We start from the raw sequence: 404,204 nt of genomic DNA on the forward strand, positions 1-404,204 counted from the left end.
TCGGACTAAGTATCTGTTGTAAAGAACATATAGTAGTAACAGATCCCAACTGTAAAGACTTTTTAGGACAAGACATAGATAAATAAACAGATATCCCTATAAGTGGATATGTTTATTTTTGTATATATAGATAACTTAACTGGAAATCGTCAGCGTTTCCTTCCCGTACTATAACCTGCGGTTTCGACTGGAGTACTTTCAACTAAGCGTTTAGAACTATTGAGATCGTCTTTTAACTTTTCATTATAATCCTTATAGCCTGCATACTCATATGAACAGTCAACCGCATGGGGTATTTCTTTCTTTAGTAATTGGGCGCAATTTCGGCCAGGATCATCGTTATCAAAATACACATCTACAGTATGGAAATTCTTAATTCGACCAATGGCATAACCTAGCATAGTAATCGCGTTAAGTACAATAATTGTGGGTTTTAAATTCGGGTGCAGTAACTGCCAACTTAAATAGTCCATATACCCTTCGAAAACTGCAACATGATCTGGATTGCCTTGGATTACTGAGATACCTTTTTGACCTATGGTACTTTTAAAGCCCTTTGCATTGCCAAACTCCCAGGCACCATGTTCGTTCTGCCAACCTACAGCATAGTAAGGAGAGGTATTTTCGGTATTATTTATACGATTGTAATAAACTTCTTTCACCTGTTGACTTTTAGCTATTTCAAACAGCCCCCTGGAATGAAGATATTGGGTAAGAACGTAATTGCTACCCAACTCCCGGACGTTGGTCAAACCCCATTCGTAAGTTCCTTTTTCTGGGTCTTTTGGATAAATTTTGGGAGGAACATATTCAGGAATTAAAGCAGTATCCATGTCGCAAACTTGCTGTATCTTGTTCAATACTTCAACAAAGGACAGATCTGGCCAATATGCCGTACCCAGCTGTACAATGCCACCCTTAAAAATACCAGTTGCATTTGCACCACCCCAGTCTTTCCAGCAGTTTCCTGCATCCCATACCGTAAATGATGGTGTGTCCTTTTTGGTTTCTCTCAGCATACTATGATAAAAGTGTTCTTTCCCTGTCTTTCTGACTGGATGGTGACCCAAGCGAGCCAAAAAATCCACAATAGAAATATCTTTCAATGTGGCAACATCGATATAATTTGGCATGACAATACAAATTGGTTAGGGATTGTTTGCTTTAAAATTTTCGTTCATAATAAGAACTACATTCTCGAATTTTTCAGCCCGTTTTTTTGCAGCAATTGAAAACTCTGGAGAGTTCAAAATCAATATGCTGGGACCAGGTAACTTGTTTTTATATTTCCAGCTGAGATAATTAAGATAATCATCAAACAGTGCCAGACTGTTTTCTTTGCCTGGTATAAAGGTCATGCCTTTACGACCGAGGCTGCCGGAGAAATTCTTGCTAATCACTTCCCATCCTCCATTTTCATTTTGCCAGCCAGCGGCGAAAAAATCCTTACGTCGGTGTTTTTCATCCACGACATAATAATAAACTTCTTTAAGATGGCCGATGGCCATCTCCCATAAACCTTCTGATTTCAAATAGTCTGTTATTTCAGTATTGCAACCTACTGGTCTTGTTTCCTGAATATGATAAAACGGGATTTTTATCGCTCGTCTTTTTCTACCAACGGGCTGTAAGTTTGTTGAAGCAGACAGTTGCGGATAAGTTGTGAATAGCTGGCTAATCTTCTCTGATATCTGGTCCGAATTAAGTTCTGGCCAATAGGCCAAACCAAAGTCAATAATGTTACCGCTTTTCTTTGTTGAGCGGTCGTACCAAACATCCAATTGGGTGTTTACAAGAAATGTAGGTTTAGCTTCGTCAGTTCTTAAAACATTAAGATACAACTGCTCGTCGCCATTGCTTTTGGTCGGTTTGTAGCCGAGGCAAGCTATAAGCCTGCTTAGTGTGACCTGTTCCTTAATGGAACCCGCACTTAAGAATGAAGTTTTCATAGTTTATTGATTGGAATGGTTTCAGATATAGAGTAGAGCGTCAAGCGATTTTCGGATTGTTTCGGCTTCGATACGGTCAATACGCCAAGCTGCCGAATAATTGCCGTCCTTTCTGCGGGTAAGTAGTCCCTGATCAATCCAATGTTCGATATTTGCCCTTCCATAAATCCGGTATGCCTCAGACTTATTCATGTACTGCTTAATTTTTCCGGTCCTAGCAAGGGCGAGCTTGGCGCCCATTTCCGCGGCATCACGTAACAGAATGCTGAGCTGGTGATCAGTTAATAGAATATTCATAAATAGAAAGTTTTATGAGCGATAGAAAAGGGCATAAAATATCCCTAAGAGAACCGGCAACGGGGAACGAACCCGTTGTAATTCGCTTTGCCGATTTGAAAAATCGGGACTACTAGCGTCGTGTCCTACGACACGGGCCACTTGGGAATTATGCACGATAATTCCCTCGGCCTGCCAATGCGCTTTCAGATTGGTGCTTGATCCGCCATTTTTCTCCGGTCATGTTTGCCAGAAAAAAACAACGAATACCTAACCTCACTTTCGCAAAATTTCCCGGCTCTTAGGCGGGTTAATGCTTCATCCCTGTACGTCAAAGACCTTTCGGAAATGAGGAAGTTTACCGCTCTGCCACAGGCAGGTAGGTGATCCGGTTGCTGGATGCAGCTATTGCTTCCAGTTTTTTTCGGTCCAAGTATTTTCGGGAAGATCTTTCTGAATGGATTGGGCCGATCAGTTTTTCGCTGATCCAACGATCCACATTGCCGCGGCCAAAAAGACGGTAGGCTTCGGCCTTGCTGAGCTGGTCCTGTAAATGTCCACTCTGCAAAAGGGCTTTTGAAGCGCCTTGCTCGGTAGCATTTTTTAACAGGTTAACCAGATCTTTCAGCTTCATAAGAGTTCCTTTAATGTTGGTTTAACTATCATTTCCGAGACAAAGCAAGAATTTAGAGGGGGGCTAAAACAGGGACAGGGGGTGACTGAAAAACGGTCACCCCCTGTCTGGGAATTGTTATGATTTAATTATAAAATGCCTTTTAGGACCCTTTAAAATTAGAAAGGTTATAATTTTCGTTTAACCAATTGAGCATCCCGATCAGATGCGCTTTTAGTTTTTGTGCAGTCGCAAACTCTACATCAGTAGATTTTTTTCTAAGACTTTCCGCCGATATAAACGGTGCTTGCGGTGTAGAAAAATGGGAAGCAAAAAAAGTAAATTGGTCTCCAATATTCTCTTTAGCCAAAAGTCCCTTCTCAACGAACAACCGGATAAATAGTCCAAGTTGAGCCACAGACAAAAATATTTTTAAGCGGTGGGTCGATTTAGAAAACTGCTCATCTTGGCTAACAACTCTACGTAAGTTTATTAGTTGTTTAAGATGTCGTTCTTTATTAACAAGGAAAGCTTTAAAATGATCATAAGTTGAGACTTGACAAGGATACATTTTTATTGTACTTCCAGCCAATCCACTAAACCTATCCTGTTCTGCAATAATAGTTAACAGTTGATCGTGTAGATTTGGGATATCTTTGAGCTTAGAATTTAGCTCGTTGCTGTAGAAATCAAAAAAAATCCTAGAGTTAAATTCATTTATAAATAATATATCGATCAGGTCTGAAGTATCTGCTAGTTCAAGATTAGCAATTTGTCTACTTAGGTTCCAGGTATAGTCTATCTCATATTGATTGATTTCTTTTTTGTTTATAAATAGAAAAAATTCCCTCTCAATCAGATCATACAATTTTTTTTCTGTGGGAGACCGTTTTAAGATGTTTAAACAATTTTTGATAATTGTCTTCATTTCCATTTTCAAACCTGAAAAATGATAACGCGTAAGGGGCATTTTTGATCCTACTTTTGGTTCGTATTGTGCTACTGTTCCAATTGTTTTCTCTAAAGCATTAAGTATATTCAAATAAAATAACCTTAACTCCGATGATGTTTTCTTATGTTTACTTGCTGATGTTAAACAGAAAAGGTACCCGTAAATAGTATTGCTTAGGTTAACCAATAACCTAAGGTGTACAGCAGTATGCCTTCGTGATAACACTGTTCCGCTAAAAGCCAATTCTGCGTAATTTTTCAGCTGATTTAAAAAACCATTTTCTAATTTTACAAGGTCTTCTTTGTTGATTTCATTGTTAATTAATGCTTTGGGATGTAAGACTTCATCCACCCATTGAAAGATTTTAAATTTCAAATTCATAATACAGGGTTTTAGATGTTAATTTCTCACAAGTTGAAAAGCTCAACTATATAAAAAAAGTGTATTAGGTGACATGCGAAAAGTGTCATATTTACCCAAAAACCATGTTATTGGTCATTTTAAACCAGTATTTACCTGACACTATTTATTGTTTTTTTTCTGAAACAGTATACTTACATTAGCATTATGATGTAAAAGAAATTACAAACGAAAATATATTAGCGACAGCTATTTAACCTTGGTACAAGAAACCGACTAAACTTCAAAAAGACACAAGGGAGATGAATGGACTGATCAATCACATCATCGCGTGGCGGTTAGCTCTTCCTGTGTATGGTTCTTAGTCGGGCCTCTTGTACGGATACGTCTAATTGCACACGCTTTTTTTAATTATGTACGACGATATAAATTTAATATACCTTCCAATAAGTGGACTTGAAGTAAGTGAGTACTTCAAGGAAAAATCCAAGCAAATGGGTTTTTATACAATTAAAGAAATAACTGATTTGGGATGGGGAAAAGTTCTGAAGATGGAGAACTTTTGTTATGACTGGTTCAATGAGTTAGTTAGGCTACTAAAGAGCAAAGGTTTATTAGATCTTCTTGAAACAAAATAGCTATAAATCCTAATGTCCATACCTTAAGTTGATCCTTGAAGTTTGAATCAATAAAATTAATAAGAAGAACTAGCGAAAACCGTATCCTTTTTACGATCCTTGCAGGAACATCATTTTTAGGCCCAAATATATTTCTCATGTATTGAGGAGATGGTTTTTTTGTACGCGCAGTTCTAATGTGCCTTTCTGTAAAGGTGTAGAGGTTAGATTTAAACTTGGTTTTTATTACATGCGATTCAAGCATAATCCTAATCAGAAAGAAAAGTTCCTCCAGTGTTGCATTGATCTCAAAATAAAAGTTAGGAATTACACCATTCTTTGTGTTTTGGTAATTGGGAAAATGAACAGCTCTCATACGTTCAATAGTTTCCAATTCTCTCCTAATAGAGCCACTTATTGATTCGCCAATTGGCATTACATCTTTATTATAACCATGTTTACATTCAGGCCGAATATTCTCAATTGTTTTCAGTAAGGCAAGAAGTTCTAACTCCTGATCTTCATAAGGCATATTTTGAGACGCAACCTTTGCTGAATATTCTAGCATGAACTCATAAAAAGAAAGCGGGTTGAAATCATATCCTATAAGCAACTTTATGATTTTTAAAGTATTATCTCCTTCCTTTGGCAAACTGATAATTGAACTCAGTTCGTTCGCAAGGTTGACTATATAATTAAATTGATGCCAATCTTTTATTTTAGGGTTACTGGTGTCATAAAGTATGCCCAGGTGATCTGTAATAATTTCAATAAGGTTATAATCAACATTGTTTTGCTGTAAATTCCAAATGATCAAATTACTTTGGTTTCGTGATGCTTCATTAGTATATATTTTCCAAAGTGAAATATCAGCAGTCAGGTCAAAGTATTCTGAATGAATATTTTGTATGTAATCTAAAATTTCGATTGTTTCTGGTCCAATTTCCCTGAACAGTTTTATATTTTCCAGCAAAGAAGCACAATCTGTCGTTTCATTTTTTTTGAATAAAGCAAAAATATCATTGGAAAATGTAGTCAAATTCTTTTGCAGGCCCTTTATGAAGATAGAGAGCTTATCGGATGTATCTTGTTCTTCTATTTGCTCTTCAAGGCTTTCTCGAAAAATGCTCCAATTCGTTCTGAATATTGTTGCGTGGTTTTCATCAATGCCTTTTGCAAAATTGAGGTTTTTAAGTTCACCTAAAATTTCGGTAAAACTTTTTAGTTGTGAGATTAATTTTTGCAAAACAGTTTCCTTTCACAGTGTTTTCTTAAGCGTTAGACATCTGTACCAAACCACACAATGTAGACCAGCCTTAAATATTTGGTATGACATTGTTATTGTTCTAGTAAATATCACAAAAATGTGGAAAAATTGAAAATTTATTTTTGTCAGGTAAAATCAGTCTCTAATTACCCATAAAGGCATATATTACTACAATATGACACTTTTTCAAAAAGATTCTGTCAGGTATTTTTTCAATTAAATGTTTGTTAATTGCCAAATAATTAACGATCATTTAACATGGATGCTCTAATAACGAAACTAGAATCGCTTAATTCAGCCACAAAAAGAACTGTAGATCTGCTAAAGACACTCTTCATTAAAACAGAGTTTAAAAAGGGATGGATGTTTGGAAACGGCACCTGGCAATCTGTGCCAATGCTATATTATATTTCAAGTGGGCTGGTTAGAGGATCAGTTGAATTTAAAGAGGACAGTTATACACTTTGGATGCTTGAAAACGGTTTTTTAATCCCAAGCAATGGCTTCCTTTCGCAAAAAGGCACATCCGAAACTATCGAGTTTTTGAAACCTACACAAGCTTACATATTAAATCTTATGAGGGCAGAAAAGCTGGCTAAGGAAGATCTAAATCTCTATAAGATGCTTTTAGAAATTTATGAAGGAAATCTTTTAGATGGCCGTAAAAGAGAATTAATGTTACGCATTCCCAATGCGAAGAACCGGTTAGAATATTTTAAAATGAATAACCCTGAATTGGAAAAGGTAATGACTGATGAACACTTAGCACAAATGCTCAGGATTGATAAAAAATATTACTATAGCGTTAAAAAAGCGCGCTAAAAAGATTTCAGATTTTCTTTTCTTTTTTTTCGCCAGGGTTCCCTTAATACTATTGAATACCCACTTTTGTTTCTTTTCACACTAAATCGAGGTTAGATTTCATACCTTAAAAACGTTAGAAATAATCCATAAGTTTTCTTTTTTGCCTATAGTTTTACGGTCAATAGCCTTCTAATTTTACATATCAACTAATCAAATATGAAAAAGGAAGATGTAATAAAAGTCGTTGCCATTATCATTTCCTGTCTATTCGTATATGCAGGATTGAGCAAATTGGCAGATTACGAAAAATCGAGTTTGGAAATGGTTAACCAGGTATTCCCAAATTGGATAGCGTCCATTCTTATCTGGTTGATACCAGCAATTGAGTTGACATTAGCTGCTCTGCTAGTTATCCAGGTTACACGTAAAAAAGCCTTATGGGCATCTTTAATTCTGTTGTCCCTATTTTCAGTTTACATCGCAGTGGTAATGACAGGTATTTTTGGCAAGGTTCCATGTAGCTGCGGTGGAATTTTGAAAAACATGAGCTACGGGACACATCTAATTTTCAACCTCTTCTTTGTATTACTCATCTCATTGGGTCTTGCATTTGACAATGGTTGGACAGCATATAACAGATTGTTAAACCTAAAAAAAAGAAAGGGTTCCATACAAAGCAGTGTTTAGGTCATACGGCAGAACCAGGGTTTTATCTGCAAAATGAAAACTTATTAAATCATCCCGAAGACCTGAAACCCTAGCGGTCCGAAAGAAAAAACCTGTCGCACTAAAAAAAATGTGCAACAACAAAAATTACAATTATGGAAAAATTTAAAAATGCGCTTAAAAGCGTGAATATCTTCGGATTATCTGCAATTTTACTTGTATCGGTCTTAACATTTGGCTTTAAAGCAGATAGTAAAACAAACAACAGTAAAGCAACCAGATATTGGTATTATAATAGTACAAGTAATGATCCTGCACAATTTAAAGTTGCAACTAATTACGCAACCAGTAATAACTCTGAAGCATGTGTAGTAAATGCAGAACGTCCGTGCAAAATTTTTGTTAATGCAGACAATGCAACTCAATTACAAAGTATTTTGACACCGTTGACCCCAGATGACATATCTGATATGTCAGAAGGCCACAAACAATAGGAATATCAAGTAACAACATAGTCGGAAATATTCTTCCGACTATGTTATGATTAGACTTTTATTTTCATCTTGGATTCTGCTGCATACCAGATAAAGTAATGACATCTTCAGGTAGTGGCAAGGCAAAACGAATGCTATTCGGAATTAGTGTATAATCCTGCCCATTAATTTGCCTACTCAATTTGATATTTGCACCATCCTTGTTTAACCGACGGATATCAAACCACCTCAATCCGCGCATCAGCAATTCTTTTCTTCTTTCTGTTAATATTAGTTGCAAGGCATATTGTTTGTCCGTTGTTTTAAAAGGCACAAAAGTTCCTGTTTTCCATCTTTTTGATAATAACAAATTTAAATCATTTATCGCTTCAGAAATATTACCGGATCTTGCAAAACATTCTGACCGATTTAAAAGCATTTCATCACTAGTTATTCCCGTAAAACGTCCTGAGCTACCCGTATAATTACCCTTAAAAGTAAAGCTACCATCTGAGTTGGCCTTAAAAAATATTTTATTTCTAAGATCATTCGAATCGTAAGATTGTACAAGAGTTAGACTAATTTTAGCCCTACTGGCATTTAATACATCGGGAGTTGACATTGCTTGGTAAAATATGACTTCAATGTTTCCATCTTTAATAGGAAATGAAGCCGAAGCATTCAGAATATTATAGTCAAGTAAAGCATTGTGTAGTTGTAAACAAGAATCCGCGTAAAGACCTGCATTTGCATATTGGCCCATTGCCAAAAATGTCCTTGAAAGAAGTCCATATGCGGCTGCTTTAGATGGCCTAGTTTGACTGAGAGGTTTTATAGGAAGTAGTGAAATTGACGATTGCAAATCAGTTATTATCTGGTTATAGGTTTGTTCTACGCTTACACGTTCTGATTTACCATTAAAGTCTGGGTCTAAACGTAGTGGAAGTCCCAAGTCTTTACTTCTTGTTTGTTCATCGTATGGTACAGACCAAGTCTGAACTGCATCGAGATAACGTGAAGCCCTAAAAACAAGAGCCTGACCTTTTAAATTATTCCACTCGTTTGATCTTTCAATTTTCTGTAAGTTATCGAGAACTGAAGTTGCTATATAAATAGCTTTATAACAAGAACTCCAATCGTTGCCGTTGTAACCAATATCAAATAAATTATCCTTTTCCCAGGTATACATTCTTTTATTAAATATGCTAGGAAGTGCTGTGTAATCAGCGCCTGTTAAGTAATAATCATCAGCGCTGGTTTCCCCTGCGGCTGAAAACTTAGTATTCATAAAATTATAATTGTCTAGTAGGGCTTGAAGTGCATTCATTGTTGAGGGAACTACCAACTTTTTATCTGATTTCTCTTCTAAAAACTTTTTGCATCCAGTACAACAAGAGACTGTTATAAACATCAATATGATTGTTTTAAAGTGTGTGTTTTTCATAATATTTTAAATTAAAAGCTACCTTTTATTCCAACAGAATATGTCCTTGGATTAACAATAGGATACAATCCATAGTTAAAATCTGGATCGATACCTAATTTATTTGCACGCCACAAAATGCCTACATTACTAATGCTTCCGTACACCTGAAGGCTTTTGAAAGGAATATGGCGCCATTGCTTTTTATCAATTTCATAATTAATAGTTATATATTGTAAGCGAATATGATCAGCTTTTTCAACGAGTACTTCTGAGCCACTGTAAAAATTATCTCTAGCATTATCATTTGGATAGATTAATGAGGGTACATCAGTTAGGTTTTCATCGCCCTTCTTTTGCCAACGGTTGGCGTAATCACTATGACCTTGCCAGTCATTAAATAATGATGTATAATTAATAGAATTACGTCTGAAATAATAACCCAGTTTATAAACTAAACTAAAATTTAAAGAAACATTCTGGTACCTTATGGTGTTGACAAATGATCCGAATTTAGTTGGCAATGCTGACCCAAAATACCTAAGGTCAGAAACCTTAGTACCACTGCTGGTAATTGCAGTATAATCTTTGCTTATCTGTCCACTTAAATAACCGCGTGGATCTCCTGTTTGAGGATCAAGCCCCGACCATCTATAAGCAAAAATAGAGTACACAGGATAGCCCTTTAGTCCTGATATAGGAAACACGGAGGTGTTGGTAATAAAGTTGCTTCCTTGTAACGAACTTAAATAATAATCGGTGATTTCATCCTTGTAAAAACTAAAGTTCAATAAAGACGACCATTTGATCATTCCTGTCGTATTTATCGTTCGCAATTCAAGGTCAATACCATGACCATTCATACTCGCAACATTTTTTACAATTTGAGTACCGACTCCGGCTGTATAATCAATTAATGCGGTACCAAAAAGGTTTAAGCCGCGTTTCTTAAAGTATTCAAGACTTCCAGTAACTCTGTCATGATTTGATTTAAAATCCAGGGCGATATTGAACATTTTTGAGGTTTCCCATTTCAGTTCTGGATTATAGTAATTTCTAAAACTAGCAAATGGTGTATTGGTATACAATGAATTGCTACCACCATAAGCTATGGTACTTACTGCTACCATTGACGGATCAATATTCCCACTAAAACCATAGGTTGCCCTCAATTTCAAGTACGGAAGTATTTTTGACAGATAGAACTTTTCCTCAGAAAGATTCCAGCTTACTCCCGCTGACCAAAATGGGTTCCATTGATCATTAGTTTTTAACCCAAATAAATTAGAGGCGTCTCGTCGACCACTAAGTGATAGACTATATCTCGATTTATATGTATATGCAACGTTCGAAAAATAGGATATGTAACGTGTGGTTCTATCACTTATATCTGTATTTGCAGGTATAGTAGCTGTTCCTCCACTCACGAAATCAGGAAATTGAGTCATATAATCGACGTTTCCATATGTAAGTAAATCGTTGTCGTACCCATAAAAGCGATTAAGATAACCGGAGTTATGTGCAGACCGCATTTCCCATCCTCCAATTGCTGATAAATTATGTAAATCCCAAGTTTGATCAATGTTAAGCTGCCCCCTTAAACTTTGTGACTGAAGAAGTTGGTTGTTCACATCAAGGATACCCCCAATAGGAATCGGAAAGATAACATTGCCAGAAGACACCTCCTGGGCATACCTGTTTACCAAATTACGGGCAGAATAGCTATTGGGGGCAGATAAGTTTCTGACAGTGTTTTCCTGTCGTTCGTATTGATATTTGATGTCAGCACTGAAACCTGGAATAATTTGGTAATTTAATCCTGTATTGATCAAAACATCTGTAATGTTTGTTTTTTCAGTATTAAACTTGTAATCTTCCAATGGATAATACTGCCAATTCAAAAGCTTCCCATTGCCTGCCGAAAATTTATAATCTTGATTGTAATCTTTGATTACTGGCAAAGCAATTCCGTTATCGTCAGCGATCTTTGTATATGGAAGAAACGATATTCCATTTGAGGTAATATTGCCATATCCAGTTTTTCCGCTTGATATAGAGCTTTGTGTATATTGTATTGCTGATAATAATTGAAGGTTTTTAACAGGTTTATATGTATTTTGGAATCTAAGATTTAATCGATCAATTGTTATACTTAGGTTGTTTAGATCTTTGTCATAGCCAGCAAATGTAGACCATGCTAGTTTTTCTGTACCGCCTTTAAGGTTTAATGCATATTGTTGGGAAAGGGAGTGGCGATACATATATTTATTAAGATCATTACGAATGTCATTTTCGCGAAGCACATTTATTTGTTTATTGGCTTCATCACCAGAAATGCTTCCACTTAATTGTTTTAAAAGTATCTCAACTACTGGGGACAAAACTCGCTTATTGGGGTCATTGATCCAGTTATCGTAATAATTATTTTTAAATAAAAGTTGTTCAACATCAATAAAATTAGGTGAAGAAATCTGTCTTATGTAAGAAAGATCCGGTTTCGTACCAATGGTAATGTTAGCATTAAAATCAATTGATAAGGGATGATTATATCTACCCTTTTTTGTAGTGATAACGATGACACCATTTCCTGCTCTTGCGCCCCAAATAGAAGCAGCGGCTGCGTCTTTCAGTATACTAATATTTTCTACTTGGTTTGGATTGATATTATTGATATCGCCATCGTAAGGGAAGTTATCTACTATAATTAATGCGCTTTTTGGGCCATTGATCGTGCTTAAGCCCCGTATCAATATGTTCCCTGTACCATTTGTTCCTTTGTCAACTGTTATCCCACTAGCTACTGCCGATAACCTGCTCATGATATCTGGGCTTATTTGTTGGTTGAATAAATTATTATCCACAGAAGTAAACGACCCTGTTGAACGCTCTTTTGGGATTGTTTGGTAACCTGTAGATACTTCGACTTCTTTAAGGTCTACTGTTAATGGATACAATTTGAGTTTTAATAAATGTGTGATTGGTAACCTTAATTGCATTTCAAGTTTTTTGAATCCGATGGATGATACAATTATGGTAACAGTATCTTTCAAGTTATCGAAGAAAAATATGCCATTTCGATCAGAACTAACTGTCAGCAAGGTGCCCTTTAATTGAATAGTTATACCATGTAAGGGTTTTTCATCCTCAGCCGATATTACTTGCCCACTAAATTTATACTGTGCAAACAAGCTAGTAACACTAAACATCATGATAATGGTAAATAGTTTCGTTTTCATGTTAAATATTTTGTTGGATTAAAGTGGTTTTGGAATAGAGATGATATTTGAAGGTTGATTTGGCTTCTCAGATAGAATTAACATCGGAATTACTCTGAAATTTTCTTTTAATTGTAAATCATATTTATCCAAATCAGTATTTAGTTCAGTAAGATCGCGACCACCCGAAAGTTCTATATCGATATTCCATTGATAGTTTGTTTCATCGACAACAGGAAGTGTGATTTCCTTTAAGGAATTTAGCTCGTTGACCAGATACGAAATCGGACAATTTTGAAGTTTTGCTGGTTTGTTATAGAATAAAGTATTTACAATAGCTCCGCCAGCCGTTTTTAGTTGGTTATTTTGTTTTGTTTTCAACAAAGTATAGCAACGTACCAGACGATTTTCAATTTTCCCGACATAACCACTATACCTATTCAGATCTTGCAACATGTAGCTGTAAAGAGAATCGGCTTCTATAATAGGGACAATAAAATCGTAACTATATTGATTTTCTAAATCGTACTTTCCATCTTTAAAGCGTCCAGTTATGAGCGTAGTGTCGGCAACATTTAGTATCAGATGCTTTTTACTATAATGACCACCAGCTTTCCTAAAAATCTGTCGAGCTACTGCTTCATATATTTGCATTAAAGATGAGTTGGTTAAAACTCTACCATAAACGATGTCGTCTTTTGTTCTTAGACGACTACCATTTGGTAATCCTGGATTTGCTGACTTAGTAAAAATTGAATAATGAAGCAAATTATTATATGATAGATAGTTTTCAGAAAGAAATAAGGGTTGTTGTATATTAATTGATAATTTCTCCTTGAAGTGATTACCTTTTCCACTTAATATTTGTGTAATATTTTGTTCTGTAAACTCTTCAACTCCAGTGATCGCGGCAACCTTGCCTTCTTGATCAATCCAGACAATATGTGGGATTCCATTATGAGGAAATAATTCCCTCAGTATTTTATCATCTACAGCTGTAGTGATATTAACGGTTCTTCCTCTAGTGGTTGAATGTGATATAAGAAATTTCTTGACAGTTTCTTCATCCTGCGAAGTCGATGCTAAAATTTGAATTTTTCCTGCGAATTTTTTTTGAAAATCTTCCATTTTAGGGAAGTTTTTTATACAGGAGCTGCACCAGGTTGCCCAAAAATCGATTATTAAAAGCTTGCCTTTAAAGTCCGAAATCTTTGCAGATTTTGTTTTGTAATTATGGATATTAGTAATAGTAATATCTGGAACTTGTTGACCAATCTGTATACCTTTAGTAGTAACATCAACAGATTTATTGTCTTGTGCTTTAACACTATAACACCCTGAAATAAGGGTAAAGAGATAGATAAAAATATATGTGTGTTTGTTGGGGAAAGGCAATACCAATCCCATACGATCTATATCGTTCATTTTTTTTGATTAATTTTAGGATTTAATACTAGGTAGGTTTGATTAAAAAGATAAAGCAAGGTGACGGCGATCCCCCCCTGGTTAAGGATACCGCCACCCGCTATTATTAACTACCTAGTCAGGTGCTTTGATTATAAGCTTATAGCGGTTTTTATTTGAGCAACATTGCTCAATTAAAACCGTTGGATATAAAGAAACCCATATCGGCGCAGGTCTCTTTTGCTCATTTCTGAGTTCTGAAAAACCGACTCTTAGGTACAAAAGAGTACCTGCGCCCAAAAAGGGTGTTAGTTGAATTTTATTTAACATATCTCAAATTTCTAGTGTTTTTCAGAACCTTGAAACGAGAATATGTTCATTAACATGATGTTACAACACGAATATAATGAATATTACGCAATACTCAAAACTTTCTCTAAAATAACCTTTAATGCGTTTTAAATATTCCATTATTTGTTGACGATGCATAAAAGAGGTATAATACAAAAGGTAGGGGATAATTTATTTTACTTAAAAAAGTCTGCTAACGTATCTTTTGAAAAAATTGCATTAGCCACTGATATATCACTTTCACATGTTAGAAATGCTTGTAGTGGGGAGGCCAACATAACAATCGCCTATTTAGAAAAATTTGCAGCCTTTTTTGGGGTGGCGGAAGCTGATCTTGTCTCTGAAACCAAAAATTTTCCTAGTAAAGAAAGCTTACAAAAGAATATTCAAAAGTATTTACTAGACAAAGGATTCTCAACAACTTTTAATTTTAAAGAGTTAGGTCCAACCATATTGGTGGAAAATTACCTCCTAAATTCGTCAGCAAAACAACCAGTTTATGCATTTCAGATTAAAGAAGCTATAAATATCCAACATCAAACAAAATACAAAACAAATGATATTTCAAGAGTTCTAAATAATCTATCAGAACAAGGGATGCTTACTAAAACAGATACAGGTAATCCGAAAAAACCAAAATACCATTTAAATTAGGCAATAGACTCTGAGCGATAGTTTTCAATGCGCTCCAGACACATTTTTCTTGTAATTTCTATCATTTTGCCAATACGGAGATTTAACTCTTGAACATCATGAAGTGAAATCTCATATTCTTTTTTATACTTACCACCAATGTAAGCACGATTTAATAGATCAAATAAATTTCGTTCATAACTATCACGGTATTTGGTCGGAAAGATTTGGTCAAGTTCTTCAGAATAACCTTTTACTGACCTTCTATATTTCAATAGGTTATGTAACTTTGGCTTATTCCCAGTAAACACCAACAAAATTGTACTGTACAAAGACTCAATTGTGTTAAACAAATTCCAGGCTGTTAAACTCTGTCGAGTATTCCTTTCCATGTTTCTCTGTAATGAGTTCTGAGCGCTTGCATAATGTTCTTCTGCATTGAAAAGCCAATAGTCATAATACTCAACTGAATTTTGTAACATTTGAGCCATCGAAATCGGCTTTGGTTCTCTTAAAGTTGTTTTCCCTAGATCGTATAATAAAATCCCCTCATTATAAACAGGAACCATAAAATAATCGCCCTTTTCTAACAGTTGATTGATATGGTCTATGTCATACATGAAAAAATTAATATCTGGTCTAACCTTTAACCTCTTTTCCAGCTCATTTTCCAGTTCAAACTCTTTGATGTTTGTTTTATTAGTGATTATGATTAAATCATAATCACTAATATAGTAGTACTTAATCCCGCCTTTTATGTAAACGTCTTCGACGTATGCATTTTTCACATAGCTTCCATAAAGAATAATCTTATCTGGATTGACAAATTCCTTAATAACTTCTACAATGCTATTTATCTCATTTATCTTAGCTTCTGGCAAATCCGGGAGAGTTATTTTCATACCATAAAGATACTGAATTGGTCACAGAAAATAAAGGAGACCCATTTTTGGAATAAATGCAGATAGACTGAAAGTTAATCAGCATATTTTTTCTCCTTCATTTCCTTGATTTTTGTTCTGGCAGCTTCATCGGCTTTTTCCAAAAACAAGTTACACCGTTTTAGTATTATACCTAATTCATTAGATGAAGCATCGATGTTTCCTTTATAACGTACTTTACTGAAGCTATCCGTAAGTGTCGTGAAAAGTTCTAAGTCTTCAATATTTGTTCTTGGAAATATTTCCTCTGGAAAACTTAAGAAGCTACAACAAAGATCCATTAAATGACCAAGACTATTTCTATTTGGTTTATAATCAATAAAAACTTGTAGTAGGCCAAGACATAGCTGTTCTAACCCTTGATTGAACATGGACAATTGAGCTGGTAGAGATTCACCATTAGACAGGTCATTTGCAGATTCAATAAAGCTTTCGGCATTGTTGTATCTGTTGTACCAATCCACCAAAAAACAGTCGAGTTCGTTTTGGGAATATTCCTCAATGTATTGTATTTCTCCAAGGAGCTCGGTAAGATCATCACCATTGGAGAAAAGAAGTAATCCATTTTTTAAAGCGCCAAGAAGAAAACGCTGATGCATTTCCAATCCTTTTTGGACTTGTTTTTTTGTAAGGACAACAAAGGAAAACTTGTCAGTGTTGCGTTCGGAGTTATTCATTCCCTGGAGATTGTATAACTCTTGTTGTAAATCATTTTCTGTAATAATCAACAAGTCATATCTTTTTCTTATTCTGCATGTTTGCTCTGCAACTATGAGAAGCTCATTCCTATCGATAGTGCATATCTTTTCTCCAAAACAAATAATGAATTGCACACCAGGAATGTTTTTGATTTTGTCAATGATAGATTCATCATTTAATTCAGTTGCATCTATTTCAGGGGGTAAACCTTCGGATTCGGTTGTTTGTCGTATTTCTAAAATGGGGATTTGACCAGAAAGGATAATTTCCTTTTCTACAGATAACAGTGTACGCTCAAAGATTTGCAATGTTGCTTCAGTAATTAAGTCTGCTTTGTGCTTAATTTTCATTAACTTTTCTTTATTAATGGCAAACCCAGGTTCGTATCTGACCTCTAAATAGGCCGAGTCCAACTGATCTAGTAAACGGCTTTCTGTTTCATTATTAACATCGAAGACATTTGATAATTCCTGGTGAAATATTGAAACATATTTTTGATGTAATCGTATAGAGTGGGTGACCTTATCTTTTCCCATAGTGGCAATTTCAATGGCCCTATAGGACAATTCTATTTGCTGATGCAGCATAAAAGCGGCCAACGCAGTATATCCATTTTCTATACAAGCTGCGGCGGTTTCTTTAAATTCGTTTACTTTTTTGATTTCGTGCTTAAATGATTTTTTGGCATCCATTATCATCTTTTCTACGTCTAAGTCATCGTAAAACAATATGTTATTGCAAGCTGGTCGGTTATAAAATTGACGTTTTGGACCACAAGCATCGTAAAAGAATAAATTTCCTCTCTTGATGGCTTCCTTTACATGTAGTAGATGATTAACCAGATAATTGTATTCAGGGTAATCCAGCATTATTGCATCTACCAAGGGCATTATTTCGCTAATATGCTTGGTATACATATTAGAGACAACCACAGTAATTAAATTTCGGTCACCTGCTATTGTATCATTGATCTTTACGTAAATCTGCTCAATCATTGCAATATTGATCAACTTGCTGGTAATGGCAATTAAATCGCCATTTTCTTTTATGGTTTTATAGTTTTCATCCATAACTTAAATGATAGCTTAGGTGTTATTTTGAATTTATTCTGAGTTTTGTTTTTCTGGCCTTAACATCGATAATGGCATCTTTTTCGCTCATTTCAGTTATAATTTTCTTGCGCCAATCATCATAATGAAATACTAAAAATTGGTATCTTTTTTCACGGCTCGGTTCTCCTTTTAACTGTTCTATTAGTTCTTTTAGCTTCTTTATGTACTCTTTATGCACATTTTGAGCCGGTAAAAGTCTTTTATTAAAAAGATGATTATGTGCAACCGCAAACTCAGTCGCCATCATCTTAGTATCTTTGGAGGTACTATTATTTTCTGGATTGCCTTCGAGATTAAATCCTGCAAAAAACAATGAACTATTGAAATAAGGGAGGGAAACGCTATCGATGAATGCTTGAAGAAGTTCCTCAGGTTTCAAATACAATATATCACAGGCAATTTCGAACTCGGAGTCGATGTATATATTAATGTTCATATTCTACAATTGTGTAATTTGGTTCATTTCCTTTTAAATCTTTTCTTATGGACAAACACTTATCTCTCCATTTACTAATTTCCTGTCTTAATAGTTGCTCGCATTCTGGCTGTTCTATTTCCATTTGAGCAATTAAGCATAGCCTTTCATGGAAATTTTCATCATTGATTGCGTCAATTAGATCTTGTGTTTCCTCTGTATCACAGGTTCCAGTATTTTTAAGAAAGAAACCTGTGCGCATTCCCTCGGGGTCCTCAGGATGTACACTCATTTGCCAGGGCAAGGAAATACCATTTAAATAATATTGTATAACTCCTGCTGGTTCGCAGCTCATCAGCATGCACATAAGTTGAAAATCTTTAGGAAGCCGAATTTTTATAGTTGTTTTCATTTTTCTCCCTTTGGATATATACTGGCATGCCAGTCTAAGATTATCTTTTTATAAGAGTTTGAATTTGCACCAATACCATTAGCGATTAATTTCACGACTTTCTTCACTGGCTCAACATGCAATTTAGCTTTATCAGCTACCCGCATACCGTCAGTATTTAAAATGGTATTATGGTATTTTTTAAAGATTTGGGTAGCCTGAGAGTTGGGAGACTCATTATGACTAGTAATAAAGTTATAGAGGGTGACATGCTTTATAAAAGCATCTATTGTATGCGCTAACTCAATGTTGAATAGTTCGCTGACCGTTCGAAAATCTTCCGGCAGATTGAGTTCTATGGTAGTTTTCATAGAGTAAAATTTTAGTTTTTTTGATAATGGTTAGTTACCACCAAAATTCAGTAGCTATTTGTGAATTATAAAATCTTTAGGTAACTAAAGAAATCCAAGAAAATATATGTCTATGATGTTGTAAATCACATATTCTACCATCATTCGGATGAAAAAATCAGATGATACATAAAACATTCTCTTTACATGCATTTTTTATACAGGAATATTCTGCCGATTTTGTATTTAAATTGAAGATTTAAACCCTAAATTTGTTTTATGCCCACGATAAAAAAGGAAATTAAAGTACATCATGGACGCAACATCAAGCGTTTCAGAGACATATTAGATATTAAGCAGGAAACAATTGCTCATGAGCTTGGTGACAACTGGAACCAGGGTATGGTGTCCAGATTGGAAAAAAAGGAGACAATTGATAGACCAACAATTGAAAGAATAGCAGCTATTATGAAAATAGAGCCTGATGCAATCGAACGATTCACTGAGGATAATGTCATTCACAACATCAATTCTTTTTATGACAACAGTACTTTTAATTTTCAATGCACCTTTAATCCGGTTGATAAGTTTTTAATTGCATTGGAAGATAATAAGTCACTTTATGAGCGACTTGTGTCAAGTGAACAGGAAAAAGTGAAGATTATGGAAAAATCAAACATTATGATTCAGGAGCTTATTAAAAACTTAAGTAAATAATCCCCCCCCAAAAAAAATAGGGAAATATAACCTTCAGTAAAATTTACCACGTATAAAATCGTGGTTTAGATATTATATCTCTATGTTTGTTAAGAGAGCGTTAATTTGACGGGGGATTGTATTTTTATATGACCTCCGTCTATTTCCATACTTTTATAGTTAGTAAATTTTTGCCAAACAAAAATATCACAGAGCACTTATTTGTGTTTGCTTTTTTTGGCTTGCTCAAACGCTTCATCGATCATCTGGGCAATAGAGGCTTTAATACGCTCCATACCTTCATTTGAATTAAGATCAATTTCGCAAAACTGTTCTTGTTTGCTTTTTCTATATAGCATAAGTAAGTATATTCCTGCTACAAGTAAAGCCGTTCTGGCACGAATGTCAATATCTGTGTTTTGAAAATCGCTGTCTGTTAATTTAAGAAAAATACTGCCGATCCTCTCTCTTTTTGCATTTATATCTGAGAGCAATGGATTATCCTCACTGAGATGCCACATTAAAATATTTTGCTGCTCTTTATTTATTGAAAAATTCTCTAATTGACCCAACAATAACGTTTTCATAAGTTCATTCGCATCACCGTTGGTATATTGTTTAACCAATTTTTCTGCTTGATCTTCATAAGCCAGGTAATAATCTTTTCCCTTAATGTAGGTTTCGATAAGTTTATCCACTGTTCCAAAACAATCGTATAGTGTCTTCCTATCGACATTGGCTTTTTCAACAATTTTAGCGATCCTAAGTCCTGTATAACCCTTTTCCTTAATAATTTCGCCTACAGCGGTTAATAATTTGAGTTTTGTACGTTCTTTGTCCCTAATTGGTCCTGCATATTTCCTACTTGGTTTGTCCATTTTTCGACTAATTCCCCTATTAAATTTGCGAATTTTACATGAAATATCCAATTGAATTAATGCAGTTTAAAAAAGAACAGGGAAGTTGATGCTGAACTACTTCTGTTTAAACACGTGAGTAGGTATTAAATTACTCAGTAAATGTGGTATAGCCCGTGTTTTGTATCTTTACTTGATATAAAGTATATTTGATTAATAAGTTGTTTCACTGGCAATTAATTAACGTTTTATTATTTATGAAGATATCTCAATCTATGGGTAGGTTAATTGACAGGTGGCCCAATAAAATCTCTGGTCTCACATTGCTATGTATGTTTTTCATTAGTAATGTACAAGCACAACTTCCAATAAAGATAGTTGATGGAAAGTTAATTAGGGATGATGGAACTTTTGGAAAATTCCAAACCCAAAAGTATACACCTTTGGTCGACAGTTTAAATAAAAGCTTAAAGTTAAATCCAAAAGACACTACAAGTCTTTTTATACGTTCAACCCTTTACTTGTTTTCCAATGATGTGCAGTCAAAACCGAATCAGCGTGAAAAAGGTACTTTGGAAAATCTTATTCTAGCAAAGGACATGGTTGAAAATGCCGTTTCCTATGGTATGCAGGATATTCGTTTAAAAATTTTGCGAGCTCAGATCTACAGAGAGCTGGTATATAGGTTTACTGGTGACGAATCCTGGATGTTTGACAGTAAACAAACCGCAGTTCGCAGAAAGCAATTTAATAGGTATAAGGAGTTAGTAAATAAATACTATCAAGAGCTGGCTCTTTCTGATTCTAGTCGCGCTTACGATTATAATAAGTTGAAAGTAACATACGTATATCCTTTGTAGATTAGGTTTTTTAAATAAGAAGCCCCAATCTATTTATAAATAAATTAGGGCTTTCAAAATTAAATTGATTTATAGGTATTTGTAAAACTGGGTATGAAAGGCAACAATTAAGCCTATAATAGCCAATATTTACGGCTATTTTTTTTCAATTCGATAAAGGAATAGCATCCAAACACCGAACGCAACCAAGAACGCTGGTAAGGGGTTTTCCATGGTTGTACCAGCCAAAAAAGCTCCGGTTCCAATTATGCAGGTCAGGAAGAACAAAATTAGGTTTTTCATGATGTTCAAATTTAAGATGTTAAATTAATTAAATGCCCGTGCATGGTTTATCAAAAAACCACACAGATGTTTTGTTATGCCGCTTCTTTTATTAATCTTTCTTTCTTCTTTTTCGCGGCTTTCTTCATATCCAACCGCCTTAATAAGGTTACTACCTTAATTTGTACATCGTCTACGATATTCCAATCTTTTTCGATATAGATATCGGTTGTACTATGCTCGCTGTCTACATGGTTTAATGCCTGAGCTACATCGTCTCTGCTCATCCTACAGGAATTACGGGCTATAGTAGCAAAACTATGTCTTGCCCAATAGAGCGTAAGTTTTTCTATTTCCGTTATCTTTCTTAGCTGTTTCATTCCCATTCCCAGTGCTTTATTGAGGCCATTAGAGTCCACATATCGGGTAGAAAGCTTTTCTATATATTTTTCCAACAATGGTCTGGCTTCATCAATAATTTTGATACTGATAAAGGCATCATCCTTTCTCTGATCCTCGGTTTTTGATCGGTTATAATCTATTCTTCCGTTTCTAATATTTCTTTTTGTTATATGATAAAAATCTACTGCATTCATCCCGCATAGATAAAACGAAAGCATGTAGAGTTCCTTTGCCATTTCTGCCCGGCTTCCTGGCTTTGTTTCACAATCACGGATAGTTCTTATTTGATCCAAAGTATTGTTTCTCTTTTTTGTTAGGGGAGTAGAACCAATTTTATACTTTTTAAAGGGATAATGCTTTATACGATAGATACCGAGGTCTTCATTATTGTACATATTACGAGCAGCATTAAAAAGTGTTCGCAAATCACGCATGTGGTTAAAGAGGCCACTATCTGACAAACCTTTACTTGTAGTTTCTTTGGTGATATTTTTCTGCCCACTTTGACGAATCATTGTTCGTTCACTTCTCAAATAACGCTCATAGGAAACAAGCATATTTGAATTGATTTCCGTTATTGAAACAGCTTCTCTTTTAAAATAGTCAATTAAGCTGTTACGTATTACGCGATGATTATGAGCAGTACCCTTTTTTCCATCTTTGTCGCTTTGGGCAATATGTTCCGAACAAAATTTGATAAAATCTACATCAGCATCTTTTTCTCGCAAATATTCGCTTAAGGATTCTACATTGAAGTAGTTTAGCTTTTCACCAAGTTCACTAATAATTCTTCGATAGCCTTTGAGTTGTTCATCGACTAGATCATTTACAAAACTGTCCTTGATTTTAAGTTTTGCAGTTAACTGTTTCTTGACTACATAGTGAACAGTATCGAAATACTTTCTTTGGCTTTTGTGATGGACGCAGATTTTCACATTGTAGGTTCCATCTGTTTTTTTGTGGTGTTCAAACACCTTGGCGCTAACGGTTGCCATAATTCTTTTAGGTTAGCACGTAAACCGTAACTATTTCGTAACGTTTTTACGTGGAGTTAAACAAAAAATTATGTAAAACCTGCTTTCAGGGGGATTCCTGAAGGCATAGTTGCTGGCAGTAACCAGCACTAGAAAAAATAAAAAAACCGTCCTCAAATTTCTTTGTAGAACGGTTTTATAGTGGGCCCAGCTGGGCTCGAACCAGCGACCAAGAGATTATGAGTCTCCTACTCTAACCAACTGAGCTATAGGCCCGTACGCATTTTTTAGCTACCTGCGTGAGGCAAATCTAAACAAAATTTTTAAGACCTTAACATCTTTTTTTCCCTCAGAAAATTTTCGAAAATTTTCTGAACTTTTTTCAAAACGTCATGCTTAAAAAGCTCATTTTCAATTCATTAGCCCGTAGATTATGAGTCTTCTACTCTAACCAGCTGAGCTAATGGCCCTGAAAAATCATATTGATTTTGCGAATGCAATGTTACATATTTGAATCGAATTTTGGAAACACTTTACATGAAAAAAATAAAAAATATCATCTTCGATTATGGCAACGTGATCTTTGAAATAGACTTTAAACGGGCTCAAGAAGCTCTTATCCAACTCGGTATCGAGAATATTGAAGACTTTTTTGCGCACAAGAGTCACCACAATATTTTTAATGATTTGGAGACCGCAGCAATTAGTCCAGCTGAATTTAGGGACGGAATTAGGGAAGCATCATCAATAAAAGACATCACAGATGAACAAATTGATGCTGCCTGGAACAGTTTATTGATTGGAGTTCCTGAAAATGTGCATGAAGTATTGTTAAAAGTGAAGGACAAATACCGCACATTTCTACTGAGCAACAACAATGAAATCCATTACAACTGGATCGTGGATTACCTGAAAAGAGAATTCGATATGCCAGACAACAGCGGACTATTTGAAAAAGCTTATTATTCTCAGCAAATGTTCTTAAGAAAGCCCCATGTAGAAATATTTGAAAAGGTTTTAAAAGAGAATAACCTAGACCCGGAAGAGACTTTGTTTATTGACGACAGCCCGCAGCACCTGGTAGGCGCAAAAGCCGCAGGTATGCAGACCTTATTGATGACAAAACACCCTAAATACCTCGAGGATGTATTAATAGAGCACCAGATCTTATAATGGCTCCCAAAAAAACTGTAAATTGCGGGTCTAAATAAAAATCATACACAATGACTGAGCAAAAATTTAAAACTCTGAAAGAATTCTATCCATACTATTTGACAGAGCATACAAATTTGACCAGTCGTGTATTACATTTTATAGGAACAGGCCTCGTTATCCTTTCTGTATTTACAGGAATCCTGTTTCATGAATGGCGTTTCATTTTAGCGACGCCATTCCTGGGATATGGTTTTGCCTGGATCGGTCATTTCTTTTTTGAGAAGAACAAACCCTCCACCTTCAAATATCCGATGTATAGTCTGGCCAGCGACTTCCTTTTGTTCTGGGATTTACTGACCGGGCATCAGGACTTCAAAGTAAAGTAGTTTCCAGATTATCAGCATAGAAAAACTCTATATCAGTATAGATATTTGCAGTTTGATGTCGAAAATTATTATCCATAGGTTTACAAAAAATCAATAAATCAATGTTTATGGAAAATAACAACACGAACAATCGTAAACTCACTACTGCATCTGGCAGACCTTATGCTGAACATGAGAATACACAATCTGTAGGAAGCCGTGGTCCATTACTTCTTCAAGACTTTATTCTCCATGAAAAGATGGCCCACTTTAATAGGGAAAGGATTCCTGAACGCGTAGTTCATGCAAAAGGTACCGGTGCTTACGGAACATTTAAAGTAACACACGACATCACCCAATATACAAAAGCCAAAATCTTCGGAGCTATTGGCAATGAATGCAAAGTATTTCTAAGATTCTCTACCGTTGGCGGAGAAAAAGGCAGTGCCGATTCTGAAAGAGATCCACGTGGCTTTGCCATTAAATTCTATACCGAAGACGGGAACTGGGATCTTGTTGGAAACAACACACCGGTATTCTTCGTCAAAGACCCTAAGAAATTCAGTGATTTCATTCATACCCAAAAGAGAGATCCAAGAACAAATTTGAAAAGCCCTACTATGATGTGGGATTTCTGGTCGCTAAATCCAGAAAGCTTACACCAGGTACTGATTTTAATGTCTGATCGCGGTACGCCCTATTCGCTCCGTAATATGGACGGATTTGGAAGTCACACTTACTCCTTCATCAATAAAGATAATGAGCGTGTATGGGTAAAATTCCATTTTAAAACACAACAGGGCATTAAAAATTTTACCGGCCCAGAAGCTGATGCAATGCGTACACAAGACATGGATCATTCTCAACGCGATTTAGTAGAGGCTATTGACCGCGGAGATTTTCCTAAATGGAGCTTAAAAATCCAGATCATGACCGAAGCGGAAGCAAAAACTTTTAGATGGAATCCATTTGACCTGACTAAAGTATGGCCACATGGCGAATTCCCACTGATAGATGTAGGTGTACTTGAATTGAATCAAATCCCTAGAAATTATTTCGCTCATGTAGAGCAAGCGGCTTTTGCACCTTCTAATACCATAGACGGCATTGGTTATTCGCCGGATAGAATGCTTCAGGGTCGTATATTGTCTTATGCTGATGCACATCGCTATCGCTTAGGCGTAAATTACGAGCAAATTCCTGTAAATGCTTGTCCGTTTATGGTGAACAATTACCATCGCGATGGACAAATGCGCATTGACGACAATGGAAATGACGATCCAAATTACTACCCGAATAGTTTTGGGGATGTCATTCCTGATCAAAGCTATAAAGAGCCGGCATGGGAATTAGATTCTAACGTGGCCGATTGGTACGATAGAAATGCTGGTCCTGGTGATAACGACCATTATACTCAGCCAGGTGACCTTTATCGCAAAGCAATGAGCCCGGAAGACCGTATAAATCTGGTGAACAACATTGTGGGTGCGATGAGTGGTATCACTGGTCCTAAAAAAGCCCAAATTATCAATTTACAATTGTGCCATTTCTTTAGAGCGGATATTCAATTGGGAATGGCAGTGGCCAAAGGATTAGGTGTAGATGTGGATCAGGCGATGGCAAGTAAACACTAATCGAAACTTATAAAGGCTATAAATGAAAAGTCCCCGCCTGAACATCAGACGGGGACTTTTCATTTCATCGAATTATAATCTTCTGCGTTGTTTCTCTTTCATGATCAAACCAAGTTCTCTACTCGTTTGTCCGGCAATGGAAGTATTTTCCTGTGCTCTTCTGAAAAGATACGGCATAACTGCTTTAATTGGCCCGTAAGGAACATATTTAGCGACATTATAACCAGCATCAGAAAGGTTAAAGCTTAAATTATCACTCATTCCTAATAACTGTGCGAAATACACATGAGGATGGTTATGGTCTATTTTATGTTTATCTAACAGCTCCGCAAGCACTCTACAGCTGTCTTCATTATGCGTACCACAAACAATAGCAATCTCCTCAATATGAGCCATGCAATAGTTTAATGATTCATCATAATCTCTATCTGAAGCTGCTTTGTTAGGTTGAATTGGAGATAAATAGCCCATTTCTTCCGCTCTTTTTCTTTCTTTCTCCATATAAGCACCTCTTACCATTTTCACACCCAGAATATAACCTGCTGCTTTAGCGATCAAATGATCTGCTTTCATATCAGCTAGTTTATCATGGCGGTACATTTGATAAGTATTGTAAACAATGATACGCTCTTTGTTGAATAAACGCATCATATCTATAGCTAGCTCATCAATCGTATCTTGAATCCAGGTTTCTTCTGCATCCACCATAATTGGTACGTTTTTATCATAAGCCACTCTGCAAATCTTCTCACATCTGGCTTTCACTTTAGCAAACTCTGCTTCTTCTGCTGCTGTTAATGGTTGTTTTGCATCTAGTTTTTCTAACAATCCAAAACGGCCAATCCCCGTCACTTTAAATACAGAAATCGGAAGACGTGGATCTCCTGCCGCTCTATTTATTGTTCTGATGATCTCTTCACAGGTAAAATCAAATACTGATTCTTCCTCTTCTCCCTCTACAGAATAATCCAGAATGGTACCTACATTTCCGGCAGCCAATTGCTCAATCGTGTGTTCACACTCCGCAATTGTTTCTCCACCACAAAAATGTTTAAAAATTGTAGCCTTGATGATTGATTTAATAGGCAAGCCTATGTTTAGGAAAAAATTAGTGATTGGAGGGCCAACTTTTGTTAAGAAATTACTGCTGATTACCTTGAAAAGCCAATATCCAGCGTTTAGTTCTGAATTAGATTGGTTACGAAAAGCAACCTCAGTGTTGTCAAAGTTTAGTGTTTTTTTGGGGAAAATTTCCATTTAATTCGTATGGTTAGTCATATTGCATGCAAAAGTATAAATTCCAAGGCTATCCATGGTACAACACTTTATAAATAATTGTAAATTTGCAGGTATAATGATAGAATTCAAATTAGAAGGTGAGTTTATTCCACTCATTCAGTTGCTAAAAGCAACTTCACTAGTACAAAGTGGTGGCGAAGCACAAACTGTTGTAGAAGACGGTTTGGTAAGATATAATGGCAAAGTAGACTTCCGTAAGAGGTTGAAAGTACGCGTAGGCGATGTAATTAGCTTTATGGGTCAACAAATAACAGTAATTTAATGAACGTTATAGAAAGCTCAGGCCATCACATCCACTTTGAATCGGAACTTGCGCCATTAGCACAAATCATAGAGGAAGGTAACTACAGTAAGGTTTTTATCTTCGTAGACAGGAATACATCAGAATTTTGTTTGCCATTGCTTCAGGGAATGCTAGACGATTATACAAATTTTGATCTGATTGAAACTGACCCTGGAGAAGAGAATAAAAACATCGATTTTTGTATAGGTATCTGGAAGACCTTATTAGATTTTGAAGCAGATCGCAAATGTTTGATGATTAACCTCGGTGGAGGTGTGATTACAGATATGGGTGGTTTCATTGCTTCAACTTATAAAAGAGGCATTGATTTCATCAACATCCCTACTACCTTATTGGCACAAGTAGACGCTTCTGTAGGTGGAAAAACTGGTATCGACATTGATAATGTAAAGAATATGGTAGGTACATTTGCCCTTCCACAAGCCGTATTTATCGAAACATCCTTCTTGAAAACCTTGCCGGAAAGAGAATTACTATCTGGATTTGCAGAAATGATCAAGCATGGTTTGATTGTAGATGCCGCTTATTACGAGCGCTTAAAGGTTGCCGACTATAAAAACATTGCTCCTATTGAAGTTCACCGTTCTGTAGAAATCAAGAATGAGGTGGTGACTGAGGATCCTCAGGAAAAAGGCCGCCGTAAAATCTTAAACTTTGGTCATACGATCGGTCATGCTGTAGAAAGTTATGCGCTGATCAACGATAAATCACCGCTTACCCATGGGGAAGCCATCGCCATAGGAATGGTTGCAGAAGCTTATTTATCCAGCACAAATAACACGCTGACTCCTGAAGAACTGGAAGACATTACCAAATATATTCTCAGCATTTATCCTGCATATCACATCAAAAAGGAAAGCTTTACTGACCTTTTAGGCTTTATGCAGAGCGACAAAAAGAACGAACACGGACAAATTATGTTTTCTTTACTCAGCAAAATTGGTACTTGCGACTACAATTGCATCGTTACAGAAAAGGATATTTTAGATGCCCTGGCTTACTATAACAATCAGGCTAAATAATGCTCTAAATAGATTTTTACAGCATTTTTTATAAAATAATTGCCGGCCTATTTTTCACAAAAACACCTAATGTTTTGTGATACAACGAATAACAACCGACACACCATAAATAATTTTTTTTAAGAAAGTATTGACAAATTAAATTTTGTTAGTACATTTGGAAAAACGAAAACGAAAAAACAATCGAGATGAAAAATGTTACTACATATTGGTTTGGTTACTTTTACTACTTTAGTAAGAGCCGGGACTGATATGCAACATAAATCATAAGATAAGAGTGTATATAAAAAGTCCCGGCCTAAAGCCGGGACTTTTTTTTTAAAGAAAAAATTTGGACCCCGCAGAAGAAGAACACCATCCTTCCGCAAGCCATAAGAACCACAGAAAATTCAATTAGGCAAAATGAAACAGAAAAAAACAAGAGTAGCAATTCAAGGTATTAAAGCGTCATTTCATGAAGAAGCCGCTTTCAAGTTCTTCGGAAAAGACATTGAAACCATAGAATGTAATTCTTTTAAGCAGACTTGCGAAAGCCTGGAAAACAAGCAGTCTGACTTTGTAATCATGGCTATTGAGAACTCTATTGCGGGGAGCCTTTTACCAAACTATACGCTGATCCGTGAGTACAATTTCGCCATCGTTGGTGAAGTTTACCTGCCGATTCAGTTGCACCTGATGGCTTTGCCAGGGGTTAAATTTGAAGACATTAAATTTGCGACCTCCCACCCTATTGCAATTCGTCAATGTGTAGATTTCTTCGACGACTTCCCACATATCCAGGTGATTGAAAGCAACGATACTGCAGCTTGTGCAAAACGCATTAAAGAAGAGCAATTAACTGATACCGTAGCTATCGCAAATACTTTAGCTGCAGAATTATACGGACTAAACATCATTGAAAGAAGAATTGAGTCCAACAAAAAGAATTACACCCGTTTCCTAGTGTTAAAAAAAGACAAAACAGACGATCTGCCGGAAATCAACAAAGCATCCATCTGCTTCCAGGTGGGCAACCATGTTGGAGCTTTATCTAAAGTGCTCAACATCTTTGCGGAGCAGGAAGTGAACTTGACAAAAATCCAAAGCATGCCGGTTCTCGGAAAAAGAAACGAATACTACTTCTACGTAGATATGGAATGGAACAGCAATGAACAATATGACAAAGCCATTCGCCAAACTTTAAAATACACGGTAAACTTCAACATCATGGGAGAATACCTAAGAAACGATAAAGTATAAAACAAGATAACCCAGATACAAATAGAAAACCCTTCATAAAACATACAATAAAAACCCCAAAAAAATGAAATTACAATTGAACATCCAGCCAATCAGTACTTGGTTGAACACCAACAACGAACCACTAATCATTTCAGGACCATGCAGTGCAGAAACTGAAGAACAATTGTTAACTACCGCACATTTACTAGCTGCAACAGGTAAAGTATCTGTACTTAGAGCTGGTATCTGGAAGCCTCGTACCCGTCCAGGAGAATTCGAAGGTATCGGAAGCATTGGATTAGAGTGGTTGAAAAGAGCAAAAGCAGAAACAGGCCTACCTACTGCTGTAGAAGTTGCCAACGCAAAACATGTGGAAGAAGCTTTAGCAGCTGGTGTAGACATCCTTTGGATTGGTGCACGTTCAACTGTAAATCCATTCTGTGTACAGGAAATTGCTGACGCTTTAAGAGGTGTTGACGTTCCAGTATTGGTTAAAAACCCAGTTAATCCTGATCTTCAATTGTGGATTGGTGCATTAGAGCGTATCAACGGTGCTGGTATCACAAAATTAGGTGCGATTCACCGTGGTTTCTCTTCATTCGAGAAAAGCTCATTCCGTAACGAGCCAATGTGGGAACTTGCGATTCAATTGAAAACTTTATGTCCTGATCTTCCGATCATCAACGACCCAAGTCATATCTGCGGTAACCGCGAATTAATTCCTTACATCTCACAAAAAGCACTTGATTTAGACATGCAAGGTTTGATGATTGAGTCACATGTTGACCCTTCAGTAGCTTGGACAGATGCTAAACAACAAGTAACTCCTGCAGCTTTAAGCGAGCTTGTAGAGCGTTTAACTGTTCGTGAACCAGAATCTCAAAACGAAGCATTTGTAGATCAATTGGCTGATTTACGTAAGCAAATCGATAAAATTGACGACCAATTGTTACAGAAACTAGGTGAGCGTATGGCCATCGTAGGTAAAATTGGTGAGTTCAAACGTGATAACCAGGTAACTATTTTACAAGTTAACCGTTGGGATGCGATCATGAACAAAGGTAAAGCATTTGCTAAAGCATTAAAATTAGACCTGAGCTTTACTGAGAAATTCTTAGAATTGGTTCACGGCGAGTCGATCCGTAAGCAAACAGAAATTATGAATGCTGGCAAAGCAGAAAAAGGTCTTGCAGCAGAAACACATACAGAAGTTAAATCTTAAGAATGAGTAAGCATGCACTTGTTTCTTTTACCGGAAACACAGAAATCCATACAGAGATCACCCTTACGGGTTCAAAAAGCGAGTGCAACAGGGCATTAATCATTAGTGCTTCAAGTAAAGGAGCGGTAAAAGTAGAAAATATGTCTATCGCTGCCGATTCCGTTACACTTGAACGCATCTTAAATCAGATTTCAACCGCATCTCCACATCAACAAACTGTTGATGTGGGACCAGCGGGTACTGCCATGCGCTTTTTAACGGCTTACCTCCCTACTCTTCCAGGTCAATTTTTACTGACTGGTACTGAAAGAATGAAACAACGTCCAATCGGTATTTTGGCAGAAGCATTAAAAGCAGTAGGCGCGGATATCAGCTATGCTGAACAAGAAGGCTTCCCACCATTGAACATCCAGGGTCCATTAAAACAAACTCAGGCAACTGTGAAAATTAAGGGGGACATCAGCAGTCAGTATATTTCTGCTTTGTTAATGATTGCCCCGACTTTGGAACAGGGGCTTACTTTACAGATTGAAGGCGAATTAACCTCCCTTCCTTATGTAAACATGACGCTGAATATGCTGGAAGAAGCTGGTATCAGTCATTCCTGGGATGGTCAAAACATCAGCATCAAACCACAACCTTTTAAAGCGGCAACGCTAGTAGTAGAACCAGATTGGAGTGCTGCTTCGTACTGGTACAGCATTGCTTGTCTGGCTGCTAAAGCAGAAATTACCCTACCTTATTTAAAGGAAAAAAGCTTGCAAGGCGATAGCCGAATCCGATCTATCATGACTGCCTTTGGTGTCAAAACAGCAACAACAGCTGAAGGAATCATACTGAGCTCTACTGAAAAAAACTTCGGTGAAGAAGTTTTAGACCTTAAAGATTGTCCGGATTTAGCACAAACCATTATCGTATGTGCGGCTGCTTTGAAGCAGAACCTTGCTTTCACCGGACTGGAGACCTTAAAAATTAAGGAAACCGACCGTGTTAAAGCGTTACAAAATGAACTTGCAAAAATTGGTGTAACTTTAAATGAAGACAACCTGGTGTATACTTTAAACTGCGAAAATCTTCATTTCCCTGAGCGTGTTACTTTCAGCACTTATGAAGATCACCGCATGGCGATGGCTTTTGCCCCGCTTAGTTTGCTGATCAAAGAAGTGGTATTAGAAGAAATGGATGTGGTAGAGAAATCATACCCAGACTTTTGGAAAGACCTGGAAAAAGCAGGTTTTACAGTTACAGTGATTTAAATTAACCTATAAACTAACGAAAAATGGCAGGTAATACATTCGGACAATTATTTCGCATCAGCACTTTTGGCGAATCACATGGTGCAGCTATTGGTGTTATTTTAGATGGCTGTCCGGCACAATTGCCCATAGATCTGGATTTTATTCAGTCGGAACTGGATAAACGCAGACCCGGACAATCGAAAATTACCACACAAAGGAAAGAAAGCGATACTGTTCAGATTCTTTCTGGCGTATTTGAAGGTAAGAGTACTGGTACTCCTATTGCGATGCTGATTCCGAATGAAGATCAGCGCAGTAAAGACTACAGTCACAATACCGACGTTTACCGACCTTCTCATGCGGATTACACTTATGATGCAAAATATGGTATCCGCGATCACCGTGGTGGTGGCCGTTCCTCTGCAAGAGAAACTGCTGCACGCGTTGCTGCTGGTGCGATTGCCAAGTTGCTATTAAAGCACTATGGCATTGAAATCTTTGCTCACGTTTCTGCAGTTGGCAAAATTAATGCTCCAAATCTGGAAGCTTCTTTAACTGTAGATCAGCTATTGGAGATCAGAGAAGAAAACATTGTCCGTTGTGCTGATCCAGCTACGGCAAAGGAAATGATCGAATGTATTGATGGCATTAGAAAAGATGGCGATACCATTGGTGGAAAAGTAAGCTGTATCATCAGAAACTGTCCGGTTGGCTTAGGCGAGCCTGTTTTTGATAAATTACATGCAGAGCTTGGAAAAGCAATGTTGAGCATCAATGCGGTACATGGCTTTGAATATGGTTCAGGATTCAGCGGAAGCGAAATGAGAGGATCAGAACACAATGATATCTTCCTTGTTGGAAAAGATCAGCCTAAAACACTAACCAACTTCTCTGGAGGAATTCAGGGCGGCATTGCTAACGGCATGGAAATCGACTTTACAGTTGCCTTTAAGCCTGTAGCAACAATTATGCACAACCAACAAACCATTAATGCAGCGGGTGAAGCCGCAGAAATTAAAGGAAAAGGTCGTCATGATCCATGTGTGGTACCTCGTGCGGTCGTGATTGTAGAAGCAATGGCAGCCTTGGTATTAGCAGATCAGTTACTTAGAAACAAGAGCAGCAAATTGGATTAATCCAATCGCAGCATAATGGTCAGAAATCTGGCTCATAAAAAAAGGTGTTCCTCATTGAGAAACACCTTTTTTTTATAAGTCAGAATTTATTAGAATATAGCGGGAAATTTAACCGCATTGTGTTCATGCATCATTTGATAAACAGTTTCTACGATATCATCTACAGATGGTTTAGTGAAATAATCACCATCAGAACCATAAGGAGGACGATGTGCTTTTGCACTGATCGTTTTTGGCTGTGCATCCAGGCTATAATAACCTTTTTGCTCCTCCAAAATCTGCTGTAAGATAAAAGCAGAGCCACCACCTGGCACATCTTCATCTACCACCAATAATTTATTGGTTTTCGTTAAAGACTGGGCGCAAAGTTTGTCTATATCAAAAGGAAGTAAAGTCTGAGGATCAATGATCTCGACAGAAATACCAAACTGAGCCAGTTCTTCTGCGGCTTCTTCTGCCACTCTAAGTGTTGATCCGTAAGAAACGAGCGTTAAATCTGTTCCTTCTTTTACCACTTCGGCTTTACCTAATGGAACGGTATACTCACCTACATTTTCAGGAAGCTTTTCTTTTAATCTATATCCGTTCAGACATTCAATGACTAAAGCAGGTTCGTCAGATCTGAACAAAGTATTGTACATACCGGCAGCTTGAGTCATATTACGAGGTACACAGATGTGTAATCCGCGCAATGAACCAAGGATCATTCCCATAGGAGATCCGGAATGCCAAACACCTTCTAATCTGTGTCCGCGGGTTCTGATGATAACTGGTGCTTTTTGTCCGGCTTTAGTACGGTAAGATAAACTGGCCAAATCATCACTCAATACATTCAGTGCGAACAACAGGTAATCCAGGTATTGAATTTCAGCGATTGGCTTTAAACCCCTCAATGCCAATCCTATTCCCTGACCAACGATTGTCATTTCTCTGATTCCTGTATCGGTAATTCTAAGGTCTCCATATTTAGCTTGTAACCCGGCAAACCCCTGGTTTACATCACCAATTGCACCTAAATCTTCTCCAAAAGCAACTAATCTTGGGTCACGCCCAAAGTTTGCATCGAAACAAGCATTTAGCAATTCGCGTCCATCCACCATTTTGCTGGAATCATTGTATGCCGCAGGAAGTTCTTCTACTAAGAATGGGCTTTCCTTTCCATCGGTAAATAGTTTCGAATTGTATCTTTCGGTGTTCAGTTGAATTTGCTCATTATACCATTGCAGCAGTGCTGTTCTCTCGCTAGAAAGATGCTGAACTGTTAAGCGCAGGGCTTTTCTGGCAGAAGAAATAACTTCTTTACGCATGGCATCAGGTGTGCTGGCCAATTGAGCAGTAATTCTTGTAATTGCAGGATTCCCATTTGCTACGTTATTGATCAGCTCAATCACCTGATCTTTTTCAGATTTAATAGAGGCAAGGAATTCGTTCCAGGCTTCTTTTTGGGTATCACGAACCATTTTCTTGGCCGTATTTTCCAGTTCCACCAATTCCTCGTCAGAGATAATAGCTGATTCAATCATCCATTTACGCATCTGAACGATACAATCATGTTCTTTTTCCCAATCTAGACGCGCTGTATCTTTATAGCGTTCATGAGAACCAGAAGTAGAATGTCCTTGTGGCTGTGTCACCTCAGTTACATGGATCATTACCGGAACATGTTCTGTACGGCATACATCGATTGCTTTCTGATAGGTTTCACATAAAGCCGGGTAATCCCAACCTCTTACCTTAAAGATCTCATATCCATCGGCATTTTCATCTCTTTGAAAACCTTTGAGAATCTCAGAAATATCTTCTTTAGTCGTTTGATACTTTGCAGGAACAGAGATCCCATATCCATCATCCCAAATAGAGATGGCCATAGGAATCTGTAATACTCCGGCTGCGTTAACAGCTTCGAAAAAGATACCTTCAGAAGTTGAGGCATTGCCAATCGTCCCGAAAGCCACCTCATTACCTTGCACAGAAAAGTTTTTCAGGTATTCCAATTCTGGATTCTGTCTGAACAACTTTGACGCATAAGCCAGTCCTACTAATCTCGCCATTTGTGCACCTGTAGGGGCGATGTCAGAAGAAGAGTTTTTCATGGCTGTCTGGTCTTTCCAGTTACCGTCTTCATCGATAGAGCGGCTTGCAAAGTGACAGTTCATTTGTCTGCCTGCGGATGCAGGTTCAGCATCAACACTAGGGTTGGCATATAATTGGGCAAAAAATTCTTTGATGGTGCAGATGCCTGTTGCAAATGCAAAAGTCTGATCTCTGTAATATCCAGAGCGCCAATCTCCATTCTTAAAGGCCTTGGCCATGGCAATCTGAGGAATTTCCTTTCCATCACCAAAAATACCAAACTTAGCCTTGCCCGTTAATACCTCCTTACGACCTAATAAACTGGCTTGTCTACTTTCGAAAGCTATTTTATAATCGTTTACCACAATAGTCTTAAAGTCCTCAAAACTTAACTCTGAAGCATCAATAGGATTGGTAGTAGGTGTAATATCCGGCATCATAAGCAATATTAGTTAGGGCACAAAGATACATAAAATCTAAAGTATGACTTATGGCTGTTCTGTAATTTATATATTGGAATACTTTTTGTTTTATGAATCAAAAGTTTAAATTTGCTTTAAATCACCATAATCATGAAAAAGTTATTACTATTATTTACATTAATTTTAGGAGTAAGTATTGCTACTAATGCTCAAACTAAACCGGCTGAGTTCAAATTTGATAAGGAGCTGAACGATTTTGGTAAAATCCCTGTAAACAAAGCTGCAACTGTTGAATTTAAGTTTGTAAACGTTGGCGATCAACCATTGATCATTTCAAAAGTTGAAACGACTTGTGGTTGTACTGTTCCTGAATACACTCAAGTTCCTGTGAAAAAAGGAGAAGCTGGTATTATCAAAGTTACTTATAACCCAACCGGTGCTGCAATGCCATTTAGCAAAGCGATTACAATCACTTCAAATGCTAAAACCACTACCAAAGTTTTATACATTAAAGGTGAAACTGTAGCGGCTCCTACTAAGTAAATTTATAAACGATATTTTATTAAGACCTCGTTATACAACGAGGTCTTTTATTTTTGCGATATGCCTAACATTTCAGAAAAAGGGTTCCAAATGCCCGCATCACCAATCAGAAAGCTAACTCCATTTGCTGATCAAGCAAAAAAAGATGGCAAGAAAGTATTTCATTTGAACATTGGCCAGCCAGATATAGCTACACCAGAAGGCATGTTAAATGCCATCAAAAATATAGATTTTGATGTATGGGCTTATACCCCATCAGAAGGCACGCTATCTTACAGGACCAAATTAGCGGAATACTATAATAAATTAGGTTATAACATTACTCCAGCAGATATTTTAGTGACTGTAGGTGGATCTGAAGCCATCACTATTGCTATGCAAACCTGCGTAAATGAGGGTGATGAAATCATTATTCCTGAGCCTTTCTACGCGAATTATAATGGATTTGCCTGTATGAGCAATGTAGTGGTAAAACCGATCTTATCTCATATTGAGAATGGCTTCGCCCTTCCTCCTATCGCTGAGTTTGAGAAATTAATCACGCCACGCACCAAAGCGATCATCATCTGTAACCCGAATAATCCTACTGGTTATTTATATTCTAGAGAAGAATTAGAAGCGCTAAAAGAGCTTTGCTTGAAATATGACTTATTCTTGTTCTCTGATGAGGCTTACCGCGAATTCTGCTATGATGGAAAAGAGTTTATTTCTCCAATGCATTTAGATGGATTAGAGGAGAATGTGGTGATCATGGATACCGTATCTAAAAGATACAGTGCTTGTGGCGCAAGGTTAGGCTGTTTGATTACTAAAAACAAGGCAGTGATCCAATCTGGGTTAAAATTTGCTCAGGCAAGATTAAGTCCGGGGATGGTAGAACAGATTGCCGGCACCGCCGCAGTAGACACTCCAGATAGTTATTTTGAAGCTGTCAACAAAGAATATACACTTCGCCGAGATACAATTGTAAAAAGATTGAACGCAATTGAAGGTGTTTTTTGTCCGAATCCAGGTGGTGCATTTTACGTGGTAGCTAAGTTTCCAATTGATGATGCTGATGCATTTTGTCAGTGGATGTTAGAAAGCTTTGAACATAACAATCAAACAGTTATGATGGCTCCTGCTACTGGTTTCTACTCTACTCCTGGTTCTGGAAAAAACGAAGTAAGAATGGCTTATGTCTTAAATACTGATGATATTAACCAAGCTATGGATTGTCTGGAAATTGCATTAAAACAATATCCTGGTAGAACTATGGCATAAATTTCGTAGATTTGTGTTTCTAACACATGGGGCCGTTTTGGATTTGACAGGGTGGCGCTACGTATGTTAGCATGCAGTGCGTTGTACGGCGAGCACTTAAAAGAGAACGTTCACACTATAATTGGCGAAAATAACTACGCCTTAGCTGCCTAATTTAGAATTACGCTAGCTTTTGTCCCTCTGACTGCTGCATTGTTAGGTTAGAATATGGGGCATCGAAATAACAATGCTGGCTGCTAATAGGTACGGATTAGCGGCGAGATAAAGTACCTAAGGAAAAAGACAAGGTAGGTTTCCGGCCCGTCTGCTCCCGACAATAAATTGGAAAACAAGCATGTAGAAGGCATAACTTATCACACAACTGGACAAGGGTTCGAACCCCTTCGGCTCCACAAAGGCCTCTGAGATCTTTCAGAGGCCTTTTTTATTGCTTTACTTTCTTCTTCATCAAACAAGCGTTTTTCTCAAGGGGCTGCAAATGATTAAACTTTTCTTTTGTATTAAATATATTTTAATACCTTTGTTTCAATTCCTGATTTGTACCATTTTAAATCTCTAGGAATCATGACAGAATACACCTACATATCGCCCCTTTCGCTCATTGCCTAATTAGGCAGGCAAACCCTCTGTTTCATTCCTAATTAAACGGTTGTTTTTGGCAGCCTGGGTATTATTTTGCCTGTCCCAAATTTCATTGGATTTTTCTGAGCATTCTAAAAAAGGGTATATCCTTACTAAGGAAGAATTGAGATCAAAAATCAAGTTCAAAAAAAACTAAATGATTGTGATGAATTCACATGAATGGTTGTGCCATATTAAATCGGCACGACGAAAAAGGCGTCTTCTAAAAACTGATCGTGATAAACAACTGATACAACTTGACAAACGGCATTCAAAGCTTTTGGAACAAAAAAAGCTTTTACCGTTAGTGCTGCTGGAACATCCTTATCAACGTGGCTGGAAAAGGTTTTTTGTTCTTCGAGATGATTTAAAACATGGACCAAAAGCTGCGTTCCATGAAGCATTGTTGAAGAAGATAAATACAATTGAATACCATCAAGATGAATCTTTCAAACGGAAAAAACGACGTAAAGAACGATATAAGTATCAACTGAATCAGCAATTGCTGCGTGAGTTTTCCACTTATAGCTGGTACGCCAACAAAGTAGATTTAACCGACGAAGAAAAGGCTTGTTTCTCCTGTGTTGAGACTATTGATATTAGAAGCAGGCAAGTAAATGTAAAATATGTATTTATTGAGTCCTGGCGATATGTATTAAAAGTTACTCCCCACATAATTACACACACCAGATTGATGGATGCGGATATTGAAAGGGAGCTATCATATATAGAAGATCATATAAATAATCACTACCTCTGGCCACGTATCAACTTGCTCACCAGAGGCAAAAGTTACGGTTGGACTGACTTGTTTAATGAGCGCCCCAAATACATTAACAAAATTAAAAATATCCCCAGGTATAGCCCAATAGAGGCTTACCTGGAATTAGAAATATAACCCACATGGGCAATTTAAGAACAAAAGATTTAAGTAAAATAGGTTATCATAATGATCAGCTGCGAAGCCTGGTCATTACTATAGCCTCCAAAAATTTCAAACACCACAGCAAACAACAATTACTTGATTTGCTGGTAAATATTAAGAATGATCCAGAAGCATTTTTGGATAATGAACTGACAAGGAAAATAGCCGAGAAGGTCATCGGTAAAGTAGAAGGACAAACGTTTAAAGCATTTGAATTACAGTCCGAGCCTGTGTATTGCAAAACTTATGGCGGCAAGGGTATTGAGTCATCAGCAAAAAAACAAATGGAGCTGGCTAGCCTGTTGCCTATAAGTGTGCAAGCTGCACTAATGCCAGATGCGCATATGGGCTTTGGCTTGCCTATTGGTGGCGTGTTGGCTACAGATAATGCAATAATTCCTTATGCGGTAGGCATGGATATCGGCTGCCGGATGGCAATATCAATTATTGATGAGAGCGAAACTTTCCTGAAACGGTTTGAATATCAGATCAAGCAAGCCTTAAAAAACCATACGCATTTTGGCATGGAAGGTGGTTTAGATATCAGGCAGGAACATGAGGTATTAAATAGCCACTTGTTTAATGAGATTTCATTTTTGAAACCCCTGCGCAGTAAAGCAGTAAAGCAATTAGGCACCTCAGGAAGTGGCAATCACTTTGTGGAATTTGGTGAGATAGCGCTTTCCGAAAATAACACCTTAGGATTACCAGCTAAGAAATATACCGCATTATTAACCCACTCCGGCAGCCGCGGGCTAGGTTCGGCCATAGCAAGGCACTATACGCAGATCGCGATGAATACTTGCAAGCTGCCAAGGCAGGCTCAACAACTGGCTTGGTTAGATATGAACAGTGAAACCGGTCAGGAATACTGGCTAACCATGAATTTAGCAGGCGACTATGCCCAGGCTTGTCATGAACGTATTCACGCCAACCTGTTAAATGCACTGGGATTAAAGGCTTTACTTGTAGTAGAAAACCATCACAACTTTGCATGGGAAGAGCAGCTGGCTGACGGTAAAAAAGTAATCATCCATCGTAAAGGTGCAACACCAGCGCATGAAGGCGAGTTGGGTATCATTCCGGGCAGTATGACCACTCCAGCTTATCTTGTATCAGGCAAAGGTGTAAGTAATGCTTTATACTCCGCATCGCACGGTGCCGGTCGCGCAATGAGCAGACAAAAGGCTAAGGATAATATGACTGTTTCATCGATGAAGAAAATGCTGACTAATGCAGGTGTTACTTTAATTGGTGGAACAGTTGAAGAAAACCCTTTAGCTTATAAAGATATCGAAAGCGTAATTGCTGCTCAAAAGGAGTTAGTTGATATCCAAGGCAAGTTTTTTCCGCGTATTGTTAGAATGAATAAGGAGTAGCGATGAAAAAGATGATGATACAAATCTCCTCAGGCAAAGGCCCGGCAGAATGCTGCCGGGTTGTTGCTTGTGTACAGAGCCTGATGATGAAACATTAAATGGAACATTGTTATCTGCTATGATGGGCTACAGGTTATGATGTGGAATCGTTTGTAAAGGATTGGAATGGGTGTAGTTGCCTTTGATGTAAAAGAACCCGTTCAATGGACCCCAAAAGGTTTTACACTGGGAAAGGAAATAGAAAACATACCCCAGAGAAAGCCAGTCTGATCAAAGACATCAAAACACTGGAAACCAATCAACAAATACTCAGCCAGCAAGTAGAGGCGCTAAAAGCAGAGTTATTAAAGCTTCACCGTGATTTTCATGCTTTTAAAGCGAACATGAAATAGTAATTAGACTGTGACTATGAAACAAAAAAAACAGAAAAAACCATTAAACAATCACCTCATCAGAGTCCACATCTATCTCTACCAGTTTCATTTTACATTTCGGACAGGAACCTGGTAGATCACTCTGGATTTCCGGGTGCATTGGACAGGTATAAATTGGTTCTTTTGACATGATATTTATATTTAAGAATTCATAATTATTTAATTGCTTCACCGTAATATCTCCTGAAATTTCATCCAGTCTTTTCCATTTTCCAACTCAAAATGCTGATGCATATACGCTGCATAATAGAATAACCACCTGAGTTAGCAATTAGTTTTTTTTAAAAAATATGAAGTGATATAAATTGTCCACCTGCTCTGGTTTTAAAGTAAATTAGCGGAATTTCAATAATTACAAATAGATATGAATGTAAACGAACTAAGAATTGGTAATTATGTATTCCCAAATGATGAAATCCTAAATGGGCTTGCTAATCCTTGCGAAGTACTTGGCATCCTGCCTCATCAAAAGATAGCTTACCAGGGAAACAGCAAAGATCCAGTCCAATTGATGGAATGCAGCCATGATCAAGTAAATCCTATTCTTATCAATGCGGATTGGCTAGTAAACCGGTTAGGATTTAAAGATAATGGTGGCGGATATTATCAGCATGAAGATTTCAACTTCTTCCTATTTCATGTAGAAGAAGATGAATATTATGATTGCTATAAGCAGGTTCCGGCAAATGACGATACCGGGGATTTTAAAACACTGCAGCATGTCCATAAATTACAGAATCTATTTTTTGAATTATTCGATGAGGAATTAATCAATAATAATTAGTCAGCAAATGTTCTTTTCCAGCATTCCAATAGTTTAATCTGTTGACAGTAGATAATCCCCACTAAAAATAAGGGATTATCTATCATAGCTATTTTAGAAATTCTATCATCAGACTGGCCGTTCCTTAGGTTTCTCCTCCAGCATAAAATGTTCGATTTCTTCCATTTTAACCCCGTTCAAATCGCTAATATGAGCATCATTTTATCAAATGCCCAACAGGTCTACGGCAAGCATGGGATTAAGATTAAGGGTTCTCCCTATCCACCTTCAACTCAATATCATTGTCCTTTAATGCCTGATTATATCCTATAGAAAACTTAATATGTCCCCAGGCAGTCAGCATTAAGATCAAATCTTCTTCTTTTAATGCTCCAGTTACTTGAGCGCTGCAATAATCTAAGTATTCTTTTTCCGTCATCTGATGTTGCTTTTTAACAGTAGTTTCTTCGTAATAAATCAATTAAACAGCAGCAAAACGTAGTTTATGAGCCATTGATTTTCCAAAGATCGGAATATATATCAGGATAAGTAAAACCCAGGATCACATTCTGAACAGAAAAAGCTATATTAATATTAATTTCAGTATTCAGTACCATTTACAGATGATAAAATTACACGCCATACTCCTGCTTCTTTTTTGCAGCCTTTTTTCACAGGCTCAAAAAAAAGTACAGCAGTACAAAGCTTATTTTGCAACTGGCAGTTACCAAGGAAAAAACATATTGGTTTTACGGCAATTTAAACAAGCCGAACAGCAGTCGTATCTGATCCTAAACCCACAGACACTGGAAACACAGATCATCAACAGCAAGCAAGTTTCAGTCAAACCGATTACCTTTCAGAAATTTGGAACATCCCTAAAAAATACCCCTTATTACAAAGCATTGCAAACTGCGCAGCAGCAATCACTGAATCTTCAGGATGCAGGAATCACCCATGGCTTTCCCAGAGAAAAAGGGATTACACTAACCATAGACCTATGTCCTTCTCATAAACCATTAGACAAAAACATATTTACCGCATTGATTGCGGCCTTTCAAAAAGAAGAGCGGCCAGTTCCTGTAGCTTTATCAATTACGGGAAAATTTATGCTCAGCCATGCCGATGATATCCGCTGGTTACAGGAACTGCAAAAATCCGGAGACCTGGACATTACCTGGACCAATCATACCTACAACCATCATTACAATCCTAAAGCCCCTTTAAATATCAACTTCCTGATGGAACCAGGAACAGACCTTAATTTTGAAATATTAGGTTTGGAACAAGCCATGATTGAACGGGGATTACTACCTTCGGTTTTTTTCAGATTTCCAGGATTGGTATCTGATCAAAAGTTAGTGGATCAGGTGACAAGTTATGGCCTTATCCCCATTGGAAGTGATGCCTGGCTGGCAAAGGGACAACCGAGTCATGCCGGAAGCCTCGTGCTGATTCATGGAAACGGTAATGAGCCTATTGGAGTTAAAGATTTCATTAAGTTATTGGCTACCGAGAAATCAACCATCAATCAGCAGCAATGGTTGCTTTACGACTTGAGATCTAGCGTTGAAAATGAGTTCAACTGAGAAAATCCAAGTTTAAATTAAAAACAAATAATTGCTTAAGGCTATTCTCCTAATATAAATCACAAAGGAGTAGGCCTTAATCATACCACAACAGAAAGTATAAAAATCATAAAAGCAAAGCATATAAAATTTATATAATGGAAATTGGGATCAGTACATTTGGAGAACTACAACCAGACGGTGTAGCAGGAAAAGCTGTTAACGCGCATAAAAGGGTTCAGGAATTATTAGAAGAAGTAAAACTTGCGGATGAAGTAGGTCTTGATGTTTACGCATTCGGAGAGCACCACCGCTCCGATTTCGTCATCTCCTCCCCTGAAATTATGATGGCAGCTGCAGCGGCCATTACTAAAAACATTAAACTCTCCAGTTCTGTGACCGTATTGAGCTCAGCAGATCCGGTACGGACTTTCCAAAACTTCGCTACCGTAGACCTCATCTCTAACGGAAGAGCAGAAATCATTGCAGGAAGAGGCTCATTTACTGAATCCTTTCCTTTATTTGGGTACAATCTGAACGACTATGATGATCTTTTCACAGAAAAACTAGGTTTATTGCTGCAGCTCAATGAAGAAGAAATCATCACCTGGCAAGGAAAACATAGGAAATCAATAGTGAAAAGAGGAGTATATCCACGTCCGATACAACCTTCCATCCCAATATGGATTGGCGTAGGCGGTACTCCTGCCTCTGCACAGCGCGCAGGAAGAATGAACCTTCCCATGGCAGTAGCAATCTTAGGCAGTCCACCAGAACAATTCGTACCCTTTATCAATCTCTATCGTAAATCTGCTGCAGAAGCCGGTCATGATCCCGCTAAACTTCAGCTGGCCATCAGTTCACAGTTTTATGTCGCAGAAAATGCGCAGCAGGCAGCCGACGAATTCTACCCTTCTTATGAGCAACTGATGAACCGGGTAGGAAAAGACAGAGGCTGGTCGCCGATGAGCAGACAACAATTTGATTATTTACGCCATGATGGACCATTAGTGGTCGGAAGTCCGCAGCAAGCGATTGATAAAATCATGCATCAGTATGAACTTTTCCAGAATACCAGGTTCCTTGCACAACTGGTGACCGGATCTATTTCGCATAAACAGGTCTTGAAAACCATAGAATTACTAGGTACAGAGATTGCACCAGTCATTAGAAAAGAAACTAAAAAATAAATATTAGATCTTTAAAAAACCAACAGCAATTATGGTCTTCCCAACAAAGTAAACCATAATTGCTGTTATTGAAATCTTGCTGATCAAATCGCAATCAACTTTAGGCCTTCCTCAGGTGCCAGGCTTTTGGTTTCACAAAAGCCCTAAATCCCTGGTGGGAAAGCGTAGCGCCAAAGCCGGAATGCTTCCTACCGCTCCAAGGTAAACCTGCGCTTACCCGGTCGCAGCAATTCCAGTATCCAGAACCAACATTTATATCAGAAAGAATCCGCTGTGCCCGATCCATATCCTGAGAATATACCGCAGCTGTTAAGCCATAAGACGTATCTTTCATAAAGATTAAAGCTTCCTCATCATCTTTAACTTTCATAATACCGATAATAGGACCAAAACTTTCCTCGCGCATCACCTTCATATCATTGGTTACATTGATCAATACTGTGGGCTCAAAATAATAACCTTTACCCGCGCTTCTTTTTCCTCCATACAGCAATGTTGCACCTTTTGACAAGGCATCCTGCACCTGATCTTCCAATACATTCAATTGTTCTTTTCTGGTTAAGGCCCCTATATAAACGCCTTCTTCTGTAGGCAAACCTGTTTTCCAGGATTGTACTTCTTTCAAAAATGCGGCTTCATATGCCTCATAAACATGCTCATGCACATAAATCCGCTCTACTGCGCAGCAGCTTTGTCCGTTATTATAAAAAGCACCATCGGCAGTTCCTGCAGCCACCGCAGCCACATCTATTACATCATCTGCAACATAAAGCGGATCTTTTCCTCCTAATTCCAGCTGACAAGGCACCATTTTATGCGCCACCTTTTCATAAATATGTTTTCCGGTACGGTAAGAACCGGTAAAAAAGTAACCGTCAAAATCCAGTTCCAGCAAAGCTTCTCCTGTTTCTTTAGCACCAATAGCGACTTCAAAAACACCGGAAGGCAATCCAGCTTTTTTCCATAATTGCGCAATTTTAAAACCTGTCAAAGTAGCATATTCAGAAGGCTTATACATCACCGCATTTCCTGCAATTAGTGCCGGCACAAATACATTTACTCCCACCAGATAAGGGTAATTCCAGGCCGAAATATTGCAAATTACACCCAGGGGTTCATAAGAAATCTTTTCCTGCATGGCCTCCGTATCGGTGACCAATTCCTCAGATAAATAACGCGCCGCATTGTCCAGCATCCAAAGTATCCTTGCTCTGGCCCCATTAATTTCATTGCGGGCTTGCGCCAAAGGCTTACCAACCTCAGCTGTTAAAACTGCAGCCAAATCTTCGGTTTCCTCAGCCAGTAAATGATTAAATCGCTGTATCACTGCTAACCTTTCCGACAAGCTTTTCAAGCCCCAGGCTTTCTGAGCCTGACGCAATACCGTATATTTTTCATGTAAGGCAGCAGCACTGTCTTCCTGAACCGTCTTTATAATTTCTTCTGTAGCGGGATTGATGATATTCATTTCTGATGATTTCTAAATCCTAAATAAAATGATTTCTTACTTCTTCAATAAATTGTTCTTTGATCTTTTGAGAGAAAGGATCACTTCCTTTCTCCTTCATCCTTTCTGGATGCCATTGCACAGCGATCATAAAACCGCTGTTCGTTTTATCCTTATACTCCAAACCTTCCACTATTCCATTTCCTGAAACCGCATACGCATTGATCATTAAATTCTGCCCCAGCCGATCCGGATTCACTGCCTGGTGGTGTGCACTGTTCACAAAACCCTGATCTTGCCCTATAACCGACTCCAGCAAAGAACCTGTGACCACTTTTATTTCATGCACTTTATCCAGTTCTCCTTTTTTATGAAGCTCATTTTCTGACGGCCCGATATCGTCAAATACCGCTCCTCCCTCCAAAATATTGATGTATTGCATTCCTCTGCAAACCCCGAGTATCGGCAATCGCTTTGTTTTCGCAAATTCATAAATCTGTCTTTCAAATTCATCTCTTTCCGGCGAGAATACCGCAGGGCGATGAGGATAATCTTCCGCTCCACCAGAAATTGAAGGCGTCACATCAATCCCTCCCGTCAGCACAAAACCATCGCATCGCTCAATATCTTTCGTATTCCCCTTTTCAAAAGAGAGTTCCAGCAATTCCAGGTCTTCTGCCAGTTCTGCAGCGGTAAACCAATTCCAATAATTTTGAAATCCTGCTTCTGTGAAGCTAATTCCTATCTTTTTCCGCATGGATTAAATACATTAACAATGATCAAATATTTTCTAAAGCGCTTCTAAATACAAAACTTTAAAATCTTCCCTGCTCACAGGCTTAGGATTATTCGGATGTGCAAAATCTGCAAAAGCGAGATCCGCCAAGGTTTCTATGTGTTCCATCCCAACGCCAATATCGCTCAAATGATGTGGAATCCCCAAACTAGAATTGAGCTCAAAAAGGTAATTTACTACCGCAGCACCGTTTTCTTCTTTCAGCTCCAGTACCTTCGCGATGCGCTTGAATTTATCCTCAAAACCCGCAATATTAAAAGCCATGCCATAAGGGATATTCACCGCATTGGCCAGGCCATGATGCGTGTCCAATAAGGAAGAAAGTGGATGTGCCAGAGAATGAACCACTCCTAAACCTTTCTGAAAAGCAATTGCCCCCATCATAGAAGCCATCAACATCTTACTGCGGCTTTCTACATCTGGCCGGTGAGTAGCCGTTTCCAGGGCACCTTTAATCAAATGAATCCCTTCTAAGGCAATTCCATCACACATCGGATGGTAATTCTTAGCTAAAAAAGCTTCCATATTATGGGTTAAGGCATCCATTCCGGTGGCAGCTGTAATGTGCGGCGGCAAGTCCATCGTCAAAAGCGGATCTGCAAACACGATTTTAGCCATCAGTTTGGGAGAAAACAAGATTTTCTTTTGATGCGTTTCATCATCAGAAATGATTGCACTTCTGCCCACTTCACTTCCTGTACCAGAAGTAGTAGGAACCGTAATAAAATACGGCACTTCATTGGTCACATACACATCTCCACCGATCAAATCATCATATTTGAACAGATCTTCCCGGTGGTTCACCCTTAAAACTATAGCTCTAGCTACATCTAAGGCAGCCCCACCACCAATTCCGATCACCACATCCCTACCCTCTTCATCCCATACTTCCGTTCCTTTATACACATCACTTTTCACCGGATTTTTATGAATGTCACTAAAAACCACAACCGAAAAACCCTGTGCTTTCAGATCAGCCACAATACCGCTAAAGAAGGGCAGCGTAGCCACTGTAGGATCTGTGACCAGCAAAGGACGGCTCAAGCCATTGGCTTTTAAATAGGCCGATAATTCTTTGATGACACCTGCACCAAAACGAATCGTAGTCGGAAAATTAAATTGATGTATTTTATCAAATATCATGGTTCAGCGAATTTAAATAATTTCAAAATATCTTTTCATCTCCCAGTCGGTCACAGCTTTAGCATACTGCTTGCATTCCCATTCCCTGGTCAGCGTAAAATGTTCTACAAAATCGGCACCGAATAAAGTGGCAGCCAAAGGCGATGCTTTCATTTTTCTGGTAGCCTCCTGCAAGCTCCCTGGAAGGATGCCATTGGAAACATCCAGATAGCCGTTTCCAGCGGTTGCCGCTATATCCAATACCAGGTTATTTTTAATCCCATACAGTCCGGCAGCCAGGCAGGCCGACAAAGCCAGGTATGGGTTCGTATCTGAGCCCACCACCCTGGTTTCCAACCTTGTGGTTTTAGAATGACCAGGCAATGCGCGTAAAGCCACCGTCCTATTGTCGATTCCCCAGGTTAAAGTAGTAGGTGCCCAGGCACCCTCCACCAATCTTTTATAACTATTGATCGTCGGTGCAATCATGGGTAAAATATAGGGTAAACAATGGAGCTGTCCGGCAATATAAGACTTCATCAGCGCTGACATTTTTGAAGGATCCTTCTCCTCATAAAACAGGTTTTGTTTACTATCCAGATCCCATAAGCTTTGGTGCACATGGCCACTGCAGCCAGGAAGATTTTCATTGATTTTAGCCATAAAAGTGGCCATAATACCATGCTGATAGGCAATCTCTTTTACTGCTGTTTTAAATAAAATCGCCTGATCTGCGGACTCCAGCACCCCCGCGTACTTAATAGCGGCTTCATATACGCCAGGCCCTGTTTCCGTATGCAATCCTTCAATAGGAATTCCGAATTTGCAGAGGAGCTCAAACAGGTCGGACATATAACTATTTTTCAAACTGCCTCGCAGGATCGAATAGCCGAACATCCCGGGTGTTAAAGGCTGGAGCTGCTGAAAATTTTTCTGATGGGCGGATTCTGGCGTTTCAGCGAAATTAAACCACTCAAATTCCTGGGAAAAATAAGGCGTAAAACCTAGGGATTCTGCCTCCGCGCGTATTTTAAGGAGCAATTGCCGCGGACAAGCATACAAGGCTTCACCTTGCTCATCCACAAAATCACCAAGAAAAAAAGGAAGGTCATTTTCCCAGGGAATCTTACGGAAGGTCTGCAGGTCTAATTTCACCTGAGCATCAGGATAACCGGTATGCCAGCCTGTAAAACGAACATTATCGTAGGCTACATCACCCATATCCCAGCCAAAGGTGACGTCACAAAAGCCTAACCTCCCTTCCAGAATAGAGAAAAATTTCTCTGTTGCAATATATTTACCCCTCAGCACTCCATCAATATCCGCAACAGCCACTTTTACTTTACCTGAGGGATGTTGTTTTACATAAGCTAAAATTTCTTCTGTTGTCATTGATCTGCAGATTTAAAAGTCCGGTATAATAAAAAGGTAACCGCTAAAATGGAGAAGTAGATCAGTCCAAGTTTAGGATTAAAAATAAACATCGCGATGATGGATATACTGGCGATGATTAATGCAATGATGGGGAATAAAGGATAGAAACGCAGTCGGAATGGACGTGGCAAATCCGGTTCTCTATTCCTTAAAATCATGATGGAGATCATCGAAATGATATAAAGTGTGAGTGCTCCAAAGACGGAAACGATAATAATTTCCGAAGTTTTTCCCGAAAGCAGCGCTAGAATACCGATCAGCATATTCCCGATCAGCGCATTTGCTGGTGTATGAAATCGCGGGGAGATTTTTCCTAAAAATGAAGGAATATGCTGCACACGTCCCATCTCATAAGTGGAGCGTCCTGCGGCCAGAATCAGTCCATGAAAAGAGGCAATCAGTCCAAACAAACCAACTGTAATCAATAAATGGTACATCAAATGGTTATTTCCGGTGATTTTCGCCAAGGCCAGTGGAAGGGGCGAGTCGGAAGTTTCACCGCTCAGTCCGTTTTTATAAACGATGGCTTCCCAACCAGCAATCCCTGTTGCCGTCACAAAAACCAGGACACACAAAATGGCCAGTGTAAAAATCGCCCAGCCAAATCCTCTGCTGATGTCCCTTTGTGGATTCTTTGTTTCTTCAGCCACATTCGCAATTCCTTCAATCCCAAGAAAGAACCAGATGGCAAAAGGAAGGGCAGCAAATACCCCGCTCCAACCATTAGGCAGGGCATTGTGTGTGAGGTTTTGCATTTCAAACTTCGGCATGGCAATTCCAGAAAACAGCAGCAATTCGCCAACGGCAAAAACCGTGATGATTACCTCGAATGAAGCCGCTGCTTTTACGCCATACACGTTCAGTGCAGTAAAGATAAAATAGATGGAAATGGCACTAGTGAGAATAGGTACCTGGGGATAGAAAGCATTAAAATAGGCACCGATCGCAAAAGCGATTGCGGGCGGTGCCAGTATAAATTCAACAATTTGGGCAATACCGGCTATAAAGCCGATATTTTCCCCCATTGCTCTTTTTGCATAATCGAATACGCCTCCTGCTTTGGGAATTGCGCAAGCTAATTCTGCATAACTAAATGTAAAAGTAACGTACATCAGCATGATGGCGAGTGTGGCGATGGCCATCCCTCCTGTCCCTCCTTTTTCAAGGCCGAGATTCCAGCCGAAATACATTCCTGAGATGACATATCCAACGCCAAGTCCCCATAACATAAAAGGAGTCAGTGTTTTTTTTAAACCCTTGCTTTGTGTCATTGGCCGTTCTGGTTTAGGTATTTACATAGAATTTACCGTATTATAAATATAACATAAAATCTTACTTTAAGATCCACATCGTCTGATTAACATCATCACTACCACCGTATTGACTCTGGATGGCTGCCGAAACATTGGCTGCATTATAATCGAGTTCATTGGCAGGATAAAGCCAGCGCAATGGGAAATTAGTAGTAGGTGTATTTAAGTTGGTACCACTGTTTAAAGTAAAGACCGGATAGCCAGTTCTTCGGTTCTCCATCCAGGCGCTATACTTGCCTCCATGTAAGAAATTGGCCAGGTATTTTTGGGTGATAATTTGTTCCAGCTGCTGTGCATTAGTTCCTGATAGTGCTACACCTGCAGTATTTGGAAAGGCTGAAATATAGGCCGCATCCATTTTCATATTGTGGTTATAATCGGCCATATCCGGCGTACTGGCGGCTACAAAAGTCATCGAGCTGCTGATTCCAGAAGCGTAATAAGATTGTGCGGTAGCAGTACTGATCCATCCTCTTAAACTAGCTTCCGCCAGGATAAATTGCTGGTCCCAAAAACTGAATAAGCTCACTGCTTCTGCATTCACCAATTGTACATAACGGTTATTCAAATCTGCATAATCCTTTCCTACCCTTCGGGTTTGCAGACTAGAAAAAGCATCAGAAGGTTCTACACCAGGGTAAGCATTGTAATCTGAGGCCAATAGTCCGGCGGTAATTTTGATGGGTGATGGCTTCGCATAATAGAATAAACGCTGATCCTTCAGGGCCTTCATAGGTGCTAACAACGTATTGGAAAGCATCGTATAATTTGATTTTACAAATGAATTTCCTGAACCTGCCGGCACATCCGACCAAGGATAGTTTTGTCCGGCAACATTGTTATAAGCCAAAGCAAAATTGTCCTTATAATCCCGCATTAGTGGACGATTGGCAACAATATCTTTAAAGCGATCAATTACTTTTAAGTCTGCATCACCCGTTTTTTTATACAAATTCATCAAGACATGAAGTTCGAAGCTATTCGTCAGCCTTCTCCAGTTGTCTTTGTTGCCGCCATAAATCGGATCGCCCTCAAAATTAGTTCCTTCGGAAAATAATTGATTGGCCTGATCCAGCTCATTTAAGATCCCTATAAATACTGTTTTTTGAGTATCATATTTTGGCTGCAGCACCTTTTCACTTTCTCCTTTAATCGCATCCGTATAAGGCACATCTCCCACCTGCATACTGGCATTAAAAAACTGCCAGGCACGAATAAAATGCCCTAATGCCTGATAAGATTTCCTCAGTCCTTCATTTGTTGCATATTTTTCCATCGGCGGAATGTTACGCAGCACCGTGAGGCGAGTAAAATCTGCTCTCCCCAGCTTATTGTATTGCAAGTTTTCCTGACCTTCTCCCCAGGTGATATATTTAGCTAATAAAAAGGGCTGTATGAAACCCTTGGTATTAGCGATTTCAGATCTGGTGATGTTTAGAATCATTCCTGTAGCCAGGATAGAAGAGCTGACCTCTGTAGTTTTATCCGGGTTCGAATTGATATCTTCAAACTTCTGGCATCCAGCGCTCAAAAGCAATAATACCGGAAAAATTGATATATATTTTAAAACGTTAGTTTTCATAAGAATTTATTTAATGATTAGAAGCCTATTTTAAAATTGAAACCCAGCATACGCTGCGATGGTGAATTCAGGTTCTCGGTATCCACATCCGGATCGGAATATTTAAAGTTAGTCCACATCCATAAGTTCTGTCCTGTAACCGAGAAGGAAGCTCTTTTTACCCCTAGTTTGCTAAGGAATTTCTGGTTGAAACTATAGCCTAGCGACAACTCGCGAAGTTTCACAAATGACTCATTTTGAATTCCCATATCACCACCTCTAAAGTTCTGCGCATAATCCTGATAACCTACTTCTACATCATTGGGTGCATATTGACGGGTATCGCTTGTAATCTGGCCATACTTATCATAAGTGACATTTCCGGAGATCACTTTAACCCCTTTACCTACAAAATTATTCTTGCCATTAACTACCTGATCATAGCGATATTGATTATCAGAATCAGGATTTGTACCCGTATCCCACATCTTATCGTACATATAATTGTACATCAGGCCACCAATACGGCCATCAATATTTACATTCAGGTTCCAGTTTTTATACCTGAAACTATTGATAAAGCCGAAACTGAAATCAGGCTCTCCATAACCATATTTTTTGTTGTAATCACTTTCCACTGGGGAACCATTATTGAAAATGATATTGCCTTGCGGATCTCTCAACCAATAACTGGCTTTATAAGTATCCAGTCTCTCTCCTTTTTTAGTCCATAAATCATCCGGAGAATATAAAGGATCGATATCTACATAATAACGGTGCTGTTGCGCCCAGTTCATGGTGGCATACCATTCGAAATCTCTTCCTTTGATCACCGAACCATCTACAGTAATCTCAATACCACGGCGTTCATAAGTTTCCTTAGTATTGACGATTGCCATGCTAAAACCGCTTGAATTAGGTAAATAAGCAGTATTTCCTTGTCCTTTTAAGTCCGTTTGTCTGTTATAGTAGTATTTATTAAAATAAGCCACATCGAAATGCAGGCGTTTTTTAAAGAGGTAACCTACTGCACCGATTTCCCAGGTACGCTGTGAACTTGGCAACAGCTCTTCACCCAATAAATAACTAGGATAGCTAGCGGAATTTAGTGTATTCCAAGCCGCAGTATTAGTTGTATACACACTATTAATAGCGTAAGGATCGAAGGCTTTTTTAAAGATCGTCAATGACCCGCGCAGCTTAAACAGATCCACTACTTCCGGGAATTTCAGCAGTTCAGAGATCACCACACTGGAACCTATAGAAGGATAAAAATAGTCTCTTGACGATTTCGGCTGTGCCGAATTCCAGTCATTTCTACCGGTTACATCCAAGAAAACCGCATCACTCCAGCCAATAGAGGCTCTGCCATACAAACTATTGATTTGTCGGGAGTTATGAAAAGGCTCCACAGTTGGCGCCTCAATAGAACCTGCCAAGGAGAAGAAGGTTGGAGAAATCAGCCCATTTCTAGTCGTCGATTTCAACCCTTGATCCGCGAAGTAGTAAATCGTTCCCCCTACCAGACCATCAAATGACCATTTGTTGAGTTTCTTTTTATAGGTTAAAATCAAGTCATCATTGGTGCTATATCCTGTGGTATTGTTGATACTATACATCCCTCTTGCATTCCAGCCTCCTCTGGTCGAGAAGATATTTGCTGTCGGATTCCGCTTCGTTTCTGAGTTGTTGTAATTGTCGTAACCCAAACGCAGCATCAGGTTAAACTCCTCATTAAACTTATAATTTGCGGTTACGTTTGCGTTGACGGTATTTTCCGTTTTTCCATTTAACTTCTCATGTGCAATCAGATAAGGATTGTCATACCAGTTGGTATACATCCAATTCTGCGTTTTATTTGGCACTATCCAATAATCTTTATAATCACGAATGTCGTACTCGGTACCAGTCCACATGACCAATTGATACAGGTAGCCCTGGTTGTCATAACCGCCGCCCCAAATTTGAGGTGCAGCACGTCTGCTCAGACCAAAATGACTTTCTATTTTAAATTTATCATTGATTCTAATCTCTCCACCTGAGGTTAAGTTCATCATGCTCAGCTTCTGATTAGGAAACTGTCCTTTATTATAAACGTGGTTTAAGCCAATTCTAAAGCTGCCATTTTCCCCGGTCTGGGCAATGGAAATGTTATTATTGGTTACGATACCGGTATTCATAAAGTTCTTCAGGTTGTCTTTGCCGACAGATACCAGCGGGCGATTCTCTTCGAACTGTTTCGTAACCGGATTCCAATCCCTGGCAGTATTTCCTGCGTCCAGTTTAGGGCCCCAAACGTAATCATTGTCGATCACCCCATTTTGCCCACGGCCATAAGAACTCTGCACTTCAGGAACGGCCAGATAGCCCAGTTGAAACATGGTATTGCTATTGATATCAACGGCAAAACCTTTACCGGCAGCCCCTTTTTTAGTCGTAATCAACAATACCCCGCCATCTGCACGTGAACCGTATAAAGCAGAAGCGGTAGATCCTTTTAACAGGTCCATGCTCTCAATATCATCAGCAGGAACATCGCGAAGCGTCATATTCCCATAGGGTACTCCATCGATGACCAATAACACGCCTTCTCCACGAAGTTCCAGTTTTGGCTTTTCATTAAATTCCGTAGAATTCTTAACCACCAATCCTGCGACCTGTCCTGTTAAGGAAGTTCCTAGATCCACACCTTTTACGGTCTGCACTTTATCACCTCCAATCTTTTGGACGGCATATCCCAGAGATTTTTCCGAGCGCTTCACTCCTAAAGCGGTAACGACTACTTCGGATAAGTCTTGTTTTTGCGCCTCCAGTATGATGTTTAGCACACCAGTGCTTGATGCCACTGTAATTTCTCTAGTGGCATAGCCGAGGTACCTGACTACCAGTACATCTCCCGCTTTTGCATTGATCACAAAATCACCGGAGGTACTGCTTGAAGCACCTTCTTTTGTGCCTTTTACAATAATTGAAGCACCAGGCAGGGGATTTCCTTCTGTATCTACCACTTTTCCTTTAATCGGCAAAAGCACAACAACTTCCCCCTTTGGAATTGCCTCTTTTTCAATTATTTTCTTTTTAATCACCACTGTTTTATTGAGGATCATATAAGAATAAGGTCGGTTTTTAAAAATCTGATTTAAGGCATCTTCCAGGCTAACTTCTTCCATTTCAATACTGATCCGGCCTTCCTGCTTGATCAATTTATTATTGTAGAAAAAAGTATAACCACTTTGCTTTTTAATGTTTTCAAAAAGCGCGTTGAAAGTGGTGTTTTTTTCTGAAAGTGTAATTTTCTGGGAGAACCCATCTGCGGACACCTGGAGGCAGCCAAAGAAAATTAAAATTACGGTGAGTTTCATGGCCAATATGGTCTGGGTTGAGCATAACCACCTCATAAAAGGGGTTTTACTACATGAGTTTAATTTCATATTTTTGAATGTTTTGGTTTATTCATTAATTATCCAATAAGTTTTTTTTGAGGTCAACCGGAACATTGTTCCATTCTGATAAGATCGGATTGGGCAGACAGGGCCTTGTTGCGAGCAGGGTCCTGTTTTTTCCTTCCTAACAGCGTTGTTTTGCAGGCATTATCTTTCCATAAGCGTTTGTGGTGGTTTTAGTTCGTTAGAATTTGTTCCTTTGGTTAGGGATTTATGAGCTTGTTTATAGGTTAATTGCGTTTTTATAGGTTAATTATTTGGTTAAGGTTTAAGTTTGGTTAAGGTTTAAGTAGATTTTACTTTTTAACGATCAGCTTACGTCCTTCAATCCTAAATTGAGTTCCTTCAAAAGACAATATTTTGAGTGCTTCGCTGAGCTTAATTCCTCTGGGAATATCTCCCATAAATTCGTCATCATGACGGTCTACTTCATATATAACTTCTATATCGTACCAGCGTGAAAGCTGTCTCATGACCTCATGAAGGTTCTCTTTTTCAAAATGGAAGAACCCATTTTTCCAAGCCATGACCTGTGCTATATTTGCCGTACTGACTTTTAGATCTCCTGATCCATTTCTTTTCAGATTGGACTGCTGCCCCGGTTTAAGCACAATGGTATTTGCGGCCATCACCTTCACACTTCCTTCAAGAAGCGTAGTTTTCAATTCTCCCTCATCACTATAAGAACTGATGTTAAAATGGGTACCTAATACCTGTACCTGCTGACCACCTGTAGAGACTACAAAAGGAACTTTCTTATTTTTTGCTACTTCAAAATAGGCTTCTCCTTCGAGTTCAACTTTCCGCTGGCTCAGCTGCGCAAATGTGGTAGGGAATTTTATTGAGGATGCGGCATTGAGCCATACTTTTGTGCCATCCGGAAGATTGACCTGATAGATGCCGCCTTTGGGGGTACTGATGGTATTAAAAGCCAATGAACTGGCATCAGATGCGATCACTGAATACACCAGTTCTCCATTTTTACTTTTCGAAATCTTTACACCACTTTGCTTGGCGAGCTCTCCGTTATTGGCATCGGTTAACGAAATTGTTGAGCCATCGGCGAGTGTTAAAGTCGCCTTGTTTCCACCAGGATCTACATCATGAGTGTTTACTGCCAGCCGATTTTCAGTTTCTACAGACTTGTTTTGAAAATAAAAGTATCCGCCAACAGACAGCACCATTAAAACAACGGCAGCCGCGGCAGCAATAGCTTTTGGCCATAGGAACCTACGCTGCTGACTACGGTTAAAATCCAATTCATCTGCTTCAGTGATCTCTGCATCCGCATTCCATGCCCTAAGCAATTGATTGTCCAGTTTACCTGTACTCAGCAATCCGGCAAAAAGCTCCAGCTCCTGATCCGTCAACTGTTTCTTCAGATAACGTTCAACAAGTAGTTCATAAAATCTATTCTCTTCCATAGGATGTCCGTTCAAATATTAAGACAATATTCAAGGGGGCGTAGGGTAGCTGAAAATTATTTATTTTGTAATTATTTTAAGAAGACGGTCAAAAGTATCCCTAAAGATATTCCAAGGTCTTTTTTCACGGAAGCGCTCAATACTTTCATGGAACCTACCATATGATTTTTGACTGCATTTCTGGAAATCCCCAAAGCCAGTGCCACCTCCTCATAACTTTTCCCTTCCTGTCTGCAAAGTTTAAAAATTTCCCTTGTCCTCAATGGCAAAGCTGCAAGCGCTTTCTCCAGGTATTCCAGGTATTCTTTTGCCAACAATTCCTCTTCGGTATTGTTCCTTTGTTCGACAAAATTATTGATCACCTCGCCCATGGCTACATCAGACCTCATTGCCTTTTTAAGGCTATTTAGTGTATGGTTTCTTGCCATAATAAACAAGTAAGCCTTTATCGATCTGACCTCTTCCAGCTTAGATCTGTGCTGCCACATTTTAATAAAAACCTCTTGAGTCAGGTCCTCAGATAAATCTGAAGAATTTACAAATCTTTTGATGTAAAGGGAAATAGAAGGGCTATATCGATCGTAGAGCTCAGAAAAAGCAGACTCCTCCCCTGCCATTATTTTGGCCTGCAGCTCCTGATCAGAAATGGTATGTTTTATTGACATTTAGAAATCCCGAAACTAAATTATCGAAATTAAGTCAATGTTACCCTAATGTTTTCGAATTAACCAATTCCTTAATATAAGTGCTAAAATTTTGCTTCATCCGGTTGGTTTCAAAATATTTCAAAGCTACTGTAGCGATTAGCAGATCAATCTCGTTTATTTAAATGCACGCTAGATTATGTTACCGGAGGGAGACCCATATCTTTCTCCGGTTTCTTTTCAACAGGAAACCAATATTCGATTCCGCTTTCTCCGACACCATACAATTCCCTATATTTACCAAAAAACCTTTATATATGTTAGCTCATCACGTTTTATTCTGGCTAAAAGCCGACACTACAGAAGATCAAAAAGCCGCTTTCAGAATCGGTCTGGAAGGATTAGAAGCCATAGAGACGGTAGAAGCTTTCCACATCGGAACTCCTGCGCCAATTGACCGCGCAGTAGTGGACACTACTTATTCTTTCTCCTTAATTTTATTTTTCTCAGACCTGGAAGGACATGATGTATACCAGATTCACCATTTACACAAAGCATTTCTGGATGAATTCCGTGGTCTTTTTGAGAAAGTAATCATTTACGACGCTCATTAATCTTTTAATGATGTCCGTTTTATTTTAATTAAAATTGCCGCATCCATATAATAAACCAGAGAAAAACAATAGGCTAAGCAATTTGTTTTTCTCTGGAATACATTACCTCACCTTATTAGGATTTTAAAATAAACAGCTATGAGTGCATTTCAAGAATTGATCCAGTCAGGCACACCAGTACTCGTTGATTTCTACGCAGATTGGTGTGGGCCATGCAAAACCATGAACCCTATCGTGAAGGAAGTGGCCAGAATTACAGATGGCACTGCCCGTGTGATCAAAATCAATATTGATAAAAACCAGGCCGCTGCACAAAAATATAATGTACGGTCTGTACCGACCTTTATGGTTTTTAAAAATGGAGAAATTGTATGGAGACATTCTGGTACTATCGACCAGATGAGCTTGTTAAAACAATTGTCTATTTAACAGTTACAGAAATCATATCGCTATTCCTGGCTCCTGAAAAAGGAGCTGTTCTTAAAGAAAAGATCAGTTTATACTTACCGCCTGCTTCAGGACTTTCGATTTCTGCATCAATCGTTACCGATTGTTTTGCAGGAATCCTTAGCTTTTCCAAATCAGCCTTCACGAGTTTAAATTCCCCGAAATCTTCCCCATTTTTGTAACCATACTCCAGTACACAAGCCCATTTTTGCCCGGCATTTCCTAAATATATTTCCTGATCATAAGGATTTTCAATCTTCAGTTTTAACTCCAATGGCTTGCCTTTTTCAAGTATAGCAGGAATTTCCAGCGGGTGAACAGCTACTTTCTGGTACATCCTTACCGAATCAACCCAGTTGCCATAAAGCAGCCCCTTTGCCGTATTCAGTGTATCCTGACCAGGTAAACCTTTACTATCTTCAACTACCCAATACACCCGTTTATTTCTTAAACTATCTTCCAATGGCCAGATGTCATATTGATTTTTGCGATAATCACGTGAATCATAACCAAAACCTTTGGTGGTTTTGTTGTAATAATTGTATTTCGAAGGCTCCTGAAAAGCATTCATAAAGATCACCGGAGCATCTCCTGCCTTTTCATGAATCTGTTTTGCCCAGCTTTCATTACCAAAATAATAAGCAACACTCCTATTTTTCATTAAGAAAGGAATGGGAATCAACAGCACCATTCTTACCAAGAAAATCAGGACAATGTTCACGATAGCCAACCTTTCAAACCATTTAGGAACCGTTCTTTTAGATAAATAAAGATAAGCCAGGATAAACAAACAAATCATTCCTGGTAAAGTCCAGTGTGCCTCTACCCGGCCTTTAAAAGTGCTGAACAGGAAGAAAATGAATACCCCGTAAAAGTTGACTTTAAGCGCCCTCACAAAAACATCAGGAGTTTTCAGCAAAGTTGCTGAACGGTATAGGAACCAACCCACTAATGGACCTGCCAATGCCAATTGAGCCAGCAGGTATTCTGTGGTAAACTTTGATTTATAGAAAGCTGCAGAGCGATCAATTACATGGTAATAAAATGAAGGATAATTGTTTTCCACCTGCCACCAGATGTGTGGGAGAAAAGCGAGAATAGCCAGCCCAACAATCAACCAGAAAGAAGGGCGTTTCAGCAGTTTCAGATTAGAAAGAATGGTGAAGCCCAATACCAAAATCCCATGGTACTTACTGTACAGCAAGCAAGCAATAACTATGGCCAGCAATAAGGCCCATTTCAACTCATCTGATGCTACATATCTTTGATAGATATAGAAAAATAAGATCGTAAAAAAGAACAAAGGTGCATCTGGTGTGGTGATGAAACCATAGACATGAAAGAGTACGATCGAGCTGAACAATAGGATAAAGAGCTTGATATTCTCCCCATAAGGCTTTACGATCTTCCAGAGCAGCAGCACCGATAAGGAGCTTGTGATCACCGTAAAAAAGCGCATCCCCAGCGTAGAGGGCAATAAAAGATCGCCGATTTTGATAAACAGTGCCACCATAGGAGGATGGTCAAAATACCCCCAGTCTAAAAATTTAGCGTACATCCAGTAGTAAGCCTCATCCGAGTGAACCTCCACAAAGCTAGCTTGTATGATGTTCAGCAACGTCCATACCCCTAAGAAAATAAATAATATTTGCTCAGTACTCTTTTTTGTTTGTAGCATTTACAGGTTGATTTTAACTGGAGAAAGTATATAGGTAATTGGCAAAGAAGTTCCATAAGGAGATGACCACTATGGCGCAGCCTTTGGCCACATAAAAGTTCCATTTCAATTTATCATGAAGCAGATAAATCAGGAGGTTGCTGAGGAATAGGCCCACCAGGGCGATCATAAAAAACTTACCGAATTGCGTGAAGCTGGCTCCGGCATGGTCTTCAAAAGTCCAGTTGCGGTTGAGGGTGTAATTGGAAGCCGTAGCCACCATAAAGCCCAATGAACTGGACACGTATTTATGGATCTTAAGTTTTTCCTTGCAGAGGTAGGTAATGCCAAAATCTATGGCCAAACCAGAAAACCCCACCACACCGAATCTGATAAACTTATACAGTAAAATAGGACTAAATTCAATTACGGCAAGCTTGATCATAGAAATAGAAATCGGTACGTTTCGCAAAAGTACATATTAATTTCATTTTCGGAGGATTTCACACCCCTTAAAGCTTCCGGGATTCTTAGGGAAGAGACCTGAGTTCATATAGGGTCTGGATGGGGTTGCCGTAGGGTTGGGGTAGTAAACACTATGGCAACCCTACGGCAACCCTATCCGACCCCCTTCCGGACCCTATACCAAGGCCCTTCTCTACCCGACCAATACCCGAACATTACCAGTAAACAAATCCCATTTTTCAACGTTATCATATCCTGAAATTATTTATCTACATGGGTAATTTTCGGCTATAACCAATGGTTTATTCTTTAACCCTGATTCCTTCCTAAAATCTTTTCATTTTGAAAAACAAGGCGCTGAGCTCAAGATATTTTATTTTGATCCGGCTGCTCGTTTTCTTTATTTTGATCAATTAAATGATGAATGCGCTGCACAGTTGCTGCTGATCTCCAACCATCTGCTGGTGTATGCAGCACATAATCCAGTAGCTGATCGATGGTACTTGTGGCTACATGAATTCTGGAATCTGAAGCAGCGTAATAAATAAACACCTTACCGTCTTCATCTGCAATCCAGCCGTTGCTGAACACCACATTAGACACATCGCCGATGCGCTCTGTTCCTTCTGGTGCAATAAAATATCCAGCAGGTTTATGTGTCACCAGACTCAGGTCATTCAGGTCTGTCATGAACATATAAAGTACATACCTCAATCCCGCAGCGGTATTTCTAACACCATGAGCCAGGTGCAGCCAGCCGTATTTTGTTTTTATTGGTGCTGGTCCTTGTCCGTTTTTAGCTTCATAAACGGTATGATATTCCTTTCTGTCGATCACCAGTTCTTCCGGAATCTCTGCATTTTCTATAGATTCAGAAAGGCCAAAAGCAATTCCTCCGCCATTACCTGCTTCAATAAATGAATCCTGCGGACGGGTATAAAAAGCATATTTTCCATCAACAAACTCAGGATGCAGCACTACATTTCGCTGCTGCTGGGAGCTTGTTTTCAGATCCGCCAGGCGTTCCCAGCTCAGTAAATCTTTAGAACGGATAATTCCACATTGTGCCAATGCTGCCGACTGGTCTCCTATCGATGCGGAAGGATCTCTCCTTTCCGTACAAAATAATCCATACACCCAACCGTCTTCATGCGCAGTTAGCCGTACATCATACACATTGGTATCCGGCAAATCTGTTTCGGGAATCACCACCGGGTATTCCCAGAATTTAAACTGGTCAATCCCATTGTCGCTTTCCGCAATGGCGAAGAAAGATTTCCTGTCGCTGGCCTCTACTCTGGCCATCAACAGGTACTTATTGTTCCACTTAATCGCACCGGCATTGAAAACGGAGTTGATACCAATCCGTTCCATCAGATAAGGGTTATTTTCTTTGCTCAAATTATAACGCCAGTAAAGGGGCGTATGTGCAGCAGTTAATACTGGATTTTCATAACGGTTGAAAATACCATTTCCTAAGTTTTCAGATTTGTTTTTGCGCGTAATTAAAGACTGATGGGCGCGGCTGAGCTCCTCCAGTCTTTTGTCGTAATCCATCATATAATTCTATTAATCTTCGAGTTTATTCCACCAGGTTCTTTTCAGGATGAACACAATCACAGCCAATATGGCAATGGTGATCATCAATGGCATCTTCATCATTAAAATCAGGTACATTGGTAACAGGGTTAAGCAAAGCTGTGCGATAATGCCCAGCAGCACATTGAACATATCCCTGCCAAAATTCTTGTTCGCCTCAAAGGAAGGGTCATCTTTTAAGACCATTTCATGAACGGGCTTCCAGAATCCCCATGGCCTTACGGTCTTATAAAAACTTTTTAAAGTATTTTCATCTGTAGGCGGTGCCATATAGGTCCCGATCACAGATCCAACTAAGGAAAGCAGGAACAGCAATGGGAAATAGTATAGAAATTCTACACCAGAGAAGAACCTGGTAAATACCAGGGCAGCGACAATACCGGTAAACATGCCCCAGAAAAATCCGTTGGAATTGAACCTCCACCAATGCCATTTTAACACGTTTGCAGCGATATAGCCACCGTATAGAGCGGATACGATCCATTGCAGCACACTATTTACATCTCTGGCAAAAAAGCCCAGGGTGATTCCTACAATAACCACTAATACCCCGGATAGGTAATTCATCGAAATGACCTTTTTATTGGAGGCCTCCGGATTGATATATTTGAGGTATACATCATTTACAATATAGGCTTGTGCGGCATTTAATGTTCCGGAGAAAGTGCCCATAAAAGCGCCTAACAACCCTGTTAGCACTAATCCGAACAAGCCAACCGGCACAAAACTGTTGATACTTGCCGGCAAAATCCTTTCGTAATCTATCGCGCCATCCAGCCCTTTTAAGTTCATTTGATCGTAGTAAAGAATACCCAAAACAGTGAGTCCTACAATCAGGGAATACCTGATGGGCAGCAATACAATAGAGACAAAACCACTCATTTTACTCGCTTCTTTTGGCGATTTAGTAGATAAAATCTTTTGCATATCGTAATTCGGCGGTGGGCCAGCCAGTGAAGCGAACACGCCTTTGAAAAGCATCATCATAAAGAAAATACTAAATAAGGAATAACCGTCGCTTTCAATTTTTTTATTGACATCGTCGATGATGCCTGTCCAGTTGAGCTCCAAATGTGTTCCGAAGAAAGGGCTATCCCAGCCTTTTGGCACATTTAAATGCTGTCCATGCAGGTTAATCATGGCGATCACGGCTATAGAAATACAAACTACCGTCATGATGGCGTACTTGATCATGTCGCCAAACACGATCCCATGCATTCCTCCAAGAATGGAATAAAACATCGCAAAAAGTGTAAATATGATGCCGTAGAAATGAGGTACATAATGTGGGGATACTTCAAAAGGCACATATCCTTTCACAAACTCCCAGGGAATAAAGATTTCAACAAACTTACCAAGTCCTATAAAACCATAAGCTAGGAAGCCCAGACAGCTCAATAGAGCAAAGGCCACCACAACCTTATGTGAAGCACCAACCCCTCTTCCTTTCAATCCGAACCTGGTGGACAACCATTCGGCGCCGGTAGTCGCATTGGAACGTCTCAGCCATTTGGACAAATACATCATCAGAAAGACCTGATTAAATACTGGCCATAACCATGGAATCCAAATACTTTTCATGCCGTAAACAAAGCAAAGGCTCACCATCCACATCGTACCGCTGATATCGAACATATCAGAGGCATCGCTTAAGCCCAGTTTATACCAGGGCAAAGATTTACCTCCCATGATATAACTCTGGTTATTTTCTTTGGCCTTTTTGCGGTACCAAAAACCAATAATGATGGTGCTGATCAGATAAGTGATGATAATGAGAACATCAATGAGTTGAAACTTCATAAAATCAAAACTATACTATTTTCGCATACAGCTTCAATACTATTTTAACAATTAATTGTATTCACAAAACAAAAAGACTTATTACTATAGTATTAGTGCTAATTTAGACTAGTACTATTTTAACATAAAGCTAATTCATTACGACTCAATTATTATATTTATATGATGGCCAATAATATAGTCAGGGAAATTACCCCTTTAACACAAAGTGATTGCTTCACGATCTTTTCCAGGACTAAAAAGGAGTTCGATTTCCCCTTACACTACCATGAGGAGTACGAATTGAACCTGATCCTTCATGCTAAAGGTGCAAAAAGAATCGTAGGAGATCATATTGAGGTGATCGAAGCTGCAGAACTGGTCTTTATTGGCCCCAATCTATACCATGCCTGGTTTACCCATCAATGTAAAAGTGAGGAGATCCTGGAAATCACCATTCAGTTTCACAAAGACCTGTTTGATGATCGCTTACTCAAAAGAAATCAATTGAGTTTCATTTCGAACATGTTTGAACGCTCACAAAAGGGGATATTATTTGCTGCGGATACGATTGAACGATTGATTCCACGAATTCTTTCTTTAAATCAGAAAAAAGGTTTTGACTCGGTATTGGAGCTTTTTTCTATTCTTCACGACTTGTCAATTTCCAGAAATATGCGCAGCTTATCAAATTCCAGTTTCAACAATGAGCAGTTCAATTACAACAGCAGAAGGATAGAAAAAGCGTTTGATTATATGAACATGAATTACAATCGTGGGGTTTCACTGGAAGAAGTGGCGAAGGCGGCAAGTATGCCGGAAGTATCTTTCAGCCGGTTCATCAAGAAAAGAACGGGCAGCACCTTTATCGACAGCTTAAATGAAATCCGTCTGGGTCATGCCACAAAAATGCTGATTTCGAGTACGCAGACGATTTCTGAAATCGCTTATAAATGTGGCTTCAATAACATTTCCAACTTCAACCGGATTTTCAAAAAGAAGAAAAACTGTACGCCAAAAGAGTTTAGAGACAGTTTTTCGGGTACACGTTCCTTTATTTAATAAAGCTCATCTAATTGAGGTTGAACTTGTCACTTTTTACTTGTACCACGTTAGAGGCAGAGATAATCCCGACTACCAAAATTCCGATCAATATGGCCAATGCGATTTGGAGCGTGGAGTAGAGCTTGCTTCTGGACACCATAGATGCTGAACTTTGAATCAGCTCTTGCCCTACCTGCGTTTGGATGGTCATCAGCTCTGTTAACTGCTGCAAAGTTCTTCTGGAAGTTGCTCTTCCTACCGTCTCATAAAGTTTTCTTCCATCCTCAATACTATGGCTGTCACTTAAAGCAATCACGTGCTGTTCTGCCGCAATAGAACCAATTAACCTGATTTTCAACTCTTTCAGCTGTTCCTTTTCCTGTTTCACCAGAAAAGTCTTTTCATATTTTTTCATCAGAGAATCGATCGTCGCATTGAACTTTCCAAATTGCGTTTTCAACAAGCTGACATCCTTTTTATCCGGATTTCCAGAATACAGAAAACTATCGAGGGTAAATTTTTTCGCAAAGATGTTTTCTGAGATGTAGAAAAGATCAGTTGCAGGAACCAGACGGTCGTTATACATGGAAACGAAAGATTCATTCATACTTTTCACACTCTTATCCTCCAGGATTCTGATGAGAATCATACAGGCCATAATCGCAAAAAGGAACGTAGCGATTTTCATTTTCTGTTTTAAAGAATAAGCAATTTTCATAGCATACAGTTTTTATAAGCTTTAGATTTAGTCTTCCAAAGGGGTAATGAAAAGGTTAGGTGCAAAATTTACTAAAAATAATTCTCTTTTTGCCCTGGTGACCCCAGTATATAACCATCGCAGAAAATCCAGGTCGATCATTTCTTCTGTTAAATAGCCTTGATCTACGAAAACAGCTTCCCATTGGCCACCCTGTGCTTTGTGACACGTAACCGCATAAGCGAATTTAATTTGCAGTGCATTGTAGTAAGGATCTTCCTTAATCGCTGCGAAACGTGCTTTTTTATTGGTCAGGTGTTCATATTCAACATTTAGTGCTTCAAACAGTTTATTTCCCAGTTCATAAGAAAGGTTTGGTGTTTCGGCGGTTAACGTATCTAGCATCACTTTGCAGGAAATTTGTCCGGCATCCGGGAAATCGAGGAATTCCAGGGCTACTTCGGCAAAACGGAAGCCGAAACGTTCTTCTGTACCCCTCACACGTACGATCTTAGCCATATCGCCATTGGCAATAAAAGCAGCAGATTCATTATCCGGGAGCCAGTAATAATTGTTCTTCACCACCATGATCTGGTCGCCGCCGGTCAGTTCTTCTTCCCGGTATAGTATCCGCGCGCGGATTTGCTGGTTGTATACATTGGCTGATTTATTAGACCGGCACACCACCAGTGTATTTTCCATACCAAATTTACTGTAAGCATATTCCAGCCCTTCGACTAGCTTAAGGCCGGTCATCCTAAAAATGTCTTTATATCCAGTGGTGATAAATTTAGGCAGTTCAATCTCATCAGCTTCCTCGGATGACCCTTCATTGATCAGTTTCCGCAGCATGGTGGCGTTGGCAAGAATACCGGATTCCTTTTCTTGTCGCACGACCTCCTGAAGTTCTACCGCCCGCACTGACATCCCAAAATTGGCCGCTATATAATCTTTGTTTAATGCCGGACTGTCGATACTGCCAACCGGTGGCAACTGTGCCGTATCCCCAACAAAAATTGCTGCACAGTTTTTCTGATTGTATACATATTGCATCAGGTCCTTCAAAAATGAAGAACTGGTTTGTGTATTCCATTCATCGGCAATCATGGAGGCCTCATCGATAATAAATACCGTATGTTCTGATATATTTGGTGTAATCTGAAAAGACATATCCGTAGACACCGCAGATTTTTTCCTGTAAATTCTCTTATGAATAGTGAGTGCTTTACGCCCGGTATAGTTGCTCATCACCTTTGCTGCACGTCCTGTAGGCGCCATCAGTACCGCTTTGAAGCCAAATTTCGGTAAAGCTTTAACCAGTGCCCCAACAGAAGTGGTCTTTCCCGTACCCGCATATCCCCTCAATATAAAACACTGATCGTCTAAGTCTTGGCTTAAAAAAGCAGCCATTTCCTGGCAAAAAACCAGCTGTTCGGCAGTCGGTGTAAAGGCGTAAGACTGGGCTATAATTGATGCTTTATCCATTTAACAAAGATGCAATGGTGATGTTATAGAAAAAAGGATTAATTTTGATCTTAAATAATTAGATACAGATGAGCCATAAAAACAGCATTTTATTAGTTGATCCGGAATTTGATCCTAGTACTGCGCCAAACTGCAATTTACTGTTAAAAATTACCGCAGATAGCTTCTCTTACGCCATTATTGACAAAAACAGCAACCAGTTAAAAGCGGTTTATGATCAGCAGGAATCCAAAAACATCCCCCATGATCTTGCTGTAAAATTAAAAACCGACAGTTACTTGAATTTGGCTTTTAAAGACATCAAAGTAGCGGTATACAGTGAAAACTCAATTTCCATCCCAACCGAGTTATTTGATGACAAAAACTTGGACCAGTATGCAAAGTTCTTTACAGACGAACAATCGGATAATCTTTATGTGAGGCCATTTGCTAATTATGGATTCACTTCTATTTTTACGCTGCAGCGTTTCATGGATGAGACTTTAGCGGATGCATTGCTGAGCTGCAAGTTATTCGACCAGGTAGCGCCAATGCTGGCTATGGTTCCAAATAAAACCAGCAGTACTTTGGTTCTTGATTTTACCGCAGCATCTTTTACGGCGGTGCTGACGGAAGGAAAAAAGCTAATTTTTCGCAATTCCTATGAGATAGAGAATTCGGAAGAGTTTAACTATTACCTGTTATTGCTGATCAACCAGGTTCACATCGATACCAAAGAGACTGAGGTATTATTGAGTGGCATTGTTCACGAAGATGATGCTTACCATCAATGTCTGGAGAAATACTTCCAGAAGATAAAATTTAACACACCCTTAAGTGATCAGGTAGATCACAAAATTTTAGAAGACATGCCTGCTCATTATTACAGCAGCTTGCTAGCACTGGATATATGCGAATAATTGGCGGTACATTAAAAGGCATTCGTTTCAATGCCCCGGAAAGCTTACCGGTAAGGCCCACTACAGATATGGCCAAAGAAGCTCTTTTTAACATTCTTTACAATACTTACGATTTTGACAGCTGCGATGTGCTGGACCTTTTCTGTGGTACAGGAAATATCAGCTTTGAATTTGCTTCCAGAGGAGCAAAAAGCGTGACCGCGGTGGATAAACATTCTGGATGCATCTTTTGGGTACAGTCGGTGATTGCCAAACATAAGCTAGACGTGATTGAGGTGCAGAAGGCCGACGTTTTCAAGTTTTTAGATACCCATAAAAAATCTTATCAGATCATTTTTGCCGATCCTCCTTATGATCTGCCTACGATTCCAAAGATTCCTGAATTGGTGATCAAAAATGATTTGCTGACTGATAATGGTTTATTGATCGTGGAGCACCCTTCTTTGTTAAAAATGAACAATCAACCCGGCTTTAAAGAGACCAGAAGATATGGGAATTCGTCCTTTAGCTTCTTTGAAAAAGTAAAATAATCACTTCGCCACCTTTTTAAGGGTGGCGATTTTATAACTTATATATACTGATGAAAATCGCCCTGTTCCCAGGATCATTTGATCCGATTACTATCGCCCATGTGGACATCCTGAAACGTGCTTTGCCGCTATTTGATAAAGTGGTAGTGGGTATCGGATTGAACAGCTCTAAACAGAGTTATCTATCTGCGGAAAAACGCGAAGAAATTGTAAAAACAGTGTTTGAATCGGAAGCCAAAGTGGAGGTCCAACTTTATGAAGGACTGACTGTCGACTTTTGCAGGAAGATAAATGCACAATACATGGTTCGGGGAATCCGTTCAGTGGGTGATTTTGAATATGAGCGTGCCATTGCACAGATCAACCAGACGATGATGCCGGAAATGGAAACGATCTTTATCTTGAGTAAGCCGGAATATTCGGCAATCAGCTCCACCATCGTCCGTGATATCCTAAGAAATCACGGAGATGTGAGTCAGTTTTTACCTCAGGATGCTATCCCGTTCCTCTAATAGGGAACCTACTTCCAGCACCTGGATGATAGATGGGTAAGTATTTACGAGCACAGGAGCCAGATCAGCTTTATTTAACCATTTGGCTTTCGTAATGCCTTCTTCTTTTTGGGGAATCAATTTTGGTTCTCCTTTAACGGTCATGCTGTACCATTTGGTTTTCTTTAATACCAATTTGTTACCCATCGGATAAACATGGTAGGTTTTGCAAAGCTTCTCATCGTTGGTGTAAATCGTTACGCCGCATTCCTCTTCCACTTCTCTCAATCCGGCTTCTCTCATCTTCTCGCCTTTCTCTACTTTCCCTTTTGGCAGATCCCACTTTTTATTCCTGTAGATAAACAGGTAATTGCCTTTTGCACTTTTAACGAGTCCGCCGGCAGCTCTAATCAAAATAAGGTTGTTTTTAATTTGCTTAAAAACCGCTTTAGGGTCAGCTACCAAAAGTAGATAATCTGCAGCAGCATTTACAGGCAGGTTTTTGTAGAACAATCTGAAATCAAAACCTTCGAGCTCCAATTGCTGAATTTCTTTTTCCTGGGTAGGCTTCGAATCTGCAATAAACAAGGTATTGTCGTTGATATAAATGCTGTATTTTTTCATGCTTAACGCTTAAAATGCTTTTTATGACGGGCTGTAAAATTTCCTTAGAAAAAACAGACCCCTTTGAATTGCATTCTAAAGGGGGTTTCAATCAAATTTCTTACAAAATCGCCTGGATGTTTGAGTTTTTAAAATTATAAATATTTATCCAATAATCCCCATCAAAAGAATGGAGGATGACTAAAAAAATAGAATCAACAAGAGGCGCCCTCTTATTTTAACAAGGAAAATTCATGCCTTTCCTTGTTTCCCAACAAATTCCTATTTATTTCCCTGATGTTCAACGACTCAGAAAAAACTACTTTTCTTGCTAACAATAATTACCGACCTTTATGGGACACAAATAATTAATTAAACCAGGATTTATTTATTTTGCTCCTCACATTAGCAATTAGTGCTAGGACAAACGTATGAAAATCTGTAATTTTGTAGTATGTATAATAAAAGTGATATTGAATTAAAGGTAGCTGAATTTTTATTACAAATAAAAGCAATAAAGTTACAACCGAATAACCCGTTTACATGGGCATCAGGCTGGAAATCTCCAATTTATTGCGATAATAGAGTTACACTTTCCCATCCCTCAGTAAGAACATACATCAGACAAAAACTGACGCAATTGATCCAGGAAGAATTCGGTTCTGTGGACATCATTGCGGGAGTAGCAACGGCTGGTATCCCTCAAGGCGTACTTGTTGCACAAGAATTGGGATTACCTTTTGCTTATGTGAGAGCGAAAGCAAAAGAACATGGCACAGGAAGTCTGATTGAAGGAGAAATCGTAGAAGGTCAGCGTGTAGTTGTGGTAGAAGATTTAATTTCTACTGGCAAAAGCAGCTTACAGGCAGTGGAAGCATTGAGAAATGCGGGACTATCAGTAGCAGGTTTGGTTTCTATTTTCACCTATGGTTTTGACCAGGCTGAAGAAAACTTTAAAGCGGCAAAATGTCGTTTCGCCACCCTATCAAATTACAATACATTAATTGAATATGCTGCTGAGCATAGCTTCATCGCTCAAAATGATGTAGATCTATTGACTAAATGGCGCAGAAACCCTTCAGAGTGGGGAAAAGAATTAGAACAACTAACCTAAAATCATAATGACAGTTATTGAGAGTACTACTGACATCAACCAACCTGTAGCAAAAGTCTATACATTTTTAGCTGATATGAACAATCATCAGCAATTGATGCCGGAAAACATCTACAACTGGTCGTCCACTAATGATGAAGCTAGCTTTACCATCCAAAACATGGCTAAATTAGCGATCAAGATTTCTAATCGTGTAGAAAACCAGGAATTAACTGCTATCCCAACAGAGAAACCTCCGTTTGATTTAGAGTTAAAATGGACAGTTGCAGACAATGGGAATGGTGGAACTACCGCAACATTGATCATTTCTGCAGACTTGAACATGATGATGAAAATGCTTGCTGCTGGCCCATTAAAGAAATTGGCTGACCATCAGACTCAAAAACTAGCAGAAATATTGAATTAGATTCAACACCTATAAAAAAAATAGCCGATCCCTCAAAGACCGGCTATTTTTTTATATTCAATTTTCAGCGCTGCCTCGTTTAATCAGCGCTCCCTCCTTTAATTTAAAGAGAATTCCAGGTAAACAGGCACATGATCGGAAATTCTCCGTGCTTCTTTTAAGTCCTCAAATTGGGTGTAAAAAGGAACAATTCCGGTGCTGATCACCTTTAGCTTGTCTCCATGATAAAAGAAATTGTCATATTCTGAAGCCAGAGATTCCCCTTTGACCACCTTTTGCTTCAAAGAGGTTTTCTGATTTGCCATTGCCGATACATAACCCATGTTCCTTAGTGGATTAAACACAGAATGAGATTGCGGCAGGTTGAAGTCTCCACAAAAGATCAGCGTCTCTTTTGGATGCAGATCCGGCAGGAATTTCAGGTATTTGATTTCTGTTTCCGGCTGTTTCGCCTTTGGCTTTGCATGAAAAGAAACCAGCGTAAATGTTTTCTTTCCGAGCTGAAACCTCCCGAAATAAGGCTCTCGCTCTACTTCCAGCTGGTACTTTTTCTCCAGCCATGGCTCCCCTATTTTTTTTAGCTTTTTGCTCTTCCACATAAAAGCATAACGTTCTTTACTGTATCTATCGCTGGAAGTACCATGGCTAAAAACATACTCCCATTGCTCTCCGCTCTTATTTAAGGCCTCCGCTAGCCTGATGACCGCTTTTGGCCCACCATAACCAGCTACTACTTCCTGAATGGCAATGACATCAAAACGCTTGACCACATTGGCAATAAAAAGGATATTTTCATCTGTTTTGGACTGGCCAAAATCTTTAAGGTTCCAGGAACCTACACGAACACTTTGCCCGGAGGCACTAAAAAAACAAACCGCAAACAGCAACAGGAGCGTATTCCTACGCAGCCACAAAAGGGAATTTCTCAAAAGATATTTATTTAATGGTATTTAATTTCATTCTCTTCATCACGAAAAAGAAGCCGATGGCGGTAAATAATAACACGGCAGCTGTTCCCCACCACAAGGTATTGAAACCATAAATTGCCGCAATACGGGTTCCCAGAAAAGGGGAAAACACATGTGCGGCAGAAGTACAAAGTGCATTTACGCCCATATAAGCGCCTCGGGTTTGAAGAGTAGAGCGCTGCAAAGTGACGGTTGCCATAAAAGGCATGGCCAGAATTTCCGCCAGGCAAAGCACGAACATCGCCATATAGAGTACCCATATTCCATGGGCAAGGTTTAAGATCAGGAAAGAAAAACCGCAAAGTAGCGTCCCCATCACCATGATGTCTCTTGGCGTAAAGCGCTTCTCAGCAATATGTACCAGCAGCATTTCCAAAAGAAAAACAACAATCCCACTAAAGGCCAGGATGATTCCAATATTTCCTTCCGTCATCTGATACACTTCTCTGTAATATAAAGGCAGTGTGCTCAGCAATTGAAGGAAGCAGATCGTGAAGATACTGCAAAGCAGGCTGAACAGCATAAATAACAAGTCTTTATAAGGAGATTTCGCCGGGACTGTAGATACTGGATCTTCATGTACTGCTGCTTTCTCTTGTTCAGCTTTCTCATTTCCTTTTCTATTTCTAAAATAGATGAAAAACAAGATGGCAGAGCAAAAAGCAGCTATGGCATTGCCATAAAACAAAAAGGTATAGGAAATCGCCGCCAGGAAACCACCGAGTGCTGGGCCTATAGAAAAACCGAGGTTCATCGCCATGCGGTTTAAAGAAAAAGAACGGATGATGTTATCAGGTTTTGAATAGTAGGCAATAGATACAGAGTTTGCGGGTCTGAAAGTCTCGGAAATTACACTCAATATAAATACCCCTACCGCTAATTTCAGGACTGTATTCAACTCAGGAAGGAGAAAAAACATAGGCACTGTAAAAATTAAACTAAACAGCTGCACTTTAAAGTGTCCCACCTTATCTGTTAGCCAGCCGCCGGCAAAAGAACCCGCTACTGCTCCAACCCCAAAACAGCTCAATACTGTTCCGGTATCCTCCAAAGAGAAACTCAAATGATTGATCATGTATATCCCCAGAAAAGGGATCACCATGGCACCACTTCTATTGATCAGCATCACCAGTGCCAGCATCCAGGCCGGTGTGGATAGCCCACGATACGCATCTAAATATAACCGTAAAAACTCCTTCATCTCTCTCCTTATTATAAAATTCATCAATATGCCAGGCTTGCGAATTTAAGAAGAATATTGCCTTTAAGACCAATATTTGGGCATTCTATTTCTAAAATGATGTTGCCGTTGCTAATTATTTATTAGCGCCTTCGATAGATGATTTCAGGATTGCCCGACATAAATTCAGTCGGCCAACACCAGACCGGTCATTGTGTCATACTAATCTCATGAAATCAGACAATTTTTCATGAATTTCTTCTAAGAACAATATGGCATTTACTTTGTTTAACAGATGATATGAACTTCAATAATTTCACTATAAAAGCACAGGAAGCGATTCAACAGGCTTCTGAAATAGCTCAAGGCAACCAGCAACAAGCTATTGAGACAGCGCATATACTTAAAGGCCTGCTCACTGTTGATGAAAATGTGGTTTCTTATATTTTAAAGAAATTAAATGTAAATCTAAATGTGGTAAATCAACATTTGGATAGCCAGATTGCAAAGTTCCCTAAAGTGAGCGGAAGTAGTCCGTATTTAACTTCAGGCAGTAACTCCGCAATTCAAAAGGCGCAATCTTATTTGAAAGAGTTCAAAGATGAATTCGTTTCAGTAGAGCACCTTTTACTGGGTTTGCTGTCTGTAAACGACAACACTTCTAAGGTATTAAAGGATCAAGGGGTGACTGAGAAAGACCTTAAAAAAGCCATTGTGGCTTTGAGAGGAGACAACCATGTCACTGATCAAAATGCTGAAGCAACATTTAATGCTTTAAATAAATATGCAAGAAACCTGAATGAATATGCAGAATCAGGAAAGCTTGACCCTGTAATTGGTCGTGATGAAGAGATCCGGAGAGTGATCCAGATTCTTTCCAGACGTACCAAGAACAATCCGATCCTGATCGGTGAGCCTGGTGTTGGTAAAACTGCCATCGCCGAGGGTATTGCCCACAGGATCATTCAAGGAGATGTTCCTACGAATCTAAAGACAAAAACAGTATTCTCTTTAGATATGGGGGCACTGATTGCAGGTGCCAAGTACAAAGGAGAGTTTGAGGAACGGCTAAAAGCAGTGGTTAAGGAGGTGACTCAAAGCGATGGAGACATCATCCTTTTCATTGATGAGATCCATACTTTGGTGGGTGCCGGCGGTGGAGAAGGCGCAATGGATGCGGCTAATATCCTAAAACCTGCATTGGCCAGAGGTGAACTTCGCGCAATCGGAGCCACTACCCTTGATGAGTATCAAAAATATCTTGAAAAAGATAAGGCCCTGGAACGCCGTTTCCAAAAGGTAATGGTGAATGAGCCGGATACTCAGGATGCGATTTCTATTCTGCGTGGACTGAAAGAAAAATATGAAACCCACCACAAGGTGAGGATAATGGACGAGGCGATTATTGCCGCGGTAGAGATGTCGCAGCGCTATATTGCCGACCGTTTCTTGCCGGATAAAGCCATCGACTTAATGGACGAGGCCGCTTCTAAACTACGTTTGGAAATGGACAGTGTTCCGGAAGAAGTAGATGAACTGAACCGCAAGATCATGCAGTTGGAAATTGAACGTGAGGCGATCAAAAGGGAGAATGACGACAAGAAAGTGAAGTCTCTCGGCGAGGAAATTGCCAATCTATCTGCGGAACGTGATCAGCTGAAAGCCAAATGGCAAGGTGAAAAAGACCTTGTAGATGCGATTAACGCAGAAAGTGAACAAATAGAGCATTATAAACTGGAAGCAGACCAGGCGGAACGTGCCGGAGATTACGGTAAAGTAGCGGAAATCCGTTATGGAAAAATTAAAGAATCTCAGGACAAAGTTGAGCAACTGAAAGCGAAGCTGGAAGGTCAGCAATCCGAAAGCAGAATGCTGAAAGAAGAAGTGACCGCTGATGATATCGCTGGAGTTGTAGGCAGATGGACCGGTATTCCGGTGACAAAACTGATCTCCAGTGAAAGGGAGAAATTGCTGCACCTGGAAGATGAGCTGCACAAGCGTGTGGCCGGACAGGATGAAGCAATCGAAGCCATTTCTGATGCGATTCGCAGGTCAAGAGCTGGATTACAGGACAAACGCAAGCCAATTGGCTCATTCATCTTCCTGGGTACTACCGGTGTGGGTAAAACCGAGCTGGCCAAAGCATTGGCAGAGTTCTTATTTAACGATGAGAATGCCATGACCAGGATTGACATGAGTGAGTATCAGGAGCGTCATGCGGTATCCAGACTGATCGGAGCGCCTCCAGGATATGTGGGTTACGATGAAGGCGGACAATTAACGGAAGCCGTTCGTAGGAAACCTTATTCGGTAGTACTGCTGGATGAGATTGAAAAAGCGCATCCGGATGTGTTCAACATCTTGTTGCAGGTATTGGATGATGGCCGTCTAACAGACAATAAAGGCCGCATGGTGAACTTTAAAAACACCATCATTATCATGACCTCCAACATTGGAGCACACATGATTCAGGATAATTTCAAAAACCTGAACGAAGGAAACCGTGAAGAGGTAATTGCCAAGACGAAGAACGAACTGTTCGAAATCTTGAAACAAACCATCAGACCGGAGTTCTTAAACAGGATTGATGAACTGATCATGTTTACCCCGTTGAACCGCAGCGAAATCAGAAACATTGTGAACTTACAGTTCAACCATGTGAAAGAGACGCTTGCTGAGATGGGCATCCAGATCGAAGCGACTACAGAAGCTTTAGACTGGTTAGCAGAATTAGGTTATGATCCTCAATTTGGAGCGAGACCGTTAAAACGTGTCATCCAAAAGAGAATTTTAAATGAATTGTCTAAAGAGATTCTTGCTGGAAAAATAGACAAAGACAGTAAGATTAAATTAGATATGTTCGACAATAAATTCGTGTTTTTAAACAACAACTAAGCGTCTTCGCTTATTTAATTGCAACCATTGTTAAATAAAAAGCCTTCAGATTATCTCTGAAGGCTTTTTTTATGTTTAGTAAATTATATTTAATCGGGATTTTTTTGAGTAATATAAATTTTAGGCCTTCTTTTTACTGCCTTCAATATTTGGCAGGAAACCCGTCAATAAACCGATTAACGGCAAGAAAGAACAGATGTGGAACACATAAGCAATACTGGTACTATCGGCCAGATTACCTAACAATGCAGATCCTATCCCTCCCATTCCGAAGGCGAAACCGAAGAATAATCCGGATACCAGTCCTACTTTACCAGGAATCAATTCCTGTGCATACACAAGAATTGCAGAGAAAGCAGAAGCCAGAATCACACCGATCGGCACAATCAATACTCCCGTCCAAAATAAGTTGGCATAAGGCAGCATCAAAGCAAATGGTGCGGTACCCAGGATTGAAAACCAGATCACGTATTTACGGCCGAAACGATCGCCAATAGGCCCACCGATCAATGTTCCTGCCGCTACAGAGAATAAGAACACAAAGAGGTATAACTGGGAAGTCTGCACAGAAACATGGAACTTTTCAATCACATAAAACGTGAAATAACTCGTCAGACTGGCCATGTAAAAATATTTAGAGAAAATAAGGATCAATAAAATAGAGACTGCAAAAATCACTTTCTTTTTAGAAAATTGACTGGCAACGGTTACTACAGCAGCCCCCTGCTTTGCTTTCTTGATCACGTGTCCTTTATACCACTTACCTACCCTGCTTAAAATCAGGATCGCCAGTAATGCAATCAAAGAAAACCAGATGACACTAAACTGTCCTTGCGGCACGATAATCCAGGCGGCCAATAGTGGCCCCAAAGAACTGCCTGCATTTCCACCCAATTGGAAAATAGATTGCGCCAATCCTCTTCTGCCTCCAGAGGCAGCGTGTGCCATCCTGGATGCTTCCGGATGAAAAATAGAAGACCCTGTACCAATTAAGGCTACAGACAATAACATCATATAAAAACCATTAGAAAGGGATAATGTGACCAAACCTATCAAAGTAAAGCCCATTCCTATCGCTAAAGAATAAGGCTGCGGCTTTTTATCAGTATACATTCCTACAAATGGCTGAAATATAGAGGCCGACATTTGAAACATCAGGGTAATCAGACCAATCTGTGAAAAACTCAGCTTATAACTCTCTTTAATTACCGGATAAATGGCAGGAATTAAAGATTGGATCGTGTCATTTAGCAAATGCGAAAAACTGATGGCAAAAAGGATAGGAAATACGGTGTTTTCTACCATTTTTCCCGTAGAAGGAACAGAATTCATAATAAAACTATAATTAAGCCCAAAGGTATAAAAAACAATCCCCTTTCATATATGTTGTTAGCAATGAGATCTCCGCATCTGCAAGAACCCCTATTATTGAAGCTTAAAAACCCATATTATTATGAAAATCGCTTATATTTCTTCTTATCCACCACGAGAATGTGGCATCGCTACGTTTAACCATAATCTACTTCGGGCAATTGGATCTGATAAGGTTGCCGTATCCGACGACAGTTTCGTAGTGGCCATGAATGATTCAGAGCATTTGGGTGAATATGAATACCCTAAAGAAGTGAAATACGTTATCCGCCAGGAAAATCAAAAAGATTATATCCGCGCGGCAGATTATATCAATACCAGTCTGGCTGATGCCTGTATTCTGGAGCATGAGTTTGGAATTTATGGCGGTGAAAACGGGATCTATATCCTTCCTTTAATTGCAAGGTTGCAAAAACCGCTGATCACTATTTTCCATACTATTTTAAAGGATCCAAATTATTTGCAGCTCACCATCATTAGAGAAATTGCAAAACACTCTTCCAGAGTGGTCGTGATGAGCCATCGTGCAGTAGGCTTCCTGACTGGAATTTACGGCATTCCTTTTTCAAAAATACAGCTCATTGAGCACGGTGTTCCGGATCTGGAAGCAAAAGTTGAAAACCCGGTGAAACAATCACTGGCTTTTAAAAATAAGAAAGTACTGTTTACCTTCGGACTAATCAGTAGAAATAAGGGATTGGAAACTGTGATTGAGGCTCTACCTAAAATTGTAGCGCAAAATCCGGATGTCATGTATGTGATCCTCGGTACTACCCACCCAGGAGTGATTAAGAACTCCGGAGAAGAATATCGCGATAGCTTAAAAAAGCTGGCAAAAAAACTGAATGTATCCGACAACCTGACTTTCATCAACAAATTTGTCTCAGAGGAGGAATTGTTTGATTACCTGACTGCCGCAGACATGTACATTACGCCTTATTTAAACGAGGCACAAATTACCAGTGGCACTTTATCATATGCAGTAGGCTCAGGTGCAGCGGTGATTTCTACCCCCTACTGGCATGCACAAGAATTACTTGCCGACAATAGAGGTCGATTATTCGACTTCAGGGATAGCGATGGATTGGCTAACATTGTAAATGAACTGTTCAACGAGAAAGACAAACTAGCACAATTACGCTCCAATGCCTATGAATATGGCTTGCATTTACGCTGGCCAAGTACCGGACAGGTATTCATTGATGTATTAGATGAGGCCGTTTCTAAATATCTTTCCGAAATAGAAAAAGGTGGCAAGCAGATTATAGATCCAGATATGATGCCTGCATTTAGTCTGGCACATGTACAGCGATTAACCGATGACACCGGGATTGTGCAGCATGCAAAATATGGTATTCCAAATCTTAAAGAAGGCTATTGCTTAGACGACAATTCCAGGGCATTAATTCTGGCCATCCTGGCGTATCAGCAAAATAAAAGTAAAGCTGCATTGGAATTGCTGCCCATCTATCTGAGTTTCATTCAATACATGCAATGCGACGATGGAAATTTCAGAAACTTCCTCAGCTTTAAACGCGAATACCTGGATGAAGTAGGTTCTGAAGATTCTTTCGGACGTACAGTATGGGCATTAGGCTACCTGATCAGTAATGCACCTAACAATTCATACCGGGAATTTGGTAAAGATTTATTTTTAAAATCTGCCCCTCATTTCAGCAAACTGACTCATTTGAGGGGAATCGCCAATACAGTGATTGGCTTAGAAAAATATCTGGAAGCACACCCTTATGACGGCCATATCAAAGAGCAGATGAACATGCTTATTGTACCCTTAAAAGCTGCTTATCAAACCCATCGCAATGAAACATGGCACTGGTTTGAAGAAAAAATGACGTACGACAATGGCATTCTTCCCCTCGCTTTACTTTGCCATTATCAGGTGACCAAAGATGAAGAGTCTTTAAGCATAGCATTGGAAAGCATGGCGTTCTTATCTAAGCACACCATTTCTGATGGCTATTTAAATCCGGTAGGAAATGATGGTTGGTTATTTAAAGATGGCGGCCAAATGGCACTTTATGATCAGCAGGCCATTGAAACCATGGCGATGGTACTGATGTATTTCAAAGCTTATGAGATCACCTTAGATCTGGGGTATATCACGCAAATGTATCTGTGTTACCAATGGTTTTTAGGCGAAAACAGCTTGAAACTTCCATTATACGACCATGAGACTAAAGGCTGCGGTGATGGTTTACAGCCACATGGTGTCAATAGAAATCAAGGTGCAGAAAGCACATTGGCTTATTGGATTTCACACTTAATTGTACTTCAGGCATTAGAATCTGAGTATGAATACATTCAGAGTGGCGAATTATTTAGTGTTCAAAAAGAGGAAAACAAGCGTTTAATATAAGTATGAAAATCGCAGTATTAGCGCCCGTAGCCTGGAGAACTCCTCCAAGGCACTACGGGCCCTGGGAGCAAATGGCTTCAAATTTAACAGAAGGACTGGTTAGAGCTGGTCTGGAAGTCACCTTGTTTGCAACTGGCGATTCGCTGACTTCAGGAAAACTGGATGCGGTGATTGGAGCAGGATATGAAGAAAACAGAGATCAGGATGCGAAAGTGGTAGAATGTCTGCACATCAGCAACCTGATGGAAAAAGCGGGATCATTTGATTTGATCCACAATCACTATGACTTTCTGCCATTAACGTATACTGGTTTGATAGACACGCCAATGATGACTACCATCCATGGTTTTTCCTCAGAAAAGATCATTCCCGTGTATCAAAAATACAATTCAAGGGGGCATTATGTGTCGATTAGTAATGCAGACCGGCATCCTGCCCTTCAATACCTTAAAACAGTTTATAATGGCATAGACCCCACAGGTTTTGAGTTTAATGCAGTTCCTGAAGATTATCTTTTATTTTTTGGGAGGATTCACCCGGATAAAGGAACTGCTGAAGCGATACAGATTGCCATTCAGAGCAATAAAAAGCTAATTATTGCAGGCATTGTACAGGATCAGGGTTATTTCAATTCACATGTTGCTCCCTTTCTAAACGGAGATATTGAATTTGTAGGCGCTGCTGGTCCGGAACAAAGAAATCAGTTGTTAAAACAGGCTTCGGCCTTATTACACCCAATAAATTTTGAAGAACCTTTTGGTTTGAGTGTTGCGGAAGCAATGATTTGCGGAACGCCAGTGATCGCTTTTAACAGAGGATCTATGTCTGAGCTCATCAAAGACCAGGAAACCGGATTTTTAGTAGCTGATGTGGAAGGAGCCGTAGGTGCAGTACATCAGTTGGATAGTATCCATAGGGAAACCTGCAGGGATTGGGCATTGAGCCAGTTTTCGCAAGAAAAAATGGTAAAGGACTATATCAGCCTTTACCATCATATTTTAGCTACTTAGTTTTTTTTTGAATTTCCTTGCCTTGTTCTATAGCAGATGGTGCGGCTGTGAGTAATTCAGCCTCATTTTTCTCCTCTAACAGGTCAGTTTCCTCTTCATCGCTTTTTCCTCCAGCTTTAATCAGGCAGTCAGAACTTTTCAAACGTGCTAAAACTAAGTCTATTTTAACAGAAGCGAATGAAGAACAATAATCGGACAAGCCATAAGGAATGATCAATTCACCATTGTGGATGATTGATCCGCAAGAATAAAGCACATTAGGCACATAACCCTCCCGCTCATCTGTATTTGGAATAACAAGGGGTTCGTTTAGTCGGCCGATCTCTATTGATGGGTCTTCCAGATTAAACAAACTCGCACCTAAGCAATATCTGCGCATCGGCCCTACACCATGGGTGATCACCAGCCAGCCATCTTCGGTCTCAATAGGGGAACCGCAATTTCCAATCTGTATGAATTCCCAAGGGAACTTTGGCGACTGCAGTTTCACTGGATTGTCCCAAACTGTTAGTTTATCGGAATACATCAGATAATTGTTCCAGCCATCGATTCTGGACATCATCACATATTTCCCATTGATCTTTCTTGGAAACAATGCCAGATTTTTGTTCTGAGCTCCAATACCATGTAATGGACTCACTTTAAAATCGTAAAAATCCGTAGTTTGAAGTAGCTTAGGCATGATCATCGCACCATCAAAAGCAGTATAAGTGGCATAGAAGATAACGGATCCATCAGCTTTCACAAAGCGTACAAATCTTGCGTCTTCAATTCCTTTCCTTTCAAATTCGGAGATTGGGAAGATCACACGGTCTGAAATATCGGTATCCCTGGAGAAACTGATTTCATGATAGGTATCAGAAAGCCATAGAATCTTATCATATTCCAATTTCTTCAATTCATCTTCCTGAAGACTCTTAGTGTCCAGTATGATTCTCCTTAAGGTCGCATAATCGAATTTATCTTCTAGTTTATGGCCCAGCTCGTCCAGGATCTCGATATCGATCTTCGAATCCGCAGCTTTCTTAAGGAATAGTTTTTTGTTATAAACGGCATTTTTAATGACCTCTGCTTCGTCGATATAGTTTCCAGCAGGGATAACAGTAATGTTATTGTCTTTATCGATCAGGGCTCTTCTAAATACGACTGAGGAAATGTGTCCCTCTCCCACTGCTCTAAAACTGATGATGACTCTTTTTTCGCCTTCTACTAATTCCGATTGATCCGGATCTTCTACAATAGAAGGGTTGAAGAAGGCTGCAGATTCTATAGAATATTCATGTGTAAAATAAGAACCGATCAATAAACGTTGGTATTTATCCAGTGATTCAGGATCATGTCCTGCTTCCTTGATGGCATTCCCCACTTTTTTACAATGCCTGGTCAGGATCTTTGTAATGTTCCTGTGTCTTTTAGAATATTCCTGGAGCAATGGGGAGATGATCCCAAATACTTCCTGATCAGAAAGCGCCAATACATGTTTGATGACTTCTATTGCCCGCTCTTCGCCATTAAAGAAAAAACGTGCAATCACACGTTTTGGATCGGGATATACTTTAACCGGTTTTCGTTCTACAGATAATCTCATGTGGTATTAACGTTTTATAGGGGTAAAAAGGTTTATGAAATTATACATTTTTTAAAATAAATACTGCGGTGTGCAGAATTATTGTTGCGTTGTTGCTGGAATAGCGATTAGGGAAGTCTGACTTGAACAGGCTTTTTGTCAGACTTTGTACAAAAAGGCACACAAATAAACCTGACAATCCTACAAAAATAGTCAGGATGAATAACCTATTTTCAGACCCTAAAATGACAATACCCAAGGCTTTGTCACCGGAAAATAATAATGAATTATTCCAATAAAACATATTTGATTATCAATTAAGCACTTACAAAAAACACAGCTTTCTGGCACTGCAGAAAAGATATGCTTTGGCATAAGTGTTGACTATAGAACGTAAATGGTCAGAAATAAAGGCCAGGTTAATCATTAAAAAACAAGAAAATGAAAAAATTAGTATTATCATTAGTTGCAGTTTCTGCATTTGCTTTCAGCACTCAAGCACAAACTGAAAAAGGAAAAATTATTGTAGGTGGTAATGTTGCATTTGATACTCAAAAAAGTGATGCTGCTGGTGCAAAATCAAACAGCAATTTTCAAATCGTGCCAAGTGTAGGTTACTTTGTTTCTGACAACATCGCAATCGGTACTGGTATCGGATATGGTTATAGCAAAACAAATGGCGTAGCAGGTGCTGACAACACTACAGCACAATTTGGTAATAAAAACACTTCATTTGTCGTAAATCCTTTTGGACGTTACTATGCGAACTTATCTGAGTCTTTTAAATTCTTCGGACAATTATCAGTTCCAATGGCATTCGGTAAAGACAAAGCAGTAGATGCAGCAGGTAACACAGGTGCAAAAACAGGTACTACTACTGAAATCGGTGTAGCTTTATCTCCAGGTTTTGCTTTCTACCCTACTAAGAAAATCGGTATTGAATTCGCATTAAACGGATTAAACTACAACACATTACGTAAAGAAGGCGTGAATGACGAAAAATTAAAAGGTCAAGGTTATGATGAGTTTAGCTTCGGTGCGAACTTCTTCTCTCCAAAAATCGGTGTTCAGTTCCATTTCTAAGCACGCTACTTAATTTAGTTTTTTTTAAAGGCCTGGGGAAATTCTCCGGGCCTTTCTGCTTTGCAAAGTTTAACAATTTTCAATGGCTTCTATTTTACGCACATTTGTTTTATTGATTTTCGTTAATTTAGCTCTTGATTTAGCGCCTAACTAACCTAACTTATTATACATGAAAAAAATATTTCTAATTGCCTGCGGTATCGGCTTCGGCTTTTCTCTGTATGCGCAGGAAATCCCTTTAAAAAAGATTAAAGACAATGCGGCAACGTCCGTAAAAAACCAAGGTCAGTCTGGCACTTGCTGGAACTACTCTACCACATCGCTGATAGAATCTGAAGAAATGCGCAAGGGAATGGGCGAGTTTAACCTTTCAGAGATGTTTCCCGCTAGAAATATCTATATCGAGAAAGCAAAAAATTATGTACTTCGTCAGGGGAAAGCGCAATTTGGAGAAGGTGGCCTAGGTCATGACCTGATCCGGGCAATTGCCCTGTACGGCGCTATGCCACAAGAAGCTTTTCAAGGAGTTAGTGGAGAAATCCCAGACCATACCGGCCTGGAACAAGCGCTAAAAAGCTACCTGGATACGGTATTGACAAAACGTCCGATTGCAGACAACTGGTTAGCTGGTTACGAGGCAATTTTAGATCAGAAATTAGGTACTCCCCCTGCAAATTTCGATTATAAAGGGAAAAATTATACGCCAAAAACCTTTGCTAAAGAGGTATTAAAATTTGATGCCAACGACTATGTAAACATCTCTTCTTTTACACACCATCCGTATTATTCTACTTTCGTACTGGAAGCTCCGGATAATTTTGCCAATGGTTCTTTTTATAACTTACCGCTGGAGGAGATGGTAAACCTGACAAAAACTGCCGTTAAAAATGGGTACACCGTGATGTGGGATGCCGATGTGAGCAGCAAAAATTTTCAGCAGAAAAAAGGTTATGCGATGCTGTTTGCTGATGATGCAGATGTGAAAGCGGAAAAGTTAAATCCTAACGCGAAAGAAAAAGCATATTCCCCAGAATTGCGTCAGAAATTGTATGAGGATTTGACTACACAGGACGACCATTTGATGCATTTGATTGGTCTGGATCAGTCTAGTGATGGCAAGTACTTTTTTAAAGTAAAAAACTCCTGGGGTGATGTAGGCCCGTTCAAAGGATATATTGAAGTATCGGAACCTTACTTTGCGATTAATACCGTGAGTTTAGTGGTACCAAAAGCAGCGCTTTCTTCGGAATTGAAAAAGAAACTAGGAATTTAATCTAGAAAATCTTAAAGGCCTGTGTGCTTTAACCGCAGTAAATCTTAAATGATAAGATTCAGATGGTTAAAGTGCGCAGGCTTTTTTATGATGTCTTTAAGGTGCAGGATTAATGTTATAGTAACCCTGCCTGTTTATTGATATCAGTACCCATAAACATCAAGGTTATTGGCATCAACATACATTTACATCAATATATCTTAACATCTATATATCAAAACATCTCATTCTAACTTATAAATTCATTTTCATAAACAGGGTTTTACACACAACGCCATACACACTCAAACAATTATAAACCAATGGTTTAAATTGATTTTTTTTGAGACATTTGACCCTAAAAAATATTAGAATTGTTCTCTATATTAATCATGAAATAAGATATAATATGAAAGTGAAAAAAAACTACCCTTTAATTTCTTGTATATGTATTAGCCAGAACCGACCCCAGCAATTACTTCGGGCAATCGTAAATTTTGAACAGCAAAGCTATCCTAATAAAGAACTGGTGGTCTCCTATCCTAGCCATGATCTCGACACCAAAAAACTAATGGATAGGATATTGAAAATTTCTCATTTGAAAATCGTCATTCTCTGCAGGGAAAATCATGGATCACTGGGTAGGATCAGGAATCAGGCCGTTGCTGCAGCACATGGAAGTTATATATGTACTTGGGACGATGACGATTGGTATCATCCTGAAAGGCTAAAACACCAAATGGCCCTCCTTCAAAACTCAAAACTCATCTATCAGGCTTGTGTATTACGAGAAATTATCTTGTACGACCGCAATCATAAAACCGCCTTCCTTTCGGCAGCTTACAATTGGAGTGGCACGCTTTTATGCAAGAAAGATGTAGTGATCCAATATCCTTATCAGGACACCAATAGACTAGAAGATAGCCCATTAATTGAGCATTTAGAAACTCAAAAACTGCTCTTGCCCATCAAAGGATCTTACTACTTATATGTATATATCTATCATGGCAGCAATGTAATTGATGATATTCATTTCAAATATTTCACTAGAAATGGACCTCAATTAGATCTCAAAACCACGCAGAATATCATTCAGAATGTAGAAGCATCTTATGAAATAAACTGACCATTTTAGTTGATTTATCATGATAGCCTGGTTAAAACTATTAGCTCTCTTCTCTGATTAGAATCTCTAACCTCTCATTTGGCAGCACATCACCTCCCCCCTAATAGACCATCCTTTAATTTTAGTAGTACCAGTTTTTGCGCATAAAAAAGCCCGAAAGCTTTGAATACCTGCAAATCTTTCATTCAAAGATTTGAGTACAAAAAGAATCCGGGCTTTTAAAAATTAAAACTACTTTTTTGGTTCCAGCTCCATTCCAGTCACATCAACCTCTCCTGTTTGCGAAAAATCCCCAATCAGGTATTTATTGAAATGATCTGCTAGCTTCCAGAACGTATATTCAGTGAGGTCGCCAAAACCATGACGCTGACCAGGAACGATTACAAACTCGAATCTTTTCCCAGCTCTCATCAATGCATTTGCGACTCTAATTGTATTTGCGGGGTGAACATTGTTGTCAATATCACCTGTCATCAACATCAAATGACCTTTCAGGTTTTTAGCCAGATCAGGATTTTTATCAATGCTATATTTGAAAGTCGTATCGCCTTTGGCAGAAATCACTTCCTTTACACCATGGTGTTTCTCACTCCACCAACGGTTATAAATGCTGTTATCATGGTTACCCGCATTAGATACCGCAGCCTTAAAGAAATCAGGATAAACCAACATCGCCGCTGTAGACATAAATCCACCACCAGAGTGACCGGTGATTCCTACTTTAGTGGCATCGATAAACTTATTTTTATCTGCCAATTGCTCCACTGCAGCTTTTTTATCAGCCAAGCCATAATCACGCAGGTTGCCATAACCGAAAGTATGGTACCATTTAGAACGGGCAGGGTTTCCACCTCTGTTACCAACAGTAATCACGATATAACCAAATTGTGCCAATCGCTCTGTCCTATCCATGCTTTTGCTGAAAGCTTTGTTTACAGCTTCTGTCTGAGGACCTGGATACACATACTCGATGATTGGATACTTTTTATTTGGATCGAAATCAAAGGGCTTGTACATCACACCATAAATATCGGTAATCCCATCATCTGCTTTCACTTTAAAAGGCTCAGGGAATTTGTATCCCGTAGCCATTAGCAATGATAAATCTGTGGTTTCAAGATTCATAACAACCCTTCCATTGTTGTCCATCACTACTGCTTTGGGTGCTGTGTTTACTCTGGAGAAATTGTCTACAAAAAACTTCGCTTCGTCATTCATACTGATGGCATGGTCAAAATCACCTTGATTTAACAGTTTCATACCTGAGCCATCGAAATTAATGCGGTACAAGTGCAGGTAATAAGGATCTTCTTTACTTTCTTTACCGTTGGCAGTAAAATAAAGCACCCTATTTTTCTGGTCTATATTTACGATCTCCTCGCAATGGAAAGCGCCTTTAGTAATTTGATTTTTTAATTTTCCTGCGGCATCGAACAGGTAAAAATGTCCCCATCCATCGCGCTCTGACCAATGAATCATTTCTTTACCATCATTCACTAATCCTGGACGGTTTAGCTCTACGTAAGTATTGAAACGTTCCTCAATTAATGGCGTAACTGTACCCGTTTGAATGTCTACCGCGCACACATCTACACGTTTCAAATCTCTGCTGGTACGTCCAAAATAAATCTTGTTATTGGTACCCAACCAGATTGAAGGTCTGAACTCATTATCCCTGTCCTTATTCAGACTTGGCGCTGGCCATACTGATAAATTCTGATCTTTAAAGGCGGCTGTATTCAGCTTTTTATAGGTTTTGGCTGCGAAATTAAACAACAGCATCTCATCAATAGGTGCTTCAGCTTCACCAGGCATCTGGTATTTATAGGTTTCTAAAGTTGGTCTTCCTGGAGCAACATTATTGATCACCCAAAGGTCTTTAACTTTACGGCTATCGGATCTGTTCAACACAAAATGTTTCGCATCCGGCGACCACAATACAAAGGCTCTTCTTCTCTTTTTATTGTTCTTTTCATTCTCTTCATTGTTCTCTCCGTCACCATTGCTGCCGTAAGAATAGAACTTCTGACCGTCTTTTGTTAGCTGATTTTCTACAATTGTACTGTCTTCCTCATTCTTAACCGCCTTTTTATAGTTTTCTTTATCCATCCAGTACAAGTTGTAATTTCTGGTAAAGATGATGGCAGAAGAATCCGGAGCTACAGCACCCCAGGTTGGTTTCGCCTTCGGTTTCGTATAATTAGGCACTTCTGTCAACTTTGCTGTGGACATTACATAGTTGAAAAAGAAAATCTTTTTCTGCAGAGAATCCGCTGCTTTTTTATCTTTTCTATCTTTCTTTAGCTCATCAATCGTGCTTTTCACTTCAAAAGTAATCGCCTTCTCATCAGCGGAGAACTTCAAATTCTCTAATGGCAGGTGCTGTGCATCAAAAGGATCGCGCATGATTGTGGTGATTTCTGCAGCCAGTTTAGCATTATCAAAAATCTTCTTTTTTGTTTTCGCTGATGGATCAACCAGGTACCATTCTTTGCCTGCTGGTGTTTCATATTCATACCAGAATCTGTTGCTCAGCTTTAGCCAATGTGGATCTACAGCCGTAGAATAGACTAGCTTTTTAAGCTTAGCCGGTGAAAATCTCGCTGCCAACTGGTAATTGGCTTTCGGAGCTGGCGTAGTAGACTCTGTAATGGTAAAAGTTTTGGTTTGCGCCATCGCAGCATAACTCATAACAAACGAGAGTAAAAGAGGAGTATAAAGTTTCTTCATTCGTGGGTTTAAATAAACCGCCTAAATTATTGAATAAAGATGGTAAGAATGAGCGCTGCTATGTAATAAAAGCGATAGTTTTGAAGATAGACTACCTCTATCTTCAACGTCCAGCATATTGGACGAGCTTTAGACATTCAGGCATTGCAAATATTATGAGTAAATCAGGATTGATTTTTTAGTTTTGTATGAAATACTTATTTATGAAACATACCTTCCTACCTATTCTAGCAGCAGCAGTCTTGTTTACGGCTGCATGCCAGTCGAAATCACAGACCAATGGTGCTGGCGACAACAAAAAAGACTCTTTAACTACGACAACTGCTGAAGGTGCCGTGGCAGCGGATCAAAGTCCGACGTCAACCACAGACATCTCCAAAATCAAGGTTGCAGATGCTAAAACCATTCTTGCACGCAAACAAGTCCCTATTTTATGTTACCATCAAGTGCGCGACTGGAGAGAAAAAGACTCGAAAGCAGCCAAAGATTATATCATTCCTATTGCAACTTTCAAAGACCATATGAAAATGCTGGCAGATAGTGGTTACCATACCATTCTTCCTGATCAGCTGTATGACTACTTAAATAACGGCACAGCATTGCCAAGTAAGCCAATCATGCTGACTTTTGATGATACCGACCTGGATCAGTTTACCATTGCAGCACCAGAAATGAAAAAATATGGTTTCAAAGGCGTGTTTTTCGTGATGACAGTTTCCCTTGGAAGACCAAACTATATGAGCAGAGATCAGGTGAAACAACTTTCCGATATGGGCCATGTGATTGGTTCTCATACCTGGGATCACCACAATGTGAAAAAATATCAAGGCCAGGATTGGGTAACACAAATTGAAAAACCTACCAAAACTTTGGAAGAAATCACAGGAAAAAAGATTCAACATTTCGCTTATCCGTTTGGATTGTGGAACCCAGAGGCAATTCCAGAGCTTAAGAAAAGAGGGATGAAATCTGCCTATATTTTAGCGACTAAACGTGACGAGAATGATCCTTTGTATACGATCAGAAGAATTATTGCCAGCGGTTATTGGTCTTCAAAAACATTAAGCAATAGCATCAAAAACAGCTTCTAAGGATAAACATGAGAAATATATTGTTCACACTGACCGGAGTTTCGGTCTTATTTTTTTCTTCTTGTGTGGAGAATACTAAAGCTGAAATAGAGCGCGCTATTGAAGCTGAAAACGGATCTTCTGCTATTGGGACTTCTTCATCTTCTACGGATACTGCTGGTGTTGGCACTGCTAAAAAATCGACCGCAGCAGAAGTATTGGCAAAAAAAGAAGTGCCCGTGCTTTGTTACCATCAGATCAGGGACTGGAAAGCGACTGATTCAAAGCGTGCGCATGATGATATTATTCCACCAGCAAGTTTTAGTCAGCATATAAAGATGCTGGCTGATAGTGGCTACCATACCATTTTGCCGGATGAGTTGTATGATTACCTGAATTATGGAAAAAAGCTTCCTGAAAAGCCGATTATGATCACTTTTGATGATACCGATCTTGATCAATATACGGTAGGTGCTAAAGAGCTGAAGAAATATGGCTTTAAAGGTGTTTTCTTTATCATGACGGTATCCATCGGCAGACCAAGATATATGAGCAAAGCGCAGATTAAGGAACTTTCCGATGATGGCCATGTGATTGCCAGTCATACCTGGAACCATAAAAATTTCGCAGAGTTTACAGATGAAGATTGGGAAATTCAAATCGATAAGCCAACTAAAACTTTGGAAACGATCACCGGAAAAAAGGTGGAGTATTTCGCCTACCCTTACGGGGTTTCTAAAGCAGCAAACTTACATAAGTTACAAGAACATGGTTTTAAAGCAGCCTTTATCTTATCGACAAAGAGAGATGCTGAGTATCCCTTGTTTACGATACGCAGGATTATTGATCCGGGAACGTATACTGCTAAAAACCTGTACAACAGCATTAATAAAAGTTTTAAATAATAGCTATTGTCGAAATTAAATTGGCATTGCTTGCTTTTATCGGTAAGCAATGCCGCTTTTTGTTAATGAACACTTTTCATATTACTCTTTTATCTTCCCGTTCAATCAGTGTCTAATACGGGCAGCCCAAAGCGGGAAAGGAGCTCCATCTTTTTCAAAATCTTCATAATAAGTTTCATCGGGAATGATTTCTGCGCCATGAGTCTTGAGCAACACACTCCATATACTTTGGTCATGACGATGTGCGACAAATTCAGGATGTTGAATGTCATTATTCATATTATCAGTAAACAAATCCGGATTTTTTTCAACCGTATCATACCAAAGGTCAACCATTTTTATGGAATGATCACATTTTTTAAGTAAAACCACAGTCGCCACCAGCTGGCCAGAATTAATTACATCAAGAGAGGTATCAAAATAATCAAACACCTCCCTTTTAGTATATTTATACTCTTTATGTATCATCTGAAAAACGAGGATCCCTGTTTCTGATTGGGTCAATAATTGCAAGTATTCATCAAATCTTTCTTTGCCTAATTTATTGATGTGACAACCTGCATCACAGTAAAATAAAACATCACCATGATTCATTTGCTGCAGCTCTTTTTTTATGAAATAAGGCTTCCAAATAAAACCTCCACCTCTTGTAAATTGGAGAACCTTATAGAACTGATTTACAAATTGTAAATCAAGATCATTGTATCTAAATAAAGTGATCTTATCGAAAAAAGAAGAAGCTACTGCGACTGCTTTAAAGTCTTCAAGTCTCTTGTCGTACTTCTGATCTCCGAAACTGATGAGGTGTATTTTCATAGGTAAAAGATTATTTAATCATCTAAAGTATAGCTTTCTAGAAATCAATAATAATCCGCTAACATTTTGGGTCATATGTCCCCATTTGCTCATTCCAAATCCTATAAATTCGTATTCAACAAATACTTAGCGCATGAATCACATCCACGACACCATCGATTTTAAAGACTTTGACATCTCTGTTGTCATGTCATTTTACAAAAAAATGAAAGACTTTAGAAGGGTATTACCCGTAAACGCACCTTACTTCCAAAGAAACGGCATAGAAGTCATCATCGCATTAGATGAACCTACAGAATGCGAAGAATTACTTGAATTTATAAAGAAATATCCAGGGATAAATTGGAGGGTCATTGTAAATCGAGATGATCATGATTGGCGCAACCCTTGCAAAGCCTGGAATGTAGGAATCAGGCATGCTACGAAAAAATACATTTTAGTCGTTGACCCAGAATGTGAATTTTTGACTGATGTTATTTATCACTTAAAATACGCTGCGGAAACTTATGACAATTACTTTTATGTTGGTCAGGTTGCCTTTGTTGATTACAACTATACACCTACTACAGAGGCACTTGAAACCACAAATTTCTCAACTTATGGAAGTTTTTTAGCAAAAAAAGAGCATATTGAACAAGTAGATGGTTATACTGAAGCTTTCAGTATTTGGGGGGGCGAAGATGATAACCTACGTGCAAAACTAGAGATGAAGGGAATCAAAAAAGCGAGAGTAGCCTCAGCCCTTATCCTACATCGTGAAGATGAACCTAATGGAGAAGCATTAAGAGCGGATAAATCTTTAGCCCTCCCCCTTGAATTAAATCACAAAGCATTTATACCCGATGAGCAGGACTTTATTAATCCAAATTGGGGAAGAGATTTTTCAGAAGTTTGTTACGATTATCTAAATAAAAATCAGAACGGCTAAATAATTTCTTTAATAAGATAATTCTTACCATTAAAATCAAAGGAAGTGCCTTTTTCTTTTCCAATCAATAAGTTACCAATTGGAGAAACCGCAGAAATAGCATACACATTCTCGTTATCTAATTTCAACTGTCCGGCACTGATGCTGATGTAAAAGATTCCCTCAGAAGTATAGACTAAATTTCCATTTCTTACTTTGTCTTTTAAGGGCATGTCTTTGATGGAATTTAGTAAAACCAGATTTTGCTGCGCATCCATCAACAGTCTTTTGTTCCTGCTGATGTCTTGCTGCATCATTTCTCGTGTAGTTTCAAATTTATCTCCAGCACTGCTCTTCGTATCATCGTTACTCGCTTCACGTGCCTGCTCCAATGCTGTCTCAGCAGTATGTATCCTTTGCTCTATAAAGTTTAAACAGAGACTATATAGCTTTTCTTTAATATCTTCCATAATTACGATTCTACCCATTTCACTTTATCTTCTATCGGACTTCTCTTCGCTGCTCTCGGTGCTTCATTATGGTAGCCCATATAAAAAAGACCAAAACATTTTTCATTCTTTTCCAGGTTTAAAAAGTCACCCAGCGCATCAATCATACCAGGAGAGCTCCAATAAGCCCCAATATTTAATGCCTCTGCAGTCAATGCCATATTCTGCACCGCACATGCCAATGCGGCCAATTCTTCCCATTCAGGAATTTTATCAGAATGTAAAGCCGCATTTAAGGTGATAATGCAATTTGCCTGTGCTGCTTTTTCCAGGATACTGTCGTATTTCTTTTGAAGGAATTGATGGTCAGGAATCGTTTCTTTGTATAATCTGGCCAACTCCTCACCCAGTTTCATTTTACCTTCGTTTCTGAAGACAATGAAACGCCACGGCTCCGTCAGTTTATGAGTAGGTGCATAATTTGCACTTTCCAACACCTGTTTTATCAATGCTACTGGTATCTCTTGTGCGGTGTAACTTATTGGGAAAATACTTCGACGACGCTGAATAATATTGGTTAATATATCTATTTCTTTTTCCATGAATCTTTGATGTGATATAACTATTGGCAAAAATAACAATATCAGCTCCCCTTTTGTTAGCTAGATCATATTGTTTTCAGGCTTAATCTTTTTAAGCTGCTTTTTCACCTGTTTGGCCCTTCCAAAAAAGGCTATACTTTCCAAATCTTCTAAATGGGCAATGGTTTCTAACAATTCATCTTTTATCCATGGATACCTCGGTGCAAGATTGGCTAAGGCCTGCATGGCATGAACTTTTGTAGCCACCAGTACCTTTTCATTAATCAGCCAATCGAACATTAAACCGATGAGTGGTTCAAAATCAATCTTTTCCAGTTGTCCTGGCTGCAAACCTCTTGCCTGTTTCCCGGTAAGAAAAGCGAGGATTTTCCCGTAGTGCCGCATTGGTCCGGGATGCATTTGCTGTGAAAAACGACTTAAAAAATCTTCCAGATGATCTCCCAAACAATAATACTTAAAAAAGATATGCTCCAGGAGCCATGCCGCCCTGAAAGCCAGGTCTTTCCGGGCGTGAAAGGTCAAATCAATCACATCTTTAACCGTAAAATCATTTTTAGCACCATGGTACAAATTCCGGTTATCGGCAATTTCCGAGATTACCTTTACCATTTTAGCCTCCATAGCAGCACCTAACCGGGTTGTTAATTCCTCCTTCGTCACGTTATTGAAATTTAATTACTCAAAACTAATCAATCCCTATTCAAATCATTTTATAAATTATGACTACCTTTGCGGCTTATTTTTCAGCAATATGATTTCAGTTTCTAACTTATCCCTCCGTTACGGGAAACGTACCTTATTTGAAGATGTGAACCTAAAATTCACACATGGCAATTGCTATGGTGTAATTGGGGCAAACGGCGCAGGTAAATCTACCTTCCTTAAAATTCTTTCAGGAGAAGTAAACCAAACTTCAGGTAGTGTGGCTTTTACTCCAGGCGAGCGCATGGCAGTTTTAAAGCAAAATCACTATGAGTTTGATGAATTCCCGGTGATTGAAACGGTGATGATGGGTCACAAGGAATTGTACGACATCATGAAGGAAAAGGACGCCATTTATATGAAGGAAGATTTTACCGATAAAGACGGTGAACGTGCTGGTGAATTGGAAAATAGGTTTGCAGAAATGGATGGCTGGAACATGGAAAGCAATGCTGCGACCATGTTGAGCAACTTAGGAATTAAAGAAGAACATCACTATAAACTACTAAAAGAACTGGATGGTACTCAAAAAGTACGTGTATTATTGGCACAGGCTTTATTTGGCAATCCAGATGTTTTACTATTAGATGAGCCTACCAACGATTTGGACATTGAAACCATCGCCTGGTTAGAGAACTTCCTTGCTGATTATCAAACTATCGTATTGGTGGTATCCCACGATAGACACTTTTTAGATGCGGTATGTACGCATATTGTTGATATTGATTTCAGCAAAATGAGCATTTACTCTGGTAACTATACTTTCTGGTATGAGTCTAGCCAACTTGCTTTGAAACAACGCGGTGATCAAAATAAGAAACTGGAAGAAAAAGTTAAAGAGCTTCAGGAATTTATTCAGCGCTTTAGTGCGAATGCTTCGAAATCGAAACAAGCGACTTCCCGTAAGAAAGCTTTAGATAAAATTGATATCTCAGAAATTAAGGCTTCTAGTAGAAAATATCCTGCAATTTTATTCAATAATTTGGGTAGAGAAGCTGGTGATCAGATTCTGCAGGTTGAAAATCTTTCTTGCACTTTAAATGGAGATGTGATGTTTAAAAACATCAGCTTCATGGTGAATAAAGGGGATAAAGTAGCTATTCTTTCTCAAAATAGTTTAGCAACCACTGCATTTTACAATGTGCTCACTGGTCGTGAGCAAAACTATACCGGTGAGTTTAAGTTTGGTATTACCATCAGTATGGCAGACATCCCTAACGACAACACGCCTTACTTCGAAGGTAAAGATGAAAACCTGGTAGACTGGTTACGTGAGTACTCAGGTACAGAAATGGATGAGCAATTTGTAAGAAGTTTCTTAGGTAGAATGCTGTTCTCTGGTGAAGAGGTATTGAAAAACGTAAAAGTGTTATCAGGTGGTGAGAAAATGCGTTGTATGTTCTCTCAAATGATGTTAAAACATGCAAACTTGTTGTTATTGGATGAGCCTACGAATCACTTGGATTTAGAGTCGATTACGGCATTAAACAACGGATTAAAGGATTTCAGAGGTACTGCTTTGTTTACTTCACGAGATCATGCTTTAACTGAGTCGGTAGCTACGAGAATCATAGAATTGACGCCTAAAGGCACAATTGATAAGATGATGACTTACGACGATTATATTACAAGCGAAGAAGTTGCTCAACTAAGAGCAGAAATGTATAAATAATTCGAAAGGGGGCCTTACAGCCCCCTTTTTCATGGACGTCTGATTAAACATCGGTGTTGATGAGCTCTTTGAGTAAGCGATACAGATTTCGCTGCTGAAAGTATCTATCCTTGTTATTGTCCATTTCTTGTCCCGGTGCAGGGTTTTTAATAATTTCTTTAATGTCTTCTATGATAGTTGGGCTGTCCAGGTCCAGGGTATGGAAATACTTTTCGTTGTATACTTCTGCAATATTTGGTGCGCCACAATAGATTGGAATGGTATTACAGATGGCGCAGTCTACAAACTTTTCAGTGATGTAGTTTTTTTCGTTGGAGTTCTCAATGGCTATAGAGTATTCATAAGGTAGTAAAGCAGTATGCTTATATTCAACAAAGCCCTTGTATCGTGGATCGGAGATATTAAACCCCTTGCCATAAATATCAATATCCAGATCAGAGGAGAGGATGCTACGAAGCAGTTTCATACGTTTAGTGTAATTCCCTATATTAAAGCTTAGGGAAGACACAATCATAGAGAGCTTTTTAGGCTTCTGGATCGATTTCTTCTCTGTAAACAAGGATTTGTCTACATGATCATGAAAAAACATATAAGAAGGCTGCTCAATAACCTTATTGCCTAATTTGATGTGATGCGTATCTTCAAATAATTGCTGATCATGAACGATCAAATAGTCACTATCTGTTAAAAAGGCGGTATTACTATGAGCTGGACTCCAGGAAGGCTCTTGAATAACAGTAATGATTTTTGCTTTAATATTAATACCTTCTTTAGTACTATTAAATACTACTGCATAATCATATTCATCTCCAATAGTAAAGCTTAGTTCGTTATCATAAATTTCATAATTGGCTTTGAATCTTTTCAAAAGATCTTCCGAACGATCATAATTTGCGAAAAATTTAACTATCATATTTTTGGTGATTTTTTTTGATATTTCGAAGGTAATTACAAAGAAATGCTTTGATAAATTATCGTTAATTATGGGACATTTGTCCTCATAGCATTCCTTTAACATATTCATAACCAAACTCAAAACGTTCTTCTGAGATACCTAAAACTACCTCCAACTCGCAGTTCTTTAGATTTGAATGTTTTTCGAGAAACAACAACTGATATAAACTAATTAGCCTGCCATTTCCCTCAATAATGACAAATGGTCCTGCCCTTCCACAAGAAAGGAGCGTAATGCCAGTCCATTGAAGAGCTTTACTCCCATTTTTCGCAGCTTGTTTAATTTCAGCAATTCGGGTATTCGAATATGGATATTGATACAATTGCTTAGCTGCATCTGAAAGCTGGCAAGTATTGTTAGATATTTCCTCAAACTCAGGAACACGGAGCGTTTGTAATTTATTAAATTCTTGAATTGTCAGCTCTAGTCCTGCTAAATACCAAGTAACTTTTGTTGGCAAGCAATTTAGAAGAGATAAATGTTGTGGTTTTAAGACGCTATATATTCCCTCTTTCACGAAACTCATCTCATTTGAATAGAGTAATTGTAATAACCTTTGAGGAATAGCTTCACTCATGGTCGCCATATGTTCTACATAAACTTCCGAAATTGCCCAACGACGCATCATTTCTTGCTTTTTGATTTTTCTAATTAATCTCATAAGCGATAATCCTGTTTATTTATTTCTATTAATTGTTCAAGTTATCAATAGATATGATCCCCGTCATAAATGACTGAATTTTGGGTCATTTGACCCTATTTCGAAATGTATAGATCAGTAATTTTAGACACAACAAAATCTAAATGCAATGGCTAAATCATGGTATGTTTTTATGGGTAGTGGAGACCCTACACTATTTTCCAACTACATGAAAATAACGGTTAAACATTCCTGCTTATGTGGAAATCATATTTGCGCCATCTATTCAGAAGGTGACGACAAACAACCAGAAAATCCTCTATCTCCCCAATTACAGGAATATATTAAAAAAGCAATGATCACTGGACAACTACAACCAGACTACCCTCTTGGTGCTAAAAAGTATGTGTATTTAAGGTATAAATAACCATAAACTATTTGATTATGACACTATCCTCTCCACTAATCTCTTGTATCTGTATTACAGACAATAGACCTGAGCTCCTTCAGAAAGCAATTAATTGTTTCAAATCGCAAAATTATCTAAATAAAGAATTGGTAATTTCTTATCCAAAAAATGACCATCTCAGCAAAAAGGTAATTTCCAATGAACAAAATACCACGCTCAAAATTATGAGTATAGAAAGAGAGGAAGACTGTTCATTAGGAGAAGCTAGAAATCAAGCCATAAAAAAATCCAATGGAGAATATGTATGCACCTGGGATGATGATGATTGGCATCACCCCAGTCGGATTTCCTATCAATACAATAGTATTGAAAATAAGGGGGAAGGTTATCAGGCCAGTATCCTAACACGCATATTGTTATATGATGAAATCAAAAACGAAACCTACTATTCTTTCAACTATACATGGGAAGGAACGATACTCTGTAGAAAAGTTATTCTCCTTCAAAATCAATATCGCCATAGTAATCAAGGTGAAGATTCCCATGTGATTGGTTTTCTCCGCAGCAAAAAACAATTGCTATTGCTGGATCAGGCACCCTTTTTATACATCTATATCCATCATGGTAAAAATACCTGGAACTATGACCGCTTTAAATTTTTCATGTCCAATAGCCTCCTGCTAAAAGGAGAAGAAAAAGAACAAGTACTTAGTTTCATGAATTAAATCAATCTCACTCCTTTCACTTAATGTATTTATTATGATTTTACCATTAGTCAGCTGTATCATGCCAACGGCCAACAGACAAAAATTTATTCCATTGGCCATTGAATATTTTAAAGCGCAAGATTATGCAAATGCAGAACTTGTCATTATTGATGACGGCATAGCGCCTGCTACACATTTAATACCTGATGATCCTAAAATCAGATACTTTTATACTGAGCCCTTAGGCACTATTGGTGTAAAACGAAATTATGCTTGTGAACAAGCAAACGGGGAAATTATTATGCATTGGGATGATGATGATTGGTATGCCCCAGACTGGATTACCAGACAAGTCGTTGCTTTGAACACTTCTGCTGCCGACATCACCGGATTGAATCAAGTCATATTCTATTCTCCCTCCGTAGAGAAACGCTGGCTCTATCAAGATTTAGATTTAGAGAAACCATGGATATGCGGTGCAACAATGGCTTATCATAAATCATTTTGGCAAGAACACCCATTTTTAGACATTCAGGTAGGAGAAGACTATGATTTTGTTTGGAATACTGGTGCCAGAACTTTTGCTATGGGATATATGAACGGCTTTGTTGCCATCCTTCATGCCCACAATACCAGCATAAAACCCGTAGAGGATATCCGTCATAAAAAAAATGGAACCAGATGGCAATCCTCAGATAAAACACCCACATCATGAGTAATCCCTATGTTTCCTGTATTATGCCTACGGCGAATAGAGCTAAATTTATTCCTTTAGCAATTGATAATTTTTTAAATCAAGATTATCGCAATGCGGAACTCATCATTATTGATGATGGAAAGGAACCTGTGGAGAGCCTAGTCACTAAAAACCATCGAATCAGATACTTTTATCAAGAAAGAGTTACCTCGATTGGCCTAAAACGCAATTTTGCATGTGAGAAAGCAAAAGGAGAAATTATTATGCATTGGGATGATGATGATTGGTATGCCCCAGACTGGATCACTAAACAATTAGTCGCAATTGAATCTTCAGGAGCTGACATCTGTGGCTTAAATAATATTTTATTTTTTTCACCACTAGTTGGAAAATTCTGGAGGGCAACTGATCAAAAAACAGAACAGCCCTGGCTGGCTGGTGCAACAATGGTTTATAAAAAGAAGTTTTGGCAACAGCATCCATTTAAAGATCTACAAATTGGAGAAGATTATGACTACATCTGGAATACCGGAGCAAGCATCTTTGCCCATGATTATATAGATGGATTCATCGCAACTCTCCATGCCCACAATACTACTTTAAAACCTTTCGAAGATGCAAGGCATAAAAAACATGCTTCTGCATTGATGAATGTTACGTATGAGGGGAAAGCTGAAAACCCAGAAAAGAGTAAGCCTAATCATTAAAAAACACTTTTATGCCTTGGTATCAACTTATCAATAATGAACTGGACATCTGTAGCCCGGAGAGTTACAAAATATTAGACACTGTACCTGAAACTGTTGACGGACCATATCTATCTGCAATTTTTGCTGATGAGATCCCTAATGATCCAGATCGCAAACCAGACCTGGAAGGCACTCCTGGCCTATTATTTTACATCATTCGGGCGTTGGCTAGACAAAAAGGACAGCCTGTTTCTGTATTTCCTCCAGTTCCTTTAGAAGTGAGGATGTCTATACAACCTGCATGTGGAAAAATTGAAGAAAAATAATTAATTCATGTTTGGGTCATTTGGCCCTATCTCTAAAATAAACAACATGTAAATTAGTATAAGAATTAAGGGAGGTCCGAAAACCCTGAACAGAGTAGGATTAAAATAAAGTTTTTATTGTTTTTTGATATATAAAAACATTATAGATTATGCCAAATTGGTATGCTTACAATGGGTTTGGAGACCCCTCTCTTCCTGGAAGTTACATTAAAACTAATGCTAAAATAAACTGCTTAACAGGAGGATGTATGATATGTGCAATCTATTTAGATGATACAGCAAATGTTCCCAGCAGTGTATCTGCCGTTTTAACTTACATAGCGAACACATTAGTGAGTTTAACGCCTCAACCAGCTGAAGGAATACCTTTTGTTTATGTAAAAAACTGCTTTTAGCATATTCTTTCCATTGAACAAAACTAAATCATTTGCTATCCGATATCCATAGCAAATTATCAACTCCTGTTTAAATCTAAAATTTGTCTGCAGCATATGATTAAGATTAAAAAAAGAGTAACGATAGTCAGCTAGTAACTGACAAAAGGAGGATACCGAAAATCCCTAACAGAGTAGGTAAAATTGAAAGTTTTTATTGCTTTTTGATTTATAAAAGCATTACATATTATGGCTAATTGGTATTCTTACGACGGAGTTGGAGACCCAGCTCTTCCCGGTAGTTATTACAAAATGGCAGTCAATCCAAACTGTCTTTCAGGTGGTAGTATTATTTGTGCTATTTATTTAGATGATACTGCAAATGTTCCAAGCAATATTTCTGCGGTTTTAACTTATATCGCTAATGCACAGGCTACACTGGTTTCTCAACCTCCAGGTGCAGATCGTCGTTTTGTTTACGTTAAAAATTTAACTTCTTAAAGATTATTGTGATTTGTTTTTTATTAACAAACACCACAAAACATCAATGCGCGCTATATATACAAATTCTGTATGTAGCAAGTGATTAAGATTTAAAAAGAGTAAAGATAGTCAGTTAGTAACTGGCAAAAGGAGGAGACCGAAAATCCTTAACAGAGTAGGTAAAAATGAAAGTTTTTATTGCTTTTTGATTTATAAAAGCATTATTCATTATGGCTAATTGGTTTGCTTACAATGGAGTTGGAGATCCCACTCTACCTGGTAGTTATTACAAAATGGCAGTCAATCCAAACTGTCTTACAGGCGGTAGCATTATTTGTGCTATTTATTTAGATGATAGTGCAAATGTTCCAAGCAGTGTTTCTGCGGTTTTAACTTATATCGCTAATGCACAAGCTACGCTGGTCTCTCAACCTGCTGATGGATTCCAACGCTTTGTTTACGTTAAAGATCTGTAGTAATTAACGATTGTATTTATTAAAATCGAACTCCCGGGAAATTACCTTTCCCGGGTTTATTGTTTTTATACAAAAAATACATAATTTTATTCATGACCTCCTATCATTCATTTTCAGACTTCGAGTTAACCACTTTATTAAAAAAGGGCGACCTAATCGCTTTTAATGAAATATATGGGCGGTTTCAAGGTCTATTATATATCTATGCCTGCAAAATTGTTAAAAACAACGATGATGCGGAAGATATAGTGCAAGAGGTTTTTTTGTATCTATGGGATAAAAGATTTACCATTACCATTAATAATTCAATCTCCGTTTACCTATATAAAGCTGTACAATATAAATTCATGAATTTGCTGGATCATAAAAAAGTAAGGTCCGACTACAATGAGTCATTAAATAAATTTATTGATCAAGGTGAATTTATTACAGACTTTCACATTAGACAAAAAGAATTTAGCAAAATAATTGAACAGGAAATAGCCGCTTTACCTGAAAAAATGCGGGAAATCTTTGAGCTGAGTAGAAAAGCTAATTTATCAAGAAAGGAAATAGCAGAAAAACTAAACCTCTCGGAAAAAACAGTTAAAAATCAAATCAACAATGCATTAAAGATATTAAGAAGTAGATTGACCCTTTTCGCGTTCTTACTGTTATTACTCAATAAATAATTTTTTTTTTTTCATCTGGGCCTTTATACCATTTAAACTTACTTAGTTATATAAAGGGGGTTTAATGAAAAAATATAAGCCAGAAGAACTAATTCATAATTATCTAAATGGTACTGCTTCAAACGAAGAACGTATTATCGTGGAAAGTTGGCATATTCAAGATATAAAAGACAGCGAATACCTTCCTTCCAAAGAACATATTACGGATGCTCATAAAAGAATTTGGGACAAAATAGACTCCCGAATTCATAGAGATCAGCGTAAAGTGGTCTCCAAAAAACTACGGTCAAGAGTTGCAATTGCAGCATCCTTAGTTCTTATCAGTTCGATCGTAACATATAATTATTTAAAACCGCTTCCAAAATCATCAGATCACATTATCATACAAAATGATGTCCTAGCAGGTGGGAATAGGGCAATTCTTACTTTAAATAATGGCCAAAGAATTATTCTGAACCAAACTAGTAAAGAATTGATAGCTGTTCAAGGGGGAATAAGCATTAGAAAATCAAATGGTTTACTAATTTACGATCTACACAAAAAAAATAGTACATATAATAGTACAAGTATAAACAGACTGGAAACACCAAGAGGAGGTAAATACCAGATTCTCTTGCCTGATGGAACCAAAGTATGGTTAAACTCGGCTTCAATTCTAACTTATCCGAATTCATTTAAAGGTTCAGAACGAAAGGTAAGCCTGAAAGGCGAGGCTTATTTTGAAGTGGCAAGAGATAAGAAGAGGACCTTTAAAGTAGTCTGCGAAAGCCAAACAATAGAAGTCCTCGGTACCCATTTCAACATTAAATCTTACGAGGATGAATATCAAACCCAAACTACATTAGCAAAAGGAAAGGTTAAAATCTTAAAAGGACTACAATATAAAATACTAAAGCCAGGACAAGCCGCATTTACTTCTAAAAATTCAAAAACTATTCAAATTGAGAGTACTGACCTGGAAAAAGATCTTGCATGGAAAAATAATGAATTCATTTTTAATGGAGATGACTTGATGAGCATCATGAGAGAAGTATCTAGATGGTACGATGTAAAAGTTATTTACAAAGGGGATTTTAATGAACAAAAATATTTTGGAGTAGTATCCAGATCAAAAAACATATCAGAAGTACTAAAAATGCTCCAACTCACTGGTAAAATCAATTTCAAAATAGAAGGAAGGAGGATTACACTTATGAATTAACTATACCTTATTTATCATAAAGCATAAAAAAACCGGAGGTGTCTACCCCCCGGCAAAATTCGGCTTTAATCAAGAAAATCAACTTAACCACTGCCTGGTACCCGTCGGTTCATGGACAATAATAGTACCTGGCATAAAACCAAACGTACCAAATGTATGAAATTTAATTCAAAATTATCATATAGGCAATCCACCTATATGACTAAATTTCTGTTCGTTATGAAACTGATTATTGTTTTAATGACTACAGTATTTCTTCAGATCAGCCTCGCATCAGAAGCTCAAAAAGTAACTTTATCTGAAAAAAACGCTTCCTTGGAAAGTATTTTCAAAAAAATAAGAACTCAAACCGGTTATGATTTTTTTGGAGATATAAATTTGCTAAAAAATGCTAAAAAAGTTAACATTAATGTAAACAATGTATCTCTGGAACAGGCCTTAGCAAATTGCCTTAAAGATCAGAATTTAACTTATGTGATCAGTAGCAAAATAATTGTCATAAGGCAGGGAGTACAAAACCAGTCCAACCTGGATGCTGTTTTGGCTCAGGACGTAACGATTTATGGAAAAGTACTAGATGAAGAAAATAAGCCATTGGTTGGAGCCACAGTGACCATAAAGAAGACAAATAAATCTACTAAAACAAATAAAGATGGTGTATTTAGCCTGCAAGTAGCCCCTAATGATGTCATCATTTTTTCATATGTTGGCTATGAAAGTCAGGAAGTTAAAGTTGTCAATATAAAAGAAAGTGTTCCATTCATAATTACGCTTCAATCAAGTACTGCCAAGCTAAAACAGGTAGAAGTTGTAAATACAGGTTACCAAATTTTACCAAAAGAAAGAGCTACAGGTTCATTCCAAACGATTACAGCTAAACAACTGGAACACAGCACTAGTCCAAACCTCTTAAGAAGATTAGAGGGCATTACTACCGGTCTCGACTTTAACAATAATTTACCACAAAATCCTACTAATTCTTCTAAATTTAGAGTACCTACACTAAGTGCGTTAACTATTCGGGGGAAAAACAATCTAAATCCTGCTCCTAGCACTGACCCAAATGTCGTAAGTGGACAACCATTAGTCGTAATTGATGGAATACCTAGTCCATATTCTATAGATAAACTAAATCCAAATGATGTCGAAAGTGTTAATATTCTGCAAGATGCTGCTTCCGCTTCTATCTGGGGATCTAGAGCTGCCAATGGAGTAATTGTCGTGACAACAAAAAAAGGACGTTTTCAAACACCGACCTCTATTTCCTTCGATGCCAATTTAGCAATTAGCGATAAAATGGATCTTTTTTATCGGAAAGTGATGAGTACATCAGATTTTATTGATGCGCAATTGGCACAACTGAATTACAATTTTAGTATAGATGGACAAACTGTTCCTGATCCACAAATACCTAATCAGCCGGATTATACTATTGCTCAATCTGCCATTTCACCAGTTGCTGAAATATGGAATTCATGGAAAAGAAATAAAATCACTGATGCACAGTATAAAAATCAAATTGATGCCTTACGAAACAATGACATTAGAAATGATTATTCAAAATACTTTCTACGAAATGCGGTTGCTCAAAACTATAATCTAAGCGCTTCTGGAGGTATCAAAAATTATGCCTATCGTTTATCAGGCAACTACGGCAAAACACTAAACAATACCCAACAGTCTGATGCTAATCGAATGTCTATCATTTACAATGCTTCTCTGAAGCCTGTTAAGAATATGAGTTTAGATGCCAGCATTAATTATAACCAGCAAAACCAAAATGAGCAAGGTGGTGGGGCACTTGCTATAACAGGAGATGGCCTTTATCCTTATTCTAGATTAGTAGACGATGCCGGAAACCCAATTGCTGTACCTAAATCATATAGGAAAGCCTTTCTAGATTCTTTAACCAAAAAATATGGAGACAAAGTACTGGATATGTCTTTTAAACCACTTGAAGATATGAAACAAGGCTATTTGAGGACTAAAAACCAGCTCATGAATATCAATTTGAGTGCTGCTTATCAATTCAGTCCTGTTATTTCAGCTTCCATCACTTACAACAATGCCTGGGGACTAAATGAACAAAACCAACTCAGAGGACAAAAATCCTTTTACATGAGGGAGCTCATCAATAGATTCACAGATCCAAGTACTTTGGCAAGAGTAATTCCCTTAGGCGGTTTTTACATACCTAGTAATGGAAAATCGAACAATCAGACCTTACGGGCTCAGGTAAGTGCAAATAAAATATGGGGAGATAAACATGAACTCAATGCCATTGCTGGAGTTGAAGGATCTCAAAATTACAGTAACCTAACTACCAACTGGTTGTATGGATACAATGAACAATCAAAAAATGTGAATAATGCTTTACCCTTTGGTGTTTCTATTCCATTTCTATTTATAGACCCAAGTGTTGGAACAGTAGGAGGTATTATCCCATATGTATCAAATTATTCTGATTTTCGAGTACGCGCTTTTAGTTTATATTCCAATGCAGCGTATACCTACGATAAACGCTACACCCTATCCGCTAGTATAAGAAATGATTACTCTAGTATATTTGGAGAGGGTACTAACAACCATGGTGCACTCTATTTTTCAGTTGGTGGAAAATGGGACATCAGCAAAGAGAAGTTTTATAGTTTATCCTGGCTTCCTTCCTTAGGACTAAAAGCTACATTTGGTTATAATGGCAATCAAAATGCATCTGTAAGTCCTCGCCCATTAGTTACCTATTCTCCCCCTGCTTTTGTTGGCTACAGATTACCTTATGCTTCAGTGACTGGTGCCACCAATCGAGATTTAAGACCCGAAAAAGCTGCGTTTTTAAATCTCGCCCTTAACTTTGCAACCAAAAACAACCGAATTATAGGTAATCTGGAATACTACATCAGAAAAACTACAGATCTAATTACTAATACTTCTTTAGATCCAAGTACTGGCTTTTCAACCCTATTCTATAATGCTGCTGATTTAAGGAGTACCGGAGTAGATTTCAGTTTGAACACTTTAAATCTTCAGCTCAAAGAATTTAGTTGGAGAAGTACCTTCCTCATGAGCTACAACCGGGTTAAAGTGACTGACTTATTCACGGACAAACCAAACACGGCAGGACAACAAATTTCTAATAATCCACCATTCAATAAAGGTGCAGATCTTTCCAGACTATACGCTTACAGATGGGCTGGATTAGATCCACAAACAGGTGATCCAATGGGTTATGTGGATGGTCAAGCAGTGAGAGTAACAGGTGACCTTAACGTTTACAACAAGATTTACAATGCACCGATATCAACTGCTCACTATTTTGGTTCTGCTGTTCCTGTTTATTATGGCTCTTTCATCAATACGTTTAGTTACGGCAATTTTTCAGCCTCCCTTAATTTCATGTATAAACTCGGTTACTATTTCCGAAGATCACCTTATGATGTATTAAGATATTCTCAATTGCTCAATACCAACATGATCCAAGGTGAAGAATATGCACGTCGCTGGAAAAATCCAGGAGATGAAAAATTCACTAATGTTCCTTCAATGATCTTCCCTATTTCTCCAGGTGGAATTACAGATAACAGAGACAGCTTTTACTACAATTCTGAAATAAATGTACTTAAAGGAGATCATGTACGTCTTCAGGAGATTAATTTATCATATACACTAAAAAGTATTTGGGCGATAAAAAGTCCGAGGATTTATGCTAATGTAAACAATTTAGGGATCGTATGGAGAGCAAACAAATTGGGAATTGATCCAGATATCAATGATTACCCAAATCCACGAACTTATAGTATTGGTTTAAGTGCAAGTTTTTAAACAAAAACACCTAGAAAAATGAAAATCTTTAAAATATTCTTCCCCATATTATTGCTCAGCATATGTATGGTTTCTTGTCAAAAATTTCTAGACATCAAAAAGAGCAATGATCAATCGTTTATGAGTACTGCTAGTGATTGCCAGTTGCTACTCGATAATTACGAAAAAATGAACACAAATTATCCTACAGACGCTGAGGTTTCTGCGGATGATTATTTTATCAGTTCAGTAAGTGCCCAGCTCTCTAGTATTCCACAAGAGGAAAAGGATTTGTACAACTGGAATACCAATGCCCAAAGAATTTCTGCCTCACCAAATTGGGTAAATCCGTATAATGTGGTCAACAATGCCAACCTGGTTCTACAAACGCTGGACAAATTAAAGGGTGGAAATGATGATCCTGCGTTATTAAATGCGTTAAGAGGGGCGGCATTATTTTACAGAGCTTATTGCTTTTGGACAGTTGCACAAATGTATGCCAAACCATATTCAACCAACACTGCAAATCAAGACCCCGGAATTCCATTAAGACTTGATCCAGATATCAATGGTAAGTCTACTCGTGGTACCGTGCAAGAAACTTATAACCGAATCATACAGGATTTAAAAGAAGCACTTAGCTTATTACCAAATACATCAGCCTATACCACCAGGCCAAATAAAATTGCCGCTTATGCCATGTTAGCACGTACTTACTTGTCTATGCAAGATTATCCAAATGCTTTAATTAATGCCAATGCAGCCTTAGAGATAAAAAAAGACTTATTGGACTATAACACTATAAGTAAATCCTCGCCTGTTCCTTTTGCGCGTTTTAATAAAGAAGTTATATTCCATACTATTAGCAGATATAGTGCCAATGCAGTTGGTGCGATATTAGTTATAGGAAATGTACTACCAAATAGTTGCATAGCTAGAATAAATCCGGACTTAGTAGATTCTTATGCTACCAATGATTTAAGACGCTCCATATTTTTGAAAGAAAATAGCATCAGTGTCAGTTTAGACAATGGAAGCGGAGGAAAAACACCTGTAACCTTTCCAGATGGAACTTTCAGGTTCTCTGGAAATTACGAACCCTTTGTACTCCCCACTTTCTTTACTGGTCTTGCAGTAGATGAAATATTACTGATCCGTTCAGAATGCTATGCAAGAGCTGGTAATATTGCCTTAGCTGCCAATGACCTCAATTACTTGTTGACTACACGCTATGCCACCAATTCATATGTAAACATGAGTGCTCAAACTCCACCTGATGTCGCATTGAACACTATACTTACGGAAAGAAGAAAAGAACTATTGATGAGAGGATTAAGGTGGAGTGATTTACGCAGACTTAACAAAGCTGCAATCAGAAAGACTAAGGATGTCACCTTTACAGGAACAACTACTACTCCAGTAAAAGTGGAAAATATCAGCACCTCAACATTACCTGCCAATGATCCAAGATTCACTCTATTAATTCCAAAAGAAGTGATGGACAACAGCAGTATACCACAAAATAATAGATAAAACAGATCATGATTACAAGTTACAAATGGACAATATTTGCTGGCCTAATTCTGTTCAGGTTATCAGGTTATTCTCAAGATACAAAGGGTGCTCCAAGCGAGCATCCTTTAAGTCAATTTGATGGCCAAAAACCTGTATTCAAATTAAAAGGAGAGCAATTAATTAATAAAAATCGACATCTGAGTTTTTATGCTCTTACAGGATATCGTGATGGCGTGGAACCCATTACTTCTGCGTACAACCTAAATTTCTTAGCCCAAAAAGATTCAATACAAGGAACACATCGAATAAAAATGTATAACCTTTCCATTACAGATATGCTTACCTACGGTCTAACAAAATCAGATGAAGTAATTCTGGAAGTAAAGGATCCATCCAAATATAGATATGATCCAAAATATGGCAATAAAAAGGAGTGGCTTCGCAAAAATGCCCATTGTTATGAAATCTTACTGCCAGAAAACGTATTGAAAGACATGGACCTGGTCCGTAACCATTTGAGCTATTTATTTAATGTAAAATGTGGTTATCAAAAACGTCTGATCAAAACCATAATGCATAAAAATGGAGTCAGTCAGGAAAGTAAGATAGAAAAAGAGGTTTTTGTCATCACCGAAATTAAATAAATTATGAAAAGATACTTTCTTTTAATCATTTCTACTCTTTTTGTTCAACAACTAAACGCACAAAATAGTTTGAATATTGGAGATTCCTTACCTGTTTTCCACATTCAAAAGTTGATTAATCCTGATCAGAAAAACATCAGTATAACCAACTTTAACAACAACCTACTGATCATCGATTTTTGGTCCATCTACTGTTCAGGCTGTGTAGCTGCATTACCCAAGATGCAGCAGCTACAAGAGGAGTTTGGCAATAAAATTAGAATTCTACCTGCTACAAATGAACCTGAAAAATTGGTGAAAGCATTTTGGGAAAAGAATAAACTAACTAAAAATCTTTCACTGCCTTCCGTAGTCGAAGATACTTTACTCCATAAATATTTCAAACACCTTGGCGTACCTCATGAGGTTTGGATCTTTAAAAATAAGGTAATCGCGATTACCGATGGAGAATATGTAAATGCGGTTAATGTAAAAAAGGTTTTGGATGGCGAAGAGATCAATTGGCCTATTAAATATGATTTCGATCAATTTGATGCTACAAAAAATCCACTGTTTCAGATTGATGATCGTCAAATCAACCTTAAAACTACCCCCATACAATATGCTGCAATAAGCGACTACAACGATAGTATAAACAGTAAGGATGGCTTAAGTGGTGGATCAGGCATTATAAGAAATAAAGCAAAAAAAACGGTAAGGACATTCTTTTTAAATACTCCAATATACTCTCTATACTATTTAAATCTAAATAAAATCACAAAGTATGGAACATTAAATACACCCAGTAAATCTGGATCCGGTCCAAACGAAATTTTGTGGGAAGTCAAAGATCCGAATAAGTATAAATACCTAGCAGGCGCTGTATATCAAGCTGACTGGATCAGAAAAAATGGAATCTGTTTCGAATCTTGCTATCCGGATACCGGACAGGACGATCTAGAAATTGCCAGATCTGTTCTAAAAGATTTAGATCATTTGTTAGGTTTAAAGGTGGGTTGGGAAAAAAGAAAAGAAAAAGTATACTTCCTCCGTAGAGTTAACAAGAATATCCCCTTACTTACAAAAGGTCCATTAAGCGATTCGGAGAGCACAATGAGTACTATAGGAAACTTACATAAACTCCGAGACACACCATTATCGACTTTAGTTTATAGAATGAATCATGAAGCTGAAAATCCCTATATTTTTGATCAATCAGGGTATTCAGGTAAAGTAGATCTCCTCTTACAATTCAATTCATGGACTGATCTGCCTGCTATAAAAAAAGCACTTCAAGCCTATGGATTGGATTTAATAGAAGAAAATCAAATAGTAGATAAACTCGTTTTTAAAGAAATCAACAACTAAACCATAAAAAAATGAAAAAAATGAAACTAACCTATTTATTGATGACAATTTTAGCATTCAGTAGTTGTAAAAAAATGATGAATGTAGCGCCCACAGTGGAAAAAGAATTGGTAGTCACTGCATTTGTAGGCGCAAATGCTCCGGCCTTCCAAGATGGTGTAGGTGAAAGCACTGCATTTGCCCGACCTAACTCAATAGCGATAGATGCTGCCGGAAATATCTTTGTTGCCGATCGATCTAATGCGAGAGTTAGAAAAGTAACTCCAGCTGGAGAAGTCAGTACATTTGTAGGTTCTGGAATTGGTGGTTACCAAGACGGAACGGGAATCGCTGCAAAAATCGAAACTGGAAATAATGCAATAACTATTGATGCGCAAAATAATCTTTACCTAGCAGACCAAAAAAACACATGTATCCGGAAGATCACACCAGCAGGAGTTGTTAGTACACTTGTTGGAGCACCTGGACGGAGTAATATTGATGGCCCAATTAATATAGCTGGTGTTGACTTCACAGATCAACCAGACATAACTATTGACGCCTCAAACAACATTTATTTTCTTGATAGAAAAGGTATTAGAAAAATAAGTGCAGATGGGATTGTCAGTACAATTGTAAAAACTGGAAATTCTACTTTCACGGGACCTATTGCAACCGCAGTTATTGCTAATCCACTAAATATCTGCACAGATAAAGCCGGAAACATTTATGTATCGGCTCAAGGATTTAACGATAATTCAATTGTTAAAGTAAGTACTGATGGAATAGTTAGTATTTACGCAGGGGCTCCAGCATCAGGGTTCGGTTACAATATAGGTCTTGCTGTAACTGCACAATTCAATAATACAAGAGGCATGAGTGCTGATAAGGAAGGAAATATCTATGTAGTAGACAATAACCATGTCATTGTAAAGATTACTACAGATGGCTTTGTTAGACTAGTAGCAGGAGTTCCATATAAGGGTGGTGCAGTACCTTTTGTTCCTGGCACAGCAACAAAAGCTGTATTTTCGGATCTGGTAGATGTTGCTGTTGCACCAGATGGGACTATTTATGCATCAGAATACATCGCAAGCTCCATTCGTAAAATTGCACTTGTAGACAAGCCAACCACCCCTCCTACCCAAACCGAAATAGACAAAGCCAACTGGAATAAACCAACCAACTGGAAATAAAACTAAAACCAACCACTACATAAACTCAACAAAATGAAAAAAACAATACTTACCATACTTGTTTGCGCCGTATCTGCATTATCAGTAAACGCGCAAACAACTACAACAATGACAACCAACAAAAAAGACACCACTGCCTACCAAATGAAAAACGAATTCAGGATCAGCATCGGCCTCGACGAAGGAATACCGACCGCTTACGTATCCAAATTCTCCTCATTCGTTATGGGTGCTTCTTTACAAGGAGAATACATGGCTCTTAAAGAACTGGGTGTTACCCTAAGTGCCAACTACCTTTACTACCTGGGTAAAGACGGCGGAGACGGCCTATCCATGTTACCGGCAATGGCTGGTGTAAACTATTACATCACGCCAAAAATTTTCCTTTCCGCTCAAGCAGGCGCAGCCTGGTACATCGGTAAAGATAGCGACAACAGCACTTATTTCAGCTATGCACAAGGGATTGGTTACCAACCTTCAAAGCGTATCAGCTTATTAGCGAAATATGAAGGAATCAATGTTGGTCCATCTAAGACCTACTCCTTTGCTGGACTACGTGTTGCCTACAAATTTTACAAAAGAAAATAAGCAATATTGAAGTCTCTCCCGGAGCAAAGCCATTAAAGCCTAGCTTCGGTAATTTTGAAATACTGAATAAAAATGGTTCTGTATGTGGCGATATTTTTTCCTTAAGCCTTGCAAAAAATAAGCAAAATTGAACCGACGAACTTGTCACGTCTGCTTATAGTTGCAATTAAAAATCGCCGCTACATGAACTAATAATCTGAGGAAATGAAAAATGGTGTCTAAGTCAATCTCGTTTCCAGGAGTATATCCGGGACAAAGCTTTCCGCAAGGCAGAGTCCCGGTAACTCCAAAAAATTGGTTCTGTGCATGGCGATATTTTTATGTGCGGGTTTCTAACTATATAAACTGAATTGAACCGACGAAATAGTCAAGGTCGCTTATAGTTGCTATTAAAAATTCGCCACCACATGAACCATTAATGAATTAGAAAATGAACAATGAGTATTAAGTTTTCAAGTTCGCTTTCATAGAGGATAACCGGAACGAGGCTTCCCTCAGGGCCAAGTTCCGGTAACTCTAAAATAGTACCACAAACAGCATTAAAAAAAATCATCTTAGAGCAAACCCGGGGCGAGGTAATTCAGTAAGGGCCGAACCCCGGTAACTCTAAGTATTCAAATAATTATTTTTCTAACCACCTAAAGAAATTCATATAAATATGAATCAACATCCCCTAATTGTCAGCGCAACATTCAAATGCGAGGATAATATCATGAAAAGGATGTGGACTACTGGATATAAGGGTATTCAGCAGTTAGCTTCCAAAATCTGCTATGACGCAGCTTACTTTGAGCAACTTCCATACACTGGTGATACCAGAATACAGGCATTGCAAGCCTTGTACCTCTCCGGCGATGACAAGCTCATCAAAAAGGCCATTATGGATTTTTACAATTCAAAAACACCGGAATACATGACAAACACCCGCACATTGGGCGGGCGACTAAAAATTATCCCAACCTTTTCTCTCTACTGGATTTGTATGATCTATGATTATTGGATGCACAGAAACGATGACGCATTTATCGAGATACTCCTCCCTTCTATCCATGGGATTTTAGATTGGTACGAAAGGCAACTCATGGGAGATCAGGAAATGTTAGGTGCCATAAAATGGTGGAATTTTGTAGACTGGGATAAATACAACGGCTGGGGAATTTCTCCTGATCCGGAAAATGGTAAATCTGCAATCATGTCTTTCCAATATGCTTATACTTTAAAACTCGCAGCCAAACTATTCAACGCCTATGGTGATCCTGATTGCGCTAAAAAGTATAATATCCTGGCGGACGAAATTAGCAGAGATACCCTCAGATTATGTTTTAATGAAGAGCAATTCTTAATTGCCGATAATCCTGACCAGAATTCCTTTAGTCAATACACCAATATATGGGCAATTTTAAGTGGTGCCGTAGAAGATAAAAAAGCAATTGAAATCATGTACCACCTGCTTTACAACCGTCAAATCATTCAGGTTTCCAATTTTTATAAGTTCTACCTCAACCAAGCTTTAAAAATAGTGAACATGGCAGATCAATATCAAAGACAACTTGCTTCATGGCAACGCTTGCGTAATATGGATTTCAAGCCCGACGTTGATCCTACTGAGCCCATACTGGCAGAACGTAACGGCTGGAGCAAATTTCCAAATTACGAATTCCTGGCTACCATTTGCGGCATCACCTCGGCTGCACCTGGATTTAATAAAATAATGATTAAACCAGCTCTAGGTGATTTAACCAATATAGAGGCTAGTATGCCTCATCCAAATGGCACAATTAATATCAGACTAATGAAAACTAGTAAAGAAAGTATCACTGCAGAAATAACCCTTCCCCCAGAAACAGAAGGCTTTTTTATTTGGAGCAAGAAAGTATATAACCTAAAAAGTGGATTTCAACGATTAGTATCTATAGTCTTTAACGGCTCCTTATCATGATAAATCGGTATCGACCATTCGTCTCCTGCATCATGATCGCAGGTAATAATCTACAAATGATTAGAAATAGCATCAGTTATTTTATAGATCAGAACTACGCTTATAAAGAATTAATTATTATTGATGATGGTGGTACCTGCTTAAAAAACAAAATACAAACTCATCCAAATGTGCTGTATTTCCAACTGGACAAAGCTGCTTCCAATGCATCAAAAAGGAATTTCGGCATTGAGCAGTCTCAGGGCGAAATCATCATGCATTGGGATGATCAGGACTGGTATGCCTCAGATTGGATTCGTCGCCAAAGTAATGCATTGCTGTTTAGCCAAATCCACATCAGTGGACTAAATATAGAGTCAAAGGAAAGGTCTCAAGAAAGTTATTACCAACGGTTATATGGTCAATCCAAAGTACAAATTTACTCCATGGTGACCTCCACACTTTGCTACCTCCGATCTTTTTGGGATAAATATCCGATCAAAGATATATTAACCATGGAAGATGCCGACTTCGTCAGGAATTCAGGTGGCTTAGTTTATTGCCATACTTATTCCGCAGGATACCTGGAGTCATTTCATGGAGCTGATAAAAATAGCTCGCTTGAAAATCCGGAGGAGAGGATGAAAATGATCCACTCTAGAAAAGAAAACCCGCAGCCTTATCAAAAACCTGCGATTAAAGTCCCCAATGAATATTCCTGGGTAATCCCAGTTTCCTGTATTTTATGCAGCCATAATGGAGAACAACACCTCCCGAATGCCATTGGAAACTTAATGCATCAGGACTATTTAGATGTGGAACTGCTCATTGTAGAAGCTGGCCCGGGTGTATGTTTAGAAATGATTCCGTACCACAGCAATATCAGCTACATTCCTTATGCACCTTCCGCCACTATCGGAGAAATGAAAAATATGGCTTGTGAAAAAGCGAATGGGCAAATCATCATGCACTGGGATGAGCAAGATACCTATTCTTATGATTGGGTGACGCATCAGGTTACCGCATTGCTTAGTTTGGGAGCTGACGCTTCCGGACTAGACAAATTTATCGTTCATAAAAACAACACCGAAAAAACTTTAATGGTCAAAGATCCCATCCATACCAAAGGTTGGGTATATAGTCCTACGCTTGTTTATTGGAAAAAACTATGGAAAACGTTCAAATTTAGCGCTTTACAAATGGGTGAAGACGATGAATTCCTCCACAGATCAAAGGCTTATGTATCCCCACATGATTACACCAATGGTTTTATTGCTAATATCACTGAAAGCAGCCAAAGTCATTTATAACGTTCAACATCCCTCCCACGCTCTCCTTCCTCCAAAGCTGCACCCTGTGCAGCTTTTCTTGTATTTGCTTCGTTGTTAACACTGAACAAAAAACTGTAAAACAAGCCGTAATCATGCTGTAAACCCCGCACAATCTACCTTCAGGCCCAAATTAGCAGCATTTGTTTTGGTAATTTAGTGTGGTAATCTTTCGCAGATTTCATTGTATTTATTTTCTACATCCGTATTTTTTAATCATCCGAATCATAATCACATGGAAAATGAACGTTTTTTTAAAGCGCTGTCCCGCCAGCGAAATCCAACACATGAACTCAAAACACATTTTAACAGAATGCTCAAAAGAGAAGTTCATCAAAGCCATACCAGGATCTTAGACGCCGGAGAAGTTTGCAATAAGATGTGGTTTATTGTAGAGGGTTCCGCCATGGCTTATGTTGCTAAAAAGGGAAAGAAAGTTCCCTATTGGTTCTGGAATGAAAATGAAGTCATGGTGCCTGTACATAGTTTTTTTAAACAGGTTCCTACAGATGGATACATAGAAGTAATGGAGAAAAGCACCCTTCTCAGCATCTCCTATCAGGGAGTAAGGACACTCATAGAAAAATTTCCTGATTTCAATTTTCTCTTGATGGACCTGATGGAAGATTTTCAATATTCCGCAGAGAAGCGGATTTGCAGCCTCACCTCTAATGAACCCAGCGAACGCTATGAATTGCTCCTGAAAGAATCCACGTTTATCGCCAGAAAAGCACCTGTAGAAGCCATCGCTTTCTACATAGGAGTGTCCAGAAAAACGTTAAACAGGATCCGAACTAAAAGATAAATATTTGAATTTGGGTCATTTGACCCTCCTTCCTAAGACAAACCCGATGTAACTTTAATTCAGCATTTTAACATTAAAAAACCGACGAAACTTATGAACACTTATCCATTTGTTATTATTATCAGCGTCATCCTCATCATCATGTGGGCCTATGCTGCCATTTCAAAACTGATAGAACTGGAGCAATTCAAGCAATCACTCGCTACCCAGGTTTTTCCAGCATGGATAGGGAAGATTTTAGTATGGGTATTGCCAATTGTGGAGTTAGGGATTGTCGCTTTATTACTGTTTAAAAACACACAAATCATCGGAATGTATGCTTCCTTTGCCATGATGCTGCTCTTCACCCTATATGTAGGTGGTGCTGTATATAATATTTATGAACGTCACCCTTGTGCCTGCGGCGGATTATTTGCCAAGCTGGGATGGAAAAAGCATTTTAGGGTAAATGTATTTTTTACGCTATTATCAATTATTGGAGTCTTGCTTTTGGAGAATAATAACCAGTTCATGTAAAGGTGCCGCCGGAAAATCAACTGATGAACCGGCGCCCTTTATTTTTAATTAATGATCATGACCATCCGCTTCAACAGGATGCAGTTCAAATTTCAAGTCCAATTCGTTCGCTCCGGAAAACTTAAGCGCAAAACCAGGTTCATTCCAGTCTGCAGCAGTAATTCCAGCTTTTACACCTGAATTCAAATGGCGCAATACATACCGAAATGTAAATCCTGCAGAAGCCTCATCTACGGTGAGATATCCAGTTACCCCAACATTTATCTTCTTATTGTCTTTGTCGCGGTCTGCATAGGCATAAGTCAAAATTCCTGTCGGAGCACCCAAAATAAAGGCCTGATGCAGCTCATGCTGATCTAAAAATCTTTGCTGCAGTTCCTTACCAGCAGCATCAAATGACCGTAAACTCAATTTATATGTTTTTCCTTCCTGCAAATGGGCATGTGTCCCTGCAGGAGGCAATCCTTTACTATCAAATGTAATCACCAATGGCTTTGCAGCAGCTATGGTATTGTAATGAAAATGATCTCCATGTGCTTCCCGCTCTACTTCTAAAAAAGTAAGCTCTGATTTTCCTTTTTCCTCTTCCGGTGATTCAGGTTGAGGATCTTTCTTACAGGCGTTAAAAGTTAACGCAATCAGCGCGACTAAAATGGCTAGGGAATACTGACGTAATTTGTTCATGGTTGTTTTTGTTAAGTATTAAAATTTGTAAGCTATTGATGTTCCTGGCCAGGTTTCTCATCTTATTGCAATCATGTTGCAAATATATCTCAATAAATTACAAATGCAACTATATTGCTTTTATATTTGTAACCTTAATATTTATAACATGATCAAAGCCCCTAACAAAAAAACACTATTGAACTCTGCCCATTTAGACCAGTTTGGCATCACCGCCTCTGTCGCCTGCGCCATTCATTGCGCCGCCCTCCCCTTCCTCATCACTTTTTTGCCGCTCTGGGGTTTGAGTTTCCTTGCTCAGCCATGGGTCGAATTCAGTATGATTGGCTTATCGCTTTTGATTGGCACCTGGTCTTTGGCACATTCCTATCCTAAGCACAAAAGAATCATTCCTATCCTGGTATTAATTATTGGATTTATGCTGATCGGAACCGGACATTACAGTTTTCATTTTTTAGAAGCTGTATTGATTCCTTTAGGGGGATTCAGTATCGCACTCGCACACTTTCTCAATTGGAAATATACACGAAACTGCACCCATCAATCCTAACCTTCATGCAGTAGCAAATACTTTACAACCAAAGCACTTGCAATCTTATGGCATTTACTACTTTTGTAACTACACAAAAATGAACAGAAAACTAATATTCGGCGTATTTTTACTCTTTGTGAGTATGATCAATCCAGGCTGCAATCACCCGCATCCAAATGGAAAACAGCTCTACTTAAAGTATTTAAAAAGTCGCGTAATAAATACCAAACATTTATGATCTCTTTAAACTCTGTAGCTCATCAATATACCCCTCAGCAAGACATTCGTTTTGAGGATTGGGAAATCGATGCCGGATCCCAATGGCTGCTTCTTGGAGCATCAGGAAGTGGCAAATCAACCTTACTTCACATCCTGACGGGAATTTTGAAACCTGCACAAGGTAAGGTAACCATCAAAGGAACTTCCATCTATGACCTATCTGCTAAAGAACTAGACCAGTTTAGAGGCCGGAACATCGGGATCATTTTTCAACGTCCACACTTGATTAAAAGCCTGAGTATTTCAGAAAATTTAATCATAGCTCAAAGTTTTGCGAATTTACCTACAGATCTGAAAAGAGTAAATGAAGTGTTAGAAGCTTTAGGCATTGCCGATAAGAAAAACTCGTATCCTGATCAATTGAGTCAAGGACAGTTACAGCGGGTATCCATTGCCCGGGCAGTGATCAATAAACCTGCTTTGCTAATTGCTGATGAGCCCACCTCCAGTCTTGACGACAACAATGCGCAGATTGTACTGGAGCTATTGATGCAGCAATCAGGTGCAAATCAGGCCACATTAGTTGTGGCTACGCACGACAAAAGAGTAAAAGACGCGTTTAAAAATACCTACGAACTATCATGAGCCCTATAAAGATCAGCTGGAAGAGCCTATGGTCTAAGCCACTTTCTTCCGCATTAAACATGATGCTCATTGCCTTTGGTACTGGAATATTGACCATATTATTATTAGCATCCCATCAGATTTCACAAAAGCTGGACAACAACTCGAAAGACATTGACCTGGTAGTGGGTGCGAAAGGCAGTCCGCTGCAATTGATTTTGAGCAGTATTTACTATATAGATTTTCCTACCGGAAACATCCCGCTTAAAGCAGCAAAAGAGTTGTCGCGCAGTCCGTTTGTGAAAAGAGCCGTGCCCCTTGCTTTGGGCGACAATTACAATGGAACCCGAATTGTGGGTACAGACAGTAATTTTGTAGCCTTATATCAGTTGAAATTACAAGATGGAAAGTTCTGGAACAATGATTTTGAAGCCACTATAGGCGCTGGAGTAGCAAAAGAGCAGCAGCTGAAAATTGGCGATACCTTTTATGGTGCGCATGGATTAAGCAGTACGAGTGATGTTCATAAAAGCCATCCATATACGGTTTCAGGAATTATGGAATCCCAGGGAAATGTAACAGACAACCTGATTTTAACCAATATTGCCAGTGTATGGAAGATGCACGATGATCATGAAGATGACCATAAAGATGAGGCAGGAGACCAGCATAATGATCATCAGCATGATACTTCAAAACATGTAGACAATGATGACGATAAAGAATTGACTTCTTTACTGATCCAATACCGCTCCCCAATGTCTGTAGCTATTTTCCCTAGAATGGTAAATGAAACTACAAATATGCAGGCAGCCTCACCTGCACAGGAAAGTACCAGACTATTCTCTTTAATTGGGGTTGGTGTAGAAACGCTGCAATGGTTCGCAGTTTTAATCATGCTCATCGCAGCAATCAGCGTGTTCGTGAACCTTTACAATTCATTAAAAGAACGTCAATATGACCTGGCGATCATGCGTACACTAGGTGCTTCCAGAGGAAAACTCTTCCTGATTGTCATCATAGAAGGAGTCATTCTTACCTTTGTGGGTACGATTATTGGGGTAGCACTAGGCCACTTTGCTTTACAATTTATCGGTAATTATCAGGAAAGCAATCAGGCCCGCCTTACCGGAATCATCTTCCTGAAGGAGGAAATATATTTATTTGTTGCTGGCTTGGCGATTGGTATATTTGCGGCTATCATCCCTGCAATACAGGCTTACAAATCCAATATTTCTAAAATATTGTCTAAAAATTAACACTAATACAAAAGAAATGAAACGATTCCTGCTCGCTATTTTACTCTTTACCGGATTTGCGGTAAAAGCCCAGCACAATCCTGATGATCAGATCCTGTCCGACAACTGGGATGTGGTAGGTGGTGTAGACTTTAAGATTGTTAAAGACTCAGAAATGTATGCGGTTTATTCGCCTGAAATTAAAAAACATGCAAATAAAACTTTTGAATTGGAAGGATACATCGTTCCAATTAAGGATGGCATGAAACAAACTAAGTTCATGCTTTCTACCTTGCCAATTAATCAATGTTTTTACTGCGGAAAAAATGGCGTTCCGATCATGGTACTGGTAGAAATGACAGAACCGATTAAGTTCACCTACAAAACAATTGTCGTAAAAGGCACGTTGAAATTAAATACAGGAAATGCAATGGACAACCCACCAATTTCCCTGATCAACGCAAAAACGATATAAGTATGAAACTAGATCCTGTAAATATTTTAAAAGAACACGACCTTAAACATACCAAACAAAGGGTACGTGTGCTGGAAGAAATTGCGCTGGATACGGTAGCAATCTCCCAGCCTGAGCTGGAAAAAAAACTAGGTAAAGAGATCGATCGCGTTACGCTGTATAGAATCCTCAATACCTACGAAGAAAAAGGAATCGTACACCGGATTATGGACCTCAATGGCACCGCAAACTATGCGTTGTGTTCTTCTGCCTGCTCTGAAGACCACCATCATGATGAACATGTGCATTTCAACTGTACCACTTGCGGTAAGATCTATTGCCTTGAAGTAACGGTGCCTAAAATTAAAATGCCGAATGGCTTTACTGCTAAAACAGTCAACACGACAGCTTATGGCACCTGCGAAAAATGCAACGCACTCATGCCAGTGTCCGCATAAAAACAAGAGGCTTTATCCAGCATAAAAAAACCGGAAACTTCCATTCGAAGGTTCCGGTTTTTTATTTTTATCCTGTATTTGAATAGAAATACAGCTTCAAAAAATCTAGGCCCAGGCTTTATACAAAAAGTTCAGCCAGTTCTTATGAAAAATCAGTTCCAGATCTGCGGCCGAATATCCTTTGGCAGCAAACATGGCGACCATCTTTTGCAAGTCGGAGATCGTATCCAGGTCAAAAGGCGATTGCTCTGTTCCAAAAGCGCCATCCAAATCTGATCCGATACCAATATGCCTGGCATTACCTGCCAACTGGCAGATATGATCCGCATGTTCCACTACTTTTTCTAATCCACAGTTCATTCCTTTTGGTGTAGATACTCCTCTTTGCCAATCAGGAACAATCATCCAGGCATCTAAAGCCCCACCAATAACGGCTCCTCTATTGATCAATGCCAGAATCTGCTCATCGCTATATTGTCTGTTGTGGTTTACAAATGTCCGGCAATTGTTATGACTCGCCCAAACCGGTCCAGAGAAATGATCCAGGGCCTGCCAGAACGCATCATCACATAAATGAGTCGCATCCAGAATGAAGTTTAACCGCTCCATTTCCTTTAATAAATCCAAGCCCATCTGCCCCATCTTTCCAGTAGCATCGGTTCCATTTGCATATCTGCCGGGACCATAGTGCGCAGGACCGATAGCTCTTAATCCATATTGATGGGCACGCTCCAGGTAAGAAATGTCGACAATGGAATCTGCCCCCTCTAAGCTTAAAATATAACCGATCGCTTTCTGATCATTTGAAGTCCCGTCATTCCATAGCTCATAATGGCTTTTCAATTGCTGCGCGTTCCTGATCTGAAACAGTTCACCCGCTTCTTCCATCGCTTTATACCAGGCCAGTTGCCCTTGAGTTTGCGCCCAGGCCTGTTCCGGCGAATTCCAGCCAGGAATTAAACTATCAGGTTTCACATATCTCGCAATCTGCGTAGCCACAACAACCCCAATATTTCCTTTCCTAAGTTCCGGAAATGATACAGTAGACTTTTCACGGTCGGGCTTATCCTTCATCCCTTTTTCTAAAGTTCTGATCGTAGTGACTGGCAATCTCAAATCCCTGTTCCATTCCATGGCATTCATGCTAAGGTCCAGGTGGGCATCGATTATAAACATAGGTTCTAATGGTTAAAATAATTCAAAAACTGCTTCTACTTCTACTGGGATATTATCCGGCAAAGAGCCCATTCCTACTGCACTTCTTACGCCAATTCCGTTCTCCTGGCCCCAGACCGCCGCAAATAATTCACTGCAGCCGTTGATAATGTAAGGATGTTTTTCAAAATCTGCAGAGCAATTGACCATTCCCAAAACTTTGATCACTCTTTTCACCACATCAAGACTCCCAAAATTAGTCACAATCGTAGACAACATGGTCAAGCCAACCTGGCGTGCAGCAAGTTTTCCAGCTTCGAGATCCATATCCTCGCCAATCCTTCCTATAATCAGCGACTGATCTGGCTGCACTGGCCCATGACCTGATAAATATAAATATTTACCATCTACTAAAAACGGTTTATAAATCCCCAACGGTTTTGGTGCGGGCGGCAATACGAGTTCTAATTTTAAAAATGCTTCTTGGGCTGATAAATTCATGGTAATTCAGATAATATTTTCAATTAAAATATGCTTATATATAGATAGCAGCGATGGATTAGCTAACCATATCAAATATAGAGTTGTTTTAGAAAAGAACGCGAATTTATTGCAATTATTTTTGCAAAACAAAAAAAATCAAACTACAAACATTACTAAAAGCAAACAAAAAAAAGAATTAACACAATAATTTGCAAAAATTATGCACAAAAAAAAAGAGGGCATCCTATTCAGGATACCCTCTTTCATATCAATTAAGATCTACTAGTGACCTTGGTGACCATCTGCACCGTGTGCATGGCCATGACTTAATTCTTCTTCAGTAGCTTCACGTACAGAAAGGATTTTACCTGCAAAAATCAGGTTTTTACCAGCCATTGGGTGATTCAAATCTACAGAAACAGTAGTTTCGTGGATTGCAGTTACACCAGCTCTGAAATGGTTACCTTGGTTATCTTGCAAAGGAATTACATCACCTACAGCAGGTAATCCAGCTTCTTTGAACATATCGATAGGTAAATCAGCAAAAGCTCCCGGATCTAAATCACCGTAACCATCAGCTGCAGAAAGCTCAAAGCTATACTCATCACCAACATTTAATCCAGCCAAATGCTCTTCAAACTTAGGCAACATCATTCCTGTACCATATAAAAACACAAGCGCATTTTGCTCATCTGCTTTTTCTACGAAAACTTGTTGTCCTTCTTCATTAGTCGTATGCAATTCGTACGTTAATGATACTACTGTATTGGGTTTAATACTCATTATGATGTTATTTTAGTTATCAATTTTAATGTTTCATTACCTGTTTTTATGCCAAATGGCATATCGGCATTATGCCATTTGGCATAATTAGTTGGCAAATATAACCAGATTTTTAATATACCTGCTTTGTTTAATCGTCAGGGAATAGAATCTGATTTAAATCCAACAATTAAAATGCCTTTATTGTTCGATACAGGCGGTTTAAAAATTTCGCCATCGTACTAAATCCAGGACCAACATCATCGAAAAAAATGATGAATTCATTACCTTAAAACAACCTGCGAAAGTGCTTATTAGAATCACTAAGTTTTTGTCTCAGATAAATAACAGAAAAAGCCATAGATGCCCTTATCTTTAACCACAATTAAGAGCCGATAATAACATATATCATGATCAGATTAAACAACGACACCCCATCAGAAGTACTTCAAGAAGTAAAAAAGGGAGATTTAGTAACCGATACATTTAGCAAAACCGGCCTTGTAGAAGAGATAGAAACCTCTGATGATGGCTTATACAGGATTTATACTTTCCATCTAGTTACTGGCAGAACTATTACCATCAAAAAGTAATTCCTATTCGCTAAATGAACAATATCCTGCTGAAAATAGAGTTGATTCTGGGGTACATAAAGGTTATTCTTGCGAGCCTGCTAGCTTTTCCAACTGCAACTTCTCTCTAGGATTTTCAAAAGGCGTCATGACCAGATTCTGTGTATGTAAAATACCCAAATACCCCTCCGTATAATCATGTGCAAACACTTTAGCACCGCTGTTCAACACAAAGTCATTGTCTTCTCCAGTCTGAAAACTTCCAAACGGATGTTCTAGCCAAAATGACTTATTATAAGCCATAGTAGCACCATAAACCCATGGAGCCGCATTTTTATCGTCTATAAAAGTTTCTCGTTTCCTCAATGCCGGAGCATAAAAATTCACTTGATTTAAGCCGCAAATATCCGCTCCGGAACTTTGCAAAGCAGTAACCTGCTTCGTTACCCAGTCTTCCGCATACCAATCATCATCGTCCCAATGCACAATAATTTCTCCTTTTGCATGCTGACAAGCCAAATTTCTGAGTAAGCCAATCGTATGTAAAGGTGCTACCTTAAAATACCTTAGCCTATTTCTATTTAATAAATCTTTCTCTATCGCTATTTCCCCATCATCAACAATCACCAATTCCAGGTTTCTATAATCCTGGTGGAGAAAATAATCAATCGCATACTTAACAAAATGAGGGCGGTTTGCTGTTGGCATAATGCAGGAAACCAAAGGAGAGTTGATCATTATCGTCGTTTTCCTAAAAATAAAAAGAAAGGCATGGCCGGATAGGGACAAATGACACAAAATCGGTAATTTTAAGAAAAACAAGGACCGCCATGAAGATCAGCCATACAGAAATATATCGCTTTAGCATCCCTATGATCCCATTTGTGATTGCCACTGGGACTATGGATTTCGCACAAAATGTGCTGATCAGGATCCATACAGATACTGGAATTTACGGAGTGGGCGAATGCTCCGCCTTTCCAATGATTGTAGGGGAAACTCAGGAAACTTGTCTGGCCATGGCAAAAGTCTTTGCTAAAATACTAATTGGGAAAGATCCACTGGACATCCCAGAGAGAATGAACGATTTGATGGGTTATGCCCACAATGGAACCATCAAAAGTGCGTTCGACATGGCCTTATTTGACATTTCCGCAAAAAACGCGGAACAACCATTATATCAATTCCTCGGCGGACAAAACCGAATCGTAGAAACAGACATGACCATTGGTATTGATGCCCCTGAAACCATGGCCAATACCGCTTTAAAATACCAAGAACAGGGATGCAACATATTAAAAATCAAGCTGGGTAAAAACATTAAAGACGACATTGAGCGAGTGAAACAGATCCGTCAGGCCGTAGGAGAAAACATGAAAATTCGCCTGGATGCCAATCAGGGATGGAGCTTTGATGATGCGCTATTCGGATTGGGCAAACTTGCCGAATACAACATAGAGTTTTGTGAGCAGCCCATGAGAACCTGGTATGACGATCAATTACCAGAATTAAACCTCAATTCTCCGGTTAAAATCATGGCTGATGAAAGCTGTTATAACCATCATGATGCACGTAGACTCATCAACAGTAAATCCTGCGAATACCTAAACATCAAATTCTCGAAGTCCGGAGGTATCCTTGAAGCCCAAAAGATCCATGAAATCGCATTGCAAACCGGCACAAAATGTATGATTGGCAGTATGCTGGAAAGCAGAATCGCGACCAGTGCCAACCTTCATTTTGCTTTATCCAGCCCAAATGTAGTCTTCTTTGACCTGGACACCTGCCTACTCGGACATCTGTTGGACCCCGCAATAGGTGGTGTTGCTTACAATGGTTATTTGCTGGAAGTTCCTGAAACTCCCGGCATTGGAGCAGACGCAGATCCTGAATTCTTGAAAACATGCGAGCGTTTTATAGTGTAATATCTATTCTGCCAACCAAGTTGCCTGCTTAACCCATCAAATCCATTCGGTTTTCAACACATCTTTTTAGAGAAAAAAATTATAAATTCCGTATAAACACCCCTTGACATTTTTAATCCATTTTGTTAATTTAGTAAACTAAGTTTACAAAACCACCACATCAATGATCGATTACCATAAACAAGCTGTGCTGTTCAAACAGTTATATGTCCTCAAAAAGTTAACAGACGATTGGGGAGATAAAAACATATGCAACCTTCATCAGCCGCATTTCAACATGGCTTTCCTGCCTTTTTTCATGGCCGTTGGACTCAGTGGAAAATCCAGCAGCGCCATTGCTGCGGATTTAAAAGTAAGCAGACAGGCGACAGGAAAAATCATGAAAGAACTGGAGCAGAGCGGCTTGATTAAAGCAGAAAAAAGTACAACAGATGCCCGTGCTAACCTTTTGCAGCTGACCGAAGATGGTCGCAATTTCTACCTTCAGGTGGCACAGCAATCCAGTTTACTCAGCAGTAAATACGAAAAACTGATCGGGAAGAAACAACTGGAAATGATGACGGAAACAATGGAAAAAATGATTCATTTCCATGAGAAATTGAACCAATGTCACCTCCTCGGCGGTACATGCGGCTAAGGTTCAATAAATAGTTGCTTACCAACCTTAGCTAGTAACTGAGGATTTTAGGAATCCTCAGTCGCTCAAAAGCGGTACTATCGCCATTAAACGCATTAAAATCTACTACATGATTGATCCCTGTAATCCGTGCTTTATCTGAATGCTGCCAGAAAAACCAATTGGTATCTCCGCTGACTTTCAGTTTTGCCTGATGATAATGGGCAATCCATAATGGATATTCATCGAAATGTCCTTTCAAATAATCTCTATAAAAAGTAAGGCCGGAATAAATAATAGGCTTTACCTTGGTTTTCTTCTCTACATAGCTGATAAAATCCTGGAGTTCCTTGCGCATACTCGCTGGATCTACCCCATTCAATTGCTCAATATCCACTACTGGCGGTAAATCTCCCTCCTCAAATTTTACGGTCTGCAGGAAAAACTTCGCTTGCCATTCGCCAGATTTTTGAGGCCTGAAAAAATGATAAGCGCCACAAATAATCCCAGCCTTTGCCGCTTCTCTCCAATTGCGCTGAAAATAAGGATCTACACTTAAAATACCTTCCGTAGCCTTTATGAATGCGAATTTAACCTGCACCTCATCCTCTTTCATCGCCTTCACTTTGCGCCAATCGATTTTTCCCTGGTAATAGGAAACATCAATGCCATGAATCGAATATTTCTTTGGAATACGGATATCAAAACTGCTGTAAGTACGGTAATTCGGGTCTTGTCCCCAATCTTTCACCCAACGCCAGGTAGAGCTGAAGCCCTTAATGATATACCCGTAGTAAAATGGCGACAATAAGATCAGCATTAAGCCCACAATGGCAAACTTCCATTCCATGGCCATCGGCTTTTTCTTTTTCAGCACTTTCCGCCTCACTGGAGTCTTTGCTGCGGACTTTACTGCCGGCTTTTTTCTAGGGGCAGCTGGCTTTTTAGCAGCAGGTTCTTTTTTAAGTAAAGGAGAATTTGGAGGTATCAAAGGCATGGGGTAAAAATACAAAAGGGCAGCCGATTTGGCCACCCTTTTTTAAATAACTATTTATTCGTTTTAGAATCAAGCGCTTATTTGCTCAACTCTGCGAAATATTTATGGAATAAAGGTAAAGTCTCAATTCCTTTATAATAATTATAGATGTCAAACTTCTCATTTGGAGAGTGTAAAGCATCACTGTCTAATCCGAATCCAAACAATACCGATTTAATACCTAGTGAACTTTCGAACAAGGCTACAATTGGAATACTGCCGCCACCTCTCGTAGGGATTGGTTTTTTACCAAATGAATCTAAAATTGCCTGTTCAGCAGCACGGTAAGCCACGCTATCTGTTGGCGTCACTACTGGTTCACCTCCATGATGTGCCGTAACTTTGACTTTTACATAATCAGGAGCTATGCTTTCAAAATGCTTAGCGAAAATTTCAGAGATCTCTTCAGAAGTCTGATTTGGAACCAAACGCATAGAGATTTTAGCATTCGCTTTAGAAGGCAATACCGTTTTTGCACCTTCGCCGATATAACCGCTCCAGATGCCGTTTACTTCTAAAGTTGGTCGTGTACCAGTACGCTCCAGGGTAGAATAACCTTTCTCACCCCATTCCGCACCGATCTCCAGGTCTTTTTTATATTCATCCAAATCGAATGGTGCTGAGTTTAAAGCTGCTTTTTCCGCATCAGTCAATTCGACTACCTTATCATAAAATGCAGGAATCGTAATGTGGTTATTTTCGTCATGCAGAGAAGCAATCAGTTTACACAAGATCGTTGCCGGATTTGCCACTGCACCACCATATACACCTGAGTGTAAATCACGGTTCGGACCTACCACTTCTACTTCCATATAAGCCAAGCCACGAAGTCCAGTCTCAATAGAAGGGTTTTCCATGCTGATCATAGAAGTATCAGAAATCAAGACTACATCAGCTTTTAGACGATCCGTATTTGCTTTCACAAACAGACCAAGATTTGCAGAACCTACTTCTTCCTCTCCTTCGATCATGAACTTCACGTTACAAGCCAAAGTATTGGTTTTCATCATCAATTCAAAAGCCTTAACATGCATGTAGAACTGACCTTTATCATCACAGGCACCACGTGCATAGATTTTACCATCGCGTACTGTTGGTTCAAAAGGAGGCGTTTTCCATAACTCCAAAGGATCTGCAGGCTGCACATCATAGTGACCGTAAATTAAAACGGTAGGTAATGATGCATCAATGATTTTCTCCCCGTAAACAATAGGATAGCCGGCAGTCTCACAGATTTCAACATTATCCGCACCCGCATCTTTTAACTTCTGAGCTACAAAATCAGCCGTTTTCAATACATCCCCTTTATATTTAGGATCTGCACTTACCGAAGGAAAACGTAACAGTTCAAACAACTCCTCTAAAAAACGTTGTTTGTTGTCTTCTACATATTTTTTAATCTCTTGCATAACAAATGGTTATTTCAAAATTTAGTTTAAACCCCTATCAAGTCGTTTGTGAGCTGGTAATGAAGAGCTGAGCAGCCAATTGAAGCGCATCTTCCCAACAATTTCCTCCCTTAAAACGCCAATAATTTGAGTCGATAAAACTAGAAAAATTTATTCTGAAAAGCGCATAAAAAAACCCTTATTAAAATCATTAATAAGGGTTGCTGAAGGACGATATCTCCTACAAACTCTTTTGCAGGCCAATAAGATCAGCTACTAATTGATCTCTAAGCGCAATAAAATCATAATTTAAGAAATCACAAGAATATTTTCTGAAGGCCATTTTATAGCCAATCGTAAATTCTCCCATTTCATAAGTACTGTCTTTAATTGCGGTCTCCAGCTCGCCATCGTTTTCAGCGACTTTCAGACCTTCGATCAGTTCATTAAAGATGTATTTCTTATCTTCTCTGTGCGCATCAGTACTATATATAAAAGTGAACAAAGCTTCAGAGTAAACTCTAATGGAATCCATCATCGTGATGTGATCCGAAATCGCTCTTTTCAGTCCTTTATTAATTTTATCCTTTATCTCCTTTTCCGTTCCGGCAACTTCTTCCGCATCTTCCTGGATCAATTCCGACTTATATTCTTTCAGTGAATCAATACCTAAAAACGTCATTTTAACACCACCATCCACACTATCAATAAAAGCAGGTGCTACTATCTTTCCTTCAAAATCAGCCAAATGAACACCTATAACATCTACTTCAATTTCTAACTTCATAAAATATTTTTTATAAAAATATGAAAATAAACACAAATCCTTCTGAAGCCGGCCATAAGAATAATTTATTAACTTCGTTTCGAACGCTCTTTTACCTACGAATTCACCAACAAATGCAAGATTTTACGAACGAAAACTTAGACCTCAGCCTGCTTCCAAAGTATGAAACTGTTGCCCTTAATGAGGTAGACAAGAACTACTGGAAGGTGATTTTATTAAATATAGTGGTGTTTATGGTCTTCTTAGCCCTGGCTGCTGCAGTCCTGTTTTTCCTGCTAAAAGCACTAAAACCTGAGCCTTATCTTTTTATTGGCGGATACGTTTTGATTGGGATTTTATTAGTCGCCTTTTATGCAATCAGTGTCAAGAAAAGAGGCTATGCCATTCGGGAAAAAGATGTGATTTATAAAAGTGGCATCATTTCCATCACTACCTCCGTTATTCCGTTTACGAGAATCCAGCACATCACCCTCAACGAAGGTCTGTTCTCCAGAATGTTTCAATTGGCGTCTTTACATATCTATACTGCCGGCGGAGTTTCCGGAAATATTGTGATTCCGGGGTTACCGATCGAATTGGCCAAAACCATTAAAGAAGAACTGACCAGACAGCTCAACAATCAGGAGGCCAATGGAAACTAATTTCTCCGCTCCAAAAAGGCAATCTCCGGTTGGTGTGATCATCATCTTTGCCAACCAGCTCCAGCAGAGCATCCGGGTATTGATATTTCCAATCATCTTGCTGCTTGTCCGCACAAAAAGCAGCGGTACGGGATACCTTATTGCAGGGTTTCTGGCTTACCTGATCCTTCTTGCCATCCATTCCTATTTCAGCTACCTTAAATTCACGTTCTTTCTCGATGAGGAAAAACAGGAATTCATCATCCAAAAGGGCATATTCAACCGGGAAAACCTGATCATCAGACTGGATAAAATCCAACAGGTAAACATCAACCAATCCTTGATTCAAAGAATAGTAGGTGTTTACAGCCTAGATATTGATACCGCAGGAAGCGATAAAAAAGAAGCCAGTATTAAAGCCATTGACCATGAAGCGGCTACCATCCTCAGGGAAAAATTACTGAGCAGAACATTTACCACATTAGCAAAAGAATCAACAGATGCAAACCATACTGAATATTCAGCTAGTCCAGGAGCTATTACGCAAAAATCAGCTGATACCGACAAACAGCGGCACAATAACAATGGTAATTACAATAACCAAGGGGATCGCAATAACCAAAACAATTACGGCAGTTACAGCAGCTTCCCAATCTTAAAATTAAGCAGCAGTACCCTATTTAAAGTAGGATTGACTTCTAATTACGGCGCAAGCATTGCCCTGTTAGGTGGTTTTATCTATGCGATCTTAGAGGCCACAAAAAACTATACCGAAGCATTTGAGCTGGAACAAAATCCCATCAGCCAGCTGACTACCCAAGGCCTGGGCCTAATTTCCCTGTGTATCCTGCTAATTTTTGCCCTGCTCATCGTTTTAGGAACCAACCTGATCCGAACTTTTCTGAAGTACTACAACTTTGAAATCAGGAAAGAAAAAACTTTCCTTTCTATTCATTCTGGCCTATTTGAAAAGAAACACATCTTGTTGAAACCTGAAAGGGTGCAAATTAGCAGCTACAGCCAGAACTATTTCCAGAAAAAATTGAACCTGATCAATTTAAAGTTTAAACAGGCAGCATTCAATACCGCGGAAGAAGAAGATAAAGACAATAAAAAACACGACATAGAAATCCCTGGATGTGACGAAAAGGAAAGAAATGAAATCTTAAAAATGATCTACCACTGTTTGCCTTTGAAAGGCAGTGCTTTTGTACCCAACTACCGCTTTCTATTCCTGACCGTCATGCTGCGCATTGTGATACCTGCTATTATTTTTGTAGGCTTAGCACAGCTGAAACCGGCTTTACAACCTTACCTATGGCTGATGCTTCCTTATGCTATTTTTGCTGGGATCCTGCTCTATTTTGAATACGCCCACCATAGGTTATTTGTATCAGAAGATTTCATCATCAAAAAAAGCGGCATCTGGGACATAGAGTATCAAACGATGGAGCCTCACAAAATTCAAAAAATTACTACTAAACAATATTTTTGGCATAAGAAAGCAGATATCGGTCATTTGATCCTGCATACTGCTGCCGGTACCTTGCATTTTAAGTATGGAAAGTATGCCGATATTCATCAGATCGTAAACTATTGGTTATATAAAGTAGAGTCGGGCAAAAAAGATTGGATGTAACTCCAATAAGAGACATAGTTTTCTTATTTTTGTCCGAATGTAGCCGGACGTACTTTTAGGGTAGCCCGATAGCAATACATGGTTTAACAATACCTTTAAAAAGCAGAACAAGATAGCATTTTGGATTATTTAGCAGGATTAAACCCCCAACAACGCGCAGCAGTAGAAAACACCCAGGGACCAGCAATGATTGTCGCAGGTGCAGGCTCCGGAAAAACACGTGTCATTACTTACAGAGTAGCTCACCTGATTGAAAAAGGAGTAGATCCATTCAATATTCTGGTGCTTACTTTTACCAATAAAGCCTCTAAAGATATGCGCGAGCGAATCATGAAAGTGATTGGCGCAGAAGCAAAAAATATCTGGATGGGTACTTTTCACTCCGTATTTGCGAAAATATTAAGAGTAGAAGCAGAGAAGATCGGTTATCCTTCCAGTTTCACCATCTATGATACAGACGACAGTAAAAGTCTGATCAGAGCGATACTACGCGAGATGCAGCTGGACGACAAGCTTTACAATGCCAATTTCGTATACAACAGGATCTCTTCTGCGAAAAACAACCTGGTTTCTCATATCGAATACCAGGAGAATGCTGAAATCCAGGCGGAAGACATCAGTAATAAACGTCCTTTAATCGGAGCGATTTATGAAACGTATACCAAACGCTGCTTCAAGTCAGGTGCAATGGATTTTGACGATTTGCTGTTTAAAACCAATGTGCTGTTAAAAAACCATCCTGACGTCTTAAATAAATACCAGCAGAAATTCAAATACCTGATGGTAGATGAGTACCAGGATACTAACTTTTCCCAGTACACTATCGTGAAGAAATTGGCAGCAGCTTACCAGAACATCTGTGTGGTAGGTGATGATGCACAAAGTATCTATGCTTTCAGGGGTGCAAATATTCAGAACATCCTGAATTTTGAACGCGATTACCCGGATTTGAAAGTCTATAAACTGGAGCAGAATTACCGCTCTACCCAAAATATTGTAGAAGTTGCCAACAGCATCATCGCCAACAATAAAAACCAGTTGGAAAAGAATGTATTCTCTGACAATGAGCCTGGCGACAGGATCAGGGTACAGCGTGCCTTTACCGACAATGAGGAAGGTAAAATTGTAGCCGAAGCCATCATTCAGGAACGCAGTTCTAAAGGGTATAACTACAATGATTTTGCCATCTTATACCGTACCAACGCACAATCCAGAGCAATGGAGGAAGGTTTAAGAAAACTCAATGTCCCTTATAAAATCTATGGCGGACTATCTTTTTACCAACGTAAAGAGATCAAGGATTTAATTGCTTATTTCCGCTTAACCTTCAATCCAAGTGATGAAGAAGCCATCAAAAGGGTGATCAATTACCCAAAAAGAGGGCTTGGCGATACGACAGTGGAAAAACTATTGGTTGCTGCAGATGAGCACAATGTGACCATGTGGGAAGTAGTATGTAATCCACAGCAGTACATTGCCGGCAGAATCGCCAATCAATTGAATGATTTCGCAATGATGATTAAGAGTTTCACTGTAGAAGCCAAGAAATTGGATGCTTATGAAGCCGCTTTATACATCGCGCAACATTCTGGGATTTTAAAAGAATTACATTCCGACATGACTGATGAAGGTCGTGGGCGACATGAAAACATACAGGAATTATTAAACGGGATCAAGGAATTCGGAGAACGCGAAGATATCGAAGACCGCAGTCTGGAAGTATTTATGCAGGACATTGCCTTGCTGACCAATGACGATAAGTCGAACGACAAGAACGTAGATACCGTTTCCTTAATGACCATTCACTCTTCAAAAGGTCTGGAATTTAAGAACGTATTTGTAGTTGGTTTAGAGGAAAACCTCTTCCCTTCTCAGATGTCGCTCAATTCAAGGTCTGATTTAGAAGAAGAACGCAGGTTGTTTTATGTAGCGGTAACCCGTGCAGAAAAGAAACTGACCCTTACCTACTCTACTTCAAGATACAGATGGGGAACTTTAACCAATTGTGAGCCGAGTCGTTTTATCGAAGAAATCAATGCCCGTTACCTGGAGATTGAGGTGCCAAAATCTGCTAAACCACCTATTGGTGATGACAATTTCTCTTCTGAAAGAAGAAGCTGGACACAGCAAAGGGATAGCTTCAGCAAGCCAAAGCCTGCAGCTTCTAGCACAGCAACAGGTACTTCTACCGCTCCAAGACCTAAAACATCGGTATTACCTAAAGCCCACGTGCCTACACCAGGTTTCGCACCTGATGCGGCCAACCTTTTCCAAAATGGAATGGAAGTGGAGCATGAGAAATTCGGTTTCGGTAAAATTGTGAGTCTGGAAGGCAGCTTACCTGATGTAAAAGCAACGGTATTTTTTCAAGGCCTGGGTAATAAGCAGTTATTATTAAAATTTGCTAAATTGCGAATTGTTAAATAAAATATATCTTTACAGCATCCGGAGGAATTTATAAATCCGTGATTGCTACTAATTTGATTATAAATTATACAATTAATGGCTATAATTCGTTATCACCTGATACGACCAGCCTTTAGCAAAATAGCTTACTCAAGAAGATAAATACGCCCTAAGGGCCGACCGGAACATTAAACCGGTCGCACATAAAAATAAAAAGTATAATTATACAGATGAATTTCGATTATAATACCACAAGAAACGAGTTAATCCTCGCCGAATACGGCCGTAATGTACAGAACATGGTGAAGTACATTATTGAATTACCCGACCTTGAAGAACGTAATAAATATGCTCAGGCGGTGATAGATCTTATGGGATTCTTAAACCCCCATTTGCGTGATGTTGCTGATTTTAAGCATAAATTATGGGATCACCTACACATCATCTCGGGTTATAAAATCGATGTAGACAGCCCTTATCCAAAGCCGACCCCAGAGGATGCTTTAGTAAAACCGAAGCATATCGGCTATCCTCAGCAAAAAATCACCTATAAGCACTATGGCAAAACGGTGGAAACGATGATCGAAAAGGCAAAAGCTGTAGATGATCCGGAACGCAGAGCGGCAATGGTACAAGGCATCGCAAATTTCATGAAAATGGCTTACGTGACCTGGAATAAAGACAGCGTTGCAGATGAAACGATCCTGAAAAACCTGCGTGAACTGTCGGGCGGCGAATTGCAATTGGACGAAAATGTAAACCTGGCGAAGGTTGAATTTAAACCTGCAGTGACCAGACCAGCAAACAACAATAACCGCGGCAGACAAAACAACAATAACAACAACGGTAAAGGCAGACAAAACAACACCAGTAACAACAATAACCGCCCTCAGCGTAACAACAATAGCAATCCAAAACCACGTCACTAGATCTTACCAATTTTAATACTACTATACAAGCTTACTACAACATGAATGCATTCGAAATAATTGGTGGACAAAAGTTAAAAGGTGAAATCACACCTCAGGGAGCGAAGAATGAAGCCCTACAAATTATCTCAGCAGTTTTATTAACTGAAGAAAAAATCACCATCAGCAATATCCCAGATATTAAAGATGTTAACAAACTCATTGAACTATTAGGAGACCTTGGGGTAACCGTAGAACGTCTTTCAAAAGATACTTATACTTTTGAGGCCAAAAACATTAACCTGGATTTCTTCCAATCAGATATTTTTAAATCTAAAGGCGGCAGTCTAAGAGGATCAATTATGATCGTCGGTCCACTATTGGCCCGTTTCGGTAAAGCAGCAATTCCTAAACCAGGCGGCGATAAAATCGGCCGCAGAAGATTGGATACGCATTTCTTAGGCTTTGAGAAATTAGGCGCCAAATTCGTTTATGACTCCAAAAAAGAGTTCTTTAACGTAGATGCAACCGCCCTTAAAGGTGCTTATATCCTAATGGATGAAGCTTCCGTAACGGGAACTGCAAACATTGTGATGACCGCTGTAATGGCCAAAGGAATCACGACCATTTACAACGCTGCCTGTGAGCCTTACTTACAGCAACTTTGTAAAATGCTGAACCGTATGGGGGCAAAAATCACTGGTGTAGGGTCCAACCTATTGACCATTGAAGGTGTTACTAAACTTGGCGGTACAGAACATCGTATGCTGCCTGATATGATTGAAATCGGTTCTTTCATTGGCCTTGCGGCGATGACAGAATCAGAAATCACCATCAAAAACGTATGCTATTCAGAACTAGGAATTATTCCTGAAGTTTTCAGAAAGCTAGGTATCAAATTTGAACTAAAAGGTGATGATATTTTCATTCCTTCTCAGAAACATTACGTAATTGAGTCCTTTATTGATGGCTCTATGCTAACTATCGCAGATTCTCCATGGCCAGGATTCACTCCTGATTTATTGAGTATCGTATTGGTAGTAGCTACTCAGGCAAAAGGATCAGTATTGATCCATCAGAAAATGTTTGAAAGCCGTCTGTTCTTTGTCGACAAACTGATTGAAATGGGTGCTCAAATCATCCTTTGTGATCCACACAGAGCTACAGTAAACGGAATCAACAAGCAATATAAATTAAGAGGTATCAGCATGACTTCTCCGGATATCCGTGCAGGAGTATCTCTATTGATCGCTGCTTTATCTGCGGAAGGAAAATCAACGATTTTCAATATCGAGCAAATTGAGCGTGGTTACCAGGACATTGACACCCGTTTACGCGCCCTAGGTGCACAGATTAAACGTGTTGATGCTTCAGCACCTAGTCATTAAAACAATTGAGCCAAGTCATTTGGTTTAAAATAACAAGACATAAAAAAATCCCGGAAATCCGGGATTTTTTTATGCCTAATAAATTTATGACTAACAAATACGAAGGACACAGCCTACTATTGACATCGCGTTAATCCTATGCAGAAATTGCGTTAATGATGTCGTATTGAGTGATAATCTCAATTCTGCCATCCTCATCTTCTACCAATACTGCTGAATTCTCTTTATTGATCAATGATGAAATCTTATCAATCGAAGTGTTCATATCCACGAAAGGGAAGGTACTCGACATAATCTCTTTCACTGGCGCAGATTTTAAAGAAGGATTCTCTAAAAGTGCTTTAATGATATCACTTTCGGCCAATTTACCTACTACCATTCCTTGTTGAGTCACCGGAATCTGAGAGATATTTAAGGTATTCATATTATTGATCGCTTCCAGAATGGTCTTCTCACAATCAATGGTAATGATTTCTGCAGATTCCTTTTTTGAAAGAATAGACCTTGCAGTCAGCTTCTCATCTTTAAGGAAACCTCGTTCTCTCAACCAATCTTCATTGTACATTTTACCCATATAACGGCTTCCATGATCATGAAAGATCACCACCACCACATCTTCTGGCTTCAGTTTATCTTTTAACTGCAATAGTCCTGCAATAGCCGATCCTGCTGAATTCCCAACAAAAATCCCTTCTTTACGTGCAATATCACGCGTCATTAGGGCTGCATCTTTATCGGTCACTTTCTCAAAAAGATCAATGATGTCAAAATCTACGTTCTTTGGTAAAAAGTCTTCTCCAATCCCTTCCGTAATGTAAGGATAGATCTCATTCTTATCTAAAATACCTGTTTCTTTATATTTCTTAAATACCGATCCATAAGTATCAATACCCCAGATTTTAATATCAGGATTCTGTTCTTTCAAATATTTTCCAGTACCAGAAATAGTACCACCAGTACCTACCCCAACCACTAAATGCGTGATCTTTCCTTCGGTTTGCGCCCAGATTTCAGGTCCAGTCTGCTCATAATGAGCCTGAGAATTGGCCAGGTTATCATATTGATTCGGTTTCCATGAATTCGGAACTTCACGTTCTAAACGCGAAGAAACTGAATAATAAGACCTTGGATCTTCAGGTTCTACGTTCGTAGGACAAACGATAACTTCCGCACCAAAAGCACGTAAAGCATCTACTTTCTCCTTAGACTGCTTATCTGTAGTGGTGAAAATACATTTATAGCCCTTAATAATTGCCGCCATAGCCAGGCCCATTCCGGTATTTCCAGAAGTACCTTCTATGATCGTTCCACCCGGTTTAAGCTTACCGCTCTTCTCCGCGTCTTCAATCATTTTAACTGCCATACGATCCTTAATTGAATTACCAGGATTGGTACTTTCAACTTTCGCCAATACCGTAGCCGGAATTTCTTTCGTAATGTTATTCAATTTTACCAATGGCGTATTACCAATGGTTTCCAAAATATTATTGTACCACATAGTTACAAAAATACAAATTGGTGCTTAGAATTCTATTTATAAAACATAATTCAATATTTAATATTGCAAAAACAAATTAAACAAAATAACATTTTAATCTACCAGTCCAATAGACTTATCTACCATCTATTATATAGGTAAATAAAGAATATTTCAATTGAGCCGATACCGTTTCCCGGGCAAAGAAGTCAGCAAGCCCTCGATTTCCAGCGTCAATAAATGCAATAATAACTTACTTTGGGGAAGTCCTATCTGATGGGTCAGCGCGTCAAGTTCCATATCCGAAACTTTTAACACCTTCAATATCTGGACTTCTATCTCAGAAAGATCGGCTGGCAACTCAGTTGGCAAAACCGCTTTCACCGTAGATTCCTCCCAGCCTAAAAAATAAGGGAGGTCTTTCGCATGACTCATTAGCCCGGCTCTATTCGTCTTAATTAAGAAATTACAACCTTCAGAATAAATATCCGTTGTTCTTCCCGGAAAAGCATACACATCCCTATGGTAAGAATTGGCCAGATCAGCCGTAATCAGCGCCCCACCTTTAGATGCTGCCTCCACCACAATTGTCACATCCGAGATCCCTGCAATGATCCGGTTGCGCTTAGGAAAATTCTCCTTATCAGGATTAGTGTACGGAGCGAATTCCGTTAACAAGCCCCCATTCAATACCATCTTTTGTGCAGCAGGACCATGCACCTGAGGATACATCCGGTCTAAACCATGCGCCAGTACCCCTACCGTCGGAATACCATGCGCTAAACTTTCCTGATGCGCACAAATATCAATGCCATAGGCGAGTCCGCTCACAATCAGCACGTCATAAGGTGCCAGCACTTCTGCCAATTGCTTACAGAGCATCTTACCATAGCTAGTGGCCATACGAGTCCCTACAATACTAATAATGCGTGGATGATTCAGGTTTGCAGTCCCACGATAATAGAGTAGAATTGGCGCATCTTCACAGTTTCGTAATCTTGATGGATAATCATCATCCGTATAAAACAACACCTTCACCTGATATTTCTCTATAAACTTCAGCTGTTCTTTCGCTTTTAATATCGCGTTCTTCCCTAAAATATGTTCTGCAGTAATGAGACCAACTCCCGGAACCCGCAATAATGCTTTCTTATCCGCTTTAAATACCGCTTCCGGTGTGATAAAATGGGTTAACAGATGTTTAGCAGTAACATGCCCAACATTTTGGATCATACTCAGGGCAATTTTATAAATTAAGCTCATTGGTCTAACTTATATTTTATCTGTTAGATTATCACCATATCTATTGGATTATCACAATGTTTACTGTAATTCTGCTCCAGCTCCTAAAAAGAGGTTTCAGCGTCAACGACTGGAATCTTTTAAGCTGAAGGAGCGCAAAATTTCCTAGGTCGTTTCTCGCAAAACCTCTTTTTACTTACTAATACTGCAAACTAAGGTAAAACTGATACGATATTGAAGGGCCATTACCAAATCATGAACTAAGGAAGAGCGGTTATATTGGAGGGGTCATAACAAAAACATACACAATGAAGGAGGTAACAAAAAAGCTTTGGAAAGCGTAGCCAATGGAAAGTTTCCCTGTGATGAACGCATGTAGACGCGAAAAAAAAAGCAGTTTGCTCTTTGAAGACATTCGAAGATTTGCCCTTCAGCAAATATTCGGGGATGAAAAGAGTAACTGCTTTTTTTATAAAGGTCTCTCAAAGAGAAGAACCCTTACTATTGTGGAATATACATCACATACTTGGTATCGAAGAACTCTTCTTTAAAGTAATCTGAAAGCGGATAAAGCTCTGCTTTCAATCTTGTTTCTTTAATTTCTTCGGACAGGTCACCACCTTTAAGGTAGAGAATCCCGTTTGCAATTGCATTTTTAGAATCTTTATTGAACTTATCTTTTACCCAAGGATAGAAATCAATCAGGCGTGTCACCGCTCTTGAAACGACAAAATCATATTTATCGGTCACTTGTTCTGCTCTCAGGTGGCTGGCTTTCACATTCTTCAATCCTAAACCAGCAGCAACTTCCGTAACTACTTTTATTTTTTTACCAATAGAATCTACCAGGTGAAACTGTGTTTCCGGGAACATAATGGCCAATGGAATCCCAGGAAAACCACCACCAGTACCTACATCAAGCACTTTAGTGCCAGGTTTGAACGTACAAAACTTAGCGATACCCAAAGAATGAAGGATATGGCGTACATATAACTCTTCAATATCTTTTCTGGAGATCACATTGATCTGGGCGTTCCAGAAACTGTATAAATCATATAACTGATCGAATTGAGCGATTTGCTCTTCAGTCAGATCTTTAAAATATTCTTGTATTAGCGTTGATCTTATTTCCACTTTACCTTTTTTACAAATATAGACAGAATGCCATTAAACACGAGGAAAATGAATAAGAGAATGTCCAGAATTGGGAAGCACCACCTTAAATCACTATAATTAAGCCGCTTTAAAATGCGGGGATAGATAAAACAACGGATCACAATGCTCAGGCCCAGAATCCCCAATGCAGGGTATAAGGTGGCTTTAAAGAACAATAAGCCTGTGAAGAAAGCATAAAATAGAAACTGGAAGATAATCTGACAGGAAAGAATGAACTTATGCTTGCTTTTATAAAACTTCCCGGCACCGAAGTGACGTTTTTTTTGTCTTAAGTAGCCCCCCCAGCTGGTATTTGGTTCCGACCATACCTGTGCGTCTTTATTGATTCTAATTTCCGTATTTGCTGCGGTTGCATTTGCATTTACGAACAAATCATCATCACCTGAAGGAATGTGCATGTGTGCTGCAAAACCTTTATTCTTAAAGAAAAGTGTCTTCTTATAAGCCATATTCCTGCCTACTCCCATATAAGGCATTCCTTTTACGGCATACGACAAGTAGTTTACTGCGGTAAAAAAGGTTTCAAAACGAATCAATGCGTTTAAAATCCCTCTTTTTCTCATATATGGCGAATACCCTAAAACAATATCGACCTCTGGATCTTCACTTTGCTGCATGCCCATTAACCAGTTTTCTGAGGCTGGCTGACAATCGGCATCTGTAAAGACCAGCCAGTCATTGGAAGCGGCTTTAATCCCCATGGTTACTGCAAATTTCTTTCCGGCGATAAACTTTTCTCCTTCCCCAATTGTCACAATTTTCAACCGTCTATGCTGTGATGCGAAGTTTTCTAAAAGCTGACGTGTGCCATCCCATGAGCGGTCGTTCACCACAATTACCTCAAAATCAGGATAATTCTGCGCCAGTACTGAAGGTAAGTAAGCCGTTAAATTGTCGACTTCATTGCGGGCACAAATGACCACGCTTAAAGGTTTTTTTGCCGTTTCAGGGATAGGTTCTACGGGATAAAATGCAAGTTTCAGATGAACGAACAGGCTAAAGTATAGTTGTATTAGGAAACAGAAGATAAATGCGCCCAGCAGGCAGGTCTCTAGTAAGGTTAATTCCACGTTGTATTTTTGTAGCCTCCAAATTTCAGGTTTTTAATCTGTAAATTCCTGTATGTGGATAAAAATTTAGGGCCATTTATAGCGTTATTTTTGCTATTTTTGGCAGATTTTAGTGGAGCATACAGATTTATGAAATTTACCTTACAGGCAAAAGATACACATTCAAAAGCACGAGCAGGAACAGTAACAACAGATCATGGGGACATACAAACTCCTATTTTCATGCCTGTAGGCACTGCGGGGACTGTTAAAGCAGTTCATCAACGAGAACTTAAAGAGGATATTGACGCCAAGATTATTCTTGGTAATACCTATCACTTATACCTCAGACCAGGTTTAGACATTATTGAAAGAAGCGGTGGATTGCATAAATTCATTGGCTGGGATCGCCCTATTTTAACAGATAGTGGAGGTTACCAAGTCTATTCTTTGAGTAAAGTAAATAAGATTAAGGAGGAAGGAGTTACTTTCCGGTCCCATATTGACGGTTCAAAACACTTATTCACGCCAGAGAATGCAATGGACATCCAGCGCACGATTGGAGCGGATATCATCATGGCATTTGACGAATGTACGCCATACCCATGTGATTATAAATATGCGGCGAACTCTATTAATATGACCCACCGCTGGTTAAAACGCTGCTGCAAGCGTTTCGACAGTACTGAACCTAAATATGGTTTCAGTCAAACCTTATTCCCTATTGTACAGGGCTCCGTTTACAAAGACTTAAGAAAGAAATCTGCAGAATTTATTGCCAGCATGGACCGTGAGGGAAATGCAATTGGTGGTTTATCGGTTGGAGAACCTGCAGAAGAGATGTACGGCATGACTGAAGTGGTGTGCGACATCCTACCTTATGAGAAACCACGTTATTTAATGGGCGTAGGAACACCAATCAACATTCTGGAAAACATCGCTTTGGGTGTTGATATGTTTGATTGCGTGATGCCAACCAGAAATGCCAGAAATGGAATGTTGTTTACCAGAAACGGAATCATTAACATCGGCAACAAGAAATGGGCAGACGACTTCTCTCCTATTGATCCAGACAGTGATTTATATGCTGACCAGGTATATTCTAAGGCTTATTTAAGACACCTGATGCACTCAAAAGAGATGTTAGGTGCTCAAATTGCCACTTTACACAACCTGCATTTTTACCTTTGGTTAGTGAATACCGCCAGAGAAAAAATCATCAGTGGTGAGTTTTATGCCTGGAAAAACAAAATGGTGACCATCTTAGGTAATAAGCTATAAATGAACTTTATAAAAGGCAGGATTAAAATTATCGACTGGTATATTATCAGTAAGTATCTGGGTACATTTATTTATACCCTGACGCTTTTCGTCATCATCATTGTCATCTTTGACCTTTCAGAGAAACTTGATGACTTTCTTGGTAATAACCTGACCTTCTGGCAAGTGGTATCCCTGTATTATGCAGGATCAATCCCATTTTATGTCAATATGCTTTCTCCGCTGATCAACTTTATTGCTGTGATCTTTTTTACGGCAAAAATGGCGGATCAGACGGAAATTGTACCCATTTTAAGTGGAGGAGTAAGCTTTAACCGCTTTCTCCTTCCTTACTTTATCTCTGCATTCATCATTTTTGCAGTCAACCTGGGTTCCAATCTGTACATCCTTCCTTACACCAATCAAATTAAGAACAACTTCGAAAACAACTTTATCAAAAAGAACGATCCAAGTAGTAAAACGGATATCCACATGAAACTGGATGCGAAGACTTACATCTACATGAAAAGTTTTGACAACAAGACTAAGATCGGATCACAGTTCACTTTGGACAACTTCAAAGGAGATATACTGACGAAGAAAATTGTGGCAGATGAAATCAAATGGGATTCCCTAAAACGCTCCTGGAAACTCACCAATTATACGGTTAGAAATATTGACGGCTTAAAAGAAACCATGATCAATGGCAGTACTATACCAAAAGATACCGTCCTGGATATGCGTCCCGATGACTTCTCCGCTTACGACAATATCTTCGAAAATCTGTCTAACCATGACCTTTCTGAGAAAATCAAAAAAGAGAAAATCAGAGGCTCTGGCATCATGAATGACCTCTTATTTGAACGTTACAAACGATATTTACAACCACTATCCGCCTTTGTACTCACCCTGATCGGCGTGGCACTTTCTTCCAGAAAAGTACGTGGAGGAGTCGGTTTACCCCTTGGAATAGGAATAATTCTGAGTTTTGGCTATATTGTATTGAACCAGTTCGCCAAAATGTTCTCCCTAAAAGGAGGGATTTCCCCACTGTTTGCGGTACTGTTGCCTACCCTATTTTTCGGCTTACTGGGCTATTATTTACTCCGTAAAGCACCAAAATAAGTGGAACATTCAGTTCAGACTTCCTCCAATAGAAACCTGCTCATTTTACATGCAACCGTCTTTATATGGGGTTTTACCGGCATTTTAGGTGCTGTGATTTCAGTCAATGCGGTTCAACTGGTTTGGTACCGCGTACTGATCGCCAGTTTAACCTTATTCATTTACTTTCTCTGTTCAAAAACGAGCTTAAAGATCTCCAGAAAACAGTTTCTGCAATTTTTCTTTACTGGAAGCGTGGTGGCCCTGCACTGGATTCTGTTCTTCTATGCCATTAAGGTTTCCACCGTCTCCGTGACGCTGGTTTGTCTCTCTTCTTTTACGCTGTTTACCGCGATATTAGAACCCCTGATCAAGAAAAAGCCAATCCTGGTTCCGGATGTAGTGATCGGACTGATCATTATCCTGGGCATCTATATGATCTTTAAATTCGAGTCTGGTTATACGTTGGGGATCATTATGGGCCTATCCTCTGCATTGGCTTCGAGTTTATTTTCTACCATTAACTCTACTTTAGTTCAGAAAAGTGATCCAAAAATCATCGGCTTCTATGAAATGGCAGGGGCACTATTCTGGATTACACTATACCGTTTATTTGACCGCTCCTTACTTCATGAACATTTTGACCTCAGCTTTTCAGACTGGTCATACCTCTTGTTATTAGGCACGATCTGCACTGCTCTGGCCTATGTGGCTGGCGTTTCAGTGATGCGCACCCTATCTGCATTTCGGGTGGCACTCATCACCAATCTAGAACCGGTTTATGGGATCATTCTGGCCTTCGTTTTCTTTGGCACCAAAGAGACCATGTCTGCTGGTTTTTACGCAGGAGCGATTTTGATTATCGGCGCTGTTTTCCTATACCCGATTTATCAAAAAAGCAGGAAGCTCAACTAGCTGTCTTGCTTTTTAAGGCCTGAGAGCCAAGCCCATCTATCTCCGGAAAAAATACTTATATTCAACCGCAATAAGAGCTGCAAAAATTAAAAAAACGAAGGATAAATAACTTGTATTCAAGAGCAAACCAAAGATCAACCGATAAAGAATTGAAAGTTTCCAATAAAACCAAACACATTAGCATCGCAAATTAATGACGACATCTATCGCAAAAAGAACATTAATCATCAGTGCAATCGCTTTATTAATATTAAGCTTAACCGGGCCTAAAAGTTTCTCTCAGATCTTTAATGCTGAACAGAATCCTCTTAGTGTAAAATGGCGACAAATTAATGCCACAGGATTTCGGATCATTTACCCAATCGAGCTGGAAAAAGAAGCCCAGCGCATGTCTAATACCATTACCAAAATCTATCCTTATGTTGGGGCGAGTTTGGGCCAGCAAAAAGCCAGCATTCCGATCCTCTTACAAAATCGCGGCGTTATCGCAAATGGCTTTGTGCAGCTGGCACCAAAAAAATCCGAATTTTACACCACACCTCCACAGCAATTCGATAGTCAGGATTGGTTGAATAACCTCGCGGTACACGAACTTCGCCACGTGGCACAATACGATAAACTAACCGGTGGAGCCGCACATCCATTTCCTGAAACCGTTTACTTTGCATGGCTTGGCCTGAGCCTGCCGCTCTGGTATTTTGAAGGAGATGCGGTAAGTACAGAAACCTCACTCACCAATGCCGGCCGTGGAAGAATCCCAAGCTGGATCATGCCTTATAGAACGCAGCTGCTGGAAGGAAAAAATTATTCCTATACCAAATCTAATTTTGATTCAGAAAAAGACCTGACCCCTGGATATTACCAGCTGGGTTACACACTGGCTTCCGCAATTCGGGCATCTGCCGGAGAATTTGTATTCGACAGTGTGCTTACTGATATCAAAAAACACCCTGTCCGCCTTTACCCTTTCTCCAAAAGTCTGAAAAAATTTAGTGGAAAAGGAACCACAGCATGGTTCCATGCCAATACTGAAAAACTACGGGAAGAATGGACAGCGCAAGCCAGTAAAACGCCGTCCAAAGACTACGCTTCGCTAAACGGGAAACCGAATTATGCAACCAGCTATTTCTTGCCGGTCAAGATCAACGACCAGCAGGTACTGGCCTTGAAACAAAGTAAGGGAGAAACTCCTCATTTTGTACTCCTTGGCCCGGACAAAAAGGAAACAATGCTACTTTCTATTGCCGGACAGGAACAGCCATGGTTCAGCTATGCGAACGGTGTAGTAGTTTGGGATGAAATCAGATATGATCCCAGATACAGACAGCGCAATTACAGTGTGATCAATAGCTATGATTTAAAAACTGGCCGGAGCCATAAACTCAGCTCCCAAAGCAGGCTTTTCTCTCCTTCCTTATCTGCGGATGGCAAAAAAATAATTGTGGTGAGGTACGACCTGAGCAACCAAAGCAACCTGCTGGAACTGGATGCCGCAACAGGAGCAATCCTCCACACCTATCCAAATCCGCAAAACCTGATCCTGCAAACCCCAGCTTTTAGTCCGGATGGCAGCTCGATTGCTTTTATCGCGGTGACTGAGCAAGGCAAATCTCTTCAGCAAACGGACCGTACTGGAAAAACATCTGTTTTAATCCCAGCTACACAGCAGCAGCTGAGCAGGCCAGTTTACTTTTCGAAAGGAATCGCTTTTAACGCGCACTATAACGGAATTGACAACATTTACTACGTAGAACCCGCCACAAAAAAGATAAGCGCACTGAGTGCCGCTAAATACGGCGCATTTAACCCTGCGTTTTCTGCCAGTGAAAAATCGATGGTTTTCAATAATTACGGGATCGATGGTTACAATGTGGCAGAAACTGAGATACAGCCACAAACCCCTGGCGAGGATCACTTTGTTTTTCTTGGAGCAGCCGCTGTAAAACAGGAAAATACTGGGAGTGTTTTTGCCAACATCCCCGATAGTATTTATGCTTCCAGGCCTTATGGTGGATTAAAAAATCTGTTTCAGGTTCACAGTATCAATCCAGTGATTGAAGATGAATACCGTGGAGGCTTACAAATCAACTCAGATAACCTGCTGAATACGATGAATGTCTTTGCAGGTGTCAATTACTTCCGGGACCTGGGGAGATTTGAATACAATGCCGGATTTACCTATAAAGGATTTTATCCGATATTGAGTACCACCTACCGCAACAGACCAAGACGTGCTTTTTACAGCAGCAATAACGGAGTTCAGCAAGGAGACTGGAGGGAAAACGACGTTCGCCTGGCCGCAACTTTACCGATCAGCCTGAACGCTTTAGATCATTTTTACAACTTCTCTTTGACAACAGCTACCAGCTATACCAAAAGGTATCAGCCTGAAAACATGCCGAATAACTACATCACCACCCTAAAATTCCCATTGGAATACAGCTTTAGCTTTACACATAGCATCCGGCAGTCGGAAAGGGATATCGCCCCAAAATGGGCCCAGGTGATGCGCTTCACCTATCTGCACCAACCCTTTGACCCACAGCTGTCCGGTGATATCTTTTCAGCAGAAAGTTTCTTTTATTTCCCTGGATTGGCCAGAAACCACTCTTTCCTGGCCAATTTCAGCTATCAGCGCAGTTCAGGTGTGAGGAAATACGACCAGCAGATCAATACGGTATACGGCTATAATAACATTCCAGCACTAAATATCCTTAAAAACACCTTATTGCTCAACTATCGGTTCCCAATTGTGTTTCCTGATGCGGAAATCGGCCCATTGGCTTATATCAGAAATCTTCGTGGTGGTGTGTTTTGTCACTATGAAAACCTTTGGGAAGACACAAATCTTGGTCAGCCTAAAACTTTTGGCTTCGAATTACGTAGTAGTATGAACTTACTTCGCTACCAGCCTGTGGTGGATGTAGGCGGCAGAGTCGTTTTTGTGAACAAAATGTATCACCAAAACCCTATCTTAGAATTACTTTTAAATTATAGCTTTTAACACATGCGTACTAAAACCATTTTCATCATCATCTTTACCGTCCTGATTACTGTCTTTTTAATGATCAACACCGATAAGGTAAAGTTCGATTTCATTTTTGGAGAGGCAGATGTTTCTAAACTGTTAGTGATTGGCGTCTGTACTTTTATTGGCTTTATACTGGGTTATATGGCCGGGCGACCAAAAGTGACCATCAGTACTTATGATAAAGAAAGTCCCCAGGAAGCTCCTGAGGACCATAAAAAATTGATCAGCGACGAAGATCGCGATTATATTAGCTAAGTGCCTGTTTGATATCCCCAAGGATATCATTGATGTGCTCCAGGCCAATTGACAAACGAACAGATCCTTGTTCAATACCAACCTCTAACCTTTGCTCTTCCGTTAATTTGGAGTGAGTACTGGTTGCAGGGTGTGTAGCGATAGATCTGGTATCTCCAAGATTTGCAGAGATAGAGAACATTTTCAAGCTGTCCATGAATTTACCAGCAGCAGCTGCACCACCTTCAATGACCAATGTCACAATACCACCACCTTGTTTCATTTGCTTTTTAGCAATGTCATATTGAGGATGGGAAGGCAGGAAAGGATACCTCACCTTTTTAATGCGGGGATGGCTTTCTAAGAATTCTGCTACTTTCAACGCATTTTCGCAATGTCTGTCCATACGAACAGCTAGTGTTTCTAAACTTTTCGATAGCAACCAGGCATTGAACGGCGACATTGCCGGGCCACTGTGTCTGGCGAAAGCTTCAATTTCTCCAATCAGTGCATGTGACCCTAAAATCACACCACCTAGTGTACGACCTTGTCCGTCGATAAATTTAGTGGCCGAGTGGATAGAGATGTCTGCACCCAATTTAATCGGCTGCTGCAGATATGGTGTAGCAAAACAGTTGTCTACCACCAACAATACACCATGTTTTTTTGCCAGTTGCGCCAACCATTCCAGGTCGATAATATCGATTCCAGGGTTAGAAGGCGTTTCTACAAAGATGATTTTTGTATTTGGCTGAATCCCCTGCTCCATTTGTTCTGGTTTATCCAGATCCGCATAGGTATAGCTGATTCCCCATTTCGGAAAAATATTATTCAGTAACTGGTGTGTAGATCCAAAAACAGATCTGCTGGCCAGTACGTGATCGCCAGATTGTAAAAAGGCAGCAAAAGTGGTAAAAATAGCAGCCATACCGGTTGCCGTTACCCATCCTGATTCTGCACCTTCTAAAACGGCCATTTTATCAATTAATTCAGAAGTATTCGGATTGGCATAACGGCTGTAAACGTTGCCTTCCTTCTCATTTGCAAACAAAGCGCGCATTTCTTCTGAGTCGTCAAATTTATAACTTGAAGTCAGGTACAAGGGCACAGAATGCTCTTTAAAATGGGTTCTCTCGGCTTGTAAGCGTATGGCCAGGGTCTCGAAATTCTCTTCTTGATTCTCTTCTTGCATTTTGTTAGTGATGAATAGTATATGTAAAGTTGATGGTTGCTGATCTTCCCAAAATATTGGATACCGAGCAGTATTTATCGAAAGTAAGGGCCAATGCACGTTCTACTTTTTGTACGTTTAAAGCACCATACAGGTCGAAATGAATGTTGATCACGTCAAATATCGGAGGCATTTCTTCTGTTTTTCTGGAAGCCTTGATTTTGATTTTCACATCATCCAGTGGTTCTTTTTGTTTAGTGAGGACATTGACCATGTCGATTCCGCTGCATCCCCCAAGGCCAATCAGCAGCATCTCCATTGGGCGGAAACCTTTTCCTTCACCACCGATTTCCGGCTTTGCATCCAGTTCTACCTTAAAACCGCTAGAATTTTCTGCTTCAAAATTAAATTTATCGTTTTTTCTTATCAGGTTGATTTCCATAATTCACTAAACGTTATAAAATACTTTATTGGTTCTTTCGAGTTCAAGAAGTTGCACTGGTGCTTCAAAAATTGCGTAAACCGCAGATCCGCTGCCACTCATTGAAGCATAGATTGCGCCTTGCTGGTAAAGACTCGTTTTGATGGCTTCAACTTCGGGGTACTTCAAAAACACAGTAGCCTCGAAATCATTTTTCAGATTCGCTTTCCAATCCCTCAAAGGCAAATGTATTAAATCTTTTACCGATGTCCCAGTATCAGCTACCATTATTCCTGCATAAGCCTCAGCAGTGGAGATGTGAATATCCGGCTTTACTAAAACCAGAAAATAAGCAGAAAGATCTATCTGAATATCAGTAAATTCATCACCTTTTCCTTCTGCATATTTAGGCTCATTTTGAATAAAAAAAGCACAATCGGCACCAAGCTGTCTGGCATAATCCTCCAATTGCGGAATAGAAAGCCCTAATTTGAACTTGTCATTCAGTAGTTTCAGGATAAAAGCACCATCGGCAGAGCCGCCACCTAGTCCCGCACCTACCGGAATATTTTTCAATAAGCAAATGTGCTGCGCAGGAAGGTCAAAGTCCTGTTTCAGCAACTGATACGCTTTCAAACAAATATTGTCTGTGGTAGCACCTGGAACCTCAATACCTTCGATAGTACAGCTCAAAATGTCTGCATCAAGGCATTCGACTACGTCGTAAAGCTTTACCGGATAAAATACGGTTTCAATATTATGATATCCATCGGCACGTTTCCCGGTGATCCGTAACCCTAGATTAATTTTAGCATTCGCAAAAGCAAGCATCTATTCTTATTTTATAAGACAAACTTACAAAATCAAATTTCCCATTTGGACAAGTACTTAGGAAAATGAAAATATTTTCAGAAAAATTGAGGAATTGCATGGTTTGTGGTCGGGTATTGTTCGGGAAGAGAAGGGCGTTGGTATAGGGTCCGCGTAGGGTTCCGATGGGGTTGACGTAGGGTTGTTATAGTCTCCACTATCCGAACCCTATAGCAACCCCATACAAACCCCATAGCAATGCACTTCTCTTCCCAACCACAAGTACAGCACATTCCCTGAAGAATAATTCCTACTTTTGCAGCGGCTGATCACAAAATGAGGATTAATCCAGCCTTTTCCTAAAAACATCCTGCGAAAAACTGTAAAAATACTATCTTGCAGGAGTCGCAGGCCGACAAAAGAAGCTTGCCAACAGATGAAACAATATTTAGACTTAATGCAGCACGTGCTGGATCATGGCACACAAAAACATGACCGTACCGGAACAGGAACCATCAGCGTTTTTGGTTACCAGATGAGGTTTAACCTTCAGGAAGGCTTTCCTATGGTGACGACCAAGAAATTACACCTGAAATCCATCATTCATGAACTGATCTGGTTTTTAAGCGGAGATACCAATATCAAATATCTGAAAGATAATGGCGTGAAAATCTGGGACGAATGGGCGGATGCCGATGGCAACCTTGGCCCTGTTTATGGTTCACAGTGGCGTTCCTGGCCAACACCTGATGGCCGTAAGATCGACCAGATCAGCCAAATCATCAACACTATAAAAAACAACCCGGATTCCAGAAGGATTATCGTATCCGCATGGAATGTGGCGGATATTGAAGAAATGGCTTTACCTCCTTGCCATGCCTTTTTCCAGTTTTATGTGGCAGATGGTAAACTCAGCTGTCAATTGTACCAAAGAAGTGCAGATATCTTTTTGGGAGTTCCGTTTAATATCGCATCTTACGCCTTGTTGACCATGATGGTTGCCCAGGTATGTGGATTGGAATACGGAGATTTTATTCATACCCTTGGTGATGCCCATTTATACAATAACCATATAGACCAGGCCAGACTGCAATTGAGCAGGGAGCCAAAAAAATTACCGCTCATGAAGATTAACCCAGAGGTCAAAGACCTGATGGATTTTAAATTTGAAGATTTTAACCTGGAGGGTTACGAACCACATCCTCACATTAAAGGAGCTGTGGCCGTATGATCGTTTCCATTGTAGTCGCCATTGCCGAAGATAATGCCATCGGTAAAGACAACCAATTGTTATGGCACCTGCCAGCAGACTTAAAACATTTTAAAGACATTACCAGTGGACATACCATCATCATGGGCAGAAAAACCTATGATTCTATCGGCAGGCCACTTCCCAACAGACGTAATATTGTGATTACCAGAAACACCGGATTGGAGCTTCCGGGAACAGAAATCACCAATAGTCTGGAGGAAGCACTGGCACTTTGCGAAGGTACGGAAGAAGTATTCATTATCGGTGGTGCCGAACTCTACAAGCATGCTTTAGCCGCCACAAACCGGATTTACCTGACCAGAGTGCATCAAACCTACGAAGCAGACACTTTCTTTCCGGAAATTGATCTGGAAGAATGGACTGAGCTGAGTAAGGAAAAGCATCTTCCAGATGAGAAAAACAAGGTCGCTTATACGTTTTCAACACTTGAACGCAAATAGTTAAGCGCCCATAATAAAAAATTGAGAAGGTAGTCTATTATTTAAAAAAATAATTAGATTTGCCGACTTGTTAAAAAAATATATAGCTTATATAGACTAATAATTACAAACAAATGCAGGGTAAAGGTTTTATTAAATTTATGGCAATACTTCTAGGTATTGTCTGTGTGTATTCTCTCTCATTCAACTTTGTCACTTCGAAAGTTGAAAAAGACGCAAAGGCTTATGCCAAAGGAGACTTAGATAAGGAAAAAGCTTATTTAGATTCTATGGCCACAGTGCCGGTTTATCCTGTTTTTGGATTTAACTACCAGTTCTGTAAAGAAAAAGAAATTAACCTTGGGCTAGACCTTAAAGGTGGGATGAACGTAACGATGGAAATCTCGTTAGCGGAACTGGTTAAATCTTTAGCTGGTAATCCTGATGATGCTAATTTCAACAAAGCATTAGCAATTGCTCAAGAGAAACTAAACGCTGGTGGAAAAGATTTCATCGCCATATTTGTAGATGAGTTTGAGAAACTTTCTCCAAATGTGAAATTGGCTGACTACTTTTCAAATCAGGACAACGCTAAATTGCTTAAAGCTAATGCCAGCAATTCGGATGTTAAAAATTATTTGTCTAAAGAAGCAACAAGTGCGATAGATCGTTCTTTCGTGATCATCAGAAGCCGTATCGATGGTTTCGGTGTGGTAAGTCCTAACATGCAGAAACAAGAAGGTACGAACCGTATCCTGATTGAGATGCCAGGTGTTCAGGATAAAGAAAGGGTTCACAAATTATTGCAAGGATCTGCAGAATTACAATTCTGGCAGGTATACAACAATGAGGAAGTGTATCCAGTATTAGAAAACATCAACAAGACTTTAGCTGCCACTTTAAAAACTACTGATGTAGCTCCAGCAGGTACTGATACCACTGCCGCTAAATCGGAAAGTAAATTGGCTGGTCTTGCTAAAAATAAAGACACTAAAGATTCTGCAGCGGTTAAAAACAAAGACCTTGCGAAATCTAACCCATTGTTCTCTGTATTAAACGTGCCTACTTACCAAGGTGAAAACGGTCAGACGTCATTACGTCCAGGACCAGTTGTAGGTTGGGTAGCTCAAAAAGATACGGCTAAAGTAAACTCTTATTTCAAAAGATCAGAAGTAGCTTCTATCATTCCTCAGAGTTTCAAATTCATGTGGAGTGTGAAACCAATGGACGTTTCGACGACTGGTGGTGCTAAGATTTTCGAATTGTATGCGATCAAATCTACTTCAATGGATGGCAAACCAGATTTAGGTGGTGATGCAATCAGCGATGCCCGTCATGATTACGATCAGAAAGGCAGACCAGAAGTAACCATGTACATGACTGGTGATGGTGCTACGAAATGGAAAAAAATTACTGCAGAAGCAGCAGCAGATCCAAACAACAAAAAATCTATTGCAATTGTATTAGACAACACGGTTTACTCTGCACCAACTGTACAGAACGAAATTCCTAACGGTATCTCTTCTATCACTGGTAACTTCACTGTAAACGATACACAAGATTTAGCCAACATCTTAAAAGCAGGTAAGCTTCCAGCTCCAGCTAGAATCGTTGGTGAGTTCGTGGTTGGTCCTTCTCTAGGTGAAGTAGCAATCCATGACGGTTTAATCTCTTTCGTACTTGCCTTCGTGGTAATCTTGGTATTCATGGCTTTATATTACAATAAAGCAGGATGGGTAGCTAACCTTGCGTTAGTGATCAACTTATTCTTCATCATGGGTATCCTGGTTTCACTAGGTGCAGTATTGACCTTGCCAGGTATCGCAGGTATCGTATTGGTAATCGGTTTATCCGTAGATGCGAACATCCTGATCTTCGAACGTGTAAGAGAAGAGCTGACCTTAGGTAAACCAACTCCGGTTGCAATCAAAGAAGGTTTCAAACATGCGATGTCTTCTATCATTGACTCGAACGTTACAGTATTTGTATTAGGTGCGATCCTTTACATCTTCGGTACTGGTCCGGTTCAAGGTTTTGCAACGACACTTTGTATTGGTATTCTTTCGTCATTATTCTGTGCGGTATTGATCTCACGTTTAGTCTTCGATTGGTTATTAGAGAAAAAATCAAACATTACTTTCGGTAATAAATACACCATTCACGCCTTCAAAAACATCGCGTTTAACTTCGTTGGACATAGAAAAATCTATTACAGCATTTCTACTGCGATCATCGTATTAGGTTTCATCTTCTACTTCAAAAATGGTGGATTGAACTTAGGTATCGACTTTAAAGGTGGTAGAACTTATATCGTTCACTTCGATAAAGGAATGGAAACGGAAGATGTAAAAGCAAAATTAGCAGCGGTATTCCCTGAGTCGGAAACTGTAGTTAAAACTGCTGGTGCAAACAACGAATTGAAAATCACCACTACTTATCACATCACTGATCAAGACAATGGTGCGGATAAATTGGTAGAAAAAGCCCTTCAGGAAGGTCTTGCTAAAACAGGTGTTCCTTATAAAATTGAAAGTAATGAGAAGGTAGGTCCTATCATTGCAAGTGACATCGTTTACGGAGCTTACGGAGCAATCCTGTTCTCTTGTTTAGTGATGTTTATCTATATCGTAGTGAGGTTCAAGAAACTGAATTATGGTTTAGGAGCGGTGATCGCGTTATTCCATGACGTGTTATTAGTACTATCTTTCTACACGATTTTAGACGGTGTGCTTCCATTCTCATTAGAGATTGGCCAGGATTTCATCGCGGCGATCTTAACGGTAATGGGTTATACCATGACGGAAACTGTAGTTGTATTTGACCGTATCCGTGAGAAATTAGCGGAAACCGGAAAAGAAGACTTACATGGTGAAGAACGTAATAAACTGATCAACTTTGCCCTAAACAGCACATTGAGTCGTACTATTTTGACTTCATTAACGGTGTTCTTCGTATTACTTGTGATCTTCATCTTCGGTGGCGCAAGTATCCGCGGATTTATCTTCGCACTATTGATCGGTCGTATCATCGGTACCTACTCTTCATTGTGTATCTCTACCCCTATCGTTATTGATTTAGGTAAGAACAAATAAGAAATCTAAATATTTATTGATTAAAGGCACCCTTTTTGGGTGCCTTTTTTGTTATCAGTATATTTAAGAAACTCAAATACTATGGAGCAACACTTTCCGAAAGGCAGCAAAACAAGAATAGTCATTGTAGGTGGCGGATTTGGTGGGATTGAATTAGCGAAAAAACTAAGAGATAAAGAGATAGAAGTGATCATGGTAGATAAACATAACTACCATACTTTTCAGCCATTATTGTATCAGGTAGCGACCGGTGGATTAGAAGCCGACTCTATCGCCTTCCCCCTCCGCAAGATTTTTAAAGGTCAGAAAAACCTGACTTTCCGTGTGGCGGAAGTGAGTGCTGTTGATCCCTTGAATAATTGCATCCATACGAGTATCGGCACCATTGATTACGACCATTTGGTAATCGCTACGGGCTCTACCAGCAATTTCTTCGGGCAAGATGAGATTCAGGAAAATGCCATGCCGATGAAATCCATTCCAGAAGCTTTAAATCTGAGAAGTTTGATCCTTCAAAATTTAGAAGCTGCACAGATTGCCCCGGATCCTTCTGTGGCGAATGAACTGCTGACTTTTGTAGTCGTGGGTGGTGGTCCTACCGGAGTGGAAACCGCCGGTGCCATTGCCGAGCTTAAAAAACATGTGTTAAAAAGTGATTATCCAGAACTGGATATCGATAAGGTACGCATTTATCTGATTGAAGGTTCTCCAGAATTATTGGGTGCCATGTCGCCCCAGGCTTCCAAAAAAGCACGCCTGTTTTTAACAGAGTTAGGCGTCAATATTATGACGGAAGCGAGAGTGCAATCTTTTAATGGCAAAATGCTAACCCTCGCAGATGGACAGCAGATTGGCTCTTCCAACGTGATCTGGTCTGCAGGTGTAAAAGGTGTGGTACTGGAGGGCTTAAATCCGGAGATCATTGTTCGTGGCAATCGTTTAAAGGTGGATGAAATCAATAAAGTGGATGGTTACGCCAATATTTACGCCATAGGCGATGTTGCTGCAATGATCACGACAGAATTTCCTAATGGACATCCAGGCGTTGCTCCTGCTGCCATTCAGCAAGGAAGGCAGTTGGCAGGAAACTTATTGAATATCATTGAAAAGAAAACCACCGTTAATTTTAAATATAAGGATAAAGGGGCTATGGCCACGGTAGGTCGCAACCGTGCAGTTGTTGATTTACATAACATTAGATTTCAAGGGGTATTCGCGTGGTTTACCTGGATGTTTGTACATTTGATGACACTCGTTGGCTTTAGAAATAAACTCGTGGTTTTTGTAAACTGGGTTTGGAGTTATTTCAGCTACGATCGTGGCACAAGATTGATTATCCGACCGTATTACAAGAAAATAAAGCATGAACCAGCAAAAGTCGATTAAACTGATAGAATGTCCAAGGGATGCGATGCAAGGCATCCATGATTTCATTGATACCGACCTGAAAGCAGCCTATATAAATTTGCTGCTGCAGGTGGGTTTTGATACCATCGATTTTGGCAGTTTTGTGAGCCCTAAAGCCATTCCTCAGTTAAGAGATACTGCCGAGGTATTGGCAAAACTGGATTTGAGCAGTACATCATCAAAATTGCTAGCCATTGTAGCCAATTTAAGGGGTGTAGAAGCTGCGGTTCAGCATCCAGAGATTGATCAGCTCGGCTTTCCTTTTTCTATCTCTGAGACTTTTCAAATGCGCAATACGAATGCTACGATTGCTGCTTCCCTGGATACGGTGAAGCAAATGCTGGAGCTTTGCAGTAAACATGATAAAACAGCGGTAGTGTATTTATCAATGGGCTTTGGAAATCCTTACGGTGATCCATGGAATGAAGAGATCGTGATGCATTGGGCATCTACACTAGCTAATATGGGTGTCAAAATACTTTCCTTATCAGATACCATTGGAGTGTCCTCTCCGGAAAGAATCAAAAAGATTTTGCCAGGAATGATCAAAAGCTTTGATCAGGTAGAGATAGGTGTTCACTTACACAGCACTCCGGAGACGCGTATTGAAAAAATACAGGCTGCTTATGCTAGTGGATGCTTTCGGTTTGATAGTGCGTTAAAAGGCTTTGGAGGATGTCCTATGGCTGCCGACGACCTTACTGGAAATTTAGCTACAGAAGACCTGATCTGGTTTTTGGAAAGTAAAGGAGAAACTTTAGGACTGAATATGGAGAAATGGAAAGCTGCAGTACAGCTCTCCAATCAAATATTTTTGAGTTAATCACAATCCTTTCTAAGTAAGCTTAAGCTTTCTTTACCATTTTAAAGTGCTGAAATCCTGCTTCTTCAAATTGCGGTCCTTCGGCTACGAAACCAAATTTAGCATACAAAGGCATAGCAGGAAGCTGTGCATTCAGGTAAATGTAATGCGCATCTGCAGGTAAATCTGCTAAAGCTGCAGCTACCAACGCCTGCCCTATTCGCTTACCCCTATATTCTTTCAATACAGCAAACCTTTCCAGCTTATAACCCTGATCGGTTTTTCTCCACCTACAAGCACCACATGGCTGATTGTCCATCGTAGCAAGAAAATGGGTTGATTCTTCTTCATTTTCCCATTCCAGTTCTGGCGGACAATTCTGCTCTTCCACAAAAACAACTCTCCTGATCGCAAATACATGATCTAATGTCTCTTTTCCGATTGCTTTATTTACAAATAGTGTTTCCATTGCTTGCTGATATTTCTACAAATATGGTAAAAAATAGGGCTTCAACCGAAAGTAATTTTGGGTCATCTGACCCTATTAATGCTCTAAAAACTTCGTTAAATTAGAACTACAATTTATTTTCTTTACAGGAGCCGCCGAAAACCTGGAACAGAGTAGGCATTCCATCCAAAGTTTTTGCCGTTTTTTGATTTATAAAAGCTGCCGCAATATGAAAAATTGGTATGTATATAAAGGAACCGGTGATTACTTTGACTCTCACAATTACCGGAGAATAGCGAAAAAAGCCACACCTTCCTGTGTTAACGGCTGCAAAATATGCGCAGTATTACTGAATGACAAGGCTTTGACCCCCAGCAAGCCTTTTAGTGATAAATTAATGCAACATATGGTTGACTCCATTGCCAGCGGTCTCCCTCAACCATTCGAAAATCCAAAAGTACGTTTAAAAAATTGTTGATTAATATAATTAAATGCATCATTTAGCACGTTTTTGATTATTTAACAATTATTGTAGGTATCACTGTTTTATTATTAAACAAAGCGCAAATCATTGTAAGTCAAAAATTTGTCGGCACAACATGTACTCCTTAAATTCGTAGATTACGCAGAATAAATTGTGTAACCATAAAGATGGATTTAAGGAGTAAATCGACTGTGCTGCTCGTGATTAGCTTACTATTGTCTTTCACAGAGCAAACCCTCGCACAATTATGTAATGGTAGTTTTGGAGATCCTGTAGTACTGATTGATTTCGGTAGAGGTACTGATTTTTTTGGTCCCTCTCTCGGGAATAAGACCAGCTATAGTTATGTCACGTCCACAGGTCCTTCCGATGGTAGCTATACCATTGAACAGAGTGTTGGATATTCCAACCAAGGCGGTTCTTGGCATTACATCAAAAACCATACGCCAAATGATCCTGAAGGATATTTGATGATGATAAATGCCAGTTTCAATCCTGGTATTTTTTACGAAACAGATGTACCTACAGATTTGTGTCCTAATACTACTTATGAATTTGCCTGCTGGGTGACCAATCTTTTAAGATTTCGAGGGATTAGACCCAATCTGACCTTTCAAATACTGTCAATGGACGATCAAATCCTTCAAACATTTAGCACCGGGGATATTCCGGAAACTACCGAACCTACCTGGAAGCAGTATGGAGGTTTGTTCAATACACCTGATGGAGTAAATAGAATTAAGATCAGAATCATTAACAACGCCCCGGGAGGGGCAGGAAATGACCTCGCAATCGATGACATTACATTCCGTGCATGTGGCACAAAAATTACCACCAGCATAGATAATATACCTAATCAAACCACAAAAGCAGTATGTGAAAACGAACCGATTAGTCTTAGCATTACCTCTAGTACGGAAGGATCTAACACTTTACAATACCTATGGCAGACAAAAAATGGAGAGACATGGAGAGACCTAAATGAGGAGACCAATCCACAAATTACAATCAATACCTCCGGCTTGTCAACAGGCAATAATGAATATCGAGTCTTGGTTGCGGAGCCCAGCAACTTCGGCGCTCCAGCTTGTAGAACGGCTTCTGCACCAATTATCATTACCGTCAAACCAGCTCCACAGCTCAGTATATCTTCAAATTATTCAATTTGTGTAGGGCAGAGCCAACAATTAGAACTGACTGGAACGGATGGTACTTACCTATGGACAGGTCCAAACAATTTTAGCTCTACACTAAAATCACCGACCATCAGCAATGCTGGACCAAATGAAGCCGGAACCTATCAGGTTATCGTTACTGCAAATGGCTGTACAAATAGCATTCAAACCAATCTTACAGTTATCCCACAGCCAGTTGCAGCGGTCAATCAGCCCCCAGCTCCCATTTGTTATGGGGCCTCCATCCTACTCGAAGCATCTGGTGGCAATTCCTATAAATGGAGCCCAACTACCGGTTTATCCGATCCAAATATTGCCAATCCTATTGCCTCCCCGACTCATACAACTACTTATGAAGTGACCGTATCAAACGGTTTCTGTGAAGATAAAGCGCAGGTTACTGTAAATGTTTATCAGCAAATACTAGCCAATGCAGGAAGTAACAAAGTCATCATGGAAGGAGAATCTACCACTTTAGATGGGACAGTATCTGGTGATAACCTCGAATATTTCTGGACTCCTTCAAAGGGTCTGGATGATCCAAAAAAATTAACGCCTATAGCCACACCACTAGCCACCACTACCTACACACTAAATGTGGCCTCATTAAACAATTGCAATGGCGCGACCTCCAGTATGACCGTTAAAGTTTTCAAAAAGGTGATTATTCCAAATACATTTACACCCAACGGCGACGGCATTAATGATGTATGGAATATTGAAGCCTTGCAAGCTTACCCCAATGCAGAGGTAAAAGTAATGAACCGTTTCGGCGAAAGGGTATTCAGTGCGAAAGGCAATTTTCAAAACTGGGATGGCTGGTATAAAGGAAAAAGTTTACCGGTAGGGACCTACTTTTATTGGATCGACCTCCATGAGGCTGGCCAAAAGCCTTTAGTTGGTCCAGTAACAATTTTGAAGTAAATCACAAGGCCTGTCCCAAATCATGGAGCAGGCCTTGCTGTTATTTTAAGAATCATAAAGATTCTTGATGTTGATCTAAATGAAAAACTATAGTTTATCGCTGGCGTCTCTACAGTTAAGGTCTTCGAAAGCCTGAGTTAAACGTTTAACAAAAGCTTCTTCACCTTTACGTAACCAAACGCGAGGATCATAATATTTCTTATTTGGTTTATCATCGCCATCTGGATTACCGATTTGCGCCTGAAGATAAGCTTCATTTGCTTTATAGTAATCCAAAACACCTTCCCATAATGCCCATTGCATGTCAGTATCGATGTTCATTTTGATTGCTCCGTAAGAAATCGCTTCTCTGATTTCTTCCTGAGTAGAACCTGAACCACCGTGGAATACAAAGTTGATCGGTTTTTCAGCAGTGATCGCGTATTTTTCTCTAATGAAATCCTGAGAGTTCTTAAGAATTACCGGCTGTAATTTCACATTACCTGGTTTGTATACACCGTGAACATTACCGAAAGCTGCTGCTACCGTAAATTTATCACTTACTTTACTCAATTCTTCATAAGCATAAGCTACTTCTGAAGGTTGAGTGTATAATTTAGAGCTATCTACATCACTGTTGTCTACTCCATCTTCTTCTCCACCAGTTACACCTAGTTCGATTTCGATGGTCATACCAATTTTCGCCATGCGAGCAAGGTATTTAGCAGAAATCTCTATGTTTTCTTCGATAGATTCTTCTGATAAATCTAACATATGTGAAGAAAACAATGGTTTACCATGCGCTGCGAAGAATTTTTCGCCATGGTCTAATAAACCGTCGATCCATGGTAATAGTTTCTTTGCTGCGTGGTCAGTATGCAAAACTACTGCAACACCGTAATGCTCAGCTAATAAATGAACATGTTTAGCTGCAGAAACTGCGCCTAATACACATGCATTCAAATTGTCATTATTCAATGTTTTTCCAGCATAAAATTGGGCACCGCCATTGGAAAGCTGAATAATAACAGGTGAATTAACTGCCTTTGCTGTTTCCATTACCGCATTAATTGTGTTGGTACCGGTAACATTAACTGCAGGTAATGCAAACTGATGTTTTTTAGCCTGTTCAAACAATTCCTGAACGGCATCTCCGTAAATTACGCCTTTATAGCCTTTTAAACTCATTTTTTATAATTTTATATATGCCGAAGTTAGGAAAAATATCCCTCTGGCCAAATCTAAGGCCGATTATTTTTAACTAAAAACTACCTTAAACTCTTCTAATTTTTTTTTGTTTCTTTGTACTCGCATTTTTCAACAAATAACATGGCTTGGTTTAAGAGAGAAAAAAAAGGTATCAGTACAAGGACAGAAGAAAAAAAAGAAGCGCCAGACGGTTTATGGAACAAGTGTCCTAATTGTAAGAAAGCACTCCACAGTGCCGATCTGGTTGAAAATAAATACGTTTGCCAATATTGCGACTACCATTTACGGGTAGGATCAAAGGAATATTTTCAGGTATTGTTTGACAATAATGAGTTCACAGAGTTATTTGCAAATCTAACTTCAGGTGACCCATTGAACTTCACAGACAGTAAACCTTATGTAGACCGCTTGGTAGAAAGTCAGGCTAAAACTGGCTTAAAAGACGCAATCAGAGCAGGTGTAGGTAAGATTGAAGGACAGGACTTAGTAATTGCCTGTATGGACTTCAACTTTATCGGTGGTTCTATGGGATCAGTAGTAGGTGAGAAAATCGCCCGCTCTATTGACTATAGCATCAAGCACAAAATTCCGTTCCTGATGATTTCAAAATCTGGTGGTGCCAGAATGATGGAAGCCGCATTTTCGTTAATGCAAATGGCAAAAACATCGGCTAAATTGGCCTTGTTGAGCCAGGCAAAAATTCCATACATTTCCTTACTGACAGATCCTACTACAGGTGGTGTAACTGCATCTTACGCAATGCTGGGCGATATCAATATCGCAGAACCAGGCGCTTTGATCGGTTTTGCTGGCCCAAGGGTAATTAAAGAAACGATCAAAAAAGACCTTCCTAAAGGATTTCAAACTGCAGAGTTTGTACAGGAACATGGTTTCCTTGACTTTATTGTAGACCGCAGGGCGATGAAAGCTAAAATTGCAGCTTTCCTTAAAATGGTTGCAAACTAAGATCAGCATTTAATATCCAGTTGCATTGAACTGAATAATGCAATCGAATAGATTGAATTACATTATTTATTATGTTCAATTGAACTGAACAGTTTAAACATAAAAAAAGTGGGAGTTGTAAAAACTCCCACTTTTTTTATGTGATTTATTTTTTTGTTTTACATTTCGATTGAAGAAATCTACCATATTGTAGATTTCTTCAATTCTTTGCTTCTAAGCCTATTTATTAGGATCAGTAGAGAAAGAGTAAGGGAAATCCGTTTCTTTCGTTCCACGCTGCTTATTTGGCGTTGCAGACATATTGAAATCAAGCGTTGCACCTTTAACCAGTTCAGAATGGCTTAACCAATTTTTTGGATAGGCAGCACCGTTGTATTTCAACCCTTGAACATATCTGTTGGCGTCACTGTTATTCGCTGCATTGATCACTACTTTTTTACCATTTTCCAGGCTCAAAGTCACCTTTTTAAATAATGGTGCACCCAATACATATTGATCTGTAGCAGGGGTTACCGGGTAGAAGCCCAATGCTGAGAATACATACCAGGCGGAAGTCTGGCCATTATCCTCATCACCGCAATAACCGTCGGGAGTTGCTTTATACATCCGGTTCATGGTTTCACGTACCCAATATTGAGTTTTCCATGGCGCACCAGCATAATTGTACAAATAAATCATGTGTTGAATCGGTTGGTTACCATGCGCATATTGACCCATATTGGCAATCTGCATCTCACGAATTTCATGGATTACACCACCATAATAGCTATCGTCAAAGATTGGAGGCAAAGTAAATACAGAGTCCAGTTTCTGAACAAATTTCTCTTTACCACCCATTAATTTAGAAAGTCCATCAATATCCTGGAATACTGACCAGGAATAATGCCAGCTGTTACCTTCTGTAAAAGCATCACCCCATTTGAAAGGATTAAACGGAGATTGGAAATTACCATCTTTATTTTTACCTCTCATCAATCCACTAGCTGGATCAAAAAGGTTTTTATAGTTCATACTACGTTTTGCATAAAGATCAGTTTCTGCTTTTGGCTTACCTAATGCTTTACCCAATTTGTAAATCGTGAAATCGTCATACGCATATTCTAAAGTACGCGCTGCATTTTCATTGATTTTCACATCATAAGGTACGTACCCCAATTCGTTATAATACTTCACTCCTGCTCTTCCTACTGCATCTAACGGTCCTTCATTGTTTGCACCATGGATCAAGGCATCGTATAGCGTATTGATATCATAACCACGAAGTCCTTTAATGTAAGCATCAGCCACTACAGAAGCTGAATTGTTACCTACCATTACATTCGCATAACCTGGGCTAGACCATTCTGGCAACCATCCGCCTTCTTTATAGTCGTTGATCAAACCTTCCTGCATTTCTTTATTGATCGATGGGTAAACCAGGTTCAAGAAAGGATATAATGCTCTGAAAGTATCCCAGAATCCTGTTCCAGCAAACATATAACCTGGCAGAATTTTGCCATTATATGGGCTCCAGTGAACAATTTTATTACTGGCATCCAATTCATATAATTTGTTAGGGAAAAATAAAGTACGGTAAAAGCTAGAGTAAAAAGTACGGGTCTGGTCTACAGTACCGCCTTCTACAGCTACTCTACTTAGCGTTTTATTCCAAACATCTTTAGCTTTTGCTTTGGTAGCATCGAAAGTATCATTGGCCAGTTCTCTCTTTAAATTAAGTTCTGCCTGTTCAAAGCTGATGAAAGAAGAAGCAACTTTCATTACTACTTGTTCCCCTTTTTTAGTTTTAAAACCTACGATTGCACCGGAATGATCTGCTTTAATCTCCAGCTCATCTTTCAACAGCTCTTTACCTTTCCAGGCATTCGCAGACACGAAATCTTTATCGAAATAGGCTACAAAATAGTTTTTAAAGTTTTCAGGTGTCATCTTATGACTGTGTCTGGTAGTATAACCAATTACTTTTCTTTCTTTAGGAAAAATCTTAATGTAAGATCCTTTGTCGAAAGCATCAATCACTACAAAAGAGCTATCCGATTTTGGAAAAGTAAACCTGAACTGTGCCGCACGCTCGGTTGGTGTGATCTCTGTAGTCACATCAGCGTCTGCCAGGTAAACACTATAGTAATAAGGTTTAGCTACTTCCGCTTTATGCGAATACCAGCTGGCGCGATCATCCTGATCAATGCGTTTTTTACCGGTTACCGGCATGATCGAAAACTGACCATAATCGTTCATCCATGGAGATGGCTGATGGGTTTGTTTGAAGCCACGAATTTTATCGGCATCGTAAGTATAGGCCCATCCATCTCCCATTTTACCGGTTTGTGGTGTCCAGAAGTTCATACCCCAAGGCAGGGCAATTGTTGGATAAGTATTTCCGTTAGACATTGAGGGCTTGCTTGCCGTTCCCATCAAAGGGTTGATCCATTCAACCGGATCGCTCAATTTACCAACGGTTTGCGCAAAAGCTGCGGAAGAACCGGCAATCAATAATGCAGTTAAGTAACGCTTCATCATCATGATATTGGATAAGTAGTTTATGTTATTTGGTTTAAAATCTAGCCTCAAACGCTCTATTTGAACATTTCTGTAAACAAACGATTGTTTTATGTATTAAAAACGTTTTAGCACAGTCCTAAAGTAGGAGATTTTTTTAAATAAAAAAAGGCACTATATTTAAATATGGTGCCTTCATTAACAATGTAGCTGTAATTGTTACTTTAGAACGGATATTTGGGCTTACCTTCCTGGGAAGGTTCCTGGCTCATGACTGGAGCCCATAGGCTTATTGGTTCGGCGGTGGTGCTTGACAAAATCTGTCCGACTAAAGTCTCCGGCAGAAGAGGTATCGCCAGTATCTGGCTTATTGTTCCCAAAATCTTCTGTTTCTTTGTACACCGTTTTCCTGTGACTGTGTTTTTCATTTTTCTTTTCCGGCTTTTTCATAACGATAGGGTTTAGTATTAATTTATCGCAATTAAAGATTAACAACAGAAAAATCCAGAATGTTTTAGAAAATATAAGGATGAAATTAAAAGAAAAATGTTGGCCTTAATTCTTCTTATCTATCAGCAGATAAAACCTTTGGCGTGTATATTTTCTCCTTGATCAGCGCTGCTAATACGGTCAGCTCACTTTCCTCAAAAGCAGAAGTGGCCATCAGTAACATCGGATAAGATACCAGGGGATCTGTATAAGAAGGTTGTCGGTAGCTGAAATCTAATACCTGGAAGCCCAGGCGTTCGTAAAACCCGATTCTACGAATAGAATATTCATCTTCAGGAGGTTCTACTTCTAACAGAATCCTGCCAGGAAGCAGTGATTTATAATAATTGAGCACGGAAGCGCCATAATTTTTGCCTCTTAACTCCGCATCAATTGCAAAATGTTCTACAAAATAACTGCCGGAAATCTCCCACCAGATGATAAAACCAATATGTCCGTCGTCGGTATGAATCAGATCAAGGTGCATTTCCTGATCTGTAGAGATTCTGTTTAATAAGGAATCCCAATCCCTCCGCTCATGCGGAGGGAAGGCATCCTCATATAGTTTTTTTATAAAGGTCAGCGAGGGATCACTGGCCGTCGTAATTCTGTGGAACTGCATAACAAACGCTTTATGCAGTAACGTTCTGACTTACGATTTGTTTGACTTTATCTACTACAATGTCCAGTTCTTCTTTCGTGTTGTATTTACTGAAAGAGAACCTTACAGATGGTCTGTTCGGGTCTGCATGGATACCTGTTAACACATGAGACCCGATGTTAGAACCTGAAGAACAAGCACTGCCGCCAGAAGCAGAAATACCGTTGATATCCAGGTTAAACAACAACATATCAGACATATCCATTGCCGGGAAAGAAACATTCAATACCGTGTACAAGCTCTTATCCGCATCTGTCTCGCCATTAAAGCTAATGTCAGCAATTTCAGTACTCAATCTATTTTTCAAGTAATCTTTTAATCCCTGAATGTGGTTCTGGTGACTTTCCATCTCTGCATACGCCATTTCGAGGGCTTTTGAAAGCCCAATAATTCCGTATACATTTTCTGTACCACCACGCATATTTCGTTCCTGCGCACCCCCATAAATCATCGGAGCGATTTTCACATTGTGGTTTACAAATAGGAAACCTACGCCTTTAGGACCATGCAATTTATGCGCTGAGCATACAATAAAGTGTGCTTTCAGCTTTCTTACGTCATGCTGGTAATGACCCATCGTTTGAACGGTATCACAATGATAAATGGCATCATACTGCTCACAGATCTCTCCTACCCGCTCAATATCAGTTAGGGTACCCAATTCATTATTGGCATGCATTAATGAAACGAATGAACGGCCGTTTTCTTTTAACAATTGCTCCAGATGATCGTAATCAACATTTCCCTTTGCATCGATATTCACAAAACTCAGTTTGTCAATCACACCTTGTTTCAGTAGCATATCTAAAGTATGTTCTACTGCATGGTGTTCAATTTTCGAAGTAATGGCATGCTTGATGTTAAAAGCAGCAATTCCGCAGCGAATAGCGGTATTGTCGGCTTCTGTACCTCCAGACGTAAAAAAAACCTCAGCAGGAGTCGCATTTAAGAGACCGGCAACTGTTTTTCTTGCTTTTTCTACCAGCGTTCTTACCTCTCTACCCTGAGCATGAATTGCAGATGGATTCCCGTAATAATTAGTCATTACGTTCACCATCTCCGAAATTACCTCTGGATCCAGAGGCGTTGTTGCCGCATTGTCTAAATAGATCCTGTTTACCTTCATTAGTTCAATTTTAAAATTTCTTTGATATCTGATATGATCTTTGAAGCCAGGTTTTCAGCTACTGTCTCGCTGCCTGCTTCGCTATAGATACGAATGATTGGCTCTGTATTAGACCTGCGCAAATGCACCCATTCTTTATCAAATTCTATTTTCAAGCCATCAATAGTGCTGGTAGGCTGATTTTTATATTTCTCCTGAACTTTAATCAATAGTGCATCGATGTCCATTTCAGGGGTTAGTGTAATTTTATTTTTAGAGATATAGTAAGCTGGATAGCTGCTTCTCAAAAGAGAAATCGACTTACCAAACTTCGCCAAATGCGATAAGAATAAACCGATGCCTACTAAAGCATCACGTCCATAATGAGATTCCGGATAGATGATACCACCATTACCTTCACCACCGATGATCGCTTTATTTGCTTTCATTTGATTTACTACATTCACCTCTCCCACTGCTGAAGCATGGTATTCCATTCCTGCCTTTTCCGTTACATCTCTCAATGCTCTGGTGGAAGAAAGGTTAGAAACCGTATTTCCAGGTGTGTTTTTAAGCACGTAATCCGCTACGGCAACTAAGGTATATTCTTCACCAAACATGGCACCATCTTCACATACAAAGCATAAACGGTCTACATCCGGATCTACCACAATACCTAAATCAGCATTTTTAGCTTTTACCACTTTAGCGATTTCCGTTAAGTTTTCTGGCAATGGCTCAGGATTGTGTGGGAAATGACCATCTGGCGTACAATACAGTTCATAAACCGTTTCTACTCCTAAAGCTTTCAATAAAGCAGGAACAAAAATTCCTCCTGTAGAGTTCACACAGTCGATCGCGATCTTGAAGTTTGCCGCTTTAATTGCAGCAACATCTACTAATGGTAAGGCTAGAACGGCATCAATATGCTTTTGCAAATAGCTATCGTCTTTCTTCACTGTACCTAAGTCATCTACCTCAGCAAAGCTAAATTCTGCTTTCTCAGCGATCTCTAAAAGTTCTTTTCCATCAGCATCGCTGATAAACTCACCTTTATCATTCAATAATTTCAAGGCATTCCATTGTTTTGGATTGTGACTTGCCGTTAAGATGATCCCACCACCAGCTTTCTCAAGCGGCACTGCGATCTCTACTGTTGGAGTAGTTGACAAACCCAGGTCAATCACTTCAATGCCTAAGCCCTGAAGGGTACCTATGACCAGGTTGTTCACCATTTCACCAGAAATTCTGGCATCACGTCCAACAACAATTTTCTTAATGTTCGTTTTATTGATAATCCATGAGCCGTAAGCTGCTGTAAATTTAACGATATCAATAGGAGTCAAGCCATTACCGGCGATTCCTCCGATGGTTCCTCTTATTCCGGAGATAGATTTTATTAGTGTCAAGTTATTCGGTTTTTTTTCAAAAATAGGAAAAAAACAACATAAAGCCTGATTTATAGCACTTCAAATCGTAAAATTAACATCATTAAAATCATGGGGGAAGCTTAAATAATCCTCATTGTTGCATTTGAAAATACTATATTTGTGTTTTTCTTAAACATCAACAAAAACGGGCTTTATGCAGCGCAAGTGGTTTCAATATTGGTTCAACTCTCCCTATTATCATATTTTATATAGTCAACGTAATGATGCTGAAGCAGAATTCTTAATTGATAACCTGTCGGCACACCTGAAGCCTGCTGCTGATTCCAGGATTCTGGATATTGCCTGCGGCCGCGGCAGACATTCCATTTACCTGAACAAAAAAGGTTATGATGTAACCGGAGTGGACCTTTCTGAACAAAGCATCAAATATGCACAGCAGTTTGAGCAGAAGAACCTGCATTTTTTTGTGCATGATATGCGTAAGCTGTCTTTCATCAATTATTTCGACCTTGCCTTGAACCTGTTCACCAGTTTCGGTTATTTTGAAACAGAAAAAGAACATGTAAGCGCATTAACCTCATTCAGAAAAAGTTTAAAACCTAATGGGACCCTGGTGATCGATTATTTCAATACCCAGAAGATCATCAAAAACCTGACTCAGCAGGAAACAAAAACAATGGAAGGCATAGAGTTCCACCTTCATAAATTTGTTGCTGATGGCAAGATCATCAAACATATCAATTTCGAACACCGCAATAAATCTTTCGCTTTTGAAGAGCGTGTACAAGCTTTCCAAAAAGAAGACTTTGAAAGAATGTTATTAAAAAGTGGCTTGCAAATCACGGAAATCTTCGGCAACTACGCTTTAGAGCCTTTTGATGAGACAAAATCTGACCGTTTGATTTTAATCTGCAAAAAAATATGCTAGAAGCCCTGCATCAATTTGACGTAGAACTGTTCCTTAAAGTAAACCGCGATATGGGCAACCCAGTTTTCGACTGGTTGCTTCCTTTAATGCGCAATCGCTATACTTGGGTTCCATTATATTTATTTATCATCATTTTTTGTGTAAAAGAATACAAGAAAAGAGGATGGTATATCATAGGAATGCTGGCTTTTACTGTAGCTATGGGCGATTTAATCGCTTCAAGAGTGATCAAGCCATTAGCAGGACGCATCAGGCCTTGTAACGACATTGATTTGGTTGGAGAGCTCGTTCGCCGTGTGCCATGCGGCAGTGGATACAGTTTTCCTTCTGCTCATGCAACCAATCATTTTGCTATGGCCGTTTTCCTGATTTTCGTATTTTACGATAAATGGAAGCCTATTTTACCGATCGGATTGGCCTGGGCCTTTATCATTTCGTTCTCACAAATCTATGTTGGGGTCCACTACCCTATTGACACCATGGTTGGCGCGCTTCTCGGCAGTCTGATTGGTTTCAGTACTTCAATCATCTACAAAAAAATACAACCACAAGTATAATGGAAATCTGGAAGTTGCTCATCTTATTCTTTAGTGCCTTTTTAGGAGGCTCTGCCATTTTCATGGTGAAGAGCGATAAATCGCAGTTGCTGAAGTTAATTCTTTCCTTTAGTGGGGCTTATTTATTCGCCATTACGGTGTTACACCTGATTCCTGAAGCTTACAGCGGACCAGATCATGCGCAAATCGGGATCTTCATTCTAATTGGTTTCCTTTTTCAAATTCTGCTAGAACAGTTCTCGGAAGGCGTAGAACATGGTCATATTCACAAACACGGAGATTCAAAGGCATTTCCTTATGGGATCATGATCAGTCTTTGTTTACATGCCTTTCTGGAAGGGATGCCATTGGCTAAAGATCAGCACAATGCCTTGATTTTTGGAATCTCCTTACACCACATCCCAGCAGCTTTTGCACTGGCAAGTATATTGATGCAAAGCCATTTCAAAAGAAACAGCGTGCTTTTTTACATCAGCATTTTTGCGATCATGGCACCGCTAGGGTTTTATGTAAGTTATGGCTTGAGTAATGGCACCATTGGAGGCGTTGAAGACTATTTCAACAAGATTATGGGTATTGTGATTGGTATCTTTTTACACATTTCTACAACCATCTTATTTGAATCAAGTGTAGACCACAAGGTGAGCAAAAGAAAAATGATCGCGGTATTGTGTGGTGTGGGCATTGCCCTGATTGGTTATTTTATGACCGGACAAACGCACCAGCATTAACCTTCTGCAATGTTTGCTTATTTCGAGGAGCTAAATGCCTTTAAAATATTCAATAAATTGGCCTGAAAAAAGTTTTCAAAAAAAGCTAAGCTGTTAAAAGCTTAGCTTTTTTTGTAGAGGAATAAATAGGATTAAGCCCTCATTTTATCCAGCAAATCGTTTAATAACTGTGCTTCCTCAGCCGACAAGTTTTTTGCTGCCAGCGCGGAAAGGTCTACCTCATCGTCCATTTTACGGAGTAAAGTCAATCCTTTTTCAGTAATTAAAATATCAACTGCCCTTTTATCATGGACATTCACACCTTTGGCTACCAATTTCTTTTGTACCAGACGTTCAGTGATGCGGGAAGCATCACACATCTTATCCAGCATTCTTGATTTCAACAAATTAATCGTGGAAGGCGCAGGATACTGTCCTCTCAAAATTCTCAAAATATTGAACTGTTGCGGAGTAATCTCATAAGGAGCAATGACCTGCTTAAAATAATCATTGCACCAACTATTGGTAAACACCAGATTCGCAATTGCCTGCTGGTATATATCTTTAAATTTTGTCGCTTTTATTTCTTTCTCCAACTGCATCTCAGTCATTCTGTTTATTCTCATTCCCTTTTGATGGACTGGTCTTTTTCTTGCCAAATCCCCATGGGCAGTGTTTACATTTATTCTTACAGCAATAGCCCCTCTTCAGATGATAAGCTTCAGTGAAAACCATTAGCCCATCTTCATTCAAATAATAGTCTATCCCTTCTATCATATTATGTAAGCAATTTAACGACCAAACTATTCGCAAAATGTTCCTTCAGCTGCTTTCCATCGCCATGATTGGTCCAAACTTCCGTAGGTTTCACCTGATCTATGGTATAAATGATGTCATTCCAGTCTGCATGATCAGACACATACAATTGAATTTCACTATTGCTTTGCAAGTGCTTCCAACCCGTAGCGAATACTCTAATCACATTTATAGCTCTAAAATAGCTCCTAAATACCATTGGAGGAACCATATACACCATATTGGTTGGTGTATTCTTCATCACTTTACGATCATACATTTCATATTTTCCCATATTTATGCCATTCTGCTCATAAATTTTCACAAAAGGCAACATACTATGGTGTACCAGTATCCTTTTTTCCGGACAATGATCATTCATCAGACTAATCAATCGCTGACATTTACCTAAGGCATAAGCGCCTAGCATAATGTTACTCTGCGTTCCATTCAGTTTCAAAATCTCCTTTTCTGCTGCTGGGTGACGGGTGTTAGGATCAGCAAAGGTCGTCTCTGTAATCAGGACGTCTGCGGGTACAAACTCAATCGGCTCACAAGTCTTGTCTGGCTGCAATTTATAATCACCGGTATACAAGTATTTAATCCCTTGATACTCCATTAAAATCATTGCCGAGCCCAGAATATGTCCGGCAGGAATAAAGCTGATTTTCACGCCATTCAGCGTAAAATGTTCATGATAACCTTTCAAATGAAACTCACCTCCGGCAAATTTCTTATAGCGGTGTTTCATAAACAATGAGGTCGTTTCTGTACAATAAACATGGAGGTTACCTCCGATGGCATGGTCTCCATGGGCATGGGAGATCACTGCGTCTTTCACTATTTCCTTTGGATCCAGATAAAAATCACCATATCTACAAAATAAACCAGTTTTTGTAGCAACTATAAAATCATCTAATATCATTAAGGCTTTGTATTTAAGAATTGATGGTGTAAAGCCATCACTTGTGTAATTAAAGAATCTGTCTCATTATTGTAGACAAGCATGTCCGCCATCTTAGCTTTCTCTTCGTCGGAGAGCTGTTTATCCATACGTGCCCTCACCTGCTCCTCAGTTACTCCATCGCGCTGCATGACGCGCTGCAATCTGGTTGTTAAGGGTGCAATCACCAGCACATTAAGGTCGCACAGCTGATAAGAACCGCTTTCAAAAAGCAAAGCTGCTTCTTTGAGGATATAGGGTACATTTGATGAAATCTGAGCGGCCCAGGTTTCAAAAGCCCGAAATACGGCCGGATGCACCAATTGGTTCAGCTTTTCTAATTCTGCTGCCTGATTAAAGACAATACCGGCGATGTGTTTATTGTTCAATACCCCTTCAGGAGTATAACTTTCTTTTCCAAAAGTATCTTTTACCCCTTGAATCAGGATGGGGTCAGTAACCATAATTTGTTTGGCTACGGTATCCGCATAAAATACCGGAATGCCCAAGGTTTCAAACACCCGGCACACCGTTGTTTTCCCACTTCCTATCCCTCCTGTTATCCCTATTTTTAACATTATTTTTCTATAATAAAATCAACTTTAGCAGGTTTAATCTGCACCAGTTTACAATAATCAGGGAAGCGATTCAACCTAACGGTCAACTCATTGTGCTGAAAAACCTTCCATTCATTCATATCTACTACCGCCTCGATGAACTCTTCATTGATCTGACTGTACTTAGACAGCGCGACCATTAAAGTCACCTTCACCTTTTTAGGATAGAGTTTTACATTGTAATATTCTTTGTTATTGATCACCTTTAAAGGCACTTCTATCACTTTTTCTGTAAACTCATCCACCGGCAATTTCACGTCTACACTGGTTGGAAAGATGTTTACATTTTTCATCTTATTCTGCACCATTGCAACCCTGGCTACTGTAGAGCTTTGAATATCCTCCAGCTTCAAAGTATCGGTATTCCATTCTTTAATCTTGACAATATCTTCTTCCGGACCGGAGATCGTTACATAGTCCGGATTTACCTTTATGGCGTTCGATAAGCCATATTGCGGTACAAATTGAAGGTTGGAAACCAGTTTCACAGGAACTCTTTTTACTCTCCTTTCAGAGAAGTCAAAATACAATGTATCCGGTTTTACGGAAATGATCTTTTGAGAGGATTCCAGCTGACGGTTCACATTGAACAGTTGCTCAGAAAACAGCACATAATTCCTGTTATTTAATTGTTCCAGGTTAATCGAAATCGATTGTGGTTTGATCCTTAATCGGGCAAATAACAGCTGCCACCCCGTTCCTTCCACCTGTAAATCAACCGTATCTGATTGCAGCGGATGAAAGGCCTTCTTTTGAGGGAAGTTCTTATAGTCGAGTACCGTTTTGGCCGTATAAACATATTTATTGTTCAATGCCATGAACAACCATGCCGCAACAGCCAGGAACAGACAGGTGACCAGCGCCAGAAAACGCTTTTGCTCTACTTTTGTGAGTTTGATGATGGGCATATGGACAAAGTAATCAAATATACTGAAATGCAAAAGCCGCACCAAACAAGGATGCGGCTTTTACCAGTATAGCTGTAAAACCTATGCTTTTGGAGCTTCAGTTTTTGCAAGGTCAACTTTAGGAGCTGCAGCTTTCGTTGCATCTAAAGAAACCGAAGTTTTATCAAAACGGATTTTAGTACCACTTTCTACTTCAATAACGAAAGTAGTGTCGTTCATATCTACAATTTTACCGTGAATACCGGCAGTAGTTACAATTTTATCACCTTTTTTCAACTCTTCAACCAGTTTTTTATGGTCTTTAGCTTTTTTAACCTGAGGTCTGATCATGAAAAAATAAAATACCACCATGATTAAAACCATTGGTACCAGGGTACCTAGCATGCTGCTACCACCTGTTGCTTGTAAGATTACTGTTGACATCATAATTATATATAAGATTTTTTATTAGTATTTATTTAGTTTCTTTGATTTCTCCTGTTAAATGTAGTTCTGCTACAGTTGGATTTGCATTTGAAGTCACCGTAACGACTTTATCCTGCATTCCAAATTTGCCAGCACTATCAAACACCACTTTAATACTGCCTGTTGCACCTGGAAGAATTGGCTCTTTAGGGATCTCAGGAACCGTACAGCCGCAAGTTGCAGTTGCATTGCTAATGATTAAAGGGCTTTTACCCGTGTTTTTAAACTTATATTCGTAATGAACTTTTTCTCCCGGTGCTATTTTACCGAAATTATAGTTTTCATTCTCAAAAGTCATCACTGCGGCATCAGCTGCGGCTACCGGATCGGTACCTTCGGCAAGGGAAGTTGTCCCAGCTTCAGTGCCTGCACCAGCGGTTTTCGTTGTGTTTTGGCAGGAAGCAAATGTCATCGCTGCAATTGCAATTAACAAGATTCGTTTCATATTTTTTATTCTTCGATTAATCCGCGGCCCAATTTATGGATACTATCCGTTCTTTTCAGATCGCCTAAAATTTTGTCCAAGATACCGTTAATAAACGAATTACTTTTCGGAGTACTGTAATCTTTTGATAGATCAAGGTACTCGTTAATCGTTACTTTTACAGGAATAGAAGGGAAATTCAACAATTCACAGATCGCCATTTTCATCAGAATGGTATCCATTAATGCAATCCTTTCCGACTCCCAGTTTTTGGTACGTTCGGCAATAAGTTCCTGGTATTCTTTGTTATTTTTCAGGGTATAAATGAAAAGATCTTCTACGAATTTCTTATCTTCTTCCCAGTCCTGACTGATTGGCGTCAGTTTGTTTTTACGTGGATCTTCTGAAGTAAAGTTTTTTAAAGTTTTCGCAACCATTCCCTGCATCACTTCTTTATCTACAGACCAGTTGATAAACTTATCTTCAAAAGCCTGAATGATGTTGTGGCTTTTTAAAATAATTTTTCTAAAGATAAATTTGATGATTACTTTGGATTCTTCTAAGCTGTTGTCCTCATCTGCAAGATAAGCGATATACTCAGGAGTAACTTTCAAAGCATTGAAGATGCCTTTTACAAATTCAGGATCAGACATCCAGTTGATCTGATATTTGTTGACGTTGTCCTTAAAGTCGGGGTTTTCTTTTAGCGTAACTGCAAACTTATTATGAAGCAGTTTCATGTTAGGGTTCAGATCCTCTGGTGTAGGCAAATGTTTATTTGACCTTTCAATAGCGTCGATGCTAGTGTATTCTGTAACTTCAACAAGGAGTGATAGCATCCAGATGTACATCTCGTACACGCTGTCAATACTTTCCAATAAAGCTTTCTTTGAGGAAGCTAAATCTCTCTTGTCTGTCATTTGCCATGCAAAAATGTTTTGCAAAGCTTTAATTCTTAAGTGCCTTCTGTTTAACATGAATGTGTAAGAACGAGTGGTAAATTACCGGTGATTTAATTTGTGATTTGTGTACTAAAATGATGATTTTATTTTCTTGATATCGATTATTCTTTGTTCAGCAATGTGATTCGCAGCCAGGATAGTTGAAATCTTATCCTTTTTAGACATCCTGATCACATCGCGGGTGGCATTGTAGATATTCTCCGTCAGCTGAATGGTACGTTTCTTACCGTAACCCGTTAATTCAGAATAACAGCTGATCAAACCGCCGGCATTGATCAGGTAATCTGGTGCAAATAAGATGCCTTTTTCTAATAATAGCTGCCCATGTACCAGCTCATCTGCCAACTGATTGTTTGCAGAACCCGCAATAATGGCAAACTTCATTTTAGGGATGGTTTTATCATTTACCGTAGCTCCTAAGGCACATGGCGCATAGATATCGGCGTCAATTCCAAATATCTTGTCGGCAGCAATAGGCTTGGCTTTGTAAGTACGTGCAACATGCTGCAAACGTTCTTCGTTGATGTCACTGATGTAAACTTCTACATTTTCTGCCCTTAACAGCTCTACCAGGTGTTCCCCCACCTTACCAATCCCTTGCACTACTACTGAACGTCCTGCCAGCATATCTGTTCCGAACACCTCTTTTACGCAGGCTTTAATACCTAAAAACACACCTTTTGCCGTGTGTGGTGCAGGATCACCTGCGCCACCTAAAGATTCTGGAACGCCGGTTACATGCTCGGTTTCCATACGGATATACTCCATATCTTTAGTGGTGGTTCCTAAATCTTCTGCAGTGATGAATTCTCCATTCATGTTTTTGATGAATCTGCCGTAGCTACGCATCATGGCTTCTGATTTTCCTTTTCTGGAATCACCGATAATTACAGCTTTACCACCGCCGATATTTAAGCCGGTGATCGCTGCTTTATAGGTCATACCTCTGGATAATCTGAGTACATCTTCCAATGCTTCCGCTTCTGAAACATAGCTCCACATCCTTGTTCCGCCTAAAGCAGGACCTAATGTAGTATCATGAACAGCAATAATGGCTTTGAGGCCGGTATCGGGATCATTGCAAAAAACGACCTTTTTATGGCCTGCGGCGCTTAACTGATCTAAAACTGAATTCACAAGAGAACTATTATCAGGCATATAATTTTGTTTATCAGATATGTCGCAAAACTAGCATAAAAAAACATTATTTACACAGTTTTAACCAAAGTCTTTAAAAAAATTACCTTCATTTGGCTAACTTTGCTTACTCATGAAACACCTCAGATTTTTAAACAAATACTTCTATAAATATAAATGGTGGATTATTCCGGGGGTGTTTTTCGTGGTCATCTCGAATATCTTCGCAGTGATCCCGGCACAAGTGATCGGCCATGCCTTCAATTTAATTACTGAAAACATACAGATCTATGGCTTATTCGAAGGTTTCGAACGCCGCAGCATCATCTATGATATCTTCAGTCAGAGTCTCTTTTACTTCGGACTTTTGGTACTCGTACTTTATCTATTGAGAGGGATATTCCTCTTTTTCATGCGTCAAACCATTATTCTGATGTCCAGACATATTGAGTACGACATGAAGAACGAGATCTATGCCCATTACCAGGAATTGAGTCTGGGTTTTTACCGCCGCAACAATACCGGCGATTTGATGAACCGTGCGACTGAAGATGTGAACCGGGTTCGTATGTATGTGGGACCTGCCATCATGTATGCCATCAATACGGGTGTATTGTTTATATTGATCATTTATGCCATGTTCTCGGTCAATGGTACGCTGGCAATTTTCTCGCTGCTTCCCCTGCCGGTACTGGTGGTGATCATTTATTTTGTCAACACCATTATCAATAAAAGAAGTGAGGAAATTCAGGAACAGCTTTCCCGACTGAGCAGTTTTGTGCAGGAAAGGTTTTCAGGGATCCGCGTGATCAAGTCTTATGTACGTGAAGACCATACCAAAGCGGTTTTTGCGGCAGAAAGCCAGGGTTATAAAAATAATGCCATGGGATTGGTAAAGGTTCAGGCTTTATTTTACCCGACTATGCTCCTGCTTGTTGGTTTGAGTACCATCCTAACCGTTTATATCGGCGGCAAACAAGTCATCGAGGGTGCCATCACTCCAGGAAATATAGCGGAATTTATTGTCTATGTAAACCAGCTTACTTTTCCAGTATCCATGCTGGGCTGGGTCACCACGCTGATTCAACGTGCCTCAGCTTCTCAAAAAAGGATCAATGAGTTTCTTCATTTGAAACCAGAAATTGTTTCCGGTGATGCAGACATCTTGCCGGTGCAGGGAAATATCCGTTTTGAAAATGTGAGCTTCACTTATCCGGATACCGGAATTCAGGCTTTAAAAAATATCAGCTTTGAGATTGAGCAAGGTCAGTTTGTAGCCATCATTGGCCGTACAGGCTCTGGAAAATCTACCCTTGCGAATCTGATGATGCGCATGTACGATGTGGATCAGGGAAAGGTGACGATGGACGGTGTGGCGATTGACACGCTTAACCTACAGCATTACAGAAGTCAGTTTGGCTTTGTTCCACAGGAAGTCTTTTTGTTTTCGGATACGATCAGAAACAACATCGCCTTTGGTCTGGACGTAGTCGATGAGGACGCAGTGGTACAGGCATCTAAAAATGCCGCTGTGTATCATAATATCATCAATTTCGAGCATAAATTTGAAACCATGCTTGGCGAGCGGGGTATTACCCTTTCCGGCGGACAAAAACAGCGGGTATCTATCGCCCGTGCTTTAATTAAAGAGCCGAAAGTTTTAATTTTCGACGATTGCCTTTCCGCAGTTGACACCCGCACAGAAGAAGAAATTCTGAACAACCTGGGCAGGGTGATGAAAGGAAAAACCAGTATTCTAATTGCGCATCGGATATCCACCATAAAAAACGCCAATAAAATTCTGGTTTTAGACGAAGGGAAGATTATTGAGCAAGGTACGCATGCCGAATTGTTGCAAATTAATGGCAATTACGCTGAAATGTATCAAAATCAATTGTTAGAAGAGGAAACAAACAGCAGCTCTGCCATATAATCATGCGCTTAAAAGGGTAGTATGAGATTTTGCATATGAAATAAGCAAAAGAAAGTCCTTTTGTGTAATTTTCTATTTTGAAGTTTAATAATTATTCCTTTATATTTACCCGAACCAAAAACCAAGATTATTACCAACCATGGGAGAATTTGACAACAAAGAGAGAGAAGAGGTTTTTTCGAAGAAAGTAAGGGCCGGTAAGAGAACGTACTTTTTCGACGTAAAAGCGACAAGATCAGGGGACTATTACCTAACTTTAACTGAGAGTAAGAAAAGACTAGAAGACGGCGTGTTTGTAAAGCATAAAATCTTCCTATATAAAGAAGATTTTGAGAAATTTGCAGAAGGATTAAATGAAACTGTTGAGTATATCAAAAACCACCAGGACGTAGTTGAAAAACGTTACGAATACTCCGAGAACCACGAAGGCGTAGCCAATAAAAGTAACGACGATTTTCCTTACTAATATCATACAAAAGAAATTCAAAGTCCCTCATCAACCAGGGGCTTTTTTTATGCCCAAAATCCGGCTGATCCGAAATCACCTTCTCCCCTCCTTCCTGTGATCGAACTCCACCTCGTTAAATAAAAAAGGCTTATTGAATGGAATGAACCAGTACAATAAGCCTTCTTCAGCAGCTATTATAGCTGTTATTTTAAAAGCTCAGCCAGCTTATCATGAAGCGCTTTACCTCTAAGGTCTTTCGCTACGATGATACCTTTAGCATCTACTAGAACAGAATGAGGGATCCCTCTTACTGCATATAGTTTCACCATCGGGCTCTGCCAGTACTGAAGGTCAGAAATCTGGTACCAGGTTAATTTATCATCGGCAATTGCTTTCTTCCATGCAGCAGCAGCAGTTGGCTTATCCAGTGAAACGCCAAGTACGTTTAAACCTTTACCATGGAATTTTTCATAAGCAGCTACCAGGTTTGGATTTTCCTGTCTGCATGGACCGCACCAGGACGCCCAGAAATCAATCAGTGTATATTTACCTTTAGCCACGACTTCATTTAAAGAAAGTGTCGTTCCTTCTGGTGTCTGCGCACTGAAATCTGGTGCTTTAACCCCTATCGCTACTTTTGCTAAGGCATCTAAACGTTCTTTTAACTTTAGGCCATAAGTGCTGTTTTTTACCGCTGTGGCTAATGCATGATAAACTGGTAAGGTGACTGATGGCTCAACATCTCCATTTAAGATCAGATAGGCAGTATAATAAGATTGAGGATTGTTCTTAATGAACTCAGCCGTAACTTTTTCCTGTTCACCTTCTATCTCATCAAACTTCTGACTTACAGCCGCCATTTTCTCCTCATTGCTGGCTTTTTTTGCATCGCCATATTCTTTGTTCAAAGCCCTCATCGTACTAGTTAGAGGAGCCATTGCCGACAAATATTTCAAATGATCTGCATGTGCTGGTGATCCAGTGATGATCAATTGAGAAAGATCATCCGCATTCCCTTTTAAGGTCATATTGGAATTGTCTAAAAATGCATTATATCTGATGCGTTTGTCCGTTACCCGAATGCTGAAAAATTCAGCACCATTGTTTACGCTTCCTTTCAACACAAATTTCCCTCCTTTTATCGTTTGGGAAAGGGTGTCTGAAGTGTTCTGATCTGTACTGCGGATGAATAAGATTTTTTCCCCGTCTTTTACGCCTGAAAGTTCACCTTTTACGGTAAAACTTTTTGCCTGCTGTGCGTTTGCAGCTGCTACATTCAATAAGGTCACTAAACCTAGCGACAAAGTTGAAATCTTTAATAGGTTATTCATTTTCTATGTTTACGTTATGTGTGCTATTATTCTATTATAACAATTCGATCTTATCCAGCAGCTCCTGCGCCAGTTTCTGAATTTTCGAAGTTTCCGCATCGGCAAGGGCTCTTGATTTCCTCGCAGCGATCAATCCCTCTTCTTTCTTTTTAAGGGTTAAGCATACTTTAGCGAAAGTGCTGACAATAGAGTATTCTTCCGGCTCCAATGATGCCGCGTGTTTTGCCATCTTATAAGCTTGTTTCAGCACTTTAGGATTGGCAGTATGAGGACGCATACCTTTAGCGTCTGCTCTTCTAGCTAAAAAGCTTAACTTTTCTGCATCATCTTTCAAATCGCCTTTTAGCGCTGCATCAGTTATTCTGAGGTATGCTGAAGTCCTGCTGTTGTCCAGGTAGAAATCTGCTTCCAGCATAATTCCTTGCTTTCTGCGGTCAATTCTATCAGAGTTTTTAAAATAAGACAGGTGTTCCATAAAAGCCTTTTCATTCTTAGTGTACAGGTAACCATACATGGTACTGGTGATCAGTCGATCTTTCAGCTTTTCTCTTTCTTCTTCCGTTGCAAAAGCAGTGTAAGCAGTTTGATTGGCCATGAAATGGGCACCTAAACGGTCGTTTTCTGTTCTCGCCAAGGCTTTAATTGCTTTCCAGCCTAGCGCCGAATTCAGGTCCGCTAAAGTGATGCGTTCCGAAATATCTTTTCCGATTAGTTCTGCTTTATTTCGGTCTGTTTTCTGCACTGCCAAAAAGTAATCCAGTACAAAAGGAATATCCCTTTGTCCGGATTCATACTTCTGACTCAAGAAAGAAAGGTTTCTTTTCGGATCTGCGGCCATTTTTCCTTCTTCCAGGAATTCAGCAACAGTCATCTTTGAGGCTGTTCTATGGATCACTTCCCCTTTGTCATTTACAAAAAGGAAGGTCGGAAAGGACTGCACATTATATTTTTTACGGAGCTCAACTCCTTCTCCTTTTTCCATATCAATTTTAGCATTGATGAAATGGGTATTGAAGAAGCTAGCTACTGAAGCATCGTTAAATACGTTTTTGTCCATCCATTTGCAGGGTGCGCACCAGGAGGTATAGCAATCGATAAAAATCAGCTTGCCTTCTTCAGCGGATTTAGCGGTAGTGGCAGCCCAGGTTGTGGTCTGGTTAAATTTGATTTCTTCCTGTGCTTGGATGCCGGTGGCGATCAGCAGGAATAGAAATAGGTTAAGGTATTTCATATATTCTGTTTTATATGGGGTGATTCAAAAGCCCAGGTTTTTATCATTAAGCTGTTGCTGCCTGTTTAAACAAGCAGCAACAGTTTAGGGACGCCATGCGTTTTTTAGCGATCCAATACTGGAATGGAAGGATTTAGCGCCAATACCTTAGGTGGGATTGGCAGCACATAACGTTTGTCATTAGCCGGTAGGGTAAATGTTTGTGTTCCGAAAAAATGGCTGACCGATTTCGCGAAACGCGGATCTTTATTGAGGCGTTTCAGGTCTATCAAGCGTGTGATTCCCTGGAAAGGCATTTCTCTTCTTCTTTCCTCCAGCACAAGCAGCAGAGCTTCCTCTTTCGTGGCCGCTGTCAATGGTTTATTGCCCACGATACGTGCAGCTCTCAGGGTGTTCAGGTGCTGCAAAGCGACACCCATATCTCCAACTCTGGCTTCTGCTTCCGCAGCGATCAACATCAATTCTCCGGTGCTGAAAGCCATGTTAAATTCAATGTAAGGCGCCCAGAGTGATCTTCCAGGAAACCTGGTGAGATTCCCTCCCAATTGTGCAGAATCGGTACAGAAGAAAAGATTTAAACGTTTATCGATCCCCCCTGCAGGTAAATCTTTAGCATAAACGCTTAATAAATCTTTACTGGCGTATAATTCTCCGAACACCGCACCAGAACTTGAAGCTGTTTGGCGTGCCCAAACGGTTTCGATGCTCTTATCTACAGGAGGAAAAAATACATCCTTATTACTTGACAGAATTACTCTCCCGTAGGTTAGCCCCAATTTGGTGGTATAATCCTGGTATTTGATCAGATTGCGATTCACCTTCAAAGCCTCATTGGCATTTTGTAGTGCCTCTGTATATTTGCCCATCACCAGGTAAACCTTACTTAACAATGCATTCGCTGCTGCTTTTGTAGGACGAAATTTATGATCTGCAATCGTACTCAGATTAGGTTCTGCTGCTGCCAAATCATTCAAAATCTGTGCATAGACTTCAGCTACCGTATTTCTGGTATAACTTTGCGTCACATCTTCTACCAATACCAGAGGAACACCAAGGTCAGTACCTGCAGTTGCTGCATCATATTGAACGGAATAACCATTGACTAAATTAAAATACTCAAAAGCTCTTCCAACAAGTGCTTCTGCTTTTAACTGTCTTTTTTGAGCAGGCACACCATCCGGAACATTTTCGATGTTATTGATTACCGTGTTGTAAGTAAAGATTTTCGAATAAGCGGCCTCATAAAAGCTATCTTCATTTCCCGATTCTAAAATAGCACCAGGGGCAAAACTATATAGGTTCCGTTTTAACAGGGTATACAAAGTATAATCTGTAGCACTATTGACATCTTTCTCTGTTCCTACCTGTGCATCATCCGTCAGGTAATTTGGATAACCTGAGGAACTCCTATTCAGGCTGCTATTATTTAATAACTTTTTATAATCTTCAAAAAACTCAGGAATGGTGTATCCTTTGGGCTTAATATCCAGATAATCTTTACATCCGGTAAAGATCCCCGCAGCAAGCAATAAAGCAATAAATATCTTTTTCATTTGTATATAGGTTATGGATTAAAAATTAACAGAAAGACCGAATGTGTAGGTTGCTGGAATATAAGCACCTCTTGATGGAGGTGGTTTAATTGCAGGTTTTGCTACTTCACTGGTACTATTTACTGGGATTGTAGTAAGCCCAGTCCAAACTTCTGGATCCAGATTCTGCTTATTTGCAGACCACCTCCATGCGTTTTGTACCTGGAAGCTCAAGCGTAATTTTTGGATAAAATTCTGCTTCAGGAATGCATTAGCCAGAGAATAGCTGATCGTAACATCTCTCAATTTGATGTAATCTGCTCGTTGAACATTTTGATCTGCTGCTGTCCAGAGCTGCGTAATCACATCTGAAGCATTGGAGTAAAAAGCAGGAGCAATTCCCGGAATGTTTTCATCACCCGGTTTTTTCCAATAATTTAAGGCCAGTCTATCCATATTCGCGGTGTAGTTCAATTCCGGCAACCTGGTTAGGTATGGGCTGATCACATCACGCATTTTATTTCCACCATAGTAAATGAACATGAAAAACAGGTCAAAATTCTTATAGCTGATTGTGTTCATCAATGAAGCCGAAAAAGGTGGCGTAACTGTACCTTGATAAACCAGATCGTCCAGGGTCAGGTCAGTGGTTTTGCTCACCTCCCTGCCATCTTTAGTCAGCGCAACTGGTCTACCTGCAGCATCTAATCCTTTATAACGAATACTATACAGCGCCCCCATTGGCTTACCTACCCTCATATTTTTAGTTGGTTCCTCTACATAACTGTAAATCGTATTGTCAGCATTTTCAATTTTGGTCACCACATTTTGATTGTAATTGAAATTCATCGAGGTCGTCCAGCTGAAATCAGCAGTAGATAAGTTCTTGCTGCTGAAAGCAACATCAATCCCACGATTGCGCATGCTGCCATAATTCATAAAGATCTTATCCCAGCCAAGTGTTGGATCCAGGTTTCTTTGCCCTAATAGATCACTTGTATTCTTATTGTAAAGGTCTATACTTCCAGAAAACTTACCTTTTAACAAGCTATAGTCCATACCAAAATTGGTCACCTTGGTTTTCTCCCATCGTAGGCCAGAATTAGGTGGACTTTCCACATACGCATGAGCTTCATTGTTCATTGGGTTAGGGCTGGCATAATCTTTCATGATCAGGTATGGGCCTCCTTTTTTAGAGATGTTACCATTGATACCATAAGTGGCACGGATGGCTAGACGGTCCAGCCAGTCGTTGTCATTTTCAGAAAGAATATATAATAATCCGGTAGACCAGAGTGGCTTATATTGATATTTAGGATTGGTACCAAACAAATTCGATTGGTCCATACGGATACTTGCTGTTGCGGTCAGCTTACGGTCAAATGTATAAGATCCGTTACCATAAAAAGAAACAAAACGGTCTTCTTTGCTGAAGATTCCCTCATCTTTATTTTTCGAATAAAAGAAACTGTTACTCAGCGATTGCACCCCAACCTGCTGTTTACCTAAAGCAACTTCATCCAGTAAACCGTAAGAAAGGCTGTTGTCATTGTATCCATATCTATATACTCTGGTACTTGTGGCCAGCATACTGCGTTGTTCAGCACCTGCAATAAAATCAATGCGGTGTTTCTCTCCGAACAATTTGTTGTAATTGACCTGCGCACGTAAAGTATGTGAGTTGATATCTGCCCTGGTCTCATCAACTTGTCCGCCATTAGGAATCAGAAATTCTCTGGCACCGTCAGATTTAATTCTGGTGGCATCATTAATCATCGTTTTTACCTCATAGGCATTTTTGCTCAGGTATTGCTTGGTATAATTGTCAGTCCTTTCTTTCTGATAAAGAAGATTCAAGGAGAGACCAGCTGCCAATTGCATCGTCGCATTAAAATTCAGATTCAGGTAATTGCTGTTGTTCTTATAATGCTTACTGCTCATATAATTTACAGGTGCATAATTTTCATCCTGTAAGCCCAATGCATTTAAACGGTCAATCTCAAATTGTGATTTTGAATTGTACCAGTTTACCGGATTTCCGTTATTGTCTCTTAGCATATAGTAAGAGGCTTTACCGTTATTCAATTGGTTAAAACCGATCACACCATTGTCGTAATCTTCCTTTAAAGAACTGCTCAATACGCCTACATTTACTTTCAGCCATTTTGTAAAATTGAAAGTATTGTTCAGGTTAAAACCTACCCGACTATTGCTTTGTTCGCGTTCATAGGGATTGTTGTTCATGTAATTTCCACTCAGGTTATAAGTATAGAAATCTGACCCCCCAGAAAGCGATAGGTTATGTTGCTGTACCATGGCAGTTTTACGCATAAACTCTTCTACAACCTGGTCATATCTGTCGTTATTTCTGTAGAAATCTAAGGACGACTGTAATTGTGCTTCATCTGCAGCATCCCATTTACCATTTACCTTCTGTTTTTGTCGGGCATCATACAGCAGTCGGTAAACGTCGTTCATCGACTTACGCGGATCGATCGCTTCGTAAGAACCTGACCGGTAGCCGAACATTTCTCTTTGGAAATCCACCAACTCCGAGCTGCTCATTTTATTCGCATAATCAGGATTAGGGAGCGGTGTAAATTTAGCAGTTCCATTATATGCAACTTTTACCGGCCCTTTTACCCCTTTACGCAGGGTAATCACAATCACCCCATTTGCAGAGCGCGCACCATAAATAGAAGCTGCGGTAGCATCTTTCAGGACGTTCACAGATTCCACATCAGCAGGGTTAATCGATTGAATATCCCCTTCAAAAGGGGCTCCGTCCACCACAATCAGTGGCTTCATCTCCGCATTCAAGGTAGAAACACCACGAATCTGATATTTAGTTTTTCCTTCCGCACTGTAACTGGTAAAACCTGCGGCCATCCCTTCAATTCTATCCAGGATATTGGTTTGCATTTTACCTTTCAGGTCTTTATCTGCATTGATGGTGACAATAGAACCTGCTGCACGTTCCTTAGGAATGTCCTGATAGCCAGTAGAGACAACCGAGATCTCCGATAACAGCCCTGGATTGACCTCTAAAGTAATCGTTAAAGGACTGCCCTGACTTACCGGCACTTCTTTTACTTTATAGCCGATAAAAGAGACGATCAGGATTGCTTTTTCGTCTACCGCATGAAGTTCAAACTCTCCATTTCCATTGGTAATGGCGTTTTTCTTGCTATCCTTCACCTGAACGGTTGCTCCAGGTAAAGGCAGTCGGTTTTCGTCCAGCACTTTTCCTTTGATCTCTACGAATTTGAAAGTGCTTTTGAGCTGATCCAATACTGAGAAATCCTTCTTTTTAATGACTACCGTATTTTCGATGATCTTAAAACTCAGATCCTGCCCTTGAAAACAAGCATCTAATGCCTGCTCCAGTTGTACATTCTCCAGGTTCAGGTTTACTTTCTTGGCGCTTTTTATCAGGTCGCTGTTGTACAGAAAAGTGTAATTAGTTTGTTTTTTGATGGATAAGAGTACTTGTTGTAAACTGGCATTCTTTTCCCGCAGTGTAACCCTCTGACCGAAGGTACTCGCCGCAGCTTGTACCAGGGTCATAGTGATCATAATAGTGATCAAATTAATCCGCATTATAATTTGCTTTCTGGTTAAGGTATTCATGCCGGAAACCCTTGCATAAATAGCCTGAAATGGTTTAAAATATGGCAAAGGGCGAGCCCTGTCCATACCCTTTGAAGTATTAAATAAATACATACATTTGTAAGGTTGGGTTAAAAATAGTTAGGTCTATTGTCACGTTTTTTTCGTCCCGATCAGCATCGGGACAAACAGAAAAAAATGATTAACCGGACACTGATCCCGAGTATCAATCGAGATCTTCGACCGGGGAAGTGCTTCAACACTTTCCCGGTTATATGTGGGTTAATATCTTCTGTTCCTACTCTTGGGCTAGTAATTGTTTCTTCATCTTTTTTTAGTTTATGGTTTATAATTTGTTGATTATAGTGATACCAGAATTTTACTCCTGGCATTGGTTTGCTTTTCTATTTTAAACTTGACATTCAGGTACCTCAACATCTCCAGAAATGCAGTGGCATCGACTTGTCTGCTAACTTCTCCGGTAATTAAAAGCGGTGGAATATTACCTTCATAAACGACATCTACATTGTACCAGCGCGAAGCCTGACGCATAATGGTCTTTAGATCGGTATTGTTGAAACGGAAGTAACCGTTTTTCCAACTCATCACCTCTTCCACATCTACTTTAGCGGATAACAATTGACCATTGCTATCTATAGCTTGCTCTCCTGGTTTGAGGATCACTGTCTTTTTGTGGCCGGTCACTTTTACGCTCCCTTCCATCAACGTGGTTTTCAAGCCAGGCTCCTCTTTATAGGCATTGATATTGAAATGGGTACCCAAAACTTCTACCTGCTGCTTTTCAGTCTGCACGATAAAAGGAACCCTTTGTGATTTACCTTTTTTAAATTGTTTGGCGACTTCAAAATAAGCCTCTCCTTTTAGTTCCACTTTGCGTTCGCTCAGCTGATTAAAAGTCAAAGGAAACCTTAAAGAAGAAGCTGCATTGAGCCATACTTTGGTGCCGTCTGGCAGCACCACCTGGTATTGGCCACCATTAGGGGTACTAATTGTGTTGTAAATATTGGGTTTATTGACGTTGGAAAGGTGGTATACCAACTGTCCATCTTTAGTTTTAGCGATATTGATGCCCGACTCTGTAGCCAGCGTCCCTTTTTTAGCATCAGATAAAGAGATTTGTCTGCCATCATCGAGTGTAAGTACGGCATTGTTTCCTCCTGCAGGGATTTGCTGTTCAATTGCAGCCTGCGCCGATAAGTTTTTATCTTCCCTGGTGGATTTAGAACTATAGAAAAGCAGTCCGGCAGTTAATGCAATCGCAATCCCTGCAGCCGCAGCAATTGATGGCCATAAAAGATGGCGTTTTAGTTTTTCCGGCTGAGCTTGCTCCGGCTGAGCTTTTTCATCCTCCAGTTGCAATCTTCCCCAAACCTCGTCCAAATCCTCGCTGCGTTCCTTTTCGGTTAAGTCAGCACCAGTCATTTGAGCATCCCTATCTGCGGTACTGTTCAAGTGCCATTGCGCCAATAGCGCCTGCTCTTCTTCCGTACATTCACCGGAAAGATATTTGATCAATAACTCTTTTGCGTCTAGTTTTGCCATATGCGAAGGATGTTGTTTCTCCTTATCAAAACAACAGACAGGCAACCTGACCATAGGGGGTAAATAAAAATGAAAAAAATATAAGATCAGTCCCTAACAATTGGAAATCAGGATCAATACTAAGGAGAAATCAGAAATAAAAATACCAGGAGGCCGAGTTTAACCCTTAAAATCTTTAGTGCATGCTGTACATGTTTCCTTACGGTCTGTTCGGAAATAGTCAGCTGCTCGGCAATTTCTTTATGACTCAACTGCTCTTTCCTGCTCAGCTCAAAAACTGCCCTCATTTTAGCTGGCAAGGCTGCAATCTCTTTTTCAATCAATAAAGTCATTTGCTTTTCCCGAACCAGGTGATCTGCTGCTGCCTGCTCTTCATCGATAAAAGCTTGCAGGGAATTCAGATATTGGGAGGCTACTTTTTGATGGGAAATGACATTAAAAATCCGGTTGCGAACCGCGGTATATAGATATGCAGATAAATTATCAGGAAAAGACAGGCTTTCTCTTTTCGTCCATAATGCGGCAAAAAGTTCATGAATAATATCTTTGGCTTCCTCGCGGTCCTGCATCCATTTATAGGCATGGGTATGCAATAACCATTTGTATCTGTTGTAAATTTCTGTGAATGCAGCCCTATCCCCAGACCTCAACAATTCGGCAAGTTCGTTGTCCGATATTGTTTCATAATTCAGCATTTCATTGTATCCCCCGGACGAATATAAGAATTATCAATAAATACCAAGACCTCTAGCGATTGAGTTATTTATAGATGATAAAACAAAAAGCCTCTGAATCATAGGATCTAAAATAAATCTTCGACCTTATGATTCAGAGGCTTTTATAAAATTTCCTATTTCGTGTCTGCTCTTTCTTTCTTCTCTCTCTACTCTTCCCTTTCTTCCCCTTCTACTCTTCCCTTTCTACTCCCAACAAAATCAATGTCTGTGAAAAGGCCTAGGAAGGTTTGCCCTCTTCGGGCAAATTTTCCAGCCTTCGAACAGATTCATTGATTTTGTCCTACATGAAGCTTCCATCCCCTCTTCTCATCACTCCTCTACCATTTTTCCCAGTCGCACCAGACCATTTCTGCAGTCTCATGGTTAACTTAACCATAAAATACCTACTCAGCGCGTTAGATTTTGTATCGACAATATCGGTACCATCAATCTGCTGTGTGACAAAGTTATTTTGGTTAAGTACATCAAATGCCTGAACAGTTATCTTTCCTCTACGGTCAAAAAATTCCTTTTCTGCATACATATTGATTACAAAAGGGTTGGAAGTGATGTTAGAGCTGATTCCTCTTACATAGTTTTTGCTGGCGCTGTAGCCAAATAAGTAGCTATCCCATAAATACACCCTTCCATCCACATTTAAGGCTAGGGTATTGGTATTTGTATTGGCAGCAGTGATCACGCTGTTAGTCGAACGCGTATTGGTATAAGAAACATTCGGGTTAACCTCGAACCATTCTGTCGGGTTGATCCTTGGACCAAAACGTTCCATCATCGTTTGTACATTAGCCACATTTAGTACGCCGTTCGACATAGACAAACGGTGATCATAGGTATAGGAACCACTTAAAGCAAGGTTATATTTTCTGTCATTTAATTGTTTGTTCACCGAATAGTTGGCATTGATACGGTATACCCCATTGGTGTTTAAGTACCTGATTTCATTGATCGTATTGGTCCCACCTTTAGGAAGTTCTGTCCTGATCTGTACTACATTTCTGATCACCGCATTGTCTGTGGTTGAAGCATTCACATTCAGGGAATAATTCAGCTTTGAATTGGCGATATAATTATTGTAATTGGCATTCAGGGTATGAGTAAAAGAGGCCAGAAGATCGGGGTTACCAATCACCGGACTCTGTGGATTCGTCACATCTCTAACTGGCTGAATCTGATCAAATGAAGGCTCAACTGCATTTCCTGAATAGTTGATTTGGACTTTATGCTGTCTGGACCACATATATTCAAAGCGTGCAATTGGAATCAGGTTAAAGCTATTTCTATGTGTACTGGTTCCTAAGCTCGCCTTCGTCCCTGATAAAACAGCAGGTACACCGGTTAATCCCACAGAGAACCTCACTTTAGACATCCTGTCCAGGCCATAGCGATAATTTAAGGCAATACGTCCTTGAGTAAATGAATAATCATAAATATTACTTAAAGAATCAATCACGGCAAGTGCACCGTTCTCACCAATATTTCTGGTGGTGGCTGTATTGTCGTAACCATTATAATTCAATTGGGCATTAAATTCCAATTGCGTATTCAGCGTTAAAGGCTCTACGTAAGTCAGACTACCTCTATAATTCTTCTGCAAATTCTTACGTTCCACAATCCGATTCACCAGGGAATCGTAAGGTAGAATTAAAGGATCCTTATTGTAAAAAGTATACCTACCATCTTGTATCTGCTCTGACTCCTGGTTATTATTGTTCAGATCCACCTGCATGGAAACATTTCTTCGTGGTTTTTTGAATATATGCTGATAGAATACAGAGGCACCAATCTGTGGCTTTGTGTTTTTTGTTAAATTTCTGATAAACTCATCTCTATTGTTATACCCTCTTTGAAAAATGGTATCCAAACGAGTACTTGTTGTTGAATTGGTCCTGAAAGTCGGTATGACTCTTAAAAAGTTGCTGCTATCAAGGTCAGCTTCTATTTCTAATCTAAAATTATGACTTTGAGTCAGGTTATCAGACATCCTTCTCGACCGCTCATTTGTTAAGTTGTCGACCACCCCTTTTTGTACATTCGTATCGATTACCGCATATCTTTTCGCTGTGCTTTCAGTGATGGAATTCACATCTGAGGAATTGAAGCCATAATTCAGGTTCACTGCAACTTTCTTACTTACTTTATCACGGTAGCTCACTGAACCATTACCGATCTTAGTGGTTCCACCGCTTGCGCCACCGCTGCTGCCGGAATTACCAGAACCGTTGCTACTGTTCCCACTATTTCCACCACGGCCGCCTCCACCTCCACTATTGCTACTTCCGCCGTTATCACCGCTGGAAGCCACACCATTTATCGTGTTATTGAAACTTCCATTCACACCGATAATTTGATTTCCATTGATCCTGGTTCCAAAAACTCCACTTTCAAATCTTTTATTACTTCCCGCGGCCACATTTGCATTGACCATATTTCCTACGGATTTATCTGTTCGGGTGGTGATGTTTAAAATCTTTTCTGCGTCGCCGTCTTTTACGCCGGTTCTTGCCGCCTGATCACCATAATCGTCAACAATCTGTATTTTATCAACGATTTCCGCAGGAAGATTTTTAATGGCATTCGCGATATCGCCTCCTAAATATTCTTTACCATTTAGTTTAGCTTTAGTGATCGACTGTCCCTGGTGAACTAACGTTCCATCGGTTCCCACTTCCATGCCTTCCATCTTCTTCAGTAATTCATCAACTGAGGCATTCTTCCTGACGATATAATCACTGGCCTTATATTCCACTGTATCTGTTTTATAGGTAATCGATGGCGTACCACTGATCACGACTTCATTCAAGAGATTTTTCTCCTCTTTTAGTGTAATTGGATCCATTACAATTCTCGGAATCGCATCATTCTGCTTATATCGAACAGGTTTAGTTGCCGCATATCCAATACTTTGAACCATCAGCGTATAAGTAGCAGATTTTACATTTTTGAACACAAAAATACCATCTGAATTTGTGCTGGTTTTCAACGTATCCTTAACCGAAGTCAGGGTTACCGTAGCGCCAATTACGCCAAGATCCGTAGAGTCTTTTACAATTCCACTGATTTCCCTTGTAGGAAGCGGTGGTGGTGCAGTTTCTTTACTTTGGTTTTGAGCGAAGCCATAAGCCGAACTGAAAATGAACCCTAATAATAGTAATGTTTTTTTTAATAGCCCAGAATGCCGGGTACGCTGAAATTGCTGCAGTCGGGGGACTGTAACAGAGTAAAAATGGTTCATGAGTTTGTATGGTTTGTTTGTGTGTGTCTATGTGTAAACTGGTACCCGGCTACTGGTTCCTTTTTTTAGGCCAGATTATTTCTTTGCTAAGGTATACTTGCCCCAAAAATCAGTGGGACTGATCAGTGCCTGAAAGTCGAAGTTACCACCTCCGCCACGCGGACCAAAATTACCACCGCCACCGCCTCTTGGACCGCCGCCGCCGCCACCATCAAATCCTGGCATCTGTAAGCCATTCAGTTTAATGTTGTAGGCAAATTCTGCAGCACTGTCTTTAGAAAGCCCCAAAGCAGATAATGGAATAGCAATTTCATAGAATAAAGCATTGTCTTTGGTGATATTTGCAACTGCTTTAATCCCGTATTCATTATATATAGATATCAAAGTATCCGTAGTGTTTTTAAAGCCATTGATTCTAATCTCTTTCACTTGTGCCAATTGCTTTTTCTGCATTTCGGCCATCATAGAATCTCTTTGTAACTTACTCACTTGCCCTCCAGAGGCTGAACCCATCACTGTACCCATCATCATCGTTCTACGACCGCCACCCTGACCGCCACCGCCACCAGTTCTCATGTTGGCTCTGTTCACTACAGGATAAGTTAAAGTAATGCTTTCTTTTTCTTTCTTTTTACCATCAGGATTGATGGAAAGCGTAATCCCACCAGCCAGGATTTTAGTATTATTGCTGGCCTCTGTAGATTTGATGGCGACATACAGGTTATTGTCGTCATTGGCCATCGTATAATAGATATTTGTTCTCTTATTTAATGCCTGAAAACTATCATTCCATTCTGTATTCCTTCCATCCGCTCTTATTCCTGCGGGTGCATATACCCCATTAGTTTGTACATCTGGCAGTTTCTGCGCATATCCCGCTGAACTGATGGCCAGCAATAATAAAGAAGAAGGGATTAATTTGGAGAGTTTCATTTTCATATGGTTCAAATTAAAGAGATCGATATATTCTTTGATGTGTTTAAGACTTTAGAAATTGGTTTAGGTTTAATCTTTACACAAATTTTCTCTGTGTAAAGATTTTTGTTCTTCAGCCATTCTTCTTTACCGCCTCAGACCTGCTCCAAAATCAACGCGAATTAAACATAAAATATATACTGGATAAAATATCTACCTTAATTTGTTACATACAGAATTGTGAATCAAAAACTAACCTTCACAATTTTTGATTTCGATTTTAGCGATGCCCAGCCAATTTTCTGCTGAGACACCATCAGCCCCCAGCAAAACCTTAGGATCATGACCGATATGTCCGCCAATTTCATGGATCATTTCCTTACTGATTGCTTTGTTATTAATCCGAACCGGTTCATCTAAAGTATCCGTACAAATTTCCAGGTCATAGATGCCATCCACCATAGTTTTACAGATCATCAGGTCAATACCTTTCTCTTGAACCATTCGTCTTAATTCAGAAAAAGCATGGTTAACCTGGGCCGCACGATCTTCAGTGAAGCCCATTTTTAGTGCTCCATTAAATCCATCGCGACTGTCTTTTGTTAAATTAAAGCTATTTACATCCGCTAACACGGATTCCATAATCAATCTGTCCATAATTTCTATTTTAAAGAATTCTCTCTATTTAAAAGCTAATAAACGGTCTAATTGTTTGATCAAAATTTAAAACAGCAGTTTTTTTGGTTTTATTTTATACCTTAAAAAAAAATATCAGCATGAACATACAAGGAGTAAAAGTAGGACTGTCAGAAATCATGATCATGTTGATGGGGCTCATCATTGTGTTTTTAATTATCAGGGCCTTTATTGTCAAGCCAAAAGGTTAAAATCAATCCTCATTTTATCCATCGCAATTTGGTTAATGATCTGTCTCGACATTCGTTTTCTTTTGGAAAATATAAATCAGATACACTAAGGCCGGCAAAATAAATATACTGCCGATCAATAAGGCATAACCTAAAGTCTCTATGGTTTTAGCCTGGCCCTGATGCGTCAATAAAGAAAGGTTAGCACCATCTTTTAATAAAAGAATATCAGGAAAGTGGCTGTAGGTAGCAGCAAATAAAATCATGGTGACCTGGAAGCCTGCCAGCAGCCTTAACAGAATGGGCTTGTCTTTTCCCAATACATAGAACATGACTACTAATGAAATACTGGCCGCAATGATAGCAATCAGTCCTGGGGTATCTCCAAAAATCCAGTGAATCAAAGGGATTTGCTCAAAGTATGCCGCAAGGAACACCAATGCTCCACAAAACATCACGATAAAAATAATTCTCCTTGCTTTTCTAATAAAATGGTTCCTATCGTTTTCGTCTGTGGTTTGTCCAATGATAAAGATGGTGGCTAAAAACGCACAGATACTCACTGTAAAAATGCCTACGGCAACAGAGAACCAGTTCAGCCAGCTGAATATATAGGCCGATAAGAAGTCATTTGCCTGTGGATCTATCCTGCCTGAAACAGCGCTAGCTGCAATTATCCCCAAAAAGAAAGGGGTAATCAAGCTAGAATACACAAATATTGGCGTATAGACTTTCTGCATGTCATCTTCTACAGCATCATAATTCCTAAATACAAAAGCGGTACCTCTGGCGATGATGCCCAAAAGCATCCCTACCAATGGGATATGAAGATATATAGATACAGTGGTATATATTTTAGGAAAGCCTACAAAAAGAATCACGACAGCAATGATCAGCCACATGTGATTGGCTTCCCAAATAGGGCCAATCGCTTTATACATCGTTTTTCGGGTCTTTTCTTTGTTTTTTTCCGAGGTAAACAGTTCAATAATACCAGCCCCAAAATCGGCACCGCCCAATAAAATATAAAGTAAAATAGCGGTCCAGAGAAAAATAATCACAACGTATATCATAATATTAGCTTTTAGGAACTTCGGATGATGAATTGTATAATTTACCTACCATGGTAATCTGGCGGTACAATAACAAGCTCACGATAACTGCCAAAGAGATGTATACCGCAGTAAAAAGATAAAAAGAATAGGCAATTCCGGGCATAGGTGTAACTGCATCAGCAGTACGCATCACCCCATGAATAATCCATGGCTGTCGGCCAACCTCTGTGACTGTCCAGCCGGCTTCTAAAGCAATAAATCCCATGGGTGTGGCCAGCACAAATAGCTTAAGCAGCCAATTACTTCTAAGCCAGTTTTTTTTCTTCCATAAGGCAAGGAAATATAAGAGTGCTATTCCCACCATCGCCATGCCTAAGCCCACCATAATCTGAAAGGCATAGTGTGTCACTGCAACCGGAGGATGATCTTCTTTCGGAATGCTATCCAGACCTTTTACCTCTCCATTAAAATCGCCGGTAGTCATAAAACTAAGTAAACCAGGAATTCTGATCGCATAATCAACTGTTTTTCTAGCGGTATCAGGAATACCACCAATGATCAATGGGGCATTCCTTTCCGTATGAAAATGGGCCTCCATTGCGGCTAATTTTGCCGGCTGACGTTTGGCCACGTCTTTTGCAGAAATATCTCCACTTAAGGGTTGTAAACAGGCAAAAACAGTAGCAAATATTGCAGCAATTCTAAAGGCCATACTATGAAAAGCTACATTTTTACCTTTCAGAATCATCAGTGCATGGACTCCTGCAACAGCAAAACCAGTAGACACGAATGCGGCTACCGTCATGTGTAAGGCCTGAGAAAACCAGGCATCATTAAACATTGCTTTAACCGGATCTATATTTAAGTACTGTCCGTCTATATAATCAAATCCAGCAGGGCTGTTCATCCAGGCATTTGCGGCTACCACCAGAATTCCTGATAGCAAACCACTAATTCCTACCACTACCCCTGTTGCCCAATGAAACCAAGGGTTGAGCCTGTTCCAGCCATAGAGGTAGAACCCCAGGGCAATCGCTTCAATAAAAAATGCCGTTCCCTCTAATGAGAAAGGCATTCCAAATATTGGGCCGGCATGTTCCATAAATTTTGGCCAGAGCAGGCCTAGTTCAAAAGACAAAACCGTTCCGGAAACGGCTCCGGTAGCAAAGAAAATCGCTACACCGGCACTCCATGCTTTTGTGACATCACGATAAACTGTTTTCTTCGTTTTAAGCCAGTAAAAATGTGCCAGTGACATGAAAAATGGCATGACCATTCCAATACAAGCAAAAACAATGTGAAAGCCTAAGGAAAAGGCCATCTGAAGGCGGGCAGCTAAAAAATCGTCCATATTAAATTTAAAATAAACGGTAATGGATAAAAGAAATCTTTGCCCGCTAAGGTACTGCTTAATGCGCGCAGAACATATTTTTCATGGATTAATTAAACATTTCCAGGTAAAAAATCAAAAGGTTAAACTCTTCAAAACGTCCTGTCTAATTTAACCAGCAGACAATATCAAATGCTTTAAATTAATTATTAGTTATAAATATCACCGTAAATCGATAATTAAATATAGATTCGAAGTTCATCAATCCCACTTATATGAACAGAAAGATCGAACGCTCCATTGGAACATTCCTGCGCCCATTTTACCTATGCGCGTTGTGTTGTATTTTATTGAGTTATAGCTGCAGTAAAAGGCCAGATCCGGGCAAAGAACAGGACAAAACAAAGGAGCCTGAAAAACCTGATCCGCCGTTGAATACGGCCTTGGTGCCCTCCACTATCAAATCACAAAATTTACTGATGACCTTCAAGTATGATGAAGCAAAAAACCTATTGATGGAGCTGGTTCAATCTGATGGATGGGTTACCAAGTTTTTTTACCGCCCAGACCAGACTCCGATGGAGCTGGAATACTACAAAGACAATAAGCTTCAGCAAATCGTCAGTTATATCTTCAACAAAGAGGGTCGGCTGGACAAGATTGCATTGTTTGATAAAAATTCAGTATCCTATGGTTTTTATTTGGTGGTTCAGGATGAGGGGAAACGAACCACCCAATTAAAGAAATATGATACAAAAGGCAAATTGATTGAAGAGGAAAACATCAGCTATGATCAGCTGGGGAATATCACCAAAATTGTGCTGACCAATAATGGCAAAACGACCACCATGAGCAGCACTTACGACGGACACTCCGGAATTTACCGCCATATTCCCCACTTTCAATTGTTATTCCTGGCACAGCCACAACAGCAAGCCAGAGCCATCTATTCCATCAGTAATCCATTGCGTCTGGATTACCTGCCTTCTGGTACAAGCAGCAGCATATATACTTACGAATACAACAGCAGTGGTTATCCTTCCAGTCTACAGCTGAGCCAGGGAAATCTTAACGAAACACTAAAAATGACCTATAAAACACTTAAACCAAAATAGATTATTTAGCTATACTCCTTAATGCAGAGGCCCGGTAAAGGTTATCTGTGGCCTGCAGAATTTTGGCTTTAAGCTTTGGATTATAATCAGGATTTGCTTTCAGGAAATCTGTAACCAGCGCTGCGGCTTCCTCCGTCTGGTAATAGCTAAAGGTAGATTGCAGCCAGCTTTGAGGGAAGAATATATCACCTGTTGTTTGGATTTCAACAAGCATATCCAGGCTCTTAGGCAAGTACGCAATAGCAGTCGCTTGCCTAAGCGGGTGATGCAGGTAGTATAAGGCAACACCCACATTGGCTTCTTTTTCCCTGTTCACTTTTAATTCCAAGCGTTTGAAAAAAGCATTCCTGTCGGCAAGATTTGAAGAAACAGCAGGCCTGATGTATTCATAACGCTTCCTGCGGTCTGTATTGGTAATTCTATCTAACTGTGATTGGAGCAGACTGGAATTATCTTCCATTCTAAGGGCCAAAGCAAAGGTTAATGCAGTATAATCATCTTCCGATAAGATCAAACCTTGCGGTGCTTTTTGATTTTTCCAGATGAGGTTTAATTGGTCAGTTGCGGCTTTCGATAGGAAAATGTCCTGATAAGCCTTGAAATATAGTTTTTTCTGATTTGCTAAGGGCTGGTTAATCATGGCACTCCATAGTACATTTTCTAATCTATTATGACTGGCCATTCTTTCTTCAGGCTTCATAAACTCCCAGAAAATAGTACTAATGTAACCAGTCATCAGTTTCAGATTAAGTTCTTCTTTTTCCTGACCAATACCAGTCATCAACAACTCGAGCAATGCAGCGGGTTGGATGGATCTGCCATTCAGCATGTTCTCATAAAGAGAAATGTAGGCAGCAGCACGATTCAATGGCTGTTCGATTTTGTAAAGTTTTGAAAACATTGCAGTGTCTACCGGCCATACGCCATACCCTTGCCCGGAAGAATTAAACTGTACAAATAAGGGAACATCCATTCCTATAGCTTCTTTTAGGGCGACTGATTTTGCATTTAGATTTACCGTCAGTTCTTTAACACCGTCAGGGTAATATAAGCTGACTTCGAAAAGCTGAGGCCAGATCTTTTCACTTCCAGTTCCACCACTAGTCTCCCTTCCAATTCTTTTATCCGTTCCACTTTTATACTCTGCTTTTTGCTGAATATGGAGACTGGTAATTTTACCATCTTTCTTCTCCAATTGATAATCAATTATGGGTCTGCCGCTGTCATTTACCCATACTTTATTCCATTTTTGTAAATCAGCATCGGCGTACTTATCCAGGATCGCAATTAAGTCTGGCCATGAGGCATTGCCATTGGCAAATTTCTTCAGGTATTCACGAACTCCCTTTTGAAACTTATCTTTCCCCATCAGGCGTTCCAGCTGACGCATCATAATGGGTGCTTTATGATAGATGATATTGCCATAAAGTGTTCCGGCATCTTTTAAATTGTCCAGATCCTGACGGATAGGATTTGCACCGATGGTACGGTCTACCCCATAAGCAGCGGGAAAGTGATCCACCAGGAATTTCAAATCAAAATCTGCCTTTCCGGTAATTGCTTCTGTGCTTTTATCTGCCATAAAATTAGCAAACACCTCTTTCATCCAGACATCTGTGAACCAGTTCATGGTCACTAAATCTCCAAACCAGATGTGTGCCGTTTCGTGAGCAATCAGATTACTTCTGGAGTTCAGCTGATCTTTCGTCGCCCCTCCATCTAAAAACAAGGAAGATTCTTTATATTGAATTGCACCTACATGCTCCATTCCTCCGAATTGGAAATCCGGAATGGCCACGAAATCAAACTTCTGGAATGGGTAAGGAATTTCCGTCCATTTCTCCATAAATTTCAACGAATTACCGTGGATCCTGAAAATTTCATTTAGGCTATGGTTAAGCTTTGCAGTATCTGTTTCACGGTATAAGAAATTTCCAGAAAGGCGATCCATTGGTGCTGTCATCTTTTTAAATTTCCCTGCGGCAAAAGCAAAAAGATAAGTACTTATGGTATCAGAAGGTTTATAATGATAAGTTTTGCGATTTGCTGTCACTACTGAATCTCTCAGTACTGCGTTTGCAATTGCATCCCAATCCTTGGCTACCTTTAGAGTAAGGGTATAAACCGCTTTCATATCTGGCTGATCAAAACATGGAAAAACTGTTCTTGCACGATCAGGCACAAATAACGTATATAAATAGTCTGAATTTCGATTCAAAGCACCATTACCCGCCCAGAATTCTATGGAAACTACATTTCTTCCTGATTTCAGGTATTTCTGATCTACAATTAAGTGCTCATTAACCAGCTGAATTTCAACAGGCATTCCATTTACTGAAAGTTTTTTAAGCAGACTTTTATCTTCTTTAAAATCAAGCTGCAGGGGATATTTTGTGGATTTAAGCTGGAATGAAACCTCAGCTACTGCAGCAATTTTCTGTTCTTTTTCTGAGGGAATATCCAATTCCATCAAGTAATGAACCTCCGAAATATTAGCTTTTCTATAATTCGCGAGATCTCGGGAAACTCCGGTTTCTATTCCTGGATCAGGAAGAGATTTTACCGCCGCACAGGATAAAAAAACAGTGGCCACCAAGGGAAAAATATAACGTACATTCAGCATTTGGCTAATTTAACAATGATTCTCTAATTTGTTCGTCATATATAACCTCAGAAACTTGATTTGTAGCAAATAATCATTCTTTAGTGTAAATTAGTAACAAAAAAAATAATCAAATGAAGACAACATTAAAAACTTTGATGATTCTCGCTCTGGCAGTTTCATTAAACACGGAACTTCAGGCTCAAGGTATCAAAATACCGCAGGCGAGTTCTGCTCAGACCATCACACAGAGTTTTGGATTGGGTAAAATCAACGTTTCTTATTCACGCCCAAATACCAAAGGCCGTAAAGTTTTTGGAGGAATGGAGCCATTCGACAAAGTTTGGCGTACAGGTGCTAACTCAGCTACTTCCATCACCTTTAGTGATCCTGTGAAAATTGGCGGACAAGAGCTTGCAGCTGGTACTTACGGTTTATTTACCATTCCTGGTAAAGATGAGTGGACAGTTATCTTCAATAAAGATTCAAAACAATGGGGTGCTTATGAATACAAAGAGGCCGAAGATGTATTGCGCATCAAAGTAAAGCCTGTTAAACTAAAGGAAAAAGTTGAAACCTTCACCATTCAGTTTGCCAATGTGTACCCTACTACGGCTCAATTACAGTTGTCATGGGAAAACACAGGCTTAAACATTGACCTAAGCACAGAAATTGATGCTCAGGTAATGGCTAGCATCGATGAAGCAATGAAAGGTGAGAAAAAACCTTATTTCGCTGCTGCACAATACTACTTTGAAAATGGGAAAGACCTGAATAAAGCATTAGAATGGATCAATGCTGCTGAAGCTGCAGATCCTAAAGCACCATGGGTAAGGTTATGGAAAGGCCGTATTCAATTGAAAAAAGGTGATAAAGCCGGAGCAATTGCTTCTGCAGAAGCTGGAATTAAATTAGCTACTGAGGCTAAAGTTGACGAGTATGTGAGACTAAACAGCGCGTTGCTTGCTGAAGCAAAAAAATAACATCCGGTTCATTCGCATCGGTTAAAACAAAAACGGGCTGCATCAAATCATGATGCAGCCCGTTTTTGAATAAAAAGGCGATCTATACTGGTTTTTCTAAGCACCTGGTTTCCTTGGTAAACTGCTGAATAGCGATTGACAATATCACGACCAATATACAACCGATCACATTGAGCCATAAATAAGCTACCCAGTCTTGCCTGCCAATGAGTACCACTGCGATTTCAGCCGCAATTGCAGCAAGGAATACCGCTCTTCCATTGACCTGTTTGATGTAAAACGCCACCAGAAATACTCCTAAAATAGTCCCATAAATATAAGAGCCCAGGATATTCACTGCTTCCAGCAAGTTCCCGATTTTACTGGCATATAAAGCCATAATGATACAGATTACGCCCCAAAATACGGTTGCCCATCTGGAAGCCTGCAGGTATTCATGATCAGATCCATCTTTACGGATCAGCCTTTTATAAATATCGATAACGGTTGTAGAGGCTAAGGAATTCAATGCACTGGCTGTTGAGCCCATCGAGGCTAAAAATATAATGGCAATCAGCAGTCCAATTAGCCCTTTAGGCAAGTACTGTGTTACAAAACTCAGGAAGATATAATTGTTGTCATTGACATCTGCATGTTCATCATTCTTTGTCATCAGTGTAGTCACTTCCTTTCGGATCGACTTTCCTTTTTCATCAGCCATTTGCAAGGCAGTCCGGTAACGATCAATTTCCGCCTTATCCCCTTTGTTTAAAGCCTGATTCATCTGATCTACTACCTTTTGCTTTTCTACAAATGACTGATCATAAGCAGTTTTTAACTTATTCAGTTCCGGCTGGTATTCACTCTTTTCCAGCTTATTTAATTCAAAGCTGTTAAAAAATATAGGCGGGCGATTATACTGGTAAAATGTAAACACAAGTACGCCAATCAAAAGGATCAGAAATTGCATTGGGATTTTAACCAATCCATTCATCAGCAATCCTAAACGGCTTTGGTTCACAGAAGCACCCGATAAATACCGTCCTACCTGACTTTGATCCGTTCCAAAATAAGAAAGCTGTAAAAAGAATCCACCAATCAGGCCAGACCAAACCGTATAAGGATTGTTCAGGTCAAAGGTGAAATCGATCGCATTTGTCCTGCCCATTTTTCCGGCAATGCTCAGGGCTTTCCCAAAACCAATATCTCCAGGAAGTAAATGTACCACCATGATTCCTGCAGCAAATAGTCCGCAGAAAATGATACTCATTTGCAACATCTGAGTATAGGACACAGCTTTTGTACCTCCATAAACCGTATAAAAAACCACTAAACTTCCAATGAACAATGTGGTGTAAGTAGTATTAATATCTAATATCGTGGAAAGAATAATCGAAGGTGCATAAATAGTAATTCCGGTAGACAAGCCCCGCTGAATCAAGAACAAGAACGCGGTTAATGCCCTGGTATTTAAATCAAATCGCTGTTCCAAAAACTCATAAGCGGTATACACCTTTAGTCGGTGATATATCGGCACAAAAGTGATACACAATACAATCATCGCCAATGGCAGACCGAAATAAAACTGCACAAAGCTCATTCCTGAAGAGTAAGCTAAACCTGGAGCGGATAAAAAAGTAATCGCACTTGCCTGTGTGGCCATTACCGAAAGACAGACCTGATACCACGGTGCCGTTTGGTTGCCCAGCAAAAATCCCTGAATATTTTTAGCTCCCCGGCTTTTATAAATGCCATAAACGACAATGGCAACCAAGGTAATGATCAATACGGCCCAATCTATATTACTCATTGAAAATATTTAGTAAACGCATAAAATGCTAGGATTAAAAAAATGAGCCAGCCAATTAGAAACCTATAAAACACCCGGTAATTATCCATTATTTCTTTTTTGAAAGCAGGTTTATAAACAGTCGGTAGGCGCCTGGAACTCCCGCAGGCAACTGCCTGAAAAAGGATAGGGAAGTATAAACAAATTTACCTTTGCCATAATCGGCAACCAGTAAGGAACCACTTTTCTCCATATCACCGGTATCGTGCATTCCAAGGATCGGTGTATATTTTGGATCAACATCAACCGCAAAATATAAACCTCTTTCTTGTACCCAGCCTTCAAAATCCTGTTGACTGATTTTATTTGGATAATTTAAAGCAGGATGATTAGGCGCCAGTATATGAACAGCTGCATCTTCCTCAGTTACCCTCTCGGTGGTTAAACGGAAAGGATAAGGTCCGATATGATCTAGTTTTAATGGGGAATTAACGTTGTATTGTACCAATAAAACACCACCATTCTCCACATACTTCATCAGTTTTGGCTGCATGACGGTGATCTTAGTATTGATATTATATAAGCGAACGCCGGTTACAATGGCATCAAAATGGGAAAGATCCCCGTTTAGAACTTGCTGCTCGGAAAGCTGGGTCAATTCAAAACCAATTTGCTTCAGAGATTCCGGGATCAGGTCGCCTGCCCCGGCTATATAACCAATTTTCTTACCGGCAAACTTCAAGTCAGTCTGGTCGATCTTTGCGGAAGCGAGTGGAAATAACGTTTGTAAAGGAATATGGTCATAGTTCAACACCCCTAATCCTTGATGAAAAGTTTTCCCATTTACGTTGACATTCAACACCATTTCTCCAGCTTTAGCATTGGCGGCTGGACTCAATTTAAAAGTCAGCATTTCCTCTGCTCCTTTTTTACTGAGTTTAAAATCCAGCTGCTGCGGCGTCATTTTCCAGCCTTCTGGCAATTGCACCGTTAAGGTGCCACTTACGGCTTTCTCCTGAAAGCTTTTCAGTGCCACAGTGATCATTTTACTCTCCTGACCATTAAAAAGGAAGGCATTTTCCTGGAAGGTCGCTGTTACTGGAGGAGCAATCACCAATGGCTGATAAACTTCTCCTCTTACGGGATCCGTAAATTTATATATGACAGGCACCTTTTTTTCGATCAGCTGATCTCCAATTTTAATATGAAATATCCCGTTTATGAAAGGTTCATTTTCCGGAAGTCCGATTAAAGATAAGTCATCTACAGTATAGCTTCCCTGTCCATGTTTTTTTGCCAGCCAGTAGGGCTGAGTAATTTGGGATGCCGTTCCAAATATCTTCCGGTCCAGCACAACCAATTGATTAGGCGCAAGCTGTACACTGGCTCCGGTACTTCCTTCGGTAACTAGAATAGGATAAGAGAAATCTTTTCCCGCTCTGGCGATCGCCTGTATTTTCACAGGAATAGAATCGTTCAAAGTATAGGCAGGATTCATGGCCGCTGCCTCCAGCCATACCCCAGAACAGGCAAGGATCAACTGATCCAGCAAATCCTGTTTAAATGCTTTCCCCTTCACTAATTCTTTTAATTTCAACAATTTTGGTACGGAGGCTCCAGGATTGGAAACCTGGTATTCGTTATTGATATCTGTCACCAATTGTTGGATTTGTTTGGCTCCAGGATATCTGCCAAGCGTAAAATCCAGTCCTTCAAACAGGTCAGATTTCGCCTTTGATCCGGCAATAGGGCTAAAATATTCTAACGCTGCACCGCGTTGCTTTGCGGAACCAAACCCCTGACTTTTATGATTAGATCTGCTATCCGCGGCAATCTCCCCATAACTTTTGCCTAATAATACATTGTATGCACCAACATCAATCTTCAATTGATCATCGGCAGTCGTGTTCATTCCTCCAAAATTATAAGTATTCCAAACGATTCTTTTAGCTTGCCATGGTTTCACATAGGCCAATTGCTCAGGAAATTGTTTTGGATCTGCTGCGGCCACAAAGGCCTCGCGTGCGAGGATTGCGGAACCGGAATGATGCCCATGTCCAGCGCGTCCATCTTCCGGGAAACGGGTAATGATCACATCAGGCTGAAACTTACGAATCACCCATACAACATCAGCAAGAATTTTATTTTTATCCCAGATCTTGAAACTTTCTTCCGGGGTTTTAGAGAAGCCAAAATCATTGGCCCTGGTAAAGAACTGTTCTGCACCGTCCGTTTTTCTGGCGGCTAACAGCTCCTGGGTACGGATCAGGCCAAGTAATTCGCCCTGTTCATGACCAATTAGGTTTTGTCCGCCATCGCCCCTCGTGAGCGAGAGATACCCCGCTCTTACTTTTTTTTCTTTGGCCAGATAGGCCAGCAGGCGTGTATTTTCATCATCCGGATGCGCCGCGATATACAAAACACTGCCAGTCACATTTAGCGCTTCCAGGCCTTGCTTAATCTCGGCTGCATTCAGCTGCTGCACAGCAGATTGCGCTTTTAAAGAAAATGGAAGAACAAATGGTATTAAAAACAAATATTGACGAAGGTTCATAAACAGATCTTAATATCCGAATGTAAATAAAACATCCTCAATCTGAAACTTAATTTCGTCAATATTTGTAATCAGGTTGTAAAACAAAAAGGCTATTTACAATAAAATTTTACTGCTCACCTCTTTATCTATGGTGATAAATCCTGGATATTTAATCAATGCACCGGCAACTTTAATACTCGGTCTGATTTTTAAAGTAAGTATTCCTTTTTTCTCTCCGCCGCCTTTATTTCCTTTAAGAAATTCTGTAATCTCTCCCATCACTTTGCTATTGGATACAAAAGGATAAATATTTGCCACCATATCTACAGGGACAACAGTTGATTTTCCTCCTTCTACCTTTACTTCCTGGTTTACAAAACCAGAAGCAATTTCTGCTTTATTGATCAGGATCTTATATTCAAATTCATTTATTGCAGCATTATTGGGAGTTGGATTTGTAATTTCAAGGTTTATGCGTGCTTTTAAAGGCACATCTCGCCTTAACAAGCCTAGTGCTAATCCAGGAAGACTGGCCAAATTAAGCTCCTGACCATTCAGCAACCGCTTCACATCTGTGCCTCCTAGAGAAATCTGATCAGCAGAAACTACTTTATAGGTGCATTTTTCCAGCGCTTTTATTTGCTGCCTGCTGACACTACAGCTTTGAAGGATAATCGCCGTTAGGCAAAGGATAATGATCTTTTTCATGATTTACTGTTCTTGTGTGTGACCTAGCTATAACGGATTATTCTGCCAATTGATATAAAAGACCTGCAGGATAAGTGTCTAACGTCTTCTTTTACTTTGGTTGCGGCTAATGAGGTGGTCAATGCTATATTTACCGCTTCCTGATACCAGTAGAAATAAGTAAACCAGCAAATAATGACAAGCCAGTTCTTTCTTTTCAAAAGGATCTGCTGCATGCACCATAAATATGGCGATCAGCATAGTTACTATTAAAGGGAGGACTGCCAATCTGGTTCCTACTCCAAACAGTAATAATATTGAGCAGAAAAATTCAGCAAAAACAGCGAGTGCCAGGGAAGCAGTTTGACCGATTCCTAAGAAATCCATAAATTCTATTGGGCCACCGGAGGTCAGGTATTGTAGTTTTGGATAACCATGTGTTAACATAAAAGCAGCGATGGCTACGCGCAAGACCAGCAACATAAAATGAATGCCCTCTTGATTAAAATTCGTGTTGAATAGTTTTCTCATTGACGTGGGTATGATTTAAAGGTGATAAGATGTATTAAAATTAAGAATTACTTCCTGTTTATGGAGATAATGAAGCCAGAAATTGCATCTTGAAGGATCATTTTCTTCGCTGCATCTGGTTTTCCTTCTTTTTGAATCATCTGAATAGAAACCAGGCCATGAAGAATAGACAAATAAGTATGGTATTTTAAAAAATAGTCAGTTTCAGGATGACTGCTTTCTTCGATTGCGGTTTTGATGGTAGAAATCATAATACCCGTAGCATTTTTCAGTTCTTCGATTTCGTTTACACGGTCGCAGGCCGGAATTCCTAAACCAAACATCAATTGATAATATTCCTTATGGTCAAATGCAAAATCCCAATAAGCATGTGCCATGGCTTCCAATTGCTCTGCAGGAATGGTATATTGGTCTTTAACTGTTTGCAAAGTGTCCGCCAGTTTCTGAAAACCTTCTTTGGTAAATTCTAAAAGAATCGCCTCTTTGTTTTCGAAGTGATTATAAATCACTGGAATGCTGTATTCTATGGCATCTGCAATTTTTCGGATAGATAAAGATTGCCAGCCGTCAGAAATGACCTGCTGCCATGCTGCTTCTAAAATACTAGCCCTGAATTCTTCCCTTTGTCTGATTTTACGCTCTGCAATTCCCATATCATGTATACTTTTGTTAACACCGTTAACAAAAGTAATGGGTAAATTATATTTACAAAACTCTTTCCGCTATTCTGACTTAAATACAACAATCAGCACAGGACCATATAGGGCGAGTTATTTATCCAGGATCAACCTAAAAGTCAGGTTGATTCTAGGCCCAGTTACTTTGACCGTTTTGGGCAGCCGATGCTCCCAATAACGCTGGGTTTCCCCTTTCATAATCAGCACACTCCCCGCAGTGAGGTCTATAGAAATGATTGGGAGTTTTTCTTTATACCTCCTGAATTGGAAAATTCTATGAGCACCAAAACTCACAGAAGCGATGAAAGGGTATCTCCCCAGGCTCTTTTCATTGTCTCTATGCCAACCCATACTGTCGCTCCCATCCCGATAATGGTTCAGCAAACACACATTAAATTTCACCTGATAACGCCTTTCAATCCTTTCCTTAATTGCTAATAAAGCCGCTGTCCAGGGTAAAGCATGCATGGTGATCCCAGAATAGCTATAGCTCAGCTCCGGATCCCCATAAAAGGCAGTAAACCGTGGCTGTAGAACAGTTTTACCAAAAATCTGGATCGGTTCCTGTTTCCAGCTGATGCCAGTAGTCAGTTCATCAAAAAACACATTACTTTCTTCTTCCGTAAAAAAACCTGGAAGGAACAACGCCTCTCCGGGAATGGGAAGAAGGTTTACATGATCTCCGTACATCGAGTATGATAAGCTAAATTTATTTAAAGATAGCTCATTTAAAATGATCTTTACCTAATAATGCAGATGGAAAACACCGAAGTATTTTAACCATCTGCAATTCTCCCCCCACTTATCCGCTCTAAAAAATCTTTCTGCTCTGATTGATTTAGTAAGACAAAATTAGATCGGTTTAATGCATGTAGAAAGCGAGAATAGGTAGAAAGGCATAATCAATCGTTAAACAAGCTAAAAAACACTTTCATTTTTTGATCATTTATAACTATTTTGAACAAGGTTAACTTAATGCTCATGAATTGCCTCATCGTTGACGATCATAAAATCGCCCGAACTACGCTCAAAAAACTGATCAGTCTGGACAGTTCGCTTACCCTTGCCGGGGAATGCAGCAATGCTGAAGAAGCTTATAATCAAATTATCAACCAGCCTATTGACCTCTTATTTCTGGACATTGAAATGCCCGGTATGACGGGAATGGAATTGGTAAAAAGCCTTGGAAAAAGCAGCCCGATGATTATTTTCACCACTTCGGAGCGGAACTATGCTGCCGATGCTTTTGACCTTAATGTGATTGATTTCATGATCAAACCAGTCAGTCCGGTCAGGTTTCTTCAATCCATGGAACGCTTGCGGGAGTTTGTAAAGACCAAAACATTCAGCACTGCTATCAGGGATAAAGATTATATTTTCATCAGGGATTCCAATACGATCAGAAGATTATCGCTCGACCAGGTTTTATTTCTGGAGGCACAGGGTGATTACGTACAAATATATGTCAGCGACCATACCTACCTCATTCATTCGACCTTGAAATCGGTAGTTGATAAGCTGCCCGACAATACTTTCCTTAGGGTTCACCGCTCTTTTATCGTTAATATCAGCAAAATAGATACCCTGGAAGGCAGCACTCTAGTCCTCGGTAAAAACTTCGTTCCTGTTTCCGATGCGTACCGTGCAGCCTTAAATAAACGCCTGCAAATTTTATAAATCAGGAACTGGCTTATTTTTTGCTTATAATAGTTAATTATCGCAACTCAACAAATGCCTCAACCTAACTCCTATACTGCTCCAGAATACGAATATATAGACCTCAGCTATATTGAAACCCTTAGCAATGGAGACTTAGCCTTTGAAAAAGAGATTGTAGAAATTTTTATTGATCAAATTCTCGAAGACCTCCATCTATTGAATACAAATTTCAATGAAGGCAATTTTAATCAACTGAAACAAAGTGCCCATTACATGCTGCCCAGTATTTCTATTCTTGGCTTAGAAAACAAGCTAAAAACAGAACTGGAAGCCTTGGATGCTTTAGATGCTCCTTATAAAATGCTAAAAAAACATGTGCATACCATTACCACGGTATGCCAAAAGGCGAGAAATGAAGCAATTTCCTTGGTGCATACGTTAAGTTAAGCAACCAGTCGGCAGCCTTAGCTCAATTGAAAAGCTGCTGTTCTGCTGTATAATAAGTTTTCCTCGCGCCGCTTTTATGAATGAGGATCTCTGCACCAGTTGGACTTTTGGGATTGTGCTGCGTATGAACTTTTAGAAAATCTCTGAACTCCCCGGTTATACTTGCAGGATGTACTTTTCTGATTTCTTTTACCGCATCTGTCAGCACTTTATGAATGGCATAATGTAAATCATTTACCTTTTCTTCAGGGATCTTTCCGGCAATAGAAAAGGGAGAAATCCTGGCTGTCCATAAGATCTCATCAGCATACGCATTGCCTATTCCTCTAATTTGCTGCTGGTCTAGTAATATCCCTTTAATAGCTGACTTTTTACCTTTTAAATGCTCCTTTAAAAACTCTGGTGTTACTTTTTCATCCAGTGCATCCGGTGCAGCTGCAAGCGCAGGATTCAAGGTTGGTGTTGCAATCTTTTGCGGATCTGACATCACTAAGCCCAGATCACCCTCAAAACACAGCGCTATAACCGGATATTTAATCGCATAAATTTCTTCAAAGAAATGCAATTGCCCCCTTAACATGAGGTGTAATGCCAGCACATCTTTTTCAAAGTTAAAATGAAGTTCCTTCCCGGATCGGGTCACAGATTTCAGTAGCTGACCATTCAGTACCTCCCTCAATTTTTCAGGAGTTACATTCAGTTTTTTATCATTAGGCACTTCTACTGTACTCAATTTTCTACCGGCAAAGGCTTCATTAAGGTTTGCACTGAATACTTCTAAATCTGGTAATTCTGGCATAATAAAAAGTTCAAAAATGAAAATACATTTATGGTGTTAAAACAAATTAAAACGATGATAGTTTGCGTTAACTCTTGTTCGGAACGGATTTCTAAAAAAACCTACCTGCAAGAACAGGTAGGTTTTTTATAGATAATTAAATCAGGCTCCAGTCTACCTGATCTTTTAGGTTGGTTTTACCGGCAACCGCCTCCACCTTATTTTTTCCCTTTTGAAGTTTCACATTTTCAAAGATGTAATGGACGCTGGTGGTCCCTTTTTTTACTCCAGTAACCTTCTTGCCATTTACCATTAATGTAGGTGTTCCTGTATTTGAATACACGGTCACTGTAGTTTTCGGATTTGTTCTTTTAATGAAGCGTCTACCTGCAATATAAACCATCGGTTCCGGGTTCCAATTTGCTTTATACCAGTAGAACGCATCTTTTTTCACCTTTCTATCGAAAGTCACCAACCCCTTCATATTTCTTGCAGGAACACTACCTCCATTTGCCGGTGGCACCGCAAAATCAAACATATTCCATACATAAGAAGCCGAGATATATGGGTGTTTTTCTATAATCCCCCATTGAATCTCATGAAATTTCTGCTGATAGGCTTCCGGCCATACTTGTCCGGATGGGTTCCCGCTTTCCCTGCTTACTTCTTCCTGCTGCGCTATATTTGCTTCCGTTCCATACTCCGATAAGACCATTCTATAGTCTGGGAACTTCTGCTCCAGTCCGGAAACCCATTGTTCCAAATCCCCAATCTTTCCTTCATACCAGCCATAATAGCGGTTCATTCCCTGAATGTCTGCATTTAAATTTGTTGGACGATCCATCTCTCCATAACCACTCACACTTACGGTATAACGATCCGGGTCTTCTGTTTTTGAAATATCATCTAAATCCCTGGTCAGCACCGCGGTATAATCATCAGGTGTTTTTCCATACACCTCATTATGAAGCCCCCAAACATAGATCGAAGGATGGTTATAATTCTGGCGGATCAATTCCCGAAGCTGTGATTGGGCATTTCCAGCTTCCTTTGTAGATACTGCGTTGACGAAGGGAATTTCTGCCCAGATCACGAATCCCATGCTGTCACATTTCGAATAAAGGTATTCTGATTGCTGATAATGAGCAAAGCGGATGGAAGTAGTTCCCATTTCTTTGATATCCTCCAAATCCGCAGCATGCTGTGCATTAGACAGCGCATTTCCTTCATCTTGTTTATCCTGATGTCTGCAAACCCCTAATAATCGGTAGGGCTGGTCGTTCAGGTAAAAACCTTTTCCGGGTTTCATCTCAAATTTACGCAGTCCCAATGGCTGTGTAACTTCATCAATGATTCCTTTTTCGTCGGCTAAGCGTACCACCAACTGATACAGATAGGGATCTTTTATCCCTTGCCAAAGGTGTGGGTCTGACATCGTCAGCTGTTGATTAAACAGCTGTTCCCCTTGTCTGGAAACCAGGATTTTTTCTGATGTCTGTTTCACCATTTTACCTGTGGCATCATAAATAATGGTAGATAGGCTCAGTTTAGCTGCCGCAGCTTCTGATTTATTTTCCAGCTTTACCTTTACTTTTATCCCTGCTGATTTAGCCGATACATCCTGCTGAGTAATGTACACACCAGGTGAAGCAAAGTCAGTCACCGCAATGTTCACATTATTGGTAATGATCAGCGCTACCGGACGATAAATCCCTCCATAAATTGGGAACAAGCGGTTGTTAATTGGGATCACATCCTCCCGCTCTTCATTATTCACTTTTACTTCAATTTTATTCTTTTCCCCATACTTGAGGGCATAGGAAATGTCGAAAACAAAGGCAGAATAGGAACCTTTATGTTCACCAATATATCTGTCATTTACATATAAACGTGCTACAGATCCGACACCTTCAAAACGCATAAACACACGTTTCCCTTTCCAGTCTGCAGCAGCGAGAAGTTCTTTCTGATAGCTGGCATCACCTGCATAAAAGCCATTTCCGTCCTGTATATCCTGGTTGTTCCAGGTATGTGGAATCGTTACACTTTTCCATTTCAGATCTGTCAATGCAGCATCTCTCCGGTTTGCATCTTTCTTAAATTGCCAGTCGTTATTGATGTTAATCACCTGTCTTACGGGCTTAGTTTGCGACCTTACTGTGGCACTGAACAACATCATCAATGCCATTGCCAGGAACAGTGGTCTTCCAGGTTTCCTCCTTATCATATTCGTATTTCGTTTTTAAATTTTAGCTTTCTCGTATTTTGTCCCTTTATTGTCTTCTTGCTTTGCGGTCTCCAGTACAATGACAAAAGGCTGCTGGTGCGCGCTCTTTTTCAGGTGTAAAAAATATTCATTGCTGCTGATCTCTTCCGGAAGGAAAGTTTCCTGAGCATCTGCCAGTAGGTAAGCTTTGCTGATCGTTGTTTTTGCAGGGGTCTTTACCCTCAAAGCACCGGAAACAGGCAGGTTAAATACCAGCATATAAATTTGATCGGAACCATTCTTTTTGGTAAAATAACCCCAGTCCTGCTTGTCATAAGCAGCATAACCACAATTATAAATGGCCTCCTGATTCACCTTCATCCAATCTCCAATCTGCCTAGCGAGTGTTAATTCTTCCTTACGGATAGCTCCATCGCCCTGAGGACCAAAATTGAGGACAAAATTTCCGCCCAGAGAAACACATTTCGCAGTCATTTCCAGCAGTTCATTGGTCGTTTTAATGTGCCCATTCCAGGCGCTATTATAGCCCCATTGGTTTTCAGGAACGGTCATCACACAATCCCAGTCATTGCCATGCACATCTTCAATTTTATTAGGAATTTTACGTTCCCAGCCTTGCTCATAATCTCCCATTAATAAGCCGTTGGAATCAAAATGACGTTTCCCATTTTCATCTGCCCTGAAGCGACTGCCAATGATCAAGCCCGGACGGAGTTTGCGCATTTCCGTTTCCAGTTCATCAGCAAAAGCAGCTTGTTTTACCCAGGATTTATCCCAGGTGCCATCAAACCAAAGTCCTTTTGCTTTCGGATAATTCGTCAGTAATTCCAACAGCTGGTTGCGGGTAAACTTCTTAAAACGCTCAAAAGCGATGCTATCCTCCTTTGTCTTGATATCATAGCGCCAATCCGGGTGGCTCCAATCCATCACAGAGAAATATAAAATCACGTCTATTCCTTCTTTATCATAAGCCTCTACTACTGCTTTCAGGATGTCCTTTTTATAAGGGGAATTGGCCACGGTATACTTGCTGTACTTACTTGGCCACATACAAAAACCATCGTGGTGTTTTGTGGTAAAGGTGACATACTTCGCACCCATATGTTTCGCTGATTTCGCCCATGCAGTCGCATCAAATGCAGTAGGATTAAACTTGTAAATCAGGGAATCATAAGTAGAATTAGGAATCCCATTCCAGGAACGGATCCATTCCGCAGCACCATTATAGGCCTTTCCATTCCACTCTCCACCTGGAATGGCATAAAGGCCCCAGTGGATAAACTGTCCTAAGCCGTAGCCACGCCATTTTTCCATGGCCGCATCCGTCCGCTTTCCTTCCCTATGAGAACCATGTAGTAAATTAATCTTTTCTTTTGGACTCGTTTGTTGTGCCATTAGGGGCTGCAAACTCATCAATGCTGCAAGGCCTAATCCTGCAATCAATAATTTTTTCATTGTTTCGGTTTTGTGTATTCTAGTTTTGGCAGGTAATTACTTTGGTGACGATGCTCTCAAAGCTAAATCCTATGAAAAAGCCCTTACTGAGCACGTTTCCAGGACTTCCCGACTGCCCAAATGCAGCCTGAACCCCGGTTAACAAGCATACGATGATCAACTTTTTTTGTAACGATCGCCTTAAATCAGGATAGATGCAGGGCATTTTTTGGTGGTTCATCATCTTTTTGGTTATTAAAAGGGGTTCAGGGATTGCAGGTGTTCAGCTGTCAGCACTAATTTATAGTTTTTTACCAACCTGGATTCTGAATTAACAGGTTGTTCTTGTTCACTTCTTTCAATGGAATCGGCTGGTAATACATTTGCGGACTATTAAATTTCCTCGTTTCAAACACAATGCGGGCTCCAGTAAAGGTGCTACCGGTTTTTGTCCAGCGCATTCCGCCCATTGGGCCATTCAATACCTCTTCTGCCACCTTCCATCTGTAAATATCAAACAGGCGATGTCCTTCTTCATTCGCAAATTCAATGCGTCGTTCATGGCGAATGACCTTACGCATCTGCTCTTTATTTAAACCTGTTGCCAAGGCATAAGGCATCAAGCCAGCGCGCTTACGAACCGCTTCAACCGCCGCATACACTTCAGAATTCGGCCCCTGGTACTCATTTAAGGCTTCCGCATACCCTAACAAGATATCTGCATATCTAGATACCACCAACCCAATCTGACTGGTTACTCCAAAATTACCGCCTGCATTTTCATTGCAGAATCTTCTCCACAGGTATCCGGTAACGGTATTATATGGGGCAGTACTCATCCCATCGCCGGGTGCCTGCATGTATAAATCAACTGGTTTCTTCGTTAAGCTGGTTCTGTCGAGCCACAGCGATTGGTTGTATAAAATAGAATACCCGAATCTTGGATCACGATTTAAATAAGGGGCAGTTTCCATATATCCTGATCCAGCTTCGGTAATCAATTTACCATTGGCCATTCCGTAATCGTCAACCAATTGCTGTGTAGGATTTCCATAATTCTGTCCACCTCTGGAAGCTGGTAAAAAATACTGCTCATAAAAGCGGCCGGTATTCATCATGATCTGAAAAATATACTCCGAATTTTTACGCTGGATGCCCATATCATAATAACCATATCCCGGCGCCGTGGTATTGTCCTCCACCAGGTGGTAAATCCCCAGGTCCATCACTGTCTTTGCTGCATCAGCTGCTTTCTTCCAGCGATTCGCATCCGGATTTCCATAACCAAGCAGCTCTTTTACAGGTCCTGAATTCGGATTACTTTCATTGTAAAGCGGACTGGCCACCAACAGCAGCAATTTGGCTTTAATGGCCAATACTGCACCTCTGGTTGGACGTCCAAAATCTTCCGGCGGATAGTCCAGTGATAAGATTGGTGTCACTCCATCCAGTTCTTTTTCGATGTAATCTACGGTAGCTGCGAAAGTACTTCTTGGCAGCATAAAATTATCCTCCAGGTCATACTTAGCATCTCCCAAAAGAGGGACACCACCAAAAGTTCTCAGCAAATGATAATAAGCGAAGGCCCTTAAAAATCTGGATTCTGCTTTAAGCCTGGTTTTCTTTGCGGCAGAAAGTGGTGCCCTATCGATATTAAATAAAAACACATTCACCCTTCTCACCATGGCATAACAGGTGGTCCAGGTAGCTAAGCTAAAGGCGTTATCCGATCCACCAGCAACGTTGGCCATGTTGTAACCCTGAGAAAAACCACTGGACCAGCGTGCTTCCCCATCATCTGTGGCGTCTGAGAAAGCCCAGATTCCACCGCCGCCAGTTCCATTCTGCATAAAATAGGTTTTATTGAGCTCTCCATATACCGAGTTTAAAAACTGTATACTCAGCGCACTATCGGCAAATACAGTTTGTTCGTTGATCTGCCCGATATCTGTGGGATCAAGGAAACCTTTATCAGATGCTTTCTTACATCCTGTGCTCCATACTGTCAGTACTAAACCTGCAGTGATCAACATATATTTAACTAAATTCTTCATGCTTTCTTCTTAAAATGTTACTTGTAAACCAAAATTGATGATCTTCATCTGAGGATAATTTTGATAAGCTTCTACACTTCCACGTTTCGATTCAGGATCTACATCATAGATTTTCAGCTTATTAAAGGTCAGCAGATTTAACCCGTTGGCATAAAACCTGATGTCTTTCAACTTTAAACGCTGTGTAAAAGGCTTAGGTAAATGGTAACCGAGTTCTACATTTTTCAGTCGGAGGTAATCCGCAGGCCTCAGCCAGAATGTGGAAGCATCAAAGCTTACCCCGCCCAACCTTGGATATTCCGCATTATCCCTGTTCTCTGGTGTCCAGCGTTTCAGGTGAATTGCTGCAGGAATCCCATTCACATTTCCAATTTGCAAAAGTGTATTCGAGCTAACGCTGCTTCTGGAAGCCCCTTGCAGTAAGAATGAAAAGTCAAAATCTTTAAAAGTAAAACCTGCAGAGAAGCCATAAGTTAACTCTGGCACTTCCGGTTTACCGATCGCGGTGATGTCATTTCCATCAATGATCCCATCTCCGTTCACATCTTCATATTTTAAATCTCCCGGCTTCACAGTTTTCCCGAGTACTTTCGGGCTATTGGCGATATCTGCCTCATCATAATAGAAACCCTGGGAAACATAGCCAAACAGCTGCCCCACCGGACGTCCGGTTTTCTTTAAATTTGGCGCCACACCATCCGGTTCATCGCGGAAAAGAATCTTATTTCTGGCGAAAGAAGCATTGGCACGGATGAAGTACATAAAATGATCATTAACAGCATTTCGGTGATTAACTTCCAGCTCAAACCCTTTATTACTCACCCTACCCAGATTTACCGGAGGAAGTGTTAATCCAGAATAGGCAGGAACAGTTTCCCTTTTGGTCAGGATATCATAACGCAAGTGATCAAAATAGTCGGCTGTAATCTCCAGCTTGCTATCGAACAGCTTCATGTCCATACCAATATTCATCTTGTGTTCCTTTTCCCAGCGCACATCTAAATTAGCGAGCGTTCCAGGAGTTACTTTGGGTTGCCCGGTAGGACTTTCCCCGAAATAATAACCATCAGCTGCCACTGTATATATTTCTTCATATAAGTATCTGTTTCCTTCTACCTCATCACTTCCTACGGTACCGTAAGAACCTCTGATTTTTAGGTAATTGATTACTTTTACATGTTTCTTAAAGAAAGGCTCTTCACTGATGTTCCATCCGCCGGAGATTGCCGGGAAGAATCCGTACCTATTTTTAGATTTAAAGCGATCGGAACCGTTATATCCTGCATTAAACTCTACTAAATAGCGTGATTTGAAATCATAACCTGCTCTTCCAGCATAGCCCTGGAATTTTGCAGGAGCATTTGCGCCTTCAATGTCAAGGGTACGATTGGTGAGGACCAAACCATATACATTATGACTACCGAATTTCCTGTTGTAGTTCAGAATTCCCTGGAAATTCACACGTCTGAAGGGAACAGTATAAGAACTGGCTTTCACCAAAGGCTCAATTCGCAGTAGTTCAGGATACACCGGATCTAACACATCGGATCCGGGAACCAAAGAATATACCGGAAAACGACCCCTGGTGAGCTCTCTCGCAAATCCAGATTTATTGGTATAGGCCACCACCCCTTTTACAGCCAAACCTTCCGTCAGGAAGTTCAGCTTATGGTCTGCACTTAAATTCAGGTTCAGGTCGTTGCTATAATTTCTTTTATAACCACCATATTCCAGAGCCCCCACCGGGTTTAATGATCCTGCTTTTATACCGCCATAACTGCCATCGGCATTTTTAACCGGATATACCCAAGGACCAAGTAATCCACTGGAAATCCTGCGCCAGAAAGGTAAGGCACCACCTGCCATTGGATCTGGCAGATTGGGCTCGTTGATTTCACTGAAACGTGTAGAAAGGTCTAACTTCAGACTTAAGTTTTTATTCACGTCTAAATCCACGTTAGAGCGGATGTTATAGCGTTTCAAGTAGTAATTGTTATCAAAATCCTCTTTTCTGCTCAGCTCTTTCAGGATCCCATTTTGAAAGATGGAACCTGCAGAAATAAAATAGCGAAGCGTGCTGGTACCTCCATTGATGTCAATATTATTGCGTTGCTGCAGGGCTGATTTTTTCATCACCTCATCATACCAATTCACATTTGGATAACGAAAAGGATCATCACCAAGACGGAAATGTTCTAATGCTTCATCGCTCACCAAACCAGGATAAGCGACATTCGGATCCTGACCTGCATTGATGGCCTGTTCTTTTAACAATTGCAGGGACTGGTAAGAATCGAGTGATTTCCTCAGGATGGTAGGCATCTGTAAGCCTGCTTCAGTACGAAAAGTAATTACTGCAGGTCCTTCTTTCCCCCTTCGTGTGGTGATCACAATGACTCCATTTGCTCCTTTAATTCCATAAATTGCCGTCGTTGCTGCATCTTTTAAAATAGAAAGACTTTCTACTTCATTTGGATCCAGCTGATTGAGCTGATCATATTGAAATTCCACATCATCCACAATGACCAGTGGTCTGTTGGTATTCCCGGCAAAAGAACTGATTCCTCTGATGTAGATATTCGCCGCATCCTTACCTGGCTGTCCGCTGGTCTGCTGCTGAAATAAACCAGGCAATCTACCGGCCAGGGAGTTCTGGAGACTTGCCGCCGGACTTTGGCGCAATTCCTTTCCACTAATCGTAGAGATGGCACCACTGCTGTTGATCTTCTTTTGTTTACCATAACCAACTACCACCACCTCATTCATCTGGGAATTGTTTTCCTCTAGTTTTACATTGATGCGGTGGCTGTTTCCTATCGCGATCGTTTGCGGCACATAGCCGATCATGCTGACCGTAACTTGTTTGCTGTTAATTTTTATACTGAAAGTACCGTTATTATTGGTAAAAGTACCGTTTTTAGGGTTTGCTGTTTCTGTGACCGTTGCATTAGGAATCGGGCCGCCATCCTGATCGGTCACCTTTCCCGTCACTGTGATCTGCTGTGCAAAGGCTATCGTGCCCAGGCAAAGTATCAGGCATAAAAGAATTATTTTTCTCATTATTTCTAGGTTTGTTGGAGGAGAGTTAATAGGTATATCCTGGATTTTGAGTCATATTTGGATTGGTCTGGATCTCTGAATAAGGGATTGGGAACAGGTAGTTTTTCGAAATATCGAACACGGAAGGTGCAATATCCAATACGGTGTAACTGAATGTAGCGTCCGCATTTTTTACGATGTTCATTCCTTTTACCGGGCTGTTCATCACCTGTCCGGCGATTTTCCACCTTCTGATGTCCCAGAAACGCTGCTCTTCAAAAGCCATTTCAATGCGTCGTTCATTCCTGATGAGTATGCGCAGCTGATCCTGACTAATCGAGGCTGAGATGCCATAACGGTTATCCGCACCAGCACTTACACCAGCACGTTTCCTGATCGCAATGATCGCATCTACTGCTTCATTGAGCGGCCCGCTTGCTTCATTCAAAGCTTCTGCATAGTTCAACAGTATTTCTGCGTAGCGGAATAGGATCACATGGTGATTCTGATTACTATACGTACCCGAACTTTCAAACTTGCCCATAAACTTGCGCAGGTAATACCCTGTTTTTGTTTGCGTTCTGCTGCCTCCCGGACGGTCTTTACCCCCGTTGAAAGTCTCCACCGGCCTGTTTAACCATTTAGTGGTATTGTACATGATCGTGGCTGCAAACCTGTTGTCTCTATTGACATAAGGGTTTGAAGGATCATAACTTGAACCTGCATCTGCAGGCAGTTTGCCATTCTTCATCAGAAAAGCATCTACCAGATTCTGCGAAGGACTGGTATTTCCAGTACCCTCAGTATATCCAATCGGCCCATTGTACAGCTCTACTGTCTGACTTTGCGCCTGTTCTTTCATGAAAATAATCTCGCTATGCTTTACTGAATTGAACAATGCAATAAAATCGGTCCCCAGACTGTAATTCCCCAATGTCATCACGTCTTTTGCGGCATTTGCAGCCGCAGTCCAACGCTGTATATCTCCATTAGGGTTCCACAGCGGACTGGCGCGATACAGCAATACCCTGGATTTTAAAGCCAATGCCGCCCCTTTATTTGCGCGTCCGATATTCTGATCTACCACAACTGCAGGAAGCAATAAATCTTTTACCGCTTCAATTTCTGAAAGGATATAATCATAGCATTCATCTGCTGTGTTTCTTTTGAGGTTGAGGTTGTCGTTTAGGCCATAAACTTTATCGCCTAACAGGGGAACTCCTCCCCAGCGTTTCAACAGTTCGAAATAGAAATAAGCACGAAGGAATCTCGCTTCAGCTCTCCATTGCACTTTCAAAGCTGCAGTAGTAGGTACTACGTCGATTTTACTCAGGAAAATATTCGCCCTGCGGATTCCTGTATAATTTTTCAGCCATTGGTTGTCAATCACATTCTGACCAGAAAGCAGGCCTGTTCTAAAGCCCTCTACAATACTACCATCTTGTGAAGACACCGCATCATCGGTTCCAGCATCCAGGAAGGCAGTCAGCAGACGGTTATAACCATCAGGCAATTGCAGATAAGTACCATTTAGAAATTGCTTTGCATAATCTGCATTTTTATCGATCTCATCGAAGACCAGGTCTTCATGGATTCTTTCCAGTGGTTCTAATTCCACTGATTTTGAGCAGGAAGCCAAAAGGAAAACCAGGCTAAATCCTGTAATTATATGTTTTACATTCTTCATTACTGTTCTTTCGTAGGGTTAAAATTGTAGGTTGATGCCAAGATTGAATACACGCTGGTTTGGATAATCCCAGGCTATTACCTCAGGATCTACCCTATCCAGACCAGTGAAAGTGAGCAGATTGGTTCCATTCACAAAGATTCTGGCCCGGTCGATTTTCACAAAGCTGATCCAGCGCTGCGGCAGTGAATAAGCCAGTTCCGCATTTTTCAGGCGGAGATAGCTGCCATTTTTCAGCCAGAAAGAAGAAGGGCGCTGGTTGTTCACATTGGTACCTACGGTTAAGCGTGGATAGGTCGCTGTTGCTGCGGTTTCTGGTGTCCAGCGATCCAGGTGATGGGTAAAAGCTTGTCCATAACCGCCTACGCCCACCGATTGGAATTCATAAGTACCGGCACCCATTACATATACATTTCTATTGGTTACGGCATTCCAAACCATAGAAAATTCAAAGCCTTTATAATTAAAGCCCGCAGTTAATCCGTAAAAAACCATCGGTTTGGTACTGCCTAATGCCTGTTCATCGAATACATTGATCACGCCATCCCCATTCAGGTCTTTATACTTAATGTCACCTGGTACCGCTTTATAGCCATCAATTTTTGCGGAGTTGTCGATTTCGGCCTGGTTATTAAAGAAACCATCAGCTACCATTCCGAAAGGTTGTCCGACTGGTAATCCTGTTCTTTTCATCCAATCGTAAGGTCTGATCACCTCATCTATAAAGTCTATCCTGCTTTTACTAAAGGAAACATTGGCATTTACAAACCAGTTTACATGACCAGTTTTCTCGAAAAAACCTGCTGTTAGTTCTACACCGCTATACGTTCTCTTTCCTATATTTTCATCTGGTCTGGTATTGCCCAGAATGGCACTTGCATTAGTCCCGCGCTGCTGCAGCAGGTCTGAATACTTATTTTGATAATATTCTGCACTGAACTGCAATTTATTTTGGAAAGCTGCGATGTCTAAGCCCAGATTCAGTTGATGGACACTTTCCCAGGTAATATTTGGATTGGCCAATTGTGCCTCTACCATAGAACTATTGTTGGTTGCCGGAGATCCAAAATACACACTGCCAGAACTATTGTAAAACTGGTCATAGACGAAGTAACCAGCACCGGAATTGTCGCCGCTCTTCCCATAACTTGCTCTAATTTTAAGCTGATTTAAAGCGGTCATGGATTTCAGGAAATCTTCTTTTGAGAGGTCCCATCCCAAGCCTGCAGCAGGAAAAAATCCCCATTGGTGGTTCTTTGGATACCTGTTCATTCCCATATAGGAACTCACTAGTTCTACAAAATACTTTTTGCTGTAATTGTATTGAAATCTGCCAGCAATGGCATTGTTGTTCAGACTTAAATCTGATCCGGTGATCAGGTGATCACTATTAAAATTCAGGGAAGCATTGATTTCATGTTTTCCAAAAACCTGGTCGTAGCCCGCCAGCATTTCCGCATAAATCTGCCTGTTCGTCAACTCTATGGTAGAGCTGTTATTTTGTGAACCATCTGTTCCATATTTATTGATGATGGGCTTACCAGCAGGGTTAGCCAGGTACTCATACACTGCAAAAGACTTGCTCCTGTTGATCAGCTCGGAATAATAGGTATTAAATGAGCCTTTTCCTTTGATGTACAAGCCATCTAATACCCCATCTAACTTTTGTTTTAAACTCAGGTCTACACCAAGGTTACGGTTATAGCTAGGGCGATAACCAGAACCAACTACCTGTCCGTACAGGTTGTAACCGAATTGTTGATTTCCTCCAAAAGAGCCATCAGGATTCAATACGGGATAGGCATTATTTGGCGTTCTCAATAAACTGGAATAGATCAGATCTGATCCTCTAATCCCACTTAGGTTCGCATCTAATGCCCCTGGCTCGTTACCATTTCTGATCCTGCCAAAAATATTCAGTGACAGCAATAGGTTTTTAGTCAGATCCGCATCAATATTCGTTCTGAATCCATAGCGTTTATAGGAATTATTCGTTTCATAATTATTTCTTTTTGCATCAGATACAAAGAAGCCATCCTGGTTCAGGTAATCCAGGTCCACGAAGTAACGTGCCGTTTTATTTCCCCCTGAAAAGTTGAGGTTATACCTTTGCATCGCTGCTTTCTTCTTTAAAATGGTACCATACCAATCTACATTTGGGTAAGCAATCGGGTCTGAACCATTGCGGTATTTTTCGATCGCTTCTGCCGTATAAATCGGCTGTTTGCCATCATTTACCAAAGCCTCATTAAAAAGTGTCGAATAGTCCGCAGCATTCAGGAATGAAGGGGTATTGAGCTGCTTCTGAATGGCCGTTTGTGCAGTAAAAGAGATTTTTCTCGGTGCAATACTCCCTCTTTTTGTTTCAATCAGGATCACTCCATTACCACCTCTCATACCATACATCGCCGTACCCAGGGCATCTTTCAATACAGATACTGAAGCAATTTGCTCCGGATCCACATTGGTTAGATTTCTCGGTACTCCATCTACCAATACCAATGGCGTCCGCCCTCTCAAAGTAATCGATGGTGCATCATCGCCCGGTTTAGCAGAAGTTTGATTGATGTAAAGACCAGCGAATTTACCGTACAATCCAGCTTCTATCTGTGAAACAGGGAAGCTGAGTAATTCATTTCCGCTGATCACGGCCTGCGACTGTAAGATCTGGTCTTTGCGCTGTGTCCCAAACAATACCGGCAGCTGAGCAGTTGGAAGTTGGTAGCCATAAGAACTTTTTACCGCCTTTCGAGCAGAGTCATTTAGCGCTTTCTTATTGAAAGTGCTGTCCTGGGCTTGTGCGAATGCGCGCTGATGAACGCTTGCTGCAGTAAAGCAGAGGATACACAATCCCAAATTTTTAAATGAATAGCGTAGTTTTTCTTTCATATATATGGTGTTAGGTTTAGGCGGGAGATAGGTTTGCATCACTCAAAAAAGAGCATGCTACAGCGGTGGGTTACGCAAGGATGAAAGATCCCCTCGCTGCTGCTACCACACAGCGCGCGAAGGGTAATCCAACCTAAACGTATTTTTATTATTTGCTGATCAAAAGAAATCTGGGGGTTAAAAGAAGGTTTTTCATAGTTTGGTTTATGCTTTTTGGTTAAACCAAAGCTGTAGGAATATTATTTTTTAAAAGATGATTATTCTAAAAGAAAGGGTAGAAAAATCAAAAACCAGGGGGGAATAAGGATGAATAATCAGATATTCATGGCTTTAAATACTAACCATTCATAAACTCGGGGGAGGAAAAATCATGATATTCATTAAAAGGAGCTTTTGCATGGCATTGCTTTCCTTTCTTGTTTTATTACCGGCTATAGTCTGCGCTCAGCAGCAACTTCGTTTTGGCAACCTGACCCTGGAACAAGGCCTATCCCAAAACTCCGTCATGACGATCAGTCAGGACCGGCAGCAGTTACTTTGGTTTGGTACCAAACATGGATTGAACCGCTATGATGGTTACCAGTTCAAAGTCTATAAAAACAATCCTAAAGACACAAATAGTATTTCCAGTGATGAGATTACCGCCACACTCAGCGATTCAAAAGGGATACTTTGGGTGGGAACAGTGAACGGCCTAAACAGGTATGATGCAAAAAAAGATAACTTTCAACGGATATTTTATCAGCCGAAAAACAAAAAAGGACTGAGTAGTAACAGCATAGAACATATTTATGAAGACCCGCAAGGGAACATATGGGTGGGGACTTTACGTGGTGCAAACCTGCTGACAAACCGGAATAAAAATGAGTTTCAGACTTTTCTATTTAAAGATGACCAGAACAACCGTGGAATCAACAATATCTATTCCATCATCCGACAAAAAGATGGAGCAGTTTGGCTGGCTACTTTAAACGGATTAGTCCGCATGAACCTAACGCCAGGAAAATTCAGCTATGAGGCTTTTCACTATAAAGGCGGTAAACCCGGAACCATCAGCTCCAATTACATCACCAGTCTGCAAGTCGATAAACAACAAAATTTATGGGTGGGCACCGACAATGGTTTGAACCTTTTTCAGCCGGACAGTAGATCCTTCCTTACCTATAAACATAACGAAAACAGCAACTCCATTGTCCACAACGACATCAGAGAAATTATGCTGAACAGAGATGGTACCTTATGGATTGGGACTCAGGAAGGTTTGAGTATCCTGGATCCACAGCAAAAAACCTTTAGTAATTATCTCCATGATCCGGAGAAAAAAGGCAGTTTAAGCCATAATTCCATACATAGTATTTATCAGGACCGCAACAATAGCATTTGGATCGGCACCTTTTATGGCGGTGTAAATATCATTCATCCTTTTGCTACACAATTCCATGCCTCCAAAAACAGTCGGTTAAGGCCAAGTATCAGCAGTAATATTGTCAGTTCCATTGTAGAAGATACACAGCATAACCTATGGATTGGAACAGAAGGAGGTGGTTTAAACTATTTCAACCGCAGCAATAACACCTATACTGCTTATAAAATCAATCTGAATGACAAAGCCGGACTAACCTCCAACCTTATCAAAACCATTTGCAAAGACAAAGCAGGAAATTTACTCATCGGCACTCACCATGGGGGATTAAACTTTTTCAACACAGTTAGTAAGACCTTTCAGCACATTGTCAATATTAAGGACAGTAGCAATACAGCAAGTACAGCCGAAATTATCGCCATCTCCGCTGCCAGCGACCAAAATATCTGGGTAGGCACCTACAGTGGCCTTAACTTACTGAAAACAGTAAATGGCCACTATGAAACTCAGACCCGTAAAAGTCCGGTAGAAAGTAAACTACAAAATAAAAGGATCCAATTCCTTTATGAGGATCGCGACAAAAACCTATGGATAGGCACACAGGCCGGTTTACATGCTTATCACCTGAGTACAAAAAAACTACGCTCCTTCTTTAAAGACAAGGGGAATGCTGATCAACTACAGTCGGACTATATCAATTGCATCGTACAAATTTCCAATGGAAATCTGGCTATAGGCACCTACTTTGGTGGACTGAGCATTTACAATCCGAAAAGCGGGAAATTCAAAACCTACACGGAGAAAGAAGGCCTTTCCAATAATAATGTGCTGGGTATCATTGAAGACGAGCAGCGTAATTTATGGATCAGTACCGATCATGGCTTATCCAAATTCGATCCGAAAACACAGACTTTCAGGATCTATACCAAAAGTGATGGTCTTGCAGGGAACGATTTCAATGTCAGGTCTTACTTTAAAGACAGCGCCGGTGAACTTTTCTTTGGTGGCTACAACGGCCTTACGTCATTCTTTCCAGCGGAAATAGAAATCAACAGCCAAACCAACCCGATCATTTTTACCGGCCTGAAATTATTCAATAAACCCGTGACTGTAGATGGCCCTGATCAGCTGTTAAAAGAAGACATCAGCAGCAGTAAAAGCATTACTTTTGGACACGACCAAAACCACTTCACCATCGGCTTTGCCCTTTTAAACTATATCAAACCGGATAAAAACAGGTATTCCTATAAACTGGAGAGCTATGATGAAGAATGGAATGAGGTCAGCAACCCTTTTGCGACCTATACTAATTTACCTTCCGGAACTTATACCTTTCTGGTCAAAGGCAAAAATAATGATGGGACACCTGGCGGCAGTGTGGCCAGTATAGACATCCATATCCTGCCCCCTATTTGGGCCAGTTGGTGGGCTTATTGCATATATGCGCTCATCATTTCTATTATTTTATTCCTAAGTGTACGCTATCTGATCATTCGGGCTTTACTCAAAAGATCGGAAGACATTCAGCAGATGAAGCTGAGTTTCTTCACCAATATATCCCATGAAATCAGGACACCATTGACCCTCATTCTTGGGCCTTTAGAAAACCTATTGAAAAGTACGGAAGGCCAGTATGACCTCCACAAGCAAGTGCTGCCCATTAAAAATAATGCCGACAGGCTGATGCGTCTGATTACCGAACTCATGGATTTTAGAAAAGCTGATTCCGGCTATCTAAAGTTAAATATCAGTCCCGAAAACATCGTCAGTTTCAGTAAAGAGATCTTCTATGCTTTTCAGCACCTCGCCATCAGCAGGAATATCCGCTATACATTTAACAGTACTGACGATCCTATTCTCCTATATTTTGATAAAGTACAGATGGAAAAGGTATTGTTCAACCTGCTCAGTAATGCTTTTAAATTTACAGATGATGAAGGCAGCATCTCTCTTTCTATTGATGATCAAGGCGATGCTGTGGAAATCAAAATCCGCGACAATGGAAAAGGGATTCCTTATGAGAGTCAGAATAAATTATTCAGCAATTTTTTCCAGGTAGATGAGCAAGGCTCGAATCACATCGGATCCGGGATAGGACTGGCACTTTCTAAAAGTGTAGTGGAGGCACATCATGGAAAAATTGGGATTGAAAGTAATGTGGCCACCGCTGTAAAAGCAGGCGACACTTGTTTTACCGTAAAACTGAAAAAGGGTAAAGCCCATTTCAAAGCGGATCAGCTTCAGGAAAATCAAGTCCATGATTATTCGATTTCCTCCTTTGCGGATGCTCCTGCAGCTAGTGCTACAACTGCTGCTCAGACTAGCACTATAGCTGAAAACAACCGGCAAATGGAAAGTAATGAGCTATCCCCTTCCGGAACAGAAAAATCAACCTTAAGTGCTAAAGAAACTGTATTAATTGTAGAAGACAACCCAGAAATCAGAGATTTGATTGCTAATCTAATGAAGCCGCAATATCAGGTAGAAGAAAGCGTAAATGGACTAAAAGGCTGGGAAGCAGCTATAGAATTACTCCCAGACCTGATCATCTGCGACATTATGATGCCGGTGATGGATGGTTTAGAATTGTGCAGAAGGTTAAAAACAGATGAGCGCACCAGCCATATCCCGGTGATTTTACTTACTGCCCGATCTTCCCATATCCATCAGGTTAGTGGTCTGGAAACTGGCGCAGATGTTTATGTAACAAAACCTTTCAGCACTGCCCTGCTCGAGTTAAATGTTAGAAACTTACTGCAGTCCAGAGCAATGATGCGTCAGAAATACGCCCAGCAGGTCATCTTACAGCCCCAAAATATTGTAATTGGCGCTACAGATCAGGCATTCATGGAAAAAGTCATGGCTTATATTGAGGCTAATCTGGCAGATCAGGAGGTTGGTGTTCCGGAATTGGCGATTGAAGTAGGCATGAGTCAGCCGATATTGTATAAAAAGATACGGGCCATCACAGATTTATCAGTCAATGATTTTATTAAAACCATCCGACTGAAAAAAGCAGCGCAGCTGCTGGAACATAAAGTATATACGATATCGGAAATCTCCTACCTGGTGGGTTTCAATGATCCTAAATATTTCAGCAGAGAGTTTAAGAAACAATATGGAGTTACGCCAAGGGTATTTATCCAGAACTTACACGATAGTCCATAAAAAAAAGTTGAACTGGAGTATCTCCAGCTTCAACTTTTTAAAGCTCCCCCGGTTAGGGAATGCAATTATTTTTTAGTTCGCTTTAGCTGTTTCTTTAGCTTCTTTTGCTGGCGTTAACTTTACATCAATCACTTTAGGATCATATTTCATCATTGCTCCTGTAGCGGCATCGATACCCCAGCCAATAATACCGAATAAGTTTAAAATTGCCACTGGATTAAAGGTAGTAGCAGGCTGTAAGAATTTTGCTTCATAACCGTCTTTTTTCAAGCTTACTGTTTGACCGGTAAAGCCTCTTTTAAGTCTAACGGCTGCTGGAGTTACTCCTGCAGAGATGCCATCTACTTCAATATCTGCTCCCGGAGGCGTAGATTGGATTTGAACGGTCTGCTTTGAACCTGTAAAGATAGTCGCGCAGCTAGAGAAAAGTAAAGTCACTGATAATGCTGAAATAGATAGAATTTTTTTCACTTTGTGTGGTTAGTTTGTTTCCTACTCTTATGGCCTTTCGGTATCGCCCCGTTTTTTATTCTGTTTACTAGACTACAGATATCTTTAATCCAAGAAACAAACACGAATATCATCGCCTTATTCCTTTAGAATTTTAATTTGCAGTAAACAAAAACAGTTTGAAAGAGCGTATTTGAGAAAGCAGCATTAATATTCATTGCGAAACTAACAACATTATCTCATAAAAGGAGTAAAAAATTTAAATATTAATTACAGCAGCTGATGCAGTCTGACATATTGCAGTAACATTATGGTTTTGGCGTCTTTAATCTCTCCGGTTTCCATCATTTTCATGGCTTCTTCTATATCGAGTTCCAATACTTCAATATTTTCCTCTTCATGCTCTAGTCCGCCCCCTTCATTCACTTTCATCGACTGGTTATATTCTGCCAGGAAGAAATAAAGAATTTCGGTCACTGAGCCCGGCGACATATACGCTTCAAAAACCTTTTTTACTTCTGTAATCTGGTAACCGGTTTCTTCTTCAGTTTCTCTTTTGATACAATCTTCCGGATTATCGGTATCCAGCAATCCAGCACAGGCTTCAATTAACATTCCAGACGCATTGCCATTTAAAAAAGTAGGCAGGCGAAACTGTCTGGTCAGGATCACTTTACGCAGTTCCTTGTTGTATAATAAAATCACTGCACCATTCCCCCTATCATAGGCTTCTCTGCTCTGCACCTGCTTGCTGCCATCTTTTTTCAAGTATTCATAGGTGATTTTTCGCAGCGTGTACCAGTTGTCGGAAAGCAGTTCTGTTTCCAGGATCTTCACATCATTAATCATAGGTAATTCGTTATAGGCTGAGTCCAAATCTACATCTTTCAGGCCATTACCGGATTGCCAACAATGGGTAATTTTGCAAATTTGATCACCTCCACACTGGGGAAACCAAAATCGGAAACTACCTTTCCCAGGATCAGGTAACACCCTGTCCCTCTAAAGGGATAAACAGGCGTAGTGGTTGGGAAATGTGTCGTATCAAAGAAATTTCCGGCAGCATCCAGAAAGGTTCCGAACCACATTTTCTTATTGTTTTTCATCTGAACTGTTTTCTCACAGACATACTGTCCCACCATTTTGACTGTTTTTCCAATATGCTGTGTCAGGTCGGCGGTACAAAGATCTCCGCGATAGCTGGTCTGCAATAAATCAAACAAAGACAGGCTGATTGGAAAGCCCAGCAGCTCCAGCTCATGGTAAGCATCTTCCAATAAGGTATTGAGGAGCACAGGCAGCTCATAATGTTTTGCCGGAATCTCAAACAATTCTGCCCCCTGAACCGGCCGGATTTTACTACCTAATAAAGAGTGTACCTCCCAAAGCAGCACTTTTTTACTTTTGCCGGTAAAGCGCAGCGCACCTACACGAATCAGAATAATTGCCTGCTCTAAACCTATTTCTGTCCGTTTCAGCAGATCTTCCAGTCCGAGGTAATCCCCATTACGTTTTCTTTCCTCAGGAATCAAAGTGATGAACTTATTTTCCAGCCCCTGGATGCCAATAAAACCAAGGTATGCGGCTATTCCATTGATGGAAACCCCTTCCGAACTATGATTTACACAAGGGAGATGAATTTCCGCGCCTGCTTTTTTCAGCTCATGCACATACAGCCATCTGGAATAAAAGCCCCCATAATTATTGAGCACGCCTACCATAAACTCTCTCGGAAAATATGTTTTTAAGTATAGGCTCTGGTAACTTTCTACGGCAAAACTTGCAGAATGTGCTTTAGAAAAACTATAGCCGGCAAAAGATGATACTTGTCGCCATACCTCTTTAGTGACCTCTTCTGCTCTTCCCAAAGCTTTAGAACCCTCCATAAACTTCTCTACCAGTTTATCAAATTCCGTTCTGGAACGGTATTTCCCACTCATTCCTCTTCTCAGAATATCGGCGTCAGTACCATCCATTCCGGCATAATGAATACATACTTTAATCACATCTTCCTGGTAAACCATTACGCCAAAAGTATCCCCCAGCGTCTCTTCCATTACCGGATGCAGGTATTTCACATTTTTAGGATCGTGGTAACTCTGGATATACGTTTTCATCATGCCCGACTGTGCCACTCCCGGTCGGATAATAGAACTTGCGGCCACAAGTGTCCTATAGTTTTCACAGCGCAGCTTCGTCAGCAATTGCCGCATGGCGGGAGATTCGATATAGAAACAGCCGATCGTATTCCCGGTTTGCAGGCGGGCATTGAGTTTCGGATCCTCCATAAAGGTTTTCACCTGATGCACATCAATTTTTCGCTGCAGGTTTTCCTCCACCAAACGTACCGCTTCTTTGATATGCCCAATCCCCCGCTGACTCAGGATATCATATTTATCAAAACCTATTTTCTCGGCTTCATACATATCCCATTGTACGGTAGGCATCCCTTTTGGCGGTAAATCCAATGCAGTATAATAGGTAATTGCCTCTTCCGAAATCAGCACCCCTCCCGCATGAATAGAACGCTGATTCGGCATATCTGCCATCATCGCATACGCAGCCATGATCTTTTTAAAAGTAGGATGGTCCTGATTGGCGATCAGCTGTGTACGGTCGGTAAAGCTGTCGATCTCTGCTTTAGGTAAGCCCATTACCTTTCCTATTTCCCGGATCACACTCCGATCTTTGAAAGTAGACATCGTGCCCAACAATGCAGTATGTTCTTTTCCATACCGCTTAAAGATATAATCCTGCACATCTTCCCTTTCATCCCAGGAATAATCAATGTCAAAATCCGGAGGAGAGGTGCGCTGTGCATTCAGGAAACGTTCAAAATAAAGGTCCAGCTCAATCGGATCTACATCTGTAATCTGCAGGCAATAGGCCACCGTACTATTGGCACCAGAACCGCGGCCTACATGGTAATATCCTTTCGCCATAGAATAGCGGATAATGTCCCAGGTAATCAAAAAATAAGCACAGAAATCCAGGTCGTAGATTACTTTGAGCTCTTCCTTCACCTTATTTAAAGCCTCGCGGTTATTTTTGCCATAACGGAACACCAATCCTTCCATGGCCAGCTTATAGAGCAAGGCTCTGTCGTCCTCTTTTTTTCCTGTAAAAGTTCTCCTGTTCAGGTTAACACGCCCTTTCGGATAATCCATGACACAGGTATTCATCAGGTTTCGGGTATTATCGAGGATAAAAGCATATTTATTAAAACGGCTTTCCAATGCTCCCGGAGGAAGGAACATATCCGTATTTCTACATTTATCATCTGGTTCTACCCTACTTAATAAGACATTCAGGTCTATTCCTCGAAGGTATTCATGCAAACGATACTCCAGTTTATCGGCTACAAATACCGGCTGCAGGGCCAATAGTTTATCTTTTATCGCGGTCAGATCTTTCTGGTACAACAGCGGAAGTTCTTCAAAATGAATGCCCAGGTATTCATTGGCTTTCAGCGGTTCTGCATAGCTATAGGGATAAATGATATAGGCATGCTGCATTTCCGGAACAGTATCCGGCAAAGCTTTTTCCTCCAGGTTATGCATCGTTAAAAAATCATTCAGCTCCTTCATTCCCTCTTTATTCCTGGCAATGCCGATATAAAGCAGTTTTTTATCCCGTCGGAATTCTATTCCTCCAATAGGCTTAATCCCTTTTTCATCACAGACACGGATGAATTCCATGATGCCGGTAGAATTATTAATATCGGTGAGCACCAATTGAGTGATGCCCAGGGATACCGCTTCTGCGATCAATTTAGGAATAGACATCGTTCCGTAACGCAGGCTATATTGAGAATGAACATTCAAATACATGGCCTATAAATCTATGTTCAAGGTAGAGGCCAGTTTAATGGCCTTATCTCCAAACCGGTTTCGAATTTTGTCTAATGCCTGATACAGGCTATATTGTTCCTGAGATTCACTGTATAAATCGATCTGTTCATGACCGGTTACCAGGTTAGACAGCCGTACACCAACCAGGCGCAGCAACATCCGTTTTTGGTACAGCTGACGAAACAATTCTTTGGCTTTAGCAATCAATACACTATCCAGAGAAGTATAAGAAATCGTGATTTGTTTCGTCACATCCTCGAAATTCGCATAGCGAATGGTGACGGTAATACAGGCAGTCAGTTTTTTTTTCTGACGCAGGTCGAATGCCAGATCCATGACCATTGAGGTGATCAGGTTATTGATCGTATCTATATCAATTGTATCGGCCTTAAAAGTACATTGTGTACCGATACTTTTCTGCTCCTGATAAGGAATCACCGGCGAATGGTCGATTCCTTTCGCTTTTTGCAGCAGCGCCAGTCCATTTTTCCCTAAAATAGTATTCATTTGATCGGGATGAATCTGTGTCAGCGTATGGATTTTTTTAATCCCCATATCGCTAAGTTTCACAAATGTTTTTTCTCCGAGTCCTGGGATTTTACGAATGGATAAAGGATTCAGGAAGTCCTGTACTTTTAGCTGTTCTACATTGAGCTCTCCATTAGGTTTACACTCATTGGTGGCCATCTTGGAGACCGTTTTATTGACCGAAAGCCCAAAAGAAATGGGTAAACCTGTTTCTTTAATAACGATTTGCCGCAGCTCATGGGCATATTTAAGCACTCCATGAAAGCGGTCCATTCCTGTCATGTCGATATAGTGCTCGTCTATGCTGGCTTTTTCTATTAATGGAACGCGCTCCCTCAGGATCTCTGTAATTTCAAAAGAAGCTTTAGAATAAGCGTCCATATTTCCTTTCACAAAAATCGCATGCGGACAAAGCATTTTTGCCATTCGGGAACTCATGGCAGCATGTACCCCAAACTTTCTAGCTTCATAACTACAGGAGGCCACCACCCCACGATCAGAAGTTCCACCAATAATTACTGGCTTCCCTATTAAACTGGGATCTTTCTGCACCTCCACAGACACGAAAAAGGCATCCTGATCCATGTGGATGATCTGTTTATTTGAAGTCATGAAATATTTTTTTGATGTCCACAAAGTTATGCTAAAATTTTTAACATTTTTATTATTTTACTAACTATATTAGTAATTGCAAAACCAGCAAGATTACTTTATTCAGCAATCGTCTGCTTAAAATTGTCTTTGGTGGAATGCCACTGGTTACTGGTCAATTACTTTTCCCCTGCTAGGAAAGTGCTGGTATTTTAGTAAAAAACAAGAATTGTTAACTCAAAACACAGCTTAAATTATCATTTTATGAGCCGATTAAACATTATGACACAGCTAACTACAGATTCCTATTTTTGGTTGTCCAGCTGTTTATTGATCACCGCGCTGCTGCTCCTTATGCTCCTGACTTATCTTTTAAAACTCATATCTAAGCCAAAGCAGCCCCATTAAAAACATCGTTAAAGACATTTTGGCTTATTCATAAAAAGGGCCGGAAATCGTTAAATTTCCAGCCCTTTAGAATCATTTACAGAAATCAGCTCCTTTACATTGGGATCAGTGTAATGCTGCTAATTTCAGCCATCGACTGGCCTTTTAGCGTTAAAAGTTTAAGCTGTAACCTCAGAGACTGTGCTCCGATCGCTTGTTGAGAAATATCAATTACACCTGCCTCTACCTCTTTGAAACCGGGCGTTTCTGAGCTAGAAAATGTATAATTTAAGGTGTTTTTCTCCAGCGCAATACTGAGTTCTCCACCCGTATTTGCATTTGCAAAATAGTTGACCATTACTTTATACTTTCCTGGGCGCTGAACTTTCATATCCCAATGCGCAGCATCTGATTTATCAGTCCAGAAAGCGATGGTATTTGGTCTGTTAGGATCATGGGTGGATGCGCCTTTCAATTTTATTCCGCCATCTCCAGTCAGCTGTGCCTGGTTTGCAGTGAGTACAATCCTGCCATCGGCCAATGAACTCACGCGGTTATTCCAAACTTTTGGTGCTCCTTTGATCTCCAGCACCAGCACCATTGGTTTAGGGCCTGAAAAATCTGCAGGCAATTGCAGCACCTTTCCTTTGTCTGTTGTTTTTACCACTAAGGTTTTCCCTTTAGTCCCTAAGATATAAGCTTTGGCAACTGCATTAGAAAGGGGCACTTCTAAAGTACCATCTTTTGGTGCATCAAATACTTCCAGGTAAAGTTTCCCTGGCTTCTGTGTTGCATATCCCCATTCTAAAGGCTGGAACGGGCTTGCAGTAGTCCCATAAATTGCTTCATTATTGACCTTCATCCAGGTTCCGATCTGCTTTAAAATTGCTACTGCCGGCTCAGGAATTACACCTTCTGCATCCGGGCCTACATTTAACAGAAAGTTTCCTCCCTTACTCACCGTTTCGATAAACAGGCGCATCATTTTATCATAAGATTTCCAATTTTTATCATGTGCGCTATAGCCGTAACTCTCATTGGTGGTATGGCTCACCTCCCAGTTCATCCCCGGTAATCCTGTTGGCGGAACATATTTTTCGGGTGTTCCCATATCTCCGTTTTTATTCTCCAGGCCATCCCAGAACCGGTTGTTCACCAAAATACCCGGCTGCCATTTGATCAGGTCGGTGAGGATACGTTTAGTACCCCAGGTTTCTCCCTGTCGGTTTTTTGAGCTAAAATCCAACCAAAGAATGTCCATTTTACCGTAGTTGCTGGCCAGTTCTTTAATTTGTCCGTACAGATAATCTTTATAGACTTCATAGTTGGGATTTTCCTTAGGGGGATTCGCGGCAAACTTATCGTAAGAATCAGGGTGCTGCCAATCCAAAAGAGAATAGTAAGCGCCAATTTTCAGGCCTTCTTTTTTAAATGCTGCCACTGTTTCTCCATATAAATCTCTTCCTTTCGGGGAGATATTTGTACCTCCGGTAATGGAATTATTTAAAGAATAAGGTTGCTTACTGTTGAAGATGCTAAATCCTTCATGATGTCTGGAAGTGATCACCATATATTTCATACCTGCTTCTTTAGCCAATGCGGCCCAATTTGCGGCATTAAATTTTGAGGCGGTAAACTTTGGTTTCAGCTCCTCTGCATATTCTTTGCTGGGCACCTGCGCCCAGGTCTGGATCCATTCGGCATAATGCTGCGGATATTGTTTCCCCTTCCAGGAACCTCCGGCAGCACTGTATAAGCCCCAGTGAATAAACATTCCAAAGCGGGCATCATTGAACCACTTCATGCGCTGATCTTTTGTTTCGGCCCAGCCTGGCACCCCTTCATAGGGTTTCGATTCTTCCTGGGCAATTACCCTTCCTACTGTTAAAAGCAGCGTGAGCATTACAGTTACTTTTTTCATTTATGTGTTTGTGTTTGGTTTCCGGGTTCCTTACCAACCTGGTTTTTGTTTAAGTTTTTTATTTATGGTCATCATTAACTTCCAGCCAATGCCCATCGGGATCCTGAAAATAGATTTGTTTGATCCCATCGACTCTTAGTGTGATGCTTTGCGCGGCTCCTGCCCAGTTTTCATAAGAAATGTGACTCGCGTTTAGCTTTTCAATAAAGGGATCAATAGCCACCACACTGAAACACAAGTGTTCATTTTTATCAAAATTCCCTTTTCCTTTTGCCCCTTGTATTAAATGAAGCTGTCCGGCAGCGCCCAGACTAAACCAGGTATGTCTGCCATCATGAAAAGGTTCAGGAATCTGGTTCAATTCAAATGTGTTTTTATAGAAATCTGTAGATTTCTCCAGATCAGTTACATATACAGCAATATGATTTAACATGGCCGGACTTGTTTTTTGCACAGTTTGTGCTTTGCTGTCTTGAAAAGAATGGAGGGTCATAGTAAATACGAGAATTAAGGTAAAAAGCTTCATGATCTTTGTTTTAAACTAAATTAATGTCCTGGTCCAGTCGGTATAAATCAAAACCAACTTCCCAATAATCTTTGACGACCTCTCTAAGTTCCAGGCCAAATTTTTCATAGAATTTATAGGCCATTTGAGAAGTTCTGACGGAGAGGATTTTCACACTGTCGATTTCTTTGATCTTCTCAATCCTAAACTTCGTTAATGCGGTCCCCAGTCCTTTTCCCTGGCTATTGGGATGAAACATGTCCCAGGAAATCTTACCGGTCTCCTCATCTTCAGATAAATTGAAGCCACCGCAGCCGAGAATTTCTCCATCTATTTCCAATACGTAATAATGATCAGCGAAATGGTCTAAATAATCAATAAAATCGGCTTCCTCTTCTGGAGAAAAGTATGCTGGTGTATTTAATCTCAGCAAACTGAGCAGTGCTGGCCTATCTTCAGGTTGATGTGCCCTAATGTTGATATTGTTCATGTTTATAAATTGGTTATGCCGGCTTGGTGATTCGGTAAAAGTAAAAATACAGGAATATTTCAATTCAGCAACGCACCAAAAGGTATATCCACAAAGTTTTACCAGCTGATTTTCCAGCAAAGTTAGAAAGCAACAACAACCTCACACCGACTAAATAAAGATAATTTAAAACCTATAAGGAAATAATTGTTTCCCACCATATTTTTAGAAAAAAAACTAAAATTCAGCCTATAAGAAAGAAAATGCTGAAAAACATGGGTACCAAAAGACGCTTTTTTGGAACGATTTGATAGGGTTGGAGATGGCTATCTGTTTTGCTATTGTTTTGCTATTGTTTTGCTTTTCTTTAGCTCTGGTTTTACAGCAGTAAAAGGAGAGCTAAACAATAGCAAACTAGTAATAGTTCAGTGAAAAGCCCCAAAGAGGCCAAAGTCAGGAATTAACCCTTAATTAATCCAGCCCATTCATGAGCTTAAAGGATAAAAAAATGGCTGAACAATTTAACCCGGATAAGGACTTAAACTGTTCAGCCATTTTGCTGAAAAAATAAAAAGGGAAATACGCGGTGTAAATCCAATGATTAGTGATCTGTTGGAATCAGAATGTTTACCCCAGCCTGTATTGCAGTACCGGAAAATCTATTTTTGGCGGCGAAGTTTTGAGTTACCCTTGCCATCAGACCTACTTTCTTAGGCCTGATCCAGTAAGAGCCAAAACCACCGATACCATAGATGCGGTCGGAAGCAAAACCACCAATGGTTCCTTTATCGTCACTGATCTGAGTAGTATGGTGTGCAAATAGCCCCACTTCATCCCCTCTGTTGTCTAATAAATACGTACCGCCCATATCGATAGTCAGGTGACTCCCTTCTTTAAAGTCGATGTCTTTTTGCCATTGGTTGATTTCAAAAGTTGAAGCCACAGTTACTCCGACTTTTTTATTCGGTTTATACCTTACCGCTCCCCTAATGTTATGCGACCAGTACCCCAAACCGCCATTGTCTAATCCATGTGGTTCAAATTTACCTGTAGGTGCCCAGAATCCATAGTTAAAAGCATAGTGGAACTTCTCTTTTGTCCAGGAAAGCCATACTGGCTGTACATACATATCGCCAAAACCGACACTTTTATTTTTGAAAACATAGCTTCCTGAGCCCGTCTGACTAGAATAATAATCCAGGGCAATATTTGCGGTTGGGCTGTTTAACATTGGAATGGCCATTATCCCCCAGTTTGCACCCAATATCTTCCCTTTACCTCCGTAAATAGCCATCAGGATAAAAGAGTTGGTTTTTACATTTTGCTTAATGTCGAGTGAAGTCGGATTGCCCGGTGCCGGATTGATCAGCTTATCTGATTTATCTCCTGCACCATTATAGTAGTTCATATCTGCATAGCCGTACCAAACTGGGATAATAAAACCCGCATGTGGTGCAAAATAATCACCAGGGTTAAATGAAGAGCCGTTATAGTGCCCCTGAGAAAATGCGGAAACATAGGAAAACACGACTAAAATTAGAGTAAAAAGTTTTTTCATACTTGTAGATTTTTGATAAATAAATTAAGTTATGCATACATACAACGATGATTAGAGTAGAAAAACAGAGAATTTGGCGATATGACAGCAGCATTGGTTAAACAAGACTCTAAGCCATTTGTTTGTCGGTTTCAACAGAAATTTTAAATTTATTTTGTCTGTTAATTTTTATGATCATCTTGTTCGATACATTTGTTTTAAACAATTAGCTGCAGCAATAATTTGAAGCGATTAAAATGCTTGGAGTACGCAGCTCCATTTAAAGGTGGTTTAAAAGACGGATTAAAAGCAGCAGCCTCCAGATCGAAAAAACAGGTCTGGAAAAAACATACTATTTATTAAAGAATGAGTAATTAATTAAGCCCATAACCAAAAAAATAAGCCATGAGTCAACCCCACCATACTGCTTCGGCAGTAGAAACCGTATCCCACAATGTATATTTTGAAGGCAAAGTTCAGAGTCTGGGCATGGAAACGCCAACAGGTAAGGCCACCGTTGGAGTCATGAAAAGAGGAAGTTATACCTTTTCGGCCTCTTCGCCAGAAACGATGGTCGTCATTTCGGGCCGTATGCAGGTTCGATTTCCTGGCAAGGATGGCCAGCAGGATTATGAAGCACAGGAATCGTTTGAAGTTCCTGCGGGAAGTTCTTTCGAGGTACACTGCGAAGCCGATGTTGCTTACATCTGTTACTACGCCTAATAAAAAAGGGGTTACAAAGCACCCTGCCTGTAACCCCTTTTAAGGAAATTAAATATATAATGTGACTAAAAACTGCGCTTATGCAGTTTGAAGTTTAGCTATATTTCTATATGGGAATGAATTGAAGATATGACGACGTGCGAATCTACCCGGAGAATCAGCATTAACCAATTTCACGTAAACAGCTTTAGGAACACCAAAGTATTCATAAGAACTGCCATCCAGGAAATGAACGGTTAGCACTAAACCTGCCCAAGTATAATCAGCAATACCGCAAGTTGCAGTAGTTTGCGTATATTCTTCAATAGAAAGCTCTAATGTTTCTGGAGCAATACTTACTAAGAAATGATATGCTTCAATGATTTCCTTACTTTTAGCTTCAGCTTCTGCTTTAGCTTCTTCACTATCCTGGAATTTATCCGGGTGCCAGTCTTTCATCAAATTCCTGTAAATGGTCTTTAATTCTTTTAATTCGGCATCCTTTTGTACACCTAATAGCTTTCTGTAGTCAACAATCTTCTTCATAAATATTTTTAATGGCAATTATTGCCTTTGAAAAGCAGCCTGTTTTTGTAAGGTAAATCTGCTCCATTCAAACAATATTTTGCAAAGATACGCTTTTTTATGTTAAATAAAGAGTAAGATTGCATTAACAAATCAATTGATAATCTGAGGGATAGGAAGAAATAATCAGGATGGCTATTTTTAAATTACATTTGTGCCTTCAACAAAAACCATTTTTCAGGTATGTTTAAAATCGGATTAGCAGAAGATGACCTTAAAATAGCCGGATTGATAAAAACCGGATTGGAAGAACAGGGATACCTGGTTACCATCGAATCTAACGGGGAACAGGCCCTAAAAACATTTAAAGATCAGGACTTTCACCTGGTGATTCTGGACATCATGATGCCTGGATTAAATGGCATAGCGGTTTGTAAAGCATTGCGTCATACCGATAAAAATCTGCCCATCTTAATGCTCACCGCATTGGGAACAATTGACGATAAAGTGACAGGATTAAACTCCGGCGCAGACGATTATTTAGTAAAACCATTCCATTTCAAGGAGTTACTCGCCAGAATAGAGGCCTTGCTGCGCAGGCAGCATGGAGTAATTGGCAGCAGTACTGACGATCATATTTTAAGCTTTGACGACATCAGTTTGAATACTTATAGTAAAGAAGTAAAAAGAGCTGGGGTACTGATTGAGCTAACGGCAAAAGAACATACACTGCTGGAATTGTTTCTGCGCAATCCAAACCGCTTGCTTTCCCGACAATACATCGCGGAAAATGCCTGGGACATAAGTTTTGACACAGGTACCAATGTGATTGATGTTTACATCAATTTTCTGCGTAAAAAAATAGAAAAAGGTTTTGCCCGTAAATTGATCCATACCAAAATCGGTATGGGCTATATCCTTAAATAAACGCATTTTTCATGAAACTGAAAGACCGCCTTTCTCTATATTTTACCCTCATCAGTACATTAACCCTGCTGGCGGTATTGTGTGCGGTCTATTTTACTTTCATCAAATTTTTAGAAGCCGATTTCTTTGAGCGGCTAACCGACCGGACCATGGTTACGGCCAAACTTTATCTGGAAGCAGATGAAATCTCTGCGGATTCATTGAATACGGTCAGAAATCAATACCTGAAAACCTTAAATGGAGAGGTAATCAGGATTTACAATTCAAAAAACAGGGCTACTTTTATTGGGGACGACCAGCAATATTGGAGTCATGAAACAATTGAGAAAGTTAGAAAAAACAAGAAGATTCAATTCATTGATGGCGACAGACAGGTAGTCGGCATTTTTTATAAAGACAATCAGGGCGATTTCGTGATCCTCGCCTCCGGTATAGACCAAAGTACACACCTCCGGATAGACAAGCTGCAGAAGATCATGGTGATGATTTTTGTGTTCATATTTATTGGGCTGCTGCTCTCTGGAAGGTGGATTGCCAAGAAAATATTAAAACCACTGGATCGTTTTATAGATGAGGTAAAGCAGATCAAATCCAGCAACCTTCATTTTAGGGTTCAAGAAGGGAATAATAAGGATGAAATCAGCTTGCTTGCCCAAAACTTCAACAACCTGATGGAGCATTTAGAACAGGCTTTTGTGCTGCAAAAAACCTTCATTGCCAATGCTTCTCATGAACTCAGGACTCCGGTTACCCGGATGATGATCGCTGCAGAAATTACCTTATCGCAGGAAAGACAAATCGAAGATTATAAAAAGGCCTTACTTTCTGTGATGGAAGATTCCGAAAAGATGGACAACATCATCACAGGACTGCTCAACCTTGCACAGGCAGACCTGGAATTTGGTGCACCGGAATTACAGGAAATCAGAATTGACGAAAGCCTCTGGGCCATATCGGAAGAATGGAATAAAAAAGAAAGCGGTAAGCTCCTGGTAGACATTAAAAACATGCCAGAAGATCCTGCCGAATTACTGATCAAAGCCAATCCTACCCTATTTGGCATCGCTTTAAACAATATCATCTCCAATGCGTTTAAATTCTCCGACCATCAGGATGTGCATTGTCTGCTCGATATACAGGAGAAAGAAACCATCATTTCTATCCAGGACAAGGGCCCGGGGATTCCTGAAGCCATTCAGGAAGATATCTTTAAACCTTTTTATAGCTTCAGTGCAAAAACGGGGCATGAAGGCAGCGGAATGGGTCTTTATATGGCGCATAAAATCATTACGCTGTTTAAAGGAACGCTGACTGTACAATCAAAAAAAGGCCATGGAGCTCGTTTTATCCTTCGTTTCCCTAAACCTTAATTCAGCCGTCTAACCTACGGACTAGCCGCGTTTTATACTTCAAAACCCTGCAGGCTCAATTTTAATCCCCTTTTAATTTCTCTTTAATTAGGGTTTAATTCACTCCAGATAGCTTTGTAGGAGATGAAAAGACAATTAATTCTGAGCAGCCTGCTCATTCTGGGATTTAGTGTGACAGGTATGGCGCAAGACAGCCTAAAACTTAGTCTCCGGGAAGCTGAGCAATTATTTATCAAAGGAAACTACGAGCTTATTGCCCAAAATTACCAAACGGAAGAAGCGAAAGCAGAGATCATTACAGCCAAGCTTTTCGACAACCCAGAGCTGAGTTATGAGAATCTTTTCTACAACCATGAGACTAAAAAATTCCTGCAGACCTCCATGGCTAACGGTCAATACAGTGCGCAGATTTCCCAGCTGATTAAGCTGGCAGGGAAAAGAAACAAAAACATTCAACTGGCCAATACCGGGGTTAAACTAGCTGAATACGCCTATTTCGACCTGATGCGTACATTACGTTACAACCTGCGCAGTGATTTTTACAAGGCCTATTATGCACAGCAGTCTGCCGCCATTTACCAGCAGCAGATCATTTCGCTGGAACAGCTTTTACAAGCTTCAGAACAACAGCTTAAACTCGGCAATATTGCCCTTAAGGACATCATCAGAATCAAGTCCCTGGTTTACAATTTAAAAGCAGAGTACACCAGTTTACTGAACGATATTGAAGATATGCAAACCTCTTTAAAGTTGATGACCAACATCAAACCTGATGTGGCTTTACAGCTGAGCATTCCTCCTGAGGATGAGCAAAACTTTTCATTTGAGAAACACCCCTACTTACAATTACTGGAAAGTGCAAAGGCAAACCGTTCGGATTTACAATTGGCAAAAACGGCGGTCAGCTATGCGGAAAATAACCTGCGTATCCAAAAAGCCAATGCCATTCCTGATGTAGAACTTTCACTCAGCTACGACTTGAAAGGTAACTATCCGGAAAAGTACACCGGTTTGGGCGTTAAAATTCCATTGCCCCTTTTCAATAGAAATCAAGGAGAAATCAAGAAGGCTAAAATTGCTATAGAAGCGGGAAATATTGGCATCCAGCAAAAGGAAAATGCCTTGGAAAATGAAGTTTACAACAGTTATAAATCTGCGATCAGAACAGAAGGCTTGTACCAGAGTCTGGATCATAATTTCAGTACAGACTTCACAAAGCTGATTCATGAAGTGACCAAAAATTACCGCAGCAGGAACATCAGTCTGATCGAATTTCTGGATTTCTATGATTCCTATAAAGAAAACACCTTGCAGCTGAACCGTCTGAAATATGAACGCATGAATGCCAAGGAAGAAATTAATTATGTGACCGGATCTAACATTTTCAAATAAACGATGAGACAGGTTAGCACTGCTCTTAAATAATCCTATCCATTTCTAAATAAGCTATACCCATTTTAAATAATCCCACATGCAAATCTTTCTAAAAAACATCAGCAAACTCTCTTTCATTGGATTATTTATCGCCAGCCAGAGTTGCACCAGCTCAAAAGAAGCACCGGTATCAGAGAAATTTGTGGTGACCGATTCTCTCCTCAACAGATTATTGATTGATACTGTACAACAAGCAAATAGTAAGACTGACTTAAGTTTTTCTGCAAAAATCACCGCAAATGAAGAACGTAAGGCCGAGATTTTCCCTATGGTGAGCGGCGTGGTACGCAGTGTCCCGGTAAGATTGGGCGATAAAGTAAATGCTGGACAAGTATTGGCCACAATGGGCAGTTCAGAAATGGCTGGATTTGATAAAGAGGTAATCAGTGCTGCTGCAGAATTGAGAAATGCGGAACGACAAGTGAAACAGGCCGAAGAACTTTATAAAAGCGGTTTATCATCGGCCCGAGAATTGGAGGAGGCTAAAAACGACTTCCTGATTAAACAGGCGGAAAACAAACGCGCCAGTGCCACTCTAAAACTAAATGGCGGAAATAGCAGTGGGAATTACACCATTAAATCACCTTTATCAGGTTTCATCCTAGAGAAAAATGTGAATGCAAACATGCAGCTGCGTCCTGATCATGATAAAAACCTCTTTACTATAGCAGATCTTTCTACCGTATGGGCGATGGTGAATATCTATGAATCTGACATCTCAAGAATCAAGGAAGGAGATCTGGTACACCTTTCTATCCTTTCTTATCCGGAAAAAACATTCACAGGAAAGATCGATAAGATTTACAATATGATCGATAATGAAAGCAAGGTGATGAATGCAAGGGTCAGTATCGCCAATCCTGGCTATTTATTAAAACCAGGGATGATGGCTACGGTAATGATTTCTGCAAATTCAGGATCAGACCTTCCCCTGGTCAATTCCAGAGGCATTATTTTCGATGACAACAAAAACTATGTACTGGTGGTCGATGGTGCTAGTAAATTACGCATTCAGGAGATAAAAATTGGCCGTAAGACCGCCGATAAAGCCTATATCAGTAAAGGATTGAAGGCGGGCGACCGTGTGGTTGCTTCCAAGCAGGTATTTTTATTCGAAAGCCTAAAAAACTAATCTATTCATCACCAAAAAAACAGCTGTAATGAATAAATTCATTAAGACCATCATCGGCTTTTCGCTAAACAACAAGTATTTTATTTTCTTTGCCACTTTCATTTTAATCCTGGCAGGATACTTTAGTTTCAAACATACTACGATTGAAGCTTTCCCAGATGTGACCAATACCAATATTACCATCATCACCCAATGGCCCGGACGAAGTGCAGAAGAGGTCGAAAAGTTTGTGAGCAGGCCTTTAGAGATCGCCATGAACCCTACCGAGAAAAGGACGAGTATCCGATCCTCCTCTCTCTTTGGCTTATCCATCGTAAAAATCACTTTTGAAGACAATGTAGATTATGCCGAAGCCAGGGTGCAGGTGAACAACCATATTGATGAAGCAGACTTACCGGAAGGGCTGAAACCAGAGATACAACCTCCTTACGGACCTACAGGAGAGATTTTCCGCTATACTTTAAGCAGTGATGAAAAATCAGTCAGGGAGCTAAAAACCTTGCAGGATTGGGTGATCCAGCGGGAATTACTTTCCGTTCCAGGCATTGCCGATGTAGTGAGTTTCGGTGGAGAGGTCAAATCTTACCAGATCACTGTAGATCCACAAAAAGCGATACAATATGGGGTGAGTGCGACTGAATTATTTGAGGCTGTTTCCAAGAGCAACATCAATGTTGGCGGAGATGTTATTGTTCAGGGCGGACAGGCTTATGTAGTTCGTGGAATCGGGATATTGAACAATATTGATGAAATAAAAAATGTGGTGGTTGATCACTTTAACGGCACTCCTGTTTACGTTAAAACAATCGCTGAAGTCGCAGAATCGGCATTACCTCGGTTAGGACAGGTAGGCCGGGACCACGATCCCGACGTGGTTGAAGGGATCGTGGTGATGCGCAAAGGGGAAAACCCAAGCGAGGTGATCAGCAAGCTGAAAGAAAAGATTAAAGACATCAATGAAAACATATTACCAGGAGATGTAAAGATCAACCCTTTTTATGACCGGGAAGACCTGGTTAACTATGCTACGCATACGGTAATCGGTAACATGATGGAGGGGATAATTTTTGTGACCCTGATTGTGTTTCTATTTATGGCCGATTGGCGTACCACATTAATTGTATCTATCGTTATTCCTTTAGCCTTATTATTCGCCTTCATTTGCCTAAAACTGAAGGGGATGTCGGCCAACTTACTATCTATGGGGGCGATAGACTTCGGAATCATCATTGATGGTGCTGTAGTCATGGTTGAGGGTATTTTTGTTGCCCTCGACCATAAAGCCAAAAAGGTGGGTATGGAGAAATTCAACCGCCTGAGTAAACTGGGATTGATCAAAAAGGCAGCCCTGGAGAATGGAAAAGGTATTTTCTTTGCCAAACTGATCATCATTACCGGCTTACTGCCGATCTTCACTTTTGAGCAGGTGGAAGGAAAGATGTTCTCCCCATTGGCATGGACACTAAGTTTTGCTTTACTGGGTGCCCTGCTCCTTACATTTACCCTGGTGCCGGCATTGGCTAGTGTACTCTTAAAGAAAAACGTAAGAGAGAAGCACAACATATTCTTGGAGTTCGTTATTAAATACGTGACCCTGTTCTATGATAAATGTTTTAAATTCAGAAAACTGGCATTTGGTATTTCTATAGCTCTGCTGGTGGTTGGGCTGTTCAGCGCTAAATTTCTGGGCACAGAATTCCTGCCTACTTTAGATGAAGGATCTATCTATGTACGTGCGACCGGGCCGCTGAGCATCTCGCTCGATGAGACAAAAAAGCTTTCAAATGACATCAGAAAAATCTTTTTAAGCTTCGAGGAAGTCAAGCAGGTCATGTCGCAAACCGGCAGGCCAAATGATGGAACCGATGCTACCGGCTTTTACAATATGGAGTTCCATGTTGACATTTTCCCAAAGAAAGAATGGAAGCGAAAGCAGACAAAAGAGCAGCTGATTGAAAGGATGCAGGAGAAGTTGAAGAGTTTTCCGGGGATTAGCCTGAACTTCTCTCAACCGATCTCGGACAACGTAGAAGAGGCTGTCTCTGGGGTAAAAGGTTCTATTGTGGTAAAGATGTTTGGCAATGATTTCGAGTTTATAGAGAAAGAAGAAGAGAAGATTGAAAACATTCTGAAAACTGTAGAAGGGATTGAAGATTTAGGGATCCTGAGAAACCTTGGACAGCCGGAACTGCAGATCAACCTGGATCAGAATAAAATGGCTTTATATGGGGTGAGTACTGCAGCTGCCAATGCGGTGATTGAGATGGCGATTGGTGGAAAAGCGGCTACACAGATTTATGAGGGAGAGCGGAAGTTTGACCTGATTATCCGTTATCCGGAAGACTTCAGAAAAGACGAAAGCGACATTGCAAAACTGCGTATCCCTACCATTTCCGGTGCAAAAGTACCATTAGGGGAAATTGCCAGCATCAAGAAAATCACTGGTCCGAGTATGATTTACCGCGACAAGCACCAGCGGTATGGTGCCATTAAGTTTTCCATTCGCGGCAGGGATATGGGCAGTGTGATTGCGGAGGCTCAGGCCAAGGTAAATGAGAAAATTAAGCTTCCAAAGGAGTATAAACTGGAATGGGCAGGTGATTTTGAGAACCAGCAAAGGGCAACCAGCAGGTTATCACAAGCCGTTCCCATCAGTCTGTTGCTGATCTTTTTAATTCTATTTGTATTGCTAGGTAATATCAAAGACTCTTTATTGGTCTTGAATAATGTGCCTTTTGCCATGGTTGGTGGGATATTGGCTATCCTGGCTACCGGTATCAATTTTAACATTTCGGCGGGGATCGGTTTTATCGCCCTGTTTGGGATCTGTGTGCAGAATGGGGTGATCCTGATTACCAAGTTCAAGCACAATATCATAGAGCTGAGGCACCGTCCGGATTGGACCTTTGCGGATGCGATAAAAGACGGGGTATCGAGCAGGATACGTCCGGTACTGATGACGGCAATGATGGCAGCTATCGGCCTGATGCCCGCAGCAATGTCTACTGGAATTGGTGCTGAAGCTTCAAAACCACTGGCAATCGTAGTCATCGGAGGTTTAATTACCGATACCCTGTTTAACCTTTTTGTATACCCAATAGTATTCTATTGGGCATACCAGAAAAAGGTCAATCAAATGAATTAATGTCTATAAGTCCGCTGCGTTATATGCTGCTATCTCTGATAGCACCGGACAGGCATTTGCTTCCAGGATATGGACACGGATTTTAGTGGTTTTTATTCTTGGAAAAGAAAGGATTCGCTTATGGCCAATCGTGGTTTGCTGATCTAATTTTTTATAAGTATCGCCATCCAAATACTCGACAGAAAATGATTTGACACGTTGTCCGAGGGCGATATATTCCTGTAAAACCAGGCGGTTGAGTTCCGTTGCTTTACCAAAATCAATGGTAATCGCAGCGGTCTTCAGCTGATCAGCTGTAGCCCAGTAAGTAGCCGGGTTTCCATCAGTCAGGTTTGCAGCAGTAAATTGTGCGCCTTTTCTGGTATTGCTTACCGTAACTTTCTTTCCTCTCGCCAGGTTTGTCTTATAGCTGGCATCAATGGTTCTTTTGAATTCCATCAAGCGGGTGGAATCATTGGGATGAATCAGTCCTTCCCGGTTTACCGGAACGTTCAGCAACAGATTGCCATTACGTCCGATGGAGGTTTCATAAATAGAGACCAGTTCTTTTAAAGTTTTCACTTTATCATCTGTATTCGCGCTATAGAACCATCCTGGTCTGATGGAAACATCTACTTCCGCAGGAATCCAGTATTTTCCATTTTCATTTCCGGTGTTCAATACGCTTGCTGCAGGTGCTGCTGCCCCTACCCCAAAGCCATCGGTATTTAAGGTAGACCAGTTGGTAGTTCCGGCAACTCCTCTTTCATTTCCCATCCAGCGGGCATCAGGACCAATGTCGCTAAAGATCACCGCTTGTGGATTATTGGCTCTGACAATGCTGTTGAACAGCTTAAAGTCGTAGTCCTGATTTTTCTCTTTTTCTCCTTTTGCACCGTCAAACCATTGCTCAAATACAGGCCCATACTGCGTATGTACTTCTTTCAGCGTATTGGCAAACACTTGATTGTACTCTGGCGTGCCATATTTAGGATGGTTACGGTCCCATGGGGATAGGTATACGCCGAATTTCAAGCCATATTCTTTACAGGCTGCAGAAAGTTCTTTCAGCACATCGCCTTTGCCATTTTTCCAGGCACTCTCTCTTACGGTATGAGTACTGTATTTACTTGGAAACAGGCAAAAACCATCGTGGTGTTTTGCGGTGATAATAATGGCTTTCATCCCTGCAGCTTTCGCGGTACGCGCCCATTGACGGGCATCCAGTTTGGTTGGGTTGAAGACTTTAGGATCTTCATCGCCATGCCCCCACTCCTTATCGGTAAAGGTATTTGGCCCGAAATGGATGAACATATAGTATTCCATATCCTGCCATGCCAGCTGGTTTTTATTTGGGACTGCTCCATAAGGAGCAGGTGCCTTTTGCGCAAAAGTACCACCGGTACACAGCAAAAAAGAACATAAGAAAAAAAATGACGACTTCTTCATACGGTTAAAATTCATTTATGGTTAGGTATAGCCTCCTAAATTGCAATATATTAGCGGCTGTAAGTTCTTTTTTTTTGCCATTAAATTAAATGATTTTGGCTTGATTTCCAGTCTCCTCTAAAACACTAAGCCTGTTTAGGTGTTATATAAGCTGAAATTAAACCTAGCAAACATGAAAGACAATAAATCAGGTCCGGATGAGTTTGACATTCATCTGGATATAGATGGCGCAGACACTATAATAACCGTAAAACCAGATGAGACCAGTGATGGTGCACGTTATTTCATCTGCTATATTGGTAACGACAGAATCACTCAACTAAGGGAAGAAATAGATGGCAAATGGGAACAGATATGGGGAATATTGGACCATTATATGGTAGATGCCATTGGGAAAGAAATTAATCATCGTCAAAAATCATGAGTACTCCATTAAAACTAAGATCCGGCAGATTTTCTATTGAAAAGCATCAATATGAGAATATAGGATGGTCGGAACGTATGGTATCGATGTTCCTGAGTGGGGCATTGATCAGCTGGGGCCTGAGAAAGCCATCAAAAACAAAGTTTCTTTATGGCGCATATATGGCCTACCGTGCTGCAACAGGCCGTTGTCTGTTTTATGAGCAATTGGGAATTGATGCCAGAAGGCCTCGTGCGGTCAATCTCCGGGGAGAATTTGTGGTTGAAAAGCCAGTAGCAGAGGTGTTCTCTTATTGGCGAAACCTGAATAATCTTCCGGGAAGTATTCATCACCTGCTGGATGTAAAAGTAATTGATGAACATTTGTCGACCTGGAAATCCAATGTGATTGGCAATTTATTTTCCCTAAACTGGGATGCGGAAATAGTGAAGGAAGAGCCAGGCCGCCTGATTGGCTGGCAATCTGCTCCAGGCTCTCTGCTTGGTCATGTAGGAAGGGTAGAATTTACGCCATCTGAAGATGGAAAAGATACGCTTTTGAAAGTGGTGCTGTCTTATCGTCCAGTTGGCGGAGGAGTAGGAATCGGTATTTCAAAAATGATCAATCCTTATCTGGAAGGTTTACTGAAAAAGGAAATGAAAAACTTTAAGCATGCAATTGAGCATAGAACTCCGGTTTATATCTGATTTTAAGTACTAAAGGCAACTGCCACAATAAAAAAGGGCCTGAATCATTTTTAATGATCCAGGCCCTTTTATTTATTTACCGACACTTTTCCTTTATCAGGCTGCGTATTTTCGAGTTGTGGCTTTGCGAGTTTTAGCTGGCTGCACCAATTGCAGTAACCACGCTCAACAGCAAAATGACCGCGTATAGCCCCAACATCACAATGGTTAAGATCCCCCAGAATTTGAAGAATGATTTCATCTTACTCATGGCTTCAGCTAAACTCTCCTGATCTAGAAATAACACTGCTTTTTTCGCTGAGTTAGCATATTTAAACAGCATTAAACTTGGATAAAAATATAGCAGTGCGAAAAGAATATAAATTACAGAAAGTGCACCAGTAGCTACGCCCATCATCGGATTTTTGCCCATTGCGGTCATCGCTGCAAGGATTGCAGGTAGACTTAAGGCCAATAAAATGATTAAAACGCAAAATATAAAGCCCATAACGGATAGAAATTTCGCCCATTTAGCCGTTTCATAGATGTAGCTGCGGATATCTTCTGTGACAATAAGTGTTTCTACCTCTGTGTGATCTGGTTTTGTTTCTTCGAATTCTTCCATATAGCTGTGATTTAAACGTTAATTAGTTTTTAGATACCCTAAACATAAAGAATATTTTTAAAAAATTGGTAGCTTTGCGCCAAAACTAGAAAAAATCATTCATGGCATTACAATGTGGTATAGTTGGTTTACCAAATGTTGGAAAATCTACCTTATTTAACTGTTTATCTAACGCAAAAGCTCAAGCGGCTAATTTCCCTTTCTGTACAATTGAACCTAATATTGGTGTGATCACCGTTCCAGATGAAAGGTTAACAAAATTAGCAGAATTGGTACAGCCAAACCGTATTGTACCTAATACAATTGAGATTGTTGATATTGCAGGTTTAGTGAAAGGTGCTTCCAAAGGTGAAGGACTAGGCAATCAATTTTTGGGTAACATCAGGGCTACAAGCGCGATTATCCATGTTTTGCGTTGTTTTGACGACGGAAACGTGATTCACGTTGACGGCTCAGTTGATCCGATTCGCGATAAAGAAATTATAGATACTGAGTTACAGCTTAAAGATCTTGACACCATCACGAAACGCATTCAGAAAGTAGAGAAAATGGCTAAAACCGATAAGGATGCCAAGAGAACTTTCGATATTTTAAGCGTGATCAAAACACATGTTGAATCTGGCCAATCGGTACGTTCAGCAGCAGTTGCAGCAGAAGATTTTGAGTTCATTGCCGATATGGGTTTATTGACTCAGAAGCCTGTGATGTATGTTTGTAATGTTGACGAAAACTCTGTGATCAATGGCAATGCGTACGTAGATCGCGTAAAAGAAGCTGTAAAAGATGAGAAAGCTGAAGTATTGGTGATTTCTGCGAAGATAGAATCAGAAATTGCAGAACTGGAAAGTTATGAAGAGCGTCAGGAATTTTTGGCGGATCTAGGCTTAACAGAATCTGGAGTAAACAAACTGATCGTTGCAGCTTACCGTTTATTAGATCTTTATACTTACTTCACCGCAGGTGTTCAGGAAGTACGTGCATGGACAATTACTAAAGGATTTACCGCGCCTCAGGCTGCTGGTGTGATCCATACAGACTTTGAAAAAGGTTTTATCCGTGCGGAGGTGATCAAATATAATGACTTTGTCACTTTAGGTTCTGAAGCCGCTTGTAAAGAAGCTGGTAAATTGGCAGTAGAAGGAAAAACGTATGTTGTGGAAGATGGAGACATCATGCACTTCCGTTTTAACGTATAATTTGTTGGCTTAACTGTCCTCATTATTCATAAAATAAAAACCCGGATGATCCTTAATCATCCGGGTTTTTTATGAGCTTAATTCCCGGGAAGTGGTCCGGGAGATTATTATTATTGGTTCTTTTATACTTTAGAGGAGCACTCCGGTCAGGAACATCACCGCTACTGAGAAGTAAATGATCAGTCCGGTTACATCCACCAGCGTCGCTACAAAGGGCGCGGAAGAGGTTGCAGGGTCGGCACCCAGCTTTTTTAGGATCAGGGGCAGCATAGAGCCTGCCAGCGATCCCCATAAAACGACTCCTACTAAGGAAACGCCAACAGTAACACCGATCAACATCCAATGCGGACCATACATATCGGTAAAAAAGGTCCATGCAAAAATCCTTAGGAAACCGATACAGCCTAATACCACACCCAGCATCAGCCCGGAAATGATTTCCCGTCGCATTACTCTCCACCAATCCGAAACCGTAATTTCACCGAGTGCCATTGCCTGAATGATCAGTGTAGAGGCTTGAGAACCACTATTTCCACCACTGGAAATGATCAAAGGAACAAACATGGCCAGGATTACTGCTTTAGCGATGTCTGCTTCAAAATGGCCCATTGCACTGGCAGTTAGCATTTCTCCAAGGAAAAGTACCACCAGCCAACCTATTCTTCGTTTAAATAAACCCAGAATAGGCATATCTAAATAGGGTTCGTCGAGTGCCTGCGTACCCCCTATTTTATGCATATCTTCTGTATATTCTTCGTTTGCAATCCAAAGAATATCATCTACAGTTACAATTCCTAACAGTACATTATGGTCGTCTACAACAGGTAAAGCGACGCGATTATTCATCCTAAAGATATTAATCGCTTCTTCCTGATGGTCGTTTGCTTTTAAAGCGATCAGGCGACGATCGGTCAGGTCTCCAATTTTAGCATCCGGATCTGCCAGGAGAATCTCCCTGATCCTGATGTCGTCTAATAAAGTTCCATCTTTATCGATCACATAAATTACATCGATGGTTTCGGAGTTTTTCCCATAACGTCGGATGTGCTCCAATACCCTGGTTACTGTCCAGTCTTTCTTTACCGCCACATAGTCCGGCGTCATCAGCCTTCCTACACTGTCTTCTTCATATCCTAAAAGGGAAAGTGCTTCTACCCTATCTTTTGCAGGCAATAGAATGATTAATTTTTTTACAGCTTCACCGCTGAGCTCGGAAAATAAGGAAGTACGGTCGTCTGGAGGTAAGAGGTTGATTAACTCAGCGAGTTTATTACCGGGAAGTTTTTTAATGATTCTTTCCTGAGTGGGAAAGTCAAGGATTCTGAAAACGTTAACTGCCCTTTTGATGGACAAGGTATCTATAAATGTGACTGCGTGCTGGGGAAGTTCGTCTATTAAATGTTCCACATCCGAAATATTCAGGTTGTCTAAATATTCCTTTAATTGTGTATTGTCTTCCTGCTCTAAGAGCTTTTCGATCTCTTCAACAATCATTTCTTCCATACGCCCCTTCTTTACATGATTTTCATTAATGTATTCTTTTAATGCCTAAGTTATTAGAATGGGAATTTTTGATCCTCATTCCGTGCCTACGGCATTTATCATTTTTGCAAAAGTGCCTTTTTATTTTCGAAAAATAGCGTTTATAATGGATTATTATTGTCTTTTAGAAGCAGGCCTGATTTTCAAAAGTCCAAAGCCAGCTATCCACTTCATTATCAGATTTCAAGAGAACAGATTTGATCCTGAATTTGATTTACTTATTTGAAGATAAACAGCTGATTTTGTAGTAAAAGCTTATTTTTTTTGGTATTAACAGGGTTTATGAGTTAAGAAATGAGGAAAAGCTGGAAATTTAAAGAGTATAAAGGAATAACCAATCAAATTGATATATTTGCCAAAATGTTTCCGTAGTTCAATGGATAGAATTGTTGATTCCGGTTCAACAGATATGGGTTCGAATCCCTTCGGGAACACACTAAAAGCCTTTAGAGATCTCTTTAAAGGCTTTTTTCGTTAAATAGGTTACAGCTTAGAAACTATAAAATAATATCTGCTGTTCCACAAGGAGAAATCCAGTTCTATAAATCTTTCATTTTCTAAAGGGCTGGAATGGCTGAACACGGATCATCCAGAAGCCCTTATAAAAATTCTTCTGGTTTATATTAGAAGCAGGCGCACCCGCTGAATAGGCTGTTGTGCCTGGGGTGTTATTTGTTCAAACTCAACAACCAGTCGTTTCCATATTTATCCCTTACAGTGCCAAACAACACCCCCCAGAAATTCAATTCCAAAGGATGGCTATTTTGTCCTCCTTCGGAAAGTTTCTGGTAACATGCCTTGATGTCTTCCTCTTTATCAAAATTAAGAAGAATAGAGAGGGAATTACCTTTAATTAACTGCTCATTATCCATTAGATCAGTTGCCGTTAAAACCAACCTTTCGCTGATCAAATTGGCTTGCAGGATACAGTCTTTTATTTTCTGAGGAAACTCCTTCGATGATGGAGCATCAGCAATACTTTGAAAATTAAGTATTCCACCAAAACAACCTTGATAAAAGGTCATTGCTTCACGGCAATTGCCGTTAAAAGTGAAGTAAGGGCTTATGGTTATCATGATTATTTAATATAGAAATCGCCAACAGGTTTAGTAATAAATGATGCTCAAATTTAACAAGCAGATTCACCAAACATCTTGTGCAAAAACGACAATTAAGGGGGTTGTATGCGACAATAAAACCTGATATATTTGATATAGAAACCAAAGTATTGAGGAGAAGACTTAGCAACGAAAAAAATCAATGAAACACATTTCAATCTTAGTTCCCGAAACCGCAGTGATTGAATCCATTGCTGACCCCGGTTATTTGTTCAGAATGGTCAATGAATTTCTGGAATCTTCGGGAAAGCCAGCTTTATTCAAAGTGCAGCTGGTTGGTTTATCAAAAGAAGTCAGGCTGAACAACAGTTTATTTTCTGTACATCCTGATCAGGTGATATCTGAGGTAAAGCAAACAGATTTGATTTTCATTCCTGCATTGAGTGGTTCATTAAAGACCGCTTTAAGTTTAAACAAAGATTTCTTGCCATGGATTGTGGAGCACTATCATAAAGGAGCAGAAGTTGCATCTTTATGCATCGGGGCATTTTTATTAGCCGCTACGGGATTGCTGAAAGGAAAACAATGTTCTACCCATTGGCTTCATGCGAATGAGTTCAGGGAAATGTTTCCAGAGGTCACCTTGGTAGATGGCAGCATTATTACTGAAGAACAAAGGCTTTATTCCAGCGGTGGGGCCAATTCTTACTGGAATCTACTTTTGTATCTCGTAGAGAAATATACGGACAGGGATACGGCCATCCTCGCCTCTAAGTTTTTCGCGATAGACATTGACAGGGAAAGTCAGTCTGCATTCATGATGTTCCAGGGCCAGAAAGATCACGAAGACCCAGAAATAAGGAAGGTGCAGGAATTTATAGAAAGTAATTATCAGGATAAAATCACAGTAGACCAGCTCGCTGAGATGTCCGCTCTGGGAAGAAGAAGTTTCGAACGAAGATTTAGCAAAGCAACAAATAATACCGTAGTCACTTATATCCAAAGAGTGAAAATTGAAGCTGCAAAGAGAAGTTTTGAAAGCAGCAGAAAAAACATCACAGAGGTGATGTATGACGTTGGTTATACAGATACTAAAGCCTTTCGAGATGTGTTTAAGAAAATCACAGGTTTAACACCTATAGAATACAGAAACAAATACAACAAACAAGTTGCTATTTCTTAAATAAAAAAAACGGGCTAAAAGCATTAGCCCGTCTTTGATATGCTGTATTTAAGCCCTAAGCAGGCTAATTCTTATATTATTTAGTGACACCAAACATCAGTACTAAACGGTCATTCTGATACAGGTTTAGTGTTTGATCTGCCACATCAAATTTAAAGTTTTTACCCCCTAAAATGTTCAGGAATTTACGTTCTAGTTGATTCAAATCCTTATCCATACAAGCACGACGCGTACTTGCTGCCGGACCGAAAGCAATGGTGGTACTTCCTGCGTTATAAGTACCGAAATAATTATTACAGCCAGAATTACCGCTAAAACGACGCTCTGCTAGATTGAAAGAGATGGTAACCGGTGAATTCTCCTGTGTTACCCCTTCCATCTGAATCAATTTCCATCGGTTTTTACCAATATAACTCCAGATATCGTTGTTATTGTTTGCTTCGGTTCTAAATTCAAAAGCTTTCACTTTCCCTTTATAAAAAGTCAGTGTGTTGCCGCTGGTCTCGAGTCTGAACGTCTGATCACTTAAAGCCTGTGTAAATTCAGATTCCAGCTTGTTCACCTTTTCATCTGAGCAAGCCATCATAGTAGAAGCCACTTTTCCTATAGTCAGACTTTTACTTTTTGGGACATAATTGAAGCTTCCGAAAATGCTGTTACAACCGCCAGAACCATTAAATTTATTTCCTTTTTCATCCAGACTAATAAAAACGCGATTGCTATTTACCGCCTGACCATTCATTCTGCTGAGGGTCCACTTCTGGTTTGCAGCAGCTAATAATGGATCTTTAGTGTCAACTGGTTTGACCTTGATCTTTTCCTTTTTGATCACCTTTTTCAATTTGTAGGTATAAGCGGACGCATCAGCGGGAACATTTTTCCTTTTTGTCCTAATCACTGAAAGGGTATAACGATAACCTTCCTGGTGCTTAAACCCTTGAATTTCGCTATAGAAAAGCTCCCAGTTTTTACTGTTTTTGTATTTTACCTGTAAACAATTCATAGGTGCAACCCCTGTACAAGAGGCACGGTCTTCCTTCACCATCAACGTAATGACATCCGCGGCCATTGCGCTAAACACACTGCCAAAAACAATCAGCAGTGATAGAATTCCTTTTTTTGTAATGATACTTTTTAACATTTTGCGTGTATTTAAAATGATATTTAACCTTTGTCCATTTCCACAGACATCCGGGTAACTACAATTCTCACACCAAAATTAAATAGTCGATTCCATACAGGAAACAATGAGTTAGTGTCCTAAAATACTTTTCATACTGGCTTCAGTATATCCTGCGCTCGCAGTCATCCCTTTGCCACCGATGCAGGTGCGAATGTGAATACAATCTTCGATATTATATTCCAAAATACGCGCTGTTGGATGCTGAGGGTAATAACCGGCCCAGGTAGTTCCCATATCACGAAGGTTGAAGTTCACAATGCGCTCCCCTTCTTTCAACATCAGTTCGTTAATGTGTTGTTTCACATTAAAACCAAGGTCATCAAAATGAGCAACATCAGCATATTCATGAGAATCACCGATGATAAAACTACCATCTACTGCCTTTTTAAAGAGTAAATGAATCCCCCATTCTTTCAATTCCTTATAATGATCAGGAGTTGTCAGCTGTTTAAACGAAGGACAGTACTCTTCAAAGCTTTCATACCTTCTGATGGTCAGTCCTGTTAAAATATTTCCTTCCAAAGCAACTTCTGGCATAGGCACTGTACGCATCATCTGAAGTTTACTGATCACCTGTCCACTGGAAGCAAATAATTCCGGAAACAGTAATTTGAACTCATAACCATTACAAAGAACCGCTTTATCGGCCTGATAAGTACGATTACCAGACACCCGTACCTCGACACCATTTCCAGTAGGTGTACAATCTATCACTGGCGAATTACACAGCAAAGTATAACCTTCAAATTTCGCCTGCATAAATTCCTGCAGACGGTAAATCATCAACGCTGGTTCTACACTCAGTTCCTGCTTAAAAAATAGCGCTTCTTTCGCATAAGTATCCCTGATTGCCGGATATTTAGCCAAGACCTCTGCCTTTCCTAACAATTCCTGCTGATAACCTAGGGTATCATAATGCGCTTTCAATTCATGGATCAGGTTTTGCTCTTCGTCATCAGAAGCAATATAAACGCTTCCATTATTGCGGACAGAAATATCAAACTGCTGCTGTATTTCCTGATAGATTTCCAATCCGCGGACGCCATAATCAAACCAAACACCTGACATTCCAGATGGTACTACCTGTCCGAAGTTACGTACCGTTGAACCTACCGGATAGTTATCTTTTTCCAGCTGCAGAACCTTTTTCCCTAGTTTTAGTGCATGATAAGCGTGAAAAGTCCCTAAAATCCCTCCTCCAATTACAATCAGGTCATAATGCTTTGTATTCATTTCAAATATTTTTATGTGGTCAAAAAATTTATTTTGTACCTCTCTCTACATCTAATACCAATGCAGGGAGAGTAATATTACTTTCTTTTTTTTTATTCTTTACGCTTTTCTGGTGAAAATAAAGCAAGGAAACCATACTACAGGTTACGCCTACTACTGCTGCTACAACAGTACTTTGTCGGAAGAAATGGCCCCAGCTAATTTGGGCATCTCCAAATTCTTTGAAGAGTAAAATACTCACACTTCCCAGGTATCCGATCGCATCCGAAACATACATGACAAAGCCAATATTACTTTTATAATTAAAAGTGGCAATCATGCGTTCAAAAAACATGGCATTATAAGGAATGTAGGCCATATAAAGTCCCATTCCTACCATACACATCCAGACCACCGGACTGATATAATGTGCATCAAAAAGCAAGGTTGCAATTCCGGTAAGCGCACAGCCCCCGATGATCATCCAGTGAATCACTACAAAAGCTTTCAGGTTGTTCCGCACCAGGATCAACAAGCCTATCATGGATAATACGATTAAGGCAATAAAACCATCTATTTTCGCATAGATATGGTTATCAGTTACGCCCAGGTCATGCCAGATCTCCACTTCAAAATTATCACGAAGGTCTCGTATGACGGTTAACATCACATAAATGATGACGGTTAAAACCACTCCTGGCAGGAAATTAAGCAGAAATTTCTTCCGCTGACGACCATTCATTGGCAAACGTTTGGTTCTTAAACGCTGGTCTTCTTCTGTTGGTGGCGGAACCAATTCCAATAATCCCACAAAGAGAAGCAGAGGAATAACAAATAATAATCCGGTGCAGAAAGGCATCCAATATTCATTAACCGGAAGCAAATCCATAACTGTTCTTGCCACCGTTTTGATAAAACCAGAAGCAAATATTAAACTTACCGACATTACTGCCCCCATGAATTCCGTATTCCTTCTTCCCTCGAGATAGCTAAAAACCAGGCCCCAGATCATCCCTAATGGGAAACCATTGATAAAAAGAAAAGCAATATTCCATGGGGCAGGGATGATTGCGAAACCCAGCAATGCGACCCAGGAGATTCCGATCAGCTTTACAATACTGCGTCCTCTATTTTTCCCAGTAGATTCCGAGATAAAACGAATCCCATAAAATTTACTAAAAGTATACCCCATTACCTGGGCAATCACTAGCCAGACTTTATAATCAACTCCAAAATATTCGTGTCCATCAAAAGTTCCCGCAGTAAAAGCCTTTCTAAAAGCATACATGCTGGTGTAACAGCCGAAAGCCGCTAAACCCGCCATTATAGAGATATAAAGGTATGGCCAACCAGCAACCTTATCCCGACAGTGTTTTAGGAGGTTCATACGGCTTTATTGGTTGATCATTAATAATTCGGAAATATCATCGATCAGCTGTGTAGGATGATATCCCATTTGCAGATCACCCCTAACTTTCGCCTGCTGAAAGGCCAAGCCCGGGTCATTATTATCTTTTATAGTGGTTCCCGTCCTATCGACTACTATTAATTTCACTGACATCATTGAACATTTATATGTTCTGCAATACTAAACTTTGTGTATTAATACTAAACAAAGTTTAAGTTAAGGAATTGTTAGATTTCAATTACCTTCGCCTACGGAAGTTGAATCCATTAGATTTGCGCTTATTACTTTGAAAAATCTATGATTTTTAGGAGTCTGAAGCCTGGATCATGGTCCCTACTCCTATCTTTAACATTCAATTCATAAAAGATGAAATTCAATCCTGTTGCCTTTGTGGTTAATCTGGCGATTCCTTTAGCAGTTGGTGCTCTTGGAAGCATTCTTACCCTGACTTCTGTAAAAACATGGTATCCGACTTTAGCTAAGCCTTCTTTCAATCCAACGGATGCTATTTTTCCGCCAGTATGGACTTGTATTTTCATTCTGATGGGAGTTTCCGCTTATTTAGTATGGCAAAAAAGAGCGCAGATTGTCCATTTCCCTCGTATGGTAGCGGTCTATGCCATTCAACTGGTGCTGAATATCATGTGGTCATTCCTGTTTTTTTACGCGAAATCATTAGGTGCTGCCTTATTTGAAATTGTTTTCTTATTGATGGTCATTGTCATCAATGCTTCGATGTTTTATAAAATTGACAAGACTGCAGGTTTGTTATTCATCCCTTATTTCTTATGGGTGTGCTTCGCAACCGTATTGACTTACAGCATCTTCTCGCTGAACGGTTAATTTAACAGCGGATCTGTAAAAAACATATTCGCTTTTACTACATTTGAAAAATTAATAACATCAATGATTTTTAGCGCAATGAAAAGATTATCCTTAGTGCTTTTGCTAGTTATGGCTTGTACAGCTGTCTTCGCACAACATGCAGATATCAATAATTTTATCGTAAAAGAGAGCTTATTGAAAAACAGCAAACTGGCCATTATTGCGGCGGATTCGCTAGATAATCCAATAGAGAAAATCAATGGTGTTTACACTTTTACAGTGAGTGGCTTTACACAGCCTATTACTTTCAATGACGGAATTGCAGTATTGCCACTACAATTAGAAAGATCGGCATTTGTTTACCTGAAACACCAGAATGATCAGGGTACGCACAGTAAATTACTGTATGTATATAAAAAAGATGGCACCTTGAACCCTTATACGATTAGCAGTTTATGGTTGGTCTTATTCCCTTTAATCCTGGTATTCCTGGCTTTTGCCTTTAGAAAATTCATTATTATAGCGGTGATCCTGCTGTTGGTTTTCTTTTACTTCAACCACAGTAATGGCTTGAGTGCCTCCACCTTCTTTGAGACTATTTTTGACGGCTTAAAGAAAATGTTTTAACCTATAAATAGCAGCTGATCAGGAGAACCTCAATTCATAGGTATGGCCTGATCAGCATCAAAACGACATTTAGAAAGGCATTCCGATTCCGAAATTATATTGTACAAAACGGTACCGGTCTGGCGTATTGAGTGCATCATAATCTGTTCTGAATTTCTTAGCACCACCAAGGAATTTAGAGATCACCCATTGATCTGATCCGGTAAACTGTGGATCTTTAAGTTTGAGTCCTACATCAAAACGGAATACAAAATACTGTACATCATAACGGAATCCCATACCTGTACCAATTGCAATCTGTTTAGCCAGGTTTTTGATTCTGAAAACGGTTTCATCGCCAACATTGGTTACTTTAACTGAATCTGTTGCCCTTGCGGAGAGGTTCCATACATTTCCCATATCCAAAAATACTGCTCCTTTTAATTTACCGCCAAAAAACTTATTGACCAGCTTAAAACGATATTCCAGATTTGCCTCCATATGCATATCACCAAGTTGATCCAAGCCATAAAGTGTCCTGCGGTCTTCTTCTTTTGGAATTGCTATTCCGCGATTATAAGCCCCAGGGCCTAAAGTTCTGGCTTGCCATGCCCTTACTCCTGAAGATCCACCTGCAAAAAACTGTTTCTCAAATGGCATATCGACTGAATTTCCATAAGCATAGCCAACCCCCAGGTTTAACCTCGCTACAAATTGTTTATCAATCCCCAATCCTTTATACCACCTCAGATCGATTTCAGGACGTATATACTGGTTAAATTGAACCCCTAATAGCTTACCATACACCTCTTCACGAGGATCTATCTTTACACCAGCCAATTTTGAAAAAGCATAGAGCATATTTCCTGCAACATCTATATTCCCACGGAAATAAATAAAATCATTACCGGTCAATAGTTTATCCGCATTCAATGAATAAGCATATTTGATGCCCAAAGTAATACTCTTTCTTGTCAGTAATTTGATCGTATACGCATTGTTTTGAACTAGATCCTTAATATTTTGGGTCGTATCCGCCGGATCAAAAAGCAGGCTACCAAATCTATACTCAAAATTGATTGGCGTAACTGAATGCAGCTTGGATTTTGTTTCTATAAACTCATAAGTCAGGGAGTTTAAAAATACCCTTCTTGTAAAGAAATCCTTTTGCAAAGCAAATACATAACTGGTAGAAAAAATCGTGTGTGGCATCCCACCTTTTCCGGTAACGTATTTAGAGAAGTAAGGCATCATCAGCCGCGGAACGGTTAAGCTGGCACTTACGGAAAAATCCCGCTGGTAAATGTCACTAAAAATAGAGCCCCCCTGTCCTACTCTCGATTGCAAACCTCCCTTAATCTGAAATTCGAAACGTTCTGTCCCTCTAAAAAAGTTATTATTGGTGTAGGTATTACTCAAGTTAAATCCAACTGTCCCTCCATTAAAGGGTACTTCTCCTTCCACCCGGTTACTCATGATCTTTTGAGGAATCAATTGTATGAATGGATTTACCTTTAAAGTACTGTCTTTCGCTTTCTGATAATCAATTTTCACATTCTTAAACACATTCAGTTCATACAATCTATCGAAGGTGATATTTTCGTTCCTGATGTCGTACTGTTCTCCTTCACGCAGGAAATTATAGCGTACAATTGGATTTCTTCGGAATTTCTTAGAAAGATCGGTATACCTTATACCTTTAAAAATTCGTTTGTTCAAGGTAACAGAATCGGGATAACCATCTGAATTTGGTGCAACAACTATGTTGGTTTCACCTATGTTATATTTTGAATGCTGTGCTTTGTCCAATGGATTATCAATTAGTAAAGTCACTTTTGCCTTACTGGCATTCAGATTTGAATCCACTAAAAACCTCACATAAGGCTTGGCGAAATCAAAATAACCATTCTCTTTCATCAATTGATAAATCTTATCTCTCTCAAATGAGAGCGAATCATCATCAAATCGCATGCCTTGTTTAATATGGGTAAACAAATCTCTTTGTGAAAGGTACAGTTGCTTTACTGCGCTATCTGGAATTTGGTAGGTAAATTCTGAGATTTTAAAATCCGGGCCGGTATTGGCCACAAAAGTTACTTCTGCTTTCTGATCTTTCACCTTAATATCAGACTTCACTTTAGCATTAAAATATCCCTTACTCATCAGGTATTTCTCAATTTGACTGCGGGAAATATCCACAATTGCACTGTCTAGAATTGGCGGCGGACTTCCCAGAGGCTTGATGTTACTGGTCTTATAACGACCATCCTTAGTATTGAACATATTATAGAGCAACACATTGATTCCTAACTTGGAAGTCGGACGAATGTCTTTTTGAATGTAGTTATAAGCCTCCTCTTCAAAAGCTTTACCGATGCTGTCTATTTTTACTTTCTTAACAATGGATTGGTAGGGTTCGATGTACTTTGTTGAAGAACATCCTGCCACAAAAACAATAATAAGTAGTAATATTGCAAGAAACTGGACATTCTTTTTATAATTATAGTATGCTTTCAAAATCTCAAATAGGTTTTATAAAATCGTTACATCAAAAAAAGTACCGTAAAGAAAATGGGATATTTATTATTGAAGGTATAAAATCTATTGCAGAATTTATTCATTCTTCTTACCAGGTTCACAGCATCTATTATCTGGCTCAATATCAGTCTCTACTCCCTGAATTACCTGCAAATATAAAGTTATTTGAAGTAAACAGTACGGAACTGGATAAGATAAGTACTTTACAAACCCCACAGGGTATCCTGGCACTGGTTCAGCTACCTAAAAACCCGGTACTGGATACAAAACAGCTCAAAAATAACTTTTCATTAGTATTGGATGGTATACAAGATCCGGGAAATCTAGGCACCATCATCCGCAGTGCAGATTGGTTTGGCTTTAAGCACATCATTTGTTCTCCAAATACAGTAGAAGTTTATAATCCGAAAACAGTACAGGCTACAATGGGCTCCTTAAGCAGGATGGAAATCTATTATCAAGAGCTTGCTCCTTTGCTTTCCTCCCCGCCAGTTCCGGTATTCGGAGCAGTATTGAACGGTAAAAGTATCTATAATGTAGACTGGGGGACCGAAGGGTTGGTGATTTTAGGAAATGAAGGCCAAGGGATTTCTCCGGAAATTATGGAATTAATCACCATACCTGTAACGATTCCGAGGATTGGCGGAGCAGAATCTTTAAACGTAGCAGTTTGTGCAGCAATACTATGCGCAGATATCAGTAGAAATTTTCAAAAATAAATTGCATACTTAGATTTAATTGCTACTTTTGCATTCTAATTTTTTAGAAAGGTCGAGTGGCCGAGTGGCTAGGCAGAGGTCTGCAAAACCTCCTACAGCGGTTCGAATCCGCTCTCGACCTCAGATTTACAATAAATAAAAAAATAAAGGGTTACACCATGGCAGTTACTAGATTAAAAAGAAAAGACAGAAGAAATAAGACTTTCGCTAAATTAGATGTGAAAAACTTAAAATTAGCAACTAACATTGAGTTAGGTAGCCGTTCTAAACAGTCTACTACAGATCAATTGGCTAAAAACAATGCTGTTTTAGACAAACTTACTGCAAGAGCATAAGTTTCTGTTAAAAGAAATAAGAAAGACTTTAGGAGATTCCTAAGGTCTTTTTTTTGTTTCTACCGTTTTACATTTCCTAGTACTACATTTCCCAGTACTACATTTCTATTCTACTCTCCCCTGCGCTCCATAAAATCAGCAAATCTATTCTAAGGCTGGAAAATTTGCCCGGAAGAGGGCAAACCTTCCTAGGCCTTCTCACAGACTCGCTGATTTTCTTTCGCTGCCCTATTGTAATGCTTCTGCTATATTTCCTTAAATAATAGGTATAAAAAAACAGCAATGAAATCAATCATTACTGTTTCTATTTTTTATATTTAAGATAGGAGCTAAGCTACAATCTTACATTTAAGACCGGAACCTCTGTTTAAACAAGTTCCTTGCAAATCTTTTTCACGATACCAGGGCCCTCATAAATAAAGCCGGTATAAAGCTGTACAAGTGATGCGCCAGCCTCTAATTTATCTTTAGCATCCTGAGCGGAGTGAATCCCCCCTACGCCTATGATAGGGAATGCTTTATTTGATTTCTTAGAGATGTATCTAATCACCTCTGTTGAACGTGCAGTCAAAGGCTTTCCACTCAAACCACCAGCTTCTTGTGTTAATTCAGCAGGACTATTCAATCCGCTCTTATCAATGGTGGTATTGGTAGCGATGACACCGGCAATGCCAGTTCCTAAAACGATTTCTACAATATCATCCAATTGCTCATTGGTTAGGTCTGGAGCAATTTTCAGTAAGATTGGCCGGCTGGTTTGATGCGTTAGATTTCTTTGCTGTAAAGTATTCAATAGGTTCATCAGCGGTGCTTTCTCCTGCAACTCTCTTAAACCTGGCGTATTTGGAGAACTTACATTCACCACGAAATAGTCGACTACGTCAAATAAACGGTCGAAACATTTGATGTAATCGCTTACTGCATCTTCATTGGGAGTGTTTTTATTTTTACCGATGTTCCCGCCGATCACAATGCTCTTATCTTTTAGCTTTAATAATCTCAATCGCTCTGCGAGGGTATCCACGCCTTTATTATTGAAGCCCATGCGATTGATGATCGCTGAATCTTCCTGTAAACGAAACATACGCGGTGCATCGTTTCCTGGCTGTGGTAAAGGCGTTACTGTACCCACTTCTATGAAACCGAAACCCAGGTTACTCAAAGCTTCTACATATTCTCCGTTTTTATCAAAACCCGCAGCTAATCCAACGGGATTCCTAAACTTAATACCGAATACTTCGCGTTCCAGTCCTTTGATATTCACATCAAAGCTGCTGCGTAAAATTGTTTTTCCCATTGGGAAATGATCATTGAACCATTTTAATTGTTTCACCACAAAATGGTGTACTTTTTCAGGATCAAACTGGAAGAATAAAGGCTTTATTAGACGGTACATGTAACGAATATAGAAACGTTTTGAGATAAGACAAAGGATTTGAGATGATGGTACCCTGAGGTACAACATCTTCCCTCCCAAAAACGCAAAAATACATAGTAATGTTAACAATGCAGTAACAATAGCTATAAAATTCGTTGTCCGCAAAACCGTCTATTTTCTACCGGCACTTCGAAAAATGCGTAAATCCCCTCAGAACACGTATTTAGCCCCTGCTATCTCCTAAAAATAAATTATAAATCCGTCAAATTTAATGCAAGTGTAGAGCAAACAAAATCGTATTTTTGCAGGCAAATGATTTCAATAAACGACTTAACATTCCTGATAGGCTCCAGAGCTTTATACGACGAGGCAAACTGGCACATTAAACCAGGAGAAAGAATTGGATTAATCGGAGCCAATGGAACCGGTAAATCTACCCTTCTAAAAATAATAGTGGGCGAATATGGCCCTTCTTCAGGCAGCATTTCCATGTCGAAAGACCTGAAAATAGGCTACCTGAACCAGGATTTACTTTCTTACGATTCACATCATAGTATTTTACACGTAGCAATGGAGGCCTTTGAGCGCCAAAATCAGCTGCATGATGAAATTGAAGAACTCTTAAAAAAGATAGAAACAGATTACTCTGAAGAAGTATTGAACAAACTGAGCGATAAGCAACAGGAGTTTGAAGCTTTAGATGGGTATAGCATAGAATATAGAGCAAATGAAATCCTTGCAGGTCTTGGTTTCAGCACTGAAGATCAGCACAGGCCATTAAACACCTTCTCCGGAGGATGGAGAATGAGGGTGATGCTGGCAAAAATTCTTTTGCAGACTCCAGACATTCTTTTGCTGGATGAGCCTACCAACCACATGGATTTACCTTCCATCAAGTGGCTGGAAACTTACTTATTGAGTTTTGAGGGTGCTATTGTGATTGTTTCTCACGATAGGTATTTCTTAGATAAAGTAGTGAACCGTATCGTAGAATCCCGCAAAGGAAAACTGACTCCTTATGCTGGTAACTATACCTTCTATCTGGAAGAAAAATCACTGCGTGGAGAGATCCAAAAGGGAGAATTTAAAAATCAACAGGCAAAAATCAAGCAGGAAGAGCGTTTGATCGAGCGTTTCCGTGCCAAAGCTTCTAAAGCGAAAATGGCACAATCAAGGATGAAAGCCCTGGATAAAATGGAACGTGTAGAGGATGTTGATGACGACAACCCAACAGTAAACTTTCAGTTCAAGTTCTCTAAACCTTCTGGACGACACGTGATTCGCGTAGAAGAAGCTTACAAAAGCTATCCAAATATCGATATCTTAAATAATGCAGATGGTTTGATTGAAAAAGGTGATAAAATCGCTTTAATCGGTGCCAACGGTAAAGGTAAATCGACACTACTACGTATCATTGCAGGTGCAGAAGGATTTGATGGTAAATGTGAAGTTGGTCATAATGTAACCACTACTTTCTTTGCACAGCACCAGCTGGAATCTTTACACCTGGACAATACGATTCTTGAAGAATTGCAGGCTTTCGCACCTAAGCATACTGATACAGAATTGCGTGGAATTTTAGGTTGTTTCCTTTTCACTGGTGATGATGTTTTCAAGAAAATCCGTGTATTATCTGGAGGAGAGAAATCAAGGGTAGCATTGGCTAAATCTTTAACCACCGACTCTAACTTCCTGATTCTGGATGAGCCTACGAATCACCTGGACATTCAATCAGTGAATATCCTGATTCAAGCGTTAACACAATATGAAGGTACTTTTATTGCCGTATCTCACGATAGGTATTTCTTAGATAATGTAGCCAACAAAATCTGGTTTATCGAAGATCAGGACATTAAAGAATATCCAGGTACGTACGCAGAATACGAAGAATGGAATTCAAAAAGAATCCCTTCTCCAGCAACCAGCATTCCGGTTAGACCTGATAAAGAGGTGAAACCTAAAGCAGCTGCAGTGGTAGAAAAATCGGCTCCAAGTGCACAGCAGCAACTAAAAAAGCTGAATGAGCAATTGAAAAAGATTGAAGCAGAAATCGCTGAATTTGAGAAAAGTGTGAAAGCAATTGAAGCACAAATCGCTGATGAAGCTGTATATTCGAATATAGGAAAACTAGCTGAAGCCAATAAGAGTTATACTGAAGCCAAACATCAGCTAGACAATGCCCAGAATAAATGGGAAGAACTGGCTTCCGATATTATGGAATTAGAAGGATAATGATAAAACTAAGCGGATTTTTTTTCGTGCTGTTATTTAGTATGCAAATTGCTCTGGCTCAAAACCAGCAATTTGTATACGATAACAAAGTATATTTACCGGAAATCCGGACAATACAATGTTATAACACACAAAAAGAACAGTCGCTTCCTGTGATTGCTTTAAACTCCAATGAGCTTTTATACTTTTCTTTCGACAACCTAAACGGTGGCAGTAAAATCTACTCTTATACCGTGGAACATTGTACTTCCGATTGGAAACCTTCCCGACTTTCTCCGCTAGATTACCTGGATGGCATGTCGGAAGACCGCATTACGGAATATAAGTATTCTTTTGGAACGCTGCAGCAATACACCAATTATGCCCTCACCTTACCTAATTACCAGATTAAACCAAAGATTTCCGGCAATTACTTATTGAAAGTATATGAAGATGGTAATCCTCAGAAACCTGTAGTTTCTCAAAGGTTTTATGTGGTAGATAACCAGGTCGCTATTGGTATAAATATTACAGCGAGTCCGCAGGTAGACTTGCGTAGGACACATCAGAAGGTCGACTTCACGATTTCCCACAAGAACCCTATTCAGAATCCATCTTTAGATTTAAAAGCAGTGGTAATGCAAAATGGCATCCCACAAACTGCTTCCTGGAACAAGACACCCACATTTGTCAGACCAGGATCCCTGGTATATAATGATGTAAACTATAATGATTTTCCAGGAGGAAATGAGTTTAGAAAATTTGATATGCGGAGTTTCCGTTATAAAGCGGAAAATGTGAAGGAAATCATTAGAGATACCACCAACAAAGTGATTCTTTTTACTGATCAAAACGGGAATGTAGCTAAGTTTACCAATCAATTTGATGAAAATGGCAGTTTTTTCATCAGAAACCAGGATGGCCGTGACGCCAATATCGAAAGTGATTATGCCCGTGTTTATTTCAGCTTAAACTCCCCAGTTCCTAGTACGCCTGGCGATGCTTATGTAGTTGGCCGATTTAACAATTACACCTTAAATGAAGCCAGTAAGCTCCTTTACGATGCTTCCACTAAGCGTTTCCATACCAGCATTCCTTTGAAACAAGGACTGTATGACTATAAATACGTTTGGCTGGATAAACAAACAGGCAAAACTGACCTGACCGTTTTTGAAGGCTCTTTCTTTGAAACGGAAAACACTTATCAGGTGTATGTGTATTACCGCAAACCAGGATCCCGCTGGGAAGAACTGATTGGCTTTGTCAATGTAAACACGACTAAACGATAGTCCATACCGAAACGCTTTCCGCATTACAGAAAAACTCTGCCCATCCATTCTGATCAATAGTGATGGATTCTTTTCTATTACCTAGGGCATCAATCATTGTCTTTCCGATATTTTCCGGCCCCATTTCCATTTCTTTGAATCCTTCTGCACCATTGCTCATGATGACTGCAATACCTGAATTTTGCTTTTCGGCGACACCGGCCCTGGTCCAGCCAATACAATTCGGAAAATCCAAATAATCACGCTGTACCCCATAAGAATGGTCTTTTCTGATCCTCAGCATTTCTGGCAACTCTGCTAAAGGAACCAGATTTACCTCTACCAGATCCTCTTCTTTATCCTTGTCCTCATACTTTGCACCGTATAAATCGGCATAGAAAACGCATGGAACCCCTCCTTCCCTTAATAAAATCAGGGCATAGGCCAAAGGGCGAAACCAAAAATCTATATAGGATTCCAAAGCTTGTAACGGTTGAGAATCATGGTTATCCACGAAAGTAACGGCATACAAAGGTTGCGACTCCACTAAAGCCCCCGCAAATATTTTAGACAGATCATATTGTTCTTTTTCTTCTCCAGCCAGGAAAAGTTGATGATGAAGTAAAGAATCAAACAAATGCATACGCCCTTTTGTGATTTCCAGATATTGCTCCAGTTCTGCTACATTGTCGATATTCCAATTTTCTGCGACAATAAAAAAGGAAGTCTCAAAAGTTTCATTCATGTGGTCCAGCCAGTCGATCAGGAAATCTGTGGCGATATGCTTTACTGCATCCAAACGAAAGCCCCTCATGCCACAAGTGTTTACATACCATTCGCCCCATCGTTTCAGCTCTTCCCGTACCGCTGGATTCCGGAACTCGATGTCATTGTACATCAGGTAATCGTAATTGCCCAATTCTTTAGAAGGGACATCTTCCCAACCTTCACCATAAATATTCTGGATGGAATAAATTCCCATTTCTTTTAAATCTTCTGCCCAATCTATACCGCTGAAGCAATCTTTATCCCATATAAACTGAGAATACTGGCCATCTCTGCCTTTAAAAGTAAACTTTGTCCAGGCTTCAATCTCGAAAGGTTCAGAGGTAAATTCTTCTCTATCTTCTGGATTCACAGTCCTGACCATCATTTTTTGCAGCTCATCCCCGCCTGCTTTATGGTTAAAAACGACGTCAGCAATTACATTTACGCCATTTTTTTGAAGTAACTGAATCGCATTTTTATAATCCTCCTTTGTACCATATTTCGTAGCTACCGTATTCTTTTGATCGAATTCGCCAAGATCGTAAAGGTCGTAAGGATCGTATCCCACTGAAGATGCGCCTGAATTGGCTTTATAAGCCGGTGGAAGCCAGACGCCGGTAATCCCCATTTGCGCGAGTTTTTCTGCTTCCTTTCCTGCTTTAATCCATAACTTCTCGGCTTCATTGTAATACCAGTGGAAGTACTGCAAAAGGGTTTGATTCTCCATATTTTAAGATAACATCAACTCAATATATTTGTTTAAAAAAATAGGCTGCTCCTGAAATTAGTTCATGTATGTTCATTTTTACTTACTTTTGCAGAGATTATGAGTACAAAGATAAAAAGCCCGAAAGAGTCATTTACCATTATGAATGAGTTGGTACTGCCGAATGATACCAATACATTAAACAATTTAATGGGAGGCAGATTGCTCCACTGGATGGACATCGCCGCGGCTATTTCTGCGCAAAAACACTGCAATAGGATCGTGGTTACTGCCTCAGTAGACAATGTATCTTTTAAACAACCCATCAAACTGGGTGATGTAATTACCATTGAAGCAAAAGTAACACGTGCGTTCCATACCTCAGTAGAGGTGAGATTGGATGTCTGGGCAGAAAATATTCCTTCCGGAGCACGTGTCAAATCAAATGAAGCATATTATACGTTTGTGGCCATCGATCAGAGTGGCAGGACGATCCCTGTTCCTGAAATATTACCAGAAACAGAAGATGAAATTGAATTATTTGCCGGTGCATTAAGAAGAAGACAGCTTCGTTTAATCTTGAGCGGTAAAATGAAAGCAAACGACGCTAAAGAGCTTAGAGCTTTGTTTTTCGAAGAATAAAATAAGATATCAATAAACTAGATAGGAACTAAAGGGAAAATATGACGACATACACCACATTAATTATTTTAAGCGGACTTGTCATATTTTCCTATTTATTTGACCTTGTTGCCAGTAAGACCAAACTTCCCTCCGTTTTACTGCTGCTATTATTGGGCATTGGTTTACGTGTCCTGGTAGATAAGCTCCATTTACACACCTTCGATTTCCTGACCATCCTGCCTACTTTAGGCACGGTAGGTTTGATTTTGATAGTTTTTGAAGGTTCCCTTGAACTTAAATATGAAAAGGAAAAAAATAAGCTGATCAAAGGGGCATTTTTTTCCGCTTTTTTTGTTTTGCTGGCCACTGTATCCGTGATCACCTTTATCATCTATCAGATCACCGGAAAAGAACTGTATGTTTGTTTCACAAATGCGATCCCCTTCAGTGTGATCAGTTCGGCTATTGCCATTCCCTCCGCAGCTGCATTAAGTAAGAAAAGCAAGGAATTCATCATTTATGAATCTTCGTTTTCAGATATTTTAAGCATTATTCTTTTCAATTTTGCCATTACGAACCCACACATTTCGCTGTCTTCTTTTGCAGGATTGGGATTGAATACACTGTTGATTATTGTCTTATCAGCGATTTCCTGCATTACTTTGCTGTACTTAATGGGAAGAATTTCGCACCACATCAAGTTCTTTCTGATCATTTCTATTCTGATCCTCGTATATGCCATCGGACAGTCTTATCATTTATCTTCACTAGTACTCATTCTGGCTTTCGGTTTGTTCTTAAACAACGCAGATACCATTAAACATGCCTATTTCAGAAGCATTTTTATTTATAAGAACTTATCAAATGACTTAACGCAGCTTTACCAGCTTTCTGCTGAAAGCGCCTTCATCATCCGTACATTTTTCTTTGTGATTTTTGGCTTTACAATGAATATCTACGCCTTGGATGACGCACCGGTAATTGCCAATGGATTGATTATTTTAGCGACCATTTTTATCATTCGCTTCGCTTATCTGAAGATTTTCAGAAGAGAAAACAGTGGCTCGGAAAGCTTTATTGCACCAAGAGGGTTAATCAGTATCCTACTGTACTTTAACCTGCCTCCAGCATTAAAAATACCAGAGGTAGGCACGGCTTTTCTGTTCCTTGTGGTACTTGGATCCAGCCTCATTATGAGTATCGGCTTACTAGCCGCAAAGAAAGTCATCCATCCTGTAGAAGATAAAGTTCATTAAACAGAACCCATTTCCAGGATCTTATCAAACTCTTCCGCTTTCAATGGCATCACTGATAAACGTCCTTGTCTAACTAATGATATGTCTTGTAAGCTTTCTTCTGCTTTGATTTGCTCTAAAGATACTGGTGTTTTTAAGGCCTCCACTGGCGCTAAATCTACTACCACCCATTTAACATCATCCGTAGTAGGGTCCTGATAAAATTCTTTTACCACTTTGGCAATTCCGACTACATTTTTACCTTCGTTACTGTGGTAAAACAGGACTAAATCACCCTCTTTCATCGCTTTCAGGTTGTTGCGCGCCTGGTAATTTCTTACGCCATCCCAGAAGGTGCGTCCATCTTTATTAAACTGATCCCAACTGTATTTAAACGGTTCACTCTTTACTAGCCAATGATTCATTTTATCTGTGTTTAAATGCGATTTAAGGCAGTTTAAGTTCATCTTTCGAACAAGCCTTTTGTCTATTTCTAATATTTCCCTCCAAAACTAACAAATCAGAACGGATTAAGAAATACATAAATAAGGAAGAACGGTTTAAATGCTGTGTAAATAACAACCAGCTGTTGAACTGTCCAATGCCGCAGCCTAATAAATAGGCCAAGCATCAACAGAAATAAAAAATTATCTCGTCATCTAAACAAATACGTGCTCTATTCAAACTCGAGATTAAGAAAGAATATGTTTAGGTAAAAAACTTTCGTAGTTGCTGAATTTCAATATATTTATAGCATGAAAAAAATGCTCTTAATCTCCTTTGCAGTATTAGGTCTTGTTGCCTGTACTAAAAAAAAGCCCTTTGAATCTGTAAAATCAGGGATGAACACCGCCAAAGTAACTGAACTGGTTGGTGAGCCCTCGCAGAAAATGCCGATGATGATTGCGGAATGGTGGGTGTACCCTGATGATAATAAAATGATTATTATGGTAAACGATACCGTATCAAAAGTGGTGATCGATTTAAAGTCAGTACAAGACAGCATGCAATCTGTAACCGGAGACTTAAAAACCCTGGAACATCAGCTGAATAACCAGATGGACAGCATGCAGATTCAGTTGGAAAATCAGCTGGATAGCTTAAAATAACGCAGAAGCTACTGCTTAAATCTTTCGAGGCCAGCAGTAGCTAATCTTTGTATACTTTTTCCTTACAAACCTGATTTAATACCTGCCTTAACTCCTCCGGTTTATGCGTACCAATCAAGAGCTTCTGATCATTGTTAAATTCCAACTGTAAACCTTTGTTTCCGGAAACATTCAATGCACGCCCATTTCCCATCAGTCCGTATCTGATTCCCCAGCCGCCATATTCCATAATTGGACTATACTTTCTGAGATAAGCTTTATTGATGCTTTCCCAAGGATAAAACCTGAATGACAAATGAAAAGGATAAAACCGAACATGAATTCCCTTATCACTAATTTGAGTCTCTAAGCGAAGGATAAAGAAGAAAATAGTGATCAATAAGGAAACCGTAACTGAGATTACTAATGCGGTATTACTCATCGGATGATCTCCAAACTGTTTCATGATAATGAGCTGTCTGAAAGCTCCCGTTAAAAAGAGCCCATTTATAATCAGAAAGATCAACCAAAGCCACCACTGCCTGAACCTTTGTTTCTCGGAAAAAATAATATCCTCCCCCATTATTTCATCTGTTATTTTGTAGGAATTAAATCTCTAAAGATTGCTTTAATTACTTTTAAGCTACAAAACAACCTTCTAATCACCAATTTAGCGATAATCATTTACAATAAGCACAAAAAAAAACAAAAGCACGACCATTTCAAATTCTATATTTGTACAAACGATTATAAAAACACTTTTCGGTAAACTACATCCACCACAAATGGAAACCATCAAGCAGATCATCACCAATATTACGCCCATTACCGAGCCCTCATTAGAGAAGTTAGCCCGCCTTTTTGTGGAAATAAAATATCCTAAAGGGCATTTATTGTTCCGTCAGCATGAAGTGGACCGTACAGTATATTTTATAAAATCGGGCATGGCCAGAGCGTATTATCGTACTGAAGAATCCGATGTCACGTTTTGGTTCGGCAAGGAAGGAAGCTCTGTTTTTTCTTACAATAGTTACATCAATCAAACGCCTGGCTATGAAAGTATTGCATTATTAGAAGATACCACGCTCTACCGCATAGACCACCACCAGTTGGAAACACTATATACCACCGATATTGCCATTGCCAACTGGGGAAGAAAACTCATAGAAAAAGAGATCATTCTGGTTGAAGAGCGTCTGATTTCCAGGTTACTGCTCAATGCCAGCGAACGTTATAAAAACCTGATGGACCATTATCCGGAACTTTTACAGCGTGTACAGCTGAATTATATCGCCTCCTATTTAGGCATTACGCCAGTTTCTTTGAGTAGAATCAGAGCGGAAATCAGGTAGTTATTGAATCTCCTTGATTTCTTATCATTTGTTTAGTCGGTTTTTATGCTCAAATGCGGAAATTTGCCTTCACATTTACCGAAGCCTGAAATTACAGTAGCCGGCAATAAACAACAATAAAATGAACTGGATATTTTTAATTCTTGGCGGTCTTTTTGAAATCGCCTTCGCTTCCTGCTTAGGAAAAATGAAAGAAACTACTGGAAACGCGACCCTGATGTGGGGTGCAGGTTTCTTAGTCTGCTTAACCATCAGTATGGGCTTATTGCTTAAAGCAACTCAGACGCTTCCTATTGGAACAGCATATGCGGTGTGGACAGGTATTGGAGCCGTAGGAACAGTATTAGTTGGGATTTTTGTGTTCCATGAACCAGCTACTTTCTGGCGAATTGTGTTCATCACCACGCTGATTTGTTCTATTATCGGATTAAAAGCAGTTTCTTCTCACTAAGCAACTAAAAAAGATAATTATAAAAAAGGAGGCTCTGGCCTCCTTTTTTCATATCTATAAAATTCTTAATCTCTGTTTAATAGGCTGATTAAAGCATTTGCGTCGCCACTAATGCAGCATTTTAAACAGTAATTCTTTCAATAATTCCCCATCCGTAATGTTCCCAGTACTATCTACGCCTTTACTTTTAAGATCGTATTCTCTCAGCAGGCTGATGATATCGAAGGTTTTATTCAGGTTATAACTGCGTGATGCCGTTTCGTAATCCTTGATAAAGTAAGGATTTACCCCCAGTTCTTTTGCTGCTTCTGCTTTATTTGGCAGGTAATGATACTTGAGAATTTTTGAAAAATAGGCATTCAGGTTGGCCATCACCATCACCATTGGATTCGCTTTAGGATTGTCGGCAAAATAATTAATGATCTGGTTGCACTTCAGTACATTCCTTATGGCCAATGCCTTTTGCAGCTCAAATACATTATATTCTTTACTGATCCCTATATTTCGTTGAATCAGGTCGGTATCTATCGTCACTTCTTTTCCAATATTGAGCAGCAGTTTTTCCACTTCATTGGCAATCTTTGAAAGATCAGCACCTAAATACTCTGCCATCAGTGCGGAAGCCTGAGGAGCAATCTTATAGCCTTTCTCTTTCACAAAATCCTCGATCCAAGCCGCCAATTTATAATCGCGCACTAGATCCGATTGAAAAATCACCCCATTTTTGTCAATGGACTTATAGATTTTCTTTCGTTTATCAAAATTGGCGTATTTGTATCCCAGCACCAGAATAGTACTTGGAAGCGGTTTCTCAAAATAGCTTTGTACAAACTCTGCTTCCTTGCTGCTTCCCTCCGCTTCCTTGGCCCATTTAAGGTCCTGCGCTTCCTTCACAACTATCAATTGATAGTCTGACATCATTGGGTAGCGTTTCGCCGCATTCATGATGGTAGCCATGTCTGTATCCTTCCCATATAAAACGGTCTGGTTGAATCCTTTTTCCATATCGGTCAACACATTTTCTTCCATATAATGGATAATCTGGTCGATATAATAAGGCTCTTCACCGTGTAGCAGGTAAACAGGCTTAAACTTTCTGGCTTTAATGTCTTTGATTATATTGGCAACACTCATATATTTATCCAAATGTAACGGCTAAAAACTAATTATTAAAGGTTATTTTTGCACAAATGGCATTTAACCCTACAGCGCTGAACCTTCCACAGTATCCTTTTAAAATTACAATGAAGGATAACAAGCACTTTATTTTCGACGAAGTACGTAAGAAACACCTGGTTCTGACTCCAGAAGAATGGGTGAGGCAGCATTTCATTCAGTATCTTATCTTAATCAAAAAATTCCCCAGAACACTGATCCAGATCGAAGGGGGGCTAAACCTCAACCAACTCAGGAAAAGAAGTGACATTGTTATTTTTAACACTTCCGGTGAGCGAATTATGGTGATTGAATGTAAAGCTCCTGCAATACACATTACCCAGGCAGTTTTTGACCAGGCCTCCCGATACAATTCTGTTCATAAAGCCAAATGGCTGGTCGTGACCAATGGCTTAAAACATTGCTATGCAGTGATCGATCATCTGGCAGAAAGCTTCCGGTTTATTGAGGAATTACCCGAATATCAACAGCTATAGGAAGAAAACATACTGATCATTCAAAAAACAAGCTAATCCTGAAAAAAACAGGGAGTAAATGATATTAGTATTACCTTTGCGTCATGACTGTTTCCGACTTAGAAGACTATTTTTCTGGTATTAATTTACCGCAAACCCTGGAACTCTATCCAGGAACTATATTGACTGACGTCCCTCACTGTGTAGACACCCATCTCAATGTGTTAAAAATCTATGGTAATGTTAGGCCATACGAATGTTTCTACGACCGGTTGATCAAAATCAAAGAAATGGTAGAACAGGAACAAGAAAACTCAGAAGAATAAAAATCAAGAACAAAAAATGGCAAAAACATCAACATGATATAAATGAAAAAGACAACCTGATGAGGGTTGTCTTTTTCATTTATATCAAAGGCAGCATTAATGATTACCCTAAAGATTCAATTTGTCCTAAAATAGTATTGATTTTAGATTCTGCATCTGCTTTTTTATTGCGTTCATTCTGAATGATCTCAGGTTTTGCATTTTGAACAAAACGTTCGTTGCTCAACTTCGCATCTACTGACTTCATGAAGCCTTGAAGATAAGTCAATTCAGCATTTAAACGTTCTTTTTCTGCTTCTACATCAATCGTTTCATTCAGTTGAATAAAGAATTCATCTTTTCCAACCATGAAACTCACAGCACCAGCGATTTTATCGGTTACAAAAGTTATTTCATCAACATTTACAACCTTAGAAATCACGTTGAACCACTTTTCATAATCCAATCCAGAGTTCACCTTAATACTTAAAGGCAAAGCATCTTTTGGAGAAATCTGCTTCGTGTTACGTACATTTCTGATCTCTGCAATCAATCCTTTTACGATCTCTACATCCTTCAATAATGGCGCATCAATTGAACCTACAACAGGATATGAAGCTACAATACAGCAATCCATCTCTCCTCTTGCACTGAACAACTCATCATGCCACAGCTCTTCCGTAAGGAAAGGCATATATGGATGTAAAAGTGTCAGAATCTTCTCAAAGAAACCGATGGTGAACTTTAACGTTTCTGCATCAATTGGATGCTGATAAGCAGGTTTCACCATTTCCAGGTACCATGCACAGAAATCATCCCATACTAGTTTATAAGAAGTCATTAATGCTTCTGATAAACGGTACTGTTTAAAGTTATCTTCAATTTCTACTAAAGCTTCATTGAAACGGTTTTCAAACCATGAAATCGCCTGTTGGTTTGGATTTGGCAGCGTATAATCTACTTCCCATCCCTTTACCAAACGGAACGCATTCCAGATCTTATTGGCAAAATTCCTTCCTTGCTCGCAATAGCTCTCATCAAACATCAAATCATTTCCTGCAGGAGAGCATAGCAGCATTCCTACACGAACTCCATCAGCACCATATTTTTCAATCAGGCCGATTGGATCAGGAGAATTCCCTAATGATTTAGACATTTTACGTCCTTGTTTATCTCTAACAATACCTGTTAAATAAACATTAGTGAATGGCTTCTGACCACGGAATTCATGTCCGGCCATGATCATTCTTGCGACCCAGAAGAATAAAATCTCAGGAGCAGTCACCAAATCGTTGGTCGGATAATAATAACTAATCTCTTTATTGTCTGGGTTTTTAAAGCCATCAAACACAGAAATAGGCCATAACCAGGCAGAGAACCAGGTATCCATTACATCAGGATCTTGGTTTACAAATGGAGCCAGCTGGTTTTTGAAACCATTTGCTTCTTCTTCCGTAAACGCACCATCAATATCTTTTAGCTTTAAAAGCTCTGTTAAAGCTTCTTCTTTAGTTTTTGCAACTACCCAGTTACCCTGGTTGTCGTACCAGGCCGGGATTTGTTGTCCCCACCACAACTGGCGACTGATATTCCAGTCACGGATGTTTTCCATCCAATGGCGGTAAGTATTCTGGAATTTTTCTGGAATCAGCTTCACATCCCCATTCAATACATCTTCCAATGCTGGCTTCGCCATTTCGTCCATTTTACAGAACCACTGCATAGAAAGTTTAGGCTCAATAGCCGCATCTGTACGCTCAGAGAAACCTACTTGTGACTTGTAGTCTTCGACCTTGTCCAGGTGTCCAGCCTCATCCAATAATTTGGCAATCTTTTTTCTGGCGATGAAACGATCTTCGCCAACAAGAATCTGTGCCAGCTCATTTAGCGTACCATCTTCATTTAAGATGTCAATTACCGGTAATTTATGTCTCAATCCTAACTCATAATCGTTCAGATCATGCGCCGGAGTAACTTTTAAACAACCTGTTCCAAAGTCCATCGTTACATAATCATCCTCAATTACAGGAATCTCACGATTGATTAAAGGAACAAATACTTTCTTCCCTTTCAGGTGCGCATAACGCTCATCATTTGGATTCACACAGATTGCTGCATCCGCCATGATGGTTTCCGGACGTGTAGTCGCAATGGTCAGGAACTCCTGATCATTACTTCCCGCAACTGTATACCTGATATAATATAATTTTTGATTTACCTCTTTACGGATCACTTCCTCATCAGAAACAGAAGTCTTTCCTGCCGGATCCCAGTTCACCATCCTTACCCCACGGTAAATTCTTCCCTTTTTGTATAAATGGATAAAACAATCGATTACCGCAGCAGACATGTCGTCTTCCATGGTAAAACGGGTACGCTCCCAATCGCAGCTGGCACCTAGTTTCTTCAATTGCTCCAGAATAATACCTCCGTATTTTTCCTTCCACTCCCAGGCATATTTCAGGAATTCTTCCCTTGTCAGGTCTTTCTTGTCAATACCACGCTCTTTTAACATCGCCACGACTTTCGCCTCTGTCGCAATAGAAGCATGGTCAGTACCAGGTACCCAACACGCATTCTTACCCTGCATCCTCGCCTTACGAATCAATACATCCTGAATCGTATTGTTCAACATGTGTCCCATGTGCAATACGCCCGTGACGTTTGGTGGTGGAATTACTATTGTATATGGCTCGCGTTCATCCGGTTCAGAATGGAAAAAGTTCTTTGACATCCAGTAGCTGTACCATTTATCTTCGGTCGCTGCTGGGTCGTATTTTGTGGAAATGCTCATTATTACGAAAAAGTATCTGTTGAAATGCAAAAATAGCTTTTTAATTCATAAAGAGAAAAATTCGGGTTACTACTCGCGGACTCAAATCTTTTGCTGAAGGACAAAAGATTTACAGGTCAGCTCTTAGCAATCCCTCATTTTTAATTAAGCGGCCACTCAAAGCGTTACAAGAAACGCAAAGCTTATTGATTAAGTAGCCTTTTTAACCTTAAAAGGCAACATTTGAACAACACGCAGCCTGCATTCCAGTCCTCCAGAAACCTTAATTAAAAAAAGCGGGTTGTGCTTTGAGGGCCTGTAAAATCTTTCTTTCAAAAGATTTTGAGACCGAAAAGTACAACCCGCTTTTTTAACAGTATTAATTTACTAACTGCTTATTTTTTAAGATGCTGCATAAAGTAATCTGTTACTTTCTGATAAAGGTGAACACGGTCCTTGCCAATCACATTGTGCTCATGACCAGGATAGATCATATAATCCAGCTGAATATTTTTATCCACCGCATGTTTAATAAAATCAACGGTATGCTGTTGTACAACTACAGGATCCTGTACACCGTGAATCAATAACAATTTACCCTTCAGGCTGCCTACGTGGTCAGATAGATTGGTTTCCGCATAACCTTCAGGATTCTCTTTAGGTGTATCCATATAACGTTCGGTGTACATGATTTCGTAGAAATTCCAGTTAATAACCGGACCACCAGCAACCGCAGCTTTGAATAAACCTGGTTCTTTTAGCATCACATTTACAGTACTAAAACCGCCAAAGCTCCAGCCAAATAAGCCCATATTATTAGAATCAACATAAGATAATGACTTCAGATAACCTACAGCTTTCTTCATATCTTCCAACTGAACGGCACCAGCATGTCTGAACATCGACTGCTCAAAAGCTTTTCCTCTGTTGTCACTGCCACGAGTATCCATAGTCAACACTACAAAACCTTGCTGTGCCATATATCTGAACCAGTAATCACCAGCACCAGCGTTCCAGCTATTGGTAATCAATTGCGCGTGCGGACCTCCATACCAGTAAACAATCACCGGATATTTTTTTGTACTGTCAAAGTTTAACGGTTTGTATAGGCTGCAATATAGGTCATCACCTGTATCACTTTTAATCGTAAAGATCGATGAGTTTTCAGTGGCATACTGAGCAAGCGGGTTCGCTGCTTTCAACAATACCTTAGTTTTTGCAGTAGCTACTTCTACCAGTTGAATCACTTTCGGCACCTCAGGACTACTGTAATTATCAATCACTGTATTTCCTGTGCTGCTGATTTGCGTGTTATGGACTGCTAAACCTTGTGTAATCCGCTTAGATTTTGCCGATTTTAAATCCAATAAATATAGATTTCTTGTAATTGGAGATTCTGCAGTAGATACATAAAACAGCTGATCGCCTTTAGGGTTAAAGCCTTTCACCTCTGTCACTTCCCAATTGCCTTTTGTCAATTGCTTCAGAACTTTTCCTTTTAGATCATATAAATACAAATGATTCCACCCATCACGGTTACTTTGCCAAATAAATTTAGAAGGATCTGTTTTAAGGAATAACATAGGCACTAATGGCTCTACATATTTTTCATCTTTCTCTTCGAAGATGGTTTTAATGAAATCACCTGTTACTGCATCATATTGATTAAGTTTCATGTGGTTTTGCTCAGGGTTCAACACTGCGATAAATACTGATTTATCATCAGGGCTCCAGGCGATATTGGTCAGGTATTGTTCTACCGGTTCGCCAGTTTTTAGGTATACCAATGCTTTTGTAGCTGGATTATATATACCTACCGTTACATGGTGACTTTTGTCGCCTGCCATCGGGTATTTAATATTGACATTTTTTGCCGGACGGGTTGTCCAGTCTGAGATTGGATAATCTGTAACCATACTCTGGTCCATTCTGTAGAAAGCCAGCAGTTTACCACTGTTACTCCAGAAAATCCCTTTTGAAATTCCAAATTCTTCCCTATGAACAGAAGAAGCATACACGATATCTGCAGTTCCGTCTGTTGTTACTTGCTCAGCAGTAGTTCCATTAGCAACAAAAAGATTGAATTTATCCAGGTAAGCCACATAGCCGGCCTTACTTTCTTCGACATTTGTTTTACCAGCAAGTTCTGCGCTTAACAATGTTTTAAAAGTGTTATTAGCAGGATTAAAGGCCAGTTTAGCACCTTTAACATACATAATCCAATCCGCCCCTTGATTAAATTGAATCACTGGCATCGCGGTTAGCGTATCCTGCTGAACTGCGCGAAGCTTTTGATTGAGCTGTCCGAGTGAAAGAAGCGCTTGCTCTTCTTTTGCTTTAAAGTTTCCCGACATCCATACCGGGCCATTGGCCTGACGTTTAGCATATACATAGTTCTCTGTTCCGTAGATGAACTGCAGCTGTGATAAATTTTCAGGTGCAAGAGTGGTACGGGCATTACTCATTGCATCCTGCATGGTCAGCATTTTATTCTGGGCAACCCCATAAAATGAAAGGGCCACCAACTGACATAGTAAGATAAATTTCTTCATTGTTTTCTAATTGATGGCCCAAATGTAACAATTAACCAGGTATCCCTGGTAAACTGCAACAACATTGCAACGTAAGCTATTTTATTTCGAAACCATACACATTACCTGCAAAATCTGCCAGAAAAAGCTGTTTTCCATTGAGTGTAGGATCGGCAAATACTGGTGCCCCCAGGTTTAATTTTTGTAATACTTCTCCTGAGTTCTCATTGATCACATATAAGTGACCATCAGAAGCGGCAAACAACAAATCTTTTCCATATTTAACTACGGTACTTTCTACAGTGGCGGCTCCAGGGCCAGTATAAGGTGCTGAATAAACCAAAGCATCACCGGTAGGCCTATTCCATACTTCTTTTAATGTTTTCAAATTGTAAGCAACAACACCATTTGTAGAAGTTGGCATAATCAAATGCTGATCTGTGATTAAAGGAGTTGCCATTACTTTAAAGTCGTAGGTCCCCTCAATCTTATCTATGTTTTTTCCTGTTAAAGGATCCAGGATAAATATGGCATTCAAGCCTGTAATGTATACTTTACCTCCTTTATACATTCCTGTGCTACTTCTAAAACGAAGACCTTCATCACTTCTTTTCCAAAGCAATTTCCCCGTTTTACGGTCATGGCCAAATAAGCTTTGCCAGTTACTTCCAGTGATCAAAACCTCTCCGGCCATTGTCATTTTTTCGGGTGTTCCTTCCCCGCCATTCCAATCTTTATTGATCCAGATTGTTTTTCCGGTAGCCACTTCTAAAGCCTGCAAATAAGCCCCTGAACCAGTATAGTAAATACCTTTGTCGGCAATACCACCAGATATATAACCAGGAAGAGTTTTCATTCCCAAGTCCTTTTTCCAGATCAATCCTCCATTATCAGGTTTTAAGGCATAGGTAAATCCTTCCATATCTGTTCCTAAAATTATCCCTTTTTCATAGGCAAGCGCATGTTTTATAGAATTACGCGTTTTATAATGCCATAGGATTTTGCCTGTTACCGGATCTAAAGCGGTGATGCCACATTGCAGGTTATTTGCATCATCAATAGTGGCGACAAATAATTTACCTTCGGCAAGCAAAGGACTGCCTTTCCATATATTCCCTTTGATATTGTTTACCCATTTCAAGGCTAAAGCAGTCGCTTTTCCCTGACCAAATTCTGTATTTCCTGTTAGAGCAGCAGACTGTAATCCTGAGTTTGCAGACATCGCGGTACTTGCATTTACCGGTAAAATAAAAGCTTGTTTTTCGATATGCACCCTGCCGCCATCGTAAGTCACTTCGGTTTGAATCGTATAAGACTTCCCTTTAATCATTTTTGCAGCAGGCACCTTTCCATACCAGCTCCAATCTGTGTTTGCAGTTAAAGCTGCGACTGCAATCTGATTTCCTTTTTCATCATAGATAATACTTTTGGCAGATTTCACCGCATTTTCAGTATCGTAAATGTTCGCAGAAATCATCAAATTACCATCTTTCACCAATACCATATCTGAACCATTAGGGCTGTTTACCACCAAATGATCCTGTAAATAAGTGTAATGAGGCTTGATTTCTTTTACTCCATTCTTATCAATCTCTATGGATAAAAACTGTCCCGCGGAGTTGTCTATTCCTCCCATACTTGGCGCGGCAGAAGACACATATTGAATCCCGGTTTGATCACTTTTCCTCACAAAATTATTGTGCCAGTGACCGTAAACCCAGGCTTTCAAATTGTTTTCATTCAGGTTGATAGAGTCATTTTTCCCTTTCAATACAAACTGATCATTATAGGTCAACAAATCATGGTTAAAAATGATCACCGGTTTATTTTTATCAGTGGCAGCAAGGTCGTTTTTCATCCAGCTGATCACCTCATCAACCGTATAAGAAGGCTGCACGTCGCCGGAGCGCATTGGCGTCACAATAAAATGTGCCGGACCAGCATCGAAGGAATAATAAACCGGACCAAAAAGACTTTCAAAAAGTTCTTCGCCGTAGGCACCTTTTACCAGGTCATGGTTTCCAATACAGTAAAAGATCTGTTTTCCCAAAGCTTCTGGAGTTACCTGGTTTGCATGAAAATTAAGGCCTTTTTCATAACATATATCTCCCGTATGCACGATAAAGCTAACATCCTGATTTTTCGAGAAGTTTTTCAGATTGGTAATCCAGTCGTTGTATTTGTCGGTTTCTGTATCGGTAATTTGCAGCATCTTCACCGAAGAACCTGCACTGGTAGGGTCTGGAAGCAGACCGAAGTTATAAGCTGCTACCTTTTCTTCTATTTTAAGGTAATGTTTTGCGCTCAGTTTATACCCGGCAGGAACGGTGACAAATATAAACCGGTTTTTTGCATGTCCTGGTAAAGAAAAATTGCCGTTCATATCTGTTTTTAAGACATTTTGTCCATCCGATACGGAAACACCTTTCATACCTTTTTCGCCTGCATCCCAGGTTTTATTCTTATTCTCATCCAGGAAAACCTTCCCTTTATATTGTGCTCCCGAGGCATTGGCCAGGAGTGCAAAAGCTACTGTAAAAATTAATCTCATTAGGGTTTCATTTAGTGTTTATGGTAATTGTGTGTGGTTCATTAATTAATCAATTGATCATATCTTATATGACCCGGTCAATTGCTGGTTTATCTAGACCTCATACATATATCATGATATCAATATATTATTATATCTATATTCACTTGATACCACATTAAAAAAGCAGCAGGTATTTAAACCTGCTGCTGTATAGGGGCATTAAATAACAGGTCTAAAACACCTTTTTCTACTTAATTTACCAGCCAAAAACTTGTTTGAGCTGAGGGTTAGCGACCACTTCTCCTACTGGGATTGGTCGGTAATAATATTTCGGGCTAATAAAATTCCTTGGTTGATCTCTGTCTCTGGTAAAGGCAATAAAGCCATAATTACCATTGCTCAGGTAGAAATTCTGATCTTTTCCAGCTTTATCTTTCAGGTAAAATTTAGACAATTTTGCTCTTTCTTCCGCAGGAATACTAGCAATCGAAGATTCATCATCAGGATTAGGCAGAATGGCAATATCAGGTTTCCCGTCGCCGGTAACATCCATGGCACCCAATGCAGGAACATACATTCCCTGCTGACTGTCCTGAAATAAATTACCCGATTTCCAACGCATTAAATCACTAAAACGGAAGCCTTCACAAGCAGTCTCTACCCTTCTTTCCCGACGTATTTCCAGCAATACCGCGCTGCTTACATTTGGATACATTGCAGCCAGAACAGGATCTACAGCTACCCCCATATTCAAAGGGGGCATTTGTACACGGCTGCGCAATCGGTTAATAGTCTGATCAAGATCTCCCTGACTGATACTTCCTAATTCCGCTTTTGCTTCTGCATTGATCAGCAATATCTCCGCATACCTAAAAACTGGCAATCCAGTATAATTTGCCTGCCATCCTTGTCTGAGTGCCGGATCACGAGGGTAAAACTTGATTTGATTGTATCCACCTAAGGTTGCTTTGATCACATAAGGCTCATTAAGTGTATTGAATCCTCTGAATGCAGGGTTAATAATCGTTTCCGCCATCCTCGGATCACGGTCCTTAAATACTTCCGTATAAACCTTGGTATGATACCCCGGACTGGAAGTAAAAGGAGTTCCATCTGTTTTCAAATAGGTATCTGCAAGACTTCTGCTCAGCGACCAGGTATAATCAAGAACGGTATGGGTATTATTTCCTACCCCCAATTCTCTGTTATAATCTGCCCACATGATCATTTCTTTGTTGCCGGATAGTGTAGGGCTTGAAAATAGGGACCTATAATCTGCCGCACCATTTCCAGTACTCACCAATTCAAAACCACCTTCTTTCATGATTTTGTCGGAAGCCGATACTGCAATATTTAAAAAACGCTGATAATCGCTGGTCAATCCAAGTTCATCATGATACTTTCTGAATGTTCCTTCATGTAAAGCAAAACGAGACAATAAAGCCAGTGCCGTCCATTTTGTGACCCTGGTTTTCGTATCTTTTCCTTTTGCATCAATTTTGATATTCGTTGCTGCATAATTCAGATCGTTCAATACAGAATCCACCACCAATGCTCTTGGGTCTTGTCCTTTGTACAATTCAGGATCATTTTCAGACAAAACATGGCCATACCAAGGTACATTACTATACTTTTTTATTTTATCGAAGTAAAACATTGCGCGAAAAAAGCGTGCAATCCCCACATAATGTTTGATCAATACTGGATCACCTTTAGCCTGACCAATATGATCCAGCATAAAATTAACTCTTCTTAAATCTTCCCAATCGTCTTTTCCCCAACCGCCCACATTGGCGGCAGATAATCCTCCTCGGACTAATAAATCGACCTCTCCATTGGCATTATAATTTGAGATATTGTCTGAATTAATATCAGAATAACTTGGTTCAATCTGTTGGTAAAAACCATTGCTATAAGTTTCTAAATCTGCTGGTGATTGAAAGAATACACCTTCAGTAATTTCGGTTTGCGGGTTTCTCTGCAGGAAATCTTTCTTGCAGGCCGTCATCCCTATCGTCGTCAATCCTAATGCAAGGATATAAGTTGTTTTTAGTTTCATGAGGTCTTGCGTTAAAAATTAAGGTTTAAACCAAGGGAGTATGTTTTTTGGAAAGGATAGATTTTTCCGTCCAATCCTTCAGGGTCTAACCTGGCTTTGATGTGTGAAACATCAAATAGGTTTTCTGCACTGAAGTACACCCTAAGCTTGTCCATCTTCATTTTTGTCGTTAAAGATTTAGGAAGCGTATAACCAAGCGTTAGATTTTTCAACCTCAGGTAAGAAGCATCCTGCAGGTATCTTGTTTGTGGATTTCCCAATTCTGACTCATCTTCCGCGATATAAGCTTTTACGCGCGGGAAATAGGCATTTGGAGTTTCCGGAGTCCAGTGATCCAGGTTGTGTGCCTGCACATTGGTCCATGGCTGCGCGTACACACCCCAGAAATAATGGTTACTTGCATTAGGATACCAGTCTCTTTTACCGACACCCTGGAAGAACATCCGGATATCAAAACCTTTCCATCCTGCACCCAGATCTATTCCATATTGGTATCTGGCCGTGGTATTTCCAATAATTTTTTGATCTCCATGGTTCGCAAGTGTATTGTCACCTTTGTCGATTTTACCATCACCATTCAGGTCTTTAAACTTTAAATCACCTACATCAAACAGGTATCCGGTATCATCAGCACCTACTGCACTTTGGTTGGCATGGTTCGCAATTTCTTCTTTAGATTGGAAAAACCCTTCTGTTTCCAGTCCCCAGATTTCTCCGAGTTCTTTACCTACATAGTATCTTTCGTTACCAAATTCATCTCTACCAATCTGTCCGCTAGGGTTGTCAAACTTGGTAATAAAACTACGGCTATCGCCGACATTAAAGCCAATGTTATAGTACAGCTGGCTGTTGTTGACCATAAAACCATCTTTCCATCCGATTCTCAATTCCCATCCTTTAGTTTTCAAATCAGCCGCATTTACTTTGGGTTCTACGGTTCCAAAAGGACCAGGCAAGACCTTACCTTTGGTTAGCATTCCTTTGGTATACCTGGTATAACGATCAAAATTCAGGTCTAATCTGTTTTTAAGCAAGCTCACATCCACACCAAAGTTCAGGGTAGAAATCCTTTCCCAGGTTAAACTATTGGCTACTGCCCCTGGAGGATTTACGGTAGTCGGTTTACTTCCGTCCAGAATCTGCCCGATAGGACCTGGTTTCATAGTTGGGATGTAATAATAAGCGCTCACATCCTGATTACCCAATGCACCGTATGAAGCGCGGAATTTCAGCAAGTCGATTTTTAGCTTTTCCGCCACCGGTTTAAAGAATTTTTCATTGCTGGCTACCCATGCCACAGAGGCAGAAGGGAAAAAGCCCCATCGATCATCAGCAGGAAAACGGGAAGTACCGTCATAACGGCCATTTAATTCCACAATATACTTGTTGTCGAAAATATAGTTGAAGCGATAGAACCAACCTCTAACCGCCCAATCTTCAATACTTTCTTCTGCTTCAAATGCCCCGGTTGCCAGGTTAATGGAAGGCAAGGTGGCACTGATTAAACCTTTTCGAGATACCGAACTGTAGTTCCAGTTTCTGGTTTCCTGATTAAAACCAGCAAGAACCTGCAGGTAATGTTTTTCATTAAAAGTTTTATGGAAATCGGTATAGATATTGTAAATATTGTGTCTGATGTGCCTATCTACATTCCTTGCCGATCCTGCTGGATCGCCGCTATAACTAATCGCCGAATTTGGTCCTGTTTTATAAGGAATAGGGAGGTCATAGGATCTTCCAGCACTATCTATTTTTCTAACTGTTGCATCTGCTTTTAACTCCCAGATGTCTTTCAGCAGGGAAGCTTTTGCGGTAAAAGTGGTCTGAAAGCTATTTCCTCTGGTTACTCTGCGACCGCCACTTTGCATTTTCCCCAATAAAGCGGCTCCGGTAGAAGTCCAGCTGCCGTCCGGATTGGTAGGCACATCCAGCGAACTTTGTCTGTTTACATTGTGAAAGAATCCCTCCCCATTATAGGAAGGCTCATCATAGGTACTGGTCATAAAGGAAGTATTATTTCCTATGGTCAGCCATTTCGATAAATTGTAATCTGCTTTAGCGCGAAGGTTGTAACGATCGTAAGTATCGTTTCCATACTTAAACATCCCTTCGTTTCTAAAATATTCTGTCGACATATAATAGCTTAGTTTATCATCTTTTTTCGAGATGTTCACATTGGCATTATAAGTCGGCGCAGATTGATGATAAACTTCGTCCATCCAGTTTGTACTGCCATAATACATCCAGGCATTTTTATCTGTTGGGGAAACAATAACTGATGGTAAAGAAGGATCTGCAGCAAGTTTCCTGGCATACTCCCTATCGCTTTCCGGGAATAAGTTATACAAAGGATAAGCGGCATCATGTTTATACTCCATTACGGTCAACGGATCAGTCACCACTTCCGGTACTTTGCCTAGTTGTCTGATGGCATAATACGTATTAGCGCTAATCTTCAAATCGGTACTCTGTGCTGATTTAGTCGTAATTAAGATCACGCCGAAAGCACCTCTTGCACCATAGATCGCTGCCGATGCCGCATCTTTCAATACCGTTACATTCTCAATGTCTGCAGGATTTAAAGCCATCAGTTCCTCATTCGTAAAAGGTACGTTATCCACTAAAATATAGGGAGAACCACCATTTAGGGAAGTAAAACCACGGATGTTAAATTTAGGCGCTTTGTTCACCTGTCCGCTGGAAATGGTGATGTTCAGATTGGGAATTAATCCCTGCAAACCTGCACCAACACTGGTAATCGGCCTATTGGCGATTTCCTTACCCGAAACTCCGTCTACCGCACCACTCAGATTTACTTTTTTCTGTGTACCATAACCAACTACAACTACCTCATTCAGGAATTTCTGGTCGTCTTGTAAAATCACATTGATCTGTTTACGCGTCCCAATCACGATTTTTTGCTCGGTCAGACCAACATAGCTGAACACCAATACATCTGCCGGTGAACCTGCTTCAATCTGGTAGTTACCATTTACATCAGTGGTCGCCGTTTTTGGCGTTCCCATGATGCGAACTGAAACTCCTGGAATAGGCAACCCCTTTTCGTCGGTCACCATCCCCTTGATCAAAATTGCTTCATTTACCCAGGATAAAACTGGCAAGGCATCCTGATCACGTCTTCTAAAGATCACGACATTATTTTCGGACTCCCGATAAGAAAAAGGAGTGCCATGTAACAGCTCCAGCAATACCTCATTTAAGGGCTTACCGGATACATCCATCATGATTCCTTTCACTTTTCTCAGCTCATTATTATTGTAAGAAAAATCCAGATTGCTGCTTTTGCTGATTTTTTCTATTGCTTTTTCTAAGGATTCGCCTTTTAGGTGAACACTCACCTTAACATTTTTTAGCCGCTGACTAAATACCGTTTCCGCAAATAAGGTTCCGGCGGTAGTCAGCAATGTGGCAAACACTATTAATCCTACTCTCATCATCTTAAGAATTAGTGTAGTAATGTTTTTTTTCATATTTTTATTCGTTTTAAAATTTCATTGAAACATAGCACGGCCATCTGGAGAATTTTTCGAAGAGTTACCCAAATGCTGTACTTTCTGATCAGTATCTGCTCTAACAGATACTGATCTTCTTTTTTTAATACTATTGACCGATTAGTTACATCCACTACCTGTTATAAGCACCTCCTTTTCTTTATTAATTTGGTAAGTAATTCCTTGTATTTCCTTGATGAGGTCTAATACCTCGGTTAAGCTTTGATGGGTGTTAAAGCGAATGCTGTTCTGACAATTTTTGAATTTCTGCTGATCATATTTGATCTTTACCTGATAAGTGTTTTCTATGGCAAGCACGAGGTCTTCAAAATAAGCGGCATTCAGGATCACATTGCCATCATGCCATGCCATGCGCTCAGTTGCTTTTACTTTTAATACTTTCGGTTTCCGGTGATCTGTGTTGTAAACCACCTCTTCATTTTTGATTAGCACACTGGTTTGATCGTGTTCATCTGTTACAGCCACCTTCCCGGTGACTACGGCCACACTTCTTGTAGACAATGCCTGATAAGATTTTACCACGAATGAGGTTCCCAGCACATTGGTCTTAATTCCTGAAGCTTCTACTACAAAAGGAACCTTTTCATCATGAACGATGTTAAAAAACCCCTCTCCATCTACCAGATAGACCAATCTTTTCTTTCCGAATTTTTTAGGGTATTTAAAAGTACTGGCAGAATTTAACCATACCGTAGAGCCATCTGGCAAGACCAATTGTCGGGTCTCTCCTTTTGGAACGGTTACCGTGATGTAATTGTTATTATTGGAATAGAAAAATAGCAAGCCTGCTGAAAGCATTAGGAAACTAATTGCTGCAGCCATACTCAGCATTGCTTTCTTTCTTTTCAGCCTGACGCTATGCTGCTGTTGCTGCTGGATTTGTTTGGTAGCCTGTAAACGTCCCAGGATTTCCTGACGTATGGCCTCTTTATCATTTTCACCCTTAAATACACCGGAAGGATCATTGATTCCGAATTCTTTATACAGGTCGTTTTTGTCTTTTTCGTTCATATACTAAATACATAACGAACGAGGTAGAAAGAGGTACTAGGAGAAAATTATTTTTTTTGAAAATAGGCAGCAGCTCTATTCTATCCTATCCTACAGCTGCTGCCTATTGTTTAATTTTTTTGACCGGTAAAAGTGGTCACACTCTGAGCAGGAACACTGATCGTAAAACTGCCATCTGCAGCTGCACTTAAAGTACTTCCTTGCTGCCAATGTGCCGTATTACCTCCTGAAGTCTGGAAACTCAACAATGTTCCAGCAGAAAAACCTTGTAAGCGTAAGGTGGTGCTGATCGCATCCGTACCAGGATTGATCACTACTAAACTGAATTTCCCTGTATTCGGATCTTTATAAGCAGAAACCTTTAACACAGAATTGTTTGCTACAGTACTGCCAAACCTGTAGTAACCGGCGTGGATATATCTGGAAAACTGCCCCATTACATCGTAGGTTTTTGGAAAATCCAGGGAACCATCACTGTTTGTACAGATCAGGGATTCATTGTTACGGATTGCCAGCATGCCCAGCCAATACACAAAAGCGTTGACATTACATTCTGCTAAGAACTTATGCATGCTGGTTGCCAGCTTTAGTCCACCAACAATGGTATTGTCATAGCTTCCGCTATCGTCAGAAGTTTCTGTCATCCATACCGGTTTATTTGCAGTAGCGTAATTCCAGGTCACCGGACTCTGATTTAAGCCCCGCTTTCCACCGATTAATTCTCCAACCTCTACATAACCATGTCCGGCAAGAATATCTACATTACTCCTGTCCATTCCCGAAAGAAAAGTATTCGCAGTCCCCCAGGCCGCATTTTCAGAAGAAAGGATTTTGGTGGTACTCAAACCTGCCTGATTTAGTGCCGGTCTTAAGTTATTGGTCACAAATTGTCCAAGATGTGCCGAATTCCAATAAGAAGCATCCCAGTCTGAGAACACATTTTCAGGTTCATTGGAAGGAGAAATTGCATAGAAATTAACACCTTCATTTTGGTAAGATTTCGCAAATCCAGCCAGGTACTTTGCAAAATCGCTGGAACTGGTACTGAAGTTCAATCCATTAAACCACTTTGCACTTTCTACGTTCGGATTTGTTTTCATAGACAAAGGAGGTGTCCAGGTACTGGCAAAAGTAATGGGCACCTGATAACGTTCTTTAATCTTTTTCAAAATCCATAACTGTCCTAAATGTTCCTTTTGAACTGCGGTAAGCGAAGTATAGCTCGTGCTGTTGACATCTACGTCTATATCTACCCCCGCAGGCTTGATGGTTACTACTCCCGTTTGCTTGTTAAAAGGGTAGGTATGCAGGACTTTTCCCCGCACCATGTTTAGCTGCAAACCTGAATTCCCCCATAAATAAGACATAATACTATCTCTTTTTGGAGATTCAAAAAATGGCACGATACGTCCGCCAAAAGCGCCAAACCCATCAATACGCTGATAAGTTTGCTCCCAGTTGATGGTGACCTCTGCTGCACCAGCCGCCGCTACAGCCAGCTGATTCGCTTTTAATTTTTCGGAACCTGGAACCAGGTCTTCCATTGTTTTCTTTTTACAGCTTCCGGCCAGGACGAGCGTTAACATGGCCAAAAAAGTTAATCGTAGGTTGTTGCACCTCATAATTCATTTAATTTGAGTTCACGTTGTACAAGTCATTATTGACCTGCATTTTCATTAAATAATTTAGGACATCAATTGGGGAAGCATCCGAAAATACCACTCCTTAAAAGCGCTTTTTTTGTTGTCTTTTCGTATACTAAATACATAACTAACTTAAACAAAAGGACTAGGGTAAATAAATACTTTTTTATCCAATTTTAATACAATTGGCATTTTATGCGAAGTCTTTTCAGTGCGCTGGTAATTTGATTTTTTACCGTTTGAGAAGAAATAGATAATTTTCCGGCTATCTCATTCACAGAAAGTTCTTCTTCTCTGCTCATTTGAAAAACTTTACGCATACCAACGGGCAAGTTCTGGATTTCCAGACTCAACTGGCCGGCCATCTCCTTTGTGGTGTATTGTTCAAAAAGAGAATTTTCTGTTTCTTCGGTAATCTTTAAATATTCCACATCATGTTTGATGCGTAAGGTTTGCCGGCGATGGAGATCGCTCAGCTTATTTTTTAAGATGGTATAGATAAATCCAATAAAAGTGGTCGTAATTTTTAAAGTATGGCGCTTTACCCAGATCACCATAAACAAATCATGAACCACATCTTTTGCCTCCTCTCTATTGTTCAGTTTCTTGCAGGCAATCGCGTACACCACATCCCAATAGCGTGAATAAATTTCATTAAACGCGTCATCATTGTCTTCTCTCAATAAGGCCAGCAAAGCCAGGTCTGTAAGCTGTTTCAATAAATGGAGGTCTTAGGTGGTGTTATATTTGGTGATCCAATATATAAATTAATTACAAAAGTAAAGGAATAGAAAAGTAGAGTTCCCCCCTTTATCGTTAAGTTTTTATTAAGTTCTTGTACATAAAAACAGCTGATCACTTAATTTATCAATTCTTAGCGCTTTTTATCACCTTCTTAAGGTTTAAAACTTCCATAAAATCAGCAATTTTCTTAGGTTTAAAACGAAATGACAAAAGGGACTATAAAGACAATCGGTATTGGAGTATTATTCTCCATGCTTTGGGCATCTGCCTCTGTGGCTACAAAGTTTGGTGTACGCTCTGCCCCCCCGCTGATCCTTGCCAATGTTCGCTTTTTCCTGGCAGGAATTGTTTTACTCGGCTATTGCTACGGCATCAGTAAGGATAAAATCTATCGCCTGCCTAATGCTATTGAATGGAAACAGCTGGCCATTTTTGGCTTCCTCAATACCGCGGTGTATTTAGGCCTGTACGTTTACGCCATGAAGTTTACTGCTGCCGGGATTGGCAGTTTAGCCGTATCTACTAATCCCTTACTGATTGTTTTATTTTCTTCCTGGCTGATCGGCAGAAGACCTTCAGGAGCAGAAATATTAAGTATTGTACTCGGGATGACCGGGATCGCTTTTGCTACCTACCCTTTATTAGGTAATCAAAGTACGAGTTTGATGGGCATCGGACTGCTCATGCTGAGTATGGTGGTCGTTTCTTTCGCAAGTGTCTATTATGCAAGGGTGACCTGGACCTTACCAAATCTGTTGATCAATGGATGGCAAGTTACCCTTGGCGGACTATTCTTGCTCCCTGTAACCGCTATATTTGGTGATTTTCAATCCTTTCAACCCGATGCTACCTTTTGGTATGCTGTATTGTGGCTGAGTCTTGCCGTTTCTGTAATCGGATTGATCTGCTGGTTTTTCCTGCTGAAACTGGATACAGTAAAAGCCTCTTTATGGCTATTCCTATGTCCTTTATTTGGTTTCTTTTATGCCTGGTGGCTGATGAATGAACCGATCACCTGGTATACCGTCTGCGGGACATTCCTAGTCGTACTAGGCCTATATATCGGTCAGCGTCAGCGCATTAAAAAACAAGGATAATTTCACAGCTTGCCGAAGCTTATATCATAATTTTCATAACACCACACAATAAATTGTGTTAAAATATGTTAAATAGATATAAAAACCCAAGTTATGAAAGCGATTAAGATAGTTCTATTTACAGGGGTCATTTTTAGAAAACTCGGCTTAACCAAGCTATATTACTGGTTCAATAAGTAATATTTTTAATAGATATATTATTTGTTTCCAGGGATTTGCTACATTGATCCTCCGTTAGCATAGCCTACATTTCCGTTTGGATCAAAAGGGCTGCGTCTATCTACTATTAACTAACTATTATGACTACTAAACTGAAAAGCTATTTTGCTGCTTTGGGGATCGTGGCTGCAAGCTACACTGCAAACGCGCAATCGCAGATGAAATTTATTGATCCTGCAAATATGGATCTTACCCTGAAACCAGGTGATGATTTCTACCAGTATGCCAGTGGCAACTGGATCAAAAACAACCCTGTTCCCGCTAAAGAAACACGATGGGGAAGCTTCAATGCCCTTCGCGACTTTAACATCAACGCTGTAAAAGGCTTGGTAGAAGGCGCTGCAGCCGACAAATCAGCCCCTGCTGGCTCTGTAAAAAGACGTGTAGGTGATTTTTATGCGGCGGCAATGGACAGTGTAACCATCGAAAAATTAGGCTATACACCGATAAAAGCTGACCTGGAAAAAATCAAGCAAATCAAAGATCTGCAAGGAATTTTAGATCATGCTGCTTACCTCAGAACTACCGGACTGGCTGCACCAATGTTCAGTTTTTATGTTGGCCAGGACAGAAAAAATGTAAACAAGTACATGGCACAGCTGGGCCAGGGAGGAACTACCTTACCTGACCGTGATTATTACCTGAAAGACGATAGCAGAAGTGTAAAAATCAGAGAAGCTTATGATAAGTATATGACTACCCTGTTTACTTTAACTGGAAATAGCCCTGCTGAAGCTAAGAAAAAAGCCGCTACCGTGATGGCCATTGAAAAACAATTGGCAGAAGCACAAATGGCAAGAGTGGAAATGCGTGATCCACATAAAACCTATAATAAATTTACAGTAACAGACTTTAGCAAAACTACCCCTCAATTGAACTGGGTAACGATGCTTCCTAAATTTAAAGTAACCGGTCAGGATACAATCCTGGTCTCTTCGCCGAAATTCTTTGTCAGCCTGGACGGAATGTTAAAAACGGTTCCTGTAGCCGACTGGAAAACTTACCTGGAATGGAATGTCTTGAAATCATCCGCTTCTAACCTGAGCAGCCCATTTGTAAATGCTTCCTTTGCCTTTACACAAGCACAAACTGGTCAGAAAGTACAAACCCCAAGATGGCAGCGCATGTCGCAGCTGACTGATGGTACCATTGGCGAATTACTTGGACAATTATACGTGGCGCAATATTTTAAGCCAGATGCTAAAGTCCGCATGACAGAATTAATTGCGAACCTTAGAAAAGCTTTTGAGATCAGAATCAATAACCTGGACTGGATGAGTGATGTGACCAAAGGAAAAGCATTGGAAAAATTAAACGCCTTTGTTCCTAAAATCGGTTACCCAGATAAATGGAAAGATTATGAAGGCTTAACAATCACCCGTACTACTTACCTTCAAAACTTACGTAACGCAGGTGCATGGGGATATAATGAAATGGTAACTCAACTGGGCAAACCGGTAGACCGTACCCGTTTCGGTATGACTCCTCCTACTGTGAATGCTTATTATAGTCCTACCATGAATGAAATTGTGTTCCCTGCCGGAATTCTACAATTCCCATTCTTCGATCCTAATGCTGATGATGCCGTAAACTATGGTGGTATCGGTGCAGTGATTGGTCATGAGATGTCTCATGGATTTGATGATTCCGGAAGTCAATATGACAAAGACGGAAACTTACGCAACTGGTGGACACCGGAAGACAAAGTTAAATTTGAAGCAAAAACTAAGGCTCTTGGCGAACAGTTTGATGCCTATACCGTTTTAGATACCATTCATGTAATTGGTAAACTGACTATGGGAGAAAACATCGGTGACCTTGGTGGTTTAAACGCAGCATACACTGCATTTAAAATGACCAAACAAGGGCAGTCGGAAGATAAAATTGATGGATTTACTCCTGATCAACGCTTCTTCTTATCCTGGGCTCAGGTATGGAGAGGCAATATCCTGGACGAAACTGCAGCACAGCTGATCAAAACAGATCCACACTCTCCAGGTCCATACAGAACCATCGGTGCACCAGTAAATATGGATGCCTGGTACAAAGCTTTTGATGTTAAACCTGGTGATAAATTATACAAAAAACCAGAAGACAGAATTAAGATGTGGTAATCCAAATCTGCCTTTAAGCTAAAGCGCGGCCTTCTTATTTAGGAAGGCCGCGCTTTTTTCTTATCTTGCGGTTCATCTATTAAGCTTAGGGCTCACCTCTAAAAATGAACATCATAACTTTAACTGCCGACGGCTCCAATACCTTATTTAATGAAACGATTGGCGAACATTACCACTCCAAACATGGTGCTTTACAAGAAAGTAAACATGTGTTTATTGATGCCGGATTAAAACACGTAGCTGTCAATCAACAGGAAATCTCCATCCTGGAAATTGGATTTGGTACCGGACTAAATTTTTTGCTGACACTGGAATATGCGGCAGCCAACAATTTGGAACTTAAATATACCGGATTGGAGGCTTTTCCCTTGGAATTGGAAGCCTTAAAATCCACCGGTTACCAGCACTATGTTCCTGAAAACATCTGGAATAGTCTAGAAAACAATTACTTAAACGCACTAAAAACACCAGTAATCCTATGGCCAGGCCAGGAGCTCAGCATCCCGCACATTACACTGGATCAATTTCAAAGCCCTGCTGCATTTGACCTGGTTTACTACGATGCCTTTTCCGTACAGCATCAGCCGGAAATGTGGTCCGATGAAATCATTGCACATACCTGCAGCTTCCTGAAATCAGGCGGAACATTTGTCACTTATGCCATCACAGGGAAATTAAAACGTGCCCTAAAAAGTAATGGCTTTACCATTGAAAAACTACCTGGAGCACCTGGAAAAAGAGAAATGCTGAGGGGAACCAAGCTGTAGTCCCCTGCTTTAATCAAATCCTTCCTCTTTTAAACTGATTTTCCTGCAATTAATGTCATTTTCAAGGACTCAATTTTTGATGGTACAACAATTAGCGCTGCTTTGTTGTTAAATAGATACGCCCTTTAAAATTATTAAAGACGTTCAAGAAATAATTAGAACAACAGATAGCTGGCAATGGAAAAAAGAAAATTAGGCAACTCCGATTTATTTGTATACCCGATCACTTTTGGCGGGAATGTTTTTGGCTGGACCATAGACGAGGCGAAATCCTTTGAAATATTAGATGGCTTCACCGGAGCCGGTTTCAACTTCATCGATACTGCAGATGTGTATTCCCGATGGAAGCCGGGCAACTCTGGAGGCGAATCTGAAACGATTATCGGTAACTGGATGCAGCAAAGAAAAAACCGGAATGAGGTCATCATTGCAACTAAAGTGGGCGGAGATATGGGGCATGGGAAATCTCTTTCTAAAAAAACCATTCTGGAAGGCGTAGATGCTTCCCTGAAAAGACTTAAAACAGATTATATAGACCTTTATCAAAGTCATTATGACGATCCAAATACGCCCATCGCTGAAACATTAGAAGCTTACGACGAGCTGATCAAAGTAGGAAAAATCCGTTGGATTGGCGCCTCTAACTATACTGGAGCACGTCTAAAAGAAGCACTGGAAACTGCTCAAAAATTGAGTCTACCGAAGTATCAAACCTTCCAGCCAGAGTATAATCTATATTCCCGTGAAGGATATGAAAGGGATCTAGAGCAGGTAGCCATAGACCACCAGCTCGCAGTGATCAATTATTATGCTTTAGCCAGTGGTTTCTTAACCGGAAAATATCGTACAGCAACCGACTTAAATAAAAGTCAGCGGGGTGCCGGCATTCAAAAATACCTGAACGACCGAGGTTTTAAAATACTGAAAGCACTAGATGAAGTATCCGAACAATACAATGCCACACCGGCAAGCGTGTCCTTAGCTTGGCTGATTGCCCGCCCTTCTATAACAGCTCCAATTGCTAGTGTGACGAGCCTTTCACAGTTGGAAGACCTCAAAAAAGCAGCAATGCTGAAATTGAATATGGAAGATATTGCCATCTTAGACGAGGCAAGTAATTGGCAATAATCTTCCGGTACTTGTAAAAATGATAAGACATGTTTATAAATGCCTTGCTGAATAAAATTTGGCAGGGCATTTGTCTTTATGTGTAAATTATTAAATTACGCCTGTCTAACACCTCATCAGATATGAAGAACAGTTCCAGTCAACCATTCAATACAAAATTAGCGATAGTGCTGTTCTCAATTATTTCTCTAGGATACCTGGCCATACTAGGCCGAACAATCCTTGCTCCGCTACTCACTTCATTTTTACTGGCTATTTTACTATTGCCACTGGCCAACTTTCTGGAACAGAAATGCAGACTAAAAAGAAGTATGGCCTCCATCATTTCTGTAGTCCTGATGATCGCCGTGATTTGCAGTATTTTGTTTTTCCTGGCCAACCAGCTGACAGACCTCTGGCAAGACTGGCCTTTACTGAAACAACAGGGAGAGACCTCTTTCCATGAACTACAGCATTGGATCTCTTCCAGTTTTGGCGTGAATGCCCAAAAACAGATTGAATACGTGAAAGAAGGAGCCTCAAAAGTATTGTCTACCAGTGCCGTATTTGTGGGCGCTACCCTGCTTACGCTTTCCACTTCTTTATTATTTCTCTTTTTCCTATTGCTATTTACCTTCTTCTTATTAAACTACAGAAGGGTATTGTTCAGCTTTTTAACCTCAGTATTTGAAGAACAGCATACGGAAAAAGTAAGTGAAATCGTAAGACAAATACAATACATCATCAAGAAATACATCACCGGACTCTTCCTGCAGATGTTCATCGTAACCAGTTTAATGATGCTGGTACTTTGGATATTAGGCGTGAAATATGCTGTTTTATTAGGCTTAATCACCGGAATATTTAACATCATCCCTTATATCGGGATCTTTAGCGCGCTGGTGATCAGTGTGCTGATCACTTTTGCCACTGCAGGTGCCGCCAAGGTATTACTGGTCATCATTGCCTTTATCGCTGTTCATGCCATAGATGGAAACGTGTTAATGCCATTAGTAGTAGGTTCTAAAGTAAAGATCAATGCACTTTTTGCCTTTATCGGAATTGTGGTTGGGGAAATGGTATGGGGCATCTCCGGGATGTTTTTATGTATCCCTTATCTGGCCATGCTCAAGATCATTTTCGACCGTATTGATACGCTAAAACCATGGGGAATTCTGCTTGGTGGAGAACATAAGCCGAATAAGAAAAGAAAGGTTTACCGCCTCAGTAAAAACATCAAATTAGAAGAACAAGAATAGTCATAACGTAGGACAGTTAACCATGAGAGAGAGCCGTTCACCGCATATTTTAAATACCTCTGCCAACCTTTTAGGGCTTTGTTTTATCGTACTCACATCGATTAAGGTCTCCAAAATGCAGGATGTAACTTTGATTGATGAGACTACCGCACTGGCCATTGTACTATTTATGGCCAGCTGTATGCTCTCCTTCATTTCCATGGGAAAATCCTTTGGCGATAGCCGTCGACTGGAAAAAGCGGCAGACATTATCTTCTTATCGGGTCTTGTCGTTCTTTTTTTAACCACAATGATGATTACCTTTAACGTCATTAAATAAAACACAACACAATGCCCAATCATATCGCCCCAATAACGGCTGCCGATCCGGCAACCGCATTCCAAAGGTTGTTAACCGTATTAGATACCCTCCGTACCGACTGTCCATGGGATAAAAAACAAACGATGGAAACCCTTCGTCACCTCACTATTGAAGAGACTTACGAATTATCGGATGCCATCCTGGAAGGCGACCTCGATGAAGTAAAAAAAGAACTTGGTGATGTGATGATGCACCTGGTATTTTATGCCAGAATCGCGTCCGAAACTAATGATTTTACAATTGTTGATGTACTAAACAGCGTTTGTGATAAACTGATCAATCGCCACCCGCACATTTATGGTGATGTAGAAGTGAAAGATGAACATGATGTAAAACGCAATTGGGAGCAGATTAAACTTAAAGAAGGTAACAAATCTGTGTTGGCAGGTGTTCCTGCAGGTTTACCTTCCCTGGTTAAAGCCAGTCGCATTCAGGAAAAAGCCAGAGGTGTAGGTTTCGACTGGGATGATAAAACTCAGGTATGGGAAAAAGTCGAAGAAGAACTTCAGGAGTTTAAAGACGAATACAATACTAAAGACAATGAGGCCATAGATGTAGAAAAAGCAGAAGAAGAGTTTGGAGATCTGTTATTCTCATTGATCAATTATGCGCGTTTCATTAATATCAATCCAGAAAATGCATTGGAAAAAACCAATAAGAAGTTCATCAAAAGGTTCCAGTACCTGGAAAGTAAAGCCAAAGAAAATGGTAAAGCTTTGCAAGATATGACCCTTGCCGAAATGGATGTTTATTGGAATGAAGCCAAAAAAGTTTAAACAATAAAGCCCTTAATTCAAATGAACTAAGGGCTTTATTGTTGACAGCCGATGCGCTGATCAGCTACGGATTTTAGCCGTGTTTCTTTTTCATGGTCATCTTTGCCTTCTGGCCGATACCATAATTATAATCCTTAGTATTGCTTTCTTTCTTGTCATGGAAAGCGCCGCCACCAGTAGGGGCAACATTCTTCTCTTTAACAATCCTGCTTTTATCAAGACCACCGGTTTTGGCAACTTTATCAATCACCAATCCTTCTGGTAAATCCATCACTGTTAACTTCTTACCGATAGACTGCTCAATCTTCTTCACTTCCACCAGCTCCATATCTGTCGCAAATGTAATTGCAACTACCTCTTCATCACCATTTTTCAGAATTCTGCTGAGGAAAGTTTCTTTTTGCTCAGGAACTTCGAAATGGAAGAGGAAAGGAATTCCAGAAAGATCCAGATTAGCCGTTCCTTCATTGGCAACGATTAAGATCCTGGCTTCAGGAATTTCTTTAAAATCCTCGATATGATCAAATCCATTCTCATCATCAAAGAACAAAGGATTCAATACAGATACATCACCCGGCCTTGCAGAATGCAGGCTTTTACCCAGTTTCTGAGCCGTTAAACGTGTGTTTACAAAAACAACCACCTTATCAAATACCTCATCATCTCTCAATAACATATTGAGTAAATTCACTTTGGTCTTATGATTAGGAACAGGATATAAAATCAGTTCATGAGTGCTTGCCTGATTTTCGCCTAGATCTTCCACCTCTAAAGTAGTTGGGAAATGCAGGAACTGATCAATCATATAATTCAGTTTTTCATGAACAACGGTAGTAAAGACTAAATGCTGGCATTTACCTGCACTTCTTGCCAATTCACAAACCGGAAGCTGCATCCCTTGTTTCACTATGACTTCCGCATCGTCTACGATAAACATCTGCAATTTACTCAGGTTTAAACCTAGTTTCAGATAAATAGCACGTGCTCTGGTTGGCAAAGCCACCACAATATCCACCCCATCTACCAGATCCAGTACATCCTGCTCTGTCCCTCCGTTTCCGTATAAACCCATAATACGGAGGTTTTTATTTTTATTTAATTTCTCAAATTCCTCAATCACCTCTAATACCTTTTCCTTTGAAGGAACAAGGATCAGCACTTTTGGCGCTTCATCTGTGCTGTATTTCAGGCGCATTAGAACCCCAAGCACATAGTTCGTCGTTTTTCCTGAACCTTCAGGACCAACAGCGATGATATCCTGTCCGCCAAGAATTCTTGACATTGTTTTTGCCTGAATCTCTTTCGCAGATATATATCCGGCATCAGTCATTGCCGTTACCAGTTGCTTGCTTAGTTTTAATTTCTCTAATGACACAGTTTCTCTATTAATATTATTATTCCGCAAATTTACGTAATATTTAATTGAGGACTGTAGCCTTTTATAATTCGGGAAACATTATAGTAGAAATCTCGGATTATTCTCTTTAATTTGAAGCATGAAAAACATATCCAATACCCTGAAAAGGCTCTTTTTTGTAACTGCCTTACTACTTAGCAGTACTATGATTTCCTTCGGACAGGACAGTAATTCCTATAAAACCAGTCTAAAAGAGATGATGGATGCTTCTGGCTCCGCTGCAACTTACAAAGTTGCCATTGTACAGACTATAAAAATGCTGAAATCACAAAAAAACGATGTTCCTGAATCCGTCTGGCAAGATTTTGAAGCTACTTTCCTTAAATCAGCTCAGGATGAGTTATTTGACCTGTTACTGCCAATCTATCAAAAAAACCTGACTGAAGCCGACCTAAAAGCAATCACAGCATTTTACCATACTCCTTCCGGCAAAAAACTTGCTGAAAAAACACCTTTTATCATGCAGGATTCTATGCAGGCTGGCCAGCAATGGGGAATGAAATTAGGAGAAGAATTCACCAAGAAATTACAGGAAAAAGGATATTAGGAAAAGGCTCAACTGCACAGCAAATACAGTCATTGTTACCACAACCGGTAACCCTATCCTACTGAAGTCGGACAATACTGCCCGACTTCAGTATCTTTTCTAAGCTTTTAACTCTTCCGTTTACCCTTCAACAAAAGATCCATCGCATGGTCAAGTGTACCAGCGCGCGTCACTTCTCCAGAGTTCACAAAGAAGATCTCATCTGCATTTTCGATGGTATTTAAACGGTGTGCGATGATCACCAGGGTCGTTTCTTTAGGTAGTTTTTTTAGGATAGCGCTGAGTAACTGCTCCGTAATTGTATCAATATTAGCAGTCGCCTCATCCAGGATCAACAATTCTGGGTTTCTTAAAACCGCTCTCATAAAGGCAATCAGCTGCTTTTGTCCCAGGCTAATGTTATCAGAACCAGAAGTCACTGCCGTATCCAGTCCATCTTCAAAAATGGCCAATAAAGCATCCAGATTCGCTTCCCTGATCGCCTCTTCCAGCTGTTCATTGCTGTAATTTTTATATCGGTCATTGCCATATAAAATATTATCCCTCACCGTCCCTGTAAACAAAAAAGGTTCCTGCAAAATGAAGCCAATTTTAGCGGCCCGCTCTTCATGGGAATAAGAACGAATGTCTTTACCGTTCAATAAAACTGTTCCTTCCGTGGCATCGTATAAACGCGCAATCAAGGATGCGGTAGTTGTTTTCCCGCCACCTGTAGGGCCAATCAGGGCGTAAGTTTTTCCTTTCTCCAGACTAAAGCTGATGTCGTGCAAAATCTCTTTGCCGCTGGTATAAGAGAAATGAACATTTCTGAATTCCAGCAAAGCATTAGCAGTTTCTGAGCTTTCTTTGAGCTCTTTGAGCTGCTGCAAATCATTTTTCATGGATAAGATTTGAGAAATCCGATCCCATCCTGCCATGGCAACCTGGAAATTTGCCCATAACGCGGCCAACTGTCTCAATGGATTATAGAAATTGGTAGCATAAGAAAAATAACTGACCAAGAGTCCGATCGTAAACTGTCCTTCAGAGATCAGGTAAATTCCAAACAGCAGCACAATCAACTGTGCCATGCTCGAAAACAATCCATAAACAGGCATTAAAATATTATTGGCCAGCCCTGCCCCTATGGCTGTTTTATAATTGTGGCGATTTGCCTCATCAAATCTTTTCCGGAAATAATCTCTTCTGTTGAAGGCAATGATCACTTTAAAATTATTCAGACTTTCCTGAATTTCGGCACTCAGACCACCAACACTTTTCAGATTGGAAGCATTTCTTCTTTTCACCCATGGGGATACCAGCGCGGTAAAAATCAGGATTAGCAATGCTGGAACCAGGGCCGCAGCACCCAGCTCAAAATTGATCATCAATAAGAAAATACCGGCACCAGTCATCGTCACGATACTGCCAATAAACTGCATCAGCGACTGAGAAAAGAACTGATTGATCTTATCCGTATCATTGTTCACCCTGGAAATCAGATCTCCAGCCTTATTCTCATTAAAAAAGGCTACAGGAAGCTCCTGAAGCTTATTAAAAACCGCATTCCTCAAGGTGTACAGCATACGCTGCCCCACCCCGCCCATTAGTTTTGTCTGAAAATATCCCGTACAGAAAGCCAGTAGATACATACCAAATATGATTCCTGAAAAGACAAGAACACCATGATAATCTTTAGTGCGGATATAGGCATCAATGGTATGTCCGATTAATAGTGGCCCCAATAAAAGTAAACCAGAGTTCAAAAGGATAATCCCTGAGGCAATCCACAGGTTTTTCTTCTCCTCAGAAATCAATTGAATCAGTTTTTTTAAGGCCTGAAAAGTAGACTGTTTTTCTTCCTGGCCACTATTCTGGTTAAGGCTGTAATTCATAATTGCTGGTACTCTGTTGTGAGTTAAAAATTTGAACATACTCCGGACTGGTTTTCATCAGATCCTCATGTTTACCCTGTGCCACGATTTCACCTTGCATCAGCACAATTACCTTATCATAATGTGCGACTGCGGCAATTTTTTGTGTGACCGACAATAAAGTAATGCCCGGATAATTCTGCTGCACGTTTTCCAATATTCTCTTTTCGGTATGGTGATCCACGCGGGAAGTAAAATCGTCTAACAATAAAACCTTAGGATTAACGGCCAGTGCCCTTGCCAGCATGATGCGTTGTTTTTGTCCGCCAGACAGGTTAGATCCCCGCTCAGAAACAATCGTATTCAATTGATCTGGTAAAGAGGTAATAAAGTCATGCAATTCTGCGGTGGCGATTGCTTTTTCTAAAGACTGATCTGTTACTGTATCACTAAAGGCAATATTTTCACGGATACTCATATTAAATATAATGCTATCCTGGAATACGAAACCGACCTGCCGATGAAAAGCTTCCGGGTTATAATCTTTAATGTCATGGCCATCAAATAAGACTTCGCCGCTATCTGGCAAAATTAATCCGGTCAGGATATAAAGCAGTTGTGACTTTCCTGCAGCAGTAGGCCCGATAATTGCCGTTTTAGAACCTGCTTCCAAGGAAAAGGAGATGTTTTTTAAAGCTGGCTTCTGACCATAAGACACCGATACCTCTTTTAAGGTAATTGCCCCGGCCAATAGTTCCGTAATTTTCCCTTCTGCCGGGCTTTCCTTTAAATTCAATACCCCTTCAATACGTTTATAAGAAGTGGTGGCCTGGGCAATGACGTTACTCATGAAACCGATCACTAAAATCGGAAAAATCAGTAAGCTCAGGTAACTGTTAAAAGCGGCAAATTCTCCTAATGACATGGTCCCCTGGATCACAAAATGACCACCCAATGCCAAAATCGTTAGGCCGGCCATATTGGCGACAAATATAATCAGCGGAATTAAACCGGCGAATAGCTTCAAAATGGCCAATCCAAGGTCTCTGGCTTGCGCATTGGCGGATAAAAACTTACTATATTCCAATTGCTGAGAATTGATCACACGAATCAATGCGGCGCCCAAAATACTTTCGTTGATCACCTTATTTAGCCAATCGATCACCTCTCTACTCTTTTTAAATAAAGGTTTAACCTTACTCAATACCAGATAAAAAGCGGTTCCAATAATGGGGACAATAGCGATTACCGCTAATGCCAATCGCCAGTTTAAACCCAGCAGCAAGATACTGGCGCCTACAATCAGAAAGATGGAGGAAGCAATGGAAACAATCGCCTGTGCTACAAAAGACTTGATTGCATCTACATCTGCGGTCAGGTTAGTCAATAATTTTGAGGGATTTGCCTTTTCTATGTAAGCATGACTTTGGCGGGAAATCTGATCGGAAAGCTGCCTTCTCAGGTCTCTTGCCACCTTTTCCGAAGCGTAAGTCTGCACCACACTTTGTAAATAGGTAAAAATAAAGATCAACACAATTGCTCCTGAAAACTCGATCAGTACCGGCTTGATCAGAAAAGTACCAGCCGTATACGCATCAATCCCATTTGCAATCAGTTTTGGCAGCAACAAGTTCACCCCATTACTCAGCAAAGCGAGGAAGATCAATAGGTAGATCATTCCACGATAGGGCTTCAACAGACTAAAAACGCTAGATTTTTTCTCTTTTACTGTTGCTTTCATATTTCAATTTCCTCTATTTATAAGGCATAAAAGGACCTTACAAAACTATATTTTTGCGGCACACAAAGTACCAAACATTCATTATATTATTTAAATCGAATTGCTTTTAGCGGAGATATTTTGCTGACCAACAAAGAAGGAATTATCAGAACTACAAAACAGATCACTACGATTCCAATATTTAAAACCAGTACATCTAAAAAATGAAGTTCTACAGGCACGTAAGATAAATAATAAGAACCCTGATCCAATTTAAACACATGAGTATATTTCTGAATAAACCCCAGTCCTAAGCCAAGGATATTCCCTAAAAACAAGCCTATCCCAACAAGATATACCGCATTGTAAAGGAAAATTTTGATCACACTATAATCTGTCATTCCAAAAGCTTTCAGCATACCGATCATATTGGTACGTTCGAGAATCATGATCAGCAGTGCAGTAATCATATTGATCACCCCTACAATCATCATCAGAATGAGCAAAACCCTGGTATTTACATCTAATAAAGACAGCCAGGTAAAGATGGCCGGAAAAAATTCAGCTACAGATTCCGACCTGAGGTTGACCTCCAGATTCTCATAAATACCAGTGGATACTTCCTTTAATTTAGAAAAATCTTTAATTCTGATCTCCAGTCCGCCAATCTCGTTAGGGCTCCAGTTGTTCAATCGGCGAATCACATTGAGATCCCCCAACACAAATCCTTTATCGATTTCCTCTACCCCAACAGCATAGATTCCTACAATCTTAAACTTCCGGTTTCTTGGCGGATCCTGTACAAAGTACATGATAAAGTCATCACCGGCTTTAAGTTTCAGCCGGTTTGCCGTAAACTGAGAGATCATAATCTCTTTCATCGCCTGTGCACTATCCGCAAAATTAATCACCTTTCCGCTTACCAAATGACTTTTGATATAATTCCAGTTGAAAGTTTTATCGACGCCTTTAAAATTGATTCCTTCCACCTCATCATTTACAGAGATGATGGCCGGTTTTGTCGCATAAGCCTGATAAAAGGCCACATTTGGATTTGCCTTTAAATGCTGGAGGGTTTCCACTCCCGGAACAAAGGGCGTCTGCTCAAAGGAATTGTTCAGGTCGAACTTGAAAATGCGCACATCACCGATGTAGCCCCTTACCTTCTCCTGAATTTCCGTTTTAAAACCTTTAATGATGGCTACAGAAAGCATCATGACCGCCAAACTGAGCATTACGCCTGCAATTGCAATGCGAACGATCAGCTTCGAAAAAGTACGCTCAGATTTGATGGCTATACGCCTTGCTATGAAATATTCTATGTTCAAACTTTTTGCTATAAATAGTGACTTAGCAAAAATACGCCGACGGCATTTTTACAGCGATAAAGTTGCAAATATTATGTGAATTTCTCGACTTAAAATATCTTCAGCTGCGGGGATATGTTTTTAGCCCTACAAAGCGACAGACTTATTGATCGCCCAATGGAGATAACAGAGCTAAAGAAACAAGTGCTGCAGGATAAAACCACAAGATATCTTGATATAAATAGCTCAATACACCTAATCAAAAGTACTTTAAAGCGCATAATTAGACATCAAGATATCTATACTTCAAGATATGTAAACATAAAAACATCTTTAATTCTCTACTTATATGCTACCTAGGCAGCTTTAGATTTCATCCTCTTCTCAACCTATTCCAATTTTCCTATCTTTATCCTTCTATAACAAATGATCACCAAATAATTTCCTGAATGAAAAGATCCCGTTCCTTTTTACTTTTACTTACAGGTCTTAGCCTGCATTTATCCGCCTGTGCAGCGGGCCATAGTACTCCTCCTACTGCTGTTAAAGCAACAGAAAAGAAAGCTTTGGAAAAACCGCGGAATAAAACCAAGGTTCAAGATCATGAGATTCGCACCGGAGCAGAGCAAACAGAACAGTACCTGCCTTACCTGAAAGGTAAACGTGTAGGCATGGTGGTTAACCCCACCTCTATTATTGGCAAAGAAACCAGTGTAGACAGTCTACTGAAGCTAGGTGTAAACATTGTAAAAATATTCGGACCGGAACACGGTTTTAGAGGGAATGCCAGTGCCGGCATCCATGTAAATGACGCTATAGATACCAAAACTGGCATTCCAGCAGTTTCTTTATATGGAAAACACCTCACGCCTACTAAAGAAGAACTGGCAGATGTAGACGTTATGGTTTTTGACATTCAGGATGTAGGCGTTCGTTTTTATACTTACATAAATACCCTGCAGCACGTGATGGAAGCCTGTGCCGCACAAAATAAAGAAGTACTGATCCTGGATCGTCCAAATCCCAATGGCTTTTACATTGATGGCCCTATCCTTGATCCGAAACTGGCCTCAGGAATTGGCTTACAACCCATTCCAATTGTTCACGGACTAACCGTTGGCGAATATGCGCAGATGCTGAACGGAGAAGGCTGGTTAAAGAACAAGCTGAAATGTAAAATCAAAATTATTAAGGTGGCCAATTACAACCATGACCTCCCTTATGAACTGCCGGTAAAACCATCACCAAACCTAAATACGGCACAGTCTATTCTGCTATACCCTACCACTTGCCTATTTGAAGGCACCTATTTGAATCATGGCCGCGGCACTTTATTTCCTTTTACCATCCTTGGCGCTCCAGCATTAAAAGGTAAATACAGCTTTAGTTTTACCCCAAAAAGCATCAAAGGGATGGCCGAAACACCATTACATGTCAATAAAGTATGCTATGGACTGGACCTCAGAAACTATGACACGGAAAAAATACGCCAGGATAAAGCCTTAAACTTAAATTGGCTGATCGAACTCTATCAGGCTTATCCGAATAAAGCCGATTTCTTCAATTACAAGCTGAGCAATCAAATGAATAATTTTGACAAACTGGCCGGTGATAGCAGTCTGAGGTTACAAATCATTGCCGGAAAATCCGAAAAGGAAATCCGGGCCAGCTGGGAACCTGGTTTAACGCGCTATAAAACAATGCGTAAGAAGTATTTGTTATATCCTTAACAAATACAAAAACAACCAGATGATGAACAGCGAAGCGAAAAAGAAAAGCGATAAACCCAGTAGTAATTATCAGGAAGAAGTTCCAAAAGATAAGGTGCCGGAAGGCAATAAAGCAGTAAAAAAGCCGGAAGACAAAGATTATCATCAAGAAGAAGCTCATTTTAAAAACCCTGCTCAACAGAGAGAAGAAAGCGAGCAGCCTGTTCATTCGGTCAAAAAAGCACCAAAAGAATCATAAACAAGATAATTATCTATACCAATACAGGCCCTGATCAATTCAGGGCCTGTTTCTTTTTCATCGCTTTCAGAAACTGCATCAATACCTTTTCCTGTAATTCCAGGCCCCCAGCAGTATCCAACTGAGCTGCCTTCATCTTTTTCAAATATTTTCCGAGCTGCTCATTTTCGAAAGCTTCCAGTAAAAGTGGGTAAACATAAGCACTTTTACAGACGGCCCTTGTATTTCCAAGCTTTGCAGCGACACAATCCAGCACTTCCAAAATAATTTTCTTTTTAGGCTTTTCTGAAGCCAGGTCATCGGCACAGCAAATTGCCAGCTGACGCATCGCCTCCAATGTTCCTCCCCAGGTACGGAAATCCTTAGCCGTAAAATCATCTCCGGTGATTTCTTTGATGTAATTATTTACCTTCCCAGAGTCGATCGCCTGCCGTTCCTTCCCTGCTGTATAATATTGGAACAAATCCTGACCAGGGATTTCCTTACATTTCTGCACCATCCTGGCTAATGTTTTATCCGTTAAAGTCAATTCCTGCTGCACTCCTTTTTTACCTATAAAACTCAGCATCAATCGGTTTCCATTGATCTTTACATGTTTATTCTTCAAAGTACTGAGGCCATAACTGCCATACAGCTGCTGATAAGCGGCATTTCCAACACGAATCAGCGTTTTTTGCATCAGCTGCACACAAATCGCCAGCACCTTTCTTTCGTCAAGTTCTTTGCGTTTCAAATCCCTGCTGATCTTTTTCCGGGCAGCAGGCAATGCTTTTCCAAAATCCAGCAACCTGAAATACTTGCGATCTGATCGCCTGGAAGTCCATTCCGCATGGTAGCGATACTGCTTCCTACCTGCCTGGTCTATACCTGTAGCTTGTAAATACCCATTCTTACGTGGAGAGATCCAAACCGATGTCCATGCCGGAGGCAGCACCAATTGCTGAATCCTTTCCAGGTCCGGCAAGGCCGTAATCCGCTTTCCATCTTTATCTACATAATGAAAATTACCGGGTTTTCCTTCCCTGTATATCCCAGGTTTAGCGTCTGTTACGTATACCAAACCGCTTGATTTTAATTCTTCCAGAGTCTCAACCATACAATTGAATAAAATAAGCCTAAGATTATTTGTTATTTTTGTCCTCTAAAACAATGGACAATGAGATTAGTTTTTATGGGTACGCCCGATTTTGCCGTAGCTTCTTTAAATGCTTTAGTAGAAGCAGGATTTAACGTAGTGGGGGTAGTTACTGCCGCCGACAAACCTGCCGGAAGAGGTCAGAAACTTCAGGAAAGTGCCGTAAAACAATACGCTGTAGCCAAAGGATTAAAAGTATTACAACCTTTAAAGCTGAAAGACCCGGAATTTATTCAGGAATTACAGGCTTTAAAAGCCGATTTACAAGTGGTGGTCGCTTTTCGTATGTTACCAGAAATCGTATGGAATATGCCTGCAAAGGGAACCATTAACCTTCATGCCTCTTTATTGCCGCAATATCGTGGTGCGGCTCCGATCAATCATGCCATTATCAATGGCGAGAAAGAGAGTGGCGTTACTACCTTTTTCCTGAAACATGAAATCGACACAGGCGATACGATCTTCTCTGAGCGCGTTACCATTGGCGAGGATGAAACTGCCGGAGAACTTCATGATCAGCTCATGCACGTAGGCGCAGGCTTGTTGGTAAAGACAGTAAAAGCAATTGAAGAAGGAAATTATACAGAACAACCGCAAGTTCAAAGCGATTCGCTGAAACATGCACCAAAAATATTTAAAGAATTTTGCATGATCAACTGGGATCAGCCTGCAAAGACGGTTTACAATTTGATCCGCGGACTGAGTCCTTATCCTACAGCATTTACCAAACTCGGTGAAAAAACATTGAAAGTATTCAAAGCGGAACTTGAAAATGAAACACCAGATATTCCTGTAGGACAATTCCTGTCAGATGGGAAGACCTATTTAAAATTTGCCGCCAAAGACGGCTATATTAAACTTACAGATCTTCAATATGAAGGCAAAAAGAGAATGACAGTAGAAGAATTTTTAAGGGGAATGCGTTTGTAAACCCCTTACGCTTTCCTTTTACATTTCATTCAAACGCGCACTCAGGTGCTTGGAGATTTCATTAAAATAACGTTTCCTGCCATATCCCATTACCCATCTGATACCTCCGGTTGCATTGGTGATGAAGACTTCTTCAGCCTCTTTCAGCACTTCCGGATTAATCTGAGCCTCGGTTAATGGGATATTGTTGCTTTTAGCCATTCCCATCACTACGCTGCGCATCACGCCGGCAATACAGCCTTCCGACAATGCAGGGGTATAAATCTGCTTATCATACACCACAAAAATATTCGAACTGATGCTTTCACAAAGAAAACCTTGTTGATTTAAAATGAAAGCCTCATCCAGGTTATATTGTTTCTTATACAAACCAGCCATCACAAATAACAGGGAATTGGTGGTTTTATAGTTAGAAAGCTTATTTATAGGTTTGGTGATTTCATCATAAACATCCACAATTAATCCTTTCTTATTGAGTTCATAGGTACTTTGAGGGAGCGCAGTGGCTTCCAGCACATAACCGGATTTATTGCTGTCTGGCGTGTATAAACCAGCGCCAGCTCTGTATACTGACAATCGAAAACGTACATTATCCTTCAGTTTATTCCTTTTACAGAGTTCCGCGGTTTTCTGCTTCAAAAAATATTCATCCATCAGGTCGGCCCCGTCCATCTTTAAAGCCTTCATACCCGCCTTTAAGCGATCAGCATGCAGCTCTGCAAATTTAAGCTTCCCATTGTTCATACGCATAGATTCAAACAGGCCATCACCATATCTGAACGCCCGGTTTTCCACCCCAATCACAGGGTGGTTTGCCGCCACGAACTCGCCATTATGTAAAATATATTCTTGCTGCATTTACGAAGGCTCCACGATATAGTTTCTCCATTTGTTCAATACCGAATCAAAATCAGCTGGCAGAGGTGCCTCAAATTCCATATACTCCTTAGTGGTAGGATGTATGAAACCTAAAGTCTGTGCATGTAAAGCCTGACGAGGGATCATGTTAAAGCAATTCTGTACAAACTGTTTGTATTTATTGAAAGTCGTTCCTTTTACAATTTTATCACCACCATAATTGGCGTCATTAAATAAAGGATGTCCGATGTGCTGCATGTGTGCTCTGATTTGGTGTGTACGGCCAGTTTCCAGCTGACAACTAATTAAGGTTACATAACCTAAACGTTCCAAAACCGAATAATGTGTTACAGACCACTTACCTTTTTCTTCATCATCATAAACATCCATCACAATTCTATTCTTCAAACTACGCCCGATATATCCCGTAACGGTACCATTTTCCTCAATATCACCCCATGCCAATGCGATATATTTACGTGTGATGCTGTGGTCAAAAAACTGTTTCGCCAATTTAGTCATGGTGATTTCGTTTTTGCTGATCAGCAACAGTCCGGAAGTGTCCTTGTCAATACGGTGCACCAGGCCAGGTCTACCTTCATTTCCCGGTAATTGCGGTAAATTTTCAAAATGGTAGGCTAAAGCATTCACTAATGTGCCGGTGTAATTATTAAATCCTGGGTGTACCACCATTCCAGCAGGTTTATTTACCACCAACAAATCATTGTCTTCATAAACAATATCCAATGGGATATTTTCAGGATAAACTTCCGTATCTCTTGGCGGATGAGGGAACACGATAGAAATCTCATCTTCCGGTTTCACCTTGTAACTCGCCTTAACTGTAGCTTTGTTAACCAACACATTTCCAGCCTCAATAGCGTTCTGAATACGGTTACGGGAAGCATTTTCCATACGCCCCATTAAAAACTTATCTACCCTTAATAAGGACTGTCCTTTATCAACAACAATATTAAAATGTTCGTATAAATCCTGCTCTTCTAATTCCTGCACCTCGCTGCTATTTTCCATGAAATCTATGTCTGTTTGTGATTTGGAAAGCCTTCTTTAACTATGGTTCCCTACTGCAAAACTAATCTTTAACAATTACATAATTGAAAAAAAATAATTTGGTCTGCTTTTTGATAACAGGCATAGCAATTACCCGCGGCAAATTTTTACTGTTTTAAACGTGTTTACAAACACAAAACAGCCAATAAACTTGTTATAAACCAGGTTATTAACTTTAACTCCAGTACTATGAAAAACTTTACTCAAAATGTTAAGATCATTCTTAACTTCTTTCCTTACTTGTTAAGAAAGATCTATTTTAAGCCATAACCATTCGCTTAAAAAAAGGCTTATATCTTTGTAAACATGTTTACAGATATCTATAGCCCCGTTCAGCAATTAAAACATCCAATCCTTCAGCAACTCTGGATTAAAAGAGATGATTTGATTGACCCCTATATTTCAGGGAATAAATGGCGTAAACTAAAGTATTTATTATCGAAAGCCCAGACAGAAAATAAGCACCACCTCGTCACTTTTGGTGGTGCTTATTCTAATCATCTGCTCGCAACAGCTGCTGCTGCATCCAGAGCAGGGCTAAAATCTACAGCTTTTGTCCGAGGCGAAACCGTAAAAAATGAAATGTTAATGTTATGCCAGCTTTTTGGGATGACCCTCCAATTTGTAGACAGAACCAGTTATAAAGACAAATACTCCTTGTTTGAACAACATTTTAGCAATGATCCCCATGCCCTTTTCATTGATGAAGGAGGGGCAAGTATGGAGGCTATAACTGGCTGTGCAGAGATCATAGCAGAACTTCCTACCGATATCGACCATATCTTCTGTGCTGCAGGAACCGGAACTACCGCAGCAGGATTGCTGAAAGGGATCCATGATCGAGGCTTAAAAACAACACTTCATGTAGTACCCGCACTGAAAGGAGGCGAATTCATTGGGGAGGAGATTTTCAATTACCTGGGGCACACCAATCAATTGACCTTGCATACAGACTACCATTTTGGAGGATATGCCAAAACGAAACCTGAACTCATAGATTTCATGAAAAACTTTGTGAGCAGTCAGGGCATATTAATTGATCCTGTCTACACTGCTAAAATGATGTATGCCATTGATGACCTTTCCAAAAAAAATCACTTTAGAGAAGAGGAGAAAATTATGGCCATCCATACTGGAGGATTGATGGGTATCCTCGGCATGAAAGACAAATTCCTTTAAATAGGATAAAATCTATTCCTTAAAAGGTCCCAGTCCAGCTTATAAGTTTCTTTATATTAAGCGATGTCTTCCGGCTTGGCCTTTGTTGTAGTTTGCTGGGTTCATTTTCTTATAGATTATATCCTATAATAAATGTTATTTTCCAAATATATAGATATTTGGAAAATAACAAGACAAGTCTACTTTTTTAATAGACTTTGTATTTAAACCTCATGATTAAACTGAAAACGGCTAAATCAAAGGCTGTTGCAGGTAGACTTTACCAGTATACTGGCTGTCTGATACAGACATTCTATCATCAGAGATGAACGCTATGTAAGTTTCGACAAAATCATTCTCCGGATGGATTGCCTTAAATGCAGGCATGCCTTTTAAAGACAGTTCATCTGTCCCAGTCGTTCTTCGGTTTCCACTTAAAACATGAAAACTTTTCCCCCATTCAGGATGATAAGCCAGCATCATCACCTGATCTCTTTTAAAACGAGATTCCATAGCTGGATCTACAGTCCATTCGAATATCAAATTTGATGGCAGATATTCAACTTTCGGCTGAATAGCCTGTGGCAGATTTCCCTTACTCAGCAATACCCGGCTATAATCCAGCTTGAAATCAGGAGCCACTCCAACCAAAGCCTGTCTGGTGTTCCATGAACTGGCTACATTTTGTGCTGTTTTTCCTGTTCCCAATGCCGCGCCCTTATAGCCCACATTGACAAATTCCCTGGTATGGGAAATGAATGCCCTTGCGATCTGAAATCTGCGATTAACCAGCAACTGCCCTGCAGTCCTCGGTTTCTTCGATTTTTTAGGTACATTCCGTACCCAAGGTTTTCCCAACCTAACGTATCCGACAACGCCTCCTACTTTTCCAATAAAAGTGCCAAAAACACCTCCTGTTACACGTCCCATAATTATAATTTAAATGATAAAATAACTACCTAAAAGTAGATGTAATTAAGTTATAAACCATATATAATTCAATTATTTAACTGTATTTTCTTTACTACTCACCTGCTGTTGTTTTACTGGCACAGTATAGAAGAAAAAGAATAGCAAAACAGCAGCAAAACAATATCAAAACAGATAGCGAACTTAACCACAAAATCACCTATGCTATTTAAGGCGAAAAGTCCGATAAAAATCAGCAAAACCACATTTAATATTGGATTAAAATCAAAACAACAGCTTAACTTAAGATTAAACACCTGTCGCTATAAAAACTGATCACCAACAACAAGCAAGAGCGATCTATCAGCAGTCAGATTTTGGAAGAAATTTTAAAATCTAGTTTTTTAGAGTTGAATTACCTGTTTCCCCTCATGGAGCTCTATTTCCATCCCTTCCCAATAAAAAGTACCACTGAGTTTCTCCGGTAATTCGATCTTTCCCTTAATCCCCTTTCCCTGCTGCGTCTTTTGCAGTTCCAGGTAGATCATCCCATTGGGATGCGGCATACTGGCTTTTATCCAGCTCAATGAGCCCAATGCCGGCGCGATATTCACTTTTCTAAACCCTGGTGCCGCAGGCATGATTCCGCAGATGGTGGCTAGAAAATCATAATTCGGACTGGCGCTCCAGGCATGACAATCCGATCTCGTAGGCTCTGGTTTCTCTGCGAAAGTGGTTAAACCCATATCCAGCATATGACGCCAGGGTCCGAGCTGTTCCATATATTGATTGGCCATTCCAGCTCTTTTCATTGCTTGTACGAGGTAAAACCGGTAAAAGAAAGTAACCTGACCAATACCTGAAGTATGGAGTAACTTAGACATCAGGTTTCTGGCAGCGTCCTGCCGCACAGCACCACTTAAAACTGCCCATATTCCGGCATGCTGACTATAAGAAAGTTTTTCTGGCGTATCCGCAATCAAACCTTTCTCCGCATTGAAGCAGCGCTGATAGGTACCGTAATTCAGTTCATTTGCAGCAGCAAATAAAGCCTCAGCATCGTCTTTTTTACCAAAAGCATTAAATAGCGTAGCCGCTTGCTTCATGGTGTAGGCACATTGCAGGGAAATTATCGAAGAATTTCCTTGCTCCGCCCCAGGCGCCACTCCCCAATCGTTAAAATTATCCCAATCTACGAAGTTCCACCATTTCATTGGCCCCAGCATCCCCTTATCTTTTTGAATCCGGTTTTCGTACCAGCTCATGATTTCTGCTATTGCCGGTAGAAACTGTTTTACAAAAGCATCATCTTTTCTATGCATCCAGTAATCATGAACCATGGAGACCCAAAACAAGGAAAAAGTAGGTATAATTTGCAAGCGATTACTCGGATACCTCCCTTGAGTGAGTCCTTCGGGCGTTCTGGAATGGTAAAAATCGGTAATGGCTTTTCGCATTAACCGGTCGTCACCAGAAAGATATAAAGATATCAATGCCTGAATTCTGGAATCTCCGGTATATTGTAATTGTTCATAATAGGGCGTATCATAATACAACTCTCCTGCACAGAGCGCTGCGGTACGCCAGCCTGTTTCCCAGATTTTTTTCAGGGAGGGATCACTGCTTTCGAAACTTGCTTTTAGTGTGAGTGGATACCCTGTGCTTTGGCCGTAGAAATCATGGACTAATAAGGGCTCATCCCTGGTGCTGATCTCCATTTCTACATAACGGTAAGCCCTCCACCACAACGGCCTGAAAAGCCGTTCCTGACCTCCATCGGCAATAAACACATCATAATTGCCCAAAATCACCTTTCCTTCTATCTCGTTCCGGTTTCCCTTTTGACGATCCTGATCGAATAGCGCTTCGGCATAAGTCAACTTTATCTTTGCTCCTTTACCAGCACTCAGCAATAATTCCGGATAAGCCACACAGGCCACCTGATGGTCAAATAACACCTTCAAAGATTGATGTGCGGGTATCAGAAAAGGCATCTTTCCTGATAAAAACCCATCAGGAACTGAGATTCCATTCGTTCTACGGATACTCGGAAACCGGGTCATACTTTCTTTAAACAAAGGAATAGTTCTTGGTGCCATAGTCCATAAATTATCTGTTCCATAGCCGATAGGCACACTATCGCTGATCGGCTTTGCCGCCAGCCATGCCTGGTCATCATAACTGTTTTTCTCCCAGCCCCATGGATATTGCTTTCCATCCACCTGATCTCCGGGTCCAACTACCATATAAGCCTGTAACCGTTCTCTATTGTCCAGCGAAGTGGGAGAATAGGCTTTATTTTGAAGGACCAGCCAGGAAGAGTTTGTATTGACAATCGCCTCTTTTGCGGTGTTTCCCTGCAAAAGAAAGCCAGTCTGATTGGAGATTTGCGCTACAGGCGCAAGTTCTCCCATATTCCATACCAGGGCGGCAATCGTATTTTTCCCCACTTTTAAATAAGGAGCGAGGTCTATTGTTTCAAAATACCAGTTGAATAAATCACCTCTCGCCGGGCCGCTGCACACCGCAGCACCATTGACAAATAAACGGTACCGGTTATCCGCGCTCACCTGCACGATAAAAGAGGCGGGCAGCTGGCTCAACTCAAAGTGCTTGCGAAAATGATAAACACCGTATGCTCTTTGGGCAGCCGCTGGATGTGTAATCCAGTTCGCAGCCCAGGAACCAGTCAATAAGGACGAATTAATCGAAATTTCCTGCCCCTGAGCAATGGAAATGAACATCAGGAACAATGCAGTCAACGTTTTCTTCAACATGAGCCAAGCGTTAAATTTTAATTAAAGGCCGGCCAGCTGTTTTCAGGTAAAACACTGAAGACCTATGGTTTAAAATATATATTTTCGCTTGTACTTGGTGAGATTTTAAGAAAAAAAATCAGGCTCCTTTCAAACTTTCCAGCAATTGCTCATATAAATCGTCGCTGCTTGCTTTTTTAGGTTTCATCTTTTTAACCGTTGCTCTTTTGCCCTGGGCTTTTGCTTTTATGATCTTTAACAACTCTTTTGAATAGTCATTTTTAAAACTGTCGATATTAAAAGGGGCAGCATACTGCTTAATCAAGGCCATTCCTACAGACAATTCTTTGGGCTTGATCACAGGCTCTTCTTTTAACCTGAATTCCCTGGTATCCCTAATTTCTTCCTGAAAACGAATCTTTGTAATGACGATGATCCCATCCATTGGATGAATGACACAAAGATTTTCATGGTTACGCAATACAAAACGTGCAACTCCAGCCTTCTTTGACTTCATCAGCGCCTGTAAAAGCAAAGCATAAGCCTTTTTCCCTTGAGCTTCAGGCTGAGTATAATAGGAAGTTTCATAATACACCGGATTAATATCAACCAGATCAACAAAATTTTCAATTTCTATGACCTTCGTTTTTTCCGGTTTCACCTCTTCAAAATCATGCTCATTCAACACAATATATTGGTCTTTCAGGTAATAGCCTTTCACGATATGATCGAAAGGAACCTCCTTCTGCGTTTTTTCATTTACTCTCTTAAACTTGATATTGGCATGGTCTCTTTCGTCCAGCATATCTAAATCCAGCGTACTGCTTTGTACGCCTGAGAATAATTTCACTGGGATATTTACCAGACCAAATCCGATAGCACCTTTCCAGATAGACCTCATTTTATTCGGGTTTATTTAAATAATACTGATCAATTTGTTCTCCGGCCTGATCCACCAATTCTTTCGCAATCAAACCTTCGGCACACCAAACCCTGCCCTGGGCAGTTTGCTCCGGCCATACCTGCCCAACTGAGGTTTGCTGATCAAACAATTCATATTTTGGCTCTTCCCGATCGGGAATCACTAATAACCTTTCCCATTGCCCTTCTATCAATACCTGAATATCAAAGGGTTCCCATGGTTCTTCTACCTTTCCCATCTTGCTAATTTTCTATTTAAAAAATCAATTAAAAACCGGCTGCTACAATTACTCCAATAACAGGTCTTCGCTTTTATTGTTTTTAATTACAGCCAACAGGTCGATTCCTTTTCCCAAGACCGGGCTGAAGATATCTCCCATTTCATTCGCTCTGCTTACTGCATTAAAAATGGTAAAATCTTTCATTTGCAACCCATTTTTCACCTCCTCCCAATGTAAAGGCATAGACACGGTTGCTCCAGGTTTCGGACGAAGGGAATAGGGTGCTGCAATGGTTGCCTGTGGCCTGTTTTGCAAAAAATCCAGGTACATTTTTCCCCTCCGCTTTGCCACAACCCGCTCCAGACTGGTAAATTTTGGCAACTCCCGGTTCACCAGTGTAACGATGATTCTCGCAAATTCTTTACTCTGTTCATAAGTATATTTATTCGCCATCGGGATATAAATGTGTAAACCAGTAGATCCGCTAGTTTTACAGTAAGAAGGCACTCCCATCCCATCCAATACCTCTTTAGTGACCTGTGCAGCTTCAATTACCTGCTCAAAGGAATTTTTTCCGGGGTCAAGATCTATGATACACCAGGTTGGATGATCCGGTTTATGAATCGTACTGCTCCAGGGATGTAATTCAATACACCCTAAACTCGCCATATATAATAAAGTTGCCTCATCCTTCCCTACTAAAAAATGTTTGTCCGTATCATCCCCTTCCGCATGGTATAAATAAGTCTTTATCCATTCCGGGACTTTTCCTGTCACATCTTTCTGGTAAAAACTCCCTCCGGTAATCCCATTCGGATACCGATTTAAAGATTGCGGCCGGTCCAGCAGATAAGGCAATATAAATGGAGCGATTTGATGGTAATAATTGATCATATCCCGCTTAGTCACCTTTTCTACAGGCCAATATATTTTACTGAGGTTTGTGAATTTTAGGGATTGCCCATTTATTTTTTTTACCTGTGTTTCCTCTTCAGGAGCTAAAAAGGCAGTTTCCTCTGATCCTTTACGGGCTGCTCTGCTCCTAACTTCGCTTTTTTCCTTACCCGTCTTTTTGCTTACATTTTTCTTCGTTGCTTCCATCGTGTTTTTAGATATCACTTTGTCCGTATCCGCTGCCTCCTCCAGCAATACCTCTTCAGGATCTTTGTCGGAGCGCATTCCTTCAAAAGAAGGGTGCCTCATTAACCCATCAGCTGTCATTTCAGCAAAACTGACCTCACAAATCAGCTCTGGCTTTAACCAGGTAGCAACAGCATTTAATGACGCATGGCGAAAAGGGTTGGTTTTATTGACATCAGGCTTGGCCCTAAAAGGGCTTTCCGATACGATTAAGGGTTCAAACTGCGCCAACATTTCTTTTTGAGCTTTTATGCTAAAACCTGTACCTATCTTTCCGGTATAGTTCAACTTTCCTTTTTCAAATACCCCAACCAACAGAGAACTAAAGGGTTTCGGACTGCCTTCATTTCTAGTGTAACCACCAATGACGACCTCTTGTCGATGATTGGCTTTAATCTTTAACCAATCCGACGTACGATTTCCAGTATGGTACTTGCTATCCATTCGTTTTGCCATAATGCCCTCCAGTCCGGCACGCTTAGCTGCCTCTAAAAAATCAATGCCTGAAGTTTGAAAATCTTTACTGAGTAAAATAGGCGATGAAGTAGGAATGAGCGCTGCAAGGATTGCTTTCCGATCTCTTAAGGGTAAATCCCTTAAATCATAACCATCATACCATAGCAAGTCAAAAACATAATACCTTAACGCTCCATCCGCTTCGCCACGCCAATTTTGCAGTGCCCCAAAATTCGCGCTTCCTTTTTCATTTAACACCACCACTTCTCCATCCAGCACCGCGTTGATGCCCCAGGCTTTTAATGCCTCATAAATAGGGTAAAATCTCTCATTATAAGGTTTATCATTCCGGGATTTTAATTCAACATTTCCGCCCTGCATAAAAGCGAGGACGCGATAACCGTCCCATTTAATTTCATAAAGCCAGCCGGGTTCATCAAAAGCCTCCTCTACCAATGTGGCCAGCATCGGCTCCAGCTTAGTAAAAAAAGGAGCTTTAACCCCTTTTTTTACTAAACTGAGCAGTTTTCTTCCGGCAGGTTGGATGCTTCCGGCTTCATTTTTTAAGACTTTCTTTATTTTTTCAGATTTAGGATCTGCAGGTTTATCTTTCGGATGTTTCGTTTTCCCGTATACCCGATCAGGCTGCTTTTCCATTTGTGCAATGCTTTTACTGGAAATCACCGACTTATCCTTTAAAAGTATGTCCTTTGTTTTCGCATACTTATCTTCCAGTTTCATCAGCAGCCAGCTGTTCTCACCTTTCCCATAAGCTTTTATCAGTGCAAAAGCACCTTTCAGCTTTTTGCCACTGAGTATAAATTTGAGTTTTCCGCTGTGTAATTGATGGAGCAGCTGCTTTTCCTGCGTTTTTAAATCTTCAGTTTCCGGCTCAAAAGGCACGTAGGTTCCTTCATCCCATACGATCACGGTTCCACCTCCATACTGGCCTTTAGGAATGATGCCTTCGAAATTCCGGTAATCATAAGGATGATCTTCTACCCTCATCGCCAAACGCTTAATTTCAGGATCGGTAGAGGGGCCTTTTGGAACGGCCCAGCTTTTCAGCACCCCATCCATTTCTAAGCGAAAATCATAATGAAGATGGGAAGCATCATGCTTCTGGATCACAAAACGCAGGCTTTCCCCTGTTCCTTTTCCTCCTTTAGGTTCGGGAGTATCGGTAAATGAACGTTTCTTCTTGTATTCGGTAAGGCTCATCTTCAGTGGTTATTATTTGATTGATCCAACAATTGCTCAGTTAATTTTCTTCCTTCAATAGCCATTCCTATTTTGATTATCATTTCATGCTTCCAGGAACTATAAAACCCAGTTCTACTGGTTACCTTAGAAATAAAAACAAGCAGCCGAGGGAATAGTTTATAAATAATTTCAATCAACAAATAACTATCTACCTGTATGACAAACACATATTCATGAAAAATTGAAATAAAATTCACCAAACTCTTGCGTAGTTAAATAACTACACTTAAATTAGTAGTCAAATAGCTACACGATGAATTTAAGAAGAGATGTATTTCAAGCCATAGCAGATCCAACACGGAGAGCCATATTGGTATTACTGGCCACGCAATCTATGAGTGCCGGGGCGATAGCTGCCAATTTTGACACCGCCAGACCAACAGTTTCAAAGCATCTGCAAATACTCACAGCCTGTGAATTGCTCAAACAGGAGCAAAATGGCAGAGAAATTCACTACCATATTAATCCCGAAAAGATGAAAGAAGTGGCCGACTATATTGAGCCATTCCGCAAAATGTGGGAAGAGCGGTTCAACAAATTGGAAAACATTATGAAAAACTATAAAAACGAATAACATGGAGCAGAAAACCAAAGTTCATGCCGAAGATGGCAAGCAGGAATTAGTCATTACCAGGGAGTTTGATTTACCAGTAGCCTTACTCTTCAAAGCTTATACAGAACCTGAAATTGTGGCGCAATGGATGGGAACGAAAGTGCTGAAGCTGGACCATAAAAAACATGGGAGTTATCGGTTCGAAACCAGCGATGCCTCAGGAAATATAGCATTTCAAGCCAATGGAACGATTCATGAGGTCATTCCAAATGAAAAAATCACGCGGACATTTGAAATGGAGAACAGCCCTTTTGAGGTTCAGCTGGAGTTTTTATCATTTGAAAAACTTTTGGAAGACAAGAGTAAACTGACCATGCACATCGTTTATAAATCAGTCGCAATGAGAGACCAGATGCTAAAAATAGGCTTTGCACCAGGGCTAAATTTCGCACATAACCGATTACAGGAGATCGTTGGATTGCTACGCTGTGGTTAGCGCTGGGCATGGCATCCACCGGAGCGGTACAATTGGGCTATCCCTTATACTTTCTAACCTTATTGGGAATTTGGAAAATTTTGGGTGTAATCACCGTACTTATTCCTAAATTCCCTTTGTTAAAAGAATGGGCATATGCAGTTTTTTCATTGCGATGTCAGGAGCAATATTTTCACAGTTATCATCAGGAAATCCATTGCAGAAAATACTGCCATCCCTGTTATTGCTAATACTCACAGTGGTATCCTGGTACTTTAGACAAGCGGATAGAAAAGTTAATTTAACCTATTTATAAAAGTATGAGCAACCATAAAAAAGAGTTGTCGATCACGCAGCGTGAAGAACTATTGAACCTATTGAGCGTTCGTTTTGAGAAAAACAAGAACCGCCATAAAGGTATAGCATGGGCAAAAGTACAGGCAAAACTGGAAGCCAGTCCGGAAAAACTATGGTCACTTGATGAAATGGAAAACACAGGTGGTGAACCTGATGTAGTGGCCTATGATCCAAAGACAGATGAGTACCTCTTTTTTGATTGTGCTGCTGAAACTCCTAAGGGCCGAAGAAGTCTTTGCTACGATCATGATGCATTAGCGTCAAGAAAGGAAAATAAACCAGAAAACAATGTGATGGATATGGCTGCGGCAATGGGCATTGAGCTTTTAACGGAAGCACAATACCGCGAATTACAGCAGCTCGGGAATTTCGATTTGAAAACTTCGAGCTGGCTGCAAACACCGCCAAACATCAGGGCGCTTGGTGGTGCTATCTTTGGTGATCGCCGCTACGATACCGTTTTTGTGTACCACAATGGCGCACAGTCTTATTATGCCGCAAGAGCATTCCGTGGCTCATTAAGGGTTTAAATCCTACTCCTCTTGTTCATAAATTTACAGCAATAAAGAAAAAACAGCATGAATCCTCAGGTAGATTTTTATTTTAATAAAGCCAATAAATGGTCCGAAGAACTGCTGCAATTGAGAATGATCGCCCTTGATTGCGGTCTCCAGGAAGAATTGAAATGGGGTAGCCCCTGCTACAGTCTCCAGGGGAAAAATATCGTACTGATCCATGTATTTAAAGAATATTGTGCGTTTTTGTTTTTCAAAGGAGCCCTTTTAAACAATGACAATCGCCTGCTCATCCAGCAAACAAAAAATGTACAGGCCGCACGTCAGATCCGTTTTACCAATGTCCTGGAAATCATAACGCAGAAAGCGATCTTAAAAGCTTACATCCATGAAGCGATTGAAGTAGAAAAAGCCGGCTTAAAAGTAGATTTAAAAGAAACTACGGAATTCCCGATCGCGGAAGAGTTCCAGCGTAAATTAACAGAAATACCTGCTTTGAATACGGCATTTAAAGCATTGACTCCTGGAAGGCAGCGCGCCTACCTGCTTTATTTTGCTGCGCCCAAGCAAGCTAAAACCCGGGAGGTAAGAGTAGAAAAGTGTATGCCGGGAATAATGAATGGTAAAGGATTAGAAACCAGGTAAAAAAAGACCAATTCCTCCTGCAAAAATTATTTAATTTTACTAGACCAAAAGTCGATCCATACCAAAATCATACTTTAAACAGTTTAAAGTATGATTTTACCTTTTTGCATCAAAAACCGCCCTGCACTTGTTTCTTTGGCTCATTTTGTTAAATTTGATTACACCAAAATATAGAATTTATGTATGAACTTACGGTAAGCCCAGGTCAGGTAAAAGAGACTTTAAGCAAACATATTTTAGCGGATGGTTTGGACCTCACCTATGATATGGAAAAAAGCCATGGATCTTATATCTACGATTCAAAATACAATCGGAAATTATTAGATTTCTTTACTTGTTTTGCATCCGTTCCTTTGGGTTATAACCATCCTAAAATGGTCAATGATGAAGTGTTTCTGGAAAACCTGTTGTTGGCTGCTTTAGCAAACCCTTCGAACTCTGATGTTTACACCCAGCATTATGCGCAATTTGTGGCTACATTCTCAAAAATTGGTATTCCTTCCTATCTTCCTCATGCTTTTTTCATTGCCGGTGGTGGCTTAGCGGTAGAAAATGCAATAAAAGTAGCGATGGACTGGAAAGTTCAAAAGAACTTTGCCAAAGGGTATAAAGAAGAGAAAGGGTTTAAAGTACTCCATTTTGAGAAAGCCTTTCATGGCCGGACGGGTTATACGCTGAGTTTAACCAATACGCTGCCAGACAAAACCAAATGGTTTGCAAAGTTTGACTGGCCAAGAGTTGCTGTACCTACCGTCAAATTCCCTTTGCAGGATGAAAACCTGGAGAAAGCAATTTCGACAGAAGAAGCTTCCATTGCCCAGATTAAGCAAGCTTTTGCAGAGAATAAAGATGAGATCTGTGCCATCATCGTGGAACCGATTCAATCTGAGGGTGGCGACAATCATTTGCGGGAAGAGTTTTTGATTCAATTGAAAACCCTTGCCGATGAAAATGATGCCTTTTTGATTTATGATGAGGTACAAACAGGTGTAGGCCTAACCGGTAAATTCTGGTGTCACCAGCATTTTAGTGAAAAGGCACGTCCGGATATCCTTGTCTTCGGTAAAAAAATGCAGATCTGTGGAATTTTGGTAGGCAATAAAGTAGATCAGATAGAGAACAATGTGTTCCATGTACCCTCGAGGATCAACTCCACCTGGGGTGGTAATCTGGTAGACATGGTGCGTTCTACTCAGATCCTGCAAATCGTTGAAGAAGATCAGCTTTGTCATAATGCCACCGTTGTTGGTCAGTATTTACAGGAAAACCTCGCTCAATTTGCCCAAAAATATGATAAGGTGACCAATGTAAGAGGAAAAGGCTTACTTTGTGCTTTTGATTTCCCAAGCAAAGAAATGCGCAATGCTTTCGTCCAAAAAGGAATGGAAAACAATGTGATGTTTTTAGGCTGTGGAAACCAGTCCATCCGTTTCAGACCAGCGCTTTGCATAGAGAAAAAGCACATCGATGAAGGAATGGAGGTCATGAATAAAATTTTACCAACTTTATAATGCGCAATAAAAAGTTTAATATTTTTCTGAGTGTACTGATTTTAGTGTTAGTGGGATGGATGATGAAGGGCACCTTTACCCAGCCAGGGATTGACGATCTGAAAGGAGAGTTTACCGAGGTAGCACATTACCGGAATGAAAACAATACCGGTCCCATACAATACGTGTTTACGGTAACCCTGAAAGACACGGTCTGGTCTGAAATGGAAACTTATGGTAATTTTAAACCCCATCATAAAGGCGGAAATACTAAGGTTTACTTCTTTCTAAAAGGCACAGCCGTACCGACTCAGTTGAGCCCGGGAAAAATAAACTTTGATCCTTCTTATAATGGTGCTTGTATTGCCCTTTATGAAAAAAGTGCAATGGGCAATACAAGCTTAACCAAATATCCCTTTAAATCCACCTCCTTTTAGGTCATTCTTTAAGCTGTCTGGATTTAAAAAGGTTTACACAAAGGCAGAAAAGCCGGTAATCGCCCTGCCTACGATTAAAGTATTGATTTCTTTGGTTCCTTCGTAAGAATAAATCGCTTCGGCATCTGCAACGAAACGCGCTACATCATACTCCAGTAAAATCCCATTTCCGCCCATCACTTCCCTTGCTCTGCTCACCACATCTCTGGTTCGCATAGAACAAAACACCTTCGCTAAAGAAGCATGTTCGTCGGTTAATAGGTTTTGATCCTGTAGCTGCGACAGCCGGAAACAAAGGGTTTGCATCGCTGTTAAGTTGGACAGCATTTCTACCAGATGGTTTTGAATCAATTGAAAAGAAGCAATAGGTTTACCAAACTGTTTCCTGGTTCTGGTATAGTGTAAGGCACTTTCATAGGCTCCCCGGGCGCATCCTACGGCCTGCCATGCCACTCCTGCCCTGGTCATTTTTAATACTTTAGCTGTATCTTTAAAAGAATTGGCATTTTGAAGGCGATCTACCTCATCTACTTCACAGTTGCTTAGCGTGATCAAACCATTTTGTACGATCCTGAGGGCCATTTTGTCCATCATTTTCTCTACCGCAAAGCCTTTGGTACCTTTTCTAACGAGAAAGCCCTTCACCTCCTGATCGTCCAGGTCTCTGGCCCAGATGATGGTGACATCAGAAAAAGGCGCATTGCCAATCCACTTCTTCTGTCCGTTTAAGATCCATTTACTCCCCTGACGCTTTGCTGTAGTGGTTAAGCCCCCTGCTACTCCGGATCCCACCTCTGGTTCTGTTAATCCGAAAGCACCAATAGTTTTCATTTGCTGCATTCCAGGCAGCCATTCTTCCCGCTGGGCTTCTGATCCCAGCAAGTAGATCGACCCCATTGCAAGTCCGCTTTGTACGCCAAAAAAAGTGGACATAGAGGTATCTACCCTAGCCAATTCCATCGCTAGAATCCCCTCCATTAAATTCGATTTATTCGGACAGCCGTAACCTTTATAGGTCAGGCCGCAGATGTTGAGTGCTGCAATTCCAGGAATCAGTTCAAAAGGAAATTCTGCCTTCAGCCAGTATTTATTCACTACAGGTTTCACTTCCCGCTCCAGAAAATCTCTTACTTTTAGCTGCAAGGCACGGTCTTCCGCTTTTAAAGCTTCATCACCAAGGTGGTAAAAATCCCCTTCGATAGGTGGAAGTTCCCGATGTTTATGTGGTGTCCCGATCATTTTCATCAAGCCCTGCAATTGCGTTTCATCAAGATTGGCTACAGAATCTACAATTTTTGTCAGGTCGACTTTTTTGGAGAGTGCCTCCAGTTTCTGAAAATCTACACTTTTGAAAAGCGTGTAGGCATTTTTAAGGGAAGAGAAGATATTCGCCATATTTTGCTGTTTCTATTAAAAACAGCAAAAAGGCGATTTTGTTAGTTTTTGATCAGCCTGCTGCGCCAGCTGAAGCAACTGCAGCTTCCTTTAAGCCTTAGCTTAAATCAAATAGGTTGTTTACACCAAGCAATTTACGGGAGGTAAAACCTTCTCCATAAGTGGCTCCGATAGATTTACCGAACTCACGGGCACGTCCTATTACACTGTCGAAAAACTCTGGTGAGGAAATATAAGTTTGCTGTTCTTCATGGTCCGGATTAAAAAACTGCGTTTTAAATGCTTTGATAGCATCAATTTTGATTTGAATAAAAGGCGTAATGTCAATAATAATATCAGGCTCAATGTACCGGTCCTGAATGTATTGCAGCACCAATCTTGGTCTCCATGCTTCCTGGGCTATCCCATCAATTTCGGTATGGATCTTTGGTAAACCGGATAGAAAACAGGCATCATTACTCAAATCACCCGCACGGCCATGATCTGGGTGCCTATCGTGGAGGGCATTGGTTAAAATTATCTCTGGCTTATATTTACGGATCATTCTGATGATGGCCAGTCGATGTTCTTCGTCATTGGTAAAGAAACCATCTCTGAAACGAAGGTTTTCACGGGCATGGAGGCCTAGAATCTCCGCTGAGTCTGCGGCTTCCTCATCTCTGATTTCTGCGGAGCCTCTGGTTCCAAGTTCACCTCTGGTAAAATCAACAATTCCTACTTTTTTACCAAGGGCAATGTGTTTTGCTATTGTTCCAGAGCAGCCTAATTCTGCATCGTCCGGGTGAACGGCAAGTACTAATATATCTAACTTCATACGTGTAATAATTGTCTGGGCGCTTTATCCCAGTCGCTGGATTTTCTTTTTTACTTTGTTGGACAATGGTTTGGTGAAAGGAAAGAAATAGTCCACCACTTCTCCTTTTTTATTGATCAGGTATTTGTGGAAGTTCCATCTAGGTGTAGACGTTAAATTTCCATTGAGTTTTTTATCTCCCAGGAATTTATACAAAGGATGCGCATGTGCTCCTCTAACCATCGTTTTTTCAAACACAGGAAATTCCACCCCATAATTTACTGCACAGAACTCCTGAATTCCAGCCCCTTCTAAAGGTTCTTGTCTGCCGAAATCATTAGAAGGAAAGGCAAGTACTTCAAAATCCTGAGATTTCAGCTCTTCCCTTAACTCCTGTAACTCCTTCAGCTGAGGTGCAAAACCACAGGCCGAAGCAATATTGACAATTAATAAGTTTTTATTTTTATAATCTGAAAGATTCTTTTCTTTTCCATTGATCAATTTCACCTTAAACTGGTGTATACTTTTTGGCTGATCCGACATATTTTATTGATAAAATCCAGAAGAAAGAATGATCGCTTCAATGTCGCGTTCTTCCGTCGGATTGTATTTACTTTTTAGGTTATGGCCAACTACTCTGGCTACTGATTGGTATAAAAAGGCGGTAACGCCCCCTTTCGTTTCTTTTACAATTTCATAAGTGGTACGTCCTACTTCCCGGTCGATCAACTTCGTTAAAATCTGTCCCTGAGAAATGGTCAGTTCCTTAATTTCCCTGTTGAACATGTCCTTAATCTCCTTATCACACTGTTTAACCAAATTTTTCTGCGTCTTTTTATCGGTCGCCAGCGCAAGGTCTTTCTCCAGCTGCTCATATCTGCGTTTTGCAAACAATGCATAAGGCATCACCTTCATCACATTGTAACGCAGCCTGTTATAAGCCGCGCGATCTTCAGGAGTCTTAAAAATCCGATACCCATAGATCGTCACTTCTGAAAGCGGAATCCATGGAATCATCTCGCCATTCTCATTTGTAGAGGCCACACGAATGGTGTCGTTTTTCCCCAATACCGGGTATTTCACGGCCACAGCGCCGGTCTGCCCTTTAGCAGAAGCCGCTGTAATCATGACAATTGACAGAAAAAACAACCTGTAAAATTTCATAAATTTATACCTCTTCAATAAAGGCCAATTTAATACATTAATTGATTACTATTCTAAGATAAAATTTTCATAGGGAAAGCTTATCATCCTGACGTAAATAATACAAATGAAATGCCAATGATCATTTCATAAAATCATCGGTTACGAATGCAGGAGGAATAACTTAGAGAAACTTAAAATTGGAGGAATTATTGTGTATCACTATAGGATCTTTACAAAAAGCTTATATTAATAAAAGTATAGGGGCAATAAACTAGTATTTAAATAAAATTTTAGGTTCATTTGCCATTTGAACAGCGATCCATAACCAACAGAATTACCGAAAAACAATTTATAGATTGATGAAGAACACACTAGTGATTGATTTAGAAGCAGAGAAGCAAGAGATATTGAAGCGATACCGTGCGCTTCTGCGTGCCTGTAAGCCAACACTTCAGAGGGGGGATAAAAAGGAAATCAGAAAGGCATTTGATATGGCATTGGAGAGCCATAAAAACATGCGTAGAAAATCAGGTGAGCCTTATATTTACCACCCTATTGCTGTTGCGCAGATTGCTGCAGAAGAGATCGGACTAGGAACCACTTCGATTGTATGCGCTTTATTACATGATGTTGTAGAAGATACGGACATTACATTGGAAGATATTGAGCGTGAATTTGGCAAGAAAACGGCCAAAATCATTGATGGTCTGACCAAAATATCCGGCGTTTTTGATTACAACAGCTCTTTACAGGCGGAGAATTTCCGTAAAATGCTGCTGACACTGGCGGATGATGTGCGGGTAATTCTGATCAAACTGGCGGATCGTTTGCACAACATGCGGACGATGGACTTTATGCCCAGACATAAGCAGTTGAAAATCGCTTCAGAAACCATTTACCTTTACGCTCCCCTGGCCCACCGCCTTGGATTATACGCGATTAAATCTGAGCTGGAAGATCTTTCCATGAAATATCTGGAGCCAGACACTTATAAATATATTGCCACACAACTGAATGAGAAAAAGGCCGAAAGGACTTTATTTATCAAAAGGTTTGTGGAGCCGATCAATGAGATCCTGGCAGAACAGGGACTGACGGCCGATATCTACGGTCGCCCGAAATCTATCCATTCCATTTGGAATAAGATGAAAAGTAAAAACATTCCTTTTGAGGAAGTGTATGACCTTTTCGCCATCAGGATCATTCTGGACAGCGCACCGGAAAATGAAAAAGCAGATTGCTGGAAGGCTTATTCTATTGTAACCGACTTGTACCGTCCAAATCCAGATCGTCTGCGCGACTGGGTTTCGTCTCCAAAAGGAAACGGTTATGAGTCTCTGCATACTACCGTAATGGGTCCTAAAGGCCAATGGGTAGAAGTTCAGATCCGTACACAGCGGATGAATGAGATTGCAGAAAAAGGTTTTGCAGCACACTGGAAATATAAAGAATCCAGCAATGACAATGGCCTCGATCAATGGATCATGAAAGTAAGAGAGATGCTGAACAATCCGGAAGCGAATGCTTTAGACTTCCTGGATGATTTCAAAATGAACCTTTTCTCGGATGAGATTTTCATCTTTACCCCTAAAGGAGCTTTACTTCAACTGCCATTGGGCGCTACTGCCTTAGACTTTGCCTTTGAAATCCATACTGATGTGGGTGCCAAATGTATCGGGGCTAAAGTGAATCATAAACTGGTTCCTTTATCCTACAAATTACAGAATGGCGATCAGGTAGAGATCATCACCTCCAGCAAACAGACGCCAAAAGAAGATTGGCTGAATATTGTGGTGACGGCAAAGGCCAAATCGAAGATCAAATCGTCCTTAAAAGAAGAGAAAAGAAAAATCGCGGATCAGGGTAAAGAAACTTTGGAGCGTAAGTTGAAATCGTTAAAAATCACTTACAATACAGACAACCTGAACAAGCTGACTTACTTCTTCAAACTACCTTCTACACAGGAGCTTTTCATAGCTGTTGCGAAAGGAAAGATTGAGTTGAAAGACTTGAAAGATTACCTGGCTAGTGAGAAAGAGATTGAAAACAGAGGTTCTTCTGAGAAGAGCGACAATCAAAAGATTGAGGCTTTACTAAATAAAGTCAAAGGGCCGGAATCTGATATTCTTTTGATTGGCGAAGACTTGCAGAAGATTGATTATACGCTTGCCGCCTGCTGTAATCCCATCCCTGGGGATGACGTTTTTGGTTTTGTCACCGTGAATGAAGGGATCAAAATCCACCGTACCAATTGTCCGAATGCCGCACAGCTGATGGCCAACTACGGATACCGCGTAATCAAAGCCAAATGGAATCGTCAGCAGGAACTCACGTTCTTAACCGGATTGCATATTATTGGAATAGATGACGTAGGTTTGATCAATAATATCACGAAGGTAATTTCCGGAGATTTCAAGGTAAATATGCGTTCTATTACTGTCGATACAGATAATGGCATCTTTGATGGTTCCATTATGGTTTATGTAAATGATAAAGAACACTTAGACAACCTGATTAAAAATCTATTGGAAGTAAAAGGCGTGACGGCAGTTACCCGTTTTGATGCCTAAAAAAACGAATAAAACATACAGGTTTATATAAAAATTGGTACCTTTGAAAGGAGTTTAAAAACTATGTCTACAAACCACAACAGCGAGTTAGTAAGAAAAATATTCGAAGCTTACCTCGAAAATAAGAGTCTGAGAAAAACACCGGAACGTTTTGCCATCTTAGAAGAAATATATTCCAGAGATGACCATTTCGATGTAGAGACCCTCTATATCCACATGAAAAACCAAAAATATCGTGTCAGCAGAGCTACTGTATACAACACTTTAGAACTATTGGTTTCCTGTGATCTGGTGACTAAACATCAGTTTGGTAAAAACATGGCGCAGTTTGAGAAATCTTATGGCTACCATCAGCACGACCATATCATTTGTATTGACTGCGGGAAAGTAGTAGAATTCTGCGATCCGCGTATTCATCAGATCCAAAGTATGGTTGGAGATTTGCTGAAGTTTGAAATTAAACACCACTCACTGAACCTTTATGGCGTTTGTTTCGATTGCACTGCAAAAAATGCAATGAACAATCAGAATAGCGAAGTAAAACATGCAAGTTAACATATCCAATTTATAATATTCAAATTTAAATAATGACGCAAGTAGACGTGCTTCTGGGCCTGCAATGGGGCGATGAAGGCAAGGGAAAAATTGTTGATGTATTAAGTCCTCAATATGATTTGATAGCTCGTTTTCAAGGCGGTCCGAATGCCGGACATACTTTAGAGTTTGATGGCAAAAAGTTTGTTTTAAATACCATTCCATCAGGTATTTTCAATGAAAAAACAATGAATCTTATTGGTAATGGTGTGGTTATTGACCCGATCATTCTAAAAAGAGAGTTAGACAACCTAAAAGCTGCAGGACATGATCCAGTAGCCAAAGGGAAATTGGTAATTGCCCGTAAAGCACATTTGATTTTGCCAACGCACCAGTTATTGGATGCTGCAAATGAGCAAAAAATGGGTAAGGACAAAATCGGTTCTACACTAAAAGGTATTGGCCCAACTTATATGGACAAAACCGGTCGTAATGGATTAAGAGTAGGTGATACTACCCTTCCTGATTTCAAGGAACGTTACAACAAATTAGTAGAGAAACATAAAGAGATTCTTTCTCATTATGAATTCGAATACGATCTAACAGAAAAAGAAGCTGCATTCTTTGAAGCGATTGAGTTTATCAAAACCATTCCTCATGTAGACAGTGAGCATTATGTAAATGGTTTCCTTAAAGAAGGAAAGAAAGTATTGGCAGAAGGTGCACAAGGAACATTATTGGACATCGACTTTGGTTCTTATCCATTTGTAACTTCTTCTAACACCACTACTGCTGGTGCTTGTACTGGTTTAGGTATTGCGCCAAACAGAATCGGCAATGTATATGGTATCTTCAAAGCTTACTGTACACGTGTTGGTGGTGGACCATTCCCTACGGAACTGGACAACGAAGTTGGTGAAAACCTACGTCAGGTGGGTCATGAATTCGGTGCAACAACTGGCCGTGCCCGTCGTTGCGGATGGATTGATATCCCTGCATTAAAATATGCAATCATGTTAAATGGTGTAACTGAGCTGATCATGATGAAAGCAGATGTATTGGATGGTTTTGATACGATCTATGCCTGTACACATTATGAGCACAATGGTGAAACTATTGATTATATGCCATACGACATCATTTCTGTAAAACCTACGCCTGTTTTAAAAGCAATCGAAGGTTGGAAAACTGATGTAACTAAAGTAAATCAGGTAGCAGATATCCCTGCGAAACTTTCCGCTTATATCGCTTTCTTAGAGAAAGAATTGGAAGTGCCTGTAAAATATCTTTCTGTTGGACCAGATAGAGTTCAAACTTTAGAATTGATCTAGAAATTATCTTCAGATATATAGGAAAGGCGGCCAATGGCCGCCTTTTTTTATAGGCTGTTTTCCCTTACCTTTGTAGCGAAATGAGCCATCTGGAATTATCGTTATTTAAAAGTAAAGCACTGCATTGGGCCAATACTTTTGACATCTGCTGCTGTTTAGACTCCAACAATTATACTGACCCTTACGGGAAATTCGATTTTATCATTGCTGCTGGAGCTACAGCGGTACTTTCTAAAGCAACGGGCGGCGCATTTGATGCCTTACAAGATTTCTACGAAGCAAGAAAAACCTGGATGTTCGGTTTATTCAGCTACGACCTGAAAAACGAAGATGAACAGCTGCAATCCAATCATGCAGACTTCCACCAATTCCCTGATTTATTTTTCTTTGTTCCTCAATATCTGATCGCCTGGAAAGATGGGCAGGCAGAAGTGATTTTTGGTGATGCCGAGCTTTTAGAAACCATCTCCTGCTTTGAAATTCCGGAAGTAAAAACTTATCCGGCTTTGGATATCCAGGCTTCGATGAATAAAGAAAGCTATCTGGAGAAGATCAAGCAGCTGCACCAGCACATCAGCAGGGGCGACATTTACGAAATTACTTATTGTCAGGAGTTCTTTGCCGAAAACGCAGAGATTGATCCTTTATATGTATTTGAACAGCTCAACGCCCTTTCCCCTACCCCTTTTGCAGGCTATTTTAAGATCTACGATCAATATATCCTTTCGGCCAGTCCGGAGCGCTTTCTTTGCAAACGAGCGAACAAACTGATTTCTCAACCCATTAAAGGAACAGCCAAACGCAGCCGCGAAGCCAATACCGATGAACAGATCAAACAGGACTTAAGTCAAAATATAAAAGAACAGGCGGAAAATGTGATGATTGTAGACCTGGTGCGCAACGACCTCACAAAAAGTGCCTTAAAAGGAAGCGTTAAGGTCGAAGAACTTTTTGGGATCTATACTTTCCCGCAGGTGCACCAGATGATCTCTACCATCAGCTGTGAGCTGGCGCCAGACTTACATTTCGTAGAAGCAATCCGAAATACTTTTCCAATGGGCTCAATGACAGGTGCGCCAAAAATCCGGGCAATGGAATTGATAGAAAAATATGAGCTGAGTAAAAGAGGTGCATATTCCGGCTCCTTTGGTTACCTCAGTCCTGAGGGAGAGTTCGATTTCAATGTGATCATCCGTAGTATCCTATATCAGAAAAGCAGTAAACACTTGTCTTTCCAGGTAGGTGGTGCCATTACTTATGCCGCTGATGCACATGACGAGTATGAAGAATGTATGTTAAAAGCCTCTGCTATTATCCAAACTTTAACTCCCTAAATGTTATTCCATTAAAAAGGCCGTTACCTTTCAGTAACAGCCTGTCTATTATTTTTTTTTATTCAAATTATCCGGTAGGCTTTCCGGTAGTCGAATTGAAATATTTTTTAGCTTCTGGTAAAAGTCTTTGAATCTGAGCAATACGCGTAGCATCAGAAGGGTGAGTACTTAAAAACTCAGCAGGTTTTTGCGCACCAGCACTCGCTGCAGCCATTCGCTGCCAGAAAGAAATCGCATTGGTAGGATCATATCCGGCCATCGACATAAAAATCAGGCCTAACTGATCTGCTTCCAGCTCTTGCTTTCTTGAATTTGGTAACAATACAAAGCCCTGCGCGCCCAAACCATATGCCTGATTGATCATCGCCTGTGCGGTTTGAGACTTTCCTGCTGTAGCTGCACCCAATAAACTACCCCCAGCTTGTGCTAGAGTAGCTTGAGAAGCTCTTTCTGAGGAGTGCTGTGCAATCGCATGGGCGATCTCATGCCCCATCACTGTGGCTAATCCAGCATCATCCTTTGCAATAGGTAAAATACCACTGTAAACAGCTACTTTACCACCGGGCATACACCAGGCATTTACTTCTTTACTATCAATCAGGTTAAATTCCCAGTTGAAACCCTGGATCTGGCTCGCATAGCCATTGGCGTTCATATACTTTGTAACCGCAGCCTGAATCTTCTGCCCTACTCTTTTTATCCTTGCTGCATCCGCATTGTTGAGCACCTTAGTTTTAGGGTCTCTTAACAAGGAGGTATAACTTTGAGCGGCCGCATTCTGCATCTCACTTTCACTCACAATACTCAATCTGCTGCGTCCCGTTAATGGTACTGTAGAACAGGAGGAGATGGAAAGCATCGCCGCAGCAATGACCATTAAATTTAAAGCTTTCATGAATTCGTTGTTTTAAGTTGTTTTCTTTTTAAACAGGTAAACTTTGGATTCTTTGCCCATGAGGAGTCGCTCTAAATTCTTCTGATGTGTGACCAAAATGAGGATACACACACACATTCCATATAATACTTCTGACTTAACAGAAGAATGCAGGATGAATATAATGCTCAATGGGAAGGTAAAACCTGCACATATAGAGCTTAGGGAAACATATTTAGTGGTTAAGAGTACAACTACAAAGACCAGAACACAAAGCATTGCTGCCGGGAAGTTAACTGCCAAAATCATTCCAAAAAGTGTGGCCACTCCCTTACCTCCTCTAAAGCCTGCAAATATTGGGAATAAATGTCCCATCACAGCGGTTACGCCGAGTGCAAGTTCATAATTGATAAATTGAGAAGAGTTCTGTGGACCGGTAACGGATAGCCCTATAAAGTAGGCAAGTTTGGTTGCAGTATAGCCTTTGGCGATATCTATCGTCATCACGGCAAGTCCTGCACGTTTCCCCAACACCCTAAAAGTATTGGTTGCACCGGCATTTCCACTACCATATTCCCTCACGTCGACACCGTAAAATGCTTGTCCGAGCCATACCGCTGTTGGTATAGACCCAAATAAATAGGCTAAAATTACTGCTGATATAGAATAGACCGAAATCATTAACTACAATTATAGTAAAAAAACAAAATCAAATTCTGATGAATTAAGTTGTTTAGCATGCTTTTAAACTCATGTCTAAACTTTTAACAGAGTGGGTTAAAGCGCCCATAGATATAAAATCTACCCCACACGCCGCGTATTCTACTACATTTTCTTCAGTGATTCCACCAGAAGCCTCTGTTACGAATCTGCCATCGATTAGTTTCACCGCTTCTTTTAAATCGGCAAAGCTGAAATTATCCAGCATAATCCGGTCTACACCTCTATTAGTTAAAACATCATTTAACTCCGAAAGGTTTCTCACTTCTATCTCTATCTGTAAATCTTTATTTTGATCTGCTAAATATTGATTGGCTGCTTTGATCGCATTGGCGATTCCACCAGCATAATCTACGTGATTATCCTTGATCAGGATCATGTCGTATAAACCGATACGGTGATTTACTCCCCCACCGATCACAACCGCCCATTTCTCCAAATATCTTAATCCAGGTGTGGTTTTGCGCGTATCTAACAATTTAGTAGGATACGCAGCCAGCAAACCAACAATGTGGTTGGTTTTCGTGGCAATACCACTCATCCTTTGCATACAGTTTAAAACCAGTCGCTCAGCCAGCAAAATAGAATGCGTACTACCGGAAACCGTCAGTACAATATCTCCATATTTCACTTTTTCTCCGTCAGTAATATTTACCGATACGACCAATTGATCATCAATATAATTGAAAATCGCTACCGCAAGCTCAACGCCTGCAATCACCCCATCTTCTTTAATGAGCAATTTTGCCTTGCCTTGTGCATGGGCTGGAATGGTAGAAAGTGAAGTATGATCCCCATCGCCTAAATCTTCGGCAACAGCGTTTTTTATGAATTGATCTATGATTTGCTTATCCAAAACTTAAAATTAAACCCAAAAATAGCATTTTTACTATTATTTATCCGGCTCTATTCTCAATTCCGTAATAAAAAAAGCATTATTAGACTTTTTCATCGTGATTGAAACCCGGAATTTTCCATTCTTGGTGTGTAGGGAAAGGATGCCAAATCTAAAGTTCGGATTGGCATTAATGGTATGTGTTACCGATGATTTTATAGGTGGATACTTGGTAAAGAAGTTCCTTAGTATCTGCTCGGCCTGTGCTTTAGAATAGACATCTTCTTCATCAATAACGATGAGCTCCAGGGAAGAAGAAAAATTTACTGCTATTTCTTTCGTATTGCCCGCTTTAAAATAACCGGAAAGATTGTCAATAATATCGCTTTGAATAGCAATAACAGAAGAAAAAGAGGTAAACAGAATCGTAAAAAAAAGTAAGGGCTTCATATTCTCTATATAGCTAACCTACCAATGTTACATAAATTATGCCATGATTGGCTGCAGCCAGGAAAACAAAGATACTACAGTTGAATTACAATTAGGCTCAAAAAAAACACACAATACGCTTATATTTGTTAGATTGACAGACAATCGCACGACAATTACTAAATTAATTCAAGATGAATAATAAAAAATTAGTTCTACTTATTCTTGACGGCTGGGGCTACGGGAAGCAAGACGAATCCGATGCCGCTTATGCAGCTAACACTCCTTTCTTTGACTCTTTATTGAAAAATTATCCTAATTCCAAATTGGAAGCTTCGGGTGTAGCGGTAGGATTACCGGCCGGCCAAATGGGGAATTCGGAAGTTGGACACATGAATTTAGGTGCAGGCAGAGTAGTTTATCAGGAATTAGGCAGGATTAATAAAGCAATAGAAGACAGAACACTGCACCAGAACCCGGTACTGCTGGATGCTTTTCATTATGCTAAAGAAAATAACAAGGCTGTTCATTTCATCGGGTTGGTATCTGATGGAGGTGTACATGCCCATATCAACCATCTGAAAGCGTTATGCGATGCAGCTGGCGAACAAGGATTGAGCGACGTATTTATCCATGCTTTCTTAGATGGCAGGGATACAGATCCAAATTCTGGATTGACATTCATCAAAGACCTGGAACATCACCTGGAAAGTTCTACGGGTAAAATTGCCAGTTTAGTTGGCCGTTATTATGCGATGGACAGGGATTCACGTTGGGAAAGGGTAAAACTTGCTTATGATGTGATGACCAAAGGTATTGGCAAACCAACTACCGATGCCGCAACTGCTATTGAGCAATCTTATAGCGAAGGCATTACGGATGAATTTACTGCTCCAATTGTAGTGACTCAGCCAAATGGCAGCCCGGTAGCTACTATTCAGCCTGGTGATGTAGTGATCTGTTTCAATTACAGAACAGACAGGGGCAGAGAAATTACTGCAGCATTGACTCAAAATGACTATCCTGATGTTGACATGCATAAATTGCCATTGTATTATGTAACGATGACGACTTATGATGAAAACTTCGAAAATGTAAAGGTAGTTTTCACTAAAGATGATCTTTCGGAAACTTTAGGTGAAGTATTAGAGAAAAACCATAAAAACCAGATCCGTATTGCGGAGACTGAAAAATATCCACACGTTACTTTCTTTTTCTCTGGTGGCAGAGAGCTGGCATTTGAAAATGAGAAGAGAATACTTATTCCATCTCCGAAGGTAGCTACTTACGACTTGCAGCCAGAGATGAGTGCCGCAGGAATTACAGCAGCAATCAACAAAGAGCTAGCTTCAGGATGGCCTGATTTTGTGTGCCTGAATTTTGCCAATCCAGACATGGTAGGTCATACCGGTGTATTTGAAGCAGTAATTAAAGCTGTGGAAACTGCTGACCATTGTGCAGAGCAAGTGGTAAAAACAGGAATCGAAAACGGTTACTCTTTCATCATCCTTGCGGATCACGGAAATTCAGAATACATGCGCAATGCAGATGGATCTGTAAATACTGCGCATACCACGAACCTTGTTCCCTGCATTTTAATTGACAATGATTATAAAACCATCGCTGATGGAAAACTTGGCGACATCGCCCCTACCATCCTAAAGATTATGGGCATTGAGAAACCAGCGATCATGACCGGTAACTGCCTGGTATAATGAGAAACCATTTAATATTATGTGCTTTTCTTTTGTTGTGTTTTGGCTGTGGAGACAGGGCCGTCAACCAGCAAAAGGAAACACATCCTTACTTCGATCTTAAAGGATACTTTGCGGGAGAAGCGACAAGATTAAGTCGCCAGAAGCCAGTGATTCATAAAACAGTGCTGGTCAATGACTCCACAGAAAGCAAAGACCTGGTGATTCAGGACTGGCCGAAAGAGCTGAGCATATTTTCTGATGCCGACCTCAATAAATCGGCATGGAAAGGTTTGTTTCGGGTTAAAAAAACAGATACAATGGAGCTTTATACCTCCGACAACAAGAAAGTTCCGGTGAAGGAATTGAAAGTCATCAAGAGAAATGGTCAGGTTTATGGCCTTCAAATTTTGATCTGCAATGCCAACACACTATATACTTCCTCAGATACGCTCAGCTATTTTCCAGATAGCTTATATGACGTAAAAAAGAACCAGCACATCAGGTTACTTGCGGAAAAGAATTACCGGATTACCGGAAAATTCAAATAGGGATCCCCCCTATTTTCTACCCATTACAAAATCTTAATGACATAAAATCCTTCGTACGGAAAGCATTCCTTACGAAGGATTTTCTATGCCCCTTACCGGGCAAGACTATGGCATGATAATGGGCTTATTTCAATTGCAAATATGGGGAGTTTAACGAGCAAAACGCCTGATAGGAGCAAGAAAGTCTCTTTTATGAACTGCGATTAAATGGTTTAAACACAACCTGATGCCTGTGGCGTCAGATTTCGGGAAATAAATTCCTCATTTAATGTATTCATATCAGCGATATAAATTCAGTTAACACATTGATCCCTTGAAAAATGGCAACAATAGCGTCATACTTGAAGAAATATAGGAGAACATTTCTTTATGTTATTCCCGCTGATCATCAGTTTACGCTTTTCAGGATCAGTTCATGGAAACTGAATTTATTTAGAGACACCATCATGTATTGCCTTCCATTAGGCATGATTGGGATTCTTTTGTTCCTGGTTAATGAGCTCGCTAAAGGAAAAGTGTTTTTCCCTGTGTTTATGGTGCTGGTTATCATTTCTCTTATGGGGTTTGTAGTAAATAGAAAAATAAAGCTGGATTACAGGATGGTCATGGTGGTAGCCCTGCTCTATCTGATTGCCGTATTGTACTTGCTTTTTGTTGGCTCTGATGGCCCTGGAGCATTATACTTATTGATCATTACGTTTTTCACGGCAATGATCTTTCCAGCGAAAGCGACTTTCATTCCATTGGTGGTCAATATTGTGATTTGTATACTGATTGGCTTAATTATACAGTTTAAGCTTTTCCCAAATGCATTGTCTGAAACTTATGACCTCACTTTATGGATTGCCTATTCCTGGAACTTCATTTTTGTCAGCTTTATCAGTGTTTTTATGATCAGCACCATTCTAAATGGTTTTGAAAAAACCAGGGTTAAAGAAGCCATACTGGTCAAGAAACTGGATGCTTCTGAACGCTACTACCGGAATATCTTTGAAGCGAATCCGGTACCTATGTACATCTTTGAACTGAATACCGGTAATTTCCTGAAAGTGAACGAAGCGGCCATAAAAAAATATGGCTATACCCAGGAGGAGTTTTTATCGATGAACATCACGAAAATCAGACCGGCCTCAGAGATCAGTAAGCTGATGGACATTTTCAGTACTATAAAAACCAGGGAATATTCGGGAATTCTGACACACATGAATAAAAGCGGGCAATTGTTTCCAGTAGAAATTGACACTACCATCGTAAATATCGATGGGATCGACGCGAGGCTGGTTTTGGCGACAGACGTCTCTAAGCGAATGAATTATGTGAGAATGATTGAAAAGCAAAATCAGGACCTAAAGGAAATTGCCTGGATACAAAGCCATAAAGTGAGGGCGCCATTAACGAATATCATGAGCTTAACGGAGATGATGCTGCAAAATCCCCATGGCGACCATATTGATTTACTGTATATGCTAAAGGAATCTACCGAGCAATTGAATGAATCTATTGCTTCTATAGTTCACCAGGCAGACAATAACCAGATGCTTCCACCAGAATGAACAGAATCAACCCTATACATACCTAACTAACAGAATGATAACCAACGAATAAATATAATGCAATGAAAAAATTTTATCTGATAGATGACGACACTATTTTCGTTTTTTTAACAAGAAAAACGTTACAGGTTGCCAATCTAAGTACCGACCTGACCGTCTTTGAAGATGGAAAAAAAGCTTTATTAGATTTGGAGTTGAGTGCCAATCAGCCGGAGTTATTGCCAGATGTGATTTTTCTGGATTTAAATATGCCGGTATTGGATGGCTGGGGATTCCTGGAAGAGTATTCATTGCTGGAGCCTAAAATGAGCAAGAAGATTGAGATTTATATTGTTTCTTCTTCCATCTCTCCATCAGAACTGGAGCGATCTCAGCGCATTCCTGTGGTGACTGACTTCTTGACGAAACCATTGAGCCGCTCTAAGTTTGTAGAAATTTTTGACGGCGCAGAAGTATAAAAAAAATGCCTGCTATTGCGGTTACAATAGCAGGCATTTTCATCACTTTAGCAGCAGTCCTTATTTCAGACTGGCAATCTGTGCTTTCACATAATCGACTAAGCCAATAATGTCTTTACGTAAAGGCTGTACCACCAATACCTTCTGAAAATCGGCAATAGAATTATTAAATAAAGCGATCACAGCAGTTTTTTCCGGTCCTTTCTTCACCTTATACGATTTATAGATGGCGTAATCTTTATAGGCCAGCCCTCTATTTTGTAATAACTGTGTATCTTCTTCCCCATTCAGCTCAATTGCTTTGCTGAAATCTTTAATTGCGGAAAGATAAAAGTTGTCTCTCATTTGACTCAGAGACTCTTTCGGATCATTTGCGATGTTTAATCTGGCCTTTCCTCTATAATAATAGGCAGAATAATCTGAAGGCTTTACTGTAATCAATCGGCTATAAGCAGCAATTGAATTTTCAAAATCTCCACATTGAAAATAAGAATATCCCAGCATCTTCAGCACATTCGCATTGTTCGGAGTTTTAGTATCCGCTTTCTCTAATTGTCCAACGGCAGCCTTATAATCCCCCTTCATCATGGCTTGCAGCCCTAATTTATCGTAACCGCTGTTTTGAGCGATACCGACCTGAGCAGAAAAGACAAATAATAATAAGATGGTGTGCTTGAAATAGTTCATTAAGTTTTATTTAAAAATATTAAATATATTTAGATTTGATTCCCAAGTCCTAATTAAAATCTAAATTAATTTTAGGCAATCCGGGAATGATATAGGTATTTGAAGGCAACTATCATACCAGTTACAAATACCTCTCTTAAACGCTAAATAAATGAAAATATGATAAGCTGAAGAATTATTCTGATTTTTTTTCAAAAAAGGTCAGACAATTACGCATATTGCTTTCGCTGATCTTCATCTATTCCTGACTTTTTAACAGGGAAAAGGCTGGATGAATCTTTTGGCACAGGAGTTGAAAATATAGATAATACAATATAATTAATAATTTCGTAGACGGCATACTGTCAGATTGTCGTTTTTATTTTAGAAAGACTTAATAAATGAGTAAACAAGATCATTTTGATTTTAGCAACGCACTACCCATTATAAATGAAGATACAGAGTTTTTCCCGCTGATGTCCCAACAAGACGAAGACGAGATGAATAATGAAGAGACTCCTGAAGTACTGGCCATCCTTCCTTTAAGGAATACCGTACTTTTTCCAGGAGTAGTCATTCCAATTACTGTTGGCAGGGATAAATCCATAAAGCTAATCAAGGAAGCTTACAAAGGAAACCGGATTATAGGAGTAGTATCCCAACGGGATGTTTCGATAGAAGACCCTACGTTTGAGCAGCTGAACAGCGTAGGAACGGTGGCGCAGATCATAAAGATGCTGCAGATGCCGGACGGAAACACAACCGTGATCATACAGGGTAAACAACGTTTCCGCCTGATTGAAGAAGTTCAGTCGGAGCCTTACATTAAGGTAACCATCAGCAAATTCGAGGAGTCCAAACACAAAAACGACAAAGAATTTAAAGCAATGGTGGCCTCTATCAGGGAAATGTCATCGCAGATCATTCAATTGTCGCCGAACATTCCAAGTGAAGCTGGTATTGCCTTAAAAAACATAGAAAGCACTTCTTTCCTGATCAATTTCATCTCTTCAAATATGAATGCAGATGTTTCTGATAAGCAAAAAATGCTGGAAATGGGCAACCTGCGTGAGCGCGCAATGATGGTGATGGAACTATTGACCCTGGAACTTCAAATGCTGGAGTTAAAAAACCAGATTCAATCGAAAGTCCGCACCGACCTGGACAAGCAGCAAAGGGATTACTTCCTGAATCAACAATTAAAGACCATACAGGAAGAACTGGGTGGTTCTTCATCCGACCTTGAATACGAGGCTTTGCAGGTACGCGCAAAGAAGAAGAAATGGTCTGAACCTATAAAAGAACATTTTACGAAGGAGCTGGATAAACTGGGAAGAATGAATCCCGCAGCGCCTGACTATTCTATACAGATCAATTACCTGGAGCTCTTATTAGACCTTCCATGGAATGATTTCACGAAAGACAACTTTGACCTTAAACGTGCACAGCGCGTACTGGATAAAGATCATTTCGGTTTAGAAAAAGTAAAACAGCGCATTATAGAGTATCTGGCTGTTTTGAAGCTTAAACGCGACATGAAAGCCCCTATCATTTGTTTAGTAGGCCCTCCGGGAGTAGGTAAAACCTCATTAGGAAAATCAATTGCGAAAGCATTGAACCGCAAATATGTACGTATGGCATTGGGTGGCATCAGAGATGAAGCTGAAATCCGCGGTCATAGAAAGACTTATATCGGTGCTATGCCAGGCAGAATCATTCAATCCATTAAGAAAGCCGGTGCTGCAAATCCTGTATTTGTGCTGGATGAGATTGATAAAGTAGGTGCTGATTTTAGAGGAGACCCTTCTTCTGCTTTATTGGAGGTATTGGATCCAGAGCAAAACTCTGCTTTCAACGACCATTATGTAGAGGCTGATTATGACCTTTCCAATGTACTGTTTATCGCTACAGCCAACTCATTGAGCAGCATACAGCCGGCTTTGCTGGATCGTATGGAGATCATTGAAGTGAATGGTTATACGATTGAAGAAAAGATTGAAATTGCTAAAAAATACCTGTTGCCTAAGCAAAAAGAGCAGCACGGGATCAAAACAAAAGACATCGTTCTAAAGAACAGTCTGATTGAAAAAGTAATCGAAGATTATACAAGAGAATCAGGTGTTCGTGGGCTGGAGAAAAAGATCGGTTCCTTGGTCCGTGGTGTGGCGACTAAAATCGCGATGGAAGAAACTTACGAGCCAAACCTGACTTTAGAAGATGTAGAGCGCATTTTAGGTGCCCCTATCTATGATAAGGATCTTTATGAAGGCAATGAAGTTGCCGGAGTAGTGACTGGTTTAGCCTGGACACAGGTGGGTGGAGACATTCTGTTTATTGAGGCGAGTTTAAGCCCTGGTAAAGGAAAATTAACCTTAACCGGTAACCTGGGTGAGGTAATGAAAGAATCTGCTGTGATTGCATTGGCTTATTTACGTTCACACGCTGCTATTTTTGGAATTGACTATGCCCTTTTCGATCATTGGGATATCCATGTACATGTACCTGCCGGCGCAACTCCAAAAGATGGTCCATCTGCTGGTATTACCATGCTAACCGCATTGACTTCTGCATTTACACAGCGTAAAGTAAAATCCAACCTGGCCATGACCGGAGAGATCACCTTACGTGGAAAAGTACTGCCGGTTGGCGGAATCAAGGAAAAAATCCTTGCGGCAAAACGTGCGAATATTAAAGATATCATTCTTTGTAAATCGAATAGAAAAGACATTTTAGAGATCAAGGAAAGCTATATTAAGGACTTAAATTTCCATTATGTAACGGAGATGAGAGAAGTGATTGAACTGGCGTTAATGAAGGAAAAAGTGAAAGATGCGCAAGACCTGAGTGTTAAAATCAAGCCGGTTGCAAACTAGGCTGTTTTTAGTTATTATTGCGGCACCAAACAAATCATAATGAGAAAATTAACACTTGCTTTTACTTTATTTTCAGCCCTTATCAGTACCCAGAAGCTTTTCGCACAGGAAAGCGGCAACACTACACCTGCTACGTCCAGAGCACAGAATATATTTATTGAACTGGGCGGTCAGGGTTTGACTTTTACAGCTAACTATGACTCCAGGTTCTTTAACAAGAGAGATGGTATCGGTGGTAGAGCTGGTATTGGTTACTTTTCAGTAGATGGAGATAAAGTGACCACAGTGCCTTTATCTTTGAATTACCTATTAGGAAAAGGTGGAAAGTACTTTGAACTTGGATTAGGTGCCACTTTTATTGCAACAGGCGGCGATGCAGAAGTCCTTTTCAATAAGAACGAAAGCAATGTAATTGGTACCATGAGTTTTTTCTATCGGGTACAACCGGAGGATAGCGGTTTTGCTTTCAGGATTGGACTTAGTCCGGTCTTCAGTAGGGACTTCTTCCTGCCTTATTATGGTGGTCTAAGTCTTGGCTATACTTTTTAACATAAAAAATACGATATTCAACTCCGGCAAATCTGCCGGAGTTTTTTTTTAGAAAAACAATAATGAAAGCTATCAGCAAAATACTGCTCCCTTTATCCCTGATTTACCTGCTGGCCACCAGTCCGGTTTCAGCACAAAACTTCAAAAATGAGTTTGGTTTTAAAAGCGACAATGATTCCTACCTGCTGCAGGGCTCTGACCGCTATTATACCAATGGCTTATTTATCAATTTCCGCCATGCCTTGAATCAAAGCGGGCTTCCGGAAAAGCTGGAGAAGAAAACTTATGAAATTGCCATTGGGCAAAAGATGTACAACCCTTATTCTGGTGCGGCACCCGATCCGGCAAAACAAGACCGCCCATTTGCAGGCTACTTATATGCGGAAGCTGGATTGAACTGGTTTTATAAAAATGAAAGCATTTTGAAAACCAGCGCGCAGATTGGTGTGACAGGTCCAGCATCACTGGCAGAAAAAGGCCAGGAGCTCTTACATAAATCCGTTGGTTTCTATCAACTGGAGGGCTGGGATTACCAGATTAAAGAAGAAATGCAGGTAAACCTATCCGCGCAATACACCAGATTATTGCACCGTTTTAAGGACCAGGCTGCTGACTTCTCTTTTGAAGGTTATGCGAATGTTGGAACGACCTTTAGTGGTGCTGGTGCAGGGATTTTATTCAGAGCAGGGCGAATCAATCAGCTTTTCAACACGGCTTATACCAATTCAGTAATTGGAAACCAGTCGAAAACAAAGAATTTAGTGAAAAGTGAGCTGTTCTTTTATGCAAAACCTCAGCTTAATTTTGTGGCTTATGATGCCACCATACAAGGCAGTATGTTTAACAATGATAGTCCGGTTACTTTTGGGGTTAAACCAGTCGTGTTTGCGCAGCAATTGGGATTTAATTACAGCAGTCAGCGCTTTACCTTCGATTTTGGGATGATATTTAAGACTAAGGAAGTGAAAAGTACCGCCAGAGCCCATCAATATGGCAGTATTAGTATGTTTTACCGCTTCAACTAATTCAGCAGTAAATTAGTCCAGGGCAGGACGTTTCCGCAAGGTTTTCTTTGTGGAAACGCTCTGTTTGTCCTGTAGCCGCTTCCTGATCACCGATTTCGGTGTCTTGGTGGGCTTTCTCTTTTTTTGAATGTGCAGGCCTGATTTCAGCAGGGCGATCAATTTTAGGATCGTTCGCTCTTTGTTCATCAACTGACTTCTGTCTTCCTGTGAAACGATGTGCAGGTTTCCTTCCTGATCCATGCGATTGTGCAATCTTTCCATCAGCAATGTCCTTTCTTCTTCCGTCAAAAAATCTGCAGAAGGCAAATGAAGGATCAGCTCTACTTTACTGGATACCTTGTTTACATTCTGCCCGCCTTTACCTCCGCTTCTGGAAGTTTTAAAGGTGACTGTTTTTAGTATATCTTCTTTATTGGGTAACATGCAGTAAAAGTAGCTAAAGAAAATCGGCCATTTAAAAAAAATTGGGGGAACAATTCCCTAAAACACTAACTTTGCCCTATATGAGGAAAAATCTGGTTGTAGCTATCGACGGCTACTCATCATGTGGAAAAAGTACATTAGCGAAAGCATTGGCAAAGAAACTAGGTTTCATTTATATTGATAGCGGAGCGATGTACCGGGCGGTAACACTTTATTTCCTTCGCAATCACATCGCCATGAATGATCCTGAAGCAGTAAAAGACGCTTTACAGCATATCGAATTAAACTTTCATTCCAGGGATTACGAATCACACATTACCTTAAATGGCGAAGAAGTATCTGAAGAAATCAGACTAATGCCAGTTTCAGAAGCAGTAAGCGAAGTATCAGCTAATAAATTTGTCCGCAAGGATATGGTGAAACAGCAGCAGCGCATGGGCAAATCAAAAAACATTGTGATGGATGGCCGTGATATTGGCACCACTGTTTTTCCGGATGCTCAGGTAAAGTTCTTCATGACTGCCGATCCAAAAATCAGGGCAGAGCGTCGTTACAAAGAAATGCAGAGCAAAGGGGATACTTCCACCACGCTAGAAGAGGTATTCGAAAATCTGGCGCACCGTGACTATGCGGATACCACCCGTGCAGAAAGCCCGCTGACCCGTGCAGAAGATGCCGTGATTCTGGACAACACCAATATTACTCCACAAGAGCAACTTGATTTTGCAATTGAGCAAGTAAAACTTCATTTTCCACAATAAGTAAAAATGACTAAAATATACTAACTATTGTATCCTATATACAGTAATTATCAACACAAATAGAAGGGCCTCGTGCCCTTTTTTTTGTCAATAATCAGTTACAAACCCTTTCTTAACTTAAACATTACAATTCCATGTTTTAACTCATATATGAGATTAATACTTTTGTTTAACAATTTTGTCAAACTCAAAAGTATATGTCAACTCGCGACACTGGTACGGAACAATTAATCAAAGATACGGCTAAGCACCTGTTTTTTGCGGAGGGTAAATTACATGCCACCACGCAGGAAATCGCCGATGCAGCCGGAGTAAACCGTACACTCGTAAATTATTATTTCCGCTCCCGGGACATCCTGTTTGATCAGGTATTCAACGAGGCACAGGAAGGCTTTGTCTGCACACTGGATGAAGTATTTGACTCCAAAATGCCTTTCAAAGAAAAGATCAGAAACCTGATTTCTGTATTCATTAAAGAAACCGCTCAATACCCTTTTCGCCAGCTCTTCATCATCACAGAAATGAACAGAAATGAGCTGATCAATGCGAAGAAATCAAGGGCCAAAAAAGTGAAAGCTTTTATGGAAGAGATCCAGCTGGAAATGGATAAAGGGCTGGTGAAGAAAATGGATCCAAGGCAATTCATGCTGAATCTATTTTCTTTAATGGCGCATCCTTTCCTTACTGCACCGCTTCATAAAGCAATATTTGGCATGAATGATGAAGAATACGCCATCTTGATGGAAGACCGTAAACAGCTGATCTACGAAACCATCTTCCCATAAAATCACCTTATATATTATATCCTCTTAAAAAACAAAAAAGAACAATACCCATAAAAATGAGATACACCATTCAATCACTATTATTGCTTCCGGCATTAATGATTTTAAGTTCATGCGGAAATAACGGATCAAAACCAGGCGGCCCTGGAGCGGGAGCCCCTCAGGTCAAAGAATACAAAGTATTAGAGTTGCAGCCACGCAGCGCAACATTGAACACAGACTACCCTGCCAGTATCCAGGGCCAGCAAAATATAGAAATCAGACCAAGAGTTGATGGGTATGTGGAGAAGATTTTTGTAGATGAAGGCTCAGTAGTCAAAAAAGGACAGCCATTGTTCAAAATCAATGCCCCTCAATATGAGCAGGAAGTGCGTACCGCAACTGCGAGCATTAAAAGCGCAGAAGCAGAAGTAAGCTCTGCAAACATGGCGGTCAATAAAGTAAAACCACTGGTAGAGAAAGATATCGTGAGTAAATACGAGTTAGAATCTGCACAATATACTTACCAGGCTAAATTAGCCGCATTGGCCCAGGCGAAAGCAGCTTTATCAAATGCAAGAACCAATTTAGGTTATACTATGGTAACCAGTCCGGTAGACGGTGTGGTAGGTGCGATTCCTTTCCGTTTAGGAAGTTTGGTGAGCGGCAACAATGCTGAACCACTCACTACCGTATCCAGCACAGGAAACGTATATGCTTATTTTGCATTCAATGAAAAACTGTTACTTCATTTCTTTAAAAACGATAAAGGAATGACGCTTGCACAAAAGCTGGCTAAGCTTCCTGAAGTTTCTTTAATCTTGTCTGACGGCACTTTATACGATCATAAAGGACGTATTCAAACCATCACCGGACAAATCAATACTTCTACAGGTTCTGCAAATGTACGTGCGAGTTTCCCAAATCCTAAAGGATTAATCCGCAGCGGAAGCAGTGCAACAGTTAGAATCCCGGATGCCATTACAGATGCTATTTTAGTTCCTCAAAGTGCTACCTATGAATTACAAGACAAACGTTTTGCGGTTGTGGTAGACAAAGATGGCAAAACGAAAAGTACGGCCATTACCGTAATGAAAAATACCGCAGGTACTTACTTTGTAGTGGAAGAAGGCCTGAAGGCAGGTGATAAAATCGTATTAGAAGGCGTTGGTACCTTAAAAGACGATACACAGATTAAAGTAACCCCAATAAGCGCAGACGCTGTTTACGCAGATTTAAAATAAGATCCATATATGTTTAAGATATTCATACAGCGCCCGGTGCTCTCTACAGTGATCTCTGTGATCATTGTGATCCTGGGACTACTAGGGCTGCTCGCGCTGCCCATTTCACAATACCCCGACATTGCCCCTCCTACTGTGCAGGTTTCTGCAGCATATACGGGTGCCAATGCCGACGTGGTACTTAAAAGCGTAATCATTCCACTGGAAGAGCAGATCAACGGAGTGGAGAACATGACTTACATGACCTCTACTGCGACCAATGATGGTTCTGCCAGTATTAACATTTTCTTTAAAGTAGGAACTGATCCCGATTTAGCTGCCGTAAACGTGCAGAACAGGGTATCCAGAGCCACTAGCTTACTGCCTCAAGAGGTTACACAAGCAGGGGTTACGGTAACAAAGAGTCAGAGTAGTAATCTATTGATTTTCTCACTTTACAGTGATAACCCTGCTTACGACCAGACTTTCCTTCAGAATTATGCGAAGATCAACCTGGTTCCTGCCATTCAAAGGGTAACTGGTGTAGGTAATGCTACGATTTTCGGATCTAAAGATTACTCGATGCGTATCTGGTTGAAACCAGATATGATGGCACAATACAGCTTGATCCCTGCAGATATTTCGGCAGCATTGGCTGAGCAGAATATTGAAGCAGCACCAGGTAAATTTGGAGAGAATGGCGACGAAGCTTTTCAATATGTAATCAAATACAAAGGCAGGTTAACCAAAGCAACTGAATTTGAAAACATTGTGGTGAAATCAGCAGGGAATGGCCAGTTGCTGCGACTAAAAGATGTGGCCAGAGTAGAATTGGGTTCTTTAAGCTACAGCTCTAACATTAATACCAATGGCAAGCCATCCGTAGGTATGGCGATTAGTCAGACGCCAGGATCCAATGCAAGGGATGTAATTAATGAGTCGAAAAAGATCATTGACCAGGCCTCTAAAGACTTTCCTAAAGGTGTCAACTATGTTTACCTGGTGGATGTAAATGAAAATCTGGATGCTTCAATTGAGAAGGTAGTACATACCCTTATTGAAGCCTTTATCCTGGTATTTATCGTCGTATTTATTTTCTTACAGGATTTCCGCTCTACCTTAATTCCTGCGATAGCAGTACCGGTAGCGATTGTGGGTACCTTCTTCTTCTTAAACTTATTTGGTTTTACGATCAACTTACTGACCTTATTTGCCCTTGTCCTCGCCATCGGTATTGTGGTGGATGATGCGATTGTGGTAGTAGAGGCCGTCCATGCCAAGCTCGACCATGGTTATAAATCTGCCAGAAAGGCGACGATTGATGCCATGAGTGAGATTTCAGGAGCGATTATCTCGATTACACTTGTAATGGCAGCTGTATTTATTCCGGTAACCTTTATTACAGGTTCCACAGGGGTATTCTACAAGCAATTCGGTATCACGCTTGCCGTAGCGATTATCCTATCCGCAGTAAACGCATTGACCTTAAGTCCGGCATTGTGTGCTTTATTATTAAAACCACATGCAGACGACCATAAGCATCAAAGCTTTATCCAGCGTTTTTACACCGCTTTCAACGTTTCATTTGATAACGTAACCAATAAATACAAGAAATCCATCCAGTTCCTTTCTATTAAAAAATGGATTGTATTGGGCGCAATTGTCTTGTTCAGTGGTGCTTTAGTTTTCATGATGAAAACCACCCCATCTGCTTTCGTTCCTGCGGAAGATCAGGGTACTATTTTTGCCAACATCAGCTTACCGCCATCGGCATCTATGGAGCGTTCAACGATCATCGCGAAGCAAGTAGATAGTCTGGCACATACCATTCCGGAAGTAAAAAACACCTTACGTATTGTGGGGCAAAACTTTACTGCTGGTCAGGGTAGTGCGTACAGTATGGTAATTTTGAAACTGAAAACCTGGAGCGAACGCGACCGTGGTATTCAGGAAGTCATCGGCGAACTTTTCGCTAAAACAGCAGGCATCAGAGATGCGAGTATCTTCTTCATCTCTCCTCCTACTATTCAAGGATTTGGGCAGAGTGGTGGATTTGAGTTCCAGGTACAGGATAAAGGCGGGCATTCCGTTCAGGAATTGTTCAAGGTAAACTCTGATTTCCTGGCCAACCTGTCTAAACGCCCAGAGATTCAATATGCAACCACTTCATTTAACCCGAATTTCCCACAATATATGCTGGATGTAAATCTGGAGAAATGTAAGGAAGCAGGAATTACAGTAAACTCTGTACTGAATACCTTACAAGGTTATTACGGCGGATTGTATGCTTCAAACTTTAACCAGTTTGGTAAGCAATACCGTGTCATGATTCAGGCAGATGCCAATTACCGTAAGAATCCAGAAGGATTGAACAAAGTATTTGTTAGAAACAGCAAAGGTGAAATGGCGCCAATCACGGAATTCATCAACATGACCAGAGTATATGGTCCGGAGTCGATTTCGAGGTTTAACCTTTTCAGCTCTATTGCCGTTACAGGTGCACCAAATGCAGGTTACAGTTCTGGTGACGCGATCAAAGCGATCCAGGAAGTTGCGGCAGAATCTTTACCAGCAGGTTATGGTTATGATTTCTCAGGCCTTACCCGTGAAGAGTTGGCTTCTGGTAGTCAGACGGTGTTTATCTTTATCTTGTGTCTGGTATTCGTTTACTTCCTGTTGAGTGCGCAATATGAAAGTTATATCCTTCCATTTGCGGTAATTCTATCTATTCCATTCGGTTTAGCGGGTGCTTACTTATTCTCGATCATCTTTGGATTAAACAGTAATATTTACCTGCAGATCTCCTTGATCATGCTGATCGGTCTATTGGCCAAGAATGGTATTTTGATTGTAGAGTTTGCGCTGGAAAGAAGACGCCAGGGACTGGATATCGTACAATCGGCTATTCAAGGTGCAGTAGCACGTTTCAGACCAATCTTAATGACCTCATTTGCCTTCATCTTTGGATTGGTTCCTTTGATGTTCTCTACCGGTGCCGGTGCCGTAGGTAATAAATCTATTGGTACAGGTGCTGTAGGTGGTATGTTGATCGGAACAATTTTAGGGGTATTTGTGATCCCCGTATTGTTCATTATTTTCCAGACGTTACAGGAAAAAATCAGTGGTCCTTTACACTTAAAGAATTACGAGGATGATGACGAAGACGCTATCGATCCGACTAAAGCTAAAAAAGCGCCGCAGCATTAATCCATTAATTAAGAGAAACAATGATTTTATCCTATAAAAAACAGATGTTCACCCTTGCATTAGCGGTTACCGTTTTTGCCTCTTGCAGGGTGACTAAACCTTACGAAAGTCCGCAGTTAAAAACAATGGGATTGTTTCGTGAGCAAACGTCAACAGACAGCACCACCATGGCGAATACGCCATGGCAAACGGTGTTTGCTGATCCGCAATTGGCTGGTTTGATTCAGGAAGGCCTGGATCAAAATCTGGACCTGAAAAATGCGGTTCAGAATATTGTACAGTCGAAAGCCACTTTGCAGCAAAGTAAAGCAGCCTTTTTCCCTACGCTAACCGCTGATGTAAACGCATCAAGGAATAAGCAGTCACAAGCTGGATTGAACTTTCCTCCGGGCATCAATATCAATACGCTGACCAACTCTTTCAAAGCGCAGCTGAGCACCAGCTGGGAAGCCGATATCTGGGGTAAACTGAGCAGCGCAAAAAGAGCTGCCTTAGCGACTTACTTCCAAACGGATGCTGCAAAAAGAGCGGTACAAACTCAGCTGATTGCTGATATAGCGACCAGTTATTATACCTTGCTGGCATTAGACAGCCAGCTGGAAATTACCCAGCAGACCTTAAAAAGTAGGATTACTGGTGTAGAAACCATGAAAGCTTTGAAAGAAGGTGCAGTAGTAAATGGTGCGGCAGTGGTTCAAAGTGAGGCCAGCAGATATGCAACAGAAGTAACGATTCCAGATTTAAAGAGAACCATCAGAGAGACTGAAAACGCGTTAAACATCCTGTTGGCGAGAGCTCCAGGGCCAATTAACCGTGGTAAACTCCTGAATCAGAATCCAACCAGCGATTTAAAAATCGGTGTCCCTACTCAATTACTGGAAAACAGACCAGATGTACAAGCTGCAGAACTTTCTTTTAGAAGTGCATTTGAGAACACCAATCTGGCCCGTACTTATTTCTATCCTTCCTTCACCATTACGGCGACAGGTGGTTTGTCAAGTCTGGATCTTAAAGACTTCTTCGACAAGTCTGTATTTTACAACTTGCTGGGTGGATTAACACAGCCAATCTTCAACAAAGGCTTAAATAAAGCCAGATTGATTACAGCAAAATCTGCACAGGAACAAGCAGTAAACAACTTCCAGAAAACACTATTGGTGGCAGGGAAAGAAGTATCAGATGCTTTATATACTTATCAGACAGCAGTAGAAAAAGAAGAAGCACGTGCAAAACAAATTGCTGCCTTGCAAAAATCGGTAGATTATACTCAGGAATTATTGAGATTTAGCTCTGCCACGAACTATACAGATGTACTGACTTCAGAGCAAAGTTTGCTTGCAGCACAACTGAGTGGTGTAAATGACAGGTTACAAAAACTACAATCTATAGTTAATTTATACAGAGCATTAGGTGGAGGCTGGAAATAATTCCCGCTAAAACTTCCTCATAAAACGCCCCCGAAAAGTGAAAACTTTAAGGGGGCGTTTTTATAATATAGGAAATCCTGATAGGCGTGTAAAGAATGAGGTGTTAATCATCCTCGGCATGTAAAGTGTTTTTATGGTCTTCTGGTTTATAACTGGCTTGCAGTTCGGCCAGTTTCTTTTTGCCATAGGCGAATCTGGTGATCAACACGAATAATACCGGCACAATAAACAGTGCCAATATCGTGGCTGACAGCATCCCTGCAGCTACTGTCCATCCAATAGTTTGACGGGAAACTGCACCTGCACCTGAAGAGATAATCAAAGGAATTACCCCTAAAATAAAGGCAAGCGAAGTCATAATAATCGGTCTTAGCCTCAACCTTACGGCTTCTATTGTTGCTGCAATCAGCTCCATACCCCAATCTACGCGCTCCTTTGCAAATTCCACAATCAGAATCGCATTCTTAGCCGATAAACCAATCAGGGTAATCAACCCTACCTGTGCATAAATGTTATTGTCTAATTTTGGCAGAAAACTTAAAGCCAGAATCGCACCAAATAACCCTAAGGGCACGGAAAGTAAAATCGAGAAAGGAACGGACCAGCTTTCATACAATGCAGCCAGTAAAAGAAATACGAATACAATAATCAATGCAAAGATCATGGCGGTACTGTTTCCTGCCTCTGTTTCCTCTAAACTCAATCCAGAAAAATCATAGGCATAATTGGACGGTAAAATTTGGGCGGCCACTTCCTTTAAAGCATTCAGCGCATCACCGGAACTGCTGCCTGGTTTTGCGGCTCCACCTATCTCAATCGACCGGAAAAGGTTGTAGTGATTGATAATAGAGGCATTTTCAATCACCTTATAACTCACCAAAGAACTCAGCGGCACGGAAACGCCTTGTGCATTCATCACCCTCAAGTGCTTTAGGTTGTCGATATTTGCCCTATAATTGGTGTCTGCCTGACTCACTACGCGGAAATTCCTGCCATATTTCGTAAAATCGTTGATATAGCTGCTGCCCAGATAAGTAGAAATGGTACTATAAACCGCAGCAATGGAAACCCCCATTTTTTTTGCCAGATCCCGATCTACATGTATTTTATAGTTCGGTGTTCTGGAGTTGAACAGCGTATAGGCCATTCCAATTTCAGGTCGCTGATTAGCTGCTGCGAGGAATTTCCCCACATTGGCTTCAAACTCTTTGATGTCCCCGCTTTGCTTCTCCTGGATCTGCAGACTGAAACCACCACTGATTCCCAGTCCCGGAATCGCCGGAGGAGAGACCACCAGGACACTTCCATCTTTATCACCGGCAAAGCTTTTCGTTACATTCGCCATAATGGCATTTACATCCCGTTTACGAAGGTCCCAATTTTTAAGCTGCACAAAGAAAGTACCGGCATTCGATTTAAAGGACCTATTCAGAATATTGATTCCACTAATGGAAGTGATATTGTCAACTTCAGGATTGTTTTTTCTAATACTGTCTGTGATTCTTTTAATAAATGCATCTGTACGCACTGCAGAAGCACCTTCGGGTAGACTTGCCCCGATTAAGAAAATCCCGGCATCCTCAGAAGGGATGAAACCTGTTGGTTTTTTAACAAATAAACCACCTGTCCCCAGGTATATACAAAGCAAAATAATCAGCACCAGAGGAATTGACTTTAAGGCTTTTTTAACCCCCATAGAGTAATTATGCGTTACTCCGGCAAACCACCTGTTGAATTTATAGAAGAACTTATTCAGCCCTTTAGAGTCTGCGGTTAAATTCATTGGAACTAACAAAAGAGAACACAATGCCGGCGTTAGCGAAAGTGCAATGAAAGCAGAGATCAATACGGAAACGGCAATCGTAATTGCAAACTGCTGATACAGCTGTCCAACCATTCCCGGAATGAATCCGACTGGAATAAACACTGCTGCTAAGATTAAGGCAATGGCAATTACAGGAGCGGTGATGTCGTTCATCGCCCTGCGTGTGGCATCGGGAGCCGATAAGCCATCATGGTCCATATAATGCTGAACCGCTTCTACGACCACAATCGCATCATCCACCACAATACCAATGGCGAGTACAAAACCAAACATCGTCAGGGTATTGATGGAGAAACCAAAGAAAGTGAAAAAGATAAACGTACCGATAACAGAAACGGGAATGGCCAGTACGGGAATCAGGGTTGCTCTCCAGCTTTGCAGGAAGAAGAACACCACCAATGTAACCAGTACCAAGGCTTCAATTAAGGTGCTGACCACCTCGCTGATCGACACTTTGACCACGGTTACGGTTTCGTAAGGAATTGTATAATCCAGGTCTTTTGGAAAGGACTTTTTCAATTCATTCAAGGCTTTTTGAATCCCGTCTGCGGTTTGTACCGCATTCCCTCCCGGAGTCTGGTTGATCATCATCAGAGAGGCTACTTTTCCATTTACTTTAGAGCTATTGGCATAGCTAAAGGCACCCAACTCCACTCTTGCTACATCTTTTAGAAAAACAACGGAGCCATCTGCACCTGTTTTAATGATGATATTTTTAAACTGATCTACAGTATTCAGGTCGCCATCCAGAATCACCGAAAACTCAAATGTCTGATGGCTGGCTTGTGGAGGTGCCCCCACACTTCCCCCGGGAATCCTCGTATTTTGCTCCTGCACCGCAGTTGAAACAGCGGCTGGTGTTAACCCATAATTGGCCAGTTTATTCGCATCCAGCCAGATCCGCATACTAAATGGCTGACCAAAGGCCTGTACATCTCCTACCCCTTTCACACGTAATAACGCGTCTTTCACATACAGATTGATATAATTGGAAATAAATTTATCATCATAAGTCCCGTTTGGGGAATACAAACCAACTACCATCAAAATATCATTGTTGGCCTTTTTGGTGGTCACGCCTAAACGCGTTACTGCCTCCGGTAAAGAGGGTTCTGCAATGCCTACCCTGTTTTGTACATCCAGAGCGGCGATGTCAATATTTGTACCTACATCAAAGGTGACGGTAATCGAAGAACGTCCATCGGAGGTACTATTGGACGATAAATACTTCATTCCTGGCGTACCATTGATCTGACTTTCTATGGGAGTAGTCACTGTTTGCTCCACGGTCTGCGCATCAGCCCCGGTATAAGCTGCAGAGACAGTAACCGTTGGCGGCGCAATACTTGGGTACTGACTGATAGGTAAGGTAGTGATGACAATAGTTCCAATCAGTACAATTAAAATAGAGATGACGATGGCCGTGACCGGGCGCCTGATAAATACTTCTGAGATCATAAGCTTGAAATTCTTTTAAAATTTTACCACGGCACCAGGCCTTACATTTTGTGCACCATCTGAAACGATCAATTCACCTGCTTTCAATCCATCTTTCACGACTACATTTTTATCAAATTGTTTTCCCAGTTGAATGATGCGCTGCTCTGCCTTATTACTATCAGCTACTACATACACATTAAAAGAGCCCAATTGTTCTATCACCGATTTATATGGAATCACCAATTCATTATTTTCAGACTTGTTCAGTACTTTCATATTGACCGTCATCCCGGCAATCAGTTTTCCGGACTCATTTGGATAACTGATCCTCACCTTGATTGCTCCTGTGGCAGGATCTACGGCACGGTCTATTGTGATGATCTTACCCTGACGTTTATACAAACTGCCATCTTGCAGCTGTACCGTAAAAATAGAGTCTTTGACCGCCGCCGGATTGTTTTTCAGTTTCTGGAAATGCGGAATATCTGCCTGATTAACGGTAATGTCTACTGCGATTGGGTTTCCGGTAGAAACCGTATTTAAAAGGGTAGAACCTGCGGTTACCAGGGCACCGGGTTTCACTTGTGAAATCCCTATTGTTCCCGTCAGCGGGGATACGATCAATGCATTTTGAAGGTCGTTATTTGCGGAAGAAAGTGTTGCTTTTGCCGCAGCAACCTGCGATTCGGCATTGGCCAGATCCGTTAACGCATAATCAACCCGCTGTTTAGCGATGGCATCCTGAGCGGCTAGGTTTTTATAGCGATCTGCATCCTTTTTAGCCTTATCACGATTGGCCTGTGCCATCTGCACATTTGCTTTAGCAGAATTATACGCCGCCAGGTATTTGGTGCGGTCAATTTCATAAAGCTTCTGCCCCTTAGTTACTTTTTGTCCATCCTTTACAAAAATGGCGGTCACAAAACCACCCACCTGTGCACGGATTTCTACTTCATCCAGAGCCACTACTACCCCTGGATAGGAATCCACCGTGGTAACCGGCTGAGCAGCTACCTTATAAACAGATACTGGAGTTGCCGGAGGTGGTCCGCCCTGCTGCTGTGCAGCCTTATTTCCATTACCGCATGACGCTAAAGAAATGGATCCCAAAATAACAATGCCTAGTTTTACGTGATTAATCGTCTTCATTTGAGTACTTATTGGTTTACGGTAATTGTGCCTAATGCTTGTTCTACGTCCAGTCTGGAAGAAAGCAGACTATACAAAGAATTTAAATAATTGAGTTGTGCGGTACGCAGGTCTGTTTCCGAAGTCATCAGATCCAGATAGGCTTTGATGCCTTCATCGTATTGCAATTTGATGGTCTGGTAAACCTGCCGCGAAATTTCCACATTTGCACCCGCTGTTTTCCAATCGTTCAAATTGGCCTTATAAGTGGCCATAGCCTGCTCATATTGCGTCTTGATTTGATTTTTGGTGTTGATCAGGTCGAGGTCTATTCTTTGCTCCTGCAACTGCGATTTCCTAAGTTCCTGGATTCTTTTTGTACCTTGAAAAATCGGCAGTTTCAATGTTAACCCAAACAATGAACTTGGATAGTTTTTATCATAAAGATTGCTGAAATTGTTATTCAGGTAGTTCCAGTTGTAATTGATAAATCCGGAGATATTGGGTAAGAAAGCCCATTTATTATAACTGGTATTGAGCTGCTGCAATTGCTTTTGTGTTTGCAGTAAACGGTATTCTACCCTATTCTCATAAGTTTCTCTTTGATTGGTATCGATCAGGATTTGGTTTTCCATCTTTACTGCATCAAAATTCAGACTGAATTCCTTTTCACTACTATAACCGACCAGCTCTTTAAGGTAGGCATATTTGTATTTGATCAGTTCCTCTGCCCGCTTTTTGTCCGCTCTGGAATTACTCAGACTGATCTGTGCTCGCTGATAATCGGTTTTATCTACCAGTCCAAAATCATACTGTGCTTTTGAATCTTTGAGTTGTTTTTCTAATCTCGCATTGTTTTCATTAATGATCTTTATTTGTTCTATGCTGGTGAGCACATCAAAATAGGCTTTACTTACACTCACTACGGTATTGATTTTCGTATTTTCTGTGTTCTGCAAATACTGCTGTCTATAGTATTTGGCCGCTTTAGAAGCCTGAATCAAGCCTGCATCCAGAAATTTCTGATCGGCCTGCAAAGTAAATGCAGAAGTGTGCCTTGAGCCAAAAGTCAGTAATGTAGGAACGCCATTCATGGTCAGCTGCTGAGTTTGCTGTTTCAGGTTATTGTTATAATTGGCCGTTCCATTGATCTGAGGAAACCAACCAGAAAGTGCTGATTTGATGTCACGTTCCCCAATCTCTTCATCTATCAACGACTGCTTCACTCCGGGTTTATTCAGCAGCGCATAAGCAATCAAATCCGGAAGTGTCACGTTTTTAAGTTCTCTGGTGTTCTGTTCCCTTTGTCCAAAAGCAACTGAGCACCAGGTAACCGTCAGGATTAGGAGAAACGTTAAGATCGATTTGTGTAGTTTCATAGGGTAGGGAAATGAAGTATTTATAAAATCATCATGGTTTGTGTTCCTTTCTAAAAAATGAATACCAGTTCCCCTTTTTAATCTTTTTTATCGCCGTCGCCTACCGATACACATTGTTTATTTGATGCTATTGATTTAACCAGATGAAGAGAGATTCTTAAGCGATATTATCGTGGTTTTTATCATAAAACGTTAATTAATCCTACTAATACTGTAGAGGTTTATGATTTGACAACAACCTATATATCAATATTGTTTCAGGATATTTAAAATTATAATCCAGGTTTTTCACCACCCGATTTGGTTGTTTTTTACAACGATCAAATCCAGAATATTAATTGTTTTTTTATGTAATATTGGCCCTATGAATATCCTGATTGTGGAAGATGAAAAAAACCTGGCACTGGAAATGGCCACATTTCTGGGCAAAGAAGGTTATACGATAGAGCATGCCTGGAAGAAATCTTCCGCAGCAGAAAAAATATTTGTGAACACTTACGACTTTATTCTGCTGGATCTTGGCCTTCCTGACGGTGATGGTTTTGAATTACTCCATCAGTTTAAACAATTAAAAGACCGGGAGGATGCTGTGATTATCTTAACAGCCAGAGGCGATGTGGAAGACCGGGTAAAAGGCCTGGAATCCGGAGCAGATGATTACCTGCCAAAGCCCTTTTCCTTAACGGAACTACTGGCCAGAATGCATGCGATCATCAGAAGGAAACATAAACTGGAAATGAATGAGGTAAACATTCATCATTTTATCTTAGACATTAAAAACCACAAACTGAGTTTTGAAGGACAAAAAATCAACCTGACTGGAAAGGAGTTTGAGATTTTTAATTACCTGGTATTGAATAAAAACAGAGTGATTTCGAGGATTAACCTGACAGAACATGTATGGGGCGATATTCTGGAAATCAACTCCGACTCGAATTTTGTGGATGTTCATGTTAAAAATTTAAGGAAAAAGCTGTCTGCACATGCGCCTATTGACTGGTTTGAAACGGTTAGAAGTATCGGTTACCGGATAAATTCTAATCTGTAAATACTTTTTGAATATTCATAAAGACCTATAAAACTGCCTTAAAGATGAAACTGCAACTCAAACTTGCGTTATACAATACCCTCACTAAGGTGGCCATCATCACCCTGATGGGAATTTTCATCCTGGTTTCTATCAACAGGATTTCGGTGAACCATATTCATCAGCGGCTGATTCAGAAAAAGAACAAACTGGTGACTCACCTTTCCAGTACGGCGATCAATGATTTGCTGACACAGCAAAAGACTTTTACAGATTACAACTTACTCAAAGAGGAATACATCGTTCTGAAAGAGGTAAAAAACAACCGTAAGGAAAAATTAAAGCAATATTTTAGTCGGGAGACCCGGGAAATTGAAGGCAGTCAGGAAGAATATGAGATCCTGAGTGCCGAATTTGAATACCGCGGCAAAAGATACCTGCTGGAACTTGGAGAAACGATGTCGACGGTAGGGCAATTGGAAAACACGATTTCCGTATTTACCTTCTTAATTTTACTCGCAGCCGTAATCCTAACCCTCCTCACCGACCTTGCTTTCAGTAAGTTTTTATTGGCCCCATTCTATCAGATCATTGATCAGAAACTCAACAAAGTAAATGATCCGATCAGCTTCAATTATGAACCCGTAAAGACAACTACCGAAGATTTCAGGATCCTGGATCAAAGTATCAGCAGCTTGATGAATAAGATCACTGATCTTTTTCTGACCGAGAAAGAATTCATTGCCAATGTTTCCCATGAGCTCTTAACCCCGATCTCCATTTTAAATACCAGATTGGAAAATGTGCTGAATGATGAAAAGTTAAGTGTAGAAGGAGAGAATAAGATTTTTGCCTGCTTAAAAACACTCAACCGCCTCAAATCAATTATCAATAGCCTCCTGCTCATCTCGAAAGTAGAAAACAACCAGTATAAAAAACCAGATTCGATTGTACTGAAAGAAATGATTCATGAAGTTTATGAAGAATTAGAACATCGACTGGCAATGATGGACTTGACTTTTACCATCAATTTATCTGAAGATTACATTTTCAAAGGCAATCGTTCTTTATTCCATACCTTATTAATGAATATTGTAAACAATGCCATTAAATACAACCTTCCCTCCGGCAGTGTTCATATTTCTGATACTTTTATAAAGGGCAAATATGCACTGATCATTGAAGATACTGGCCAGGGAATGGCCGTAAACCAGGTTTCTCATGCTTTTCAGCGCTTTGAAAAATTCCAGTCGGAAAAAGAAGACAGTTATGGCCTAGGGCTTTCCATCGTGAAAAGTATTGCTGTTTTCCATGAACTAGACCTCGAAATTGAGTCAGAAATCGGCAAAGGAACCCAGGTAATTTTAATCTTTCAAGAAAATAATCACACCTGATCAATCTTCATACAATCTTCATGTTTGATGAGCAACTTTGATCTAACAAATCACATAAAACAATTAAAAACATGAAAAGAACAATTTTAGCGCTTGCATTAGTTGCAACAACTTTCGGCGCATTCGCACAAACTCCTGCTGCAACTACAAAACCAGTAGCTCACAAAGCACACGCTAAAGCAGTAGTAGCAAAAACTGAAGTAACTAAAGCAGCACCAGTAACTGCAGCTAAAACTACTGCTGCTCCTGTAACTAAAGCTGCTCCAGTAACTAAAGCAGCTGTTAAACCTGTAGCAAAACAAAAATAAGTCTTAACCACCTCGTTAAGAACTATAGCCTAAGGGGGTATTCAGATATGGATATCCTCTTTTTTTTGTATTTTGGCTTCAACCACACAAACCTGAACCAAATTATGAGAAAATTCTTCCTTGTCCCCCTCGCTTGCGCTGGGCTTTTTCTGAGCTTTAATACGATAAAGAAACCAGTTACAGACCCTCCAGCTAAGAAGCAAAGCTCAATTCCATCCAATAACAAAAAGGGCTGGATCTCCCTTTTTAATCAAAAAGACATCAACGATTGGTTTGTGAAGATCGCTCATCATGAAGTTGGGGAAAATTATGGCAATACTTTTCGCGTGGAAGATGGCATGATTAAAGTAAGATATGACCAGTATGGGGATTTCAACGACCAATTTGGCCATTTATATTATAAAGTACCTTACTCCTATTACCATCTGGTAGTAGAATACCGTTTTGTAGGTGAACTCCAAAAAGGCGCCCCTGATTATACGTTAAGAAACAGCGGAGTGATGTTCCATTCCCAGGATCCAAGAACGATGCCTAAAGAACAAGATTGGCCGATTTCTGTAGAGATGCAGTTTTTAGGAGGCCTGGGTGATGGGAAACCAAGACCTACAGGCAACATGTGTTCACCAGGAACTAATGTAGTGTATCAGGGCAAAATCGCCGCATCCCATTGTCTCAACTCAACTTCAAAAACTTATCATGGCGATCAATGGGTTCGTGCAGAACTGATTGTTTTGGGAGATTCCCTGATCACACACATCATCAATGGAGATACCGTACTACAATATTCGAAACCACAAATCGGTGGTGGAACTGCCAACAACTATGACCCTAAAATCAAAATTGACGGCAAGTTATTGAGCAGCGGTTACATCGCTTTACAAAGTGAAGGACAGCCCATTGACTTCCGAAAAGTAGAACTAAAAGATTTATCGGCCTTAAAAGCAAAAACCAAGCGCAAATAGACTTGGTTTTCCTTGAATTATTTGTTTTTGCAAACTGTTGTAGATGTCCATTTTTACTTATACCTTTGCGACTCCAAAATTGGATATGCATCCATAGCTCAGCTGGATAGAGCAACGGTTTTCTAAACCGTAGGTCATAGGTTCGAATCCTATTGGGTGTACAAGAGATTTATCTCTTAAATTAAGGCGACGTTGCTCCAGACGTCGTCTTTTTTTGTTTAAAGGGATTTTGGCCGGAGCTAATGGCATCTTTAAGTTAGTTCGTCTGCTCTGTCAAGACAGCTCACATTTTCACCTCCTAACGATTACCTTTGAAAAATGAGCTCCAATCGTGTTATATTTTTCATATTTGATAGCGTCCATCTTTTAGATCTGGCAGGTGCCCTAACCGTTTTCTATGAATCCGGATGCTGTGGAAAACCATATGATATGCGTTACGTTTCTCCATATCAAAATCCTGGAACCTCATCAGGTCTTGGATTTACAAATGTGGAACCACTCAGTTCAGTGACCGTCGATCAGAATGATATCGTGATTGTGGCTGGGATGGAAATTGAAAAATGGAACAGAGCAGATGATCAGCTCTGGATGCCCTGGTTACAAGCCGCAGCTAAAAGTGGTGCGATCGTAGCTTCAGTTTGTACGGCAACTTTTGCGCTTGCCGCAGCAGGTCTGTTAAATGGCCAAAATTGCACTACGCATTGGGCATGGACTACTACTTTACAGCAAAAATACCCACTGCTTAAGGTCATAGAAAATAAGCTATTCGTACAAAGCGGCAGGATTTTCAGCAGTGCGGGAATCGCTACAGGTATTGACCTGGCGCTCTATCTTATTGAACAGCAGCATGGGGCAGCTTTTGCATGTATGGTAGCACAAGATATGGTAGTTTATATACGCAGAGACGGAGCGGAAGCGCAAAGCAGCATCTATCTGCAAAACAGGCAGCACATTAACCAATATATACATCAGGTACAAGATTATATCACCAAAAATTTACAGCATAAAATAACTATAGGAGAACTGGCGGATCTAATTTTTGTCAGTCCGCGGAACCTGACGCGCTTATTCAAATCTGCCACAGGAACCCCTATAGGACAATATACTCAATTGCTAAGACAGGAAAAAGCGAAGCATCTGCTGAAAACCAAACATAAAATGGCCTGGATAGCGAAAGAATGTGGCTATAGCAATACTGCTCAATTGCGCAAATCTATCAAAGAAGCAAACGATTAAAAAATTGACCTCAGATCGAATGGCCGGATTGTGAGGATAACTGTCCTGATTTATGAGTTGAGTTCCCTTAATTTTGGGCATAAATAATATATTCATGAGACGATTATTACTCTTCATACTTTTAATTCCCTGCTTTGCTTTTACGCAAAGAGATGGAACTGCCTATCTGTGTCCGCCTTGCAACCATCCATGTGATACTGCTGTTTACCAGCAACCCGGTGTTTGTACACATTGTGGGATGACATTAGTTGAGAAAAACCAGCAGCTGTCGGAGGATAAAAAAATAACGGTTTGCTTTTACTTATATGATGGCGTAGAAGTACTTGATTTCGCGGGGCCGATGGAGGTCTTTTCCTATGCAGGCTTTAAAGTCATCACTGTCGCAAAAACTAAAAGTCCACTTTTGTCGCAGGGAATTCTTAAGATCATTCCGGATTACAGCATTAAAGATGCTCCGCAAGCAGATATTTTCGCCGTATTTGGTGGTTCAGATGAAGTGGCAGCGGATGATCCTGAGGTTATTTCCTGGATAAAATCGAGGGACAGCAGTACTAAAAGCTATTTTTCTGTTTGCACTGGCGCGTTTATTCTTGGTAAAGCAGGCCTGCTGGATAAGGTGACCGTGACGACTTTTCATAAAAGTATTGCCAATCTTCAAAAAGCGGTGCCGAAAGCTAAAGTGCTTCAAAATGTCCGCTATGTGGACAATGGCAGGGTCATCACTACAGCAGGAATATCAGCAGGTATGGATGGGGCACTCCATCTGGTGGCAAAATTGAGAGGTAAAGCTGCAGCTGAAGCCATTGCAAAGCAAATGGAATATGATAAATATCAGCCTGAACAAGGCATAGATCTATCAAGCCCGAAAAAATAATAAGAGGCGACGTTAGTCCAAACGTCGCCTCTTATTATTTAAAAATATTCTGCCAGATAGGGCGTCCTGCAATGCTGTCTTAAAGTTTTCAGCGCCCTGTCTTTTAATTGCCTGATGCGTTCCTTACTCAGGTTAAAAACTTCTACCATATCATCCAATGTCAATGCGGTATGGTTATCCAGGCCAAAGAACAAGGTGATGATCCATTTTTCCCTTTCCGGAAGTACACCTAAAGTACGCTGTAGATCCTCGCTCAGCGATTCTGTCATCATTTGTGCATCTGTATTCGGTACATTGGTATTGACCAGACTGTCCAGCAGACTAAAACCACTTTCTTCATTGGTAGTCATATCCAGCGAAAAAGACAAAGGGGCACTCGATAAATAATCCGAAACCTTATCTGCAGAAAGTTCTGTTTCCTGAGAAATTTCCTCATAAGTAGGCAAGCGTTCCAGCTTTTGTTCTAATAAATCTGATGCTTTATTAATTTTGATGATGCCCAATACCTGATTTCCAGGGAGGCGGATCATTCTCTTTTGATCAGCCAATGCCTGCATAATGCTCTGGCGAATCCACCATACGGCAAAAGAGATAAATTTGAAGCCTTTGGTATCGTCAAACCGCTCCGCAGCTTTAATTAAACCCAGGTTGCCTTCGCTGATCAGGTCAGCCAGCTGCAAACCTCTATTCTGATACTTTTTGGCTACAGAAACGACAAAGCGCAAATTGGTTTTCACCAGTTTATCCAGGGCTGCTTTATCTCCTTTTTTAATTCTTCTGGCCAGATTCAACTCTTCTTCTACATTTACCAGATCGATTCTTCCGATATCGGTCAGGTATTTATCAATAGATTCGGAATCCCGATTGGTAATGGATGGTGCAATCTTTAACTGTCTCATACCGTAACTTCATTTTTTAATGATACCTGCTTATTTAAGATGTAAGTTTCAAAATCCTGCATACATTTTACGAGTACTTCCACACTCGATATAGGCAATGCATTGTATAAAGAAACTCTGAAACCGCCTGCGGAAGGATATCCTTTGATCCCTACGATACCTTTTGTGCTTGCAAAATCCAGGAATTCGGCTTCTAATGCTGGATCTTTTGCTTTGAAAGTCACATTCATTCTGGACCTGTCTGTGGGATTTGCCAGGCCATAAAACAAGGTATTTCTATCTATTTCTTTATATAACAATCCTGATTTGGCGATGTTTTCTACTTCCTGCTGTGCTACACCTCCTTTTTCCTTCAGCCACCTTAAATTCAACATGGCCACATAAATTGAGAATACCGGAGGGGTGTTAAACATAGAATTATTGTCTATGTAAATCCGGTAGTCAGACATAGAAGGTACTTCGCGCTGAATTTTTTCCAGTAAACTATTTTTGATCACGACAAGGGTCATACCAGCGGGGCCCATATTTTTTTGTGCACCTGCATAAATCAGGTCAAAATCTGCGACATCAATAGGTCTGCTGAAGATATCAGAAGACATATCGCAGATTACCGGGATATTGGTGGCCGGCACGCTGAATACTTCTGTTCCTTCAATCGTATTATTAGAACAATAATGAAAATAAGCGGCTTCGGATGGAATTTGGTAACCAGTAGGAACATAGTAATAGTCTTTGTCTTTGGAGGAAGCGACGATCTCCACCTGTCCAAAGAACAAAGCTTCTTTGATGGCTTTCAAAGAGAAGAATCCAGTATCCAGGTAAGCTGCTTTTTTATCCTGCTGCAGGAAATTCATTGCCAGCATAGAAAACTGGGTGCTGGCACCTCCTTGCAAAAATATAACGCTGTAACCTGCAGGCACTCCCAGCAATTCTTTCACTAAATCCTGTGTTTCATTGATGACAGCTTCGAACTCTGGAGTACGGTGGGAGATCTCTAAAATACTAAGGCCAATGCCATTAAAATCCCTAACTGCATCTGCTGCCTGATCTAAAACTTTAGCAGGTAAAATACATGGTCCTGCACCGAAATTATGTTTGATCATTGTTTTATAGGTTCTGGTTGATAGCTCCAAAGTTCGGAACGTCAAAACGGATATCTCATTTTCCAATTACATTCAGCAAATTTTTCTGTTTTAACTACTTTAAACCATACATTTTTTGGGTACCAATTCTAATGCTAGGCTGCTGCAAAATTTAATTTCCCTACTTCCTTATTTTTTAAGGGGTTAAGGTATGTTTTACACTATCCTTTCGCAGAAAGACCGTAAATGTTTCATAAAAAATAAATAATACTATATTTGACCTTAATTACGTTGTAAAACATCTACACTAAGCTAGAAATCTATCTTCTGAAAAATGTCTAAACTAGATCCTACCCATCTTGGAATTTTGCGTCTTTTACAGGAAGATGCCCGAATGACGCATAAAGAACTGGCGAGAAGATTAAGGAAAAGTGTTTCTCCAATTTTTGAACGCGTAAAATGGCTGGAGCAAAACGGCTATATCAAAGGTTATACCGCATTGGTAGACCTGCAGAAAAGCAGCAACAGCATCATTTCCTTTACGCATATCCAGATGAATGACCATTCTGAAGAAGCTTTAAGCGCTTTTCAAAAGGAAGTGGTACAGTTTGAAGATGTGAGAGAATGCTATTATATCACTGGTAATTTCGATTTCATCCTGAAAATCGTCTCTCCGGATATGAAAGGTTACAACGATTTTTTACGCGGCCAGTTGTCAAAATTACCAAATGTAGGCAGCGTACAAAGCTTCCTGGTACTTTCTGAAGAGAAAAGAGATACCAGCTACAAGATCTAAGCGCTTAAATCTAGGTCCAGCCCTATTAAAACATTCCTTTTTCCCAATTGTTAAAACATCAGGTAATTTCAGTTTAAGCGCATTCTTCAACAATTCAATAACAGAAAAATCAATAAGTAATTTCAGGTAAATACAATTGCAGGAATTTTCCAGGTAGAGGTCGGAAAGTGTTCGGGAAGAGAAGGGCCTTATCATAGAGAGCGGAACCACAACTACAAGCTGATACCCAGTCTACACCAGGGGCAAATCAGCTGCATCATTGTCTTCAGTATAATGGAATATAAATTCTTAAATTGCATCGTATAAAACGTAAATCAGATGGTACAGGTAGCCTTATTACTCCCCAATAATTATCGTTTACTAAGCGTAGCCGCAATACTTGATGTATTTGATACAGTGAATCATTATTATCAAGAAATCGGCAGAACGCCTCTTTTTCAAATCAACCTGATCAGGAATACGACCATTTCCAGGGAAGGAACTACTTTTGAAAAATACAATGCACTCAGCTTATCCGAATCCGGGCAGCAAAACCTCATCTTAATTCCAGCATTTGGTACATCAAACCTCAATACCGCCATCCAGGAAAATCTGGAATTCCTGCCCTGGCTACAGCAGCAATATAAGAAAGGTGCGGAACTGGCCAGTTTTTGTACAGGAGCCTTTTTATTGGCGGCCACAGGTTTACTCAACGGAAAAACTGCCACCACTCATGTAAATGCAAGCACCGCATTTGCCAGCTGTTTTCCCGATGTTTATTTTACACCGGAAAAAGTAGTTACCGCCGACCAGGGGATTTATACCAGCGGTGGCTCAACAAGCAGTTTTCATTTGATGCTGATGCTGATCCACAACTACTGTAGCCGCGATACCGCCATACACATTGCCAAAATATTCTCCATTGACATGAACCGGGAACAGCAAAGCCATTTCGGGACTTTTCATCCGGTAAGGGATCATGGTGATGAACTGGTGTCTAAAACACAGCTTTGCATTGAAAATGCCTATAAAGAATCGGTAACGATTGAAGATATTCTGCAGCAAATTCCTTCCAGCAGAAGAAACATTGTACGCAGATTTAAACAGGCTACGGGAAATACCCTTATTGAATATTTACAAAAAACCAGAATTGAGGCGGCTAAAAAGCTTTTAGAGCAAACCAACCTCAGTATTCTGGAAGTAATGTTAGATTCCGGCTATAATGATCTGAAAACTTTCAGACAGCTTTTCAAGAAAAACTCCGGAATGACACCTAAAGATTATAGGGATAAATTTAAGCCGAAAGCCGCATAGCTGGCCTTTTATTTATCTTTTTCTTTCTTTTCTTTTTTAGCTTGTTCAGCCAGATCAGCGTACCTGTAACCGGCAGACTGGTTGCAATCAAACAGGCCAGGAAATAAATAATCTTGGTAAACATGCCATATACATCACCCAAATGCAGGGCTTTGATAGAACCGGATACGCGTTCGTTGAAAGGCTTATCACTAAACACTTCTTTATGAAGTACATTACCTGTGTATTGATCTAAAAGGACTTTATCACCTGCAGCAGGTGCAAAAAAACCTGTTTTATTCTTCATGACCGTAATGGCTGAAGCAGAATCTTTTGGCAGACTGATGCTATAATCACCAGTATAAGGTAATGCGGCATCTGCTTTTTTCAGGTAATCGGCCAGATTTAAAGGGGCAGCGCCCGTTACAATCGTCGAAACCGGATCTTTAGGCGGCTCAAACCCTTCTGGCTGATAAGTACCTAAAGTTTTCCTTAAAGCCTCTCTATACCAAGGGAAGGACCATTGCGGACCAGTAATTCCCATCAGAAACAGAAAGATACAAGCGTAGAAACCTAAGCTATTGTGTAAATCGTGGTTTGTTCTTTTCCAACTTCCAGACCATTTAACCTTTAGTCCTTGTCTCCAGGATTTAACCCTTTGAGGGAACCAGATCACCATACCAGTAATGACCCCAAACGTAAATAATATGGTAGCTGCACCGGTAATGTAACTGCCCAGTTTTCTGTTTTCCAGTTCTCCGAAGATCGGTTTTTCTACCTTATCTAAAAGTAACCACCTGTGCAGGCTAAACATGGTTTTCATCAAAGAAGCAGTAGCTCCTTTCACTTCAGAAATATTGCCAATCACTTCACCAGTATATTGGTTTACCGCAAAAGCGGAAGGACGCTTTCCTTGTTCAGGTTTTCCGCCTTTTTCTTTTCCTCTTCCTTCTCCGCCTTTTTCTTTTCCAGCTTTATGCTCTTCGCGACCTTTGTCTGCGCCTTTTTTATCTTTTCCTGCTCCTCTTTCCCCTTTTCCTTCTTTATCACCGTCCTTCATTCTCACCATAAACTGATAAGTACGATTCGGATCTGCAGGTATTTTCACTGAAACTACTTTTCCTCCTGTGTTTTCCTTTACTTGCTTGATCAAAGATTCAATCGGCATCGGATTTGCACCTGCCGGAGCAGTTACTTTATACAATTCAGGATTTGCCATCTCTTTCAATTCTGTATTAAAAACATACAGCGTTCCACTTAAGCAAACCAGGATCACGATGATCCCGCTCGCTAATCCGATCCATAAATGGATGTCGTTAAAAAGTTTACGTGTTTTCTGCCAGGCGCTTTTAGGTGTGTTTGGTTTCATTAAGGCTATTTTTTACAAATATAAAACAAATCCGCAATTATTTAGACTAATTCTTAATACTTACAGGTGGTACTATTTATTCCACCAGATTTTCCCTACCGTCACCTCGTCATTACCTTGTTTACCGCTTTCTACAGCATTCGTCTGGCGTTCTGATTCAGGGTACATCAATCTTAATGGTCTTGCTGTTGGTGATGGAGCCAATAAAGAGTTAGGAATCTCAGGGAAGCCTAATCTTCTGTAATCACTCCAGGCTTCCAGGCTGCTGATGCTGTTCAGGGCCAGCCATTTTTGCTCAATAATCCTTTTCAAGCGATCAGCTGGTGCTGCTCCACTTAACTTCACCGTAGGTTGTGCATTATAAGCTGTAAACTCAGCTGCAGCTACTTCCATATATTTGAATGATTCTCCAATTCCCTGCTCGTAGAAAGTCTGATCTGAACCAGCGATCCACCCTCTATTTGCCGCTTCGGCCTGCAGGAATAAACTTTCAAAAGAGCCCATTAAAATCAGGGCCTGATCAAAACTTTTGAAAAGTCCGGTAGGTTTTCCATCATTTTCAGTTGGCCCTTTAAAAGCAGAAGTGCTTTTTGCTGCATACTGAGCATCCACATTTGGATTCCCGAAAAGTACCCCTTTAAAAGTACCGCCAATGCTCACATATAAACTAGCCAGACGAGGATCATTCAATCCTCTATATTTATCAATGATGTATTGTGTTGGTCGTAAATCCACATGATTGGTAGCCGAAGCATTTACACCTCTATAATTCGTTTCCCAAAAAGGGTTCATTTTACCTTTAGAGTTGATATAACCTGGCTTGGTTGCTGCATTTTGCCCTAAGCCCAGAAATCCACTTCCTTCCATTTTGATCTTATCGATCTCTGCAGTGATGTAAGCATCATTATTTGTTTGCGACTGGCGGATCAGCGCTCTTAATTTCAAGGTATTTCCAAATTTAGCCCAAAGCTGTTTATCGCCGCTAAAGATAATATCGGCTTTGCCCGGACTTTGATCTGCAGCTGCACCTTTAATTTCTGCCATTCCCTCAGTAATCAGCGAAACAGACTTTTCATATACGGTCTTTCCATCTTCATATTTAGGCTGCAAATACAATGTTCTGTTCAAAGCTTCATCAAAAGGAACATTGTTATACATATCTACTAAGTGCAAAAAGTGCCATCCCTGCATGATCTTCGCAATTCCCGAATAAAACGGTGCATTTTCTTTTAGCGCCTGCTCCTTGATCAATTGATAATATAATAAGGTGTTGTAAGTCCCTTCCCATATCTGGATTCCATCTCTGGTTCCTCGAATGGCTACCCCATTATAGGTCTTCTCTTTATAAAACTTATTGGTTGCTTCACTGGTGGTCCCCCAATATCCTGCCCAGAAAGCGGCCAGTTGGTTGATTTGTACCGTTTCCTGATTTATAGTGCTGACTAAAGCACCCGGTAAACGGGCACTTAAGATCAGGTATTGCTCTGTTGGACCATTCGGATTGTCATTCACATCCAGGAATTTTTCGCAGGAAGTCAGACTCAATAAGCCGGCAGCGAAAACGAATATTTTTATGCTTTTCTTCATTATATGTATGTTATTCTTCAGCGTGTATCTCTTAAATAAACTCGTGTATAGCGATTAGAACGTAACGTTCAGGTTAAAACCAAACATTCTGGTTGGAGGAATCTGTCTGAAACTCAAATAACCATCTGTTTGATTGTACAAGGATTCAGGATCGCCGTAAGTATTGCTCTTATGTCTGACGATGAATAAATTGGTTCCTACCAGTCCGAAGCTAGCTTCACGGATCACTTTCTGTTTTGCCAATAACGCTTTAGGCAAAGCGTAATTGATGTTCAGTTCTCTTAGTTTAAAGAAGTCTGATTTCGCCGCCGTGTTTCTTTGCACTTTTCCCTGTGTATCCCAAAATGCTTTATCGCCTTTAGACATCACCGTTGTATTTTCTACATATACCGGCTGGTCTGCAGTTCCGGTATTGATTACAGAATTAGGGAAGATGAACGGCTGACGACCATATTCAGCAGTAGCTGGATGCGTACCAGCAGTATACATCCTTGGTACCACCTCCGAATACAGCCAACCTCCAAGACGGGCGTCAAACTGAGCACCAATACTGATACCCTTGAAGTTAATCATCGTGCTTAATCCCATTTGATAAGGAGGAACCATAGTGCCAAGAGGGGCGCTATCAGCTACTGTAGTCGTATTTCCTTTCGAATCTACCACTACCCTTCCTTGCTCATCTCTTAGGTAATCACTCACTTTTAATAGTGGATAACTTTGTCCGACTACTGCATAAGCCTGTCTGAACATTCTGAATTCTTCTTGTCCGCCGAAAATAGTTTTCACCTTATTATTAATATGTGTGAAGTTAAAACCGAGATTCCATCTGAAGTTGTCAGTACGGATCACATCACCGTTTAGCGTCAATTCAATGATTTTATTGGTCAATCGTCCTGCGTTAACAATGGTGGAATTATACCCTGTTGAGCTGGAAATCGGCGCATCAAAAATCTGACCGTCAGAATCAGAATACACATAAGCTGCTTCAAAGTTTAAGCGGTCATTGAAGAAACCCAGCTGTGTACCCACTTCGTAAGATTTCACAAATTCTGGTTTGATATTAGGGTTCGGGCTGGTTAAATTCGGCGTAAAACCTACTAAACCACCAAAAGGAAAACCATTGATCTGCGAATAAGCGTTGTTTAAGCTGTAAGGGTCTAAAGTAACGTTCCCTGTTTTGTTATAAGAAGCAAAGACTTTTCCGAAGGAGAGTACTTTACTGTCTTTTAAAGCTTTTATCCCTTCTGTAAATACAAAGGAAGTACTGACACCAGGATAAAAATAAGAGCGGTTTTCTTTACTCAACACAGAAACCATGTCGTTTCTACCGGTTAGGGTTAAGAACAAATAGTTGTTATATCCGGTAGTATATTCGAAATAAGTGCCTAATGCTCTGTATTTAGTCATCGAAGCAGCACCGTCCAGCTCACCTGCACGACTGCCAGGATTGAAAAGATCTGGGAACAATAGATTGGCACTTCCTACAGAAATCAACTTGGAATCATCCATACGGATGTTTTGTCCAACCAATAAACGGTTGGTAAACTTTCCGAAATCTTTCTTAAAGTTCAGGATTAAATCACTGTTTATTCTACGGAAATCATTGCTGCCATCATTTACAGAACCATTCACGTTTCTATTTCCTGATGGAGAAGCCAATTTATTGGTCGTTGCCCTGCTTTCTTCTGAAGTACTGTACAATCCAATGCGATAAATTGCAGAAAACCATGGTGTAAAATCATAATCCAACTGGATCTTTCCATTGATCGTTTGCTGATCAGAAGTGTTTCTATTGTTATCCATTAAGAAAAACGGATTCTTTGCCGCTGTTGCATCCGTGTAATAGTTCAGCGGATTTGCTACTGAATTCGGATCTCTCCAGTTTTTCAAACTTTTAAGGTCAAGGTTTGCAGGCTGCACATAGGTGCTGTACCATGGACCATCCGGTGTAGTATTTCTATTGGCCGAAATATAATTGACGTTATAAGAAGTATTCAGTTTGCCGAAAGCTCTGGAACCATTAAACCTCGCTCCTGTTCTGGAGCTTTTATCACCAGGAATTACCCCTTTGATATTCACGTTTTGAACAGAAAAAAAGTAAGTAGAATTTTCATCACCACCAGAAAAAGAAAGATCGTTCTGTAAAGTTCTACCCATTTGGAACATATCCAGGCGATTATCTTTTGAAGGCGCTGCGAATAATGCAGTAGGTTGTACGCCGTTTGGCAGTTTTAAGCCCAGGTCTTTGGTACTGCCATCAAATGCAGGTCCCCAGGATTCATATTCTGTTGGAGAATATACACCATTTTGCCCTTGTCCGAATTGTGTTTGCGCAGGCGGCAATAGGTAAACATTTGAAAAGGTAGTAGTATTGGAGTAATTAACGGTTCCCCTGCCTCTTTGTCCTTTTTTAGTGGTAATCATTAAAGCACCGTTTACACCTTCTGAGCCGTATAATGCGGCAGCATTTGCACCTTTAAGTACGGTGATGTTTTCAATGTCGTTCGGGTTTAAGCGGCCGATGTCTGGAATAGGCACCCCATCTACTACATATATAGGATTGTTTTTTGCATCGTTGAAAGATCTGGAACCACGCAGCCTGATTTGGACCAGCTGATCGGTCTTACCAGTAGTGGCATCGTTCATGTTGATTCTTAGTCCGGCAACTTTACTGGCCAGACCTTGTAATGGGTTCACTACTTTACCTTGATTCAGGCTTTCATTACTGATCAAAGTTGTTGAAGTTCCCAATTCTCTTACCTGACGCTTTATGCCTAAAGCACCAGTTACTTCAACTTCCGACAACTGGTTTACGGAACCATCCAGGTAAGCATTCAGCGTGTTTTTATCAGCAGTTATTTTCAATTCTACAGTGATGTAGCCTGTAAAAGAGAAGGAAAGTAAATCGCCGGGTTCCGCACTGATGGTATATTTACCACTAGCGTCGGTGCTGACTACCTCTTTATTGGATTTGCGGATCACGGTTGCACCTGGAAGGGTTACTCCAGTCTTTTGATCTATTACTTTCCCAGTGATCATCCTTACCTGGGCAAAGAGAGCTGTAGAGATCGTCAATAGTAAAATAATTAGGGTAGCTTTTTTGTTCATCTAAATATTATTTTGATATTTTATTAAGATTTAATCTTAATAACTTTAACTTCGCCGCAAAGATATCAGTAGCCGATGACGCAAAAGGGAGAACAGATGACGCTAAAAGGAGAAAAACAAGACCGTTCATTTTACGGATCTAAAGATCTTGCCATTGGTTATTCAAAGAAAATCGCTTTGTTAAATGCGGAGCAGGACACAGCGCTCCTGACTCATCCCGCCAATCCTGCAGGTTATCGATTGATCTTTGTGCTCAAAGGAAAACTATCTTTTAACGGTGATGGAGCCTGCGAGACTTTGCCTTTATTGGAAAGTCAGCAATACAATCTGATCTGGACCAATGGTCATCTCGACCTTTATAAGGGCTTATCAGAGGAATCAAATGAAATTGTTTTTATAGAGATCAGTGCCGGATTTTTATCGAGGTACCTACCTGAAGATCATCCGGCAGCGATTCATATGCAAACACCACATGTTCCTGAACATGCTTTTACCCGCGATATTCAAAACGTTATCTTTTTCTCTGAACAGCATTTACACATCAGCCCGGAAATCAATGCGATCTTAAATGGCCTGGAAAACTCAGCACACACCGGTTTTTGCAAACGGTTATTTCTGGAATCTAAAGTAATTGAGCTGCTGGCTATCAAAATATCACAGCTGGAACAACAGCAGCCGATCCCTCGTTTAAAGCAGGAGGAAATGGATAAAATGCAGGAAGCACGAGAAATCCTGATTCAGCACATTGATGCCCCATTTTCTTTGAGAACTTTAGCGCATATGGTGGGTACAAATGAGTTTAACCTGAAGAAGCAATTCAAGGCGGCTTATGGGACTACAGTTTACGGATATTTGAACCAATACAAGATGGAACAGGCTAAAGCCATGTTACTTCAGGGAGATGCCCGGGTTTCAGAAGTGTCGGAAAAGATGGGTTATAAGCACGCCACACATTTTACCAGTGCCTTCAAAAAGTACTTCGGCTACCTTCCTAATAAAATCAAGATGTTCCTATTGCTTTTTGATCCGGAATTGTGTCTGGTTTTCTTCACTGCATAGTGAAAAAAGGAAGTTATCGGTCCAATCTCTTCTAAATCAACAACATTTATCAAGAAATTCTTTTCTTTAAATTATTTTATTTATACCTTTGCAGTCCCTCACGGGAAAAGGAGATTAAATTTTAATGGCTAAAAAACAAGTAGCAGAAAAAGAACTAGAGGCTAAAAAAGCCGAATTACAAGGTGCAGACGCTCGTCTCACTGAGAAAGAAACCATTGAGTCAGAAGCTGATTCAGTGTCGATCGAACAGATCAAATCATCATTAGCAACACCAGATCAAGATTTTGATTGGGATGCAGATGATAAAGTTTTCGGAAAATACTCTGATGAAGACCGTAAAAAGTTTGAGGACATGTATACCGATACTTTCAATCAAATCAACCAAGGTGAAATCATCAGCGGTATTGTTGTGTCTATCAACAATAAAGACGTAGTATTGAACGTAGGATTTAAATCTGACGGATTAGTATCTACTTCTGAGTTCCGTGATACACCTGATTTGAAAATTGGTGATACCGTTGACGTATTCGTGGAAGCTCCAGAAGACGCAAACGGTCAATTGATTTTATCTCGTAAAAGAGCTAAAACCCAAAGATCATGGGAGTCTATTAATGAGGCTCTTGACAATGACAGAATCATCAACGGATTTGTTAAAAGCCGTACTAAAGGTGGTCTTATCGTTGACATCATGGGTGTTGAAGCTTTCTTACCTGGTTCACAAATCGACATCAAACCTATCCGCGATTACGATGTATACGTGGGTAAAACAATGGAATTCAAAGTTGTTAAGATCAACCATGAGTTTAAAAACGTAGTAGTTTCTCATAAAATCTTAATCGAAGACGATTTAGAAAGCCAAAAAGTTGAAATCGTATCTAAACTTGAAAAAGGACAGGTATTAGAAGGAACTGTTAAAAACATTACTGACTTTGGTGTATTCATCGATTTAGGTGGTGTTGATGGTTTACTTCACATCACTGATATTTCTTGGGGCCGCATAGAGCATCCAAAAGAAGTATTAAGCTTAGATGAGAAAATCAACGTTGTAGTTCTTGACTTTGATGACGAGAAAAAACGTATTGCATTAGGTTTAAAACAATTGACTCCACACCCTTGGGAATCTTTAGATACTAACTTAGCTGTTGGTTCTAAAGTTAAAGGTAAAATTGTTACTGTTGCTGATTACGGAGCTTTCTTAGAAATCATTCCTGGTGTTGAAGGTTTAATCCACGTATCAGAAATGTCTTGGTCACAAAACCTACGCAGCCCACAAGAATTCTTGAAAGTTGGCGATGAAATCGAAGCTGAAGTATTAACTTTAGACAGAGACGAACGCAAAATGAGCTTAGGTATTAAGCAATTAACTCAAGATCCTTGGCAAAATGTTGCTGAAAGATATCCTATCGGAAGCAAACATACTGCTGTAGTTAAAAACATGACTAACTTCGGTGTATTCGTAGAAATTGAAGAAGGTATTGATGGTTTAATCCATATCTCTGATCTTTCTTGGTCTAAAAAAGTTAACCACCCTAACGAATTCACTAAAGTAGGTGATACATTAGACGTAGTTGTTCTTGAATTAGATGTAGAAAGCCGTAAATTGAGCTTAGGTCACAAACAACTAGAAGAAAACCCATGGGATACTTTTGAAACTATCTTCACGTTAGATTCAATTCACCAAGGTACTGTTGTTAAAGTAACTGATAAAGGTGCTGTTATTGCTTTACCATATGGTGTAGAAGGTTTCGTACCAACTAAACACATGGCTAAAGAAGACGGAACAACTATCAAAGCTGAAGAAACTAATGACTTCAAAATCATTGAGTTTAACAAAGATGCTAAACGTATCGTTGTTTCTCACGCCCGTATCTGGGAAGAGGCTAAAGCTGAAGCTGTTGCTGAAGAAAGAGCTACTAAGAAAAAAGAAGCTAAAGCTTCAAACACTGCAGTTAAGAAAGTTAAAGATTCAGTTGAGAAATCAACTCTTGGCGATCTAGGCGTACTTGCTCAATTAAAAGAGCAAATGGAAGGTGAAGAAAGCAAAAACAAAGCTAAATAATCTTTTAAGCTAATATATTAAAGGCATCCCAATCCGGGATGCCTTTTTTTTTGCTATTTTGCCAAGGTGAATACCCGTTTTTAGTACCCTCAATTTTATGAAAATCTTTATCTCCCTGCTGAGCGCCCTGCTTTGCCTTCAGCTGAGCAGCTTTGCTCAATACCCTGCCCCTTCCTTAATCCCACAGCCTGTGGAAATGAAAATAGGAAAAGCCACAGATCACTTTACCATCGCCAATAATAGTACACAGGTTTTTATCAGTGACAGCAGTTTGAAGCCCTCCGCCGAGTTCTTCATCAGCTTCATTAAAAAATATTACCTGCTGGATTTAAAACTGACCACAGTTGCAGATCCAAACAGGAAGAATGTGATCAACCTGATTAAAGAGTATCCGGCACTGCAAGATAAAATGCCAGACCAGAAGCAGATCAAAACACCGTCACCTAAAGCCGACATAGAAAATCCAGAGCAGTATCGTCTGGAAGTGTTGGCAAAGTCTGTGACGATACGTTCCAGCGCTCCTGCTGGTGCATTTTATGGGATTCAAACCCTGATCCAGCTCTTACCGCCTTCCCCAAAACCATTTCCTTTACAAGTAAAGGCAGTCAGCATTACGGACTATCCACGCTTCGCTTATCGCGGAATGCACCTGGATGTCAGCAGGCACTTTTTCGACATCAGCTTTGTTAAAAAATACATCGATTACCTCGCCATGCACAAGCTGAATTATTTCCATTGGCACCTGACTGATGACCATGGCTGGCGTATAGAAATTAAAAAACATCCTCGATTAACTGCGATTGGTGCCTGGAGAGATGGTTCCATCATTGGCCTGTATCCTGGAAAAGGAAATGACGGCGTTAGACATGGCGGTTATTACACCCAGGCCGAAGTAAAAGAGGTGATCAAATATGCCGCAGACAGATACATTACCATCATCCCTGAAATCGAAATGCCTGGACATAGTATGGCCGTCCTTGCCGCTTATCCGGAATTGAGTACCACACCAAAACAACCGAAAAAAGTAGCAGAAACCTGGGGCATCTTCAATAAATTCAATAATGTATTACTCCCTTCTGAGCAAACCTTTAATTTCCTGGAGGAAGTACTCACAGAAGTGATGACACTGTTCCCCTCCCCTTATATTCATATTGGTGGAGATGAGTGTTCAAAGATCTGGTGGAAACAGTCTGCTTTTTCTCAGCAGCTGATTAAAGAAAAAGGGCTAAAAGATGAAAATGGACTGCAAAGCTATTTCATCCATAGGATTGAAAAGTTTGTGAACAGTAAAGGAAAAACCATCATCGGCTGGGATGAGATTCTAGATGGTGGTCTTGCTCCAAATGCGATTGTCATGAGCTGGCGAGGAGAAAAAGGAGGTATCGCCGCTGCGAAACAAAAACATAAAGTGATCATGACCCCAGAGAACTTCATGTACTTTAACCATTCACAATTTCTAAAGGATGATTCCTTAACTGCAGCCAGGTACTTACCCTTAGTAGATGTCTACAATTATGAGCCCGTACCCTCGGTTTTGACACCTGCCGAAGCCAAATACATTTGGGGTGGACAAGGCAATCTGTGGTCGGAATACATCACCAATCCAGCTAAAGTGGAGTACATGCTTTTCCCTAGATTGGATGCCTTAAGTGAAGTACTTTGGAGCCCAAAACCTAAGCGCAATTTTGCGAATTTTCAGGAACGACTTAAAGAGCAGTTTCGGAGGTATGATATGATGGGCATTAATTATAGTAAAAGGTATTTGAAGCCCTAAATTAATTAATGGAAATGCAGCCTTTTATAAAAATTTAGATTTAAGTGCTGCTGAGGGTACCATACAGCTTTCCTGTTTACCCCAAATGCGGTACCGGTTTTTTGAAATCAGCTGATAGAAAAAATCTCTTATAAATGGAGGGATAATAATGAAACCATAAAGCAATGGCCAAAAGCCGCTGAGCCTTCTCGCAATACGTAATGCTGCTGTAGAACGATAATACGTTTTTCCGTTTTCCAATAATATGATGGTATTTAATTGTTGCTCATGAGCGGTTAATGATTCTTGCTGATTTTTGGATGAAGTAGTTCTTTTTTCTTCAACGTTTAAGAAAGCCAATTGCGCTTTTGCGACCTCAGTCTGCAATGCTGCAAAACGAAAGTAATCGTTCCGGTCTCTTTTTATAACAAACTGTACAGAATGATTGCATAGATTACAAATTCCATCAAAAAATATCATTCCATGTTCTCTATTCCCATTCATTTGTCTGCCTTTACCTTATACTCTATACATATTCAAACATTGTTCCGATACAGGAATCAGACAAATATAAATTTTAAATTCAGGGCATGATCTATAGTTTTATAAATAAGACACTTAAAGGATTTTACCTTCAAAATCCTTTAAATTTCCTTAAAACCGGCACAAAATTTCCTTTTCAACTTTACAGAGTTGGAACATTTTACTATATTTGACCAATCCTTTAGTCAATGCAAAAAAGAACCCTGCTAGACGGTCAGAAATTCCAGATCACAATTAAGAGACTTTGTCATCAATTAATTGAGAACCATAACGATTTTTCAAATACTGTTTTAATTGGCATTCAGCCAAGAGGCAGTTATTTTGCCGATAGAGTGCAAAATGAACTGTCCCAAATCCTAAAAAAAACCACGATTAAGAAAGGCAATTTAGACATTACCTTCTTCCGCGATGATTTTAGAAGGAAAGACGGCATGCTTGCCGCCAACGCCAACACCATAGATTTTATTATTGAAGGGATGAACGTAATCCTGATCGATGATGTATTGTGGACCGGACGTACCATACGTTCTGCCATGGATGCATTATTGGCTTACGGCCGACCAGCACGAGTAGAACTCATGGTCTTGATAGACAGGCGTTTTTCAAGGCACCTACCGATTGAACCCGATTATATCGGTCAGCAGGTAGACAGCTTAAATTCACAGCACGTGAAAGTGAGCTGGAAAGAAACAGAAGGAGAAGACAAAGTAATCTTAATATCAGAAAGCAATAAATAACATGGCAGAAGAAAAATTATCAACCCGACATCTTTTAGGTATCAAAGATATTAACCGAAATGATATCGAATTGATCTTACAAACTGCAGATAATTTTAAAGCTGTAATCAACAGGCCGATAAAAAAGGTTCCTGCATTGAGAGATATTACCATTGCAAATATTTTCTTTGAAAACTCTACGCGTACCAAGCTCTCTTTTGAGCTGGCAGAAAAGAGACTTTCTGCAGATACCATCAACTTTGCCGCCTCCTCTTCTTCTGTAAGTAAAGGAGAAACGCTGATTGATACGGTAAACAACATCCTGGCCATGAAAGTGGACCTGGTAGTAATGAGACACCCCTATGCGGGCGCTGGGCAGTTCCTGAGCAGACATGTGAACGCACAAATCGTAAACGCCGGCGACGGCGCGCATGAACATCCTACTCAAGCACTTTTAGATGCTTTCTCTATCCGCCAGAAACTAGGTGATATTGAAGGCAAAAAAGTAGTAATTGTAGGTGATATTTTACACTCCAGAGTAGCCATATCCAACATCCTTTGCCTACAGAAACTAGGTGCAGAAGTAATGGTATGTGGACCAACCACACTGATTCCCAAACACATCGAAAGTTTAGGGGTAAAAGTAGAACACAACTTAATCAAAGCTTTAAACTGGTGTGATGTAGCCAATATGCTGCGCATCCAGCTGGAAAGACAAGATATCAAATACTTCCCTTCCCAAAGGGAATACGCCATGATGTATGGCTTAAATAAGCAAATCCTGGATAACCTGGATAAGGAGATCATTGTGATGCACCCTGGCCCAATCAATCGTGGTGTAGAGATCACCAGTGATGTGGCAGATAGCAAACAATCTATCATCCTTGAACAGGTGGAAAACGGTGTTGCAGTAAGAATGGCAGTACTTTATCTCCTTGCTTCTCAAAGAGATTAAAACTTCGCGCTTTTTTTTATAACATTCTTGTTTTCTTTTCGTTAAAACCAGTGTTATCAACACTTGTTAGTTTCTTATGCTAACAAGACCTAATACTATTTTTATATTCGTAGCAACCATATTTGAAATCAGATGCAGAAAAAATACCTTTTTATTCCGCTATTCTTAGCAGGTAGCTTTACAACTGGCTATGCGCAGTCTAGCATACTAGTTCACCTCAATGAAAATTATCGAACAGGTCTGGAGTTACTAGACAATGAAAAATACGTTGCAGCAGCAGAACAATTTAGGTTGGTCGATAGAGCCCGCCAGAAAGCAGATGCTCAGCAGGAAAGTAATGCTGAATTATCGTTACTCAAAGAAAATGCAAAGTTCTATGCTGCCGTTTGTGCCTTAGAACTTGGAAATAATGATGCAGAAAGTCTTTTTCAGAAATTTATTAAGGATTATCCCTTAAATGCGAATACCAAACTTGCTTATTTTCATGTTGGTAAATCGTATTTCGCGCAGGAAAACTATCAAAAAGCATTAGATTGGTTCGAAAAAACCGACCCTTCTACCCTCTCCCAGAAACAACGTGTGGAATATCAATTCAAACAAGGATACGCCTATTTCATGTTGCAGAACATTGAAAAAGCAGAGCCACTGTTTGAAGCTGTTAAAAAAGAAAAATCAGCTTATCAGGAAAGCGCAACTTACTACTTTGCTTATATCAATTACCTGAATAAAGAATATAAAACTGCATTGGCCAACTTTGAAAAGTTGAAAGGTTCGCCTACGTACGAAGCCAGCTATCCTTATTACATCACTTCGATGTACTACCTGGATGAACGCTACGATGACGTGATTAATTATGCGGTTCCCATCTTAAAAACCACTAAACAACAGTATGAAGCAGAAATGCTCAGCCTGATTGCGGCCTCTTACTTCGCTAAATCTGATTATACCAATGCAGAAAAGTATTTCCAGGAATACTATGCGAAAAGTAAATCGGAGGTTAAAAACAACTTGTTTATCTATCAATATGGATACTCTTTATTCCAGTTGAAAAGATATCAGGAAGCCGTAGCGATTCTTGAAAAACTAGATACAGATGATGTGTACCTGCAAAGCGGGATGTATACGCTGGGCCGCTCTTTCATTCAATTGAAAAATAAAGAAAAAGCACGTAGCGCCTTCTTTAGATCTTCCAGACTTGACTTTGATAAGTTCATACAGGAAGAGGCATGGATCAATTATGCACGTCTGAGTTATGAGCTTGATTTCAACCAGCAGGCATTAGAATCTACGCAAAGCTTTTTAAAGCAATTCCCAAAATCTCGCAAAGCGAATGAAGCGAAAACGTTATTAGGCGAAATTCTATTGACCAGCAAAAACTACCAGGCTGCAATTGATATCCTGGAGCCTATTCCGGATAAATCTCCGGAAGCCAAAGAAGCTTATCAAAAAGTAACTTACTTCAGAGGTTTAGAATTCTATAATGAACGTGCATTCCCAAATGCGCTATCGATGTTCCTGCGCTCTGAAAAATTCCCTGAGGATCAGGAAATTCATGCACTCAACACTTATTGGAAAGCAGAAGCCAGTTACGAATTGAGAAAATTCGGAGAAGCAGTAGCCACTTTCGAAAAATTCCTGGAAATGCCAGGAGCCGATAAGACTGAGGTGTATAACTTTGCAAATTATGCATTGGCTTATGCCGCCTTCGAAGATGAACGTTATGGAAAAGCGGCTTCCTATTTTGAGCGCTTCCTGAGAGGAAATGATAAAGATGCAAAAACAGTAAATGATGCGACCATCAGACTCGCCGATTCTTATTTTGTAAATAAGAGCTATGGTAATGCCTTGACCAATTACAATAAAATTATCGCTTCCAAAGCAACCGGAGAAGATTATGCCCTGTTTCAACGTGGTATGATTCAAGGTTTAGAAGGTCAAAACGATGCGAAAATTACTACCATGCAAAGTTTGCTGAAGCAATTCCCGACCTCAAATTATGCGGATGATGCAGGATTTGAAACTGCTTACACCTATTTCAATAAAGGAGATCTTGACAAGTCAAAAACTGACCTGATTGCTTTAATCAGTCAATATCCACACAGCAGCTACGTGCCTCGTGCATTAGTCACCATTGGTTTGGTTCAATACAACCAGGATCAGGACAATGCAGCTTTGGAAACATTTAAAAAAGTAATTGCAGACTATGCAAGTAGTGAAGAAGCCAAACAGGCACTGGAATCTATAAAAAACATTTATGTAGATAAAGGAGATTCAGAAGGTTTCATCGGCTATGCCAAAACGACCCCTATTGGAGATTTCTCCATCGCTGAGCAAGACAATATTGTATTCCAGGGTGCCAATAACCGATACCTGAAAGGGGATGCTAAAGGTGCTTTCGAAGCAGTAAATGCTTATTTTGACAAGTTCCCTAAAGCAATTCACGATAAAGAAGCCAAATTTATCAGAGCAGAAGCATTGGTAAAATTAGGCCGTCCAGATGAAGCCATCCCTGATTATGAGTATATCCTGAACGATTGGACCAGTGATTATACAGAACGCTCATTAGTGAGTATCTCTAAGTTATTCCTGGATCAAAAGAAATATAATGAAGCTATTGTTTACCTGAAAAGACTGGAAACAACCGCAGATTATAAAGTGCATTATACTTACGCCATTAATAACCTGCTGAAAGCATACAGTGCATTGAATATGCCAGATGATGTGATCAAATATGTAGCCCTGATCAAAGAATCTGATAAATCTTCACAAGAAGAGAAAAGCAGTTCCGACCTATTTGCAGGAAAGGCTTATCTAGCAAAAGCTGATACGACACAAGCCGTAAAAGCTTTCAGCAATGTGGTGGAAAAAACTAAAACACTAGCCGCTGCTGAAGCGAAATACAATCTTGCTGCGATTCAATATGCAAAAAGAGAGTACAAAACGTCTACTAAGACTTGTTTTGATTTGATCAACAATATGTCTTCTTATGATTATTGGGTGGCTAAAGCTTTCATCCTGCTGGCAGACAACTATGTCGCATTAAAAGATAATTTACAAGCAAAAAGTACATTGCTGAGCCTAATAGACAACTATGAAGGTAAAGATGATATTGTACCAACTGCTAAGGAAAAATTAAAGAAAATTAAATAAGACAAGCACGATGAGATTGACGAAATTAATATATAGCACCCTACTTTTTGTGACTGCCGGATCTCTAAGCGCATTGGCACAGGATACAAAAACTACTGATAAGAAAACTGAAGAAAAAGCCGTAACGGAAGAAATTGAAGTCGTAAGACCTTATAAACCAGTACTGGCAGAAGCAGTGAAATTGAGAAGAAGTCCGGATTTAAATACCGTAAAGACCTATAAAGCTAAATTTAATTATAGCCTGACGGATAGAAAACTGGAATTGAACTCTGACATTAATAAACTGCAGGCTCAGCAAGTAGCTAAAGAAAGAGAAACAGAATTGATCAATAACTACCTGAAAGGTGGCTTCGGGATCCGTACTACGGTACTTGGCGAAGCATACATCAACCTGGGTAGAGATGAAGCTTTGCAGGCTGGTGCTTTCTTCAAGCATTTCGGACAAAAAGGTAAATTGGCAGGACAAGAGGTAAACCAACAGCAGCTAGGTATTTTTGGTAGAAGTATTGGCGATGTGGTCACCATGAGTGGTCGCGTAAACTACCAAAGAAATGGTCTGTTTTTCTATGGATTTAACCCGGAAAAACCAGAGTTAAACCTTAATCCAGATAAACAAACGCTAAACTTTATCGAAGCAGAAGGTGAAATTGTAAACAAATTCACAGATGATCCGGATGCATTAAGCTATGCGGTTAAATTAAACGGATACCTTTGGAATGATAGATATGCAGCAAAAGAAAACTCGATCATTTTAAATGGTTATGTGAACAAAAGAATCAGCAGCTTTAACTTAGGCCTTGCCGCTTCCACAGAACTTGGAAATACTAAAGATGCGTTGACTAGTGTAAATAACAACCTCTTTAAATTAAATCCTTACATCAAATTAGAAGCAAATGGCCTGAAGATCAATGCAGGAATTAATTTCGTGCAGGAATTTGGTGCTTTCTCGAAAAGTAGAATCTTCCCTGCCGTTACTGCTGATCTGACCCTGATTCCTGATTACCTGCAATTGTTTGCAGAAGTAAAAGGTGATGTAAACCGCAATTCATTAAAGCAGTTTACAGATGAAAACCCGTTCTTAAATGCCAATATCGACATCAAAAACTCTGTAGAGAAATTGTCATTCAGCGCAGGAATTAAAGGAACCGGTGGACCAGGATTTGGTTACAAAGCCAGAGTATACCACAAGAAAATTTCGGATATGGCCTTGTTCGTAAATAATTTTGCCAACCCTACCCGCTTTGATGTGATCTATGATTTTGGAAATACAACCATGACAGGTTTAGAAGGTGAAATCTCTGTTCAGATCAGTAATTCATTGAAATGGACCGGTAAATTAAACTTTGAAGATTACCAGCCGGCCCAAGAATCAAATAGCTGGTACAAACCTCAGATGAGAATCAGCTCCGACTTAATGTTTAATGTAACCGATAAAATTACCTTAAATGCAGCGGTAGCAATTCAGGATGCCAGCAAAGCGAAATTATACACAGTTGCCCCTGCAAGTCCATACATCATTCCTGATCCAGCAAATGAGACTGTTGTAAGTGTAAAAGGTTTTGTAGATCTTGGCCTTGGTGCCAGCTATAAGATCAATAACAAGTTTTCTGCTTTTGCAAGAGCAAATAACCTGTTCAACTCTTCTTATAGCAGATACCTTTATTACCCAACTATCGGAACCAACATCTTTGGAGGATTAACGTATTCCTTCTAAGCGGTTTTCGATTTAATAATTGGTGGATATAGAATTAAAATTTAATTTTACCAGAATGGACATGTTATCATACCTTACAGTGCTTATTAAAACCCGTAAAGAGGTTGGGATCCCCGGACTTGGAACGATCTATAAAAAGAAATCACCGGGAAGGTATGATGCAGCAACACACTCCTTTTTGCCGCCCAGTTTCGTGCTGGATTTCAATCCGGAAGTGCTGGAGCATTCCTTGCTCATTGACCATATCTGTAAACAGAGAAATATAAGTTCAGACTCCGCCAGTTATTTTATAGAAAAATTTGTTGAAGAAATAAAGAAACAATTGGAAGAACACCAGGAGGCCAGTTTAACGCCCCTGGGTACTTTATATCAATCTTCAGAAACACTGAGCTTTAAGCCATCAAATGATCAAAACTTCGGTTTTGATTTTTATGGTTTACCACCTGTCAAAGAAGAACTTTCAATACCAGCAGTAACAGAGGTAAAAACTGAAGAGGTAACTTCTTCAACTCCAGAAGTAGAAGAACTTCAAAAATCAGAAGAACATCAGGTGACAGAAGAACAGCTGGAACTTGAAAATAGCAACGCTGATCTTAGAGATGAATCCAATCCTGCTGCTCCACCGGTTATTGAAGAAATAAAAGAAGAAACATACTTAGGGAATGAAGAAGTAGAAGATGTAAGTTATTTAACTTCTGAGCAGGATGAACAACCTGTTTTTGAAGAAATAGCAGAAGTTGAAATGCCAAAGCAGCCGCTGGCCCAACCGGAAATTGAAAGTATTGGAAACATAGAAGAGCAGCCAAAAGCGATATTTGAAGAACCTGCTGTAACTACGCGTCCAAGCATTAACGATAGTTACGCACAAGCCAGCAAAATGGCTGATGCGCCTACTGTAGTCAGCAGTCCGACACCTGCATCAGATCAGATCAGTAACAATACTGGTTTCTATAATTCTCATGATGAGCCTGAAGAAAGAGCTGGAATCCCAGTTTATCTGAAGATTCTGATCGCCCTTTTATTGGTGCTGATTGGATTGGCAGCAGGATATTTTATCCGCCCTGATCTTTTCGAGCCTATCTTAAAAATGGGTAAAAATCCGATTGAGACTCCTGTAGTTGCACAACCTACTGTACCAGTTACAGACTCACTTGCGAATTCAGATAGCTTGCAAAATACTTTACCATTAAATGATACCCTAAAAAAAGATTCAGTTGTGAATGCAAAAACTGCATCAACAACAGTAACTAATGATGCTCAAACTGCTCAGGTCAATGCTCCTGCGCCGCAAACAGGAATTACTTTCGAAGTGATTGGTGCTTCAGTTGCCAATCAAAAAGAAGCCGATCGTTTTATTGCCCAAATGAAAAAATTGGGATTAAATGCAAAAGCCATCGCCCCTATTCCTGGGAAAAAGAAAATAAAAATCAGCATTGCAACGTTTAATGACTACAACAGCGCCGAGGCACAAATACCTGCACTGCAAAAAAAGTTAGGCATTAAAGATTTATATATACACACAAACAAACCATTATAAATTATGATCGCATTAATACAGGGTGCTAATGATAGCCTTAACAAAATTGTTGATACCGCGAATAACGCCAGTCAAGCCGTAACTGCAGCAGCTCCCGAACTACATTTCATCGACCTGCTCTTTAAAGGTGGCTGGGTAATGATTCCCCTGGCCTTCCTTGCATTTGCAGGTTTGGTAATTTTCGTTGAAAGATACATCACTATCAGAAAGTCCTCTAAAACAGAGTCTAACCTGATGCTGCACATCAAACAATATATTCATGAAGGTAGATTAGACAATGCCATCACCCTATGCAGAAACAATAGTTCTCCATTAGCCAGAATGCTGGAAAAAGGATTGAAAAGAATCGGCCGTCCAATTAAAGACATTGAAGCCGCAATTGAAAACAATGGAAAACTGGAAGTATCTAAACTGGAGAAAAATATTGGTATCCTGGGTATCATCGCCGGTATTGCGCCTATGCTTGGTTTCGTAGGAACAATCATTGGGGTAATTACCATTTTCCATGATGTATCCATCAAAGGAGCTATTGAAATCGGAACCATCTCTGGTGGTCTTTATACCAAAATGATCACTTCTGCAACAGGTTTGATCATCGGTATTATCGCTTACGTATTGTACCATATCCTGAATATGATGGTAGAACGCATCATCTTAAGAATGGAAACTGACGCTATTGAGTTCATCGATTTATTAGAGGAGCCAGGAAAATAATGAATCTACGCAAAAGAAATAAAGGAACTGTAGAGGTTCATACTTCCGCACTGAATGATATCATGTTCTTCCTCATGCTGTTTTTCCTGCTGGCATCTGCTGCAGTGAATCCGCAAGTGGTGAAACTGTTATTGCCAAGATCGGAATCCGGACAGCAATCTGCGGCGCAGAAAACAGTGACCGTGTCTATAGATGAAAAGTTAAATTATTACGTAGATAAAGAACGTACCTCTCTGGAAGGTATTCAGCCGGCAATAGAAGTCTATCAAAAAGCTTCTCCCGACCTGACTATCGTACTCTATGTAGCCAGAGGAGTTTCTATTGAAAACACCATGGCGGTATTCGACGTGGCGAATAAATTAAAACTTAAAGTTGTACTCGCTGTAGAACCTAAGAAATAATGACGTACCCAAAGGAAGAAAATAATTATCCTAAAGCAGTAGCCATCTCTACTGGTATTATGATTGCCCTCATCGCATTGAGTTTCTTCATTGTGATTGGGTCATTCCAGCCTCCTGTGGAAGCAGGTATGGGTGGAATGGTGGTCAACTACGGAACCTCTGTCGAAGGAATGGGATCAGATTATACCAGTATTGAAGAACCTTCTGCAGATCCGAATGCGAATCAGAAAGCACCGGATAAAGTAGTCCCAACAGAACCGACCAAGGAGACACCAACACAGCAGAATAGTACCAAAGAGATTGTGACTCAAAGTACAGAAGATGCGGTGGCCGTAAACACTAAAAGCAGTCCAAAAAATACTGCGCCAACAGCAACGGTAGAAAGTAAACCCGCAAAACCAGTCATCAACCAAAATGCCCTTTATAAAGGTAAAACCAATAAAGGTACAGGTGGTGGCGATGGAACGGGAACAACTCCAGGAAATCAAGGCGACAAAGACGGTGATCCACTAGCCAATAATTATGGCGAAGGTGGATCTGGATTTGGCGAAACTCCAATTGCACTTCGAAAATTCACCAATTTAGTTACCCCGCAGGATGACGGTCAGAAAACCGGAAAGATCGCGGTAAGGATTAAAATCAATAAAAGTGGTGTGGTGATCGATGCAACTCCTGGCGTTAAAGGAACCACCTTGAACGATAGAGAGCTGTGGAGAAAATGTAAAGAAGCTGTAATGGGCGCCCGTTTAACACAGGCAGATAATGCGCCTGATGTTCAAATCGGTGTAGTAGTATTCAATTTTAAGGTAAAATAAAACCCTGGTATTCTTTTTAGAACTCCAAAATGAACTATAAACAAACCCTCGATTACTTGTACAGTAAACTACCCATGTTTACTCGTGTTGGCGCTGTAGCCTATAGAAAAGACTTACACAACACCATCGCCATGTGCGAACAACTGGGAAATCCACAGGATAAATTCAAAACCATACATGTAGGTGGAACCAATGGCAAAGGTTCCACTTCTCATATGCTTGCGGCCATCCTTCAACAGGCAGGATACAAAACAGGATTGTACACCTCTCCACACCTTAAAGATTTCAGGGAACGCATTAGAATTAACGGGGAGATGATCCCCGAAGCTTTTGTAATAGATTTCGTGGAAGAGCAGCAAGACATCATGGAATTCCTGCAGCCTTCATTTTTCGAAGTTACAGTAGCCATGGCTTTTTCTCATTTCGCTAAGGCAGAAGTAGACATCGCCATCATCGAAGTTGGACTCGGAGGAAGGATCGACTCTACCAATATCATCACTCCGGAACTTTCCGTAATTACCAATATCAGCTTAGACCATACCAATATCCTGGGTACTACCCTCCCGGAAATTGCCAGGGAAAAAGCAGGGATTATTAAAAAAGGACTGCCGGTTGTGATCGGAGAAACCCAGCAAGAAACTGAAAGTATATTCCTTAAGAAAGCTGAAGAAACCAATAGCCCAATCTATTTTGCAGATCAGGAATTGCACTTACAGCAGCTTAAAAAAATAGGTAAATATTTAAATGTAGCAGTCTACAGTGGAGATACGCCAATATATCCTGACCTGGACTTAGACCTCAATGGAGCTTATCAGCGTAAAAACGTGCTGACAGTCATTGAAGCCATTCAAATATTAAAGCAACAAGGTTTTAAAATTGAAGAAAAGGCAGTTTATGATGCACTAAAAAATGTAAAAGGACTCACTGGATTGCAAGGAAGATGGCAGACCTTAAGCGAAAATCCGCTAGTAATCTGCGATACCGGTCATAACATTGCAGGGATCACAGAGGTCGTACAAAATATCAATGATACCCCACATGATCAATTACACATCGTGATTGGTATGGTGAAAGATAAAGACATTACTGGTGTTTTACAGTTGCTGCCAACAGACGCACATTATTACTTCTGTCAGCCTGATTTAGAACGAGCATTACCTGTGTTAGAACTGGCAGAACAGGCCAAAAATCATCATTTAGTTGGTGATGTCTTTCCAAGTGTTCAATTGGCCTTTCATGCTGCGAAAGACAACGCAAACGCTAATGACCTGATTTTCATAGGCGGCAGCACTTTTGTAGTTGCTGAAGTACTATAAAATCTTTACACAATAGTAATCTCAATACCTATTTCGATTACCTACCTTTAAAAATTCATTAACACAAAATATGATTCGTTTATTCCATAATAAACGAATCTTTGCTTTTAAAATAATACACAATGAAAAGAGTTTACCTGTTATTTTCTGCACTGCTGATTACCTGCAGTGTATCCATGGCCCAAAAGAAAACAGTTGCTGTTTCTAAAAAAGATTTCCCGGCATCAGTCGACAGACCGAAACTGGTGGTTGGTTTGGTGATCGATCAAATGAGATGGGATTATCTTTACCGTTACTACAGCAGATACGCTGCAGGAGGTTTTAAAAGACTGATCAATGAAGGTTTCTCAGCAGAGAATACTTTTATCCCTTATACCCCTACTTACACAGCCTGCGGTCATGCAAGTATCTATACCGGTTCTGTTCCGGCAATCAATGGAATTATTGGTAACGATTGGTACGATCCACAATTAGGTCGTAATGTATATTGCGCAGAAGATACCAGTGTAACTAGTGTTGGCAGTACCACAATGGCAGGTGTAATGTCACCAAAAAACATGCTGACTACTACCATTACTGACGAGCTTCGCCTGGCGACTAACTTCCAGGGAAAAGTAATTGGTATTTCACTGAAAGATCGTGGGTCTATCCTTCCTGCCGGACATTCAGCAAATGCAGCCTATTGGTTCGATGGCCAAACCGGCGACTGGATTACCAGTACCTATTACATGGCTAACCTTCCAGCATGGATGCAGGATTACAATAAAATGAAATTGGTTAACAAGTTTTATGAAAAAAACTGGCCAACGCTATATCCAATTGAAACCTATACCCAAAGTACCGCTGACGATAAAAGCTATGAAGGAAAAGCCAGAGGCGAACAAAGCCCAACTTTCCCTCATCCATTAAAATTATATATGGGCAAGAACTATGAGATGATCAAAAGTACGCCTTATGGAAATACCATGACCTTAGACCTTGCTAAACTAGCGATCGCTTCTGAAGATCTTGGAAAAGATAATATTACCGATTTTCTTGCAGTGAGCTGCTCTTCTACGGATTATGTGGGTCACCAATATGGTCCAAACTCTATCGAAGCAGAAGATACTTACTTAAGATTAGACAAAGATCTTGCAGATTTTTTCGACTACCTGGATCATACAGTAGGTAAAGGAAATTACCTATTTTTCTTATCAGCAGATCACGGTGCAGCACATGTACCAGGTTTCATGGCTGAAAATAAATTGCCAGGTGGAACCGTTGACGATGGTCCTGTTATGAAAGAATTAAATGGACGTTTAGAAGAGAAATTTGGTATTAAAAAATCGATTATTAAATCGATGAACAACCAGATCTATTTTGACCATAAACTAATCAATACCGCAAAAGCTGATTTTGATGCCATCAAAGCTTTTAGCATCGAGTTCTTAAAAACTCAAACTGGTTTTATGGACGCCGTTGATTTGAACAAAGTCGGTGCAAGCAGTCTGCCTGAACCGATCAAAACAAGGATAGCAAACGGCTACAATGCCAGAAGAAGCGGCGACATCTATTTTCTACTGAAATCAAATTACTTCGACAGCAGCAGCAAAACAGGTACCACCCATGGTTCATGGAATCCTTATGATTCCCACATCCCATGCGTATTTATGGGCTGGAATGTAAAACCTGGAAAAACCAATAAAACACATTACATGACAGACATCGCAGCTACTTTAGCAGCTATGCTTCACATACAAATGCCTAGTGGCTGTGTTGGTGAGCCCATCACAGAATTAACACATCAATAACATACACCGTTTTTATATAAAAAAAGACCGCCGGGAAGATGATTCCCGGCGGTCTTTTTTTATACCCGCTATTTTTGTATTGATTTGGCTATGCTCACCACCTAAGCCCAGTTTTTATTACATTTGTTAACCAACTATAAAACCTATCCATGGAGCAAATCGAGATCTATAAACCTAAAAATAAAATACGTTTTGTAACTGCAGCTGCTTTATTCGACGGGCATGACGCTACGATCAATATCATGCGCCGAATCCTTCAATCTTCGGGAGCGGAAGTGATACATCTTGGCCATAATAGATCCGTAGAAGAAGTAGTAAACTGTGCCATTCAGGAAGATGTACAAGGAATTGCAATGACTTCCTATCAGGGTGGCCATATTGAGTATTTCAAATATATGTACGACCTGCTGCAGGAACGCGGTTCTTCCCATATCAAAATCTTTGCAGGCGGCGGCGGTGTGATTCTTCCATCCGAAATTGCCGAGTTACAAGCTTATGGTATCACCAGAATTTATTCCCCTGATGATGGCCGTAAAATGGGCTTGCAGGGCATGATCAATAACATGCTCGAGCAAACAGATTATGTTACCGTGACCAGTCTGAATGGAGAGCTTAAATCTATCCCTCAAAAAGATGTAAAAAGCATCGCTTCGGCAATTACCGTTGCAGAAAACGATCCTGAAGGCGCACAAGCCTTTGTAGACGAACTAAAAAAACTAACCCTAAAAAATCAGGCCCCCGTGCTTGGAATTACTGGAACCGGTGGATCAGGAAAATCTTCGCTCGTAGATGAATTGGTGAGACGCTTCTTAATGGAAGTGAAAGACAAAACCATGGCGATTATCTCTGTAGATCCTTCCAAACGTAAAACAGGAGGAGCCTTACTTGGAGATAGGATTCGCATGAATGCCATCAATAACCCAAGGATTTATATGCGTTCCCTGGCTACCAGACAAGCCAATTTAGCGCTATCCAGAAATGTACAGGAGAGTATTGATATCTGTAAAGCTGCTGGCTATGACCTGATCATTGTCGAAACCTCAGGAATCGGCCAGTCCGACACAGAAATCACAGAACATTGTGATGTTTCTCTTTATGTAATGACCCCAGAATTCGGTGCTGCTACACAATTGGAAAAAATTGACATGCTTGATTTTGCCGACCTGGTAGCGATCAATAAATTTGATAAACGTGGTGCCCTGGATGCTTTACGAGATGTTCGTAAACAATACAAACGCAATCATAATCTTTTTGATGCGAAGGATGAAAACATCCCGGTTTTCGGCACCATGGCTTCTCAGTTCAACGATCCTGGAATGAATAATCTATTCTCTGCCCTTATGGACAAGATCAAAGAGAAAACCAAGGTTGATTTTAATGCCCAGTTGGAACTCAGCTCCGAACAATCTGAAAAAATCTATATCATTCCCCCAGACCGGATCAGGTACCTTGCAGAAATTGCAGAAGCCAGTCAGACTTATAATGAATGGGTAGAAAAACAAAGTGCCATTGCCAGAAAACTATATCAGCTTCAAGGTGTCATACAGCTTTCTAAAGAAGAGAAATTAAATAAAGATTTTCCTGGCATAGCCAGCATAAATGACAGTTTACAAGATGTATATCAACATCTGGAAGAGCAATTGGACGGCGACTGCAGAAAACTACTTCGCCAATGGCCAGACACAAAAATCAAATACAAACAAGAGTTCTTTGTTTATAAAGTCAGAGATAAAGAAATTAAACAACCCTTGTTCTATGAGTCTTTATCCAAATTAAAAATCCCCAAAGTTTCACTTCCACGCTATGAAGACTGGGGAGATATACTACGCTGGCTGCTGACAGAAAATGTACCTGGAGAATTCCCATACGCTGCTGGTGTCTTCCCCCTAAAACGTGACGGAGAAGATCCTACCCGTATGTTTGCTGGTGAAGGCGGACCGGAACGAACCAATAAAAGGTTCCACTACGTATCCTTAGGACAACCTGCACATCGCCTGTCAACCGCATTTGACTCCGTTACCTTATATGGTGAAGATCCACACCTCAGACCAGACATTTATGGTAAAATTGGCAACTCAGGAGTAAGTATTGCTACTTTAGATGATGCCAAGAAACTATATTCAGGCTTTGACCTTTGTGCCGCATCCACCTCTGTGTCCATGACGATTAATGGTCCTGCTCCTATGCTGCTAGGTTTCTTTATGAACGCAGCCATAGATCAGCAATGCGAAAAATACATTATCGAACAAGGACTCCAAGCTGAAGTAGAAAACAAAATAAATACCCTGTATAAATCAAAAGGAATCCAAAGACCAAGTTATAGCGGAGCCTTGCCCGAAGGAAACAATGGTTTAGGGTTGATGTTACTTGGCGTAACCGGAGATGAAGTATTACCCGCTGATGTTTATGCAAAGATCAGAGCCTATGCCATCAGTACAGTGAGGGGTACAGTTCAGGCAGATATTCTTAAAGAAGATCAGGCTCAAAACACTTGCATTTTCTCAACAGAATTTGCGCTGAGGATGATGGGAGATATTCAAAGTTATTTCATTACCGAAAAAGTGCGGAACTTCTATTCTGTATCCATCTCTGGCTATCATATCGCAGAAGCTGGAGCAAATCCAATATCTCAGCTTGCCTTTACCTTAAGTAATGGTTTTACCTTTGTAGAATACTATTTGAGCAGAGGAATGAACATCGATGATTTCGCCCCTAACTTATCGTTCTTCTTCTCTAATGGAATTGATCCAGAGTACTCCGTAATTGGAAGAGTGGCCAGACGAATCTGGGCAAAAGCCATTAAGAATAAGTACAAAGGCAACGACCGATCACAGAAGTTAAAATATCATATTCAGACTTCTGGCAGGTCTTTACATGCACAGGAAATTGATTTCAATGATATCCGGACTACATTACAGGCATTGTATGCGATCTACGACAATTGCAATTCCCTACATACAAATGCCTACGATGAAGCCATTACGACGCCTACAGAAGAATCTGTACGCAGAGCGATGGCCATACAGCTAATTATCAATAGAGAATTAGGTTTGGCGAAAAATGAAAACCCATTACAAGGGGCATTTATCATTGAAGACCTGACAGATTTGGTAGAAGAAGCGGTCTTACAGGAATTTAAGCGCATCAATGATAGAGGTGGTGTATTGGGAGCAATGGAAACCATGTACCAACGTGGTAAAATCCAGGAAGAAAGTCTTTATTATGAAACATTAAAACACAACGGAGAATACCCAATCGTAGGTGTAAATACCTTCCTAAATAAGAATGGTTCCCCTACTGTTGTTCCAGGAGAAGTAATTAGAGCTACAGAAGAAGAGAAACAATATCAAATTACTGCATTAAAAACCTTCCAGGACAGAAACGCAGCTCATACAGACACTATCCTTAAAAAACTGCAAAAGTCGGCCATAGCGGGTGAAAACATCTTTGAAGAGTTAATGGAAGTGTGTAAGGTCTGCTCATTGGGCCAAATATCGAATGCACTTTATGAAGTTGGTGGACAATACAGAAGAAATATGTAGCGCTACAAATCTAAAGGGACAAAGACTCTATAAATTTGAGATAAAACAAGAAAGCCTGAATAAAATTATTCAGGCTTTCTTGTTTTATCTAGTTGGTTTAGCTTAGGAATGTATCCAGCTAAACTTATAATCCATTGTAGGGTTTTTCATTCTATCTGCTACACGTAACAGTCGCTCTGGCAAAGCCATGATATAGTCACGAGCTTTCTCCCCCGTTTCATTTAAATCGCGCATGCTCTCCAATTTCCACTCTTCAATCAACTGTTGCATGATCTCCACATAATCTACTGCAGTATATACGCCTAGACGCTGGGCAGCATCCGTAAAGTGACCAAAAGTTTGTCCGATTTTAAGTCCCATTTCACGAAGGAAGTGAGCAGGCATGACAATCTTTTTACGCATCATATCCTCAAAAGCAACCATGGCTTCGTTTGGATCTACTTCAAATATTTTAGCCATGAAGTCTTTATATGCTTTAGCATGACGAGCTTCATCAGAAGCAATTACACCACACATTCTTGAAAGTAAAACATCACCATCTTTCTTAGCCATCGAAGCTACTCTTCTATGCGAAATATTAGTAGCCAACTCCTGGAAACTAGTATACACAAAGTTTCTGTATGGATCATGACCAGTACCTATATCAAATCCATCTGCAATCAGATATTGAGTTGAAATTTCCATTTGTCGCATATCTACGCGACCGGAAAGGTAAAGATATTTATTTAGTAGGTCTCCATGTCTATTCTCTTCTGCAGTCCAATGACGTACCCATTTCATCCAGCCACCTTGTTCATCTTTAGTGATTCCGTCTACCATCGTTAACCATGATTCATAAGTAGGCAATGCCTCTTCTGTAATGGTGTCACCGATTAAGACCGCAACAAGATCATAAGATAACCCCTCTGCATTCTCACGTAATTGTTTTATATCCTGAAAAAACGTATCGCTGGTTGAATCCGGCAAGAAATCAGAAGGCTGCCAATTAGTGTCAATCGGTTTCAAGTAGGTGTCCATCATCTCCAGCATATAGCTTTCGATATGTAACATCACTTCTCGTCTTTTTTCTGCGAAAAAACTCATTGTTTTTTATGTTTTAAATTAGTTTCAAAGATAACCAAAAATTGCATATTTTGTCGTCACACCATTATTTTATTCGCAATTAAGGCCCTTAAAAACTAAGATTCCCGACATTAAATTTGGTTCTTCTACCTAACAACATCATACATAAGATTAAGTTTTCAATAAAGACATTCCTAAATACATTTTATATCCTCATCTGTTCGGCCAATCATGTAAATCAGCATAAATGGAGTTATATAGATCAACCATTTATAATGGTTCATGATCAGTATTTAGTACCATCATTTAAAGGTCCAGGTATAGTGGATCCAGCTGGAGATTGGGCTTAGTTAGCGAATTGGAATGGAATTAAAGCTGAATGGTAACTGGCTATTAAATTACGGTGGTATAATTATAGAAAACCTCTCAGGAAAAAAGGCCGTATACAAGAAAAGCCTGTAGTTTCCTACAGGCTTTCTTTAAGATTTGGCACCGACCTACTCTCCCACGTGTTACCG

The 404,204-nt window shown here is 40.0% G+C and carries 342 protein-coding genes, 4 tRNA genes and 1 other RNA gene; 179 read left to right on the top strand and 168 right to left on the bottom strand.

Annotation, left to right across the window (positions count from 1 at the left end):
• Positions 1-149: 149 nt before the first annotated feature.
• The 6 genes from K7X70_RS20340 to K7X70_RS20365 all read right to left on the bottom strand — a co-directional run bounded on the left by K7X70_RS20340 (position 150) and on the right by K7X70_RS20365 (position 6,013).
• On the bottom strand, positions 150-1,133 hold the full coding sequence (locus K7X70_RS20340) for a DUF8464 domain-containing protein (RefSeq protein ID WP_222538778.1): 984 nt from the start codon (positions 1,131-1,133) through the stop codon (positions 150-152).
• A 15-nt stretch (positions 1,134-1,148) separates the two neighbouring features.
• On the bottom strand, positions 1,149-1,949 hold the full coding sequence (locus K7X70_RS20345; protein WP_222538779.1) for a DUF8464 domain-containing protein: 801 nt from the start codon (positions 1,947-1,949) through the stop codon (positions 1,149-1,151).
• Between the two features lie 21 nt (positions 1,950-1,970).
• A complete protein-coding gene (locus K7X70_RS20350; protein ID WP_068402291.1) occupies positions 1,971-2,246 on the bottom strand; it encodes a hypothetical protein in 276 nt (91 codons plus the stop codon).
• 337 nt (positions 2,247-2,583) lie between these two features.
• On the bottom strand, positions 2,584-2,859 hold the full coding sequence (locus K7X70_RS20355) for a hypothetical protein (RefSeq protein ID WP_222538780.1): 276 nt from the start codon (positions 2,857-2,859) through the stop codon (positions 2,584-2,586).
• A gap of 142 nt (positions 2,860-3,001) precedes the next feature.
• Positions 3,002-4,171 (bottom strand): hypothetical protein, encoded by a 1,170-nt coding sequence (locus tag K7X70_RS20360; protein ID WP_222538781.1) that lies wholly within the window; start codon positions 4,169-4,171, stop codon positions 3,002-3,004.
• A gap of 567 nt (positions 4,172-4,738) precedes the next feature.
• A complete protein-coding gene (locus tag K7X70_RS20365) occupies positions 4,739-6,013 on the bottom strand; it encodes a hypothetical protein (RefSeq protein ID WP_222538782.1) in 1,275 nt (424 codons plus the stop codon).
• A gap of 279 nt (positions 6,014-6,292) precedes the next feature.
• Here K7X70_RS20365 and K7X70_RS20370 point away from each other — a divergent pair, with 279 nt between their 5' ends.
• The 3 genes from K7X70_RS20370 to K7X70_RS20380 all read left to right on the top strand — a co-directional run bounded on the left by K7X70_RS20370 (position 6,293) and on the right by K7X70_RS20380 (position 7,998).
• Positions 6,293-6,856 (top strand): cyclic nucleotide-binding domain-containing protein, encoded by a 564-nt coding sequence (locus K7X70_RS20370; RefSeq protein WP_222538783.1) that lies wholly within the window; start codon positions 6,293-6,295, stop codon positions 6,854-6,856.
• Between the two features lie 198 nt (positions 6,857-7,054).
• Entirely contained in the window at positions 7,055-7,525 is a 471-nt protein-coding gene (locus K7X70_RS20375; protein WP_222538784.1) for a MauE/DoxX family redox-associated membrane protein, read from the top strand.
• A 134-nt stretch (positions 7,526-7,659) separates the two neighbouring features.
• Positions 7,660-7,998, top strand: a complete 339-nt coding sequence (locus K7X70_RS20380; RefSeq protein WP_222538785.1) for a hypothetical protein — start codon at positions 7,660-7,662, stop codon at positions 7,996-7,998.
• A gap of 64 nt (positions 7,999-8,062) precedes the next feature.
• Here K7X70_RS20380 and K7X70_RS20385 read toward each other — a convergent pair whose 3' ends face one another.
• The 3 genes from K7X70_RS20385 to K7X70_RS20395 are packed head-to-tail and all read right to left on the bottom strand — an operon-like array spanning position 8,063 to position 14,040.
• Positions 8,063-9,421: a RagB/SusD family nutrient uptake outer membrane protein gene (locus K7X70_RS20385; RefSeq protein ID WP_222538786.1), complete on the bottom strand. Its 1,359-nt coding sequence runs from the start codon at positions 9,419-9,421 to the stop codon at positions 8,063-8,065.
• 11 nt (positions 9,422-9,432) lie between these two features.
• On the bottom strand, positions 9,433-12,636 hold the full coding sequence (locus K7X70_RS20390; protein WP_222538787.1) for a SusC/RagA family TonB-linked outer membrane protein: 3,204 nt from the start codon (positions 12,634-12,636) through the stop codon (positions 9,433-9,435).
• Between the two features lie 18 nt (positions 12,637-12,654).
• Entirely contained in the window at positions 12,655-14,040 is a 1,386-nt protein-coding gene (locus K7X70_RS20395; RefSeq protein ID WP_222538788.1) for a TlpA family protein disulfide reductase, read from the bottom strand.
• 462 nt (positions 14,041-14,502) lie between these two features.
• On the opposite strand from K7X70_RS20395, the gene K7X70_RS20400 reads away from it, so the two are divergent.
• Positions 14,503-15,024: a helix-turn-helix domain-containing protein gene (locus tag K7X70_RS20400; protein ID WP_222538789.1), complete on the top strand. Its 522-nt coding sequence runs from the start codon at positions 14,503-14,505 to the stop codon at positions 15,022-15,024.
• Here the strand turns inward: K7X70_RS20400 and K7X70_RS20405 are convergent.
• The 5 genes from K7X70_RS20405 to K7X70_RS20425 all read right to left on the bottom strand — a co-directional run bounded on the left by K7X70_RS20405 (position 15,021) and on the right by K7X70_RS20425 (position 18,932).
• Positions 15,021-15,905 (bottom strand): nucleotidyltransferase domain-containing protein, encoded by an 885-nt coding sequence (locus K7X70_RS20405; RefSeq protein ID WP_222538790.1) that lies wholly within the window; start codon positions 15,903-15,905, stop codon positions 15,021-15,023. The genes K7X70_RS20400 and K7X70_RS20405 overlap by 4 nt on opposite strands.
• Before the next feature lie 74 nt (positions 15,906-15,979).
• Positions 15,980-17,713, bottom strand: coding sequence for a HEPN domain-containing protein (locus K7X70_RS20410; protein WP_222538791.1), 1,734 nt, complete (start codon positions 17,711-17,713; stop codon positions 15,980-15,982).
• Between the two features lie 22 nt (positions 17,714-17,735).
• Positions 17,736-18,191 (bottom strand): hypothetical protein, encoded by a 456-nt coding sequence (locus K7X70_RS20415; protein ID WP_222538792.1) that lies wholly within the window; start codon positions 18,189-18,191, stop codon positions 17,736-17,738.
• Positions 18,181-18,582: a hypothetical protein gene (locus K7X70_RS20420; protein WP_068402339.1), complete on the bottom strand. Its 402-nt coding sequence runs from the start codon at positions 18,580-18,582 to the stop codon at positions 18,181-18,183. The genes K7X70_RS20415 and K7X70_RS20420 overlap by 11 nt, the downstream gene beginning before the upstream one ends.
• The gene (locus K7X70_RS20425; protein ID WP_068402341.1) at positions 18,579-18,932 is read right to left on the bottom strand and encodes a hypothetical protein; all 354 of its coding nucleotides are present in this window, start codon (positions 18,930-18,932) and stop codon (positions 18,579-18,581) included. The genes K7X70_RS20420 and K7X70_RS20425 overlap by 4 nt, the downstream gene beginning before the upstream one ends.
• A gap of 258 nt (positions 18,933-19,190) precedes the next feature.
• Here K7X70_RS20425 and K7X70_RS20430 point away from each other — a divergent pair, with 258 nt between their 5' ends.
• Positions 19,191-19,628 (top strand): helix-turn-helix domain-containing protein, encoded by a 438-nt coding sequence (locus K7X70_RS20430; protein ID WP_222538793.1) that lies wholly within the window; start codon positions 19,191-19,193, stop codon positions 19,626-19,628.
• Positions 19,629-19,825: 197 nt separating this feature from the next.
• On the opposite strand, the gene K7X70_RS20435 is transcribed toward K7X70_RS20430, so the two are convergent.
• The gene (locus K7X70_RS20435) at positions 19,826-20,485 is read right to left on the bottom strand and encodes a TetR/AcrR family transcriptional regulator (protein ID WP_068402346.1); all 660 of its coding nucleotides are present in this window, start codon (positions 20,483-20,485) and stop codon (positions 19,826-19,828) included.
• 236 nt (positions 20,486-20,721) lie between these two features.
• On the opposite strand from K7X70_RS20435, the gene K7X70_RS20440 reads away from it, so the two are divergent.
• Positions 20,722-21,324 carry a hypothetical protein gene (locus tag K7X70_RS20440; protein ID WP_222538794.1) on the top strand — a complete coding sequence of 201 codons (603 nt, stop codon included), beginning with the start codon at positions 20,722-20,724 and terminating at the stop codon, positions 21,322-21,324.
• 356 nt (positions 21,325-21,680) lie between these two features.
• Here K7X70_RS20440 and K7X70_RS20445 read toward each other — a convergent pair whose 3' ends face one another.
• Both K7X70_RS20445 and K7X70_RS20450 read right to left on the bottom strand, forming a co-directional pair.
• Positions 21,681-22,982 carry a site-specific integrase gene (locus K7X70_RS20445; RefSeq protein WP_222538795.1) on the bottom strand — a complete coding sequence of 434 codons (1,302 nt, stop codon included), beginning with the start codon at positions 22,980-22,982 and terminating at the stop codon, positions 21,681-21,683.
• Between the two features lie 181 nt (positions 22,983-23,163).
• Positions 23,164-23,237 (bottom strand) — tRNA-Ile (locus tag K7X70_RS20450).
• A 261-nt stretch (positions 23,238-23,498) separates the two neighbouring features.
• On the opposite strand from K7X70_RS20450, the gene K7X70_RS20455 reads away from it, so the two are divergent.
• The 3 genes from K7X70_RS20455 to K7X70_RS20465 all read left to right on the top strand — a co-directional run bounded on the left by K7X70_RS20455 (position 23,499) and on the right by K7X70_RS20465 (position 26,115).
• On the top strand, positions 23,499-24,134 hold the full coding sequence (locus K7X70_RS20455) for an HAD family hydrolase (protein WP_222538796.1): 636 nt from the start codon (positions 23,499-23,501) through the stop codon (positions 24,132-24,134).
• A 50-nt stretch (positions 24,135-24,184) separates the two neighbouring features.
• Positions 24,185-24,502, top strand: a complete 318-nt coding sequence (locus K7X70_RS20460) for an Mpo1-like protein (protein WP_062549866.1) — start codon at positions 24,185-24,187, stop codon at positions 24,500-24,502.
• 107 nt (positions 24,503-24,609) lie between these two features.
• The gene (locus tag K7X70_RS20465; protein ID WP_222538797.1) at positions 24,610-26,115 is read left to right on the top strand and encodes a catalase; all 1,506 of its coding nucleotides are present in this window, start codon (positions 24,610-24,612) and stop codon (positions 26,113-26,115) included.
• Positions 26,116-26,187: 72 nt separating this feature from the next.
• Here K7X70_RS20465 and K7X70_RS20470 read toward each other — a convergent pair whose 3' ends face one another.
• Complete coding sequence (locus K7X70_RS20470) at positions 26,188-27,372, bottom strand: proline dehydrogenase family protein (RefSeq protein WP_222538798.1); 1,185 nt, start codon at positions 27,370-27,372, stop codon at positions 26,188-26,190.
• 97 nt (positions 27,373-27,469) lie between these two features.
• Between K7X70_RS20470 and K7X70_RS20475 the strand changes: the two genes are divergently transcribed.
• From K7X70_RS20475 to aroC, 6 genes are all read left to right on the top strand, one after another.
• A complete protein-coding gene (locus K7X70_RS20475; protein WP_062551138.1) occupies positions 27,470-27,676 on the top strand; it encodes an RNA-binding S4 domain-containing protein in 207 nt (68 codons plus the stop codon).
• Entirely contained in the window at positions 27,676-28,740 is a 1,065-nt protein-coding gene (gene aroB / locus K7X70_RS20480) for a 3-dehydroquinate synthase (protein WP_222538799.1), read from the top strand. The genes K7X70_RS20475 and aroB overlap by 1 nt, the downstream gene beginning before the upstream one ends.
• Positions 28,741-29,142: 402 nt before the next feature.
• Positions 29,143-29,979 carry a prephenate dehydratase gene (locus K7X70_RS20485; RefSeq protein WP_062549869.1) on the top strand — a complete coding sequence of 279 codons (837 nt, stop codon included), beginning with the start codon at positions 29,143-29,145 and terminating at the stop codon, positions 29,977-29,979.
• Between the two features lie 64 nt (positions 29,980-30,043).
• Entirely contained in the window at positions 30,044-31,183 is a 1,140-nt protein-coding gene (locus K7X70_RS20490; protein WP_222538800.1) for a chorismate mutase, read from the top strand.
• Between the two features lie 2 nt (positions 31,184-31,185).
• The gene (gene aroA / locus K7X70_RS20495) at positions 31,186-32,439 is read left to right on the top strand and encodes a 3-phosphoshikimate 1-carboxyvinyltransferase (RefSeq protein WP_222538801.1); all 1,254 of its coding nucleotides are present in this window, start codon (positions 31,186-31,188) and stop codon (positions 32,437-32,439) included.
• 23 nt (positions 32,440-32,462) lie between these two features.
• Positions 32,463-33,557, top strand: a complete 1,095-nt coding sequence (gene aroC / locus K7X70_RS20500; protein WP_222538802.1) for a chorismate synthase — start codon at positions 32,463-32,465, stop codon at positions 33,555-33,557.
• Positions 33,558-33,646: 89 nt separating this feature from the next.
• Here the strand turns inward: aroC and K7X70_RS20505 are convergent, their stop codons facing one another.
• Positions 33,647-36,070 carry an alpha-ketoacid dehydrogenase subunit alpha/beta gene (locus K7X70_RS20505; protein WP_222538803.1) on the bottom strand — a complete coding sequence of 808 codons (2,424 nt, stop codon included), beginning with the start codon at positions 36,068-36,070 and terminating at the stop codon, positions 33,647-33,649.
• Between the two features lie 132 nt (positions 36,071-36,202).
• Here K7X70_RS20505 and K7X70_RS20510 point away from each other — a divergent pair, with 132 nt between their 5' ends.
• From K7X70_RS20510 to K7X70_RS20535, 6 genes are all read left to right on the top strand, one after another.
• Complete coding sequence (locus K7X70_RS20510) at positions 36,203-36,595, top strand: DUF1573 domain-containing protein (RefSeq protein WP_222538804.1); 393 nt, start codon at positions 36,203-36,205, stop codon at positions 36,593-36,595.
• A 60-nt stretch (positions 36,596-36,655) separates the two neighbouring features.
• Positions 36,656-37,858 carry a pyridoxal phosphate-dependent aminotransferase gene (locus K7X70_RS20515; RefSeq protein ID WP_222538805.1) on the top strand — a complete coding sequence of 401 codons (1,203 nt, stop codon included), beginning with the start codon at positions 36,656-36,658 and terminating at the stop codon, positions 37,856-37,858.
• Positions 37,859-37,886: 28 nt separating this feature from the next.
• Positions 37,887-38,253: a transfer-messenger RNA gene (ssrA, locus tag K7X70_RS20520) on the top strand.
• A gap of 392 nt (positions 38,254-38,645) precedes the next feature.
• On the top strand, positions 38,646-39,377 hold the full coding sequence (locus tag K7X70_RS20525; RefSeq protein ID WP_222538806.1) for a hypothetical protein: 732 nt from the start codon (positions 38,646-38,648) through the stop codon (positions 39,375-39,377).
• A 5-nt stretch (positions 39,378-39,382) separates the two neighbouring features.
• Positions 39,383-40,783, top strand: coding sequence for an RtcB family protein (locus K7X70_RS20530; RefSeq protein ID WP_222538807.1), 1,401 nt, complete (start codon positions 39,383-39,385; stop codon positions 40,781-40,783).
• A 203-nt stretch (positions 40,784-40,986) separates the two neighbouring features.
• Positions 40,987-41,175 (top strand): hypothetical protein, encoded by a 189-nt coding sequence (locus tag K7X70_RS20535; RefSeq protein WP_222538808.1) that lies wholly within the window; start codon positions 40,987-40,989, stop codon positions 41,173-41,175.
• A gap of 43 nt (positions 41,176-41,218) precedes the next feature.
• Here the strand turns inward: K7X70_RS20535 and K7X70_RS20540 are convergent, their stop codons facing one another.
• Entirely contained in the window at positions 41,219-41,347 is a 129-nt protein-coding gene (locus K7X70_RS20540) for a heavy metal-binding domain-containing protein (protein WP_222538809.1), read from the bottom strand.
• Positions 41,348-41,581: 234 nt separating this feature from the next.
• On the opposite strand from K7X70_RS20540, the gene K7X70_RS20545 reads away from it, so the two are divergent.
• Positions 41,582-42,001: a hypothetical protein gene (locus K7X70_RS20545; protein ID WP_222538810.1), complete on the top strand. Its 420-nt coding sequence runs from the start codon at positions 41,582-41,584 to the stop codon at positions 41,999-42,001.
• A 244-nt stretch (positions 42,002-42,245) separates the two neighbouring features.
• Here the strand turns inward: K7X70_RS20545 and K7X70_RS20550 are convergent, their stop codons facing one another.
• Positions 42,246-42,419, bottom strand: coding sequence for a hypothetical protein (locus tag K7X70_RS20550; protein WP_222538811.1), 174 nt, complete (start codon positions 42,417-42,419; stop codon positions 42,246-42,248).
• A 184-nt stretch (positions 42,420-42,603) separates the two neighbouring features.
• Between K7X70_RS20550 and K7X70_RS20555 the strand changes: the two genes are divergently transcribed.
• Together K7X70_RS20555 and K7X70_RS20560 are read left to right on the top strand one after the other, a co-directional pair.
• Positions 42,604-43,569 carry a polysaccharide deacetylase family protein gene (locus K7X70_RS20555; RefSeq protein ID WP_222538812.1) on the top strand — a complete coding sequence of 322 codons (966 nt, stop codon included), beginning with the start codon at positions 42,604-42,606 and terminating at the stop codon, positions 43,567-43,569.
• A 137-nt stretch (positions 43,570-43,706) separates the two neighbouring features.
• Positions 43,707-44,738 carry an Atu2307/SP_0267 family LLM class monooxygenase gene (locus tag K7X70_RS20560; RefSeq protein WP_222538813.1) on the top strand — a complete coding sequence of 344 codons (1,032 nt, stop codon included), beginning with the start codon at positions 43,707-43,709 and terminating at the stop codon, positions 44,736-44,738.
• A gap of 100 nt (positions 44,739-44,838) precedes the next feature.
• Here K7X70_RS20560 and K7X70_RS20565 read toward each other — a convergent pair whose 3' ends face one another.
• The 9 genes from K7X70_RS20565 to K7X70_RS20605 all read right to left on the bottom strand — a co-directional run bounded on the left by K7X70_RS20565 (position 44,839) and on the right by K7X70_RS20605 (position 57,943).
• Positions 44,839-46,206 carry an aldehyde dehydrogenase family protein gene (locus tag K7X70_RS20565; RefSeq protein WP_222538814.1) on the bottom strand — a complete coding sequence of 456 codons (1,368 nt, stop codon included), beginning with the start codon at positions 46,204-46,206 and terminating at the stop codon, positions 44,839-44,841.
• Between the two features lie 19 nt (positions 46,207-46,225).
• Entirely contained in the window at positions 46,226-46,942 is a 717-nt protein-coding gene (locus tag K7X70_RS20570; RefSeq protein WP_222538815.1) for a gamma-glutamyl-gamma-aminobutyrate hydrolase family protein, read from the bottom strand.
• Between the two features lie 33 nt (positions 46,943-46,975).
• Positions 46,976-48,124 (bottom strand): iron-containing alcohol dehydrogenase, encoded by a 1,149-nt coding sequence (locus K7X70_RS20575; RefSeq protein WP_222538816.1) that lies wholly within the window; start codon positions 48,122-48,124, stop codon positions 46,976-46,978.
• Positions 48,125-48,136: 12 nt separating this feature from the next.
• Positions 48,137-49,495 (bottom strand): glutamine synthetase family protein, encoded by a 1,359-nt coding sequence (locus K7X70_RS20580; RefSeq protein ID WP_222538817.1) that lies wholly within the window; start codon positions 49,493-49,495, stop codon positions 48,137-48,139.
• A complete protein-coding gene (eat, locus tag K7X70_RS20585) occupies positions 49,492-50,808 on the bottom strand; it encodes an ethanolamine permease (RefSeq protein WP_222538818.1) in 1,317 nt (438 codons plus the stop codon). Before eat ends, K7X70_RS20580 begins: the two co-directional genes overlap by 4 nt.
• A 61-nt stretch (positions 50,809-50,869) precedes the next feature.
• Complete coding sequence (locus tag K7X70_RS20590; protein ID WP_222538819.1) at positions 50,870-52,432, bottom strand: SusD/RagB family nutrient-binding outer membrane lipoprotein; 1,563 nt, start codon at positions 52,430-52,432, stop codon at positions 50,870-50,872.
• A 17-nt stretch (positions 52,433-52,449) separates the two neighbouring features.
• Complete coding sequence (locus K7X70_RS20595) at positions 52,450-55,809, bottom strand: SusC/RagA family TonB-linked outer membrane protein (protein WP_222538820.1); 3,360 nt, start codon at positions 55,807-55,809, stop codon at positions 52,450-52,452.
• 341 nt (positions 55,810-56,150) lie between these two features.
• On the bottom strand, positions 56,151-57,278 hold the full coding sequence (locus K7X70_RS20600) for a FecR family protein (RefSeq protein WP_222538821.1): 1,128 nt from the start codon (positions 57,276-57,278) through the stop codon (positions 56,151-56,153).
• A 71-nt stretch (positions 57,279-57,349) separates the two neighbouring features.
• Complete coding sequence (locus K7X70_RS20605) at positions 57,350-57,943, bottom strand: RNA polymerase sigma factor (protein ID WP_222538822.1); 594 nt, start codon at positions 57,941-57,943, stop codon at positions 57,350-57,352.
• A gap of 296 nt (positions 57,944-58,239) precedes the next feature.
• Here K7X70_RS20605 and K7X70_RS20610 point away from each other — a divergent pair, with 296 nt between their 5' ends.
• Both K7X70_RS20610 and trxA read left to right on the top strand, forming a co-directional pair.
• Complete coding sequence (locus tag K7X70_RS20610) at positions 58,240-58,536, top strand: Dabb family protein (protein ID WP_222538823.1); 297 nt, start codon at positions 58,240-58,242, stop codon at positions 58,534-58,536.
• 138 nt (positions 58,537-58,674) lie between these two features.
• Complete coding sequence (gene trxA / locus K7X70_RS20615; protein WP_222538824.1) at positions 58,675-58,965, top strand: thioredoxin; 291 nt, start codon at positions 58,675-58,677, stop codon at positions 58,963-58,965.
• On the opposite strand, the gene K7X70_RS20620 is transcribed toward trxA, so the two are convergent.
• The 4 genes from K7X70_RS20620 to K7X70_RS20635 all read right to left on the bottom strand — a co-directional run bounded on the left by K7X70_RS20620 (position 58,958) and on the right by K7X70_RS20635 (position 64,504).
• Complete coding sequence (locus K7X70_RS20620) at positions 58,958-60,661, bottom strand: glycosyltransferase family 39 protein (RefSeq protein ID WP_222538825.1); 1,704 nt, start codon at positions 60,659-60,661, stop codon at positions 58,958-58,960. The two genes, trxA and K7X70_RS20620, sit on opposite strands and share 8 nt — an antisense overlap.
• 13 nt (positions 60,662-60,674) lie before the next feature.
• Positions 60,675-61,085, bottom strand: a complete 411-nt coding sequence (locus K7X70_RS20625) for a GtrA family protein (protein WP_222538826.1) — start codon at positions 61,083-61,085, stop codon at positions 60,675-60,677.
• A gap of 383 nt (positions 61,086-61,468) precedes the next feature.
• On the bottom strand, positions 61,469-62,665 hold the full coding sequence (locus K7X70_RS20630; RefSeq protein ID WP_222538827.1) for a glycoside hydrolase family 130 protein: 1,197 nt from the start codon (positions 62,663-62,665) through the stop codon (positions 61,469-61,471).
• Positions 62,666-62,674: 9 nt separating this feature from the next.
• Positions 62,675-64,504 (bottom strand): sodium:solute symporter family protein, encoded by a 1,830-nt coding sequence (locus K7X70_RS20635; RefSeq protein ID WP_222538828.1) that lies wholly within the window; start codon positions 64,502-64,504, stop codon positions 62,675-62,677.
• 162 nt (positions 64,505-64,666) lie between these two features.
• Here K7X70_RS20635 and K7X70_RS20640 point away from each other — a divergent pair, with 162 nt between their 5' ends.
• Positions 64,667-65,545, top strand: coding sequence for an AraC family transcriptional regulator (locus K7X70_RS20640; RefSeq protein ID WP_255607477.1), 879 nt, complete (start codon positions 64,667-64,669; stop codon positions 65,543-65,545).
• Positions 65,546-65,555: 10 nt separating this feature from the next.
• On the opposite strand, the gene K7X70_RS20645 is transcribed toward K7X70_RS20640, so the two are convergent.
• The gene (locus K7X70_RS20645; protein WP_222538829.1) at positions 65,556-66,245 is read right to left on the bottom strand and encodes an MCP four helix bundle domain-containing protein; all 690 of its coding nucleotides are present in this window, start codon (positions 66,243-66,245) and stop codon (positions 65,556-65,558) included.
• 27 nt (positions 66,246-66,272) lie between these two features.
• A complete protein-coding gene (locus K7X70_RS20650; protein WP_222538830.1) occupies positions 66,273-67,709 on the bottom strand; it encodes an ATP-dependent DNA helicase in 1,437 nt (478 codons plus the stop codon).
• Between the two features lie 68 nt (positions 67,710-67,777).
• On the opposite strand from K7X70_RS20650, the gene K7X70_RS20655 reads away from it, so the two are divergent.
• The 3 genes from K7X70_RS20655 to coaD are packed head-to-tail and all read left to right on the top strand — an operon-like array spanning position 67,778 to position 69,650.
• Positions 67,778-68,608, top strand: a complete 831-nt coding sequence (locus tag K7X70_RS20655; protein ID WP_222538831.1) for a DUF3822 family protein — start codon at positions 67,778-67,780, stop codon at positions 68,606-68,608.
• Positions 68,599-69,138 carry an RsmD family RNA methyltransferase gene (locus tag K7X70_RS20660; protein ID WP_062549916.1) on the top strand — a complete coding sequence of 180 codons (540 nt, stop codon included), beginning with the start codon at positions 68,599-68,601 and terminating at the stop codon, positions 69,136-69,138. The genes K7X70_RS20655 and K7X70_RS20660 overlap by 10 nt, the downstream gene beginning before the upstream one ends.
• A 50-nt stretch (positions 69,139-69,188) precedes the next feature.
• Complete coding sequence (coaD, locus tag K7X70_RS20665; protein WP_222538832.1) at positions 69,189-69,650, top strand: pantetheine-phosphate adenylyltransferase; 462 nt, start codon at positions 69,189-69,191, stop codon at positions 69,648-69,650.
• Here coaD and K7X70_RS20670 read toward each other — a convergent pair.
• Positions 69,621-70,253: an NUDIX hydrolase gene (locus K7X70_RS20670; RefSeq protein WP_222538833.1), complete on the bottom strand. Its 633-nt coding sequence runs from the start codon at positions 70,251-70,253 to the stop codon at positions 69,621-69,623. The two genes, coaD and K7X70_RS20670, sit on opposite strands and share 30 nt — an antisense overlap.
• Before the next feature lie 433 nt (positions 70,254-70,686).
• Here K7X70_RS20670 and pyrE point away from each other — a divergent pair, with 433 nt between their 5' ends.
• Together pyrE and K7X70_RS20680 are read left to right on the top strand one after the other, a co-directional pair.
• Positions 70,687-71,346 (top strand): orotate phosphoribosyltransferase, encoded by a 660-nt coding sequence (gene pyrE / locus K7X70_RS20675; RefSeq protein WP_062549919.1) that lies wholly within the window; start codon positions 70,687-70,689, stop codon positions 71,344-71,346.
• Between the two features lie 7 nt (positions 71,347-71,353).
• Entirely contained in the window at positions 71,354-71,752 is a 399-nt protein-coding gene (locus K7X70_RS20680; protein WP_222538834.1) for an SRPBCC family protein, read from the top strand.
• A gap of 98 nt (positions 71,753-71,850) precedes the next feature.
• Here the strand turns inward: K7X70_RS20680 and K7X70_RS20685 are convergent, their stop codons facing one another.
• Together K7X70_RS20685 and K7X70_RS20690 are read right to left on the bottom strand one after the other, a co-directional pair.
• Positions 71,851-72,681, bottom strand: coding sequence for an endonuclease/exonuclease/phosphatase family protein (locus K7X70_RS20685; protein WP_255607478.1), 831 nt, complete (start codon positions 72,679-72,681; stop codon positions 71,851-71,853).
• A 7-nt stretch (positions 72,682-72,688) separates the two neighbouring features.
• Positions 72,689-73,921: an MFS transporter gene (locus K7X70_RS20690; RefSeq protein WP_222538835.1), complete on the bottom strand. Its 1,233-nt coding sequence runs from the start codon at positions 73,919-73,921 to the stop codon at positions 72,689-72,691.
• Positions 73,922-74,200: 279 nt separating this feature from the next.
• Between K7X70_RS20690 and clpB the strand changes: the two genes are divergently transcribed.
• Complete coding sequence (gene clpB, locus K7X70_RS20695; protein WP_222538836.1) at positions 74,201-76,795, top strand: ATP-dependent chaperone ClpB; 2,595 nt, start codon at positions 74,201-74,203, stop codon at positions 76,793-76,795.
• Positions 76,796-76,915: 120 nt separating this feature from the next.
• Here the strand turns inward: clpB and K7X70_RS20700 are convergent, their stop codons facing one another.
• A complete protein-coding gene (locus tag K7X70_RS20700; protein WP_222538837.1) occupies positions 76,916-78,127 on the bottom strand; it encodes an MFS transporter in 1,212 nt (403 codons plus the stop codon).
• Positions 78,128-78,248: 121 nt separating this feature from the next.
• Here K7X70_RS20700 and K7X70_RS20705 point away from each other — a divergent pair, with 121 nt between their 5' ends.
• Together K7X70_RS20705 and K7X70_RS20710 are read left to right on the top strand one after the other, a co-directional pair.
• Entirely contained in the window at positions 78,249-80,543 is a 2,295-nt protein-coding gene (locus K7X70_RS20705) for a glycosyltransferase family 4 protein (RefSeq protein ID WP_222538838.1), read from the top strand.
• Positions 80,544-80,545: 2 nt separating this feature from the next.
• Complete coding sequence (locus K7X70_RS20710) at positions 80,546-81,553, top strand: glycosyltransferase family 4 protein (protein WP_222538839.1); 1,008 nt, start codon at positions 80,546-80,548, stop codon at positions 81,551-81,553.
• On the opposite strand, the gene K7X70_RS20715 is transcribed toward K7X70_RS20710, so the two are convergent.
• Complete coding sequence (locus K7X70_RS20715) at positions 81,546-83,141, bottom strand: glycoside hydrolase family 130 protein (RefSeq protein WP_255607480.1); 1,596 nt, start codon at positions 83,139-83,141, stop codon at positions 81,546-81,548. The genes K7X70_RS20710 and K7X70_RS20715 overlap by 8 nt on opposite strands.
• A 420-nt stretch (positions 83,142-83,561) precedes the next feature.
• On the opposite strand from K7X70_RS20715, the gene K7X70_RS20720 reads away from it, so the two are divergent.
• The 3 genes from K7X70_RS20720 (at position 83,562) to K7X70_RS20730 (ending at position 86,581) form a co-directional block, all read left to right on the top strand.
• Positions 83,562-84,203 (top strand): outer membrane beta-barrel protein, encoded by a 642-nt coding sequence (locus K7X70_RS20720; RefSeq protein WP_222538840.1) that lies wholly within the window; start codon positions 83,562-83,564, stop codon positions 84,201-84,203.
• Between the two features lie 169 nt (positions 84,204-84,372).
• Positions 84,373-85,476, top strand: coding sequence for a C1 family peptidase (locus K7X70_RS20725; protein ID WP_222538841.1), 1,104 nt, complete (start codon positions 84,373-84,375; stop codon positions 85,474-85,476).
• A gap of 388 nt (positions 85,477-85,864) precedes the next feature.
• A complete protein-coding gene (locus K7X70_RS20730; protein ID WP_222538842.1) occupies positions 85,865-86,581 on the top strand; it encodes a glycosyltransferase family 2 protein in 717 nt (238 codons plus the stop codon).
• Positions 86,582-86,812: 231 nt separating this feature from the next.
• Here the strand turns inward: K7X70_RS20730 and K7X70_RS20735 are convergent, their stop codons facing one another.
• Complete coding sequence (locus K7X70_RS20735) at positions 86,813-89,311, bottom strand: S9 family peptidase (protein ID WP_222538843.1); 2,499 nt, start codon at positions 89,309-89,311, stop codon at positions 86,813-86,815.
• Between the two features lie 203 nt (positions 89,312-89,514).
• Here K7X70_RS20735 and K7X70_RS20740 point away from each other — a divergent pair, with 203 nt between their 5' ends.
• The gene (locus K7X70_RS20740; RefSeq protein WP_222538844.1) at positions 89,515-90,402 is read left to right on the top strand and encodes a polysaccharide deacetylase family protein; all 888 of its coding nucleotides are present in this window, start codon (positions 89,515-89,517) and stop codon (positions 90,400-90,402) included.
• Positions 90,403-90,410: 8 nt separating this feature from the next.
• On the top strand, positions 90,411-91,286 hold the full coding sequence (locus K7X70_RS20745) for a polysaccharide deacetylase family protein (protein ID WP_222538845.1): 876 nt from the start codon (positions 90,411-90,413) through the stop codon (positions 91,284-91,286).
• Between the two features lie 105 nt (positions 91,287-91,391).
• Here the strand turns inward: K7X70_RS20745 and K7X70_RS20750 are convergent, their stop codons facing one another.
• Entirely contained in the window at positions 91,392-92,102 is a 711-nt protein-coding gene (locus tag K7X70_RS20750) for a hypothetical protein (RefSeq protein WP_222538846.1), read from the bottom strand.
• Positions 92,103-92,235: 133 nt separating this feature from the next.
• On the opposite strand from K7X70_RS20750, the gene K7X70_RS20755 reads away from it, so the two are divergent.
• A complete protein-coding gene (locus K7X70_RS20755; RefSeq protein ID WP_222538847.1) occupies positions 92,236-93,030 on the top strand; it encodes a glycosyltransferase family 2 protein in 795 nt (264 codons plus the stop codon).
• Here K7X70_RS20755 and K7X70_RS20760 read toward each other — a convergent pair.
• Genes K7X70_RS20760 through K7X70_RS20770 form a run of 3 tightly spaced genes read right to left on the bottom strand, consistent with a single transcriptional unit; the run spans position 93,027 to position 94,720 of the window.
• The gene (locus K7X70_RS20760) at positions 93,027-93,479 is read right to left on the bottom strand and encodes a 3-oxoacyl-ACP synthase (RefSeq protein ID WP_255607483.1); all 453 of its coding nucleotides are present in this window, start codon (positions 93,477-93,479) and stop codon (positions 93,027-93,029) included. The genes K7X70_RS20755 and K7X70_RS20760 overlap by 4 nt on opposite strands.
• Before the next feature lie 2 nt (positions 93,480-93,481).
• Complete coding sequence (locus tag K7X70_RS20765; RefSeq protein WP_222538849.1) at positions 93,482-94,060, bottom strand: nitroreductase family protein; 579 nt, start codon at positions 94,058-94,060, stop codon at positions 93,482-93,484.
• A gap of 60 nt (positions 94,061-94,120) precedes the next feature.
• Positions 94,121-94,720, bottom strand: a complete 600-nt coding sequence (locus tag K7X70_RS20770) for a hypothetical protein (protein WP_222538850.1) — start codon at positions 94,718-94,720, stop codon at positions 94,121-94,123.
• A gap of 91 nt (positions 94,721-94,811) precedes the next feature.
• On the opposite strand from K7X70_RS20770, the gene K7X70_RS20775 reads away from it, so the two are divergent.
• Positions 94,812-96,434, top strand: a complete 1,623-nt coding sequence (locus tag K7X70_RS20775) for an ABC-F family ATP-binding cassette domain-containing protein (protein WP_222538851.1) — start codon at positions 94,812-94,814, stop codon at positions 96,432-96,434.
• Between the two features lie 43 nt (positions 96,435-96,477).
• Here K7X70_RS20775 and K7X70_RS20780 read toward each other — a convergent pair whose 3' ends face one another.
• Together K7X70_RS20780 and K7X70_RS20785 are read right to left on the bottom strand one after the other, a co-directional pair.
• Positions 96,478-97,347, bottom strand: a complete 870-nt coding sequence (locus K7X70_RS20780; protein WP_222538852.1) for a glycosyltransferase family 10 domain-containing protein — start codon at positions 97,345-97,347, stop codon at positions 96,478-96,480.
• An 85-nt stretch (positions 97,348-97,432) separates the two neighbouring features.
• A complete protein-coding gene (locus K7X70_RS20785; RefSeq protein WP_222538853.1) occupies positions 97,433-98,050 on the bottom strand; it encodes a hypothetical protein in 618 nt (205 codons plus the stop codon).
• Between the two features lie 148 nt (positions 98,051-98,198).
• Here K7X70_RS20785 and K7X70_RS20790 point away from each other — a divergent pair, with 148 nt between their 5' ends.
• The 19 genes from K7X70_RS20790 (at position 98,199) to K7X70_RS20880 (ending at position 117,696) form a co-directional block, all read left to right on the top strand.
• Positions 98,199-98,456 carry a hypothetical protein gene (locus K7X70_RS20790; protein ID WP_222538854.1) on the top strand — a complete coding sequence of 86 codons (258 nt, stop codon included), beginning with the start codon at positions 98,199-98,201 and terminating at the stop codon, positions 98,454-98,456.
• 17 nt (positions 98,457-98,473) lie between these two features.
• Complete coding sequence (locus K7X70_RS20795) at positions 98,474-99,163, top strand: glycosyltransferase family 2 protein (RefSeq protein ID WP_222538855.1); 690 nt, start codon at positions 98,474-98,476, stop codon at positions 99,161-99,163.
• Between the two features lie 34 nt (positions 99,164-99,197).
• On the top strand, positions 99,198-99,860 hold the full coding sequence (locus tag K7X70_RS20800) for a glycosyltransferase family 2 protein (protein WP_222538856.1): 663 nt from the start codon (positions 99,198-99,200) through the stop codon (positions 99,858-99,860).
• Positions 99,857-100,549: a glycosyltransferase family 2 protein gene (locus K7X70_RS20805; protein ID WP_222538857.1), complete on the top strand. Its 693-nt coding sequence runs from the start codon at positions 99,857-99,859 to the stop codon at positions 100,547-100,549. Before K7X70_RS20800 ends, K7X70_RS20805 begins: the two co-directional genes overlap by 4 nt.
• 11 nt (positions 100,550-100,560) lie before the next feature.
• On the top strand, positions 100,561-100,857 hold the full coding sequence (locus K7X70_RS20810; protein ID WP_222538858.1) for a hypothetical protein: 297 nt from the start codon (positions 100,561-100,563) through the stop codon (positions 100,855-100,857).
• Between the two features lie 623 nt (positions 100,858-101,480).
• Complete coding sequence (locus K7X70_RS20815; RefSeq protein WP_222538859.1) at positions 101,481-101,732, top strand: hypothetical protein; 252 nt, start codon at positions 101,481-101,483, stop codon at positions 101,730-101,732.
• A 212-nt stretch (positions 101,733-101,944) separates the two neighbouring features.
• The gene (locus tag K7X70_RS20820) at positions 101,945-102,190 is read left to right on the top strand and encodes a hypothetical protein (protein ID WP_222538860.1); all 246 of its coding nucleotides are present in this window, start codon (positions 101,945-101,947) and stop codon (positions 102,188-102,190) included.
• Positions 102,191-102,282: 92 nt separating this feature from the next.
• Positions 102,283-102,861 (top strand): RNA polymerase sigma factor, encoded by a 579-nt coding sequence (locus tag K7X70_RS20825; protein ID WP_222539070.1) that lies wholly within the window; start codon positions 102,283-102,285, stop codon positions 102,859-102,861.
• Between the two features lie 64 nt (positions 102,862-102,925).
• Positions 102,926-104,062: a FecR family protein gene (locus K7X70_RS20830; RefSeq protein ID WP_222538861.1), complete on the top strand. Its 1,137-nt coding sequence runs from the start codon at positions 102,926-102,928 to the stop codon at positions 104,060-104,062.
• Between the two features lie 219 nt (positions 104,063-104,281).
• Positions 104,282-107,881, top strand: coding sequence for a SusC/RagA family TonB-linked outer membrane protein (locus K7X70_RS20835; RefSeq protein WP_255607484.1), 3,600 nt, complete (start codon positions 104,282-104,284; stop codon positions 107,879-107,881).
• Positions 107,882-107,947: 66 nt separating this feature from the next.
• Positions 107,948-109,393 (top strand): RagB/SusD family nutrient uptake outer membrane protein, encoded by a 1,446-nt coding sequence (locus K7X70_RS20840; RefSeq protein WP_255607485.1) that lies wholly within the window; start codon positions 107,948-107,950, stop codon positions 109,391-109,393.
• A gap of 8 nt (positions 109,394-109,401) precedes the next feature.
• Positions 109,402-110,019, top strand: a complete 618-nt coding sequence (locus K7X70_RS20845; protein WP_222538864.1) for a hypothetical protein — start codon at positions 109,402-109,404, stop codon at positions 110,017-110,019.
• A 3-nt stretch (positions 110,020-110,022) separates the two neighbouring features.
• Entirely contained in the window at positions 110,023-111,366 is a 1,344-nt protein-coding gene (locus K7X70_RS20850; protein WP_222538865.1) for a TlpA family protein disulfide reductase, read from the top strand.
• An 11-nt stretch (positions 111,367-111,377) separates the two neighbouring features.
• Positions 111,378-112,541: an NHL repeat-containing protein gene (locus K7X70_RS20855; protein WP_222538866.1), complete on the top strand. Its 1,164-nt coding sequence runs from the start codon at positions 111,378-111,380 to the stop codon at positions 112,539-112,541.
• A gap of 33 nt (positions 112,542-112,574) precedes the next feature.
• Positions 112,575-113,129 carry a putative outer membrane beta-barrel protein gene (locus tag K7X70_RS20860; protein ID WP_222538867.1) on the top strand — a complete coding sequence of 185 codons (555 nt, stop codon included), beginning with the start codon at positions 112,575-112,577 and terminating at the stop codon, positions 113,127-113,129.
• 658 nt (positions 113,130-113,787) lie between these two features.
• Positions 113,788-115,068 (top strand): alpha-L-rhamnosidase-related protein, encoded by a 1,281-nt coding sequence (locus K7X70_RS20865; protein ID WP_222538868.1) that lies wholly within the window; start codon positions 113,788-113,790, stop codon positions 115,066-115,068.
• Positions 115,065-116,357, top strand: a complete 1,293-nt coding sequence (locus tag K7X70_RS20870) for a glycosyltransferase family A protein (RefSeq protein ID WP_222538869.1) — start codon at positions 115,065-115,067, stop codon at positions 116,355-116,357. Before K7X70_RS20865 ends, K7X70_RS20870 begins: the two co-directional genes overlap by 4 nt.
• Before the next feature lie 253 nt (positions 116,358-116,610).
• On the top strand, positions 116,611-117,180 hold the full coding sequence (locus K7X70_RS20875; protein WP_222538870.1) for a Crp/Fnr family transcriptional regulator: 570 nt from the start codon (positions 116,611-116,613) through the stop codon (positions 117,178-117,180).
• A gap of 93 nt (positions 117,181-117,273) precedes the next feature.
• Positions 117,274-117,696, top strand: coding sequence for a MauE/DoxX family redox-associated membrane protein (locus K7X70_RS20880; RefSeq protein ID WP_222538871.1), 423 nt, complete (start codon positions 117,274-117,276; stop codon positions 117,694-117,696).
• Positions 117,697-117,744: 48 nt separating this feature from the next.
• Here K7X70_RS20880 and K7X70_RS20885 read toward each other — a convergent pair whose 3' ends face one another.
• Entirely contained in the window at positions 117,745-118,380 is a 636-nt protein-coding gene (locus K7X70_RS20885) for a hypothetical protein (protein ID WP_222538872.1), read from the bottom strand.
• Positions 118,381-118,528: 148 nt separating this feature from the next.
• Between K7X70_RS20885 and K7X70_RS20890 the strand changes: the two genes are divergently transcribed.
• The 5 genes from K7X70_RS20890 to K7X70_RS20910 all read left to right on the top strand — a co-directional run bounded on the left by K7X70_RS20890 (position 118,529) and on the right by K7X70_RS20910 (position 121,905).
• Complete coding sequence (locus K7X70_RS20890; protein WP_222538873.1) at positions 118,529-118,930, top strand: MerC domain-containing protein; 402 nt, start codon at positions 118,529-118,531, stop codon at positions 118,928-118,930.
• A 216-nt stretch (positions 118,931-119,146) separates the two neighbouring features.
• Entirely contained in the window at positions 119,147-119,776 is a 630-nt protein-coding gene (locus K7X70_RS20895) for an ABC transporter ATP-binding protein (RefSeq protein ID WP_222538874.1), read from the top strand.
• Positions 119,773-121,014: an ABC transporter permease gene (locus K7X70_RS20900; RefSeq protein ID WP_222538875.1), complete on the top strand. Its 1,242-nt coding sequence runs from the start codon at positions 119,773-119,775 to the stop codon at positions 121,012-121,014. Before K7X70_RS20895 ends, K7X70_RS20900 begins: the two co-directional genes overlap by 4 nt.
• 16 nt (positions 121,015-121,030) lie before the next feature.
• Complete coding sequence (locus K7X70_RS20905; protein ID WP_062549941.1) at positions 121,031-121,468, top strand: hypothetical protein; 438 nt, start codon at positions 121,031-121,033, stop codon at positions 121,466-121,468.
• A 2-nt stretch (positions 121,469-121,470) separates the two neighbouring features.
• Complete coding sequence (locus tag K7X70_RS20910; RefSeq protein WP_222538876.1) at positions 121,471-121,905, top strand: Fur family transcriptional regulator; 435 nt, start codon at positions 121,471-121,473, stop codon at positions 121,903-121,905.
• Positions 121,906-122,010: 105 nt separating this feature from the next.
• On the opposite strand, the gene K7X70_RS20915 is transcribed toward K7X70_RS20910, so the two are convergent.
• The 3 genes from K7X70_RS20915 to K7X70_RS20925 form a co-directional block, all read right to left on the bottom strand.
• The gene (locus K7X70_RS20915; RefSeq protein ID WP_222538877.1) at positions 122,011-123,081 is read right to left on the bottom strand and encodes a dipeptidase; all 1,071 of its coding nucleotides are present in this window, start codon (positions 123,079-123,081) and stop codon (positions 122,011-122,013) included.
• A 12-nt stretch (positions 123,082-123,093) separates the two neighbouring features.
• Positions 123,094-123,561: a RidA family protein gene (locus K7X70_RS20920; RefSeq protein WP_222538878.1), complete on the bottom strand. Its 468-nt coding sequence runs from the start codon at positions 123,559-123,561 to the stop codon at positions 123,094-123,096.
• A gap of 264 nt (positions 123,562-123,825) precedes the next feature.
• Positions 123,826-124,326 (bottom strand): FKBP-type peptidyl-prolyl cis-trans isomerase, encoded by a 501-nt coding sequence (locus K7X70_RS20925; protein ID WP_062549947.1) that lies wholly within the window; start codon positions 124,324-124,326, stop codon positions 123,826-123,828.
• Positions 124,327-124,715: 389 nt separating this feature from the next.
• Between K7X70_RS20925 and K7X70_RS20930 the strand changes: the two genes are divergently transcribed.
• Complete coding sequence (locus K7X70_RS20930) at positions 124,716-124,898, top strand: hypothetical protein (protein ID WP_222538879.1); 183 nt, start codon at positions 124,716-124,718, stop codon at positions 124,896-124,898.
• 63 nt (positions 124,899-124,961) lie between these two features.
• Here K7X70_RS20930 and K7X70_RS20935 read toward each other — a convergent pair whose 3' ends face one another.
• Complete coding sequence (locus K7X70_RS20935) at positions 124,962-125,615, bottom strand: glycosyltransferase family A protein (RefSeq protein WP_222538880.1); 654 nt, start codon at positions 125,613-125,615, stop codon at positions 124,962-124,964.
• Between the two features lie 92 nt (positions 125,616-125,707).
• Between K7X70_RS20935 and K7X70_RS20940 the strand changes: the two genes are divergently transcribed.
• Positions 125,708-126,802 carry a mandelate racemase/muconate lactonizing enzyme family protein gene (locus K7X70_RS20940; protein ID WP_222538881.1) on the top strand — a complete coding sequence of 365 codons (1,095 nt, stop codon included), beginning with the start codon at positions 125,708-125,710 and terminating at the stop codon, positions 126,800-126,802.
• 163 nt (positions 126,803-126,965) lie between these two features.
• Positions 126,966-127,439 (top strand): MarR family winged helix-turn-helix transcriptional regulator, encoded by a 474-nt coding sequence (locus K7X70_RS20945; RefSeq protein WP_222538882.1) that lies wholly within the window; start codon positions 126,966-126,968, stop codon positions 127,437-127,439.
• A gap of 31 nt (positions 127,440-127,470) precedes the next feature.
• On the opposite strand, the gene K7X70_RS20950 is transcribed toward K7X70_RS20945, so the two are convergent.
• From K7X70_RS20950 to K7X70_RS20960, 3 genes are all read right to left on the bottom strand, one after another.
• The gene (locus K7X70_RS20950; protein WP_222538883.1) at positions 127,471-128,415 is read right to left on the bottom strand and encodes a glycoside hydrolase family 25 protein; all 945 of its coding nucleotides are present in this window, start codon (positions 128,413-128,415) and stop codon (positions 127,471-127,473) included.
• Positions 128,416-128,492: 77 nt separating this feature from the next.
• A complete protein-coding gene (locus tag K7X70_RS20955; RefSeq protein WP_222538884.1) occupies positions 128,493-129,863 on the bottom strand; it encodes a dipeptidase in 1,371 nt (456 codons plus the stop codon).
• A gap of 220 nt (positions 129,864-130,083) precedes the next feature.
• Complete coding sequence (locus K7X70_RS20960; protein WP_222538885.1) at positions 130,084-130,629, bottom strand: hypothetical protein; 546 nt, start codon at positions 130,627-130,629, stop codon at positions 130,084-130,086.
• Positions 130,630-130,742: 113 nt separating this feature from the next.
• Between K7X70_RS20960 and K7X70_RS20965 the strand changes: the two genes are divergently transcribed.
• From K7X70_RS20965 to murA, 5 genes are all read left to right on the top strand, one after another.
• Positions 130,743-131,270: a PH domain-containing protein gene (locus K7X70_RS20965; protein WP_222538886.1), complete on the top strand. Its 528-nt coding sequence runs from the start codon at positions 130,743-130,745 to the stop codon at positions 131,268-131,270.
• Complete coding sequence (locus tag K7X70_RS20970; protein ID WP_222538887.1) at positions 131,260-132,888, top strand: PH domain-containing protein; 1,629 nt, start codon at positions 131,260-131,262, stop codon at positions 132,886-132,888. Before K7X70_RS20965 ends, K7X70_RS20970 begins: the two co-directional genes overlap by 11 nt.
• A 120-nt stretch (positions 132,889-133,008) precedes the next feature.
• The gene (locus K7X70_RS20975) at positions 133,009-135,315 is read left to right on the top strand and encodes an ATP-dependent helicase (RefSeq protein ID WP_222538888.1); all 2,307 of its coding nucleotides are present in this window, start codon (positions 133,009-133,011) and stop codon (positions 135,313-135,315) included.
• Between the two features lie 209 nt (positions 135,316-135,524).
• Complete coding sequence (locus K7X70_RS20980) at positions 135,525-136,223, top strand: DUF4290 domain-containing protein (RefSeq protein WP_222538889.1); 699 nt, start codon at positions 135,525-135,527, stop codon at positions 136,221-136,223.
• 41 nt (positions 136,224-136,264) lie between these two features.
• On the top strand, positions 136,265-137,590 hold the full coding sequence (gene murA / locus K7X70_RS20985) for a UDP-N-acetylglucosamine 1-carboxyvinyltransferase (RefSeq protein WP_222538890.1): 1,326 nt from the start codon (positions 136,265-136,267) through the stop codon (positions 137,588-137,590).
• A gap of 136 nt (positions 137,591-137,726) precedes the next feature.
• On the opposite strand, the gene K7X70_RS20990 is transcribed toward murA, so the two are convergent.
• The 4 genes from K7X70_RS20990 to K7X70_RS21005 form a co-directional block, all read right to left on the bottom strand.
• Complete coding sequence (locus tag K7X70_RS20990; protein ID WP_187664784.1) at positions 137,727-139,088, bottom strand: pyridoxal-phosphate dependent enzyme; 1,362 nt, start codon at positions 139,086-139,088, stop codon at positions 137,727-137,729.
• A 153-nt stretch (positions 139,089-139,241) separates the two neighbouring features.
• Positions 139,242-140,330 (bottom strand): DNA-processing protein DprA, encoded by a 1,089-nt coding sequence (dprA, locus tag K7X70_RS20995; RefSeq protein ID WP_222538891.1) that lies wholly within the window; start codon positions 140,328-140,330, stop codon positions 139,242-139,244.
• A gap of 480 nt (positions 140,331-140,810) precedes the next feature.
• Entirely contained in the window at positions 140,811-141,443 is a 633-nt protein-coding gene (rsmG, locus tag K7X70_RS21000) for a 16S rRNA (guanine(527)-N(7))-methyltransferase RsmG (RefSeq protein ID WP_222538892.1), read from the bottom strand.
• Positions 141,434-142,555: a glycosyltransferase gene (locus K7X70_RS21005; RefSeq protein ID WP_222538893.1), complete on the bottom strand. Its 1,122-nt coding sequence runs from the start codon at positions 142,553-142,555 to the stop codon at positions 141,434-141,436. Before K7X70_RS21005 ends, rsmG begins: the two co-directional genes overlap by 10 nt.
• 129 nt (positions 142,556-142,684) lie before the next feature.
• On the opposite strand from K7X70_RS21005, the gene tgt reads away from it, so the two are divergent.
• The 5 genes from tgt (at position 142,685) to K7X70_RS21030 (ending at position 149,099) form a co-directional block, all read left to right on the top strand.
• Positions 142,685-143,815: a tRNA guanosine(34) transglycosylase Tgt gene (gene tgt, locus K7X70_RS21010; protein ID WP_222538894.1), complete on the top strand. Its 1,131-nt coding sequence runs from the start codon at positions 142,685-142,687 to the stop codon at positions 143,813-143,815.
• Positions 143,816-144,919 carry an LptF/LptG family permease gene (locus K7X70_RS21015; protein WP_222538895.1) on the top strand — a complete coding sequence of 368 codons (1,104 nt, stop codon included), beginning with the start codon at positions 143,816-143,818 and terminating at the stop codon, positions 144,917-144,919.
• Positions 144,920-145,813 (top strand): DMT family transporter, encoded by an 894-nt coding sequence (locus tag K7X70_RS21020; protein ID WP_222538896.1) that lies wholly within the window; start codon positions 144,920-144,922, stop codon positions 145,811-145,813.
• 193 nt (positions 145,814-146,006) lie between these two features.
• The gene (locus tag K7X70_RS21025; protein ID WP_222538897.1) at positions 146,007-148,817 is read left to right on the top strand and encodes a TolB family protein; all 2,811 of its coding nucleotides are present in this window, start codon (positions 146,007-146,009) and stop codon (positions 148,815-148,817) included.
• Positions 148,818-148,820: 3 nt separating this feature from the next.
• On the top strand, positions 148,821-149,099 hold the full coding sequence (locus tag K7X70_RS21030) for a LapA family protein (protein ID WP_062549967.1): 279 nt from the start codon (positions 148,821-148,823) through the stop codon (positions 149,097-149,099).
• Here K7X70_RS21030 and K7X70_RS21035 read toward each other — a convergent pair.
• From K7X70_RS21035 to ispE, 3 genes are read right to left on the bottom strand one after another with little or no spacing between them, the layout of a single operon-like run.
• A complete protein-coding gene (locus tag K7X70_RS21035) occupies positions 149,092-150,270 on the bottom strand; it encodes a trans-sulfuration enzyme family protein (RefSeq protein WP_222538898.1) in 1,179 nt (392 codons plus the stop codon). The two genes, K7X70_RS21030 and K7X70_RS21035, sit on opposite strands and share 8 nt — an antisense overlap.
• Before the next feature lie 4 nt (positions 150,271-150,274).
• On the bottom strand, positions 150,275-150,691 hold the full coding sequence (locus tag K7X70_RS21040; protein WP_222538899.1) for an OsmC family protein: 417 nt from the start codon (positions 150,689-150,691) through the stop codon (positions 150,275-150,277).
• A 6-nt stretch (positions 150,692-150,697) separates the two neighbouring features.
• A complete protein-coding gene (ispE, locus tag K7X70_RS21045) occupies positions 150,698-151,501 on the bottom strand; it encodes a 4-(cytidine 5'-diphospho)-2-C-methyl-D-erythritol kinase (RefSeq protein WP_222538900.1) in 804 nt (267 codons plus the stop codon).
• A gap of 415 nt (positions 151,502-151,916) precedes the next feature.
• Between ispE and K7X70_RS21050 the strand changes: the two genes are divergently transcribed.
• From K7X70_RS21050 to K7X70_RS21070, 5 genes are all read left to right on the top strand, one after another.
• The gene (locus K7X70_RS21050) at positions 151,917-152,711 is read left to right on the top strand and encodes a thymidylate synthase (RefSeq protein WP_062549971.1); all 795 of its coding nucleotides are present in this window, start codon (positions 151,917-151,919) and stop codon (positions 152,709-152,711) included.
• Positions 152,708-153,193 (top strand): dihydrofolate reductase, encoded by a 486-nt coding sequence (locus K7X70_RS21055; protein ID WP_222538901.1) that lies wholly within the window; start codon positions 152,708-152,710, stop codon positions 153,191-153,193. The genes K7X70_RS21050 and K7X70_RS21055 overlap by 4 nt, the downstream gene beginning before the upstream one ends.
• A gap of 113 nt (positions 153,194-153,306) precedes the next feature.
• Entirely contained in the window at positions 153,307-156,264 is a 2,958-nt protein-coding gene (secDF, locus tag K7X70_RS21060; RefSeq protein WP_062549973.1) for a protein translocase subunit SecDF, read from the top strand.
• Positions 156,265-156,345: 81 nt separating this feature from the next.
• Positions 156,346-157,650, top strand: coding sequence for an NAD(P)/FAD-dependent oxidoreductase (locus K7X70_RS21065; protein WP_222538902.1), 1,305 nt, complete (start codon positions 156,346-156,348; stop codon positions 157,648-157,650).
• A complete protein-coding gene (locus tag K7X70_RS21070; protein WP_222538903.1) occupies positions 157,628-158,494 on the top strand; it encodes a hydroxymethylglutaryl-CoA lyase in 867 nt (288 codons plus the stop codon). The genes K7X70_RS21065 and K7X70_RS21070 overlap by 23 nt, the downstream gene beginning before the upstream one ends.
• A 22-nt stretch (positions 158,495-158,516) precedes the next feature.
• On the opposite strand, the gene K7X70_RS21075 is transcribed toward K7X70_RS21070, so the two are convergent.
• Positions 158,517-158,942, bottom strand: a complete 426-nt coding sequence (locus K7X70_RS21075; RefSeq protein WP_222538904.1) for a GNAT family N-acetyltransferase — start codon at positions 158,940-158,942, stop codon at positions 158,517-158,519.
• A 630-nt stretch (positions 158,943-159,572) separates the two neighbouring features.
• Here K7X70_RS21075 and K7X70_RS21080 point away from each other — a divergent pair.
• A complete protein-coding gene (locus K7X70_RS21080) occupies positions 159,573-161,504 on the top strand; it encodes a T9SS type B sorting domain-containing protein (RefSeq protein ID WP_222538905.1) in 1,932 nt (643 codons plus the stop codon).
• An 87-nt stretch (positions 161,505-161,591) separates the two neighbouring features.
• Here the strand turns inward: K7X70_RS21080 and fbaA are convergent, their stop codons facing one another.
• Positions 161,592-162,671, bottom strand: coding sequence for a class II fructose-bisphosphate aldolase (fbaA, locus tag K7X70_RS21085; RefSeq protein ID WP_062549978.1), 1,080 nt, complete (start codon positions 162,669-162,671; stop codon positions 161,592-161,594).
• A 141-nt stretch (positions 162,672-162,812) separates the two neighbouring features.
• On the opposite strand from fbaA, the gene accD reads away from it, so the two are divergent.
• On the top strand, positions 162,813-163,658 hold the full coding sequence (gene accD / locus K7X70_RS21090; protein ID WP_062549979.1) for an acetyl-CoA carboxylase, carboxyltransferase subunit beta: 846 nt from the start codon (positions 162,813-162,815) through the stop codon (positions 163,656-163,658).
• Between the two features lie 219 nt (positions 163,659-163,877).
• On the opposite strand, the gene K7X70_RS21095 is transcribed toward accD, so the two are convergent.
• From K7X70_RS21095 to glmM, 5 genes are all read right to left on the bottom strand, one after another.
• Complete coding sequence (locus K7X70_RS21095; RefSeq protein WP_222539071.1) at positions 163,878-166,172, bottom strand: GH92 family glycosyl hydrolase; 2,295 nt, start codon at positions 166,170-166,172, stop codon at positions 163,878-163,880.
• Positions 166,173-166,397: 225 nt separating this feature from the next.
• On the bottom strand, positions 166,398-166,604 hold the full coding sequence (locus tag K7X70_RS21100; protein WP_222538906.1) for a hypothetical protein: 207 nt from the start codon (positions 166,602-166,604) through the stop codon (positions 166,398-166,400).
• A gap of 115 nt (positions 166,605-166,719) precedes the next feature.
• Positions 166,720-167,265 (bottom strand): GNAT family N-acetyltransferase, encoded by a 546-nt coding sequence (locus tag K7X70_RS21105; RefSeq protein ID WP_222538907.1) that lies wholly within the window; start codon positions 167,263-167,265, stop codon positions 166,720-166,722.
• 10 nt (positions 167,266-167,275) lie between these two features.
• Positions 167,276-168,430: a cysteine desulfurase family protein gene (locus K7X70_RS21110; RefSeq protein ID WP_222538908.1), complete on the bottom strand. Its 1,155-nt coding sequence runs from the start codon at positions 168,428-168,430 to the stop codon at positions 167,276-167,278.
• A complete protein-coding gene (gene glmM / locus K7X70_RS21115; RefSeq protein ID WP_222538909.1) occupies positions 168,430-169,818 on the bottom strand; it encodes a phosphoglucosamine mutase in 1,389 nt (462 codons plus the stop codon). Before glmM ends, K7X70_RS21110 begins: the two co-directional genes overlap by 1 nt.
• Before the next feature lie 175 nt (positions 169,819-169,993).
• Between glmM and K7X70_RS21120 the strand changes: the two genes are divergently transcribed.
• From K7X70_RS21120 to K7X70_RS21130, 3 genes are read left to right on the top strand one after another with little or no spacing between them, the layout of a single operon-like run.
• Positions 169,994-170,728: a class I SAM-dependent methyltransferase gene (locus K7X70_RS21120; protein ID WP_222538910.1), complete on the top strand. Its 735-nt coding sequence runs from the start codon at positions 169,994-169,996 to the stop codon at positions 170,726-170,728.
• A complete protein-coding gene (locus K7X70_RS21125) occupies positions 170,722-171,285 on the top strand; it encodes a phosphatase PAP2 family protein (protein WP_222538911.1) in 564 nt (187 codons plus the stop codon). The genes K7X70_RS21120 and K7X70_RS21125 overlap by 7 nt, the downstream gene beginning before the upstream one ends.
• Positions 171,285-172,016 (top strand): ZIP family metal transporter, encoded by a 732-nt coding sequence (locus K7X70_RS21130; protein ID WP_062549986.1) that lies wholly within the window; start codon positions 171,285-171,287, stop codon positions 172,014-172,016. Before K7X70_RS21125 ends, K7X70_RS21130 begins: the two co-directional genes overlap by 1 nt.
• A gap of 131 nt (positions 172,017-172,147) precedes the next feature.
• Here the strand turns inward: K7X70_RS21130 and K7X70_RS21135 are convergent, their stop codons facing one another.
• From K7X70_RS21135 to K7X70_RS21175, 9 genes are all read right to left on the bottom strand, one after another.
• Positions 172,148-172,621: a MarR family winged helix-turn-helix transcriptional regulator gene (locus K7X70_RS21135; RefSeq protein ID WP_255607494.1), complete on the bottom strand. Its 474-nt coding sequence runs from the start codon at positions 172,619-172,621 to the stop codon at positions 172,148-172,150.
• A complete protein-coding gene (locus K7X70_RS21140; RefSeq protein WP_222538912.1) occupies positions 172,599-172,772 on the bottom strand; it encodes a C1orf53 family protein in 174 nt (57 codons plus the stop codon). The genes K7X70_RS21135 and K7X70_RS21140 overlap by 23 nt, the downstream gene beginning before the upstream one ends.
• A 1-nt stretch (position 172,773) precedes the next feature.
• Positions 172,774-173,715, bottom strand: a complete 942-nt coding sequence (locus K7X70_RS21145) for an MBL fold metallo-hydrolase RNA specificity domain-containing protein (RefSeq protein WP_222538913.1) — start codon at positions 173,713-173,715, stop codon at positions 172,774-172,776.
• Entirely contained in the window at positions 173,715-174,311 is a 597-nt protein-coding gene (gene coaE, locus K7X70_RS21150; RefSeq protein ID WP_222538914.1) for a dephospho-CoA kinase, read from the bottom strand. The genes K7X70_RS21145 and coaE overlap by 1 nt, the downstream gene beginning before the upstream one ends.
• A complete protein-coding gene (locus tag K7X70_RS21155; protein WP_222538915.1) occupies positions 174,311-175,258 on the bottom strand; it encodes a CdaR family protein in 948 nt (315 codons plus the stop codon). Before K7X70_RS21155 ends, coaE begins: the two co-directional genes overlap by 1 nt.
• Positions 175,259-175,339: 81 nt before the next feature.
• Positions 175,340-175,684, bottom strand: a complete 345-nt coding sequence (gene yajC, locus K7X70_RS21160; RefSeq protein WP_222538916.1) for a preprotein translocase subunit YajC — start codon at positions 175,682-175,684, stop codon at positions 175,340-175,342.
• 28 nt (positions 175,685-175,712) lie between these two features.
• Positions 175,713-176,168 (bottom strand): DUF1573 domain-containing protein, encoded by a 456-nt coding sequence (locus tag K7X70_RS21165; RefSeq protein ID WP_222538917.1) that lies wholly within the window; start codon positions 176,166-176,168, stop codon positions 175,713-175,715.
• Positions 176,169-176,173: 5 nt separating this feature from the next.
• Positions 176,174-177,067, bottom strand: a complete 894-nt coding sequence (gene nusB / locus K7X70_RS21170; RefSeq protein ID WP_231634951.1) for a transcription antitermination factor NusB — start codon at positions 177,065-177,067, stop codon at positions 176,174-176,176.
• Between the two features lie 111 nt (positions 177,068-177,178).
• Entirely contained in the window at positions 177,179-178,267 is a 1,089-nt protein-coding gene (locus tag K7X70_RS21175) for a Glu/Leu/Phe/Val family dehydrogenase (protein WP_222538918.1), read from the bottom strand.
• Positions 178,268-178,379: 112 nt separating this feature from the next.
• Between K7X70_RS21175 and K7X70_RS21180 the strand changes: the two genes are divergently transcribed.
• Positions 178,380-180,179 (top strand): ABC transporter ATP-binding protein, encoded by a 1,800-nt coding sequence (locus K7X70_RS21180; protein WP_222538919.1) that lies wholly within the window; start codon positions 178,380-178,382, stop codon positions 180,177-180,179.
• A 139-nt stretch (positions 180,180-180,318) separates the two neighbouring features.
• On the top strand, positions 180,319-180,645 hold the full coding sequence (locus tag K7X70_RS21185) for a DUF3276 family protein (RefSeq protein ID WP_062549995.1): 327 nt from the start codon (positions 180,319-180,321) through the stop codon (positions 180,643-180,645).
• 185 nt (positions 180,646-180,830) lie between these two features.
• Here the strand turns inward: K7X70_RS21185 and K7X70_RS21190 are convergent, their stop codons facing one another.
• The 11 genes from K7X70_RS21190 to K7X70_RS21240 form a co-directional block, all read right to left on the bottom strand.
• On the bottom strand, positions 180,831-181,958 hold the full coding sequence (locus K7X70_RS21190) for a TlpA disulfide reductase family protein (RefSeq protein WP_222538920.1): 1,128 nt from the start codon (positions 181,956-181,958) through the stop codon (positions 180,831-180,833).
• 34 nt (positions 181,959-181,992) lie between these two features.
• Positions 181,993-183,189: a thioredoxin family protein gene (locus K7X70_RS21195; protein ID WP_222538921.1), complete on the bottom strand. Its 1,197-nt coding sequence runs from the start codon at positions 183,187-183,189 to the stop codon at positions 181,993-181,995.
• Between the two features lie 104 nt (positions 183,190-183,293).
• Entirely contained in the window at positions 183,294-184,742 is a 1,449-nt protein-coding gene (locus K7X70_RS21200; protein WP_222538922.1) for a RagB/SusD family nutrient uptake outer membrane protein, read from the bottom strand.
• 18 nt (positions 184,743-184,760) lie between these two features.
• Positions 184,761-188,297 (bottom strand): SusC/RagA family TonB-linked outer membrane protein, encoded by a 3,537-nt coding sequence (locus tag K7X70_RS21205; RefSeq protein ID WP_222538923.1) that lies wholly within the window; start codon positions 188,295-188,297, stop codon positions 184,761-184,763.
• 393 nt (positions 188,298-188,690) lie between these two features.
• Positions 188,691-189,893 carry a FecR family protein gene (locus K7X70_RS21210; RefSeq protein WP_222538924.1) on the bottom strand — a complete coding sequence of 401 codons (1,203 nt, stop codon included), beginning with the start codon at positions 189,891-189,893 and terminating at the stop codon, positions 188,691-188,693.
• Positions 189,894-190,012: 119 nt separating this feature from the next.
• Positions 190,013-190,588, bottom strand: coding sequence for an RNA polymerase sigma factor (locus K7X70_RS21215; protein WP_222538925.1), 576 nt, complete (start codon positions 190,586-190,588; stop codon positions 190,013-190,015).
• Between the two features lie 322 nt (positions 190,589-190,910).
• Positions 190,911-193,862 carry an outer membrane beta-barrel protein gene (locus tag K7X70_RS21220; RefSeq protein ID WP_222538926.1) on the bottom strand — a complete coding sequence of 984 codons (2,952 nt, stop codon included), beginning with the start codon at positions 193,860-193,862 and terminating at the stop codon, positions 190,911-190,913.
• 75 nt (positions 193,863-193,937) lie between these two features.
• Positions 193,938-194,801, bottom strand: a complete 864-nt coding sequence (locus K7X70_RS21225; protein ID WP_222538927.1) for a hypothetical protein — start codon at positions 194,799-194,801, stop codon at positions 193,938-193,940.
• Positions 194,802-195,029: 228 nt separating this feature from the next.
• Positions 195,030-195,434 carry a hypothetical protein gene (locus K7X70_RS21230; protein ID WP_222538928.1) on the bottom strand — a complete coding sequence of 135 codons (405 nt, stop codon included), beginning with the start codon at positions 195,432-195,434 and terminating at the stop codon, positions 195,030-195,032.
• Between the two features lie 262 nt (positions 195,435-195,696).
• Positions 195,697-196,716: a cytochrome d ubiquinol oxidase subunit II gene (locus K7X70_RS21235; protein ID WP_222538929.1), complete on the bottom strand. Its 1,020-nt coding sequence runs from the start codon at positions 196,714-196,716 to the stop codon at positions 195,697-195,699.
• Positions 196,717-196,720: 4 nt separating this feature from the next.
• Positions 196,721-198,049, bottom strand: coding sequence for a cytochrome ubiquinol oxidase subunit I (locus K7X70_RS21240; RefSeq protein WP_222538930.1), 1,329 nt, complete (start codon positions 198,047-198,049; stop codon positions 196,721-196,723).
• A gap of 254 nt (positions 198,050-198,303) precedes the next feature.
• On the opposite strand from K7X70_RS21240, the gene K7X70_RS21245 reads away from it, so the two are divergent.
• Complete coding sequence (locus K7X70_RS21245; RefSeq protein WP_222538931.1) at positions 198,304-199,143, top strand: hypothetical protein; 840 nt, start codon at positions 198,304-198,306, stop codon at positions 199,141-199,143.
• A 1-nt stretch (position 199,144) separates the two neighbouring features.
• Here K7X70_RS21245 and K7X70_RS21250 read toward each other — a convergent pair whose 3' ends face one another.
• Positions 199,145-201,766, bottom strand: coding sequence for a M1 family metallopeptidase (locus K7X70_RS21250; protein ID WP_222538932.1), 2,622 nt, complete (start codon positions 201,764-201,766; stop codon positions 199,145-199,147).
• A gap of 113 nt (positions 201,767-201,879) precedes the next feature.
• On the opposite strand from K7X70_RS21250, the gene K7X70_RS21255 reads away from it, so the two are divergent.
• Positions 201,880-202,728 (top strand): DUF2911 domain-containing protein, encoded by an 849-nt coding sequence (locus K7X70_RS21255; protein WP_222538933.1) that lies wholly within the window; start codon positions 201,880-201,882, stop codon positions 202,726-202,728.
• An 82-nt stretch (positions 202,729-202,810) separates the two neighbouring features.
• Here the strand turns inward: K7X70_RS21255 and K7X70_RS21260 are convergent, their stop codons facing one another.
• The 6 genes from K7X70_RS21260 to K7X70_RS21285 all read right to left on the bottom strand — a co-directional run bounded on the left by K7X70_RS21260 (position 202,811) and on the right by K7X70_RS21285 (position 209,617).
• Positions 202,811-204,517, bottom strand: a complete 1,707-nt coding sequence (locus tag K7X70_RS21260; protein ID WP_222538934.1) for a sodium:solute symporter family protein — start codon at positions 204,515-204,517, stop codon at positions 202,811-202,813.
• An 88-nt stretch (positions 204,518-204,605) separates the two neighbouring features.
• The gene (locus K7X70_RS21265) at positions 204,606-207,050 is read right to left on the bottom strand and encodes a PIG-L family deacetylase (protein ID WP_222538935.1); all 2,445 of its coding nucleotides are present in this window, start codon (positions 207,048-207,050) and stop codon (positions 204,606-204,608) included.
• Positions 207,051-207,146: 96 nt separating this feature from the next.
• Positions 207,147-207,740 carry a hypothetical protein gene (locus tag K7X70_RS21270; protein WP_222538936.1) on the bottom strand — a complete coding sequence of 198 codons (594 nt, stop codon included), beginning with the start codon at positions 207,738-207,740 and terminating at the stop codon, positions 207,147-207,149.
• Positions 207,741-207,818: 78 nt separating this feature from the next.
• Positions 207,819-208,250, bottom strand: a complete 432-nt coding sequence (locus tag K7X70_RS21275) for a DoxX family protein (protein WP_222538937.1) — start codon at positions 208,248-208,250, stop codon at positions 207,819-207,821.
• A 47-nt stretch (positions 208,251-208,297) separates the two neighbouring features.
• Positions 208,298-208,903 (bottom strand): TetR/AcrR family transcriptional regulator, encoded by a 606-nt coding sequence (locus K7X70_RS21280; protein ID WP_222538938.1) that lies wholly within the window; start codon positions 208,901-208,903, stop codon positions 208,298-208,300.
• A gap of 117 nt (positions 208,904-209,020) precedes the next feature.
• On the bottom strand, positions 209,021-209,617 hold the full coding sequence (locus tag K7X70_RS21285; RefSeq protein ID WP_222538939.1) for an alpha-ketoglutarate-dependent dioxygenase AlkB family protein: 597 nt from the start codon (positions 209,615-209,617) through the stop codon (positions 209,021-209,023).
• A gap of 291 nt (positions 209,618-209,908) precedes the next feature.
• On the opposite strand from K7X70_RS21285, the gene K7X70_RS21290 reads away from it, so the two are divergent.
• Both K7X70_RS21290 and K7X70_RS21295 read left to right on the top strand, forming a co-directional pair.
• Positions 209,909-210,604, top strand: coding sequence for a LytR/AlgR family response regulator transcription factor (locus K7X70_RS21290; RefSeq protein ID WP_222538940.1), 696 nt, complete (start codon positions 209,909-209,911; stop codon positions 210,602-210,604).
• Between the two features lie 54 nt (positions 210,605-210,658).
• Entirely contained in the window at positions 210,659-211,033 is a 375-nt protein-coding gene (locus K7X70_RS21295; protein ID WP_222538941.1) for a hypothetical protein, read from the top strand.
• Between the two features lie 22 nt (positions 211,034-211,055).
• Here K7X70_RS21295 and K7X70_RS21300 read toward each other — a convergent pair whose 3' ends face one another.
• The 8 genes from K7X70_RS21300 to K7X70_RS21335 form a co-directional block, all read right to left on the bottom strand.
• The gene (locus tag K7X70_RS21300) at positions 211,056-211,832 is read right to left on the bottom strand and encodes a DNA-formamidopyrimidine glycosylase family protein (RefSeq protein ID WP_222538942.1); all 777 of its coding nucleotides are present in this window, start codon (positions 211,830-211,832) and stop codon (positions 211,056-211,058) included.
• 136 nt (positions 211,833-211,968) lie between these two features.
• Complete coding sequence (locus K7X70_RS21305) at positions 211,969-214,038, bottom strand: glycoside hydrolase family 2 protein (RefSeq protein WP_222538943.1); 2,070 nt, start codon at positions 214,036-214,038, stop codon at positions 211,969-211,971.
• A gap of 15 nt (positions 214,039-214,053) precedes the next feature.
• A complete protein-coding gene (locus K7X70_RS21310) occupies positions 214,054-215,493 on the bottom strand; it encodes an alpha-L-fucosidase (RefSeq protein WP_222538944.1) in 1,440 nt (479 codons plus the stop codon).
• A 19-nt stretch (positions 215,494-215,512) separates the two neighbouring features.
• Positions 215,513-215,716 (bottom strand): hypothetical protein, encoded by a 204-nt coding sequence (locus tag K7X70_RS21315; protein WP_222538945.1) that lies wholly within the window; start codon positions 215,714-215,716, stop codon positions 215,513-215,515.
• A 67-nt stretch (positions 215,717-215,783) separates the two neighbouring features.
• A complete protein-coding gene (locus tag K7X70_RS21320; protein WP_222538946.1) occupies positions 215,784-217,526 on the bottom strand; it encodes a RagB/SusD family nutrient uptake outer membrane protein in 1,743 nt (580 codons plus the stop codon).
• A gap of 9 nt (positions 217,527-217,535) precedes the next feature.
• Complete coding sequence (locus tag K7X70_RS21325; protein ID WP_222538947.1) at positions 217,536-220,586, bottom strand: SusC/RagA family TonB-linked outer membrane protein; 3,051 nt, start codon at positions 220,584-220,586, stop codon at positions 217,536-217,538.
• 25 nt (positions 220,587-220,611) lie between these two features.
• Entirely contained in the window at positions 220,612-222,183 is a 1,572-nt protein-coding gene (locus K7X70_RS21330; protein WP_368388876.1) for a RagB/SusD family nutrient uptake outer membrane protein, read from the bottom strand.
• Positions 222,184-222,270: 87 nt separating this feature from the next.
• Positions 222,271-225,141, bottom strand: coding sequence for a SusC/RagA family TonB-linked outer membrane protein (locus K7X70_RS21335; RefSeq protein ID WP_222538949.1), 2,871 nt, complete (start codon positions 225,139-225,141; stop codon positions 222,271-222,273).
• Between the two features lie 370 nt (positions 225,142-225,511).
• Between K7X70_RS21335 and K7X70_RS21340 the strand changes: the two genes are divergently transcribed.
• On the top strand, positions 225,512-229,672 hold the full coding sequence (locus K7X70_RS21340; RefSeq protein ID WP_222538950.1) for a hybrid sensor histidine kinase/response regulator transcription factor: 4,161 nt from the start codon (positions 225,512-225,514) through the stop codon (positions 229,670-229,672).
• A gap of 72 nt (positions 229,673-229,744) precedes the next feature.
• Here K7X70_RS21340 and K7X70_RS21345 read toward each other — a convergent pair whose 3' ends face one another.
• The 8 genes from K7X70_RS21345 to K7X70_RS21380 all read right to left on the bottom strand — a co-directional run bounded on the left by K7X70_RS21345 (position 229,745) and on the right by K7X70_RS21380 (position 239,932).
• Positions 229,745-230,143, bottom strand: a complete 399-nt coding sequence (locus K7X70_RS21345) for a PEGA domain-containing protein (protein ID WP_222538951.1) — start codon at positions 230,141-230,143, stop codon at positions 229,745-229,747.
• A 249-nt stretch (positions 230,144-230,392) separates the two neighbouring features.
• On the bottom strand, positions 230,393-230,998 hold the full coding sequence (gene nudK, locus K7X70_RS21350; RefSeq protein WP_255607497.1) for a GDP-mannose pyrophosphatase NudK: 606 nt from the start codon (positions 230,996-230,998) through the stop codon (positions 230,393-230,395).
• Positions 230,999-231,009: 11 nt separating this feature from the next.
• The gene (gene dnaE / locus K7X70_RS21355; protein ID WP_222538952.1) at positions 231,010-233,952 is read right to left on the bottom strand and encodes a DNA polymerase III subunit alpha; all 2,943 of its coding nucleotides are present in this window, start codon (positions 233,950-233,952) and stop codon (positions 231,010-231,012) included.
• A gap of 3 nt (positions 233,953-233,955) precedes the next feature.
• Positions 233,956-235,113: a DNA polymerase IV gene (dinB, locus tag K7X70_RS21360; protein WP_222538953.1), complete on the bottom strand. Its 1,158-nt coding sequence runs from the start codon at positions 235,111-235,113 to the stop codon at positions 233,956-233,958.
• A gap of 481 nt (positions 235,114-235,594) precedes the next feature.
• Positions 235,595-237,400, bottom strand: a complete 1,806-nt coding sequence (locus K7X70_RS21365; protein ID WP_222538954.1) for an alpha-L-fucosidase — start codon at positions 237,398-237,400, stop codon at positions 235,595-235,597.
• 58 nt (positions 237,401-237,458) lie between these two features.
• Positions 237,459-237,926, bottom strand: coding sequence for a VOC family protein (locus tag K7X70_RS21370; protein ID WP_255607499.1), 468 nt, complete (start codon positions 237,924-237,926; stop codon positions 237,459-237,461).
• A gap of 10 nt (positions 237,927-237,936) precedes the next feature.
• Complete coding sequence (locus K7X70_RS21375) at positions 237,937-238,395, bottom strand: GNAT family N-acetyltransferase (protein ID WP_222538955.1); 459 nt, start codon at positions 238,393-238,395, stop codon at positions 237,937-237,939.
• Positions 238,396-238,975: 580 nt separating this feature from the next.
• Positions 238,976-239,932: a SphA family protein gene (locus K7X70_RS21380; RefSeq protein ID WP_222538956.1), complete on the bottom strand. Its 957-nt coding sequence runs from the start codon at positions 239,930-239,932 to the stop codon at positions 238,976-238,978.
• A 384-nt stretch (positions 239,933-240,316) separates the two neighbouring features.
• Here K7X70_RS21380 and ppnP point away from each other — a divergent pair, with 384 nt between their 5' ends.
• Complete coding sequence (gene ppnP, locus K7X70_RS21385; protein WP_222538957.1) at positions 240,317-240,634, top strand: pyrimidine/purine nucleoside phosphorylase; 318 nt, start codon at positions 240,317-240,319, stop codon at positions 240,632-240,634.
• A 78-nt stretch (positions 240,635-240,712) separates the two neighbouring features.
• On the opposite strand, the gene K7X70_RS21390 is transcribed toward ppnP, so the two are convergent.
• On the bottom strand, positions 240,713-241,159 hold the full coding sequence (locus K7X70_RS21390) for a KTSC domain-containing protein (RefSeq protein WP_222538958.1): 447 nt from the start codon (positions 241,157-241,159) through the stop codon (positions 240,713-240,715).
• A gap of 222 nt (positions 241,160-241,381) precedes the next feature.
• Between K7X70_RS21390 and K7X70_RS21395 the strand changes: the two genes are divergently transcribed.
• From K7X70_RS21395 to K7X70_RS21415, 5 genes are all read left to right on the top strand, one after another.
• Positions 241,382-242,065, top strand: a complete 684-nt coding sequence (locus tag K7X70_RS21395) for a response regulator transcription factor (protein WP_222538959.1) — start codon at positions 241,382-241,384, stop codon at positions 242,063-242,065.
• Positions 242,066-242,076: 11 nt separating this feature from the next.
• Positions 242,077-243,435 (top strand): ATP-binding protein, encoded by a 1,359-nt coding sequence (locus tag K7X70_RS21400; RefSeq protein ID WP_222538960.1) that lies wholly within the window; start codon positions 242,077-242,079, stop codon positions 243,433-243,435.
• A gap of 123 nt (positions 243,436-243,558) precedes the next feature.
• Positions 243,559-244,827, top strand: coding sequence for a TolC family protein (locus K7X70_RS21405; RefSeq protein ID WP_222538961.1), 1,269 nt, complete (start codon positions 243,559-243,561; stop codon positions 244,825-244,827).
• 79 nt (positions 244,828-244,906) lie between these two features.
• Positions 244,907-246,001, top strand: a complete 1,095-nt coding sequence (locus tag K7X70_RS21410; RefSeq protein ID WP_222538962.1) for an efflux RND transporter periplasmic adaptor subunit — start codon at positions 244,907-244,909, stop codon at positions 245,999-246,001.
• Between the two features lie 28 nt (positions 246,002-246,029).
• Complete coding sequence (locus K7X70_RS21415; protein WP_222538963.1) at positions 246,030-249,146, top strand: efflux RND transporter permease subunit; 3,117 nt, start codon at positions 246,030-246,032, stop codon at positions 249,144-249,146.
• Positions 249,147-249,149: 3 nt separating this feature from the next.
• Here K7X70_RS21415 and K7X70_RS21420 read toward each other — a convergent pair whose 3' ends face one another.
• Positions 249,150-250,574 carry an alpha-L-fucosidase gene (locus tag K7X70_RS21420; protein WP_222538964.1) on the bottom strand — a complete coding sequence of 475 codons (1,425 nt, stop codon included), beginning with the start codon at positions 250,572-250,574 and terminating at the stop codon, positions 249,150-249,152.
• A 172-nt stretch (positions 250,575-250,746) separates the two neighbouring features.
• Between K7X70_RS21420 and K7X70_RS21425 the strand changes: the two genes are divergently transcribed.
• Positions 250,747-250,998: a hypothetical protein gene (locus K7X70_RS21425; RefSeq protein WP_222538965.1), complete on the top strand. Its 252-nt coding sequence runs from the start codon at positions 250,747-250,749 to the stop codon at positions 250,996-250,998.
• Entirely contained in the window at positions 250,995-251,684 is a 690-nt protein-coding gene (locus tag K7X70_RS21430; RefSeq protein ID WP_222538966.1) for an SRPBCC family protein, read from the top strand. The genes K7X70_RS21425 and K7X70_RS21430 overlap by 4 nt, the downstream gene beginning before the upstream one ends.
• A gap of 133 nt (positions 251,685-251,817) precedes the next feature.
• Here the strand turns inward: K7X70_RS21430 and K7X70_RS21435 are convergent, their stop codons facing one another.
• A complete protein-coding gene (locus K7X70_RS21435) occupies positions 251,818-252,288 on the bottom strand; it encodes a DUF5362 family protein (protein WP_062550042.1) in 471 nt (156 codons plus the stop codon).
• A gap of 101 nt (positions 252,289-252,389) precedes the next feature.
• Here K7X70_RS21435 and ychF point away from each other — a divergent pair, with 101 nt between their 5' ends.
• Positions 252,390-253,484, top strand: a complete 1,095-nt coding sequence (gene ychF, locus K7X70_RS21440) for a redox-regulated ATPase YchF (RefSeq protein ID WP_062550043.1) — start codon at positions 252,390-252,392, stop codon at positions 253,482-253,484.
• Positions 253,485-253,613: 129 nt separating this feature from the next.
• Here ychF and mgtE read toward each other — a convergent pair whose 3' ends face one another.
• The gene (mgtE, locus tag K7X70_RS21445) at positions 253,614-254,987 is read right to left on the bottom strand and encodes a magnesium transporter (protein ID WP_222538967.1); all 1,374 of its coding nucleotides are present in this window, start codon (positions 254,985-254,987) and stop codon (positions 253,614-253,616) included.
• 401 nt (positions 254,988-255,388) lie between these two features.
• Here mgtE and K7X70_RS21450 point away from each other — a divergent pair.
• Positions 255,389-255,460 (top strand) — tRNA-Arg (locus K7X70_RS21450).
• Between the two features lie 234 nt (positions 255,461-255,694).
• Here the strand turns inward: K7X70_RS21450 and K7X70_RS21455 are convergent.
• Complete coding sequence (locus K7X70_RS21455; protein WP_222538968.1) at positions 255,695-256,102, bottom strand: VOC family protein; 408 nt, start codon at positions 256,100-256,102, stop codon at positions 255,695-255,697.
• Between the two features lie 184 nt (positions 256,103-256,286).
• On the opposite strand from K7X70_RS21455, the gene K7X70_RS21460 reads away from it, so the two are divergent.
• Positions 256,287-257,267: a GlxA family transcriptional regulator gene (locus K7X70_RS21460; RefSeq protein ID WP_222538969.1), complete on the top strand. Its 981-nt coding sequence runs from the start codon at positions 256,287-256,289 to the stop codon at positions 257,265-257,267.
• 76 nt (positions 257,268-257,343) lie between these two features.
• Here K7X70_RS21460 and K7X70_RS21465 read toward each other — a convergent pair whose 3' ends face one another.
• The 4 genes from K7X70_RS21465 to K7X70_RS21480 form a co-directional block, all read right to left on the bottom strand.
• A complete protein-coding gene (locus tag K7X70_RS21465; protein WP_222538970.1) occupies positions 257,344-258,408 on the bottom strand; it encodes an META domain-containing protein in 1,065 nt (354 codons plus the stop codon).
• Between the two features lie 111 nt (positions 258,409-258,519).
• Positions 258,520-259,683 carry a TIGR03364 family FAD-dependent oxidoreductase gene (locus K7X70_RS21470; protein WP_222538971.1) on the bottom strand — a complete coding sequence of 388 codons (1,164 nt, stop codon included), beginning with the start codon at positions 259,681-259,683 and terminating at the stop codon, positions 258,520-258,522.
• A gap of 28 nt (positions 259,684-259,711) precedes the next feature.
• A complete protein-coding gene (locus K7X70_RS21475; protein ID WP_222538972.1) occupies positions 259,712-261,049 on the bottom strand; it encodes a DUF5690 family protein in 1,338 nt (445 codons plus the stop codon).
• 6 nt (positions 261,050-261,055) lie between these two features.
• Positions 261,056-261,223 carry a hypothetical protein gene (locus K7X70_RS21480; protein WP_222538973.1) on the bottom strand — a complete coding sequence of 56 codons (168 nt, stop codon included), beginning with the start codon at positions 261,221-261,223 and terminating at the stop codon, positions 261,056-261,058.
• Positions 261,224-261,436: 213 nt separating this feature from the next.
• On the opposite strand from K7X70_RS21480, the gene K7X70_RS21485 reads away from it, so the two are divergent.
• Together K7X70_RS21485 and K7X70_RS21490 are read left to right on the top strand one after the other, a co-directional pair.
• On the top strand, positions 261,437-261,913 hold the full coding sequence (locus tag K7X70_RS21485; protein WP_222538974.1) for a TspO/MBR family protein: 477 nt from the start codon (positions 261,437-261,439) through the stop codon (positions 261,911-261,913).
• 78 nt (positions 261,914-261,991) lie between these two features.
• Complete coding sequence (locus K7X70_RS21490) at positions 261,992-262,522, top strand: hypothetical protein (protein WP_222538975.1); 531 nt, start codon at positions 261,992-261,994, stop codon at positions 262,520-262,522.
• Positions 262,523-262,591: 69 nt separating this feature from the next.
• Here K7X70_RS21490 and tamL read toward each other — a convergent pair whose 3' ends face one another.
• Positions 262,592-265,018 carry a translocation and assembly module lipoprotein TamL gene (tamL, locus tag K7X70_RS21495; protein WP_222538976.1) on the bottom strand — a complete coding sequence of 809 codons (2,427 nt, stop codon included), beginning with the start codon at positions 265,016-265,018 and terminating at the stop codon, positions 262,592-262,594.
• Here tamL and K7X70_RS21500 point away from each other — a divergent pair.
• The 3 genes from K7X70_RS21500 (at position 265,009) to K7X70_RS21510 (ending at position 266,093) form a co-directional block, all read left to right on the top strand.
• Positions 265,009-265,758: a TrmH family RNA methyltransferase gene (locus tag K7X70_RS21500; protein ID WP_222538977.1), complete on the top strand. Its 750-nt coding sequence runs from the start codon at positions 265,009-265,011 to the stop codon at positions 265,756-265,758. The genes tamL and K7X70_RS21500 overlap by 10 nt on opposite strands.
• A 50-nt stretch (positions 265,759-265,808) precedes the next feature.
• Positions 265,809-265,879, top strand: a tRNA-Cys gene (locus tag K7X70_RS21505).
• Between the two features lie 37 nt (positions 265,880-265,916).
• Positions 265,917-266,093 (top strand): hypothetical protein, encoded by a 177-nt coding sequence (locus tag K7X70_RS21510; protein WP_062550053.1) that lies wholly within the window; start codon positions 265,917-265,919, stop codon positions 266,091-266,093.
• 367 nt (positions 266,094-266,460) lie between these two features.
• Here K7X70_RS21510 and K7X70_RS21515 read toward each other — a convergent pair whose 3' ends face one another.
• The gene (locus K7X70_RS21515) at positions 266,461-267,489 is read right to left on the bottom strand and encodes a quinone-dependent dihydroorotate dehydrogenase (RefSeq protein ID WP_222538978.1); all 1,029 of its coding nucleotides are present in this window, start codon (positions 267,487-267,489) and stop codon (positions 266,461-266,463) included.
• Between the two features lie 294 nt (positions 267,490-267,783).
• On the opposite strand from K7X70_RS21515, the gene K7X70_RS21520 reads away from it, so the two are divergent.
• Positions 267,784-269,703, top strand: a complete 1,920-nt coding sequence (locus tag K7X70_RS21520; RefSeq protein WP_222538979.1) for an ABC-F family ATP-binding cassette domain-containing protein — start codon at positions 267,784-267,786, stop codon at positions 269,701-269,703.
• A 41-nt stretch (positions 269,704-269,744) separates the two neighbouring features.
• Positions 269,745-270,971: a type IX secretion system plug protein gene (locus tag K7X70_RS21525; protein WP_255607518.1), complete on the top strand. Its 1,227-nt coding sequence runs from the start codon at positions 269,745-269,747 to the stop codon at positions 270,969-270,971.
• Here the strand turns inward: K7X70_RS21525 and K7X70_RS21530 are convergent.
• Entirely contained in the window at positions 270,961-272,445 is a 1,485-nt protein-coding gene (locus K7X70_RS21530) for an alpha-amylase (protein WP_222538981.1), read from the bottom strand. The genes K7X70_RS21525 and K7X70_RS21530 overlap by 11 nt on opposite strands.
• Before the next feature lie 99 nt (positions 272,446-272,544).
• Here K7X70_RS21530 and K7X70_RS21535 point away from each other — a divergent pair, with 99 nt between their 5' ends.
• Positions 272,545-273,066, top strand: coding sequence for an acyl-CoA thioesterase (locus tag K7X70_RS21535; protein WP_222538982.1), 522 nt, complete (start codon positions 272,545-272,547; stop codon positions 273,064-273,066).
• 41 nt (positions 273,067-273,107) lie between these two features.
• Positions 273,108-274,304 (top strand): cation:proton antiporter domain-containing protein, encoded by a 1,197-nt coding sequence (locus K7X70_RS21540; protein WP_222538983.1) that lies wholly within the window; start codon positions 273,108-273,110, stop codon positions 274,302-274,304.
• Here K7X70_RS21540 and K7X70_RS21545 read toward each other — a convergent pair.
• Positions 274,301-274,708 (bottom strand): EVE domain-containing protein, encoded by a 408-nt coding sequence (locus K7X70_RS21545; RefSeq protein WP_222538984.1) that lies wholly within the window; start codon positions 274,706-274,708, stop codon positions 274,301-274,303. The genes K7X70_RS21540 and K7X70_RS21545 overlap by 4 nt on opposite strands.
• A 330-nt stretch (positions 274,709-275,038) precedes the next feature.
• Between K7X70_RS21545 and K7X70_RS21550 the strand changes: the two genes are divergently transcribed.
• The gene (locus K7X70_RS21550; protein WP_222538985.1) at positions 275,039-275,392 is read left to right on the top strand and encodes a hypothetical protein; all 354 of its coding nucleotides are present in this window, start codon (positions 275,039-275,041) and stop codon (positions 275,390-275,392) included.
• Between the two features lie 40 nt (positions 275,393-275,432).
• Here the strand turns inward: K7X70_RS21550 and K7X70_RS21555 are convergent, their stop codons facing one another.
• Positions 275,433-275,837, bottom strand: a complete 405-nt coding sequence (locus K7X70_RS21555) for a hypothetical protein (RefSeq protein ID WP_222538986.1) — start codon at positions 275,835-275,837, stop codon at positions 275,433-275,435.
• A 319-nt stretch (positions 275,838-276,156) separates the two neighbouring features.
• Between K7X70_RS21555 and K7X70_RS21560 the strand changes: the two genes are divergently transcribed.
• Together K7X70_RS21560 and K7X70_RS21565 are read left to right on the top strand one after the other, a co-directional pair.
• Positions 276,157-276,723, top strand: coding sequence for a Crp/Fnr family transcriptional regulator (locus K7X70_RS21560; RefSeq protein WP_222538987.1), 567 nt, complete (start codon positions 276,157-276,159; stop codon positions 276,721-276,723).
• A 121-nt stretch (positions 276,724-276,844) separates the two neighbouring features.
• Positions 276,845-277,174: a DMT family transporter gene (locus K7X70_RS21565; protein ID WP_062550068.1), complete on the top strand. Its 330-nt coding sequence runs from the start codon at positions 276,845-276,847 to the stop codon at positions 277,172-277,174.
• 108 nt (positions 277,175-277,282) lie between these two features.
• On the opposite strand, the gene holA is transcribed toward K7X70_RS21565, so the two are convergent.
• A complete protein-coding gene (gene holA, locus K7X70_RS21570; protein WP_222538988.1) occupies positions 277,283-278,308 on the bottom strand; it encodes a DNA polymerase III subunit delta in 1,026 nt (341 codons plus the stop codon).
• Positions 278,309-278,364: 56 nt separating this feature from the next.
• On the opposite strand from holA, the gene K7X70_RS21575 reads away from it, so the two are divergent.
• Together K7X70_RS21575 and K7X70_RS21580 are read left to right on the top strand one after the other, a co-directional pair.
• Positions 278,365-278,826: a type I restriction enzyme HsdR N-terminal domain-containing protein gene (locus K7X70_RS21575; RefSeq protein ID WP_222538989.1), complete on the top strand. Its 462-nt coding sequence runs from the start codon at positions 278,365-278,367 to the stop codon at positions 278,824-278,826.
• 83 nt (positions 278,827-278,909) lie between these two features.
• On the top strand, positions 278,910-279,131 hold the full coding sequence (locus K7X70_RS21580; RefSeq protein WP_222538990.1) for a DUF6965 family protein: 222 nt from the start codon (positions 278,910-278,912) through the stop codon (positions 279,129-279,131).
• Between the two features lie 103 nt (positions 279,132-279,234).
• Here K7X70_RS21580 and K7X70_RS21585 read toward each other — a convergent pair whose 3' ends face one another.
• From K7X70_RS21585 to K7X70_RS21620, 8 genes are all read right to left on the bottom strand, one after another.
• Positions 279,235-281,904: a valine--tRNA ligase gene (locus tag K7X70_RS21585; RefSeq protein ID WP_222538991.1), complete on the bottom strand. Its 2,670-nt coding sequence runs from the start codon at positions 281,902-281,904 to the stop codon at positions 279,235-279,237.
• A gap of 374 nt (positions 281,905-282,278) precedes the next feature.
• Positions 282,279-284,435 carry a S9 family peptidase gene (locus tag K7X70_RS21590; protein ID WP_222538992.1) on the bottom strand — a complete coding sequence of 719 codons (2,157 nt, stop codon included), beginning with the start codon at positions 284,433-284,435 and terminating at the stop codon, positions 282,279-282,281.
• 76 nt (positions 284,436-284,511) lie between these two features.
• Positions 284,512-286,965, bottom strand: coding sequence for an outer membrane protein assembly factor BamB family protein (locus K7X70_RS21595; protein WP_222538993.1), 2,454 nt, complete (start codon positions 286,963-286,965; stop codon positions 284,512-284,514).
• A 238-nt stretch (positions 286,966-287,203) separates the two neighbouring features.
• Positions 287,204-289,006: a RagB/SusD family nutrient uptake outer membrane protein gene (locus K7X70_RS21600; protein ID WP_222538994.1), complete on the bottom strand. Its 1,803-nt coding sequence runs from the start codon at positions 289,004-289,006 to the stop codon at positions 287,204-287,206.
• Positions 289,007-289,017: 11 nt separating this feature from the next.
• Positions 289,018-292,497 carry a TonB-dependent receptor gene (locus K7X70_RS21605; protein WP_222538995.1) on the bottom strand — a complete coding sequence of 1,160 codons (3,480 nt, stop codon included), beginning with the start codon at positions 292,495-292,497 and terminating at the stop codon, positions 289,018-289,020.
• A 141-nt stretch (positions 292,498-292,638) separates the two neighbouring features.
• On the bottom strand, positions 292,639-293,550 hold the full coding sequence (locus tag K7X70_RS21610) for a FecR family protein (protein ID WP_222538996.1): 912 nt from the start codon (positions 293,548-293,550) through the stop codon (positions 292,639-292,641).
• Positions 293,551-293,660: 110 nt separating this feature from the next.
• Complete coding sequence (locus tag K7X70_RS21615) at positions 293,661-295,136, bottom strand: glycoside hydrolase (protein WP_255607537.1); 1,476 nt, start codon at positions 295,134-295,136, stop codon at positions 293,661-293,663.
• Positions 295,137-295,369: 233 nt separating this feature from the next.
• Positions 295,370-295,912, bottom strand: a complete 543-nt coding sequence (locus K7X70_RS21620; protein ID WP_222538998.1) for an RNA polymerase sigma factor — start codon at positions 295,910-295,912, stop codon at positions 295,370-295,372.
• A 228-nt stretch (positions 295,913-296,140) separates the two neighbouring features.
• Between K7X70_RS21620 and K7X70_RS21625 the strand changes: the two genes are divergently transcribed.
• The 7 genes from K7X70_RS21625 (at position 296,141) to mazG (ending at position 303,637) form a co-directional block, all read left to right on the top strand.
• Entirely contained in the window at positions 296,141-297,034 is an 894-nt protein-coding gene (locus K7X70_RS21625; RefSeq protein ID WP_255607540.1) for a DMT family transporter, read from the top strand.
• Between the two features lie 299 nt (positions 297,035-297,333).
• Complete coding sequence (locus K7X70_RS21630) at positions 297,334-299,367, top strand: M13 family metallopeptidase (protein WP_222538999.1); 2,034 nt, start codon at positions 297,334-297,336, stop codon at positions 299,365-299,367.
• 104 nt (positions 299,368-299,471) lie between these two features.
• The gene (mnmC2, locus tag K7X70_RS21635) at positions 299,472-300,134 is read left to right on the top strand and encodes a tRNA (5-methylaminomethyl-2-thiouridine)(34)-methyltransferase MnmC2 (RefSeq protein WP_222539000.1); all 663 of its coding nucleotides are present in this window, start codon (positions 299,472-299,474) and stop codon (positions 300,132-300,134) included.
• A 177-nt stretch (positions 300,135-300,311) separates the two neighbouring features.
• Complete coding sequence (locus tag K7X70_RS21640; RefSeq protein ID WP_222539001.1) at positions 300,312-301,262, top strand: aldo/keto reductase; 951 nt, start codon at positions 300,312-300,314, stop codon at positions 301,260-301,262.
• 122 nt (positions 301,263-301,384) lie between these two features.
• Positions 301,385-302,500, top strand: coding sequence for an AI-2E family transporter (locus K7X70_RS21645; protein ID WP_222539002.1), 1,116 nt, complete (start codon positions 301,385-301,387; stop codon positions 302,498-302,500).
• Positions 302,501-302,522: 22 nt separating this feature from the next.
• Positions 302,523-302,819: a hypothetical protein gene (locus tag K7X70_RS21650; protein ID WP_222539003.1), complete on the top strand. Its 297-nt coding sequence runs from the start codon at positions 302,523-302,525 to the stop codon at positions 302,817-302,819.
• An 11-nt stretch (positions 302,820-302,830) separates the two neighbouring features.
• On the top strand, positions 302,831-303,637 hold the full coding sequence (gene mazG, locus K7X70_RS21655; protein WP_222539004.1) for a nucleoside triphosphate pyrophosphohydrolase: 807 nt from the start codon (positions 302,831-302,833) through the stop codon (positions 303,635-303,637).
• Positions 303,638-303,710: 73 nt separating this feature from the next.
• Here the strand turns inward: mazG and K7X70_RS21660 are convergent, their stop codons facing one another.
• Positions 303,711-305,012 carry a DEAD/DEAH box helicase gene (locus K7X70_RS21660; RefSeq protein ID WP_368388878.1) on the bottom strand — a complete coding sequence of 434 codons (1,302 nt, stop codon included), beginning with the start codon at positions 305,010-305,012 and terminating at the stop codon, positions 303,711-303,713.
• Positions 305,013-305,133: 121 nt separating this feature from the next.
• On the opposite strand from K7X70_RS21660, the gene K7X70_RS21665 reads away from it, so the two are divergent.
• Entirely contained in the window at positions 305,134-305,601 is a 468-nt protein-coding gene (locus tag K7X70_RS21665; RefSeq protein WP_255607544.1) for a DUF2059 domain-containing protein, read from the top strand.
• Positions 305,602-305,708: 107 nt separating this feature from the next.
• On the opposite strand, the gene K7X70_RS21670 is transcribed toward K7X70_RS21665, so the two are convergent.
• The 3 genes from K7X70_RS21670 to K7X70_RS21680 all read right to left on the bottom strand — a co-directional run bounded on the left by K7X70_RS21670 (position 305,709) and on the right by K7X70_RS21680 (position 310,502).
• Entirely contained in the window at positions 305,709-307,514 is a 1,806-nt protein-coding gene (locus K7X70_RS21670) for an ABC transporter ATP-binding protein (RefSeq protein WP_255607546.1), read from the bottom strand.
• Positions 307,459-309,195 carry an ABC transporter ATP-binding protein gene (locus K7X70_RS21675; protein WP_222539005.1) on the bottom strand — a complete coding sequence of 579 codons (1,737 nt, stop codon included), beginning with the start codon at positions 309,193-309,195 and terminating at the stop codon, positions 307,459-307,461. The genes K7X70_RS21670 and K7X70_RS21675 overlap by 56 nt, the downstream gene beginning before the upstream one ends.
• Before the next feature lie 86 nt (positions 309,196-309,281).
• Positions 309,282-310,502: an ABC transporter permease gene (locus K7X70_RS21680; protein WP_222539006.1), complete on the bottom strand. Its 1,221-nt coding sequence runs from the start codon at positions 310,500-310,502 to the stop codon at positions 309,282-309,284.
• A gap of 428 nt (positions 310,503-310,930) precedes the next feature.
• Here K7X70_RS21680 and K7X70_RS21685 point away from each other — a divergent pair, with 428 nt between their 5' ends.
• Complete coding sequence (locus K7X70_RS21685) at positions 310,931-312,211, top strand: exo-beta-N-acetylmuramidase NamZ family protein (RefSeq protein WP_222539007.1); 1,281 nt, start codon at positions 310,931-310,933, stop codon at positions 312,209-312,211.
• Positions 312,212-312,230: 19 nt separating this feature from the next.
• Complete coding sequence (locus tag K7X70_RS21690) at positions 312,231-312,449, top strand: hypothetical protein (RefSeq protein ID WP_255607549.1); 219 nt, start codon at positions 312,231-312,233, stop codon at positions 312,447-312,449.
• Positions 312,450-312,483: 34 nt separating this feature from the next.
• Here the strand turns inward: K7X70_RS21690 and K7X70_RS21695 are convergent, their stop codons facing one another.
• Positions 312,484-313,545: a DNA topoisomerase IB gene (locus K7X70_RS21695; protein WP_222539008.1), complete on the bottom strand. Its 1,062-nt coding sequence runs from the start codon at positions 313,543-313,545 to the stop codon at positions 312,484-312,486.
• A 60-nt stretch (positions 313,546-313,605) separates the two neighbouring features.
• On the opposite strand from K7X70_RS21695, the gene fmt reads away from it, so the two are divergent.
• On the top strand, positions 313,606-314,514 hold the full coding sequence (gene fmt / locus K7X70_RS21700) for a methionyl-tRNA formyltransferase (protein WP_222539009.1): 909 nt from the start codon (positions 313,606-313,608) through the stop codon (positions 314,512-314,514).
• Positions 314,515-314,532: 18 nt separating this feature from the next.
• Here the strand turns inward: fmt and K7X70_RS21705 are convergent, their stop codons facing one another.
• Positions 314,533-315,372 carry an aminotransferase class IV gene (locus K7X70_RS21705; protein ID WP_222539010.1) on the bottom strand — a complete coding sequence of 280 codons (840 nt, stop codon included), beginning with the start codon at positions 315,370-315,372 and terminating at the stop codon, positions 314,533-314,535.
• Positions 315,373-316,404 (bottom strand): RluA family pseudouridine synthase, encoded by a 1,032-nt coding sequence (locus K7X70_RS21710; protein WP_187664920.1) that lies wholly within the window; start codon positions 316,402-316,404, stop codon positions 315,373-315,375. It abuts the gene before it with no gap.
• A 345-nt stretch (positions 316,405-316,749) separates the two neighbouring features.
• Between K7X70_RS21710 and K7X70_RS21715 the strand changes: the two genes are divergently transcribed.
• On the top strand, positions 316,750-317,622 hold the full coding sequence (locus tag K7X70_RS21715) for a 1-aminocyclopropane-1-carboxylate deaminase/D-cysteine desulfhydrase (protein WP_222539011.1): 873 nt from the start codon (positions 316,750-316,752) through the stop codon (positions 317,620-317,622).
• 231 nt (positions 317,623-317,853) lie between these two features.
• Here K7X70_RS21715 and K7X70_RS21720 read toward each other — a convergent pair whose 3' ends face one another.
• The 5 genes from K7X70_RS21720 to ligD form a co-directional block, all read right to left on the bottom strand.
• Positions 317,854-318,531 (bottom strand): DUF6266 family protein, encoded by a 678-nt coding sequence (locus K7X70_RS21720; protein WP_222539012.1) that lies wholly within the window; start codon positions 318,529-318,531, stop codon positions 317,854-317,856.
• A gap of 383 nt (positions 318,532-318,914) precedes the next feature.
• Positions 318,915-321,287, bottom strand: a complete 2,373-nt coding sequence (locus tag K7X70_RS21725) for an alpha-L-rhamnosidase-related protein (RefSeq protein WP_222539013.1) — start codon at positions 321,285-321,287, stop codon at positions 318,915-318,917.
• Between the two features lie 118 nt (positions 321,288-321,405).
• Positions 321,406-322,167 (bottom strand): non-homologous end joining protein Ku, encoded by a 762-nt coding sequence (ku, locus tag K7X70_RS21730; protein WP_222539014.1) that lies wholly within the window; start codon positions 322,165-322,167, stop codon positions 321,406-321,408.
• 1 nt (position 322,168) lies between these two features.
• Positions 322,169-322,426 carry a hypothetical protein gene (locus K7X70_RS21735; protein WP_222539015.1) on the bottom strand — a complete coding sequence of 86 codons (258 nt, stop codon included), beginning with the start codon at positions 322,424-322,426 and terminating at the stop codon, positions 322,169-322,171.
• Positions 322,427-322,474: 48 nt separating this feature from the next.
• On the bottom strand, positions 322,475-325,225 hold the full coding sequence (gene ligD / locus K7X70_RS21740) for a DNA ligase D (RefSeq protein ID WP_222539016.1): 2,751 nt from the start codon (positions 325,223-325,225) through the stop codon (positions 322,475-322,477).
• A gap of 295 nt (positions 325,226-325,520) precedes the next feature.
• Here ligD and K7X70_RS21745 point away from each other — a divergent pair, with 295 nt between their 5' ends.
• The 7 genes from K7X70_RS21745 (at position 325,521) to K7X70_RS21775 (ending at position 329,739) form a co-directional block, all read left to right on the top strand.
• On the top strand, positions 325,521-325,841 hold the full coding sequence (locus K7X70_RS21745; protein WP_222539017.1) for an ArsR/SmtB family transcription factor: 321 nt from the start codon (positions 325,521-325,523) through the stop codon (positions 325,839-325,841).
• Position 325,842: 1 nt separating this feature from the next.
• Complete coding sequence (locus tag K7X70_RS21750) at positions 325,843-326,316, top strand: SRPBCC domain-containing protein (RefSeq protein WP_222539018.1); 474 nt, start codon at positions 325,843-325,845, stop codon at positions 326,314-326,316.
• An 8-nt stretch (positions 326,317-326,324) separates the two neighbouring features.
• Positions 326,325-326,546 (top strand): DoxX family protein, encoded by a 222-nt coding sequence (locus tag K7X70_RS21755; protein WP_255607552.1) that lies wholly within the window; start codon positions 326,325-326,327, stop codon positions 326,544-326,546.
• A 69-nt stretch (positions 326,547-326,615) separates the two neighbouring features.
• Complete coding sequence (locus K7X70_RS21760) at positions 326,616-327,182, top strand: DUF4256 domain-containing protein (protein ID WP_222539019.1); 567 nt, start codon at positions 326,616-326,618, stop codon at positions 327,180-327,182.
• 48 nt (positions 327,183-327,230) lie between these two features.
• Complete coding sequence (locus K7X70_RS21765) at positions 327,231-327,812, top strand: YdeI/OmpD-associated family protein (RefSeq protein ID WP_222539020.1); 582 nt, start codon at positions 327,231-327,233, stop codon at positions 327,810-327,812.
• A gap of 179 nt (positions 327,813-327,991) precedes the next feature.
• Entirely contained in the window at positions 327,992-329,323 is a 1,332-nt protein-coding gene (lat, locus tag K7X70_RS21770; protein WP_222539021.1) for an L-lysine 6-transaminase, read from the top strand.
• Positions 329,323-329,739 carry a hypothetical protein gene (locus K7X70_RS21775; RefSeq protein WP_222539022.1) on the top strand — a complete coding sequence of 139 codons (417 nt, stop codon included), beginning with the start codon at positions 329,323-329,325 and terminating at the stop codon, positions 329,737-329,739. The genes lat and K7X70_RS21775 overlap by 1 nt, the downstream gene beginning before the upstream one ends.
• Before the next feature lie 33 nt (positions 329,740-329,772).
• Here the strand turns inward: K7X70_RS21775 and K7X70_RS21780 are convergent, their stop codons facing one another.
• From K7X70_RS21780 to K7X70_RS21795, 4 genes are all read right to left on the bottom strand, one after another.
• A complete protein-coding gene (locus K7X70_RS21780) occupies positions 329,773-331,134 on the bottom strand; it encodes an acyl-CoA dehydrogenase family protein (protein ID WP_222539023.1) in 1,362 nt (453 codons plus the stop codon).
• Positions 331,135-331,231: 97 nt separating this feature from the next.
• Positions 331,232-331,948, bottom strand: coding sequence for a bacillithiol biosynthesis deacetylase BshB1 (gene bshB1, locus K7X70_RS21785; RefSeq protein WP_222539024.1), 717 nt, complete (start codon positions 331,946-331,948; stop codon positions 331,232-331,234).
• Between the two features lie 24 nt (positions 331,949-331,972).
• Positions 331,973-332,470: a glutathione peroxidase gene (locus K7X70_RS21790; RefSeq protein ID WP_222539025.1), complete on the bottom strand. Its 498-nt coding sequence runs from the start codon at positions 332,468-332,470 to the stop codon at positions 331,973-331,975.
• Positions 332,471-332,473: 3 nt separating this feature from the next.
• On the bottom strand, positions 332,474-333,091 hold the full coding sequence (locus tag K7X70_RS21795; RefSeq protein WP_222539026.1) for a DUF4294 domain-containing protein: 618 nt from the start codon (positions 333,089-333,091) through the stop codon (positions 332,474-332,476).
• A gap of 341 nt (positions 333,092-333,432) precedes the next feature.
• Between K7X70_RS21795 and K7X70_RS21800 the strand changes: the two genes are divergently transcribed.
• The 4 genes from K7X70_RS21800 (at position 333,433) to K7X70_RS21815 (ending at position 338,842) form a co-directional block, all read left to right on the top strand.
• Positions 333,433-335,643: a RelA/SpoT family protein gene (locus tag K7X70_RS21800; protein WP_062550109.1), complete on the top strand. Its 2,211-nt coding sequence runs from the start codon at positions 333,433-333,435 to the stop codon at positions 335,641-335,643.
• A gap of 63 nt (positions 335,644-335,706) precedes the next feature.
• Positions 335,707-336,198, top strand: coding sequence for a Fur family transcriptional regulator (locus K7X70_RS21805; protein WP_062550110.1), 492 nt, complete (start codon positions 335,707-335,709; stop codon positions 336,196-336,198).
• Between the two features lie 32 nt (positions 336,199-336,230).
• A complete protein-coding gene (locus K7X70_RS21810) occupies positions 336,231-337,508 on the top strand; it encodes an adenylosuccinate synthase (RefSeq protein WP_187664934.1) in 1,278 nt (425 codons plus the stop codon).
• An 80-nt stretch (positions 337,509-337,588) separates the two neighbouring features.
• Positions 337,589-338,842, top strand: a complete 1,254-nt coding sequence (locus K7X70_RS21815) for an anthranilate synthase component I family protein (protein ID WP_222539027.1) — start codon at positions 337,589-337,591, stop codon at positions 338,840-338,842.
• A 67-nt stretch (positions 338,843-338,909) separates the two neighbouring features.
• Here the strand turns inward: K7X70_RS21815 and K7X70_RS21820 are convergent, their stop codons facing one another.
• Genes K7X70_RS21820 through K7X70_RS21835 form a run of 4 tightly spaced genes read right to left on the bottom strand, consistent with a single transcriptional unit; the run spans position 338,910 to position 341,721 of the window.
• Positions 338,910-339,737, bottom strand: a complete 828-nt coding sequence (locus K7X70_RS21820; protein ID WP_222539028.1) for a M48 family metallopeptidase — start codon at positions 339,735-339,737, stop codon at positions 338,910-338,912.
• 12 nt (positions 339,738-339,749) lie between these two features.
• A complete protein-coding gene (gene plsY, locus K7X70_RS21825; protein WP_062550114.1) occupies positions 339,750-340,397 on the bottom strand; it encodes a glycerol-3-phosphate 1-O-acyltransferase PlsY in 648 nt (215 codons plus the stop codon).
• 52 nt (positions 340,398-340,449) lie between these two features.
• Positions 340,450-341,292, bottom strand: coding sequence for a carboxylating nicotinate-nucleotide diphosphorylase (gene nadC / locus K7X70_RS21830; RefSeq protein WP_222539029.1), 843 nt, complete (start codon positions 341,290-341,292; stop codon positions 340,450-340,452).
• Between the two features lie 36 nt (positions 341,293-341,328).
• Positions 341,329-341,721 carry a DUF4783 domain-containing protein gene (locus K7X70_RS21835; protein ID WP_222539030.1) on the bottom strand — a complete coding sequence of 131 codons (393 nt, stop codon included), beginning with the start codon at positions 341,719-341,721 and terminating at the stop codon, positions 341,329-341,331.
• 173 nt (positions 341,722-341,894) lie between these two features.
• Between K7X70_RS21835 and gpmI the strand changes: the two genes are divergently transcribed.
• From gpmI to K7X70_RS21855, 4 genes are all read left to right on the top strand, one after another.
• Positions 341,895-343,415 (top strand): 2,3-bisphosphoglycerate-independent phosphoglycerate mutase, encoded by a 1,521-nt coding sequence (gene gpmI, locus K7X70_RS21840; RefSeq protein ID WP_222539031.1) that lies wholly within the window; start codon positions 341,895-341,897, stop codon positions 343,413-343,415.
• Positions 343,415-343,945: a hypothetical protein gene (locus K7X70_RS21845; protein ID WP_222539032.1), complete on the top strand. Its 531-nt coding sequence runs from the start codon at positions 343,415-343,417 to the stop codon at positions 343,943-343,945. The genes gpmI and K7X70_RS21845 overlap by 1 nt, the downstream gene beginning before the upstream one ends.
• Before the next feature lie 320 nt (positions 343,946-344,265).
• Positions 344,266-345,498: a PAS domain S-box protein gene (locus K7X70_RS21850; RefSeq protein ID WP_222539033.1), complete on the top strand. Its 1,233-nt coding sequence runs from the start codon at positions 344,266-344,268 to the stop codon at positions 345,496-345,498.
• 62 nt (positions 345,499-345,560) lie between these two features.
• On the top strand, positions 345,561-345,956 hold the full coding sequence (locus tag K7X70_RS21855) for a response regulator (RefSeq protein ID WP_062550120.1): 396 nt from the start codon (positions 345,561-345,563) through the stop codon (positions 345,954-345,956).
• A 60-nt stretch (positions 345,957-346,016) separates the two neighbouring features.
• On the opposite strand, the gene K7X70_RS21860 is transcribed toward K7X70_RS21855, so the two are convergent.
• A complete protein-coding gene (locus K7X70_RS21860; protein ID WP_222539034.1) occupies positions 346,017-346,643 on the bottom strand; it encodes a tetratricopeptide repeat protein in 627 nt (208 codons plus the stop codon).
• A 380-nt stretch (positions 346,644-347,023) separates the two neighbouring features.
• Between K7X70_RS21860 and lon the strand changes: the two genes are divergently transcribed.
• From lon to K7X70_RS21875, 3 genes are all read left to right on the top strand, one after another.
• Entirely contained in the window at positions 347,024-349,495 is a 2,472-nt protein-coding gene (lon, locus tag K7X70_RS21865; protein WP_222539035.1) for an endopeptidase La, read from the top strand.
• A gap of 39 nt (positions 349,496-349,534) precedes the next feature.
• Positions 349,535-350,044, top strand: coding sequence for a hypothetical protein (locus tag K7X70_RS21870; protein ID WP_222539036.1), 510 nt, complete (start codon positions 349,535-349,537; stop codon positions 350,042-350,044).
• 62 nt (positions 350,045-350,106) lie between these two features.
• The gene (locus K7X70_RS21875; protein WP_222539037.1) at positions 350,107-351,069 is read left to right on the top strand and encodes a lipid A deacylase LpxR family protein; all 963 of its coding nucleotides are present in this window, start codon (positions 350,107-350,109) and stop codon (positions 351,067-351,069) included.
• 12 nt (positions 351,070-351,081) lie between these two features.
• Here K7X70_RS21875 and arfB read toward each other — a convergent pair whose 3' ends face one another.
• Entirely contained in the window at positions 351,082-351,492 is a 411-nt protein-coding gene (gene arfB / locus K7X70_RS21880; RefSeq protein ID WP_222539038.1) for an alternative ribosome rescue aminoacyl-tRNA hydrolase ArfB, read from the bottom strand.
• Between the two features lie 80 nt (positions 351,493-351,572).
• Between arfB and cmk the strand changes: the two genes are divergently transcribed.
• The 5 genes from cmk (at position 351,573) to K7X70_RS21905 (ending at position 358,874) form a co-directional block, all read left to right on the top strand.
• On the top strand, positions 351,573-352,253 hold the full coding sequence (cmk, locus tag K7X70_RS21885) for a (d)CMP kinase (RefSeq protein WP_222539039.1): 681 nt from the start codon (positions 351,573-351,575) through the stop codon (positions 352,251-352,253).
• Between the two features lie 197 nt (positions 352,254-352,450).
• The gene (locus tag K7X70_RS21890; protein ID WP_222539040.1) at positions 352,451-353,038 is read left to right on the top strand and encodes a TetR/AcrR family transcriptional regulator; all 588 of its coding nucleotides are present in this window, start codon (positions 352,451-352,453) and stop codon (positions 353,036-353,038) included.
• Between the two features lie 56 nt (positions 353,039-353,094).
• Complete coding sequence (locus K7X70_RS21895) at positions 353,095-354,261, top strand: efflux RND transporter periplasmic adaptor subunit (RefSeq protein ID WP_222539041.1); 1,167 nt, start codon at positions 353,095-353,097, stop codon at positions 354,259-354,261.
• 9 nt (positions 354,262-354,270) lie between these two features.
• Complete coding sequence (locus tag K7X70_RS21900; protein ID WP_222539042.1) at positions 354,271-357,447, top strand: efflux RND transporter permease subunit; 3,177 nt, start codon at positions 354,271-354,273, stop codon at positions 357,445-357,447.
• 44 nt (positions 357,448-357,491) lie between these two features.
• The gene (locus K7X70_RS21905) at positions 357,492-358,874 is read left to right on the top strand and encodes an efflux transporter outer membrane subunit (RefSeq protein WP_255607555.1); all 1,383 of its coding nucleotides are present in this window, start codon (positions 357,492-357,494) and stop codon (positions 358,872-358,874) included.
• Between the two features lie 103 nt (positions 358,875-358,977).
• On the opposite strand, the gene K7X70_RS21910 is transcribed toward K7X70_RS21905, so the two are convergent.
• The 3 genes from K7X70_RS21910 to K7X70_RS21920 are packed head-to-tail and all read right to left on the bottom strand — an operon-like array spanning position 358,978 to position 364,646.
• Positions 358,978-362,157 carry an efflux RND transporter permease subunit gene (locus K7X70_RS21910; RefSeq protein ID WP_222539044.1) on the bottom strand — a complete coding sequence of 1,060 codons (3,180 nt, stop codon included), beginning with the start codon at positions 362,155-362,157 and terminating at the stop codon, positions 358,978-358,980.
• 15 nt (positions 362,158-362,172) lie between these two features.
• Positions 362,173-363,288, bottom strand: coding sequence for an efflux RND transporter periplasmic adaptor subunit (locus tag K7X70_RS21915; RefSeq protein ID WP_222539045.1), 1,116 nt, complete (start codon positions 363,286-363,288; stop codon positions 362,173-362,175).
• A gap of 8 nt (positions 363,289-363,296) precedes the next feature.
• Entirely contained in the window at positions 363,297-364,646 is a 1,350-nt protein-coding gene (locus K7X70_RS21920; protein ID WP_222539046.1) for a TolC family protein, read from the bottom strand.
• A 364-nt stretch (positions 364,647-365,010) separates the two neighbouring features.
• Here K7X70_RS21920 and K7X70_RS21925 point away from each other — a divergent pair, with 364 nt between their 5' ends.
• The 7 genes from K7X70_RS21925 to K7X70_RS21955 all read left to right on the top strand — a co-directional run bounded on the left by K7X70_RS21925 (position 365,011) and on the right by K7X70_RS21955 (position 370,447).
• The gene (locus tag K7X70_RS21925) at positions 365,011-365,694 is read left to right on the top strand and encodes a response regulator transcription factor (protein WP_062551153.1); all 684 of its coding nucleotides are present in this window, start codon (positions 365,011-365,013) and stop codon (positions 365,692-365,694) included.
• A gap of 44 nt (positions 365,695-365,738) precedes the next feature.
• Complete coding sequence (locus tag K7X70_RS21930; RefSeq protein ID WP_222539047.1) at positions 365,739-367,067, top strand: sensor histidine kinase; 1,329 nt, start codon at positions 365,739-365,741, stop codon at positions 367,065-367,067.
• A 71-nt stretch (positions 367,068-367,138) separates the two neighbouring features.
• Positions 367,139-367,375, top strand: a complete 237-nt coding sequence (locus K7X70_RS21935) for a hypothetical protein (protein WP_222539081.1) — start codon at positions 367,139-367,141, stop codon at positions 367,373-367,375.
• Between the two features lie 104 nt (positions 367,376-367,479).
• On the top strand, positions 367,480-368,337 hold the full coding sequence (locus K7X70_RS21940) for a 3-keto-disaccharide hydrolase (protein WP_222539048.1): 858 nt from the start codon (positions 367,480-367,482) through the stop codon (positions 368,335-368,337).
• A gap of 87 nt (positions 368,338-368,424) precedes the next feature.
• Positions 368,425-368,498 (top strand) — tRNA-Arg (locus tag K7X70_RS21945).
• Between the two features lie 157 nt (positions 368,499-368,655).
• Complete coding sequence (locus K7X70_RS21950; RefSeq protein WP_222539049.1) at positions 368,656-369,573, top strand: GlxA family transcriptional regulator; 918 nt, start codon at positions 368,656-368,658, stop codon at positions 369,571-369,573.
• Between the two features lie 94 nt (positions 369,574-369,667).
• Positions 369,668-370,447, top strand: a complete 780-nt coding sequence (locus K7X70_RS21955) for a DJ-1/PfpI family protein (RefSeq protein WP_222539050.1) — start codon at positions 369,668-369,670, stop codon at positions 370,445-370,447.
• A gap of 38 nt (positions 370,448-370,485) precedes the next feature.
• Here the strand turns inward: K7X70_RS21955 and K7X70_RS21960 are convergent, their stop codons facing one another.
• The gene (locus tag K7X70_RS21960; protein ID WP_222539051.1) at positions 370,486-371,346 is read right to left on the bottom strand and encodes a sigma-70 family RNA polymerase sigma factor; all 861 of its coding nucleotides are present in this window, start codon (positions 371,344-371,346) and stop codon (positions 370,486-370,488) included.
• Positions 371,343-372,446: a 3-phosphoserine/phosphohydroxythreonine transaminase gene (gene serC, locus K7X70_RS21965; protein ID WP_222539080.1), complete on the bottom strand. Its 1,104-nt coding sequence runs from the start codon at positions 372,444-372,446 to the stop codon at positions 371,343-371,345. Before serC ends, K7X70_RS21960 begins: the two co-directional genes overlap by 4 nt.
• Before the next feature lie 316 nt (positions 372,447-372,762).
• Here serC and K7X70_RS21970 point away from each other — a divergent pair, with 316 nt between their 5' ends.
• Both K7X70_RS21970 and K7X70_RS21975 read left to right on the top strand, forming a co-directional pair.
• The gene (locus K7X70_RS21970) at positions 372,763-373,224 is read left to right on the top strand and encodes an Lrp/AsnC family transcriptional regulator (RefSeq protein WP_062550140.1); all 462 of its coding nucleotides are present in this window, start codon (positions 372,763-372,765) and stop codon (positions 373,222-373,224) included.
• A 318-nt stretch (positions 373,225-373,542) separates the two neighbouring features.
• Entirely contained in the window at positions 373,543-374,517 is a 975-nt protein-coding gene (locus K7X70_RS21975; protein WP_222539052.1) for a GlxA family transcriptional regulator, read from the top strand.
• Here the strand turns inward: K7X70_RS21975 and K7X70_RS21980 are convergent.
• From K7X70_RS21980 to K7X70_RS21990, 3 genes are all read right to left on the bottom strand, one after another.
• Positions 374,498-375,865, bottom strand: coding sequence for a PepSY-associated TM helix domain-containing protein (locus K7X70_RS21980; protein WP_222539053.1), 1,368 nt, complete (start codon positions 375,863-375,865; stop codon positions 374,498-374,500). The two genes, K7X70_RS21975 and K7X70_RS21980, sit on opposite strands and share 20 nt — an antisense overlap.
• A 72-nt stretch (positions 375,866-375,937) precedes the next feature.
• Positions 375,938-377,452 (bottom strand): SusD/RagB family nutrient-binding outer membrane lipoprotein, encoded by a 1,515-nt coding sequence (locus tag K7X70_RS21985; protein ID WP_222539054.1) that lies wholly within the window; start codon positions 377,450-377,452, stop codon positions 375,938-375,940.
• Between the two features lie 54 nt (positions 377,453-377,506).
• Positions 377,507-380,560, bottom strand: a complete 3,054-nt coding sequence (locus tag K7X70_RS21990; RefSeq protein ID WP_222539055.1) for a SusC/RagA family TonB-linked outer membrane protein — start codon at positions 380,558-380,560, stop codon at positions 377,507-377,509.
• 75 nt (positions 380,561-380,635) lie between these two features.
• On the opposite strand from K7X70_RS21990, the gene K7X70_RS21995 reads away from it, so the two are divergent.
• From K7X70_RS21995 to K7X70_RS22005, 3 genes are all read left to right on the top strand, one after another.
• The gene (locus K7X70_RS21995; RefSeq protein ID WP_222539056.1) at positions 380,636-381,619 is read left to right on the top strand and encodes a helix-turn-helix transcriptional regulator; all 984 of its coding nucleotides are present in this window, start codon (positions 380,636-380,638) and stop codon (positions 381,617-381,619) included.
• 124 nt (positions 381,620-381,743) lie between these two features.
• Positions 381,744-383,678, top strand: a complete 1,935-nt coding sequence (gene rpsA, locus K7X70_RS22000) for a 30S ribosomal protein S1 (RefSeq protein WP_062550146.1) — start codon at positions 381,744-381,746, stop codon at positions 383,676-383,678.
• A 97-nt stretch (positions 383,679-383,775) separates the two neighbouring features.
• Positions 383,776-385,452: a beta-N-acetylhexosaminidase gene (locus K7X70_RS22005; RefSeq protein ID WP_222539057.1), complete on the top strand. Its 1,677-nt coding sequence runs from the start codon at positions 383,776-383,778 to the stop codon at positions 385,450-385,452.
• A gap of 24 nt (positions 385,453-385,476) precedes the next feature.
• On the opposite strand, the gene K7X70_RS22010 is transcribed toward K7X70_RS22005, so the two are convergent.
• Positions 385,477-385,935, bottom strand: coding sequence for a thiol-disulfide oxidoreductase DCC family protein (locus tag K7X70_RS22010; protein WP_222539058.1), 459 nt, complete (start codon positions 385,933-385,935; stop codon positions 385,477-385,479).
• A gap of 227 nt (positions 385,936-386,162) precedes the next feature.
• Between K7X70_RS22010 and pyrR the strand changes: the two genes are divergently transcribed.
• The 11 genes from pyrR (at position 386,163) to K7X70_RS22065 (ending at position 402,624) form a co-directional block, all read left to right on the top strand.
• Positions 386,163-386,711: a bifunctional pyr operon transcriptional regulator/uracil phosphoribosyltransferase PyrR gene (gene pyrR, locus K7X70_RS22015; protein ID WP_062550149.1), complete on the top strand. Its 549-nt coding sequence runs from the start codon at positions 386,163-386,165 to the stop codon at positions 386,709-386,711.
• A gap of 1 nt (position 386,712) precedes the next feature.
• Positions 386,713-387,645, top strand: a complete 933-nt coding sequence (locus K7X70_RS22020; RefSeq protein WP_187664969.1) for an aspartate carbamoyltransferase catalytic subunit — start codon at positions 386,713-386,715, stop codon at positions 387,643-387,645.
• A gap of 132 nt (positions 387,646-387,777) precedes the next feature.
• Entirely contained in the window at positions 387,778-390,795 is a 3,018-nt protein-coding gene (locus K7X70_RS22025; protein WP_222539059.1) for a tetratricopeptide repeat protein, read from the top strand.
• A gap of 10 nt (positions 390,796-390,805) precedes the next feature.
• Positions 390,806-392,509, top strand: a complete 1,704-nt coding sequence (locus K7X70_RS22030; protein WP_222539060.1) for a TonB-dependent receptor — start codon at positions 390,806-390,808, stop codon at positions 392,507-392,509.
• Between the two features lie 55 nt (positions 392,510-392,564).
• On the top strand, positions 392,565-394,046 hold the full coding sequence (locus K7X70_RS22035; RefSeq protein ID WP_222539061.1) for an HU domain-containing protein: 1,482 nt from the start codon (positions 392,565-392,567) through the stop codon (positions 394,044-394,046).
• A 3-nt stretch (positions 394,047-394,049) separates the two neighbouring features.
• The gene (locus K7X70_RS22040) at positions 394,050-394,760 is read left to right on the top strand and encodes a MotA/TolQ/ExbB proton channel family protein (protein ID WP_222539062.1); all 711 of its coding nucleotides are present in this window, start codon (positions 394,050-394,052) and stop codon (positions 394,758-394,760) included.
• Entirely contained in the window at positions 394,760-395,161 is a 402-nt protein-coding gene (locus K7X70_RS22045) for an ExbD/TolR family protein (protein WP_062550154.1), read from the top strand. Before K7X70_RS22040 ends, K7X70_RS22045 begins: the two co-directional genes overlap by 1 nt.
• Positions 395,161-395,976, top strand: a complete 816-nt coding sequence (locus K7X70_RS22050) for an energy transducer TonB (protein WP_222539063.1) — start codon at positions 395,161-395,163, stop codon at positions 395,974-395,976. Before K7X70_RS22045 ends, K7X70_RS22050 begins: the two co-directional genes overlap by 1 nt.
• 29 nt (positions 395,977-396,005) lie before the next feature.
• On the top strand, positions 396,006-397,292 hold the full coding sequence (locus tag K7X70_RS22055) for a bifunctional folylpolyglutamate synthase/dihydrofolate synthase (protein ID WP_222539064.1): 1,287 nt from the start codon (positions 396,006-396,008) through the stop codon (positions 397,290-397,292).
• Between the two features lie 122 nt (positions 397,293-397,414).
• Positions 397,415-399,082 carry an alkaline phosphatase PafA gene (gene pafA / locus K7X70_RS22060; RefSeq protein WP_222539065.1) on the top strand — a complete coding sequence of 556 codons (1,668 nt, stop codon included), beginning with the start codon at positions 397,415-397,417 and terminating at the stop codon, positions 399,080-399,082.
• Between the two features lie 149 nt (positions 399,083-399,231).
• On the top strand, positions 399,232-402,624 hold the full coding sequence (locus K7X70_RS22065) for a methylmalonyl-CoA mutase family protein (protein WP_222539066.1): 3,393 nt from the start codon (positions 399,232-399,234) through the stop codon (positions 402,622-402,624).
• Between the two features lie 102 nt (positions 402,625-402,726).
• Here K7X70_RS22065 and K7X70_RS22070 read toward each other — a convergent pair whose 3' ends face one another.
• Positions 402,727-403,707: an acyl-ACP desaturase gene (locus tag K7X70_RS22070; protein WP_222539067.1), complete on the bottom strand. Its 981-nt coding sequence runs from the start codon at positions 403,705-403,707 to the stop codon at positions 402,727-402,729.
• Between the last annotated feature and the right edge of the window lie 497 nt (positions 403,708-404,204).

This window comes from Pedobacter polysacchareus (genome assembly GCF_019802255.1).
Lineage (GTDB): Bacteria > Bacteroidota > Bacteroidia > Sphingobacteriales > Sphingobacteriaceae > Pedobacter > Pedobacter polysacchareus.

Coding starts and splice junctions, on each gene's coding strand:
- K7X70_RS20815 (WP_222538859.1), top strand. CDS start 101,481: ATGGCTAATTGGTATTCTTACGACGGAGTTGGAGACCCAGCTCTTCCC.
- K7X70_RS20960 (WP_222538885.1), bottom strand. CDS start 130,629: ATGAAGTTAGAAATTGAAGTAGATGTTATAGGTGTTCATTTGGCTGAT.
- K7X70_RS20405 (WP_222538790.1), bottom strand. CDS start 15,905: ATGAAAATAACTCTCCCGGATTTGCCAGAAGCTAAGATAAATGAGATA.
- K7X70_RS21780 (WP_222539023.1), bottom strand. CDS start 331,134: ATGGCGAATATCTTCTCTTCCCTTAAAAATGCCTACACGCTTTTCAAA.
- K7X70_RS21380 (WP_222538956.1), bottom strand. CDS start 239,932: ATGAAAAAACTTTTTACTCTAATTTTAGTCGTGTTTTCCTATGTTTCC.
- K7X70_RS20590 (WP_222538819.1), bottom strand. CDS start 52,432: ATGAAAACTAACGTTTTAAAATATATATCAATTTTTCCGGTATTATTG.
- K7X70_RS21195 (WP_222538921.1), bottom strand. CDS start 183,189: ATGAAATACCTTAACCTATTTCTATTCCTGCTGATCGCCACCGGCATC.
- K7X70_RS20785 (WP_222538853.1), bottom strand. CDS start 98,050: ATGAGATTAATTAGAAAAATCAAAAAGCAAGAAATGATGCGTCGTTGG.
- K7X70_RS20445 (WP_222538795.1), bottom strand. CDS start 22,982: ATGGCAACCGTTAGCGCCAAGGTGTTTGAACACCACAAAAAAACAGAT.
- K7X70_RS22050 (WP_222539063.1), top strand. CDS start 395,161: ATGACGTACCCAAAGGAAGAAAATAATTATCCTAAAGCAGTAGCCATC.
- K7X70_RS21215 (WP_222538925.1), bottom strand. CDS start 190,588: ATGCTGAATTATGAAACAATATCGGACAACGAACTTGCCGAATTGTTG.
- arfB (WP_222539038.1), bottom strand. CDS start 351,492: ATGTTACCCAATAAAGAAGATATACTAAAAACAGTCACCTTTAAAACT.
- K7X70_RS20965 (WP_222538886.1), top strand. CDS start 130,743: ATGCAAGATTTTACGAACGAAAACTTAGACCTCAGCCTGCTTCCAAAG.
- K7X70_RS20530 (WP_222538807.1), top strand. CDS start 39,383: ATGGGCAATTTAAGAACAAAAGATTTAAGTAAAATAGGTTATCATAAT.
- K7X70_RS21490 (WP_222538975.1), top strand. CDS start 261,992: ATGAAAAGATTATCCTTAGTGCTTTTGCTAGTTATGGCTTGTACAGCT.
- K7X70_RS21850 (WP_222539033.1), top strand. CDS start 344,266: ATGGCAACAATAGCGTCATACTTGAAGAAATATAGGAGAACATTTCTT.
- K7X70_RS21510 (WP_062550053.1), top strand. CDS start 265,917: ATGGCAGTTACTAGATTAAAAAGAAAAGACAGAAGAAATAAGACTTTC.
- K7X70_RS20885 (WP_222538872.1), bottom strand. CDS start 118,380: ATGAACAAATTACGTCAGTATTCCCTAGCCATTTTAGTCGCGCTGATT.
- K7X70_RS21245 (WP_222538931.1), top strand. CDS start 198,304: ATGAACAGAAAGATCGAACGCTCCATTGGAACATTCCTGCGCCCATTT.
- K7X70_RS21430 (WP_222538966.1), top strand. CDS start 250,995: ATGAGTACTCCATTAAAACTAAGATCCGGCAGATTTTCTATTGAAAAG.
- K7X70_RS21155 (WP_222538915.1), bottom strand. CDS start 175,258: ATGCCCATCATCAAACTCACAAAAGTAGAGCAAAAGCGTTTTCTGGCG.
- K7X70_RS21930 (WP_222539047.1), top strand. CDS start 365,739: ATGAAACTGCAACTCAAACTTGCGTTATACAATACCCTCACTAAGGTG.
- K7X70_RS21650 (WP_222539003.1), top strand. CDS start 302,523: ATGAGAGAGAGCCGTTCACCGCATATTTTAAATACCTCTGCCAACCTT.
- K7X70_RS20750 (WP_222538846.1), bottom strand. CDS start 92,102: ATGAAAATACACCTCATCAGTTTCGGAGATCAGAAGTACGACAAGAGA.
- K7X70_RS20650 (WP_222538830.1), bottom strand. CDS start 67,709: ATGGATAAAGCATCAATTATAGCCCAGTCTTACGCCTTTACACCGACT.
- rpsA (WP_062550146.1), top strand. CDS start 381,744: ATGGCTAAAAAACAAGTAGCAGAAAAAGAACTAGAGGCTAAAAAAGCC.
- dinB (WP_222538953.1), bottom strand. CDS start 235,113: ATGACTTCAAATAAACAGATCATCCACATGGATCAGGATGCCTTTTTC.
- K7X70_RS20670 (WP_222538833.1), bottom strand. CDS start 70,253: ATGAAAAAATACAGCATTTATATCAACGACAATACCTTGTTTATTGCA.
- K7X70_RS20690 (WP_222538835.1), bottom strand. CDS start 73,921: ATGAAGGAGTTTTTACGGTTATATTTAGATGCGTATCGTGGGCTATCC.
- ligD (WP_222539016.1), bottom strand. CDS start 325,225: ATGAGCCTTACCGAATACAAGAAGAAACGTTCATTTACCGATACTCCC.
- K7X70_RS20735 (WP_222538843.1), bottom strand. CDS start 89,311: ATGAAGAAACTTTATACTCCTCTTTTACTCTCGTTTGTTATGAGTTAT.
- K7X70_RS21775 (WP_222539022.1), top strand. CDS start 329,323: ATGCGCAATAAAAAGTTTAATATTTTTCTGAGTGTACTGATTTTAGTG.
- K7X70_RS20440 (WP_222538794.1), top strand. CDS start 20,722: ATGAAGATATCTCAATCTATGGGTAGGTTAATTGACAGGTGGCCCAAT.
- K7X70_RS21335 (WP_222538949.1), bottom strand. CDS start 225,141: ATGAAAGAAAAACTACGCTATTCATTTAAAAATTTGGGATTGTGTATC.
- K7X70_RS20945 (WP_222538882.1), top strand. CDS start 126,966: ATGATCGATTACCATAAACAAGCTGTGCTGTTCAAACAGTTATATGTC.
- murA (WP_222538890.1), top strand. CDS start 136,265: ATGAATGCATTCGAAATAATTGGTGGACAAAAGTTAAAAGGTGAAATC.
- K7X70_RS21275 (WP_222538937.1), bottom strand. CDS start 208,250: ATGAGAAAACTATTCAACACGAATTTTAATCAAGAGGGCATTCATTTT.
- K7X70_RS21205 (WP_222538923.1), bottom strand. CDS start 188,297: ATGATCACTATGACCCTGGTACAAGCTGCGGCGAGTACCTTCGGTCAG.
- K7X70_RS20510 (WP_222538804.1), top strand. CDS start 36,203: ATGAAAAAGTTATTACTATTATTTACATTAATTTTAGGAGTAAGTATT.
- K7X70_RS20705 (WP_222538838.1), top strand. CDS start 78,249: ATGAAAATCGCTTATATTTCTTCTTATCCACCACGAGAATGTGGCATC.
- K7X70_RS21365 (WP_222538954.1), bottom strand. CDS start 237,400: ATGAAAAAAGTAACTGTAATGCTCACGCTGCTTTTAACAGTAGGAAGG.
- K7X70_RS21695 (WP_222539008.1), bottom strand. CDS start 313,545: ATGGTTGAGACTCTGGAAGAATTAAAATCAAGCGGTTTGGTATACGTA.
- K7X70_RS21460 (WP_222538969.1), top strand. CDS start 256,287: ATGAAACACATTTCAATCTTAGTTCCCGAAACCGCAGTGATTGAATCC.
- K7X70_RS21185 (WP_062549995.1), top strand. CDS start 180,319: ATGGGAGAATTTGACAACAAAGAGAGAGAAGAGGTTTTTTCGAAGAAA.
- K7X70_RS21140 (WP_222538912.1), bottom strand. CDS start 172,772: ATGATAGAAGGGATAGACTATTATTTGAATGAAGATGGGCTAATGGTT.
- tgt (WP_222538894.1), top strand. CDS start 142,685: ATGAAATTTACCTTACAGGCAAAAGATACACATTCAAAAGCACGAGCA.
- K7X70_RS21220 (WP_222538926.1), bottom strand. CDS start 193,862: ATGAACCATTTTTACTCTGTTACAGTCCCCCGACTGCAGCAATTTCAG.
- K7X70_RS20870 (WP_222538869.1), top strand. CDS start 115,065: ATGATAAATCGGTATCGACCATTCGTCTCCTGCATCATGATCGCAGGT.
- K7X70_RS20490 (WP_222538800.1), top strand. CDS start 30,044: ATGAAATTACAATTGAACATCCAGCCAATCAGTACTTGGTTGAACACC.
- K7X70_RS21285 (WP_222538939.1), bottom strand. CDS start 209,617: ATGTACGGAGATCATGTAAACCTTCTTCCCATTCCCGGAGAGGCGTTG.
- K7X70_RS21990 (WP_222539055.1), bottom strand. CDS start 380,560: ATGAACAAAAAAGCTACCCTAATTATTTTACTATTGACGATCTCTACA.
- K7X70_RS21080 (WP_222538905.1), top strand. CDS start 159,573: ATGGATTTAAGGAGTAAATCGACTGTGCTGCTCGTGATTAGCTTACTA.
- K7X70_RS21765 (WP_222539020.1), top strand. CDS start 327,231: ATGAATCCTCAGGTAGATTTTTATTTTAATAAAGCCAATAAATGGTCC.
- K7X70_RS21835 (WP_222539030.1), bottom strand. CDS start 341,721: ATGAAGCCCTTACTTTTTTTTACGATTCTGTTTACCTCTTTTTCTTCT.
- K7X70_RS20610 (WP_222538823.1), top strand. CDS start 58,240: ATGTTAGCTCATCACGTTTTATTCTGGCTAAAAGCCGACACTACAGAA.
- K7X70_RS20900 (WP_222538875.1), top strand. CDS start 119,773: ATGAGCCCTATAAAGATCAGCTGGAAGAGCCTATGGTCTAAGCCACTT.
- K7X70_RS21665 (WP_255607544.1), top strand. CDS start 305,134: ATGAAAAACATATCCAATACCCTGAAAAGGCTCTTTTTTGTAACTGCC.
- K7X70_RS20505 (WP_222538803.1), bottom strand. CDS start 36,070: ATGATGCCGGATATTACACCTACTACCAATCCTATTGATGCTTCAGAG.
- K7X70_RS20525 (WP_222538806.1), top strand. CDS start 38,646: ATGAATTCACATGAATGGTTGTGCCATATTAAATCGGCACGACGAAAA.
- K7X70_RS21050 (WP_062549971.1), top strand. CDS start 151,917: ATGAAACAATATTTAGACTTAATGCAGCACGTGCTGGATCATGGCACA.
- K7X70_RS20840 (WP_255607485.1), top strand. CDS start 107,948: ATGGTTTCTTGTCAAAAATTTCTAGACATCAAAAAGAGCAATGATCAA.
- K7X70_RS21105 (WP_222538907.1), bottom strand. CDS start 167,265: ATGCAGTTCCACAGAATTACGACGGCCAGTGATCCCTCGCTGACCTTT.
- K7X70_RS20890 (WP_222538873.1), top strand. CDS start 118,529: ATGATCAAAGCCCCTAACAAAAAAACACTATTGAACTCTGCCCATTTA.
- K7X70_RS21480 (WP_222538973.1), bottom strand. CDS start 261,223: ATGTCAGTGAAATTAATAGTAGTCGATAGGACGGGAACCACTATAAAA.
- K7X70_RS21340 (WP_222538950.1), top strand. CDS start 225,512: ATGATATTCATTAAAAGGAGCTTTTGCATGGCATTGCTTTCCTTTCTT.
- K7X70_RS20970 (WP_222538887.1), top strand. CDS start 131,260: ATGGAAACTAATTTCTCCGCTCCAAAAAGGCAATCTCCGGTTGGTGTG.
- K7X70_RS20435 (WP_068402346.1), bottom strand. CDS start 20,485: ATGGACAAACCAAGTAGGAAATATGCAGGACCAATTAGGGACAAAGAA.
- K7X70_RS21935 (WP_222539081.1), top strand. CDS start 367,139: ATGAAAAGAACAATTTTAGCGCTTGCATTAGTTGCAACAACTTTCGGC.
- K7X70_RS20880 (WP_222538871.1), top strand. CDS start 117,274: ATGAACACTTATCCATTTGTTATTATTATCAGCGTCATCCTCATCATC.
- K7X70_RS20925 (WP_062549947.1), bottom strand. CDS start 124,326: ATGAGTATTAAACCCAATACAGTAGTATCATTAACGTACGAATTGCAT.
- K7X70_RS21980 (WP_222539053.1), bottom strand. CDS start 375,865: ATGAAACCAAACACACCTAAAAGCGCCTGGCAGAAAACACGTAAACTT.
- K7X70_RS21915 (WP_222539045.1), bottom strand. CDS start 363,288: ATGAAGACGATTAATCACGTAAAACTAGGCATTGTTATTTTGGGATCC.
- K7X70_RS21305 (WP_222538943.1), bottom strand. CDS start 214,038: ATGATAAGGAGGAAACCTGGAAGACCACTGTTCCTGGCAATGGCATTG.
- K7X70_RS21645 (WP_222539002.1), top strand. CDS start 301,385: ATGAAGAACAGTTCCAGTCAACCATTCAATACAAAATTAGCGATAGTG.
- K7X70_RS21535 (WP_222538982.1), top strand. CDS start 272,545: ATGAGTACAAAGATAAAAAGCCCGAAAGAGTCATTTACCATTATGAAT.
- ychF (WP_062550043.1), top strand. CDS start 252,390: ATGGCATTACAATGTGGTATAGTTGGTTTACCAAATGTTGGAAAATCT.
- K7X70_RS20545 (WP_222538810.1), top strand. CDS start 41,582: ATGAATGTAAACGAACTAAGAATTGGTAATTATGTATTCCCAAATGAT.
- K7X70_RS21455 (WP_222538968.1), bottom strand. CDS start 256,102: ATGATAACCATAAGCCCTTACTTCACTTTTAACGGCAATTGCCGTGAA.
- K7X70_RS21875 (WP_222539037.1), top strand. CDS start 350,107: ATGAAAGCTATCAGCAAAATACTGCTCCCTTTATCCCTGATTTACCTG.
- K7X70_RS21400 (WP_222538960.1), top strand. CDS start 242,077: ATGAAACTGAAAGACCGCCTTTCTCTATATTTTACCCTCATCAGTACA.
- K7X70_RS20790 (WP_222538854.1), top strand. CDS start 98,199: ATGGCTAAATCATGGTATGTTTTTATGGGTAGTGGAGACCCTACACTA.
- bshB1 (WP_222539024.1), bottom strand. CDS start 331,948: ATGAAGTTAGATATATTAGTACTTGCCGTTCACCCGGACGATGCAGAA.
- K7X70_RS20760 (WP_255607483.1), bottom strand. CDS start 93,479: ATGGAAGATATTAAAGAAAAGCTATATAGTCTCTGTTTAAACTTTATA.
- K7X70_RS21040 (WP_222538899.1), bottom strand. CDS start 150,691: ATGGAAATCAACCTGATAAGAAAAAACGATAAATTTAATTTTGAAGCA.
- K7X70_RS20370 (WP_222538783.1), top strand. CDS start 6,293: ATGGATGCTCTAATAACGAAACTAGAATCGCTTAATTCAGCCACAAAA.
- K7X70_RS21315 (WP_222538945.1), bottom strand. CDS start 215,716: ATGATGAACCACCAAAAAATGCCCTGCATCTATCCTGATTTAAGGCGA.
- K7X70_RS21030 (WP_062549967.1), top strand. CDS start 148,821: ATGCGTACTAAAACCATTTTCATCATCATCTTTACCGTCCTGATTACT.
- dnaE (WP_222538952.1), bottom strand. CDS start 233,952: ATGTATTTGAATGTTCATTCTCAATATAGCCTGCGTTACGGAACGATG.
- K7X70_RS20835 (WP_255607484.1), top strand. CDS start 104,282: ATGAAACTGATTATTGTTTTAATGACTACAGTATTTCTTCAGATCAGC.
- K7X70_RS21180 (WP_222538919.1), top strand. CDS start 178,380: ATGAAACACCTCAGATTTTTAAACAAATACTTCTATAAATATAAATGG.
- K7X70_RS21530 (WP_222538981.1), bottom strand. CDS start 272,445: ATGGAGAATCAAACCCTTTTGCAGTACTTCCACTGGTATTACAATGAA.
- K7X70_RS20595 (WP_222538820.1), bottom strand. CDS start 55,809: ATGAGGTGGTTATGCTCAACCCAGACCATATTGGCCATGAAACTCACC.
- K7X70_RS20910 (WP_222538876.1), top strand. CDS start 121,471: ATGAAACTAGATCCTGTAAATATTTTAAAAGAACACGACCTTAAACAT.
- clpB (WP_222538836.1), top strand. CDS start 74,201: ATGAACTTCAATAATTTCACTATAAAAGCACAGGAAGCGATTCAACAG.
- ku (WP_222539014.1), bottom strand. CDS start 322,167: ATGAGGTCTATCTGGAAAGGTGCTATCGGATTTGGTCTGGTAAATATC.
- K7X70_RS21580 (WP_222538990.1), top strand. CDS start 278,910: ATGACTGTTTCCGACTTAGAAGACTATTTTTCTGGTATTAATTTACCG.
- K7X70_RS22025 (WP_222539059.1), top strand. CDS start 387,778: ATGCAGAAAAAATACCTTTTTATTCCGCTATTCTTAGCAGGTAGCTTT.
- K7X70_RS20625 (WP_222538826.1), bottom strand. CDS start 61,085: ATGATCAAGCTTGCCGTAATTGAATTTAGTCCTATTTTACTGTATAAG.
- eat (WP_222538818.1), bottom strand. CDS start 50,808: ATGACACAAAGCAAGGGTTTAAAAAAAACACTGACTCCTTTTATGTTA.
- K7X70_RS21790 (WP_222539025.1), bottom strand. CDS start 332,470: ATGTCGGATCAGCCAAAAAGTATACACCAGTTTAAGGTGAAATTGATC.
- K7X70_RS21095 (WP_222539071.1), bottom strand. CDS start 166,172: ATGAAGCGTTACTTAACTGCATTATTGATTGCCGGTTCTTCCGCAGCT.
- K7X70_RS20780 (WP_222538852.1), bottom strand. CDS start 97,347: ATGATAGTTAAATTTTTCGCAAATTATGATCGTTCGGAAGATCTTTTG.
- K7X70_RS20605 (WP_222538822.1), bottom strand. CDS start 57,943: ATGTCAATAAAACATACCATTTCTGATCAGGAGCTGCAGGCCAAAATA.
- K7X70_RS21415 (WP_222538963.1), top strand. CDS start 246,030: ATGAATAAATTCATTAAGACCATCATCGGCTTTTCGCTAAACAACAAG.
- K7X70_RS21760 (WP_222539019.1), top strand. CDS start 326,616: ATGAGCAACCATAAAAAAGAGTTGTCGATCACGCAGCGTGAAGAACTA.
- K7X70_RS21395 (WP_222538959.1), top strand. CDS start 241,382: ATGTTTAAAATCGGATTAGCAGAAGATGACCTTAAAATAGCCGGATTG.
- K7X70_RS21805 (WP_062550110.1), top strand. CDS start 335,707: ATGTCTACAAACCACAACAGCGAGTTAGTAAGAAAAATATTCGAAGCT.
- K7X70_RS20980 (WP_222538889.1), top strand. CDS start 135,525: ATGAATTTCGATTATAATACCACAAGAAACGAGTTAATCCTCGCCGAA.
- K7X70_RS21950 (WP_222539049.1), top strand. CDS start 368,656: ATGAGCTCCAATCGTGTTATATTTTTCATATTTGATAGCGTCCATCTT.
- K7X70_RS20555 (WP_222538812.1), top strand. CDS start 42,604: ATGATAAAATTACACGCCATACTCCTGCTTCTTTTTTGCAGCCTTTTT.
- K7X70_RS21995 (WP_222539056.1), top strand. CDS start 380,636: ATGACGCAAAAGGGAGAACAGATGACGCTAAAAGGAGAAAAACAAGAC.
- K7X70_RS20805 (WP_222538857.1), top strand. CDS start 99,857: ATGAGTAATCCCTATGTTTCCTGTATTATGCCTACGGCGAATAGAGCT.
- K7X70_RS21465 (WP_222538970.1), bottom strand. CDS start 258,408: ATGTTAAAAAGTATCATTACAAAAAAAGGAATTCTATCACTGCTGATT.
- K7X70_RS21265 (WP_222538935.1), bottom strand. CDS start 207,050: ATGAACCTTCGTCAATATTTGTTTTTAATACCATTTGTTCTTCCATTT.
- K7X70_RS20385 (WP_222538786.1), bottom strand. CDS start 9,421: ATGAAAAACACACACTTTAAAACAATCATATTGATGTTTATAACAGTC.
- K7X70_RS21235 (WP_222538929.1), bottom strand. CDS start 196,716: ATGATATACGTTGTGATTATTTTTCTCTGGACCGCTATTTTACTTTAT.
- K7X70_RS21310 (WP_222538944.1), bottom strand. CDS start 215,493: ATGAAAAAATTATTGATTGCAGGATTAGGCCTTGCAGCATTGATGAGT.
- mnmC2 (WP_222539000.1), top strand. CDS start 299,472: ATGAACATCATAACTTTAACTGCCGACGGCTCCAATACCTTATTTAAT.
- K7X70_RS20845 (WP_222538864.1), top strand. CDS start 109,402: ATGATTACAAGTTACAAATGGACAATATTTGCTGGCCTAATTCTGTTC.
- ispE (WP_222538900.1), bottom strand. CDS start 151,501: ATGCTTGCTTTTGCGAATGCTAAAATTAATCTAGGGTTACGGATCACC.
- coaE (WP_222538914.1), bottom strand. CDS start 174,311: ATGTTAAAAATAGGGATAACAGGAGGGATAGGAAGTGGGAAAACAACG.
- K7X70_RS21920 (WP_222539046.1), bottom strand. CDS start 364,646: ATGAAACTACACAAATCGATCTTAACGTTTCTCCTAATCCTGACGGTT.
- K7X70_RS21470 (WP_222538971.1), bottom strand. CDS start 259,683: ATGAATACAAAGCATTATGACCTGATTGTAATTGGAGGAGGGATTTTA.
- K7X70_RS20360 (WP_222538781.1), bottom strand. CDS start 4,171: ATGAATTTGAAATTTAAAATCTTTCAATGGGTGGATGAAGTCTTACAT.
- K7X70_RS20350 (WP_068402291.1), bottom strand. CDS start 2,246: ATGAATATTCTATTAACTGATCACCAGCTCAGCATTCTGTTACGTGAT.
- K7X70_RS22065 (WP_222539066.1), top strand. CDS start 399,232: ATGGAGCAAATCGAGATCTATAAACCTAAAAATAAAATACGTTTTGTA.
- K7X70_RS21320 (WP_222538946.1), bottom strand. CDS start 217,526: ATGAAGAATTTAGTTAAATATATGTTGATCACTGCAGGTTTAGTACTG.
- K7X70_RS21545 (WP_222538984.1), bottom strand. CDS start 274,708: ATGAATCATTGGCTAGTAAAGAGTGAACCGTTTAAATACAGTTGGGAT.
- holA (WP_222538988.1), bottom strand. CDS start 278,308: ATGAGTGTTGCCAATATAATCAAAGACATTAAAGCCAGAAAGTTTAAG.
- K7X70_RS20920 (WP_222538878.1), bottom strand. CDS start 123,561: ATGAATTTATCAGCCCAAGAAGCATTTTTAAAATTAGAACTCGTATTG.
- K7X70_RS20930 (WP_222538879.1), top strand. CDS start 124,716: ATGATCAGATTAAACAACGACACCCCATCAGAAGTACTTCAAGAAGTA.
- K7X70_RS20715 (WP_255607480.1), bottom strand. CDS start 83,141: ATGAGATTATCTGTAGAACGAAAACCGGTTAAAGTATATCCCGATCCA.
- K7X70_RS21515 (WP_222538978.1), bottom strand. CDS start 267,489: ATGTACCGTCTAATAAAGCCTTTATTCTTCCAGTTTGATCCTGAAAAA.
- K7X70_RS21725 (WP_222539013.1), bottom strand. CDS start 321,287: ATGTTGAAGAAAACGTTGACTGCATTGTTCCTGATGTTCATTTCCATT.
- K7X70_RS21100 (WP_222538906.1), bottom strand. CDS start 166,604: ATGAAAAAGCCGGAAAAGAAAAATGAAAAACACAGTCACAGGAAAACG.
- K7X70_RS20635 (WP_222538828.1), bottom strand. CDS start 64,504: ATGAAGTTTCAACTCATTGATGTTCTCATTATCATCACTTATCTGATC.
- K7X70_RS21940 (WP_222539048.1), top strand. CDS start 367,480: ATGAGAAAATTCTTCCTTGTCCCCCTCGCTTGCGCTGGGCTTTTTCTG.
- K7X70_RS21815 (WP_222539027.1), top strand. CDS start 337,589: ATGAGCCATCTGGAATTATCGTTATTTAAAAGTAAAGCACTGCATTGG.
- K7X70_RS20515 (WP_222538805.1), top strand. CDS start 36,656: ATGCCTAACATTTCAGAAAAAGGGTTCCAAATGCCCGCATCACCAATC.
- K7X70_RS21500 (WP_222538977.1), top strand. CDS start 265,009: ATGCTTTCAAAATCTCAAATAGGTTTTATAAAATCGTTACATCAAAAA.
- aroC (WP_222538802.1), top strand. CDS start 32,463: ATGGCAGGTAATACATTCGGACAATTATTTCGCATCAGCACTTTTGGC.
- K7X70_RS21845 (WP_222539032.1), top strand. CDS start 343,415: ATGAGAAACCATTTAATATTATGTGCTTTTCTTTTGTTGTGTTTTGGC.
- K7X70_RS21055 (WP_222538901.1), top strand. CDS start 152,708: ATGATCGTTTCCATTGTAGTCGCCATTGCCGAAGATAATGCCATCGGT.
- K7X70_RS21745 (WP_222539017.1), top strand. CDS start 325,521: ATGAATTTAAGAAGAGATGTATTTCAAGCCATAGCAGATCCAACACGG.
- K7X70_RS21675 (WP_222539005.1), bottom strand. CDS start 309,195: ATGAAAGCAACAGTAAAAGAGAAAAAATCTAGCGTTTTTAGTCTGTTG.
- K7X70_RS20895 (WP_222538874.1), top strand. CDS start 119,147: ATGATCTCTTTAAACTCTGTAGCTCATCAATATACCCCTCAGCAAGAC.
- K7X70_RS22070 (WP_222539067.1), bottom strand. CDS start 403,707: ATGAGTTTTTTCGCAGAAAAAAGACGAGAAGTGATGTTACATATCGAA.
- K7X70_RS21985 (WP_222539054.1), bottom strand. CDS start 377,452: ATGAAGAAAAGCATAAAAATATTCGTTTTCGCTGCCGGCTTATTGAGT.
- K7X70_RS20990 (WP_187664784.1), bottom strand. CDS start 139,088: ATGTGGTACAATAATATTTTGGAAACCATTGGTAATACGCCATTGGTA.
- K7X70_RS21575 (WP_222538989.1), top strand. CDS start 278,365: ATGGCATTTAACCCTACAGCGCTGAACCTTCCACAGTATCCTTTTAAA.
- K7X70_RS22005 (WP_222539057.1), top strand. CDS start 383,776: ATGAAAATCTTTATCTCCCTGCTGAGCGCCCTGCTTTGCCTTCAGCTG.
- K7X70_RS20600 (WP_222538821.1), bottom strand. CDS start 57,278: ATGGAAGAGAATAGATTTTATGAACTACTTGTTGAACGTTATCTGAAG.
- K7X70_RS21410 (WP_222538962.1), top strand. CDS start 244,907: ATGCAAATCTTTCTAAAAAACATCAGCAAACTCTCTTTCATTGGATTA.
- K7X70_RS22040 (WP_222539062.1), top strand. CDS start 394,050: ATGATCGCATTAATACAGGGTGCTAATGATAGCCTTAACAAAATTGTT.
- K7X70_RS21905 (WP_255607555.1), top strand. CDS start 357,492: ATGTTCACCCTTGCATTAGCGGTTACCGTTTTTGCCTCTTGCAGGGTG.
- K7X70_RS21900 (WP_222539042.1), top strand. CDS start 354,271: ATGTTTAAGATATTCATACAGCGCCCGGTGCTCTCTACAGTGATCTCT.
- K7X70_RS20720 (WP_222538840.1), top strand. CDS start 83,562: ATGAAAAAATTAGTATTATCATTAGTTGCAGTTTCTGCATTTGCTTTC.
- K7X70_RS20710 (WP_222538839.1), top strand. CDS start 80,546: ATGAAAATCGCAGTATTAGCGCCCGTAGCCTGGAGAACTCCTCCAAGG.
- fbaA (WP_062549978.1), bottom strand. CDS start 162,671: ATGAGTTTAAAAGGCTATAAAGGCGTAATTTACGGAGATGCCGTTCAG.
- accD (WP_062549979.1), top strand. CDS start 162,813: ATGGCTTGGTTTAAGAGAGAAAAAAAAGGTATCAGTACAAGGACAGAA.
- pyrR (WP_062550149.1), top strand. CDS start 386,163: ATGCAAAAAAGAACCCTGCTAGACGGTCAGAAATTCCAGATCACAATT.
- K7X70_RS21475 (WP_222538972.1), bottom strand. CDS start 261,049: ATGAACCTCCTAAAACACTGTCGGGATAAGGTTGCTGGTTGGCCATAC.
- K7X70_RS22030 (WP_222539060.1), top strand. CDS start 390,806: ATGAGATTGACGAAATTAATATATAGCACCCTACTTTTTGTGACTGCC.
- K7X70_RS21750 (WP_222539018.1), top strand. CDS start 325,843: ATGGAGCAGAAAACCAAAGTTCATGCCGAAGATGGCAAGCAGGAATTA.
- K7X70_RS21420 (WP_222538964.1), bottom strand. CDS start 250,574: ATGAAGAAGTCGTCATTTTTTTTCTTATGTTCTTTTTTGCTGTGTACC.
- K7X70_RS21565 (WP_062550068.1), top strand. CDS start 276,845: ATGAACTGGATATTTTTAATTCTTGGCGGTCTTTTTGAAATCGCCTTC.
- K7X70_RS21035 (WP_222538898.1), bottom strand. CDS start 150,270: ATGCAAGAAGAGAATCAAGAAGAGAATTTCGAGACCCTGGCCATACGC.
- K7X70_RS20850 (WP_222538865.1), top strand. CDS start 110,023: ATGAAAAGATACTTTCTTTTAATCATTTCTACTCTTTTTGTTCAACAA.
- K7X70_RS21120 (WP_222538910.1), top strand. CDS start 169,994: ATGCAGCGCAAGTGGTTTCAATATTGGTTCAACTCTCCCTATTATCAT.
- mazG (WP_222539004.1), top strand. CDS start 302,831: ATGCCCAATCATATCGCCCCAATAACGGCTGCCGATCCGGCAACCGCA.
- K7X70_RS21290 (WP_222538940.1), top strand. CDS start 209,909: ATGAATTGCCTCATCGTTGACGATCATAAAATCGCCCGAACTACGCTC.
- K7X70_RS21070 (WP_222538903.1), top strand. CDS start 157,628: ATGAACCAGCAAAAGTCGATTAAACTGATAGAATGTCCAAGGGATGCG.
- dprA (WP_222538891.1), bottom strand. CDS start 140,330: ATGAGCTTAATTTATAAAATTGCCCTGAGTATGATCCAAAATGTTGGG.
- K7X70_RS21585 (WP_222538991.1), bottom strand. CDS start 281,904: ATGAGCATTTCCACAAAATACGACCCAGCAGCGACCGAAGATAAATGG.
- K7X70_RS21670 (WP_255607546.1), bottom strand. CDS start 307,514: ATGTTCAAATTTTTAACTCACAACAGAGTACCAGCAATTATGAATTAC.
- K7X70_RS20795 (WP_222538855.1), top strand. CDS start 98,474: ATGACACTATCCTCTCCACTAATCTCTTGTATCTGTATTACAGACAAT.
- K7X70_RS20470 (WP_222538798.1), bottom strand. CDS start 27,372: ATGGAAATTTTCCCCAAAAAAACACTAAACTTTGACAACACTGAGGTT.
- K7X70_RS21145 (WP_222538913.1), bottom strand. CDS start 173,715: ATGATATTAGATGATTTTATAGTTGCTACAAAAACTGGTTTATTTTGT.
- K7X70_RS20800 (WP_222538856.1), top strand. CDS start 99,198: ATGATTTTACCATTAGTCAGCTGTATCATGCCAACGGCCAACAGACAA.
- K7X70_RS21910 (WP_222539044.1), bottom strand. CDS start 362,157: ATGATCTCAGAAGTATTTATCAGGCGCCCGGTCACGGCCATCGTCATC.
- aroA (WP_222538801.1), top strand. CDS start 31,186: ATGAGTAAGCATGCACTTGTTTCTTTTACCGGAAACACAGAAATCCAT.
- K7X70_RS20380 (WP_222538785.1), top strand. CDS start 7,660: ATGGAAAAATTTAAAAATGCGCTTAAAAGCGTGAATATCTTCGGATTA.
- K7X70_RS20865 (WP_222538868.1), top strand. CDS start 113,788: ATGAATCAACATCCCCTAATTGTCAGCGCAACATTCAAATGCGAGGAT.
- pafA (WP_222539065.1), top strand. CDS start 397,415: ATGAAAAGAGTTTACCTGTTATTTTCTGCACTGCTGATTACCTGCAGT.
- K7X70_RS21270 (WP_222538936.1), bottom strand. CDS start 207,740: ATGAAAAAGATCATTATCCTTTGCCTAACGGCGATTATCCTTCAAAGC.
- K7X70_RS20465 (WP_222538797.1), top strand. CDS start 24,610: ATGGAAAATAACAACACGAACAATCGTAAACTCACTACTGCATCTGGC.
- K7X70_RS20580 (WP_222538817.1), bottom strand. CDS start 49,495: ATGACAACAGAAGAAATTTTAGCTTATGTAAAACAACATCCCTCAGGT.
- K7X70_RS20340 (WP_222538778.1), bottom strand. CDS start 1,133: ATGCCAAATTATATCGATGTTGCCACATTGAAAGATATTTCTATTGTG.
- K7X70_RS21540 (WP_222538983.1), top strand. CDS start 273,108: ATGACGACATACACCACATTAATTATTTTAAGCGGACTTGTCATATTT.
- K7X70_RS20875 (WP_222538870.1), top strand. CDS start 116,611: ATGGAAAATGAACGTTTTTTTAAAGCGCTGTCCCGCCAGCGAAATCCA.
- K7X70_RS22010 (WP_222539058.1), bottom strand. CDS start 385,935: ATGAATGGGAATAGAGAACATGGAATGATATTTTTTGATGGAATTTGT.
- fmt (WP_222539009.1), top strand. CDS start 313,606: ATGAGATTAGTTTTTATGGGTACGCCCGATTTTGCCGTAGCTTCTTTA.
- yajC (WP_222538916.1), bottom strand. CDS start 175,684: ATGATGTCAACAGTAATCTTACAAGCAACAGGTGGTAGCAGCATGCTA.
- K7X70_RS21550 (WP_222538985.1), top strand. CDS start 275,039: ATGAAAAAAATGCTCTTAATCTCCTTTGCAGTATTAGGTCTTGTTGCC.
- K7X70_RS20680 (WP_222538834.1), top strand. CDS start 71,354: ATGACAGTTATTGAGAGTACTACTGACATCAACCAACCTGTAGCAAAA.
- K7X70_RS21710 (WP_187664920.1), bottom strand. CDS start 316,404: ATGGAAAATAGCAGCGAGGTGCAGGAATTAGAAGAGCAGGATTTATAC.
- K7X70_RS20420 (WP_068402339.1), bottom strand. CDS start 18,582: ATGAAAACAACTATAAAAATTCGGCTTCCTAAAGATTTTCAACTTATG.
- K7X70_RS20745 (WP_222538845.1), top strand. CDS start 90,411: ATGAGAAATATATTGTTCACACTGACCGGAGTTTCGGTCTTATTTTTT.
- K7X70_RS20410 (WP_222538791.1), bottom strand. CDS start 17,713: ATGGATGAAAACTATAAAACCATAAAAGAAAATGGCGATTTAATTGCC.
- K7X70_RS21970 (WP_062550140.1), top strand. CDS start 372,763: ATGTCTAAACTAGATCCTACCCATCTTGGAATTTTGCGTCTTTTACAG.
- aroB (WP_222538799.1), top strand. CDS start 27,676: ATGAACGTTATAGAAAGCTCAGGCCATCACATCCACTTTGAATCGGAA.
- K7X70_RS20460 (WP_062549866.1), top strand. CDS start 24,185: ATGACTGAGCAAAAATTTAAAACTCTGAAAGAATTCTATCCATACTAT.
- K7X70_RS20700 (WP_222538837.1), bottom strand. CDS start 78,127: ATGAATTCTGTTCCTTCTACGGGAAAAATGGTAGAAAACACCGTATTT.
- secDF (WP_062549973.1), top strand. CDS start 153,307: ATGCAGGGTAAAGGTTTTATTAAATTTATGGCAATACTTCTAGGTATT.
- K7X70_RS21690 (WP_255607549.1), top strand. CDS start 312,231: ATGATGAACAGCGAAGCGAAAAAGAAAAGCGATAAACCCAGTAGTAAT.
- K7X70_RS20485 (WP_062549869.1), top strand. CDS start 29,143: ATGAAACAGAAAAAAACAAGAGTAGCAATTCAAGGTATTAAAGCGTCA.
- K7X70_RS21025 (WP_222538897.1), top strand. CDS start 146,007: ATGACGACATCTATCGCAAAAAGAACATTAATCATCAGTGCAATCGCT.
- K7X70_RS20400 (WP_222538789.1), top strand. CDS start 14,503: ATGCATAAAAGAGGTATAATACAAAAGGTAGGGGATAATTTATTTTAC.
- trxA (WP_222538824.1), top strand. CDS start 58,675: ATGAGTGCATTTCAAGAATTGATCCAGTCAGGCACACCAGTACTCGTT.
- K7X70_RS20820 (WP_222538860.1), top strand. CDS start 101,945: ATGGCTAATTGGTTTGCTTACAATGGAGTTGGAGATCCCACTCTACCT.
- K7X70_RS21230 (WP_222538928.1), bottom strand. CDS start 195,434: ATGGACAGATTGATTATGGAATCCGTGTTAGCGGATGTAAATAGCTTT.
- K7X70_RS21800 (WP_062550109.1), top strand. CDS start 333,433: ATGAAGAACACACTAGTGATTGATTTAGAAGCAGAGAAGCAAGAGATA.
- K7X70_RS21715 (WP_222539011.1), top strand. CDS start 316,750: ATGTTTACAGATATCTATAGCCCCGTTCAGCAATTAAAACATCCAATC.
- K7X70_RS21610 (WP_222538996.1), bottom strand. CDS start 293,550: ATGAACGAAAAAGACAAAAACGACCTGTATAAAGAATTCGGAATCAAT.
- K7X70_RS21560 (WP_222538987.1), top strand. CDS start 276,157: ATGGAAACCATCAAGCAGATCATCACCAATATTACGCCCATTACCGAG.
- K7X70_RS21325 (WP_222538947.1), bottom strand. CDS start 220,586: ATGAGAAAAATAATTCTTTTATGCCTGATACTTTGCCTGGGCACGATA.
- K7X70_RS20940 (WP_222538881.1), top strand. CDS start 125,708: ATGAAGATCAGCCATACAGAAATATATCGCTTTAGCATCCCTATGATC.
- coaD (WP_222538832.1), top strand. CDS start 69,189: ATGAAAATCGCCCTGTTCCCAGGATCATTTGATCCGATTACTATCGCC.
- K7X70_RS20645 (WP_222538829.1), bottom strand. CDS start 66,245: ATGAAAATTGCTTATTCTTTAAAACAGAAAATGAAAATCGCTACGTTC.
- K7X70_RS21890 (WP_222539040.1), top strand. CDS start 352,451: ATGTCAACTCGCGACACTGGTACGGAACAATTAATCAAAGATACGGCT.
- pyrE (WP_062549919.1), top strand. CDS start 70,687: ATGTATAATAAAAGTGATATTGAATTAAAGGTAGCTGAATTTTTATTA.
- K7X70_RS21595 (WP_222538993.1), bottom strand. CDS start 286,965: ATGAGATTAATTTTTACAGTAGCTTTTGCACTCCTGGCCAATGCCTCG.
- K7X70_RS20425 (WP_068402341.1), bottom strand. CDS start 18,932: ATGAAAACTACCATAGAACTCAATCTGCCGGAAGATTTTCGAACGGTC.
- K7X70_RS20730 (WP_222538842.1), top strand. CDS start 85,865: ATGAAAGTGAAAAAAAACTACCCTTTAATTTCTTGTATATGTATTAGC.
- K7X70_RS21895 (WP_222539041.1), top strand. CDS start 353,095: ATGAGATACACCATTCAATCACTATTATTGCTTCCGGCATTAATGATT.
- K7X70_RS20415 (WP_222538792.1), bottom strand. CDS start 18,191: ATGAACATTAATATATACATCGACTCCGAGTTCGAAATTGCCTGTGAT.
- K7X70_RS21615 (WP_255607537.1), bottom strand. CDS start 295,136: ATGTTAACGCTCGTCCTGGCCGGAAGCTGTAAAAAGAAAACAATGGAA.
- K7X70_RS21755 (WP_255607552.1), top strand. CDS start 326,325: ATGGCATCCACCGGAGCGGTACAATTGGGCTATCCCTTATACTTTCTA.
- lon (WP_222539035.1), top strand. CDS start 347,024: ATGAGTAAACAAGATCATTTTGATTTTAGCAACGCACTACCCATTATA.
- K7X70_RS21370 (WP_255607499.1), bottom strand. CDS start 237,926: ATGAAGCTTTTTACCTTAATTCTCGTATTTACTATGACCCTCCATTCT.
- K7X70_RS21130 (WP_062549986.1), top strand. CDS start 171,285: ATGGAAATCTGGAAGTTGCTCATCTTATTCTTTAGTGCCTTTTTAGGA.
- K7X70_RS21960 (WP_222539051.1), bottom strand. CDS start 371,346: ATGAGACAGTTAAAGATTGCACCATCCATTACCAATCGGGATTCCGAA.
- K7X70_RS20620 (WP_222538825.1), bottom strand. CDS start 60,661: ATGCTACAAACAAAAAAGAGTACTGAGCAAATATTATTTATTTTCTTA.
- K7X70_RS21125 (WP_222538911.1), top strand. CDS start 170,722: ATGCTAGAAGCCCTGCATCAATTTGACGTAGAACTGTTCCTTAAAGTA.
- K7X70_RS20575 (WP_222538816.1), bottom strand. CDS start 48,124: ATGATATTTGATAAAATACATCAATTTAATTTTCCGACTACGATTCGT.
- K7X70_RS21390 (WP_222538958.1), bottom strand. CDS start 241,159: ATGAAGAAGATTGTTGACTACAGAAAGCTATTAGGTGTACAAAAGGAT.
- K7X70_RS22055 (WP_222539064.1), top strand. CDS start 396,006: ATGAACTATAAACAAACCCTCGATTACTTGTACAGTAAACTACCCATG.
- K7X70_RS21590 (WP_222538992.1), bottom strand. CDS start 284,435: ATGAAGAAATTTATCTTACTATGTCAGTTGGTGGCCCTTTCATTTTAT.
- K7X70_RS21860 (WP_222539034.1), bottom strand. CDS start 346,643: ATGAACTATTTCAAGCACACCATCTTATTATTATTTGTCTTTTCTGCT.
- K7X70_RS21720 (WP_222539012.1), bottom strand. CDS start 318,531: ATGGGACGTGTAACAGGAGGTGTTTTTGGCACTTTTATTGGAAAAGTA.
- K7X70_RS21240 (WP_222538930.1), bottom strand. CDS start 198,049: ATGGACGATTTTTTAGCTGCCCGCCTTCAGATGGCCTTTTCCTTAGGC.
- K7X70_RS20390 (WP_222538787.1), bottom strand. CDS start 12,636: ATGAAAACGAAACTATTTACCATTATCATGATGTTTAGTGTTACTAGC.
- K7X70_RS21625 (WP_255607540.1), top strand. CDS start 296,141: ATGACAAAAGGGACTATAAAGACAATCGGTATTGGAGTATTATTCTCC.
- K7X70_RS20550 (WP_222538811.1), bottom strand. CDS start 42,419: ATGACGGAAAAAGAATACTTAGATTATTGCAGCGCTCAAGTAACTGGA.
- K7X70_RS21605 (WP_222538995.1), bottom strand. CDS start 292,497: ATGAAAAAAAACATTACTACACTAATTCTTAAGATGATGAGAGTAGGA.
- K7X70_RS21485 (WP_222538974.1), top strand. CDS start 261,437: ATGAAATTCAATCCTGTTGCCTTTGTGGTTAATCTGGCGATTCCTTTA.
- K7X70_RS21810 (WP_187664934.1), top strand. CDS start 336,231: ATGACGCAAGTAGACGTGCTTCTGGGCCTGCAATGGGGCGATGAAGGC.
- cmk (WP_222539039.1), top strand. CDS start 351,573: ATGAGGAAAAATCTGGTTGTAGCTATCGACGGCTACTCATCATGTGGA.
- K7X70_RS20775 (WP_222538851.1), top strand. CDS start 94,812: ATGATTTCAGTTTCTAACTTATCCCTCCGTTACGGGAAACGTACCTTA.
- K7X70_RS20950 (WP_222538883.1), bottom strand. CDS start 128,415: ATGCCTTTGATACCTCCAAATTCTCCTTTACTTAAAAAAGAACCTGCT.
- K7X70_RS21630 (WP_222538999.1), top strand. CDS start 297,334: ATGACTACTAAACTGAAAAGCTATTTTGCTGCTTTGGGGATCGTGGCT.
- K7X70_RS20725 (WP_222538841.1), top strand. CDS start 84,373: ATGAAAAAAATATTTCTAATTGCCTGCGGTATCGGCTTCGGCTTTTCT.
- K7X70_RS20660 (WP_062549916.1), top strand. CDS start 68,599: ATGCGAATAATTGGCGGTACATTAAAAGGCATTCGTTTCAATGCCCCG.
- K7X70_RS21375 (WP_222538955.1), bottom strand. CDS start 238,395: ATGAACAATATCAACATTAGGGCACATCAACCTGAAGATAGGCCAGCA.
- K7X70_RS20395 (WP_222538788.1), bottom strand. CDS start 14,040: ATGAACGATATAGATCGTATGGGATTGGTATTGCCTTTCCCCAACAAA.
- K7X70_RS21600 (WP_222538994.1), bottom strand. CDS start 289,006: ATGAAACTAAAAACAACTTATATCCTTGCATTAGGATTGACGACGATA.
- lat (WP_222539021.1), top strand. CDS start 327,992: ATGTATGAACTTACGGTAAGCCCAGGTCAGGTAAAAGAGACTTTAAGC.
- K7X70_RS21225 (WP_222538927.1), bottom strand. CDS start 194,801: ATGAAAATGAAACTCTCCAAATTAATCCCTTCTTCTTTATTATTGCTG.
- K7X70_RS21110 (WP_222538908.1), bottom strand. CDS start 168,430: ATGAAGGTAAACAGGATCTATTTAGACAATGCGGCAACAACGCCTCTG.
- K7X70_RS21280 (WP_222538938.1), bottom strand. CDS start 208,903: ATGGGAATTGCAGAGCGTAAAATCAGACAAAGGGAAGAATTCAGGGCT.
- K7X70_RS21295 (WP_222538941.1), top strand. CDS start 210,659: ATGCCTCAACCTAACTCCTATACTGCTCCAGAATACGAATATATAGAC.
- K7X70_RS21190 (WP_222538920.1), bottom strand. CDS start 181,958: ATGAATAACCTATTAAAGATTTCAACTTTGTCGCTAGGTTTAGTGACC.
- K7X70_RS21435 (WP_062550042.1), bottom strand. CDS start 252,288: ATGGAAGAATTCGAAGAAACAAAACCAGATCACACAGAGGTAGAAACA.
- K7X70_RS20855 (WP_222538866.1), top strand. CDS start 111,378: ATGAAAAAAATGAAACTAACCTATTTATTGATGACAATTTTAGCATTC.
- K7X70_RS20560 (WP_222538813.1), top strand. CDS start 43,707: ATGGAAATTGGGATCAGTACATTTGGAGAACTACAACCAGACGGTGTA.
- K7X70_RS20825 (WP_222539070.1), top strand. CDS start 102,283: ATGACCTCCTATCATTCATTTTCAGACTTCGAGTTAACCACTTTATTA.
- K7X70_RS21200 (WP_222538922.1), bottom strand. CDS start 184,742: ATGAAAAAGATATTTATTGCTTTATTGCTTGCTGCGGGGATCTTTACC.
- K7X70_RS20740 (WP_222538844.1), top strand. CDS start 89,515: ATGAAACATACCTTCCTACCTATTCTAGCAGCAGCAGTCTTGTTTACG.
- K7X70_RS21870 (WP_222539036.1), top strand. CDS start 349,535: ATGAGAAAATTAACACTTGCTTTTACTTTATTTTCAGCCCTTATCAGT.
- K7X70_RS20955 (WP_222538884.1), bottom strand. CDS start 129,863: ATGCAAGAGATTAAAAAATATGTAGAAGACAACAAACAACGTTTTTTA.
- K7X70_RS20640 (WP_255607477.1), top strand. CDS start 64,667: ATGATGGCCAATAATATAGTCAGGGAAATTACCCCTTTAACACAAAGT.
- plsY (WP_062550114.1), bottom strand. CDS start 340,397: ATGATTTCGGTCTATTCTATATCAGCAGTAATTTTAGCCTATTTATTT.
- K7X70_RS20860 (WP_222538867.1), top strand. CDS start 112,575: ATGAAAAAAACAATACTTACCATACTTGTTTGCGCCGTATCTGCATTA.
- K7X70_RS21685 (WP_222539007.1), top strand. CDS start 310,931: ATGAAAAGATCCCGTTCCTTTTTACTTTTACTTACAGGTCTTAGCCTG.
- K7X70_RS21855 (WP_062550120.1), top strand. CDS start 345,561: ATGAAAAAATTTTATCTGATAGATGACGACACTATTTTCGTTTTTTTA.
- K7X70_RS20455 (WP_222538796.1), top strand. CDS start 23,499: ATGAAAAAAATAAAAAATATCATCTTCGATTATGGCAACGTGATCTTT.
- K7X70_RS20655 (WP_222538831.1), top strand. CDS start 67,778: ATGAGCCATAAAAACAGCATTTTATTAGTTGATCCGGAATTTGATCCT.
- K7X70_RS21065 (WP_222538902.1), top strand. CDS start 156,346: ATGGAGCAACACTTTCCGAAAGGCAGCAAAACAAGAATAGTCATTGTA.
- K7X70_RS21260 (WP_222538934.1), bottom strand. CDS start 204,517: ATGAGTAATATAGATTGGGCCGTATTGATCATTACCTTGGTTGCCATT.
- K7X70_RS22045 (WP_062550154.1), top strand. CDS start 394,760: ATGAATCTACGCAAAAGAAATAAAGGAACTGTAGAGGTTCATACTTCC.
- K7X70_RS20540 (WP_222538809.1), bottom strand. CDS start 41,347: ATGTCAAAAGAACCAATTTATACCTGTCCAATGCACCCGGAAATCCAG.
- K7X70_RS20905 (WP_062549941.1), top strand. CDS start 121,031: ATGAAACGATTCCTGCTCGCTATTTTACTCTTTACCGGATTTGCGGTA.
- K7X70_RS21075 (WP_222538904.1), bottom strand. CDS start 158,942: ATGGAAACACTATTTGTAAATAAAGCAATCGGAAAAGAGACATTAGAT.
- K7X70_RS20375 (WP_222538784.1), top strand. CDS start 7,055: ATGAAAAAGGAAGATGTAATAAAAGTCGTTGCCATTATCATTTCCTGT.
- K7X70_RS21795 (WP_222539026.1), bottom strand. CDS start 333,091: ATGAAATTTTACAGGTTGTTTTTTCTGTCAATTGTCATGATTACAGCG.
- K7X70_RS21255 (WP_222538933.1), top strand. CDS start 201,880: ATGAAGACAACATTAAAAACTTTGATGATTCTCGCTCTGGCAGTTTCA.
- K7X70_RS20355 (WP_222538780.1), bottom strand. CDS start 2,859: ATGAAGCTGAAAGATCTGGTTAACCTGTTAAAAAATGCTACCGAGCAA.
- K7X70_RS21555 (WP_222538986.1), bottom strand. CDS start 275,837: ATGAAACAGTTTGGAGATCATCCGATGAGTAATACCGCATTAGTAATC.
- K7X70_RS21175 (WP_222538918.1), bottom strand. CDS start 178,267: ATGCCTGATAATAGTTCTCTTGTGAATTCAGTTTTAGATCAGTTAAGC.
- K7X70_RS21525 (WP_255607518.1), top strand. CDS start 269,745: ATGCAAATTGCTCTGGCTCAAAACCAGCAATTTGTATACGATAACAAA.
- K7X70_RS20535 (WP_222538808.1), top strand. CDS start 40,987: ATGGACCCCAAAAGGTTTTACACTGGGAAAGGAAATAGAAAACATACC.
- K7X70_RS21425 (WP_222538965.1), top strand. CDS start 250,747: ATGAAAGACAATAAATCAGGTCCGGATGAGTTTGACATTCATCTGGAT.
- K7X70_RS20935 (WP_222538880.1), bottom strand. CDS start 125,615: ATGATCAACTCTCCTTTGGTTTCCTGCATTATGCCAACAGCAAACCGC.
- K7X70_RS20475 (WP_062551138.1), top strand. CDS start 27,470: ATGATAGAATTCAAATTAGAAGGTGAGTTTATTCCACTCATTCAGTTG.
- K7X70_RS20345 (WP_222538779.1), bottom strand. CDS start 1,949: ATGAAAACTTCATTCTTAAGTGCGGGTTCCATTAAGGAACAGGTCACA.
- K7X70_RS20915 (WP_222538877.1), bottom strand. CDS start 123,081: ATGTTTATAATCGATGCCCACCTGGACCTTAGCATGAATGCCATGGAA.
- K7X70_RS20570 (WP_222538815.1), bottom strand. CDS start 46,942: ATGCGGAAAAAGATAGGAATTAGCTTCACAGAAGCAGGATTTCAAAAT.
- K7X70_RS21955 (WP_222539050.1), top strand. CDS start 369,668: ATGAGACGATTATTACTCTTCATACTTTTAATTCCCTGCTTTGCTTTT.
- K7X70_RS21135 (WP_255607494.1), bottom strand. CDS start 172,621: ATGAGAATAAACAGAATGACTGAGATGCAGTTGGAGAAAGAAATAAAA.
- K7X70_RS21705 (WP_222539010.1), bottom strand. CDS start 315,372: ATGCAGCAAGAATATATTTTACATAATGGCGAGTTCGTGGCGGCAAAC.
- K7X70_RS21250 (WP_222538932.1), bottom strand. CDS start 201,766: ATGCTGAATGTACGTTATATTTTTCCCTTGGTGGCCACTGTTTTTTTA.
- K7X70_RS20810 (WP_222538858.1), top strand. CDS start 100,561: ATGCCTTGGTATCAACTTATCAATAATGAACTGGACATCTGTAGCCCG.
- K7X70_RS21820 (WP_222539028.1), bottom strand. CDS start 339,737: ATGAAAGCTTTAAATTTAATGGTCATTGCTGCGGCGATGCTTTCCATC.
- ppnP (WP_222538957.1), top strand. CDS start 240,317: ATGAGTCAACCCCACCATACTGCTTCGGCAGTAGAAACCGTATCCCAC.
- nusB (WP_231634951.1), bottom strand. CDS start 177,067: ATGACAGACAAGAGAGATTTAGCTTCCTCAAAGAAAGCTTTATTGGAA.
- K7X70_RS21015 (WP_222538895.1), top strand. CDS start 143,816: ATGAACTTTATAAAAGGCAGGATTAAAATTATCGACTGGTATATTATC.
- K7X70_RS21210 (WP_222538924.1), bottom strand. CDS start 189,893: ATGGCAAAACTAGACGCAAAAGAGTTATTGATCAAATATCTTTCCGGT.
- K7X70_RS21925 (WP_062551153.1), top strand. CDS start 365,011: ATGAATATCCTGATTGTGGAAGATGAAAAAAACCTGGCACTGGAAATG.
- K7X70_RS21300 (WP_222538942.1), bottom strand. CDS start 211,832: ATGCCAGAATTACCAGATTTAGAAGTATTCAGTGCAAACCTTAATGAA.
- K7X70_RS22020 (WP_187664969.1), top strand. CDS start 386,713: ATGGCAGAAGAAAAATTATCAACCCGACATCTTTTAGGTATCAAAGAT.
- K7X70_RS21165 (WP_222538917.1), bottom strand. CDS start 176,168: ATGAAACGAATCTTGTTAATTGCAATTGCAGCGATGACATTTGCTTCC.
- mgtE (WP_222538967.1), bottom strand. CDS start 254,987: ATGGAAGAAATGATTGTTGAAGAGATCGAAAAGCTCTTAGAGCAGGAA.
- K7X70_RS22035 (WP_222539061.1), top strand. CDS start 392,565: ATGGACATGTTATCATACCTTACAGTGCTTATTAAAACCCGTAAAGAG.
- K7X70_RS21975 (WP_222539052.1), top strand. CDS start 373,543: ATGGTACAGGTAGCCTTATTACTCCCCAATAATTATCGTTTACTAAGC.
- gpmI (WP_222539031.1), top strand. CDS start 341,895: ATGAATAATAAAAAATTAGTTCTACTTATTCTTGACGGCTGGGGCTAC.
- K7X70_RS21640 (WP_222539001.1), top strand. CDS start 300,312: ATGGAAAAAAGAAAATTAGGCAACTCCGATTTATTTGTATACCCGATC.
- K7X70_RS20565 (WP_222538814.1), bottom strand. CDS start 46,206: ATGAATATCATCAATCCCGCTACAGAAGAAATTATAAAGACGGTTCAG.
- K7X70_RS21735 (WP_222539015.1), bottom strand. CDS start 322,426: ATGGGAAAGGTAGAAGAACCATGGGAACCCTTTGATATTCAGGTATTG.
- K7X70_RS21405 (WP_222538961.1), top strand. CDS start 243,559: ATGAAAAGACAATTAATTCTGAGCAGCCTGCTCATTCTGGGATTTAGT.
- K7X70_RS20830 (WP_222538861.1), top strand. CDS start 102,926: ATGAAAAAATATAAGCCAGAAGAACTAATTCATAATTATCTAAATGGT.
- K7X70_RS20430 (WP_222538793.1), top strand. CDS start 19,191: ATGCCCACGATAAAAAAGGAAATTAAAGTACATCATGGACGCAACATC.
- K7X70_RS20630 (WP_222538827.1), bottom strand. CDS start 62,665: ATGATGGATTACGACAAAAGACTGGAGGAGCTCAGCCGCGCCCATCAG.
- K7X70_RS21520 (WP_222538979.1), top strand. CDS start 267,784: ATGATTTCAATAAACGACTTAACATTCCTGATAGGCTCCAGAGCTTTA.
- K7X70_RS20765 (WP_222538849.1), bottom strand. CDS start 94,060: ATGGAAAAAGAAATAGATATATTAACCAATATTATTCAGCGTCGTCGA.
- K7X70_RS20755 (WP_222538847.1), top strand. CDS start 92,236: ATGAATCACATCCACGACACCATCGATTTTAAAGACTTTGACATCTCT.